We start from the raw sequence: 461,373 nt of genomic DNA on the forward strand, positions 1-461,373 counted from the left end.
ATTTTATCCTGAACAGAGGCATCCGATTCTTCAGTGGCATTTCTCCTCAAGATAGCATTGATGCGACTCATTAAAGCACGGGGCTTAATTGGCTTTGCAATATAATCGTCTGCACCAACGTGAAATCCAGCAATCTCCGAATACTCTTCACTTCTAGCCGTTAAAAATACCATGAATGTGCTTTTAAATTCAGGCATCGCGCGCATGATGCGACAAGCTTCAATGCCATCCATCTTGGGCATCATCACATCCAAAATGATCAGATCAGGATTTACCTGTTTGGCAACGTTGATCGCCTCTTCCCCATTTTGCGCTGTAGAGACCTGATAACCTTCCCGATTTAAGTTGAATGCAATTAAATCCAAGATATCCTTTTCGTCATCAACAATTAAAATCTTTTGTTTCGAAGAACTCATTTGTCTTATTTTTTTTGCTAAATTATAAACAAAATGATAACAATCAGTTAACCCTGTGTTACCAAATTATTAAGTAATATGCTATTTAACAATAACACAAGGATTACTTAATTGTTTTCTTCAAAAACGTCTCCAGCTCCTCTCCACGCAGATTTTTCGCTATAATAAAACCGTTCGGATCTAATATGTAGGAAGTAGGCAAGGCTTTAACCCGGTAATCGATAACAACAGGCGAGCTCCAAGCTTTCAAATCAGATACATGTGTCCACGTTAACTTATCATCTTCGATAGCGCGCATCCATGAACCAGGATTGTCGTCAAATGAAACAGATAATATGTCAAAACCTTTACCATGATAGGCCTTATACAACCGAACAAGATTAGGGTTCTCTTGACGACAAGGCATACACCACGAAGCCCAAAAGTCGATCAACGTATATTTACCTTTAAAACTAGACAACTTCACTTCTTTATTGGATGGTGTAAAAGATATCAGTTCAGGAGCAGGCTGCCCAATCGCCATTTTCTTTAGCTTTTGGGTTTCCTCTTTAAATTGGGTTACGTACCTATTCTCCGTAAATTCATCCTTTATTTTATCGGCATAAGCAATAATTTCACTTTCGGCAACTTCGGGATCTAAGGTGGAGATGGCATAAAATCCAGCCAAATCATTGTGTCTATTCGAAAAATCGACCGCTTTCTTCGTATATGTCCGTAGGACCTCTGCAAATTTGGCTTTATATTCTGCACGAATCTTTTCAATCTCGTCTGCTGTCGAATTTGAAGTTAGCTTTGCAAATACCGTTTGCAAGGAATCCTGCACATAATCGCGATAATTCCGTTCTTTGGCAAAGGGCTGTATTGTTTTTGACAATTCAGAACCTTCCACCTGGTAATCATTGACATCCTTATGAAGATCCGTATTAAAAGTAATGGTTTCCCCAGGGGAGGCGATCAAATCATAGCGATTTTTACCTACCCGCAAAGATAATAATCTGGACTGGCTAGCAGGTCTTACAAACTGAAATTTGTTATTGTCGCCAAAAAACATAGAATCGAGTTTTGTATCCCCTTCATATAACGAAATAACTTTGACATTGCCAGGATTTTCGACATTTCCTGCAATGGTAAACTGCTCCTTATTTTGGCAACTCATCATCAAACTAACAATTCCTACCGCAAAAAAAACTGCCTTCTTCATCCGTTTATTTTTAGTTGTTAATACCTATCCTTAATAGCCTTATTTCATTGGCCCTAAATTTATTTCAAGAAGTCTATTGCACGCGCAATTGCCAGCTTTAATCCCGCAGGATTTTTACCTCCGGCTGTCGCGAAGAACGGCTGACCACCGCCCCCTCCTTGGATATCCTTAGCTAATTCTCGAACAATTGTACTTGCATTTAATCCTTTTTCTTTAGCCAACTCATCGGATAGTACAACAGTCAAGCTTGGCTTACCATCAAACTCAGCACCTATGACTAAAAACAAGTTCGTAACAGTACCTTTTAAAGCATAAGCCAATGTTTTCACAGCTTCAGCATTTGGAAGATCAACAATCGTAGACAAGAAATTAATCGGTCCGACCTGCTGGATCTTTGCTTCCAAATCAGATTTCAAGGCTAACGATTTTTCCGTGATACTTTTCTCGACTTCTTTTTTCAAGGCACCATTCTCATCGATAATTTTACCTAGTGCAGATACAAAATCCTTTGGATTATTCATGAGCTCTTTCAGGTGATGAACCAATTCGAAATGCTCACGGATAACCGATGCTGAGCGCGTTCCTGTAATTGCTTCAATACGACGGACACCAGCAGCGACAGCAGATTCGGAAACAATTTTAAAAAATCCGATCTGGCCCGTTGCTTTGACATGTGTACCCCCACACAATTCTTTGGAATATTGGTCTTCAAAAGTAATCACACGCACAAAATCACCATATTTTTCCCCAAATAGGGCTGTAACACCCGAATTAAGGGCCTGTTGATATGGAACATTCCGTTCTTCCTTCAAGGGTATATTTTCACGAATCTTAGCATTGACAATATCCTCTACCTGCTTAATCTCCTCGTCGGTGATTTTCGAAAAATGAGAGATATCAAAACGTAAAGTATCCGCGTTGACCAATGATCCCTTTTGGTTCACGTGATTTCCCAATACCTGTTTCAAAGCTGCATGTAATAAATGGGTTGCTGAGTGATTGTTTTCGGTATCGGTTCTTTTGGTTTTATCAACCTGCGCTACAAATGTACCTTTCAATTCAAGCGGTAACTTGTTTGTAAAGTGAACAAATAGCCCATTTTCCTTTTTAGTATCTGTGATATAGATTTTCTCACCTGTTGATTCCGAAATCAATTCCCCAGAATCGCCCACTTGGCCCCCACCCTCAGCGTAAAAGGGGCTAACTGAAAGTACCAATTGGAATTGCTCTTTGTTTTTTGCTACAACTTTACGGTATTTAACAACCTCGGTAACGGCAGTTAATGTATCGTATCCTACGAATTCAAACCCCTCATCTTCATTCACTTCAATCCAATCACCAGTGTCAATCGCAGTGGCAGCACGAGAACGATCTTTCTGAATTTGAAGTGCTTGGTTGAAACCCTCCATATCGACAGTTAAACCTTTTTCACGCGCCAACAATTCCGTTAAGTCGATCGGGAATCCGTAGGTATCATAGAGTTCGAAAGCAAAATCCCCCTTAATGACAACGTTATTCTCCACATAATTTTCAAATCGCTGCACGCCGGTGGACAAGGTTCTTAGGAACGAAACTTCCTCTTCTAAGATCACTTTCTGTACAAAATCCTGTTGTTGAATCAATTCATCGAATACTCCTGCGAACTGAGATGCCAATACGGGTACAATTTCATTAATAAAAGGAGTTTTAAAGCCTAAAAATGTATAAGCATAACGTACTGCGCGGCGTAAAATACGGCGAATCACGTAGCCAGCTTTATTGTTGGATGGCAGTTGGCCATCGGCAATTGCAAAACTTACTGCACGAATATGATCAGAAACCACGCGCATGGCAATGTCGGCCTTTTCATCTATACCATATTTTATACCTGATTTTTCAGCAATAAAATCGATAGTAGGGGTAAATACGTCGGTATCATAGTTGGAGGTCTTACCCTGTATGCATCGCACCAAACGCTCAAAGCCCATTCCCGTATCGACATGTTTAGCGGGTAGCGACTGAAGCGAGCCATCTTTCAATCGATTAAATTGCATGAATACGAGATTCCAGATCTCAATGACTTGAGGGTGGTCTGCATTCACCAAACTCTGTCCGGAAGTTTGTTCGCGCTCTTCTGTGCTGCGCATATCAAAATGGATTTCGGAACAAGGCCCACAAGGTCCTGTCTCCCCCATTTCCCAAAAATTATCTTTCTTGTTCCCAAGGAGAATTCTATCTTCGCCAATCCATTCTTTCCAGAAATTGAAAGCTTCCATATCACGCTCCAAGCCTTCTTTGGCATCTCCTTCAAAAATAGTCACATACAGACGGTCTTTGTCTAACTTATAAACAACTGTCAATAGTTCCCAAGCCCAAGCAATCGCTTCTTTCTTAAAGTAATCACCGAAACTCCAGTTTCCTAACATCTCAAACAACGTATGGTGATAGGTGTCAATGCCGACTTCTTCCAAATCATTGTGCTTTCCAGAAACACGTAAACAGCGTTGAGTATCGGCAACGCGAGGAAATTTAACGGGTGCTTCACCCAAAAATAAATCTTTGAATTGATTCATTCCCGCATTGGTAAACATTAAAGTTGGGTCATTTTTTACAACTACCGGTGCTGAAGGGACTATTTGATGCCCTTTACTTTTAAAAAAGTCCAAAAAGGCCTGACGAATTTCTCTACTTGTCATTTAATTATCTAAAAATATGTGCAAACTTACTCAAAATTGATAGGTTATGCAATGTAGAATTCCATATATTGACCTTGAAACGACCGTTTTCTCTTAACGACGAAAAGTGCGACTTTGACTTTTCAAACAAAAAATTCAGACGCTAACATTCAGCGAGTTAAGACATACCAATTTAATTGGTGACAGCAATCACAAATTGATATTAAATATAACATTCTAAAAGTGTTATTCGTTATTCATATTTGTGCAAAGCTTCTTCACTTTCACATGTAAAACGATAAAAACTATTTGACTTGAGGTCATCCACAATTACATTTGTTTTATTACATTTGATAGTAAAATAGGGAATTGAATATACTTTCAAGCACATTCCCTAGTGCGAGATAAATAAGATTAGATTTTGTAGATTAAATTCCTTCTAATGAAAAAAAACATTCTACTACCGGTAGATTTTTCTGCTCATGCGATCAATGCTGTTAACTATGCGGTGCACCTATGTCTGGAAAAGGGTTATGCCCTCCACCTTTATCACAATTACACCTCTGCTTCTGCGGTGTTCGAGGAAGAAAACAGCCCTAATGACGCAAATTCTCCCGTATTTAAAGCGGATATCCTTATCAAAAGTCTGGCAGAATCAATAAAGCTACAACATCCCACACTTGAAATATCTACACAATGTGAGCGAGGAATGATTACAGAAACGCTACCTGAACTCGCTACTCCTGATCAGTTTGATTTTTTAGTTATGGGCACTAAGGGCATCACCAATGAGGACAGTAAGCTTATTGGCAGCACCACGTATGTCATTAGCAAAAAAGCCAAAATACCTGTATTGGCCATTCCAAACGAAGCACATTATACACCGATAGATACTGTCGGCTTACTGTCCAATTTTAAAGAAGAAGAGATCCATACAGTAAAAGATTTTGTCAATATTATCGGTAAAGATTTTGAGTTGAAACTTATGCATGTACACTACGATCACTCATCAGAAAATAGAATTGAGGATAAGCTTGAAGTATGGAAATATAAGATCAAAAAACATATTGGCGTCACCAATATTGCAATCGAAGTTGATTCAATTCAAGGCGATATTGAGGATCTAGATACAGTTCCAGAAGTCATTAACGAGATGATCCATAACGAAAAGATTAAAGTGCTATTAGTGACAAGATCGAGAAAATCATTCTTTGAACGTGTCTTTTCGCGTTCAGTCGCAAAAGCATTATTTAGCCATCCGTTAGTCCCCATATTTTTCACAAAAGCATAATACCTTATAGCCATGTCTAAACTATTAATACCTGTCGATTATTCCGAAAATGCACGAGTTGCGGCATTTTATGCAGCACAAGTGGCTACCATGTCAAACAATGAGATCACACTCTTTCATTCGTTCACATCACACAGCAATAAATTTGCAAATGCGAAGCATTTAGTAGACCCTACGGAGATGGAAGCTCATCAAAAAATGGAGAAGCTTGTAGCTGAACTTCTACAAGAATATCCTTCACTTAAAATTTCTACCTTATTTGACAACGGTATTTTGGCCGAAACACTGGAAAAACAAGAGATAAAAGAGACATACCAAACGATCATTATGGGTACAAAAGGAGTCACAGGACTCGAATCTGTTTTGATCGGAAGTAATACTTATGATGTTATTAAAGAGTCCAAAATACCTGTTTTAGCTGTTCCAAAAAATGCGATAAAGCTCAAAAAGGATACCATTGGTTTGTTAACAAATTTCAAACCTGGCGAACTTGAAGTGCTCAAACAAGCTATTCCGTTATATGGCAAAGACTTCCATCTTCAACTGATTCACATTAATAAAAATGAACTGGAAATCAAAGTATTAGGAAAAAAACTAGAAAACTGGATCGAAGAGATTATTAGTGAAACTGGCATTGAAGACATTTCATACATTGTCAAATCGCCTAGTTATTTTGCGGGTTCTCGAGAGAATGTCGCTAACGGTATTCATACCATTATCAGGGACGAAGACATTGATGTTATTTTGATTACAAAAAGTAGGAAAACTTTTTTTCAAAACATTTTTACTGAAAATATTGTTAAGCATCTGGCTTTTGAAATTGAAGTGCCAAACTTCTTTGGGCGTGTAGAGTAACCAAATAATTTTTGGCAAATTTATTGCAAGAGTGTTCAGTGAGTTAATTTAACAACAGTATTATAGTAGATAATTTTACAAACACGCATTATGAAAATTAGCCTTAAAAAATCAGGATTACTTGTTGCGGCAGGAATTTTATCCACCGCATCCTTTGCGCAAAGCACAAAAGACGCATCAATTGAAGGCACAACACCATTAGGCTCGGCAACACAATATAGAACGTGGTCGATCGGTGTGGGAGCAGGTGTAACGAGCTTGCAAAATATCGCCAAGTTTAACAACGGTGGTTACGATAAATTGGATTGGAATTTGGGTTATAGTGCTTACATCAAGAAGCAGATCTCCCCATCCTTTGGATTAAAAGCTACTTATTTTGGTGGAAAAACATCAGGCTACGTTAATAGCGATAAACAGACAGGATTTGAAACTAAAACACCTTGGTCTGTAGCGTTGTCGGGCGAGTTTTTAGCAGCAAATACCAACTGGAGATTTTTCAACAGCTTCATTAAACCGTACGCATCCATTGGTGTTGGTGTAATGAACGCCGAGACCGCTGGAATCGCTAACGGGAACAGAGGAGAATATGGTGACTCGTATTCTAAGATTTATGTACCGGCAGATTTTGGTTTTAAATTCGCCGTAGCAAAAGGTATCAACTTTGAACTTGGTTACCAATTGAATTGGGCGAACCAACGTTTTGACAACAGAATGGGTAGCGATAACCCAGTGGGTCAACAATATAAAAATGACTTATTCACTTATGCTCATGCAGGCCTAGAATTTGCATTGGGTAGTGGTAGCAAACCTGCTTTAAACAATTCTAACCCTGTGGCAACCCTTGTCAATGACTACACGGTTAAGTACGATGACTTAAAGGCTCAAAATGATGCGTTGAATGCTAAAAATCAAGCATTACAAGGACAGTTGGATGGTCTTAACAATGATCTGAAAGATGACGATGGCGACGGTGTGGCTAACAAATATGATAAATGCCCAGACACACCTTCAGGTGTTCAAGTGGACGGATCGGGTTGTCCAATTGTTGTTAAAAACGAAACCAAGGTCGTAGAGAAAGTTGTGGTTACAGAAGCAGATAAGAAAGTTGTTGCTGATGCGATCAAAAACTTGGAGTTTGATTTAGGTAAAGCAACTATCCGCTCCAGCTCTTATGCGACATTGAATAGAGTTGCCGCTTTATTAATTGAAAAGAACTTCAGCTTAAAGCTTGCTGGTCACACAGATAATACAGGCTCACGCGAATTAAATATGCGTTTGTCTAAAGAACGTGCAGAAGCGGTAAAAGCGTATTTAGTATCGCAAGGGGCAAATGCTTCACGTATAGAGGCCACCGGATATGGTCCTGACCAACCAATTGCAACAAATAAAAATGCAGCTGGCCGTCAACAAAACCGCCGTGTTGAGTTCACCCTTTATTAATAACTAATAAATCAGATAAATAAAAAGGTGTTTTTAAATTTAAAAACACCTTTTTATTTATCTAATTGTCATATTTCAACTACAAACCTTTAGCAAATTTAATTTTCCAATTATTAGTTTTGTAGCGGTTTATACAAAATCAGATTATATGAAACTAAAATTACAATTCGTACTCGCGCTTGCATCTGCGGGCTTATTTGCGAATACAGCAAATGCTCAAAATGCAAAAGCATCATCCATTGAAGGAACAACACCATTTGGACCAGCTACACAATATAGAACATGGTCTATCGGTATTGGTGCAGGGGTGACAAATCAAACTAACATTGCTGGCTTTAACCGTGCAAACTATGAGGATTTAGCGTGGAATTTGGGCTATAGTGCCTACATTAAAAAGCAAATTTCTCCTTCTTTTGGCATCAAGGCGAGCTACTTTGGGGGTAAGACTGGTGGAGCGTTTAAAGATGGAACACAATCTTTTGAAGCTAAAACACCATGGTCTGCGGCCTTGTCGGGCGAATTCCAAGCTGCCAACACCAACTGGAGATTTTTCAACAGTTTCATTAAGCCTTATGCATCGGTCGGTGTGGGTGTGATGAATAGCAAAACTACCTTAACTACAGGATCAACTTCCCAGGAAGCAGATGGCATTTCTAAAATTTACGTACCATTGGATATGGGATTTAAATTTGCTGTCGCTAAAGGTATCAACTTCGAGCTAGGTTATCAATTAAATTGGGTTAACCAAAACTTTGATGGCATTCAAGGCGGTCAATATAAAAATGACTTGTTTACTTACATCCATGGCGGTTTAGAATTTGCATTGGGCAGTGGTAGCAAACCTGCTTTAAACAATTCAAATCCTGTTGCGACATTAGTCAACGACTACACCTTGAAATATGATGATCTTAAAGCACAAAATGATGCTTTAAATGCTAAAAACCAAGCGCTACAAAATCAATTGGATGGTTTGAACAGTGACTTGAAGGATGATGATGGTGATGGTGTTGCCAACAGATATGACAAATGCCCGGGCACTCCTTCAGGTGTACAGGTAGATGGATCTGGATGTCCAATTGTGGTGAAAAACGAAACTAGAGTTGTAGAAAAAGTTGTGGTAACAGAAGCTGACCGAAAAGTTGTTGCTGATGCCATTAAGAACTTGGAATTCGATTTGGGAAAATCAACAATACGTCCTACCTCATACGCTACCTTAAATAAAGTTGCAGAACTGTTAATCGAGAAAAACTTCAGTCTAAAACTAGCCGGACACACGGATAATACAGGTTCACGTGAATTGAACATGCGTCTATCAAAAGAACGCGCCGAATCGGTGAAAGCATATCTTGTATCCCAAGGCGCTAATGCATCACGCATTGAAGCGACAGGTTATGGTCCTGACCAACCGATCGCATCAAACAAAACCGCTGATGGTCGTCAACAAAACCGTCGCGTAGAGTTCACGCTTTATTAATCGATATTCTTGGATTTATACAAGCCAAAGGCATCACTTCACGGTGATGCCTTTTTTGATACCTACACGATTTGAAAGTTTAATGTAGGTTCGTCAAAGAATATGAGGACTGTAGACATACAACATACTTTAAAAGTTGAAATAGCTATCTTTAAATCTCATTAATCTATACGAAGACAGTTTATTTGTTGTAACTATTCTCAAAAACTCAAATCATATTAAAAATCAATTATTTAAATTATTTGTTTATTCCAATTTTATTCTTATCTTTGCATCGCCTTAGGCAATAGTGCCTATTGTATATAATATTTCATGAACCCATTTTTAGAACTGGGAATCCGTGAGGAAGTTGTTAATGCCATCTCAGAATTAGGTTTCGAAAAACCTTCTGAAATTCAGGAAAAAGCCATTCCTGTTTTATTGACTGGTAACGACGATTTTGTCGGATTAGCCCAAACTGGCACAGGAAAGACCGCGGCATTTGGTCTTCCATTATTAGAGCAATTAGACTTTTCTCAAAAACACCCACAGGCATTAATCCTTTGCCCTACTCGGGAATTATGTTTACAAATCTCAAAAGATTTAGAAAAATTTGCTAAATACGTTAACAACGTACATGTTGTTGCTGTATATGGAGGTGCAAATATCTCAGACCAGCTACGTCAAATTAGACGTGGAGTGCAAATTGTAGTTGCGACCCCAGGTCGTATGTTGGATATCATTGGCAGAAATGCAATTGATTTCTCAAATGTAAAGTATGTTGTATTAGATGAAGCGGATGAGATGCTCAATATGGGCTTCAAAGAAGACATCAACAACATTTTGTCAGAAACTCCTGACGAGAAAAAAACTTGGTTATTTTCGGCAACGATGCCTTCTGAAGTGCGTCGTATCGCAAAGAATTATATGACCGACCCTGTTGAGCTTACTGTAGGTACAAAAAATACAGGTAATGCCAACATTGAACACCATTACTATTTGATCAAAGCAAAAGATAAATATGCGGCGTTCAAACGTATTGTAGATTCAAATCCTGATATCTTTGGTATCGTATTTTGTCGTACAAAAATCGAGACGCAAGATATTGCTGAAGCGTTGATCAAAGATGGTTACAATGCAGATTCATTGCATGGTGATTTATCCCAACAACAACGTGATAAAGTAATGAAACGTTACCGTGACCGTAGTTTACAATTGTTGATCGCAACAGACGTAGCTGCTCGTGGTATTGATGTAAGTGACGTAACGCACGTAATCAACTTCTCGTTACCAGATGAAACAGAAAACTATACACACCGTTCAGGCCGTACAGCTCGTGCAGGTAAAACTGGTATTTCACTTTCTTTGGTAAACGTAAAAGAACTAAGCAAAATCCGTCATCTTGAAAAGATCATTGGTAAGCCTTTTGAGAAAAAGCAAGTCCCTCAAGGTGCTGAAGTTTGCGAAAAACAATTATTTTCGATCGTTAAAAAGATTGAAAATGTTGAAGTGAACGATGAACAAATCAGCCCATTCTTGCCAGCAATTATGGAAAATTTGGAATCTCTTTCCAAAGAAGATATCATCAAAAGATTTGCTTCTCTTGAGTTCAACCGTTTCTTGGATTATTACAAAAACGCCCCAGATTTAAATATCGAAGCGCGCGACGGTTCTCGTGAAGACCGCGGTGATAGACGTGATGGTCGCTCTCGTGAAGGTTCAAAAGGTTACACACGTTTATTCATGAACTTAGGCTCAGTAGATGAATTCTCTCGTGGAGACATGTTGGGCTTTATCTGTAACAATGCGAACATTTCAGGAAAATCTATTGGTAAAATTGATTTAAAGGGTGTATTTACATTCTTTGAAGTTCAAGATGCTGAGGTTGAGAAAGTATTCCAAGGATTCCAGAACGTAGATTACAACGGTCGTCAAGTACGCATCGAAGTATCTGGGGAAGGAAAAAGTGAAGGCCGTGGCGGAAGAAGCCGTGGTGGTGAACGTGGCGGAAGACGTGAAGGTGGATATCGTGGCGGTGATCGCGGTGGAAGACGTGAAGGTGGCTATGGTGGCGGCGAGCGCAGCGGAAGACGTGAAGGCGGATTCAGCGGCGAGAGACGTGAGCGTAGCAGCAACAATGGCGGTGGCTTCCGTGATTTCTCTGGAAAACGTAAAGAATCAAAAAGTAAATACTAAGTAAACAGTATTTAAAATAGAGTTTAAAGACTCTGGTATAAAAGCACATAGCTTGATATACCAGAGTCTTTTTGTGTATACCACCATCTCCTCTTACATACGCATTAATCCATGAATTGAATACGGCGGTCTCTATAAAAAAACGTAAATTAGCTGTATTATAAGAACTGGATTTTCACTATGCCAACAGCAACGAGATTATTTGATTTAGCATATCTTCAATATGATATTGCACCAGACTTTCCGATGTTTTCATTTAAAAAAGATAACAAATGGGTAAAACTGAGCAATACTGAATTTATTGAGCAAGTTAACCAGACATCGAAAGGTCTGATCGCACTAGGGGTGCAACCTGGCGAAAAGGTGGCCTTGATTAGTGAAAACCGTGTCGAATGGAATATACTTGACTTTGCTATCCAACAAATTGGCGCTGTTATTGTCGCGATTTACCCCAATATTTCGACGTTGGATTATACCTATATTTTCAATCATGCCGAAATTAAAACCTGCATTGTCAGTTCAAAAGAACTCTATACAAAAATATTAACGATAAAAGATGATTGTCCTCAATTAAATGCGATCTACAGCTTCGAAAAAGAAGATGATCTCAACCATTGGAAGGATTTCGTTGCAAGTGGGGAGATTATTACAGATGAAACGCTAAACCAGCTACGTGATCATATAAAACCCGATGCCTTGGCGTCCATCATTTATACCTCTGGAACAACAGGAAACCCAAAAGGCGTTATGTTGTCTCATAAAAATTTATTGGCAGATACTTATAGTAGCGAATATTCCTTTCCTGTCCAACGTGGCGACCGGGCACTCTCCTTTCTTCCAGTTTGCCATGCCTATGAGCGCGTGTTCCAATATGTGTATATGTACAAAGGCTTGACAATCTTCTTTGCTCAATCCATGGATACAATAGGTGAAGACTTTAAATCTGTAAAGCCGCATATTTTCTCTGCTGTTCCTCGGGTTTTGGAGAAAGTTTATGAAAAGATTATGGCAACGGGAGAACAGCTAACAGGGATTAAGCGGAAACTATTCTTCTGGTCTATAAACCTCGGCGAAAAATACAAACTCGAGGGGCGCTCATGGTGGTATGATCTTCAGTTGAAAATTGCCCGTAAATTAGTTTTTTCAAAATGGCGCAAGGTCTTCGGTGATGATATCAAGGGAATTGCTTCTGGAAGCGCTGCACTACAGCAAAGGTTAATCCGTCTATACATGGCTGCAGGAATTCCGATCTATGAAGGCTATGGTCTTACTGAAGCCGGACCATGTATCGCCGTAAACTGTTATAGAAGAGGTATGAAAATTGGAACAGTTGGCTTGCCATTAATTCATATCGAAATTAAGCTTGCGCCCGATGGTGAAATATTGACGAAAGGAGAAAATAATATGATCAGTTATTATAAAAATCCGGAGGCTACAGCAGAAGCAATTAAAGATGGTTGGTTGTACACAGGAGACATTGGCGAATGGGTAGATGGCAAATTCCTTAAAATTATCGATCGAAAGAAAGAGATGTTCAAGACCTCTGGAGGAAAATATATTGTTCCTCAGCAGATTGAATCGAAGCTGGTAGAATCTCCATTTATCGAACAGGCCATGGTACTTGGAGAAGGCCGTAAGTTTCCTGCAGCTTTGATTTTTTCCAACTATAAAAATCTCTTAGAATGGTCGAAAACAGCATTTCCCACCCTGGCAGATCTTTCTAGACGAGATTTTCTAGACAGCCCTGAACTGAAGCAGAAAATTGAGTCGGAACTAAACCGTATCAATAAAAATTTTGGAAACTGGGAACAAATCAAAAAATTTGCCATCATCCCTAATGAAATGACGATTGAGACCGGTGAATTGACCCCTACTTTAAAGATGAAAAGAAAAGTTATCCTACAAAAATACGAACGAGAGATCGAGCAAATTTATCAAATCTAGCTTACAAAAAAATCCTTTGTTAAAATACAAAGGATTTTTTATTATCAATAAAGTATGGTGCTACTCTTTAACAATCCGTTGGCGAATTGCTTCGTAGATCACAACTGCCGCAGAAACTGATACATTTAATGAACTGATTTCACCATACATTGGAATCTTGGCAAGGTTGTCCGCAATACGGATTAGGTCATTGGATACACCGATATCCTCCGCCCCCATAATCACACAGGTAGGGGCCGTATAATCGACATCGTATATACTCGTCGTTGTTTTCTCTGTACTAGCGACTAACTGTACACCAGAATCAATCAAAAATTTACCTACTTTTGAAAGGCTATCGTGGCGGCAAACAGGGATTTTATAAAGTGCGCCCGCAGATGTTTTTATCGCGTCAGGATTAACTTCAGCAGAGCCTTTTTTGGGAACAATGATCGCATGAACACCCGAACATTCAGCTGTCCGCGCGATAGCGCCTAAATTACGCACGTCTGTTACTCCATCCAACATCAAAAGTAAAGGTGTTTCACCCTTTTCATAAATCTGTGGTAGAAGATCTTCAATATCGTGATAGGTGATTGGCGAAATGACCGCGATTACACCTTGATGGTTTTTACGTGTTATCCGGTTTAACTTCTCGATCGGCACCTGTTGAAAAGCGATATTATGCTCTTTTAGCAAGGCTTTCAATTCTAGAATCAAACTACCACTCAAACCACGCTGTATAAACAATGACTCGATCTCTTTACCGCTATCTATTGCTTCCATCACAGCACGAATACCAAATACCATCTGATTCACCTCACGTCTTTCGCCGTGGTCGCGATCACGTCTCTGAAAATTTCCTTGCATAATAAAAACTAAATATTCTGCTCTTCATAGAAGAGATTGCAAATGTACAAAAATAAACAACAATTAAAGTCTCCGAATTAGCTTAGCCCCAAGTTAAACTCCTTCCGCAACGTATCCAATAGTGGGTTTTTATTGACCATGGCTTGATACTTCTCCTGTGAGGTATAGGGTTTGCGCGAAATAGTGTGCTCCATCATCACCCCCTTTAGATCTAACGAAAAATTCTGGAGCTTCACGCGCAGATAATTCAGCACATCAACCTTTGCACTTTGCAATACATCCATCTGAACTCCATTTTCAACATCAATTTCAATCAATACACCATTTAATCGGGGTTGCATGGCCGTCATCATGGTGTACAGGTTAATCTTGTTTTCTGCTTTAAGTTGTTCAGCATAACTGTTCCAAACCGCAATAAATTGACCGAATGAAACCTCACGTTGTTCGCTCCCACGTATCAATTCTGGTTCATCCCCTTCTTTGGCAACCGCATTGTTATCGTATATGGTATTCAAGTCGGGCAAAGAAGGAATAATTGCCGAAGCGGAAGCCCCCCACCCTCCTTTTTTCACTTTGGGAGGCACATTCGAAACAGGATCCTTTTTCGGTTCGGCCTTTGCGTCCGAAGCCTGATAATTTACAGGGGTAGCTTGTGGAGGTGGCGGCGCAACCTGTTTTTCAATAACAGGAACATTGCTTGATGAAATTATCGGTGGTGTAACGACAGCCGAAGCCCCTTGTTTTGGCTGTGCTGCTATTGGCTCAGGAAGTTTTTTTTTTACTTCCTCGCTGGCCGAAGACATCTGGACGGATCCAAGCTGGCTCAATTTGATCGCATGTGCTATATGGCAGGTCTTGAGAAGTGAAAGTTCGACCTGTAAACGTTGATTTTTACTCGTCTTATAGTTGATTTCACATTGATTGGAAATATTCAATGCTGATAACAAAAATCCCGGAGAAGCCTTTTGAGCTTGCTGCATATATTTTTGACGAATACTATCACTAACTTCTAGCAATTTTAAAGTTGACGGTTCTTTGGCAACGAGCAAGTTTCTGAAATGCGATGACAGACCTGCAACGAAATGACTGCCATCAAATCCGTGGTTCAAAATTTCATTGAAAAGCAGTAAGGATTGTGCTGCGTCTTCGGTTAAAATAGCATCTGTTAACTTGAAATAATAGTCGTAATCTAAAATATTTAGATTATCAATGACAGCTTGGTAGGTGACATTTTTATTGGAGAAGCTGACGATCTGATCAAACATCGACAGCGCATCTCGAAGCCCACCGTCTGCCTTTTGTGCAATGATATGCAATCCATCCTGATCATAAGCGATACTTTCCCGATCTGCGATACTAGCCAAATGGTTAGCCATATCTTCCACTTTGATTCGGTTAAAATCGAAAATCTGACAACGCGAAAGTATCGTCGGTAAAATCTTATGTTTCTCTGTCGTTGCCAGAATAAATATTGCATAAGAAGGCGGTTCCTCGAGGGTCTTCAAAAATGCATTGAAAGCCGCCTGAGACAACATATGGACCTCATCTATGATATAGATTTTATATTTTCCTGCCTGTGGAGGTATCCGCACTTGCTCAATAAGATTACGGATATCATCGACCGAGTTATTCGATGCTGCATCCAGTTCATGAATACTAAATGAATTACCGTTTTGGAAAGATTTACAGCTGTCGCATTCGCCACATGGCTCAGTACCCTCTAAGATATTTTCACAATTTATTGTTTTAGCTAAAATGCGTGCACAGGTAGTTTTACCCACACCACGAGGACCACAAAACAAAAATGCCTGCGCCAACTGGTTGTTGTGTATCGCATTCTTTAAGGTACCCGTAATGTGTTGCTGACCTACAACCGAATCAAAGGTAATCGGGCGGTATTTACGTGCAGAAACAATAAAATTATCCATTGCACGAAGATACGAATTTTAATACTATTTTTACACGTCACATTGATTTGCAACTGTAGCGGATAGCTGAAAGCTTTCGTTAAGCTTAAAAAAACCAATTTATGAAGTACTTAAAACACCTATTCTACGCTTTTTTATGTAGTACACTTCTCTTTGTAGGCTGTAAAAAAGAAGAAAGCTACGACGAACTCACAAGTCTAGCAGCAGATAAAATCCAACAAGCAGTTAAACTAACCGAAAATATTTCCTGCAGTGATTTAAAGGAATGCCGAGTTGACACGCTTTATTACACCTATGTACCCGTACACCCGAGCTTTGAACAAGCCTATAATAAGTTAATTACCGAAGCTGCAGCGCTCAGAGAAAGGGCACAGAAAGTATATAAAGGACCTATTGTTTACGACACCAGTGTTTCGCCCAACTATCTTCCTCCTCATTTTGGAATACGATGCATCGCCGGCAAACTGAAAGTCGCCTCAGCTAGAGATTTGGAACTATCAGAGATCAACCAACGACTGGCAGATCTGCTCCCCAAGCTACAGACCTTTTTTGATGACATTCCCTGCAACGACCCCAGTAAATGGCACATTGCCCCCTTTCGTAAAGACTGCGAGTTTATTTCCATATTGTATACAGACAAAGAGAACTTTGCTGAGTTTGGGAATATGGCAGAACAATATAACCATTTGGACAATGCCAAAAGAACGCTGGATAAAAGCTTAAATTGCAGTACGACAAATGACAAACCAGCTAAGGGTGTAATTTGTGAAAGTAATAAACCTAAAGTTACCTACTAATCGCGTAATTTATCGAAAAGCTGAGTCTTTAAACTATAGCTTCTTCGCCCTTCCTTCGCTCTTTGTTCGCCCTTTGTTCGCCGTGCGTCCACTCTCGCTCCACTGATCCCCCACTCTTTCCCCACTGTTTATGTGGGCCCGAGGTGGAGAATCAGTGGGCAGGCAGTGGGGGAACCCCGAAAATGGTACGAATCAGTCCCGAAAAACTAGCGAACAAAGTCTCCCTAACATGCACTGGCAAACGATTATGTCTTACACTGAAATAAGTTTACATTTACTATCAATTTGCGGTAGGCTAAAAATATTTTCTACAATTTTTTCGAAAAGCAATTACAATTTGTTAAATTTATATTACACTAATGTTATCAAATTGTTAAGAATTGAGATCAAGAAAAATATATTGGATGTTATTCACCATCATCGTATGGTTGACCTGCGCTTCACAACAGCTGTGGGCGCAACATCATGATTTCGATTTTTATGACGGAAAGGTATCCATTGATGTTCCGACTTCCTTTAACATTCCATTCAAAGACAGCTTGACGATAGCGCATGTACAAAAATTCTATCAAACAGCGGATCAGACAGATTATATACAACTTGTAAACAGTTTGCTTGAATACAAAGACGAGCACCATTTGAATGATTGGGTATATTATCAGTTGATTCGCCGTACCGCGCAACAGATTGCTCCGAAAGATGAAAATTATACACGCTACACGTTGTACAAATGGTTTTTAATGTGTAAATCTGGTTATGACGCCCGCTTGGCTGTTGGTAATAATCAAATCATATTTTTCATTCAGAACAAAGAAGATATTTCTGATATTCCATTTTTTGAAATTGACGGCAAGAAATATACCTGTTTAAATTTCCATGACTACGGAAAATTGTTTCAACGAGCTGACACCTACATTCCAGTCACCATAAAGATTCCGGAAGCTATCGAAGATTTCAGTTATAAAATCACAAAATTACCTGATTTTGTACCTGCAAACTATAAGGAAAAGCAGATCGCGTTCAATTATGGCCATAAAGCCTACCATTTTAACATCAAGTTGAATGACGATATCAGTGATCTTTTTAAAAACTATCCTGGTGTGGATTTTGAAACTTATTTCAATATTCCGCTAAGCAAAGAAACCTATCAATCGCTTATTCCGGCGCTTAAGGATAATTTAAGTGGAAAGAGCCAACAGGAAGGAGTGGATTATTTAATGCGGTTTACCCGGTATGCCTTTTTGTATGAAAATGATGAAGAGAATTTTGGAGCTGAAAAACGTCTTTCGGCTGAACAAACCCTATTAAATAAATACAGTGACTGTGATGATCGGGTAGCCTTATTTTTTTATTTGGTTAAGGAAATCTACAATTTACCTATGATTACCCTGCTCTATCCCACTCATGTGACTATGGCCGTTCAATTTGAACACCCTATTGGTGACGCTATTTTGTACAATGGAAAATATTATTCGGTCTGTGAGCCTACACCACAAGCGCAAACACTCGATATAGGTCAACTGTCTGAGGAGCTTAAAAATCAGTCTTATCAGATTGTTTATCATTATGAACCCAGGTAATATTACTTTTTTAAATCGCAGTTCGAGATATTGGCTTTATAGTATATGTTTTAGCTAAAATCAATATTTTGCTGAAAAATAAATAATTCTTGACAGCGCTTTTGCGCTTTCTATAACTTACTTATAAAATCAAGCACATCAGCATATTTACCATCCGTCCGGTTTACGGCTATTGTCACGGTGTTTTCCACGCTTCCAGATCTTACTGTGATTACATAATCCATCCCGTCAACACAACGTGCACACTCTTGGATTTTAGCTTCCAATAAGTTGTAAGTTTCGACATATGACGACAGCTTTCTAAAAGTTTCTTCACTGGTTCTGTAGCTTTTATCCCTTGCCGTTTGAGGACTTCCATTAGTCCCTGCAGGATACTTTACCGCTGTCTTATTTTGATCTACACTGATATTTACAAACTCACCCCAGCCAGAAATTCCTTTTATTTCGACTTTCAGCCCTGTAGTTTCTGAATCCGTTTTATTTTCAGATTTCTTACAGCCCAAAAGGAGTAAAATACCCATTAAAATCAAATAGACCGTATTTTTCATAATTTAAGATTTATTTTATTTCTCTTTATAACGAATTAACGCATAATATGCTACAAAAAAATCCTGCTCAAGGCAGGATTTTTCTATTTGTTATTTTGAAACTAATTTTGTGTTACTCTCCCTGGAGTTGTGTAGTTTAACGACTGGGGATCATAATGAGCCCAACCTTTTGTCCAATCTTCTGTACCAAAAGCCCCTTTATAAGCCACCTTCTCAAAGAAACTTCCCGACACCTTAGCATTCGTGAATGCAGCGCCTGTTGCAGCATCAGAGCCTGTCGATAACGTGAAATCTGGAGTTGCTGGAGTTGAAGAAAAATCTTTTCCAAAATTATAAGGAGCTTTAAATAATGCTGGTGCAAATTTTGTATTATCAAATACATTATTCGCACGCAGTAATGTATTGACTGCTGCTAAATTTGTGGTTGAACTTACTTTTAAATCTGCATCTTTTGAACCGTACACCAAATTATTTGCAAATACCGCTGATCCAGTTAAGAAGTTATTCGAAGTTGTATTCGCTGTAACAACTTTTGTATCGTCAATGTACAATCCAGCGAATGGAAATCCTGAAATCACTGAATTCAATATGCTCAAAGAAGAATTACGACGAATTTGCGCGCCATGCTGATAATTCCCGATAGCCGATTCACCCGCTTTTTTTATAGGGCCTAAAATCGTTACGTTTGAAAAAACAGCAGAGGTTTTTGGAGTCTGGTCTGTACCTGTTGCATTATTATCAGACTCAAATCCATTAGATCCCGATTGATCCGCTTGCGTGGTTGCTCGCTGCGCAAGAGCAAATTGGACATTTCCAGAATATCCAAAATCTGTATCGAAATCATCATCCCAAGTTGCAACAGCTAATAAGTGTTTCGCATTTACAGTACCTCCAAACCATTCAAAAGCATCATCTCCGGAACGATAAACCTGGATGTACTCTAATGTGGTGCCATTTCCAACACCTCCCATTGTCAATCCATTGATTTCATTATCGGCAGAATATTCAATTCCGCCAAACTCAATACGTACATATTTTAGCGTACCTGAGTTATCTGCAGCATCAGTTCCGCCATAGTAGATATAATTTTTAGCATCTTTTCCCTTAGGGCCTTCCAATCCACCTTCAATCATTACATCTGTACCTTGGTTCACAGGAGCTTTTCCTAATAGAATTACACCTCCCCAATCACCTCTAGTTCTTGCACCTGCTGGTAGAGCGGAAGTAAATACAATCGGTTTATCAACAGTACCTACCGCATTAATTTTGGAGCCTCTTGTAATCGTTAAAGTTCCCTTTGTTGCTTTATCTCCTTTTATGATTGTACCAGGCTGAATTGTCAATGTAGCTCCATTTGAAACGAAAACAAATCCTTTCAACAAATAAATCTTATCCGAAGTCCAAGTAGTATTGGCTGTAATTTCTCCGGTAACTTCCACAACATCTTTATCTGTTGGATTAGTTGGTGTTTCAGTATCATTACCATCATCTGTAATTTTGGTTTCCTTACAAGCTCCAGCGATTAACAATGCCGCTAATGATAAGAATAATAATCTTTTTTTCATTTTTTAAGTTTTAAAAATCTCAATACAAAAAAATACTTTACTTATGTCTTTAGATTTAAAGAAATATTAAATTTACATTACCAATTAAAAAGTATAATTAAATGATAAGGAATAGTTTGCACCAGGTTTGTATTTAAACCAGGTTTCATTGCTGATATTTCGCACTTTATTATCAAAATATACATTAATAGAGTTGTTCAAAATATCACTTGCATTTAATTTAAACTCACCTTTATTTTTTAACACTCTATAGCCAACTTGAAAATCCAATACGTTTCTAGGTGCTTCCCAGGCGCTCGCAAAAGTTTGTCCACCGGGTTGAATAATACGTTTACCTATACGGTTATAAAGGATATTAAGATTTAATTTGTTATCTAAAGCTGTATGTTGCAATCCTCCATTAATAACATAGGGAGACTGTCCGACCATTGATCTCTTTTGTTCCAAATAAGGTTGATCGGTTGGGTTGGTAACTTCGGAATGGACGAACGCAAGATTCAGGTAAGCCGTTGTATTTTTAAAGAATGGTTGGTCATTTACAAAATTCAATTTTTTACGAACTTCCAATTCCGCACCATAAAGATTGGCTTTTGGAACATTTCCAAAACTAATATCAGGAGTAGAAGTAACATCATATCTCCGCGGCTCGATGGCATCTGTAAATTGCTTATAAAATGCTGAAATAGATAAAATTTCGCCAGCAGAAGGATAAATCTCATAACGTAAATCGGCATTGTTAATGGAAGCACGCTTCAAATCAGGGTTACCGGTGATCATTCCGAGCTGTTCGAAATCATAAAACTTAAATGAAGCTAATTCCCTTAGCTCTGGTCTTGCTAATGTACGATAGTAAGATGCTCTAACATTGGATTTTGGCGTCACACTATAAGTAAAGTTTACAGATGGAAGAAAATCCAGCTTCGTGTCGTTAACATCCTCCACCATTTTCATGTTATCTACATTTAAAGCGTCAATCTTAACATTGTAATTTTCAACTCTTAAACCGTAAACTACTCTAAATTTATCATTGAATTTTTGGTCCAACATTGCGTATCCAAAAGAAGTTACAGAGCTCGCCTCATATTTATCTCCATTCATCATGATTTCTCCATAGCGGAAATAATTATTATTTATATTTTGAGCGGAAAAAATTTGATCAGCAGGAGTCTGTAAAAATTTATTGATATCTTCTACATTATCAAATGCATTTTCGTTGAATTGGAAACCAATAAATCTAGCATCAAAATTGCGTTTTCTATAGTTTCCACCAGCACCCACTTTCAGGGTGGATTGTTCTGTTAAAAAATTTATAGGTAAGATATAACTACCTTCTCCTGAATAAATATTCTCATTTAGTTTGGCAAACAATCTTGTATTTTGTTTACCTATGGTACCAAGGTTTGCTGTAAAGGGAACGGAAGGATCATTGGCTGCAGACATTGGTCTAACATAATTAAGTTTAACCTGATTAGGCTGGTCATTCTTGATATTACTCCAAGAGGCTGTCCATTTTATTTTATCATTCTTATCACTTAACACATGTTCACCATCAACAGTTGATTTGAATAAAGATTTCTCCAAGATATCATAAGCGGAAAATCTATTGTCAAAATTTGACCCTAGATCAATACCCGTCCGACTCGTGTAGGTATTGTCATAATTCTTGTTATAGAGATTTTTCCAGGTGATTTTATTTTTACCAAATGTGTATCCGAAATTAGCTAATGCTCCTAAATTATTGGAAAATCTATATTGATTATCCGTAAAGTCATATTGATGCCATTCGCGTCTTACATTCGCCAATATATTCTGTGAGTTTCTATAGGTTACCGAAAATAAGGCTCCAAATTTATTATTATTCTCAAATTGTTTCACATTCCCTAATGAAAACTGATAATTTTGAGAGGGTAATGCTTTTTTATTTTCAATGGAAAGATCATTTGGCATAGACTTAAGTGCAAGACGATTTTCTTTACCAGAGAGCCCAGCCTTCACTTGCTCTCTCGTATACATATTAGTCGCCAAATTACTTGAACCATCATCGAAACCTAAATAGTTTTGAAAATTCTTCTTGGTTTGTAAGAAGTCCTTGAATGTGGAAGCTGTATTATAGCCGTAACCTAAACCAAAGGATACAAAATTTTGATCCGGAATATCCTTCGTTGTGATTTGCACTGCACCACCGGCAAAATCTGCAGGTAGATCCGGTGTTGCAGTTTTTGAAATTGTAATTTTATCTATCAAATTAGATGGAACAATATCAAATGAAAATGCGCGACGATTGGCTTCCGTACTTGGCAATACCGAACCGTCCATCATGGAAACGTTATAACGGTCGCCTAACCCCCGAACCACAACAAATTTATTATCTTGAATAGTTGCCCCACTAACTCGACGTAATGCTTCAGATGTATTTTTATCGGGCGATCTTCTGATCTGTTCACTTGAAATACCATCAGAAATCAACGCACTATTTTTTTGTTGCGAATATAACGCACCGATAGATTCCTTTTTAAAAGATCCTGTAACCACAACTTGATCTAACACCTGCCCTTCTGAGTTATCAAGAACGATATCTAAATTGGTCAAATCATTCGCTTTAATCTCAACCTCTGTAACTTGCTTTGTCGAGTAACCTACATAAATGTATTCTACAGTATATTTACCTGCCGGTAAAGCCGGAATACTATATTTTCCGGATACATCTGAACTTCCCCCTCTTGACGTACCTAAAATACGAACAGTTACTCCGGTGATTGTTTCGCCAGTTTTACTATTGGTAATAGTTCCCATTAACTTCCCACTACTCTGTGCATAAACTGTTGTTGACGCAGCTACTGCTAGCGTTACGACAGCAGCGATTCTTTTAAGTTGTAATTGTGGTTCCAATTTATTTGCTTTTTGTTTCTGCAAATCTATTAGCAGAATATTAGGTTAACATTAACAACAAATTACCATTACATCAATCCGCTGTTAATTTAATGTTACCTATCGTTGTTATTTTTCGATTTTTAGTAAAAAAGAGCTTTTATAGCGAATTAGCATCCTATTTGAGCCTGTTATAGCGAAATGATATTAATGAAGTGTAAGTAAATTATTAAGCACTTCATTTATTAACACAATTGGTTCTTTTTATCCTTGGCATCGTTGTACAGCCCCTAGCGAGTTAACCAAAAGATCGATGATACAATAGGATAACCAATAGATCAGTAGCCTTTCCATTGAAAATACTAAGCTCGCTAATACGAATTGCTTTTTATATGCAATATAATTGCAATTATATTGCATATAAAAAGCAATTTATCTAAGTTTGAATATATTTCAATATCTGATTCCCATGAACACTCCAATCGTATCGACTACACAGTTATCATTCCAGTATCCAAATTCAGCGCCAATTGAATTTCCAGATATTTACATCGAAAAAGGGCAACATACACTATTGTTAGGCGATTCTGGTTCTGGAAAAACAACACTATTAAATATATTAGGTGGTTTGTCACGACCAGAAACAGGGCAGGTCAACATATATGGTCAAAACTTATCGTTGTTATCCACCAGCAAACTGGATCAGTTCAGGTCTCAATATATTGGATTCATATTTCAAGAGGCCCACCTCCTAAAAAATTTAACGTTAGTTGAAAATATCAAATTGGCGCAGTCTTTATCCGGAAAAAAAGTAGATGTAAGCACTATTGAACTCATCCTAAAACAGCTGCAATTGGATCAAAAAAGTAATGCCTATCCAAACGAATTGAGTCGTGGTCAATTGCAACGTGCCGCTATAGCCCGTAGCATTATCAATAAACCAGCCCTATTGATTGCGGATGAACCGACAGCTGCATTGGATGATAACAATACCCATAGGGTATTAGAACTCCTATTATCGATAGCTGAAACTGCTGGATCGACCCTACTGATAACTACGCACGACAAGAGAATAAAAGAACAATTCTCTAAAATGTACCTTTTAAAATAATTTTTTACTTTATTTACGCGTCACCCTTTAGATATTAAAATTTGCTATGAACACGATACAATTGGTTTGGAAAAATTTAAGTAGACAGTTTGGCTCGGTCTTTCTAAGCATCTTGCTAACGGCATTTGGAATTTCGATCCTCGCCGTGCTATCAATTACCGGAGAATCTTTTGAAAAGCAGCTTGACAATAACAGCAAAAATATTGATTTAGTCGTTGGCGCTAAAGGGAGCCCGCTGCAATTGATCTTATCGAGTGTTTATCACATCGACAATCCGACAGGTAACATCCCATTAGACGAACTGGACCCATTACGCCAAAATCCGCTTGTGCAGCTAGCAGTTCCCTTATCGCTGGGTGATAACTTCAAAGGGCATCGCATCGTTGGAACCGATTCCTCTTTCCTGTCCATCTATGAGACTTCTATTCGTGAAGGCCGCATTTGGCAAAATAATTTTGAAGTAGTCATTGGTGACCAGGTTGCAAAAAAACAGCAACTGAAAATCGGTGATCAAATCCATAGTTCACACGGCTTGAGCAAAGATGGCCATCATCATGATGAACATCCTTTTACTATTGTAGGCATTTTAAAGCACAATAACAATGTTACTGATAACCTGATATTAACCAACTTAGAGAGTGTCTGGGATGTCCATGGAATCGCACACGCACATGATCATGAAGAAACTGCACTACAGAAAGAACTCCGTGAACGCGAAGAAGACAGGGAGGAAACCGTCAAAGCCCACCTCCACCATCATGGAGAAGATTTAGAAGAAAACTCTAACGCAGCTTTAGGAACCAGCGGAAAAGATCATCACGACCACAATCACGATGAGCAAGACCAGCACGAGGAGGAAGGTATGTTTGTAAAATCTATTGGCGCCGATATGGTGAAGCAAAATGGACTAGAAATAACTGCTATTTTGATTAAATATCAATCCCCGGCAGCTATCGGTATATTACCTAAAATGATTGACCAACAAACGGATATGCAAGCTGCTTCTCCAGCGATGGAAAGTACGCGCTTGTTTTCACTCTTAGGAGTAGGAATGGATTCTTTAGCTATCCTTGCGTATGTGATCATGCTCATTGCCGGCCTGAGTGTATTCATTAATCTCTATAATGCGTTGAAACAACGTAAATATGATCTTGCTATTATGCGTACACTCGGAGCCTCTAAAGGAAAATTATTCAACATCGTTTTATTAGAAGGCCTGACAATAACAATCATTGGTGGATTGGTGGGACTTTTATTGGCACATTTGGCCTTATATTATATCAGCAACCAAACAAGCCAGAGCGCCGACTTTATCGAAGCTTTTAGGCTACATCCAAAAGAATTCGTATTTTTGTGTGTTGCTTGTCTAATTGGTGTGCTCGCAGCGTTAATTCCTGCTGTGAAAGCGTATCGCACAAGTATAGCCGGTACTTTGTCAAACAAATAGAATAATGGCAATTGAACTAAAATGAAAAATAGGGGTACAGAGCTGGTAAATCCTGGAATTGCACTAAAAAAATCTTAATACAATATAGGTAATATTAACCGCGATGAAGCTATCAGATTTATTCATCAAACAACACAAATCGAATAGCTTCATCCCAACAAGAAAAAATTAAACAGATGAAAAAACTTATCACTGCATTGTTCTTCCTATTCTTCGGCATCATACAGTTACAGGCACAGATTGGCAGTAATCCGGATGTTCCCGACCATACGCCCATGATGAACAAAACGTGGGAAGCGATTGATAAAATGGCCTACAAAGTCACTTACAACGGCGCAAAGAAAGTGTATACTCCTTTCTATCCGAAGGAACTAAAAGCACTTGAAAATAAAATAGTAGAACTGCCCGGTTACATGGTTCCGCTTCATAGTGGCCGTAATCATAAAAACTTTATGATGTCTGTATTGCCGGTTATGCAATGTCAATTCTGTGGCTCTAATGGCATCCCTCCTATGGTCGAAGTAACCCTTAAGGGTAGTGCAATAAAATTTTCTGAAGATCCGATTAAATTAAAAGGGAAAATGATTTTTACGAAGGATCCGCTTAAGGGAAATGCGGAAATTCAGATTGTAGATGCTGAGCCCATAAAATAAACTAGCGTCTATTTTTAAACTATTAAATGGGCTTTGCAGATCTCGCACAGCCCGTTACAGGGATAGGCTCGTCTCTTATTCCACTACTACCTGTATTCACCTATTCAACAGGGAAACTTCCATACAGGCCGCTAAAGCAGCGGTTTCGGTCCTTAGACGCGCGTCTCCTAGCGATATAGCATGAAAACCCATTTGTGATGCCAACTCAATTTCTCCTTCAGAAAAATCTCCTTCCGGACCAATAAGGATAATATAGTGTTTGGCAGGCTCAAAAATCTGGTTTAAATACTTTTTTTCACCATCCACACAATGTGCGATTGCTTTTTGCACGCCTTCAGTTGGAATATTCTTCAAAAACTCTTTAAACGATACAGCAGCATTAAGTTTGGGAAGATATGCTTTCAACGATTGTTTCATCGCTGCAACAACCACCTTGTTTAAGCGTTCTAATTTAACCTCTTTTCGCTCAGAATGCTCGCAAATAAGGGGCGTGATTTCCTGAATCCCTACCTCCGTTGCCTTCTCTAAAAACCATTCGATACGATCGATATTCTTTGTTGGCCCCACCGCAATATGCAGATGGTAGCGAGGATGTTGAAAGCCCTCCTCCACATTTAAAATAGTAAGAACTGTGCGTTTAGGATGTGGGTCGATAATTTTAGCTTCGTACAAACCTCCGCGACCATCTATAAGATGTAAACGATCTCCGGCATCCATACGAAGCACACGAATAGCGTGTTTACTTTCTTCCTCACTCAGGATAAAATTTTCTGATGAAGGATTTAAATCCGGTGTAAAAAATAACTGCATGGGCTACTCGCTACTATTTATTCTTCGGTATCATCTTCAGCAGACTCGACCAATTCCAATTTGACAAATTCGATATTCTGCTGCGCTTTTCGAATGATGGTGAATATGTAACCATACTCTTCTTTCCGCTCACCGACTTCCGGTATCTTATCGAAGATTTCACTCACAAGACCTGACATCGTATCGTAATCCTGACTCTCCGGTAACTCTATTGGAAGAAACTCATTCACATCATGAATACTGGCTCCGGCATCCACCATATACTCTGTTTCGGAAATACGCTCCACAACTGGTGTTTCTTCATCGTACTCATCCTGGATTTCACCCACCAACTCCTCTACGATATCTTCCAATGTAACCATACCTGCCGTTCCACCAAATTCATCCAATACGATCGCCAACTGAATCCGCTTCAGCTGAAATTCAGCCATCAAATCATTGATCTTCTTCGTTTCAGGAATAAAATAGGGTTTCCGCATAATATTTTTCATCACAACCTCTTTTCCTTTCGCTAAAAGCGGTAGAATATCTTTTGTATGAACAATACCCACGATTTGGTCAATATTATCATCATAGATTGGAAGACGGGAGTACCCTTCTTCCGTCATCGTTTCAATCAGTTCAGAAGCATCAGCAGTCACTTCTACCGCCACAATTCGAGTACGCGGTACCATAATATTCTTAACGATACGTTCGTTAAAATCGAATACGTTTTTAATCAATTCGTGCTCAGAAATATCCAAAGCACCAGATTCTTTACCTTTATCTAAAAGATACTGTAATTCTTCCGACGAGTGGGCAGATTCCCCTTTGGTAACTTCAAATCCCAAAATCTTTAACAGGAAATTAGCAAATCCGTTTAAAACCCAAATAATTGGTCGAAAGATAAAGTAGAAAAATTGCAGCGGAACCGCAATTTTCATCGTTGTTGCAACAGGTTTTTGAATGGCTATCGATTTAGGAGCAAGCTCTCCGAATACAATGTGTAATACAGTAATAATCGAAAAAGCCAATACATGTCCTGCATTGGTAGCAATCGACCCGGTCAATTCAACACCGAAAAACCCCAGTGCACCCTGCACAATTTGGGTCATTACAGCCTCGCCAACCCAGCCTAAAGCTAATGACGAGAGTGTAATACCCAATTGTGTAGCGGCCAAATAACCATCCAAATGTTCCGTTATACTCTTGGCTATGGTAGCAACTTTGCTACCTGTTTTTGCCTGAACTTCAATTTGGGAGACTCGGACCTTGACAATAGCAAATTCTGCGGCCACAAAAAAGCCGTTTGCAAGTACTAAAAACAATGTCCAAAATAAATCGAGCGCCATGCTGGGGGTTATTTGTTAACAAATTCTGTTTTGTACAATTCGATAGCCTCAATCAAGATTCTTTGCGCTTCATCACGTCCCTTCACACCCTCAACAACGACATGCTTCTTTTCAAGCGCTTTATAACTCTCAAAGAATTGTACAATTTCTTTCATTGTATGCGGAGGCAATTGATCAATATCTTTAATGTAATTAAAAATAGGATCATTTTTAGCTACCGCAATAATTTTATCATCTTGCTCGCCACCATCGACCATATTCATTACGCCAATAACCTGTGCCTCAACTAATGTCAATGGTAAAATATCCACTGAACAGATGACCAAAATATCCAACGGATCTTTGTCATCGCAATAAGTTTGTGGAATAAAACCATAATTGGCAGGATAAACGACAGAAGAACTCATCACTCTGTCCAAAAGCAACAAACCAGTTTCTTTGTCTAATTCATACTTTCCTTTGGATCCGTTTGTAATCTCAATGATAGCATTTACGGCATTTGGCACATTCTCACCTGGAGAAACCATGTGCCAAGGATTTTGTTTACTCATTTTTTATTTACTGTATATTTTGTTTGTTTCTTTTATCTTTAATACGTTTTTTCAATAACGTTATGGCAATTGGCAAAAATGCAATGACAATCATACCAACTATAACATATTCTACGTAATGTATAATACCCGGGAATTCGATACCTAGGAAATAACCTGAAAGCGTCAAAACTACCACCCAGATGGCAGCCCCCGAAACATTATATAGAACAAATTTCTTAAAATCTAATTTTACGACCCCGGCAAAGATAGGCGCAAAAGTACGAACTATTGGAACAAATCTTCCTATAATTAAAGCGGTTCCACCATATTTGTGGTAAAATTCCTCAGCCATGACTACATATTTTCGCTTAAAGATGAAACTATCTTTTCGCTTAAATAACATCGGCCCCGCCCGATAGCCAAACCAATATCCTGTAAAATTACCTAATACCCCAGCGGTAAACAATCCCAAACAAAGCGTGAATATATTTACGTCAATTTTATTCAGGGCACAGAATAATCCAGCAAGAAATAGTAAATAATCACCAGGTAGAAAAAATCCGAAAAATAGACCAGTCTCAGCAAATACAATGAGGATAACTAAATAAAACCCTCCTGAACTCAATAGTTCCTCTGGGTTCAATAATTGTTGAAATGACAACAAAAGTTCATGCATAACCTTTAGTAAAAATCAATGTTGCGTTCATAATTTAGAACAAATCCTACGCTTATTTCTGCACAATTTTGAAAAAACAAAGTACAAATATAGCATTCTTCTAAAAAACCAACGTAAATCAAGTGTAATATAATCTTTCTAATTATTGATTTTGAGCAGTTATACTCACGATAGACTCGCGGATAGTGGTCGCAATCTGATGGAGTTCATCCTCAGTTAAGCTCAATTTAGGTCCAGCAAAGTTTAAATCACTAATTTTATTGATAGGCACCAAATGTATATGTGCATGAGCTACCTCTAAGCCCACGACAGCTACACCGACTTTTACACATGGAATTACTTTTTTAATACCTTGAGCTACAATCTTAGCAAAGACCCAAAGCGCCATGTATTCGTCATCTTCGATATCGAAAATGTAATCTGTCTCTTTCTTTGGTATCACTAGTACATGCCCTTTAGCTAATGGGCTGATATCCAAAAAAGCTAGAAAATCATTACTCTCAGCAACTTTGTAAGCTGGGATCTCCCCAGAAACGATTTTTGAAAAAATTGTCGACATATTATTCTAATCTTGGAATAAATCTTTTTAAAATACAATCAGCAAACAACAGACTTAACTCTACTAAGCCCCTGGTATGTCGGCGATTAAAAAATCTTATTACCGCTTTTTCACACCCTGTAATTCCACTGTTCAACAAATATAAACAAAAAAGGTCGCGATTGCTACATCACGACCTTCTTAATATAAAGTTAATTTGTAGATGTGCGGTTATGGCATACCGCACATAACCGACATATATTACCTTGAAATATCTACGATTTCGAATTCAATTTTACCCGCTGGTACTTCTATAACAGCTGTATCGCCTTTAGATTTACCCAACAAACCTTGGGCAATAGGAGATTTAACAGAAATCTTACCCGACTTCAGATCTGCCTCTGACTCTGCAACCAATTGATACGTCATCTCAGCACCATTCTTTTTGTTCTTTATCTTAACGATCGATAAGGCCAAAACTTTAGATGTATCCAATTTGGACTCATCAATTAAACGTGCCGTAGCCAATGTATTCTCCAAGTTGGCAATTTTAGCCTCATGAAGCCCTTGAGCCTCTTTAGCCGCATCATACTCTGCATTTTCAGACAAATCCCCCTTGTCTCTTGCCTCTGCAATAGCATTGGCAATTTTTGATCTTCCTTCCGTCTTCAGATAAGCCAATTCCTCTTTAAGCTTACGCAATCCTTCTTCCGTAAAATAAGTTACTTCTGCCATAATTTTATTTTTTTTCTTATTTTATACTTTTTAAAAAAGAAACAAGACCATATTTCCCTCTTCGGGAAACATGGTCTTGTTTCGAATCTATACGAAGATAATAATTGTTTTTTACAAAACAAACTCTTATCCGCTAATTATAATCAAATCTCCTCCTCATCAACAAATTTATAGCCAAGTCCACGCACGGTCTGTAGATAATGTGGCTTGTCCGGATTTGTCTCTATCTTTTTTCGTAAACGAACCACATGCATATCCAATGTACGCGTGTTGACATTTGAGCTATACCCCCATACAACCTCCATCAATTCTTCACGTGTAATCTCTCGCCCTAAATTCTGTAGGAAATGAAGTAAAATGCGATTTTCCAAAATAGTCAACTCAACTTTCCTACCGTCACGTATCAAGGAATGAATATTTGGATGATGTTCCGTCTGACCAAACTTGTACACTTCGGGACTGTTTTTGGGTAAGAAAAATTTGACCTTGTTATCGATCATCGCGATAAGCACATCCATATTGAAAGGCTTACTAATGTAATCAGTCACGCCAAAACTGTAAGCTTCAATTTTGTCCACATCTTGAGACTTAGCTGTCATCATGATGATGATATTCTCAAACCCCGCTTTACGCACATCCTCACAGATCTCGTTGCCTTCTTTTCCTGGAAGCATCCAGTCCAGCAAAACAACATCGGGTCTTTTTTCCAAGATTAAACTTTCCGCTTCATTCCCATTTCCGCTTTGAATGACCTGATAGCCTTCGGATTCCAATCGATGCTTTACCAAGAACCGTAAGTTCTCATCATCTTCAATAACAGCAACAGTGATGTCTTTATTCATAAGTAAATAATTTGTCTTTTAAATGTCTTATGGAATATCCAGTTTATAACGATAAGTTTTCATGCTTTCTAAACATGGATATTTCATATTTAAATTTATTTTTTAAACTGGAAATACCAAGGTAAAGGTGGTTCCCTGTCCCAATTGGCTTTTTACTGTGATATCACCGCCTATAAATTCAGTAATCTCTTTACAGAATGCCAACCCCAAACCAATACTTCCTTGCTGATTATATTGACTTTTTATTCTATAAAACTTTTTGAAGATGTTGTTAAACTCCGCCTTCTCTATTCCTATTCCTTCATCCTTAAAAGTGATAACAAAATTCTTCTTATTTTGTTGTATCGCAATATCCAATATTTTATGCCCCGCTTTAGAATATTTATAGGCATTATCAATCATATTTTGAAACACACTGCTCAACAACACCGGATCAGCAAGCATTGATGTCCTTACATCAATTTTTGTGCTAATCTTGAAATCTGAATATTTTATTCTTGACGAAGCTACTAGATTTTCCGTAAACATCTTCAAGTCAACTTCTTCTTTATTTAATTTTATCGTTTTATTTTCGATCTGGCTAAACGATAATAGCTTATTCATCAAGTTATTTAAACGATCTGCCTCCTGATCCAGTATATTTCCATACATTTTACGTTCTTCATCAGAGAGTACCTGCGCACTCTTGATGTTATTTCCAGCAATCTTAATCACACTCACTGGCGTCTTAAACTCGTGGGTAAGATTATTGATGAAATCGTACTGCAATTTAAAAAGTCTTCCGTTAATTTCTAAATTTCTATAAATTAAATATAGTATAGCAATTAAAATGATGTAAATCAACGATACGCCTCCTAATACGGGCCAAAAACTACGATTTATTTCTTTGGAAAGAAAGTTCTTGCTTGATCTAAAAAGTAATTTATAGTCGGCCAGTGCTCCAGGTAAGGGCATCTCGGTTGAAATCTCGTCATTTTCAGGTGTGATAGGCGCGCCTACCAAAGGAACGATCTCCACTTTCTCATAAAGATTAGAATAACTATTTTTCACCTCCAGGAACATTGGATCGATCTGAAAATTAAACATATCCTGTTCGTAGCCAACGGTATGATCTAAATTACCTTCCATAATTGACTTATAGACAATTAAATCGTTGACCCTCGGAATATTGAGATAGGTAATCTGACCAGGTCTTATGGTATAAAAAACCTTTAAGATATCTTTATCAGAAAGTTTGGCATTCGGTTGCAACTTGTCAATATATGTCGCCAACTTTACCCCAATATTATTGATCTCTTCAGAATGTAAACCCATTTGACCGCGATCTCGTATGGTATTTTTATGCAGCCCAGATCTGGAAACAGTAAAAAAAGTAATCGTTTTTGGTTGGATCCTGAGGTTGTTAACGATAAAGCCATAATTTAAATTATGATCGTTATTAAATTGTAAATCAAAAAAACCAATCTCTCTGACAAACGGATAAGAACTTAATATGCTATAAGCGTATTTGCCCGCCTGAACAGAGTCCAAAAAACCTTGATAAAAAGAGACTTCAGGAATTCTATTTTGAAAAAAATCATTGAAAGGAACTAAGGTTTGATCAAATATCTCTGATTTTCTATTCGTAAATTCATTTTTGATATGCGATTCTGTATAGCTACGAGAAAGAAATAAGGCAAATATATACAAGCCACTGATTACGATGAAAAACATCAACAGTAATCCGTAATTCTTTCGATAGCTATATTTTTCTGCTTTCATAATCGCCCGCCTTTAGTCCACAAGGTATTTCGCCAAAAATCGCTCCAACTCATTATAATAACCAAAGACATTCTCATCACGCTTAAAAGTTCTATCTTCATCCTCTTTCAGGATGTATTGCACTGGAATGTTATTATTCTTTAATTTTTGTACAAATTGATTTGCATCTGTGACAGAACTAAACCTGTCCTTTCCCCCTTGTACCAATAGTACAGGTATTTTTACTTTATCGGAATGAAAGACCGGTGATATATTTTTGAATAGTTCAGCCTCCCGTATTGGATTCCCAACAATTTGATACATTTTCTGTACATACGATTTAAAATAGGGCGGTATATCTCTGAAATACGTAAATAAATTGGTATAACCCGAATAAGACACGGCACATTTATATAAATCAGAATTGAAGCAAGCGGCGTGCAGCGCCGAATAACCTCCAAAACCTTTCCCTACGATAGCAACACGTTCACGATCAGCAATCCCCTCCTTAATTAACCATTTCACCCCATCAGTAATATCGTCCTGAATCTTCCCCCCCCATTCTTTAAATCCAGCAGTCCAAAACTTCTTACCGAAACCTGTGGATCCCCTATAGTTCATTTGAAAAACCAAATAGCCCCTGTTCGCTAGAAACTGAGCCTCATTATCGAACCCCCAAACTTCACGTCCATTAGGCCCATCATGAGGAAGAACAACCATCGGCAGGTTTTTGCGATTAGAATGTATAGGATAAGTTAAATAACCTGAGATCTGAATACCGTCTCTCGCAGTATACGTGATATATTCGTTTGGAGAGAGCTCCTTATCTTTTAAATCAGAATTATTATCCGCTAACTTTGTCAACTTTTGCGTCGAAAAATCATAAAAGTAAATACCACCGGGGTTAACATCGGTGTAGGTTTTAATGATGATCTTATTACCTGAACTGTCAGTACTCAATACCTGATATTCAAAGCCATCAATCTGCTTTGCCAATTGGTTGTACTTTTGTTTGGTAGTCTCATCAAAAAAATGTCTATGCTGCCTTGAGGTGGTATAATTCACAAACAACAGCTTATTCTGTTCAGTAAAATATCCCCCAGAGCTCACGTCAACATCCTTGTGGCTAAAAAGTTCACCTAATTCTTTTTGATTTGCCAAATCATAGCTTATCAAAGCCAGTTTATCGCGATTGACATTAGATAACGCATAGATGATAGCATTCGAATTATCCTTATAACCCAATGGTGTAAAACTACTTTCAACATCGCAGCGTATAATCTCCTTAAATGGTTCGTTTTCGGAGCTTCGATACAGTACCGATTGTTGTACAGAATCGTTGGCTACAGCCATTCGTACCTGCCCATCATTAGATACCACCCAAGAGCTCATATTTCCTGGGTTTTGCAAAATCAACTCCCGGGGTCTTCCATCTAAATAAATCCGATAAAGATCAAAAAATGAAGAATCCCGATCATTCATCCCCCCTATAAAACTATCACCTCCGGTAGTCATGGTATGGATCCATCGAAACCGACCACGAATCGGCTTGATCAATGGCCAAATTTTCTCTGTATTGATATCTACCGCATATAAACGTAAACTGTCCTGTGCGGATTGCTCTGTCAAAAAAGTAATTTTCGAGTTATCGTTCCATGCAAAAGATTTTACATTAATATCATTTTGATAAGTAAGCTGCTTCGAGCTATCCTGATGAATCAAATCTATCAAGTAAATATTTTTGCAATGATTGTCGAGACCGATATAGGCTATAAACCGACCATTTGGAGAAATCTTAAAGTTTGATTTTTCAGGCTTAGAAAAAAATTGATTTATTGGAATAGGCTCAACATTATGGTGTTGACACCCCAACATGATCATGGTAGAAAAAAGTAAACCTATCCAAAATTTCATCCTCATAATCCCAAATGCATCCTTATCATATATTCCAAATATTGCAATTAAATACGAATTTTCATTCAATGCAACCTTATTTTTACAAGATATACCAATTAAATCTAATATTCAAACTTCTCGCGCTTCCTGTGCTAAGAATCTTTTTTATCGTAGAAAAATAGCGTATTTTTGTCTATGTTTTTATACAATGTCTCTGTCATAGCAGAAGAAACAATCCACGAGGAGGTTGTTTCATGGATTCAGGATAATATCGTGCAATCCCAAAAATTTGAAGTGCATTTTCTGGAAATGCTTCAGTCGCCACACGATGGTATGACGTACTGTATCCAAGTCGTACTCTCTACAGAAGAACACATCGTAGATTTTCAGCAAGTACATCTCTTCCCATTGCAACAGCTTATTGCGGAAGGATATAAAGACAAAGTTTTCCTTTTCGATAGTACGATGAAATATCTAAAAAAATAAAAGAGCTCTTGCGAGCTCTTTTATTTTTTTTCTTCGTTAACACCATGACCATCTTCACCAAGGTTCGCTTCATTCCTTTCACGTATCTCCAGCTCCAATTCATATCTCGGGTCAAAACTAATTTTTGGCGTTAAAAAGTGAAGTAAAATTAAGCGCGCATACCTAAAATTAAAAGGGGCAAAGATCAAAATGGTTATCGCGAGGCCAATCAGATAAAACCAGGGAGATTCGCTGCTTGTTAAAATCGCTATAGCAACAGAAACAGTAACGATCTCGGCTACTGACATCGCATAGCTCACATACATTGCAGCATAAAAATAACCTGGTTCAACCTCGTACTTTACGCCGCAATAGGGGCATACATCATTCATATACTGCTTACGCAAACTGTATACCTTTCCTACGAATACATCACCAATATGGCACTTCGGACATTTGGAGTGTATCATTGCATGGAATTTGGATGTGGGCATTAAAAACCTATTTTAATTCGTTTAAAAATTTCTTCGTCTCTGTGTTCTTCTTGCGGTATTTTTTATACCATAGATAGCCAAGCCCTGCAGCGGCCAGATAAGGGATGACCAAAAGGAATAAAATACCATCATTCAGCCCCCGCCCTTGCATGTTTCCTTCCTTCGTGGAATTCTCAGCTGTCAATGTACACATCGCACATTGTCCGTAAGAAACAGATGCCGATGAACAACTTAAGGTAACTATCAGGAGTAAATATTTAAACCATTTCATAGTACAAAGATACTGAAATTTTAACCACTACCCTGCCAAAGATTCAAATTTATCCCAAAAGCCATCTTTTGGTAATGAAGCAACCAATTCCATCTTATCTTTCTTGATTGGATGCGTGAACACTAACGATCGTGAATGTAAGCAAATACTCCCTAGAGAACTACCTCTTGGATATCCATACTTATTATCGCCAACAATAGGACATCCCATAGCAGCAAGCTGGGCACGAATCTGATGGGTACGACCGGTCAATGGCTCCACACGCAATAGATAAAATCCATTTAACTCGCCTACCAATGCATAATCTAACTCGGCATAACTTCCTCCCTTCACCTCGCGTGGAAAAGCCTTGGTTACCCGGGTTTGTCTATTTCTGATCAGCCAATTAATAAGCTTCCCCTCCGTTTTCCGTGGTCGCTGTCTGACTATCGCCAAATAAGTTTTTTTCACATCTCTATCCTGAAAAGACTTATTCATTCGCTCAAGAGCCTTACTCGTTTTGGCGAAAAGTATCATACCGCTTACCGGCCTATCTAAACGATGAATAACACCAACAAAAGCTTCGTTTGGTTTATCATATTTCTTCTTTAGATAAGCTTTCACCATATCTTCCATCGACATATCTCCCGTTTCATCAATCTGCACAATATCCCCCGCCTTCTTATTTATCGCTATGAGGTGATTGTCTTCGTAAATAACGTCTTTGTCTATAATTTCAATGTGATTCATTTTTTCAATTCTAAACGGGCTCCCCCAATATGATTAAAAAAAGGCTCTACGCAAGCGTACAGCCTTTTCAAAGTTATTTCATTCAACTTATTTTGCTGTATCTGATTTAAGCAGTTCAGCCTTTTTCGCATCTTCTTTCATTTTCTTTTTGAAGAAACCGCGCAGTAGAAAATTATGCTGCAGCGCCTCCATATTTTGATCTAGCTTGGATGTACTTGAATTCAAGTTATTAATTGCTGATTTAATTTGATTTGCCGATTCAGGATCATTCAACAGAACGCCCACGGCATTATCTTTATCATTTAATCGGCCCGAAGCGTTGTTCAAATTGTTTATCAATGCATTTGCTGTCTGAGAAACGCCCTGTAATTGTGCAGCAGATTGACGTAAACTAGAGAAAATAGCGGTATCAGTTGTCAAATCATGAATCAGTCCCTTATTGCTATTTAAAGAATTTGTCAGGGTAACCAGATTTGCAGAAGCCTTATTTGCATTATTCATTGCAGCGCTGATGGACAATAATGTCGCGCGTAAAGTATTCACCATGGAGGTATCCGTCAACATCGCACCCACCATTCCCTTACCATCGGCCAGTCCTCTTGATATTTCTACGAAATCAGTGGTAATTTTTGCCAGGTTTTCATTATTAATCTGCAAAGTTTCCATCATTGCTTCCATATCTGCAGTCTTTGCAGAGCGCAAAAAGTCTCCGCTCTCTACAGTTGGAGCATTCTGGGATCCACCAGAGATCACGACAATCTTATTCCCGATTAATCCATCCGAGCCTAATTTTGTCACGGCGTCCTTACGGATATATTCTGCAGATTTCTCCTCTATCGTTAATACGACCTCAACATCCTGTACGCTTTTAAAGTGAATGTTCTTAATGATTCCTACCTTAACTCCGGAAAACCACACATTACTCCCCACTTTCAATCCAGCGACATCAGGAAATGATGTTGTAATCTCAATATTTTTAGTGAATTTCTTTTGTTGACTGCCCAAAATGAAAATTCCTGCCAATAGAATTAATACGCCTAAAAAAACAAAAACACCGACAATGATTGCTCTCTTATTTTCTGCCTTACTCATGTATATTATAGAATAAAATTATAATTATAAAACGCTCTTACACGAGCGTCATCTGTATCAAAAATTTCTTCAAAAGATCCCTGTCTTTCAAATTTGCCATCTAACAACATTACGATACGATCGCCCACTTCTTTTGCACAAGCTAAATCGTGCGTGATAATAATGGATGCCGTTTTATATCTTTCCTGAACTTCATTAATCAATCCATTAATGTCCAAACAGGTAATCGGATCTAGTCCTGCTGTTGGCTCATCGTACATCATGATATCCGGTCTAAGAATCAATGTGCGAGCAATACCTATGCGCTTGCGCTGTCCACCAGAAAGCTCTGAAGGCATTTGATTGATGGCTTGCGATAACCCTACTCCATCCAGTACCTCCTCTACAGCGTGATCAATTTCTGAGCGCGTCAAATTACGCTTATTACGAACCAACGGAAACTCTAGATTTTCACGTACGGTCATACTATCATAAAGTGCACTATTCTGAAAAGAAAACCCTATTTTTAAACGTAGTTCACGTAGTTCGCGATCATTGAGTTCTGTCACCGAATTGCCAAGCACATTAATTGTACCTTCGTCTGGTTTTAATAGACCTGCAATTAACTTTATCAATACAGATTTACCAGTCCCAGAACGGCCTAGCACAACAAGATTTTCTTCTTTATATAAATCCAGATTAACGCCCCGTAGAACATGATTATCACCAAATGACTTGCTGACATTCCTGATTTCAATGACCGGCTTTGAATGGTCAATGGTTGTTTGAATCTTTTCCATAGCGCACTAACCAAAGAACGATAAAATTTGAACAATAATGATCTCCTCTATAAAAACAAGGAACATCGAAGCCACAACGGCCGCATTCGCAGCTTTACCCACACCTTCCGTACCCTTGGAAGAAAAATAACCACAATAACAACTTACAGCACCGATGGTAAAACCAAATATAACAGCACGAAGCACCATAGCACCTAAATCTTTAAATGCTATCGTCTCAAATACTTGTGTAAAAAAGCTCAAAAAACTCAAGTCATCTTTACTCATCATACTGAGATATCCCCCCAATAGACCTATCCCTGCTACATAAAAACAGAGTACAGGAATTCCAATCGTTGTAGCCAAAATTCTACTTACAATAAGATATTTATAGGGATTGGTTCCCGAAACCTCCATCGCATCAATTTGCTCCGTAACATTCATCGAACTCAATTCTGCACCAATTTGGGACCCTACTTTGCCTGAAGCGATTAAAGCCGTGACTAATGGTGCCAATGCACGAACAATTGCGATCGAAATCAGGGAAGGCAACATCGAAGTTGCGCCAAATTCCTCTAAAGAAGGACGTGATTGTTTTGTAAAAACAAATCCCACAATAAATCCCGTTAAACTGATCAAAGGCAAAGATTTGTAGCCTATTTCATAGCACTGACGAACGATTTCTTTGAATTCATATGGGGGAGTTACTAATTCGCGCCAAAACCGTAGCAAAAAACGATGAATGTTTGCGAATTCTAGAAAAAAAGTCTGAAGTTTTTTAGCCATTTAAATGATGTCTATTTCAAATTAATGTGTCTTAAAACACGTTTTATGCTGAACAAACACGTAGCAATTCGAGCGGTAAAGGTAAATAAAAATATGTATCTAAAATTGTCGTTTATGTAAAAAGATCATCACTTTGACTTTCACGTAAAATAATCAGTTTTCCAATGTACCGATTAAACCATTTTATTCGTTATGCTGTCATAATAACAAAGACTACGGCATAGAGTTTTGTCACACTTTAAATTATTACAGAAATGAAAAATTTAGACAACATAAAATATTGGGTACTAGGGTTTGTTGGTATCGCTTCTTTCTCAAGCTGTGCGACTTCAATGGCCCAACGCGGCGGATATACTAATTATGATCATTACAACAATGCAGGAGTATCTTTCCAGCTGTTCTATGATCAACTATCCCCTTACGGACAATGGGTCAATGATCCGAATTATGGTTATGTCTGGATTCCGGATGTCGGTCCGAACTTCCAGCCTTATGCTACCAATGGTTATTGGACAATGACAGACTATGGAAATACCTGGGTCTCCAACTACGACTGGGGTTGGGCTCCATTTCACTATGGCCGTTGGAACTACAACGATCGTTATGGTTGGGGCTGGGTTCCTGACTATGAATGGGGACCGGCATGGGTAAATTGGCGTCAAAGTAACGACTATTACGGTTGGGCACCCATGGGACCAGGCATGAGTATCAATGTATCAGTCAATATTCCAATGAACTTCTGGACATTTGTGGGAGTCAACCACTTCATGAGCAGGGACATGGATCGGTATTATGTGAATCGAAGAAATTATAATCATATTTATAACAGAACCACAGTTATCAACAATACAACGATCATTAACAACAACTATTATGTTGGCGGTCCGCGAAGAGCAGACATCGAGCGTTCAACAGGAAGAAACGTCACAGTCAATAGGATAGCCAATGCAGATAGACCCGGATCGGTTCGTAGTAGCAGCAATCGCAGCAATGAAATCAGTATGTATCGCCCGGCTGTAGATCGTAATACGCGTTCGTCTGCACGTCCAACGAATGTAGTTGATGCCTCTAACCGAACACGGAATAACAATCGCGAAATATCAGATCGTACAAACCGCGTTATCAGCAATCGAGATAACATCGATTCAAGATCTGGAAGTCGTGAGTTATATATCGATAAGAGTGGAAATGCTTCTGTAAGGTCTCGTAACGACACCAACAGTACAGGCTCGAGCCGCAGTTCAATTAATAACAGTAGAGGCGGAGACAACGGTGCTCCAAATAGAAATACGAATGGTACACAACCTAATTCGACTAACTATGATTTTAGAACGCGATCAGGTCGGCAATCGGATGCTCCAACAAACAATAACCCTACATCTACCAGTAGAGGGAGACAGAACGGTTATGATGAGACTGTACCGCCACGCGTAGTTCAACCTGCAACAGCGCCGCAACGGAACGGAAATTATGATGGCAGCCGCACACGTTCGAGCCAGCCAGTCTCTCAGCCGGTGCAAAGTCGGAATTCCGATAGCCGGACGCGTTCGAACCAACCGGTGTCTCAACCCTCTCAAAATCGCAGTTATGAAAACACCAGAAGCAGATCCAATACAGATAATTCATCGTCCGTATCGCGATCAAGAAATTCTGGAAGCTCAGGTGAGCGTAGCTCCGGACGTTCTTCACAGGGTTCTGAAAGATCTAGAACAAGATAATGATGACCGAATAACATGCTAATTATAAAAGGCGGATGAAATAACAAATTTCACCCGCCTTTTACTTACCAGTCTTTTTATAATTATTATGAACAATCCACGCAATTTCACGTTAATTAGTAAATTTACCGCTTCAAACAAAAAATAGATCGATAAGGATGGCTTCATTTACCTCTATATTAGATAATGACTTCTATAAATTCACGATGCAGCATGCTGTAGTCAAGTTGTTTCCAAAGGCCAAGGCTCGTTATCATTTTATCAATCGGGGACATCACAAGTTTCCCGATGGTTTTGACGTCCTTTTGAAGCAGGCTGTTAGTGAAATGGCTAATTTGAAGCTAACAAAAGCCGAAAAGACTTTTTTTGCCAAAACTTGTCCTTATATTGACCCAACCTATTTTGACTTTCTTCAAGGTTATCGCTATGATCCCGAAGAAGTCAAAATATTTCAGGATGGTGCAGATCTGGAGGTCATTATCGAAGGGTACTGGTATCGCACTATTCTCTGGGAAGTTCCGTTGATGTCTCTTATCTGTGAACTTTTTTATGAATCCCAGGGCTTACAACGTTCCTCAGATGCAGAAGTAATCGCAACAGCTAAAGATAAAATCGAAAAATATAAAAAGCTGCATATCACCATAGCTGATTTTGGCACCCGAAGACGCCATTCGCATGAAGTACATGATTTGGTGGTGCGTACACTTAAGCAATATGGCGAAAAAACATTTATTGGCACCAGCAATGTCTATTTCGCAATGAAATATCAAACGAAGCCCATCGGTACCCATGCCCATGAATGGTTTATGTTTCATGCCGCTAAATATGGCTACAAAATGGCCAACCTCCTAGGGCTGGAACATTGGTCTGATGTCTATCGGGGCGACCTCGGAATAGCGTTGTCGGACACCTATACAACCGAAGTCTTCTTTCAGCAATTCGATAAAAAGTTAACCAAATTATTTGATGGAGTCCGACATGATAGTGGAGATCCTCTTGAATTTACAGATAAAGTTATTGCGCACTATAACAAAAATGGTATCAATCCGCTTTCAAAGACCATTATATTTTCCGATGGCTTAGATTATGAAAAAGTCGAAAGAATTGCGAGCTACTGTGAGGGTAAAATCTTACATTCCTTTGGTGTGGGCACCAATTTCACGAATGATGTAGGTCTTAAACCAATGAATATTGTTATCAAGATGACAGACGCTTTGCCAGAAGATGATCAATGGAGCCCCGTCATCAAATTATCTGACGAACCGATGAAACATACAGGAGATGAAGACTCCATTTATATTGCAAAGAAAGTATTAATGATTGATGATGACCATGCATAGAGACGTATACGGTGAAGCGCTTGATGATTACTTTGTACATCAAGAAGAAAAATTCCCTCTTATACTCCATACGAGCTATGGCGATAAAGAAGAAATGCCGGTAGAGATATTCTTCCGGGAACCTGATGATTTCCCAGAGCTAGAATTCATTGGTCTATCGCTATGTGATGGACGTGTATTGGATGTGGGCGCTGGAGTAGGCAGCCATAGTCTATATTTACAAGAAAAGGGCTTTCAAGTGGATGCAATAGAACAATCCCAAACCGCTTGCCATATCATGCAGCAACGCGGGGTACAACATATTATCTGCGAAGATTTTTATACATTTAAAGGGCAGCAGTACGATACGCTTTTGCTGTTGATGAACGGAATCGGTATTGCCGGCGATGTGGAGGGCTTTCGAAAACTGTTAGCGCATAGTAAAGAACTATTGACGGAAAATGGGCAGCTAATTTTTGACTCGTCCGATATCAGTTATTTGTATAAAGATTACAACATCAAAAAACCGGCTCACTATTTGGGGGAAATTCAATACCAGTATGAATACAAAGGAACCCGAGGCGATCTCTTTAAATGGCTGTATTTAGATCAGGATTTATTGATTAAAATTTCGCACGAAATGGGTTGGGTGGTCCAAATTTTATATGAAGATGAGAATGACCAGTACCTTGTACGTATGGAACTAAAAAAGTAGCCTGCTATAGATAACAGGCTACTTTTATTTATTTCTGTGTCCTGATATAAATATCTCCTAGGGATGTTTTCAAAATCACATCCTGTCCACCGCCATTCATTTTGCCTTTCACAGCATTGCCCATAGGGGTGGACCTGGGCTCTTCAGTGCTTTTTTCAAATTGGAATTCATCTGCGGCATAGATATTTCCCATGGCTGATTTTACATCCACATTTGCCCCAAAATTCTTAGGAAAAGCAACATCTACAGCGCCCATTGCAGCGACAAGAGAAATAGGCCCTTTGACAGGTTGAACAAATTTTGCTGTTACATCTCCCTGTGCAACCTTGACATTGATTGGTCCTGTTACGTTCAATAAATTCACATTGCCCATCGTATTGGAAACTTCCACTTCAGCCCGCATATCTTTCAATTCGATCACTCCAGCATTAAACATCGCACCACGCCCCCCTTTTATCGTCAAGGGTAGATCCATGGGGATCTTGATTCGGATAGAATCCTCTAGGGGCATCCCGACCATGCTTATTTCGGTCACTCCACCTTCTGTTTTGATATTCATTCCGAGTCCCGAATTATCCGATAATCCAGAACCATTAACGACACGTAGGCCTTTTGCACGATCATTTCCCTCATTATCCTCAACCTTAGCGGTAATCAGCACATCCTTCCCCTTATAGCCTTCAATATAAACATTATCCAATTTTAACAGAAGTTTACTTCCTAAATTAGGCACTTTAATTTCCTTCCAGCTTTTGGGTCCATTAGAACCGCCGAATCCTGAAGAATTGAATGTAAAATTAGTACTATTACTTACGGCAACGCCTGAAACCGCTCTAGCCTTTTTAGGAGGATTAGGAGGTTTTGGCGCAGCAACTCCTTCCACAGTTTCATTTACCTGGGCCTGCAATGCACTTGCAAAGATCAGTGCGACCCCAATCATCATTATCCTTATCTTTTTCATTTCGTTTTAGTTTTACTTTATTATGTGTCGAATAATGCATTTTAAGCATTTTCATTGATTAACATACACAAATTGACGTTCACCTTACTATGTATAATATTATTGATTCAACAATACCGCATATGCCTGTTCCTTCACAAATTTTAGCGTAAATGGATCTTCCACAATTTCATTGAGTTTATCTTTTGTTGTCGCTTTCATCTTAGCATCATCTTGCTGAACCATCATTTGCATAAGCTCCATTTGCAATGTGGGATCATTTTGCACCACAAAGAAGTCCTGGACTTTCTGCTGACGCTCTTTTGGGCTTAGTCCACTACTTAATATCGTTTCGATTGCAGCTATACGCACATTACTGCTTTGATCCGATACAGCAGTCCTTTCCAATGCTCCTATACTATTGCGATCTAACCTACCTTCATCTTTCAGAGCCAAGACAGCACTTAGCCGTGCGCTTGCGGAACTCGAATCCCGAAGCATCTCAACGTAATCAATTTTCTCCTGCATTTTATTAAAACCAGTGGTCATTACGTTTGCTGTTGCCGACTGCTTTCTTTTAGTTTGCCTACCCGCTATCGCCATAGACGGAGTCAATTTAGGTGAGTTATCGGTATCAGCGCTTATTACTGTTGCAATGTCGGCCTTTTTATCGCTTTCATTTTCGCGAACTGTATAAGGACGTACAGCAGCGATTCGTTTTTCTACTTCTGCCCCATTGTGCTGATCAAAAGCAATGAAAGTCGCTGTCCCTACCAACAAGATCGCTGCCGCCATACTAGCCCACTTCCAAAGAGGCTTAATCTTTCTTTCCTGAACAGGCGGCACTACTTGTGGCCTTATTTTATTCCACAAATCAGCCGAAGGTTCCCTCCGATCAAATGATTCTCGATTAGCATTCACAAAATCTTTTAAATTATCCCGCATAATTATACCTTTCCTTCAATTGTTCGTAAATTTTCTTTTTTGCGCGATGGTATTGGCTACGGACGGCAACTGCTGTCATTCCCAATGCTTCCGCGACTTCGTCATGGCTCATATTTTCAAACAGATAAAGGTTAATGACCATCTTGGGCACCCCCGTCAGCTGGTCGATCGCCTGCTCCAAATCCGTTAAACGACATTCACGCCATTCCTTTTCCAGTAATTCATCTTCGCCATTATCCTGAATTTCCAAATCATCCACCGGCGTAAAATACTGCTTATTTTTCCTCAACAGCGAAATCGCCTTATTCACCCCCATCCTTCTTAGCCAAGCTTCTAAACTAAGAACGTTATGCCATTTGTCCGATCTTGAAAAAAAGTCAACAAAAGTTTCCTGTAAAACATCCTCACTTTCCTCCTGATTGCCCAAAATCCGATAAATTGAGTTAAAGATCTTTTTTGCATATCGATGATAAAGCTGCGAAAACCCAGACTCATTGCCCGTTTGGCACATCGCTAATAGATCTTTATCGCTAAGCTGATTTCGCACGTTTTAAAATTAATACTGTGAATTCTTATGTTTGTACTAGGTAGTCGACGCCTATCTAAAAATGTTGCAATATAAATTTATTTTTTTCTAAAATATTGCTGAAAATTTCCAAAACAACTTTGATAGCGGATGCTGAAAATTGATAAGGGTGGCAAAATCACGCGATACTCCATCAACAATACATGCGCTATCCCATCCCTCATTTGCAATAAGCAATTTTAAATCCTATTTTAGCGACGGTTAAAATTAATATAAAGCAATGCGTATCGGTTGTTGCTTTTAATTAATGATTTTTTCAATGAAGGATGGTGTTGGTCCACCATCCTTTTTTTTGATTCAATCGCCTTCGTCCATATACTTTAAATCCCTGCTAAATTTCACATCAGATCGGCTTTTCTTACTGAGCAAAGTTAGATCAAAAACAAACCAATCTAAAAGTTACAGCAAATCGGAGAATAAAGTAAATCGTTTGAATCGAATATTGTAATTTAGTTTCTTCATACCGCATATATAAAAAACACAACAACAACGGATTTAGACAACCGTTGATTAGATTTAGACTCACATGAAAACTATTTTTGCAATTGTAGGTAGTGCCAGTACCCATTCATCCAATCATCATATTATAAAGCACCTTCAACAAGAGATTAATGCCGATATCCATTTCACGCTATTTGATCGTCTGAAAGAACTGCCGCATTTTGATCCAGAAGAAAGCCAGTCCCATCCGCCTATTGAGATTATTGCATTACGTCAAATTATTCAAGAAGCAGACATTGTTTTGATCAGCAGTCCCGAATATATTTTCAGTGTGCCCAGTGGATTAAAAAATCTACTTGAGTGGTGCGCAGCAACCACAGTTTTCAACGATAAGCCCATAAGTATCATCACCGCCGCTGCACAAGGTGAACATGCGCACGTCGAATTACAACACATCATGCGCGGATTAGGCGCCCAAATTGATGAAAAAAGAAACCTGCTCATCCAAGGAGTAAGCGGCAAACTGGACCATTCGGGAGAAATCTGGGATGAACAACTCCGTACAGCGTTAAAGGAACTGGCAATACAACTCGTTAATCGTAAAAATTAGCACGATCCATCAATTGAAGATTATTATCTTTACGACATGCAAGAACAAATTAATAATCCACTACACGGTAAAAGACTGGACACCATTATAGAATATTTAGTAGCGTACTATGGCTGGGAAGAACTAGGTCAACGCATAGCTATCCGATGTTTTAATGACAATCCGAGTGTAAAATCTTCGTTAACTTTTTTAAGAAAAACACCTTGGGCTAGGGAGAAGGTTGAGCAGCTTTATGTAAAAACTTTATTGAAGAAATAAGTTTTTTTTCCTATCTTATAGCGAATAATCTGATTATTAAGCATAACTTTGCCGCCATGAAAAAAATTGCCGACTACCGGAAGTTACTTAACGTAGATAAATCTGTGGATCTCAAAACCCTGAAATCTACTTACCGGACAATCATGAAAGAATGTCATCCAGATAAATTTGTCAATGATGAAGAAGGTCGTTTGGCTGCAGAGGAAAAAAGTGTTGCAATGATCGAAGCATACCACTTTCTGGTAAGCATCTGTTCCGAAACATTAGAGCAACAATTGCCGATCTACACAGAAACAATTACCAATTCTGGTATTCAGGATATTGACTGGAAAGGACAAGTATTGACTGTTACTTTCCAAGACGGCAGCCAATATGAATATTTTGGTGTTCAGCGAAACGATTATATTAAATTTGTCAATGCAGATTCTTTAGGTCGATTTGCCCGTAGACACATCTTCCATTCTTACCCTTACCGTAATGTATTAAAGACTGCAACAGTATCTTAAAAACTGTTTTGATCCAGCTATACAAAGATAAACGCCCGCTATCCGATGGATATTGGGCGTTTATATAAAATGTTAAATGTTTAAAAGCTATCTATAGAACAACACGATTGACAAATAGTTTTATCATTTTAATATAATGCCTGTAGACTCCCTGCCATAAAATGTACCAGGTATTTGTTTTTACAAACTCAATGACTTTTTTTTCCTTTACATTTTATTTTTGTTCAATAATTATTACTTTAGCGCTACCAAAATTATTCGAGATAACGGCACCTGAAAAAAGGCCTTCCACTTGAATTAATTCGGGATGTAGCGTAGCCCGGTATCGCGCCAGCATGGGGTGCTGGAGGTCGTCGGTTCAAATCCGGCCATCCCGACTTTTTATCCTTTACTTTTAATGAACATCGCCTTTTGCGCTCAAATCGGATTGGAAGATTCAACAGCAGTAATACGTTTCAATCAGCTAAATACCTTATTCTATTAAACAAATAGGATGGATCCATCCTATTCGTTACGAACGGTTCCTTCAGCTTAATAGCCTGGATTCTGTTTCAAGTTTGGATTCACCGCAAGCTGCAAGTTCGGAATCGGATAAAGTAGGGTTTTTGGATCAGCGTCAGCCGCCTTTTCCTGCCAGGCCAGTAAATACTTACCAAAACGGATCAAATCTTGTCTTCTCCACCCTTCCCAATATAACTCGCGAGCACGTTCATCCAACAGATTATCAAGCGTCATTGCTGTAAGATTATCTACACCACGATTGAGTCGAATTCCATTAACTAAAGCAAGAGCTTCGGCAGCGGTCCCTGTACCTCCTCGGAGTATTGCCTCTGCTTGCATCAACAAGACATCCGCATAACGATACACGACCCAATCATTGTTCTTTTGTCCAGAGGATGCATAATCGTAAGCATATTTCATGGGACGGATGCCCGCAGTTTCCAGCGTATTACCTGAGGTGCGAATGGTTACTTCAGGCGTAAAAGACAATGGAGTATTCGAGGGGTTCCTTGCCATTAAAGGTTTGTTCGTGCTCCAATTGTATTGCTGACCAGCAAAAAAACCAACATTTTGGCGTTTAAATTCTTTTTTTCTATTAGACGTTGTATCCGCAGCATATTCATAATAAAGACCCCTACGCTCATCGTTTGTAGCGAATTTATCATAATAATCGGACAGTGTACACCAACCGTTCCAACCACTAGGATTCATGTTATAATGCGCGATGGTATTCCAAGTGCGGTCCACACTTCCACCCCGGTCTCCATTTTTATTGTACAAAGTAAAAATATTCTCTGTGGACTTTTCGTCGTTATCAGGTGCAAAATTGTCAAAATATTTACCTTTTGCTGATACGCTGTATGGCCCTGTCGCTGTAATTTCCTTCGCCAAAGCTATTACTTTGTTCATATCGTCCGCATCAAAAGTCGGCTTCTGCCTATTCAAAAAAGCCCCCTTATTCAAGTAAATTTTCATCAACAATACTCTCGCTGCATTTTTATTTGCAACATACGCTCTTTTTAGTTCCCCTGCAGGCAAGGTTGTTATGATTTCATTGAGCTCTTTTATCATAAAATCCATCACATCTTGCGGTTGTAATACATCGGGTGCTATCTTAAAATCTTCTAAAGAAGCTCCTTGGCGGAAAGGTACCACACCATATAAATCTACGATGTCAAACATAGCAAGTGCACGAATGAACCTTGCCTCGGCGGCTTGTTGCGCATTCGGATTGCTCCGTAATACCTTTCCAGCATTAAAAACTGTTGTACTCAATCCCACAAAGGTATTATTCACATAGCCATTATCTGCATTCCAAGAATGAAGGTGAATGGCACGGTGCATTCCATTGTCGTCCCAGTCACCGCCGCGTGTTGGAGCCATCGCGGCATCAGTTGAGATTTCCTGCATCACCCAACGTTGCTCTTGTTGATAAGGGGTGTTCAATGAACTGTAAGCGGTGATTAACAAAGCCCCCGCTTCAATCAAGGCACCTTCCTCTGCCTCCCCTTTAAATTCTTCTTTCAGCTTGGTACACGAAAAAGTGCTCGTCACTACTGTACCGACTATTGCTAAATATAATAATGTTTTTAATTTCATCTTTGTCATCTGTCTAAATTTGTTTACATTCCTGATGAGCTATCAATATATTCATTTATACATGCACTTGAATAAATCTCGATAATTTCATCTTTTGATTTGTCACGATTCATCCGCCATCCATTTATAAGGAAAAATTGACTCCCAAAAGTATATTTCTGGCTGGCGGATATGGCAAGTATTCAATGCCTAATGAAGGAATTCCATTTACTGAGCCATCCGTATTCACCTCGGGATCAAATCCTGTATATTTCGTGATAATGAAAAGATTCTGTCCAGTCAGCGATACATTTAAATTCTTAAGCGCTCTGCCTATATTACCAACACGATAACTCAAAGTAAGATTAGCCATTTTCAAATAATCTCCTTTTTCCAGAAAACGCGTAGAAGGCGCTGCTGAATTTGAGATTGATTCCTTAATAGCAGTATTAAAAAATGTAGATCCAATATTTCGAGCAGACAAATTGCTTAAGCCCAGTGCTGTTGCTGCGGTATTGTTAAAAAGATAATGTCCTAGTGCACCATTCATATTGGCTGACAATGAGAATTGTTTATAGCTCACATTTGTCGAGATACCTAAAAGCGTTGTTGGATTTGGACTGTTTCTATAGAATTTATTGGAAGCGGGGTCATTGCCCGTACTGACACTTCCATCTTTCCCCAAGTACATGCTCGTTCCTGTCACGGGATCAATACCTTGAAAATCTGCTAAATACCACACGTTTAAAGGCTGTCCATTCGTCATGCGTTGCCCCAATACACCGGAGAATCCCTGTCCACGCAATGCTCCTGTCTCATAATCACCTTTAAGTCCACTTGCACTATTTTTTAGAAATGTTGCATTACCTGTTACATCCCAATTCCAGTTTTCACTTTTCAACAGTGTTCCTGTCAATGCAATTTCAACCCCTTTATTAAGAATCTCACCGTCTAAATTCACCCATATACGTCCGGCTGGACCATCCATTGCCAGTGTTTGTTCAAACAACGCATCGGTTGTTTTCTTGTGAAAATAATCGATCGAACCATATAAACGACCTTTCAACACGGAAAAATCAACTCCTGCGTTAAGGGTTGTTGACGTTTCCCATTTTAAGTCTTTATTTTGGAAATTTACTTGCCCAGCACTTCCGCCATTACCAAAGGTAATCCGGTTTAATGAAGCTCCGGTAGGAAACTCCTGGTTACCGGGTTTTCCCCCATCCCAAACGTAATTTTAGCTGATCGAAAATGTTCGTCGATTTCAAAAAATCTTCCTGCGCTAGGTTCCATGCAATCGCAATGGATGGAAAAGTAGCGTATTTATTGTTCTCGCCAAATTTGGTCGAACCATCTTTACGTACCGTTGCAGTCAATAAATAGCGATCCAAATAATTAACCCCACCACGCAAGAAAAACGATTGGAGCTGATTTGAGGGACTTCTATATGATGCAATGCCACGTGTAGCGACCATCGAATTTTGAATATAATCGAAGTAATCAAGTCCGATATATTTGAACCCACTACCATAAGAAAGATTATTATTGAAGTTAAAATCAAGGTATTCATAGCCGGCCACGGCATTGACATTCCAGTTTTCGTTAATTTGTTTGTTATAAGACAACATATGTGTCATCTGCAAATTGGTTTCACCATTATTGGAAATAAAGGCCTCTTCATCATTAACCTTTGAAGGATCGATCAAAACTGCACGATACATCCCCTGGCGATTGCCTAGCTGTCGCATCACACTATAGATAAAACGGTACTCCAAATCATCTGTGATTTTGTAATACGGAGCAATATTAATCACGGTCGTATTTGTCGTTGCCACATCTTTAAAAGCTTCAATACTTGTTAAAGGGTTTCGGGTTGACGGACTAACGTAAGTCAGGTTACCTTTATCATCATATAACGGCAGTGTTGGATTCCATTGTAAGGCCTGAGAGATCACATTTCCTTCTGAACCTACCATCGCATTGATCGGTGCATACCGATTATCCAACTGGGTCAAGAAAGCACTAAAATCTACACCCAACCGCTTATTCTCTAAGAAGCGAAAATTGCCCGTAAAGTTGGCCGTATATTTCTTCAGTTGTGATCCGCGAATAATACCGTTTTGGTTTAAATATCCACCCGAGAGACGATATTTTCCATGCTCAGTACCCCCTGCAATATCAGCATAATAATTTTGTGTAATCGCTTTTTGGGTAATTGCTCTGAAAGCATCTTCATTTCCTCCAAAGTCAGCATTCGCTACATCATTCGGTGTATAGTATTTTAAGGCCTCTCTAAATCGGGCCGCATCCAATACATCAGGATATTCCCGCATACTTGAGACACCCGCAGAAGCTCCGACAGAAACTTCAGGAGAGCCAACCTTTCCTTTCTTAGTGGTAATTAGTATCACCCCGTTTGCACCTCGTGAACCATAAATTGCCGTCGCGGAAGCATCCTTAAGGATATCCATGCTGGCGATGTCACCAGGATTCAAGTAACTAAGTGGATTTCCCCTATCGGAAGAAAAACCTCCTCTACCCTCAGGCAACGGCGAATTGCCGGACATGGGAACACCGTCGAGTACAAATAACGGATTGTTGCTTGCCCGGATCGATGAATTCCCTCGAATACGTACTGTCGTTGCCCCACCAGGTTGCCCCGTATTGTTAATCACCATCACACCAGGCGTCTTGCCCTGTATCAGTTGATCAGGACTTGTCATGACACCTTTATTAAAATTTTTGGCGCCAATAGTGACCATAGCCCCCGTTAGGTCTTTTTTACGGGCAGTACCATAACCGATTACAACGACTTCATCTAAGCCCTGACCCGCACTAGGTTCAAGCGCTACCGTGATATCGCTTCCCACAATGGGTACTTCTTTTAAAGTATATCCAATAAAAGATACTTCCAGCGTTTTAGCTTCACTGGGAATAGTCAATGTAAAGGAACCTTCCGTGTCTGTTGTGGTGGCTGCGGCACCTCCTTTTACCTTGATTGTAGCTCCTGACAATGGACCTTGTGTTTCATCGACAACCTTCCCCTTCAAGACTTTCGTCTGGGCAAATGCAATAAAAGATACAAGCAGAAATGTAAGTGTCATTGCGCACTGTGCAAGTAGTTTATTTTTCATACGCTTTTTAATTAGTGGTTTAATTGATTCATATTGTGCATATATGATGCACAGCTCATATTAAGTGATTTAATGTTATTGATAGATTTTAAAGCTCATCGGAATGAACATTTAATTGGCCAACTGTTGCATCGGCGATTCTATAAGGCAAAATCGTAGAAAGAGTGGTTCGCGTAGGGGCACAGGCTCTACCTGTCATAATTCTTGGGCACAACATACGTTTATATTTGGTTATTATCTGATATAAAAATGCACAAATCTCAGTAGCTCGTCCAATCACAGCGTCTCAAATTTATATCAAAGCGTATCAGTAAAATGCATTATTGTGTTTTTAATTGACTATTTTTAGTTGAACGTAATCAATTTTGAAAAGAATAACCACCATATTAATTTTATACACATTCCTAACATGTATCCATGGGCGGGCACAATCCATCTATTTTAAAAATTATCAAACCAACGATGGCCTCTCTAATAGTTCCGTCAAGTGTATTACACAGGATGTTCAAGGCTTTCTATGGCTCGGCACAAGAAATGGCCTCAATCGTTTCGATGGTAATCAATTTAAGATATTTAGACACAATGCTTCAGATTCGACAAGTATTGGAAGCTCCTCTATCTTGAGCATGCTCACCGACAGTAAAGGCGTCCTATGGGTGGGAACGACTCGCGGCACTTACTGCTACGATCCCATAAAAGAGAATTTCAAACCTTTTAAGCGTATTCCAATCGGCGAAGTAAATGCCCTACACGAATATGCGGGATTTATCTGGTTGCTTTCCAATGGCAAACTTTATCGTTATAATTCCGCGACAAAAGAAATTTCGGCATTTGACCATAACAACACTTCGCTGGTAGCAATCACCAGCAGTAAGAGCGGTGGACTGTGGATCGCAGACGATAACAGTACGATACAAAGATATCAGGTTAGCACCCATAAATTTATCAATGTCGATCTCAATAAGATCGATCGACGAGCGTTAGCAAATACCAAAACCGTCTATGCAATCAACGATTCGCTGCTGATGATTGGGACAATCAATTCGGTCTATCTATTTGATTTCAAAAATGGAACATTGAAAAACTTATTTTCAAACCATTACCCTGACAAAGTTATCCAGGCAAACTGCATTATTCAACAGACAGCATCAGTATATTGGATCGGAACAGAAACTGGAATATATACCTATGATATCTACACAGGACAGATCCACCACATTAAAAAAGATCTGCTCAACCCATTTGCGATATCGGACAATGCGATCTTAAATTTCTATCGCGATCGAGAAGGCAATATTTGGTTTGGGACATATTTTGGTGGATTTAACCAGTACAGCAACCAATTCAATAATTTCAAAAAGTATTTATCCAGATTTGGAAAATCCGCGCTATCAGGCAATATCGTGCACGATATCACAAAAGATCGTTATGGAAATTTCTGGATAGGAACAGAAGATGGCGGTCTAAATAAAATAGATGCGCAAACAAACCAAATTCAGCACTTCGTTGCCAATGGCAAACAGGGAAGCATTACGCATAATAACGTGCATGGGTTGGCCACCGTCGACAACGATCTTTGGGTAGGTTCTACGACTCATGGTATTGACATTCTGGACGTAAGAACAGGAAAATTAAAAAAGCATTACGACCGTATTGGTGAGGGACCATTGCAAAGCAGCTTTGCCGTTTGCCTCTGTAAGTCCCGAGACAACCACCTATTTGTAGGAACCGATCGCGCATTATACGTCTTCAATAAAGCGCGTGACCGTTTTGACCTCCTCCCTATTACTGCGTGGATACAAGGTATTTATGAAGACGAAGGAGGTATTCTCTGGATCAACACCTATGGAAGTGGTGTCTATAGCTATAACCGCAGTTCGGGAAAAATTCAGCAGTTACGGTCTGAACAAGGCAAAAAAAATACACTCGTCAATAATTATGTCAATGGCCTATTTGAAGACAGCAAAAAAAACTTATGGTTTTGTACAGAAAGCGGCCTTTCAAAATACCGAAGGGATGGTCAATTTACCAATTATCTGACCGAATCCGGATTACCTTCCAATCAAGTATTTAAGGTGCTGGAAGATGACAATAGAAGCATTTGGATATCTACCGGCGGAGGTCTGGTGAGATTGGATGAAGGGCTCCCCCGTAGGATCATTTATACATCCAGAGATGGACTTCCAGCGGATCAATTTAATTATAATTCAGCTTTTAAGGATAATGACGGGACTTTATATTTCGGAACTATTAAAGGAATGGTAAGTTTCAACCCTACAAAATCAATTAAGAATAACTTTGTCCCCCCGATATTCATTAGTGGCATTCAAATCAATAACGCAAACATACCTGTACATGAAAATGGGATACTAAAAGAATCCATCTCCACAGCAAAAGAGATCGGACTGACCTACGACAGATCCAATATTAGCTTTAATATTGCAGCGTTAAGTTTTGTTTCACCAAAAAGTAATGCCTATCGGTATATTATGGAAGGTTACGACAAGGACTGGACCGATATTACAGGCAATCAAAAAATCTATTACAATAAACTTCCGCCAGGGACGTATATCTTTAAGTTCAGAGGTGCAAACAATAATAGGGTTTGGAATCCCGCCGAAAAAAAACTACGCATCGTTGTTTCGCCCCCCTGGTGGTTGTCTCGCTGGGCATATGTGCTCTATTTTCTGACTTTCGGAACAATTACCCTGCTCGGGTTACGCTATTATCTACTGCTTTTAAAGGCTAATAATGCGCAAAAGATGGATAGTTTCGAACGGAAAAAAGAGCAGGAAATATACACGCTCAAGCTGGAGTTTTTTACTAACCTTGCTCATGAGATTCGTACCCCGCTCACCTTAATCAAAATGCCCCTGGAGAAAATAATAAATAATCAAAAATTCACCGATCAGGAAACGGCTCAAGATCTTGCCCTGATCGAAAAAAATACAACGCGATTAATTCGACTCACCAACCAGTTACTCGATTTTAGAAAAGCAGAAACCAACAATATGAGCCTTACTTTTACAAAAACTGACATCAACACCCTTTTGGCCGAAGTATTCCACGATTTCAATTACCTAGCCAAAGACAAACATTTGCGTTACGACCTAAGGCTTCCACGTATCAGTCTTACCGCCTATGTAGATGAAGAGGCCCTTCGAAAAGTTTTTACAAACCTCATCCACAACGCAATAAAATATGCGGAGCACGAAGTCTACGTCAAACTGCTTCCATTCAATAGCGATGACATTATGTTCAATATTGAATTTCAAAATGATGGTCTGCTTATACCCTTTGAGAAAAAAGAAAAGATTTTTGAACCCTTCTATCGACTAAACGAGTCCGACAAAGATACCGGAACAGGAATTGGCCTGCCCCTTTCACGTTCTTTGGTCGAACTGCATCAAGGAACATTATCTGTTGTTCATATGGAGGAAAACCGCAACATATTTTTACTCTCCGTCCCTATCTTTCAGGAACAATCCCTGGATATCCAGTCATTTCACGAGGATTTTGACGAGCATGTAATCAATGATAAAGCTGATGAACAACAAGAAGAAAAACCGGTAATCCTGCTCGTTGAAGATAATAAAGAAATAATGGCTTACCTCAATAAGGAATTAAAATCAAGTTACACAATTTTACGCGCTGGTAATGGCGCTGAAGCGCTCGAAATTCTAGACCAAGAGAACGTGCAACTCGTCCTGACTGATATTATGATGCCAATCATGGATGGACTTGCACTATGCAAACGCATTAAAACCGACATCCTGTACAGTCACATTCCCGTGATTTTTTTGACTGCAAAAAATACGCTCGATGCAAAGATTCAAGGGTTAAAAAATGGCGCTGATGCCTACATAGAAAAACCCTTCTCGCTCGAATTCCTCACGGTACAAATACGTAATATCCTCAAGAACCGAAAGATTATCCAGAATTATTTGACCAATTCTTCCGGGTCTACCTTGATGGATATCAATGTATCGGCACCCGACAAAGACTTTATCAGCCAGCTCAATACTGTAATTTATGAAAATATTTCAGTGATAGACCTTAATGTGGATGAACTGGCCAAACTGATGCATATGAGTCGTCCGACCCTTTACCGTAAAATTAAAGGGCTATCCGATCTCACTCCCAATGAATTGATCAATATTTCTCGATTGAAAAAGGCTGCGGAACTGCTTACCCAGAAAGAGTATAACATTAGCCAAATCGCAACTATGGTGGGTTATACCGTACAATCCAATTTCTCAAGAGACTTCAATAAGCATTATGGCATGTCGCCGAGCAGCTATATTATTGAAAACAGTTAGAAATGAACACCAGTTTTAATACCAGGAAGAAGATTACTCCAATGGCGTAACAACTGTTGCCGAGATGCCGAAAGAATATAGGCCTTGATAAAGAAAGAAATCTTCCCTAGGTAAAGAAAGAACCATGGACAAATACAAGAAGCTAGAAAATCTTATTGAAAGACTCTAGCGAAGAAAAAAACGTAGACGTAGAGGGTTTAGCCTACGTCTACGATAAAGCCCTTACCGTTTAGTCTTTGGAACAAAGAATGCCGCCAGCAACATAAATATGCCTGCCAACAACAAGCCGTAAATGGATTGGCTATGAAAAAAATATTTGATAATCATTCCGCCAAAAAAACCACACACAATCTGAGGCAACGTAATGAAGAAATTGAAAAGTCCCATATAAACTCCCATTTTACCAGCGGGCAAATGATCGCTTAAAATGGCATACGGAATTGCTAAAATACTTCCCCAAGCGATACCAATACCGATCATGGGAAGAATCAGCAGATTAGCATCTTTAATCAGAAACAGTGAAATCAACGAAAGTCCGCCAATAGACAAGCCGAGCGCATGCGTTTTTCCACGCCCGAGCTGTTTGGCTATCCGCGGAATAAACAAAGCATATAGAGCCGATACCCCATTGTAAATACCAAAAAGCACGCCCACCCAATTGGCCGCCTCCATATAAAGATCCTGCCGATTTCCTTCCCGCAGGTAAAAAACCGAATCTGCAATCGCAGGAGTTGTATATACCCACATCATAAAAAGGGCAAACCAGGAAAAGAATTGAACCCAACCGAGTTTGCGCATGATCAATGGCATCTTACCAATATCGCTGGCAATAGCGCGCAAACCAAATTTTGGCGCTGTCTCCTGTTCAACCACCATGGTATCGGAAAATGACCGTAATTCCTGTGGCGTATATTCCTTCGTTTTAAACACCGACCACAACACCGTTAGAAGCAGTACAAAACCACCAAAATAAAAAGAATATATCACATTGTTTGGCACCTGACCAGCTTCGGAAGTTCCCTGCACATGAAAATATTTTGTCAGTATAAAGGGAAGTAACGATCCCAATACGGCTCCAATACCGATCAGAAAGGTTTGTACGGAGAATCCAAGACTACGTTGGTTACTCGGTAGATTATCGCCAATTAAGGCTCTAAAGGGCTCCATTGTCACATTGATGGAAGCATCCATAAACATTAATAGTCCTGCTCCTATCCAAAGTGGTGCTAGCAATGTGGTAAATACTGCTGCATTCGGCATCAAAAACAGGGTTATGGTGGTCAGCAGTGCACCCACCAAAATATAAGGCCGACGACGCCCCAATTTATTCCAGGTTCGATCGCTATAATGCCCGATAATTGGCTGCACAATCATCCCCGTAATCGGAGCCGCAAGCCAAAACAGCGACAGGTGTTCTACATCAGCACCAAATGTCTGTAGAATACGGGAAGCATTGCCGTTTTGTAAGGCAAACCCCATTTGTATGCCCAAAAACCCAAAACTCATATTGATGACCTGGCTAATACTTAATTCAGGTTTATTTCCCATAATAGGCTATCAAAATTTAAGACAAAATACAATTTAATTATCACTTAATCCCTATTTTCAGCAGGATAAGATTGGTTCTTACGCTGCTGAAAACAGGGGCTTACCGAACCTGAAACACCTGCTTTTTGCTTTGTGCAGCCAGAACGAAAGCTTCTGCCTCCGTCTGGATATGGGCCGCAGTGTCACTGTCATTTTCGATCGTAAATCCATCCGACCGTACCGCAATCAACAAGGTCGCACCGCGAAATAAGATACGGAATTTATACCCTTCCCACTCTTTTGGTAACATCGGATTTAAATACAGTTTTCCTCCCTTAATCCGCATTCCTGCAAAGCCCTCTACGATTGTCATCCAGGTACCCGCCATGGAAGTGATATGTAAACCGTCTTCGGTATCGTTATTATAATCATCCAGATCCAAACGCGAGGTCCGCAGATAGAATTCATAGGCTTTTTCTGGTTTATTCAACTTAGCAGCCAATATCGCATGGACGCAAGGAGAAAGCGAGCTTTCATGCACCGTAAACGGTTCATAAAATTCATAATGTCGCCTTAAGGCCTCAAGATCAAACTGGTCTTCGAGAAAATAAAAGCCCTGCAGCACGTCGGCCTGCTTGATGTAACAGGAACGTAGAATCCTGTCCCAGCTCCAACGCTGGTTGATCGGTCGTTGAGCCGGATCAAGTTCGGCCACAGGAATTAACTCTTTGTCGAGGAAACCATCCTGTTGGAGAAATACCCCGCGCTGCGCATCAAAAGGATAATACATGTTATCGATAATATGCTGCCATTTTTCCTGTTCCTCCGCTCCTATGGCTAACTTTTTCAGTGCCTCAGCATTGTCGGAGCTCAGCTGCGCCAGCTTGTTTAAACAGTCCAGTGTATATTCCAGGCACCAGGAAGCAATCCGATTGGTATACCAGTTGTTGTTCACGTTGTTTTCATACTCGTTTGGTCCCGTCACCCCCAACATGACATATTGCTGGCGCTCAGCGCTCCAATTAACGCGCTGTGCCCAGAATCGGCTTATCGCAACCAAGACTTCCAAGCCGTGCGACCAGATGTAATCCTGATCACCGGTGTAACGGACATAGTTATAGATCGCAAATGCAATAGCTCCATTGCGATGAATTTCCTCAAACGTAATTTCCCATTCATTATGGCATTCCTCACCATTAATCGTCACCATGGGATAAAGTGCAGCTCCATTGGTAAAGCCAAGCTTAGCGGCATTTTCAATGGCTTTATCCAATTGCTGATGACGATAAATCAACAAGTTACGCGCAATATTTGGAGATTGTGTTGCGAGGTAAAAAGGAATACAATAAGCTTCAGTATCCCAATAGGTGACACCGCCATATTTTTCTCCGGTAAAACCTTTCGGACCAATATTGAGTCGCTCATCTTCGCCGGTATAGGTCTGGTTGAGCTGAAATATATTATAGCGTATAGCCTGCTGCGCAGCAACATCACCACTGATTTCAATGTCACTTTCTGCCCAGATCGCTTGCCAAGCTGCTGCTTGTTTCTCCTTTAGTTGCTCATAGCTCAGTGCATCTAGCTTATGTAAATTGACCGAAGCAGCCACTTCTAGCTCTGCCGACACATGGTTCTGTGATGTAACAATGGAAACTCGCTTTTCAACACAACAAATTTGAGATTCGGTTAGCTCGGTCTTATAAATTTCTGCTATACAGCCTCGACTTGTCACCGTATCTTGCACTTCGACAACGGCTGTAGGTCCTGTCACGGTAGTTGTAAGCAGGGCGTACACCTCAAAGCCAGTTTTCTTGGTACGCGCCGCCACAAAGGTATTTTCACCATCTCTTCCCTGCGCTGTGCTTTCCCAAAATTGCTCGTCGTAGTTACTGTCTCGATTGACAACTTCAGCATTTAAATGCGAACGGACCTCCAAAGCAATCGGACCGGAAAGTGCCTGTATGTTGTACTGTAATGAAGCTGTTTCCGAAGCAAACAGATGATACATCCGGCTTGCTTCAACCTTCAACTGTGCCCCATCGGGCATTTCCACGATAAAACTGCGGTATAAAACCCCATTTTGCATATCCAGGCGACGTTCAAAAGATTTGACCGCAACTTTGTTTAGGTCGAGAACCTGCCCATTCACTAGAATATGTAGGCCTATCCAATCGATGGAATTGATGACCTTGGCGAAATATTCGGGATACCCATTTTTCCACCAGCCTACGCGTGTTTTGTCAGGATAATAAATACCCGCTAAGTAAGATCCCTGTAACGTTTTCCCGCTGAATTCTTCTTCAAAATTAGCCCTCTGCCCCATCCGACCATTACCAATAGCGAAGATACTTTCCGAAAATTCATTATGTTCGGGACGAAAGGTGTCTTCGATAATTTGCCAAGGGTTATGTTTGATATATGTTTTCATCTTTATATTTTTTTCAATGCGCGACGGATACTCTGCCTCAATCATTCTGGTCTTCTTTGCCAATATGATCTACGCCTTGCTTCCATCACTTGAATTGCTCCTAAAATTTATCGACTAAGGCTCCTAAATCGGCTACCACTAAATCTGCTCCGTTAAGATGTTCAGCCTGCCCAATCCCTATCACCTGCATGCCGGCTGCCCTTGCCGCATCTATTCCGGCTTGAGCATCTTCCAGCACGAGACAGCATGCCGGTTCAATTCCCAAAGCCTCAGCTCCCTTCAGGAAAACTGCTGGATTAGGTTTAGACAGTTGAACCACATTTCCATCAATCAATGCGTCGAAATAGCTGATAATCCCCGTTTTTTCAAGGATGCCCATCGCGTTCTTGCTGGCTGACCCCAATGCAATCTTAATCCCCTTTTTCTGGAGTTTTTCTAATAGATCTAAACTACCTGAAAGCAAGTGGTCAGGGCTGAGTTGTTCAATCAGCTCCAAGTACCATTTGTTTTTAAGTGACAGCAAATCCGCTTTTTCAGCATCGGATATTTTCGCCCCCGCCCATTTTAAAATAAGCTCGAGGGATTCAATGCGACTGACCCCTTTCAGCTGTTCGTTGTCAACAAGAGAAAACGAATAACCCAAGCCTTCTGCCAATCTATGCCAGGCTTGAAAATGGTAGACCGCCGTATCCACCAACACACCGTCCAAATCAAATATTACGGCTTTTACAGTATTATAATTAATCATCGAAAAATGAATTCTATAGAATTTTAAATTGTGTTAAAACTTAAGCTCAAACACTTTAGTCTCGTAAGCGTCCAACTTCAAGCTATGGTCAACTGGATTGGTCTCTTGCTTTTGAATAATATCGAAATAGGACTTCACCTGGTTATTTCGTTCCCTAAAGCGATCGAGTTTAAGTTCCTTCGCGACATCATTGCAATTCATCACGACCATAACAGTTTGCTTTTCGTTGTAACGGAAATAAACATATACGCCATCTTCGGGCACATATTGCATCGTTTTACCGGTTTGCAGAACGGTATGTTGTTTTCGGTAATTGGCTAAGGTCTGCACATAGTTCCACATATCCTGCTCGGCTTTCGTTCTTCCGTCAGCTGTAAATTTATTCGATTTGTCACCTATAAAACCACCCTGAAAGTCTTCCCTTAGCAAGCCGTCGGGATTAGAGAAATTCTTCATCAGAATTTCAGCTCCATAGTACAACTGTGGGATACCCCTTGTTGTCATAAGCCAAGCCATTGCTGATTTATATTTCTGCACGTTTTCGCCTACAACGGAGAAAAAACGATCCTTATCGTGGTTATCCAAAAAAAGCACATTTTGCTCTGGATGTGGATATAGAAAATCTGAGGCCAGGGTCGAATATAATTTATTGGCTCCGGCAGTCCATTCTGTCTTTTGGTTGAGCGCATCACCTATGGCATAATTAAGCTGAAAATCGGTTACGCCCATCAGCTTGGAATCCACGTCCTGACCAACTCGTTTTCCGCCCAGAAAATAAGCCTGATTGGCAACCCCGTGTACCCATGTCTCCCCAAAAAAGGTAAACTTTGGATACTCCTGCAAAATGCGATCGGTCCATTTAGCCATAAAATCCAGATCATTGTACGGATAGGTATCTATTCGGAATCCGTCTATTGCTGCGGTCTCTATCCACCAGATATGGCTTTGGGTCAGGTAATTTTGAACGTATGGATTCTGTTCGTTCATATCGGGCATGGTGGGAACAAACCAACCTTTGACCATTTTCTTTTTGTCATCTGCCGAGGCATAAGGATCAAAAACAGTCTGGTCTTTGTAGGATGTCTGCGTATAGGAAGGCCATTCGTTGAGCCAGTCTGCCATCGGTTTGTCTTTCACCGTCCAATGATAACTTCCAATATGATTGGGCACCACATCAAAAATCAATTTCATCTGACGCCGGTGGAGCTGTTCGCCTAATTGCACATAAGTGTCATTGCTGCCAAAGCGAGGGTCTATATGATATGTTTCGGTATTGGCATAACCATGGTACGAGGCCTGTGGCATGTCATTGGTCAACACGGGAGTCAGCCACAAAGATGTAACACCAAGATCTTGCAGGTAATCCAGTTTCCCGATAATACCTTCCAAATCGCCACCATGACGTAAGTACATTGAATCCCGGTTCAAGCTCATATCCAACATACCTTTCACTTGATCATTTGCCTTATTTCCATTGGCAAAACGATCAGGCATAATCAGATAGATCAAATCGGCACTGTTTACTCCTTGCGCTTTTACTTTTTGATCTCTTTGCTTCAACTCATAACGATAAGTCAGTTTTTTCTTTCCTTGACGAAAGGTAAAAGTTGACCATCCCGGTTGGGCCGAAGCAGCCACCTTGACATCCAAAAACAGGTAATTGGGATTTTCCACCCGATTGATTTTTACCAATTCTATTCCTTTATCCTCCACTTGCACCTCACTTTTCCCGATCTGGGGTCCATAGACGACAAGCTGCAAGGTTGGATTTTCCATGCCTACCCACCAGTTTAAAGGTTCTACACGTTGAATGGATTGCCCCAATAAGGGGCTCCATCCAAGCACTGTTAGCGCCACGATTACTGTGGTAATATTTTTATTTATTTTAAACATCATTTGCTATTTCTTTGTCAGCGTATAGGTATTTGCATTGAAATCCACGACAATAGTGTAGGTACCGGCACTGGCAACCGCGATATTGGCACCACCAGCCGCTAAAGTTCCATTTGCCCCGCCAAAATTGGTTCCCCAATCGTGATTTTTACGGAATTTGATCTCTCCTGCCGTCAAGCTCACTGTGAGCTTCCATACCTGGTTGGCATTGTCAAACTTCATATCTGTATCGGCATCCCAACCCTTCGGCGTGGCACTACCAATAATGCCCCAGTTGTGATCTTTAAATGAAATGGTATTTGCAGTTGTGTTGACCTCGATTTCCAGATTACCCGCACGCGGCGCTTTTATATTTCCACCGCCATTAAATGCAATTTTACCATCGGCAGTTTGTCCATAAGAATTCGCCCAATTGCGTTCAGTTGTAATCTTAAATTCTGAATTCACTTCCGGAAATAAGATAATGCCTGTATAGATACCGTTACTTGTTGGGGAGACTAACGACTCTGCAGTAGCCGGATCCCATCCCTGATAAGCGCCTGGAACATACAGATAGCTGGTTGAAGCAAAGGGAACTGCTTTCAGGCTTGCCAAAGCCGAAAACACGACCGTAATTTTAGCATTGATACTTGACTTCAGCCGTACATCAAAGTCAGAAGCCGTTCCTGTCGGAACACCAAGAGAAAGTAAGTAGCTATTCAATTCATAACCTGTAAAACCAACTGTTGTCCGACCGCTCGGAATAACAACTTCTTTTACTGTTTTAAAATTGTCCCCCTTAAGTCCAAACTGGAGTACGTTGGTTACTGCCGCCTGAAAACCAAAGTCAGGCTGAATCATAGTTAAGTGCAGTACCGTGTCCTTTGCATTATCTTTAGACAGGGTTACATTATTTTTATCAAGGCTTAAAGTCGCTGGCTTTATACCTTCATCACTAGCCAATATGGCCCGCGTTTCGTCTTTTTTACAACTTTGGAATAGCGCTATAAACAGCAGCATGATTCCGAGATAGTGTCTAGTTTTCATCTGTTTTATTTTGTTTTCAATAGCTGATGAAAGCTCAGGCTAATATTCACCGTCCTGTGCGCCGACCAATATGTATTGCTCGGTTTCATCTGTCAACAATTTCTTAGTACAGGTATGCCACATCGATCAGAAGAAGCTTACCGCATCCAAACTCAATAAGGAGTTGTAGATTCGTCTTTCATTGGAATAAATTCTCCTTTTCCGATGCTGATTAATTATAGCCGGGATTCTGTACAAGATTGGAGTTCGCGATTATATCTGAAGCCGGAAGCGGGAACAGTGTTCTATAGGCTGGAACAGCTTGACCGGCTAACACACCACCTTTAAAAGGCCAGAGGTAATTATCGCCCGTAAATTTGCCGTACCGAATTAAATCTGAACGTCTAAACCCTTCCCAATACAGCTCTTTCACACGCTCGTTGAGTACATCATCTAGCGAGAGGTTTGCCAAATTCCCACTGTTGTTGCCATAGGCACGTACACGCAACTTGTTGACGTAATCCAATGCTTTAGCCACGTTACCACCGGAGCCACCTCGTAAAGTTGCTTCGGCGTAAATCAGGTTCATCTCTGCCAATCGAATTAATGGAAAGTCCACCGATGCTACAAAACCTTCAGCTGCTGGAGGAGCAGTTTTTCCGTCTTTGTTCACATTACGGAATTTAGTAACTGCCAACCCCTGCTTATAGACAGCGATATCTTCTATTTTTACGCTTGTATTTAAGTGAAACATTGCCCTTTTGTCCGTTGCTCCGGAGTAGTCACCGAAAATGGTTGCGATATTGTCACGCGTTCGATTTCCCGCCCAACCGCCGCCAGGCACACCAAAAGAAGTGGGATTCATGGTCGCGTCGATAGCTGCATTGATTAGATAAGTCGTTCCCCCCTTGCTCTGTGTTTTGGTTCCATCGTAAGGCAGATAAAAAATAAATTCTGGGTTGTTCACATCATTATCTGCATAGAAGAGCTCCCGGTAATTTGTCCCTAAGCTATAGCCCGAGTTCAATACCTTTTCTGAATACGTGATGGCTTCGGTATATTTCTTATTACCGGCCCCCAGGTAAATTTCAGCGTTGAGGTATAAACGAGCCAATAGCCCCCATGCCGCTACTTGGTCCACACGACCATAAACATTCTGTTTGGCACCTTTGAGCTGACCAGCAACCTCCAGCAGTTCTTTCTCCACATACGCGAAAAGCTCAGGTCGTTTGATCTGTGGCGGTGATACTTTGCCTACTGAAGTTTCTTCGGTTACAAAAGGTGGATTTCCGAATAGATCAAGTAGAACCCAATAGTTGTAAGCACGTAAGAATCTTGCTTCGGCACGATAATAAGCGATCTCTTTTTTGTCGGCATCTGAAATACCGCGTTCGGCCAATTTAGCATCCGTGCTCTCTCTTAAAAATTCATTGACAAGGGTAGCACTGTAGACACAACGCGTGTAAAGACCGCGGAGCATGGGATTGCTATCGTCAAAATTTAGGTAATCCAAACCACTAATTCCCGGGTCATTAAGCCAGGCGCAAGCAGCTTCATCGGTAGTAAGTTCTTGCGCATTCCAAAAAAGACGTAAAAAATCCGATGTTCCGGCATCTAAACCACCTAAGTCTGTATTATTCGGCCCCGATGTGCTCGTTAAAGTCAATGATCCATACAACCTTGCAAATGATGAGGTATAACCTTTAAAATCTTTATAAGCAATATCTGCGGTGACATCATTAGTCGGCTTTAAATCCAAATCCTTGTGGCAGCTGCTCAATGCGATGGCGAGCAGGCAAGCGCCTATATATTTATTTAATTTTTTCATTGTTATATCATTTAAAAACTCACATTTACACCCAATACATAAGTTCTTGGTCTTGGATAGAAACGGTCGTCTATACCATTGGATATTTCTGGATCAACTCCTTTGTACTTGGTGATGGTAAATACATTTTGTACAGTGGCAGAAATAGACATCGAAGCTTTGCTGTTCCGAATAAATTTTCCGAGGTTATAACTCAGATTGACATTATCCATTTTCAAGAATGACGCATTTTTGATGTAATAATCACTTCGTAACTGCTTGAGTAGAAAATTGGTATTCAAAAAATCCACCGGAGCATTGTTGATCACCAAAACCGCCTGATCGTTGATGTTCGCGCCACTGCCTAGGTTGGATGAAACATTGTCGTACACATAATTATCCAAACTTGCGCGCAATACGGTGCTTGCCGACCATTTTTTGTAACTGTATGCCGCCGTAAAACCCAAAAGGTATTTCGGTAAAGGTGATTTGTATAGGTAACGGTCGTTATCGCTGATCACGCCGTCGCCATTGCGGTCAACATAGACCCCTTCGACAGGATGCCCCTGTTCATCATATACCTGCTGGAACACATTGAAACTATTGGGCATGAAATTCACCTTATGTGCCTGGATATTCCCCCCTGTTCCACCACGAATACTACCGGTCTCCACGATAAAGTTTGGATCATCGCTCTGCGTCAGGTTGGTCACTTTGCTTCTATTATAAGTCACATTGAAACCAAGATCCAACGACGAATTTTCTGTTTTTACCGGAACGTAATGCAGGTTAAACTCCAGACCCTGATTCTCCATATTACCGACATTCGTCAACAAAAAGTTGCTAAAGTTTGATCCTACAGGAACTGGAATGGTACTGAGCAGGTCCTTGGTCTTTTTCGAATAGTAGTCTATGCTACCATAGAATAGATTGTTAGCGAAACCAAAATCAACTCCAGCATTGTAGGTCGTTGTACTCTCCCAGCGGATATCTTGATCGTAGGCGACCGGCGAATTCAGGTAATAATACTCATTACCAAATCGATACATGGATTCATTACCACTGATGGTGTAATTAGGCAAATAAGAATAGTTGGCAATACCGTCTTGCTGACCTGTCTTTCCATAACTTAAACGAAGTTTCAACTCCGAAACCGCAGCTATTTCTTTTAAAAAGCCTTCATTTTTCGCGCGCCAGGTAAAACCGACAGAAGGGAAATATCCCCAGCGGTTGTCCGGGCTAAAACGGGAAGAACCATCTGTCCGCAAGGTTCCAGAAAGGACATAACGGTTGTCGTAGGTATAGATCAGACGTCCGTAATAGGAGATCAACAGGTTTTCGGGTTTATCAAAAGGCCGCGTTGGTTCATTTAAGATCTTATCACCTTCGGCATTTGTACGGTTAAAATTGTATACTTTACTACTATTTTTATAGTAACCATACCCAAGTGTCGCGTCTATCGTACTTTTGATTGTAGGTAATTCTTTATCATACTTTAGATAAAACTCGAGTGTTTTATTGTTGATATCGGTTTTATATTGCGTCCTTTCACCACCTTCATTGAAATTACGTGCAGCAATAGCCGGCGTAAATGTATTCCCTTTTGAACGCGCCAGATCGTAGCCGACGTTTAAGTTGGCGTGTAACTCGGGAAGGAAATGAAAACTATAATCCACTTTTGCATTTCCAATGCTTCTGAAAACATCGCCATTATCTTTGCGCAGATCCAATAAGGCCAAAGGATTTCGAGGTGCATTTGGATTGGGTTTCCCGCCCTGAACCCACTCATAATATCCGCCAAAACTATCCTTATCATCGACATAAACAGGTTGGGTGGGATCGAACTGAATCGCTGACCCGATCGCATCTTGCGTAGCAAATTTCGATTTCGACCAGGTACCACGTACATTCACATCCAGCGAAAGGTGATTGTCCAGAAATTTCGGTGTCAAGGCCAATGCCGCGGTGGTCCGTTTTAAGTTATCATTTTTCAGCACACCGTCCTGATTCATATAACCAGCAGAAATACGGTAAGGCATATTACCAGCTCTGGAAGCAATGTTAACATTATTGTCCGTAGTAAAGGCATTGCCATAAATCACATCCTGCCAATCGGTATTTGCTGTTCCCAACAATTTTTTCATGGCATCACTGCCATTGGTATTGACATAATCGCGGATTTGATCCGCGTTAAGCAGTTTTACTTTATTGGCCACAGTCGCCAAGGAGTTCTGTGTAGAGAAGTTGATCTGTGTTCCTGAGCGGCTGCCTTTTTTGGTGGTGATTAAGATGACACCATTCGATGCACGCGATCCATAAATTGCCGTTGCATTGGCATCTTTCAAGATGGTAAATGTCTCGATATCATTTGGGTTAATCAAACTTAATGGATTCGCTACCCCAGATACCGAGCCACCAGCCAAAGGAATCCCATCCACGACGATCAATGGATCGTTACTGGCATTCAGTGAAGCGCCGGAACGGATCCGGATTGTACTTCCTGCGCCTGGCTGCCCCCCACTTGTTGTAATCTGTACGCCCGGAACTTTCCCCATAATGAGTTGCTCGGGAGAGGAGATCTGTCCTTTTTGAAAATCCTTAGAACTCACCGTGCTGATTGACCCCGTCAGGTCACTTTTCTTTTGTGTACCATAACCGATCACAACAACTTCTTCCAGTGCGCTGGTATTGGATTTAAGGTAGAGGTTTAACGGATTCTGCCCATCGCTGATTTGGATTAAGGTGTCCAGGCTCTCGTATCCGACCATGCTGACTCGCAGGCGTAATTTCCCCGTTTGTAGTCTATCCAAGCTAAAATCCCCATTCGCATTGGTAGACAGTGATTTTTGAATATCCTCGAAGCGCAGTGTAGCACCGACCAAGGAACTCCCCTTCTGGTCCATTACTCGCCCCTTTAGCGTTGCCTGTTGGGCAAATGCCGAAGCACTTACGCCGAGTAGCATGCTCAGAGCCCAAAATGGACGTGATAGCTGTTTGTTCATAAAATAACTGTTTATTTATTTAGTTTTGTTTTGCTTATCAATTGGTATTGTCCAGGCAAAAGGCTCAATTTTGACTGACTGAGCCAGTTGAGCTCTTTTCCCGTAAAATTGTCCACCCACTGTCCCTGCAGTGCTTGTGGCAATGTAAATTCCACACTTTCTACTCCAAAATTGCCAAGTACCCCTACTTGTTGTCCATCCTTTTCCAGCACGAAATATTTAACGGCATCTTTCATAGCCGATGTAACAATCGTCCCGTTTTGGAAAATGCTATTTTTGGTTTTGAAACGGGTGAGTTTCGCATAGGTCTCAAAAAGTTTTTTGCGATCATCTTGCTGCAGATAACTCCATAATAATGGTTTTTCACCTGTCCGTCCATTTTCATCGATAGACACATCATAGCCATATTCACCAAACTGCCAGATCATCTTAGGTCCAGGCGAAGTCAATAAAAATACCGCCGCTTGTTCCAAGCGTTTTAATGCTGTACCGAGATTCTTGATATTATAGTTACCGGATGAATTTCCATAATTGAGGCACTTGAACAAGAGTCTCTGTTCGTCGTGACTTTCCATATAGGACACAAAAGAAGGTTGCACCATCCCATGATTTGAGGCAAACAAACGACCGAGATCCGAGCCATTATTGGCATTCCATCCCATCGCCGCTTCGTTGAAGACATGATTCATATTATTCCAGAGCAACATACCCGATTGCGCCAGCTCCATTTCTTCCTGATCACCGCCAAGATGCTCGAGAATGATATAACAAGAAGGATCTATACTCCGAATATGCTGCTGGTATTGCTTTAAGATCGCCACACGGGAAGCATCATAGGCATTCCAAGCGCTTAAATCACTTTCTGAAGTGCCTGAATTTTTCTGGGTAAAACCTTTAGACAAGTCAAAGCGGAAGCCATCGATCTTGTATTCTTGCATCCAATAGGTCAAGACATCTTTAACGAAAGTCTGCGTATAACTACTTTCGTGGTTAAAGTCGAATCCAACATTAAACGGATGCTTGGCAACCGTATTGAACCAAGGATTATTGCCAGCGACGTTGCCCTGCTCCATATAAAGCTGTACAAGCGGCGACTGACCAAATGCGTGATTAAAAACAACGTCCAAAATCACGGCAATACCATTTTCGTGACAGGCATCGACATAGGCTTTCAGGTCATTTTTCAAGCCGTAGTATTTATCCAATGCCCGGTGGAATGAAGGATTGTATCCCCAAGTCGAATTCCCTTCCGATTCCTGTACAGGCATTAGCTCAACGGCATTTACACCCAGCCTTTTTAAATAAGACAAAGAATCCTTGAGTGTAGTATATTGATGCTGTTTGACAAAATCGCGGACCAACAGTTCATAGATCACCAAATCACCTTGAGCAGGTCTATTAAAAGCAGTTGTTTTCCAGGTATAAGCCTTTGTGGAAAGATCCAATACGCCGACAATACCATGCGCAGCTGCGGGATAAGCGGGTACAGCCGCTGCTGTAAGCCCAAGTGCAGCATCATTCTGCGGATCAAGAATCAGTTCAGCATAGGGATCAGCGATAGCCAATTGGCCATCCACCAAAAACTGATAAGTCTGTTTTTTGGAGAAATCCAGATTCGATACCGTTACCCACCAGGTTTTGCCATCTGGAGTCTGGCTCATCGCATAGGCTGGTAATGCTTTATAGTTGTTAAACCCACCTAACAGATATACACTTTTTTTCAGTGGTGCTGTGAGCGCAAAACTGACCTCCCCTTTTTCCCTGTTTATGGTTGTTCCGTTTGGATTGATACCTATCGGGAGGGCAGCAATGGTAGCTTTTGATTCTACAAATAGCTCCACTTTACTGGAATATACCTTGCCATCAGCTTCCAAGCGGGCTTCGAGCTCATGAAGGCCGTTGCTTTGTAGACTAACAGATTTTTCTAAAGACAGTGCAGCAGAAGATTCAGCCAGCAATATACCATTGTCCCAGACACTGATTTTTCCGGACTGCGTTGCCTGTAATTTTAGCTTCAGGTTATCGCCAACGGTGTACATCTGCTCAGTGGTCATTGGATCTGTGGGTTGCAGCGTAGGCGACACAAAACGAATTGCTTGCATGTTACTCGCCACGAAAGGCAGAAATAAATCTGAATTATTTTTATTTCGTTGGACGAGCGATCCATCACCATTACGCACTAAAAGTGCCAACTGACCAAATTCCAAAGCATTTGACAGATTAAAGAATGTGGAAGGCGTAAATGTAAATGTATATAAACCAGCAGAAACAAATTTAAGTTTATAAGCGTTGTCATTCTTTGACCAGTCTGTCGCTACATGCTGCCAGCTCCCCCCATGGACAGGAATCAACCCCGCGTGTAGATACAGGTCGGCGGTGCTACCTTTTAACGCTGCATTTCCTTTCGAAAGATCAAATTGCAAGGTGATTTCCTTATCCCAAAAGATAAATGGAGCAGAAAGATTCACCAAACCAGTCCCCTGCTGTTCAATAACAGGTGGTTGCTCGACATCCACGATATCTTTCTTATTTGCACATGATGATAATAGGACAATCACCCAGAGATACCCTATTAAACGAGAGATATGCTTCCCCATCGATAATTAGCTTTACTTGGAATTTGATATTGGGAACGTTCCCGAAATCAAGGTAAAAAGAAATCGCCTGTTGCGATTTGCTGGATTTCCCTATCCAATATTTTATACAAATTGATTATTTAAATATTTTCGGGAATGTTCCCGAAAGTAATCAAAGCTAAATAATGGGATTACAAAAAACAAATATTTTTTTTCTTATTTGAGGCTAGATTTTTGAAAAATAAGCTGGGAATCAAGGTAAACCGAATTAGCAAACTTTTCATTTGTTGGATCATCCATTTTATCTAACAGGTATTTTGTTACCAATTGGCCCATTTCGTAGGCAGGTTGTTTCACTACGCTCAGTGCTGGGTCGATCAGATCGGCGATATCCAAACAAGAAAAACAAATGATTTTGAGGTCTTCAGGAATACGAATTGCGAGCTGCTTGGCCACCCGTATACTCGAAATAGCGAGACGTTCTACTGAAGCAAAAATGGCATCGGGTTTTTCCTTTTCGATCAAGCTGGCGATATCTTTCATATTCTGATCGGCATCATTGACGGTATCCAAAATAAGCTCGGGCCTAATCGGTATTCCCGCCTCCCGCAAAGCTTTTTCGTACCCGTCTTTACGCACCTTACCAATCGAAACATGAGGATTGATGGCGAGGTAAGCAATCCGTTTACAGGCATTATCAATCAAGTGCTTCGTAGCCTGGTAAGCCGAATCAAAGTCATTCCCCGTAATATATCCCCCCTTCCAATCGTCGTATGCACGGTCAAAGAACATGACCGGTATTCCCCTTTCCGCCAACAGCTGCAAATGCGAATGGTCTTTTCCCTCACCCGAAGCCGAAATGATCACGCCATCCACTCGTCCATTAGCCAGCGAGCGCACGATGGAAGCTTCATTTTGTACCTGATGATCCGTCACGTAAATCAAGGTATGATAGCCCTTAGAGCGTGCCACTGCCTCGATTCCTTTGATGGCCTGCGAGAAAAATTTATTACCAAATTCGGGAATAATAATCGCAATCGTCAGACTTTTATTCGCTTTCAGACTACTCGCATAGACATTCGGCGAAAAACCGATTTCTTCGGCCATGGCCAAAATACGGGCTTTTGTCGCCGGATTAATATCCTCGTTATCCCGAAATGCACGGGAAACGGTCGATTTTGACAAGCCGAGTTTTTTGGCCAGATCTACTATTGTTAATTGCGACATATCAAGATTCCCTTTGCTGTTCGAATGTAATAATTGTTGGATACAAATAAAGCAATTATCTATCCAGAATAGCAAATTTTCTTTTTGTCCTCTTTATTTTAAATACAAGTCTACATTGTTGGAGAAATATTGATCTATAAACAAAACAGGCTTAGCACATATGCTAAGCCTGTTTTTATCAGTAGTCGACCATTTTCTTGATTAGAACTTTCTAAAATCCCATTCTCCGCGATAAGGGCGGCTACGCATGAGGTTAGCATAATCATTGTCGAACTGTTCCTTTTGTGGATTCCATTTTAAATCCTTTTGAAGTTCATACGCTATGTTAATGGCATTGCAAACAGAGCTCGTTCGATGGCCTATTTCAACATCACAGATCGGCTTATTTCTTTTTTTGATCGCGTCTACCCAATCCTGATAGTGGTTATCACTGTAATACAGGCGACGATCTGTGGAGCTCAATTTAAGATTGGCCAAATTCTCGGGATTCGAACGGATAAATTCGCGGCTTACCTCAATCTTACCTTTTTCACCAATAAATTGAATCGCATTATGTACGCCCCATTGCACATGGTTTACCCGAACTCCATTGGCATAGTTAAAGGAAAGCCCGCTATTGCTATTTGCTGCTTTAGGTGGATTGAATTGCACCGGGCCAGATTCGTCCATGCCCAATGCCCATTGCACAATATCAAACATATGTGCTCCCCAATCGGTAATATAACCACCACCGAAATCACGGTAACCACGCCACCAAGCCCATTTATCATCCTCAAGCGGTGGGCTTAAAATCGGGTTATAACCGCGGTAAGGTGAAGGTCCTACCCACATATCCCAATCCAAATAATCCGGTGCTGGCATAGCTGGTAGGTCGCATTGTTTGACCGGTTCGCCCACAGACACATTAATTTCTTTTATTTTGCCGATATAGCCATTGAGAACCAGTTCTGCGGCTTGTCTAAAATTATAGGAAGAACGCTGCATGCTACCTGTCTGAAAGACACGTTTATATTTGCGGGTTGCATCAACCATTGCTCTCCCCTCGGCAATGGTAAGCGCCAGGGGTTTCTCACAATAAATATCTTTGCCGGCTTTAGCTGCATCAACAGCAACCTGCGCATGCCAGTGATCTGGTGTTGCAATAACAACAGCATCAATATCTTTCCGATCCAATAGTTCGCGATAATGGTGGTAGGCCTTGATCTCAGTCTGTGCTTTTGACAATTCCGTTTGCTTTTTCGCTGTCGCAGCAATAAATGCGGCCAACTTGTTACGGTCCACATCGCAGGCCGCCAGACTTGCGATTTCCTTGCAGCGATTGAGCCCGTTCATCAAAGTGTAGGATTGTTTTCCGACACCGATAAATCCAAGATTGATACGATCACTTGGTGCAAGAAATCCATTTCCGCCTAACACAACGCGCGGGACAATTGTGAAAGCCAAAGAGGATACAATCCCCTTGGCTATAAATTCTCTTCTTTTCATTTTTTACTGATAGTTTATTTTTCTGCTCGTCTTTATAGACACTTATTCGGTCCTCGGCGGCAAAATGGTTTATGTATGGATGATTTGTCTAGGCTTTCTCAAAAATAGTTTATTCTTGAACCGGAACCAGTGTAATTGACGCAATCTCAGGTAATGCATCGCCATCAATTGCCGTAGCCTGCAGCAGCACTTTTGTACTTGGCTCTCCGATCACTTGCTGTGATACTTCTAATGTTCCCATGACCGCTTCCTTAAATGCAGTTCCATTTTCATTTATAAAGGCGAAAGGAATCTTTTGTCCAAGAGCGGTTAGCAAAATTTTGCCCTGATGTTTAGGATTAGGTAGATAATTGATGAGTACTCGGTATTTACCCGGTTTCTGAATTTTAATATCCCAAATTACTTGATCGGCAAGATCCTTCCATTGACCTATGGCATTCGGGCGATTTGGATCATGGGTATGTGCGCCAATAATTTTCAGTCCCTTTCCTTCCTGCAGTTTCGCATTATTTGCGTTCATCACGATGCGACCATCCGCCTGTGTTTGTGTCAGGCTTTCCTCAACAATTGGTTTTCCTTGGATCTCCACCACGATAACCTTAGGTCCTTTGTTGTTGTCAAAGACATCAACAGGAATTGCTGGTCTACCATTTTCCAGCGTAGATTTTAACTTCATTTTCGGTGAAGCCAGGGCATAGACAGCCGTCACTTTATTTTTGATTGGTAGATTTATTTTCCCATCGGCTGGACGGTCAAAAACATGCAGATAGAGCTTCCCATTTTTTTGCGTACAATAACCCCAATCCAACGCTTGGAAAGGGCTCGCCGTAGTCCCGTAAATAGATTCGCTATTGATCTTCATCCAGTCCCCGATCTGCTCCATAATACGCACCGCAGGTTCAGGAATGCCGCCATCACCATCGGGTCCAACATTTAACAGGAAATTGCCGCCCTTACTTACTGTTTCCACAAATAATTGCATGATCTTGGGGAAGCTTTTCCAATTTTGATCATGGGCGCTATAACCGTAACTTTCATTCATGGTATGGCTTACCTCCCAATACATACCAGGCAAGCCTGTTGGTGGAATATATTTTTCAGGCGTTCCAATATCACCGTTTTTATTTTCGAGTCCATTCCAAAATCGATTATTGATAATAATGTTGGGTTGCCATTTGATCAGGTCTGTTAAAATATGTTTGGTTCCCCAGGCTTCACCTTCGTGCTGTTTGCTACTGAAATCGGGCCACAGCATATCCAATCGCCCGTAATTTTGGGCAAGTTCCTTAATTTGGCCATAGAGATAGGCTTTATACTGTTCATGATCAGGTTGATGATTATCTACATTCGGGTTTAACTGAAAAGCCTCATAGGAATCGGGATGCTGCCAATCCAGCAGCGAATAATAGGCACCTACTTTCATTCCCTCTTGGCGGAAAGCTTCCATAATTTCGCGGTAAAGATCTCTCCCTTTTGGCGATAAATTTGCCGTACCTGTTACATCGTTTTTAACCGCGTAAGGCTGTTGACTATTGAATAAGCTAAAGCCTTCGTGGTGTCGAGAGGTCAGCACCATATACTTCATTCCCGTTTTTTTTGCAAGGTGAGCCCAGGATTTTGGATCGAAAGAACGCAATGTAAATTTTGGTTTCAGCACTTCAGCATACTGCTTACTGGGAATTTTCCCCCAAGTTTGTATCCATTCTGCATAATGCTGTGGGTATTTTTTTCCTTCAAAAGAACCTCCCGCTGCACTATACAATCCCCAATGGATAAATAACCCAAAACGAGCTTCTTTAAACCATTCCATGCGTTTATCTTGTGTCTCCTGCCAGCCAGCTACGCCTTCATAGGGTAATGATTTGGTCTGTGAATTAGCAACATCGGTCATGCATAGCAACATTCCCACTGCTGCTGCACACTTCCACTTTAAAAAATTGATTTTCATCGTAATATAGTTTTATACATAAAAGTTCATGGATTATAATCATTAAACAGTGGGCATCAGAAACCCAAGTTGTTTATTTCCTCCTGCATGGTATCATAAGTCTTTCGCGCATCCTCCAATGGAATTCCTTTTGATAGTCCGGGTCGTTTATGGCCTGTAAAAGTCAACCATGTGTCTTTCATGATCGTCTGTCTTTTCAAAACAAGGGTATATAACTGGCGAAGTTTTGGTTTATCGCGCAAATTATCATCCCATGTGCTTTCGATCGGGAAATTAGGCATCAGGTGTTTAACAATTTCCCTTGTTATGAGCCAGTGGCCCAACTCGCCAGGATGAACACCATCTGCCGCTAGCCTAAACTGAGGATCTTTCTTGATGCCGGTCTCCAAATATCGACGCATGGGGAAATGGAGGTCAATGATTTCCCAGGATTGCTTTTTGGCATAGCTGAAAAGCCATTGGGCATAGCGATCCAATACGGTATTATACCCATTGAGCCGAAGCTGTGGATCATCATGCACCGGTGGAGTCATCCATATGATACGTTTGACACCTTGATCTGCAAGTCGTTTTTGCAGGTGTATAATTCCGTTTTTATAGGCTTCAAAACGAGCCCGAATCAAATGGTAGGTAAATACCGTCATTCATGCCATAACAGACGAAGACAACCTCAGGATTGATTTTATCGAGTACATTATCCAAACGGTCAAATAGACAAGGTCGCGGAAACTTTCCATCGGCGTGATTCGGCTCACTAAGTCCAGATACGGTCTCACTTGGTAGCCCCGAGTTTATAAACTGGGGTTTCTTTTTCGGATGACTGCTCAGGAACAAACTTTCGGTCATGGCGACATATTGCCCGGCATAGGTAATGCTATTTCCCAGAAAAAGAATTTTCTGTCCTTCGTTCCAGGCAAACTGATTTACCTGTTTTTGCCCAACAGCTTGTATATACCATAAACTTAAGCAGAAGAGCAGCGACAAAGCACGCATTTTTTTTGTAGTTAATAATTGATTCAACATCGTTATAATTGATACAGTCAATATTCGAATTAGCCTAGTTTTATTTTTAGCGCATAGCCCAAGCTGTTGTTTTCTATCTTCTTGGGTAATTTCAATTGCAATCCATGGTCATCCTGCTGGAAATCAACCTGACCAAACCCTAAGATTTCCACTGATTTTACTTTAGCCTTACTTTGGTTCAGGGACTTTACATTGACGATTCCACCCTTAGGTACTACAAGAGCCATTGCATATACAAAATCATTCTTTTGGGTAAACCAAAAATCCGAAGCGGTAAAAGATGCCTTAAATCCTTCTCTCTCCCGTTGTTCGGTATCCGTTATCCGAATTGCTGTAGGCCCCTCATGTGCAGTGGTCCATGGGGATGTTCCATAAATCGCTTCACCATTGAGTCGCAACCATTTCCCTAATATAGCAAGATTTTTCTTTACCGGCGCAGGGACATTCCCCTGCGCATCGGGCCCAATATTGAGCATATAGTTACCACCTTTACTGACAATTTCCAAAAGCCAATAGCGCAATTCGTCTACATTTTTCCAATCATGGTCGTAGGATTTATAGCCCCAGGAATGATTGAATGTCCCGATAGCTTCCCAAGGTTGGTTAAAATGTTCCGAAGGATCTGGAATCCGATTATCTCCTGGAATGGCATAATCGCCCATGCCATTGCCAATGCGTTCGGAGACAATAACATGTGGATTGCAATCATAAACGGTTTTATAGAACCGAAAGCTTTGTTCTGCAGTCATCAGTCCCGGCATATCAAACCAGATATATTTCAGCTGTTTGAACCGCGTCAAAATTTCCTTTACCTGAGGAATTGCTTTTTCGTTGAGATACGAAGCAAAGGAATTTTTACTGGGATCCCAAAGATTGGCACCAAAAGCATCGGTTTTGGTATGGGCAAGATCATGCTGTGCCTTCGTTACCTTATATTGCGCGTCGCTACCATCCCTCCAATCGATATTCTGTGAATAATAGACACCAAAATCGAGTTTATGCCGAAGACAGGCATCATACAGTTCCTGAATGATATCGCGTTTAAAGGGCGTAGCCTGTATGCTATTGAATGAACTGACCTTTGAACCATATAGCGCAAATCCATCGTGATGTTTACTTGTCACAACAAGATATTTCATCCCGGCATCCTTGGCCATTTTAACAATGTTATCGGCATCAAAAGATTGAGGCGAAAATTGGTTTGCTAATTTGGCATAGGTTGACCGTGGAATTTTTGCGACCAATTGAATCCATTCGGCGACACTAGGACTTCCTAGATCTTCTATTCTCTGTCCGTTCCATATACCTGCAGGGATTGCATACAGTCCCCAATGGATAAACAGGCCAAATTTTTGTTGTTGAAAATCTTTGAGTGCCTGTTCCTTCTGTCTATTCATATCCTGCCATTCCTTCATCAGCTGTGCAAGTCGATGTCTTCGCTTATTCCATCGCGTCAAGGCTTCTAAATAATAATAGTCTGCATACACCAAAGGCACATCAATTTCTCCTTTATGTGGAATACTGCCCACACTATGTTTTAAAATAAACAGACCATTTCCTCCAACTTCACTAGCGTACTTTGGCGAGCCCAATGATCGCAAAATCTTTTCAGCCAGATCCAAATAATCCTGCTGTTGTCCCGGCTCCATATATTCAACCAGTTCCAAAAGTGCCGATGCCGTGACAGCAGCAGCGGATGCATCACGCGGAACAGTGCTAAAATCTTCTTTTCGGTAGTCCCAGTTTGGAACAAATCCCGCTTGATCGACATCAAAGTCCCACAAGGGAACCCCATCTACAGGCAAGCGCGGGTGCCGTGCATAAAAGTCTGCCATTTTTAGTGCAGCCTGTAAAAACTTAGGATCCTTCGTTTCGCGGTACATCACAACAAATCCATACAGTCCCCAAGCTTGCCCTCTAGCCCAAGCGGAATTGTCCGAAAAACCCTGTGCAGTCTCCCTGCTCAATACAGCACCTGTTTTGGGGTCATAGGTAACCACATGGTAAGAACTGTAATCTGATCGGTATTGATTTTTTAACGTTGTTTCTGCATGTCGAATAGCGGCATTCCGATAGACAGAATCACCGGATAATCTGGAAGCCAAAAAAAGAAGCTCCAAATTCATCATATTGTCGATAATGACAGGGAGTTCATATGTATGCTTACCGTCCCAAGAGGAAAATGTATCCCAAGACTTGATCGCTCCAACCTTTGCATTGAAACGGGTCAATAAAGATTTGGCACTCTGGATCAAGATCGATTTGAAAGCCGTATCACCAGTCAATCGATAAGCATTGCCATAACTGCAATTCATGACAAAACCAATATCATGGTGATGTGTATTAAATTGATTTTGACGTAAGGAATTCGTCCATTTTAACGCAGCGTCACGCCATTGATCATCCCCCGTGTACTCAAAAACATACCAAAGACAGCCTGGCCAAAAGCCACCAGTCCAATCTCGGATATCCGTAAACGTTGTTTTTCCACTGGGATCTCCAGATCTCGGATACTTTGTTAGATCCTTATGCGCTTTATACAGTAAAGCATACTGTTGCTCTGCTAAATCAAATCCGTTTGTTACAAAATCAGTTGTATCAGCACGGAGATAAAAGGGATAAAAAAAAATCAAAAAATAAATGATATATAAGCGATATCTGAAAACTATCATCTTTAAGTTTATGTTACATGCGGCCGAGGGGAATGCGGTCTATATCCCCCTCGGCTTTAATTAAAAAATGAAAAACTAATCTATCCAACCAGGGTTTTGCACCAGATTCACATTCATCTGTATTTCTGAAGTCGGAATAGGCCATACCGTTAAGAAATCACCTTTATAGCTATAGTTTCCAACATTTGTTCCCCAGACTTGCTTACGTCCATTGCCTGCTTGAAATACCGTCTCTTTCCAGGTTCCCCATCGTAACTCGTCAAAGTAATTAATCCCCTCATTCGGGAACTCCACACGACGTTCATTCCGAATGCGTGTACGTAAATCTTCTTTTCCGCCAACAGTGGTTGCTGCATTTGAATTTAACAGTGCAACACCTGCCCTTTGTCGTACTTCGTTGACTTTAGCAATGGCCTCATTCAATTTACCATCTTCATTCAATGCTTCGGCCCACATCAATAAGACATCAGCATAACGAAAAATCGGAAAATCGATAGGCCCATAATTGCGATCTACAATCTCATTTACTCCTTCGGCGACAAATTTTCGATAGAAATAGAAGAAATTAATCTGCGTATCACTCTGAATATCGCCGCCTACCTGTGCCTGCCCACGAAATGGCCAGCGCATAAATTGAAGACTTTCAACATTCGTAAAATTATAGGCACCCCTAAAAGTCGAATAAGGCGTCACGACATTGGCCTGCAAACGGGGATCACGATTTTCATAGGCCTTTTTGATGCGCTCCTCATTGCCTTGGGGCAGATAAAGGCTCATTTTTGCACCTCTTAATACCGCAGCTGCCTTCTCCGCATCTGTCAAGTTGTTACGTAGAAAAAAGACCTCCCTTTCATTTTCGGTTAAACTGCTGTATCCTGGAATAATTTTATCCCATTCAAACTTAGAGCCATCGTTATTTTCGTATAGATCAACCAAGTGTGGTGAAGGCATATAGTAATTCCAGCCTCGCGAATAGACCGAGGGCCAACCGCAAAATAGCTGCATATTATTCCCATATCCCTGTTCACTGCGATGCTGAATGGAAAAAATCATCTCAGGACACTGCTCATTGGCCTCCTTAAACAAAGCTTTATAATCGCCGAACAGGGTGTGGCCAGCATCTTTTACTTTTTGAAAATCAGCCGCTGCTTTTGCCCAATCCTTTCGATAAAGATAAACTTTACCCCGTAAGGCATAAGCTGCCGCTTTAGTTGCATGTCCATAATTTGCATTACCCGCGGGATAACGATCGGGGAAATTGCTTTCAGCAATACAATCGTTCAGGTCAGCCAATATTTGATTCCAAACCTCCTCTTCCGAACTACGTCCTTTAATGGCCTCCGCCGCTGTAAAGGGCTCGAGATAAATGGGTACTCCTTTGTAGAGTTGGTTAAGTCGAAAGTAAAAATAAGCGCGCAGAAATTTAGCTTCCGCAATATATTTTGCTTTCTTTTCTGCTGTAGAAGGCGATTTTATGGGAATATTCTTTAAGGCGTCGTTTGCACGCTGAATACCTTCATATTGAATTTTCCAAACGTTCAAAAATAAGGGGTCTCCCGCGGTAATGGTTCCCGTCAATAAGGGTTCATCAAAACGTGCCTGCCCCGTATAGGAAAAACGATCAAACTGATACAGTTCATAGGGTGAGATCAGTCCACTATGCCCCATCAGGAGCCTAAACGAACTATAGATTCCCGCAACGCCCAAATCTGTTAAATTGTCGGTCGTCCACATCGTTGCCGTGGAAACCGATGAATATGGAGAGGTATCCAAAAGATCTTTTTTGCACCCTACTATACCTGTTAGCAATACAATCGCTAGAAATTTTTTCATCTTTTTCATGGTGTTCATTTAGATTAAAAGGTTAGATTCAAACCCAATGAATATTGACGCATCGTTGGGTAGTTGACGACAGACGAGTTGATCAGCGAAGGATCATTGCTCGCAGGTCCAATTTCCGGATCCAGTCCAGGGAACTTGGTCCATGTCAACAGGTTTTCACCAGCTAAATAAATCCGAAGTTTAGCGATTGAGAAACGTTTTGCTATGCTTTCAGGAAGGGTGTAGCCTAACTGAAGATTACTCAGCTTCACAAAAGACGCATTATACAAATAATAATCGCTGGTACGTCCATTCTGTGCATCGGTCACCCCTTTTAAGCGTGGATAATAGCCATCTATCCGATTGTTGGGATCCGAAGGATTCGCGGCATTATAATAATAATGGTTGTTAGCGACCAATGCCGGGACTGATTTCCCCTGTGCGACGATAGAGGAATTGAGATAAAGTTCATTCCAATAATACGACATACCTGAAGAAGCGGACCAGATCATGGACGCATCAAATCCTTTATAGGCCATGTTGATACTAAGACCATAATTGAATGCTGGTGTTGCCCTTTTGCGCATAAACTTTTGGTCATAGACATTTCCATAAACACCGTCACCGTTCATATCCGAATAAATCAAGTCGCCATACCAGATCTTGGTAGGATCTATCCCGTCGGCGGGCTGAAATGAATAGCCTGCAGCGACCATAGCCTTCAACCATTCCATATCCTGTTCTGTCCGGATCATTCCGTCGCGAGGTCCACCATTTTTATCAACGGAGCCATCCGCTAAGAAGTGGCTTCCTGAGCCACGGTATACGTTGTATAAATAGAATTCATTGATTTCGTGGCCTTCCAGAATCCGTTGGTTTACTCCATTAGAAACCATACCGATATTGGACTGGTAAACCCGATTACCGGCGGCATCAGTGACATACCCCTCCGACAATGCGCCTTTATATTTTTCGACACGATTGGTATTATAGGCGAAGTTGGCTGATACGCCATATTTAAAATCGTTGATTTTATCTTGGTATCCCAGCGTCAATTCAATCCCTCGTTTGCTCACTTCGGCAATGTTCATCGTCGCTGCTGTAGCGGTACCTGTGGTCGCCGGAATAGTCGGGACGTATAGTATTCCATCCGTGTAAGCGCGATAGGCATCAAATTCGACGGTCAATTTATTTCTCCATGCTGTCGCTGTAAAGCCTACATTTGTCGTAGTGGTGGTTTCCCAATGCAACAGGTCATTTCCTAGTTTAGTCTGCGCCAAACCACGAACAGCCTGGTTATTGAATGAATAGTTTACAGTACCGTACGAGGGCAGATGATCATAATTACCCGGGGATGCATTATTTCCGGTTTTCCCCCAGGAGGCCCTTATCCGCAAATCATTCAGAAAAGACTTAAGTGGACGCATAAACGATTCCTCCGAAATACGCCATCCTCCGGAGAAGGCCGGAAAGAAGCCCCAGCGCTTGGCGGTTCCAAAGCGTGATGATCCATCGTACCGTAACACCGCTTCGGCCAGGTATTTATTATCGTAAGCATAATTGGCGCGACCAAAAAAGGAACGTAAACCGTAGTCGAGCTCATCACCTGTGATAGAACTCATTGTTGTTGCCGAATTAAATGTCGTCAAGTCGGGGTGTACAAGTCCCAGTTTAGCCGCCCCTATATTATATTGGTTAAAATACTGTTCGTTATAGCCCAAGATACCGCCAACGTCGTGTTTACCAAAAGATCCTGAATAACGTAATACATTATCAATAATCACATTGTAGCTCTTGGTAAGGCCATATTGGGTTGTAATTTGTCCCGACGAAAGCGCAGCTGTACTCAATTTGTTGGTTGCAAAATTCCATTTTTCATAAGGCACCTGATGGGAGTTGGTTTCGGTATACGCATAATTGTAATTTACCTTAGATTCAAACTCCAACCCCTTCATTAAATTTAACTTTGCAAATATTGTGGTGTTGAATCGGTTGACCTGGCTCTTCCCTCCCATTCCATTGAGAAAAGCTAGGGCATTGTTTGCGGTTGCCGATTCTTCGGCGGCAGCCGGAAAACCATATGCGCCATTGTAATAAGGATAAACTCCTGGCACAGTCTGTGTCAGGTAAGAATATGCAGTTACTACATCGGCCACACTCAAATTCTGCATATCGCCAAAGGTCTGGGTACCCACCGTTAAAAACTTGGCAACTTTCGATTGTAGATTAATACGCATGCGTATTTTGTCGGCTCCAGTTTCGGGCATGGTCCCCGGGTTGTTGAAATAACCTACTGAAAAGAGGTATTGCGTGTTCTCACTCCCACCATTTAAGGATAGATTGTGATTTTGTAAGAGTTTGCGTTGTCCAAAAAGCACATCTCCCCAATTGGTATTGGGATACGCAACTTCATTGGGAATCCCAAATTCGGTCAATCCATTCGGATTTTTCTTCGCTTCTTCCCAGAGATTGATTGTTGCATCCGTATATACGGCCGCCTGCCCCAGATTCTTGAACCCTTCATTCACAAGGCGCATATGCTGCGCGTAGTCGGTAATAAATTCGGGTACATTATTGGGCCGTAGCATCGAAACCATTCCCGAATAGGATACATTATTTTTTCCCTTTGATCCTTTTTTTGTCGTAATTAAAATAACTCCATTTGAACCCAATGATCCATAAATTGCCGCTGTTGCCGCATCTTTCAAAATGGAAATCGATTCTACATCATTGGGATTGACAGCATCCATGGATCCGACAATACCATCGATCACCACCAAGGGTGAGGTATTGTTTAAAGTTCCCTTTCCCCGGATCAGGATATTAGCGCCATCTGCCCCCGGTTTTCCGGTTGTGGTCTGTACGTTAACCCCCGCCGCGAGTCCGGCCAGAGAAGAGCTAAGTGTAGCCGTTGATCTGTTTTCCACCGAACTTCCGTTCACGGTCGATACAGCACCAATCACATTTGCGCGTTTCTGACTTCCGTACCCGACAACAACCACCTCGTCTAGACCACTGACAAGCTCTTGAAGCACAATACTCAATTCTTCATTGCCGGTGACACTCTTTTCTAGACCTTGGTAACCGACGTTTGAAACTACCAAGGTTGCATTGGTAGTTGGTAACTGGATGGTAAATTTCCCATCTTGATCTGTCACCGTGGAGATATTGGTTCCTTTCACGGTAACGGTCGTTCCTACCAGGGCCTGTCCTTTGCCATTAACGACTTTACCGGCAATGCCCCGCTGCAGGACTTCTTTGTGTTCGGGAATTAATGGATTTCTTTTGGGTTTTATCACGATCACCTCATCTTTTTTGATCCATTCCAGATCCAGAGGTGCTACGATAGCATTTAATGCATCTTCCAATTTGGCATGCTGTATATTGACTGACAAGCGAGTCTGTGCCAGCGACTTGCCATTTAAGAAAAAATTGACGCCACTCTGCTTTTGGAGATCGCGCATCACCTGATTTAAGGTGACGTGCTTAGCGGTTAAGTTTATGGTTTGCGCATTTCCTTCTGCAAACAGCTGCATTGCAGTCAGTAAAGAAATGAGTACGATTAATTTCATAATCAGTATACTTCGTAAAGTTAAACTCCACGGGTGTAGCCTAACAAATGGATAAAAAATCATATGTTTGTACGGTTTGTATGTTATTTATAAATGGTTATCAAAAATTTGCCTTTGGGCAACACTTGTAAGTATATGCATCCAATTTAAGGCAGTGCCCCCCAGCACTGCCCTTTTTGTGTTGCTTATACCTTTCTCCAGCTCAAGAAGAGTCTATAGTCATTTCTTTTTTCATCAATATTTAAGGTTTTATTGCAATGGTGTCACCAATAAGATATTTTTTTCCTGACCTTTACTCAACTCAAAATGCAACCCACCTTCTTCCAATACATCGAGTACGTCACGGAGTGACTTGTTTCGTTTGATACGACCATAGAAATGCGTTTGTGGCACTTCGCCCTTGTACCTCACTTCTACATTATACCAGCGACCAATCTGCTGCAATGCATCCGACACCGGTGTTTCGTCAAAATAAAACAAGCCATCTTTCCAGGCAGTGAACGGCGCTGTATCTACATTTGCAACTTGTATATTTCCATTATTAGTATTAGTCGATTGCTGACCGGGTTGAAGGTATATTGCCTGTGAAGCGCGATTATCGTTTGATAATTTGATCTTCCCTGTGATTAAAGTTGTCTTAATAGCCGTATTTTCCGGATAAGCATTCACATTGAATGTTGTCCCAAGCACCTCAATTTCCTGCCCTTTACTGTGTATTTTGAAAGGTCTCGAGCTATCTTTGGTCACCTCGAAAAAGGCCTCTCCCAACAGGATAACTTTTCGTTCATTTTTGGCAAAGGCCATCGGATATTTTAGCGAAGAGGCCGCATTAAGCCATACTTTTGTTCCATCAGGTAAAGTAATTTGATACATCCCCCCTATCGGTGTAGTCAACTCCAACATCGCCTTGCTTGGATCCATTTGCTGGCCTTGTTTACTTAAGGCATCGGCGATAGATTGCCCATTTTCGTAGGTGATATTTTCCCCCATGACAATCCCCGAAGCCTGCTTATCGAGTTCCAAAACTGTACCATCTGCCAAGCGAAGAGTGGCACTGTTTCCGCCAGGCTGTACAGCATCATCCTTTGTATCTTCCAGTCCAGCGAGATTCCTGTCCGCCAGGGTATGACTCGTCTGCTGTTGCCAAAATATTACTGAAAAAACAAAGAGCAATAGACAGGCCGCTGCAGCCCAATAGGGCCATCGCATGGAGATAATAGTTTTCTTCTGGATCGGCATACGATCTTCCCCTCCTTTTTCCAATAAGTTATCGTTATCTTCTTTTCCTTGCTGGATTTGTTTTTTGATGGTTTCGAGTATTATTTTCAATCTCGATTCCTCCATTTTACCAACAGACGAAGGCCGTAGTAAACTAGCGACTAGCGCCTGATCGATCGCATCCTGCTCACTGGTGTCAGTAGTAGAAAGCGCTTGCTGTAGCCATTCGATCTCCTCAAGCGAACAGTTCCCTTCTTGATATTTTTGAAGTAATTGGTCTATTTTAGATTTATTGGTCTCCACTGAGCTGTATTTTAAAGTAAATACACACAGCATGAAATAAAGGTCTGCTCTAGAAAAAATTTTTTTATTTAGCCGAATAGAGAAGCAATGCCAATAACAATGATGAAAATCCACTATCCTGCAATGCGCCACTTCGGATAAACTTATTTGCTTTGACAATATGGTCGCGAACTGTCGCAATGGAAATCCCCATTTCTTCGGCGATCTCTTGATAACTTTTACCCTCCAGCTTGGACAGCCTAAATATTTTTTGGCGTTGTTTGGGCAATTTGCTCAGTAATTCCTCGACCAGGACCAAGGCTTCCTTTGAATCCAGCACTTTATCAATAGTATTCTCGGATTCCACTACCCCATAGGCGAGCTGGATCTCGGATTCCATTTCCAATTTCAACCTTCGTTTGAAATTAAACGTAATATTACGTGAACAGGTAAACAGAAATGCGGCGAAAGATTGTTCAGGATTTATTTTTGTTCTATTTTCCCAAATACGTAGAAAAACATCCTGAAGTAAATCTTCAGCGATAGTTTCATCTTTCAAAAACCTAAGAATATTGGCGTAAATAATCTGGCTATAGCGATGGTACAAAATATCAAAGGCCTGGATATCTCCATAGTGAAGTTGGCACAAGAGTTCCTTCTCAGGCAGATTTTGATCGATGTCCATAATTGATTATTCTAGGCATGAAGTTAATTACTTCGCTGCAATAATTCAAATCAAATTTCTGAAGCCCAGTAAACTTATTGTATTTTTTTCTTAATTTGCAGGAGCTAATCCCCCCATAGCTGTGCAATCAATTGATAAACGTATCCATTTAAAACATGCAAAATTTTAGATATTATTTTCGGAAGCTCAGCCGTTCGACAGCTCAATGTATTAAAATAGGGTCAACCTTGATTCTGATCTATTTTTTTACGGCTTCTTCTCGCTGCCATGCCCAATCTCTTATGCACCCGAATGCACAGATTAAGTTTGTAAAATCGCAGATCAGCAAAAAATCCGAACCGGTATATACGGCGTACAAGCAATTGATTACGCTGGCCGATTCTCTTTTATTGACCAATCATCATGCTGTCGAAGATTTTAGCGTCCCTGGCTTTTATAGCGATAAAGAAGGCCAACGTGCCATGGCAAAAAAACTCCACACAGACGCTTTTGCCGCCTATTGTACGGCCCTCGCCTATACGTTGAACGGGGAGCAGAAATATGCCCAAAAAGCCCTTTACTTCATGAATGCTTGGGCCACCATCAATAAAAAATATTCCCAGTTTGACGGACCAGTTGTACTTTCTTATGCTGGTGCCGGATTAATGATTGCAACAGAGCTGCTCAAAAACGATCCGCTCTGGGCAGAAAACGATCTTAATCACTTTAAAAGCTGGACGATCAGCGTCTATCAAAAAGCGACACATTTCTTACGTGAAAGGCCAAATAATATTGCTGATTGGGCAAGGTTTGCAAATTTGCTTTCGGCCAATTTTCTTGATGACCCAAAAGAACTCGCCTTCACCATATCATTGATTAAAGGCGATCTTTTTGAAAAAATCGCAGCGGATGGTCACCTCATTGAGGAAGTAAAACGAGGAGAAAAAGGTTTATGGTATACCTATTTCTCGTTGGCCCCATTAACAGCCTCCATGTGGTGTATACGTCAGGTGACGGGCGAGAACCTGTTTGCAGCCACGAAGGATGGGAAATCGATCAAAAAGGCCCTAGATTACTTATATTATTACAATCAACATCCTACAGCATGGCCCTGGTTTAAAAATCCTGACGTAGACATTCACAACATGACGGTAGGCGTCTGGCCTTCCAACCTACTTGAAGCCATGAAGGATATTTATCAGACGGCTGAATATGATTCGTATCTCTCGATTTACCGTCCAATTATCTACAAAAAGAATCATTTTGCCTGGACTTTCCCGACATTAATGCCGGTATACTTGAATCAGGCCAATAATATAGAATAGTATAAACCATAAAGCGATCCTTCGTGAAAACGAGGATCGCTTTAATCGTGTAAATTGGGGTTCTATCTCTTAAATCCAGCAATACCGAGCTCTTGAAACTCCAGCTTTTTATTCCCCACGATACGCACCTTGGTTATCGGTCTGTTCGGAAAAAATAAACTAGTCATTACCGTTAGTCCCCCATCTGCAAAAAGCTCCACAGAGCTCACATCAACATACAAGCTGAAAGAGAGTGTTCCGTTATTCAGCAGGCGTTGTGCTGAAGCTATCTTTGGGAATTCCTCGTTAAACGACACTTCCCCGGACTTAGAACGATCAATATAATAGGCATTTTGATCTTCACGATAACCAATAATCAATTCGTCACCAGATTCATTTGATAAGATCACTTTGAAAGACTGTTGCTTCAAATCTTTGAGGTCCAAACGGTACGCTTGCGGGAGATGTTGCTCGAACGAAACTTCCTTCGTTCCGCCGCCATGGTACTTTTTAAGCGGTCGAAATGCAGTTTCAATTTCTTTGGGCGCAGTACTTGCAACGTAGAACGACTGTCCAATTTTATCCAACGATAAAACACGTGGTATGGTTGAGGAGGAGCGCCATTTTGTGGTAGGAACCACATTGGCATATTGCCAGTTGCTCATCCAGCCAATCATCAGGTGCCTATCCCCCAGGTTGCTCCAAGTTACACCGGCATAATTATCGGGTCCCCAATCCAGCCACTTTATTTTGGTATCTTCTGTGTGGAACTGATGTCCATCAAAGTCACCCACAAAATATTGTGTTACGGAACCACCGTTGGGCCCACCTGGATTGATACTGACCAACAAGACCCACTTTGTAACTCCTTTGTAGTCCATGGAAATAAGATCGGGGCATTCCCAGACGCCTCCATGGGCTCCCACCTCTTTACCAAACTCACTTTCCTTCTGCCATGTTTTCAAATCTTTGGAAGAATAGAAAGTAATACAATCTTTTGTAGCTAAGGTCATAATCCAACGTTGGCTATGCGCATGCCACATCACCTTTGGATCCCTGAAATCCCATATGCCAGGGTTTGGTAATACTGGATTGCCTTTATATTTTGTCCAGGTAAGACCCTTATCTAAACTATAAGCCAAACTTTGATTTTGATGCAATCCCGTTTTCCGATCCTCTTCCTGATGATTGTGATGGGTAAAAATGGCGACCATAGCATCTTTCCCAAAACCTGCGGTGTTGTCTTTATCGATCACAGCGCTACCTGAGAAAATAGTTCCCAAACTGTCGGGGTACAATGCGATCTTCTGCTCGTCCCAATGAATCAAATCTTTACTGATCGCATGGCCCCAATGCATTGGTCCCCAAACGGGCTTTTCGGGATTATGCTGAAAAAAAAGATGATAATTACCGTTCAAATAGACCAGCCCATTGGGGTCGTTCATCCAGCCCTGCTGTGGAGTAAAATGGTAAAGTGGGCGATATTTTTCTTCAGCATCCCGTTGTTTTTGCTGTCCCATCTGGGCCAGACTTGTACCGACAATACTTAGCAAGAACATCGTAAGTCCGTATTTTTTTAATCTCATCATTTTTCTTTTGTTTACGTTTATAATCCGATTATTGTTCGCTTCAATAAGCAAATATCTTATAAATTATCAGGAAGATTTTTCAACTTTCAACCCATTCACTGTAACAGTTCCCTGATCCACAAAAATAGTCCATGGATTTTGATCCATTTTATAGATCCGGTTGGTAAAAGCAACACGATCATTCACATACACGACACAGATAGACTTTTCAATACTAATTTTCAGATTAAAAATCCGATTGGTCGGTACGGTGAGTGGTGTAAAATTGAGTGCTGTTTTACTTCCGCCACCATTTCGAGCCTCCTTATTCATAAACAGGGCCGGCATATTCCAACGATTGGATGAAGTCAGGTCAAAAGCAATGCTATACACTTCGGTCGGATCATCACATGCTCCAAATGAAAAACCAAATTGATTGGATTGCGAAGCATCAATAGTCATTGTCATTTTTACGGTCGACGTATTTCGGTTAAACAGCGCATAGCTTCTTCCCCCTGATTGAGCTGACAAACGATAGGTTTTATTCGACTCAGAAACTTGACCAACGCTGCTCAGTTTTTCAAAGGCGACTTCTTTATTGAATTTGCTGTTTAGGGCCTCCGGAATTTTAGGATACAACTGTCCTGACGTTCCCTGAACCAACTGATGGGAAATTAGATTTCCAGCCCAGGGCAGTTCGTTGTTATTATTGACGGTTTGTCCCGTTGAACACCAACCCGAAAGATAACGTGTTGTACCATCGCTAGCCGTCTTGCCAGCATAGAGATAAAGTCCATCAAAGGTTTCATGATGTCCTTCGGCATCCCGACAGATCATCCAGGGACCATCCGGAGAATCCGCAATACGATAAAATGTCTTGCGATGTTCATCCCGGTTGATCCGCGAAAACAACAGATACCACTTATTGCCCATTTTAAATAGATCCGGGCATTCCAATAGTTCAGCATCTGTTTCGATGCCATATTTTTCCACTGTCCCTGTCGTCGCAACGAGCGGTTCAATCATCGACCAACTGCTTAAATCGGTTGACTGATAACGTGCAAGGATTCCTTTTCCGTCTTTTCGCGTCGTGACTAGCATCACGTAGGCATTACGGCCTTCATCCCAATAAACGTGCGGATCCCGAAAATTATTTCGATCATAGCCCACCGCAGCCTGCAGTGCCATAGCTGGTTGCTTGGTCCAATTCATTAAATCAGTGGAGGTAGCCAACATGATCTTTTCTGCTGGAGTAAAAACACTGTTATGACCTGTATAGAAACAGTAATACACTGTTCCTTTTTTGATAAAACTTCCTGTTCCGATCCATTCATCCTGACTCCCCACAGCGCCCGACGACAATACTTCGGTATAGCCCTCAAATGTTCCAAAGTCACTTGTTCGCGTGCTATAAATCGGGTGCCTGTTGGGGTTCTCATAGAGATAAAACAAGTAGAACTTTTTATCGCTGGCATTGTAATAAGGCATGGGATCGCCCACAAACCCCTGCTGAGGCCTATAGAATCGTTGATATGGGCCAGCCTCCTGCCCCGAAATACAAGCCGTAGAACTGTCCACAGGTTGTATTGTTATGGGCTTATCTACCACTGTCGAACGCTCGTCGCTATTCTTGCAACTTGTCAACAAGCTGAGCAAGAATACTGTCGGAAGCAAATACATTTTTGGTCTCATGATTTAAATCTTTCTATTAATCCCTTATAATCTATCATCGCTTGTTTTATTTGTATTCGATCATTCTTTAGGTAATGCTTTCAATTCGTCCCAGTACATCCGTTGGGTAGGAAATGCCACGGGCTGTCCATTAGGATGCTCATGCGGCATCACAAGTATATTGTTGATGAAAGCCTTTCTTCCAGCAGGAATCTGAAAAACCAACTCTTGCCACTCCCCAACATGTTCCTTTGCGTAATTAGCCCGCAACCAATCTTTTTGCTGTTCACCATCCGATTGAATCTCCAATTGTACATCTCCCGCTACATCCTTCAATATCATAATGGAAAAACGGCCATATTCTGCCGGATTGATCGTCACTTTATTTGCATTCCACAGCGCACCACCATGCCAGCCTTCGCCCGTTTTATTATCCCGGACAAAAGACGCACAGAACGGTGTTGCATTAATTCCCGTAGTTTTCGGGTTGGGATAAGGTGAATCTACGGCGCTCACCCCTAACCCGTCGAAATGTGGAACGCTTGTTTCGCCATTATAAATCATCAGGATCTGTTTGGGTTCCGTGCCCAAAATCGCTGTTACCGTGTACTGGAACGTCTGCCCCATATACGCAAGGCTGTATTTTATCGGAGAACTTAAATCCACGGGGCCACTCTGATTGGGCGTTATGCTCGCGCCAGCTGTAAATTCTATCGCAGGTGATAAGTTCTTCAGGTCTGTCCCCAGGGGTAGGTAAATTTTAATGCTTTTATTTTTCTGATCGATGATCCCAGCTTTTTCTCCGATATGGAATGCCGTTATTTCCGCTTTGATTTCTTTGACGGTTACTTGATAGGTGTTGAATAGATTGCCATTAAACACGCGATAAGTAATTGGTGTTGTACCAGAAAATGAAAAGTTCTGGGCGATACCTGAAGCTGGAGAAACCTTGGCATTATTGGGCAATTCAATCGTCGGAGCCACCGCTGAAAGATCTGTGCCTTCAGGAACCATGACAAGAATGGTACCTTTTGCCGGATCTATTTTTCCAACGGTATTACCGACCTTGAATGAAAGTACATCTACATCTGCGTTCAAATTGAGTGTGCTACCGGCATCACGTTTGCAGGCAGCAATAAGCCAGATAAGCAGGATAGTAATCCCCACTTTTATATAATTGTTTAATGTGTTCATTGGAATAATTGGTTATGCTAATCGTTCAACAATAAATGCTTATTTAATAGCCTGGATTTTGTTTGTACAGATATTTACTTAATCTGATCTGTGCTTCAGGAATCGGCAAGTATTCGTTCCTATCTGCAGTAAAATGTGCCGAAGAATAATAAGATCGACGTGACTTTTCCGCATCATAATAGGCATTCATGGCCTGGTCTGCAATTCCCCAGCGTACCAAATCAAAGAATCTTCCGTTTTCCATCGCAAGCTCCAATCGTCTTTCCCAACGTAACGCCTTCCGGGCATTTTCTTCGTTCCATACAATATTATCTCCATTTTTGTACGTTTCGATCAGGGTTTTATCATTTGCATAGCCCGTAAGTGCAGTGCTATTTTTTGCCCGCGTACGTACTTGGTTTATCAATGGCAGTGCTTCAGCCGAACGATGCAGCTCGATAAGCGCCTCTGCCCGCATCAACAGCACATCGGCAAAGCGCAATACAATTCGATTTTTTGTATTGGCATAGAACGGTACCATCGGGACAAAGCAATCGCAATCGGGATCTACATTCTCTTTCAATGAGGCGTAAACCGAATATTCTGCCGGGTTACGGTTCCAGCTTTCTTCATACGTTCTTTTGCTACTATACTTGTACGGTAAGCCCGGAATTGCAACCGTATGAAATAACCGTGGATCGTACTTTTCTGAGGTATTAAAGCTATTCAACGCATTGTAGTTATCCAGTGGTAGACCTTTACCCGTTGTGCGAAACGCGTTGACAAGGCTTTGACTCGGTTTATTGAAATCACAACAGCCTACGCCCATAGGTACTGATAGCACATCAGAAAAATTAACACGCCCAAATTTTGTGCCGTCATCTTTTGAAAACTGAACTGAAAACAGGGCTTCGGTCCCATTTTCATATTTGCCCGGCAAGAAATTAAAAGCAAAGTCGGTTTCCAGCGTATGATTGGATGAAAGTACAACATCCGTATTTTGTACAACCTTTTCCAAATCTCCGGCATCGATGCCCGTCACCACATTACGTTCGGCATTGTCCTGACGGTATCCCTTATAGAGATAGGTTTTGGCAAGATATGCCGCAGCAGCAACACGGTTGGCACGCCCGACCTCCGTTTGTACAGCCGGGAGATGATCTACAGCATACTGAAAATCATCCACAATCTTTTGCCATAGCGCATCGTTGCTCAAGGCCCTATTCGATACGGTTTCATAGCTGTCTACCGCGACATTTTCATCAATATAAGGCACATATTTGAAAAGGATCTTTAGCATAAAGTAAAAATGACCGCGTAGAAAGCGTGCTTCACCCAGCTTTTCTTCCTTCCCATCGAAATTATCCATCTCCTGTATGGTCTTGATCGTGGTATTGGCACGCGAAATCGCCACGTACAACTGAAACCACAATTTATCCAACTCTGCAAAATTGGTTGTAATGTTATTGGAGACCTCCAGGAAATGAAAGGTCTGGATATCCTGTGGTCCCGATCCGCCTTTATAAGCATCGTCCGACCGAACCGTACCATAGGGCCATAAGCTAAAAGGGACGTCATAATGATCGTTACCCAATGCCGCATAGGTAGCTGTCAATAATCGTTCGGGCTCCTTAACCTGATCGGAGCTCAGTACACCATTGGGTGTTTGATCTAAAAATTTGGTGCATCCTGGAAGTAGTCCAGCAAGAACCATGAATATCGCTATTTTAGTGGTTATTTTTTTCATCCGTATAAATTATTTAGAAGTGTATCGCCTTATTTCGCTCCCATTTTAAAATCCAATATTTACCCCAGCTGTCCACGTGGTTGGAATTGGATAACCCCAACCTACATTTTCAGGATCCACACCGGTGAAATTTTTTGATTTAACGGTAAATAGATTCTGACCAGTTACATAAACCCTTAATCGGCTCATACGCAGGTGTGCGGCGGTTGCTGTTGGCAAAGTGTAGCCCAGGGACAAATTCCGGAGCTTCATATAAGATCCATTCTCGATAAAGTAATTTGACAGACGGCCCTCGTCGTTGTTATTTGTTGTTTGTAAGGCCGGGATCGTTGACGTTGGATTTTGTGGTGTCCAGGCATTGAGCAGACGTACACCTTTATTGGAATTGACGTCGTCCACACTCCAGAAGTCCGTTTGCTTTTTCAGCCAGTTTTCAACATCTATTCCCTGTACCCCCTGAAAGTACGCAGATAGGTCAAAGCTTTTATATTTTAGCACAATGTTCAAACTATAAGAAAAATCAGGATGAGGACTACCAATCCATGTACGGTCCATATCGGTGATCTGCTTGTCCGCATCATAGACGTTGACGTAACGTAAACGCCCTATCCCCTTACCGGTCTGATTGACGTGCGCGTCCACTTCGTCCTGATTCTGAAAAATACCGTCGGTGACATAGCCATAGAATGATCCCAGCGGCCGGCCGATAATATTATCCCCTTGACGACCTCCATAGGAGTTTTCTACCGCTTCGGGCAAATGTGTCACCTTGTTTTTATAGGTCGAGAACACAGCCATTACATCATAATCCAATCCAAAGGTTGTTTTATTACGATATCCGGCCGATACGTCCAAACCTTTATTTTCCATGGAGGCACCATTCGCCCAACGGTAACCGCCCTCTCCGACCACACCGATATAGGCTGGATTGATCAACATATCTTTGGTTGCTTTAACATACCAGTCAATCGAACCATAGAGACTTTGATTAAACAATGAAAAGTCCAAGCCTATATTCGTCTGCGTGGTAGTTTCCCATTTCAGATCATTATTTTCCGTTTGGATTTTGCGGTATCCCGATGGTAACTTTCCCGTTCCTGCACCCGATAGATCGTATGCTGTACCGTCCACGATATTCCATGTTGGATCAGCAACACCATATTCGGGGACGAACAGGGCATAGGTAGCCAGATTACCAATACCCTGGTTGCCTGTCTGCCCCCATCCCACACGTAACTTGAGGTCAGAAATATAATTTTTTGTACTTGCCATAAAGCGTTCAGAAGAGATCCGCCAGCCTGCCGTTACTGCTGGAAAAGTGGCAAAGCGGTTATTTTTACCGAAGCGGGAAGAGCCATCGTGGCGTACGGTGAAAGAAGCCAGATAACGGTCATCATAGGAATAATTGGCCTTTCCAAAATAGGATAGCAGCGAGAAGCCTGTAGAGCCACCTCCAACTGCCGCTGTACCCGTACTCACACCTGGCCACATATACTCTGATGTCTCTATGGCAAATGCACCATCACCAGCGGTATAGGCGTTAAAATTAATATCATTCTGACGGTTCATTTCGATACCAGCAAGCACATCTATTGTATGTTTGTCGATTGCCTTCCGATAAGTCGCTGTATTGGACCAAGTCCACTTCATCCCATGAGACTGCTCCATATTAACGCCACTGCGGCTGCTGTTCATAAATCCCGAACGATAGGATACTTCCAGGTTACGTTTGTAAAAATTACTGTAATCCAGGCCATAACTGGTTCGAACATGCAGATCTTTTATCAGCTGTAGATCGGCATAGGCATTCCCAAACAAACGCCAATAATTGTATTTATTATTTCGATTGTCGTAAAGTACACGCATGGGATTATGACGGTCGTTCATTCCTAATGCTGGTCCCCCCCAGCCCATTCCATCTACCGTATGCACGGGGATAATCGGTAAAGCTTTCAACGAAAGGTCAAGTACATCGCCGGGGACCTGCACTTCACCCGTGTTGTTTACTGTAAAATTCTCTCCAACAACCAGTTTTCCATCAAACAGTTTATAGTCAGCATTCATCCGGGCGGATATTCGCTGGAAATCCGTGTAACGGAGTGTGCCATTGTTGTGCAAATAACCTAAGGAGAAAAAGGAGCTGGATTTTTCTGTTCCGGAGCTCAATGTCGCATTGTATGACTGCTGCAGTCCTGGTTTCGAAACTTCCTTAAACCAATCGGTATCTGAAGCATACATGGTGTGCTCACGATCAATATACTTGGAAACAAAAACAGTATTGAGCTGAGGCACGCCATTCGCATCGTTATTCCATTCAAACTGATAACCAATATTGTTTCCATTTGGATTGCCACCGCTGTTGATCGTTGCCTGCCATAGGGCACGACCATATTGTTGTGCGTCGAGCACTTTCATGCGATTATTAAAATGCGTACTGGTGGCGTAGGCGTCTACTGTAAGTTTAGGGGCACCTAGCTTTCCTTTTTTCGTAGTGATGACAATAACACCATTGGCTGCACGCGAGCCATAGATACTCGCCGAAGAAGCGTCCTTTAAAACCTGAATGCTTTCGATATCATTTGAATTGAGTTCGTGCATTCCGCCCTGCGTGGGGGTTCCATCAATGACATACAAGGGATCCTGACTACTATTGATCGAACTGATTCCGCGCATACGCACTGTTGCCGCTCCACTTGGACTACCATCCGAAGTTACAGTCATACCGGCTACCCTTCCTTGCAGGGATTTCATTGGGTTATTTTCCGGAGACTTCATCATCTCAGCAACATTAACAACACTCACTGCACCCGTCAAATCCTTCTTCCGTTCGGTTTGATATCCTGTAACGACCACTTCATCGAGCCCTTTTTCGGTAGGTGCAAGCTGAATATCGAGGAATTTTCTTCCTGCTACAGCAATCGTCTGGGAGGCATAGCCGACATAGCTTATTTCCAATGTACCCTGATTGCCCGAAGTCTGAAGGACAAATTCTCCCTTTTCATTTGTCTTGGTGGCTATTGTGGTTCCCTTCACCACTAAAGATGCCCCTACTATAGGTGCTGCTGTCCCACTATCCGTAATTCTTCCCCGGACTTCAGTCTGTTGCGCAAATGCGACAACAGAAAAAAGTGCCAAAGACGGGAGCAGCATTGCTTTCTGACTTGTAAACATAATTGGTTATAAGTAAATGGTTAATTATTTAGATTGATTATTTGTTTATGATAGCGGGTAAACTGCTTCGTAAAGAAGCGGTTTACCTACTGTTGCTTCTGAGCTCCATTGAAGATCGGATGCAACCATTGGAATCGATTGATGACCTCATCGTTATATTCAGGACAAGCCCCCCGGCTCTGTGTCACAAATCCACTTAAGGTGGCCGCAAATTCCAGTACTTCCTCCAGCTGAACACCTTCCTGCATCTGAAACCTTTTGGTCAGGAAAGCCGCCAAAAACGAATCACCGCTTCCGATTGTATCTTCTACCTGAACTTTCAAGGCCGGGAAATGATAACTGATATTATCTTTTTTATAATGATACACGGCTCCATCTGCACCATAGGTTACAATTGCCTCCTGAATTGCAAAACGGGCCATGATCAAGTCTACACGCTGCTGATCGGTATAGGCTTCCGTAGCGCCATTCCAGTCGGAAATAACATGCAGTTCTTCGGCATTCATTTTCACAAAATCAGCATATGCCAACAACTTATGTATTTTTTCAGGACCAAAATAAGGTGTACGCAGGTTGACATCCATCACCCGAAAGCGGGCTTTTTCAAGCAATAACAGCAAACTTTGGAAGCTTACTTCATCCCGACAGGCTAGACTTCCATATACCAAAAAATCCACCGTTGCAACTGCTTCCAGAACCACACTATCCACTGCGATTCTGTCCCAAGCTACCGGATAAACGATATCGTAATGCACATCGCGTTTAGCATCGATCGAAACCTCTACGGTTGAGGTAGGCAATAACTCATCGTACTGGAAAAAATCGGTCGGAATGCCCAGATCCTCACATACCTTACGTAGTTCATAACCATTTTCATCACGCCCTATGCGTGTTAGCATACGCGTCGTAACGCCCAGTTTATTGAGGTGATAAGCCACATTCAACGGCGCACCGCCCAATTTTTTACCTGTAGGAAGATTGTCCCAAAGTACCTCTCCAAAACAAATACCCTGTATTGATTTTTCTCCGTTTTTCATATTTCTTCTTTTTCACAAAGCTTCGGCCGAGCGCCAAAAGCCATGCAACGAATTGATTATTATATTTCCCTTTAAGTTCAATGTTGACAATAGATACACACGACTTGCTATCATAATGTCATTGATTAAATAGCTTTCGATAGGCGCCAGTCGCGCCATGGCTACTCCGACGCCTATTCGTTTAGTCCAGCTAAAGACTAATGTAGATTGATGGTATGCCCAAGGTCTTCCAGTGACTTCCCTTTTGTCTCCGGCATAAACTTAAGCACATAGATAAGCTGTAAAACCATAAATAGGGCAAAGATCAAGAAGGTACCGCCCCCGCCGAGCATTTCCGTCAATGCAGGAAAACAAAAGGTAATAATTGCCGCCATCACCCAGTGTGTCAAGCTGCCGAATGTCTGTCCTTTAGCACGGACATCATTCGGAAAAATTTCCGAAATAAACACCCAAATCACAGCGCCTTGCGAGAATGCGAAAAAGGCAATAAAACTCATCAGATAGATGGTGATCGCAAAACCCGTCGTTTGACTGGTATAAAAAGCATGGGAAACGAGTGCCAAAGAAACAATCAGTCCAATCGAGCCCACCAACATTAATTTTCTTCTACCGACCTTATCGATGAAATTGATCGCCAGCAACGTAAAGATAAAATTGACAACCCCGATCCCAACTGTTGAAAGCAATGAACTCTGTGAGCCCAAACCGGCCATTTCAAATACACGGGGGGCATAATAGATGATTGCGTTAATACCTGAAACCTGATTGAATAGCGCAAAACAAAAGGCCAATAAAATAGGTTTGACATTTTCGCGAACGAAGAGTTTGCCCTCCCCTGCTGTATTGTTTTTGGACTCCTGAATTTTTGAAATCTCCAGCTCGTAACCATCCGAGTTGATTTTTTTCATAATTCGTTTTGCTTCAGCTAAATTACCCCTGTGCAGCAGTAACCATCTTGGACTTTCCGGAATAAGGAAGATCAGACCGAAGAATAATAACGACGGAAAACACTGTACGCCTAACATCCAACGCCAGGACTCCTCCCCTACCTGACCGATAAAGTAATTGGACAGATAGGCAATCAGAATCCCCAATACGACGTTGAACTGGAAAAGTCCGACCAATTTTCCACGCGATGCCGCCGGAGATATTTCCGATATATAGATTGGTGCAGTTACCGAAGAGACGCCAACGCCTATACCACCCAAAAAGCGGAATAAAATAAATATCGTCCAGTCATTCGCCAATGCGCTGCCTATTGCTGAGATAAAGTAAAGAGCTGCAACCGCAAATAAAGTATTCTTACGCCCCAACTTATCTGAAGGCAGTGCACCCAGCGCTGCTCCAACAACTGTTCCGATCAATGCAATGGCCATGGTCAATCCATGCTGAAACTCACTTAAATGCCAGTGTTCCTGCACGGCCTTTTCTGCTCCTGAAATAACCGCTGTATCAAATCCAAATAAAAATCCGCCTAAAGCCACTACAAAGGACCAAGCTAGTACCGTGTTTTTGTTCATGTTATGATCTATAATTGATTAATCCAAATTTAACCCTGGTTTCATCTTAACTTAAATTTGAACTTCGCAAAAACATTTATTTATGTAACATTTTTTAAAAAACATTAAAACACTAAAAATCTGAAACTTACACTAGTATTACTTTTTAAAACTTTCACTTTTTAAACAGAAAATTTAGAAAATGATACATTTTTGAAAGTTTCCATATCAGTGTAAAGAATACACTAACAAAGACGAGGTTACCCTAAAAAAACTAAATAATGTATATTCGGATATTGAAGGGAAAAAAATCATGGGAAAATATTTCATTTATGGTGGCATATTGATCCTGCTTCTTTTTTGTGGATGTCAACCAATGGTCCAGAAGAAAAAGCGGATTATTGCTTTTTCACAGTGTATCGGAAATGATGCCTGGCGACAAACCATGCTCGAAGAAATGAAAAGGGAACTTTCCTTCAATCCGGATATTGACTTTCTTTATCGAGATGCCCATGGCGACAATAATGTCCAGATTAATCAAATTCGGGAATTAGTCAAACAGGATATCGATCTTCTGATTGTATCGCCAAATGAGGCCGAGCCCCTTACCCCTATAGTAGATTCGGTATTTCAACGCAATATACCCGTCATCGTAACTGACCGTAAGACATCCTCAGGCCAATATAATGCCTATGTGGGGGCAGACAATCTTGCTATCGGAAAACTGGCGGGCCAGTATAGCCGCACCATTTTACAAAACAATGGTTCGATCGGCCTGGTTACTGGATTATCGGGTACATCCGCCTCCATAGAACGTGAAAAAGGCTTTATGCAGCAAATTGGAGATGCTAAAGGGATTCGAACGAGCGGAATCATTCACGGCGGATGGGAAAAAAACAAAGCTTATTTGGAAACGCGTAAGCATATAGACCAAATGATCCAGAGTGATATCATCTTCACCTTCAATGATCAGATGGCCATGGGGGTAAAAAAAGCATTGAACGAAGCCCAGATCAAAAAGGACATTAAGATAATCGGTGTTGATGCCCTTCCTGGTCCCGGAAATGGCCTTGAACAGATCATACAGGGCAAAATGTTCGCTTCCATACTCTACCCCACTGGCGGAGCCGAAGCCATTCGAACGGCCTTGGCTATCATCAACCACCAAAACTACCGCCGCGAGAATATACTCGCAACCTCTGTCATCGATAAAACCAACGCGGAGTTGCTTGCCCTGCAGTCGGATAAAATAAAGCAACAGCAGCTCGATATAGACAAAAGACAGGAATTCATTACGGAACAGAATAAGATTTACCAAAGTCAAAAGTCGGTTCTTAATGTACTGGTCGTTAGCTTGGTGCTTGCTGTTGTCTTTGGTGGCATTTCTATTATCGTGATCAGGAGCAACTGGGAAAAGAACAAACATCTGGAAATCCAAAATAGTGAGATCCTTGCGCAACAAAAACAGATCGTCGAGATGAACAGCCAGATCCAGCAAGCGGCAGAAATCAAGAATAATTTCTTCACCAACATCTCACATGAATTTAAAACACCACTGACCCTTATTATAGCGCCTATCGAGGACCTTGAATTACGAAAAGACCTGCCAGAAGAAGTCAAAGAACAGTTGTCGCGCGTCAAGCGGAATGCAAAAAAACTACAGCGTTTGGTTACCGACCTCATTGATATCCACCGAATCAGTAAATCAAAAATTAGGTTACATGCGTCTATCGTTTATATCGATCCATTCATCCAGCAGGTAATAGGTAGTTTCAAACCGCTATTTAAGAAAAACAGAATCTCGGTCAGTTATATCAACAAAACGAGTTTGAAAGAGGTTTGGATGGACGAATACCTCATGGAACAGGTCCTATCCAACTTATTATCCAATGCGATCAAACATACTTCAGCCAGCGGCAGAATTGAAATTATACTAGAAGAAAACAATTTCAAGGACTATTTTTATCTACGCGTATTGGATAATGGTCTGGGAATTGCGCCGGTTGATATTGAGCATATTTTTGATCCTTTTTACCAAGGAGCCGGCAGCCGTAACGGATCCGGAATCGGACTTGCATACAGCAAACAGATCGTCGAACTGCATCATGGCCAGATCACCGTGAGCAGCAAGCCCGGCCATGGATCGATCTTCACCCTCCGCATGCCAATTGGGAACGGTCATTATGAACCTGCTGAACTGGCCGGTTTCGACAGTGGAGAAAAACCATTGTTTCAGGAACAAGATCTACTGGACACGACAGCAAAGGTGGTAGACAACAATCTTTCTTTTCGATCCAACAAATCGAAGAGCATTATGATCGTCGAAGATAATGATGAAATCAGAGACTATCTCCGCTCGTTATTGGAACAGGATTACAACCTGTTTCTGGCGAAGGATGCCCAGCAAGCCACTAGTATGATGAAGACACATTTTCCAGACCTGGTGATCACCGATATTATGCTTCCTGATGGAAGCGGACTGGATATTTTGAAAGACATCAAAGCCTTTTATCAGACCGCACATATTCCCGTCATCTTACTGAGTGCACTTGCCAACGAGGAGACCATGCTTGAGGGGAGCAAATTAATGGCCGATGACTATATTACTAAGCCATTCAATGCCGAACTGCTGCGGATACGTATTTCAAATATTCTTCAATCGCGTCATCAGCTTAAAGAAAAATATAGCAGCAACGTCGAACAGTTTGAGCGTACTCAAGCCGAACAGGTCAACGATAGCGACAGAAGATTCCTAAACAATCTCTCCGCCATTGTCGAATCCAAGTTATCGGATCAGCGGTTAAGCGTCGACGGGATTGCCAACGACCTCCATCTCTCACGCGTTCAGCTCTATCGTAAGGTGAAACAGCTGCTCGACTGCAGTGTCAATGAGTATATTGTGGAACGAAGATTAAAGAAAGCCAAAAGCATGATGGCTGAGGGTCTAACCATCAACGAAATATTTAGTAGTGTCGGCTTTTCATCAGCATCTTACTTCGCGTCGGCCTTCAAAAAGAAATATGGTCAGTCCCCAAGTGCTTTCAAAAAAGAACTCGACAAAAAATAGCCTGTCACTGGATAGATGAATACAGCAACGATCCAGTTGCTTATTCACACAATGAACGACTTTGGCTTTCAGTCCAAAAGTTTCGCATCATTGTTTAACATATTGGCTACTCGCCTAAAGCAAGCAAGGTGGTTAAGTGCATATCACACTTAACTACCTTGCTTGTTTATTTTTTGGTTTGTTGGTTTGCTTGCTTCTAAAATATAGCTTTAGAAAAAAACCGTGTTACTCTGCTGTTCCCCAATTTCGATTTGCTTTATCCCCCATCACAAACTCCAACGTGCCACCTTTCAGCAAATCGGCATGGGTCAGCTTTGGAACGTTCAACTCCTTTCCATTCAATTTCGCCGACTGAATGTATTTGTTTCTTGCCGATGCATTCTTGCCGATAATAACAAAAGACTTACCATTAGGAAGCTGTATGCTCACCTTCTGGAAAAATGGAGATCCGATGCTGTAGGACGTCAAACCCGGGGTAACCGGATAGAAGCCCATTTGTGAAAAGACCACAAAAGCAGACATTCCACCACCGTCTTCATCTCCCGGCACCCCCATTAAATCGTTTCTAAACCATTCCCCGATCAGCTTGCGTATCCTTTTCTGTGTCATCCAAGGTTGTCCCGCATAGTTATATAGATAAGGAATATGCAAAGCCGGCTCGTTTGCCATCGAAAATTGTCCGACATTTCCCGTGTGGTCTGGAAGCTGTGCATAAAAGTCAAACTTTGAACGCCCCAAAGGCTGCTGGAACATCTCATCAAGGTACTTGACAAAAGATTCGTTCCCACCCATCAGTTTGATCAGATCGGGAATATTATGCTGCACATCCCAGCGGTAGATCCAGGCATTGTTTTCACCGTAATATTCCCGTGCTCCCTGTCCGCCAGAAAACACATAATCAAAAGGCATGATAAAATTTCCCTTGTCATCTTTGGGATGGAAAAATTTGGTCTGTTCGTTGAAAAGATTTCTATAATTGAAAGATTGCTTCATAAAGAGATCATAATCAGCCTGAATACCCAATTCTTGAGCAAGCTGTGCCAAGCACCATAAATCGTAAGAGGTACCCAAGGTTACTGCGACCGGTTGTCTCCGTTCAAAACCGTTTACTTCTGGTATCGTTTCTTTCTCTCCTGGGTACAATGCTGGAATATAGCCTTTCTCCTTAAAAAATTCGTCTAATTTTCCTGCCGGTTTACCCGACCATGGAGCCAAAGTCTTTTCTGTAATTGCACCTTTTGCCGCCAGATAAGCTTTCTTGATATCAAAATTGCGCACTCCCTTGCGGTAAGCATCCAATAAAGTTGCTACGCCATGATTGGAATTCATACGCCTACTATCGCCCGTGATCTCAGGAAAAGTGGGCAACCAAGGCTGTTCCATTTGCTCGGACATCCGGACAAAAGAATTGAGGATCATGGATTCTGTGTTGGGATCCAAGAGTACCCGTAATGGGTGATGTGCCCGGTAAGAGTCCCAGATCCAGTCATCTGTAAAGAAAGGTTTACCTTCGTCCTGATGTACCTTTCCGTCGAACGCGCTGTAATAGCGACCATCTTCAGAAATATTGACAGGTCTTTCGTAGCTACGGTATAACGATGTGTAAAATACGTGCTTATTGGATTCATTTCCGTCTTCCACAGCAATTTTACCTAAGGCGTCGTTCCATATTTTACGCCCTTTATCAGCAAGCTTTTCCCGATCAAAACCGCTGATCTCACGCTTTAAATTCGCTTTGGCTTGTGCGACATCAATAAATGAAACACCATATTTCATGCGCAAGCTAGTGCCTGCCTGACTGAACTCCAATATCATACACGAATTCTTACCAGCAGCTTCAGTGGCATTTTCCAGTTGTTGGCCTTGCAGTCGCTTCACAGCAACAGGTTTGGATTCTGGAACGGCATAAATATAGACATACGTGCCATTTCCAATATCCTGTACCCCAGAAAGTCCCTCGCCATCCCATTGAAGTTTTCCCTGCTGCGAGTTGAACTGAAGATATTTTTTCGAGGTGTTGGGAAATTTAAAGGTATACACCCCCGACTGATGCGACAACGCATAGTCTACCTGAATATTCTCTTGATCCAATAACACGGAATACGCATACGGATGAATTTCCTCCTGATCGTAACTATACAATTGTACCGGTTTCAAAGCGCTTGGCAATTTTACCATTGGGCTAAGGTTGAAAGCCGATCTTCCACGATGGCTGGTAACGATAAGCGGCAGACCAAACAGACGATCTGAAGTATAGTCTCCCCGCTCAGGATAAACGCGCAAAAGGCTGTTTGGCAAGTGAACCGTTGGGTAGGTTGGTACCAATAAATGACTGATGTTCCCCATGTATGGATTGACATAGTCCACATAGTCTTTCGTCATTTTACCTTGGGAAAAACCTTTTAGCATACTGAACGAAAGAAAAGAACAGCAACAGATTGTGCGTAACAAGGTATTGGTTTTACGTTTGATATTTTTTGTTAACATTTTAAACAATTGAATATTTGATGGTTTGAGAGCAAAACAGTGTTCCGCCCTTAAAGTTAATTGTTTCTGACCATATATCGTCTTCGTGCCCATCGATTATTTGCGGCCTATCGACAAACGAGTGTGTTCACCTTTAAATTGTCATGACATCTTAAATTCGAAAGGTGGATATCAAAACAGAATTTTTATTGTAATCTATTGAAAAAACTATGTAATATTCAGCCAACCGATACAGATAAATGCTTATTTAATAATTTATTCGAAAAATTGAATGTGGATTTTATTTTAGTTTTATTCAACCTAATTTTGATAGCAATACAAACTAAAGACCAATTTGTTATGAATTTAAACCCTCCTAAGCATGTCAGTTGCTTTAACCATCATTGTTGATGTTATTGATAAAAACTTAAAAAGGCAGCTCTTTGTGTTAAAAAAATCTGATCGCGAAAGTATATTAAAGGCTTTAAAGCGCTCCAACTAATGGTCAATAAATTGATTATAACTAAGTAAAAAATACCGATACACCTTGTCCTTATTTAATTAAATGAGTATAATTGAAAAAAGTAAATTCCTTTAAAAGGTATATAGCTTGGAGGAAATCCGCTTCACACTTCAAATATCATGAAAAACGATAAATATGCATCTCACAACGACGAAAGCTTATTAATTGGGCTCAGAGGAGGCGATTTAGCGGCTTTCAACATTTTATATGATAAGTATTGGTCAGTACTTTTAGATGAATCATATAAACGGCTTGAGGACCTAGCTTCCTGTGAGGAAATTGTACAAGACATATTTATCGACCTTTGGAAACACGGCTCTAAGAGAGACATCAACAATGTGGAAGCATACCTTTTTACCTGCATGAAATACAAAGTTTTCGAAACATATAAAAAAAATAGACGAACAACAGCACTTATTGAAGAAAATTCCTCATACTACCAAAGACAAGACAATACAGCGGGAGACCTGTACGACGAAAAGGATCTAAAATCTTTGATTGAACAATGGGTAGCCAATCTTCCGCAAAAAAGAAAAGAAATCTTTAAAATGCGGTATCTGGACGGACTCACCACAAAAGAAATCAGCGATATAACGGAGACATCCCAAAATACAGTCCAAAATCATCTTGGTGTGTCAATACACAAACTGAAAAAACTCATTATCCAGCATTTTCTGACTCTTCTTTTAATTTTATTCAACTGTAAATAAGTTATTTACAAATAAAGCAAGATTTGCACTAGTACATAATGCCCCCTCAGGGACACTATTGTAGTGAACATTGTACTCATCCTATGCAATATCCTAACCAAGAGCTTGAAAAGCTCATTGACAAATACTTAAAGGGCGAAGCCAATTCGCAAGAGATCGACACCGTAGAGCGTTTTTTCGATTCATTCTCATCACGGTCGAGTTTACTCAAAACACTTCCTGAAGAAGTGCAGCACGCCTTAAAAAATCGTATCCATAGCGGTATTATGACAAGATTATCGCTTAGAAAGAAACGCTCTTTCAGTTTATCTCAAATTGCCGCAGCCGCTGCCGTCTTGTGTATTGCATTTGCTGGCGTATATTTATACAAAACAAAAGCGCCCAACAATCAAGAGATCATCTTATCGAATGGACAACAGCGTCAAATTGTACTACAAGACGGGACAAAAGTTACACTCAATGCCTCGAGCAAAATAATATATCCTGCTTCATTCAAAGACTCAAGCTCACGCGAAGTGACTTTAATCGGGGAAGCATTTTTTGATGTCACAAAAGATCCCGCTAAACCTTTCCTTATTCATACACCGAGAATGGAAATCAGTGTCTTGGGGACTGCCTTCAATGTGCGTGATTATGCAGAAGAAAATGATGCCGAAACAGCTTTAGTGCGTGGTAAGGTATCGATCTGGAAAACAGGAGCCAACGCTCAGAAATTCATCTTAAAGCCCAAACAAAAATTTGTTATCACAAAAACAGCTGAATCTAAAGAGGTATCGCCCTCCAGCGTCCATAAATCTGCAGCGACTCCTATGTCCGTAGCTATACAGCCATTCGTTATCGCTGAAAATGATGGTTCTGCTCTAGAAACTGAATGGTTATTAAATCGTATAACAATCCAAGAGGAGAGATTACTTGATATCGCATTGAAACTGGAACGCATGTACGGGGTGGAGATCAAAATTACAAATCAAGCGACTGCCAGCAAACGCTACTCAGCGATATTCGAAAACGAACAACTCGAAAATATTCTTAAAGCATTACAAACTGTCAACTACTTTCAAATTAAAAAAACGGGGAAAAATCAATTCGAATTATTTTAAAAATATCAACCTATATAACTCACATGATCAAAACAAAACCCAAATTTAGAAAAGAGTCGCGATTAGCGCTACTGCTCGTTTGCCTAAGCACCTTGCACGTACAAAGCTTTGCCTATTCGCAAACTGAAAAAATCGATGTTTCCATCCAGGGCGGAAAGCTGGAAGATGTTTTTCAAACAATCAACGTGAAGAGCAAATACAAAATGTTCTTTAGCAAATCGATCTTACCTGACGCCAAGGTCAATATTGTCGGGAAGAAAATCAGTGTGAAAGATATTCTTTCCCAATCGCTTGCCGGAAGCAACTTAACATGGGAACTATTGGACAACAATATTATCGCTGTAAAGGAAAAACAACAAAATCAACGACAAATAGCAGGACAAGTAGTCAATGAAAATGGAACGCCACTAGCAGGTGTCTCTGTGATCATTAAAGACTGGCAAAAAGCAGATTATCGCAATATGCAATCGAGTACAGCGACCGATGTTAATGGACATTGGGGACTGCGTATTCCGAATGACGATGTTATTATTACTTTTTCTTTTATAGGGTATCAAAAGGTCGAAATTCCGGCAAAACAGCTTATTGCGAGTCCTACACCGATCAAACTTAAGCCTGAAGAAGGTAGTTTGGAAGAAGTCGTTGTGATTGGCTATGGCACAACAACACGCAGACTGAATACCGGCTCGGTTGCCTCAATCACAGCGAAAGATATTACCTCGCAACCGGTAAGTAATCCACTCGCTGCCCTATCCGGAAGATTGTCCGGGGTATTAATCGCTCAAAACAACGGTGTACCCGGAAGTGCCGTTCAGATCCAGATCAGAAATCAGGCCTCGTTAAGCGGTACGACCTCTGGATCCATTCCGCTGTACGTTATTGATGGGGTTCCATTTACCAACTTTAACGGCGGACAACCTGCTACGGACAACCTCAATTCCTTTGGAATATCAGCTTCTTCGGGGGGATTAAGTCCGTTCAGTATGATTAACCCCGCGGATATCGAGCGAATCGATGTGCTGAAAGATGCCGATGCCACCGCGATCTACGGTAGTCGGGGCGCCAATGGTGTGGTCTTGATTACGACAAAAAAGGGTTCTGCAGGCCGCACCCGTATTGGTGTCAACTTCAATACTGGATTTACTGAGGTCAACCGCTTTATCCCCATGTTAAATCTAGAACAATATCTGACCTTAAGAAAAGAGGCTTTCGCCAATGCAGGCGTGACACCTACTGCAGACAATGCCCCCGATCTTATGTTATGGGATCAAAACAAATCGACGGATTGGCAGAAAATGCTGATTGGAAACAAAGGCCATATCACCGACGTTCAAGCGAATATGTCCGGCGGAAACGAGTCCACACGCTTTTTCTTCAACTCCGGATATAGACGCGAAAGTACCGTATTTTATGGTGACAGTAAAAATAGCCGCTTTACCTCCCGCCTAAATCTGGATCACACCTCTTCTGACAAAAAGTTTAATGCCGCTTTATCGGTTAGCTATGCCAATGATAATTCCGATATGCCTTCGTCGGATGTGACATCACTCTACAATCTGGCCCCCAATTATCCTATTTATGGCGACAATGGAAAATACTACTGGTTACCATCAACGACATTTATTGATAATCCGATCGCCCTGCTCGAACGGAAGTACTTTGGCAATACCAATAACCTGATCTCCAATGCCAACTTAAGTTATAAAATCATACCTGGATTAACGGCAAAAGCAAATTTTGGTTATACCATCACCCAATTGAACCAAAATAATCAACGCCCAATCACGTCCTTAAATAATACCGTCACTAACCCGCTTGGTGCTTCCAGCTTTTCCAATACAAAGGCCGAGAATTGGATTATTGAGCCGACACTGGATTATGTAAAAAATATGGGTGAAGGTAAATTGACGGCATTGATCGGAACAAGCTTTCAACAGAACTCGTCCCGCTCACAGACCACCAATGGTTCCAATTATTCAAACGATGCACTGTTAGGCTCGCTTGGAGCCGCAGGACAATTTACAGCAAGTAACAACCTGGTTTATTATAAATACAATGCAGTATTCGGAAAAGTAAATTACGACTGGAAAGAGAAATATTTGTTTAACGGAACTTTCAGAAGGGACGGTTCATCTCGCTTCGGCCCTAAAAATAGATTCGGAAATTTCGGCGCAATTGGATTAGGTTGGGTTTTTGGAAAAGAGGACTTTGTGCAGGATAACCTGCAATTTTTAAGCTTTGGTAAGTTGAGGGCAAGTTATGGAACAACTGGTAACGACCAGATTTCAAATTACCTGTACCTCCCGCTATACTCATCAGTAACGCCCTACCTTAATAATCCTTCCATGAACATGGGAACGCTTCCGAATGAATACATTAAATGGGAAACGACGAAAAAATTGGAGTTTGCAATCGATCTGGGTTTCTTAAAAGATCGAATTTTATTCACAGGAAACTTTTTCAGGAATCGCTCTTCCGACCAAATCACCGATTTAGTTTTGAGTACCCAAACAGGTTACAATAGTTACAAAGAAAACCTGCCAGCTTTGATCCAAAATACAGGTTTGGAATTGGAACTGAATACCACCAATGTAACCAATGAAAATTTCACATGGAAAACATCGGCAAACTTTACATTTTATAAAAACAAACTGGTCGAATTTCCTGGAATTGAAAACACCTTCTATGCAAGTAGTTTCTTGGTGGGTGAGCCGCTCAATATGATCCGTTTGTACCACTATCAAGGTGTCGATCCGGCAACAGGAAGAGCTTTATACGAAGATCGCAATGGTGATGGAGCAATTACAGGTGATGACCGCTATGTTGCTGACTTAGGTACGCCATTCTATGGTGGATTTAACAATACCTTTTCTTACAAAGGCTTTGAACTTGGCGTATTCTTTCAATTTAATCACCGGTTAGGCTTAACCAAAATTCTCAATTCAAGACCTGGGGCTTTGGCCAACCAAAACGATTATTGGCTGGACCGATGGACACCAACGAATACCAATACAACTATCCCGGGCGCTATTCTCCCAGCAACTCAAGGAGCTTCAGCGGATGGAGCTGCTTTAAGCAATTCTTATAATCTGTATACCAACTCCGACGCAGTCTATGGTGACGCTTCTTATATTAAATTAAGATCGGTCAATCTATCGTACAACTTACCGAAAAGCTGGACTTCCAAACTGAAGATGTCCAATTGCAATGTCTTTATGCAAGGTCAAAACCTCTTTACCTGGGCCAAGAACAAATATGTTCTGGATACCGAAACAACCGTTCAAGGCGGTCCTCCGGGTTTAGGAACTGGAACGATTGCTCAAGTACTGCCACCATTGCGTACGATTGTATTTGGATTTAACTGTCAATTTTAAAACTAGAAATCATGAAATTAAACATCAATAACAATATATTATTATTCGCCATCACCAGTGCAACGCTGCTTGTTAGCTCCTGTTCAAAATTTGTGGAGTTGGGTGCTCCTCCAAATCAGGTGCTAGCCGGTGATGCGTTCGCTACGGATGCTTCTGCAAATAGCGTGATCAGAGGGTTGTATACCACAACATTAAGCATTAATCTTCCTGGAACGTCAACTTTCTATACTGGGGTAGCAGCCGACGACCTTCAGTACAATTCGGCCGACCCCAATACCTCCGAATTCGCGAGTAATAATCTGCTGAATACAAATTATAATGTTGCCAACTTTTGGTACAATACCTATCAGCTTATCAAAAATGCGAATAACGCGATATCCGGTCTCGAAGCATCCACCTCCCTTACCCCAAGTGTAAAGGATCAACTCCTGGGAGAAGCAAAATTTTTTAGAGCTTATGCCTATTTCTATCTCGTCAATCTGTATGGTGACGTGCCATTACAATTGCGCGATGACCTGCATGCATTTGAAGACGCTGTACTTCCGCGGACGCCCGCACAGCAAGTGTATGATCAGATTATTGCAGATCTTAAAGATGCGGAGAGCAAAATGGCACCAACTTATGATGCTACTGCCAGTCCAAGAGGGCGTGCCAATAAGGCTGCCGCCAGCGCTTTACTGGCCAGAGTATATCTTTACCAAAAAGATTATCAAAATGCTGAATCTTATGCAACTAAAGTTCTGCAGTCAACCGATTACGGTATGCCCACACCTGATAAAAACTTTGTAAACTCGAGCAATGAGGTTATTCTTCAACTTGGCAATCAGACTGGAGTAACCACATTCGGTGCTAATTATATAACGACAGCTACAGTGACTCCGGGATACACCCTGCCAGATGCCGTATACAACAGTTTTGAAACCTTGCCAACACCTGATTTAAGAAAAATCAATTGGACAAGTTCAAAGACGGTATCCAATAAAACCTATTATGCCATAACCAAATATAAAGCGTCCTCAGGCGCAGGATCCGAATACCACGTTATGCTACGTTTAGCTGAACAATATCTTATCCGTGCAGAAGCTAGGGCCAAGCTCGGAAAATTAACAGAAGCACGGACGGATGTAGATGCCGTACGCAGTCGTGCGGGCCTTGCGGGACTTAACACAAGCTTAAACCAATCCCAGTTATTGTCTGCTATAGAGACCGAACGTCTCCATGAATTTTTTGGTGAGTTTGGCCATCGCTGGCTCGATCTCAAGCGCACCGACCGCGCTAACGCCGTATTGGCCCCAATCAAATCAAACTGGCAAACGACGGATGTCTTATTTCCGATTCCACAAGCGCAGATTTTAATCAATAGAAACTTGACACAGAATCCAGGATACGAAAATTAAGGAACTTGTAAATCATATATATAATGAAAAGAAAAATCTTGACGGCTGCTTTCGCGTTTGCGCTAACAGCAGCATTTGCTCAACAACCTGCAAAAAACAAATACCAATACTATCTACCTATTATAGAAAAAGGAACGATGGAGCAAAAGGATTCGCTCGCGAATGTATTAATGAGCGAGCTAAAGACTTATAAGTCTGAAGAAGACTACCGCACGACGATCAATATTCTGCGCGCTTTAGGCAAAGAAGATCTGCAAACATCGGTCGAGCAATTGGCAAAGAAAAAATACCCAAAAGGATCACTAACCCGCGATGCCTTTATAACCAATGTTTTTTACACTGCCAGTACGCCATTGGCAAAAGAGAAAGCGTATAATGAGCTTATAAAAAAGTGGCCGGTTAAGAATTTCAGTGAAGAGCCCCTCACCTATGATTACGTAGTGGCTACTTTGGCACAGAGTTTTGCCAACGACGGAAATGCACAAAAAGCTGTGCATTATTTAGGCGAGCTCAAAGAACGATTCTGGCGCGGAAACGGCTATATCCCCGTGGGACAAATTTTGTTGAGTGCGGGCGACACGGCAACTGCGGCACCGCTCTTAAAAACTGCAATGGATGATAGCTATTATTATTTAACGCTCCCAGAGAATGAAAAAGATAATAAAGCCCGCTTTGCGGGCATGGGCTATGCGAGCTCCATGTCCGCTTATGTCAATATCCTCGTTGCACAGAAAAAATATGCCGAAGCGCTCAATTATATAGAGAATGCTTTAAAAGTCGCTCCAGAACAAGCGGATGGTCTTGCAATGGTCTATTACAAATCACTAATGGGTACTGGAAGAAAGCTAGAGGCCTATAATATTCTGACCAAATTATATGCTAAAGGGCAGTTCGCTGTCGAAAATGATCTTAAGAAATTGTACACCGAATTGAACGGTTCTGATCAAGGCTACGAACGTTTTAATGCTTCCCTAAAAACGGAATTAACGCAGAACATCCGCAATCATATCAAGGAAATGGCAGTCTTTAAACCCGCACCTGATTTTGAGCTGCTCAATCTGAAAGGTGAGAAAGTCTCCTTGAGTAGCTTAAAAGGGAAAGTGGTGGTATTAGATTTTTGGGCAACCTGGTGTCAACCCTGTGTCCGCTCATTTCCAGGAATGAAAGCTGCACAAGAATCGTATGCAAATGATAAAGATGTTCAATTTCTCTTCATGAATACCTGGGAACGCGATAAGAATTACAAAGAAAATGTGGTCTCCTTTATAACTAAAAATAATTATCCGTTTGAAGTGCTTTACGATGATCAAAAAGATCCGCAAACAGGAGAAGTCATGGCGGCGAAATTTGGTGTTAAAGGTATTCCGGCAAAATTTATCATCGACAAAGAAGGCAATATTCGTTACTTTTTGACAGGATCTACACCAAACGTAGACTATATCAAATTAGAAATGAAAGAGCTTATTGAGGCGGCTAAGAAACCTTATAAGGGCTAAAAATAAGTCTGCCTCCAGTGCGGGGGCAGACTTATTTTACAATCAACATTGTGGTGCTATCCCCCGGTATGTGAGCCATACAACACATAAAATTGAGCTATCGGCAAAAAAACAGCCTTCTTTTGAATCTTATCTTTGTTGCCATACAAACATGTAGATGACAATAAGAAAAAACAGCAATAAGTGGCTTCGATTTTTGAAAAGAATAATCTTAGGACTGGCCGTTTTCATCGCTTTCATCGGATTATACATTATGATGCATCCACAATTTGGCAAAAGGCCTTCGGGCGAAAGACTGCAGCGCATACAGCTATCTAAGCAATTTAAAAACGGAAAATTCCGTAATACGAGTCCAACGCCCATGCTCTCACAGCCCTGGACTGTAGCGCTATATGATTATTTGTTTAAGCGTTCCAAAGAAACAAGTCCCCAATATAATATACCCACCGTACATGTCGACTGGAAGAAACTACTCGAGCAGTCTAATGGACTTGTTTGGTTTGGCCACTCTTCCTACTTGCTACATGTAGATGGCAAAAACATTCTCGTAGACCCTGTATTTAGCGGCAGCGCCTCTCCAATTCCCGGCAGTGTAAAAGCTTTTAAAGGTACGGATGTATCTACTGTATCGGACCTACCAGCGATTGACTTCCTATTTATATCGCACGACCATTACGATCATATGGACTACAAAACACTAAAGGCATTACAGCCCCGTGTTGGAAAGGTCATTGTTGGTCTTGGTGTTGGTGCTCACCTTGAATATTGGGGCTATCGCCCTGAACAGATCATCGAAAGGGATTGGTGGGATGAGGTTGACCTAGGCGACGGTTTTCAGGTAACAGTCGCTCCAGCACGACATTTCTCAGGCCGTGGCATCTTTACGGCCAATACATTATGGGCCTCCTATGCGCTCCAAACGCCCACAAAGAAACTCTATTTGGGAGGGGACAGCGGGTACGATAGCCACTTCAAAGAAATCGGAAACCAATTGGGACCTTTTGACTTGGCTATCTTGGAAAATGGCCAATATGACCTCAGCTGGAAACATATCCACATGATGCCAGAAGAGGTTGTTCAAGCAGCACATGACCTCAAAGCTTCCGTACTATTTCCTGTTCATTCCGCTAAGTTTGTTCTGGCCAATCATGCGTGGTACGAACCCTTGGAGCGCATTTCCATAGAAGCAACAAAACAACAGCTATCCTTGCTAACTCCAATGATCGGTCAGGTGATCAGCATTGATCAGGCGCAGGCGGGGCCCAGCTATTGGTGGAAAAAATAGCGCTAAGCGACTGAATTGATGGTGGCTGGCGTTATCCCAAACTTTTCCTTAAAAGAAGCATAAAAATGAGAAAGGTTTTCAAAACCGAGATCAAGATAAAAATCAGCGGGCTTTTGACGCTTGCTTTCAATTAGATAATAGGCCTCGGAAAGACGCTTTTCCTGTAGCCATTTTCGAGGTGAAGTCTGAAATATCTTTTCAAAATCACGTTTAAAACTCGCTAAGCTACGCCCGGTCAGCTTGGCAAAGTTTTCAAGAGGTACATTGTACCTGTAATTTTTGACCATAAACTGTTCAAGATCTATCTTATGAGGCTCCGAAAAGTCAAACAGGAGCTCCTTAAGCTGCGGATAACTCTCCAATAGTAAAGTAATTAATTCATAGATCTTGATCTGCTCCATCTGAGGGCTCACCCGGTCGGCTGCCTCTGCATAGGGTGTCAGTGATTCAAAATAACTTTTGATAAACAGGTTGCTTTCGAGTACACTATTAGACTCGCCCGCATACTTTCTATCCGAACTTAGATAATGATCCATCGCATACTGCTTCAGCCGATTGGCTTTCAAAACTACCGAAACAGATTTATAGATATCATCTTTAGCGGGATACTTAAAAGCTTTGGCCAATTGGTTTTTGCGGGCGACAACGATCTGTCCTTCAGTAGCGATCATTTTTCCTTTCTGATGGTCAAGATGCGTTTCTCCGGAAATCTGAAAAAAAACGACGTGTTCGGGAATGAACTGTTCATGACCAAATACTTTCTCAAAATAACAGGGGAATACAAAAAAGCATTCCCAAAATCATTATCTGCTATACTCATTTTTACTGCTTTAAATTGGCCATATAAACGGGTTCATACACATCCAATAGGAGCCCAAGCCTAAAGGTAGCAAATATCCAACACGTTTTAAAGAATACAATTGCCGAGCAGCTCAATTTTCATATCCTATAAAGCTCAAGCCTAAAAATAACCTCGATATTTAACCAATTCAAACTACATCCAAAGAGATTGAGCCACTGGCAATACCTGCTGCAGCTATTTCTTTGCTGCAAGCCGCTTGCGTATAATACTAACAAATTCCGGCGAAACACCTAAATAGGATGCAATGTAATACTGTGGCACTCGTTGGGATATCGTAGGATAAAGCGCGATAAATTCGAGGTATCGATCCGCTGCAGGTTTGGCCATCGTATGGATCAACCTATTCTGCAAAACAGCGAGCCGGCGCTGAACCAGCATACGAAATACACGTTCAAATTTTGGAATAATCTCTAATAATCTCTCTTTAGTATCGGGTGTCAGCATTAAAAATTCGCTGTCTTCCAATGTTTCCATATAGAGACTGGAAGGTGTATGATAATGAAAGGATGCAATATCGCTGATCCACCAGTCTTCCACCGCAAAGGCTAAGGTTACTTCAAAGCCATTTTCATCCAGGTAGTAGATCCGCACACAGCCTTTCTGCACGTAACCTTCAAACTGACAGATTTCTCCCTCATTCAATAACATGGTCTTCTTGGGGATCTTTTTTGTTGTGAGTATACCCGTGAACTGCGCGATCTCGTCCGTGGTCAACGTAATGCACTTCGATACATTTTTTAGAATATTTTCGTATATCATTGTATTGTTTTTTCGTGTAAAAGGCAGTCAGACATGTTCACGTAATCAGACATCTTCATGTAATATATAACCTGCACCATAGATACTTTCGATGTGGAGTTTACGATCTATTTGCAACAACTTGCGAAGCCGGGAGATAAAAACTTCCAAACTTTTACCGTTAAAGAAGTCTGTATTGCCCCAAAACTTTAAGAGTAAATCTTTTTTGCTGACCAACATATTTTTATTCAAAATCAAATAATGCAGCAATTCTGCTTCCCTTACAGTGAGTTTTTGCACCATTTTCATGCCTTCTTCCAGCGTAAACCGCTCCATATTGAGCCTCAAACTGCCAATCTCCAATTCTAGCTGTAAAGCCGGATCTTTTTCGGAAACAGATGCTACTTTCAATAGATTGCGGATCTTAAGCAATATTTCATCCATATCGAAAGGTTTGGCGATATAATCAACGGCGCCTAAAGAAAGCCCCTTTAATCGGGAGTAGCGCTCGTGGAGTGCTGTCAAAAAGAAAATAGGTTGTCCCGGATGGCTAGCAATTATCCGTTGCGCAAGATCAAAACCGTTACCATCGGGCAGCTGTACATCGATAATCAGGAGTTTGACAGAAGCGCGTTGAAAATTTTCCCAGCCACCTTCAGCGGTACTTTCCCAAAGTACCGTAAATCCTTTGTAGCGCAGATAGCGCGAAAAAACCTCCCCCAGATCAGGTTCGTCTTCGATCAAAAGAATATCAATCTTGTCTTTTGCCATTGGATGCTGCATTGCCCATGTAAATATAAAAAATCGTACCCGCACTTGCCCGCTCTTCCATATGAATTGCCCATCCCAAACGGTCCAAACAGGATTTGATGTAATATAGTCCCAATCCAAGCCCCGGTTTATTTCCTGATAATCTTCCCCGATAAAATGCTGTAAATACTTTAGCCCGTTCATCAGGACTGATACCAGAACCATTATCTGCTACTTTAAGACAGTATTGGTCTTCCGTAAACTGCCAGGTAAACCGAATGTACTTTTCATCACCGTCATTAAATTTGATGGCATTGGATATGAGGTTATCTAAGATCGAAAAATAATAATCTTCGTCTAGCGTCATTTCAATGTCAGACATTAACGCTTCGTATCGGATTTTGATCTCATCTTGATACCGCAAGCGAAGCTCATCCAGCAGCTGTTCTGTGAGCCGGTTCAGCGGAAGCTGAACGATCTTTGGCTGTCGCTCCTGTAAGGCAACAGATCCCATAACCTGTTCAAAATAAGCTTTGAGCCGTTTGGCTTGCCTTTCTACGATGCGCCCAAGTTGTGCCACCTCCTTATCGTCTTTCCCTGTTTCACGATCGATCAAACTGTGTGCACTGATCAGGATTGTCGTCAGCGGGGTATTGAATTCATGGCGCATATGGTTCAGAAAACTTGTTTTGAGATCGGCAAGCTTGCGCTGGCTGATCCAATTGCTATAAGTCCGGTAACTAAGCAGCACAATGACCGCAATACAGGTCAAAGACAGCAAAAACACGGGTGCCATCTGTTGTACAATCCGCCAGCCCCGATTCTCATAATCTACATATAGGCTATAGGTAAACCGATAGGGACTTGGACTTTTATCACTTACAGATAATTCAAATACCCGATTATTAACCCCCGTATTTTCTAGCCGACCAGCTATGGCGCCAGCAGGATCATCACGTACCGTATCATAAAACACCTTCCAAACCTTAGCTGTGGAATCGTAAACTTCCAATTTATCAAAATGAAACAGATAAACAAGATCTTTATCAAGTTGCTGTTGCTGTACGATCTGCTGAAAGATACTATCCAGTGATTGCTCTTGCCGCAAGCGTTTGAGAAAAGGTTCCATACATTGCTGAGCAAATTTAGCGGAATCAAATGTTCCAGTAGGCATCTTGCTAGACCAGAGCGAAAGACAGGGCACCAATGAAGTCTGAAATATCGTATTACCACCCGGGAATATCTTATCATCCATTACTGCAGCACCATAGGCATTCTGGATTTGTCCGAGCTGTCCGATCTGGTAATTTCGATCTTCAAGCTTATAGGTATTGAAGATCAGAAAACCGATCAGTAGGGTCAAGATCAGGAAGCTCATACCAAATGCCCAGGGATATATATTTCTATTGGCGCTGTTCATGGTTTAAAAATAACATCTATTTATTGATTCATGGTACCATTAGGCTTTTATTAGGCTTTCATTAGGTTTCTATTAAACACAAGATACTTCTTCGTGCCTTATCTTTACGGTCTAACAAATTAGCAAATTATGTCCAAAATTTTTCAGACACTACTCTGTCTATGTTGCCTCCTGCTGGGCCACAGCCTGTTTGCGCAAACCAGTCTTCAAAAAAAAATACTTGAGCAGAGTCAGCTCGATTTTGTCAATCTAGGATTTGGCATGTTTATCCATTACGGGATGCCAACTTTTATGGAACAGGACTGGTCCGACCCCAATGCTGCTCTTGAATTGTTTAAATCACCCAAACTCAACGCAGATCAATGGGCCAAAGCGGCCAAATCGGCAAATATGAGTTATGGCTGCCTGACAACCAAGCATCACAGTGGTTTCCCGATCTGGAACACCAAAACTACAGATTATAATGTCATGAATACACCTTTACATCGTGACGTTGTTAAGGAGTTTACTGAAGCCTTTCGCAAAAATGGTCTTCGGGTAATGTTGTATTACTCGATACTGGATATGCACCAAGGTATACGGCCGCACACCATTACCAAAGCCCATATCCAGCTGATCAAAGATCAGCTGACCGAATTGCTCACCCAATATGGAGAAATCGATGCCTTGGTGATTGATGGCTGGGATGCACCTTGGTCGCGCATTTCGTACGATGATGTTCCTTTCGATGACATCTATTATCTTGTCAAATCATTACAGCCCAAATGCCTATTGATGGACCTCAATTCAGCAAAATACCCTGGTGATGCCCTCTTTTACACAGATATCAAATCTTACGAACAGGGAGCGGGGCAATTTATTTCCAAAGAACACAACAAACTTCCTGCTATGGCCTGTCTTCCCTTACAGCAAAATTGGTTCTGGAAAACCTCATTCCCAAATACTGCCGTCAAGGATGTCAATGAGCTGGTTGAGAAATTCATTATCCCCTACAACAACGCCTATTGCAACTTTATGCTCAATGTAGCCCCGAACAGTGATGGTCTCATGGATCAGAATGCACTCGAAGCCTTGAAAAAAATCGGCACATTGTACAAAAATAGGCCCAACTACAGTACTTTACCCAGCTACCAAGCTCCTATTGTCGACCACAATATAGCCAAACAAGTACCTTCATACAGCAGCTGGAGTGACGATATGAATATCATGGATTTTGCCAACGATGATAACTTTGGTAGTGCCTGGGTCTCCAATCCGGCAATTAAAGGTGAAGTCTGGTATGAATTGGATTTTGAACGTAGTAAACCTTTCAATAGTGTGGTTATTACTGAAGGAAAAGACAATCCTTCACAGTATAACTTATCCTATCTGAAAGATGGAAAATGGCAACCTATCGCAGCCAAAGCCGTGCAGCAAGGGCGTATCAAGATGTTTCGCTTTGACCAAGTATTGGGACAAAAACTACGTTTCAGCATCAAACCTGAAAAAGGCCATGCGGTCGTAAACGAAATCGGCGTATATCAAGAGCGCCGATAGCAACAGCAAAACCCGATAATACTGATTTATATCGCTTTAATATTTTCACCGAACTCATTCGGCAAACGCTAATGATAAAGCCCCATGCAATGCTGCAAGGGGCTTTATCATTAGCGAACGGATCAAATAATGCTTATTTACTCCAACCCGGATTCTGAGTCAGATTTCCGTTCAGCACAATCGCTGCTGACGGAATTGGGTAAAGGTATTGCTTGTTGTTGTCATCCCAAGTACGCTTCACCGCCTTAAACCATTCCAGGTGATTGTCTGAAGTCATAGTCTGGAAATTGGTACTTTTACCACCGATAGCCACCTTGGCCACTCCTGCTGGGACAGTGATCGAAGGAGCAGATTTACTACCGTCATAAAAGACAACATCAGGTGTACCGTTATGATCGATATCGATCAATTTATCCAGCGCTGGAATATAGATACCTGTCCAAGGCAAATTAGCCATTAGCGGTCCAAGCTTCCAGCGTTTCAAATCGTTGAAACGGAATCCTTCCAGTGCCAGTTCCACCTGTCTTTCCCGGCGGATTTCCAAAAGCACAGGATTGTTTACTTCAGGGAAGAATGTATTTTTCAAGTAGGTATCCACTTTGGTCGGCAGTGTATTCGTTCCACTTGTTATTCCAGCCCTTGAACGTAATGCTCCAATAGTTTTCGACCAATCCGCCTCATTGAAAGTACCTAGTTCCTGTTTCGCTTCAGCATAGTTTAATAATATTTCCGCATAACGCATTAAAGGAACTGCATTGGTATTGTAACCGCCATTGTCGTAATAGGGATCGTCTAAAGTATACTTGATCGGTTGATACCCCGTATAGGTAAAACTTGCAAAATTTGGGGGAGCAGGCTGTCCATTACGGGAATATCCTGGCGTCCGGATCAACTGCGACAAGCGCAGGTCGCGATTTTGACATTCCTCATAGAACTCCTCCGTCTGAAAGTTGGGTCTATCCGTATAAGGAGTACCATCAACATTCAAAAAACTATTGATAAAAGGCCTTACCAAACTTAAACGTGGACCGTAGGTCGCTGATGTCCACCACCAGTTGGCGTCGTTCAAAAGCGCAAGATCTTTACTGAAAGTTACGGCCAACATGACCTCTTTTGTCACTGGCGTATTACTGGTAAACAACTGTCGCTGTGATGTTTTAGGATCTGCGGAGATATTAAGTCCATAAGGCCCATTTTCCATTAAAATCTTGCCAGCGTCGACTGCCATCTGGAAGAATACTTCCGGCTGTGTAGCCAGATTGAGTTTATGATATTTACGGAATGTACCCTCAAATAGTGCAATTCTTGTTTTAAGACCAAGTGCTGTCCATTTATTAACCGTACTGCCATCGCCTCCCGTATTGGTGATATTGGCATAGGCAAAGTCCAGATCTTCCATGATATGCTTCATGACCGCCTCGCGCGAATCCCGTGGTGCCTTGAGGATATCTGTTTCATCCACCGCCAGCGGATGATCTACCCAAGGCACATCGCCAAAACGCACCACTTTTTCATAATAAAACCAAGCTCTGAAAAAGCGGGCTAAGCCGATATAGTTGTTTTTGATGGCATCGCTCAATTTGGGACTGTTGCACTTAGCAATCAATTGATTGATATTGCGTAAAGTCGTCCACGACCAGCCCGAACTGATTTCCGCGCTATACGCACCACCGACCATAAAATCATTCAGGCTGTTTACAGCCGAATAATCAGCCATTGCATCGCCCTTATACGCGTCACTTCCTGAAGTGATATTCCGATAGAAGGAGTTACTGTAATTTTTTAATCCACTTTCACTCCCGAAGATATCGTCCTCGGTAGCTCCTGCCTTCGGCAGCTCATTCAGTTCGCAAGAACTGAACAAAAGTGCAACCACAGGTATATAAAATAATCTTTTCATGTTGATATAAAACTATAAGCCAATAGATAAGTTAAAACTGATGCTCTTCATGATCGGATAATTAAATCCGTCGCCGGACCCTGTTCCGATTTCAGGATCCGATTTGCCCAAGTTGCCGACATCGAGATCCTTCGTCTTTTTGTAAAGCGGCGACCAGGTCCATAGGTTTTCACCCGATAGGCCTGCACGAAGACTACTGATTTTTAATCGGTTTGTCACAGACTTAGGAAAGCTATACCCGATCTGTAAGTTTTTCATCCGAATATAGGCCACATTTTGTAGATATCTGGTTTGGGGGGTGATTTTAATAGACTCGTTATAACCCGCATAACGTGGGAAATAGCCATTCGGATTATCTGCTGTCCAATAATTATTGAGATGCCATTCCGGTAAATTGTTATAAGGTCTATTGTACTGTCCCCAGAAAATCGACTCATTGCTCGGGTACCAGTTCTGCTTACCTACTCCTTGGAAAAATGAAGAAAAGTAGATACCCTTCCAGTCCAAATTGAGATTAAAGCTATAAATATACCGTGGATCTGCATTACCGATGACCGTCCTATCACCATGGCTGTAGATCGTATTGTTTCCATAATCAATCACACCGTCGCCATTGAGATCCGTAAAACGGACATCCCCCGGATAGATCGTCCCATTGTTGGACGATTTGATCAGTTTTTGTTTTGCTGCTCCGTCAATCTCCGCCTGGTTCTGGAATAATCCCTGGGTTACATAACCCCAGATCTCACCAATCCGCTGTCCTTCGTAATAGGAACCGTCTTTAATTAAACCTTCCCTATTCTCGTAACGGTCTATGTTAGATTTATAATCTGCGAGCGTTCCTCGGACAGACCAGTTAAACGGACTGCCATTAACGTCGAATCGATCCTTGTAAGTCAAGCTCAGTTCAAAACCTTTGGTAGTCATATCCGCATAGTTCCCTTTTGGTGACTCCGCTCCAAAAATATCCGGCATTGCGACACCAAGGGTATACATATTGAGGGTCTTACGCTGATAGATATCTCCGGTAAAGGTCAATTTCCCATTTAATGAAGATACATCAAGACCTACATTGGCCGTACGTGCAGTTTCCCAGGTTAAGTTATCGGGAATAACTTTAGGCACCGAGGTATAGGAAGGCTTCTGACCATTTATCACCCGGTCCATAATCTTGATTTCATAGATATCCAGATAGGAATAGGGATCCACATTACCATTACCCAAAGAACCATAGGAGGCCCTTAGCTTCAGATCAGACAGCGCCTTTTTATCCACCTGGAAGAAAGGTTCTTCCGATATACGCCAGCCTACGGATGCAGACGGGAACAATCCCCATCGTTGGTTGGTCGGGAATTTGGACGAACCATCATAGCGGCCATTAAATTCAAAAAGATAACGGTCTTTGAAGATGTAATTGGCACGCATAAATACACCGACATTGCGGTATTTATTATATCCCGCGGTTGCTGTGGTATTCTGCCCTACGGCCAGGTTGATATTTTCTACGTCGTCATTAAGCAGACCGGTCTTGGTGATATACGTTGAATGATAAGTCCGCTGCTCATAATTATAGCCGAGCAAACCTTTAAAGTAATGGTCACCTATTGTACGTTCATATTCACTGTAAAGATTTCCGAACAAGTAACGGTAACGTTGGTCTACCTGATAAATGTTATCATTCATGCTTGTTTCCAACCGCAGCATTTTTCCCTCCTGCGTACTATACGGGACAGGCACACGAACCCTTACTGAACTAAAATCACGATTTCTGAAAGTCAGATCCCCCTTTACGCGGAACGTATTGTTTAAAAACTTAGTCTCGAAAGAAGTAGTGTTGCGGAGATCCTGATTGGCCGTATTCGTACCATTCTTACCGTAGATAAAATCCCCTACGGTGTAGGCTGCAGAAAAGCTCAAAGATCCATCAGGGTTAAAGATCGGCGAAGAAGGGTGCCCTTCATCGGCAATATTGCGCCAGATATTTCCACCTTCACCAGCAGTCGATGGGTCTCTATATTTGGCATAATTAAAATCGATGTTGTTGCTGATCCGCAACCAGTCGGTCACCTGAAGTCCCGCTTTTGCACGCGTATTATAGGTTTTATATTTATCGCTATTGTAGCGGTACATACCATTATAATCGTAAGCACGACCAGAAATGTAGTAATCCATTTTTTCGGAATTACCGCTGATGGAGAGGTTATGATCCTGGACAAAGGTATTGTCCTTGATCAACGTACCGTAATAATCCTCATTACCGTAGTAAACATAATTACCCTTATCATCTACCGTCACCTGCTCCGTAATTCCCTGTTCTTTTCTTCTCTTAAATTCTTCCAGCCAATCTGTTGTAAAGATCTGTGTTTTGTTGAGCTTGCTCGGAATCGAGGAATAATTGTTCCAGGCATTATAGGCGGTAAAGAAATGCGAAGCATATTCGTAGCCATCCGTCACAAATTTGGGTAGAGCGATCGGTTTCTGAAAAGAACCACTTCCTGAATAGTTAATAGACGTTTTTCCGGACTTTGCACGTTTCGTTGTGACAAGTACAACACCAAACGTTCCCCGCGAACCATAGATTGCCGATGAAGCGGCATCCTTCAGTGTGGTTACACTTTCAATATCATTGGGATTGATCGCTGAAAGATCACCCTCAACACCATCGATAAGGACTAGTGCGCTTCCCCCCTGACCAATGGAAGTTGTACCACGGATATTGAAACTTGGCGCCCGATTGGGTTTACCATCTGCCGGGGTTACATTTAAGTTGGGAATGACCCCTTGGAGCATCTGGCTTGCGTTGCCCAGCACGCGTCCCTCAAAAGCTTCTGCCCCCACCTGGTCTACAGCACCGGTCAGATTCACTTTTTTCTGCGTACCATAACCGACCACCACGACTTCTTCCAGCGCAGTGTCTTTGGATTCCATGGTGACGTCAATCTGTCCACCTGTCACACCGACGATTTTTTCACTGTAGCCTATGCCTGTCAATTTGAGTTTTTGCCCTACACTGGCTTCGATCACAAACTGACCTGCACCATTTGTTGAGGTGGTTTTTTGGGTAGTTAAATTGGTGATAGTAACTCCGGACAACACGATTCCATCTTTGCCTTTGACCACCCCTCTTACGGTCATCTGAACTGCAACATCTTGCGCTTCTTTAGCCAATTTGACATGATTACGCGCTACGTTAGCCCATGTGGGATAAGATAGACCCAATGCCATACTGATTAGTAATGTCTTCTGCATTTTTAGTCTGGTTTAGAATTTTGCACCAAAGTTGGTACTTTGACTTGGTTTATAATTTACGTTAATGTTAATAAATATTTAATTAATATCACCAATATCAACTGCTAAACAGATTATGCAGAGAAATATTTCACATAAATTTAGTTTTTAGGTAATACAAACGAAAAAGAACTGCCCATTTGCGAGCAGTTCTTACTGTTTATATCCATACCTTTCGGCCAGGAAAGTATATTGATTTAATTTTCTTGAATAAAAGCCAGGATATCTTTATTGATGGTTTCTGCTTCTGTCGTAGGCATTCCATGTGGAAAACCCGGATAGGTTATTAAAGTACCATTTTTTACAAGCTGTGCAGCCCTTTTACCTGTTACATCGATCGGTACGATCTGGTCATCCTCACCATGCAGGACAAGTACAGGAATTTCTAAGTTTTTCATTTCCTCAGTAAAGTCGGTTTCAGAAAACGCTTTGACACAATCATATTGAGCATTTATACCTCCCATCATTCCTTGTCGCCACCAGTTGTCCATTACGCCTTGTTTTACATCCGCCCCGTCCCGGTTATAGCCATAAAAAGCAAGGGTAAAGTCCTGAAAATATTGTTGCCTATGTTTGGCAGTATTCGCTCTTATTTCATCGAAGACTTCCATAGGTACACCGTCGGGGTTTGACGCACTCTTGGCCATCGTAGGTGTAACCGAACTGATCAAAACAGCTTTTGAAACACGCTTTGTACCATAATTGGTGAGGTAGCGAACAACTTCTCCTCCGCCCGTCGAATGGCCGATATGGATCGCATCCTTTAGATCTAACGCTTCCACCAATTGTGCAACGTCCGATGCGTAAGTATCCATCTCGTGACCACCTGCCGTCTGTGTCGAACGCCCGTGTCCACGGCGATCATGCGCAATCACACGGTATCCGTTATGGAGGAAAAACATCAGCTGCGCATCCCAATCGTCACTGGATAAAGGCCAACCATGATGAAATACAATGGGTTGTCCTGTACCCCAGTCTTTATAATAAATTTCTGTTCCGTCTTTAATTTTTAATACTGCCATAATGCGTAATTTATTTATGTTCTTGTTTATATAATCTCTTACTGTTCCCGTAGCACCTGTACCAGATCTTCCGCTCCGCCGTCAAATTTTTGGCCATTAACAAAAAAGGTTGGCGTCCCATTCACCCCACTCATCATACCACTTTCAAAATCTCCTTCCACGCGGTCTACTATTGACTCGTCGTTTAGATCCGATCTGAATTTGTCCATGTCTAAATCCAGCTGCTGGGCCATATCCAGTAGCCATTGGTCATTGAGTGAATTTTGATTTTCGAAAATAGCATCATGCATTTCCCAGAATTTACCCTGGAGCGCCGCTGCTTCGGCCGCCAGTGCCGCAGATTTGGCATAAGGATGCATTTCTGATAAGGGAAAATTGCGAAAGACAAACCGGATCTGACTTCCGAGTTCGGCCATCATCTCTTTTATAACGGGGTGAGCTTTTCCACAATGTGGACATTGATAGTCGCCGTATTCGACAATGGTGAGATCTGCCTGACCGTTGCCTAGTATATGATCAGCCTCGCTGACGTTTGGTTTTAATGACATAATTAATTCGTTTTAAGATTTTCCAACGCCTCGATTATACCGTCAGCACCTGGGTTGACAGCGGTTGGCGACAAGTAGCTCCAGGCAATGACACCTTCTTTATCGATTACAAAGAGCGCGCGTTTGCACTCACCCTCTTCTTCGTCGTAAACACCATACTGCTTAGCGACCTCACCTTTGCCTTCAAAATCAGCTAAGAGCGGAAAATGCAGCTTACGCGACTCTGCAAATGCCATATGGCACCATTTACTGTCGACCGAAATACCCATGATCTCGGCATCATACTTCTTAAAATACTTAAGCATTTCATTGTACAGCGCCATTTGATCGCTACAGACCGGACTCCAGTCTGCCGGATAAAATGCCAGTATTACATTACGTCCTTTAAATTCCGATAATTTAATTTTTTGATCCGGTGTTGCATACAAGGTAAAATCGGGTGCAACATCATTCTTTTGTAACATATCAATTTTCTTAGAATTCAACCATTTTTTAAGATACCGGCGTCTAGATAGTATTGGTATCACTCCTAAATAAAGCACGCTAAAGCAAAAATTGTTTTAAAGAAAAAAAAACACCTTATCCCCGATCTGGCTACAACATTCGTTGATCTGCCTACATCTGTCGTACGGCGATTCACCACCTTTGTACTATTCTTTTATTTAGAAATAGAAACACATGAAATCACAAAAAGTATGGTTTGTCACTGGTGCCTCAAAGGGATTAGGTCTCAGTTTAGTTAAAGAGCTGCTTGCTCAGGATTACCTTGTCGTTGCCACATCGCGGACAAAAAGGTCACTGGAAAATGAAATTGGTGAAGTAGAAAATTTTCTACCGCTAGAAGTAGACATTACGGATGACAAAGATGTCGCCCGCGCAGTACTTTCGGCCATTGATTATTTCGGAAGAATTGATGTGCTCGTCAATAACGCTGGCTATGGTCAGACCGGCGCACTTGAAGAACTGAGCGAATCAGAAACACGCCGCAACTTCGAGGTTAATGTTTTTGGCTCACTAAATGTCATCCGCCACATTGCTCCTCATATGCGCGGTCAACAATCGGGACACATGTTCAATATAGCCTCGATCGGCGGTCTGGTTGGTAATTACCCGGCATTCGGTGTGTACTGTTCCACGAAATTCGCAGTAGCCGGTTTTAGCGAAGCCCTGGCGACCGAAATGGAACCTTTTGGTGTACATACAACTGTAGTTTACCCAGGATACTTCAGAACCGACTTTCTATCCGAAGGTTCCCTACAAACCGCAGCCAATCCAATTGCATCGTACATTACCGCCCGCGAAAGCGAAGCCACACACCAACACGAGATCAATGGAAATCAGGTAAACGATCCACAGAAAGCTGCAACGCTATTGATCGAGGTGAGCAAACTGCAAGAACCTCCTGTCCATTTGCTGATGGGTCAGGATGCTTATGAACTGGCAAAAAATAAAATCAACATGTTGACAGCGGAAATTGAAAAGTGGAAAAGCTATACCATATCAACCGGTTTTGACAAATCAGCCGAATAAAACATCGCATTTTGTGTATAAAAAGGAAGCTAGCTGCCAATAAAAAAGAAAATAAGTAAATTTACACGTATGGAGAATACATTTCGCTTTCATTCCTTGTCGGAATTTCACGGCTTTTGCGGTCTGCCCAAACCAGAGCATCCGTTAATCAGCTTAGTGGACTATAGCCAGGTACATTACCCTGTAAATGACAACAAATTGAATTGGATACAACATTTTTATTCGATCGGTTTAAAGCGAAATGTAAATGCCCGATTTAACTATGGTCAGCAGCACTATGATTTTGACTCGGGCGTTCTTTCCTTTGTATCACCCTTACAATTTTTAAAGGTGGAAATTAATCAGGAAGTAGTGGCGCAACCCAGTGGATGGATCCTGTTGATCCATCCCGATTTCCTCTGGAACAGCGAATTGGCAAAACATATTCACCAGTATGATTTTTTCCAATATCAAGTCAATGAAGCGCTTTTTCTTTCCGACAAGGAAGAGTCCGTAATCGTCGACATTCTACAGAATATTGAAAAAGAATATCAATCTAACATGGACAAATTCAGCCGCGAACTGATTCTAAAACAGGTTGAGCGTCTGCTTATTTATGCAGAGCGATTTTATGAACGGCAATTTATGACTCGAAAGCGATCCACGCAGGAGCTGGTTACCAAATTTGAGCAGTTGCTCACAGCACAGTTCAAACAGGATATGCTACAACAACATGGGGTTCCAACGGTTGGCTTTCTGGCGCAACAGCTTAATTTATCGCCCAATTACCTCAGCAGCCTGTTGCGTATCTATACACAGCAAAACACCTAACAGCACATTCAACATAAGATGATTGAGTACGCCAAATTGCGGCTAAGCACAAGTACACATACTATTAGCGAAATTGCTTATGAGTTAGGCTTTGAGCATCCCCAATCATTCAGTAAGATATTCAAAAAAAACACCCAACAAAGCCCTGTGGAGTTTAGGCAATACTTTCAATAAATTACAGTAATTTAATCTGCATAATAGCCGGCTACGCCAATGCCTATCGTCCAGAAGAATTTTGATTTTTCAAGGTCCTCCAATAGCATATCTGCATTATCTTCGTATTCGCCGTCGGCTTTTATTTCCTCAATCTCCTCCTGAACATCCTCTTCAGTCACCTGTCGCCATACACCAACCGAGCTATTCAAAAATGTATAGCAATATCCTGCTTCAGCATCGTCCACCTCACCTTGGTTTTTATCCGTTAAGATCGTTACAAGTTCAGTTGCTTCCACCTCAAATGGATTGACATCATACATGCTGATCACTGTTTTTTCTGGTTTGGGTCCATTGATGCTTTCGATAAATTCAAGCTGTCCTTCATTGTTAAAATCCAGCCGAAGTTCGAGCTCATCATAATAATATTGGTCGTCCAGCGCATCTGAAGGAGTACCAAGTACACTTTGAACTTCAGCACGAGTTGCACCAAGATCAACCTGACCAATACCTTCTATTTGAATTCCCACAAGTGGAATAAGTTGGATCTTTTTCATGTGTATTCAGTAATTTAAAACAGTGTACCTGCATGATTAACAATTTAAAACATGCTATCGTTTTATCTGAAGGAAATATACCTACAGCTTTATGGTGAAATAAATTAAATGATCCTATATACCTTTTTTTATAAAAGGTAATATAGGAATTTAAACGAATAGGTAATACCTTTGGACCGACAAAATACCGTCTCACTATACAAATTAGATTTTGATGAAATCGAAAAAAGTAAATACCTGCGACCACTCCTGCCTTATGTGCCGTTATGTCTTACAAGACTGGCTCGGACAGATCGACCTTCATCGGAAGAATATCAAATTAAAAAAAGGTGAACAGTTTATCACCGAAGGAGAATCCGTTCGGGGAATTTATTTCATCCAGTCTGGACTCGTCAAAGTTCATCGCAATCTCGGGGATAAAGAAACCATTGTACGATTTGCAAAAAAAGGAGATATCGTCGGTCATCGTGGGGTCAGTACCGAACAAACTGTGTACCCTATTTCTGCAACAACCCTGGAAGTGTCACAGCTCTGCTTCGTGGAAATGCCGTTCTTCCTGTCCACACTACGCATAAATCCTGAGCTGAGTTACCGGTTGATGTTGTTTTTTGCCGACGAACTACATCTTTCTGAACAAAAGATGACCCAACTGACCCAACTTCCTGTTAAAAATCGCCTTGCCTGGAGCCTATTGTTACTTCACCGTATTTTCAGCGAGGAACATAAGGATGGATATATTGGGTTATCCCTAAGCAAAAAAGACTTAGCTTCCTACGTAGGCACTACGTACGAGACCGTATATCGTACACTGAGCGAACTTATCGAATTAGGAGCCATCATGATGGACAAAAAAGATATTTTTATTAAAAACCTCCAGCTTCTACAGGATCTATCTGAAGAAAAATAGGGGAGCGAAACCGTCCATGACGGCTAACGACTCCCCAAATCATATATTCCCTTAAAAATACATCACCTTAAAATTTATACCCCATACCGACTCCCAACCTCCATTTACCATCAGCAGCACTCGTTTTTGCGGTATAGAATGCTGGCAACTGAATGGCAATATGTCGGAATACAGCTGTTAAACCAAATCCCAGAGAGGGCGTAATCCAGGAGTTCTTTGGCTTCCCCGGATCAACCTTATCTTCTTTCAGCTTTAAGCTAGGCAATAAACCGACCAATAGGCAGCTCTTGGGTGCGAATGTATATTTCAACGCTGGCCCCGTACAATTGATGTAGGCACCATGGTCGGCATATCCTGCCACAACAATTCCTTCAAATAGACTGCCTTTTACTATTTTTTCCTGACCATACATCTGACTGCTAATCATTAACAGCAAGCATACCGTCAACAGTTTTTTCATCTGATCCATAAAATTTAAGTTTGCGAAGTCGACACTTTCTCTTTTTGATGATACGTGTAATAAATGGCCATCCCAGTAAAGAGCAATCCACCGACAATGTTCCCAGCCGTAACAATCAGCTGATTGCACAGCCACCAGTCGGAAATCGTTACTTTTGCTCCAAACATCATTCCTGCGGGAATCACAAACATATTGACCACAGCATGCTCATAACCTAAAGCAAAGAATATAAAGATCGGAATACCTGCCGCCAATATCTTTCCAAGCGTAGACTTCGATGTCATGGACATCACCACACCCATACACACCATCCAATTACATAGAATGGCTTTGACAAAAGCCGAAAACAAACCCGCAGCACCATGGGCGCTGTATCCAAGTGTTTTCTTTTCACTGATTAGCATCAGACTATGTTCGATGTTTCCAAGCTGGCTCAATTGACCAGTCTCCGTGCTCGCAGCCCAAAACAAAATCGCAAAGAGTACACTACCCAGTAAATTACCTAGAAAAACCCAGAAAAGATTTGAGACCATCGCTTTAAAATTGATCTTTCCTTCAAACCACGCCAATGGTACCAAGGAAAAACTTCCCGTCACCAGTTCGAGACCGAGGATGACAATAATCACAAATCCTACTGGAAAAACAAATGCACCAACTAAACCCAACCCGGTCTGGGAAGTAGCCAATAGGGCAAGAGTAACTGAAATTGCCAGTAAGGCACCTGACAGCGCTCCCCGTATCAAGAGGTCTTTGATCGGAAGCGAAGATTTGTAGATAGCGGTGTTCATCATCGCACTTGCTACCTCTTTGGGGCTGATATAATCCATCGTATTTTGTTTAATAAGATTTTCGATTAACTTTTTTTTACCTAAGCGGTCATTCCGATAAACACACTCCCGTTCTCCACCTTTACCGGATAGGTCTTTATTGCGCATTCTTCTCCCGAAAGACATTCACCTGTATCTAAGGCAAAGGTTTTTTTATGAAACGGACAAGCGACTTTAGGCGTTTCTCCCAAAGACCCCAGCATTCCGCGACTTAAAATCATCTGCCGCTTGTGCGGGCATTCATTCTGTGTAGCATACCACTCGTTGCGACGGGCGAAATAGAATAGTGCGACCTGCTCGTTGTTTAATTTAAGACAGACTCCACCGTTTTCAATGGCATCTTCTATCCGGCAAGCCTTCAGCCATTGCATGTCAATTTTCGTACTCATATGATTTCATTAAAAAGTTTAGCGATTCGCTATTTAATAAGTCCTAATGTTCCAATCGGCGGCTTTCTTCTGTCCGCGAAAACTTTCAAAGCGAACAGTATCGTCCTTCTCATCAGGTGCATTTACAAAATGAACAAAGCGTTTTCGAATTTCAGGATCTTCGACAGCTGCTTTCCATTCGCAGCGATAACTGTCGACGAGTAGCTGCATATCCTGCTCCCACGTATCACCCATCCCCAGACTATCCCCTACCACAACATTCCTGAGATAATCTATTCCGCCTTCCATTTTGTTGAGCCAGGTAGCCGTTCGTGTCAGCGGGTCTGCAGTGCGGATATAGAACATCAGAAAACGGTCTATATAACGAATACACGTTTCGCTATCAATATCCGATGCCAATAATAACGCGTGCTGCGGCTTACTACCGCCATTGCCGCAAACATAGAGGTTCCATCCTTTTTCGGTCGCAATGATTCCAAAATCCTTACTCTGAGCCTCGGCACACTCACGTATACAGCCGCTAACGGCTGATTTAATCTTATGTGGCGCGCGGAGCCCACGGTAACGTTCCTCTATCCTTATCGCAAAAGAAACGCTGTCGTGCAGCCCAAACCTACACCAGGTACTTCCAACGCAGCTTTTAACGGTCCGAAGCGCCTTACCATAAGCATGTCCACTCTCAAAACCTGCAGTAATGAGCTCTTCCCAGATAAAGGGCAAATCATTGAGATGTGCACCAAATAGGTCGATGCGCTGTCCACCAGTAATTTTTGTATACAGATTGTATTTCTTAGCCACCTCCCCGATTACAATCAGTTTATCGGGGGTAATTTCACCTCCTGGAATACGCGGAACAACTGAATACGTCCCGCCCTTCTGTAAGTTGGCCAGGTAACGGTCATTGCTGTCCTGAGCCACATCATTGCCCTTTCCCAAAATCATTTCATTCCAGAGACTGGCAAGCAAGGAAGAGATTAAAGGTTTACAGACTTCGCATCCATGCCCATGTCCCAGTGCATCCAACACCCGATCGTAACTTTTCAGTTCGTGGATCTTGATCAGGTCATAAAGTTCCTGGCGACTCAGGTCGAAATGCTCGCAGATGGTACTCCGAATATATTTTCCTTGCTGTTTCATGGTGTAGTTGACCAGGTCTTTGACCATAGGCACACAACCTCCACATCCCGACCCCGCTCTGGTACATTTCTTCACTGCATCCGCATTTTCACAATCTCTTGTGGCCACCGCGTTGCAGATTGCGGCTTTGGTGACACCTTCGCAACTGCAGATCAATGCATCATCCGGAAGAGCTTCCAGACCAGAAGAAGGCGCTTTACTGTCACGCTGTTGCCCAAAAAGGAGAAGTTCGGGGTGTTCTGCCAACGGCAAACTATTATTAACCGTCTGAAGCAACATGTTATAACTTGCAGCTTCTCCGACGAGTATCCCGCCTAGTAGGCGCGTGCCATCTGTACTGATATTCAATCGCTTATAAATCCCCTTATTGCGATCCTCCAGTACGATCGTATGCGCATAAGGTTCGCTGATAAAAGGATCTCCGAAACTCGCTACATCAACTCCCATCAATTTTAGCTTGGTACTCATATCAAACCCCTTAAAGGATTTGATATCACCTACGATATGAGCCGCCGCAATTTCAGCCATCTCATAACCCGGTGCAACCAGTCCATAGACCATATCTTCCACCAAGGCACATTCGCCGATTGCATAAATCGCAGGATCCGAGGTCTGCATCTGTGCGTTAACTCGTATTCCGCCACGCTCGCCGACCGCAAGGCCTATTTTCTTGGCAAGCTCATCACGGGGACGTATACCAGCAGATATTACCAATAGATCTGTCTCCAGCGAGGTCCCGTCGTTAAAAGCGATTCCAGTGAGATGATGATCACCCAACAGCTGGCTTGTGGATTTTTGCAAGAAGCAAGTCAAACCCAATGCTGCTAACTTATGCTGCAAAAGTTTACTGGCATTATCGTCAATCTGACGGGGCATCAGACGCGGGGCAAATTCAATCACAGCCGTTTCTTTAAGACCAAGGTCTACCAATGCTTTAGCCGCTTCCAGTCCTAAAAGTCCCCCGCCCATAACTGCACCTGTCTTGACTTTAGCCGCATATGCTTTAATCAATTCCAGGTCTTCAATTGTACGGTAGAGAAATACACCTTCTTTGTCGATACCAGGTATTGGAGGAACAAAAGGTGCAGAACCTGTTGCAAAAACTAAATAATCATACTTCACGGTAATCCCCTTTAGAGATGCAACTTCTTTTTCTATAACATTTATACCGACAATGGGATCACCTAGATGGATTTCTATATTATTTTCAGTGTACCACTCATTTTTCAACAAAAAAAGTTCAGTAACTGAAGAATATTTAAAATAATCAGTCAAATGCACACGATCATAGGCTCGAATTTGCTCTTCCGAGAACACAACGATATCTAAATCATTCGATTTCTGCTTTAATTTTTCACAAATCTTATTACCGACCATCCCATTTCCGACAATAACAACCTTTTTCTTATCCATGATCCTTTTTTTATTATATAAAAATCAATTTCTAGTTTCAACAAGACTAATTTATGGAATAAAAAATTAAAAAATCAAAATAAATATGATTTTTATAACACTTTTTCATAAAAAACACACTAAAAATACATTAAAACATGATTTTTATCATATTTTTTATTATTTTTATAGATATAAACGATTGAAAAATAAATAAAATGGAGAATTTAAAGCAAAAAACCCTATTTATAGTAGGTTCCGGACCTGGAGATCCAGAATTATTGACAATAAAAGCTTATAAAGCGATAAAAAATGCTCAAGTACTCTTATATGACAACTTAATTAATAGGGAAATCCTACAAATAGCAGACAAAAACTGTAAAATACACTATGTTGGAAAACATCCTTATGGAAAATACGTCCCACAGCAGGATATAAATGAACTTATCTTATATTATTGTAGCAAATTCGAACGAGTGGTACGACTTAAGGGCGGAGATCCCTATCTTTTTGGACGTGGTTTTGAAGAATGGCTTACCGTACAACACCGATCTATTAACATCAGCTACATTCCGGGCATCAGCAGCATGCAAGGCGCTGGACTCAACGACATTCCGCTAACACACCGTGGTGTAAGTGAAGGGGTATGGGCATTGACGGGTATGAAAAAAGATGGAACACTTTCTGCCGATCTGCCGCTCGCCGTTCAAAGCAGATCGACCGTAGTCATTTATATGGGAATGCGTAAACTCGACGAAATCGCACGCACCTACGTACTATACGGAAAAGGGGAAACACCAGCTGCCATTATACAGCATGCGAGTTTGCCACAGCAAAAACAAGTATGCTGCAAAGTCAAAGATCTTGTCATGATAAGCAAAGTACATAATATGGGGCATCCGGCGATAATCGTCATCGGAGCGGTTGTAGACTTGCAGCATACATTGGCGGTAGCTGCCGAGCAACGGCACATCATCTAGCGCTATTGCTCTGTCAATTTCAGCACGTCATAACTTTACAAAAATAACGATGTCACATACCAGCAGATATATAATATATTTTAATCTTTATAATATACAGCTATAACGCTTTCTTTACAATAGGGTTGATCCAGTAATCTTCATGATCAGTATGGGAGAAATATTCCATCGGCGTTACGTGGCAATCTATGGTTTCATTGAGACCATTTTCTGTATACATAAACACTTCTTCTGAAGGAAGTACCATGCCGTTGATAATAGCGCCATAGTCCAGACAATGGAGATCGGATAGCAGCACATTGACATAATTTGACACTACCCATTGTTCCATTTCTTCCTTAGTCACCCGTTTTACGCGATCAGCCAAAAACTTGACTTCCTCCATGTCTTTTTCGACACTATCGACAAAAAATAGTTTCAAAAAGGCGTTATATTTATCAAATTCTTTATTTCGGATCGCTTCATTACGAAGAAACAACTTCTCGCCCATCTGCCCGTACTGATCGACATATTTTTTCAGCTCCATCTGCGCAAGCTCGCCGTCCGACCATTTCGCAAGTTCAGAAAGTGCATATACATCGGTACCATGGCCATCGCACTCATTGAGATACGCCCAGATATCACCTTCCACAACTTTAGGTTTACGATGATCCAGTACATTGTAGCCTTGCGCGATCCATGCTTCTATTTGTTCTCTTCTCATAGCTGTTGTTTTAAAATTAAACAACAGCGAAACTGTAATCGTTTTCCTTTTTTCTAACTGAGATTTCTGGATTTCAATTCTGCGTCCACAGCTTTTTCATTTTTACCAAGATATTTATAGGCAATTACAGCCAATAGCAGTGGAAAAATCGTCGGCCAGGTAATTCCGGCAACGAAGAGGCTATATCCAGCGATACCCACACAAAATCCAATGATCGAAGCATTGATTACTTTAGTGGATTTGGATTTCTTTTTGAGAACCAACAACTCTTCATTGGTCAATTCATTTAATTTCTTTTCTTCCATGTGGTTTATTCGATCTTCTTAGGTTAGTCACGCGATCTCTTTGATGCGAATATAATTATTTTAACGGACAACTTTTACCTAAATTTTGTCAGTAAAAATGCAAAAATTTCAGTTTTCATGAAAAAATTTCAGCTTTTTCACACTGGTATTTTTTTTGCGATTATTCAGATACAGTCGGCCGGCTGATAATTTTAATAAGTTGTTTTCACTTAATTAAAAGGAGGTTTATCATGAAATTAGCAAAAAGAAACTGGAACAATTTATCGATGTTCTCGCCCATGTTTGATGATTTTAACCGTGAACTTTTAAACTGGGGCAACAAAAACTACTCGCCTACCAGCACCACGGTCCCCGCAGTAAACATCAAGGAAAATGGCGACAACTTTGAAGTTGAAGTGGCAGCACCAGGAATGGCCAAAGAAGATTTTAAGATTACGCTTGATGGCAATCTTCTAACCATTTCCTCCGCCAAGGAAGAACAGCATGAAGAACAAAAAGACCATTATACGCGTCGGGAATTCAGCTATCAATCTTTCCAACGGAGTTTCGAGCTGCAAAAAGATGTGGTAGATCAGGATAACATCGAGGCGCATTATGAAAATGGTATGCTCAAACTGACAATTCCCAAAAAAGAGGAAGCCAAACAAAAGGAACCTCGAACAATTTACATATCCTAAGTCCTATAATACTAAACTAGTATGCTGTTGGTCTCCAGAACGGAGACCAACTTCTTTGTTTTTCAAACGTACCGAAATCATGAAAAGATTGAATAGTTATAGCATCGAAGTGCATATTCCCTGTAAGGATGGTTATCTTAAGCTTGCTACTTTTGACCTGGGCAACTGCCCCAAAATTGTAGATGAACTCTTCAATGAATTGCTCGGTTCGACGGAACATACACCGAACAGATTGTTGCGCATCGACCTTTTACTCCATGAAGAAGCGGATATACAAATTCCAGTCCGATCCATCAATTGTACCTTGGATGAACTTGCAGACAACACCAAGGCAATCACCAAAAAGGCCTTCAGAGCCTTGAATCTAGAATAGGATTGAGAGAATCCAACATATTTTTTACAATAAATTTGAAGGAAAACTTGATTTTCTTCCAATCGATTTATAATTTGGCGACGGTTTTTTCCTCAAGAAATCACAGGAATCCGAACCGGCATTTTTTGAAAGCTATTATTCTATCTTAAAACATAAATTTTAGTTATTGGATCATGTTTACAAAATTACTAATTACAAACCAACGCCCACGTCTATCTTTCAGGCCTTTTTTTGCTGCACTTGTGGTGTTTGCAAACAGTTTTTATCTCTCAGCGCAGGTTGCTGCTCCCAGCAAATCAAGCTTCGAAGCAAGGTTGCTCAATATCGAAGCTCCCAGTAATGAACCATTCCGCTACAGCACGACGCTAACCAACGCAAGTAGCCAGACCCTTATCTATAACTTAGATGCACAGCTACCGCAAGGTTGGCAGATCAGCTATCGCGTAGACGGATCGCTCGTAACCTCTATTCAGATGCAACCGGGCAAAACGCAAGAAATCGGCATCGAAATTAGTTGCCCAATTACCGCTAAACCCGATAAATATAAAATTCCGCTCAAAGCAACCTCACCGATAGATAATTTCCAACTGGAATTGGAAGCTGTAGTAAAAGGGTCTTATGCGCTGGAGATGACTACGCCTACCGGCAGGCTCAGTGACGAAGTCGTATCAGGCAGTAACAAAGAAATTGTTCTGCAACTTAAAAACACAGGAACACTTCCCCTCAACACCTTGGAACTGGGATCACAACTGCCCACCCGCTGGGAAGCCACATTCACCCCAGCTACAATCAAGCAACTTGAAGCGGGGAAATCCGTTGATGTCAAAGTAAATCTTAAAGTTCCGGACAAAACAATCGCCGGTGATTATGCTGCTAAATTCGATGTCAAGTCTGCCAACAGTACTACAGATCTTTCGTTTCGCATTATTGTTAAAACTTCGCTACTTTCTGGCTGGATCGGATTATTGGTCATCTTTGCGGCAATAGGACTGATATATTACCTCATCCGAAAATATGGAAGAAGATAAATCCTGATTTGATAATCCCAAAGACTCTCAACATGAAGGATCCTATTATTCAACTGTCAAGTTTGACAAAGAGCTATGGCAAAACGAAAGCAGTGGACGCTTTGGACCTAAAGATTTATCCGGGTGAAATCTTTGGACTTCTTGGGCCCAACGGAGCAGGTAAAACGACAAGTATCTTAATGATGCTCGGACTTACCGAGCCGAGCTCTGGCAAAGCCTACGTTTGCGGACATGATGCCACAAGAAATCCTATCGCTGTCAAAAGAAAGGTAGGCTACCTACCCGACAATGTGGGTTTTTATCCCGAAATGACCGCTTTGGAAAACTTAAGTTTTATTGCGGAACTCAATGGGCTACCAAGAGCTCAAGCGCGCATCAAGTCGCAAGAGATGCTCCAAACAGTGGGATTGGCAAACGAAATGCACAAAAAAACCGCAGCCTTTTCGCGCGGAATGAAACAGCGGCTCGGCCTGGCTGAAGTGCTCATCAAAGCACCCGCCGTTGCTATCCTCGACGAACCGACTCTGGGTATTGACCCCAAAGGTGTGGACGAATTTTTGGAACTGATCAAACAGCTCAGCAAAGAGCAGAACCTTACCGTACTGCTCTCCTCGCACCATCTACATCAAGTACAACGCGTCTGCGATCGAGTAGGTATCTTTGTCGGCGGTAAACTGCTGGTCGAAGGTTCCATCGACAGCCTAGCCAACAACCTCCAGCAACAAGAAGGCGTCAGTACAGTTATCATGCTCGAAAATAGTGGCGACAGTAAACGTTTTGAGACGGCGCTCCAAGAACTCCCCGGGCTTCGGACTCTTTCTTTAGAAGGCGACAGTATTAAGCTGAAATCAGAAAAAGACAACACCGCCGATGCCGTCCGCATCCTGGTACAGCATGGCGCTGCAATTGTCTCCGTACAGCGCAATGATTATGCGCTTGACCAAATCTATCATACGTATTTCGAAAATAGTAAATTATAAAAATGATGAATGTATTGATCAATAAGGAGGTTGCCACACATATCCGCAGCTGGCGCTTTATCGTGCTGATCCTGCTGATTGTACTGACATTTGGCGCATCCCTGTATGTTTCATCTTCAGGACTTAAAGAAGCTGTCGGTAATATGAAAGATCCCGACCAGTCATTCCTTTACCTCAAGCTGCTTACAACGACGGATAACTCGATCCCTCCATTCCATGTATTTCTGAATTTTTTGGCTCCCTTATTGGGTATAGCCCTGGGCTTTGACGCCATTAACTCCGAGTATAACAGTGGAACTTTAACACGACTTGTGGCACAGCCCATCTACCGCGACAGCCTTTTAATTTCCAAGTTTTTTGCTCCGCTGATTGTTGTGAGCACCTTGTTTACCGCACTCGTCTTGCTCATGATCGGGGGAGGATTAATCGGCACAGGTGTGCGGATAGAACCACAGGAACTCCTGCGCATCTTAGGATTCACCCTGATCAGCATACTATATGTTGCCTTTTGGCTCAGTCTGTCGATATTGCTTTCCATTCGTTTTAGGCAGCCAGCAACTTCAGCGTTGACAGCCATCGGCATCTGGCTGTTTTTTACGGTATTTTTTCCGATTTTGGTCAACTTGGCCATACGCCCATTTTTACCCAATCCCAATTACATTTCAGAGCAGGAATACCTGAGTTACAACGAACTCATCCTTAACCTGCTCCGCCTATCGCCCAGCCAGCTTTACACCGATGCCACTACGACCTTATTGATGCCATCGGTACGCAGCCTCGGCCCCATTGCCATGGAACAGATGGTTGGCGCCATTCCGGCACCACTTTCCTTTCGCGAAAGTTTCCTGATGGTATGGCCGCAGATCAGTGGGCTTACAGCAGCCATGATGATCTGCTTTGCTTGGTCCTATTTCATCTTTATGCGAAGAGAAATTCGGAACTAGGAAAGTTAATAATCGATTAAATATGTTTAAAAGCAGGATCTAGGCAGGTCAAATCGTCGTGCAATAGATTACAAAAATTAAAGGTTGCCTGGAGGAGCTCCAGCAACCTTTATGCATTTAAGCTGCTCCCCTGCGCAGAGGATCCGCCATAAATAATGATCTGCTATAGACTGTTCGAATTTATGTATCGCTTGTGCTTTTTAATGCCCATGCTACCAGCACCGGCTGAAAAAATAAGCGTGCCAGGCGTTTACCGTCCGTATCCAAACCAAATCCATCACGGCGATCGGTATATTGCGCAATATTTCCAGGAAATACAGCCGTAAAAAAAGCAGCAGCAATTTTTCCAACCTTCGACCGCTGTTTAGCAGGCGCCAGTATGAGTGCTGCCCCCAGGGCAATTTCAGCGTAACCAGAATATACAACGGTGTCGTCTTTGGAGATCGGCACCCAATCTGGCACTTGAGCCCGAAATTCTTTACGAGAAAATGTCAGGTGTCCAATTCCCGCCACAACTAAAAATGCACCTAAACCATACCGTGCAATTTTCTGCATTTGCGATTTATCCTTCATCTTTTAAATTTTTATAGAGTACAGCTATCTTAATGGAATTGTTTTTCCATGCTGAAAAAAGAAGTATTCAGTCGAAGAAAAAAGCGGACTATCCGTTATAAGGAAATCCGCTTTAATAGATAGACATAGGGAAATCTGCCACATTGGGCAGCGTCTCCTATAGACCGAATCGATGTCAAGCAATAAACACTTCCCGTTACTCAATCGTTTTCAAAGAAATAAATTAAATGCAGTCGGCACCTCTTTAAAACCAAAAACAGCCTATCTGTATAGGAATACAAATCGATCATCATCTTAACACCTAAACTCTTACCGCTAATGGAAGGGTTTAAATAAGTTCATCGTAATTCCTATTGATGTCAATTCATTACTGGATCACACCACCCAGTGTTGGGTCTACCCCTACCCTAGCATTACTTAGGCCGTTTTTAAATGCATCTATCGCATCCTGTCCGTTGGTAAAGCGCCAGTCTGTTTCCTTGTTGATATTAAACCATACAAAACTTTTTATTTTTGGAAACTGCGTTTCCAGCTGGACAAACATATCGTTGATCCATGCGGCTTTATCACCGCCTGTCGATGAGCAGCCCATTTCAGCAATAAAAATAGGTTTGTTGGGGAAAGCAGTAGTTAGCTTGTTATAAAGTGGACCAAAAACCTGTGCAAAGGACTGCCAGGTAGACCAGCTCTGAGAGGTCCCAAAATTGTATCCGTCCATACCGATCAAATCCACATAGTCATCACCCGGATAGTAGGATTCTACCGATTGCGGATTTTTATTGCCATTGGCATTATTAGGTGCCCAGGCCCAACGTGCATTTGTACCGCCTGCCGCACGCACCTTATCGTGCACATAGCGAAAGGCTTTGATATAAGTAGCTACGGGTACCACTTGATCATTCTGCATGCTCCAGGGATACCAGTCCCCATTAAATTCGTGCGCAAATCGCAGTACGACCGGCTTACCAAATTTGGCCAATGCTTCCCCATAGCGTTTGATGTCGTTATCGTATTTTCCGGACATCAATTCATCGAGGCCCATCATGGGTTCCCAGGTTACGTGTGGTACATAGCCCGCTGCGGAAGCTTCCTGGCAAAATGCCGAAGGAAACTCGCGACTACCATCCGCAGTCCAGCCATTAAACATCATGGCCATACTCGGGTTCTTACCAAAGCCGTTGTAGAAAGACATCGGCGTCCCCGAATCATCAAAGAATCCCCAGTAAAGCAAGCTAGCATCAGCTTTTTGATTGACTTCGAGCGCAACAACACTCGATTTACCACCAAAAGTTAGAGCAAAAGATGCTGTCCCCGCCTGTGCCGGGACACCACTTATTTTATATAGCAATGAGCCATATCCTTTTTCCAAACGCCCCTGCTGCAAGGTCGCTGTCAAGCCCAAGACACCGGTTGAGGCGATGGACGCTCCATTTTCAAAGGCTGCTCCATTACCACCAGCATACGGAAGATACACCTCTGCCTCGTACGTAGTTCCTGCAACGGCAGCTTTTGACACTTGCATAAATGCCGCATCCAGCGATTGAATCTCAGCAGATCCGTTAATAATTTCGGCATTGTTTTTTGAGCAGCAGCACAAGTAAAAACAAAGTGTTAAGAGCAATAAATAAGATTTTTTAGCCATCATTATGATATCAGTTTTATGCGTTAATTTTTATTTTACAAATAGAATGTCATCAAAATAGATTGTTTCATCCTGCGGAACATTCCAGTTATTCAATCGCCATCCGAATTTTCGGAAGGTCGTTCCTTTACTCCACATCGGTTTAGCGGCACCTTTGCCGATTGGAATTTTATAATAGGTCCACTCTTTTGTGACGATAATCCCCACTCCGGCAAAATCATTTCCATAGCCATCCGGCATTCCGTCGCCCATTAAAGCCATTTGTATCCCTTCATTCCCAGCACCGGAAGTCGTTCCTTTCGCCCAGAACGTAATGTAGTTATAACCTTTATCTTCAAAACCAACCGTATTGACCAGTCCGCCGGGCGAGTAATTATTTGCTGCATATTTAATTGCCAACGAAGAGGTTCCCCGTTTAAAGACGCTGGTGGATATTGATTGACTAGATCCGTAATCGTCGCCATCTTTATTGGCTCCGATATTGGCACCATAAGTATCTGTAAACACCTGCAGGGCAAGATTTAAATTGACCAATTCAAATGCACTCTTTGTTGTTCCAAATGGTGTCACTAAATCGATCGTTGAGCGCGGGATGCCACCCATCTCAGGCACTTTCACCTGTAGACTATTTGCAGACTGTGCAAGGATAGGAATTGCCGTTTCGCTGTTGGAAAACTTCAAAGCGGTCACTTTGTCGAGATTCTGTCCAGCGATGGTGATGGTAGCGCCCGGCGTTACATTGATCTCCGATGTTGTATTTGCAGACGGAAACAGGCCTGCAATATTGATATCCACCACAGTAGTTGCTCGTTTTTGATCCAAGGTATAACGGCTTGGATTGGCAATCTGTACCGCTACAACCAAATGTTTACCAAAATTATCCGGGTCTGTAATAACACTGTTGTCCACTTCCAGATAAAAGGTTGCAGACCCATTCTCCGGCACATCCAGTCGATTGGGCAAGCGGTAGTTTTTGGTCGGAAGTGCCTTGTAATCCGCGCCAAGGGTCCCCTGCTTTAACAACTGCTCTACGGTATCTGTATTCGCTTTAACGTCAACGCTAAAAGCGCCTTTCGCTGTCCCGGATACGGATGCACCTAATAGGATCTTTGTTTTGTTGGATTGTTCATCGACGGTATAGTTCATTCCCGTTGGACTGATCCCATTGGATGATCCCGGGACGGGATAGATCGCGTTTGATCCCATGGAAAAATTAACGCTCTGTGGCATGTAAATGAGCGAATCGCCATATTCCTTTGCCGAATCATCCTTTTGACAGGCCGCCAGAGTCAAGGCCATAGCCCAGACACTGAATATCCTGTACATGTTGTTCTTATAATTGAGTAGATTCATCTGTTCACTCCTCTTTTTGTTTTTTCAACTAGTTAATAAACTCCCATAACCTTGCTTGCTTGCTTGCTTGCTTGCTTGCTTGCTTGCTTGCTTGCTTGCTTGCTTGCTTGCTTGCTTGCTTGCTTGCTTGCTTGCTTGCTTTTCTATTACCAGCCTGGATTTTGGACTAGTGTCCCGCCGCTGATATGGATTTCCGCTTGCGGAAAAGGATAGAAGTTCATCTTTGGCGCTATGAAAACCCTATTTTGAACTTGTCTCGTTTCGTATTGCAGCGTACCAGAAGTTGTTTTTGTTACGGTAACACCATAGATCGGTTTATTCAATACGGTGGCGGCATCGCCCCAACGGATCAAATCCCAATAGCGGTGATTTTCAAAGGCTAGCTCCACTTGACGTTCGTGTTTGATCGCTGTACGCAACTCCGCTTTGCCGCTGGCCTGCACCGCTGGCATATCGACCCCCGGACGGGCTCTTAACTTATTAATTGCCTCCCGGGCAGTAAGCCCCCAGCCATTGGCTTGATCGGGGCCATAAGCTTCATTCATTGCCTCCGCATAGATCAGCAGCAGATCGCCGTAGCGGAACAGTGGCCAGTTGTGCGGATTGGTTGCGTTATTGACCAGATTGACATTGTCATTAACAAATTTCTTCAGGTAATACCCCGTTCTACTCGCGTTGGCACGTCTCCTATCATCCGTTCCGCCGGCTGTCTGATCGATCGTACGGTTGTTCCACTCACTTCCATTCACCACGACCGTATAGCCGAGACGTGGATCCCGATTATCATAAGGCTTACTCGCTGAATAGTTGTCCAGCTTTTCGTAGGCCGACACCAGATTCTCGCTCGGTGTAACTCCACTCAATCCGCCGGGTGTGGCAATCGGATAATTTGCACGCTCGAGATCGTTGCTGGCCGTGTAGCGGATCGCCATAATGGTTTCGGCACTATTTAGCGTATTGTTGCCAAGAAAATAATTTCTATAATTGTTGTCGAGCGCATTTTTTCCACCTGCATCATCCATGCGATCGGCAAATTGCAATGCCTCCGCAGCAGCTTTTGCAGCACGTTGCCATTTGGCAATATCATTACCCGGATTATGCAGCGGACTGGCGGCATAGAGCAGCACACGCGCTTTCAGCATAAGCGCAGCACCCTGATTAAAGCGGCCATCCAGATTTGTAAATTGTGAGGTTTTCCAGTTTGGCTGCAGGTCTTTTACGTGGCTATCGACAGATGTCACGATATATTCGACGACCTCCTGAAACGAAGAAGCAGCAATAGCTGGCTTCTCATTCACGCTAAACGTTTTGGTCAATAAAGGCACGCCGCCATAGCGCTTGATCAGCTCAAAATAATAGTATGCCCGAAGCACGTGTGCTTCAGCTATTGACCAGCCCATGGAGGCTACATCGTTCAGGTACTTAGTACGCGATTCTTGCGTGATGGTATCGCGGTTGACAGCAAGTAAAGCTTTGTAGTCACCCCCTTTTTTGTCGATGTATTCCAAAAAATAATTTGCGGCATAGATGCCCGAATAATACATATTGTAACGATCGTCGGGATTATTAAACGCGCCCCAGTTGCCATTATTAAACAAGTAAACGTCTCCTATAGTATTGGTCTGCTGGGCTTCATCGGTAGCCGCAGCAAAGAGATTTCCGTCCAGCGCCGCAAATTCGTTTCGCTGGGACAGATAAGCATAGGGTGTATTGGCCAGCTGCATCAGACTTGCGTAGTTGCCATCGATATTATGCTCGGTGGGCTGCGTGTCGAGACGCGTATCCAAAAACGACTTCCCACAGCCCGAGAGACTAAGCACTGCTATCGCAATTGCTATTTTGGTGGTTATATGATCACGTAAATACATGGGATAAACAATTAAAAGGTAAATGAAATTCCTAGATTATAAGATTTCAGCGCCGGATAGCCCGCAGGTGTCTCCGGGTCCATTTGGTATTTCCGGTAGAATGAAGACCAGACAAATGGATTAACAGCGGTCAGGAACACCCTGAACTTCTGCATGTGCAATTTCTCCGATACAGCGGATGGTAAGGTATACCCGACCTGCAGCGACCTCAACTTGAGGAAGTCTCCATTTTTCATCCAAAAGGTTGAATTGGTATAGTTGTTCGCATTGCTCTGCGTCGTTAACCGCGGAAACGTTGCGCTGTTGCGGGTATCAATGCCTTCCGTTGGATAATAAGCCCAAGCATTTCCGGCAATGGGATAAATTGTCGTGTTTCCCACAAAAGGGACCACCTGATTGTAAGCGGCGCCCAATAAATTAATATCCATACCTGCTGCTCCTTGAAATAAAGCCGATAGATCAATGCCTTTGTACGCTAGGCCCAGGTTGAATGCATAATACCATTTAGGATAGGCCGGTTTGCCAATAGCTGTCACATCGCTTTGGTCGACAAAGCCATTCTGGTCCAGATCTTTGTATTTCAGATCCCCCGGTTGCACCGGACCAAAGCTTGGTTTGGCGAGTCCATCTTTCAGGCTGCCATCGGCGTTAAAATCCTCAAATTGGTAGAAGCCGTCCGCCACCAGCCCCATAGGTGTACCGATAGCACGCCCAGTTGTATTGGAGAAGGCATTTTTATTGGGTATCTCGGCCTGATAAACGATCTTGTTTTTCGCATAGGTCGCCATCATACCTAGGTTCAGCTGCAGCGCCCCGATCTGCTCCTGATAACTCAGCCCCAGTTCAATCCCTTCATTGTTCACCTTACCAATATTCTGAAGCGGCAACATATCTGCGCCGGTATAGCCCAGGTAGCCCGCTATGAGGTTGTTTCGTGTAATGATGCCCGATCTGCGATCGCTAAACCAAGTCGCCTGAAAATCAAGATTTTTAAGTAGCCGCATATCCAGTCCCAGTTCGTATTTCATGCTTTGCTCAGCGGTAATATCTGGCGTAGCCAGACGGCCTAATCCCAGTCCACCATTAAAAGACAGACTATTGTTGCCCGTTACACTGCCAGGGAGGAAACGATAATACTGCTGATAGAGGTATCTACCCTGCAGTGTCTGGTCGTTGCCGGTCTTTCCCGCGGCGATGCGCAGCTTGGCATAGTTGATCACCGGATTATCTTTGAGGAAATCCTCTTCCGATAGTACCCAGCTTAAAGATGCTGCAGGATACAATTTCCAGCGGTTTCCCGGTGCATAAGCATCCGATCCGCTGTATCCCCAGCCGAGTTCGGCGAAGTATTTCTCCTGATAAGCATAAGATGCCCTTCCAGAAATCTGCTGATAGTGGTAAGCAATTTTTGACGCATCCTCATTGGCATCGGGGATCATATCGCTTGCATAGTAATTGACCACGGCGTTAATATGATGTTTACCGAACTGCCTTTTATATCCAGCCGAAAGGTTGGACTGCCGCCAGGTCAACTGCCCATAAGGGGTGTTGGTTCCGAAAACTATCGGTGTATTCTGATCGGCGGTCGCCTGTTTACCTTCGTAATAACGGGCATAGGTAGCGGTTTTATTCTGGATCACACGCGACCAGGTGTTAAAAGAAACCGCCTGTTCAAGGTACAAGCCTTCTGTCAGGAAGCTCAGATCTTCGCGCAGGCTAAAGTTTCCCTGTAATGTACGGTCATGCGAAGCATACATACCCAAGGCATTCAGTTCCGCAACCGGATTATTTGGATAAAGTGCATTACCCGACCATTGTCCTGTCAGCGCATCGCGCACGGGATAGATATTATTGGGGTAAGTCGTCAGCCGCTTCCAAAAATTCTGCGCATTGTCGTACGTGTTGTTGCTAAAGGGCTGGCTATAACTTTCGATACGCCCGCCCAGATCAATCTTTCCAGTAAAGATTTTAAAGAACTTCAGGTCCACATTCGAGCGTAGATTATACCTTTTGAGGCCTGTATTGCGGCTTGCTTCAGCGCCACCCGGGATATTAAAGAGTCCCGTTTGATCCATATAATCCAGGTAGAGGTTATATTTAGCCACCTCCTTCATGCCGCCCTGCATATTGACATAGGTATTGGTGTAGCGGCCGTTATTTCGCAGCGACTCGTTGAGCCAGTCCACATTGGTACCGGATCCATCTTTGTACTGCTGTAGGGCTTGATCGCTGTAGACCGGAGACCATTGAAAGCGGTTGCCATTGAGCGCATAGGCATCGTTACTGATGGCCTGATTGTATAGATTGGCGTACTGATAAGCGTCGTAAGGCTTCCTGATCTTGACAGCCTGCTGAATGCCAGATATTACCTGCGCATCAATGCGAAACGTATCGGTATTGGCCCGTTTTGTCGTCACCCACAACACGCCATTGGCGCCTTTCATGCCAAATGTGGCTAGACTCACCGGATCTTTCAAGATGGTCACACTTGCGATCTCACCGGCGGCAAGGTATTGAAAATAGAACGATATATCCACCTGAAATCCATCCACGTAACAGACCAGGACAGCCTGATCGTACGTTGCTCTTCCCCGCATTAGGAGTGTTGCCTGATCGTATCCCGGCTGTCCATTGGTTTGGCCTACCATCAATCCATTCAGATGTCCATATAAGGTATTGGTTAAGTTTGCCACAGGTATCTTTTCCAGTTCCTGTCCACGTACTGTAGCATAATTTTTTACTTTTTGGCTGTCGGTAGAATCCGGAGCAATCCATTCGCCCGGTTGCTGCGCCATCAAGGATGTGCTTCCCGACCAAACGGCAAAAAGTAAGGCGGTAGCCTTTTTTATCATTGAATAGGTATTCATAGTTTAAAGTCTTCTAATAGGGTCAGTCTTATCAATTAATAGCCCGGATTCTGGATCAGATAACCTTTGTTTACCTCACCTTGTGGGAAAGGATTTAACAATTGCCTCGGATGCCAAAACCCATTATAACGTACCGCATTTCCAAAATTGGTATTTCCCGAAGGCAAAGCGTCACCACCGTTATTAAAAACCAGAAAACGGATCGGTCCACCGATGATACCCTTGTCGATCTGGCTATCCTTCCAATGTTTCAGGTCGTTAAACCGGTATTTTTCCTGGATAAACTCAATCGCCCATTCCCGTTGGATGATTTTGCGCAGTTTATCTTTATTGGTTTCAGTAACAGCCGGTAGTCCTGCACGCTGATGGATTACATTAAGGCGGCTGAGGGCTGCAACAGGTTGCCCCATTTCGTTATATGCTTCTGCCGAACTTAAATAATATGCCGCCAGACGGAAAATCGGAAAGTCGAACCATTCACGACGCCCTGCTTTATAGTAAAACTTGGTCGGCTGTCCGGCACCGAAATGGTTGACGTCCTTATAATGCTCGTTCATGTGCCAGATGGGATCGCCGGGGTTGTTGTCGGCCTGCATTTCCCAACCGTTGAAATCAGCGCGCATGCGTGGTTCCATCTCCTTAAACTTGGTAAGGTATTCCGAAAACGGAGCCGTCTGACCTACCCCTGGCCAGCTCTGCTCTGTGCCGTCTGCCTTGTAGTAGTTTTCCAGCATACTGCTCGACAACACGGCTCCATTGGCCTGATAATGAAAATTGACAACATTAAAAATATTGTATGGACCAGCACCACCAGACGATGGCACCTGTTGTTTGAACGCTAAGATTACTTCCCGGTTGCTTGGTGTGGAAGTAGCTGTACCGTAGTCAGCCAGCGGATTTCCCGTATTGATAATACGCAATCCCCCCGCCCCTTCGGCTTCTTTGATCAGGGCTTCACTGGCTTCGAGCGCAACATTCCAACGTTGTGGATCATTGTTCCCAAAACAGATCAGCGCATTGTTTGCCCCCAACTGTAGATAAGGTGTTGCATTATTGAATAATGGACGCGCCGCATAGAGCAAAGCTTTTGCTTTAATTGCCAATGCTGCCGACTTGGTCATCCTGCCCAGTGAATTATCTGCCCAGCGCGAAGGTAAGATGGCCGCAGACTGATCACACCAGCTTACAATACTGTCCAATACATTTTTTATCGGCGCGCGCTGGATGGCCAGTTCTTCCAGATTGTTTAAGGAAGTCAGTGGAAAACTTTTGGAGATTATCGGTACCCCACCATACATGATAAACATTTGCGTATAGCGGTAAGCGACCAGCGCCTGCATTTCGGCCTGTACGATTTTCTTATCCGAGTCGCTCATATCAGGCACCCGGCCGATATTTTCCTTGACGAGGTACGCTTTGCGGATCGCCTGAAAGTTGTCGGTGTAACCGTCGTTGCCGTAACCACCATTGGATCCCATGTCCTGGCTATTTGAATTGGGGGTAAAGCCACCGCCAAGAATAGATACCGCCGCCACACTGCCGGGGATCTGCACCCAAAAAGCCTGACTGCCCGCCAGCTGATCATCGGTGCTCGGTGAATAATAGCCGTTCCAGTTCAGACCCTGGCGCAAAGAGGCAAAATAGGCACCTGCAATGGCATTATAAGCGTTGGCGGACTGGTTAAAAATTGTATCCACCGTCGGATTACCCCCGGGAGGGACCTGCAAAAAATCTTTTTGGCAAGATATACTGCTTCCCAAGATCACCATGGACATGGAAGCAAACAAAGCCTTTTGCCAATAGCGTTGTATTATATCGATCATATCTGTAAGTTTTAAAATGAAATGTTCACACCCAGGTTGTATGTTCTCACAAGCGGGAATATATAGCCGTTGCTATTCTGACTAGTCGACTCGGGATCTATCCCTTTCACGAGCTTGGTCCAGGTGACGAGGTTATTACCACTGGCATACACCCGCACGGCGCTTAGCCCGACACGCTGCAAGAGTTTGCTGTCGCGGACGGTATAGCCTACAGAAGCATTTTTTAAGCGCAAAAAGTCTGTTGAGCGCAGCCAGAATGTACTCCTTATTTTCGAGGCTTGGGATACACCGTCAATAGCATTTAGTGCCGGGTAAAGGATCTCCTGTCCACTTTCATATTTTTCCTGCGTCCATCTGCCACTATTAACTTCCTCTACGATACGATTGCCGCCGTAGTAGGTGTTACTGATATCATAAGAGCCTTTTGCGGTACCGATAAATAGTGTATTTAAGTCCCAGCCCTTGTAGGTCACACCCAAACGGAAGTTGTACGAGATCAGCGGAAAAGAAGGATAGCCAATTGGGATCATATCGTTGTTATCGATAATACCATCGCCATTGATGTCCTTATAGCGTAGGTCGCCAACATCCACCAGATTGCTAAAGCTATTGTAAGGACGGTTGGCCAGTTCGGCAGCATTGTTGTAAAACCCATCCGCGACCAATCCCTTTGGCTGGCCGATCATGTATCCCGTTTGGTTCATCCAAGGATATGGGAAAGCCGCTTCGGCCATGTAATCTATTTTATTGCGTGCATAGGAGAAATTTCCTTTTAAGAAGTAGGTAAAGTCTTCGCTTAACTTATCGTCCCAGCCCAATTCAAACTCCCAGCCGCTATTGCTTACCCGACCTAAGTTGGATACCGGTATGCGATCAACCCCTAAATTGGCAGGAATAATGCTCGGCTGAACAAGGATGTCGGAACGTTTTTCATTAAAATAAGTCCCTGAGAAGGATAATTTATCACTGAAAAATTTCAGATCAAGCTGTACGTTGCTCTTTTTTGCCCGCTCCCAGATCAGCAGCGGATTTCCGACCGAAGATTCAATAGCCCCCGGAATGTGTGGGTTTGTTGCCGACCCATCTGTGCTTCCAAAATAATAGCCATTGTTTTGATCTGCCAAATTCCACGAGTTCGGCAGGTAAAGGTAACGTCTGGCAGTGGTCTGATCGTTACCGACCTCACCATAGGAGGCTCTGATCTTGGCAAAGCTCAAAAAGCTGTTGTCTTGCAAGAAAGACTCTTTGGAGATAATCCAGCCCGCAGAGAAAGCGGGAAAGAAGCCAAAACGCTTACCGGGAGCAAACTGTTCGGTCCCATTGTAGGCCATATTCACCTCGGCCAAATAGCGTTCGGCATAGTTATAGGTAGCACGCCCAACTAAGCTCATTAAACCCGAAGGTGTATTAAAAGCTAGGTTGTTATCAATGTATTTTTGGGCATTCGCCAAGACGAGACCCGATACATTATGCTTTCCAAAGTCGCGGTTGTAGTCTACGCCAGCTTCATAATACATTTTTCTAAAACTGGAATTGAATAGGTAGTCGGTGAGACTATTGTCGGTACTGACCATGCCCCCGATGTAGACGATTTCTGTCGGGTTTTGTGGATTTCGGTAAGCCGAATAAGTCGGCACGCCTGGCGTCACGGTATATCCTTTTGCATAATTATCGTCGTAAGCCACCGTGAAATGGGATTTAAGACCACGCGTCAGATAGTCCATTTTATGCTTCAGCACCGTCTGCGCACTGAGGTTGGTTCCCTGTGTGACGCCGTAGCCGCGCGTTACAAGATTGAGCGGATTAATGACCTGGCTTGGAAAACCACCATTTCCTCCTCTCACCGTCCCGATGGGGTTCGTTGGGCTACCGTCGGCTCCGAGAAAGTTTAGTACGATGCGGCCATCAACGATTCCGGGCGAAATAAAAGGCCCATGTTTGAGGTCGAGCAATATCGCCTGATAACGCGATGCCAGGTCAGATCCCTGCACGTTACTAAAATTATCCGACTTGGGGTTGGCAATTTTGTTCTTTAGGAATTGGCCGCTGATGTTGACACTGATATCCAGATTTTTGACCACCTCAATATCGAAATTATTACGGAAAGTGTATCTAGAGAATTTTGGATCCACATCTGCTCCGGCTATTTTTGTATAGTTCAGAATACTCGTCTGATCAAAATATCCGATCGAACTGGCATATTTAAATCGTTCGCTGCCTCCCGAAACATTTAAGTTGTATTGATTTTGACGTCCCGTGCCATTGAAGAGTTCTTTGTACCAATCGTGACTGGTGTAATACAGTGCCGGACTGTTTTGCAGCTGCTGCTTCTGTTGCTCGTTGAGTGGCATGGCTGCAATTTCTGCAGCTGTATAATCGCGGTTGTTTTTAAACTTCCAAAGCTCATCTTCCGAAAACAACATATTATTATACGAACCGTTTCCTGAAGCATCCAGTTTTCGGATCGATTCATTTCTGCTGGAAGCAAAGTCATGCGAATTGGTCATGCCCATGAGCGATGTTGCGCGCGTAAACCCCGTGTTGGCCGAGAAACTAAAAGCAGGTCTTCCCGAGCGGCCCCGCTTAGTGGTAACGATAATCACGCCATTAGCGCCACGGATACCGTATACCGCTGTCGCCGAGGCATCCTTTAAGATACTGACGTTCTCAATATCGTTGGCATCAATGGCGTTCAACATGGTAAATGGATTTTCCGCAGGCTGCTGCACACCGTCGATAACGACAAGCGGATTGGACCCATTTAAGGTCGATATTCCGCGGATGCGCAAAGTCGTTGCATTCTGCCCTGGTTCGCCGCTGTTCTGTATCCCAGTGATACCCGGCGCCATACCGACCAGCATATTACTGACATTGGCTACCGGCGTTTGTACCAGATCTTTACCTGCTACCACACTGACAGAACCTGTCACGGTCGGTTGCTTCTGTTTACCATAGCCGACAACCACCACCTGCTCCATCTGAATATTATCTTTATACAATTGGATGTTGATGGCCTTCAGCTCGCCTACGACCCTACGTTGCGGCAAGTAACCGACGAACGTATAGATAAGTGTATCGGTGGGAAGTGCTTTTATCGAATAATCCCCCGTGACATTAGTCAGTGTCACATTATTCGAATTTTTGACGCTGACATTAACGCCAGTCAGCGGACGCCGCTGCTCATCCACCACATTTCCAGAAATGCGGGTTTGCGCATGAGCCATGCAGGTGATGGACGCCATAAATATCCCTAAAAAGGCTACCTTTTTAGAAAAATGTACTGTCGAGCGTTCAAGACAAGTCGAATGACTGTCAGTGGACAAACAAATCATATTTATCAGTTCGTTTATAATTTTGAAATTATTTCCCTTACGGTAACCTGAGTGGTCAATCAATAAATTGGTTACAGCATTGCATCAAAATTAGGATATTGGCTATGCTTGAGGGATGAATTTTCGCAGAATATAGGGGGAAAAATGTTTCACTTCTCCCCTTTTAAAGCTTCTGGCGGTGTTTTTCCTGATAGGCAGATGGTGTAATCCCGCATTCTTCACGAAAAACTTTGGTGAAATATTTGGGATCAGTAAAGCCCACTTGGTAGGCAATTTCAGCGATAGACCACTGTCCGGTCTCGAGCATATGCTGCGCCCGTTGCAAACGGATGCTCCGGATAAATTCCACTGGTGTTTTGCCGGTCAAGTCAAAAATCCGCCGGTACAAGGTCGCTCTGCCCAAGGCAAATGCCTCACCAAGTCCCTGCACGGAGAGGTTCGAATTGCCCATGTTAGCCTCCACGTAGGCCAGCACTTTTGTGATCCACTCATTATCGAGTGAAGCCGTGTCCAGCTCACTGGGGGCTACTGAAACCTGCTTTTGATAGGTTTCCTTAAAGCGATCCTGCTGAGCGAGTAGATTTTTCATTTTTGAAACCAGCATTTCCATGCGGAACGGCTTGGTGATGTAATCGTTGGCTCCCATTTCGAGGGCCTGGAGCTGCCGCTGCTCGGAATTGACGACAGTCAGCAGGATAAAAGGAATAAAAGCCGTCCGTTTGTCTGTCTTAATCTTCTGGCAGAGCTCCGCACCATTCATTTCGGGCATATTGAGATCGCTGACGATCAGATCGGGATGCTCTGCAAGGGCCTTCTGCCAGCCTTCCTTTCCGTTGGAGGCCACAATAACCTGAAAATACGGCTGGAGAAATTCCTTCATGTAACTGCGGTAGTCGTCGTTGTCTTCCACCAACAGTACGGTTTTTTGCATCGAAAGAGCGGAGCCTATGTCTTCCGCTAGTACATCATCGGACACTGCTTCATTCCGATCCTGGATATCTTGCAACGGCAATTGCAGCACAAATGTACTTCCCTGTCCGACTTCGCTTTCAGCATGCAGGGTACCCTTATGCAGCTTGGCAAACTCCCGGCTGATGGCCAGTCCAATACCACTTCCCTGGTTGATCATATGTTTGGGCAGTTCGTTCTGAAAAAAACGTTCAAAGATCTTTTCCAACCTATCGGCAGCAATACCTATCCCCGTATCGCTGACGCGGATTTCGAGTCGATCACCAGACTGCGTATCAACGGAGAGCGTCACACGCCCCCCCTGGGGTGTAAATTTGAAGGCATTGGTCAACAGGTTGAAGAGTATGCGCTCCATTTTATCCGGATCCAGGGCTGCCCAAACATCCTCGCCCAAGGTTTCGAAGGCGAACTGCACCTGACGTTTTTCAGCCAGATCGAGAAATGAATCGTAGACCTCTTTACAAAGCCCAAAAATCCGGAGGTTCTTTTTATGCAGATGCAACTCACCAAGCTCCAGTTTCCGGAAATCCAGCAGCTGATCAACGAAATTGAGCAGGCGCCGAGCATTTCGGTGGATCAATTTGAATTGCCGTTGCTCATTTTCGGAATAAGGCTGATCCAACAATTTTTCTACTGGTGTCAGGATCAAGGACAGCGGAGTTTTAAGCTCATGGCTAACATTGGTAAAAAAGTGGATCTTCATCGCATCCAGCTCCTGCCTACGCAGCTGCTCCTGTTCCTGCTGTTCTTGCTTAAATTTCAGGCGGGTACGGCTGATGATCCGATAACGCCCCCATACCAGTCCCAGTACGATGACCAAGCCATAAAAACCATATGCCCAGGCACTCGCCCAAAAAGGAGGCCTAATCTCAATATCCAGCTTGGCGTATACTGGATCGGCAGCACCACTTTCTTCGGCACGCACCACGAGCGTATATTTTCCGGGTGCTAATCCCGTAAAACTTATTTTTCGGCTGTTCCCATCCACACTTACCCACTGGTCATGTAGCCCCTGCATCCGGTAGCTGTAGTTTATTTTTCCGGCATTGACAAAATTGAGTGCTGCAAATTGGATAGCAAACGCATTCTGATTGTATTTTAAAGCCAGTTTATGGGTGGAGGATATACTCTCCGACAGAATCAGGTTGCCATCATATTGCTCCCCCACGCGCACACTGTTATTGAACAGCTGCAAGTCAGTAAACAGCAACGGATAACGATGCCCCCGGATAGGGTCATTGGGCGGAAAGAACAGGTTAAACCCATTGCTGCCGCCAAAAATCAATTCACCCGCTTTTGTCACAAATGCAGCGTCGTCATTGAACACATTGCCCTGCAATCCATCCGTTTCGTCGTAATTCCGAAAGGATAATTTTAGTCCACCGTTTACATACTGCGGTGAGATCCTGGACAGGCCGTTGGGCGTACTTGCCCAGATGGTGTGCTGATGGTCCATGATCAGGCGCAAGATGGTCTGGTGGGGCAAGCCATCGGCTTTGTGGTATTTGAAAAACTTCTTCTGCTGCGGATCGTAAATCGACAGGCCGTCCCGCGTGGCTATCCAAATGAATCCCTTTGCATCCTCGATGACATCCAGTACCGTGGTATTACACAAGCTATTTGCTGCACCTTGCTGATAGCTAAAATGCTGCAACAATTTTCGATTCCGATCATACAGTTCAATACCGGCCGAACCACCTACCCACAGGTTTCCATTCCGGTCCTCCATGATGGCATTGACCGAAAAGTTAAAGGGATGATTGTAGCGGTAATCCACAAAACTATTCGTTGTCCGGTCTAGAAGCTGCAGTCCCTTGTTTAATGTCCCCACCCATAAGCGTCGTTCGCGATCTTCAAATATCTCCCAAACGTTATCTTCCGATAAACTTCCCGCACGCTTGCTATCGTGCCGATAGTAGGTAAAACGCTGGCCGTCGTAACTATTCAGGCCGCCGAAATAAGTACCGATCCACAGCTTATTGTCGCGGTCTACATATAAGCTCGCAATAATATTGCTTGAAGGGCCGCTTCCGTTATCCGTTTGCAGATATTTTGTAAACGTTTTCGCTGCCCGATCGTAATAGAGTAAACCCCGCCCATTGGTACCGATCCATAGATTGCCGCGTCTATCCTCGGCAAAACAATTCACATCGTCAAAAGGTAAACTCTTTAGGTTATTCGGATCGTGACGGTATTGCGGAAACGAAGACTTTGTCTCGCTGTAAGAATTAATTCCCGCTTTGAAGGTCCCCATCCAGATTGTTCCTGACGCATCCTTTAACAACGACTGTATCGCATTTCCCGGCAAAATTTCTTTTGTACCAAAATCATTCGAGATATAACTAATGGTTCTCTTTTGTTTATTAACGAGGTTAATTCCACCGTGATCTGTAGCAATCCATATGTTGCCCCTATCGTCCTGCACGATGCCGTTAACGATATCGTTATTGAGTTGAAGCTGACCGACTTTTCGATCCAGTGTCAGCCATCTGTTATCTGCGGCAGAAAGCCAATAAACTGCATTCGCCTTACCGGGCACATAGATCCAGGCATCATCCTGTGCATCTATAAAAAGTTGATAGCCTTGCTCGCCATTACTTGCAGGCACATGAAGCCTTCTGACCAATTGATTATCCGAATCCCGTCGTACGTCGACTGTTCCATCTGCATACACTATCCAGCTCTGCTGTCTGGAATCAAATGCAAGTGATGACACCGCATTGCTGTAAAGCGGTCGGCTGCTGTTTTGCGAATTTAAGAGCTGCGACTTTTTCTCCCGGATGAGGTATTTATAAATCCCTTCGCCCGGATAGATAAACCAGAAATTCCCACGGCTATCGGTAACGATTGTCTTGAACCACTCGTGCGGCAAACCGAGCTGGGCGAGCCAACGTTTTGGCCTGGATTCAAATTGTTCGTTGGCTGCATTGTATCTGTTCCAGCCCTTTGGTGTATAGATCCATAGCGAATGGAGCGGTCCTTTGACTATTTTATCGATATAATTATCGTTGATACTGGTGCTATCCTGCTCGTTGTGTAGAAAAACTTTAAAGTCATAGCCGTCGAAGCGATTCAATCCTGAAGCCGTACCAAACCATATGAAACCATTTTGGTCTTCGGCCATAGCAATCACCCGACCATTGGAAAGACCGTTTTTGATGCCCCTATTGTTAAAGAAATAGCTTTTTCCCTGCGCATCCGCTTTTGTGCACAGCATAATTATCGCCAGCGAAAACAAAAGGCGACAGTAAACCATCAAAAAAAAGGATCTTTGTTTCAATTCAGCCAATACTTTTAATAGGGGGAAACGCTAATTAATTATTTTCCACATTAGGATTGTCAAAGATACGTTTATTCCATTACATCGTATAAATTAAACTTTTTTTGGACAACGTGAATGGCTTTACTTCGGAAAGTCCGTTAACCGGCTACCTGTTGTGGATGTAACTGTTGGCCAACAACACTATTTATTAAGAATAAACCGACTTAAATTTTATACCCGAATGCGTATAAATAGTACTAAATACAAATAAATATACCCGATTGGGTATACAAAGAGATTGCAAATAATAGCATAAAACAAAATTTTCACCCAAAAGAACGGATCGAATGTTAGAAAAAAAAGAGCGAATCATAAACCAGCGCCATGCGGATATAAATTGGTCGAATAATTGCTTTATTGAGCTATGCATATTTGCATAAAACACAAAGTCGATCCAACATGAAAAAATATATTATCGTATTCAGCTTATCCTTACTTACGCTAAGCGTTTCAGCACAAAAGAAAAAGAAAAAAGAAGTACCGCCGCCAGCGGTAAACCCCATTCCCGAAGCACAAAGAGTAATCGAACAGGCGGGTACTTCGGAAAGTATGGAAGCCGGCATGATAACCATGCCCATGCGGGCGGCCAATCAGGTGCGCATCAAAAAGACAGATGGGCAAGAACTGACGTTGGAGAACTTCGAAGAACTGTTGAACACCGATCTTTCGCAGATCCAAACCTTATCGCTGAGTTCTTCCATCTCAGGAAAGAAGCTCGACAGCGGCATCCTACAAAAGGTGGTTGATGAAGGCGGCCAGTTGGAAGAATTGGAAATCAACAACCTGACTATCACTCGCTTTCCTGAGATCAAAACTGTCCACCCCACGCTGAAAAGAATCACATTAAGCAAAAATGAGCTCAGCACATTGCCGGAAAACATTTCAAACCTCACAGCACTGGAAGAGTTCGACTGCAACAACCCCTTGACGACTTTGCCTGCATCCTTTGCACAACTCAAGAATTTAAAACAATTGGGGTTAAATGGTAATCTATTTACCGCTTTTCCCAAAGAAATTTTTAGTCTTGGCAAACTGAACTTCCTATCCCTTTCTGGCCATTATAAAAGTGAAACTAAGCTGAACGATCTGCCCGATTTATTTGAGCAGTTGCCCGAATTAAAACAAATCGGTATCGAAAACGCGGGGTTGACTACGCTACCAAAATCTATTGCTACCCTTAAAAATTTAGAGAAGGCCAATTTTTCATTCAACCAGTTTACCAGCTTCCCTGCAGCCCTACAAAACAATCCCAAACTGGTCTATGTACCATTTACGAATAATCCCCTTCAATGGGAACCATTCTTGGCTTCTGTAAAAAAAATCAAGTGGAGCGGTCTTTTCTTCTTGAACGATACAGGATTGACAAAGAAGCAGTATGAGCAGGTACAGCAGATCCTAAGCAAAACCGATGTTTATTATGATGAAATGAATGACTAAGTTCAATCCTAGCAAAGGAAGCAAACTCTATACAGATAGTTAGACAACCTCACTATCAACCACTTCAATAACAAAAGCAAAGAACGTTGATATTTACGAGGGATTCATAGAAGCTTGCTGTACAAATTTGGGTTTCACCCCAAAATGCTTTTTGAAGCTTGCTGAGAAATGGGCAGGATTGCTATAGCCTAAAAAGCGTGAAATTTCATTTATTGGCCGATCGCCCTTTGCAAGCAAGCGCTTCGCTTTTTGCATTCTACTCGCTGTGACATAGCCATAAATAGTGGTCCCGTAGCAAAGTTTGAAATATTTCTTTAAATAGTTTTCATTCGTTCCCAATTCGGCAGACAACTGTGCTAACGATGGTGGATCTGTTAATCTGCTCTCTACTATTTCTTTTGCTTTAATCATTAGTTTTTTCATTTCAGGGCTGAGGTTATTATCAATTGGAAGCGCAATGCCTTTAACCTTCTGCTGATCAAATGTCCGCGCCAATAGCTCCAGAACCTTACCAAAACAATACAGTGATTTCCATTCTTTGTCCATCTCCGTATCGAGTAGTTCAGCAATAATTTCCTTCTGTTGCGCACTGATCAATCTGGACTCGTCAAAGAGAATGCCCGTCTGTGACTTTTCCGTAAGACTACGCAACTTAAGCCGAAAAGAGCTATCTACGGGCAAATAGGATTCGAATAAAGAAATCGGTATATTGATTTCAAAAAAGCTTTCTGCCGGGCGGCGATGCCATAAGCCAATAATCTGAGGTGCTGCAAACAGGTAACTTTGAACATGCCCCGGTGAACAGCTGCCTAATAGTTCACCATCTACGTAGTACTGCCGGTCACTATTTAACGCGAAAAAAACATGAATATACGGTGCAGCATTATCAATACAGAGATAGCCATCACTTGTAGATGTCAGTTCCGAATGCATCATATGCATACCCTGCGGCAGGACAATCTCGGAGACATTCATCCGTGATGAATACTGTTTCATCGTCTTTTGGCGAAATTGGAAAGACTGATTGCTAAATGTGCGGATATCAAACACGTAATGAGGCGGCGTGTCGGCCATTTCGCGCGCAACTTGCTCAACCAAAGACCATGATTCCTGCAGATGTGCATTATTGAGAAGTACTTTTTCTAAACCATCCATAGCCAGGGTAAACTTTAAAATTCCCGAATTGCATATTTTTTCTCCGCCAAATATAAGTTTAATCATCGAATTTTGTCTGCTTATTAAGATTAAATTTAAATAAGATGCGAAAAATACCTATGCTTGTCGCAGCCATATGGAGTTTACAACTCCCCCTTAGCCATGCGCAAGAAAAACAGTTATTCAACGGAACAGTTTTGGATGAATACAATACTCCCCTTGCTGGTGCTACAATTACGGTACTTAAAACCAACCAGCATACCGCAACGGACCATCACGGACAATTTATATTGCCTACCTTAAGCAAAGGAACCTATGATATCCGAATTAATGCCATCGGTTACAAAACGATCAAACAGAAAATATTGATTGATCCGGCACATCCCTTTACCATGACATTTCCCATGTTCCGTGCAGAGGAAGCGCTGCAAACGGTGGAAATTTACGGGCGCAAAGAAAAGTCCTATCGAAACACGCAGTCCTTTATCGGCAGTAAGACCGAAACCAAATTACGCGACCTCCCGCAGTCAGTTTCGTATGCGACTAAAGAGCTCATTGCCGACCAAGGGTTGATGCGTGTAGGCGAAATTGTTAAAAATTTCAGTGGTGTCAATCAGTTTACCTTTTACGACGATATTACGATCCGGGGCTTTCGGATCAATGGTGGGTCCAACACCCAGCTTGTCAACGGGATGCGTACCACAACAGGATTCTGGAAACAGCCGCTGGCCAATTACCTGGAACGGGTAGAAGTATTGAAAGGCCCATCGTCAGCCCTATTTGGGAATGCGAGCCCCGGCGGTGTCGTCAATCGTGTCACAAAAAAGCCGTTAGACGAGGCACGCAAATCGCTGCAGTTCTCGGTGGGAAGCTTCAACAACCTCCGTGCCCTGGCGGACTTCACAGGGCCTATGACATCCGATAAAACGTTGCTTTACCGCCTCAACATCGGTTATGAAAACGCACAAAGTTTTCGGGATCTGCAGTTTGACAAAAACTTGGTGCTGGCACCATCGTTTTCCTTTATTCCCTCAGAAAACACCCGTATCAATTTTGATATGGTCTATAACGATTCCAAGTCGAGACTCGACCGGGGACAATCTGTCTTTGCCAACGGTGATCTGTATTCAACGCCTATTAGCCAATCCATGAGTACGGCCAATGATTTTCTGAACGAACAAACCTATATGGTCACTGCCTCATTGAATCACCGTTTCACTGATAAATTGAGTTTCAATGCATCTTACATGAAAACAGGCTACGCCGAGGATCTTTCAGAACACCGCTCGGCCAATGCATATGCTGTAGATGGCAAAGGAGCCAATATTGAGAACATGGTGGCGAGGCAGGTTTTCATCCGAAACAAAAAACGATTTGTCGATAACATCACCGCTTTCTTCAATTACAACGTCAATACAGGTGTGCTATCCCACAAACTCATTGCCGGCTATGACTACGCGCAGGAGGTATTACCTGTGGGCGGTTCGCAGCTGACAGCGAGCGGTTACAGAAATAAAGATAATACAGGCAGCATTGCTAAATTTGATCCTAAAATGATCAATAATTATTTACTTGACAAAAATGGCAATCCGGTGCCCAATGTATCTAGCTTTGATCTCAGCAACCCGCTAATAAGTCAAGAGTTGCAGGACGAAAGCAAATATTTTTTTGCACCGGCATCCACTGCCACTACATCAGTTGCTCCTACCTACTATCATCTGAATGCATTGTATGTGCAGGATCAGCTCACTCTGGGACCGCTTCAATTATTGCTGGGATTACGGTATGAGAATTACAAGGATATTGCCAATTATAAAACAGATCAGGCCGAGAATGTACACCAAGATGTCCTTCTGCCACGCTTTGGCGCAGTATATACCATCAATCCGCAGATTAATCTATACGGAACCTACGTCAAAGGCTATAACCCACAAACGGCTTCGGCACTGGCAAATCCAAATGCAGGCGGGCCATTCGATCCGCTCGAAAATGATATGACGGAGTTTGGATTAAAAACCGCCTGGTTGGATGGAAAATTACAGGCGAGCACAGCCATATATCAGATCAACCAGAAGAACACGCTTTACCCTGCGCCTACCGCCGCAAATGCCGAATTGATGGAACAAATCGGAAAGGAAAGATCCAAAGGGATCGAGTTTGACATTCAGGGTCAGATCCTTCCGTATTGGAGTATTATCGCTTCTTATGCTTACAACGACGCCAGAATTACCAAAGGCGGGAATAACGAAGAACTGAACAAACAAAAGCCCAATGCGCCTCGGAATACCGCGAATATCTGGACCAGATTTTCTATTCCCTCCGGCAAAGCCAAAGGCTTGGGAATCGGCGTCGGCGCCAACTACGTAGACAAGCGAAACCTTTCCATTAAACAATACCAGTCGGTACCCTCATACAGTTTATTGAATGCTGCTTTGTACTATTCCATTGGTAAGGTGCAGCTGCAGGCCAACTTTAATAATATCACCAATAAAACCCATTGGGTAGGTGGTTACGATTACATCCGTCTATTCCCAGGTGCACCACGTAATTTCCTATTGACACTCGGCTATACCTTTTAAGGATGACTTTAAAAAAGACGATCTTGTTTTTACACCGCTGGATAGGATTATTGTCCGGTCTGGTGGTTTTTATTGTGAGCATTACAGGCGCTATTTATGTATTTGAGAAGGAACTATTTGCCCTTTTTCATCCAAGTTATGTGACGGTAACGGCACACAAAGGCGAGAAAACACTTCCCCTTTCCATCTTGAAGGCAAATGCACAGCGGGTCACCGATCATCCCATTACCCTTATCCGTGTGCCTGCTAGAGATGATCAGCGACAAATTTATCTATTTGAAGCCCTTAAGCGTCGTCCAAAGAACGATATCGTCGGCGTATTCATCAACAAAGAAATCCGCTATTGGGACCGTATTTTTGTAGACCCCTACAGCGGAAAGGTTTTAGGTAAAATAGATGTCGAAACTAATTTCTTCTGGATTGTCAGGCAGATCCATCAATTCTTATATCTGAGGCGCGATGTGGGCAGCACCATCGTAGGTACCAGCGTCTTGCTGTTTATCATTACGTTACTCTCGGGTATTTTCCTTTGGTGGCCCAAAAACCGTAAAGTCGCTGTTAAACGCCTCAAGATTAATTTTAGTGCTAAATGGAAACGCCTAAACTACGATCTTCACCAAGTACTTGGCTTTTACGCTTTCTTCGTTGCTATCGTCATTGCGGCAACGGGTTTAGTTTGGTCCTTCAAATGGTGGGAAACCAGTATTTACTGGTTGCTGGATGGTAAGCGGCCCAATAAGAAACACGAAGAGCCAAAAGCTCCAGAAAATACAATAGATGCCGCCAGTGAGGCCTCGCTAGATCTGATATGGTCTGATGTTGTGAAAAGTTATGGCGCGCATGAAGGTGCTTTGGTCAATATCCCACAAAATGCTTCAGTAGCCAATGTTACTGTCTATAAAAAAGGAAATACTTGGTGGTCGGCTTCTGATACCTATACCTATGATCTTCGTAGTGAAAAGTGCTCTTTCCAGCGGCTGCAAAATGATAAAACATTGGGTATGAAGTGGCGCGATTCCAACTATGATATCCATGTCGGAAAAATTGCCGGGCGTACAGGCATGTGGATCGCATTTGTGACCAGCTTAATCTGTGCCTCCCTGCCGGTAACAGGCTTTTATATCTGGTATGGTAGAAAGTTTAAGAAGAAGAAGAAACAGCGTAGTTAAGATGACACCTTCTATCGAGGCTGCCAAAAGGCTCGCTAAGATTTTGGATATTACGGAGGGTTACTTACTGTGCGAAAACGAACCGTCCGACCTTTTTAAAGACCTCGCTATGCTCAAAACGGTTTCAGGATATTGCAACACTCCCCGAAAAGGATAAGGAATTAGCTGCTCGTTACCGTTGACCACTTTATTAAAGCAAGCAAGATTTCTTTGATGTAAAACAAAAACGCCAAGCTGTAAGCCTGGCGTTTAAGAGTTATTAAATATTAGGTAATGTTTCAGGCTTTAGCCATAGAGATATAAATTCCTTATCATCGTCAATAACGACAACGCAATTATTCATAAACTCAACAGCATTACCTTTCTTTTCTGGATTACCAATACATAGGCACCCACTTTGAACATTAATAAACATTGGCAAATCATCTTTGCTTACCCTGTAAGAAAACCCCTCCTCTGAATTACCTGCAACTTTCAATTCATACCTCCTTAAAAAGTAGCATCAATACTTCCTTTTTCAGTTGACATAATCTCTCGAACAGTTAAAGGTAAATTCATATAAGGCCTTGATGTTTCCAGCTGATTTTGTAAAAGTATATTCAGCGGCCTGCACTCCCATCATAGCAGCATTACGAAATAAGCATATTTAATACAGACAGTTTGCTGTCTAACCTCTTCCTTAACTCATTCTCGCTAATATTAAAATTATCATTGGGATCATAAAATTCTTCAGGGTTATACTCATCAATGTTCAAAAAAATTTCATCCATGATATGGTTGACTTCAGCATCAAATGATGAAGTCAACCAATAAGTATCCTCTCTTCTAATTTGAAGAAAATGCTCAACAAAAACAGAAGCCGTAATTTTATTAGACAGAAAAATGCTAATAAGATAAATGTACCTCTGTAAATTTATTTTATCTAAAAGTTTTATACCTGTTACCATAGAAATCCCTTTGTTAAAACACCTTCAACTTGCACAGGACTTAAAGCAGCTCCGCTAATAAATTGTCCTGAAGGAGAAGCAATAAGATTTAATCCAGTTTATGGATTTAAATAAAAGGTTACAGGATTGTTTGAATTCCCATATGCCCCTTGAATTATTTGCGTTCCTGATCCATTAATATGTTGATTTAATGCCGAGCTAAATTTTGCTGCATTTACCTTGTTATAATTACCCACTACACCAAAGTCGCTTGCATGCTTAAACTTGGTTTGCAGTTGCTTTGAAGTATTTAAAAGAACGTTACTATTCCCTACCCCCTTAGCGGCAACTAATTCCCTTGCACCAAAAAAACCACTGTTCGCAGCGTTTGTATTCGCTACAAAGAACAACAGTATTGTATGAGGTACGGCCACTTTTTCATGGCTGCTAAGTACCATTAATGGAGTAATTAACCTGGCATAAATGATCGCTAAAGCTAATACAAACAAGATCATTAAGAATAGCCAACTTTTAGTTTGCTTCATTATTTAGTAAAAAAAGGATATGTTTGATAAGTATTTGATTCCTTTTCGGTAAATATATTACGTTTTATATTATAGTCATCTAAAAATTTGGTTGTTCTTTTATAATTTTTTACAGGTAGATGCAAATAAGATTAAGTTCGAGACTTTGAATCATGTATCAGAGATAAAGTTTTCGAGCCCAATTTATAGAAACTTACGTTAAAACTACCCATCATTTGAATCTGCATATTGTAACCTTCCGGTCCAGATTCATTCTCTAAGATTGGTATAAAATTAACAGCAATCCCTTTTTTAAATTCGCCGTTTAGATTGAATTTTCTCAAGGCATTTTGATAAAGACGATCTTCTTTAATACTCAAGTTTGAGGGGTGATTACCTTCAAAATAACTATATTCTGGCCCAGTTCCGTTAAACCATTCGTTATAAATAGTCAACCAATTAACCTCTTTCCCTCTTTGCACTCCTGACAGCATCTGCCGACCACTTTTTATAACGTTCCAATTTCCTTCATTATCTCTAATATGAGTTATCTGACTCAAAAAAAATCAGTATGAAAAAAATCGACTCCTATATCGTCGCCCTTCGTCGATGTCTAGTAAAGAAACTAAAATAGAAAAGCCATTATATTCACTTGAACAGCAACAAAATCACTTATTTCTTGCTGCTTAAATTTTAAAAACCGCAGGTTACCCCCTTCAGAATCTATTGTTTGCGCAGTTAAAGATAGAAGCTTTTAATAAAACAAATGAGAAGGGCTTATGAACATTAAAATTCGTAAGCCCTTTTTTAATGGATAGTTTTTCAGCTCCTTCCGATGAACGGGGCTTGATTTTACTTACTATATTCTATCTCCTTTAGATGTTCTATCGCCCTGATGGCATTGGGCTTTCCTTTTGATTGCCGCATAAATGTTTCAACGACTTGGTTTAAAGTATCAAAATCCCCTTTTGCTTTTAAGAGAGTAGTTAGATATTTAAACCTTCCTATTTCCGTAGTCCCCGCATAGCTATCATTCATCCAACTGTTTATTAATCCTTCATCAGATAAGCGTTTATTTATTTCAGGCATTACAATATTTTAAACAGCTTCCATTACATTAGAAGTGAGGCTACTCAAATTGTCTGATGCATTGAAATACCACCAATAATCAGGACTACGTGGCATAAACTCTCCAACTCTTGCACCCCAATGACATTGTTCAATTCCCGGTTTTGCTGAACTATTATAGCCATATTGTAATTGTCCCAAAACATCGGAATAGACACCAAAATTTATTGTAAATTTGATTATATCTTTCTCACTTTCCCTGCTTTTTTGTAAGTTTATAACTCCATAATTCTTACCCACTTTCAAGTAAAAGCTATTTCCCTTTTTACTGAATCCCATTGTTTTCAATATAGGGGTTAATACTTTACTTAATTCTTTAAATACAGCCATTTTATTTTACCATTTTTTAGGTTTTCTAACTATACAGGATAACCATTTTCATTAAGCCAAGCATCTTTCAATTTTTGCAAAGAATGGTAACGAGAACTGCCTACCTTAGCTTCTATTCCCCCAAGTTAACCCCATTATGCCAAACATCTAAATCCATATAACGCCCACCAAATGACGTACTTTTGAAAACTTCTGCATATACCGTACGTCCCTCAGCTCTCAGAGCGTCTGCCAATTGATCTCTAAACAAATTACCTGAAGCAATCTTACCCCGTAATCGTACTGTTTGTACTATTTGTCTATTCATGTTTTTCCGTAATTTATTTCATGTCACAATTTTCTCTAACAAATTCAACCTGGTCAATTAAATCGATTATTTCTGAATTGAAAACTTTAAAATACGGTAATAATATAAATCTATCTTTAGACAAAAATTCAATAGTATGCGTAGACGTGTTAATACCATTTGATATGGAAAGAATGGAATCTTTTTCAATTCGATATTTAAATGCCACTTTCTTATTATAAGGAAGATATTCTATCAAGCCAGAATCTCGTCTGAAAGTAAATATCATAGAGATATCCTCTACTTTTCCACGCCATTGACCAACTAATCTGATATTTTTGGAAACTTGATTAGGTATTGAAGAACAAAACAAAACCCCGATTAGAAACACGAATATTATACCTTGCAATTTATATTTTGACATATTAATTTACTTTGGAATTCTCTTAACGAATAATGCAAGCCGCACTATAGTATGTAGCATTTTCGCTAATCTTTATTTATATAGCGAATTGTTGTACAATACTAGGGTGATCAAACCGAATTAGAATATTTATTTAGATAGTTCCATGCGATAAATCCGTCATCCATTTTGTTCGTTGCGCTAATAATACGTTTAGCAACTGTATCCCAACCTACGTTAACAACACTATCAATATCATCATATCCTGGCTGAAATACCACTATCCATTTACTTGTATTTTCAATAAGTAGAGATAAAAGAGCATTCAACTCATCTCTATAACCAGCATCTTGTATATCATTAATTTCTTGTTTTAAACCTTCTTTAATAGTAAAGCATTCCCAAATTTCTGTATTAAATTCATTTGGCAAATAGTTTAATACAAAAGTTGGCACATCTGATTTCATAATTTTAAATGATTTATACAACGCCTCCTCAGGACCTTGAGGGTATGCAACCTCTCCCCATTCAAAAAAAGGTTGTTGAATGCTTAAATTTTGAACATCACTTTCTTTTTTTGAAATGATAATTTCGAATCCTATATCCATGATTTTAAGTTTTAGCACATTCCCAGCGAAACGTCACTATTTCCGCTCTTTCAACTTATTCCTCCTATAAATCAATAATTCTGAGCATACATATATAGTAAATACAAATATCAGTATGATTTGAGCACAATCATTCAGAAAAGCCAATTTATCCATCATATTTAGGTTTACTTTTAAGTTCAAATAAATTTTTGATCATCTTAACCGAAAAATAAATAATCAAAATTATATGAAGCAACAGGCTCGCAGGCGTCAATTCAAATGCATATCCAGATTCATACCTCACCACGGTATTCATTTCTGGATTATGGGCCCCAATTCCACCAAAGGGTATAGCTACTTTATAGTTATAGTCTCTCAAGCGAATCAGAGAATCGTAAGATCTAGCATAATGCAATGAATCATAGCTTTCAATTTGTTTTTCGTCCATATATAGAAATGGCTTCAGTTCTTAAATTATTTAATAAAATTATTTGTACTATCCGGCTTTATTGATAATGGTCTAAAATTGAACGTATCTCGTCTTGCTTCAAGCTTACCCGTTTTGATGTATTTTCGTGAAGTTATGATAAACTTTCTTTCATTTACTACCTGTCCTTTATCAACATAGGTTTGATATTTTTCAGCATAGATTGGGGTTAAGTATCGTTCTATTGTAATATGATTTCCATCAACAATATATAATCCCCAAATATATCCCGTCTTTTTGTCATTAATGTAACTTTTCGAAAAAGTTTCATCAATATTCTTAAAACCGTCTTTGATATCAGGGTTCCCGCCTTGATAGACTATTCCGTTTTTATACAGGAAAATGACATCAAAAAAAACGCTATCTAATTTTGAATAATAATACCCATTTAATAAAAGTCTTTCACTATCATTTTCTTTCAGTTGCAATGTCGGCAGTTGCCGACGAACAGAACAGGAAACTATTAAAAAGAAAAATATATAAAAATAAATTGTTCTTACCATACCGTAAATGGATTAAGTGTGCGATTCAAGTAATTTATTGATAAATTAAAATGATTTAAACAATACTCATCAATACAAGCCTCAGCATATCTGAATTCAAAAGTATTTTGTCAGGTATAGTATCAAAGCCCACATTCTCCTCAACTTCTGAAAAACCTATTCGATGAAGTTCAAATTCAAAAACGTATAATTTTTTATCATTCCAAACATCTAACATTATTGAATCAGATAATTTTTTTTTTATACTCATATTACAAAACCACCCGAAGTAAATACGAAAGCTTCTCTAACAGCGTTGGGTGTTGCATCATTAATTTCAATCAATGTATCACTATTTTATCTCTGATACTACATCCGAAAAATCTTTCCACTCCAAATGCGAATAAAAATCCCTGACCACACCTATTTTACTGAAAACAGAGTTAAAACATCCTTCATTTAATACCGCTTGGAGAGCTGCATAAATTTCCCGACGAGAGAGCTCTTTTACAATAAGCATATCTGTAGACCAAAAATAAATTTCACGATTTTTCTCCATCAGTTTATCGATATTAGTCAACGTAAACAATGTTCCAAAATAAACCTCATCATTCTCTAAAATAATGTTGACATCAAGGTTATCATCATATACATCGATAACTTGATAAGGAGCTGGAAATCGAACTTTAAATTTCATAACCTTAAGTATAGTTCTTATTTTTTTTTCAACAATTCGGCCCTTGCATTCCTAAAAGGAGAATGCTCAACAAAATTTTATGATCAATTTTTTCAATGCTAAATTTCGCGTTATGGCGATCCATCTTGAAAAAGTCCAAATCTGTTAGCAGATATACACCTTCATTCAAATTTTCAGGAGACGGAAACCACTCATAAGAATAGACATCCCTGCCCTTACAAACAAAAATAAATCGGGCACCAACATCTGTATAGCTCCTCAATTCAAAACCTAAAATTTCATTTATTTCATCTAAAGAATACTTTCCACTAAAATAATAGACGGTGTCCCAATTAAAATCAAAGGCTTTATCCATATCCAGAACGCATCCATTATTTGTCTTACATTGCTGAAATTCTCGCATTACCGTATTATCAAATTTAGGATCTTGGTAACAACCCAGCATAAGAAAGACCAACATAAATACATAATATTGGAACTTTTGTTTGATCATCCCAACATACTCCTGATCGCAAGCCCATTCGTTCTTACTCATATTTTACGTCGACTTCATAATACATGGATGGTGGACTTGGTGTTTTTTTTATGGCCTTATATTTATGTTTATCCAAAAATGCTGAATTTCCGGATAAATAGATCCGGTCGATCTTCTCAAAATAATTGTAATAGTCAATCAGCGATCTGATTTTATCCCCTAAATCCTTATCCCGAAACTTAACGATGCCGTTTTCGCTTTTATAAAAAAAATCGTTATCATTATTAATCAATAAGATATCGTCTTTAGAAGTAATCAGGTAAATTTTATAGTCTCCATAAGGGTACATTTTATTGTCTTCGCGGTTAACAGTATCTCCCTGAGTTCGATATTCATTTACTATCGTTTTATACAACTTGTTCCATTCGACACTATCTAACAGTTTATCATGGGCCTTTGCAACAGCATCGTAATCAAATATATTTTGTTGAAATGTTGAAAAGCTAAATTTGTCATCTTGGATAAGTCCATCTTCAAAGATAACTTTAATATAAGGACTGTCTGTCGTAAATGCGCGGTCCATCTTTTGATTTTCAACAACAGGTCCATTGCAGCTTGATATAAGCAACAGGCAACTTATCATGCTGGCGAACAACCAATGTAGAATCTGTTTCGTTTTTTTCATTTCTGATTGCCCATTTTTAAACATATTTTCATAATGCTATGTTACGGAAGTTTATTTCTTACGATGTTTATTGTCCTAACTTTCCATAATTATGCTTGGATTAATGCCTTTCCAAATTCCATCCAATCGGTTTATCTTCCAGATCTGTGATGTCAAGCCCATTGATTAATGTAAAAAGTGGCTCTTCAGGAAAATTATTTATACGCAATAGAATGAGCTTGTCGTATTCTTCATTGTAATAGTAATACCCAATTTCTGGATGTTTTTTCCAAAAAATAGTTGACGAAATTAATTCTTCATTGTTCATAAGACCTTTATTTAGTAAACCTTGGTCATCGCGTTACCGGTATGTTTGTACCGCAATCCCAGATTATCCAATACCCTATTTTTGAAGTTTCCTATAGCAATTTTTCTATCACGGATCTCCGCTTTATTTTCAGGTTTGTTGTTAACAAGTATTCTTTCTCCCGATTGTTTATTTTCCACAGAAAGAAGCAATAATTCGGTTGGAGAATCCGCTGGAACCGGAATTAATACCCAGTAGATATCATTATTTTTCTCATCATTGACATAACCTTTGTAAAAATACGGACTGTTCACACTAATTTTAAATAATGAATCCTGGAGAGTCATGTTATTATAAGCCATAGTCTCTCAAGCGAATCAGAGAATCGTAAGATCTAGCATAATGCAATGAATCATAGTTTTCAATTTGTTTTTCGTCCATATATAGAAATGGCTTCAGTTCTTAAATTATTTAATAAAATTATTTGTACTATCCGGCTTTATTGATAATGGTCTAAAATTGAACGTATCTCGCCTTGCTTCAAGCTTACCCGTTTTGATGTATTTTCGTGAAGTTATGATAAATTGTCCTTCATTTACTACGTATCCTTCATCAACATAAGTTTGATAGGATTCACCAAAAGCAGGTACTTTATAACGTTCAATTATGATATGATTTTGATTTATAGTATAGATGCTCCATATATATGGGATTTTTCTATCATATGAATTATTGAAGTTATCTGTTGCTAAAAAATTGCTATCAACACTATTTATACCAGCACTTACTTCTGAACTGCCCCCGTCGAGGACAATACCATTTTGGTAAAGAACTATCGAATTATAAAGATTATTATCTTTTTTAACATAAAAATAGCCACTAAGCTTTATTTTTCCACTCGTGTTATTTTTCAAAATCAATGTTGGCGCTTGTCGATAAACAGAACATCCCACTGCTAGGAAAACACTACCTATTAATAAATACTTTACCATACCGTAAAAGGATTAAGTGTGCATTTCAGTTAATTTATCAATAAATTTCGAGCTTTAGAAACGCTACTTACCAGTTGCGCTCTTACAAGGTAGGCAACTCCTTTATTCCATTTTGACTACCATCTACAAGATGTATCTCTTGTCTTCGTTTGATGCCAAATCTCGTTCCACTTGCAATACTTTCCTGAGTAGACAGTTAGACCCCAATAAACACTTTCATAATTGAAAAATTCTAGGTAATTTAAACTGCATATATCGGTAAGCAGGAACAAGCGCTAGAAACATGAAAAACTTCGAAAGAATCGGAAACGAATACAAAATGAAACCCCAGCTAGGAACCTATGTGCCGTTGATCGGCATTTTTTCCATTATAATGATAGTGGGATTCGTAAAACTTCCCGAATCCTCTTTTAAATGGTGGATGCTCGGTATTTTGGTCATCCTAATAATTTCCCTGCTGCGATCATACTTTATCATCGATATGGACAAAAGGGAAATGCGTGTACGTAAAGGTCTTGTAGGAAAGGAAGTAACTGTGCCGCTCGATCGCCTAGAGGGGTTTACCATCCACAAACTCAAACAATACGGTCTCATTACTATCAATGTGTCCCTCATAGCACGTTATCTCCACGAGAATGGTAAAGAAAAAAGGGTACAGCTTGCACAGAGTTACTTTACAAAGCCCATTCAGCGGATCTGTAATGAGATCGACGAAATTATCGGGGCGGGTGACGGCCGGTAATATTCAAGATCGCTGCCATCACATCATCCCTTAAATTTCGGGCGATCGGAATTTTATATTCCCCCACGTGTAACTGATTCCCTTCTATGATTGCTATTTTACTCTTATTGACCAGGTAGGATCGGTGGCAAGCAATAAAGTGCTGTGCTGGCAGCATGCTTATCATTTGCTGTAGGCTGCAATAGGTCACTTCACGTGTACCTGAGGTATGCACAACCACGTAGTTACCCATACTCTGTACAAACAAGATATCCTGAATAAAAATCTTTTTTAATTGTTTGTCCACCTTCAGAAAGATATGCGCCTCCTGTGGATTTGCCAACACCCCTGCCGAAGGAGCAGTGTTGCAGAGTACATCGAATGCCCGATTGGCCGCCTTAAAGAAGCGTTCAAAAGGTACAGGCTTTAACAGATAATCGACTACTTCCAATTCGTACCCGCGCAAAGCATACTTTTCGTAGGCCGACACCACGATAATCTTCGGCGGATTGCTTAAGCTCGCTATATAATCCAAACCCGAAATCTCGGGCATCTCAATATCAAGAAAGATCAGATCAAGGGGATGCAAACGCAGATATTGGCTCAATTCAATCGCATCTTCGCATTCCACAACGAGCTTCAAAAAATCTATTTTTGCTATATAAGATGCAATTCCCTTACGCGCAAAAGGCTCGTCGTCTAAGATAGCACATTTGATTTCCATCATCATCACTTATAAATCTAGTATTAATTCTGCCAAAAAACACGTTCCATCGGCACGCGTTTGTAAGGTATGCCGCTGCGGATAGCGCAGTGCCAACCTCTTTTTCAGATTGGAAAGTCCAGCCCCCGACTCCGTTCGCTCAGTCCGCGGAATTGCTGACGCATCGGCAGCTGCCCCAGACAAACTGTTTGAAATACTGAAATAGATTTTAGTTCCTTCACGCTTGAGGCAAATCGCAATCTCGTATGCTCCTCGCACATATTTAAAGGCATTCTCTATTAAAGGCTGAAATAGTAGAGGATAGATACGGACACCTGTCCAATCCTTTTCAATGTCGGTATGCACATGCAATCTTGCCGTCAGCCGCTGCTGCTGAAACGCTATATACGATGTCAGAAATGCAAGTTCCTGCTCCATGGAGACCTCCTCATCCATCGTGTAAATCTGGTAGCGCAACAGTTCCGAAAGCTGCTCAACACTTTTTTTTGCTGTTGTATTGGATTCGTCAATCTGAAAATAAACGGTATTGAGTGCATTGAACAGGAAATGCGGATGATATTGACTTTTCAGCAACTGCAATTCGGTATCTAACTTATCCGCTTTGATCTGTTCAACGTAGATGCGATTTTCGGCCATATTCCTGTCGCTGCGCTCGTTCCGCAGAAACATATAGTACAGCAGAAAGAGCGGCACATAAATCGCATTGACCAAGATATAATCAATATAACCGTCACCCATATATACCCAACCGAGGCGCTCCGACACATATACGGTTGGATTCAATAGACCCATTATCTGTACGACGGCAACCATATACTCTACCGCTACATTGGTTTTAACGGTAGGCTTCGCAGCAAATATTCTGCCCAGCCGCCGCCGCCACAGGAAGGTGATCACATAACAAAAAATCACCGAGATGAGCAGCCCGACCGAATGGATCTTAACACCGCCAGACCAAAACTCATTTTTCTTCGTTAAATCCGTCACCACACGAAGAATATTGAAAGAAGCGATTCCCCAAAGCGCCGGGCCTAGATAAGGTATGGGATTTACACTTAGTTTTGCAATGCTCGCTCTCATGATATCAATAATTAATCCGGTTACCTTCTTCTAAACGGTCGTTGCCAGGCACGCTCTTTAGATTATCTTTCTTTCCGCGGTGTAATCGGTAGGAAAGATTGATCCCCACGGATCTGCTATCGTACAACTCCCGGTATTTGCCTTCCATAGCGTCACTGCTAAAGGTTATTTGAGGCCTGTTTGTTCGGAAAAGGTCATTGCCATAAATATACAAAGTTAATTTATCTTGCAAGAAGGTTTTGCGTACTCCGGTATTCATCGACCAGAGGGAAGCAATAGTAGCCTGCCCCTCGGCAGTAGCGCCATTCCAGAAACCGTTGAGGTCTACACTGAGTTTAAAAGGCAGACTGATAGTATGCTGGACTTGCAAAGAAGGGACAAGCCGCCTATTTTGCTGCACATCGTTTCCTGTAAGCCATTCAAAACTACTGTACATCAGGTTTCCATTCAGCTGGATGGTCCACTTTTTGAGGGGAGAAATATTGGCCGCATTGAACCGCAGCCCCACCGCCGATGCATGTTTCAGGTTCATCGGCATCACAATAGTCCGCCCGTGTTCGTCCAGGTTGTAGCTCTTGCTGATCGCATTTTGCCGCTGGCTATAGCGGAGCTGCAGTGAATACGAATTTTTAAACAACCAGGTAAGCTCCATATTGTTGGCAAATTCGGGTTTCAACGCCGGATTTCCTTTCTCATACAAATAAGGGTCGTTTACCTCAACGAATGGGCTCAAGTCTTTAAAATTGGGCCGGTTGACCCGCCTATGGTAATTGACCGAAAGCTTTTGCGCTGCATCCAGTGCATAAGTGAGGGTAAGGTTGGGGAAGAAGTTGCTATAGGATCTTTGTACGGTAAAAGCTGTATCCAGTTCATGTGCCGTGGTGCTCTTAAAAGCAGTATCCTCAAAACGTAGCCCCAGATCGATCTGAAAAACGTCCGACGGGTTGTACCGCGTTTGCATAAAAAGTGCTTTTAGCTGCTCCTCATGGCCGAACGCATTGCTTAGCTCGGGACGCACTTGCCAATGCTTATCAGCTGCCTGTTGAAATAATGAACGGGTATTCATGTCCACCTGCGTCAATTTTCCTCCAAAGGAAGCCGCCACATTTGGTCGGATGTCAAGCAGGTATTTCGATTGTATGGTTGTAATCGTAACCTTCCCCCCCGTCTCACCGCGCAGCTCCTGCTGGGAGGCCATCGCTGATCCGTCAGCACCAAATTTATCCAACAGTTGATCTTGAGTTTCCGCTTGCCTAAACTGTTGCCGGTCAACATAATTCTCCCATTTGGAACCGGTACCGAGCTGGAGCGTTACATGTGCGCCTGTGCTTAAATTCTTAAAAGTATGCTTTAAGATATTCGCGGTTGCTATGCTGGAATCTAGCTGTGAAGAGCTGTAAAAAAAATGAGAACGGACAGCTTCCTGTTTGGTCCGCTCATGATTGTTGATCAGCACATAACCCCCTATTTTCACGTTGTCATTGGGCGTATAGTCGAGCGTGCCGTTGTAATAATGATTGTGGTACTTTCTTTTTCTTACGGCATCCATATCCAATCGTAAGGCATTGCTGCCCATATCCGTCCCAGGGCTGATATACCGGGTGGAATTGACAGCAATCAATTCGGTACCTTCCCCATACGAATACGTATGTGACGTTGTCCACTTGGACGCATTGGCGGTCACGGCGATATTTTGATAAGTCCGGCTATATTTCCCCTGTTCGGCATTGCTTGCTACCGACACAGTTAGGCCATTGGCCTTACGAATGGCTTGTTTGAGATTGATAAACCGGGCTTCACCGTTGGCATCCAGGGTAGCATCTGGCTGTGTAATAAGTTCGACCACATCAAGCGATGAAGCGGGCATGGAGGCTAGAAAATTGATCAGATTTTCGCCATTCATAAAATTTGTCTTTCCATCCACCAGCAACTGAATGCCGGCTTGCCCGTTTAAACTGATCGTACCGTTTGCTAAAATACTCACGCCGGGCATCCTGCGCAGCAGCTCCAGCGCGCTCCCCGAAGAACCTGCACTCCCTTTGGTGACCTGATAAGTCAGCTTGCCGGGAGCAATTTTAAGGGGATTTACCCGCCCCGACACTTCAATCTCGCTCAGCCGTATTGACTTAAGGGTAGTTGTATCCTGTAAACAAAAATTGGTCTCTCCATACGCCGCACAGCAAGCAAAGAGCGCTGCGGCAAACTGCAGATAAATAAATTTTGTGGTCATTATTCGTATTTCTTGATTTGATACGAATGTATTGACCGAATTGCGGTTACCTAAATAATTTATTCGAACGGTAAGATCTGCGTGATGAACGGTAAAAAGCCACGACGAGCGGCGCTCGCTTTTGAGTGGTATTACTAGCTTGCGCCCAAATTGCTACACCTTTAATTTCCTGTTGCGGGAGCCATCTCCATGGTATACTTATCGATTCCTTGACTAAAGCCGTCGGGCACAATATCAACAATGGAAAAGCCATTTTTTTCATAAAAGCCCGCCGTATGCTGAGACGTTTCAATTTTTAGCATTTTGTCGGGATACCTTTTCTTTAAAAGAGCTATTCTAAACGCTGTCAATAGCTTACCAATCCCTCTCTTATGATATAAAACACTGACCATACCCCAGGCCAATCCAGCCTCATTATTTCTGTTATCAAAAAATATCCCACCACAGGCAACAGGCCGGCCATCAATTAAAACGACGTAATAATCAGCCGGAATGACCGCATCCAAAAACTTTTCAAAAAGTTCCAGTTCGTCCGCAGCAAAAAATTTAGGCAGGTTACTGTTGAAGATTGCAAGACAATCTTCTCTGAAGTCCGGTGTGTATTGAACGATTTGCATGAGTTCCTTTTAGCTATGCGAATGTAACAAATAAACGCCTGAATTGCTAGGTTCAGGCGTTTTCGTTATTGGCTTTTATTTCCAGTTTTTGATAATTTCGCTTATCTTTTCAAAGGAGGTTTCTCCGCCGCCGGTACTTCGGTATACGATGGTTCCGTTAGGATCCACGAGGATCTTTGTTGGAAATCCAGTGACATTCAGACGCAGTACATAATTGTTGCTTCCTTTGTCGTTCAATATATGCGCCCAGTTGAGGTTGTGCTGTTCGATGGCTTTTCGCCAGCTGTCATTTTTATCGGACGCAATGCCCAGCACACGCAGTTGATCGGGGTAGCTGTCTCTCAATTTTTTCAGATCAGGGACATCGGCCATACATGGGCCACACCATGAGCCCCAAAAATCGATGAGGTAAAATTTCCCCTTCCAGCTGTTGGAGTCAAACACCTGTCCGTCATATGTATTCCTGGTGTTTATCTGGAATATGGACTTGCCTACATCATATTTACTTCCCGCCACACGGTTCTTTAAGATCGTATAGAACGGGGAGCTTTGGTACGCCTTCGCTACAGTAGGTAATAGAGCCTCCACCGTGTCGATCGTCACAATCTCCCTGATCAGCATATCTTCCAGGTAATACAGGCCAGCTATTGAGGAAATATTTTTCTTTAAAAAGTCCTTCAAGTATTTTTCGGCTTCGGAATCGATCTGCTCTTGTTCGGCTTCAAGACGCTTTTTGAGCGCTTCTTCTACTGTATCTTTTGCCAGTTTCAGTTCAATGTTTGCCGATTTATTCAACAAGGGGTGATAGCCCTTATTGAGTTTACTGATGACATCATTTTCTTTATCCCCACTCGGATATACTTCAGCAAAATCGGACAGCTTTCCTTTCAGTAATATTTTACCGCCCGGCATGGCGACAAACCAGATGGATTGGCTTTTGACAGGAATGTACCCTCGGTCGACACGCTTATAAAGCGATTCGGTCGGAAGCGTTAGGCGTATGATCAGCGGTACGGAAGTGGTATCCTGATAGTATATCTGTCCATTTTTAGTGCTGCCCTTTTTAAAGACGACATCTGAGAACCCATTCCAGATGGTCATGTTGTAGGTACTGTCCTTCAAGTCGGCAATTTTGGAAGTGACTGTAAAGGTTTTGCGCTGTCCGAAGCTATATAGGCAGCTCGCTATCAACAGGCTTATTGTGATTACTATATTTTTGAATTTCATGACGTAATGTATAATCGTATTTCATGTTTTAATAAGGATTCTGCTGGATCTGTCCCTTGCTGGCATCGATCTCCACACCGTTGATCGGTACGACCAAATGCTTACTTTCGAGCGTATAAATTTGGGGTGTAGAGAGGTCAACTCCTGTTCTATTGACTTGGTAAAAGTCTCTCTTTACGGTAATATTATCCGCAGCGTAGTCGTTGACACTAAATCGGCGTATATCGTACCATCGCATCACAAAAGGAAGTTCACGGCGTCTTTCAGCCAGCACCTGTTTAATCGCTTCATCCTTGTTAGCTGCCGTAAGTGCACTATAGGTGGACATCCGTTTTTGACGTAGGGTATTGACCGCCAATAAGGCATTCTGAACATCTCCCTGACGGGCCAGCACCTCGGCTTTATTAAGAAGCATCTCGGCTCTCGTCGGACCTGAAACTAAGATGCTACCGTCGGTAAACATGGTGTACCGATACGCAGCTGGTGTCACGACATTGAAACGCCGGCCGCCATTCGGAATCATCAGATGCTTGTAACGGAGATCGTTGGTCTGATCGTACAGCGCTACCAGTGCGCTACTGGGCAAATACCATTGTTCACCGGTATATTGATAACGGCTGTAGTAGAGCTCGCTCCAATAGAGATATTTCGCGGCATTCCAGTCGTTTAATTGACTGTACCGGAGCGTTGCCGCTGGATTGCTGTAGGAGACACTTCTGCCCGGAAGTATGGTATTATAGTCCACTAAACTTACGGTAGCCGACTCCAGTGCCTTGTTTGATTCGGCTAAGCTCTTATCGTAGTCACCCGTAAATAAATAGTACCGGCTCATGAAAGCTGAAATAGCTTTCTGGCTTACCCGCCAGGTCTTTCTAGGATCGACATCGACTTCAGCCACTTTCTTTGCTGCTTCGATATCTGCCAGAATGAAATCGTAAGTTTCCTGAAGTGTAGCCCGTTTCAGCGATTCTTCGTAATCTACGGTACGCTTTAACGGCAGTCCTAAACTATTCATATTCGCCGCAGCATAAGGCGCACAATAATTATTGACCAGGATCCAATAAGACATCGCGCGGATAAAATGGGCATCCGCTTTAACCCTTCGGCGACTGGCTTCATCACCGCTAACCAGGTCGATGTTTTTTAAAATGACATTTGCGGTGAAAATCTTTTTGAATTCTCCAGTCCACAGCTCGTCAGTAGCGAGGTTTTCAATACCCGCTGTAGATGACACATAACGCTGAAGACTATTGACTGTAAAAGCCGTGACGTTATTTTTGTACAGCTCCTTGCTGATCTCCGTATCGTCGGTCGAATAGGTAGCCGTAAAGTTAGTTTCTTTCGAAAACTCGGTAGCATTATTGACCAAAGCTTCTAACTGCTCCACGGTTTTGATACTAGCCTGTTTCTTGGGCTCTTCGGATAGGTATTTTTTGCAGCTTGCGGTCGTCAGTATGGCAGCGGCAAACCCGATATATAGGAACACTCTCATGTTTTTCTGTTATTAAAATTGAAAATTAATACCGAATGTATAGCTCTGTGCAGGTCGCATCGTACCTGGTAGCCAATCGGGATTGTACCCTTTCGCATTGGCATGCCAGATCAGGCCAAGGTCACGCGCCTGTACAAATAGATTGACATGGTTTAATCGGATGGCTTCTGTCCACCGGTTAGACAACTTGTATCCCAAACTAAGTTCTTTTAACTCGATATAGGACGACTTTTCCACCTGGCTGCTTAGCGCCTCACTGTAGCGATCCCAAAGGTAGAGGTTAGGCTCATCAGGAAGTGCAAATCCTGGAATATTAGGATTCCCCGCCAGCACTTCATTCACATATTTGTTGACAAAAGTCTTATCAGACCCTACGAGTGCTGCATAGTTAAATACAGGATTACGGTATACACCACCCATCTTGCCCAATAGGATACACATGATGTTAAAATTACCGAGTTGTAACGTATTGGTCCAGCCGAGTGTATGTGGTGGTACGCTAGTACCCATGTAATGTAGGAATGGAAGTCCCAAACCTCGATTGTACAGGGACACATCATTGAAACTCTGCTGACTATTGTTCGGTCCGGCGACATGCGGTACTCCATTGATCATACCGACGTAGTCAAAAGCATAAATAGAACCTACGGGGCGGCCTTCAACAAAAGCCCCATTGATCATTTGGTAAGTATACAATGAGGGGTTATAGAGCTGGTCTATATTATTTGCGTTAAAAGCATAATTGATATTCGTCTGATAAAGTATGTTTTTGCTTACTTCGACACGCGTACCCAGTGCAATTTCGAACCCTTTATTGGTGATTTCGGCATTATTGAATTTTTGGATTTGTGTTCCAGTTGCTGTAGGCAATGCGATCTGCCCAATGATTCCAGAGCCCTTTTTGCGGTATAGATCCAACGAACCAAATAGCAGGCCCTTATATAGGGAGAAGTCGGCTCCAAGGTTGGTTGACGCTGTCTTTTCCCAACGTAGGCTAGGATTACCATTATCAGCAATGGTTGCGGTAATGGTGCCTGTTGATGTATTTAGACTGCCACCTACATTGAGTAATGTCGCTGTGGAGGTCGAATTTTCCATATTCCCATTTTTACCATAGGTCAGGCGCATTTCAAGTCGGTCTATACCTTCTTGCGAAGTCATAAATTTTTCCTTCGCGACATTCCATTTAGCTCCTATTGACCATAATGGTGACCACCGTAGTTTGGGATCGTCTGTGATGAAATTCGAGGCATCACTTCGTATACTTCCAGACACCGTATAGCGGCTCAGGTAGGTGTAAGCTGCATTTCCGTAAAGTGACACAAATTTGTTTTTTTGCCACTTAAACGTTGTATTACCGCCTGGAATCGTGGTCGGGTAACCTTCAAAATCGGTAAATTGGTCTACCGAACTACCATAACCGTAAGGTGGTGTAGTCGCCTGAAGCTTGTCTTTGTAATAGCCGTACACGGTCGGATTGATGGTTCCGTTAGTCAAGTATTGCGACACTTCAATACCGGCAATGGCCGAGATCTGATGATCGGCACCGAACGTCCGGTCGAAGTTCAATTGGTTCCTAAAGACAAAACTTTGTATATCCTCCGCCCCCAATTCCTCGTCATTGGAGCCATCTTCATATTGTCTAATGCCACGTCTCAAAATTCCGCCTTTGGGGATATAAGCTTTACCTACGGTCTTTGTATCATCGTCATACTGCGTTTTTCTATTCACCAGACTGCGTACATAGAAGGTACTTTCATCATACATACGCTGCCGGTCTATCTTATTGCGCTCGTATTGGAATTTGGTATCGAAGGTAAGCCCTGGAATGATCTTGAGGGTAAGGCCCGTCTGTATACGGGCATTGATACGCTCGTCAGTAAACTCTCGGCCACGCACTTCGCGCAATAAGTTGTACGACCAGTCGGCATAAGTGAATTTTTCAGTCGGAATCAGACTAAGCTGTTCACGGTTGTAGGTTTTTAGATTGACCCCATAACTACCATCTTCGTTCAAGAGCAGTTCATAAGGCGATAATTGCGCGATCTCCTCAAGGGTAGCCCCTCCGTATTGCTGTTTTTTATACTGTAGGTTGGCGCCTAAGTTAAACTGCAAAAACGAGGTTATCTTAAAATCATTGTTGAAATTCAAATTAAAACGGTCATAACCGTTTTTCTGAAAGGCACCTTTGTTTTTTTCATAGAGAACAGAGGTGTAGTTCCGTACACGCTGATTGCCGGCTTGCAGATTGATATTGTATTGATTCAGTAGGGCATTTTGCGTGAGCAAATCCCGAAGCTGCCCGCGATTATCAATTTTGCTCAATCGGTCTAGTTCGGCGTTCATGTCGGCTGTAGACATTTTACCGTATTGATTGGCATATAATGCTTCCTGCGCTAATGTCAATGAGTTCGCTATGTCACCAAACGAATTCGCATAGGGATAAAAGGCCCAGTTGTTTTCATACGCCTTACGTTCGTAGGCAACATGATCGGCCGAATTGGCTTGTGTAAGGATGTAATTTAGGTCTGGTCTTCGCGCTATCCTGGAAAATGCACTCCCCTGGATGATAAGTTTATTGTCGGTTTTAGCTTTTTTGGTGACAATAACAATAACGCCATTGGCGGCACGTGCTCCCCAGATGGATGCCGCAGCGGCGTCTTTCAGTACAGTGACAGATTCGACGTCATTGGGATTGATATCCGAGAAGTTGCTACTCGATATGGGGAAACCATCCACCACGACCAGTGGTTTACTATCGGCATATAGGGTGCTATTGCCCCGGATCAGAAAGTCTACACTACCGTCTTCATTTTCCTTGGCTTGCATACCCGCTACCGTACCTTGCAGTGCACTGGAAAGGTTGGATGCAGGACGCCTGGCCAATACCGATTGCCCGACCTGGCTGAAGGCCCCTGTAGCACGCTCTTTCGAAATCGTCTGATAACCTGTACTCACCGTGATATCGACACCTTCCAGTGTTGACAAACTTGCCGTAAGCTGGATTAGCCCCATGGATTCTTTGGCTTTGAGCGTGAGGGGTTCATAACCCACGTAAGAAACCAAAATCATTGCCTCTTTATCGGATACCCGTAGGCTGAATGAGCCGTCTTTATCCGTTTTTGTCATCACCTCGCTGTGGATTACGCGCACAGAGGCATCCGATAGACTTTCACCCCGCTCATTGACCACTCTGCCGCTGATGACGATTTGCTGATTAGCGGTCATCACCTCAGTCTTTGGCTTTAATGCGATAATATCGGTATCAATTCGATACGTAATGTTGGTATTTTTGAAGAGCTGATTTAGGACGTCAACCAGCGGCGCGTCTTTTACGGTGAGGCTGAGACCATTGACTTTTTTGATTAGTGCAGCATCGCCAATAAAATCGTAACCACTTTGTTGACGGATTTTATTGATAATAAGTTCTAAAGAAGCATTTTTTTCCTTTAGCGTTATTTTTTGAGCAAAGCCACTTGCATATACCTGACACAGGCCAAATGTCAGCAGCACAAGAATAAGTTTCATCACGACGAGCGTTTTATAGAGGATATAGACAGGAGTCCCCCTCCATTTTTCAAGGTAAAAATTCATACATTTGAGTAATTTGGGTTAGATGCTATTGTTAGTTGTTGGAATTAATGATTGGGACCCAAAAATTGACCGGATGTGTTCGCAGCACATTCGGTTTTTTTTGTGACGCAATTTTTAGTTTTTCACTAGGGCGGGTGTTTCATGATGTTGGTTTTTCGATAGGTTTAGTTATTATTCTGTTGATCTAGGGGGTGACGGTGATTTTTCGTCCCGTTCGTTTAAATTTAACATCAGCGGCGGCCTCCAATGCACGCAGTACGGCGGAGAGGTTGCGCGATCGGGATACGGCACCAATATACGTCTTATTGGACGGTGTCTTTTCATAGGTAAATTCCACATCGTACCAGCGCGCTATCTTATTGAGGATGCTGCCTAAGGTTTCATTATCGAAATTAAAGTAGCCATTCTTCCAGGCTACCGCATGCTCGGTATTGCTCTGGGCGAGCTGGATCTGTTTCGTATCTTCCTTAACGATACTTTGTTGACCAGGCTTTAGCAAAACCGACTTGCTGTCATCAACATTATTTACTTTGACAGCACCTTCTAAAAGTGTAGTTACGGTGGCTTCGGATGTGTAAGCAGATAGATTGAAATGTGTACCCAGCACCTCTATGGTTTGCTGTTGACTGCGTACTTTAAAGGGTTGTTTTTTATTGTGGGCGACTTCAAAATAGGCTTCACCAGCCAATTCTACCACGCGCTCCTTGCCTTCAAATCTGGATGGAAATTTTAAGGAGGAATAGGCATTAAGCCATACCTTTGTACCGTCTGCCAGTACGATATTGTATGTTCCCGTCTTGGGGGTTTGTAGGGTATGAACTGTGGGCGCTTCGGATAAGGAAGAAGTAGGGTCACCCTGAAGCAATTCTGCACCGTCAGCATACCTGATCTGTGCCCCTACGATGATGGTATTCCGGCGCTCACTTAACTGGATAGCGCTCCCATCACCGCTCAACAAAACAGCTTTATGACCTCCCGGCTGAATATCAGCCTGCTGCCAAACCGGGTGCGCTATAGGTTCCTTAGTAGACTCTCTACTAAAGAAATAGCTGACGCCCAATACGAAGATTAAAGACGCTGCAACTGCACTTATTTTAAACAGCTGATTCTTCCTTCTTATCCGTTTGACATTATCGTAGATATTGACCTCAATTCTGCTCTTCACCTCGTCTTGTATACGCTTTATATCCGCTACATTGGCCGTATATTGGCTTTCCTTAAGCTGTTGAAGATGCCAGGTTTCAACCCAGGATTTCTCTTCTTCAGAACAGGTGCCCAAACGGTAACGTTCAAGAATTTCTTTTGCGTTTTTACGCTCCATGATAACAAAGGTTAATACGTTGTTTTGTTATAGGTAGGTTAACGCGGAGAAAAGTAGTAGATGAAATTTAAAAAAAAGTAAAAAACAGCAAGGTTAATTTTGAACGCATGATTTTCAAGGCATTACTCACCTGCTTGCGAACCGTGTTTAGTGAAACATTGCGTTGTTTTGCAATTTCTTCATAGCTTTTTTCTTCCTGACGGCTCAGGATAAATATTTCCCGCATCTGAGGTGGAAGATTCATGATTTCTTTTTCGATCTGCTGTTGCAATTCTTTTTCGAGGAGGTAGTTGTCGGTCGAGTATTCGCCCTGATCCAAAAAATATTGTAGTGAATCGGCATAGCCCTTTCTCACTTTCTGCTTGTCCATGTAGTCAAATAGCTGGAACCGCACAGCCGCATAGATGTAAGAAGAAAAACTTCTATTTATTGCTAACGGAGTCTTTGACCAGAGGGACACAAATACGTCCTGAAGAAGATCCTTTACCACCTCTTCATCGGCTATGATTTTGCGGGCATAAATAAATAACAGCGGAAAATATCGCTCATATAGCACGCCAAACGCTTGTTCATCTTTTTCTAAAACAAGCGCAATCAACTCTTTATCCGATAAATCTGCGTAGCAATACATCTGTTATTCAGAACCTGAAATCAAACTTACATTAAAATTGACAAATTACAAATTCTCCCATTATGAATTCATTGGCTGCGAAAAAAGCCACATCTCCCGACGTGGCTTAAACTAAACATAAACATATGAACCACCACCTGATCTCGTGGTTTTAACATACTCTTAATTGATAGTCACATTAAATGTGAAGGTGGCCTGCACGGTTTTCGTACCCTCGTAGGTATATACCATGGCCTGCTTAACGGTATATTTCTTTCCTGCCGCCAGCACCGCCGGATATTGTCCGATCGAGAACGTTAGCGTACTGGCATTAAATTCCGAAAACAAACCCGCCGTGGCCCCCCATGTGGTGACAGCGCCGGCAGGCGTAAACCAATGTCCGTAGCCCGTAGCCGTCATGTTGGGATTTAAGCTTCCATTTGGCTCTACCGCATAGAATTTAATTTTGCCGCTGCTCATCAAACCCGCCAGGTCTGCCGAAGCTATGCCAAAGGCCTCCCCTAGCTGGGCGGCGTTGACACTTACTTGTGTACCCGAATAGTTCTTCGCATCGGCAGCAAAGCTGACATCATAACTGAGTGCGATATCTTTGGGCTGACTGCTCACCGCATTGTATCCGGTAGCGTTTGTACCCTGAATGTTGATTTCGTAAGGCCATTGCTCATCGTTGCTGTCGTTATCATCCCAGGCATGCGGCTGGTAAACCGATGGAGCGCCCGTGACGACAAACCAGAGTTTGCTGCAATTGGCCGGAACAGTAAAGGTTGCTGTATTCTCTGTACCCTCCATCCGATCACCGTATACCCGCGTACCATCTTTCAGCAAGGCCACATAGCCGTAGCGCCATCCTGCACGACTGGCATCCACCGCGTTGAACCCGGCAGCGTTTGGCAAGCCTTTAAAAGCTACCGAAACCTTTGTTCCCACGGCAGGTACGTCCAGCGGAATCACATTATACCCCGTCGTACCCGGACAGCGATCGTAAGTGACGCGAAGACTTCCATTGGACTGCCGCGTAAATTTGGTTGTCAGCTTACCGATATAATTTTTTCCATAATCCCGGATGCTGTTCAGGTCCCAGGTCACAAAGCGGGTGGCCGCGTCGTAGATCTCATTGTTGAACTGCTTCACATCGATACCCGTGATACGCATGTAAGCCTGCACGGGATCTTCGGGTTTTAACGCCTCGCGCCAGATACGGCCGATCATATCGATGCCATGTTTGCTGGTCCAATACCAATGAATAAAATAGCTGGCATAGCGATATTTCTCGTGGTGAATATGGCGAAAGTAATTTTCTGTATAGACGGTAAAATCGTGGCCTGAGAACGCTTGATCCGGATAGGTCTGATAGGCCTGCCATTGCGCGGTCTGCTCCCAAAACCCATTCCCGCTCGTTCCGCCATAGCCGTAACGAAAGCCATGGCCGCCTTTCAGATCAGCAAATACCTGGTACTGAAAACTGTGCCCGATCTCGTGCGCAATGACGGAACCCACCGGCTTACAGGTGGCCGGATTGATCCACAATGCCCCGATCAGATCGTCGTAACCGCCGCCATAGGCCATCCATTCGGTCGTGTAATGTACAAAAATCATCATCTTGTACTTATCCAGATTGGATCGGTTGACCTTGCGTTCTGCAAACTTCAGGATATTGACATTTAATGCGTAGAATTGCTCAGCTTTGGCCAAAAGATCATCAATATCCACCCGATATTCTTCCGGTACAGCGCTCGCATTGGGATCATTCTTTCCATAACTCGGTTCCCAAAAGACGATAAAATGCTCCGACTGGCGGCTGCGCGAGTAGGACCATTTACTGCCCTTATCGTTATAGTCCATCCCCGCAAATTCTTTGGGCTTATAGATCATCAACGAATCTGTCCCTACGGGCGTGGGCGGGGTGGTCGTCTCCTCTTCGACAGGAGGTTCTACCTCTTTTTTGCTGCATCCCAGCGAAACTAACACCAATGCTGAGACCAGTGTCAGCAGCAGTCTATTCAATTTTATACTTTTCATCATTTGAACTATTTATAGGTAGAGATCAACTGTGTGTGATGGTCAAAAAACGGAAGCGCACGGTATAGGTACCGCTTCTGTAGTATTTGATGGTCGATACGGGATTGAGGTTACGCCCCAAGCTGTTCGCCGTACCCACAATACGATAATAAGAAATGGGATCGCCCGACCAAAATTGCGTGCCCACATAGGTACCATTCATGATGGGATATACCAAGCCCGAAACATTCGGGTAGCGATACACCAGGCCCGTCTCAGTAACTTCCTCCGGATAGTAAGGCGACCAATTTTTAAATGTAGGCCGGTCGCCACGCTTGATGACCTCCCCTTTTTTGGGGTTGAATGGCTTGCCGTTTTTATCTTCCCATACGTAGATGATTTTGTTTTCCCCTTCTGGCTGGTGCTCTACGCTGATCTCATAGTCTGTATAGGGTAAAAAATTGGCCTCGGCACCGTAGTCCGAACTTGTGCACGACTTAAATAAAATATCCTCCTTTTTAGCACCGATGATATTAAAATCGAGGATACTCTTAAATTTTTTCTGTCCGGCAACATTGCTCACCTCCACATCGATCGTGTACTGCCCCGGGGTCACAAATTGGGTTGCCTGTGTAAATCCTACCCGGCCTCCCGTCGCGTTGAGCATCATCGGTGGATATTTAGCCTTCCCAATTTTCGCATTTAATTGATCGAGGGTGGTATCCCGCCAGGTAACCTCGGCAAGGTAGGTGGATATCTCATGCTCTTTAGTAAACTCTGTGGTCACCTCACCCGTCTCCTTGTTTCGTACCGCCAGCAGATTCACGGTCAGCGGCGTGGTGCTTCCATTGGCCACAATGGCATCCGTGTATACCACAGCCCCCTGGTTGACCTGCAGGTTTTCCACATTATAACGCAAATTTTCATTTAAATAACCGACTTGGTCACTCTTGCAGGAATTCAATACCAACACCGATAATCCCGCTATGCCTATGATAAAACTTCGTTTTTTCATCTGTTTTATTTTTTCATTTGTGACAGAACCACCCGGTTGATTCCGAAGCAATGCGGAATCAACCTAGCTGGGTTCATAATTTATTTGATCTTAATGTTGAATACAAAAACAGCATTCAAATCGCCTTTAGTTTTGGACTTGTACACCAGCGATTGGCGGACCGTGTAGGTACTTCCCACTGTTGTTTGTCCCGGATACTGCAAAATATTAAAGGTCATTGTTGCGGTTGCCAGTTCCGATACAATGCGCGCATCTTTGCCCCACGAGCAGGTTTTGCCACTGGCGTCAAACCAGTGCCCCGGTGCGTTGGCCGTACTGTTTGCATTTAGTGTACCATCGGGCTGCACGGCGTAGTAGGTGATATCTTTACCTATCAGCGCAGGTATTGCCCCACTTTCCACACCATAAAAACGCGCTAAGCGCGGAAGCAGCACATTCACTGTGGTACCTGTGTAGCCCGCTGCATCATATTTGATGCTCAAGTCGTAATTAAAGGTAAGCGTAGAACCCGCTTCCACAATTTTAGGCCCTGTGAGGATACGTGGCGTAAAATCACCGACAAACGTATGGGTGTTGGCCAATATATTCAGCGTGGTGCCCGAGGCTGTTTTTATGCCTGTTGTCTGACAGTATACCCGCATATCGGCCATGTCATCTTCTTTTACGGTAACGATACCGTCGGGACTGATCTGATCCGCTTCACCCCGTATTTTGACGTAGTATAAATTATAGACGGGCCCCGAAGACCAAAGGGGTTTGGGTTGCTTCTGCCTATGGTAGACAAATCCACTTATATTGGATGCATTCTTGATTGCCGTATACGCGGTGCTGGCCGTTGCCAGATCGTAAGGCGCATCGTTGTAGATGTATGCCCTGACGGAATCTATTGGAATCTCGCTTAGAAACTGGTCAAAAGAATATTGCGCATTTTCATCCACAAACTTTACCGAGTCTGCCTTTTGCTTAAAATAGCGATTGACCGAATAATCCGAGGGCGCCCAAAACGTTTTGGCTTTGTTAATTTCATCCTTCAGTTTAAAATGGTCGATCACCAGCAACAAGGTATCGAACATCCCAGCGGGATGAGCGGCCAGGTAGTCGTAAGTAGACAGATTGACTTCAGCTTTATGGAGACCGTCGTCTGTCAGATAAGCCGCTTTCTTGCAACCGATCACTGTCAGTCCAAAAGCCAGCAGCAACGCTAATCGATATAAGGTTTTCATTTTTTTCAAGTTTAGTGGTTTACATATTGACAGTGCTCCAGTATGGTGTCTGAATGAGTGCAGGATTGGCCGACAATAACGAAGGGTCAAAAGGCCAAAAGTATTTCTTCGCATTAAACTGCGCCTGGTTCATTTTACTCTCCGGAAATTTATAGATGTTAAAATTCTTGTATAACCGCACCAGATCGTAATAGCGATGGCCTTCCAAAAACAGTTCGCGCGCTCGTTCACTAAAGATGGCCTCTTTAAGCGGTTCTTCGTTTTTATAGACCTGCAGTCCTGCTTGCGTCCGGATCTCATTCAAGATACTTTCAGCAGCACTGTTTTTGCCCGTTGCGGCCAGTCCCTCCGCCATCAGCAGCTTGATGTCTGAATACCGAAAGATGATGATGTTATTTTTAAATATGGCATTGTAATTTGAGGTATTACCCGAGTACTTTACATTTGCATATTTTGTACACAATGCATAGTTACCGCTATAAGCCACATCGAATACACTTTTAAAGCGCTTGTCGTTACTGTCTTTAAAAAGCGTTTTCAGGTAATCCTGACTGATTCTTAACATCGGATCTGTAAAATTCCGAAAATAAGGTCCCGCCAGTGAATAGTACCCTATCCCCCTATTAGTCCCTTCGTTTTCACCATTCTGGGCGATCTCGAAGATACCTTCATTGGATTTTCCCTGATAGATACCGCGGTAGTTGAGGCTGTCCCGTCCCACAAACGAATATTCGCCACTTTCCAGTACCGATTTAGCCGCCGCTATGCAATCGGCGTATTCGCCTCTCCAGGCACTCAGGTGCGCCTGTAGGGCAAGTGCTGCACCCGTATTTGCACGCGTTGCAAAATCATTTTGGTCGATATTGCTCCATTTCAATAACGTTAGTGCCTTGGTTAAATCTGCCTGACTCTGATCCAGCACATCGCTCTCTTTTCGGGCAGGCAGATTGACCGCATCGATCGGCGCTACAGATTCGGTTATGATGGGCACCGTACCCCATACCCGCGCCATATAGAAATAAGCAAATGCGCGCACAAAATAAGCTTCGCCGATGTAATAATCGCGTACCGACACGTCGTTAAAAACATTTTCATCCATCTTGGGCAGCCTTTGGATCACGCGGTTGGCCTGGTCTATGACCTGATAAAAGATATCATAGCGCCGCAGCTGATACACGGGCCGCCAAGTTTCCAACGCCGGTACGGATATATTGAGCTGCATATTTACAAGCGGATTAATATCGACATCGGTCGAAGAAGATATTTCGTCCGACAGTAGATCGCCATATACATAATAGGCCATCCCATTACCCTGATTTAGGGCCTTCCGCAGCAGCGCATACATGGCATTGGTTGCACTATTGGCATCTTCCTGCGTTTTCCAGAAGTTCTCATCTGTTGCCGAACTCACAGGCTCAATGTCCAGAAACTTGGAGCAGCCCGAAGCGAGATACATGAAAGCACTCAGCACTAAAAACAATATTTTTCTTTTCATCTCTAATTAATTTTAAGCCACCGTTATGCGATGGAACTGACACGATTAAAAGGTAACATCCAGGCCTATAGTCCATTTCTTAGGGATCGGATATCCGTTACCCGTTGAATAACCGTTGGCTTCCACCGCTTCAGGATCTGGCACCGTCGACCAAGACTTAACAGCCACATTATCCACCACCCCGTACACGCGGAGCATTTTCAATTTAAGCTTCTTTATGATGGCCTGTGGGAACATATAGCTCAGCTGAATATTTTTGAGGCGTACAAAACTGGCATTTTCCACAAATGTGCTGTTGGCGATGTGCCAATTGTCGACCGTATTGTGAAACAGCGATGGGTATTTGGTCTGATCCCCATCTTTCATCCAGAAGTCGCTGGGGTTAAAATCGCCAGCAATGGCCGAATTGGTACCCCAGGTCGAATACAGGTTGGATGAACCCGCATCCTGCAATTTGTCCGACATATAACCGTTCCATAATGAGCGTCCAAACACAAAGCTCACCAGTGTGGATAAGCTAAAATTCTTGTAAGAAAACTGGTTGATAAATCCGCCTACGAGGTCAGGATTCGGATTTCCCATATCAATTTTGTCGTTGTGGTCGATGGTGTAATCTCCATTCACATCCCGGCGGCGCGGATCGCCGGCCTGATATAAATCCTTCCTAAAATGCGTGAGTCTTTTTCCTGTCAAAGGATCTACAGGTACATCTGCAGTGGTCGCATATACTCCATCCACATCCCATACTTTAAACGGGAAAATAGGCTGACCTACGTTCAGTGCACGTTGCATCCATACCGGTCCCACTTGTATTTCCTGCCCACCGCCAGGGAGGCTGGTGACATAGTTTTTATTGTAAGCAATATTGAAATTGGTGGTCCACTGGAACTCCGACGACGGAGCCATATTGCGTGAGATAAGCGTCATTTCTACCCCACTGTTTCTCACACTGATAAAATTGTTGGAAACCGTGCTGTATCCTGAGGTCAATGGCATGTTCAGATCGTAAACCAGCTGTTTGGAGTCGCGCACATAAAAATCGGCAGTCACGGTAACGCGATCGTGCAGGAGGTTCATATCAAAACCGGCGTTAAATTGCGGCGAGCGCTCCCATCGGATCGTCGGCGAGGTTGCTGCCGCGCCATAATTAGGCGCTACAGTAGGCTTGCCATTATAGGAGAGTACCGAACCACCAATACCATTTTCCAATACCGAGCCAGCGTATGAGGCATCAAAAGTCAGCCCGGTATAGCGCGCGTAGTATGAGCCCGGGTCACGTCCGGTAACGCCATAGCTACCCCTAATTTTGAAAAAGGATATGGCATTTTTCACCCCCTGGAAAAAGGGCTCTTGCGAAAGCACCCAGCCGGCAGATATTGACGGAAAAATACCCCAGCGGTTGTCCTTGCTGTAACGCGACGAAGCATCCATCCGGTAACTGGCAGAAAGCAGGTACTTGTCTTTGTAATCGTACCCAAAACGACCGAATACCGATACACGCGAGCGCTCATTGATGGAAGTGGTGGCATAAAGATCGGGTCCAGAAGGGATACCCGTTACGGTTTTTACATAATTCCCATTGTCGTTATAGCCATACATATAGTTTGCATTGGACGTATTGCGTTCAATACCGGTACCCAACACGGCACTAAAATTATGCGTATCGCGAATGCTCTTGATGTAGTTAAAATAGGTTTCCCATTCCCAGCGTTTATTTTGGTTCACCCAATTCTGAACAAAGTTTCTATTGCCTGTCAGCAGTTTGGGACGAAAAAGGTCGCGCGTATTGTTGTTGACATTGAACGAAAACTGCGAGCGCAGGGTCAAGCCATTGATCAGAAACTTTTTAAGCGTTCCGGCAAAGTTACCATTCAGGCTGAACGAGTTATCGCGGTCCATCATGCCATCGTAGCGCCCCGTATAGATCTGTTCGTCCACGTCGGTTATCTGATAGAAAGACGAAGGAAAGCCCCAGGTACTAAATGGGTATTTTGTATCGTCCCCCGAGCCATGTTTTGCTTTTGTAAAACCTGCGAACAAGTTGGTCTCAAACTGAAAATTGTCTGTCGGATTGGCCTGCAACATGAGGCGCGGCGTCAGGTTTTCATTTTCATAGCCCATCATTACACCCTGCTCATAGTAGCGCTGTGCCGAGAAACGGTATAAAAACTTTTCCATGGTGGCACCGATACTCATATTGACATTGTTGATGTTGGCCGACTGCAGAAAAAGCCCTTGCCAATCCGTATTATTGTTAAATGCAGGGTTTAAACTATCTGTCAACATCGGACTGATCGAGCCGTTATAATACCAGTCGTAGGCCCCACCCTGATAAAGCAGATTCATCTTCAGCCGACGCTCTGCTGCGCCCACGGTGATGGGCTTCATGGCCGGACGGCTCGAAACCCCGTTGTATGCCGAGATCCTGATTTCGGGTTTACCCACTGCCGGACGTTTGGTTTTGATGATGATGACTCCATTTGCGGCACGGGCACCATAGATGGCCGATGCCGAGGCATCTTTTAAGATATCGACCGATTCGATATCGTTGGGATTGATAGCCTGCAACGGGCTTGCATTTCCGTAAGCCGCCTGTATATCGCTCACATCGTAAATAATATTGTCGATGACATACAAGGGGGCCTGCAGCTGATTATCGGCCAAGCCGAGGTTGCTCGTTCCGCGGATATTGACGATGTTATTGGTACCCGGTTCGCCCGATGTACTCAATACTGTCAGACCCGCCACACGTCCCTGCAACATGGCGTCGAAGGTGGCGTAAGGCGTATTTTCAAAATCCTTACCCTTCACGGTAGTGATGGCCCCCGTCGTTTTGCGCCGCTGCACATCCTGATAGCCCATTACAACGACCTCATCGAGCCCCGTCCCATCTTCTTTCATGGTAATCTGAATGGTGTTGTCGCCATCACGCAGCTGTTTTTCTTGCCGCACATAGCCGAGGGAACTAAAAATCAAGGTTGGATTTGCCGATTTCAGTTTTAAGGTAAATTTTCCATCAGCACTCGTTTTGGTCGCATTGCTGACGCCTTTCTCTAAAACACTGAGATCAGGCAGAGGGGTGCCTTTTTCGTCTTTAACGATCCCCGTGACCGTTCTCTGTTGTTGCGCATACAGCTGTTGACATAGCAACAGCAGCAACATCAAAATACCCGTTAGGCATTTTTTTGGAAGATTTTCATACATAGTCATAATTTCGTTAAGCAGATGTTCAGTTTAGCATACTGGCAATCACACATTAGATCCCTGGGACAAACGCGATCCTTTTCGCAAAAAGGATAGTAGCAGCATGTTAAAAATTGATTAGTTCTTCTTTCTGTAACAAAAATAGTACTTCGAAATAGTGGATTTCGGTCAGATCTTACCCACTCATTCTAACATTTTAACAAAAGAAAAAGCTGGGATCCAAGGGGGTATAATTGCGTCAGACGGGGTATAAAAACAGCGAATCCGTCTAGCTAAGCGATGGATAGATACCTTCGTTAGCTAGACGGATAGGGTTGCAATTAGCAAAGCGACTCGTCAATAAGGCCGCTGCTGAAAAAGATAGAATCAAATTGTCAGAAGCGACTATAAAGTCGGCTAATCGTATAAGTAATTTCTGTAGTTGCGCACATATATCTTCGGCGATATGCCCAATATACTGCGAAACACACGATTAAAATTGGTGATGCTATTGAAGCCCGAATCGTAGGCAATCAGCGAGATCGAATCGTGCCTACCCAGCCCCAGCAATTTACAGGCTTCGCGGATACGCAGTTCATTCAGGTAGGCGATGAATGTTTTTCCGGTGCAATTTTTAAAATAGCGGCAAAAGGCGTGTGGCGTCAGGTTTGCTTTTTCGGCGATTTCATCCAAACTGATATCCTCTTTAAAGTGCTCTTCCAAAAATTGACATAGTTTCTCTATGCGGAACGGTTTGGAGATCTCTCTTTTGGGCAATTGTACACCCGAAAGCGGTTCCAGTTCGGTGAATACTTTGCTGAGCGTTTTTAATAAATAAAAGAAATTGACGAGCTGATCCAAAAAATCAGACTTTTGCAGGACTTCGATGTATTGAGATACCTCTGCATGAAGTTTGGGTGGAACCCTAAATCCGCGCTGGCATTTATGCACAAAATCGAGCAGGTTTCGGAGTTCGGGCATTGTCGCCATGGTAGACAATGCACCTTTGGTGCTAAAGAATAAAGAGATCGAGCGCACATGGTCGCCTGCAAAAAAACTTTTAAAAACATGGGCCTGATTTGTTCCCAATAGAAAAATGTCTCCCGGCTGAAATTCATGTACATTATCGTCCACCAGTAGCTGGCCGATACCTTCCTTTATCCAGATTAATTGGTATTCTTCATGACGATGCATGTATGGATAAAACTTATCCAGCACATCTTCTTGAATATAGATAGATTTGTCCTGAGGGGCAGGAACTTTAAATTGAACTGGCTTCATAACAAGTTAGATTAGTTAAATGTCAATATGACATTAAATATAAACAAGCCATTTCACTGTTGCAATACCTGAACCAAAGATGTTAAAATACGGTGATAATTGGTTACAATCTGCACACAATAAAAATCACTATCGGCTTGCTACCCAGCCCCGAGCTCTTCGGCCAGCAATTGTAAGCTTTGGTTAGCTTCTTCAAATCGTTTCAGTTCAACCGCATAGGATTCAGTAACCGTTTCGAGCAAGGCAGTTCCTTCCCTAATGTCAAGGTACGCCATCACCGTATCTCCACCCCACATCCAGTCAAAAATAAGGGCATAACCATCCAAAACATGGCCTTCCAGCTGTTTTAAGAGAGCTAGCATCGGCAAGATTTCATGATAGTTTTCACTGAAGTTCAGCACGGCAAATGTCCAATGTTGCCTCTCCTCATCATAATGCTCCTTCGCACCATAAAATGGGTCTTTGAGCAGATCATCGAAGACTTCACGAATACACGAATGTGAATAACTTGGGATATTTTCCAAAGCAGTTTTGCTGTACATCTGCCGGCTCTCCCACCATTGCGACCAATTATCATCTTTTTTTGGAGAAATCGGTTTTGAAGCAAAAAATGCATTCAATTTGGATTTTTCAATGTGAATGCTCACGTAAAGGCTATCCAATTCCATACAATCATTCTACGACATTGTTAACTTTTTTAAACCCTACCGCCCAGCGAGTTTTATCTTTCCATCATCGCCAAAATCCGCGCTATCCACTACCCTTTTAAGATTGAGCTGCTTTATAGACAAGCCTTCCTGCAGGGGTATACCCGTAGTGTTTACCTTAAATAAGGGATAAGATAGTGGCTTTTCAGCCCATTCCAACACATAATGGTAGCCATCTACAATCTTCTGCTGATCGTCGGTTTTGAGGATTAAGATATTATGAAAAGTTTGCTCCGGTTTGGCAGGATCACTATTCGGTGATATACCCCGAGCTTTATAGGTGGCGATAAACTTATAATAGTGGTACTTCCCATTGACCGGATTAAATATTAATTCCCGACTATTATTTTCCGCAACCAGATCCGAAAAAGACTGCTCAAAATTGTCCAGTAATTTGTAATTAAAATCGGTATTGAGCTTATTGGCGACCATGACGTACGTCTTTGCATCTTTACCGGCGCTATTCCCCTGCGTTTGACTTTGTGCGTGCAGCGAATAGCCACTGAAACAGGATAACAATACAATTATTAAATACTTCATACGCTAAAATATTAAATTTTGGGCAGTATTTGCCCAACTGATGATTAAATAGACATTTCTTCAACAATAGATACGTTCAGTATAAACCTTCTTCATTCGGCCGACATCTCAAACCAACGCTTAAAATCAGCAGCATCATACCGGCTAACCATTACATCCTCTTGCTGGGCATAATTATCTTTTAAGTCGATCGTCAGCACCCCATTGGCTAAAGGCTTGTATCCTTTTATAATAGTTCGATTGACGATATAACGCCGGTACATCAGATAGTATTGATCGTGATCAAGTACTTTCATCAGGTTGTCGAGACTATAGTTGTGGGTATACTCGCGGCTTCCGTTTAAAGTAAGCAGCCTTTTGTCATCTGCCGAACTTTTGATAAGCGCAATCCCATGCAGCGGCACGTAATTATCTTCGTAACCATACTTTACTTTGAGACAGGAATCAAGACTAACCGCATCCGAAATATCGTCTACCCGTTCTGCCTCCGCTTTCAGCTGCTGCTCTTCGTAGGTAACAATGATTTCCCGAAGGACTGTTTTTTCCATTTGCGCTTCTAAGTATTGATCTTTTACAAATCGGGCAAACCGCATCACATATATCACCATAAAGAGCAGATTCAAGATGAACATAAACAAAAACAGAAAACCAAACTGGTTGGACATGTAGCGCATAGCGACCCGCCAACCTTTTTCGTTTAATGGTAAAAACAGCAGTATGGCGAAAGTTACCGTGAGCAACGAAGGCAATACCCACCCGTAGAGAACCTGCCTGATCAGCCTGGGCTTAAAATCCGTCAGCCAAGAAAGTTTCCTATCCATGTACTTATTGAACATATGCATACCGCTAAGCACCGCCATCGCGATCGATGCGGAAAGAAGCCAGTACAGATAAAATTTCGGTGCAGAATACCGCGCATCGAAAACAAGAAACGCGCCCGGCGAACAGAAAAAATTACCCAATAGAATCGCCAAAAGTAGCTGGAGTCTAATCGGTAAGTAGTTGACATGGATCTCGGAATGAAAGGTTTCGATAAGCTTTTTAGTCTGCATAAAAATTGTGGAATTGATTAAGGCAACCTAAAATAACTAATTTATCAAATAAAAAAACAAAACAGCCTTACAGTATTTCGTCACAACTGAAGAAATACTGCCTTATTTCACTGTAAGAGCGCAGTGCGAACTACCGTTCATCCTATAATTTCATTTTTATAACATCCTAGAAAACCCTCTGTAGACAGTTCTAAAGCAAGATTTAGACATTTGTTCTATACCATTCATTCCGATGCCAACATTTTACCTTGACTTCGAGGAAAGACCTTGTTAATTTTATAATAGCATAATTCATTATTGGATGAACAATTACAGCAATGCCATTTGGTGCAGACCGAATGACGATGTACCTTAAAAAAATAAGTTATGATCCGATCGTTGAACCAACTGGAAGATGCCATTCTTGCTTATGGCATACTGCAGGATAGCCCAAATGGGAATTATATACCAAGTGACGAAGCGATCGTCATCGCCTGCGATGCGCTGATACGCGATTCGGAACAGCTCTATATCAGTCACGCGAAATCGCGCATGGCCAAAGAATCTTTTCGCCGCTATTACACCAAATTCAGGCTGTTATTTGACAAGCTTTACCTGTACAAGGCCCAGCAGCCGGATGATACCATTAAAAAACTGCACGAGAGTATTAGCCAGAGCATTGAGCGCTTTAAAGAGCATATGAATCCTTCGGAAGAACTGCCCATATACGACCAACAGCTGCTCAAATCGAACAGCCTCACAAAACTTGCTCAATTATCGGCGCACTTACAGGCCAAGCAGCTCGACGAAAAATACCTTTTAGAAATCCAATATGGTCTAAATAGCCTGTTTGACGAGCATAAGCCGCCCAAGCTCCTGTACTACCATGTCGAATGGTTGGCAACTTTCCTTTCGGCACTAGAAAGCCTTGCCCATGATAAACGTGTCAAGCATTACGCCAAACGTTTTATTGAGTTACTGATCCGCTACAACTTTAACTATCTCGGCTTATGCAACCGGTGGCATGAACAGCTCGAAGCGCAGATCGATACGCTCCCCCGTTCGGAAAAGCTGTCTATACTGCTGCTTATGGAAAAAGAAATTACCCATTATCATCCCCTGCCGATGCTTTATTACGACATTGAGCAACCCCATCTCAAAACAATGATGAATGAATACATTTGGGCCGAACTGGATTATCTTGAAAAAATGTCGAAACTGGCATCGGTAAACAATGATTCACGCCCTGAGATTCCCGCATCTTCCAATGGGATCCATACGACGCTGACGGGCGAGGGTCTTACCTGCCTATTCCACTATTGCAGTAAAGTGGGCCTGTTTAAAAATAAGCATAAAAGTGATGCAGCCATTGGCGTAGCGCAGCATACCGTTACCGATCGCGGCAACCGCATCACGGCCAATCAGCTGGCCAAATTCAACAAATTTGAGCATATACTCAGTCTCTATATGATCGAAGATAAGCTTAAAGAAATGCTGCATTGTATAAAAAACGACATTGAAGAAGTGGAGCGAAGAAAATAATGGCCTTTTCAAAAAAACTTGGGGGATTCCACTTTATCCCCCTCCAGTGGCGGCAGCTCCTGCACAGCCTATTGCCCCCAAAAACAGCACGCTGCATCCTTTGCATACGCTTCTCCCGCTGCTCTCGGTTATACTAGCAGTAACACCGCCATATCCCCAATTATATCATTAACCATTGCTCTAGCTGCTTTAAAAGCAGTTTGCTTGGCGAAATCCTTCTATATAAGATTGCTCTTTGTTGTCGTTTCTTTGCTTTCAGACTTACACAGTATACACCATGAAAGCGAAAAAGATTACCTATCAGATCATCGTCATTACACTGATGGCACTTTGGATCCCGATCAGTCTGGACAAGTTTATCGACTATGAACTGTTCAAGTCTGCGATGATACAACAGCCGTTTAGCGACCGTCTGGGAATTTTACTTGCCAATACCTTACCTACGATTGAGCTTACGGTGGGCCTACTGTTTATCGTACCCAAGATGAGAGTATGGGCATTTGGACTCTCCGCATTGCTGATGGTGGTTTTTGTTGGCTATGTAAGCCTAGCGGTCTTAAACGTATGGGGCAAAATCCCCTGCGGATGCGGCCTTGTATTCCATCACGTGGGCTGGATGGCGCATCTGTGGCTTAATATCGGATTTTTACTGATCAGCCTAATCGGCTTGCACCTGGAGTTATCCGCGTTTAGAAATTACGGTTCAAAAAATAGCAATAATAGCCATAGTGGAGGTCATCATCCCATACCTATAGCGATAAATTCAGAAGCTCAACATATCGTGAAATTGAAAACCAGTGCTAGGTTAAAAAAAGAATAGTGTACCCGATTAACAGCGGAACTTGGATTCGAGGCTAATCCAGGTGAAGGGCGCGTCTGCCAAAAGACACTTATGGTGTTCCAGCGCTACTGTCGATGGCTACGTACAGAAAACCGACGCAGCGAAGGGACAAAAAAGAAGTTTAAAAAATTAAAGTAAAAAAACTCAAAAATTAAAGACATGAGAAAATCAGTTAATTTTATTAAAAAACACGGTTTGGCCGTATTTGCCATGACACTTTTATTAGGTTATGGAGGTTTTAGTTATGCAAAATCGATGTTTGCGACCAATTGGTATTTAATTCAGAATCAAGGACCAAATCCCGATGACGACACCATTGGTGCTGTAACGATGGATCCAAGCCAAGGCGGGGACTGTGAAAAAAAGACACACCCCGAGCGTTGTGCCATCCAGTTGCAAAATAACAATAACTTTAATCTAGACGGAGTGCAGGTTTCAGCTGCTAAAGCCCTTCCCGGTGTATCCGAATTAGATCGCACAAACTACAAACCATAATTTTTAAAAAAAACAGCCCCATATCTAACGATATGGGGCTATTTTTTTAGCGTGGAAATTGAGTAACTCTTGAATTAATAATAACGTTATTGGGTACCAAAAATGTATATTTCAAGTCCTTTGCTTTTAAGGTATACCCTTTACCTGCTAAGGTACGTTGAAGTTCAATATTTCGGTTCTCTATAAAATTAAAGCGCCTTAGATCGATCCATCGGAGCCCTCTTATCAGTAGCTGTTTACGCCGTTCCAGCAATACCAAATCCAACGCCGCGCTTTGGCCCAAATCGCTGTATCTTTCATAGGTACCTGGCGCAAAACGTGTTTCCAACAACTCATTTAACTTATCCAAACCCAACTGTACCTGCCCTACTCTGATCAAGCATTCCGCATAAATCAAATACATTTCGTCGAGCGCCAAGCCCGTAAACACCCCTCCGAATCCCAAATATGAACCTTTAAAAGAATACATTCCATCCTGCTCCAATTTAAAAAACAAACTTCTTCGCAGATCGTTCTCTGCATATAATGTCATCAGCTCCATATTTATTCTACCTTTGGCAGGCACTATAGATTCGGTTGAATAGCCCTGGTCATTAAAAATAATCTCTGTATTTCCAATTCCATCACTAGGAAAAGTATAACGCTTGGAGGTTGAAAAATCCTCATACCTTAATAATTTCTCCTTACCTCCAAAAACATCTTTCACTACTGCCAACGCTTGATTATACTCACCCATGGAAAGATAAATACGAGCCAACAATGCATTAGCTGTACGTTTTGATGGTTGATAAAAATCAGTAAATTCAGTACTCAACAATTGTTGTGCAGCCAGCAGATCGTCAAGGATACTGGCGTAAGTTTCAGCCACAGAACTACGTATTGATACTTCCTGTGGGTCGGCAGACTTGCGTAAGGGCAAACCATAAGCCTTATGTTCCTCATCCCCTATGGGAGCTGCGAACTCGCTAGCCAGCTGGAAGTTGGCATTAGCCCGATGGAACAAAGCCTTTCCTTTAACCTGATCGTACACGTTTGCATTAGCGGCAGTACGCTCAATTTTAGCAAGCCCTTCCAAGATAATATTAGCTGATAGAATGCGCTTGTATCCATAGTTCCAATCCGGACATTCCGTCCCGATAAATCTATCATCTTCCCAGCGATAAGCATTTTTTTCACCAAAAGTCGTGAGCAGATCCCAAGCACTTTCACTTAAGGTAAATTCTTCTCCCGCCGCTGTACGCATAGCAGCGCTACTATTACCACTAAAAAGAGTTTCATCACCTAAGAGTAAGTTGAAATCATTCAAAGATTTGGGGATTACCTGCTTGCGGTCTCTTTTTATATCCAGAAAATCGGGATTGCAAGCACTATTCAAGGCAACGAGCAATCCTAGTATAATTATTTTTTTCATTTTTTTACCATTCTAATTGAAAACCTACTGTATACGTTCGGGGTGCTGGATATGCTGCTGCTGCCGCATCTGGATCCACTCCGACCTTATTGGCCCTATAGAGGATGCCAACATTACGTACATAGCCGAAAATATTTAATCTCGCCTTTTTGGCCATTGGCAGTTGATAAGATAACCGCACATCCGACAGACGAATAAAATCACCTTTTTCAATCATCAATTCCGAATTTGCATATAACGCATCTCGATACAGATCTACGGCAGCAGGTATTGCCGGAACAGTGGTAATCAGTTCGTCACCCGGTGTTTGCCATCGGTTCAAGTAGTCCTGATGTCCGATTCCACTGTAAAAAAGTTTAAAATAGTCGATTGTGTTACGACGAAAATAAAAGCCATTTTTCCACTCCAGATTGGCGCTTAGTTCGAAATTTTTGTACGCGACCTGATGGCGCATAGATCCCTGATAAGGCGGGAAATTTGGACCTATAAATATAATATCATCCAAAGTCGCATTTGTTGCATACTTCATATAATTCTGATCACCATCAGGGGTTATAAGCTGGCCATTTTCAGCACTGATACCGTTAAACTTCCAAGCATACAGCGCATCGCGGCTATAGCCAACACGGGGTTGTGCATTGCTTACCATTTGTGCCATCGTTATAGCATCATTCGCCATATACTTGGTCACTTTGTTTTTCGTCATGCTCCAGAGAAGATTGATATCCCACCTGACTACACCCTGCAACGCTTTTACAGCGAAGGTGAGGTCAACGCCATTTGTACGGAGGTTAGCATAATTGATCCTATTATCAATATAGTAACTCGTTCCTTCGGGTGATATACCCGTACTGGGATCGAGATAATTCGGCCCGATCAGGTCTTTGCCCGACTTAACGTAGTATTCTACCGACCCTGACACCCGTTGCTGGAGCACAGAAAAATCGAGACCAACATTCAAGGTAGTCAGTTTCTCCCACCTCAGATTAGGGTTTCCGGCACTTGTCAGCTTTGCATATGGTAAACCTGTCGTCAGGTTGGCACTACTGATCCGCATGGAGGGATATGCACTGATCGTATTATTCACATTTCCACTATAACCATAGGTGGTACGTAGGGTAAGTTTATCCAACCAGATCGCATGATCTTTCAATAGGGGCAACAACTGTTCGGACAGGCCAAGTGACCACAGCGGTACACCCCGCTGGTTAGTCTTCACGCCAAAAAGGTTCGAGGCATCCCAGCGGATACTTCCGCTAATACCATGCGTGCTGTTGAGCAGATAGGTCGCATTGGCAAAATAAGAGATAAAGCGATCCACGGTAAAACGTTCTTCAAACGGGGTTGCCGGGATCAAGCTTGCCCCATTAGGCCGCATTGCATACTGTTTGCTGTAATCGATGTTTGTCAGGTATGTTCCATTATCGGCATGATAGCCGTATAGACGGTACCCGATATCCCGGCTTAGTGTATTTTGGCTGATCTCTGCGCCAGCTAGCGCGACCAATTGATGATCCATACTCCATTGCCGCGTATAGTCTAACTGAATCCTTCCATTATGCCCAATAATCTCGCTGTTTTGCCCATCCTTGATTCCACCGAGCGGGACCACTCGTGTGCCATCTGCCTGTGTAAACTGGTTGATCAGATTGCGAACAAAATAACTATCAGCATCATAAAGATTCTGCTGCTTTACGGCCTGATGCTGGTAACGGTACTTTAAATTAACAGAAAAGCCACTTCCCATTCTATAATTCAAACCTGTACCGAGGGTAAGCTGTTTTGAAAAGGAACTAATATCGCGCCTATTGCGGTCTACAAGTGGGTTAAATGTCCAATCCAGTAGTCCATTACTTTCGGCGCCGTCGCGATAGGCGTGGTTAAACTGATAATTTAGGCTTGCGGGCGTGCCGTCTGTATTTTGTAAAAAAACATAAGGAGACAACCCTGAGCCCGAAGCTGTGAGCTGCTGTAGTCTATAACCATTCTGCTGTTCCTTATCTGCTGCGTAACGCAAGTACGTATTAACTGTCAATCGATTACCAATTTTTAAATCGTGATCGATGTTGAAGGTCAGTCTCTGGTCGCTATTGCCAATGATCGATTGTGGATTACGGTCGTAGCTGCCTGAAATAAAGTAGCTGCTCTGTTGGGCGCCTCCCCTAGCCTGTATCGCATAGCGCTGGCTTAGCGCATTTCGGTACAATAATTTTTTGGCTTCCTGGCGTATGTCCTGCTGCTGCATATGCGCTTTGATCGTTTCAAAATCTGCTATTGCAATGTCATTAGCATCGCGTTTAAATAACAGTCCGACATAATCGGGGATATAAAGAGATTCCATGTTGTAATAGTTTCCCTTGCCATACAGGTATTCTTCTACCTCCATCATATCCTTAGCAGGTAGAAACTGCCTACTGTAGAAAAGGTCAGGCTTTTGTGTCAGCTGCCAATTATTTTGGAAAGACAAGCTGAGCGGCGCACCGAGCCTTCCTTTTTTGCTCGTCAGGACGATCACGCCATTCCCCGCCTTAGCTCCCCATATGGCCGCAGCCGCGGCATCTTTCAATACAGTAACACTTTCAATATCATTTGGATTGATTGCATTGATATCGCCCTCATAGGGAAAATTATCTAATATCACCAAAGGTTCGGTCGAAGATTGAATGGAACTTATTCCCCGCACGCGAAGTGCGTTGGGGAATTTATTTTCACCCACACTCAGACTGCGGTCAAACTGCAGACCACTGGTGACGCCTTCCAAGCGGTCCAGGATATTGCCGGCAGGATTACGCGTGAGCGTTTTCCGATCTACGGTCGCAAAAGATCCCGTCAGCATATTCTTATTCAGCGTATAGTAACCTGTATTGACAATAACCTCGTCCAATTGATTTTCGGCGTATCGCAACTGTATCGTTCCTAGATCCCGCGTCTTTCCTAGCGCTATCGACATTGGAGCGTAGCCCACCATCGTAATCCTGATCTGTTCACTTTTCTTTTTGTCGAAAGAGAAATAACCGGACGAATCTGTTTTGAACTGTCTTTGATCAGGAAAAGTTGCGATGGTCGCTCCCGGTAGACTTGCACCATGACGACCTATCAGACGACCAAAATATGTCTGTGCCAGCACAACCTGTGGTGCCACGACAAGAAATAAAATAATATAAATATATCGCATGGCACCTCCCTAATTATTAATAACTAAAACAGGCACGGGCTTTTTCTCTATTTCCACTTTCAGTCCATAGGTATCCAAAAAGGCTTTCAATTCTTGGGGCGTTAGTTTGGACTTGGTAAAATACCATCGCGGCAATTCATATGCATACGGAAAATCCTTTGGTAGCCCTATGCGGTTAAAAGCATTATCCACATCGATGTGATATCCATCTGTTTTGTTCAGCAACGCAGCTATGACAAGCGAGAGCTTATGTTCATTATCTTTTTCCTTGGACGGGTCATATTGTAGGTATTCGTCACCTGCACGTTTCTCGAGCGGACGGCTAAACAGCCTCTTGGTTTCCGAAATGGATTTGCTCGCGCTGATGACCGGATAGTTTATTGGCGGGGTCAGTCCGATGTGCACATCCCAGCCTTTCGACTTTTTCAGATACTCGGCCCAATAGTGCTGCAGCAGAGCGAATCCCTTTTCCTTTCCCAAGGATTTTGGGATACGCATTTCATAACTGAACAAGTTTCTTTGAGACCAAGCCTCGTATAGCGAATCTTTAGCATAAGCGGACAATCCTTTCAATTCTTTGGGATCCAATGCCAAATATTTTCTATCACTATCTTTAAGATTATTTTTGATCGCGCCATTATCTATATTGTAAAATCGGAAGATCCTATTTTTAAAAATATCATAGAGCAAGTAATCAACTGTTAAGTTTATGCCATAGAAGACGAGACTGTCTTTAGTCTCCGAAACACCACTTATTTCAATCGCGTATTCTTCAACATACGCTCCGATTTTGAAATATTTTTTAGTGTAAACAACTTCTGTGGGAGCATTATCTTGAACAAAGAGAGATCGACTTACATCTGGCAATTTTACATTCAATGCATTATACATTTTGGGCATCCCACCATCCAACACATTCTTTAAATTCTCAACGGTGGCGTATTTTGCATAAGGCTTCGCAATTACCCGCCCGTCTTTGATCCATACCATATGTGGAATAGAACGCTTGGGAAAATACTTCATCAAAAAAGTATCCGCATAGATTGTCTGGTGGTTCCATTTAAATCGGTCCATCAAATGCTGAAATTTATTTATAGGTTCGTAATTAACAGGTACAATAGTAATTTTGGTTGTATCCAGATCGGGCAGGATTTCATGCAGATGCATAAGCGAACCCAGGCAGGGTCTACACCAGCTAGCCCAAAAATCAAGAATAATCAGCTTATCCCGATCGGCCTCCAGATTGCGCGTAAATGTTTTCTGACTGACCCAATCGACAAAGCGGTTCTGATACGCAAAGAATTCATCAGGTATACGATCACCGATATATAATGATTTGGCATTTGGGACAACCATTGGCCCATCGGCCCCGCTGTCCTTGCGGGGCGTCTGAGCGGATAAACTAAACATAGAAACTAAACATAAAAACAAGCAAGTCAAAATGATGCGATAGGCACGCTTATAATCTGCAACAGATAAAAAGCATTTTAAAGCCCGCTGAGCAACTGGACCTATTAATCCAAGCAAAGTATCAAGTTGTAATATAAGGGAGGCACACATCGCCTTAAAAGACCTTAAAACATACCGTTTAGGTTCAACTGTATTGGATGACACAGTATCTACTACTAATTTTTCAACCAATACCTGCTCAATAGGTAACCAATTCCCACCTTTCTCCCAGCATTGCTCGAATTTTCTTCGGGTGGGCTTCGGGTCTCCTTCGGATAAAATACGAGTAACGGTAAAGCAAAACCCGAGGCCGACCGCATGAAAGGCTGGAGTTGGGGCGAAGTTGGTCAGGCAAAAGTCCCTAGAAGATGATACCTCTCCCCCTGGTCGGCTGGCCTTCGGCTCAGCTTTGGGATTTCTTTGGGACATGTTCGAGACATGGTCGGGGGCTCTTCGACTCGGCTTCGGCAGGGCTTCGACAGCGCTTCGGGTAGGAGTCGAAGCGCAGTCGAACAACAGTCGAAGCGTTCCCGAAGAAGAGTCGACGTTGGTACGAAGCAGTGTCGAACGATCCTCAAGCAAAACCCGAAGGCTGCCCGAGGAAACGGCTGTTTTTATTCGATTCTGAATTTCACTAGTATAGCGCTTTTTTAGTCTAACATTCTTACGCAACAGTTGCGTAAATCGCGCTATAGCTGCACTTGAGCAGTGCTTCACAGGTACTTTAAATATATAGATTATACAGCCCATTACAAAGGCTAAGAATTTCAGGATATTCATTATTTAGTTTATTAGTGGTTTTGAGAAAGCTTATAAAAAAAATCGAAGATTTCCTTGCTACTTTCGAGCTCGCAAGCAATAAATCTGTTGCTTCGGAGAAATGAAATTTCTACCTCCGATAGATTGATCTTTTTGTAATGAATCAGAAAATAAGCCATTACCATGCGAAACAATGCAACGGAGAAATTCTGTACATCAGTTGTACTGATAGTAGGATTAACTCCCCTTTCTCGATCGAAATAAACAGTCAGCAATTCTACTAGATGATTGCGACAAGTGTCCATATCATACTTAGTCCAAAAATCTTTGATACATGCTACTGGATCATACTCCAGATGATGGATTTCGTACATGGCCAGGTCAAAGGCGACGAGTTTTTTAAAAAGCTCTTTCATTTTTTTAGGCTTTTGAGGGCGTGTATCGGCATATATTCTTCGGAAAAAAAGGATAAAACGATCCCCTATCGAACCCAAAGTCTCAATACAGCTGATACACTGTTAAAAATTTAATTAACTAAACCTCAGAATGCCGTTTTACTCTTTTCGTTACTGGTTATATAATATGATCGTCACGGACATCCACAATGATAGGAAGAACCGACCCTTTATTGTGTTACGACAAAATTTTGAATAGAAATTTGTCTTCGAAGAAAAGTTTTCCTAAATTTATGTTGCAAAACAATTATCTAGTACTAGCCATCTTCTTGCCTTTTATTCTCTATTTAAATATTGAAGTAATGGGTCGGTGGCAGACACGTTTAAGGGAAGTATGGCAATTCTGTTGAACAGAGATGCCCAGTCATTTTGTTGCTCCTCTCCTTTTACGTGCTGAATATCTTAACACAACCTTTAATCCGGCGCTCGGATTAAATTTTTGAAATGTTGCTTGGCGGAATACCGAGTATTTCGATCCTTGATCTGATACTGGTGAGTTAGAATTTTAACTGGTGTCGTTCTCATAATATAGTTTTTTATCGATGAGACATCAACACTAGGAGGTATTAAAAGGCAAAGCCTTACTGTACTCACTCCTAGTGCTTGATAAACGACCACCACTAAAAGTTTTCCAGTAAGGCATGCCCCTCCCTAAAGGAAGAATACAAATATAGCATTTTCCTTTGAAAGGGCAGTTCTTACCGTCCCGAAGGTGGTCGTTAGTCAAGCTTCGAGTCTCGTAATATAATTAATCGCGAAATCGATCGCGTCAATATTGTTCAACTATTGAATACAAATATACTCAATAGTTTCTTTATTACAAAATATTAAATCAAAGAAACTAAAAATAATGAATCATAACATTGATAATTATATAAAAGATAAACTACAAAAATTAGGCTGGGAGGATAAAAATCTGGTCGAAAAAACAGGCCTGTCTAAAGGTCAAATTAGTAAGCTTAAAAATGGTCACGTGGAGCGTTTAACCGCAGAAGTATTTTACAAAATATATAAAGCTTTCGGTGATTCCTGTGCAAAAGCTACAAAAGTCGTTTACCCTGATTTGAATTTCAAACTAGATAAATATGTACCGAAAGCACGTAATGAATTTGGGCAATTTATGAGTCAATTTGAGACAGTCAAGAATTCTCCAGAGGAAATAGCAACGAAAACTGGAATTGACGAGAATAGAGTAAAAGATCTATATTTCCGGAAAGCTGCTCTCGAAGCCTATGAATTTTTATTAATTGAAAAGGCTGTAGGTAAAAAACAGGGAGAATTGTTTGAAGAGTTTTTCGGCAAATAAGACATATTCTTAATGGATGAAGTTAACAAAAGCAAAATTAATCGCTAAAGTCAAGGCTCCTTTAGAAAAACTAGGATATATATTTTTTAAAGACCCCATTTCCAGTGCGCAGGGATTTTTTTCAAAGAAGTTAGATAATGGTCTCTACTTGACCCTAGGTTTAACCATTTCCAGATATATGGAGAGCAATTTTACTGGATCTTTTTATTATTCCAAAACAACCCGATGGGCAGCGGTTTGGGATGATATCCCGGAAGAAAGTTACGTACGCCCAGGCTTCTTGATGTCAACAGAAGAGCGGAAAGTTTATTTTGACAATGAAAATGAAAAATTGTGCGATTATTGGTGGGATGGTTTTGATAATTCCTCGGTCGCTTCTTTTATCGAAGTCATCAAACTCACCGAATCGAGATTGTATGAAGACCGATTGTTGACAAAAAGGATTGAAGATAGCCGCAGTGTATCTCAATTAAAAAATTACGCTGATGAAGTAAAGAAATTGGTCGCCGACATTGAAAAACTGAATTCCACATACTCTTATTTACCAGATAAAGAAGTAAACGGATTACCTATGCGGTGGTTTAAAACTAGCGAGTATGTCTTAAAAAAACAGAATGGTATACTCAATAAGAATACGGTTAAAAATTTGGCATCTGATGCTTTTATTCAAAGTACAATTGACAACCTTTCAAACATAGGAATAGGAAAATAATCAGCTATTTTCTCATATCCCTTATTGTAGCATTATGATTGTACCGTTTTCCATCTTTTTGGCCACTCCTGACCTCAGTAACACTATGAATTTTATGATTAGCTACTTTTTCGGAAAGCACCAATTTCCGAAAAACTTTTCTAAAAGTCCTATTCCATCTTCTTTTATCTTGCTTTTCAGACTCTGAAGTGGTAATCCCGAATATTTTAGTTTTTCGTACCGATCGAGACATAAATTTACCGTTTGACACAAATATACCATACTTTAACCTACTAACTATTACGAGACATCATAAAAACGAATAGCAGAATCTCTAAAGAAGTGCAATGGCAATACAACTTTCCATCAGCTCAAAGGCGAAGATACTGGTATCTAGTATCTCTATGAGATTAATTTTGAGATTTATAAGTGGTCTTTGAAGTGGAAAGACCTAATACTTACACACGTAGCATATAAGTTGAAAATAATTTAGTTTAGTATAGTGTTTTAAATTGCACAGTTTGTTAACTTTATAGAAATACAGAAATTTAGTAAAGGCCATATAAATGAGATATCAAAATAACTGATATCGAAAAGTAACGATTTAACTTTTAAACTACAATAACCATGGGGATGATCCAAAGCTATCTACGTGTTGATAATGACACGCTTAATGCTTTTATTGAAGACAGTAGCCGCCTAGAAGACATTATTTATAGTGATGACATTACCAATAATGAAAACTTCCTTGACTTGGATAAAGCATGGGAAGGTGTGTTTTTTATAATCACAGGTCAAAGTTTGGCAGAGGCTGTTGAAGAAGAAGCTCCGCTTCTAGGTATACTTATGGGACCTTTGGAAATTGACCCCGATCAAGATATTGGCTATGGTCCTGCAACATATACAACCGCAGAACAAACTAGAGTTATTTATAACACGATAATAGAACTTACAAAAGAAGAACTCTCCGCCAACTATGATCCTAATAGGATGGAAGAAGAAGGTGTTTACCCTCATATTTGGCAGGATGATGAAGATGCATTGGAATATCTTCTGGATTATTTTGACGACCTCAAAGACTTCTATAAAAAAGCAGCGGAGAACGGAGAAGCTGTAGTTACCTTTTTGGGATAAACTCATTGCTGATTAAAAAAAAATAAGAAATATCCTTTTTAAGATGAGCCTTCAAATTTAGACTAACGATCATGAAACATCTAATATTTACAATACTTTTCTTACTAATATACTCAATAAGTTACGGCCAAACCACAGTTAAAGAATCAAAAGCATCGAATGGAGTACCCATTATGTTTGTTGATAGTGTACGAATTAGCCAAGCAGACCTGCAAAAATACAAATCTGATGATATAGCCACGGTTACTGTCTATAAAGACAGTACCAAATTTAAACATCTAGACAGTAATGCGATTGGAGCCATCTATATTGAAACAAATCAATTCAGCAGAAAACGCTTCCTTAATTACTTCAAATCTAAATCATCGGAGTTCAAGAATCTATTGGCGTCCAAGCAAAGCGATGACAGCTTTCAGTATGTTCTTAATGGAGAAGTTCTGAGTAAAAATTATGAGGGTAAGCTATCCGCTATTGATGACAAAAATTTTAAATCCATAACAATTATTCGTAAGAATGAATTTGTGAAGAAATATGGAGAAACAGATAAGGCTTTGGGGATAGTGATCGTCTCGGACGTTCCTGAAAACACCTCTGCAGTGAAAAAGTAGCTTGAGCTCAAGACGAAATAAACTTTTCTACTTAAGTAGACACAAATTCAAAACAATTTACAGATAACAGCATAATGGCATCTAAACAATTTAATTCTGCTTTTCAAAACATCTTAAAGTATTGTGAAAATTCTAAACTGTATTTAGGAGAAGGAAATCCTAATGCAAAAATTCTTATAATAGGTAAAGAAATAGGCAGAGCCCATGAAAAAGAACAAATTCTTTCCGTTGAGAACTCAAATGTAGAGAACGATTCTAATTTACGATTTTGGCGTGAACGTTTTGAAAAAGAGTACTTGAATGGCTATCTAAATGAGATTACAGAGCGGTTTAAAAATAAACCAAACTCAACTTGGATCAGCTATCAGAAAATTGTTGATTCAATTATCAGTACTGAATCAAATGAGAAAAAGCACGATTTTCTAAATCATACTTATATTACTGAACTGAGTCAAATACACCTCCCCTACAGCCGTCAAACCACTAATTATGAGCTAATTAATGCAAGACGAGAGAGTATAGATCAACGTAAGAAAATGTTCAAACAGGATTTCTATCAAAATTTCCCAATTGTTGTCATGACTTGTGGACATTATCCTACTAGGGATTTTGACTTTGACATCGAAGATACATTTAATGTAAGATGGGATCAGAAGACTATAACATTATCCAAAGGAAACTACTACAACCTCCATTATGGAAAAACCAAATTAGGGGAAGAGAAAATCTTGATCCATACCAGGCAAGCTAGTTTAGGTGTAACAAATGAATTGTTGACAACAATTGGAAATTTATGTAGAAGATTTTATAAAAGTTCTATTGAAATATCGAACTGAAGCTATTAAATAGACGAAGCTAACAAAAAAACTAAACAATAAAGTCGAGACATCTTTAGAAAAATTAGGATATATATTTTTTAAAGAAGCCATTTCTAGTGCGCAGGGATTTTTTTCAAAGAAGTTAGAGAATGTTTTCTACTTGATGTTAGGTTTAACCATTTCCATATATGAAGAGCAATTTTGTTGGATCTTTTTATTATTCCAAAACAACCCGATGGGCAGCTAGTTGGGATGACATCCCGGAAGAACGTTATATACGACCAGGCTCTACAATGTCAACAGAGGAACTAAAAATTTATTTTGACACTGAAAATAAGATACTAAGTGATTATTGGTGGCATGCTTTTGATGATTAATCAGTCGCTTCTTTTATTGAGGTCATCAAGCTCACCTAATCGAGATTATATGAAGACCGATTTTTAACAAAAAAGATTGAAGATAGCCACAGTACATATTCCGGAGTAAATTGACCTCATGATTCCGGCACTTTGCACTGGTGTATATGCGCAATTCCATTGAGTTATCGCATGCCATTCCGGCAGATGTTGCCCCCCCTAATAAGATTTAGATGGATTTATTCCGGATCATACTGACCCCTCAAAAATAATATGGGGTCTAATTCCGGAGCATCTTGACCCCCTTGGTTATTTTGATTTATTTGGGATAAGATTTTTAAGAGTTATTCCAATGGCCGGTAAATCAAGACCCATGAGTCAGATAAAACAATTGATAAGATTGAAACAGCAAGGCTATGCCATAAAAGCGATAGCACGTTGTTTATCACTGAGTAAGAACACCGTAAAGACCTATCTTTTCAAGATCGGTCAGGCAAAGCTCAACATGAACGAGCTGCTGGAACTGGAGGATCCGATTCTCGACGGGCTTCTGAATGCCGGTAATCCAGCCTATCGTGATGCCCGGTTTGAGGATTTCAAAGAGCGGCTTTCCTATTTTCAGCAAGAACTCGGCCGTCCCGGTGTTACCCGTAAACTTCTTTGGGAAGAATATAAGCAGAGCGTGTCGGACGGCTATGAACTTTCACAGTTCTGTTTCCACCTGGGGCAATATCTCAAAGTACAGAAGCGCAGCTCGATGGTCATGGAACATACGCCAGCAGATAAACTTTATATCGACTTTTCCGGCAAGAAGCTTCATTTTATCGATGGTAATACCGGTGAGATCATAAATTGTGAGATATTTGTGGCCTGTCTTCCTTTTTCCAATTATTGTTATGCCACAGCTGTGCCGAGCCAGAAGACACCCGACTTTTTGGACGCGCTGGATAAATGTATACAGTTTCTTGGCGGGGTGCCAAGATGTATCGTTCCGGACAATCTTAAGTCTGCGGTTATAAAAAGTGACAGGTACGAACCGGAAATCAACCGCTGTATGGAAGATCTGGCCAATCATTACGGTACTGTTATCGTTCCTGCACGCGCTGGAAAGCCCAGGGACAAGAGTGCCGTAGAAAACCATGTAAAGATCATTTATACGCAGGTATTTGCCAAACTTCGAAACAGGAGCTTTTTCTCATTATCAGCCCTCAACAGCGCCGCTGAAGACTGTGTATTGAAGCTGAACCAGACGCGTATGCAGAACAGGAGTTATTGTCGGCAGGAACGGTTCCTCAGCTGTGAAAAACATCTTCTGTTACCATTACCCGAGCATCGCTTTGCACTAAAATATTATGCGGAGCTTAAGATCGGTGAAAACGGGCACGTCTATCTTGGCAGGGACAGACACTTCTATAGTGCCCCGAGTTGCTATATCGGAAAGAAAGCACAGGTTATCTACACCAAGAATCTCGTGCACATCTTTGTTGGAGGAAAACAGGTTGCCCTGCATCAGAGGAGCCCAAAAAACGGAATGCCTACACCACCCTGGAGGAACATCTGGATGCCAGGTACCGTGAGTTCAGAAAAAGGAACCCTGCCCATTACCTTACAAGAGCAAATGCCATATCTCCGGTATTCAGTGAACTGGTACAGATGATCTTTGACCAGAAACGCCATCCTGAACAGCTTTACAGGACATGTGACGGACTGTTCAGGCTTCAAAGGACCTACAGCGACCTGTTTATAAAGGCCTGCCAGGTGGCTATTACTCATCGCCAGCTACGGTATAAGTTTGTTGAAGGCCTTTTAATAACCGGCATGGTAAACTTTCCGGAGCACCAGGGCGCACAGATCGAAAAAAAACTTCCCCTTCATGAAAATATCAGGAACCGGGGGTATTATTCATAACATAAAAATCAATTACAGTGAACATTGAACACAACATGAAAAGTCTCCGGCTATTGGGCATGGAGCGTAGCTGGAAAGCGCTGGTGGAAACCCGTCGTATGACAGAACTTAACTTTGAGGATGGGTTGCAGCTGCTCTTGCAGTCGGAGCTGGACAGCCGGGAAGAAAAACGGTTTGACAGACTAAAAAAGAATGCTGCCTTTCGCTATCAGGCATCGGTTGAGGAGCTCAATATGGATCCCAAACGCGGTATGGACAAAGCCCAGATCGCTGACCTAATTACTGGCGGGTACATTGAAAGAGGTGAGCCGCTACTGATATCGGGCGCGACGGGGTGCGGAAAAAGCTTTCTGGCCTCAGCCCTTGGTTTAAAAGCATGCTCACAGGGAAAAAAGGTCTTATACTTCAATCTACAGAAGCTGCTCCAGCGAACCAAGATTGCCAGACTGGAAGGATCAATGCACAAACTTCTGGACAGGATTGCAAAAGCTGACCTGCTGATCCTGGATGACTTTGGTCTTGTAAATCTAGACCAGCAGCAAAGGCTGGACCTGATGGAAATTATTGAAGATAGGCATGCCAGATCATCGACCATTATAGCCAGTCAGCTTCCCGTAGCAAGCTGGTATGATGTGATTGGGGAAGATACAATCGCCGACTCTGTATTGGACCGGATTGTACATACTTCACACCGAATTGAACTTAAGGGTGAAAGTCTAAGAAAAAAAAGGTAATATTGTCAGGCTATTGGTAAAAATCCCCCAGATAACCAAAATCAGAGGGGTCAGTATCGCCGGAAAGGGGTCAACATCACCGGAATATGCAACTGTCATTTCCCAGCGATGATGCCGTACTGAAATCTGTATATTTGGCTTTGAGAGAAATCTCTAAAAAAAGTGGACGATGCCTATTCAGAATAGGGGTATTATCCTAAGTCAGTTTTTAACTTTATTTGAAAAAAGAGTCCAGTTATAAGGAACATAACTGAACTCCGTATTTTTATTTACACACTTAGTGGGACAGTCCCACTTTATAAGTGTATGATTGAACATTGATTCACGTATCCATCCTAATAAGTACATCATTTAGGTCAAATTTGTGTTTAATTTTGTTGATATTGTAATCTCCCATATTTATTCTATTTGAGCTTCCGTCTCGAAACACCAACAGCGTTACTAGGATTAATTTTATTTAAACTTTTATAAAAATCATATAAATTACTATCTATACTTTCTATATATTTTAAAAATTCCTTATTTTTTACAGCATCGACCAGACTATTATACTTTTCTTTCATCCATAAAAATTTTACACGAAGGTCTGCTCTACTTGGAGTCTTTGAAATATTCATTCCATATCTAATTTTACTTGCTAATGTATCTATGTACTTAGGAAAATCGTAATCTGGGTCATCAAGTTCTGCTTGGGCTTTTCTAAAATAGTCAATGAAATACATACCATCTAAATCCTTCTCTAACAACGATTCTACGAATTCTATTTCATCGTCAGAAGAATGGTGCTCGGATTTTGCTTGACCTGCCAAATCTATTATAGATCTATCCAAAATTATTCTAGGATAGTTTGCTGCTTTAGATTCAAGGAGATACGCTTCTACCAAAGCAGGCCCAAACAAATATCTATCCGAATGAATAAATTTTCCATAAGAAATAGCTCCTCTACATAAAACACCTTTATCAATTAATCTCATTACCATCCATTTCACTTCTAGTAATGTATAAAAAATTTCACTTCTCTCTTTAGCTAAAAAGGAGATAACAATACTATCGGAAAACGTAGTTATTTTTTTTGACCCCTCTGGTAAACTTTTTAAATATTTGTCATTTGGAGCGTCGAGATTCCAAACATCTCTGATCGCATTGTAAGCATCAATTACTGTATTAATGCCCTCAGAATTATCAGTTCCGTCTTTATTAACCGTACTTCCGAGTAAATCTTTAAATCCTAAAAGATCGATAAACACTACGATTCTATCTTCGTATTCCATAATTTATAAACTTCGTATTAACTTCGTCTTGTAATATATAATTATTTATAATTTCAAATTATATTATTTAGGATTTTACACTACAAAATCTCCTTCAAGCCCAACTCCTTTTAAAAAACCATTATGCTTATCTGTAGCCCCTTTTATTCGTTGATCTATTTTGCCTAATTTATCATTCACTTCCTTCAAGTCAATCAGCTCTTCTGCCACAGATGTGCTAACATACCGGGAAATATTGAGGTTATACCCATTCTTCTCGATCTCTTCCATCGGTATACGACGAGCATAGCGTTCCACTTTTTCAGGGCGATTGATATAGGTTTCCACTATCGTCCGTATATCATTAGGTTCGCCATTTTCACCTTCGCGCAAGCGATTTTGGCGCTTGTCCTTAGCATAACGTTCGCTAGCATTGATAAACAGAACATCCTCGTTCTTCTTACACTTCTTCAATACGAGAATGCACACAGGTATACCAGTAGAGAAAAACAGGTTAGACGGTAAACCAATCACCGCATCAATATGATTATCCTTTAATAGCTTGGTACGAATACGTTCCTCCGCTCCTCCTCGGAACAAAACACCATGTGGAAGGATAATGGCCATCGTCCCCTCTTTCGACAAGAAGTGAAAACCGTGTAATAGAAAAGCAAAATCAGCGGCTGACTTCGGTGCTAGACCATGGCTCTTGAAACGGAAGTCCTCTGCAAGGGCCTCATTCGGTTCCCAACGCAAGCTAAATGGTGGATTGGCAACAATTGCATCAAATTCCATTTTCTTGGCAGGGTTCATCTCATTCAATAAATCCCATTCATTCAACAATGTATCGCCATGGTAAATTTCAAACTCTGTATCTTTAACCCCATGCAAAAGCATATTCATTCGTGCAAGGTTATAAGTTGTGATATTCTTTTCCTGCCCGTATATCTTGCCGATACTTCCTTCTTTCTTTGGCCCCTTGATCTTCTCACGCACATTGAGTAACAATGAACCAGATCCGCAGGCAAAGTCCAATACGTTGTCTAGCTTTTTCTTCTTACCCTTTGTAGGGTCCTGACTATCTAAAGCAACTATTTCAGAGAGGATGGTTGAAATCGGCTGTGGTGTATAGAATTCTCCTGCTTTCTTACCAGAGCCTGCCGCAAACTCGCCTATTAGATACTCATATGCATCTCCTAAAGTATCAGAATCACTGGAGAAGTCAGCAATACCTTCTGCTATACGCGTAATAATCGTACAAAGGCGTTTATTGCGGTCAGCGGCTGTTTTACCAAGCTTCTCCGAATTCAGGTTGATTTCAGAAAACAACCCCTGAAACGTGCTATCGAAAGATTCATTTTCGATGTATCGAAACCCCTGTTCAAGTGTTTGTAGCAATTCATTATCCTGTGTACGTGCCAACTCGTAGATATTTCCCCAAAGGTGATCCGGCTGAATTACATAATGCACCTTACGGCGCATTTGCTTTTCAAATTCCTCCACATCAACTCTATTTTGTTCGTACCAGATCGATAATGGGTGTCGGGTATCGTCCTCTTCTGTTTGCGGATAATCCTTTCCTAATTCCTTCCTTACTGCTGTCTCATAATTATCCGACAGATAGCGTAGAAAAAGAAAAGAGAGCATATAATCGCGAAAATCATCCGCGTTCATTGAACCTCTTAATTGATCCGCTATATTCCAAAGGGTTTTACCCAGCTGTTGTTGTTCCTTGTGTGTCATCTTGACTTTGTACTGTTTCTTCAACCAACATTTCCGGTAATTCAAATTGATATTTATCCAAAAATGCTTGTAATATTTTAATAAAAAGTTCTTTTGTATCGGGTCCCATTTCCTGTGGTTCGTATATGGAATACTTACCATGGCTAAGCAAATTCAGTGCACGTGAATATAGCACCTCATCCTCGATACCATGTATGCATTTGGAGAAATCATCATGACCAAAAAAGGTCGCTGTTTTCTCCAGAATGCCACGGAGCATATTGAAATGATAGGTATTGACTTTGCCGCTTTCCATTACGTGCTTTAATTCACTTAATATAGCGACATGATGAAAGAATGGAGTATCATCCGTAGCACGGAGGGTATGCCCATCACTACCGTTTTTGAGCCAAAAAGTGTCTTTTGCATTTTTGCTGTTTCAATTCGTTGCACATCACGTTGAAAAATAGGGCATGATGTGAAGAAATAACTACTTTAATTTTATCTTTTCCCTTTTTGAGTACTTGAGCTAGATCACTTGCTACAGCAATAGCATTGTTATCGTCCAAAGAGGATATTGGATCGTCTATATAAATATATTTAACCCAGTCATAAGCTTCTGCACCATCAATTGCTAACTCGCAAATCGAAAGGAATAAGCACCAAATAAAGATGTTCTCCTCGCCACGTGAAATCTTGATATGCGTCGCATCTCCTTTATTGAACGTTACTGTTAATTCATCATAATCTATCTTAAAATCGAATTCAGCATAGCGCTCAAGATAAGCAAAGATTTTCTCTTCTAAAGCAAGCTCGCGAAGGGCATTAAAGAATTTAGACTGACCATTGATCTTTAGCACACGTTCTTTGTCATTATCCAGGTCATTATCCCATGAGAACAAATCTTCTGTAAAAGCGTTGAAATAAAGCGTGTCCGGTCCTGTACTGCCTTTTCGTTTCTTTCCCCGTTCCTTAAACTCCATCGACAGACGTGTTTTCCCAGTACCATTATAGGCGTACAACAACACAAAATGGTTCTCGTTGAGATCATCTCTCAACCTTATAGCCAGCTTGTCCAGAGTTTTATAGTGCAGTATTTTGGATTTTGTAGTCATTGTCTATTCATTAATAGCTGGAAATAATTTCTGCATTATCCCTTTTTTATGAGCTTTTAACTGTTCGATTTTTTCAGATTGTACTGTAATTAAATCGTCAAGTGAGGAAAGGGTGTCGGCGATTTTTTGTTGTTCATGTTTTAACCTAGGATATTTAAGCTTCATATTTTTAAGATCAGAATTGTACAACCTTCTTATAATACCTCCATCAGATGTTTGCCATTTTAATGTTGAATAGCAATGATACAGAAAGCTATTAAGTATTAGTTCTTCTTTGTTCCCTAACCATATAATATTCGAATCTTGAAAATATGCTGGCAAACCATCGTAAACTACTAGTCTCCCAATTGTTCCCGACGCAGAAATTAGAATATCTCCCACTTTTGGAAAAGAATATTTACTTTTAAATTCTTCGTATAATTTAAAAGGAATAAACGAATCAGCATCCTTACCAAATGTTCCGATTTTATAAAATGGAACTCCTCCCTTAGAATAGCTTGTAGTCTGTTCTTTTAGAATACGTTTGCACATTAAAGGTTCTCCAATGCTTCCTAGCCTCGTCTCAGTCCATTCAGCATCTTCTTTAAACTCTGGGAAACGATACTTAGGAACCTGCTCTCCTAGTTGTGGAAAGAGCGTTTGCATCAAACCTTTTTTATGACCTTTGAGTATTTCCAATTTCTCAGTATTTGCCGTTATTACTTCATCCAAAGAAGATAGGCAGTTAGCGATTTTGTTCTGCTCTTCTGGACTAGGCGGAAAAATCATCTTTAAGGTAGAAAATGATGTTTTGTTAATTATTGGAACTGCATGATTTCCTGCTTTTGATGCAATTTTTGACGAATTAATTTCAAGCAATGAATATAAAAAATCACTTGAATATCCTTCATAAGGAATTAACGAATTGATTTGTTGATTAGTAGCACACTCAAACCTATTTTGAGCAATTTTCCCAATTGTTGAGCCAATACAAACAAATAAAACGCTATTTGCTTTGATTGGTCTTGTTTTTGCAAATCCTAAATCGCTTAAAGTAGTCTTGGTGTGTTCAAGATATCTATTACCACCAATATCAGCCGGTGATACAAATAATTTAGTACCGTTGTAGTTTACTGGCTCTTTTGTACTTGGGGTATTACCCGTTATTATATCAGCAACTTCACCTAGCTTCTTCTCCTCCCACTCCCCATCATCTTTAAATTCCGGAAAGCGTAGTTCGGGTATATTTTTATGTTCGTTATCTTTAGTCATTATCCTCTCTTGTTTCAATCAGTTTACGGTTGCGCACAGCAATCATTTCTGCCAGTTCCTCTTCGGTAGGCAGTACCGTTTTGTACTTGGAAGCAAACAGTTGCTTATTCTCTTTTAAAACCGAATATTTGACGATGGTTTCATCCTTCTCTGCACAAAGTATAATACCAATAGTCGGATTATCGTCCTCTCCACGTTTCAGTGCATCAAACATCCTGACGTACATATCCATCTGACCGATATCGCCATGGCTGAGCTTGGTTGTCTTCAGATCAATTACCACAAAACACTTGAGCAGATAGTTGTAGAAAACCAGATCCACATAAAAATGGGAAGTCTCCGTACTGATACGCATCTGACGTTCGACAAAAGAAAATCCTTTTCCAAGTTCAAGCAGAAACTTCTGCAGATTGCTGATCAAAGCTTTTTCTAAAATAGACTCTTTCCCTGTCAGATCTTCGGGCACGTCCAGAAACTCGGCAATATAGGGGTCTTTAATAAAATCCGCTGGATTATATTTCTCCAGACCAGAAAACGTATGCGCTTGCTGGGTAGAAAGTAAGCGACGATAGTAACCGCTCTTGATATTCCGTTCCAACACACGTGAAGTCCAATTTTGCCCTGTGGCCTCCTTGATATAATATTCTCGCTCCGTTGGATCATCAATCCGCATAATTAGGCGGATATTTGTCCAGCTAAGATTCGTTACGCGCTGCGTAACGGATTGTGAATTCTCTACGCGCTGCGTAGAGAATTGGTCAACTTCAGGGAACACTTGGTAGAACTGCCTCATGTTCCACAAATTGGCTTCTGAAAAACCTTTACCTAATGCATCTGACAAATACTTAGAAAGACCTGACACTATGAAATCGCCATAGCCTGCACGGCTATGGCCTTGCTGTTCTTGCTCCACAATACGCTTACCAATCTGCCAATAGGTCTGCACCATAATGGTATTGACCGCACGATAGGCTTGGCTCCGTGCCTGTGTAAGCAAGTCTCTGATTTCGCTATAGAAGTTATGTTCGTTATTCGAAAGTTCCATATTCTAACAAGTTAAGTCTAGTCGTATAGGGGCTATTTCTCGTAAGCAACCAATCCTGCAATTTCTCTGCCTTGTGCCTGTTTGCGGAGCAATGGCAACAGATCTTCCATTAATGCCAACTCCCTGACTCGACGCTCTTTCCAACCAAGTTCCAACGGTTCTAATAGGTCTGTCAATTTCTCGCCATCAAATATCATCCGATCGAGTATGTCATCTACGAAAGCTTTCAGATCAGCTGTTGCCAAACCATGCGTGTGGGCTACGGCAGCTAATTCTTTCTCCTTTTTCTCAATCTTGAATGCATCGTATCCTATGCGGATCTCTTTTTCAGTCATTCCTTGATCGGGACTCAGGGTCCTGATATAGGCGATCATATCTTCTTGCTCTTCCATCAGATTGGTATGGGAACTTAGCAAACTAATCAGCTGCCCCTTGGTCATCTTCTGCCTAGCTGGTTTTTTCTGTGTATAATCGGCAATCAAGCCCATGATATAATCATAGTCAATAATTGCAGATGAAAATAGCACGAACTCAAAATCCAATTGTTGAATTTCCTCCGGTGCATCATCTCCCTCCTGTTCTTGTATTTCCTTGAGCTGCTTTGCTGTCTCTATATACGAACTTCGAAAGGAGCGTAGCCTATCTGCAGGAAGGATGGCTTCGATCTTATTACGTTGCTCCTCGTCCAGATCGGTATACTGATCTAATTGTGTCTTGAGTCGTTGTATCTCTTTGAAATGTTTAATAAAATTAATACGCGCCGTGTCACCACGAAGATTGTAAACTTCTTCGGGTTCTATCGCCAGATTTCCTTTCTCCATAAAATCGCCCAGAGCTGTGACCGCTTTCTGAAATTTTTCGATTACCAGAGGTGCTGGGTCAACTAACCAGATTTCCCGCGCCTTACCTGAATCCTCACCTGAGAATAAAGCAATCGATTCGTCTACGGCATCTTTTTGACCACGAAAATCCAAGATATTACCATAAGGTTTCGTGTCGTTGAGTACACGGTTTGTGCGTGAAAAAGCCTGTATCAAGCCGTGGTGTTTTAGATTCTTATCAACATAAAGCGTGTTGAGATACTTAGAATCAAAACCTGTAAGCAACATATCGACAACGATCACAATATCAATCTTGTTCTCGTGTGAATAGTCGCTGTTGTTATATTTCTGATCTTTGATACGCTTCTGCACATCTTGGTAATAAAGATCAAACTCATTGATGGAATGGTTGGTACCGTACTGTTTGTTGTAATCAGCAATGATAGTCTTTAACGCCTTCTTCTTTTCGTTCGGGTTCTGTTGGTTATCTTCTTTTTCTTGCTCTAGATCTTCTTGTAATTGCCTAATATCTGCGATATTTTTGTTGCTCTTATCCAGTACCTGTACAGGAGGCGAGAAAACACTTGTTATATTTAATGGGATGTAATCTTTATTTTGAGACCTCTTCTCTTTTTGTACTGTTTTGAACAGATGGTAATATTCGATGGCATCATTGATTGATGCCGTTGCAAATACGGCATTAAATTTCCGAGAATTTGTGGCTGCATTGTGTTTCTCCAGGATAGCTTCTACAATTGCCTGTCTGGTAATCGACTCACCAGGTTTAGGATTGCTATTTCCTTGGCCTTTATAATAATCAATATGAAAACGTAATACATTCTTATCGTCGATAGCATGCGTAATCGTATAGGTGGGTAAAGGTTTCTCAAAGATATCTTCGGTTGTTTTATATGATCCCTGTTCACCATCTTTTTTGATATAGGTCGCATTGGCATCGAAGATAGGTGTCCCGGTAAAACCAAAAAGCTGTGCCTTGGGGAAAAATTCTTTGATCGCTTGGTGGTTATCCCCAAACTGTGAACGATGGCACTCATCGAAAATAAAGACGATACGTTTGTTGCTTAAAGGTTGTAAGCGTTCCTTATAATTTTTCTTATTATTTGGATCTAAGGCTATACCTAACTTCTGTATCGTCGTCACAATGACTTTATCAGCCCGGTCTGTAGATAATAAGCGTCGTACCAATGTCTCGGTATTGGTATTTTCCTCCACGCTTCCCTCTTGAAATTTATTAAACTCTTGCCTAGTCTGACGATCGAGATCTTTGCGGTCAACTACAAAAAGACACTTTTCTATGTCCGAATTATCTTTCATCAGCGTAGACGCCTTGAATGAGGTCAATGTCTTGCCGCTACCGGTCGTATGCCAGATATAACCATTACCTCTATTTTGATGTATACAGTCCATGATAGCTTTGACGGCATAAATCTGATAAGGCCGCATGATCAACAACTTCTGCTCACTTTCTACCAGCACCATATACTTGCTGATCATTTCACCGAGAGTACACTTGGAAAGAAACTTTTCTGCAAAAGTATCGAGATGGGTGATCTTTTTATTCTTGTCATCCGCAAATTGATAAACAGGTAGAAACTGCTCGTCAGCATTAAAACTGAAATGTTGGTTTTTATTATTGGCAAAGTAATAGGTATTCGTCTTGTTGCTAACGATAAAAAGCTGCATAAAACAAAGCAAACTATTAGTATAGCCATTGCCTGCATCAGTTTTGTAATCAACAATCTGTTGCATAGCTTTTCGCGGCGTGATCTCCAATGATTTCAATTCTAACTGCACCAATGGCAATCCATTGATCAATAAAATTACATCATAACGGTGATTGCTATTTTCGGTATTGATTCGCAACTGACTGATAACCTCGTAATCATTCTTACACCAATCTTTAATATTGATGAGTGTATAATGCAGTGGTGTACCATCCTCCCGCTGGAAGTAGTTGACTTCACGTAGGCGTTTAGAAGCAACAAAGACATCAGCTGTTACAATTTCGTCACGTATACGAGAAAACTCGGCATCAGTCAGTCGGACGCGGTTAAGTGCTTCGAATTTTTCTCTGAAATTTTTCTCTAGACTGTCCCGGTCACGAATATCAGGACGCAATGTATATTTTAAGTCTGCCAATTTATTAACCAGACCTTCTTCTATCTGTTTTTCTCTCGTCATTTTCAATTCCTAATAAGAATCTATGTTATAAGAATCTATGTTGCAAATCAATAAACCAGCTTGTAAAAATCAGTTTAAGCAGGTAAATATAGCAAGTTTAAACCACAATAGCCTGCTTTACTAAGCTCATAATATACTCTAAGTTTTTGGTGTCTGCGACAATAATTTCATAATCACCATTGCCCCAATGTCCTATGGATGATACATCTCTAGCAAGTTTTTTAGGATCGTCCAAAGTTCCTCTTTTTAGATTAATCCAAATCTTCAAACTTGATTTGAGAATACAAATATCTGTAAAAATCTTACCTTCTTTAGTGAAACCAATTTCCATCTTTTTAGGCTTAATATCTATGTTACTATCCAAATTAAAAATAGATTGTTTGAACGTATCATAAAGCTCCCTCGTAGGATCTGGCTTTCCCTCCAGATGGGTATCCTCTGTATAAACCTTCACTTCATTGGAAATCTTTTCCAATTCAGAATTCGAGGCAGTCTGAATGGTTTTGATTGTAGGCGCGGATTTGGACTTCTTAACAGGATTCACGACAATAATATCGTCCTCATATCGTTTGATCTCCCATAACTCAATCGGAAGATCTCTAAAGTTTGAAGCTTGCTTTTGAAAATCTGTGAATGAGGGTGACACAAAGATCACCTTTGACTGTGACCAATCGACTTCCGAACGCTTAAGATTTTCTTCTTGTGATTCGTTGTATTCTATGATAAACTCAGCTTTATTTTCCAACATAAGATTCAGATAAGAGACTCCTTGGTCTACGACCGAAAAATTACGTTCGCGTTTGTATTCAATGATAACAAAAGACTTATTGTCTTTGTCATAAGCTAACGTATCGAAACGTTGTGCTTTTATTATAAATTCAGACTTAATCAGCTTCAATCCAGTTATCACCTCCAAATTGTTTTCAAAGAGTCGTTGTAAGTCTTTTTCTAACTTAAAAGGCTTTTCTTTTAATACCGATAGTTTATTCTTTGCTTGGGTAAATAATTGCATAAGCTAAGATACGAATATTTTTAGCTACATTCAATTTTACTCAGAACTCCACTTGAGTGAGAATTTCTCTCCTCAATTGTTCTTCATCCAAAATATGCTTAATGAAGTTGTTCGGAAATTCCGAACAACCACTTACAACTAGTCCTTCTCAATTCTTATCTAAATTCTTCCCCTAATCTTACTTAGTTCTTCTTCCAAATTGTTCTTAGTATTAAAACTTAGCTAAACAAAAAAAAGCATATGGGTACCCATAGAACACAAAAAAGCCACATCTCACGAGGTAGCTTCACAACTTATATATTTGTAAGAGATGGCTCCTATTTATACGAATTGATCGATTTGGATACTTTCCAGTTATTGCCCACACGCTCCAAAGTAACTAAATCTGTTTTGGTGAAATCTCCAAATTTCAACGTCACTTTAGCCACCATATAGCCTGTCGATTCCTGGATGATATCTGTGCTTACTGTACAGTTTAGCTTTTCGCCTTTTTGTTTTTTCAGGGATTTAACCACTTCGCTACGGCTGTTAGACTGCGCATTGGTAGCCTGGATCTTTTGATTAAAATCTTCGGCGAATAACTGCTCTACTCCTGCTGATTCTCCCTCTATGGTTACCGCAACATAGTGCGCTAAAGCGAAATCTGCGGTAGAAAGGTTAACGGTTGCTTTTGTTGCTTTTGCTCCTGGTCCTTCTGCTGCCATAGCGAATGTTGATACGGCGATTAAAGCTGCTGCTGCGAATGTTTTTACTAATGCTTTCATAATGTCTTTTTTTATTGTGTTAGTTCTGTTGTTCTTATTTGATGACTCAAAACTACAACACAATAGGCCCCTAGCCTACGGCCTTTAGACCAACGATCTGGAAAACTCGGTGAATGGCGGCAATGAGAAGGTAAACGTATAGCACGAATCCGGTACAGAATACCTGATAAAGTTTTTAGGATTGCCAGCCACATTCAAAAAATAAATGATTAATTTTATTGCCGGGAAAGGCGTCCTATATGCAGGCAGTCAATCACCACGCTGTAATTATACCTATTATTCTTTTATGGAAGATCCAACGACAATTGATGTACCTCAGTCACATCCAAGAAATGCTCTTTTGGCAGGTGTATTTTCTTTAGTTTTTCCTGGCCTAGGGCAGGTCTATAATGGACAGATAAAGAAAGGTATTCTTTATTTTGCCCTAAGTTATCTAATCCCTGCAATTTTTGCTGTCACCCGTTGGGCAACCTCCTTTACCGGCGTGATCATTTTTATGGCGATCGGTATATCATTCCTTTTAGTTATGGTAGTGGATGCTATACTGAATGCAAAAAAACAAAAATTTTATACTCTCAAACCTTACAACAAATGGTATAACTACGTATTGATCGCCATCTTTATCTCCACAATGACCTTTGTGTTTGATATGAAAAAAATGATAGGCATACAATCTTACATTGCTCAAACAACAGCCAATAATCCAACGATTCTGGTAGGCGACTGGATTGTAACAGATACAAAAGCCTATGAAAAAAACACACCTAAAACTGGAGATCTGGTTACGTTTACGAAAGAAGATGGTCAGTTATTCATGTATCGTATAGTTGGTCTACCCAATGACACGATCTCACTTAAAGACAATATTGTATCGATAAATAACAAGCTAAGTAAATCCAAATTTATTGCAGACAGAAATGTAGAAGGTATAAACTTTTCTGAATTGGAAGAGACATTTCCAAATGGACACAGTCATCGCATCTATAAAAGTAAAGAAGAGTTCGATAATGGTATAAAGAATATGAATGATTTCGTTGTTCCGACAGATAGTATTTTTGTATTGGGCGATAGCAGAGATAATGCGCTTGACAGCAGATACATAGGCTGCATCGCTAAGAATCAAATCACGGGAAAGATTAAATTCAGTTATTGGGGTAAGACTGGCTTCAAAAGAATGAATATAAAATTCTGACAGGGACACACGTCACAGATATAAATTCAGAAGAGCCCGAGTATACCTGATTGTCTGTCTTCAAAATGAGATAAGCCACATCTTCCGACCTGGCCTTAATAAATAGATGATTCACTAGTGGTTTGTCTTTCATTACTGGCAAACCACCAGTTAATGGATACTATTTATACAAATTAATCGATTTGGATACTTTCCACTTGTCGCCCTCACGCTCCAAAGTAACTAAGTCTGTTTTCGTAAAGTTCTCAAATTTCAAGGTTACTTTAGCAACCATATAGTCTGCTGATTCCTCGATGATATCAGTGCTTACTGTACAGTTTAGTTTTTCTCCTTTTTGCTTTTTCAATAGTTTAACTATAGCTTCACGGCCGTGGGTTTGTGCATTTGTAGCTTGGATCTTTTGATTAAAATCAGCCGCAAATAACTGCTCTACTCCTGCTGATTCTCCCTCCGTAGTTACCGCCACATAGTGTTCTAAAGCAAAGTCTGCTGTGGAAAGGTTAACGTTTGCTTTTGTTGCTTTTGCTCCTGGCCCTTCTGATGCCATAGCGAAAGTTGATACGGCGATTAAAGCTGCTGCTGCGAATGTTTTTACTAGAGTTTTTTATCGAAATGATTTGTTTTTTGATTGGTGATAAAGCTATCATGAGTACCATTATTTTATAGTGTTAGTTCTGTTGTTCTTATTTGTTGACTCAAAACTACAACACAATAGGCCCCTAGCCTATGGACTTTAGACTAACGCTCAGGAAAACTCGGTGAATGGCGGGAATGGGGAGATGAAAGTTATCGTTCGAATTACCGATTCAATGAAGCTATAGACTCCGAGATAGATAACTCACTTTAAAATTTTTATTATCTTAGAGCATGTGGCCACCGATATCAATTGACAAAATAGGACTTCTTATTTTGCAAGCAGAACTGACAATGGATTATAAAGCTTTAAACCTGTGGAATCTCATCAAAGTAACTCCTCATAAGTGGCGAGAAAAATCATTTGGAGATGAAAGTGGGGGCTTTTGGGTGGTTGCTTTATTTGGAAATCAAATAATTTACTATAATGACATCGAAGAAGGCTTTAATATATCACCGTTTGAAATCTACGGCGTTATTGATCAATACAATTGTAACCAATCTGAATTGACCGTCCCCATTAATTATTTAGTTTCACAGTTAAGTCAAATCCCAGACAAGATTATTTAGGATAATAAAACGTACTAAATAAAAATAGATAAACCATAAAAAAGCCACATCTCACGACGTGGCCTTAATAAACATATTTATTCACTAGTGGTCTACCTTTTTATAATTGACAAACCACCATTTATTGAATACTACTTATACGAATTGATCGATTTGGATACTTTCCAGTCATTACCCACACGCTCCAATGTAACGAGATCAGTCTTGGTGAAGTTGTCAAATTTTAGAGTCACTTTAGCAACCATATAGTCTGACGATTCTTCAAGGATATCAGTGCTTACTGTACAGTTCAGCTTTTCGCCTTTTTGCTTTTTCAATAGTTTGACCACTCCAGTACGGCTGTTAGACTGTGCATTGGAAGATTGGATCTTTTGGCTGAAATCTTCGGCAAATAACTGCTCTACACCTGCTGATTCCCCCTCAGTGGTTACCGCAACATAGTGCGCTAAAGCGAAGTCAGCTGTGGAAAGGTTAACGCTTGCTTTTGTTGCTTTTGCTCCTGGTCCTTCAGCTGCCATAGCAAATGTTGATACTGCGATTAAAGCTGCTGCTGCGAATGTTTTTACTAGCGTTCTCATAATGTCTTTATTTTATAGTGTTAGTTCTGTTGTTCTTATTTGTTGACTCAAAACTACAACACAATACGCTCCTAGCCTATCGGCATTAGACTAACGATCGGGAAAACTCGGTGAGTGGCGGAAATAGGGAGGTAAAAAGAGAAAGTTTTTTGCTATCTTATAGCAACCCATTAGAAATATATCTTTTATGCAATATTATTTAAGATCTTTTTGGAAAAGTATCCTCGATTTCAATTGGAAGTTTGGGTTATTTCTAATTCTAATAATTTGTGTGCCAAGATTTATTATGGTGCTCCATGCTAACCAATATGCCGATTATCGTTTTATTGGTTTAATAATGCTGGTATCATTTATTGTTCCTTTCATATTCTTAAATGAAAAAGGAATTAAGGCTATTGGCTGGAACAAACCTAAAAGTTATAAGTGGTTATCCATAGCTTTTATTAGCGGTTGCTTGTATGCTTACCTGTTATTCCTCTTGGGTAAATCCCTTTATCAGGACAGCTATCAAAACTGGTATGTATATATCTCAAAGTCCTATAAGATTCCCAAAGATTTAACGATAGAGGGAAAAAGGCAAATGTTCTTCATCATGGCTGGCACAGGAATGTTATTTAGCCCTTTTGGCGAAGAACTTTATTTTAGAGGGATAGTTCATGAAACCTTTGTTTCGAGATTCGGAAATCGTGGAGCATCAATACTAGATAGTTCGGCGTTTGCCTTAACCCATATCGCACATTTTGGATTAATATACCTGCTCGACGGCTGGCATCTTCTTTTTATACCTACTGTCATATGGTGTTTTTCGATGTATTTTGTAAGCAGACTGTTTTACTTCTTCAAAGTGAAATCAGGAGCCATTTGGGGCGCAATAATTTGCCATTCAGCTTTTAACCTTAGTATGATTTATTGTATATTTTACCAGTTATAATAGAAAAAAGCCAGTTCTCGCGACCTGGCCTTTAAACTAAACTTAAACATATGATTCACTAGTTGTCTGCTACCGAGCAGACAACTAATTATTAAATACTATTTATACGAATTGATCGATTTGGATACTTTCCAGTCATTCCCCACACGCTCCAAGGTAACTAAATCTGTTTTGGTGAAGTTCTCAAATTTCAACGTTACTTTAGCGACCATATAATCTGCAGATTCCTCAATGATATCGGTGCTTACTGTGCAGTTCAGTTTCTCTCCTTTTTGCTTTTTCAATAGTTTAACTACGGCACTACGGCTGTTAGACTGTGCATTGGTAGCTTGGATCTTTTGATTGAAATCTTCTGCAAATAACTGCTCCACTCCTGCTGATTCGCCCGCAGTTGTTACCGCAACATAGTGCTCTAAAGCGAAATCTGCTGTAGAAAGGTTGACGTTTGCTTTTGTTGCTTTTGAACCAGGTCCTTCAGCTGCCATAGCAAATGTAGATACTGCGATTAAAGCTGCTGCTGCGAATGTTTTTACTAGTGTTTTCATAATGTCTTTATTTTATTGTGTTAGTTTTTAGTTCTTATTTGTTGACTCAAAACTACAACACAATAGGCCTCTAGCCTACCAGCTTTAGACTAACGATCGGGAAAACTCGGTGAATGGCGGGAATGGGGAGGGGAAGTATGCTTCGTATCAGATTCGTACCATGTTCGAGTCATCAACAGATAATGTACAGACACCCAGCAGAACTTGTCCAGTCTCTGAACGGGAAATTAATGCCTGTAGCAGTACGGAAATACGTGGGTTTGCGCTAGAGGAATTACCGACATACGATATTTTGCCGCAAATTTACTTAAATTCGGCTATCATTTTAATGTTACCAATCATGAAAGATCATCAACATATATCAATCGATAAACGAATGAGCGCAACTGATTTTGAAATTTTAGGCATGAATGGAATGATTTCGAGATCATTCATCAATTTAGCTATAAGCAACTTTGCGGAAGCTTGTAAATGGGTGGAAAAACTCGATTATAGACGTAATAATAATAAAAGCAATGAACTGATCGTGTTTGATGAGTTATGCGGAACTTGCAGTACAAAACATGCACTATTAAAAAGATTGGCGGATGAAAATAGGGAAAGCAGCCTGAGGCTTGTATTAGGCATTTTTACCATGAATAGTAAAAATACTCCTGCGATAAAAGGCCTTCTATCCAACTATGATTTAAAATATATTCCAGAAGCTCACAATTATCTGCGAAATCATAATCAGATCTTGGACTTTACTGGCATCGGTGTTAATGTAAACGAATTTGAGCTGGACCTTTTAGAAGAAATCGAAATCACCCCCGACCAAATTACTGACTTTAAAGTGCAATATCACAAAGATTACTTATCGCGCTGGATCGAGATCAATAAGATTCCATACACTTTAGATGAGCTCTGGGAAATAAGGGAGCAATGTATTGAGGCTATAGCACAGAAATAAAAGATTATTAAGTTCATATCTATAACTAAGCTAATTATACCATCTATTTGTTGGTGCCATTTTGCGCTTAAATAAAGCCTACCGCATATAGAGGATAGCGACACTATTCCGGATGAGTTTAAAAAATTCTGGAATATAGAACAAGAAAGCGCATTGCAGGAATTAATCAAAACTGAGAACCTGTTAGAAGAAGATACCGAAAAGCTAATTGAAAACTATCTTTTTACCGAGCGTGAGCCACTTCGTAAAGAAGTTCTTTCTTTTCGCGCCGACGGAAGACCTAGCGTTCTAAAATCCAAAGAGATTGGTGATCGTATCTTAAATAAGATTGTTGGGTTTGTGGACACCTTCGTTAATGGGATAACGGGGCTATAGTAAAAGCCTTAGCTTAAAGTAAAAAAGTGTGATCAATAACACCAAAAAATGTTAATACAAGTATAATAAAAAGAACTATGGCATTATATAAATTAAAGGCACCTAGGCAATTTGGCGATATGCCAAAAGGCTATGAATTTCAAGTTGTCTCAGCCACTATACCTACACCTAATGCGAAGGATGTTGAAAAAGAAATAGCAAGATTAGGATTTAATAGACAAGCCCAGGGATATAGAAGTCCTGGCAATTTTGAAGTAAAGAAGATAAGTTAGGGAGTTAAATATTACACGAGTGATATATTCAAAAAAATTAAATCGCTATTTTCAGAAAGGATCTTATTTATAATAAAGAGGAATTTTATGACCACCTTATCAAATTATAATATAAAAAAAGGGAACCGTTTCACGAGTTCCCTAAAATCTTTTACTTGATTACGTTTCTACAAGAGAAAGAGGCTTTAACAAGTCTATATGGATCAAATATAAGAATAATTTTTAACAACACCAAATATTATGAAAATAGAATTGAGAAATAAGTATTTATCAAGACCTAGATACAACAGATATCTCATCGCTACAGCAAATAATAAGATAAAAGCAAAACGACTTTACAACGCAAATATTCGACTAGCACAGGCATTTCATCCACTATTAAGCCAATTTGAAGTTGTATTGAGAAATAAGCTAAATATAGTTTTAACATCGCATTTCAATGACCCCGACTGGATTATCACGCAGAAAAATGGATTTATGAGACATCAATCCTTAAGAAACTCACATTATTTTTTAAAAACTTGTATACAGAAATCTGAACATAAACTCAATCGTAGAGGAATTCCAATAACAAACGGTAAAATCATATCTGATCAAACATTTGGATTTTGGTTGGCTTTTTTCCTTCCACATCACTATACATTAGTAAATGGGCAGCCAATACATGTTTTCATACATAAACCAGCTTTAGAAAATAGAGCAAGTATTTATGACAAACTAGACAAGATAAAAAATTTCAGAAATAGGGTAAATCACTGTGAACCAATCTGTTTTTCAGGGCACAATATTGATTGTTCGTATCCGGCCTATGAACTACAGGTCTGCTGATTTTTTGAAGTTCTGAGGATATAGATCCTTTAAGTTTTTATGGTTTATTGACATGATGTTTTCCAAGGTATGCTTTAACCACTGGAAAGGGTTCACCTCATGCTTTTTACAGCTAGCAAAGAATGAGTAGATCATCGCCGCACGCTGTGCTGCTTCATGGCTTCCTGCGAAGAGGTAGTTTTTCGTCCCAGTGCAACGGGGCGAATGGCATTCTCGATAAGATTATTGTCTATGTGCAGATTTCCATCATACAGGTATGCTGATAGCGCATCCCATCTAGCGTATGCATACGCCATAGCTTTACCGATCTGACTTTTAGGCAATGTGCTTTTTATCTCTTCAAAGATCCATTTGCCCAGCTCAGCCAATACATAGATTTTCGTGTTTGGCTTTCCGCTCAATGGCATAAAGCTTCTGGATCATTAGCAATGCCTTTTCAGCTCTTGCTTTATCATTATCCAATGCTTTTTCAAACTCACGGCGTGCGTGCGCCCAACAGGACTAGCAGTGCAGGCACTTCCTTCTTTTTGCCATACTTTTCGTACTATTAAGCCAATTTGAAGTTGTATTGAGAAATAAGCTAAATATAGTTTTAACATCGCATTTCAATGACCCCGACTGGATTATCACGCAGAAAAATGGATTTATGAGACATCAATCCTTAAGAAACTCACATTATTTTTTAAAAACTTGTATACAGAAATCTGAACATAAACTCAATCGTAGAGGAATTCCAATAACAAACGGTAAAATCATATCTGATCAAACATTTGGATTTTGGTTGGCTTTTTTCCTTCCACATCACTATACATTAGTAAATGGGCAGCCAATACATGTTTTCATACATAAACCAGCTTTAGAAAATAGAGCAAGTATTTATGACAAACTAGACAAGATAAAAAATTTCAGAAATAGGGTAAATCACTGTGAACCAATCTGTTTTTCAGGGCACAATATTGATTGTTCACTTGCATTAGACATTCGGACAAAATTGTATGATCTTATAAATTGGATAGATCCTAATCTAACTCCATTTTTCAGGAATATCGATAATATTCAGAGTAATGTCAATAAAGTGATGAAAATATAAATTAAAAACTAACCTATTCAAAAAGACTTATTTGATATTTTCTTTTACAATACTAAGCTTTATTGATTTCCATAAATTATGAACACTTTAGATTCTACGACTTTCTTACTACCTCAAATCCACGGCCGCTCAATTTTTAACAGGGTGATTCCGACAGTTAATTATTTGGAGCGTACTTTTAAATCACTAGAACAAAATGGTTGGTTTTATACTAATTTGAAACCTTGGGAGAAACAAATCATTAAAGGATATGCACTACAAGATGTAATTCATAAATTAAGGGCTGCAAATCAACAATCTAAGGTCTCAATTATACGCGATCAAATATTAAAGCATAGTGCAAATGATCTTGGTACCTACCCCCTCGCAATCTATCTTATTGTTTATTTTATTCAGCAAACTGAGAACAACCAGTATAAATCATTTGTGGAATTTGCACAGAAGCATGGAATCACAGAAAACTTAAATTCAATTTCTGCAATATGGTCATGCGGAACTAAAGATGGGAAATACTTAGGCATCCTTGACGATAGTCTGAATATCATTGATCTTGATTTCTTCCATAGATGGGCGAGCATCACGCCTAGCAGTACGTTCAAGGAAAAATTGAAAATTACAGTGTCAGCTCCTCTATTAAGTAAATCTTCCTATGACAGTCACATAGCTTGCTTTAAAGCCAGTATCAATGAAGCCCCGAGATTCACTGGAGTAAATTCATTGAAATGGTCCGAATATGTTATGGGAAAAGAGTATGATATACCTCAGTTCTTCAATAAGAAATTTGATAGGAATGAGGTATGGGATTATTGCGGAGATAATACAAATACGGATTTAGACGCATTGTTAATCGTATTATCTTGGGGTGGAATGGATCGCATGCATGCGAAAAGCCTATTGGATAATCCAGCGCCTGTATTAGATATTGTAAGGAGATTGAGATCTAAAAAATTTGAATCACGTAAAGAGGCATTCGATTACATACAAGATAAACGTAAACAGGGTCTACTACCGGGTATGGGCATTGGATATTTCACGAAGCTGATCTGTTTCTTACAGCCATCCCTCAAAGGCTATATTATGGATCAATGGTTAGCCAAATCTGTAAATCTACTACTTGGCAGTCCTTTAATACATATTGCTAGCAAAACCTGGGTATCGGACCAAAATACACCCGCTATTTACGAAGACTTTTGTACATATATAGATGGCCTAGCTTCCGAAATTGGAAAATCAGGGTTTGAAACAGAGGAATTCCTATTTTCGATAGGCGGCCGTAAAAAAGGTTTGTGGCGCGGGTATGTTGTGCAGCATTATTAATGTCGCTGTTTTAATAATTTCGATTATGCTTAATTTAGTTACAATATAAGGCTCCGTAATTTTTATATAGCAGATTTCGAAAATGATATTTCTCAAAGAATAATACACTTGACAAAATTTCTATTGTTAAATAATCTGACAATAAAGATTTTGTCAAACCCATATTCCGCTGCAAAATACACCACTCGTTATTTAATAGAGAATATTGCTAAGACTGAGTTGTGGGGGAACTATCACAAAATCAACCATTCATCATAGTTAGCTACAATAGCACAGCATTTGATGACATGTTAAATCTTATTTTACGATAAAAGCTTAATTTCAACTCTTTATGTAATTTAATTCTTTCTTGTCTGATTAATAGCATCTGCAGGATTAAATTCAACCACAAGTTTTCGCATACGTCCCTTATCGCTAAAATGACGGCTTAGGTTAATTGATTTATCAAAAAAATCATTGTAATGAAATATTCTAACAGACTTACAATTATCATGGTCAAATATTTCTTTGAACATTGTTCGATCTGACAAACCACACGAATGTCCAATTATGAAAACTTGATAATGATCTAAATTCAAAAAACGCATTAAATTTCTGTAATTGGAAGTTTTGAGATAATGATAGGATTTAACATGCTCAAAAAGACTATTATTTTTCTGTTCTTCAAATTGTAAATACTCTTTATCATGTTCATCCCCAAAACCAAAAATGATCGGATTAATTGGATTTTTAAGTTCGCCATGAATATGGTTTATCGCATAAGAGTGGAATTTGTTTGTATTAAACTCATCTAATGATTCAACAGATAGCTCATAGTTGTCTTTTTCAGTATTAGCGATTTCTTTGTAATACTTTCTAAGCGTATTGGTATAGTTAAAATTCAACAGATACAATTTATATTGATTAAGCTTACCATTTTCATAAGTTGTGTTTCTGGCACTTTTTACATCCTCGTTATTGAATGCAGTATCAAAATCTGAGATGCTAAAATCTGATCGCATGGCTTCTATAAGCTCCGGAATAACTTCAATGCCTCGCTCTTCTTCGATCAATAAATACTCTTCAAGCTTTCCTTTTAGAAATTCAAAATTCTTATTTATTGTACGTATATAGTCTAAATCGTGAGCATGATTTGAATCATTATACTTCTTCAGTGCATCAAAATATTCTTGTTCTATATCTACCCAACCACACTCTAAGCATGAATCAATCAACCTCTTAAAAAAACTGCATTTAAAAACAACTTCATGTGATATGATTTTTGAAACTTCTTGAAATAGTTCTTTTGCATTACCTATGGTATCTAAATCATCATAAAAGCCAAAGTTTAAGTAAATATTTAAAAGCCCATTATCGTATAAATATCTACTGATACCTATATTGTTTGCTTTCGCTCGCAGGTCCATAAACCTGTAGTGCTCCAAAATTGATACATTAACCAATTCGTCTTCATAGAATTCTCCATTAGCATATATACCTGCACCATTAAAACAACTATCCAGGTACCAAAAAATAAAATCTTTATAACTGGTTCTTAACCCATGTGCCAGATCAAAACCGTTACCAACAAGTATTAATCTATTCATACTTTTTAATATTTCTGAAATAATTAAATGAGTCTCATCTATCAATTGCGCATTATGATTTTTCTAAACTAAAATCTTTATTTGCGGCTACAATTAGTTCTTGCTTGTGAACAAATGCCTGGCACTCTGATACAATTTTATCGACTAAATCATTGCTAAACAAAGGATTGACAAGATCAAAAACCTCCTTTTCACTAAAGTCAAAATTGGCATACCGGTTACCTAACAGCAATGTGTAATCTTCTTTAGATTTGCTTTCTTTGACCATTCCGATGCTGAAACCATTACTGTCGTTGCATACATAATATAAAACTTCATTTTTTCGAAATGATAAGCTAATTTTAGTTTTAATATTTCTATGTGTGAGGGCAGTAATCTGTTTATTTTCTATTTCAAACACTTCAACACCAAATGTACTTCCGATACGTTCTCTTAAGTTTGAAAAAAACTCATAGACGGTATGCCACTTAACATGCTTAAATTGCGCTAACACCAATTCAGCCTGATTGACACCTTCAATTTCCTTATTTATCCAAAAATTGTATCCTTCATCCAAATTTGCAGCAGTAATTATTTTTAAATCCTCGGCCAATTGAATATCATTCAAAAACTCTAAAGAAGCCTGTTTATATTGTATAATAGCCCTTTTTAGGTCGTTATCATCAACTAACTCACTAATACATCGTGTTAACCATTTCTGTATATGTTTTAAATGTTCTTTTCTGATAAGAAGATCTTTAACACACTGCGGAAATTTATCATAAAAAGAAGGAGGTCTGCCATCAATAGTTAAGTATAAAATATGAACAACTTTAAAACCCTTTGCTATCACTTTATTATAATACCTTGGGAGTTGAAACCTGTTGGGATCAGCATCCCGCATTTTCTCAGACTCCAATTCTAATTTATTACTATCCCCAGCAAATATCTTATTTTCAATTATGATGGCTTCTTTATGGGCATTTCGAATCAAAATATCAATATTATCCAATTCACTTTTTCCAACCTCGTCTGGTACTACAGTAGCTCCATCCAAACGGAAATTCGGCATTTCCAATTCCTCCAAAAAGAGTTCTAAAAATTTTGTACCTCGCCCATGAGTTCCCTGAGGATTTAGCAAAAAAGCGATAAAGCGTGAATGGAGATGTTTTTCCTCCGTCATTTTGAACATCGTCCTAAATACGTTGAACTGATTGTAATTGTTCAAACCGTGCTTAGCGGTTGTTTCGTTTATTTGATAAATAAAGTCTTTTTTTGTTTCCATAAATGATAATATATAGGATGGGGCTAATAATTAGCATTATCTAATCGAAATGCAAATCACTCCCAAATGCTTAATTTTAAATTTCTGCTCTGGAGTTTTACGAAGATTTGATATCAATTTCAAATCTAAACGAGTTCTGGCAGTACTATCAATCAATTAATCAATCAAATAAGCTTGGATTTCAGGATGAAACTCGACCAATTTCTCTCGCCACTTGCCCAGACTAATATATTTCGAAGGATGTTTAATGAAAATCAAATCTGTGTGGATATCTCCGTTTATTAAACTTGAAGTTTTGAGATAAGTTCTATTTATAAAATCATGCCGCGTAATCATTCTATTCACTTTCTCTCCATTAGCATATGTCTTATTAAAAGTGTTAGCAGGCGATGAACCCATGAAAATACATAGGTTTGGTCTTAAAACTTCAATAATTTTTTCAAAGCTCTTCCACCCTGTTAAAAAATCTGCTTTACTAGGTCTATCATGTTTTGTATTCAATGGTTTTTGGATAAAGTTGTAAAACGCGGCTTTATTCCAAACGCCAAACTCTTGGCGTTTCCAGTTAAATAACTTATTTATTTGCTGAAAGAATTTGATGTCATTATAATTTTGCATTTCCAACCCTAATTCTCCAACGATAACTCTCGTGAAGGATTTTTCTTTCCATATTTCTCTAAGATCATTGGGATCTTTATAATGGCTTTCACCAACAATTAGGATTTTAAAATCTGCGTTCGCATAGTGCTTTCCGATATATGGGTACCAAGCAATAGAATCGCTAATATTATCTAGTTCAATATCGTATTGGTCATTCATAATGAAATAGGATTTAAATGTTTTGTTTAGCAGCAATAATTCTGAGCTACCTGCTTAGTCTTAATACAGGTAAAATCGTTGGCATACAATTCGGAATCACGACAGGTTACTTCCACTGTCATTCCTTTCTCCATGACGGTCAAATTCGCCGCCAAAAGTAATAGTATAGAAATTGAAAATAGGCTCATGAAAATATTATGACTTGTGTAAAGTAATAAATATTTCTGTAGATAAAAAAATATACATTCATTTTTCGAAATAGAACCATTTTGGCGATGTCTGCGATGCCGGTGATATGCAGCAGCTATCGGATTTCTTTGTGTGGTATGCGGGGCTTCCCATACCACACAAGGTATTTGCTCATGGAAATCATGCCCTTCCCTTTGAATTGGAACCCCTGCGAAGCAAAAAATTGGTACCCGAAGGAATCCATTAGCTAAACGATTCTTCGGTTAGGGTCAATGGCATCCAAATCATAGGCATCAGTGGTTTTCCCTATTTTCACCCTGTGGATTGGATGTACAAGTTGATATCATGGTATCACACTATCCCCCATCGGGTATCTTGGACAATGGTTATAGCAGTACGGAAATCCGTGAGTTTGGGCTGGAGCGATCACCGAAGTACCATGTTTTTGGTCATAATCATGCGAGGTACGGTAAGATAAAGGTGAAGGCTATTCAGTTTATCAACGCTTCATTGTATAAGCTGCTGAAAGGAAAGGTGTCATTAAACTACACGATCCGCTCTAGCGCAATGAAGATCTGTAAACAAGGCGACCCCACTATCTTTCTACTAATTTTTCTACTTCTTCTTCTCCTAATCTTTCCCTAATCTTTTCCTAATCCTTTCCCTAGTCCTTTCCCTAAAACATTTACTCTTTCCCCTCTAAAACAGTCCAAAACCTATTGTACGAGCATTATAACTGTACATTCCTTTATGTTCTTCTCCTATTTCTTCTCCTTAAATTACCTAATCTTTCTACTATATTTATCTATTCCTTCTACTTAATTTTTCTGATTGAGCTCGACTCACCACGTTATCCCCGAGACAACTCGTTATTAAATAGATCATAAAAAAGCCACAACTCATGACGTGGCTTCACAACATATATATTTATTTAAGATGGCACTTATTTATACGAATTGATTGATTTGGATACTTTCCAGTCATCGCCCACGCGCTCCAAGGTAACTAGGTCTGTTTTGCTGAAATTCTCAAATTTTAAGGTTACTTTAGCGACCATAAAGTCAGCTGATTCTTCTAAGATGTCGGTGCTTACTGTACAGTTTAGCCTTTCGCCTTTTTGTTTTTTCAAGGATTTAACCACTTCGCTACGGCTGTTAGACTGCGCATTGGTAGCTTGGATCTTTTGATTAAAATCTGTCGCAAATAACTGCTCTACTCTGTTAATTCTCATTAGAATGCCCCCACTGATTCTCATTAAAATGCCCCCACTAATATGCAAAAATAATCATTCATTATCCTGATCATCTAAGATTTCGTTTTCCTGCTTTCGAGGGCGCCCTCTTCTAGTCCTTGCGGTATCTTCACCAGGAAAAAGATCCTGTAGTTCGATAAGATTTTTTACGCGATAGCTGTTCCCATTAAGTTTTACAATTGTTGCATGATGGACAATCCTATCTATAATAGCAGAAGCAATTACCCTGTCACCGAAGAGGTTTCCCCAGTCTTCAAAGTTTCGGTTTGTGGTGATGATCATAGACCCCGTTTCGTACCTCCTGCGAACGATCTCAAAGAAATCTTCCAGACTGTTCTGCGGCATTTTTTTGAAGCCCAGCTCATCAAGTATCAGCAGGTCAGGCTTTAGATAACGCTGCAATACGGACTGGTAACTTCCGTCTGCCCTTGATGCGAACAGTTTTTCGACCATTTCATTTGTGTGTGCAAACAGTACTTTTTTACCTCTTTTGACCGCTTCAAGCCCGATCGCATGGGCCAGGTGGGTTTTCCCGACACCGGGTTTCCCCATGAATATAGCATTGGAGCGCTGTTCTATGAACCGGCAGGAAGCCAGGTCAAATAATAGCCTTCTGTCCAGGTCCGGCTGGTAACTCAGGTCATAACTGTCCAGGATCTTTTGCGTATCCAGCCGGGATTCCTTTAGCCTGGACTGATAGCCATTGGACTGTCTTTTTACTATTTCATCTTCGATGAGCAGCTCCAGAAATTCAAGGTAGCTGATCTGTTTTTCCAGGGCATGCCTATTCCTCATTTCAAGGTTCTGGGCCATCGTGGCCAATTTTAGCTGGCGTAAATTTGCTAATAATGTTTCCATATTATTTATTTCAGTTTGTTAATCTGTCGTATAGTCCGAGTTCGTGTTCGTATTCGCTGGAATACACCATAGGAGACATTTCCTCGTAATTTTGCTTGTAAAGCTCGTTCTCGCAGATCCGTTTGACCTGCTGGTAGCTGAAGGCTCTGTAATGGAGCGCGCGCTTACATGACAGATCGATCTGCACGTCGGTAAACCGCTTTTTTAATTTAAGTATCCCGCGGGTCATCGGGCTCCAGTGGGTAGGCACCTCCGCCAGAAGATGTTCAAAGAAAAGCAGTGCAGAAGGTCCGATACTTCCCATTAGCCGCTTATATTCTTCTCTGCTGATATTCTTTTTATAATCCGGACGGTGTTCCTCCAGAGAAACGTACATGCCCATCTGTCCGCTTACCTGATGGAGTGCAATGCGGGTGCTGCCGTCAAATATTTTTAGGCAGGTACCGTTGCTTTCGAGCCTGACGGTTCTGCCCGCATAGGCAGCGGGCACCGAATAGTAATTATGGCGGTAGCTCACGTGTGCCAGCCGGGTGACTTTTCTGGATCCGACCTCCAGGATTTCATATCGCACCGGGGGCAATGCAAGCAGTGCATGCTTTTCATACTGTTCAAATACGGCAAGAGGGATACGGCGCGTGGTTCCGTGTACGCGCTTATTGCATGTCTCTTCGTTCCAGACCTTCAGCCCGCACAGCAGATCTTCATAGCCATTGCCATCGAAGCCCTTTAAAAAATTGTTTTTTACATATTTGATAGATGATTCAACTTTGCCCTTGTCCTGTGGACGGCGTGGCCTGCACGCAATTCCTGCACAGCTGTAGTAGGAAAGAAATTCAGAATACCTGCGCTGGAGCTCCGGTTCGTAAAGATCCGGAATGGTCACCCCAGATTTCAGGTTGTCAAGTTTGACAGTTCGCGGAACACCCCCAAAATACTCGAAAGCTTTGATATGGCAGTCCAGAAATTCGTCCACCCGCTGGCTGGTCACCAGTTTATAAAAGCTGTAACGGCTATGGGAGAGAACCATGGAAAACACCCATACTTTTACAGGGCGGCCATTCCTGCGGAAAGTACCCATATATCCGAAATCCACCTGCGCTTCTTCTCCCGGATCGCTGTGCAGCGGCACAAAAACCTCCTGCTTCTTTAATCTCTCGATACTTCTGGCGACACTGGGATAAGATATATCTAAACCGTGCTGCTCATGCAGGCGCTGGTGGATAAGTATAGCGCTCAGTCCCATCTCCTTATATACCTGAATGTCATCGAGATAATCGTCCAGCAGCTTTGGCCTTACCTGAGGCAAAGGTTCCTCTAGCCCACGCTCAAGGGCTTTCTGTATCCGGGAAACGGTCTTGCGGCACATCCCAAGTTCTGATGCTATCTCCCGTATCGATTTCCCGTGGGATAGCAGTGTTTTTATCGTATTATACATTGCCACTTTATACATAATGTCGGACTTTAATACTCCGACAAGTTAAACCTTAATTAAAAACTTAAGGTGGTGGCATTTTAGTGAGAATATATGGGGGTGTTTTAGTGAGAATTAACACTACTCCTGCTGATTCTCCCTCCGTAGTTACCGCAACATAGTGCGCTAAAGCGAAATCTGCGGTAGAAAGGTTAACGGTTGCTTTTGTTGCTTTTGCGCCAGGTCCTTCAGCTGCCATAGCGAAAGTTGATACTGCGATTAAAGCTGCTGCTGCGAATGTTTTTACTAAAGTTTTCATAATGTATTTTTTATTGTGTTAGTACTTTTGTTCTTATTTGTTGACTCAAAACTACAACACAATACGTCCTAAGCCTACGGGCTTTAGACCAACGATCGGGAAAACTCGGTGAATGACGGGAATGGGGAGGTGAAGAAAAAGTAGTCATCTCGGTAGTCTACCACAAATGCTATGCATAGCTTATCAATTGCTACTTCACTGCTTTTTCTCTATAAGAAGGTGGTATACAGTATTTAACCATTGATATAGAACAAACATTAGCGCATCCGTGTGGCCCAATCTTACAAAAAATCGTATTTGTGACTAAATATTTATTATTTTTTTGGAAACAATTCATATGGCTCAATGAGCGTATAAATTCCTATATAATCATCATACTGCAGAAATTTATTATTGATAAAACAATAATAACTTATGGAGATAATTTGAGACTTAGAATACCCGTCTCTAAGCCTCCAGCTGTTATTTTCGTTAGTAAAATATTCAAGAAGAAAATCTTTTAAATTATGACTTTGATAATAATGAGTTATCTGTTGATCTAATAAAACACAATCAGAAGCATTTAAAATACTAGAATCTTCTACGCTTTTTTTCTGATTCAAAGTTAAATCTAAAAATTTTTCATAAGACATATTTTTTTCATTTTCACGATAAATTCCCCACAAAGCAGGCTCATTTAGCATGGCAACTTTACCATCTTTGCATCTAACAAAAAAATCAATATCAAATCGTGAAGGAGTTGTTCTGTCATCGTGAGACATTTCATTAATTATCCTAGGATCAATATCTGCTGTTTTTGCATTTCTTGAACATGCACTTAACAACACAAAAACTATAATTGTATATCTAAACATAATTTATCCGCCCTTAATATCAGTGTCTTTAACCATTCTCCAACATTAGCAGTTTTTTTTAACCTATTGAAACAAGCTAGAGCTATCAAATAAAATAACAGCTTACAGTTTCTCAGAAAATCACAATTTGCTAGTTAAATCCCTTTTGCTCTCAAAACCTCAATCGCTTTATTGATAAATACTGATTTGTTTTCTAATGTAAATCGATAGCGTTCTTTAAAATTTCGGATGTTTTCAGGATAATCAAAGTCAACGATGATATCAGGACCTATACCTTCCCCAACATGATAAGATTTTCCTTTCCGGTCATGCAACAATGCTGTCATCAAATTAACGGAATAACCCTTATCCACATAATAGAGTTCATTGCTCGAAGTTAAACCATTCGTCTTTGTTCCGATTAAAGTAACATTCTTTTGTCCCAAGAAGTGGCTCGCAGTAATTTCGCCAGAACTTGCAGTGATATTTGAGACCAAGACAATAATGGGTATTTGGTTATTTTTAAGAGGTTGAGCTTGGACGGTATCGAATTTACAATATTTAGCTTCAATGCTATCGTCAATATATAATCCATTTTGGGGAATCTGAAATTTATCTATTAAAACCTCCTTGCCATCCTTATCTAAGGTTCCATCAAAATAAGAAAACGTTTGAGTTGTATCAATCAAGCTATGAAATGGGGTAACCATCGGTACAAAGGCGCCACCATCATTTTCAGTTAAGTCAATAATCCAGGCTTTCGGATGCCTTCCATCCAATTCACTTAACTGTTTTTGCAAAGTATCAATGTAACGTCTATGCTCTAAAAGTACACCAGGAACATTGATATATGCATATTTATCTTCAATTAAACGATGTCGAAAATTGAGCGGAGACATTCCTTCTTTCTCATAGGTCGTACTTGCGATCATTTTGATGAATGCCAGATTATCAGTTGTATCTTTAACACGACTAACACTGGAATGATGATCCTTTAATCCGGAAACTATTTCTTTAAACGTCGGCAACAATGAGTCTGTCTTATTTATATTCTTAACCTTTGTATTGGTCTCTATACGTAATCGATCAAAGTCGATTTTGCTCCGCATAAAAGAATGGACTTCCAACGTATCGATAAATTGATTCGTTAATTTGGTTACCTCTCTATTTTGAGCATGGCAAATATTTAAAATGGATAAACAAGCTATAAAAAAAAAGATCTTGTACATAAATTAGAAATTAATAATATATCAAAAATAAAAAAAAAAAGAACAGCAATTTTATTTAACTATTGTAAAAATAACATACTTAAAAAGCCACATCTAACGACGTAGCTTATAAACTTAAATAGATGATTCACTAGTGGTTTGTCTTTTTATGATTGGCAAACCACCAGTGATAAGGTACTATTTATACGAATTAATCGATTTGGATACTTTCCAGTCATTGCCCACTCGCTCCAAGGTAATTAAATCTGTTTTCGTAAAGTTCTCAAATTTTAAAGTCACTTTAGCGACCATATAATCAGCAGATTCTTCGATTATATCAGTGCTTACTGTACAGTTCAGCTTTTCGCCCTTTTGTTTTTTCAATAGTTTGACCATTTCGCTACGGCTATGATTTTGCGCGTTGGATGCTTGGATTTTTTGGCTGAAATCTTCGGCGAATAACTGCTCTACACCTGCTGATTCCCCCTCAGTGGTTACCGCAACATAGTGCGCTAAAGCGAAGTCAGCTGTGGAAAGGTTAACGCTTGCTTTTATTGCTTTTGCTCCAGGTCCTTCAGCTGCCATAGCGAAAGTAGATACTGCGAATAAAGCTGCTGCTGCGAATGTTTTTACTAAAGTTTTCATAATGTCTTTATTTTATTGTGTTAGTTCTGTTATTCTTATTTGTTGACTCAAAACTACGACACAATACGCTCCTAGCCTATCCGCTTTAGACCAACGATCAGTAAAACTCGGTAAGTGGAGGGAATGGGGAGGTAAGTCTGATTCGTGTCGACAGTAATTTAAAACATTCGACCATATTGATGCAAAAAGCCACATCTCACGACGTGGCTTCTAAACTAAACTTAAAACATATGAAATCTATAGTATTCTTCTATAGTCAAGCCTACCTTTTTACATAAGCTATGGACATATAACAAGAATAATTTGTATAATTACTGTGAAAAAAACTCGATAAATTCATTTTGAACTGAAAAGCCATAGTTATCCTCCGCTTTAATTCGGATCACTTTTATGCGATCACCATTTACTTTTTGCAACGGAAATTCCCAAAGATGACCAGAGGTCCGCTTTCGTAAAGGATTCGCAGTGCTACCTAAAGTGGGATAAATCTTATGATTATTTTTTTCGATGATATCGGATACAAAGGGATCTACACTTTTACTTTTCCGCATCTGGACCCATTCTCCATCATTTATCTGTACCATGACATTCGTACTATCTGCCGCTCCAAAAACATTTGCTAGCAATACGCCCGCTCTAACAGCAATATGCATTTGTTTTTTAGCATCCTGATCTACAGCTTTGAACTGAAACGAATAGCTATTGTTTTTAACATTAATCACAAAATACCCCCTTGGGCTACCGCACAGCATCCTGGCTTCCGGAACTCCTTTGGCATCCTTCTCTCCACGCCACCAATTACCACAGGTAGCACCAGCACCCAATTCCTGTATCGCTTTGTTATTAAAAAAATAACGATCCACCTGATGGGTATGTCCAGACAAAATCAATACATTTTTATAATCAGCCAACAGTTGAAGTACGTCCGTCCTATTATGTGTAAAAGCCATAGGAATATGCTGACTAAGTACTACTAAAGCATCTTTTGGAATATAGGAAAGATCATTTTTCAAAAATGTCAACTGATCATTAGTTAATCTCCCTTCATAAGAATTTTTGCCTGTAGGAAACACATTGTTTAACACAATAAAATGTACATGGCCATAATTGAAAGCATAATTATCAGCTCCAAATACTGTATTGAAACGGTCGTTCATATAATCTGGATTGGCAACGTTCCGGTCATGGTTGCCGACCATTGTGTAGGATGACATCGGCAGCGCATCGATCATTTTCCCTACATCAGGCAAAATCTCCATGTTATTGTTGACTAAATCTCCCAGAACGAGATTAAAATCAATATCCTTCCTTCCTATAAGTTCGGAAAATATACTTTTGGCAGCAAATCCCAATTCCTCCTGATCGCTCACCTGCACATCCCCTATGGCGGCAATATTGAATTCGAGAGGGATATTCTTCCTCTTTCTTAATGGTATATCAAACACCAAAGTATCGGGAATAGTATGATTAGGATTGAGGTAATATGCATTTGCATTTCCTATTTTCTTTTGCTTTGCCCATACATATTCAGATGGAGTGATAGAAAAAATGGATTGACCAATCTTAGCTTCAAAGCTATATGCTCCGGTTTTATCGGTGCTTATCACATCAATACCATTTGATACTCGTATTTTCGAAAGCCTTTTCTCTCCTTTATCCAAAAGGCCATTGTTATTTTTGTCTTCAAAAGCATGTCCTTCAATCCAGACTTTCTTAGCTACTGCTACTTGGGCTGTGACCTTTATTACAAAAAGTAATCCCAAGATCCAGATAATGCTTATTTTTTTAATCATATTGTTCATTGCTGATAGATGAGTCACGGTCAGATAATTTTATACATCCGACCGTGACCTGAACGATGTTATAATCCGGGAATATCGTATTTGAAAAGGGCAGCTTTGCTGTTTATCACTGTGATCAAATAAGGTATTCCTTGATTACTTATCTGCATCACAAATTTATTTCCATTTTCTGGTGAAACCTGCACTGCAGTATTCCAGTTTCCTGTAGCTTCATTGTAGGTGCAGACCTTTATTCCATTGATTGCGTCTCCGTATGCCAAGAAAATTCGACCGTCGGGGTGTATGCGGATCGCCACATTGTCGCGGTTTGCGGAGCTACTGGTCGTTTGGCTGATACCGTCGCCCAACTGTTTCCAACTGCTACCATTCCAGTGCATAACAAATGTTTTATAAGCCGGTGAATTGGACTGGTAAACCATATAAATTTGACCGTCTTCTTTTACGTCAAGATCAATACTGATACCTCCTGAATTTGACTCTGCAGGTCCGACAATAACATTCCCGACCAAATTCCATGCACCATTTTCTAATCGATATACAGAAGGTTTACGGCTTGCTGTACCGCTTGTTAAATCCATAACGACATAATACAATTTATCATCCCGTCCTCTAAACATTTTTGAAAACCATCCTGTAGTTGACTGTGCAAAGGACTGCCCCGTCCACTTCCCATTACGTAACGATTCAGCATATGTACCACGGCTAGGGTAAGGAGAAGACGCACGTGAGAACACATAACCTAGATAAGGCACATCATTTTCATCCAACTTTAACGTTAAATAATTCACCCTATTGAAAGATCCCTGCTGCTCGCCTACAAATGACCAGCTATTGTTCTCATACTTCATTAATGATGCATATTGTGCATTAGTTCCTGCCGTATAATCTCTAAATGCAACATATGGAATTCCTTGTTTCGAAAAATCTAACGAAATGTAATCGGCTCTTGTTGGCGTAAAGCCAGATCCATTCCCTAAAGTCTCCCATTGTTTGCTTTCACTGTTGAACGCGGTAATAAGCCCCTTTCGTAAATCATCTGTACTGCCTGAAAATTGAACGGACACATACGGCTGATTATTTATTGGATTAATTTCAAGCCCTGCCTCCGCAACATTGTTGATTTGTAAAAAGTCTGGAAGCTGCATCGCTGTCCACACAGGTGCTGTCAGCCTGCCTACCTGAACAACAAAATTTTCAGATGTCCCGCTTTCCAAATCCTGCAATGTCAGGGTTTGGGGATTGGAATAATCTAAAATGGTTTCCTTGCTTTTAAAATCTGCACCATTGGACTTCAGTACTGTGCCGTCGTTGACAGTATATCGGGCAACTAACTTGGTGATATCGGCATCTACAGGTAGGTCTACTTTGATATCAAGTTTGCTTATTGTAGCGGGATAATCGCGAAACAAATAATCTGGATTATCAGCTGCATAGAAACCAAAGGAAAGAATAGACCCCGACTTTTGTGCCGAAACGCTATATTCCGACATTCCGTTTGGTGTCACAAAACGGTAGACCGTTGCTTTGGAAAGATCGACGGCCGTAACCCCAGATTCCTGAATATTTTTCCCAACGTATGCGATCATTTTCTCCGACGTACCTTTAAAGGAAGGTACTGCTTTTGTAATATCGACAGAGTTGGGCACACGAATAGAAATATGCTGTCCTTCGATGGTACCATATACTGCATCTTTAAGTCCCGGATTGCTTGCTGGTTCAAAAGAAAAGGATTGCAACTGTACATTATCTGCAAGTAATGCATCCTGTTTGCATCCGAGAAGAAACAGACTAAAGATCATTGTGATCAATATTAAACAATAGTGTTTTTTCATCCCTATATTTTTATGATGATGAAGCTTAGGTCTTATCGTTATCAGACTTATCTGATATGTCGCTGACCATTTCATCTGTATGAATTATTTCTTTAAATTTTCCGGTAATAATACCGCCTTTACTTTGTAGGCTTTATTGAGCTTCTGTTTAGCATAATCGGCGATGTCTGCAGCTTTTATTTGATCAAGCATTTGCTTATAACTGGTAAAAAATGACCAGGTTCCAAAACCATAATAAATATGGTTGCGCAGTTCTGCACTCCAAAATGTATCTTTTCCAAATTGTTTGTCGTATACCTGGTACATTTGCACTTTAGCATTATTGAGTTCTTCAACAAAGTAAGACGGATCTTTTACGATTTTATCAAGTTCAACCTGAACTTGCCCGATCAAAAACTCTGCTCTTGAAGGTTCGCAGGTAAAATTAATACGTGTGCGCATCAAATCGGTCGGTTCAGAAGTTGCACTGACACTAACGCCTACGCCATATACGCCTGACTGCTCTTCTCTCAAATTCTTTCGGAGTTTAACCTTGAGCACATTTTCCAAAAGTTCATTTTTTAGTATCTCAGGGTAATCATAATGTGTAGAAGTGGTCTGATAAAACAAGTTAACCGTGGCCTTTTCGGCCTGGCCTGCATATTGGACAATTTCTTGATCTTGGCGTTGTTTATAAGCTGGGATCCGCTGCTCACTGCGGTAATATCCTGTGGGAAGTGCCGCTATGTACTGTTCTACAAAAGCTTGAATACTATCTATATCAAAATCACCGACGAGCACAAAATCAAAATCTTTAGCTGAATGGAAACGTTCTTTGAATACTGGCACAATACGATCGATCTGTAGATCCTTTTCAATGCGTTCGACCGAAAGTGTATTTTCATCCAAATCGTCCGCCCCTATAGCTTTATTGATCGCTTGGTTATAGGCATCCATCACATTGAATTTTTTATTCCTGGCGGCATCTAGCCCTTGCTTTTTGATGCTTCCAAAAATTTTCTCATCGACACGAGGCTGAGTCCATTTGAGGTAAATCAGCTCAAACATAGACTTGATATCCTTTTGATTAGCTGATGCTGATAGCCCTTCTCGATTTGGCGCTATCATAAACGTGGCCGATGCTGAGTTTCCATTTAAAAATTTTGTTAATGCCGCCCGCGTAAATGCCCCCGCACCACTGGCTCCAATTATATTTTTGGCATACACAGCGTTGACATAATCGGAGCTGTCCAGCGCAATAAAACCGCCTTTTCTAAAGGCTGTTAGTTGAATATGATTTTTTCTACTATCATTTTTCTTTAGAAAAAATCTGGCGCCATTGGAAAGTTGCCATTCAGCCACACCGACCTCGTTGATCAGCTTCTTGTGTATCACTTTACCGGATATAGGCAGAACGCTCAGCAATTGTCGGGGGATTTCAATATGATCTGTCCATTTCTTCAAATCTGCCTGCGCGGACTCTGCGAATAACTGCCGCAAAACGCTTTCTTTGGGCACATCTGCTACTAAACGTGCAGGAGCAGTTAGCATCACAGCTGTATTTCCTGGCTTAAAATAACTTTGGAGATGATGCAGAAGGTTTAGAGAATCCAGTCGATCCAGGTCACGCAATAGCTGTCCATTACGGGCTTCCTTATCCATTAATATTTGGCCAGTAAAAAAGACATCTTTTAATTGGCTCAACATCATAGTGGCATTCAGCTCTTTGTTCTCTGGCGCGCGTTGAAGCTGTCTTTTGTATTGCTCTCTATAATCAGACAGCTCCGAAGAGGTAAATCCGTAGCGCAAAATACGTTCGCGTTCTTTCAAATATTTAGAAATTCCAGATTTGATCTGCCCCTCATACAAGGTAGCTCCACCAAGAGAAAGTCCATTGTTCAATAAAAGATCAGAGACCGACATGGAAGCACTTTTGTAATTGTCGTCTAACTGAGCAATTCGATCAAATCTTTTCTTTAAGAGTGCATTGACTGCTGTACGTTTTAAATTCTCAAAAAAATCAGCTTCGGTCTTAACAGCTTTGCTCGCTGGCAAAATCCCAATATAACTAAAGTCAATACTATTGGCCTCTTTATCGGTATAGATATTAAAAAGTGTATCTGTATGATTTGCGAGGCTGTATGAAATGCGCTTTGCCTCTGGTTTTCTGTTTTTAGCTTTTCCAAAAAGCTTTTTGATCATCTTTTCAACTGCTTTTGGATCTTGGTTTGTTACGACAGCCAACCCCATTAAGTTTGGCCTATACCATTTTTGATAAAAATCTACCAGTGTCGGTCGACGAAAATTACGCAATATATCCAGCGTACCAATCGGTTTACGGATGCCGTAACGGGAATGAGAAAAAATCAAAGGCAGGGTCTGATCGCTTAGGCGGGCAGAAAGGCCTTCCTTGGTCCGCCATTCTTCTATGATGATGCCGCGTTCCTTTTCGATTTCCAAAGAATCGAAACTAAGATTGAATGCCCAGTCACTAACGATATCAAGAGCTTTCTCTAAGTTTTCCTTCGACTTGCTATCGATCGTAATTTTATAAACCGTTTCATCATAGGAGGTGTGTGCATTTAAATCAGCCCCGAATTTTACGCCCAAAGACTCCAAGTAGGTGATCACTTCATTTTTGGGGTAGTGCTTGCTGCCATTAAAAGCCATGTGTTCTACAAAATGCGCTAATCCCAACTGATCGTCCTCCTCCTGTAGACTGCCGGCATTGACAAAAAGCTGTATAGCAGTCTGCTGATTATTCGTATTATTAGGATAAATAAAATACTGAAAACCGTTTTTTAATTTTCCGCGCACCAGTTTTGGATCCTGTTTAAGGTCCTGAGCTTTCAGCTGTATGAATGATACAAGAAGAACACTAAATATCCCTATTGTTTTTTTCAGAATATCCATATGTTCTATATTTTAGTAATTTTCAGACTAGATTGTTTATGATCAGGGCCGGGTAGCCCAAGTGTAATATTCTTATCATTTCTGAGTAGACGAATAGTCAACGTATTGTCTTTACCTTCTTCTATCGGATGATTAATCCAGCGTATTTTTATAGGCATTTCTACGACACCTGGCTTAAACAGAAGCGACGAACCGGTATTAACAACTTCGAAATCTACGCCAGCTTTAAGCCCTTCGCCCGCTACCACTTCATAATCCAATTCTATGGCTTCAAACTGTGTTTTTGTACTGAAATAAACTTTATAGTCAACCGACTCATTTCTGTTGGCCTGCACCGTTATTTCCGAAACGTTATTTTGGTGGATATAGAAAAAAGGATGATCATATGGAGTTTCCAATTCTTTATTACAAGCTAAAAATAGCAGGGAGATGAAACTCATTAAAAATAGGATATTTTTCATTTTTATTTATTTACAGTGGGATTAGGAGTAATGGATTTATTGGCATCTAATTCTGATTTGGGAATAGGAAGAATAAACAAATCATTTGGATATTTTATCAAACAGTTTGCCGAGTTACATCCAGCCCCACGATCCAATGATTCTTTATAACGCATGATATCGTAGATACGTTGGCCTTCAAAAGCCAATTCCTTGCGTCTTTCCAATTTTATTAATTCCAGTAATTCATTCGGAGTACTATATTCGACAACAATGTCTGCAGTATTTTTACCTAGCGCCCTCGATCTAATGGTTTTTAAGTCTTCAATCGCTAAATTGTATTGTTGGGTATGAAAATATGCTTCCGCTCTATTTAAATAGAGTTCGGCGGACCGGATCACCTTAAAGTTGACGGGCCAGTTCAGATCAGTTGTTTTCGAATACTTCCCATACTTAAGAGACATATATCTCTCCGGGCTTGACTGTAGTTCAAACATTGATTTACGGATGTCATCTGTGCCTAATAAATTTAAAAAATTATCTGAAGGATAGGCTAAAAACGCAACTCTATCCGAATAGAAGCTTGACATAAAATTGGAGGACCTAATATTCAGATTCAGCTGCCAGATCACTTCAGATTTAATACTGTTAAAATCTGAAAATTGGCTATCCGAAATGAACATATTTTTATAATCTTCGGCATTCACCAATTTATACTTTCCATCGGTCAATACTGCTGAAGAATATTTAATTACATCTTCATAACGACCCATGTATAAAAATATCCTCGACAAAAGGGCTCTTGCTGCATCTGCTGAAGCATATATCTTAGTCTTTGCTGTGGAATTTTCCAAAAAGGTAATTCCTTGTTCTAAATCAGCTATGATTTGCGCATAGGTATCTTTCATACTTGCCCTGGGCACGCGCTCACTAGGTAATGGTGTTACTGTAGGAATAGGAATTCCCGGATGACTTCCATCCGCTGTATACGTATAATGCTGTGCATAAACATTTGCCAACGCAAAAAATAGTAGTCCGCGCAAAACATGGCTCTGCCCCATATAGCTATTAAAATCGTCAGACCTGCCATTTAGTGACTTACGTACCGTTTCAGCAGAGTTAATAACATTATTGACATTATTAATGGCCTCATAGCCCGTTGACCATATGGCTAAAGTCCCACCGGTTCCATCTTCTTCATCAAAAGTATAGTTATAGTCCGTTAACATATAATTTTGTGTACCATTTGTGATGCGCTGTACATCATCGCCTCTTAAATCGCCATATATCCCATACTGTGACTGAAAAAAACGTGAGGTCAGGTTGTAACTACCAACAAGTGCATCCCGCATACCATTCAAATCAGAAAATAGTTGCTCTTTGCCAAGTTGTCCGATGGGTTCAACTTCCAAAAATGATTTACCGCAACTCGCAAGCGCCAATGATATTGCAATTACTGTATATTTAAATAATTTCATGTTAAATTCTGATTAAAAACCGATATTGATACCCAATGAATAATTAAGCACGCGACTAGATTCTGAAAGCATATTTGCATAGGTGTTGTCAACTACGCTTCCGCTTGTTACGCCAAACTGTTTAGCTAAGGATTCATAATTTTTTATTGATCCTTTTTTCGAAGAATATGGGGTCCACATCGCAATATTACTTGCCATAGCGGTAACTGAAATATGATCTAATTTTAATTTGCGAATCAGACCGCTATTAAAAGTATATCCCAAACTGATATTATCTAACTTAAGATATGTTTTGTCCAATAAAAAACGGGTGGAGTTCATAATAGATGAGGTTGTTGTATTTGAAAGTCGTGGAGAAGTAGCCAGTTGGCCAGGAAAATACCAAGAATTCAGCATATCAATGGATTGATTGCCACTCAAAATATTAAGACCATCCAATCCATTATTTCTAGTTGCCTGATCAAAATAATAGCCCCCTTTTGAATATTTGAAGAAAATTGAAAAATTCCAGTTTTTGTAATTAATATAATTCGTTAGTCCTCCATAATATTGCGGTGTTGAATTCCCAACAAGTACACGATTTTCGGTGTTATATACTTTAGTCACATTGCCATCCAAATCATACCACATCGGATCTCCCGTAGAAGGATCCACGCCTGCCCAACGTACAAGGTAGTAAGAGCGGGAATTATAGCCTTTTCTCATGATCGTATTGCCCGAAACACGATCAATATCTTCATTCAACTGCAACACTTTATTTCTATTTGACGATAAAATAAAAGTGGCATTCCAGTTAAAGTTTTCCTTTTGTAGTATTGCTCCATTAACACTCAGCTCTACACCTGCATTTTGCATTTTTCCGACGTTTTGATAAGTACGTCTAAATCCACTTACCATAGACACATAGGCATTATCAATCATATCGTGGGTGACATTTCGGTAATATTCGGCAGCCACATTAAACCGACCAAACAATCTAAAATCTATCCCTGTATTGAGCATTTTTGTTGTTTCCCATTTCAGTCCGTCATTCACACCTCTCGTCATCGTCGTTCCAGAATTCCCGCCATAGCTATAATTGGAATCGTATTTATAAATGCCACTGGCATAAGCTGAATTAAATCGAGAGTTGCCATTATTACCATAGGATATCTTAAATTTCAAGAAATCAACAACCTTGTTTTTGGACCAAAAAGATTCATTACTAACGGTCCAGGCCGCACCGATAGAACTAAACGTACCCCATTTTACATCTTTCCCAAAATTGGAACTTCCATCTTTTCGATAGGTATAGTTTATTGCATAGCGTTTATCATATACGTAACCGGCACGCCCAAAATAGGAGAGTAACGTTTGTTTATCGCGACTCGTTGTCCCAAGACGATTATCGGAGGATGCAAAGCCTACTTCTCGGATATAATCGTTTGGAAAATTAGTTCCCGTGGCAGAAACAGAACGGCGTTCTTCTTTTCGTGCTTCGGTTCCTAGTACAATATCAAAATCACCTTTAAAAATAGTACGCTTAAATGCTAAGGTATTTGTACTGATTAAGTTTAAAACCTGTGACTGTCCTCGGTAGGCCGTACCATTACTGGAAGAGCCTGTGTAATTATACATGGAAAAGTACTGATCTTCATTGCCGCTGGTAAAATCCGCACCATTAAGATTTGTAAAGACTAATCCATCCCACAGTTGATAAGTAAACCCTAAAGTTCCCAAGACATGTACGGTTGCTTGTTTCTGTTCATTTTGATCGATCAGGCCAGGCATGCCCTGCAGAAGCCCGCCATTTGGATCGCGCTCAATATACTCACCATTTGGACCAAATGGACTAATCAATGGGCTGTACTGAAAATAAGCATTGCCCGGATTGAACATATCATCTTTAGAATAAGAAGCAGCAAGTGTGCTGTTCAAAACCAAACGTTTGCCCACATTCCCGCTTACGTTTGAACGCACATCATAACGTTTCGTAGAATTACCGATAATGTTCTGTTTTTCGTCATAGATATTGGCTGAGAGGAAATAATGAACAGCATCTGTTGAACCCGACAGCCCTAAGCTGTGGAGATTAGTAAAACCAGTACGATTATAAACATCTGCCCAACGCGTATCCTGGGTGGTATCAATTTTTCCCAACTGATCAACCATACCCATGTCTTTCACAAGGTTTAAATATTGGCGACCATTCAGTTGGTTTAGATGACTTGATGGCCGTCTATTTATCCCTGTCCGAAATGAATAAGAAAGTTTTGGGGCTCCTTTTCCTCGTTTGGTTGTTATCAGGATAACACCATTGGATCCATTTGCGCCATAAATTGTCGTTGCGCTGGCATCCTTAAGTACGGTGACACTTTCAATATCATTCGGATTTATATATGTCAATGGACTGATCGAATTTTGCATCCCTGGAATTGAATTTGTCGTTCCGCCAGTATACAAAGGCACACCATCTACGACCCATAATGGTTCATTTGATGTGGTACCGCCAACGGTAGATGCTTCGCCACGTATTCTAGTGCTATAGCGAGATCTTGCGGAACTATTTGTTCCCCCATCTTGTGAATTAAATTCGACCCCAGGAACGACACCTTCCAGTAAAGCATCCAATCGGAGCGCAGGCCTATTATCTAGGTCCTTTCTTGTAATTGTAAAAGCCGATCCTGTCTGGTTCTCTCTCGCTTCTTTGGTACCATATGCTGTTACAATTACTTCATCTAGATAATCCATACTTTTTTGGAGCACGATAGCTAGATTTTTTCTGATATCTTTAGCAGGAATTTCTCTGGATTTATAACCGATGTAACTGACCACAATAGTCGCCTCCATAGGTACTTCCAAATTAAATTCGCCGATATTATTAGTACTGGTAACTTTATTAGTTCCTTTGATCGCGACACTGACACCAGCTTGATATGAAGGAGATTTACCATCCAGATCATCGATGGACACACGTCCTTTCAACAAGATTGTTCCCTCCTTTTCTTTGATCCGAGTTAATGTAATAGTTTTATTAACAATCTTATATTCAACGTTAAGCTTTTTGGATAATTTCGACAATGCAGCTTGAATTCCGTCTTCATCAAGTGAAATCTGAATCATAGCAGTGTTTTCTACAATACCTGCGTCATAAACAAAAGAATAACCTGACTGCTCTTCTATCTGCTTTAATACTGTTTTAAGTGGCTTTTTAGTTGTATCGATATGAATTCGCTGTGCGAAACTTTGCTGTATGCTACAAGACAATAGCCCAATTGTCATTAAAGTGGTTAGTTTAACCGAAAGCAATTCCGGATTTAAAAAAGCCGGGCTTCGTTTAAAGAATTTTTCATTCATTGTATTAAGGTTAATTATTTCCGAAATTTACATAGAGGACCTTGCCTTTCATCTGAAAATTCCCGTTCGTTAAGTTTTTCATAATCTCAAGCACATCTGAGGTTTTTGTGCCATTTACTATTTTACCAGAGATATGCTGGTTAGGAACAGCGGACTGATAAGATAGCTCAAAATCATACCACTGGCTAAGTTGATGAAGTACAGCCTCAATAGATTCATTATCAAATTCAAAATCTAGTTTGCGCCATGCCTCTTTCTCAAGCTTCGCCATCCGTTGAAGAGACAAAGCTCCATCTTTGTTGACAGCTATATTATTGGGTTGCAATATGAGATTTTGGTTCCCATTGCTTAGCTCAATTTTCCCTTCGTGTAGTGTGGTAATTGTTTTATCAAAACTAGGATAAGCTCTGACATTGAATTTTGTACCGAGAACTCTGATCTGCTGATCTGCTGTTTTTACGACAAAACTGCGTCCAGGTATTGTTACTACTTCAAAGTAAGCCTCCCCTTCCAATGAAATTGTCCTTTGCGCCGCCTTGCCATAATCTGGGGACAAGACGATCTTCGACCCGGCATTCAAAGACACTTTAGTGCCATCGGGGAGAATAACTTTGGTAAACTCTCCTGCAGCTGTTGCCAAGGTTCTTAAATTATGATGTTCTTTGAGATCTACATATCTTGTCGAATCTAAAAAATCATGTAAACTGCTACTAATTTCTTCAGTTTGGCCTGAAGTATCTGTGATCCATGCCGCCGCTCTAAAAACTTCATTATTATTTTCCTTTTGCTGAATTGACCAGATCCAGACTGCAGCTGCAGAGAGCAGCAGTAGTGCAGCGGCAACTCGCCATACCCATTGCAACCTGGATATTTTGGCGGGAGCAATACGTCGGTTAATCTCTGCCCAGTTTTTATCTTTAAATTCGACAGTCGAGAGATTACTATCGAGTATTGTTTCACTATCGTCAAAACTATTGTACCAAAGCTGGAATTGTAGAATATCTTCCTCAGAGGCTATTCCCTGGTTGATACGGGAAATGATTTCTTTAATTTCTTGTTGCGTCTTCATATGATTAACACTTGTGGTCTATATAGAAGTACCATAAGTGCTGAGCAACGCACGCTAAAAAATTAAAAAAATAACAAAGATTTTATATTATTTATAAAAATCCTTAAATGTTTTAGGCTTTTGCTGATTTGATTTTCAACAGTTCGATGGGAGATATTTAGTTTTTCAGCGATTTCTCTACTGTCCAAATTATCTATACGGGAATAATTAAAGATAATCTTTGCTTTCTCTGGTAGGCGTTCTACCTCTTGGAAAATAAGTTGCTGAAGTTCTTTAATGTTTAATACTTCGTCCAATTCCAATTCTTCCACACGATCCAATAATCCATAGGAATTGGGATCAACAAAATCCACTCTTGAAGATCTATTTACATATTTGATGATAGAAAACTTGGCTGCCTGAAATAAATAAGCTTCAAGATTTTGAATCTCTTCGAGTTTGGGGTTATTCCAAAGTGAAATGAAAATATCCTGTAAAAGATCTTCCGCAATATCCTTTTGCGGCATCCGGTTATTACAAATCACAAATATCTTGTCCCAGTACCTTTCATAGATTATCCTAAATGCTTCTTGGTCTCCAGCCCGTATTAACTTTTGCAAAGTTAAATTTTCGAGTGAACTATAGTTGTTTTTCATTTTTCGCCTCGTTTTATCTCGTTACGGCAAAACAGTTCGATGTGAGGCACCAAAAATACAACAATAATTAAAAGAAAACAAGGCAGTTAGCAAGGTAAAAAAGGTCAATCTTATAAAACTATTTCAAATGGAGTATTGTTCTTACGATACAAAACGGCTACAAGCTACCTTTCGAAAGAAAGGTTCAACATAAAAATTGGCGTCGTACAGTGAAAATCCAATAGTCTTTAAAAACATTGGATGACGAAACAAAAAAGAGGAAACGATAGGAAACATAAAGATTACTTTACGAATAAATGCTAAAAGAAAGGGTCTGATAAAAATCAGGCCCTTTTGAGGTAAAAAGCCACATCTCACGAAGTGGCCTTAATAAACATATGATTCACTAGTGGTTTGCCTTTTTATGACTTGCAAACCGCCAGTTATTGGATACTACTTATACGAATTGATCGATTTGGAAACCTTCCAGTCATTGCCTACACGCTCCAAGGTAACTAAATCTGTTTTGCTGAAGTTTTCAAATTTCAAGGTTACTTTAGCCACCATAAAGTCAGCTGATTCTTCTAAGATGTCGGTGTTTACTGTACAGTTTAGCTTCTCTCCTTTCTGCTTTTTCAGTAATTTAACTACGGCACCACGGCTATGAGACTGTGCATTCGTTGCTTGGATTTTTTGATTGAAATCTTCGGCGAACAATTGCTCGGCGCCTGCTGATTCCCCCGCAGTGGTCACCGCCACATAGTGATCCAGTGCCAAGTCTGCTGTGGAAAGGTTTACGTTTGCTTTTGTTGCTTTTGCTCCTGGTCCCTCAGCTGCCATAGCAAATGTTGATACTGCGATTAAGGCTGCTGCTGCGAATGTTTTTACTAATGCTTTCATAATGTCTTTATTTTATTGTGTTAGTTCTGTTGTTCTTATTTGTTGACTCAAAACTACAACACAATACGCTCCTAGCCTATTGACTTTAGACTAACGATCGGGAAAACTCGGTGAATGGCGGGAATGGGGAGGGGAAATAAAATAAGAGCATTTTTTACACCTAAACAAAAAACAGGAGTAATTTTTTACTATTTTTACACTCGTAACACACACAGAAGTAAAATTTACACTCGAAGAAATGAATAAATTTGACCGAAAAAATCCCTATAACGATTTACCATTGTTGCCACCAACCAAGGATATCGAAACAAAAAAAATTCTTCGGAAAACTATTTCTGCTGGTCGTGTGCTGGCCCAACTAAATGGTACTTTATTAAATTTACCAAATCCGACGCTATTTCTTGATACAATTTACTTACAAGAAGCAAAAGCAAGTTCGGAAGTTGAAAATATCATTACAACAAATGATGAATTATACAGATCATTTGTTGCTGACAAGAAAATTGAAAATTTATCAACAAAAGAAGTTTTAAGTTATAAAAAAGCGCTATGGCTAGGTCTTGAAGAACTCAAAGCTAAACCTTTTATTACTACAAACCTTTGCATTAAAATAGTTCAATGTATTAAACAAAATAATGCATCCATTCGGGTTACACCAGGAACAACGCTAAGCAACAATCGCGGTGAAATTATCTACACACCGCCAAGTGGAGAAACAATCATTAGAGAGAAACTCGCTAATTTAGAAAAATTCATCAATGAAGAAAGCAACATTGATCCATTGATCAAAATGGCATTATTACATTACCAGTTTGAAGCAATCCACCCTTTTGTAGATGGAAATGGTAGAACTGGAAGAATTCTACTTTTGCTTTACTTAAAACTTTCCGGACTATTAGAAGTTCCAGCAATTTATCTAAGCGAATACATCATTCAGAATAAAAATGATTATTATACCAAACTCAGGGGAGTAACAGAAAATGAAAATTGGGAAGATTACATCTTATATATGTTAGATATGATCGAACAAACAGCATCAAAAAGTCTCAAACGATTAAATCTAATCACACAAGCGATAGAGGAAATGAGTACTAACATCAAAACGAAACTTCCTAAAATGTATTCAAAAGATTTAGTTGAGATATTATTTAGATTACCTTATACAAAACGTCAAAATTTGATTGACGACAATTTAGGAAATGCGAAAACTGTTGGAAATTATCTAATCGCATTGGAGCAGAATGGAATTCTTGAATCCGTAAAAGTTGGAAAGGAAAAACTGTACTTAAATCAAAAACTGTTGAAAATTCTTGAAAATCAGTAAACTGCAAAAAGCCACATCTCTCGACGTGGCCTTAATAAATAGGTGATTCACTAGTGATCTACCTTCTTTTACTGGCAAACCACCAGTTATTGGATACTATTTATACGAATTGATCGATTGGCATACTTTCCAGTCATTGCCCACACGCTCCAAAGTAACTAGATCTGTTTTCGTAAAGTTCTCAAATTTCAAGGTTACTTTAGCAACCATATAGTCTGCTGATTCCTCGATGATATCAGTGCTTACTGTACAGTTTAGTTTTTCTCCTTTTTGCTTTTTCAATAGTTTAACTATAGCTTCACGGCCGTGGGTTTGTGCATTTGTAGCTTGGATCTTTTGATTAAAATCAGCCGCAAATAACCGCTCTACTCCTGCTGATTCTCCCTCCGTAGTTACCGCCACATAGTGTTCTAAAGCAAAGTCTGCTGTGGAAAGGTTAACGTTTGCTTTTGTTGCTTTTGCTCCTGGCCCTTCTGATGCCATAGCGAATGTAGATACTGCGATTAAAGCTGCTGCTGCGAATGTTTTTACTAGCGTATTCATAATGTCTTTTTTATATTGTTAGTTTTTAGTTCTTATTTGTTGACTCAAAACTACGACACAATACGCTCCTAGCCTATCGGCTTTAGACCAACGATCAGTAAAATTCGGTGAATGGCGAGAATAGGGAGGTGAAGCGATTTGTATTTCAGCATAATTTTGTCCATATTCATATTATATATTAAACGACAATGTCAGGCAACCTAACCTTTAAAACAGTAAAAATCCTGTCCCTTATGCTGATGATTGCATATACTACTCAGTTTATAGCAAAAATATCTTACGGTATACTAGAGACAAAGATTTCACAATTGAAACACTTCCATCATTGGAAAAGAGAAAATTACGTATTCAAGATTTAACAAAACTATCTCAGACCGACTATGTTCTTACTATAAAAAACGGCTACAAGCTACCTTTCGAAAGAAAGGTTCAACATAAAAATTGGCGTCGTACAGTGAAAATCCAATAGTAAAACACATTGGATGACGAAACAAAAAAGAGGAAACGATAGGAAACATAAAGATTACTGTACAAATAAACGCTAAGAGAAAGGGTCTGATGAGAATTAGGCCCTTTTGAGGTAAAAAAGCCACGTCTCACGGCGTGGCTATACAACACTTTATATTTATATTACAGTTCGAATTCTGTCTGGAACATTCCGTTTGTCGACGCATATGCACCGCCAAAAGAAATAGGAACGCCATACACATCCGTAGTATAGACTCCACCATTTATAATGAAGTTCTGAAATTCATCAAACCCTTTAACCGTACGGACAGCATCTTGGCCACTTCCTCCTATGATACAGATCGTGATCTGAGCTTCGGATAGAATCTTTTTTGTATTCGCATCTAAGGATACAGAACCATTTACTATACCTGCTGTAAACGCCGCGCGTACAGCTACAGATAACTCACTGTAATTTACTGATGATTCTACTAGAATTATCCCTTTGCGCCCATAGTTAACTGAATTAACATACACCGGATTCTTCGCTAAAAATCCCTGTCTGGTTGGCTCATCTTTAAAAATATTTCCGTCATCTGGTATATCCATTGATACATTAAAATAAGTCTGGCTAAAATCACAGACTAGCGCAGAGGTTTGCAGAATTTTGCCGCTGGCGACTGATGCACTCATTGAAAAAACAGAGGCGATATTTATATTAGCTCCAAAAGCAAGCTTAGCTTCTTTATAGTAATCTATCTGTTTCATTTTGTATGTAAATACCTGTGATTGTCTTCCGCTGAAATCTTTATCTCCGATAGCATCAATAACCGCATTATTTAGACCTGAACGAGTTGGAGAAATCTCCTTCGACCGTACTGGAAGTGAAAATGAAGCCGTAACCTTCGGCTTTAATAAGCTGGTATAACCTACAGGTTCATACAAACCGCTATTGATTGATTGTGCACTAAGTACTGAGCCTAAAAATATGTAATTGGGGGCCAATGTTGCTATCTCATAGAATTGTTCGACATTAGCAGTATTTGCAGAAGCACGAAGTTTAGAATTTGCTGAAGGAGTTATATCAATTTCTTTCCCATCTTTAATGGTATAAACTTTATCCCATTGACCTTTGTCTTTTTTGGCAACCCTTTCTTGGGTTACATGAGCTGTATCAAGACGATTTGCTCCTTCCTTATTACATGAATAAAGGAGAATTGGTACAGCATAAATTAATTTAAAAATCTGTTTCATAATTATATATTTAATTTAATAGATAGTAATAAAAAATGGACTCGACCTTAAGTTATAATTTAATTGATAATCTGTTGCTTCCCAATACCGTCTGGGTTCATCCGGCATGGGTTCAGGGCCATTACTTTCATAAGAGGAGAATTCGGTTCCCACAATCAGTCTGTTTGAAAGATTAATATTTCTTAGTTTTAAGAGATCGGAACTGCTCTGGCAATCCATCAAAATTTCAGGCCAATTGTTTTGATTGGGCGTATAGATACATTTATTCTCATTTTTTTGCACCTCAAAATAGATGTCAGTATAGGGATAAGCAGGTTTAGTCTTTTCCCTATCCTTAAAGAAGTTTAAAACAATATTGGCACTAGAACGATAATTGTTGCTCGATGCATCCGGTTCATAGACACTATTCTCTCTATTTACTTTTACATACAAGGGCTCTACAAATGACGTATTTACAAATTCTGTTTCAACCAATTGATGTGTATTTGCATCTGAAAATGAACACGAAATAGGAACACCAAAACTTGTTTCGGTAAACTTTGAGTTGTAGATCAAATTCAGAAAATAAGAATACCCTTTAAAAGTCTGTACCGTATAATCACTATCCGCTCCCATAATAAGGACTTTAAACGATGTCTCGTCAAAAAATTTCCTTTCCTCTGTTGTTAAAGTTTCTGTTTTGTTATAGAAGATTCGGTCAAATTCTTTTCTTATACACGTTTCGGCAAACTGATACTCTTTATCTGTTTCGATAACGAGTATTCCCATTCTGCCATAAGTAACTGAGTTGACATAAACAGGTGGTTCACCAGAAATACCTTGAATCGGCTGATCTGCTAGTGGTGCTATATCCATATTTACGGTAAAACTACCCTGAAAGAATTTCACATAAAGTCCGGTAGACTGCAATATTTTGTGAGATTCCGTAGTGCTGTTCTCACTCTTCGAGGAGAACAATCTTTGTGTATTGACGTCGGTACCAAATGCCTCTTTGATCTCATCATAAAAAGTAAAACGCCTATATTGAAACATAAATTTTTCGTTCTGCTTAAAACTTCCACCAACAGCCATTTCTTTGACGTAATCATCCAGCTTAGAGTATGTCGGATTTGTAATGATGCGGCTTGTCGGCTTAGGGGTAGTGTGAGTCAAGCTCATTGAAACTGTTATCGGTGTTCTATTCGCTAGGAAAATAGGATTATAGACCTGTTTGGATATACTATTACCTTCCAAAATCGCCCCCGGAAAAATAAAATTTTTTCCCTGATACAACATCGCTTCAGTACTTTTTACCGTATGTCTTTTTGAGAAAAAAGCTTCGTCCTCAGGTGTCATCCCTGCTATAGTCGCTTTCTTTACAAAAAGAGCGTTACTTTGGTTATTTTTAACATTTGATTCAGAACGGCTACTGTATTCCCGTGCCATGACTTTATATAAAGAATCGCCTTGATAAGCATATGACGAGTCTATTTTGATTTGATATGGCTTGCGTACACTCGCATTCGGCACCTTACTATTCTCGGTATGAATGGATAGATTATCCTTGTTGCATGATGCAATTATGAAAAATATAAGTGCACCACAAAAGGTCCTGAAAACTTTCATGATTAAAAAATAGGTTAAATAAGAAACAAAAAAATGATTAATATGAATTATAAAAAATTTGGTGATTCTTTAAATAAGCGGCCTTATAAGAGATAGGATCTCCGTAATTGTTTACATCCAACGTTGCATCAATATAATTTATTAGTTGTTGCAATAGTTGTCCGGCACTGAAATCTAAATCAGTGTGACGCCCTCCAAGGAAAGCAACATGATAATTGCAGTTTGCGAGAACAGCTCTTTCTTTATCAGCAAGCTTGTTCCCTTTAAGCTGAGCGGATAACGCTTCTTTGACCAATGTACCAGCTAAGTCCGATTCGACGATAACAACGGCTTTTCTTCCGAAAGAAAGTGTATTGATATAAATGAGGTCATTTATATCGTATTTATTGAGAAGTTCTTTATTTGTGTTAAAAGTTCCTTCGGCAGGTAAGTCCATATCCACTGTAAAAGCAATCTTTTCCATATTGATAGCCAGTAATGTCCGAGGTTTCTTTGCCGTTTCGGTGATGGAGAACCAACTTGTCAGATCAATCTGCTGTCCAAAATAAAGAGAAACATCATTATAGCCATTCAATTCTTTTATATCAAATGAAAAGCGCCTGTTATCCGAGCGTTTCCCTTGTAGAGCCTCTTCAATTGCCTTGTAAAATGATGTTTTTTCGGTTTTTATGACTTTACTCTTAACATTTAAGCCACCAAAATTGACGATAATATTATCTAATATGACATTCAGAACCGGAGGAATCGGAGAATTTATTGTATGCTGTTCTAATACTGCTCCGACATATAATTCTTCAGGTGATTTAACCGTTATGACGGTTGACTTCTGGTCTTGACCAACGGCAATCTTTGGAAATCCGGTTCCTAAAAAGAGAAGTAGTGTGATGTATTTAATCATTATTTGGAAGTATTATATAGTAAGTCAATTTTCAGCCAAATAAAATCTGTATTCTCAGCATTTTTAGACAACAGGTGATCATAAGATTTTAGATTATATTCTTGCCCTATCAAAAAATTATGTGATGACTGAGTAACACTTTTCTTTGAATAAAAGCTCATGCTGAGCACAAAATCTGTTTTGTTCTTTTTCGCGCCGATTAGCTTCGACGATGATTCGTCGCTATCCTGGAGATAAAGATCATCACTCTCCCATTTTGACTTGTAGCGTTCTGTAATACCAAATTGTTTAATGAGGATTGTGGAGTCCTTTTCAACGATAATTTCTTTAGGTATTGACAGGTCAACACGATCCTCAAAGTACTTTTTTATTTCTGATTCCGCCAGAGAAGACGCTAAACTGGAGGAGGTGATTTTTTGAAAATCAAGCACCTTTTTTGAATCAAGCTTCAACTTCAAATCATTCACCTCTATTGGTGGGTCTACTGGTGGCTTCACAACACTATTTTCCTTTTTACAGGCGGTAAGCAGTAGAAGAGACACCATAGCATAAATAATAAAATACTTTGTATTACTTTTCATATATATTATTCTATTTTAAAAAAATTACTATAAATTATATTTAATTAAAACAACCTACACTGAAAGCAAACATACTACATATTAGATAAAAAACAATATAGAGAGAAATTAACTACACAAAAGTGTTTAAACCGACGTAAATTAAGCGTCAAAACATCAATAATTTCACAATAGTTATCCATTGCATCAAATAACGACAAGAAAATATAATTAATGATAAAATATCAAAGAGAGTAAAAAACTACTCTACATACAAAAGTCGAGGTAAGGCATCTAATTGACTTCAATCCTTTTTGACGTAAAAAAAAGCCACATCTCGCGATGTGGCCTTAATAAACATATGATTCACTAATGGTTTGTCTTTCATTATTGGCAAACCACCAGTTATTGGATACTACTTATACGAATTAATTGATTTAAATACTTTCCAATTATTGCCTGCTCGTTCCAAAGTAACTAAATCTGTTTTGGTGAAGTTTTCAAATTTTAAAGTCACTTTAGCGACCATATAATCAGCAGATTCTTCGATTATATCAGTGCTTACTGTACAGTTCAGCTTCTCTTTTTTTTGTTTTTTCAATAGTTTGACCACTTCGCTACTCCTATGATTTTGCGCGTTGGATGCTTGGATTTTTTGGCTGAAATTTTCTGCGAATAACTGCTCTACTCCTGCTGATTCTCCTTCAGTCGTTACCACAACATAGTGCGCTAAAGCAAAGTCTGCTGTGGAAAGGTTAACGTTTGCTTTTGTTGCTTTTGCTCCTGGTCCTTCAGCTGCCATAGCAAATGTAGATACTGCGATTAAAGCTGCTGCTGCGAATGTTTTTACTAGCGTATTCATAATGTCTTTTTTATATTGTTAGTTTTTAGTTCTTATTTGTTGACTCAAAACTACAACACAATAGGCTCCTGGCCTACGGGCTTTAGACCAACGACCTAGAAAACTCGGTGAGTGGCGGGAATGGGGAGGTGAAAAGGCTTAGAATAATGCACTGAATTTTCGATAATCAGACTCTAACTGCTATCTTTAATAGCAAAAGCTTCTACAACAAGTCCAAATGATTGAAATTGCCCATCAACAATATAAAGTATTCATCTATAACGATCACCAATATACAGTTGAATCCGCTGATAATCTCAGACGCTACAACCGGGTATATGTCGATGATTCTTGCGATCGGTATAGCAACGTATCTAACGTTGCCATTTTAGTAAAGCATGGTCATGATGAAGTGGCTAGTGCTATTCTTTGTCATACCGGGGTTTTCACAGGATTGAGCGAATCCTCCTTTATAATCGAGGAGCGTGTGCTTTATATTTGCGTTGGGAATAAACTGTACTATTTAAATATACCAGACTTGACGCTCAAATGGACAGGACAAGTAGATTATGTAACGAATTTCAGTGTTCAGAAAATAGAAGATGATCTGCTCGTTCATGGTGAACTCGAAATCACAAGAATAACAAAACTCGGAGAAATAAAATGGCGATTTGGAGGACACGATATCTGGGTAAATAATAATGGCCATCAAGAATTGACAGTATTACCCAAAAGCATACAACTTATTGATTTCGGATCGCATGTATATGAACTAGATTTTGCTGGTAATATAATTTCTCAGAATTAGATCGGAATTTATATTCTACAATAGTGATAAACACAATTCACAAATATATTTAGGGACTTTTTTTTCTAGAAAAAGAAGAGACATCTTTTTAATGGAATGATATTATCTCTTTGGTTCTTCAACACCACTGAAACTATCTTCGATAGTTTCGTGGAAGGAAAAAAACAATCGTAAGGTACAGATACAGGTGGGCGGCTCTGCTTAAACAGAGCCGCCCACCTGTATCTGTACTATCGCAGACGTCAAACGTGTTTTAGAATATCTAAAAGTTTATCTAAATTTATTTTCCTATCACTTTTTAGACAAACTTAAGTCACTATAAGACAAATAAAAATAAAAATTACCACATCAAATATCTATCTTGAGTCTATCTAAGTTTATTTTTCTTTATCATTTTTAGATAAACTTAGCAACCTATTAATGATTCAACTAGCATTTGATCTTGCTCACCAGAAAACATGTGCAGTTCGAGTCCAAATTCATCTTCCAAACAAGACATACCCACAGTAGCATAAATCCACATATTGCGTTCGGTTATTGGGGGAAATTCCAGGATCCGAAAATGATCACCTAAATCATCATAAAAACCTTTCTGCCAAGTCAATATCTTATATTCCTTTCCCCAATTATAGGTATAGTGTTCTAAAAGCTTTTGATGATATAAGACTGTATCCATTTTAATTCAAGTTATCAAAAAAAATTACTCCAATAAAACTATTTCAAATTGACTGTTGTTCTTATAATACAAACCGGCTACAAGCTATCTTTCGAAAGAAAGGTTCAACATAAAAATTGGCGTCGTACAGTGAAAATCCAATAGTCTTTAAAAGCATTGGATGACGAAACAAAAAAGAGGAAACGATAGGAAACATAAAAATTACTGTACAAATAAACGCTAAGAGAAAGGGTCTGATGAAAATCAGGCCCTTTTGACGTAAAAAAGCCATATCTCTCATATTCAGCTTGACTTTAAGGATATAGGACAGCTTCTAGATTTTTGTAAGCGGTCACGTGTTTATTCTCTGACATTTTATTTAAATTGATTAATCTCCATTTCACTGAAGGAAGTTCCGAGACTAAAGCTGCGTCCAATCCTAAGAGTGCCCAATCAGGTGTCTTATTTTTGACAGAGAGTAAAAATTTACGTTCACTATCAGTCATCTCCTTGTTGATATCTGCAATCAGTTTCTCCCGTATAGAAAGTAGCTCCTCTAAAGAAACTTCAATTTCTGCCATTTGCGCAAACTCCATTTCATATATACCTGAGATATCTTTTCGGTTTGGATTAAGCAGTTCTGCCATCGGTCGAAAATGACTTATTAAAAATACAAGAAATGTTTTTCGTAATTCTTCCGTTAATCCTTCATTTTCGTATAACTGTTTTACATCAAACAAATCACGGGGATGTTGACGATCTAGGGCAGCGCAAAGTTTACCAGCATACAGATCTGGGTGTGATGCAACTAGCATTTCAGCATAACCAAATTCTTTTTCAACCTGCGGTCGCACTTCCATTCTGACAGCTGGGAAAAGGCTTCCACGTATAACAGGAGATAGTTCTATTTTAACACGAACATCATTAAGTGAAACTATTATTCGTAAAGAATTATCCTGTTGTAGTGTTGTATTTTGAACTTGGGCACCTGCAATCGATTTCTTTATGGAATCTGTTATTCTCGCTAATGCAGCTCTGATATTTTCAAGAGAGGCGTCGCGATCCTCCATTGGCAGATACAACAAATCGATGTCTATGGAAAGCCTTGGCAAATCTCTATAAAACAAATTAATAGCCGTACCGCCTTTAAGTGCAAAACAGTCTTCTTTATCGATTATAGGTAACAATCGGATCAATAAACGGACCTGCTCAGCATATTCTTCTTTCTTACTCATAAAAATCAGGAACAGTTATTTTATATTTCTTATTTAGTTTCCCACCTGTGACGATCACACGATTACCAGATCCAAAATCTATTTTCTCAGATTGAAGTTTTGTAAACCAGGTATGATTTTGACGCTCGGCAAGGTAAAAGAAAAGCCTGCGAACTTTGATATTTGTGCACAGTTCCAATAATCTTTGGAGTGTCCTAGGAGAAAGCGTATTTAATCCTTGCATTAATTCATCCGCATGTTCAAATGATATATTTTGGGGAACTTGATTCATCACTTCCAAAATAGCTCTTTCAGGAATGGATATACGTAAGCCTTCCTTTGTATTTTTCCAACTGAAAGCTCTAGTAAACTCAAGTAATGCTAGCGGCCTTTCATCTTCAAAACTATTACCAAATAAATAGCCAGAACTATGCTTAAGAAATTTGATCCCTGTTGTAAGGTTATTTATCCATATGGGAAGATTATCCCGGCCATATAAATGAATCAAGCGTTGATTAGACATCGGGAGATAATGGGTCAGTTTCTGAAGTTCTAAAGCCGATAGGCCTCCAATGGTTAGATCTGTATCCAGCTGTTTCTGCAGGAAATAGACAATATCCCCCCATTCCACTTCTGCCCCTTCACGTTTATATACTCCATTTTTCACAGTTTCCAATAGTCCGCTCTTCAATAAATTATCGATCGCATGGCCTGTGAGATCATTCTGCTGTAGCCAAGATCTGGTAACCAAAGCTCCCTCCGGCACTAATTTTAACACATATTTCCTTCTCTGAGAATACATATTCATGTTTAAACTATTTAAATTTATCGGCGATAAACGCCGATAAATCAAATATACATAAACTGATTTATTTAACAAAACTTATATTATCGGCGTTTTTCGCCGATAATAAAGAAATATATAAACAAGTAAGTCTTTTCGAAAACAAGCATAATACCGTTATTCCTGATTTTAGAGAAATGGATATAAAAAACTCAAATTGATATCATGTTATCTGAATTGACTCGCCGAGATCCTCCGCTCTACAAAAAATACACCCATTGTTGCCAGTCACCTAAGACAACCGGAGCATCGCCAATGGCCAAAATCGATCTTTTGATGCCATCGATCTCTTGCTTATCCAATTTGTTTTTCAGCCTTTACAAGCGGACCTGATTTCGCCCGCTGGGCTTAATCAGCACCAGATCGGACACATCAAACTGCAAAGTGCCCTTGATAGGATCGTAAAACTGCTCATTGGCAAAACTCAGTGTATTAAAAATACTGATCTTGGTTCGTAAAAACTAGTCTCCAGAGGTCAGATAAAATGCAAAAGCATTCCTCATCTTGACATGTTCTTTAATACAGTAGCTAGCCACCTAGTGCACAGGCATAACTTTTACGGGAAGCCGTAATAATCTGTAATTTTTTATTCTTAAAATTGACAATATTGTAAAATGGATTGCAATAAAACTCAAAACACAATGATTTTCAATATTTTACTATATAGCTTTAATTAAATCATTAACCCAATCAAATACTGATATTATGGAATACAAAGTAGTACCTTTTGTAGCATCGATAGACCCAAGGACAGGCACATCGGATCAAGTAGCAGAACAATTAGAAAACCTGATTAATCAGGGTGCATCAGGAGGATGGAACTATGTAAGACTAGAAAGCGTCACAACTTATGTACATGCCGAAAATGGTTGCTTTAATAATAAACCTGGATATACAACGGCAAGACAGATGGTGGTATTTTCAAGGCCATGAAGTCTCTCCTATTGACCGCGATCCGATTGTATTGGTTGATCATCCCACCTGAAAGAAGACGTAAGTGTATATTTAGGCATAGCTGCTCTAAATATGTATTTGACGTAACTAAACATAAAGGCTTTAGTTCAGGTAGGAAAGCATTGCTTTCACGCATGAGAACCTGTAATGGTCACTTTGACATAATCACAGATTATAAAAGTGGTGAGCGGATGATGTACCTGAATGGCGGTGTAGTGGTTAACGAGGCGGAGATCGCGGAGAGGTTGTTGTAAATAGTTTAGGGATGGAACTTAAAAAGCATACCTATCTGTATTTTTGCGAACTAAATCAATACAAAAAGCCGAAGATAACTGAGAAAGTCATATACACTGTAAACAATAATCTGTTAAACCTCTCCGAATGTAGGTAATTGGCTTTTTAAAGGTTGTTCAATAAGGCTTTATTGAACAACCTTTATTCAGTCCTGAATCTTTATTTATGCTGCCAGCACCTTCCCCCACCTGAAACTTTTCGCTGACACGGTCCTCCTTTTTGGGTTGGAGCACCACAGATGCTCGAAACAGGTTTAGTTGATCCCGAACTTTTTACGATGTGTCTAACAGTAACACTGGAATTGCCTGACTTCGAAACCAGCCGCTTACCGTCTTTTATAATATGAGCAGACACAGTATTCGAATTCGATTGTCGCGCAGTGACGGTCACTTTCATCTCTGTGAATACCGAGCGTGGAAAATCTTTCTTCCATGTTCCTTTATGACCATTCACATACACCGTAGCCCCTAGATCATCAACATAGTTAATGTCACATTCATCACATTCTGTTTCATAACCATATGTATCGTATTCCGATTCAGCTTTTTTACAGGCCATAGATAAAAATGAAATAAGAAATAACAATAGATACTTTTTCATAACACAGCTGATTAATAGTTAATGACGGTTTCCACGATCAGCTCTGAATATTTGTAAATATCATCCAATGAATCTAGATCATATTTAGCCTCCTTTTTGTCTTTGTCAAACAACCCGATACGCAGGCGATTGGGCGTAAAATAGAATCGACAGATCGGTTTGCGGTTGTTATCATCTAGTAAGATGCCGCAGTAGGACTGATTATCACGCATAAATATGCGACCTACCTCGATCTCTTTACGCAAAATAGATTTAATGATCAGGTATCCCTCAATCTCTTCCTCCGTGGTGACAATCAAGGCATCGGGTTCTGTCGGTGCAATTGCAGCGCTCTTTTCTTCGACTTCGGTTTCTTTTTTAAGTGCGCTTTTTAGTCTTTCGGCGATCTGGTCATTGACAATCTGTGTAAACACGCGCTTTACCAATGGCGTAAACTGTTCCAAAACCTTTGCTGTAACAACACTTGGATAGGCTTGCTTCGCAAAAAAACGAACGAAATCATCACTCGGATTCTGCATTTCTGCCATCGCTAAAATCGTCAGCTCATTAAAGTACTTTAATTCGCTCGCAACGCTGGAAATGCTTTCGAGATCAAATTCTGTCTTATGGAATTTGCGCAATTCGGATACCTCATTGTCTTTGATGTCCATAATCTTGAACTCGAAAAATGGTTTCTCGTCCATCTTATTCGGTGTAACCAGATCGGTGTAAAACCGGTATTCTACGCCGTTCGTCAGCAAACCAAATTTAGCTTCTGTGGTATGGAAATAACGGAACAATTGTGAATTGTGTGGATCAAGCCCGTCCGCATAATGTTTGCATTCAATTAAGATAACAGGTTTGTCTTCACGTAATATCGCATAGTCAACCTTCTCCCCTTTCTTGATACCGATATCGGCAATAAACTCGGGTTGTACCTCAAACGGATCAAACACATCGTATCCCAATATCTTCAAAAACGGCATCACTAAGGATGTCTTTGTGGCTTCCTCTGTTTTGATCTGTGGTAAAAGTCGGTCAACGCGCTTGGCAAATTGACGAATCTCATCTTTAAAATCCATGGTTTTTAATTTTTAATAAATGGCTTATTTGATTTTGCTATACAGCGTTTAAATTATTTATTTCTGATAGTCCAAAAGTAGCTACTCACTACGAGGGCTTTTTACGGGAAACCATAAATCCAGAAAAATGTAAATCCTAATTTTGAGCCATATAATTGATCCTATAATTCACCTTTAAATAATTAAAACATGTATGATCCATGCGCATGGTGCAACAAAGAAATTAAGTCCGGAAACGAAAAAAAGAGTTATAAAGGGAAAGGCTTCACTATGAAGGTACTCACGTTTATGTTCGGCAAATCCTATTGCTCTGAACGTTGCCGCAATTCGGCAGAAAAAAGAAAAGGAAAAAGAAGGTAAATAAACACGTCCTATGCAAAGTACTTATCGAAAATGGAGCTTCGTATTCGGCTCTCTTCTCCTGATATCATCGCCATTGGTCAGCTGCCAGTCCAAATCAGAAGATTACAAACAGAAAATGTTAGGGTTCTCATCTAGTGGGATCAAGGACAATAAAAACCTTCCAAATGGCATATACCGCGTCACAAAGGTATCGGATGGGGATACGTTTTGGTGCAAAGATGACAGGGAGCAACGAATCAAAATACGGCTCATCGGAATAGATGCGCCGGAGCCCCGCAATTATTTTCGCAAGAAAGAGCAGGCTTTCGGAAAAGAAGCATCCCGGTACGCCACAGATCTACTGTTGCACAAAACAATCAGACTGGAATTTGATGTAGATTCGCTCGACCAATATGGAAGAACCTTGGCCTATGCCTATTTAATAGATGGTACTTTTATCAATGAAAAAATCGTCAAAGATGGCTATGCCATCCTGATGACGATTGCTCCTAATGTAAAATATGAACAGCGCTTTCAGGAGGCTCAACATTATGCGCGGGAAAAAGGTCTGGGACTTTGGTCTAAAAATATCACTGAATGAATCTGAAATCACTAAAAATTGCCTTGATCTGCGGCCTCATATTGGCCCTCTTACCCTTACCATATGGTTACTTTACCATTCTTCGCATATTTGGTTGCTTGGTTTTTATCCTACAGCTTATCAATATACCCAAAACCAAGCGACATTCCCGGAACAGTGAATTTATAATCTGCATCGTACTGATTATTTTGTTTCAACCCATCCTTCGGTTACCATTGGGAAGATTAATCTGGAACATCGTTGATGTCGCTACGGCAATATGGCTATTGATCAATTTAAATCGACGGACAAGAAAGACTAAAAAATAGCTTAAGTGTTTACTTAAGCTATTTTTTTGGAAGTTTTTAGAGGTTTCGATTGGATATTTTTGGTACGATCTGAATAATAAAGCGTTGGTTATTATCCTCATTAGCTTGATCGCGCCCCACTCCGCCCCAGCCATTTCCGGACAACTGGAGATCAATCAATTCACCGTAAGCTTGCTCCTCAAAATCTATTCCCTGGGCTTTCCAGAATTTAGACAGGGCATAGGCCCGATTATAGCTCAGCTCATACTCTTTTTTCCGTCCCAAGGGCGAGGTATCCGCATTGTACAATTTGGAGGCGTAACCGGAAATTATAACAAGGTAAGATACCTTCTCTCCATCAACACGGTTCTGCTCCTTTGCGGATCTGACGACCGCATCAAGTACTTCCTTAAGCTTTTTACCGGCATCAATGACTTTTGCACGCGTGACCGCGTAGTTTTCCAAATTGCCCTCCTGAATCTCGAAAGCAGAGGGCTTGAATTTAACTTCAAAATTGAGCAGGAATCGCTTGTACTTATCCTCATACCGAAATGAACTGTTATTTTTCAACGGCATTAGTGAATCCTCGACTTCTTTGTATACCTGCAACTGTTCATCCTGGGCAATAATTGTATTGCGGTTGTTTACATAGGTTACAACAAATAGAACCAGTACAATAAAAAACAGGCTCGTCATCAGATCGGAAAAACTGACCCAGAAAATATTGTTTCCTTCTTTTTTTGCCATGACCTATTTTTTTCCGAAAATGCGTTTAAAAATACTCTCGTTGCTTTTCTCGACTTCTTCTTTCAATTTACTGAGCACCGTAGATATGGTATTCAACTTGTTTATCTCCTCCCTTCTGTCAGAAGCGTCCGAAACCTTGACATTGACTTCCTTCAGCGTTTTTTCGATTGTACTGATCTGTTCCTTATTGATCTTTACTTCTGCTCCAAGTTTGCTTACGGTATTGATATGATTGATCTGTTCTGACCGCATGTCCGATTGATGCTTATCAAAACCAGATTTGATTGCTGGCAACACGTTCAGATTGTCCAGTAGATCCAATTTATCAAACTTAGTTACATTTTCTGTATAAGCCTTTTCTAAGAGATCATGCTGCTCGGTAATCAGATTGGTCAGTCCCTCACGTTTCATAATCACATGATTTTCAAAAACCTTGAGTGTCTCGTCTAAGTTATCGTCCACGCGCAAAATCATCTCTTTATACCGCGAAGACATGGCATCTAGACTAGAAAATTGTTGCTGAAGGAAAGAGATAATCGCATTGGTATCGTCTACCCGGGCATCGATCTTGTGTGCAATACTATCAAAATTATTTGCGCGGTCAAGTAACTTCGCTATACTATCGCTCAGTACACGTGTTTCTGACAGCCTGCTATTGAGACTTTCCATAAAAACGTTAAACTTGTCAAAACTATTGGTTGCTTTTTCAAGACGCAGCAATACATTCGCGTTCATCTTAACGAAATCATTGGCATTCAATTGTTCTAGCCGACCCAAAACTGTATCCTGAACTTTTAAGGTATCATAATTCTTCTGAAACAGATGGTTCAGGGTATTGATATTAGCTGTAAATTCCAGGTTGAATGAGTTCATGGTATTAGTCAATTTGGTGATGGATGAACCAAAGTCCTGGCTTACTACGGGTAGCAAATCCGTCTGTACGAAATTGTAAAATTCATTTTTATTCTGCTCTACTGCCCGCTTTGCTTTCTTAAAAGAATTTAATCCGATAAACGAAGTAATAAATAATCCTAGAAAACTGGAAACCATGGCAATACACACTGCCAAAAGGAAATCATTCAGGTCAAGCTGTTTGACCAAATCTGAAGTCGCTGAATTATCCGTGTTCCAAAGCTTAATCAACATGGCAAATAGTCCAAAAATAATCCCGACGATGGTTGCCATAAGCCCCAGATAAAGGGGCTTATTGATAGTTTCTTTAATATCATCTTCTTCAACATTCACATTGCGCTCCACGAGATCTTTGACAATATTAAAATCGGCTATACCCCCATTGTTTTTTAGTAAATAGATATTCAGTGACTCAATAATGTTGTCAAAGTAGGTGCCCGACGTCGTACTTGGATTGATAAGCGTAACCTGTACCGAACCTTTTTGGGGTATCGAATCGGTCTGTTCATCGTTTTTTATAGTTTCAAAAATTTCGCCAACCCGGCCTTCTTGTAAAAGAATCTTGGAAACCGTGATGCTTTGGGTATTAAAATAATCTTTGTATGGAATAAAACGACCAAATTGAACGATGGCAGCTCGAAGCTGAATCCCTGTCTTAACTTGCTGTGAAATAAAATAACCAACAACCGCTAATTCTAAAATAATATGTATCCAGTCCATCTGTTATTAACTATATCTGATCTTTATTTTTTCTACTACTTGCAGCTTGCCGTCCACAAGTTGGAGTTTACCGAGTTTAGATTCCTGTGTAAAGGATTTTGCTCCAGGAAAATAATTATTCAGAGACTCACAGAAGCCATCTATATAACTGTTTCGATATTGGATTGCAGTTGTTATCGCATCCAAATTAGACTCATCCAAACGGAAATAGTATTCATTTTCCCGTTTTGAAATAATATAAGGCGTATGTCTACTCTTTTTGCTTATCGGAAGCAGTTCTTGAAAGGCGCCCGCTGTCATACAATTTGAAACAAATTCTTGTTGCTGAGGGATCGAAAGTGTTATCGGTTCCGATAGGGTATCCTGATCTTGCGGAACGACTGCTTCCAAAACCAGATCAGCAGATTGGATTTCATCAACATTAAGTTTATCCAGACAGTTTATCTGCATAGATTTTGTTTGGTTTGCATCGACCTTTTTATTCAATTCCTCTAACTTTCGCGTCAGTTCATTAAGCTGATTTTTCAATTTTTCGTCCGCCACTTCGTTATATCGAGGTAAACTCGAGGATACCTGGGGTCTTAGCTGCATCTGGTTTTCACTATTTTGTAAATTTACAATTACGTCAATCCTTCTATTTAATCTAGAAATTGCCTTGTTCTTGCCTATTCCCTGAAAGATTAACATCATCAAAATAACAAATACCGTTATTAACAATACGATCACGATCCACTGTAGAGTCGAGTCGGATACAAATGTTGTTCGCCCCTGTGCACCGGCCTGTTGGGCAATGACCATACATGGCGCCATAATGAATGGAAATCCTAGTATGATTAAACTTTTATATATTTTACCAGTTTTCATCTTCTTGTAATTTATTTAACATTTCACCAAGCATGCCTCTCACTATATAGAAAGACAAATTGTCCGATACGATATCTGTGGCTGAAACTTGCTTTGTACGCTGCGCTAAACCTGCTTCTAAGAATTCTATTGCGACCTTCTTGTCTAACAGGATGCTTTCGAATTTCCGTTTAAGATCATAATCGATACCGAAATCATTTTTATAATTAATTCCCGGTAGCTGAAAGAATAAAGACACAAATTCTGAATATGCTTGATATACACTTTCATTGAACTGGCTTCCCAAATCCTCATAGGTCAATCGATTATCATTCGAAATTATAGTTTGCTCTTTGTCTCCTAGATAGCTCCTAAACTTTTCATCCAAACTATTGATAGAAAGTTCTGCAAGCACCTCTTCTCCTTCTTCGAGAACATTTATTGCTCCTTTAGAAGTAAGTTCTTTGGGACTATCTGGGACGAGTACTTTCACTCTCATTTTTTCAGAAGAATCTTGCAATCCGTATACTGCATTAATAATTGCCGTCGCATAGATCACGATGCTTTCTTTTGAACTTGATTTATCAATAATAGACAGGAACTTCGATCCTGTACCCGAAAAAGTCAAGTAGCTAGGCGCAGATATGCCTGCAATTTTCATAGCAGTAACACTGTTATAAATTATTGACGCAAGATAAAACAGGAATACAGCTCGTTCATTGGCATGCATCGCCAAGAAAGCATTGAAGCTTTTATTATTTACATTTTGCAGCTCTTTCTTTTTATCGAGAGAAAAATAATAAGCGATGATATCATCAATCTTTCCACTCTGTTCAATTGTCTCCCCTATTTCTTTCAAATTATGATAGCTATTGACATTTGATAATCCCGTAAAAAACTTCGACCCAAGTCTATAAAACCCATTGGATCTTAGATCAGTAGTATAGCCTCCAGAATAAAGGTAATTAGCCCCAAATAGGACGGATGAAATAGTAATAACTTTACGATTCTGATAAACAACGCTATCAATAGTTCCTCCTCCTATATCTAACGATAGGATGGTATTTGAAGTTCCCAAAATCTTACCTGTACTTGCGATGGAATAGAATGGAGCAATAGATTCCGAAAGCTTAATGCACTCTATCCCTGGACCAAAATGCTGTTCGGCAAGCTCCTCCATTAAGCCAGCCATCAAATTGATTTTATACTGTCCGTAACTTAATGGATATGTCCAGGTAAATCTGGTTTTAGAGATATCTCCCCGCTCTACGAGTACCTTGGTTTTACACATGATGATAAGTTGTTCCAAAAAAGAACGCATTCTAGCTTCACCTTCTATATCCTCAATTCCATTTACCCATTTTAAATTAGTGATAGCCTTTACATTATTGAGGCTCGGCATACTAGTTTTTTCATAAGTAAAACCGATGTTATAATCCAGAATTGTCTGGAAATTGGTCGGATCAAAATTATTATAGTCTAATATTACGGTGCGTATCGGAAAATTGTAATTCGACTCGCTCGAAATATTTTCAACAATGAATTCAATATCCTTGTGATTTTGGATCTCATGTAAACTACTAATGCTGGTGTCAAGTTTATTAAAAGATGTTGCGAAACCATTCTTATCTGATGGGAGATTTAAAGGCGAAGGAGCACTATTATTAACTGAATACTCTACGTGTGTATTCGATGTTCCAAAGTCAATTGCAAAGGTGTACGCACCTCCTGTATGACGTTCGTTCCGCCATAGCGGTATGAGATAATTAGCATTATCACTATCTTCTTCTTTGAAAGAAATGGCATTAAAGTCCTCTTTAAATCTGAAATAGTAGGTATTATAAAATGATCCATTACGGCTATCACGCTTTGCTTTCATACTTCGAAAATCAGCCTGTCTCCCATCAAAAGCAAGTTGAAAGGAATGACTATAATCATTCACCCCCCCATCAACTACCTGCATGTAGTAATTGGGATTGACATTTGCTTTTTGAATTGGAAATAGCTGAAAATACTTAGCACAAGGTATAATCTTGCCTTTTTGAGGATTTATATCCGTAGTTTCATATTTTTTCTCCAGTTCGACCACATGGCGGCCTCCGTCAATCGGTATTCGCAGCTTTACATTGACTGAACTCTTCTTTTTAATAATCTCAATTATTTTTTTCCCGGAGAAGCTACGCTTGATCAGATCCTCCTCGCTGAAATAAGTAAAAAATGTCTTCTTTAAGGGAAGAAGATAGCCAATACCTTGCTGATCGGACTCATTTGTGAAATTTCCATCAAAAAAAGCGTCTTTATTAATCTCATAAGGTGTTTCATAAATATCCTGTTCCAAAAAATCATCTACAGTCAAATAAGGGTATTTCACATCTTTTCCGGGAAGGATTCGTACATCCAACATGTCGTCTGCTGGAGGAGGAACCTTGGTGTTGACATCCCATTTGATGCCCTGGTACAAATAATCCAGCATCCCTAAATTCCCGTTGGTCGCGAGTACCATGGGAGGAAGTCCCGACACTGTTTTAGAAGCATGGATTAAAAATTGTGATTCTCGACCGATACGCTCCTGAATGTTTTTTACACTTTTGGTCCGAAACGGTACATTAAATACTTCAACTACATAATCATTTCCATCAATCGTCGTCTTATTTTCCAAAAATTGAACATCCAGCGCATTTATTGCAGCCATAAAAGTCTTATCCTGTTCCATCTTCTCCTTGACATTGCGTTTGACGTAATCATAAAACGTTGGCATATATCTGCTCAACGACGGATTTTCTTTGAAAAAAGCCATCAAATAGAAAATAAAATCTTCATCTCTATTTTTGAGTGACGCCGGTTCGGTGAATAGTTTACGGTCATGCAAAGTGACCTGCGCAAACCCCAGATCATTGGCAGATGTGAACACCATTGTCTTAGGGGATGTCGCGCCGATAATCTTATGATTGAAGTAAAAAATATAGATTCGATGCAGCTGATCAAAATTGAATGCTTCATCATCTTGCTTAAGAAATAAATCCAAAGTACGGCCAAGCAATTGGTGACGGGAATAGCTAGAATCAGTCAATTTAGCCAAATCACGCTGTTTGTCCCACACCTTGATTGTCAACTCTCCGTTGATGGAATCCTTATTATAAAGCAGCTCAAGCAAATCAAGGCAGTCGCTGACCAATTTATGGTTATTCGTATAGCCATCAAGCCTATTATTTGCATCGTTAAAGTAACGAAAAGCAGTATTAAATAAATCTAGACGAGCAAACGGCGAAGGTATCGAAGTAGGCAATATCGAACTTTGATCTCCATCGGGACTAATGATCTTTTCGATAATAACACTGCTGTAGTCGGTGCTGCGAGATTGCCAATGCGTCATTGGCGTATCGTCAAAAAGTCTAAAAACTTTTGCCATGTTGATTAGAATAAATATTTGGTTATGATTTCTGCCGTCGCATCATGCGATTGAACCATCAGTTTGTTTTCTACGGTCGGGTATTTTTTCTTACGATGTTCATTTAAAGCCGCAGTCATCAGATCATAGCTTTTCTCCTTGAATAATTTGAATATGCTACTCCGTTGGGCAAAACCAGAAACAAGCTGCATTAAATCTGCATTTTGAGGGGTAACTCCGATAATAGCGCCCTGATTGTCGATTAACTCGGCGATATTATAAGGTGAAAAGCTGATCTTATTGCGTTTCATCTCTCCAAGCCAGATACGGTATTGATCTAAGAAGTGCAACAACCTTCCATAAAATACCGAGCTCAAAAAGTTCTGGTCAATAACTGGTGCAGTCTCTTTGGCAAAAGGAGCAGTCAATTTATCTTTTAGTTCACTCTCCAGATAAAGAGAGAAAAATAGGAGCTGTGTCAAATTGAGCTGTATCTGATTTTGGGTCTCATGGGAAAGATCCTTAAACGTGATCACCGGATTTGACGCCGAGAGATCGTTGACACCAAATTCTTTGTATTTAGGATTCTGAGCATTCCCCTCATGTGTGCTTAAAGAACCATCATTTGCAAAGTCTACGATCGCCAAAGCAGCAGCCAGCTCGACAAAATGACTATCATTTTTTTGTCCTGTACCACCGACAACATTTTTGTACACATTGTTATTATCATCGGCGATATAATATAGGGCGTTGATATCTTTGCTCTCACTAATATTTTTGTGATAGTAGTGCAGCGCCGCTTTGGTCTTAGAATAAAACGTCGAACTTTGAATGTTATCAGTATTGTCCCCATCCAGCTTAAAATAAGGCATAACCGTAATAGCACCAACGACCGCATTACGGAGATGATCATAATGCTTCCCATTGACCAGCCCATGGCGGATATTTTTTAATATCAAAGGGAATCCAGCGGCTCCCGTTCCCCCAAATATGGAAGAGATAATAAAAATTCGGTCGTTATTACTGAAACTATTTGCAAAGAGGTTGAACTCTTCCGATTCGGTAAATTTATTGAGCACAACAGATCCGATATTCGGATTGCCCTGAAAACCTACTTCTAAATCAAGATTCAAGTTGGATTCGGAGAAAAGCACATCAACGAGAGCTTGATTACTACCACCATCTTCCAATAAATTATAGTCGATAAAATCTTTGAACTTTCCGCCATTAAGCCCTTCAATTCCCAAACGAAATTCATTACCTAATGCATTTGCACCCACAGCACCTATCACCTCGCCCAAAGATTCAATTTTATTCTTAAAAAACACCTTTTCATTATTAGGTGCTACAGCTTTATGAATACTCCGGTACTCATTGAGCAAATGTTCGGTTTTAGCGACATCAGCCGCAGAAGAATCTGGATCTAAGATGATCGGGACAAATTCGTATCCTGTTGAAACTCCAGAAGCCAATAACATGGTCAATGACTTGACTACACGGGACCCCGTCCCGCCAATAGCAAATACGTATAATTTTGGCATAACTAAAATGGTGTCCTAGAAAGGTTTTTAGATAGTTTTCTGAAAAATAACGAGAGGATAAAGAATACGAATAAGGTAAGCACAAAACTTCCAATCGCTACCCCAAAATAGGCTTCACTGGAGAAAACAAGATTATCCCGCTCCATGATTGACTTAGAGTCATTATACAAGTATCCCGCACTTACAAATGATGCGACCGTAAGGAGAATAAACCACAGTCCAATTTTAGCGAAACGAGGTCTATCCAATAAAAAATAAAAAACCAGTGAAAATACCGCCGCGCTTATAATGGCTATAATGGCATACTTTTGATAGAGGAACCTATCAAACATTTCTAGTGAGAAGTCTGTCTCGTAATAAAACTTCTCATAAAATAGGGCAAATAAATCGTTCATGATTACTTAATTGCTAGGTTATACTTAATTTGAAATAATATATCTTGATTGTTGTTATGCGTTTTGTAAGCCTCAGTGACTCCGTGAATTAGATTACGTAATCCAAAAGTCTGTTGTGTGGTTTGTTTGATAGCTGAATCGTCCGTATTGGATGAGCGGTCCACCCAGGAGGGCATCGTATTTTTATAAGCAATAGTCAGTTCATCAGGGAATTCCTTTTGATTAACTTTTACTGTGATCAGGTGGGTGAATTTATTGTCTTTAATACGCTGCCAATCGTTTTGATGGATTAAAGTAGGCTGGTTATTGAACGGGATTTCCTGAACGCTTACGAGTGTCGCTCCTGGGCTTAACACATAATTGCGATTTTCAAGGACGGACATTCTATCAGGGAAAGAACTCATATCTGCGGTAATGCTGTATTGAAATACACCATTCACAAATTGAATATCCTTGATATCCTTAGGCTCCTGAGAGCGATATACTGCTCGGCCAATTCTATTGGTACCTGATAAATACTGAGTGGAGGGCTCCGTGCCATGATTCCCTTTTAGGAAATAACTATTTTGATAACCTTTCATGTCAGCAAATCGAACTTTGCTGAGAAGATTCTGAACGCTATTATCCGCTCCTATGATCCAGATATAATATGGTCGTTCGGCATGCTGTAATTTGGTCTTTTGATTATTATAGTCGTAATATGTGCCATTAAAACCAGAAGTAAACTGAAGGATGCAGGTTGAAAGATCAGATTGTTTCAAACGTTGCATAAAGGCACTTTTGGTCATATTTTCTTCTAAAATGAGGCCTTGCTGGGTAGAGCGTCCTTTTCCCAGGGAATAGATACAATCGGAAACAAAAATGGAAACCCCGTTATCCTTCGTCTCCGATAATACCTTTTCAAAGCATTGATTTAATTCGGATACAAATTGATTTCCCACTTTAAAAGGAGCTTTACCGGGCTCAAGTGAGCTAAAGAATGTATTGACATTAGAAACTTCCGCCGGATATATTTCTGAGTTGATAAAATTGAACTTAATGTTATTCTTATCATAATGATAATTTAGGCCTATCAGAATATCCGACAGTACAGATTCGAAATTCGAAACACCACTAACATAACCATCCATACTTGCTGAATTCTCTAAATAAATAGCGAAAGTGGGTGTTGTTTTTACTTCTCCACATTGATCAATATTTAGTTTAGCTTTATTCCCATTTTTGCGCATATAGTTTTGGATCGCTATTTTATCAGCTTGACCATTCTTGATTAATTTTTTAAAAGAGCGGTCTTCTTTATTCTGCTGAACATATATTGTTAATTGCTCCAAATCTTGGCAATCCAGCGTACCATTGGCACTCAGTTCTTCCAGCTTTTCAATCAATTTTGATTTTGGGGTACAGCTGTAATAAAGGAGCCCCAATAAAAGAACCACCGAAGCCATTATTCCGTATTTGTTTATTTTCATGTTAGATTAATTTTAAACGATCAGTCTACGTTGACAGCAAATCTAGCGGATGATTATGGGCTAATTCTACGGTTTCCCGTAAAGACACCTCATGAGGTACATCAGATAAAAAAATCTATAAAACTTAAGGTAATCGAGATAAGAAGAAGAGAATTTCTTGAGAATTTTGATACCTTTAGAAAAATAAAAACCAACAATATATTCATCGGTATGAGCGCAAATGTTCCTATTGTTCGGCAAGTATCCCAGTCTGCTATACTAATCATCATCTTGGTATGGGCTGTTTTTATAGCATTTTTTACTATTCTATTCCAAAAACATGGAATTTTCATAGGTGTGGTTTTATTTTCTGGGTTACTTATTTTGTTGCAACAGCTTATTCCCTCAAGCCATAACAAAGGAATGAAGGCTATCAAACAGAAGGATTTCAAAGCGGCTTTAGAACATTTTGAGCTGAGTCTTGATTTTTTTACTAGAAACGCATGGGTAGACAAGTATCGTGCAGTGACGATGTTGAGTGCCTCAAAAATGTGTTATCGGGAAATGGCACTTTGTAATATTGCATTCTGTTATGTGCAGGCCGGGCAAGCCGAAAAAGCAAAAGCGCTCTACGAAGAAATTCTGAAACAATATCCTGACAATGGGATCGCTTACTATGCACTAAACTCAATCAATACGTTTTCAAATCAGGCTGATTAAAAAGAGTGAATTCAGCCGGGACAATCATAAGTCCAGCTTTTATAAATAATAAAGAAACAGATAAAGGCTATCCTACGATAGCCTTTTCTCATCATCTCATTGGTTAAAATATGGCACTAAATATCTTGAATGCATTAGATATCGTTTTCAGCAAATAATCCTACCTCGTTATTTATCTTGCTTTCACAAAGGTAGCACGATACCCCCAAGAGTCTTTACGGAAAACCGTAATCCAATATCGACGATTGTTATATAAAGCCCAATTCTTTACAGTACGCAACAAGCTGTTCGTTTTTAGTATATCCAAGTACATCCTTCATGAGGTTGAGCCGTTTCTCAATGCTACTCAGGCTCGACGGACGAATGTCTCGTTGCTGGAGATACTCGGGCATTTCCTTTTGGGATACACCTTCGTACAAGAGTTTAATGATATGCAGGTCAAACTGCGTAAACTCATGCGAATTCTGCTCCTGAATAAATTTTTTACTGTCGGGCGATTGGTACGTTCGATTCTGATCAACAGCTTGCAATGCCTCGCGCAGATGTTGGCCATCGCGGCGTGCTTTGCGAACAAGGCCATCGATCTCGTTGTTTTTGAACATATCATTGATCAGGGACGAGCGGTCCTTGGCCGTCAGGACAATAACCTTGATATCTGGCTGTACAAGTTTGACGGCTTTGATCAGAGAGAGTCCATCTTTTATCTCCTGCGGACTATCATCATCTTCAAATTCGATATCCGTAATGAGTAGGTCATACGGTTCGCCATCGCGGATCGCATTTTTAATCCAGGTGAGTGCATGGTCGCAATAATAAACGTATTTGGTATTGTGAATACCGAGGTCGTGCAGGGTTTTCTGCACAGAAATGTTGGCTATCTCGTGGTCTTCGGCAATGAGTACTTTCTTAAACATACATTATTGTCTTTTTATAATGGGATAGTGGTCGTGATATTGAGCCCTTTTCCCGGTTCATTCACAAAGGTAATTTCACCACCGAGGCTTTCAATACGGGAAACCGTATTCGCTAGCCCTTTTCCTTTAGATTTTTCTTGTGGGATTCCAACACCATTATCCTTATAGAATATGTTAAGCTGTTGTTCTGATATGTCAAAACGTACGACAACCTGTTCGGCCTGACTATGTTTCTTCATATTGACCATCAGCTCCTGAAGCACATGTTTGACTTCATCTTTAATTCGTTTACTGATATCGTCCCATTGTTCGGCATCATTACCGGCGATTAATACCTTCCGATGGTCAGCGGCAAAGGATTTGAGTAAGCTGGCCAGTTGCTCGTTATAAGGTATCTCTGTGATCGTTTCCTGTTCGACATCGTGCGAGATATCGCGCGACTGGTGGTACATATTTTCCAGTTTATCGAGTACACCATCGCGGTCCACCTCATCGCCATGTTCGATTTCCGACATCACTCGGTAGATGCCATTGGCGACCACATCGTGAATCTTTTTAGAAAGATGTAGCTGCGTCTCTTTGACGCGGTTCTGTGCTTCGAGTTCGAGACGTTGCTTGCGACGTTTGTACCAAAGCGTTCCTCCACCAACAGCTAATAGGAGTAAAAAAATACTTGCACCTGTAATTGCACGTTGTCTGACAAGCCGGTTCTGCTTTTCGGCATTTTCTTTTTCCAACCGCAGGTTATCGGCTTTATTTTTTTCGACTTCGTAGCGGATCAGGGCGAACTGGTTTTTGGCGGCGGCGCGGGCCTGTTGGATACTGTCGTTGAGTGCCAAATAGGTAGACAGATAACGTTGAGAATTGGAGGAATTTGATTGAATCAATCCTCTCAAGGCATTCAATTTATCATCTGCGCTATTTATTTCAGTTGCTATTTCATATTGCTTATGTAGATAATAAATAGATGAATCTGGTTTTCTATGGTCATAATATTTAGCTAAACTCGCATAACTTGAATTCTGACCCCAACGATCTTTTTGACTAGTCCGTATCGTTAAAGCTTTATGATAATCCGGTACGGGATTATAGCTGTTGTCTGCAATCCATTTTGTTTTGGCTAAATTATTTAAAAACTTGGCGTAGTCCGTTGTTCCACTCGGGACTTTTGACAAGATTTCTTCGGAAAGCTTAATTGATTCGGGATAGCGTTTAGCATTTCTTAAACAGACAGCCAAATTGTTCTTATATGTTAAGATGTTCTCCCTACTTGCGGAATATTGTATCGCTAAAAGATAATACGGAATAGCATGATCATAATTTCTCAAATCATCCGTTGCATTGGCAATGTTGTTATAGGCATGGGATAGCAACGCTCGCTGTTCAGCGATTCTAGAGTTTAGATATTTAGCTGCTTCTAGAGAAGTTTCTTGGGCTCCGAAATAATCACCAACTTCATATAGATTAACTCCCATATGGATCAAACATTTAGCTGCGTTAAAATCATCCTTCGCTAATAAAAATTGCTCTTTAGCTTTTTCAAAATATAAAAAAGAACTATCCATATGACCATTTTTCAAAGACCACTTTGCCCTATTTAAATACTCATTTGTCGAGTTCAAAGGAATTACATTATCCTCCTGTCGGCAAGATATAATAAACGCAAATAAAAAGAAGAGGACTAAAGGTAATCTAAACACGGCTAAAATTTTAACCTAAATTATTCATTTTCGGCGAATAAAGCAACGCTAAATTACCCCAAACAAAAAAGGAGTAGTGAATACTACTCCTTAAATTTCTAAGAGTTAAACTATGGCAAAGGGGGTCTTGTACTTCCTTTGTCGCCACCATCTCCATCATCACCAGGGTTTGGTGGCGGAGTATCTGCCGTTTGTACTGTTGGTGTTCCTGCGCTTGGCTGTGAATTAGACGGTTGACCGATTCCAAATAGAAAATATAATATTAAACTCCACATAACTCAAAAAATTAAAAGTCAAAAACTTGGTAGGTCCCGTGCCCCATGCACGGGATTGCTACAAATGTTTTCAGAAGGCCTTCTGAATTTTTTGGGAAGTAAGAGTGTCAATCGCGGGAGGCAGAAGCTGCTTCCCAAACCGGCTAAAGACTACCGCGAGATCTTCTCATTGTGAAATCAGATTAGTATCTTAGTTTATATTTTAATCGATCCATCATCTGACTTCGAGAACAAAGTTATAGTCGTTAAAACCCTTTTTATCAAATGATTCCGACAATACGGGAAAGACTGATAAAATTCTAAAAATTCGGTAAATACCGATATATTGATAAGGTGTTGACTTACGGGATTCCGTAAATACTGATAGAAATAGAACCTAAATTTGTAGCTATGCCGACGTTTAACATATTTAAAGAAAGGGTTCTTTCCCTCTATGAGGAAAAGAAAAGCAAACAAGAAATGGATGAATTATTGGCCAGCCCCTCACCTGCAAACTTGAGAGATTACTGCTTAATTAGATTATCCGAAGGGTTACCAGAAACCGATATTCAGGTCTTACAAAAATTCTTTGATCCACTTAAAAAGGAAAAAAGTTTAGAAGATGCTATCTACAATTATAAAACAGGATGGTTAAGAGCTTTACAGAAGTTTATTTTACGGGAAACAGAAAACCCAGATGAGCTTCTTGTCAAACTATTAGCTGTACTTGTGGATTATCAACCGCGTCCATTTCGCCTTAATTATGATGATAAGCCTATACAAATTGAGAATGACCCACCTTTCGGAAAGAATGATCCACCTGTTGAAGATGATGCTAAAAAGGGCCCCTCCACATCTATTAACCTAGAAGGTAATAGCCAAGATGAGTCTATTATTTCGAAAAGAGATCATGAGAAAACCAATGTGGATATAGACTATGTTGACACAAGTAAGGTAATTAGTCCAGAGGGGGTTGATGAAAGCCAAATAAATAAAAATGAATCAGGCTCGCAGAAAAAACCATTTTTAAATAGACATACCTTAAGATTTACCGGAGCTGCTTCTTTCATTATTGCTATTTTTATTACAATAGATTTTTTGACTCCCAAAGATTGCATGTGCTGGGATGGCGAAAAATATATTCAGGTCGATTGCCAAGACAAAACACAAGCGTATCAGGTTATTGGATTAGATCAGGATAGACTAGAGCATTTTCGTAAAATCACACCGCCTGACATCTTAAGGGTGAAAGACATTGGGAATATCTGGTATTCAAAAATCGACAATGAAGTTGAGTTTTTTACAGGCCCGGGATATCACCCAGTCCGACTCAATAAATCTTTAAAAGCTGTGACAAAACATATTTGGGACACCTATGTAAGTATAACGCCAGACAGCAATCAACAGGTTCAATTTGGAATAATGCAGAAACAAAAGGAATAGGTTCCTTAGCTGCATAAAAAAAGCCACATCTCCCGACGTGGCCTTAAATAGACATATGATTCACTAGTGGTTTGTCTTTTATTAACGGCAAACCACCAGTTGCGAAATTCTATTTATACGAATTGATCGATTTGGATACTTTCCAATCATTACCTTCCCGCTCTAAGGTAACCAGATCAGTCTTGGTGAAATCCTCAAATTTCAAAGTCACTTTAACAACCATATAGTCAGCTGATTCTTCTAAGATGTCGGTGCTTACTGTACAGTTTAGCTTTTTGCCTTTTTGTTTTTTCAAGGATTTAACCACTTCGCTACGGCTGTTAGACTGCGCATTGGAAGCTTGGATCTTTTGATTGAAATCATCAGCGAATAACTTCTCTACTCCTGCTGATTCGCCCTCTGTGGTTACCGCAACATAATGCTCTAAAGCAAAATCTGCTGTGGAAAGGTTAATGTTAGCTTTTGTTGCTTTTACTCCAGGTCCTTCAGCTGCCATAGCGAAAGTTGATACTGCGATTAAAGCTGCTGCTGCGAATGTTTTTACTAAAGTTTTTTATCGAAATGATTTGTTTTTTGATTGGTGATAAAGCTATCATGAGTGCCATTTTTAAGCACTCATGATGGTTCATAATGTCTTTTCTTATAGTGTTAGTTTTTAGTTCTTATTTGTTGACTCAAAACTACAACACAATAGGCCCTTAACCTACGGGCTTTAGAACAACGCTCAGGAAAACTCGGTGAATGACGGGAATAGGGAGGTGAAGTTAATCAGTCTCCAATAATTAAAAATTTTAACCGTTGTATTAACTTACTTATAACACCAATCTGTATCACAATGGAATTACACAAACACCCTATCATTTTAAAAAAAATATTCATTACATCTCTAATCTACTTAATATACAATCCAGATACGTTGAAAGAGATTACTGGCAAACATTTATATTATACTTAATTCAACAGGATTCATTAAGTGAAGATATCATAGTGAAAGGCGGAATTGCTCTATCAAAATGTTTCAAACTCATAAAAAGAACTCCTGAAGATATCGATTTTGTAGTCGCGAGAAAAAAAGGCGAAACAGACAGCAGATTAAAATCTAAATTAAAAAGAATAGGTAGTATCCTATGTAAGGAGTTACCTGAAATTCAAATAGAAGGTCTAACGAAAAAAATGGGGATGAACCGTAAAACTGCTCATTCCTATTGGAAACTTCATAATGAGAACTTCTGCCCTGAAAGCAATCTTGTTACTATCGATTATAGCTGGCTGGGCGAATCCAACCCTCATAGTAAATATTCATTCAATTCCCTTATAGGTGATGCATTACAAGAAACCGATCAAAAGGCTACTATTAATCAATATCAGCTTTTCCCGTTTGAGATGAATGTACTGGATCCATTCAGAACATTCTGTGAAAAAATCATGAGCCTTGTCCGATTTTCATACTCAGATGATCCGATTATTAATCTGAGCAAAAAGGTCAAACATGTTTACGACTTATATTACTTGTTGCAATATGAGAAATTTCAGCATTTCCTTCAGTCCGAGGACTTTTTTAAAATGCTGCTAAATGTAGCCAATAGAGATGCAAAAAGCTTGAGAAATAACAATCATTGGCTTAAATACCAGCCTGTTGACAGTTTATTTTTCCATAAATTGAATGAAAACTGGGATACCCATTTTAGTCAAGTTTATAGTACGAAATTTAGCATCTTTGAATCTGGCCAGCTTCCTCCTGATTACCTGATTTTAGAAAAATTAAACCTAATCAAAAACAGATTGAACAGCTTACCTTGGGACATCGCCATCCTATGATATCGACATAATTACTAAGGCTATTTTTTGCAAATATAGCCTTAGTAATCACTTTACTTTCTTGGAGGACGAACCGTTCCCGTATCACCACCATTATCACCTGGTTGATCCGCTTCGGATGAAACCGCCGCCTTTACAGTCGGTGTCTGAGCATTGGCAGGCTGACCAATACCGAATAAAATGTATAAAATTAAACTCCACATATTAATTGATATTAAAATTACTGCTACTTCCCTTTAGGAGGACGGATGGTACCAAAATCTCCTCCGTCGCCATCATTAGGATTATCGTCCGCTGTTATATTAACCGTAGAACTGTTTCCTGACGAATTTATATTGGCAGGTTGGCCAATACCAAACAAAAGGTATAAAATTAAACTCCACATAGTTCTGATTGATCTTTGATATTAATTACTAATTATGATTATCCTTTAGGAGGAGGATTCCCTTTATCGCCACCATCACCGTCATCATGAATATCATCTGCATTTACATTGATTATAGAACTGTTTGTAGATGAATTTGTATTGGCAGGTTGGCCAATACCAAACAAAAAGTATAAAATTAAGCTCCACATAGATTAAAGATTTCAATTTAAAAAATTATTGTTATTTACCTTTTGGAGGTCTTGGTGTGCCTGTTTCTCCTCCAGTATCACCATCTACCTCTGTTGTTTGAATAATCGCTACATCTGAACGAAATTGTGTATTGGCAGGCTGGCCAATACCAAACAAAAGGTATAAAATTAAGCTCCACATAGATTAAAGATTTCAATTTAAAAAATTATTGTTATTTACCTTTTGGAGGTCTTGGTGTGCCTGTTTCTCCTCCTGTATCACCATCTACCTCTTTTGTTTGAATAGTCGCTACATCTGAACGAAATTGTGTATTGGCAGGCTGGCCAATACCAAATAAAAAGTATAAAATTAAACTCCACATAAAATAAAATTTAGATTATTTATAAAATTATTGCCATAAGAATATAGGCCGTTTTCGAATATAGACAATTAATACAATATTTAATTATCCGATTAGAAGTAATTCTATTTTAACCGACTTGTGAGATAGGATCGTGCTTTTTTTAAAGTATTTGATTTTCCATAATGCTGTTATTGTTAATTCTTACACAAACTTAGGCTTCATTCAAGGGCTATTTGAGCGAAAAGAATCCAATGTAAGCGGTAGAATACATCTACCGAACAGTTGAGCCGATGGGCAATCATAAAACACAAAAAGCCAGATCTCGCGACCTGGCCTTAATAAACATATGATTCACTAGTGGTTTGTCTTTTATGACTGGCAAACCACCAGTGATAAGGTACTATTTATACGAATTGATCGATTTGGATACTTTCCAGTCATTACCCACACGCTCCAAGGTAACTAAATCAGTCTTGGTGAAGTTCTCAAATTTCAACGTCACTTTAGCGACCATATAGTCTGCCGATTCCTCGATGATAGCTGTCCTTACTGTACAGTTTAACTTCTCGCCTTTTTGTTTTTTCAAGGATTTAACCACTTCGATACAGCTGTTAGACTGAGCATTGGTAGCTTGGATCTTTTGATTAAAATCTTCGGCGAATAACTGCTCCACTCCTGCTGATTCTCCCTCTGTAGTTACCGCAACGTAGTGCTCTAAAGCGAAATCTGCGGTGGAAAGGTTAACGTTTGCTTTTGACGATTTTGCTCCAGCTCCTTCAGCTGCCATAGCGAATGTAGATACTGCGATTAAGGCTGCTGCTGCGAATGTTTTTACTAGTGTTCTCATAATGTCTTTATTTTATTGTGTTAGTTCTGTTGTTCTTATTTGTTGACTCAAAACTACGACACAATAGGCTCCCAGCCTATCTGCTTTAGATTAACGATCGGGAAAACTCGGTGAATGGTGGGAATGGGGAGGTGAATATTTTTTATTATATTGATATGAATCAATGATCAAATTATTTATGAATATACAGTCTAATACAGCTGCTAATCAAGGGAAAAATAAAATGTATGGAGCATTGTTTGGCATCGCGGTTGGTGATGCATTTGGTGTACCATTTGAATTCAGATCGAAAGAAGAAATGCTAAAAAATCCAGCTACCGAAATGATCGGATTTGGCAGCCATAATCAACCTATGGGTACCTGGTCAGATGATACATCTTTAACGTTGTGTCTTGCAGACTCGCTGTTAGGTGGATATGATTTGGTAGATATCTCCAAAAAATTTATAGCTTGGAAGGAAGATAAGCTGTGGACAGCAAGAGGAGAAGTCTTTGATATCGGTATCACCACGGCTAAATCGATCGGTGAGCTTAAAGATATTATCAGATCCGGGCAAATCGGAGAGCTACATTTGCTAAAATATCGGGCGAAAGAACAAGACAACGGCAATGGTTCATTAATGAGAATATTACCCCTTTTATTTGAGATCAAGGGACTTAGTCCGTCGGAACAATTCGAGAAAATTTGGGAAGTTTCCGCCCTAACGCATAAGCACATACGCGCTGCAATGGCATGTTTTATCTATCTTAAATTAGCCGAACTCATTTTGCTAGGTTTGGCCAAAGAGCAGGCTTATGCTGAAATGCGGAATCAAGTTTCAAAGTTCTGGACGGACATCAATTTCCCTGAGTCAGAAATAATTCATTTTAATAGCACCATTTTGCATGACATCCGTTCTAAGACACATAATCAATTAAGGTCCAGCGGTTATGTGATCGATAGTCTAGAATCAAGCCTATGGCTTTTTATGGAAAAAGACAACTATAGAGACACTGTATTATCTATTGTAAACCTTGGTGAAGATACAGACACCGGGGCTGCGATCGCGGGCGGATTAGCTGGTTTGTACTATGGGCTGGAAAGTATACCTGAAGATTGGCTTTCGAGCATCGCCCGCTATGATGATATCAAATTGCTAATAGAAAAAACAGCGAAGAGATATTTAAATTAGAAATTCGATAATAATGTCTAACCAGTAAGAGCTTATTTCAAAAATGTCAATTTAAAACATCGAAACATTTATTTTTAAAAATATTTTAAATCGACAGCTGTTCTTACAATACAAAACGGCTACAAGCTACCTTTCGAAAGAAGGGTTCAACATAAAAATTGGCGTCGTACAGTGAAAATCCAATAGTCTTTAAAAACATTGGATGACGAAACAAAAAAGAGGAAACGATAGGAAACATAAAAATTACTGTACAAATAAACGCTAAGAGAAAGGGTCTGATGAGAATCAGGCCCTTTTGACGGAAAAAAGCCACATCTCGCGATATGGCCCCACAACATATATATCATGTTATTGGAAGTATTCAATAACACGATAACTGCCATCTTGGTATTTATCGAGCAGTTCTTTTAAATAATACTTGTGCTGTACTCCGGTCAAGACAACTATTTTTTTTCCACTATACTGATTAGCGTGTTTGATGATATTAATAGCCATTGTATTATTTCTTAAATCCCAAAAATTACACCAAAGCTGATAACCATCTCGGTAAGAAATCTTTTGACCGTTTGGCTTTACTACATATTTCTCTTCAAAAATCACTTCGGAATTAGCTATTTTGGGAACCTCATGATGCTGAAGAGTTTGTCTATATCTGTTTAAAGTTTCAAAAGCGACTGAATTCAATGTCTTTATATCTGTTTTTGAAAAGTTTAACAGCGCATTATTCGCTTCTTTATATTTCTCATAGATGGCTTTATTGGTGTCACTTAACTTACCGACTAGATACAAGCTATCGATAAGCTTTACTGTAAGGTAATCAGCCGGCACCATCCCCCTATCTATTCGGTACTGATTTCTACCCTCAAATTCGAATGGCAAATTGCGTGTCTCAGGATATTTTTTAAGATATCTTAATGTAGCATTCTGCTCGTTGGAAGTTAGACGGATTTCCTTTGCGTAATCTTTCATCTGTTCGCTATCATTTTCTTGCAAAAGTATATCTGGTCTGATCTTATCTATAATTTCAAATAGCATATCTGGACTCAAAATAGCGGAGGAATCATGCACCGTGCCAATGATGTAGAGTTCTGTCTTAATCGAGGTTTGAGCTTGTGCAAAGTTTAAAAACAAAACTGATAGACTTGAAAAAAGATATTTCATTATAAAATTCATATTTAGGCATTGTTAAAAGTGATACTCCAAATATAAGAAAATCAGTATACGGGAGAAAATTCTTATCCATGCAACGAACAGAAAGATTATCCAAATATTCCCTCTCCGACAGGTGGCGCGGCGGAACTTCGAGCACTTCTTCATACACGGTCAAATTCAAATTTAAAAGTTATGCTTGTGTGTGGAATTTTTTGAACAATCTTAAAAATATAATTACTTTTAAAGACATATATAAACCTTCTATGTTGGATAAAAACGAAATACTAATAAAAAATGGAGTTTAATAACAGCTGTGTCATAGGACCCAATGGATTCTTAAATAATTAAAATATATCATGTGCAAAATAATAATCTTATTTACTTTCTTAGCCGTATCAGCTTTTCAACTTATTAGTAACTGCTTTGCTCAAACCAAGTATGTTGTATTTGATCAAGACAAACTAACCGATTCATTGAATGGGCATTTATTCTGCAAAAGAACATATGCAGAGATCGGATCCGACAGTACCAATTTCCCAAATCTGACTATTTACAATTTTCTGTTTAAAAAAAGCATAATTCCTGATGATTCAAATCAAAAAGTATTTCAGAATTTTATAAGCTTTGAGCGTGAAGGGAAAGATTTGCCCGTTGATATCTTAGTTACACTAACGCCGCTGACAAGGTCTAAATTTGAGGTGAAAAATATCTCGAAAGCCATTATTAACAAGGATATAAACTTAATTTCTTTGGATAGCCTGTTGCGAAACCACAGCGAAAGATATATTTTATGCAACTTATGCACCTTTAGGTATTTTTTCAGAGACGCCATCCCTCAATTTGAAGAGAACGGATTATAAAATCGTGATCAAACGAAAAAATGAATATTTTTTAGTTGACAACGAGACCTTAACCGAGTCCTATTTTATAGGTAAAGGCAATATGGAGCCATATAGAATTAATGCAGCGGGAATATATCTGCAGAGTAGGAGTTTTTCAAAACAAAGTTATCTCTCTACTGGAAGGTTAAATACCCTAAAAGGGGGAATAATAAAAGATACTACCATAAATTTAAATAATCAAGGCCGAACTATAATGATAGACAGATTTTGGACAAATGAACCTCACATTCCTTTTACAAAAAGTGCCGGTTTAAATAAAGGTAGTGACTGGTATGCAGTAGAAGGAATTGGAGATTTTGAGTTCTATTGGGACAATGGAATATTAAACGGCAATTTTTTGGACTATTTTAAAAGAGCTCAGTTAATTTATATGCCCGATAAACAGCTCAATAGAAAACTGAACCTTTGGTATAAAACAAAGAAAATTAATGGCATACCATTCGAAGCTTTTTTTAAAGACAAAGGTTTGGACAACACAAATTTGAAAGCGATATTATAGCGAGCAATACCCAATATTTCATTGACGTTACACCTTGGAAATCCAATTGTCTTCTAAAACATTGGATGACGAAATAAAAATAGGAAACGATAGGAAACATAGAAACTACTATACAAATAAACGCTAAGTGAAAGGGTCTGATGAGAATTAGGCCCTTTTGACGTAAAAAGCCACGTCTCACGACGTGGCCTTAATAAACATATTATTCATTAGTTGTCTGCTACCGATTTGCCCGAGTAGACAACTAGTTATTAGATACTATTTATACGAATTGATTGATTTGGATACTTTCCAGTCATTGCCCACGCGCTCCAAAGTAACTAAATCTGTTTTGGTGAAATTTTCAAATTTTAGAGTCACTTTAGAAACCATATAGTCTGCCGATTCCTCGATGATATCAGAGCTTACTGTACAGTTTAGCTTTTCGCCTTTTTGTTTTTTCAAGGATTTAACAACTTCGCTACGGTTGTTAGACTGCGCGTTGGTAGCTTGGATCTTTTGATTAAAATCTTCGGCGAACAATTGCTCTACTCCTGCTGATTCGCCCTCCGTAGTTACCGCCACATAGTGCGCTAAAGCGAAGTCTGCTGTAGAAAGGTTAACATTTGTTTTTGTTGCTTTTGCTCCAGGTCCTTCAGCTGCCATAGCGAAAGTGGATACTGCGATTAAAGCTGCTGCTGCGAATGTTTTTACTAATGCCTTCATAATGTCTTTATTTTATTGTGTTAGTTTTTTTTATCTTTTCTTATTTGTTGATTCAAAACTACAACGCAATACGCCCCTAACCTATCGGCTTTAGACTAATGACCAAGAAAACTCGGTGAATGGCGGGAATGGGGAGGTGAAAGTTTACGAATATAGAACAGTTCTGATTGTACCATACTTCAGCATCAACAGTATCACAGACCTTTAAGGTCTGGATTATGCTGGCTTCTTTTCCAATCGGGATCTTAGACCGATCATAAAAAAAGCCAACATACCAAATAAAACGGTTATCCAGGGCGTAAACTGTACGCCCTTAGACACAATGATCAAACCACCTACGGTGGTTCCTAGCGTTACGCCTAAGTTGCCAAATGATGTAGCCAAACTATTGGCAAATTCCATCGCCTCTGGTGCAGATGAAATCATATAAGTAGAGGCATTTAAGAAACTTGGAGAATATAGAAAACCCCATAATACGATTACCAGAATTGTAGCCATAGTATTGCCTCCCGAAAAATGCAGGAGTATAGGAACTATTATAGTCCCCGAAAGAAAAAAAACAGTTGTGTGTGTTATGTTCTTGTTTAATAGTTTACCGGCTGTCCAATTAGCAAATACACCGATAATACCGAATACAAACAGCATATAGCTGACCATGGTTCCGTCCATATCTTTGGCTTTATTTAGATAATCGGCAAAGTAACTATAAGTGGAAAACCAAGCCGCAATCATAAAGAAATTCATTAATGTACTTACAATGAACATCGGTTTTTTCAATATTTTTAACTGACTTCCATAAGATTTTTTTGCTCTCACAGGCATTGCCGGCAATACAAAGTGAATAGCCAATAATGCCACAATGCTGATGATAGCCTGTACTATAAACGAATATTCCCAAGAAAAAATGTTGGCAATATAAGTAGCGAACGGAACAGTTGTTACCATTGCAATAGCAACACCGCTGAACACGATACTCATCAATTCATTTTCGTTCCGTTTATTACCCTGTGAAACCGCTACGGATAAAGCTGTAGCGATATAAACAGGCTGTAAAAATGCAGGTAATATCCTTACAAGCATTAATAGCCAAAATGGTGGTGAAAATGACGATACAATTCCTGTTAACAGAAAAATAAAAATCGCTGTCATCATCACTTTCTTTCGGTCAAATCCTGATAACAACAAAGTCATAAAAGGTCCAGTAAGCGCAATCGCTAACGCAAATCCTCCCAACAGATAGCCAGCCTTATCAATGCCGATTTGGTAATGCTCCGCTATTTGCGGCAAAATACCAATGATACCAAATTCAGTTGTTATAATAGCTAAAAAGCCTAATGCTCCTGTGTATGCGTACTTCTTCATCTTAAAATTCTATTTTTCTAAGCTTTTGGTTATAAATTCAGCAATTTCTTTCGTTGCTAATTGTGTTTCAGGCAAAAGAATTCCCATATGCATAAAGCCATGAACCATGTCTTTATATAAACTTTTTTCAACGGATACTTCTGAATTTTTCATGTTCTGGGCTAATTTCTCGCCCTCATCTCTTAATGGATCATGTTGTGCTAAAATGACCAGAGTTTCTGGAGTTTCTTTGAAATCTTTGATTAAAACTGGAACAGCTAAAGGATTTGTCTTGTCTTCTTTCGATTTTAAATACCAATTCCAGGCCTGTAATCCCCACGCTCTAGTTAAGATTGGACCATTTTTATAATTTTCCCAAGAGGCTGTACCTAATGAGTTATCAGAAGCAGGATAAATTAAAACCTGAAATTTTAATTGACTTCCGAATTCGAGAGATAAGGCTGTTGCCAACGCTCCGCCCGCACTGTCGCCAATGACCCCGATTTTTTGAACATCAATTCCAAGATTTTTTGCATTATTGATTAACCATGCTGTAGCATCTTTACAATCGTTTAATCCTGCAGGAAAAGGATTTTCAGGAGCGAGACGGTAATCGACAAAAAGGAGGACTGCTTCCGTTTCATTACTCAATTTTCGAGCAATTGCATCATGAGTTTCATAACCACCAGAAATAAACCATCCTCCATGAATGTAGATAATGGCAGAAGAATTTGATGTTTTGCCTTTAGGGCGGTATAATCTCACAGGAATTTGATGATTTTTTGAAGGGATATTAAATTCCTCGATGCTGAAAACAGCTTCTTTCGCTCCACTTAATTGTTGAGCCATCGCATCATAACTTTTCCGGCTTATATCTAAAGGGTTTTTGCCTTGAAATACCTGTATAGTTTCTAAATGACTTAAGATTTCTTTAATTTTCGGTGTGAGTTGCATAGTCGTTTCCTTTTTGATTGTGCTAGTGGTCTTACATGAAATAGTTCCAAGAATTATTATCGATAATAAAATTTTTCTCATGTTTATTGATTTTGATGGAACAAAATTAATTTGAAACAATAAATTTGCATAGTATACAGCTAATTGTATGGTACTAACAAATTTGTAAGTAATGGGAAAAAGAAAAGAGAATTCGACTAATTTGTTGAATGAGAGTTATATCATGGAAAGCTGTGATCTGACTTATGCCATTTGCAAAATTGGTGGTCGTTGGAAACTGCTTATTCTTTGCAAATTAGAAAATGGGAAATTGCGTTTCAGCGAATTACGCAATCAGATTAATGGAATTACTGAACGAATGCTTACACTCCAATTACGTGAAATGGAAAAGGATGGCTTGGTAAAACGTACCGTTTATGCAGAAGTACCTCCAAGAGTGGATTATGAGTTGACAGAAATTGCCAAAGAACTGGTTCCTATATGGGCAAAATTGAGTAAATGGGGAGCAAAACATAAAGTTCTAGTAAGTGAAAGCCCCATTTAACAGCAAAGCTAAACCAGCCGTTTCGGGTATCCGTAAAAGAGGACAACAAAGGATGCTGCGAATGTTTACTAGACCCACCTGTACTTCACGAACAGCATAAGTTTTTTGTATTAAAACTACAGTTATTAAAAATAATAAAACTATTTTAAACTGGCTATTGTTCTTCCAATACAAAGCGGCTACAAGCAGCCTTTCGAAAGAAAGATTCAACATAAAAATTGGCGTCGTACAGTGAAAATCCAATAGTCTTTAAAAACATTGGATGACGAAACAAAAAAGAGGAAACGATAGGAAACATAAAAATACTGTACAAATAAATGCTAAGAGAAAGGGTCTGATGAGAATCAGGCCCTTTTGACGTAAAAAAGCCACATCCCTCGATATAGCTTTACAAAATAAAGTGACCATTAGGCTGCTCGATTTTTTATTACTGCTCACAAAATCTATAGTTTTTTTGATCAGAGAGCCTTTTTAGATATAATCTTCTTTCGCCATAATAGGTATCAATCCGATCAATTACAGCGATTGGGGAATCAATAACCATCCTCCGATAGATGGTATCATTCCGCACAAAATTATGCGTATCGTTAAAAACAAGAATATCTAACAGTCCGCTATTATCTCCGCAATTTTTCCAAATGGAATTTATTAAACTCTTGTTTTTGCAAGAATAAAGAAAAACGCTTAAGCCCAAAATAACAAGGAGAGATTTTAGTTTCATCGTAAAACTACTTTGTATACTATATACTATGGCAATAATAAGTAATTTTTCTAAACTTTTTTAATCTCCGCTTTGCAGAAAAGTTTTCTGAAAATGGGTTAAAAAGCTTTAAACCTTTAAAATCTCAAGAAAATAAGTGCTCATAAGTAATAATAAAAATACGGCCAATGTTGTGCCACAGGTCAGACTGCGGCACAACATAAATATTAGTCATTTTTTGCTACGAAAAGATCATCAGCCCCCTCGTTGATAGGGATATACAATCTTTCCCAGCTTTTTGAATGAACCATTTGCCAGCTATGCCCAGTACCTTTCAAATCTTCAGCCAAAAGAATTGTACCAGGTTTGATCAAAAAAGTTGAGCCATCGCTGACTTTAAACCTGATTTTACCCTTTAGCGTAACCACATATTGTCTTCTTGGAGCTGGATGAGCATTTTTCTCCCATTCTTCGGTCTTATTGCTTGTCCAAAATGTACTCGTATTGGCGTGTTTTAATGTTGGAATAAAGCCTTTTTGAAACGAGCAGGTTCCATCTGGATTATTGATCAATCGTACCGCAGGCATTTCACCTTCAGCTTCCACCTTTACCTCCTTAATTTTCCCATGACCTTCTTGCGCTTTCACAGCGTTTAAGCTTGATGCTGCCAGTACGCAAGCAATAGCTAGTTTGGATATCATTTTCATTTTGTAATCTTTGAAATTATTATTTTGTTGTTTTAATTTTAGAATTCATAAACCGTGTCGTGCACCATCATCCGTTCAAAATAGGGTTTGTATTTAGCGACAAGGGCGAGGTGGCCCGGTAGTTTACCATAAGCCTCCAGTTCTTCCAGCGTCGCAAATTCCATGGACGCATTGTAGGTAAACGAGTTGTCCAATACCGCTCTTGGTGAAGAAGCAGCAGGCTTGCCATAACGTACATTTTTGACATAGGGAAGCTTTTTAAGACCTTCAAAAAACTGTTTAAACTCTTCTACCTGTTCAGCAGACAAGTCAGGTTTTAGCCAAAAAAGCAAATAGTGGAAATACACTTTTTTTGTTTTCGCTTTTTTCTCTTTTGCCATCAGTGAGGTGGACGCAAAGCTCATAACACCAGCAGTACCTAGTGTAAGGATAAAATCTTTCCTTTTCATGTTATTGCTATTTAATTAAAATCAATTCTATATTTAAGCACAAATGCCCACTTGTGATCAGTTACCACAGCTTGATCCGCAGCATTTAAATTATAGATCGGACGATTTTGCGCATCAAAAGTCAGCCGGCTACTATTACCGTGCATCAGTAGCGAAATACCTGCATCATAAATTAGACTTTTGTCTTTCAACGCCTTGTAGTCCCCTACTTGTACAGAAACTGCTGGCTGCAGCTGCAAATTATGTTTGGATGGATTGAAATAAGGAAGTGTACCGCCGACCTGTGCGTAAAATGTATTTCCCGTGCCAGCATTTGGCAAGCTATTTCCCGCACCATTCAGGCTTGCATTGGCCGCATCGATACCTGTCGCGGGGTTGTTTGTCCCTGCAAAGCGGAGATAGTTAGGACCATAATCGCTGTGCATGGCCATACCATAGGCACTAATCGAAGTTCCTTTCTCTTTGTCGATGGGCGCATCATAGATGATATCCGCTGCAAAATTGCGCATATCGTCATTTTTGGTCATCTGCTGTTCATCCAGATGCCAAAGGGCATTGTGCATATACTCAAATCCAGCCCCTATGCTGAGCACATCTTTTTTACCGAGATATGTACCCGAATTAAATGGCGTTTCGTTACTCTCTTTATCGTGAAATGCGTAGCGGAAGTAGCCTGACACATCTTTGCGCGCTTCATTTTTGCTAAAGGTGGCCTTATTTAATTTTGGATCAGCACTGGCGGCGGAATATGGATCGGCAAGTACCACCCGATAGTCAAATTTGCCAAACTGCCCTTTTGCATAGATGCTCATTTCACGCACCACCATATCAGTCGCCCCAGTATTGGATGTCGCATACAAAGGCAAATCGTAAAGCAGTGTATTGAGTGGTCCTGTTGTAAATCGGGAAAGACCACGCCAGGTCGAACGGCCGCCACCGATCGCAAGTTTGGGACTGAAACTATATTCCGCATAGGCATCCAAGAGATCCATATACGTATTCGTCTTGCTGTTGACGTTTACATTAGTAGGCCCCATCTGTAATACAAACAGTAAATTTTCGGTAGGCTTGTAAGTCATCTTCGCCCTAACACGCCGCAGAGAAAGATCAGATACATTCGAAACGGATTCGTTGTTTACCAAACTCCCCGGATTGAGCTGGCTATATCTCGCCCACAGCTCAGCGTACCCGCTGAAGCTGATATAACGTGTATGCTCCTTATTTAAGAAATGAGTAAGTTTTGGATTTCCAAAATCATTGGTTTGCGCCTCGGCGAGCTGTGCGCTACCTAGTCCCAAACTGAGGAACAATGCCAAGGTAAGCTGTTTTCTATTCATGATTCAACCTAATTTTGTTTTTTTTGATAAGTCAAAATTAGGCTGAATATGGCGGTGATATTATTAGAAAACCATTAGAATTTTTAGGTTATTCAAGCCCCTTCGGATAGGCAAGTTTAAGTTCAACTGAAAACACAGTTCCTACATGGAGAGTTGAACTAACCGATACGGTACCCTGATGCATCTCAATAATCCGCTGAACAATTGAGAGACCGATGCCATGTCCCTCTTTTGAAGGCGTACCCGCCACACGGTAAAACAAATCAAAGATATGCGGGATATCCTTGCTGTCTATTCCGATACCATGATCTATTACCTGCACCTTCGCTACGGTTTTATTTCTGGAGAGCAATACCTGGGCATGCCGATCGGCACTATATTTACAGGCATTCTCGATCAGATTAGCAAAGGCCACTTTCAAGAGGTAGGCATTTGCAGAAACCCAAATTTCTTCTTCGTCGATTGCTGCATCTGCATCAAAAGAGATACTCACCCGATATTCTTTATTTTTCTCTAAGACGACTAATTTCGCTTCAAGCAGTATTTCGTCCAGTCTGATTTCTTCAAAATTTACCTGCGAACTATCGTAGTTTGCCCGGGCAAAATCCAGCAAGGCTGTCGAAAGTACCGTAGCCTCTTTCGCATCGAGCAATGCCCTATCAATAGAGGCACAATACTCATCCACATTGGTATTCAGCTGCTGCGCCAACTCCAGTTCGGCGATCATAGCTGCCAAAGGTGTTCTAAACTCGTGTGAAATAATGGATACAAAATGGCGCTGGTTGTTGAAAGATTTTTCCAACCGATTGAACGTATTGTTGAATGTTTCGATAAGTTCTGAGAGTTCGTCTTTCGCATTACTATAGCTGACACGCGTGCTCAAGTTGTGTTCGGACACATCCTTGATCTGATGTATAATGTAATTGATTGGCTTAAGAATATAACGTGCAAATAGAAATGAAGAGAAAAAAATAAAAAACAGGGCAACAACATAGATCGTTATCAAAATATTTTTTAGCCGTTCCATATGTGCAAAGCCCGTTAGATCGTACGCATGTCCGATCAAGAAAAAAGGCTTGCCCTCAAACTGATAGTTCAAGCCCATATACAATTCTTTACCTTTTTCCCAAGTTAAAAAACTAGACCTTTTGATCGACTCTAATCTAACATCTGGATATGTCGGTTCGCCTATATCCGAAAAAACCACCCTATTCTGCTGGTCGAAAACAGTAATCTGCGCTTCGTTGATTAGTTTTTTGTTTTGTTCGTGAATTTTTCTGATCTGATTTTCCTGTACTTTAGCATCAAAAATAATTTCTGCGCGCCATATGATCTTATAGCGCAGCCGGTCCACAAATTCTTCCTTTCTATTTAGTTCAGAAAAGAAATAAACCGCATACGCGAATAGAAACAAGATGATAGCCGACGAGAACGTAAATACCAAGGAGGTTCTATTGACAATCTTCATTCTTTATTGGATAAAACAAATCCATGTCCGGATTTCGTATGGATCAATTTTGGTGAAAAATCGCGGTCTATTTTTTTACGTAAATAATTGATATATACGTCAATATAATTCGTTCCAGTATCAAAGTTTTTGCTCCAGACATTACGTGCTATCTCATCCTTACTGAGCATGGTTTCCTTATGCTTCAAAAAGAAGTGGAGGAGATCAAACTCTTTGGGAGTCAACTTGATAAGTTGTCCCTGACTATGAACCTGCTTACTCCGGAGATCAATACTGATACGATCATAGGTCAGCATACCTTGAATCTCTTCTTCACTGATTTCCCTGTGCCGCTTGAGCAAGACAGCGATACGTGCAAAAAGTTCACGTATTTCAAAAGGTTTCACCATATAATCATCGGCTCCCGCGTCAAAACCAGATATTTTTTCATCGATACTGCCCAATGCCGTGAGCATGATGATCGGAATTCTGGGGTAAGCCGCACGCATCTGTTTACTGAGCTCTATGCCATTCATTCTTGGTAACATGATGTCTATGATAAGTAAATCATAGTCAACAGATTTGGCTTCTTTGATCGCTGATTCCGCATCACCAAAAACATTGACCAGGTAGCCCTGACTTGCCAATCCTTTCTTCACACTTGAAGCAACACGTACATTGTCTTCCACGACCATAATCTTCACCATTCTAGCGCTCTTGTATGTATCTAATCAATTATTGCTGGACAAAGTTAGTGATTTTTTAAAATGACAGGACAATTCGGTTTCAACTCATTAAAGATAACAGCAGTATAATCAAAAATGCAATCCCCTCTTCATATCGCGCACCCGCCATGAGCTTTAGACAACGGTCAGTAAAACTCGGTAAATTTATCGCTATTGCTAAAATGGCATGGTTACCACTCGCGAATTATATTGACCTTTTTTAATCTCAAATAAAACTGCATACCCACCAGCCCCATCGCCGTTTACAGTACTGATGTATAAAATATCATTTGAGTCATCATAGTAGCATGTTGCAAACTCGTTGTTTACATTAAATAGGTTTTCAATTTCCTTCGCTGGGATCTGGATAAATCTTCCCTTTATAGTAGCTTGAATAGAGGTGTAATGGCTTGTAGGGATTTCGCCATCTGTTCCCCAGACCTGCTGCCCTCTAAATTTATCTACAACGGCATAGCCATCATATTGAGTCGATGAAAAATCACCTTTATTTTTTTCATAATCGAAACGATCTGAATTTATTTGCACGATTATATCTTTTGTCATAAATTTTCCTGTGCCTTCATCAGAAAATACAGTAGGGATCTGCTTATAGGATTCGATATATTTAATTCTCGAATTGTGTACATATCCAGTGATGCTCTTGTTATGGTTGTCGGTATAATCAACAATTACCCAATCGCCAAACGTTTCATCAGTAAATGCATAAACAATTTCATCAGCAGCAATTTTTGAAACAATCGCACTATTAACTGTAGCTTGTTTCCTCACATTTACATAGCCTTCTTTGTCAATGATTTTTGCAAATTGAGCCGAGGCTAATTGGCATACTGTGAGAAAAAGTAGTACTAAAAGATATTTGTGATTCATTTGGTATAAGTTATTTATTACTGATAATATTCCTTTATTTCAAGCGAATCTTTGTTTTTGTAAGAACGACTGTATAATTTCCACTAATAAAAATAGTCATCGTAACGAATATTATTTTTAGTATATTGACTGTTATCATATGTTCCGTCCTCATTAAAGGTTTCATAGATCGAGGGACTTTGTTTCTTTTTCTCATTTCCATTGGCATAAAATTCAGTAAAGGTGCCTGTCACCATGTTAGCGATATGAGCTATCTGACCATCTTCATAGTATACTTTTGAGACGCTAAACCACAATGCTTATTTTTATTCAAAGCCCCCCTCCTTTCAAGCTTTTGTTCAGTACCAGGATAATCTTCTCTATAATATGCTTTAACAATATCACGTTCACCTTCGATAAGTAAAACGTCACCCGCATATACTGTAAACTTTTTTGCTATTGATTTTTCAATTGTATGCTTGGTTCTTTCATCTCCCTTCACTACAGTAACCGTTCCGTGAATAAAGCTATACTTTATCGAAATATCTGCGTTTTGATTGTCATATTTAAAAACATAAATCCCATCTTTGAGTACGACGCTTTTCTTCGTAGCCTGATCAACAACGCTCACGTTACGGAAAAATAATTGATCCAAATTTCCATTTTAACATTTAGTGTATTGGTTAGCTGGCGAAGGCTGAACGGCATTATTCACGTTCGAGGATTACTTGGATATAACCGTCTTTCTGCTGATAGCTGACGTCATCGAGCTTTAGTTGCTCAATTGTTGTCCCACCACAATTCTGATTTCTTGTCGTATTAATTGTGAATGGAAAAGATTTTATGGTCGACAGAAATTTATATTGTATAAATCCCTCAGTCCACCCCACTTTAGGAAGTATAACGCGATCGTCGTTTCGTATCTCATACTCAACGAGTTTGTTTTCACGATTTCCTAGTTCTTGGCGAAATTCGAAGTTATCTTTATGCAGTTGGCCAGTTGTAATTAAGTTCTTTCCTTCAAGATTGACAAACTCAAAAACGACGAGCTCGGGAGGTGTGAAACAATCTTTTTTTTTACATGCCACCATCGTTAGATATAAAAATGCGACTATCATGTATTTATGCATCATGTTCATAAAATAATCTTAAAATCGGTAATTTGGTGAAAATCTATAATAACATACAACTATGTGACTAAAATTATGCCAGAAAGAGTCTATACTTTTAGAGTTGTAGCATTAGATAGTAAGGGTCTGCTATGATGTTATGCTATTCAGTAATTCACCTTTAAAAAAGTAGACTTTTGTTAAATTCACTTTAGTAAGTATTTTAGTATAAAGGTAAAATAAATGATAATTTTAATAGATTTGACATAAAGGTTAATTACCATGAAGAATAGTACAAAGATCACAAATGCAAGCATAGAGTCCGCGGGTTTACCAAAGGATGCTAAGCAAGCCATTGCTGAATATATATGGAATGGATTTGATGCTAAGGCTACAGCAGTATCCATTGCTATTAGGAGTAATGAACTTGGCTACATCGAACACATTAGCATCAGTGATAATGGAGAAGGGATAGCACCGGATACATTGGACTATTCATTTGGCAACTTTCTGGATTCACTCAAGAAAGCGCAACCCAAACGTACTTCCTATACACGGGGCAAAAAGGGAAAAGGGCGATTCTCATTTTCCCTTTTTGCCACCCGTGCCACTTGGCATACTGTGGTGGCGCAGCGTCAGGGTCTGATAGCGTACACATTAACCATAAACAGAGATACTAAAGAAACATACGATAGCTCTGAATCGCTCCCATCCCAGTCGGAGCATACAGGAACTACTGTTTTACTCGATGGAATATTTGGCCTAAATGCTATGACATTCGAGTCGGAAGATTTTAAGGATTTTCTGGCACAGGAATTTGGCTGGTTCTTGTATCTAAATAAGGAGATGGGCTACAATATCACCATAAATGGTAATCCGATCGCCTATCAGCAGCTGATTCAGGAGACTGATGAAACCTCAGTCACGATATATAGTCCCCAAGAGAATTCGTTCGTATTTAAGATTAATTATATCCGATGGAAATATTCTATTGGGGACCGTTACTATTATTATTTCCTGAACAGTCATAAAGTGGAGGTAACCAAACTGCTGAGTAGTTTTAATAATAATGCTATTGAATTTCACCATTCGGTTTATGTAGAGTCTGCTTTTTTTGACAGTTTTGAAATGTCAGATATGACGCTATCTACTGAAGGAAACTTATTCAGCGAGAAAGAACAACAAGTAGTATATCGCAAGCTCTTAGCCGAATTACGTGATATGCTGGAAAGGAAACAGAAGAAATATGTCCGCGAAAAAGCGGTGGATATCAAATTAGAAGAACTCACACAGAAGAATCTTTTACCCCACTACGGGCATGCTGATTCTGATAGCGATCGTAAGGCCAAGTTACTCCAGCTGGTGCAGGAGCTCTACATTGCTAATCCACGTGCTTTTGTCGGTATCAAAGCTGATTTAATTAGGACATACTTAGGCTTCTTGGATCTCTTGCTACAAACAGATCGTAAAGCAGAGATATTACCCATCATTGAGCAGGCAATCCCCCTATCGGATAAAGAACGGGAAAGGATAGGAATGATATTACGGTAACAACATGAATAGATTGCAGTAAACTTCTCATCTTCTTCCAGTATGACTTGTCAAGAACCCATCAAAATTTATAGTAAGATGTTCTATCTTTATCCTCAACTGATCGCAATAATCGTTGTCGGTCTCTTTACATCACAGTCTATTGCCCAAGAAAAGCTAAAAGTCAATTATAAATACCTAACCTATCTCCCTAAAAATTACCATACAGATACGTCCACACATCCATTGGTTATCTATCTTCACGGAGGATCTCAAAAGGGCAATGATCTTGAAAAATTGAAGATCTATGGCTTACCGTATTTAGTAGATCAAGGAAAGGAATTTGATTTTGTAATGGTTGCACCACAATGTCCGGAGGGTAGATATTGGTCTACGGAAAATTGGTTCGACTCGCTTTACAATGAAATAACCTCAAACTACCGCATCGACAAGCGTCGCGTTTATGTGACTGGAATAAGTATGGGTGGATATGGAACCTACGCTGCAGCACTGGATCATCCCGAAAAAATTGCGGCAATTGTCCCATTGTGTGGAGGAGTAAATGATAGCGATACTACTCGCATTTGCACGCTCAGAGACATCCCCATCCTGACCTATCACGGAACGGCGGATGACCAAATCTCCATATATGAAACAGAAAGGATAGTCAAATCTCTAGAGGAGTGCAATGGTGAAATTATTTTCCACCGTCTTACAGGAAAAGGTCACAGCATCCAGTACCTCTATGAAACTGAGCCCTGGATTTATGAATGGTTGTTGATGCACCGCAAGGCGATAAATAACGAATAACTTTACATCCACGCTATTATGCTATATTCCAATCTTTATTTAAAATTATCTCGGGATTGCTTTTAACGGCTTCATCGGTTAGATTTTTCACTATAAAAACGTTACCGATTAGGCGAAAACGATAAGTCTTTGCTATCGTTTGGATATATACTGAAGCAGTATATCCCTTGTAATATGAATGTTTTACGTTAATAGCGACTATATCTTTAAAAAAAATAGTAGTATGCTGAAATAGATAAAAAAAGCACACAGTACCCTCTTTTATTATATAAGATGGCATAAATTTCTCATAAAACGGAGCCATATTATTGACCTTTAACAGATTTTCCATATCTGTTTCTGACAGCGAATTAATTGACTGCGGATAATTATTAATCATTTTTTTTACAAAAAAAATGACTGGAGTAACAATCATTAAGGCAAAGCCAAAAAGAACCAATGTATAGATATAGCTGTCGCTTATCCTTGCATTATAACGATCGTCACCCAAAATTGCTTTTCCATAAGACATCGTTTCCATCATTGTTCCGACGAAAAAAACAACCGGAAGTATAAGCGTTACCGACAGCATAATGCCAATAATGATTCGACTTCGCCGTAGTAAGCCATCTGTAAAAAACTCTTTCCCTGTTTTGCTTTAATGTTCATAAACTTGCTTTAGTAGCCCCGCATGTCCAAAAAGATTTGTATACAAGTTATACTGCATATCCGATTCCAATACACTCATTTAAACTTACCTAAAGTTTTATCTGCCTAATCCACCGTTTAATAATCGACAACTAGCATTTGTGATTTGTTTTAAAAATTCAATTACCATAAGAAAATATTGCTAATGTCAGTAAGGCGGCTTTAGCCACACTACCAGGGAACTCGGGGGCTACATCTAGTTACTTGATAGAAATCTTTAAATGTTGACTAGATGAATACATTCTTTGCAAGTTCGAAGAGGTGTGCTTCCGATTCGTAAAAGTGCATCATGTACCCCGCTGTGTTGGGAAAAAGGATAAGATCTCCAATTTCCGGATATTTCTGCAGCTTAATTTGTCGTTTGAGAATCAACTCTTGTTCGAGACAATAACTCCCGACAAGATATGCATAACAGGGCTCATCTGAATCATCGACTTGCTGTTTGGGTAGATGCAGAGGATCCAATAAAAAGTCGGCACTCGAACTACGCAACTGTGTACGGTTCATTTCCAACCCCACAAGCAGACGACCCTCGCTATCTTTCTTGCGAAAGGCCACCTTTGCCAACGTACAACCTACTTGATCCAACAATGAACGGCCAGGTTCCATGCGTAATTCCAGCCTCCGATCTGTAAAGAGTCGGTGTATTGGGAGCCCATAGATGTTGGAATGGGCTGTAAGAATATGCTCTAATAATTTTTCCTTATGGATATCATTGAAATATGGATATACAGTAGGTTCGCCATAAAGCTTATCCTCGATCTTGACCATACCTAAGGCATCATTCTGGTAAGTAAGTTCAGGTCGATTGCCGAGTACGGCTTCACGTAATGCTGTATGAAAGGATAACCATTCTTGGTGCGATTTAAGATAATTCATCAGGATACCTCCGCCAATATCGAGCGATCGCGTGTGTATTCCTAAGTCATACAATGCATCAATCACCTGTACTGACTGTTCAATGGCAGCGATACGTTCGTCAATTGAATAGCCATTAAGATGAAAATGCAGTCCGTTGTATTTGAGGTGAGGATAGATTTCTGCCAAACCTTCAATGCGTTCTGCAACGCTATCGATAGCAAAGCCAAAACGTGTTGGTAATCGTTGGCCATTGACATGAAATCCTCCTACACGTATGTTAATTAGCAAGGTTTTTCCAAACATTGCGGCAACATCCTGTGCTAATTCCAACTCATCTTCGTTATCCAGTACAACGGTGACATTATGCTTTAATGCCAATTCAAAGAGCTGTCGATTTTTGACTGCAGCAGTCAGCACGAGTTGCTCACTGGCTATTCCTGCGTCAAGGCATTGCTGCAGTTCCCTAAAGCTTGCGGTATCCACACCTTGGCCGGCATCCGCCACGGCTTGAGCAAGTTGCAGGCATTTATTTGCTTTACGGGCGAAGAATATCTTGTGAATGACATTATACTTATTTAGTACAGTCTGGTAAGCATGTATATTTTCATTTAGAGGCTTAAAGTGATGTATATTGACTGGTGATCCGTATTGTTCAATTCGTTCAAAAAGTTCTTTCGGCTCTTTGGTAAGATGATTTACCCAAGGATGCAGAATGGGTGTTAAGGGAAAAAATGCTGTGTTCATGCTGTATTTCTATAGTGTTCGGATTGTATCGTCTACCCAATAACAGGAGGTATCGTTTTTTGTTCGTGACAAGCTGTCGTTGTCGAAGAATACGCCTTCGGTATTCGCGCCATAGCAGTAAATGGGTACCCTGGCTAAGGTATTGCACTTGCCGCGCTTGTCCATGGACAAAGTACCGGGAAAATAAGCTTCATTTTGATGGGGACAAATTAGCCCCTGGCTCAAAAGTGTATCATATAAAGCAGCATTATGCTGATGTAAGGAGGGTCTGCCTATGCGTGCATCGATTAAGGTATTAAAAGATGTAGCTTTCCCATTTTCGTCACAAACGACGAAAACACTCCCCACTTCTTGCCATCGAATGGTCGGCTTTTTTAACGGCACGAAACGGATGATACCCGCTCTTGCCAAGGCTAATATTTTTTCCATATTGGCAATTGGTGGACCATAGCTTACGCGGTTGAAAGCACCGAAATAATACTGATCCAACTGCTGCTGCGAATTGCCGGTAAACCCTACGGAAGAATATAATTCAGCAATAGATGGACATATCTCAGACCAGACCGAAGCAGCCGCCATTAATGGGCTATTCTGTTCACCTCGTTGCGCCTCCTCAATATTCTCCTCAATATAACGCAATATTTCTTCTTCACTCGTTAAGTTGGGTTTTAAAAGCTTGTGCAATGTAAAACGGTGTTGTAAAGGAATCGCATTGATTAAACTTTGTAGAGGTTCGAGGCCGTTCTCGTTGAATTGGACAGCATAATAACGGAGTTGGATTTCCTGCTCGATTATTGGGAGGACATCTTTCTCAAAATCAATTTTCGTTGGCTGTTGCATCCATAATTTAAACTTCGAAGCGTTCAATAAATGTAGAGGACGTTTTTCTTGATACTGTGGACCACGACAAAGTATAGGCAGGGAAGTTCTTGAAAAGGAATAGATCAATGGTTCCTTTCCTGAAGGACAATATTCTCCGTTATCAAAGGTGCCGCCCCTCCCTTCAGTAAGGGCCAATGCAATGTCGATGAAAGTAAGTCCCATGCCGGTAATACCTACTTTGGAATCCGAAGCGATATCGTCATATTTTGACACTGGATACGGACTTCTGATATAACTTACCGCTGGAACCTCAGATTCATTGATTAGCGGCGTGTTATTGTAACAATGTCCTGTAGCGAGCAATATACTTGCAACATCCCAACTACCCGTGTTGGTTTCAATCCTTGCCTTAGAATTCTGTTCCGCTATTGCCACAACGGGTTCTGCGATAAGCTGAAGTTGGACATTTGCGGGGAGCTGCCGCATCGTCTCCTTAGTTACCCACTGCAAATAATAGCCCACCAAAGCTCTCGAAGCAAAGTCAGTTGGCTGGACATCTGTATCTATGCATTTCACCTTACTGAGCCACTCCATAAAATTTTGTTGATCTTCTTTCTGACTATACTTATCATGAAAAGCATTCAAATGGCCAATACAGTAATTAATTAACAGGTAATCAGGTTGGTGTATGCTGTAGTTTGGGCCGCATCCAAATAGCTCATCGTTGTTGAACCATAGCACTTTATAGGATTTTGTAGCTCGGTCTATACGCACACGGTTAACGAAATGATTGAGGCCATACAAGCCCTTCGGCCCACCCCCAACAATGGCAATTGTATTATCCCCGTGTGGCTGCAATTTTTTTTGCTCTCGTTCTTGATAATAGGAATATAGGTCTTGTTGTGGATTAATGTGTTGCGTATTCCAAATCATACCAATACTTCTTTAAATGTTTGCTGTACCCATTCCTCATTGTATATGGTATCGAGATAGCGCTCGCCACTATCAGGGAAAAGTAGCACTACTGAAGAGTTTTTCGGGATCTGTTTTTTTAATTTATGGAGTGCGGCTACTAGCGCTCCAGAAGAACCACCGATGAGCATACCTTCGCGTTCGCGCAATAATTGACAACCTTTTACAGCTTCAAGATCTGAAACTAATGTATAATGATCGATCTGATGTTTTTGCAAAAATGCAGAGGGATGGCTTGCTCCCATTCCCGGAATATTTCTAGCGTTCGGCTTATTTTCAAAAAGAATGCTACCCACTGCGTCAACGGCAATCAACTTGGTGGAAGCGGTTGTTTTCTCAATCGCGTCTGCAATGCCACGGATCGTACCACATGTACTCGTGGCAACCAGCATATAGTCGGGAGCAGTATTGAGTTGACTGCTTACTTCATGAAATATACCTTCATGCGCAATATGCACATTTGGATTACCATACTGATTCGTCCAATAACTATTGGGAACTTTGTCCAAAAGCTCCTGGACTTTTTTTAGACGGTTGCCGAGGTAACCCTGATTTTCATCTCTCTCATTTACCTCGACGATATTTGCGCCGAAAGCATTCAAAAGTTTCCTCGCATGCTGGTTAATATGGGGGTCTACAACGATGTAAGAATCGAGGCCAAGCAGCTTACAGAGCCGCGCCAGTGCAATACCCATATTACCAGAAGAAGATTCAATAATAGTCGTTTCGTTATTGATATCACCTTTTCGAATGGCTTCAACTAAAATGTTTGTAGCCGACCTATCTTTTACACTACCACTCGGATTACCCATTTCCATCTTCGCATAGATTTGCATACCCAAGATGGAGCTGAGTGAACATAGCGATGTTAATTGCGTATTTCCTATTCCCCGTACCAAGGTAGTTATTCCCTTTACGTCACTTATTTGTAAGCCCATAATTTTATATCTTCAGTTTTACCCTTAATGGTGACCATACGCTCCAAAAAAAATGCCGCATGCGCTAGCAAACCAATATACAGGTAAGTATATTGTGCAAAGGGAGGTTTATACGGAGGGGACAGGTATTTGACACCTGTTCGTAAATCCACGATACAATACACCCATCTTTAATGGAATGGTTAGGAAAACTTCGCAAATGGTATAGATAGGGGGGAAGATTGCTTACGAACTAGCAGTACTTATTACAAAGAGCTTTCTGCTTCCTGAATAACTAAATATTGAATAAGGAATGGCGAATAATAGATCGTCTCTAACGAATACTAATCGTTCACTTCACGCAACTTTCTTGTTCTTACTTTTATTAGGAGAGAATTAAAATATGCTCAAAAGGCATACATTATGTAACAAAAAAAACTTAAAAAAATGAAAAAGTTAGTGATGAGTGTGATAGCCGTAGCTACGCTATCAACTGCAGCTTTCGCCAGCACAGATGCAAAAGCACCCAAAGAAAATGTCAACGTAAAAACAACTGCTTACAGGGCAGCCAAAACCAATGTAGATGCTAAAACCACCGCCAAAACAAAAGAAGACAATTCAAGGTTGATTAGATGTGTCTACGTATTAAACGTATACAATAGTAGTGGCGAAGTGGTAGCTACGCATACTTCAGAAACGTATGTAGAAAACTCATGTTCAGGATTCTTCGGAAATTGCAAAACGATGTATAGGCATATGCTAGCCAATGGCGAACTATAGTCTGAGAATTATTTCGTTCGGATTATAAGATTTTATCTAACCTTAGAATCCGTAATGGGATGTCAACTGGGGTGTGCCCCGGCAATGTAAATAAAAAATTACATCAGAAAGGGGCATCCCATCAGGACAGCCCCTTTTAAATTAAAAGCATACAATAATTTTGCATACTAACCTTCATGCAAACTATTACAGTATCTGTACTCCCAATAGCTTTAACCATCCAGTGCTGGTCATATCACCGTTCACCGCAAGCCGTATCCCAGGCTGATTATCATTTGTGGTATCTACGATAGCGACAGCCCAGGTATAGTTGCCCGTTGGAAGATCAACAATAGCTTTCAATTCGTAGGTCATCGGGTTATTTTTAAGCCAGGTCGAAGGTTCTCCTTGATCATCTACAAAAACTTTTTTCACCCTGTTTTCTTCATCCAGGAGTGCAAAAGCTACTTTATATTTATAATTCCACTGGGGAATATTATTAGGGAAATATCCCCAGCCCATATTTCGCCAGCGGTGGTTAATTGTCATTTCTGCCCCCGAATTGACTTTCTCCGGTAAGTAAACACGATCAGGATATAAACGATAGCCACCTTCAGAAATAAAACGCTGGCATAAGGTAAAAGATTTGGTGAACCAGCTTTCAATTTCACCGATCCGGAAATCCATCATGTTTACCGCAGCTTCCAAGGAACTGTCAAATTCGCCCTGCCGAACATCTTCGGGATGGTCTTGCCTATATTTACCGCTGGGATCAGTCCAATAACGGTGGGTACCTGTGGTTATCCAACCGCCCTCCATAATAACGGGACGTTTAAAATTCCACACCTTAGCAAAATTCTTCTCCCAGCTTTGGTAATAGTCGGTCATTCCAAAGGCATCTTGACGCAGACTGTAGCCTTTATTGATCATTTTATTCAATAACTTCTCCGAATTGGGGTTCGCAGCTCCACTACCCGACGGGTCACCAACCAGACGATGATAATTAATCAGTAAGGGTACTTTTGTAAAATTCTTGGAATACACATCAGATATCCAGTCAACAACTTCTTCTTTAATGACTTCAATATTTTGACCAGATGGCTTATTAGGATCTTCATAAATTACACTATGCCCTTCCCCCCACAAACCGAGTCCATAGGCATCGACAAAAGAGGTTTTATTTAAATCGTTAAAATCCTTCGCTAGTTCTTCAATCACCTTGCTATAATATTTCCTAAAAATAGGATCTTGCAGTACTGGTGTTTTTCTATCGGGAAAAGAAGGATTAGCCAAATAATACTTAGCGCCTGCATCGAAAACAAACTGCGGCGTATTTGCACCTTGGTCGCGACCGTCGACAACGATACGAAACGCGATGGGTAATCCTTTATCTTGTGCTCCTTTGATCATTTTGTAGATTGCTGTGCTAGGATCTCTCCAGGCATACACGCCATCTGCAGGATTAAAGGTTCGCCAGCTGGTACGGATATAACAGGCAGATGCATAATCAATCGCTTTGACCGTTTTACCCAAATCAGGCACATAAAATTGAGTATCCCAATAAGAAGGGTTTCCCGAAGCCGAAGCGTACATCACCCAACCGTTTAAGGGATTACGAAACATAGAGCTTCTGTTGTAACTGGGTTTCACCAAGGTTCCGTATATATCCTTTTCGATATCAGGATCATTTTTCTTGCATGAAAATGCTAGAAAGCAAAGCATAGCAATACATGCTTTGAGATAGGCTTTTTTATAGGTTATATTTTTCACTTTTAGAAATGTTGAGGTTAACTTGTATTTTTTACCGGATCTCTTATCGTTTTAGTGCCACAATAGTCATATTTCTTAAATCTAGGATCAACACATTTGTGGTGGCGGGAATGGTGAAATATGAATCGCGATTACCCTTTACCGTACCCCCTCCCATTTCGGTTACTTTTCCCAAAGTGAGAGACAAAGTTTGCGCGACGCCGTCGGACGTAGGCGGAGCACTAAATGCGTAAGCCAGATTTTTGTTGTTGTTGTTATCTCCGGTCACAATAAACTTAGTAGTACCAACTTTACCACCAGTATAGACCAAAATTTGCGGATCGGCCAAACTTACCTGACAATTCATTTTAACAGGCGTTCCCCAACCATTAATACTCCCATGCATCCATAAATCCGTCACGGTGGTCGTATAAGGTTGATCTCCTGTCCATATCACCGTTTTTGCGGAAAGTGCTTTCGCCGGCGAATAGATCGTAGCGGTAGCTTTCTGCATATTGACCACGACACGGTACTCACCAGCAGTTTCTATTTTCCAGGAGAATACTGTTTCTCTCATCTTTATCCCGACCGCATCACCATCGTTTATTGCTGCGCTCCCATCGGCAGTAACCACATAATTCGTCTCTCCATTAAATTCGACCGGAATTTCAAGTTCGCCCGGCTGCAAATTCAATACATAAGCATATTGATCTAAATTTTCCAATGTTTTTGGCAGCTCCACCTTAGTTCCGCCAACGGCGCTACCGCTCAAGAACACTTTATCGGCATCAAAAACAACCGTCTTGATTGGATTTACTGTAATTCTTGCCGTCCTCACCTCAGGTGCTTCAAAAGTACCGCCGCCCTCCCATTGAGCAACTACCCTAAACTCCAGCGTAAAGCTCTTGTTTGTTGGTATACCCCACTTTTCATTGGCCCAATTTTGCAATTGTTCGGAAGTAAAGCTTCTGCTAAATACATTGTCGTCTTCATAGTTAAATATGGCCGTACCCGTACCGAAATTGTTTCCCACCACATCCAACATAGTGCTGTAGCTGACCAAATGATCATCTGACTGCGCTCTTGCGGGTTTCCAATTGAATGCGACAATATCTTTGGTCAAATTGACCTCGTCAAGCGTAATAATCTCAGCAGAAGGCTGAAGTTCCATTGTCTCATTGACTTTGGGTATATCCTGTATTTCCTGTTTGCAGGATAACTGGCAAAGCACCATGCATAAGAGAAATAAGGTTTTGTATAAATAATTGATAATTTTCATTGATTTATATTTTTGCTAACATTCGGATAGAATCATGCGCTTAACTCGCGCAAATACTTTTTTCGTCAGATGGAAAGCTACCGAAAATACGATTAGGATTCGGACAGCCTCCCATAAACATTAATTATAACCCGGGTTCTGAGGGAATGGCGCTCCTGTATTAGCATCCCTAATCACCTGCGGAATTGGCCACAGGATATTGTTATCCGTTATTTTATCCTTTATCGCATTATTATATTTTTTAACACGCTCCACTAGGCTATTGGTACGCACCAAAGTAAACCGTCTGCTTTCTTCCCCGACTAATTCACGAATACGCTCATCGAGTAGGAAATCCATATTCATCTCAGCGCCCGTAATTTCAGATGCTCCCGCCCTTTTCCGGACCTCATTAACAGCTTGGGCAGCTTTATCAGGCATATTTTGCCCCAAATAGGATTCGGCAAGCAACAGATAGGTTTCAGCCAAACGAAATTTCATACGGTCTTTATAACTACCCGATAGACTTAGATTTTCTGGCCGTCCATAAAAGAATTTTGTAATTGCCGGAAATAAGCTTTTTGTCGTAAACCAAGTTTGCTCAGTAATATTGGCCTTTTTGCCATAAAGTGAGGTCTCGTTTGCGTTGTTATAATACCAGTTGCGTTTTATATTATGGCCTGAATTGCGGATATCATTTGCTTCAAAAATACCGGCCACGTTGCCTGTCGCATTAGTACCCGTGGTACCAACCCACCATTTCATCGGAACCAGTTGTGCGATACCACGACCGCCCAAGGTATCTGCTAAAACAAATCCTGTAATGGTCGAGTAATTTGGTATCCAAGCCCTACGGGTCCAGTCATCTGAGTTGGTTCCGCCACCGATTGTATTAAATTGAAATTGCAATACCCAGATACTTTCTTTATTACCACTTTTTCTATTTTGATTATTTTCCAAAAATAAATCGCTGAATACATCACCCGGTTTACCGCTATTCACCCCATATCTACTTTTCATAAGGTTATAATAACCACTATTGATAACGGCCAACGCTGCCTTTTCCGCTTCGGCATGATTGCCCTGTAACAGATATATTTCGCTTAACAAATGGCTTGCGGCCCATTTGGTCAGCTTACCTTCTTTAACACCGTCCGGATTCGTGGGCAGATTATCCACCGCAAACTTTAGGTCGTCTACCATGTGCCCGATCACTTCGGCTTTGGGTGTACGGGTAAAATTAAGCTGAAAGTCATACAGAATGGTTTCTACATAGGGTACATCACCATAAAGGTAAACCAAGGTACGATAAGCATAAGCCCGAAAGAAGCGAGCTTCGGCTTGGAAACGTGCTTTATCTTCCGGCGTATCCCAATTGGTGTTTTTTTCGGAATAAACCAGCATCAAGTTTGCAGAAGAAATAAGATTATATGCCCAATTCCAGTAAGTGCCCACAAACCGCTCTGACGCGGTAAGTGTGAGGTTAGCAAAAGCCATCAAAGAACCATCACTATTAATTGCGTCGGCGATATCTGTTGATACTTGTAAGGCTTCGTATGGACAGGCGCCATTGTGAATAAACGCCCCACCTTCACCATAGGTATTGTATTCTGAACGCGTGAGTGCGTATAAACCAGCACTTCCCACTTCGAAACCGTAGGTACTGGTATACGTATTGGATGGTGCCAGTTCAGTTTTGAGCTCTTCTTCCAGAAACTTCGTACAGCCTCCTAAGGTGAACACTATGATAAGCCCTAAACTTGTTGTGATAATATTTTTTATTTTCATGTCCTATTCGATTAGAAATTTATATTTAAGCCAAACATATAAGAGCGTGCCGTTGGATAAGAGGCCATCCAGCTATTGTCATAATTGAGCACCTCTCTGATATTAGAAATCGTATTCAGATTGTTGATGCTGGCGTTTATATCAATACCATTTACACCCACCTTTTTAGCAATTTTTTGCGGTAATTTATAGCCGAAGGTGATATTTTTCACCTGCACATAGCTCACCTTTTTATAGTACCCGTGCCCCAATGGATTGAGATAGCCCGGTGAAACAATCGTTGCATTAGAATTCTCCGGTGTCCAATAATTTGCATCGTGTACATAGTTAGTAATTCCGAAAGTCCAGGCCCCAAGATTGGCCATGTGATCGTCGCGCCAAACACCAAAAACACCAGTAATTAAAGCAGATGCATAAAAATTTTTGTACGAGAATCGGTTGGCCAAAGAAGCTGTGTAACGTGGATTTTTAGATCCGATAACCACTCTGTCACTGGTCTCTATCTTGCCGTTACCATCGCGATCATACAGCTTGGCGGCCCCAGGAGCTGCCCCGTCAACAGTAATGGTTTCTCCATTTTGCCATACACCGATCATTTTATAATCGTAGAATACTCGCAAGGGTTGACCAATAAACCAATTATTAGCAATATCATCTATGCCATCCCCCCTTAACTCGACGATTTTGTCACGATTTAGAGAAAATACAGCAGTCGTATTCCATTGGAAATTTTCGCCTTTAACATTCGCCGAATTTAAAGTGACCTCAATCCCTTTATTTTGAGTTGCACCAATATTGTCCCAAATTCGATTGTACCCATTCATAATAGGTACGGTACGGGTCATCAACAGATCTTTCGTTTTAGAAAGATAGGCATCAATAGTTCCGCCAAACCTGTTGTTAAACAGTTGAAAGTCCAGCCCAAGATTTGTCGAATAGGTCGTTTCCCATTTCAGATTAGGGTTCCCCACACCATCACCAGCCAAATATGCTGTAGTCACCGCAGTGCCATCATCGCCCCAGATATATTTTACATTGGAATATAGGCGGTCTAAGGTGCGATAGGGTGTAATCGCCTGGTTACCGTTGGCCCCGTAAGAAAGACGGATCTTCAGCATGTCCAGCCATCTGACGTTATCTTTCAGAAAACGCTCTTCTCCAATTTGCCATGCTGCCGCCGCCACAGGGAAGAATGCGTATTTATTGTTGATACCAAATACCGAGGCTCCGTCTGTACGTCCGGTCAAGGTTAATAGATATTTACCTTTGTAGGCATAATTTATCCTGCCCATATACGACAGCATAGCTGATTCTGACAACGAAGCACTGTTGGAAACAAGACGGCTGGCCGAACCGATCATAAAGTATTCGGTGTCATCGGTTACAAAACCAGCTCCGCTTTGTCCCGTCGACCAGCTTTTTGTTTTTTGCATACTGAATAAACCGGTTACATCAAAACGATGATCGCCGATCTGCCGCTCATATTTAAGCAAGTTCTCCCAGGTATAATCGTTATAATTAGAATTGTTAATGGAAGCGCTTCCTCCGGCTTGTGTACCCTGATCCCTGCCTTCAAAGGTGTTGCGCCCGTAATAAGTTCCTGTAAATCCATTCCGATAATTATAGCCAAAATTTGATCGTAAGGAAAGACCTTCTATAGGCAACAAAATATTGGCATATCCCGAAAGAAAGAAATTGTTATTATATCTATCCTGAATCGCATTGACGTTACGCATCGGATTGACGATCAATGAGTACTCCATAGGTTCAGGAACATACTTACCAGATTCGTCCTTATAACTACCATAAGGACTTTGCTTAATGGCATGCTCCAAATTTGGTGTAATGCCACCGTCACTTTTTCGGGTATATTGCAACCCTATACCAGTTGTTAGCCATTTATTAAAGGTCTGATCCACATTTGTGGTTATATTTAAACGTGACAACTTGGAATTATACACTACACCTTCTTGATCTAAAGCTGCAAGGGCAGCCATATATTTTGTGTTTTCAGTACCCCCGGAAATGCTCAATTGATGATCCATGGTCAAAGCTTTCCGAAAGACGTAATCTTGCCAATTATTGGTAATGCCTTTCGCATAATTGCCGCGCTCTGTTACGCTAATAATATCCCCGGCGATAGGATCTAATAGCGCTCCAGTATAGCCTTGCCTAATTCGGGCAATATCTTGTTGGAAGTGGATATATTCATTTGGTCCCATGACATTGATACGCTGCATAGGCTCGGCCATGCCGATCAAACCTTTATAGTTTACTTGCGCTCTACCTAGCGCTCCCCTTTTGGTTTGTATTAAAATAACACCATTTGCTGCTCGAGAACCGTAAATAGCCGATGCGGAAGCATCTTTTAGGATAGAAAGGTTTTCAACGTTATTGGGATCAATATCTGCCAAGGATCCGCTGTAGGGAATACCATCCAAGATAATGAGTGGACTATTATTGGCCGATATTGAATTTTCGCCCCTTATCAACAAGCTTTGCGATGCCCCTGGCGCAGCTTCACCGGTGGTAATGGAGAAACCGGCCACCTGTCCCACCAAGCGATCCATCAGATTGGAGGTCGATACCATACCTAGCTGCTCTTTTCCGACGACAGCCAAGCCTCCTGTTAGATCTTTTTTCTTGGCTGTACCATAACCGACCACAACGACCTGATCCAAAACATTCGTTCCAGACATTTTCACATGGATGACTCCTGATGGATTGACTTTTATTTCCTGGCTATTGAAACCAATATAGGTAAATAGTAGCGTAGCCGTGGGAGCCGCTTGGATAGTAAAATTTCCATTTGAATCGGTCTGTACACCATTTCTCGCTCCCTTAATCATGACCGAAACACCTTTAAGTGCTTCTCCCGCATCGTTAGTCACCTGACCCTTGACTTGCATTTGATCTGCTGCTTGCGAATAAGCGTAATTGGATGCCACCGCCAATAGGGTAGCACTCATTATCCAGCTCCTGAGCCAGATATGTATCTTTTGTATCATTGATTTATAATGGTTAGTTTAAAATTACTTGTGTTCTTTACTGTCCCTTTCTCGTAGAGAACATATATTTGAAATAATTATGCTTCAATAGGCTTGGACTAATTTAACTTCCGCAACGCTTCGATTTCCGACCTATTGACGAAATACAATATTCCAAAAAGTAATGTCATTGGTTTTTGTAAAGTTGGGATTACCCTGCGCGAGCCTGATCACGTGGTCGGGAATAATTTTCATACACATATTTTCCTTTTTAAAATTGGTTAAGACAAAACTATACTGATCACCAATTCATAGGGTTCGTTTTTGTACGAAAATGGTTTGATTTTGTACAAAAGGCAAAAACAGGTGTTTTTGCCTTAAACAAATAAGATTGCGAGCAATTGCATTACTAATTTTTTATTGCCATTACATGATCTAGAACTACCGTATCACTTCGTTGCACATCAATAGCTTCACCCTGCCCTTTATACAGGATGTCTCTGAAACTGGCCTGGGAAATACCGCTGGCTTTTATAGGTTGATGACTGATGACATTCCGCACAAACAAACCTTTCACATGCTCGGCATACTCAACGACTAGGCCTTGCTTTGCCAAGGGACTGATGACCATATTGTCAATAAAAACATTGCTTATCCGGAGTTTACCTACAGGCATAATCCGAATAGAACGGTGTGAAATTGAATAAAAGTCCTGCCAATTCTGGAGATAAATAGTCGAAATATTGTCGATTTCACCCCTGTATATCGAACCACTGACCACATTGACATTTTCTTCTCCAGCTCCCACTCCAGTATCTGTCAAACCGATGTTAATAAAATCGTCTCCACTTCTTCCTCTACAATTTGCAATAAGAATATTTTTACAGCCAAAACGTATGCCCATCCCATCTTGGTTTAAGATCTGTTGGTCAGTTCCATCCACATTCACGGCTTGCCTTACGTTAAAAGTAATATCGCTTACCTTACCATTTGTACAGCGCTCTAGTACCAATCCATGCCCATGATAATCTTTCAATGTAATGCCACTAACCTCAAAAACATCGGTATAAGCCAATATAATGGCGTGATTACGCCAACCACCCTTTTGATTCATTCCGGGTTTGCCAGCATCAGTGCCGTAAGATTGGTCAAATCTGCTGGGATTTAGCGATAGTGTTTTATTATGATCGCCGGTAGCTCTTGGATGATCAGCTCCTTCTAGAAGGACATTACCTTTTCCAATGATCTTGATGTTTTTTAATGGAGATATAGTATTGATTCCCAGTCCTGCATTCGCAGAACGAATAAAATTATCCCGACATTTATCAGAAAGCTTAATGGTACAGTTATTCAATTCAAGTTCAAAATCACCAGGAAGTAAAATGGCCTGATCAATGAGCCAAATACTTTTTTTAGCTATGGCGTCATACTTCGGTATGACTACTTTTCCGGTACTATTTTTTGCCGCATTTATAGCCCTCTGTATTCGCTCAGACTGCGTTCCAGTTTTATAATTATTAGGGCTGATATAGATTTCATCTACCGCTTGGTTGAGAGCTGCTGTCAACTGCAACACATTACATAAGCAAATAAAATAGCTCAAGAGAAGAACTCTTCTAAAAATTATTATTTTCATCATCGTTAGAATTGGTTGTTTTTTATTTATTCCCGCTGGAAACTTTCTTCTTAAAGTCTGAAGGGCTCAGTTCAAACTGTTTTTTAAAACAGACACTAAAGTATTTGGCATTGTTAAACCCGGTCTGATAAGCAACTTCCGCAATGGTCAAATCTGATTTCTCCAACAGATAAGCGCTTCTTTTCAAGCGCATATTCAGAATAAACTCTTTGATCGACATGCCCACAATATCGTTTATCTTTTGATATAGAATGGTTCTGCCCACGTTCATGTCGGCCACAAAGTCCTCTACGGAATAACTGGCGTTAGCAATGTTTTCTTCAATGACCTGAATGGCCTTAACTAATAGCTCCTCGTCCATCGAGGTGACGGTAACATTGGACGGATCCACTTGAAAATGTTTGCTGTATTTTTCTTTTAATTCCTGCTGGTTTCTTAAAATGGTTTCTGTTTGTTGCAACAGATAGTCAATATGAAAAGGTTTATCAATAAATACATTTGCACCAAATTCCAATGCTTTTATTTTATTCTGATTGTCATCTCCGGTACCCGAAATCATAATAATGGGAATATGGCTAGTCTTGAAGTTTTGCCTTAGGCTACGACAAACATCCAGACCGCTCCGATTAGGCATGATTAGATCGGTAATAATGAGCTGCGGATAGATTTTTTCAGCTTTTATTAACCCCTCTTCTCCGTCACTTGCCGCATATACATTATATTTTTCAGCCAGACGTTGTTCCAAATAACCCCGGAGTTGTTGGTCATCTTCAATGAGCAGGATATTATCTGTTTTTTTTATGGAGATAGCCCCTGTTTCGGGCGTTGCAATATCCTGTGTGATAATATCGTCAATTTCAGAAACGGTGTAATCGTATACGTTAGGTTGCATGTCGCCTGCCCTGGCCTGTTTTCTTAAAGGTAGGGAAATGGTAAATGAAATTTTATCGGTCTTATTGACCATCCATATTTTACCCTCAAGCACCTCTACCAGTTCTTTCACTATGGCAAGTCCAAGTCCTGAACTTTCTTCAAAAGTTGGCCGATGAGAAGATAGGCGATTGAAAGAAGTGTAAAGCGTCGCTATCTGTTCTTCCGAAAAACAATCGCCGGTATTTATAACTTCAATGGAAATGTATTCGATTTCTGTCGGATCTAAGGAAGAAAACCGTTCTTTTTCTTCGGGCGTGGCGTTATAGATACGTACGCCCACATAACCATTATCGGGTGTATATTTTAGGGCATTTGAGAACAGATTAGTCAATATTTTTTCGATAACATCATAATCAAAGGCAACATATAAATTGTCCTTGTACGCGGAGATATGGGTTTCAACGCCTTTTTTATTGGCGTAGAGCTCAAATAGGCTAAATATATCCCTTACAAAATTGATAAAATCACCAACCTGCGGATTGAGCGTAATTTTTTGGCTCTCAATTTCCCGAAAACGCAGCAATTGGCTAATCATGCGTTGTATTCTGGTGACATTCCGCTCTATTAAATCCATGTAAACCAAAGCAGTATCATTGGCCACAATAGTCTCTTTGAGTTGCTTAAGCGGCTGTAATACCAAGGTTAGTGGTGTTTTTAGATCGTGCGAAATATTGGTAAAAAAGTCGATACGTGCCTGATTCAGCTCTTGCATATTGTGTTCTCTTAAACGCTCAAGTGCCAACCGCTCCTTAAAAACTCTTTTATCACTATAATATCGCATAATAAAAAACAGCAATGCAAATGCAAAAGCTGCATAGAAACAATAGGCCCACCAGGACAAGAAAAATGGGGGATCGACGTGGATGTATAATCGTGATATTTGATCCCCCCATAGCCCATCATTGTTGGAAGACTTGATTTCGAAGGTATAATCTCCGCCCGGGAGGTTGAGAAACTGTACAGATTTTTGGTTGGGATGACTAATTTGCCAATCTTCGCCAAGCCCTAACATCCGATAAGCAAACTGATTCTTTTCGGCAAATAGATAGCTATTCGCCGAAAACTTAATTTCGACATTAGACTGATTACTAGAAAGCCTTATCTTATCTCCCTTTTGGTTGGACAGGCTTCCAATGTCTTTGGACAAAATCGACGATCCGTCATCAGGTTTCACCAAGGTATTGTTCACCAGAAATCCTGTAAAGAAAACTTTTGGTTTTTGCGGATTTTTATTAAGGTACGTAGGATCAAAAAGTAAAAAGCCATTGGTGCCGCCAAACAGCATTTCGCCTTTAGAAGTTTTGTAAGCAGCATGTATATAAAATGAACCGATATTATCTTCCTGGTAGAATCTCGCTTTTTCAAATTTCCTGGATTTCAAATCGAAGAAAAAAAGACCATCACTGGTACTTAACCACACATTTTTCGTAAAAGCATCTTCTAAAATACCGAATACCATTTTTGCCGGAAAACCATTACTTGCACTATAATTGATATACGTTCCGTCTCTTTTGAGCACGTTTACACCTTTCCCTAAGGTCCCTAGCCATACATCGCCATTCGAAGCCACGGCATAACTGCACAGATTATTTACAGAATAGGAAGCATCCTTGACCATATAGTGCTTTAAAACGGTTAGCGTATGGGTATTTACGACAAAAAATCCCTGATGGCTAATTAAACAGAGCTGGTTTTGATTATTCACATATAATGCTTCTATTTCTAGATTCAACTTATTGCCTTTGGAATCCTTGATTCTAACCATTTCTATCGGACCTTGCCGGTTCTTGCGATATAAAAATGATTTGTCGGGATCTGTCATCCACCAGTTACCTTCCTGATCGTTTGCAAAATCATACACCGTCAGCAGTTGCTGGCTTTCCGGAGAGCGGAAATCGAAACTACTGAAACGCTGATTGTTTACATCATAACTTCCAATTCCACCATTATAGGCAGAAATTAACAGGCTCTTGCTTGCTTCGTCAAACTTAAGCCGCTTAATCATATTGGGACTTGGCCCCCTATCCTGCGACTTTTCGGGATGGATAAACTGATCTTTTTTCCTATCCCAGTAATTTAGGCTCCCCCCTTCTGTACCGATCCATATATTTCCAAGATGATCTTCCTGAAAACTACTGACAATGGGATGATTCAGACCGCCAGGGCTCGGTTTAAAGTAACGTACTCTCGAATCGTAAAGCGAGCAATAGGCGATTTTACCGCCGTAAGTACCTATCCAAACACCCTGATCCGGATCGGGATAGATTGTCCAAATGGAGTTATTGGGCAATGAATAAATATCGTTCAGGTTCATCCGCAAGGTGCTGCTACCTTCATTGGCGGGATCATAAAGGAATAATCCACCCTGGGTAGCCACCCAGATCACCCCAGTTTGGTCTAAGTACATTTTTTTCGTTAAAACGAATGAATTTCCAGCAACGGCTACCGGAATTTTCTGCTTTAAATTACCTGTCAAATCTGTGACATGTATTCCTCCCCGCGGTGTTAAAAAGTAATATAGCCCACGGTATTCAACTACATCGTTTACCTGATTTGCTGTATTGCTAAAATCCGCAAACTGAACAAGGCGCTTTTTAGACATTTCTACGGTATGTAAGATTGCATCTTGCGTTAAAAATACCTGGTCTTTGACACTCAATATATTTTGAAAAGACTTGTTTTTGGGCAACAAAAAACTTTCTATGCGTTCATTTTGTGGATTATAGCGGAGTAAACTATTTTCCGAGAGCACGTAAACTTGACCATCATGATGTACACAAACTGAACGAATTACTCCGGGGACAACGATATGAAATGAAAACCGTTCGTAATTAAATTTTAACAAACCCTGCCCCGACGCTAAAAATAGATTTCCTTTTCTATCGCAAATTAAAGAACCATAGCCCCATTTCTGCTTTGGCTTCATCGCCGAAACGATATCGTTTAACTGATAAAAGCTATTGCCATCATACATAAAAAGTGCATCGGGTCCGGTATACCACATACGTCCTAAACTGTCTTTGGCAATGCTTTGTATACCGCCATAATACGAAGTTTCGGGCATGAGGTGAAACCGGTATCTCGAAAGATCAATACCGAGAACACATTGTCCCCAGAAAATAAAAAAACAAATTATTAGACTGTATTTATTCATTTACAGATGTTTCTAAAGCTGCTTACAGTTTAATCAGAGATTTACCGATACGAGTTGCAATCAAAATGCTCAGCGATATTATTTACGAACAGTATTCCGTTAAACTACGATTCTCATTTTATTATACAAAGAGTCACGTCCAAATTATGGCTTAAGTTCTTTTTCAGCAAGTGAAATCCAAATCAATCAAAAAACGCCAATCTACTTAAAAACAGGAGTAGGAGACAAATTTATCTTCGTTTGTTGCTTGTTTTTTAGTTCGAATATCACCAGTTCATTGTGGTCGGGTAATAAATAATCTGACGGGATTAACAATGACTGTTGTTTTTCTTCTTCCCAATAAGACCCTAAATATTTTTGATTTATCCAAACTTCTCCCATCCCCCACCCTGTCATATTAAGATACTTGCTTTGTGACGGATTAATTTCGAACTGACCTTGGTAAAAACCGGGGCCACTAGGGGGTGCACTTCGTTCAAAAATCAGATTTTTAAGTGGATAATTACGTGCATCCAAGGGGATCATTTTCCAGTTATGCAGTTCGTTTTCAGCTAAAGTAACCGCACCAAACACCCCCTTTGAATTGTCTGTAATTTCTGGCCCATAGGTGATTCGCCCGATATTCTCCACATAAAATTGAAGTATATGTGTGCCCGAACCCGTTTTAATCACCAGTTTTCTATCTTGATCCGTCAGAGTTCCCTGTAACATGCCGTCCACATAGACCACCGCATAATCGCGTACATTTTCTAATGCTAGTTCTTCACTTTCGGCATCCGTAGTAATCTCGGTCTGATAAAGCACATAGCCAAATTCGACGTTCAAATCGTTAAAAGATAACGGACTTTCAGCCTCGACGGTTTTTTTATAGATCTGTGATACTCCGGCTTTCCATTCTACCATCACTTCCTGTGCCTTTAGGGATTGCCCTAACAAAAACGCTGTTAGCGTCCAGATAAATGCTCTTATCATCGTTTAACTCTTCTTTATTTTATTAAAAATGATTGAATAAAAGTCTCATCCACGGCAACTTGTGGCGAGAATTTCGCACTTTTAACATAGTTATCCATACTGTACAACAATTGTTGGGTGGCCGGGCGATTATCCATATCGGTCTTTGTATCTAATGCCATTACCAGAAGTTTTCCGCCGTTCAGTTGGGCTTCGAAACCTATACCTAATTTTTGGTTGTTATCATAGCTGTCAATGACCTGTATAAACGGACGAAGTTGTTGTGGGGCATCTTGCATTTCAATTACTTTTGCATGATTAAGGATATCCCACCATTGCCAATCAGTATGGTATGAAGTAAGGAAATCTTTAAACATGCCCTGTTGATGATGGACCAGGTTGCCGATCGTCATTGGTGCCCAAGCAAACATAATAGGGTTCCAAAAATGATTATGAAATAGTGATTTTCGACCTTTTATTTTGTCTGGCGAAGCATAGAGAACCACCGTTTTTCCCTGAGCCAGCTGGCTTTTTGCAACATCATCATAGACATCGGTGTACAAAACCTTATCTGTAGACTGCATCAGATTTTGATGTTTGGGATATACCCAAATGTCCCAGCTATTTTTAATAGAATCATTAACTGCAAGATGAACAGTAACCTTTTGGCTGCGGATATTTTTTAGGGGAACCTCAAATTCACCCACCGGCGATACATTTTCGTTGGCAATGGTTTGCTTTTTAAGCGTACCCTTTTGCAATACACTGCCTGCGGTATCCGTCAACCACCATTTAATTGTGGCATTTTCGAGTACGGAATTGCTAAAGTTATACACTTCCGCTTTACCTTTAAATGTTTCTGTATTGAAGAAACTGCTTTTTTCGTACCGCAGTAATGCGACAGTGGGCGCGCAAAACTCGCGGAATTTATCGGCAGTAACCAGTCCCTTTGAGTCCCAGAAGGGATCAAAAATACCGACTGGAGCGTAGCCTTGCCCTGGAAAATCGTTCATCGACAAGAGCTGGAAACCAGCGGATTTACCCGAGCGCAATAAGGCTTCGATAACGGCTTTGTATTCCAGTACCGTCAGAGCACCAGATGCCCTAAAGAAATCTTTTGCCTGATCCAACATACCATTCTTTTGCAATAGGTCTCGAAAAACCTCAAAATTTCGCGCCTCCACGGGGCTGTTTGCATATTTCTTTATCTCATCAAAATTTGGGTAGATACATCGTTGTCCCGACTCGTGCGAGATCACAGGCACATCTACATCAGATTCCATATTCTTATCCCAGTCGGTGCCGGGTAGCCCCTCATAAACCTTCACCGCACCTTTGTTGGTTTGTTGGGATACGTAATATTGATCTGACTTAACCCGTGTTCGCGCAGTAGAACCACTATACAAATGGCGGGGATCAGCTTTTCTACCTTCGGCAGTTAATTCCTCAATAAAGTCGAAATTGCCTGTAATTTCATTGCCATTGCAGTAAAGAACAAAAGAAGGGTGATTGCCATATTCTTTTAAAATAGCTTTAATTTCCCGGCGAAAAAAGTTATATCTTGCCTCGTCCGGTTCGGCATCTTTGCCCCACATAGGCATTTCCACCTCAAAATATATTCCATGTTTGTCTGCCATGCGAAAGGCAGCAGCCGGGGGGCACCAAGAATGGAAACGTAAATGGTTCATGCCGTAGTCCTTCATCAGCATCATAATTCTTTCCCAAGAGCCATCATCAAGCGGAGCATGTCCTGTTTTTGGAAAAACCGCATTTTCTACATTACCTCGTAAATGTATCGGATGATTATTGAGCAGTATATGATTTTTTCCCTGCTTTACTTCGCGCATACCAAAGGTGGTCGATTTCTCATGCGTATAGCTATTGTTACCATCGGAAGTATTCAACTGGCAGCTAATCCGATAGAGATTTGGGTTAAACTCATCCCACAGTTTAATGCGTTTACCTAAGGGAATATTGGCCTCTACAATATTTACCGAATCAGTACTTACGATGGCAATTTGATGCTTGAGGCTGTAGTCTGTTCCAGAGATAGCAAAAGATACCTTACCATTTACCTGCTTTTTAATCGTATTATTTACCTTTAACTTTACTTTTATAGACTGATCGGCTATGTTGGGATATACCTGAAAATCGTCGACGTAGACCGGATCTAAGGCCAGCAGTTTCATATCCCCCAAGATGCCGTTCCAGTTAATTTGCGTAAATTCTGTATGTGCATGATTCCATTTGTGCGTATTGTACTGAAATCGATTATCGATACAAATGGTAATGCGATGCGTCTTTCCCGGTTTTAAAAATGCACTCAGATCGTGGTTGTGCGGCACGCTGACATAATCGATGCTGCTAACTTCTTTGGTGTCTACAAAAATCGAACTCAACCAATGGGTACGTTCAAAATAGAGAAATATTTTTTTCCCTTTCCAGTCAGCAGGGATTTCGATATCACGTTGGTACCATGCCGGACCCATGTATTCATATTTTCGGGTCAGACGGTCAATATATTTATAGGGAGTTTGATACCCTATATGATAATCATCTGTAATACCCGGAAGTTTAATCGTCCCTTGTAATACGTGATTATACCGAGGCGACAGCGAACCCCTACGAAAATCCATCACATCAGTCTGGAAACCCCAAGTACCGGATAAATCCACGACATCTTGCGCTTCCAATAACGTTGTATGCACTAAAAGCCACAGTAAACATATTAGTTTACAGTATTTGAATCTACCTGTTTTGTATATGTTCATTTTGTGATTTACTCTTTTCTCTACTTTCATTCATTTCTATAAATTATTCTCATAATATTCCTTTATAAGATACCATGCTTTCTTTCGATAACCTTGATCCGATACTAACCCTTTTCTATTCCATCCCCCTTGGTTAGTCGGATGAAAACGGAAAGGCGAACGGAAATCAAATAACACCCAAGGTGAAATTCCGCGTAGGTTTGGAATGTGCTTAAACATTTTCAAGTTGTCTTTGTATAAAGTTGCTTGGTAATCTTCACTCCATGAACTAGCAACATCCTTTTCGCCCGTCTTTCCATAAAGGGCCTCCCCGCCGAATTCGGAGATAATCAAAGGCTGCCCTTTTGCCACGTCCCATACAGCTTTATCAGGGGAAACTGGCCAATGGTGGTACCAGCCTAAATATTTATTCACCGCTACCACATCCAGCTCTTTAATGAAAGGGTCGTCCATGACAAAGATTTCTTTTTCTTTATTAAAACGAACCAGGTCAAAAGCAGCCGTAATAAGTCGTGTTGTGTCCATGGATCGGCATGTTGCAATCAAGTGCCTGATGAAAGCATTTCTTTGTTCGGAAGGTTGGGTTTCGTTAGCTACCCCCCAAAAGGTAAGTGCGCAACGGTTTTTATCACGCGCAATCATTTCACGCATCATTTTAACCGCTTTTTTCTTGGTCGATTCATTTTCAAAATCGATTCCCTGCCAGATGGGAATTTCCTCCCATAACATGAAACCCATTTTTTCTGCCATTCGCACGATATATTCATTCTGTGGATAATGTGCCAAGCGAATCATGTTACAGCCCAAAGCCTTAGCTTCACAAAGCAACATCAATGCATCTGACTGCGAAAAAGCACGGCCTTCACGTTGAGGTATTTCCTCATGAAATGAAATCGACTTCAGAAAAATAGGTTGGCCATTCAGCAAGATATCTTCCCCCCTCACCCCAATATTGCGAAAGCCGATCTCCTCTTCTATTTTGTCTGTTTGGGTAGATATCTTGACATGATACAATTTTGGTACAGCCGGCGACCAACGTTTGATTTCTGTTGATGTAAAAGACGTTTTTACTTCTCCAAAAGCGTTCGTCTCAAGTGTTCGTTTTAGTTGTAATTCTGGTATTTCGATGGTCACGAAAGAATTGGCCAACTTTTCTGAAAGTTTTACCTGAGCATTGATTTTATCGCTTTTGTTTTTGTCCAATTGGATAAAATAATCGTCAATAAAAACTTTCGGTGTGCTGACTAGAAAAACATCACGGGTAATGCCGCCGTAGTTCCACCAATCAAACGCCATTGCTGGAATGGCATCTATCCGACGGGTATTATTGACCTCAACGACCAAAAAATTATCATTTTCTTTCACAGCATCTGTTATTTCAACCTGAAACGGAGTGAAGCCTCCTTCATGTTGTCCGATCTCTTTGCCGTTGAGATAAATACGACAACGGTAACTTACAGCACCAAAATATAAAAACAGCCTATCTCCGCTTGCTTCCACTGCATCGAACTTACGGCCATACCAAATGGTACCTTCATAGTATTTAAGTTCGGACATCTGGCTGTTCCAATCCGAAGGCACGTTTAAACGAATACCATTTTCGAAAGCATATTCGTAGAAGTCGGTCTTGTTTTCCGGTTTTTTATTGAGATAAATTTTGTTTTTCCTACCCTGGTCATATAAATCGACAATGGCATCCCACTTACCATTTAATAATTGTACACGCCTACCATACACATTAGTCATATTTTGCTGAGCAACAAGATGAAATGCTAACAGATTAAAAAATAGAGACCATACTAAAGATAGATTGATCAGCTTTACCATAATAGATGTTATTTTTTTATACAATCTTCATTTTCTATTTCACCCGTATAACCGACAGTTTGGTCCATCCCTGCGGAGTTAACTCTTCATTGAGTGCGAGTTGAATTGCTGGTTTACTATCTTTTGTCGTATCCACAATGGCAACAGCCCAGCTGTAAATTCCGGCAGGTAGATCTATTTTTACTTTTAGGTTGTAATTCACACCAGCACCTTTCAACCATACAGAGGGTTCGCTCTGATGATCAATAAAAATCTTCTTCACATTCCCGCTAGCATCTAACAACGCAAAAGCTACTTTATATTTATAGTTCCACTGCGGAATATTATTTGGTAGGTAACCCCAGCCCATATTTTGCCAACGATGGGAAATTAAGGCTGCAGCACCGGAACGGATATCTTGAGGTAATTTGATCTGGTCCGGATAGACACGATATCCCCCCTCTGCAGTAAACCGTTGAACCAGATCAAAGGACTTAAACCAAGACTCGGTTTCCCCTCCCGCTCTGAAATCCATCATATTCACATGCGCTTCAGCCGACAAATCAAACTCGCCCTTCCTAACATCCTCGTCGTGCCCTTCTCTATATTTTCCACTGGGATCTGTCCAATAACGATGCTTGCCCGGAGCAATAATCCAGCCGCCCTCCATAATAATGGGACGTTTGAAGTTCCATTTCTTGGCAAAATTCTTTTCCCAGCTCTGATAATAACCTGTCATACCAAAAGCATCTTGGCGCAGACTATAGCCTTTATCAATGGCTTTATCCAATAAGCGTTCGCTGTTTGGATTTACAGCTCCCCAACTTTCGGGATGCCCTACCAAGCGGGTGATAGTTAATAACTAAAGGTACTTCGGTAAAGGCCTTAGCATATAAGTTGGTTACCCATTCCAAGGTCTCTTCCTTTATTTTTTCAGTACTTTCGGGAGTTGCTGTTTTCGGATCTTCATAAACTACATAATGTGCCTCGCCCCATTTTCCCAAGCCATACGCATCAATAAATGAAGTTTTTTCAGGGTCATTAAATTCTTGAGCTAAGGCGGTTATAAATTTGCTATAGTACTTTCTGAATACCGCATCCTGCGGATAGGGAGTTTGCCTATCTGGATGGTTTTCATTTTCCAGATAATATTTAGCGCCTTGATCAAAAACAAATTTGGGTGTATTTTGACCTTGGTCGCGACCATCAACCACAATGCGGAGCGCGATGGGTAGCCCTCTCTTCTGCGCCCCTTTCAGAAGCTTACCTATTTTAGAACTCGGATTATTCCAGGCATAAACACCGCCACTGGGATTCAGCGATGACCAACTTGTACGTACATAACATGCCGAAGCGTAATCAATGACTTTTACTTTTTTACCCAAGGCTGGCACAAAATATTCGATATCCCAATACGTATCATCTGCATTCCGCGGCGCATACATTACCCAGCCATTTAAAGGATTGCGCAAGACTGATTGACCATCGTACTTTGGCTTCAATAGGATATACGCAGAGTTGTTTGAATCGCTTTTATTTTTCTGAGAAAAGCCAGAAAAAGCGGATGTACAAAATAAGAGTGACAAAATACTTACTATACCATGAGAGATTATTTTCCTGTTTATCATTTCGTATCAGAATATATTATGATGTGTATTGGTGATTGGTTGCTGTTCCCCTTTTCCGCAGCCCATTACTACACTTTATCATTTATTGGGCTGGTTTAATAATAAAATGATTTATTGAGGTACGGTGCAAAAATAGCTATAGTCGATTGCTACGGGGGTACTGAATCGTTCAGAAATGGTTCATTTTTGTACAAAATGGCTCTAATCATCGCATTTGAAACAGCGGTCGATGAAATTAATGTAAAGGTCCTTAGTCTCCCATATTCTTGTATGCTGAATACGTTAGAAAACTTGCTGAACCTCATAGCGCTAAGATTCGGCACAAAACATGCTAAAAAAGACGATTTCACCCCCTTCTTTTGCTGTAAATCCCCTCGAATTATACAGTTTGTTGTGACGATAATTGTATTAACATAACTCAATTTATAACCAAAATTCTTATTAATGAAAAGATGGAAGAAGATTAAATCTCGTCTAGGAATTTTTATGTTTCTAATGACGGCAACTTGTTTTGCAGCCCTTGCTCAACAAGTTCGGGTACAAGGAAAGGTCTCCTCAGAAAATGACGGTACAGCTTTATCAGGCGTCACGGTAAGTGTTTTGGGAGGCACTCTTCGCGTATCTACGGACGGAAATGGTCGATATGTACTAAATGCCAGCAAAACGGCAACATTAGTATTTAGTAGTGTCGGCTATGCCCGCCAGGAAATTTCCTTGATCGGAAAAAAAATAGATGCCAACAACACCATCACCTTAGATGCTCAAATCAAACTAAACGAAAATGTTATTGATGATGTTGTTGTTACGGGTTTTGGACAACGTGAAAAAAGAGCGTCTGTCGTCGGCTCGGTAACCACAATTAATCCCAAGGAATTAAAAGGACCAACAAGTAACCTGACAACGATGCTTGCGGGAAGGGTTGCTGGTATGATTGCCTTTCAACGGAGCGGTGAGCCTGGATCTGACAATGCCAATTTCTTTATTCGGGGACTTGGAAGTTTCGGAACTGGAAAACAGGACCCGCTGATTCTTATCGATAACATCGAGTCCTCACCTACCGACATGGCCCGTTTGCAACCAGACGATATCGCGAGCTTTTCTGTGCTCAGGGATGCCAATGCAGCAGCAATGTATGGTGCCCGCGGGGCAAATGGTGTTGTACTGATCACAACGAAACTGGGGAAAGAAGGTGTTACAAAATTCGAATTCCGCACCGAAAGTAATATTTCTACGAATACGCGCAATTTTAAATTTGCAGACAACATCCGCTATATGGAAATGGCCAACGAGGCTTATTTAACTAGACCAGCAGATGCCGCCAGCGGACAAGGACTTCCCTATTGGCAGAACAAAATTGATCACACACGAGCCGGAGACAATCCGCTACTGTATCCAAATAACAATTGGATTGACCAACTCATAAAAGACTACACATTAAACCAGCGCAACAACTTAAATATCAGTGGCGGTGGAGCAAAAGCAAAGTACTATCTGTCGGGAACCTATAATATCGATAATGGTATTTTAAAGATGAATGGAATCAACAATTTCAATAACAATATCAAGTTAAAAAATTATTCAGTCCGTTCGAATATTGATATCAACTTTACGCCTACTACGGTTGGTATTGTACGGGTATACGCGCAATTTGACGATTACAATGGACCTATAGGTAGTACAGATGAAAACGGGAGCCGTATCAACGGCGGAGCAGCTACGTTCAGACGGGCAATATGGTCGAATCCTGTCATGTTCCCTGCGATCTATCCATCTTCGTATATGCCTTACATGAATCATCCTTTATTTGGTAATGCACTCAATAGAAATGGTGGTTTATTTGTAAATCCGTATGCCGAAATGGTCCGTGGTTATCAAGAGTTTAATACCTCTACAATAATGCCGCAAATCCAAATTAATCAAAATCTGAATGCATTGATTCCAGGTTTGAGCCTTACAGCCATGACTTACCTAAAACGCTATGCCTATTTTGAAGTAAACCGAAAATATAACCCTTTCTATTACACCGCATCTGCTGATGCCTATGGCGATTTAAGCCTGCGCGTCATGAACGATGGCTCACTGGGATCGATCGGTACGGTCGGTACCGAATACCTCGATTATTCGGAATCTGCAAAAGAAGTCAACTCGATGTTTTACGCACATGCAATTGCGAGCTATAATCATGCTTTTGGCAAGCACAATGTAGGTGCCACAGTCATCGGATTAGTTCAGAATTCATTGAGTGGAAATGCCGGAAACTTGCAACTCTCGCTACCTTCACGCAATATTGGTCTATCTGGTCGCTTTTCTTACAATTTCGATGATCGTTATATTGCCGAATTCAACTTTGGTTACAACGGTTCAGAACGCTTTGCCAAAAATCGTCGTTTAGGTTTTTTTCCTTCCTTTGGGCTTAGTTACAATATATCCAACGAAGCATTTTTTGAACCTGTCAAAGAGGTCATTTCAAAACTAAAAATTCGCGCCACGCATGGTTTTGCTGGTAACGATCAGATAGGCCGTTCGCAAGATCGCTTTTTCTATTTATCTGATGTAAATATGAACGATTTTCCGATCGCATTTGGTGAGCTTTCGGGCTATAACAGACCGACCATTGCCATTCGTCGTTATGCCAATCAGGATATCACTTGGGAACGATCGCGGCAGACAAACTTAGGACTTGAACTAGGCCTCTTTAAAGACCTCGAATTAAATGTAGATGTTTACAAACAGGTACGGAGCAATATTCTCACTGGTCGATCTTATATACCGAGTACCATGGGGCTGCGGGCTCCTATTGTTGCCAATACCAATAAAGCAGAAAGTAAAGGGGTCGATCTTACGCTAAATTATAATAAGAATTTCGGCGACAGCTGGTATATTCAGGGTCGGGGCACGATGACCTATGCAGTGAGCAAAAAATTGATTGTGGATGAACCTGCTTACAAAGAGGCTAGCCGCTATACGGTAGGAACTTCAGCATCCCAAGAGTTTGGTTACATCGCTGAGCGTCTATTTGTGGATGATCAAGAAGTACTGAATTCTCCTGTACAGTTCGGAAAACCAGGGTTGGATTATCTTGGAGGAGATATCAAATACCGTGACGTCAATGGCGATGGACAGATTACAGACCTAGACCGTGTCGCAATAGGTTACCCAACGACACCTGAAATGATCTATGGATTTGGTGGTACTGTGGGTGGAAAGGGCTTAGACTTTAGCTTTTACTTTCAAGGTTCTGCACGCTCTTCTTTTTTCATAAATTCTGAGAATATCTCTCCTTTCTATTTAAATGGTGGTTCACAAAATGGGCTTTTACAGGTCATTGCTGACAGCTATTGGAGTGAGGAAAACCGTAACCTTTATGCCTTCTGGCCTCGCCTAAGTGAAAACATAATTGCAAATAATAATCAGAGAAGTACCTGGTGGATGCGCAGTGGAGCTTTCTTGAGATTGAAAACAGTCGAAGTCGGCTATACTTTTAAAGAAAGTCTGATGAAACGTATCAGAGCGAAAAACCTACGGGTTTATGCCAACGGAATGAATTTATTTGCCTTAAGCTCCTTTAAGATGTGGGATGTCGAAATGGGAGGAAAAGGAATAGGTTATCCGATTCAGTCCGTTTACAACATTGGTTTACAACTGGGCTTTTAATGTTAACTACAACCGAGAAATAATGAAAAATAAAAATATGAAAAAGACAGCCACCTATTTAGCATGCCTCTTGTTTAGTGCTTTTGGTGTTTCTGCCTGCAAAGATTATATCGACGTCGTTCCAGACAACGTGGCGACAATTGACAATGCCTTTTCCTTACGAAATGAAGCTGAGAAATTTCTCTTCACTTGTTATGCATGGTTACCCAATAATTCGGATGCTCAAAGCAACATTGGATTTCTCGCTGGCGACGAAGTTTGGCTACCTGTCGCCCAACGTGAAATCTATCCGGCTAACAACTGGCGAATCGCGCGCGGCGGGCAAAATGTGAACCAACCGCTAGTAGACTCTTGGAGAGGTGGCTTATGGACCGCTATCCGAGATTGCAATATCTTTTTGGAAAATGTTTCTGATCTATCCAAAGTACCCGATCTCTCCGTTGACGATCGTTCGCGATGGATTGGAGAAGTACTGTTTCTAAAAGCATATTATCATTATTTGTTATTCCGTCAATATGGTCCAATTCCTGTGGTTGAAAATAATATATCACTTGATGCAAACCAGTCAGCTGTACGCGTAGAACAACGTCCTGTGGATGAGGTTGTCAATTACATCGTTACTTTGTTAGATTCCGCAGCGCAAAAAGCTGTCCCCTTAATTATTCCGAACAAAGCAGCAGAATTAGGCCGGGTGACTAAACCCATCATTCAGGCTGTAAAAGCTGAAGTATTGCTCACTGCGGCAAGCCCTTTATTCAACGGAAATACAGATTATCAGTCGATGCGAAATAGCAAAGGTGAACAGCTTTTCAATCCTTCATACGATGCCTCAAAATGGACCAAAGCTGCGGAGGCCGCTAAAGCTGCAATTGAATCTGCCGATGCAGCGGGTATCCGTTTCTTCCCTTTCAATAAGGCTGAATATGGGCAGTTTAAGATGAGCGATGCAACAGCAAAGGTGCTAGGCATTAATTTAGCTTTCAATGAGCGCTGGTCTGCTGAACACATTTGGGCAAACCCCAATTATCAGGCATGGAATATACAGCGAGATGCGATGCCGCTGTTAACTCCAGAGGCAGTGGTCGGTACAGCAAGGCAGCACCTCAGCGCACCGCTAAAAATTGCGGAAATGTTTTATACAAAAAATGGTGTACCCATCAACGAGGATAAAACGTTAGACTTTAACGATAAGTCAACCTTACGTGTGGCCACCGCTGCAGATCGCTACTATATCAAAGAAGGATATACCACGGCACGTCTAAACTTTGACCGCGAGCCACGCTTTTATGCTGACTTGGGTTTTGACGGTGGTATCTGGTTTAAGTTTGATACTAAAAGCCTCTCAGATGAAGACACTTATTATGTGCAGGCAAAGTTAAATCAGCCTGCCGGCGCGAATAACCATGGATGGATCAATGAAACTGGATATTTTCTTAAAAAATTAGTCAATTGGGAGCAAGCATTTAGCAGCAACGGAGTCAGTTATAAGTCCTACCCTTGGCCGAACATGCGGTTAAGTGATATTTATCTGATGTACGCAGAGGCATTAAATGAGGCAAATGGTCCTTCCAATGAAGTATACACATATGTAGACCGCATTCGTGAACGTGCAGGAATTCAAGGTGTACTATCTTCTTGGAGTCAATTTTCTTCAAACCCTGACAAGCCGACAACCAAAGAAGGTCTTCGCGAAATTATCCAACGCGAACGCATGATCGAATTGGCGTTTGAAGGGAAACGTTATTGGGACTTAAGACGTTGGAAATTGGCCGTCAAATACTTCAACCAAAACATTACCGGATGGAGTGTAAACCAAGAGGTCAGCGCAGATTACTACCAGATAAGAACCTTATTTCAGCAGACATTTGTAGCGCCTAGAGATTATTTCTGGCCAATTGCTCAAGGCGAATTAACCGTAAATCCTTCATTGACACAAAGTCTTGGATGGTAGCGCTTTTTAATTTTATCCTTAAAGTCATAACGATATGAATATAAACAGAAAAATGATGCAGGCTATATTTTTCTTCTGCATCTTATTCCAAAACTGTAAAGAAGAAATTCAGGTTGCCCCTGTCGTAAACAGCGCAGCACCAGGTCAAGTGAGTAATGTGAAAGTCGAAAACTTGGCTGGGGCCGCACGGATTACCTATACCTTACCAAAGGATCAGGATCTATTATATGTCAAAGCTGTCTACCAATTAAAATCGGGCAAAGAAATGGAGGTAAAATCCTCCTACTATAACAACTCACTGTTGGTGGAAGGTTTTGCAGATACAAATCCGCATCCAATTAAGCTCTATGCCGTAAATAGAAGTGAAGTCAGTTCGGCGCCGATCGAAGTCTCCGTAACTCCTTTAGAAAACCCGATCTGGAATACTTTCCGAAGTTTGGAGGCCATTCCAGCTTTTGGTGGCATTCGGATCACGGCTGAAAACGAGTCGGAAAAAAATCTAACGGTGATGGTGATGGTTGACTCCTTGGGTGAATGGGTGCCTTCTGTCGATAATATCTACACCTCCGCAAAACAGATTTCACGTACGATCCGCGGTTTTGCTCCTAATCCCAAACAATTTGCGATTACCGTAAGAGACAAGTACATGAATTTTACTGATACACTGGTCACCACCTTGACACCGCTGTTTGAACAGCCACTTCCAAAATCGAGGTATACTGCAGTTACATTACCGACGGATTCTAAACAACAATATTCTTCTACGGGACTTTCTAAAATGTGGGATGGGGACATTATTAACTGGCCCAACATATCGTTGACTGATGTCACTGTGAACGGTCCACAATGGGTTACATTTGATACCGGTAAGTTGGCCAAAATGAGCCGCATTGTGATCTGGGACTATCCAGAATACACCAACAGTGGCCGTATGTATTATTATGGTGGAAACGTGCGATTTTTTGAAATATGGGGTTCGGACAACCCGCCTTCGGACGGAAGCTGGAACAACTGGACGCGTTTGGGTACATTTGAAAGCAAAAAGCCCTCTGGATTACCTATGGGACAACAAACAGATGAAGATTACCAACTCGCCAATGCGGGTTTAAGCTTTGACTTTGATGTCAGTGCGCCAAAGGTGCGTTATCTGCGCATCAAGACTATTAAAAATTGGCAAGGATCTTCTTTTATGTCCATCGCCGAATTACAGGTTTATGGCGATCCACGTTAAGATCACTTTTTTATTATCAATTAGACTATGATGAAAGTACCACATATTAAAACATTCTTTATCATGCCCTTGCTTAGCATGGCCATGCTTTCTTTCCTTTGCTGTTCAAAGAGTGATGATTATAAAAAGTACCTGGAAGGCGGTGAAATTTCCTACACCGGCAAAATTGATTCCGTAAAGGTCTTCTCGGGTAAAGAGCGCGTCTATATTACTGGATTATTTATGGCAGACCCCAAAGTGGAGCGTCTCAAAATATACTGGGATAATCGGCAAGATTCGACTGAGGTAAAAGTCAATCGTACAGCAGGCGTAGATACCTTAAAAATTTCGCTCAAGATAAGCGAAGGGGTACACAATTTTGAACTTATCACCTACGACGCCCAAGGCAACAAGTCGCTAAGTGTATTTAAGACTGGCGTGTCTTATGGTGAACGATTTAGTTCAGGTCTTATCAACAGACCAATGTATGCTGTTGATTATTTCGCAGGAGATCAAAAAACCACCGTCAATTGGGGGGGGATCGATCTGACCAGCGGTGCTCAGTTTACGGAAGTGGAGTATACCAATACTTCAGGTAAATTGATTATACAAAGAGACTCCATTAAACTTGGCAAAAGCATTTTAGCAGACTTTATGCCTGGCAAACCACTGCGCTACCGTACATTATTTGTTCCGGATTCCTTAAGTATCGACACATTCTACACCAATTATTCCGCAAATATATCGCCAAAAGAGGTCTATCTAAAAAACATGAACTTTCCTTTCGAGACTTCGGCCATGGGCGGCGATCGCTGGGGTACACCGGCTGTGTGGCTTGTGAATGATGCGGCAAAGAACTTCAAGACAGCTGACGGCAAATATTATGGCGGAATTGAGATTCGGGATAAAAAAGCCTGTTTATCTTTGGAAGCCGGTTGGTGGCAATGGGCCTCACCCTCACCCAACTTAGCGCCGATAGTTAATGGTAAGATCTATCAAACAACCAACCTACAGCCCGGAAAATATCGTTTTACAGTCTCAAAGATTGACAAAGGCAGCGCAGGTGTCGTTCACCTCATCGCCGCAAAAGGCAATGCCTTACCCGATCAATCCGCCTTGAATACAGCCTTAGGCTTTCAAACCCTATCTGGAAGCAGTGCAATATTCGAATTTACCGTAACAGAAGCGGGACCTGTAACCTTAGGTTTTCTAGGAAACATGAATGGAACCGCTTCAGACGGCTCTTATTTTAAAGTCTCTGGCAATATGATCTTTGAAAAATTATAACCAAATAGATGAATAGATTAGTTTATTATGTCTTTTTTACAGCCTGCACTTTAGCAGGTTGTAAAAAAGCTACTCCCGAAAGCAGTATGGTAAAGCCTACGGAAAAAACGGATGATAGCGCGCTTGCTGAGCTTGGTAAATTAGCCTTTTCCAATATCACCACTACAGGTGCTATGATTACAGGAAAAGTGCTCAACAAAGGTGGTGCACTTGTTACCAGTCGTGGCATCTGCTGGAGTAAAGATCCGAATCCGACAATCGACAATAATCCGATGGAAGCAACTTCCAGTAAAGGTTCTGGTGAATTTAGTGTGGCACTAACATCCCTTGCCCCCTCGCAAACATACTACATTAGACCTTACGCCAAAAATAAGGGCGGAATTGCTTACGGCGAACAACAGGTATTGACCACTGCCGATATACAATCGGTTACCTTTGGCACTAATCCGATCTTTATTGTGGGATCATCAATGGCTTATTATGACGTTAATATTATTAGTAGCGGCGGTGGCGCCATTACGGAAAGAGGCATATGTTGGAGCCTACAAGAAAAACCGACTTTAAATGATCACAAAGTGACGAACGGTTCGAAAGGTACTGGAAAATTTAGGCTAGGTATAGTCAATCTTAATCCAAGCACGAACTATCATTTACGCGCTTATGCAATCAACGAAACCGGTGTAAGCTACGGTCCAGATATTGCGTTCCATACGATTGCTAAGGGTAAAGTAACTTATACGTTTAATAAAGCCGATAACCCTACGGCGCAACAACTTGCTGCTTATCAACGTTTGCAAGTAGCCCTCGACAGTGCAGTGTGGTATGTCAATAATTATACCTCTGCTACCAAACACATTTATCTCAACTACGATCCAGGCGTACCGACAGCCGACGCTAACAATGAGGGTTGGATGCGATTTGGTTCGGGTGAAGGATACCAAAATATCCGTACCATGTTGCATGAGATGAATCATACCTTGGGTACTGGAACGACCAGCTGGTGGTCGCAGGCCATTGTAAATGGCAAATATAGTTTGGGAAATGCCAACAAAATGCTAAAGATGATCACTTTAGATGAATCAGTCGTGCTTAGTGGCGATAGCATGCATTGGTGGCCTTATGGCTTAAATCAAAATTCAGAAGTCAGTTCTAGTTGGGACTACGTCTACAATTGCCTGATCATAGAAGCTATGCGGAAAGACGGTATGACCAGTCACAGTGGAGCTTATCAATAGCAAGCTAGCTGTATAAAAAGAGCAGAAATACAGGATTTCTCATGAGAGTTACTGTTTTTCTGCTCTATTATTTTTTAGATAATCCGTCACATTTAACTCTTATTATCGGACAAATTTCCGAGGTGGCTATACCGCTTTCGGTATTCAGAGGGCGAACAACCAAAGATTTTGGAAAAATGCTGTCTAAAATGTTTTATATCCTTAAAGCCTACTTGATAAGCGGTTTCATTAATATTCGTTTTATTGCTAATCAGCAATTGCGCTGCGCGGCGCATCCGGATATAACGGATAAATTCATTAGCAGATTTACCTGAAATAGACTTTATTCTTCTATACATATTGGAATGGCTCATACCTAGCTCGTCGGCAAGCATTTTTACCGTAAAATTTTCATTCAATAAATGCTTTTCAACTACCGCGATAGCGCGTTGAAGAAAATCTTTAAAGGCTGTAGGAACCTGATGATCTTTGGACTGCAACGTGATTTCACTGTAAAAATAGGTATGCAATCTATTTTTGTTTTCTATCAGACTTTCCACACGTGCCACGAGTAACTCTTTATCAAAAGGTTTAACGATATAGTCATCTGCTCCAACTTCGATCCCTTTTAATTTAACATCAAAAGACGAACTTGCAGTTAACAAAATAATAGGGACATGGCTCCGCTTTGTATTGCTCTTCATATGTTTGCAGAGATCGATTCCAGAGTCTCCACCCATCATGATATCACTGATGACGATACTTGGTTCTATTTTTTCTAACACAGTTATTGCCATTTCTGCACTGTCTGCTTTAATAACCTGATATTTGTCAGAAAAGACTCCAGCAATATAGTTTAACATATCTTCATTATCATCTACAATTAGTATTTTCTCCTGCATATCATCTTCATACCACTCGTCAAGTGGTTGTCGTTTTTTTGGATAGATTGAAGGTGTATGCTCAAGCTTATCTTCTTCCGCAGAAGAAAGATATCCATAAGCAGCCTGTTGTAATTCGACAGTTGGCTCCACCGTCGCTGAGCTGACCTGATGAATCGGCAATCGTATTGTAAAAGTAGCTCCAGCTTTTGGATTTGCAGTATATTCCAATTTACCTTCGTGCAGCGTAATAAATTTTTTCACAAAAAACAGTCCGATTCCAAAACCATCTGCGCTTTGGTTGAATAGGTTAAAATTACGTTTAAAAGGTTTAAAAATTTCTTCTGTTAAATGGGTTGGATAACCCTGTCCAGAATCGATGATATCACAGATCAATTCGGATTTTAGACGGCTCACTTTAACAGCGACAGATCCTCCTTTGTCTGTATATTTAAGCGCATTTTGAAGTAAATTGATGAAACAGATTTCCAGTTTTTCATAATCTGCATTTATAATTAGTTTTTCAATAGTTGTATCAAATGAGTAAGTGATGTTTCGAGCACTGGCCAATTGCCTAAAAGATTCAAAGGCCTCTCGCCAAACCGCTATAATGTCAAAAACCTTACTTGCGAGTTCGTCTAAATTACCATCAGATTTTCTAAACAAAAGAAGTTTATCCGCTAGGTTTAACAATCGCTTGGAATGATTGTAAATAGAAAGTAGCTCGTCTGAATCTGTCATATTCTTTTTTGACTTGACGACAATATCTTTGATCGGATTTACAATAAGGGTCAATGGAGTCCTGATCTCGTGGACAATATGGGTAAAAAATGCCAGTTTATCTTCGAGTAATTCGTGTTCTTTATCACGTTCAAACTCAGCAGTCTTTACTTTATAGAGCAACAACGCTTTATTCTCCCTATACCTATTATAAAAAAAGAGTACCGCAGCGAGTAGCAAAAAGTATCCTAGATATGCCCAAAAACTTCGGTACCAAGGGGGCAAAACTTCTATATCGATAATTCGTTCCGTCGGATTCCATTCGCCATTTGCATTGGTTGATCTAATATGTAATTTGTATGTACCTTCTCTGAGATTAGAGTAATAGGCTGTACGTTGTTTATTGACGTAATTCCAATCCTTGTCCCAACCTTCCAAATAATAGGCGTAGTCGATCCTATCCGAAAAACTAAAGTCCAATGCTGCATAGGAAAATGATAATACGGCCTTATCAAATGGTATTTTTAGATGCTTTACATCATTTAAAGCAATTTGCCTCTCCTGCCCACTTTGTTCATACGCCATATTATCGATACTTAATCGGGTCAATTTTAACGAAGGAAAACTGGTCTTAAACAATACATCCTTAGGTCTAATGATATTGAAACCACGGATACCCCCAAAAATCAACTGATCATCGTGCAATTTGATGGCAGCATTGTAATTAAATTGGTTACTTTGGAGACCGTCTGACTGGTAGAAGTTTTGAAATGTCTTTTTTCGTAAATCCAATTTGGAGAGTCCGTCGAGTGAAGATATCCACATGTTACCTTGTGCATCCTGTAAGCCATTTAACAACGTATTACTAACAAGTCCATCTTTTTCGGTATAGCGCTTATAGTTCATTGTATTTAAGTTCAGATGTAAAAGTCCGCCCCCTTCAGTGCCAAGCCAGAGAAAGCCATTTTCTGTTTGTTGGATAAAACGAATTGGAGTACCGATCTGATAACTCTTGTATTTCATCGTACGTAAGTCCAGTCGAAATAAGGAATTCCAGGATCCCATCCACAAGGTAGCATCCTTATCTTCGTAAAACGTCAACACGTCATTTATTGGTAAATCGAGATATTTAAACTGATCTGTGATGGTATCTAAGCGATAGACATTTCCATTGGCAAGGGTTGAAGCCCAAAATGTACCCCTACTGTCTTTAAATAAACGCCATACAGCATTATTTGCGTAGGGCGTATTCGGATAGTAACAGCTATAATGCTTTATTTCGCCTGTTTTTGCGTTTAATTTTACAATTCCCATATCATAGGTTCCAATCCACAACTGGCCATTTTGATGCTGAATCAAGGATGTTATAAAAGAAGGTTTGCTCTGCAAAGGAGCTGAATAGGTATAATTAACCAAATGGCCTTCTGCTATACTCCATTTATATAATCCATCCCCGTCAGTTCCTATCCAAATATGATCGCGATCGGCCTGTTCAAATGATAAAATAAAATCGGTGGTATTTACCCGTTGGCTATTGGGAATAAGTTTAAATGATTGAAATCTTCTTTTTACCGGATCCACAATATTGACCCCACCCCTTAGGGTGCCAATCCAGATCCGATCATCTTTATCTTCCCAAACAGCAAACACAGATCGGCTGGTTAATTGTTTTTGGTCAAATCCAATATACTCTTCGAAAGTTTGTGTTGTGGTGTTAAATTTTTGAATGCCCGCACCATCGGTACATATCCACAGCTTTTTGTCTTTTCCAAAATAAAGGTTAACGATAGCTTTTCGATACGTATCGTAGTTATATTGTTCAAACTCGCCCGTTTTTATATGATAACAATTAATTTTTTGATAACTGGCAAACCAAACATCTCCCTTTGTTGACACAGCCATTGTTGTCGATTGGAAATCACCTTGCTTTACAATTGAAAAACTGTTCTTTTTGCTATCATAATATGCCAAACCAAGATGATCTATGATTGCCCAAATTCCAGCATCAGCTGATTTGCAGATAGCTGAAACACGATAGTCAAAATCCTTTTGGCCAGCATATTGTAAAGGTATCCTACTCGCAATACTTCCATCCTTCGTTTCCTCAATTTTAAAAAGCCCTTTAGATCCGCCTTGTAAAAATAACTGACCTAGCATATCCTTCTCTATTTGATGAATCGGAAAATTTAGAAGTTTATTTTCTCTCTGCGAATGCACCAACACTTGCTTACAAACTGAACGATTGGCATCTATGACTGCCAATCCACTTTTGGTCGCTACATATAACTGAGCGGAAGCACTTTCGGCAATCGCGGTTACACGATTGTCGGGAATTGTATTATTAGATAATGGGTCATTTTTAAAAACTTTAAATTCATATCCATCGTAACGATTTAGGCCATTGGATGTTCCAAACCACATAAACCCATCCCTATCCTGAAAGATAGCCGTTACAAAATCGTTTGAAAGTCCTTTATCAATGCCTAAATAAGCGATAGATGATTGGCACCATACAACATGAATCGGCAAGAGGAATCCGAGAAGGATCAAGTAGACGTTTTTCATAAGAAGATTATAATTGTTTTAGTGACACTTAATTTACAAAAAAAACCGTTGATCGACAAATTCGAAATACGATATTTATGATCCGATCTGCGCGCTCTTAGGTCGATGTGGTAATTGGGCGCTGGTAATGGTCTAAATACCGCTATCTTATCTTATTTTTTTCGCCAATACAAATGAAAAAAGCGAGGATAAGACCTCGCTTTTTATCGATCTGTTGCTAACAAAGTCCGATTTTAACGGACTCGTCCATTCATAATCTTACCTATAAAATACATTCGGGATAGGCATATAACTACCATTAAATCTGCTGCGACAACTTCTAAGAGGTATTACTTCAATCTCTGTAAGCGTTCTTTCGCTGACGGAACAATATCATCATCCTTCTCATAGTTTTCAATAACACTTTTCAATGTACTCTTTGCCTGGAAAGTATTGCCTTTGCGCGCATAAGCATCTGCAAGCAATATAAAACTCTTGGCTACCCAATATTCTTGTGCTCCCCTATTGTTGATAACGTCAAAAGCAGTTTCCAATGCTTTATCGTATTCCTTACTATCATATTGCAATAGCGCCACGCGGTAACGCGCCTCTGCGCCAGCAGCTGACTGGCTTTTCAGCGCAGCCAGATTGAATTCTTTCAAGGCAGAAGCTACGTTCTTTTCTTTCAGTAAGGACCTTCCGTTGTATAAATGGGCTTTTGCAATTTCCTCCTGAGTTGCCCCCGCATAATTCTTGATTAAATTCACGTATTTGGCCACCTGTTCCATATCACCAAGTTCGAAATAACACACCATCAGGTTGGTTACCGCATACCCATAGTTCTTTTTATACTCCTCATTGAGTTCTAATTTTTTCAGGTGCACAATAGCCTCATTGTATTCCTTGAGGCCTAGATATAAAGCAGCCACTGTTAACAGGGTATTCTCCGTATACTTACTCGTCCAGTCGTTCAGTATAATATTGAGATCGTGCAGCGCTTCCTGCGGTTGGCCTATACGGTAAGAACTTACACCGCGGATATAACGCGCAAATTTCTCCTGTTTAGGTTTTGGAAATTTGTCGAAATAAGCGTTGATAGCTTCCACGGCTGCACCGTATTCGCCCCGGGTAAAGAGCGAATGGGCTGCCTGGAAAGCCATATTATCCTGCTCTGCAGGACTCAGATTTCCCACATTAGTACCTACAGCGTAACGAATATAACTCGAAGCGTCTCCCTGATCGAGATAAATATTTTCAATAAAACGCATAGCCTGCTCTGCCTCAGCGGTTCTGGCATATTTCTCCACTACTTTTTGGAAAGTAACTTTAGCCGCTTCGGGTTCATCATTGTTGTACTGTACAAGCCCAATGGTCATGAGGGCGCGAGGTATATAACTACTGCGGGGGTACTTTCCAATCATTCCTTGCAGCCCTTCGAGTGCATTATCATAATCTCCCATCGTAAAATAGGTGTAAGGGATTTCAAAGGCTGCATCATCCGCATAATTAGAAGCGGGGAATTGCTTCAGCACAGAACGTAGCGTACTCATCTTCTTTTCATTATCGCCTTGCAGACCAAAGATGATACCACGCTGGAAAAAGGCATAGTCCTGATTAGGTGCTTTGCTGTTGATCAGCTGGTCATAATATTTGTTTGCGCGGCTGTAGTTGCGCAGACAAAGATACGAATCACCCAGTCGGGCGATGACGTCATACCGTATATCCTGATCAACTGTACTTCCACCGGCAGTTAGAAAGCGTTCAAAATAATCTGCCGCCAGTGCAAAACGATTATTTCGATAGGCTGCATAAGCAAGTCCATAATTGGCATAATTGTATACCTCATTATTTCGAGCAGCGGGCAAACCTAGGAAACGGGAAAAGTTTTCCACGGCTTCCCCGAATTTACGCACTTCATACATCGCCTCGGCCTTCCAATAGGTGGCAAGAGCAGCCATTTCAGCATTGGCTGGAAACTTTTCCGATCGCATAAACATCGATATGCTGTTTTCGAAAGCGCGCTCGTTATAAAACTCCAGTCCGCGGTAGTAAGTTACCTTTTGATAGATCGCATTGACTTCCCGTCCGCGTTCCTTTAGCGATTCAAGCATGCTAACGCCAGCATGGAAGTTGGTGGTCCCACGTAGAATTTCAGCGGATAGTGTTTCGGCACTTTCCTTTCTTTTTAAACCCGGATCGACAGGTTTCACTTCTTGGGCAATATATTTTTCGAGGACTCTTTGCGCAGCCTGGGTAGAATCCATTTCGAGCAGAACTTTGGCATAGTTAAACAGCGCATCGGCTTTTACTTGTCTGTCGAGGTCCAATTTTGTCACTTTCACAAAGGCATCTCGGGCAGCTTGTTTGTTACCGGTTTCCAAAGCAATATGTCCTAAAGTCATAATTGCACCCTGATAAAAGGCGTCCGAAGATTTCATTGCCTCCAGCATACCACTGGCTCTTTTGTATTCGCCAGCCCCATAGGCCAGGTAGCTGATGCGATAATTATCAATATTACTTTGCGAAGCGTCTGGATGACGTTTCATCAATTCATGATAATACGCTTGCTTATATTTTTGCCACGCTAAATAAGTGGTGGTAGCAATCTGACGTAATTCCGTCTCTATAGCGTCACGATTGATACGCTTCATATCCGGGCTCCGACGTACCTTGACGGCATCGGCCAGCATAGGCCGGTAATCGCGTACAACCTCAATGGAATCCATCGTTTGAACTTCTCCGCTACTTCTTTGCTCAATAGGTTGCTGCTTCTCTTTTTTATCTTTCTGCTGTTTCTCTACTTCCTGTGCATACCCGGTAGCCAGCAGAGCTGAAAGCGTCCCAGTAAACAAGTATTTAAGGTAATTATGACCGATTCTTTCTTTCAATATCATTATTCATCCGTATTTCTGAATTTTTCCAAACGTTCCTTTGCCGAGGAGACAATAGGGTATCCCTAATCAGTATATTCAAAACTAAAGAATTCAAACCACATTTGGTAATTTCAAATCTTATATACTTTATTATAAGGATTTACAACCCGACCCGATGCCCATTGCCCAATCGGCAATCGTCCTTACACAATAATGGAGCCAAGAAGAAAAAATAAGAACCACATCAGTAATGTCGCGCTACAACCTATAATGACGTTAGGTATAGGCTTATTGATACGAATGAAATGATTTTGACACTTGCCAACTGCCACTCTCATACACCAAAGTCACTAGGTCAGTCATGCTAAAGCTGTCAAATTTCAATACAATTTTTGCAATCAGATAATCTCCAGATTTTTCGACTATCTTGATCTGCGTTTTGCAATTCAAAATTTCACCCTGTTGTTTATTCAAACATTCAATCACCGCACGGCGTCCATAGGTATGTATAGTGGAAGTATGAATTTTTTGACTGAAATCTTGGGCAAACAATTGCTCTAGCCCAAAAGATGCTCCAGCAGTAGTTACCGCAATATAATGCTGTAAGGCGAATTCTGCTGTGGAGAGATTAACAGGGACTATTTCTGATTTTGATACTGGTTTTTCAGCCGACATGGCAACTGATGATAAGGCAATTAAAGCTGCTACTGTGAATGTTTTTACGAATCCTTTCATACTATCTTTTCGTTCAATTGTGTTAGTTTATATCCTTTTCCTTTTTGATCCGAAACTACAGATCAATATGCCGCTAGCCTACAGACTTTAGACCAAGGGTCTTTGAATCTCGGTGAATGGCGGAAATGTAAAGGTGAATATAACAACCATCTTACCTGCTGCATGCCAATTACTATACCATTGGCCACAATAAATACATTTATGCCTCTAAGCACATTTAAAGGCATTTTCAGGATCTTTCTACGAAAAAGAAAACGTGCGCATATGAACAGTTTCAAAATAGATTGTCCGCATGCGCACACTGCATAAAAACCTGGCAAAAGATTGATGATTACCGCCTGTTGACCAAATTGATTTATTTCGTTTTCTTAATTGGTATATCGGCTGATAGCGCAAAAAAATTGTCCGGAAGTTGCTTTGCTTCAATTTTTCGGGCAATAGACTCCATTTTGAATTGCTCATTATCAATCACAATTTTCAATGGAACAGACTTGGCTTTTGCTAAATAGTAGTTCCAATTTCGATAACTATGCATCTGATACTTAGCAAAATCAACAGGGTATTTTGATGTGTAAAAATAGGTTGTCTGCCCTCCTTGCGTCTTTAAGATCAAGGCATCACAATCTTCCCCCAATATTTTCTCTTTATTTTTAATCAGCTCATAACTCACGATTGCATCCGACTGCACATTGGCATCAAACCAATAAAGGGTATCTGATCGGCTCGTCTTATTGTACAGTCTATTGGTCTCACTAATATAGAGCTGTACGGTGATACCAGCTCCATTTGTTAGCGATTTGTAATTTCCCGATTTGATAAAACACGTTTGCTCGTCGCCTAAAAGAAGACGCATGTGTTCGCTGGAAATCGTGGAGTTTTTACTTTGAAAGCTGTTTTGATAAATAATTTCTCCTTCAAATGCCTTTTGAGAGTATGTTTTCCCTGTGGCGACTAGAAATAATAACGATAATAATAGATAATTGATGTTCATTTGCTTAAAAATGATATTGAGCACAAAAAGATTTGTTCAATTTACATCTTTTCTTCATGCTTCAGGGTAACTTTTCATATGCGCTACGTCTTTTTCATTATTCGTTATATAAATAGGAGTTTTAGCTATAATTTCTTGTTTGATGTATCATTGATATTTCTATGCTATTCCTTCGGAGCTTCTCTGCCGATTCTCTGTTCTTTGTTAGGGCCTTCTTTGAGCTTAATTTGGGCTTTGTTCGCTTATTTACTGCCGTTTACTTGCTGTTTCTCCGTTTATTCTTTGCTGTTTCTCTACTTATTCTCTGCTTATTTTTTGCTGTTTCTTTGGTGTTTCTCTGCGTATTCTTTGCTTATTCTTTGCTGTTTCGTTGGTATTTCTTTGCTATTTCATGGGGAGAAAAGCAAATAAACAGCAAGCGAACAGCCACGAACAAGTTAACTTTGTACCTACCAAAAGCGAGTATAAGCTCCAAACTTAGCAATACAAATTAGCATACACACCTATTACCCTCCCGAAACTTAGAAAGCAATTCATAAGCTCAACGGCAAAAACCAACTGTTCACAATAAAAAAAAGTCGCATCGGAAGATGCGACTCAGTAACGAGTTAATTAAAATGATCTTTTGCAACACGGGACACTACAATTATTCTACTGGCTTTACAACAAAAGAGAAGGAATAATTTTTGTAAGGCAACGTATATTCCTGAAGCGGCCATGCTCCCCAGCTATTGACTCCTCCGACTCCCATCTGTTTAAGGTCAATATTAAGCTGCGTTTGCTTCCTTTTAACCAGGTCGGCAGCATGACGCTGCTGACGCTTGAGACCATCATCCAAGTCTTTGTCGAAATAATGCAAAGCACTCATGCTAAACGTCGAATCTCCCGTAAACAACAATCCACGGCCACGTTTATTTTTTATTTCCATCCATCTAACGTCCGTCTTATTACCTGTCTCCTGTGGCATTACATAGGGAAAATACTGCTGATCCACCGTCTGTTTATAAATTCCCACAGGTGATGAAAAATTACGGTCAATGTAGTTTTCCTGCGGTCCCCTTCCATAGTAATTGATGGTTTCAAAGCCTGAAGGCAGGATCCATTGCATACCGAAACGTGGAAGAACAGCTACCTTTTTTGTGGTATCAGCAAGGAATGACTGAGAAATACGCATTTCACCCGATTGATTAATGGAATATTTCATTTCCAACTGTCCATACACTTGCGGCATTTTATAGGTAGCATCCACATACGCTAGATTATTGACAACTGTTGATTTAATTTCAATCAATTCAATAGAATCTGAAACCTGCTTCCAAGACTTCAATTTTTCCGGTGTATTTGCCCCAAAGTCATTATCATTCGGTGCGCGCCAGAAATTACTCTTAAATGTGGTATGCTCATCAACAAAAGCCTGCCCTTTAAATTGATATCTCGTTAGCCATCCTGATTTAAGATCAAACTCAATCAGTAGATCCTTGGCCGACACGATGAGATTTCCTTCTTTTCGCTCAGTATTGATTTTCCCTTGTGCTAAAACGGCGGTCTTAGGCCGAAAAACACCTCCCAAAAATAACTGTTCAGTTGCTATAATATGCCCAGTTGGAAGTAAGGCCTCGGCTTTTTTCAGTCGATATGTTAGATTCAGAAACTTTTCGCCAGATTCTACGCTTTGATAAGGAATAGATAGCACCGCAGATTGTTGCGGCGACACATTCAAATTCTTGATTAGCCCAGATTCAGTTTTTTTCCCATCAACTATAATTTCCCATTGAAGTTCAACATTTTCAAGCGCTCTAAAAAAGCGCTCGTTATAAATTGCTATCTTTTTTTCACCCAATAGACTAGTATGAATATCCTGATATACTTTTTTCATTTCCCATGCATGAGGATAGGGAGTTCTGTTCGCGTAAAAAATCCCTTTGGAAGCATAATTCCAGTCCGTAATAGCTTCTTTAGGTTCGTAATCTCCGCCATAGGTATATACCGTATCTCCTTTAGCGTTGACTTTAATAAAACATTGATCCACAAAATCCCAGATATATCCACCTTGAAATATCCCTTTGTTTGCCCGAATGATATCCCAATAATCCTTGAAATTACCCAACGAATTTCCCATGGCATGTGCATATTCACATTGAATGAAAGGCCTTTCCGGCTTAGGGTTACGGGATGCATAATTTTTCATCGCAGATGGACTGGCATACATAGGCGCCACTATATCAGTATTCCAGTCAAATCTTAATTCGCCATAATTATTCACGGCCCTTTCGTATTGTACCGGACGGCTGGTATCGAGCTCTTTTATTCGGAGGTAAGCCCGATAGAAGTTATACCCATTTCCGGCTTCATTGCCCATGCTCCAGATAATGACACTTGGATGATTCCGATCTCGCTGAATAAGACGTTCAACACGTGCCACATGCGCTTTTTCCCAGCTCGGTCTATTGGCCATGGTATAGGACAGATCATAGCCCATGCCATGTGATTCGATATTGGCTTCGTCGATCACATACAGACCATATTGATCACAGAGCTGCAACCAATACTCGGCATTGGGGTAGTGGCTCGTACGAACGGCATTGATATTGAATTTCTTCATAAGTTGTACATCCCGCAGCATACTCTCTTTTGAGATCACATGCCCTGAGACGGGATCTGTCTCATGTCTATTTATTCCTTTAATAAGAATAGGTTGTCCATTAACCAGCAACTGCCCACCTCGAATCTCGATAGTACGAAAACCGACTCGCAGTGGAATGACCTCGATTGTTTTGTCCTCATGGTCTAGGAGCTTAACAACTAACTGGTATAAATTCGGCACCTCAGCAGACCACAGTGCAGGACTATCTACTGTCTGCTCAACAGTTATTTCCTGCCCCGAAACTTTGACAGCTTTACTTGATATCACCCGGCCATCCTGCAGGAGTGTGATCTCTGCCTGTAAATTCTCCTGATTAATCCGGTTAAAAATGAGTTTGGTTTTTAAGACTCCCTTATCAAAAGAGGCATTGAGTGTTGGGGATAGTTGAATATCACGCACGTGTAGTGGCTGTCGCATCAGCAAATAACAGTCACGCGTGATTCCGCTTAAACGCCACATATCCTGATCCTCCAAATAATTGGCTACTCCCCACCGCATAACACGCATGGTAATCAGATTTTTTCCCTTTCTTAAATACTTCGTTATGTCAAACTCAGATGGTAATTTGCTATCCTCACCATATCCGACATATTCGCCGTTTACCCAAACAGATAAATTAGATTTAGCAGCTCCAATATGTAGAATAACAGGCTTCCCCTGCCAATCCGCAGGAATGACTACCTCGCGACGGTACACCGCGGTAGGGTTGAAATCCATCGGTACAATGGGGGGATTTGGCTTTCCGATCAAATAGGTAAACTCAAAACCTGAAGTAGTATACATCGGAAAACCATATCCATTGAGTTCCCAATTAGCGGGCACCTGAAAATTGTCCCAATGACGATCGTCATAAGTTAATGATTCAAATTGGGCTGGCAACTGAGACGGGCTATTAACCCATTTGAATTTCCACGCCCCATTCAAACTTAAATAAGAGGAGGATTCACGCCAATCGTAGTCACTAATTTGATCTGCATTCGGAAAGGTTACAAAATCGGTATGCATGGGCATTCGATTTTCTTCAGTTATCGTTTCATCTAACCAAGGGATCCCTTTCCGGATAACAGTATCTTGTTGTTCTTTTTTGTTTTGCTCATGCGTCAAAGTCACACTGGACTGCGCATGGCCCAACACGATGACAATACTAGATAGAAAAATAAGCGTGAATTTGGTCACTAGTTGCATTTCTTAAATTTTTAGGGATAACAAATTAATTCGAAACGGCAGATTGTTTAGCCTAATCGAACTTGAATAGATTGATGCGGTCAAATTAATGAAAAACATTTAAGTCCCACTGATCTCTCCAATTTATCTGTACTTTTTCATTCCGAAGATCAATAGGTAGCCAAATATATCTGCTATCCATAAGCTCTTTGGGGTTCCATCGGTCGGCCATAAAAATAAAGAAATCCTTTTTTCCTGCTACGGGAAGTACAAATGTCGACTGACCGTCAAAAGTCGAGGATGAATTTGGTCCCCGCATCGGATCACCGAGTGATTTCCAAGGGCCAAAAAGATTCGCGGCGACATGGAGCTCCGCACGATTCGGCGCCCAACCCGTGCATCCGCTGGTGATCAGGTAATACTTGTCATTATATCTGAATAATGCTGGAGCTTCCCTATGATTCCGAAATAGTAAAGAATCCTTTGCTGTTACACGGAGGTAATCATCCGTTAACTGAACCAGGCGTAAAGCATAATTTTCGTCGGATGAATACACTTGGTACGCCTTCCCATCGGTATCCACAAATAAACTCATATCGCGTGACATATTGTTATTTGGCCTGAAACTATGGACAAACTGAAACGGTCCAAAAGGTGAGTCACTTACCGCAACGGCGGCCCTGGCGGCTGCATAGCCCTGACCTTTCAATTCAAGATGGAACCACATGACATATTTTTTCAGCTGCTCCTGATAGATCACTTTTGGTCGTTCCATAATACACCCCCAGGCAATATCGCTGGTGGAATCTGCGCTCGGTGTAAGTGCCAATCCTTCAAACTTCCAGTTATGCAAGTCAGCGGATGAATACACATTGACCCCCTGGGATGTTGTGCCACCACGTTTCTCTCCATACCAATAGTATTTTCCATTCTGATAAAGCACGCCACCGCCATGTGCATTGATCACATCACCACTGTGGTCTGTCCATCTTTCCCCTGGTTTAAAACTACTCACTTGAGCAGGTTTCACTTTTTGATAAACCCGTACATAATCAATTTCATACTTTGCGGGAAGTAATTTATGATCTATCGCACCGCCATTTGTACCGCCAAGCGCCAAATTTAACAGCAGATAATGCGGTTGGGTAAATGGATTGAAGCCTGTACCATCCCGATTAACCAATTGGTCCATCGCAACGCGAAGCATCTCAATATCGTCCACATACAGAGCAATAGCATCTTCATCCCAAATCATTCGCCAAATATGAAACTGATCAGCCCAAGCTTTTCCCCCAAGATCTTTAACTGCCCGAGTCTGACCGAACCAATGGGCTTTCCACCGCTGATCAGTACCTGTCGCGATATTCGCCAATATTTTGCCACGGTAATACTCCATAATATCTATTTCGCCATTGGATGGCCACTCTTTGGTCGTTCCTAATGTCCAGAAAGCAGGCCAAAGCCCAGCGCCAACAGGTATACGTGCCCGAATTTCAAAAATTCCGTATTTCCAGCTTTGCTTTCCTAACGTATTTATTGAAGCCGAAGTATACCTTATCTGCTTTCTGCTGTTAATCCAATCTTTACTGCCTTGAATAAAACCCAGATGCTCGCGATGTTCATTTTTTGCTTCAATAATCAATAGGCCATTATGACAGAAAGCATTTTCCTTTTGATACCATTGTTCTTCGCGGTTACGTTTAAAGCCTTCTTCATAGCTCCACTTGGTTGTATCTAGCGTGCCTTGATAATCGAACTCATCCGACCAAACTAAGCCATATTCCTTTGGGATGGGTTTTTGGCTGTACGCGGCAAAATAGCTTGACAGTAGAATAAGACAGACAGATATAAGTGTTTTCATGATGTATTTTAAGTCTCTTTGAGCGAATAGTTCCTGATTATTCGCAAACAAAAATATCACCCATTTTCTATCCAGACAAGGGGGATATTGAGTCAAAAAGAGGGATATATTCGTATTTATGTAATAATACGATGACACAAATACGATGTAGCTTTTAATATTCCCATCAAAGAACAGACTCATTCTCACAATAATAATATCATACTTTTTCTCAAATGATAAAAAACAGATGAGCATCCAGCTGTTCTAATGAGCATAAAAAAAATTCCCCAACAGATTTTACACCTGTGGGGAATTTCACTATTACACAATATTAACTCTACAAGTCATTTAACCAGGTATTGACCTCGTCTTGTGTTTTTCCGGTCTTCTTTTGAAGTTTACCTAATAACTCGTCTTCTTTGCCTTCTGCGTACATAAGATCATCATCTGTAAGGTCTGCATATTGTTGTTTTACCTTGCCTTTGATCTCATTCCAACGGCCTTTCCATGTTAAATCACTCATAATTATTCTCCTTTCATTAGTTATTAATAGAACAGCATTAATCAAATAATCGTTTTAAAATTTTTTTTAAATTCTTAATCGCTATACCTGCACTTTTTATACTCTTCTTGTTATTTTCGGTTACAATTAGCGGTCCAAGCTTTTCCGTCTTTCGTGTAGCCAATAGTTAATTTTCCAGCATCAATACGAATAACACCTGTACCAGCTGAACCAATATTGATTAAGACATTATCCTTTTTCTCGAAATCTACTCCATTCAGATTAGGAATACCATTCCCGAAAGCAAAATTATAGGTATCGCCAGCTTTTGTTACCGTAACTGTCCCTTCTGCCGCTGCAACATCATTATCATTGTTGTTTAAATCATCAAAAGAGATCGTACCTTCGTATTTTCCAATAAAAAGATCATTGTCTGCCGGATCATCATCTTTGCTACAGGCCGTAAAACCTACAAATACCGTAAAAATAAGCATACCCAGTCCCAGTGTTTGAATTAATTTTTTCATACGTAAAATGTGTTAATGTAAATATTCTCTTTATTACAGCGGGGTAAAATTCAAACTTTATGCCATCCCAATTTCACATCATAAACATCCGTATCAAATCCCTAATAAGAGGTATAAATACCGTATCATAGTATTTATACCAACCACTGTAACAATTTTAGCGGGCATAATATCTTACTAACAGATGCTATGCGAAAGAATTTATAACCTTTAGGTTATCAGTAGTTTTCAGTTTTAAGGCGTAAGAACGTTGGCAAAATATTATTGAAAAAACTTGGATCGAAAGCGCATTATCGCTAAATTCATTTATCCCAAGCCTACACTATGGAAATCAATTATGCGCTTATCGTTCGAAGATTCGAGGAATATTTTGACCTATGGAGTTCCAAAGTATACCAATATGCAGTCCATAAAACCAAATCTTCTTATCTAGCCGAAGAAACTGTACAGCGTGTATTTATCAAACTCTGGAAAAATATGCGTGACAAAAATATCGATGCCACCATAGAATCCCAGATTTTCTGTATCACCCGAACAGTGGTGATCGATCTGGTCAAGGCAGAGTATAACCGAAAGAAACTTCTGGATCACGATCAGACATTTGTCTTGCGCCATAGCCCTCAGGATGATTTTTATGCCAAACAACTTACATCCACACTCCATGAAATTGTCGATAAACTACCGGAGAAACGCAAGGAGATTTTTATGCTAAGCCGGTTTTCTAATCTTTCGCATAAGGAGATTGCGGACAAGCTGGCCATATCGACTAAAACTGTGGAGAACCAATTGACACTAGCACTAAAAACTATTCGAAAGGCTTTACTGTTGAGTATGCTGGCGCAAATTATTTTTTAATTTCTTTGGGGGCTACCTCGTTTTCGATCGTAATCTTTATACATGAAGATTACAAAAACACTCATCGATAAATACCTAAGCGGTAAAGCCAGTGCGGAAGAAATTGCCGCAGTAGAAAATGCGCTGGCCAATAACGAGTTTTATTGGGAGGATTTTATGCCGGAAACGGAATGGCAAGCATATGAGATGGATTCGGATTTTAAAAACCAAAAGGAAATAAAAGCGCATATTTTCAAACAAATAGGGCAAAAAAATAAAGATCGTTTCAGCTGGTTAAAATATGCAGCTATTATCTTCTTCATTGGAATAGGAGCCTGGCTGGGATTAAACCAAATCGATTCTCCTAAACATACCACCGCATATCGTAACCCTAAGAAAGTCCAGCCAACACTACAGGAGCAACCAAGTAATTTATATTATATCAATTCAGGTAATACCATTCAACAAATTGCAGTTCCAGACGGTTCTACGATCGACCTATACCCCAATTCTGAAGTAAAATTCAGTTCAGATTTCACAACGATTAGCGCGCGAGAAATTCAATTAAAAGGTAAGGCCAAATTTACGGTAGCAAAGGATAAAACAAAGCCTTTTCGCGTTCATACGGCAGATTTGACAACAACCGCACTTGGCACTGTTTTCAGTGTGGAAGAAGGTGGTAGCGCGATTACAAAAATAAAACTCTATGAAGGCCGTATTGAAGTCAAAAGCAATCAGCATGATGAAGATAAACAGACCTTACATCTACAGTTTCAACCCAACGAAGAAATCAGCATTGATCGCAAGCTAAAACAGATCATTTCCGAAACCCGGGTCAATACTTCTCCATCCAGCAAAAGGGGGTCTTACTTAAAAACTAGCGGACAGCTGATCTTTAAAAACCTCCCATTGCAAGATGTACTTCACATCATCAGTCATAATTATGGCCTTAAACTAAGCGTTGAACCTAAAGATATACAAAATAAATACTATAGTGGAACGTATAAAAATACAGCATCTGCATACGTCAACATGCTAGCTGATATCCAAGCACTCCATAAAATAACCATTCACGTACAAACCGAATAAAATTCACTCACATAACCCACAAATTATGCACAATTATTTACCTTCCAAGCATAGTATCCTGACTATGCTATTGTTGAGATCCAACATTCGAGCCGACGTAAACTGGGCACTGCGTCTCGGCCTCATGGGGCTTTTGTCGACAAGCTATCTTCTTGCTGATGCCCAACAAAATGCGTCCATTAACGGAGTAATCAAAGATGAAGCAGGAAAGCCCATCCCCTCAGCGACGGTTACCATACGTAATGCGACTAGCGGATTGAAAAAAACAACAACCAGCAGACCTGACGGAACTTTTTCACTCGACCAGATTCCTGCTGGACAGGGCTACCAGATCAGCGTGTCGTCCATTGGTTTTAAGAGCAGAGAATTATTGGATTACACCATTACCGAAAGAGACAAACTAGCGATCAATATCAGTTTGGAATCGAGTGCGCAAAACCTACAGGAAGTTGTCGTCACCGCGCTTGGTATCAAACGCGAAAAAAAAGCACTTGGTTATACAGTCGCTGAACTCAAAGGCGACGAGCTGACGCAGGGTAAAGAAACCAATGTAGCAAATGCCTTATCGGGTAAAGTTGCCGGCGTACAGGTGAGCCGCGCCGCATCTGGAGCCGGAGGTTCATCCAAGGTCGTCATCCGTGGTAACAACTCACTTATCGGTAATAGCCAGCCGCTCTATGTTGTTGATGGCGTACCGATTGATAATCAAAACATTTCGTCTCCAAACCAATCTGGGGGAACCGATTATGGCGACGGAATCGGAAACATCAATCCCGAAGACATCGAAACGATGTCGGTATTAAAAGGCCCGAATGCGGCCGCACTTTATGGACAAAGAGGAAGTAACGGCGTAATCTTGATCACGACGAAATCGGGGAAAGCTGGTAAGACCCGCTTTAGCTATGGTACAGATTTTTCATTGGGCAATGGACTGGTCTTACCGGATTTTCAAAATGTGTATGGACAAGGATTGAACGGAACATTTACACATTTCAGAAAAGATGATGGCACCATTGTTTCCATGAGCGAAGCGCTGAAAAATGGTTACAGTGGTATGCCTAAAATGAGTGCCGGACGTGACCGTACGACACGGGCAAGCTGGGGTGCGAAGATGGAAGGCCAGACTTATGAAGATGCTTATGGCAACATCTTACAGTTAACACCAAAGCCAGATACCTACTCGTCGTTTTTTCAAACGGAGAAACAGTTTGTCAACAACCTCAGTATCGATGGCGGAACCGACAAAGTAAACTACCGTTTTTCATTTGCCAATACAGATGTAAAGGGTTATATTCCCACCAATACGCTGAAGAGAAACAATTTCGGTTTACGTACCCAAGCCAAAATAACCGACAAATTTCACATCGACATCAAGGCCAACTATATCGCCCAGAAGGGGCAAAACCGGCCAACACTGGCTGATGCAGCAGACAACCCGGCTTACCTATTCATCAGCCAGCCGCGAAGCCTAGGCAACGACATCCTGGCACAGTATAAATGGACAGCACAGGAGATCAGTAGACAACTCGGATTTTCGGGATTGACGGAAGGATTGGAAAAAAACATATGCCACCAATAGTTCCACAGCAAATCCGTTCTGGACCATTCATGAAAATCACAATGAAGATCGCCGCGATCGCATTATTGGCTTGCTCCGTCTGAGTTACGACTTTGCCTCTTGGCTAAAGGTAACAGCGACTGGAGGTACCGATTTCTATACTGATCAAAGGTTTCGCTACCGTCCAATCAATACCTACCAAAGCTTAAACCGAAAGGGAGATATTCGGGAAGAGGTCATCAGAGCCCGCGAAGACAATTTTGACATCCTAGCAAGTTCCAACTTTAAGTTGACCGACGATATTAAACTCAGTGCCAACTTAGGTGCCAGTCACCAAAATAGATATTTACGTATGACAGGAAATTCAGGTAATCAATTTATTGTTCCGAATCTCTTTGTCATTAATAACACCACGACAAATAGTTACATATTTGACCTGATCGAGTCCAAGATTAATTCGGCTTATCTATCGGGCCAGTTCAGTTACAAAGACTATTGGTTTGTTGATTTCTCTGCCCGTAACGACTGGTCTTCGACCCTGTCAAAGGAAAACAATTCGTTTTTCTACCCGAGTGTAAGTTCCAGTTTGGTCTTATCGGATGCGTTCAAATGGCAATCTGACGCACTGTCTTTCGCCAAAATCAGAGCTTCATGGGCCCAGGCCGGTAGTTCAGGAAACCCCTATCAATTGACAGGAGCATATAGTCTCAACCAATACACCCACGGCGGTGTACCAATGGCTTCGTATACAGAAATCATACCGGATCCAAATCTGAAAAACGAATTGACTACATCAATCGAAGCTGGAGCAGATCTGCGATTTCTGAAAAACAGACTTTCGTTCTCCTTCACCTACTATCAGGCCAAAACAAAGAATCAGATTCTGGATGTGCCCATTGCTCCTTCTAGCCTCTATGTGAAAAACAGAATCAACGCAGGGGAAATTAGCAACCGAGGTATTGAATTTGTGTTGGGAGCAACACCGGTAAAAAGCGAATCTGGATTTGAGTGGAATACAACGTTTAACTATAACCGCAACCGGAATAAAGTAGAATCACTTTACCCGGGCGTAGAAAGCTTTTTACTCGCTACAGATCGCGGGATAAACGTAGTTGCGGAGGTCGGAAAACCATTTGGCCAGCTGATTGGGACACAGTTTGCGTGGATCAAAGATGAGCAAGGAAATAGGTTGATCGACCCTACCACTGGACTCCCTTTGCGCACAGCCGGACGTGTAGAAACCGATCTTGGAAATGCGCAACCCGACTGGTTGGGAGGTTTTGCCAATACAGTTAAATATAAAGGTTTCAATCTCTATGCACTTGTCGATATCCGTCAGGGCGGCGTGATCTTCTCCCAGTCGAACCGCGAACAGATTATTTATGGTACTTCAACGAAGACCCTAGAAGGACGAGATGGCACCTACATTGCCGAGGGGATGGTCGGACAAAAAGATGGATCAGGCAATTGGACAAGCACAGGAACAAAAAATAGTAAGCAGGTCGCCGCACAAGATTATTGGAACATGGTTGCGAGTGACAAAGAGGTCATGGTATCCGAAGAAATGATCAATGATATGAGCTATATTGCCATGCGCGAAATCAGTCTTTCGTATTCTTTCCCGAAGAAACTGATGCCGCATAAACTCGTCAGCTCGCTAAAATTGGGCGTGTATGGACGTAACCTCTTTTATTTTCAACGGAAAACGGATGGATTTTCACCAGAAGCTTCTGCTTTCAATGTAAACAATAGCTCGATTGGTATTGAATCAACTTCACTTCCAATGATGCGCACATTCGGTATTAATCTCACTGTTGGTCTGTAAACCCTTTATCATGAAAAAGAAACTATTTAAAAATACATTCATCGTCGGACTTATTTCTGTGGCAGGATTAGGTTCATGTACCAAAGATTTCGAACGGATCAATACACCGCCGACATCGGTCACCACTGTAGACCCTTCCTTACTTATAGCCCGCATTCTACGTGATGGTACTTTTCAGGAATCTGGGGAACTACCCAACAACAAGTTTGGCTCTTGGATCCAACATTGGGCTGGGGGACCGGTAGTGCCTGTTTCTCGATATTTTGAAGGACCCGAAAATCTTATTTGGTCGCAGCACTACACCTTGCTCCGCAATATCGTTCAGATCAAACAGGAATTGAGCGGCAAGGAAGACAATGCAGCAGGGAGAAGTAAACTGGCTATTGCCGAACTTTATGAAGCCTATCTCTATCAGCGCCTTACAGACTTGTTTGGGGATATTCCCTACTCCGAGATTACAAAATCCAATAAGGAAATTAACCGTACACCCAAATTCGACAAGCAAGAAGAGATCTATCCGGCACTGGTTCAAAAGGTCGATGCAGCTATGGCAAGGCTGACCAGCGGCGACCTGTCTTACGGCTCCTCAGATTTCTTTTACAAAGGCAGCATTGACAAATGGAAAAAATTTGGCAATTCACTCAAACTAAAGCTCGGCATGCGCATGCGGTACGCCAATCCTTCTTTGGCCCAGAAAACGGTTACCGAAGCCATGACTTCTGCTATCGGTCTATTCTCCAGCAACAGTGATAATGCCGCAGTACCGACCTACAACGATGCTCAGGCTGAAAACCAGAACCCGATTTTACGTCAAATGACTACCGGAAGTGCCGATCTACGTTATTTGGCGAATACTCTGGTTGACAAACTCAAAGAATACAATGACCCAAGGCTTCCTTTACTTGCCGAGCCTGTCAATTTCAATGGTACAGCAACATACCAGGGTATTGGCGTTGCGTTAACGGATAATCAGTTGTCACAATTGATTCGTGCCAACTATTCCACGGCCAATAAATCAACGTGGTTTAGTCTCACCTTTGCACCGATCCCAAGCTATGCCTTTACGTATTCGGATATCTGTTTTTACAAAGCCGAAGCTGCACTGCTTGGCTGGGGTGCTACACCTGCAAATGCCCAAACGTTCTTTACAGAAGGTGTCAAAGCTGCGCTGGCACTTCCACCATACAATATGACGTCAATCCCCGCTGCATATGAACCTGTGCTCAATCTAAGCAGCTTGACAGACGAACAGAAAATGGAGAAAATAGCGACCCAAAAATGGATTCACCTATTTGGCCGGGACATGGAAGCCTTTGCCGAATGGCGACGTACCGGATACCCCAGATTAACCCCTGGCCCTAATGCAGGTTCAACCAACGGACAGATACCACGTAGGGCAATATACTCCAGTGAAGAAGCTGAGTTGAACGCAACAAATTTAAAAGAAGCGGCATCCAGAATGACGAATGGAGATTCTTTCTTGTCTAAAGTTTGGTGGGACAAAAAATAATACAAATATATCAATGGGGCTGCCCAATTGGACAGCCCCTCTCGTTACCGATTTAAAGCATAGGTAGTACAGCAGTTTTTTAGATAAATTTTCAAAACGATAGACTTAGTTCTTTACACAATGATTATATTATGTTTGCACCGAAATAACGACATTATTAAATAAACATAATCCATCAATACACTGTAAGACTCAATATAATGATTAATTTAAAACCCCTTATTCAGCAAGACGTATCACCATTTTATGAATGGATCAATGATGACATTTCGATAAAATATTCACTTTCTGTATTCCAATCCATGCACTCAAAGGATCAGATCGATGCTTGGTTTCTAACTGTTGTCAATGATCTAAAAAATTTTAATCGTGGAATTTTCTTAAACGGGGATACAAATAAATTGATTGGATATGCTGGCATTTGTAATATTTCAAAGCCAAACAGATCCGGAGAATATTTTATTTTCATCGGAGATCGTCAACATTGGGGTAAAGGGATAGGATCTCAAGTTACCAAATTACTTCTCGCTATTGGATTTGAAACATTAGGACTTAATAGAATTATGCTTACCGTATCCGAGCCAAATTATGCAGCGATTAAAGCGTATGAAAACGCTGGATTTAAACTTGAAGGTAGAATGCGTGAAGCCTGCTTTAGGGATAACCAATTCCACGACAAGCTGCTGATGTCAATTTTAAAGGATGAATGGTTTGAAAAAAGAAAACAAATAGAAAATAAGCCTAATTAGTGCAAGCTCATTGCAACTTCGAAAAGCGCGTCGAAATTTATCGCTAAATCTAGATAGCAGTAAAAACAACAGAAAGCCTCCCAGAAAGGATTACCGATGTCAATTTAATAAAGGGACTACTGCTTTTTTAGGATTCCCTGAGCAACTCCTGCATCAATCAGCTTCTCTGCATATGCCCAAAGCGCAGTAGAGCCATCTTTGATGACAGATTTCTTGGCAAAGACCTTTTCATAACTTACTCCGGGCTCATTCCAAGTTCCACCATTATTGGAACTGTTTTGCAAAAGGGGTTCCAAACGATCCATTGCACGTGCAAACTTAGCCTCCTCCGTCTGTCCCGACTCAAACTCCTCCCAGAGTGTAATCAGTTCATCTGCCTGATCTTTTGGTAAAATCCCGAAAATCCGCCCTGCTGCCAAGCGTTCTAAATCAGTGTTGGTATGATTTCTTTCCAAATCATAGATAAAAGTATCGCCAGCATCAATCTCTACAATATCATGAATCAACACCATTTTGACCACTTTTAATAGGTCTATTGATTCATCTGCGTACTCTAAAAGTGTTAGCGCCATCACTGCAAGGTGCCAACTGTGCTCAGCATCATTTTCATGCCGGTCGCTATGAAAAAGCTTTGTTTTTCGCTGTATATATTTAATCTTATCAATCTCTTTAATAAACTCGATTTGTTTTAATAATCTATCCGAAATTTCCATACGATGAAAACAATATAATTGAACAATATACAAATTTACTATTTTTCGTATATAGCCTATTTATCCGCTATCATTTCGATCAAAATGATAGATTATTGACACCGCCCCGACAGTAGGCATACCAAAAATAACCGCAACATTTATTAAATTTGATAGACATGCAATTCCATTGTGGATTATGAAAAAAATAGGCTTTTTATCGTTTGGACATTGGTCCAAACATCCCGCATATCGTACGCAGACAGCAAGTGACACCTTGCTGCAATCGATAGATTTAGCTGTAGCTGCAGAGGAAATAGGCATAGATGGAGCTTATTTTCGCGTACACCATTTTGCAAATCAGCTGGCATCCCCGTTTCCTTTACTCGCGGCCATTGGAGCCAAAACCTCTAACATTGAAATCGGCACTGGTGTAATCGACATGCGCTATGAAAATCCGCTTTATATGGTGGAAGATGCCGGCGCTGCAGATTTAATTGCTGGAGGCAGATTGCAGCTGGGAATAAGCAGAGGTTCCCCAGAGCAAGTAATTGATGGCTGGCGCTATTTTGGTTACAACCTAGGCGAAGATGAAACCGACGCTGATATGGGAAGGAAGAAAGCTTTGGCGTTTTTGGAAAAACTTAACGGTATCGGTTTTGCCGAGCCAAATCCCTATCCGATGTTCCCAAACCCACCGGGCCTACTCAGGCTTGAACCCTATTCAGATGGCTTAAGGGATCGTGTGTGGTGGGGAGCAGCGTCCAATTCAACAGCCGTATGGGCTGCGCATAATAAAATGCACCTTCAAAGCTCTACCTTGAAATATGATGAAAATGGTAAGCCTTTTCATATTCAGCAGGCCGAACAAATCCGCTTATACAAAGAGGCGTGGAAGGAAGCTGGACATGCCGGCGAGCCCCGGGTATCCGTTAGCAGATCCATCTTTGCGTTGGTCAACGATTTGGATCGCTACTATTTCGGGCAGGCGGCGGATAAAAAAGATAAGATAGGAATGATCGAAACAGACCGGCGGGCGATTTTTGGAAGAAGCTATGCGGCCGAGCCAGATCAACTTATAAAGGAACTAGCGCAAGATGAAGCCATCCAAGAAGCCGACACATTACTCTTAACCATCCCAAATACGTTAGGAGTAGACTATAACATTCATATCCTTTCGGCTATTTTGAAATATGTCGCGCCCGAACTCGGCTGGCGTTAACTTTTCTGAACTCATGATAAAGAATATTCGGTACAAAACAAAAATTGCTGTAATAGGTGCGGGACAAGCTGGGCTTTCCGCTGCATATCATTTAAAAAGAATGGGACTGACAATCGGGAAAGACTTTATTATCTTAGATGAAGCCCCTAGCCCAGGTGGGGCCTGGCAATTCCGTTGGGATTCGCTCACCTTAAGCACTGTTAATAAAATACACGATTTGCCTGGTATGTCGTTCGAAGAAACGCTATCCACAAGCGACACGGAGGTCCAAGCAAACACTGCCGTCCCCCATTATTTTGAGCTTTATGAGAAGAAATTTGAGCTTCAGGTATATCGGCCAGTTAAAGTAGACAAAGTCTATGCACACCATAATCGTTTTCACATCGACACAAATAACGAGCTTTTCTCAGATCTAGGCATTATAAACGCTACAGGTACATGGGAAAACCCATACATTCCGGACTATCCCGGCGCAGCTTTATTTCAGGGAGAACAACTTCATACAAAGGATTTTAAAACTGCAGACTATTTTAGGGGAAAACATGTGATTGTTGTTGGAGGCGGAATTTCTGCCATTCAATTACTGGACCAAATCTCCCAAATAACGACAACGACCTGGGTTACACGTCGACCACCTTTGTTCAGAGAAGGACCTTTCGATGATATGGCAGGTCATCATGCTGTTGCGATGGTGGAAGAGCGTGTAAGGCAAGGACTACCGCCTTTGTCTGTAGTGGCGGTGACAGGCCTTCCCTATACTAGTGAAATCCAAAAGATAGAACAGCGTGGAGTTCTTAAACGTTTTCCGATGTTTAAGGAAATAACAGAAAAGGGAATCAAATGGGACAACGGAATAGAGCAAAAAGCAGATGTAATTCTTTGGAATACGGGCTTCAAAAGCTCATTGAGCCATCTCGATGCCGTTCTGCCAAAAGAAGTCCAAGGCGGAATCCAAATGACAGGCAGACTCGCTACCATGGTAGCCAAAGAGCCCAGAATTCACCTCGTGGGTTATGGCCCATCAGCATCCACTATTGGAGCAAACCGAGCCGGAAGTGCCGCAGCCAAAGAATTGCTAAATACGCTTTCAGACGTCGGCCACAGTCTCACCATGTAGAGCGAAACAAACTAAACTGGCAAATCAAGTCAGAGCGCAGCAATGGAATAGCAATCTAGCATTTAATCAAAGTTATTCACCACGGTAACAAATCCTCAAAATATTAATTGTCAACAGCTAACTAAACCAAAAACCCTATAGACTTTCTGTAAGGACTAACCATCAATCGATTTGTACACGTACCTTCATTTCTAAACGAAAAAAATCTCTGTGGATGCGAATTTAAATTCATTCCTTACAAATTTAAATCATACCTTAAGATATATTTATCCATGCATTACTTTTATACAAATAATAAAGAGAACCCTACTGAATAAAAGCTAAAGCTAGGAAGAATGGAGTGGACAATATTGAATCATCAGACCTTCCTACATCATATATATAGTGCTATTCAGTATGGCTAAGCGGATTAATAACAATGTATTCAATTAATAGATTTTTATCATGAAAACAAAACATTTATTTTCAGCATTATTGTTAACATCTTGTAGCTTAACACTATTTACATCTTGTAATGGCGACTCTGTCGATACGGTAAAAGCTATTGAATCTAACTACGACAACCAAGACAAGACCATTGCGTTAGTTGGAGAATTTGATGCACCGTCTTTCACCTTTTCATCTGGCAAATCGAAAACGATGGAAATGAATTTTGTTGTTAAATCTCATGCTTTCAGTTCAGAAAAATTTACAGTAATCAATGTGATTTTACCTGTTGGCACAGAAAAGAATAGTGTATTATTTGATATCCCTGCGGACCAAAAAAATTATACGCTCAAGAACTTCTATGTATTTGACGACAATGGAGAGAAAATCAATCTAGATTCGCATACAACATTTAAAATGAAAGGTACAGTACGTTACAGCGAATTAGAGAAGCCAGAAAATGAGCGAGAAAAGGACAACTTTAATTATAAAATAACCGACGTAAGTTTTGTCAAAAATTAAAAATGATAGCCGCTATAATCCAAAAGATAAGCTCATTTTATCAATCGAAAACATAAGCAACCTAAACTTAATAGCGGTCTTCTATTTGAATTGAACGCTACGGGCAGGCTTGAATAATGAGCAACCTATATCCTTGCTATGCTAACGGTCTATCCGGATGCATGTATATATACTAGAAGCGCCAAAATAGCACACAGCAACATGACCGTAGACGTTCAATTTAAGATCAAATATAGAAATTAAAACTAACATAATTAGCTTTAATTTCTATATTTTTTAGCAATGAAATATAAAACGTCCATCCACCTTAAAATCCAAAAAATACCTTAAAACTAATGCACTTATAAAGAGCGACTAATATCTACAACATTGAAAATTTGGTCAACGTCATCCAAACTTACATCAAAATCAGGATATCTTTTTTTATCCGAGTTAAGTGATCTAAGCGTAAGAATTCCGTTGTTTACATTGTGATGAGCGATTTCTTTTATAATAACCCCCTCAAACTTATGCACTATTACCCAATAACGATATTTATGTGTATGAAATTTGGATTGCCATAACTCTGGCTTTATCAAACGCCCCGTAACAATATCGCCATCCAATACACTTGCATCCGTACCATCGGTCATACTGTCACCACTAACTTGAAAAGAACGATAAGCTCCCTTATGAAACTCATTGACTGTAATAAAATGGGCAGGTAAGTCGTCCATATATTCGGGATCGGAAAAGCCCGATAAATAACCGGCTTTCGCTTTCTCAGTAACAAGTTTTGTCTGCATCAAATATCTTCCAGGGGAAACTTCAAAAAATATATTGTTCTTGTTTTCATCGATAAACTTAATATCGTCCGAAAAGTACCCTATTGATTTTCCATTTCCCACACTGACCATCGCCATAGTGTCAGACTGAACTGGAGCGACAGTCGCTAGCCTATCCCCTTTTCCATACAACAGCCAGTCATATTGAACATGCGGAAAAGCCTTCTGAATTCGTGTTTTCATCGTAAGCCCAATAGGATACTCACCTTTTTTAATACGCGAATAGACCTGTTCGCGGACACCTAATAACGACGCAAATTCACGGTTTGTGACACGCATTTCCAGGCGCAAAACTTCAAAATTATTATTTGAATAAGTCTCCATAGTTGATACTGTACTTAAGAAATGTTACACAAAAACATAACATTCTGACACAAAGTTACACAACTTATCAAACCTAAACAAACAGAACAATTAAAAAAAATAAAAACAACTGACTATAAGACTATTAGAACTAAACAAATAAGTTTATCATTTTTCAATAACATGAAAATTTATCAAAAAAAACACCTAATGATTAACAATTTAGTTTAACTTTGTTTAACAAATAAATTGATTAGCGGCTAATATACAGATGTTAATAAGCCGCGCAAATAAAATAAGATTTTAAGAACAGAGGCAACACTATATTTAACACGTAAAAAATAGCTCACAACACATGAACACATTATATTATTCATTTATGATGAGTTTCTTAAAGGAAAACCATCCCGAAATACTAAAATCCATTGATAAGATTTATGAACCTGATCTTTCTAAAATCAGTAAAGTGATAGACTGCTATTGCAAATTCGCGGGCATCCCAATTCAACAAATCGTGGGAGAATATATCAATTATAGCGATATTCAGCATCGTTACAAAGCTATAGCGGTTGTTTTACGCATTTTTCAACCTGAAAAATTTACTAATCTAAAAACAAAGGTTAAAAGCACCATTTATAAAGAATTAGGACCGTGTTTGAAAATAAATAATGACATTTTACAGAAATCCATCATCTGCGCATGCAACCAATTTGATCTTTACCGGGACTTCAAAATGGAGATCAAGCAGATTGCCAATTATTACCTTATTGATGCGCGTTTCAATAAAGACTATTGATTTATTTCACGTCCATCTTAAACTTATTGATAAAATTCGTCTTCTTCTTATTGAACCATATAGATAGTCCTTGATAAAAAATACTCAAGGACTATTCTTGGGATGTAGATTCAAACAACTTATTCATTGCCTGTACTAAGTTTTGCTTTTTTGATCTGCTTTAATTCCATTTGTAACTTATTGTAAAGTATCATGAGGTCATCATATTTTTTTTGCAAATCGGCTAATGTCCTTATGCACGCCATACGTTCATCATTTGCTAGACGTAGCGCTTCATTAAGATCTTCAATAATCGCGCGAAGTTGCTCAATATCCTTCGCTAATCTATTCGAATATCCTTCCCATTTCTCGATCACCTTTCCAGCATTTTCAACATTTGTAGCTTCCACTTGAGCTTGCTCTTTGGGCTTTCCGACGAAATATCCTCCAACAGCAGTAGCCACGGGTATAATCAACTTTTCCAAAATTTCAAGTAAGTCCATTCCAACCCCCTTTTATTAATGATTTAAATTTCTCCCAGGGAAACTGTCGCCCTGGATCCTCTTTTCTTCCGGGAGCGATATCTGAATGCCCCAAAATATCCCGAATCGGATAGTGACCGATAAGTGCCTGACACACTTCAAGCGCAATACTGATTTGCTTTTCGGTATAGATTTCATGACCTTTATTCTGTAACTCTATACCTATACTATAGGTATTCAACCCCTTTAGCCCCGCCCATGTACTAGAACCTGCATGCCAGCATCTGACATTAAACGGGGCCATTTGGGTTACAACACCAGTACGACTTATATGCAGATGCGCAGACACTTTACTTCGCGAATCTGTCAACCAGTCTATAGCACTAGTCGAGTTGGGCGCACCATCATAATGCATGATGATATAAACAGGTTTGATAATACCACCTTTATTGGGCGTATCTCTATATGAAACACCTAACAGCTTGTTTTCTTTAATTTCCATAGCTTTTATCCTTATTAATTAGTTCTTTTATGTTTGTATTTAGATTACTCCGAGCTTTCATAAGCATCGAATCAAATGTGATAAATGAAAGCATTTTTAGCTTTCTCTACACTACAAATTTAAAGGCAGTCAGCTATTAAAACACGGAATAACAGATTAATGTAGTCGGTACGTTGCACTTACCGACTATTTTGGAAAAACACCGCAACAATAAATGGTGTGTGCTAAAAACGATCTCATCGTTAAAGTCTCATACCGGAATGTAACCTGGCCATCAAACATTTCCTTCTCTCCTTTGTTATTTGTTTGTTATAGCATAGGATGAGTTATACCGTTAAGGCTAGGAAGTTGGTTCGCCTAGCCTTTTTTGATAATTATAAGCAGAATAACGCCAGTGCCCGCTAATTATATTCAGCTAATATTCCATAACCTATATTGTGCTAATTAAAGCATGATTCTCGATGAAAACACTATGCAAGAAAGCTCACCTAAAAACACTAGCAGACAATATTCTTGCATTTAATGAATATAAACATGTCAAGATCTCCAGATTAAGAGCCAACAAGATCCGCACTAAAAAAAACGTACACTATATTCCTTCAGGATTTAATTTATTATTTTAGTATTGGATTGACCTGTATGCTACAGGTGATCAAATAACAAATTATGCGATTATTAGGCATCGTCTTCAAGGTTATAGGTGGATGGCGCTTGATTTATATGATGATGAATAAGTTTACTTTACTCGTTGGGAATGACATCAATAATATCTCACCCGGAATCAGCTGGAGCGATTTATTAACTAATATTAAAGAGAAATACAAGGTCAGTTCATTAGAAAATGGACTCAAACCCTTCCCCATGTTATATGAGGAAATATTCCTTGGCGCAATCAAAAAGCAGCACATTAACGAGAGGGAACTTAAAAGTTATATCTCCGATTGTGTTTCGCAGATCAAGCAAAACGAAATACACCAGTTAATTCGGGAGATACCAATCGAAAACATCATAACCACAAATTATGATTTTAGTTTAGAAGGTCAAACCAGCACACGTAATACTGGTTTAATCCGCGAAACAACATACAGCATCTTTCGCAGGCATGAAAGTGAACATAAAACCTATTGGCATATTCATGGTGACTGTCTAAATCCCTCTTCCATTAATCTCGGTTATGAGCATTATTGTGGTCAATTGCAAAAAATGAGGGATTATGTCGTTAATGGAACAAATTACAGTTCAGAAACTGTCTACAAAGATTCCTTGATGAAAAGGTTGAATCAGAAAAAAGGAACCAAGCTACAATCGTGGATTGATCTATTTTTTACGCAAGATATCCACATCTTTGGTCTCTCTCTAGATCTTGTGGAAATCGATCTTTGGTGGCTATTAACGTATCGTGCACGTAATAAGTATTATAAACGGAGTAGCTTTATTAAAAATCAATTATTTTATTATACAACAAAAAAATGGTATTCGCTTTCCAAGGATAAGATGCAGTTACTTCAGGCACATGATGTCGAGATTATTGTAATTGACGAAGCCGATAAGACTAAATATTATAAAAAAGTATTAGCAGCAGTGAGAAAAAGATACGAGCTTTCCAGTAGAGAATAGCAAACAATAGAAACATAGAATAATATTTTCAGATTGATTTTGAGAAATAAAAAAAATAAATCACTTTTGCTTTTAGTTCCTGCAATTTAAAGGAACTGTAAGGCCATAACATATTAACCGTCGATATTTATTTTTAAGAACTCTCTATGTCGTTTCAAAGAATTGCCTATTTCTTTTTGGGCCTAACATTATTTGTTAGTTGTAAGAGAGATATTCACCCAGGTATTGTACCGCCCGATCCTGAGATCACAGAAAGAGATAAACTACCAGTCCCAGCAGGTTTTACAACTGATATTGCTAGTATAAAAATTAGTGCAATTGCCAATGCAAATGAACCTGGTGAAGAGCGACCATCTTTGGTACGCGATATTTCTGGAAATAACGCGAGTTATTGCCATCCCGATGTGGAGTATTTTCCAAAGGGTTTCAACGGATACAAATATTGGATGGTATTCACGCCTTATTTCGGAATCATAGGCTCAGACAGAACAGCCTCACTTTACGAAAACCCAACTATAGTTGCATCTAACGACGGAAAAGAATGGATTACACCAGCTGGGATGATCAATCCTATTCAGCGGCGCCCACCATTAGAAGAGTCTTTCATCCAAAAAGATGGTAGTCCAAATCAAGGCTATTGGTCTGATGTTGATTGGAATTTCAACGGAAAGGAATTTGAGCTATATTATAGGGGATGCTTTTTCTCCAGCAAAATTCTGAAAAGATGGGGCGCTAAAAGCGACAATAATAATAGGAAATTAAACGAAGAAGCTGAACGTGTTATTGTAAGGCAAACATCGAAAAATGGAATTGACTGGACTCCCCTGGAACTTGTTTATAATAGTAATGAACCCGCAGCCTTTCAAGACAACCACATCCTATCTCCAACCTTTGTAAATAATGCCGCCAATATAACAACAAGCTACGAAGTAGATTTCATGCCGAGTTATAAAACGCCTATTATAACGAATATCCTATCGCGTGTTTCTACAAATGGATTAGACTTTACCACTTATCGGAATAGCAAAAAGATTGAATTTATCAACAAACCTTGGCTGGAGTTTAGTAAGGGATATTCAACTTGGCATTTACAAGGCTCTTATATCGATGGATATTATTTCTTATGTCTGGCAATCGGAAATGTAGATCGATTCACCTCAGATATGAATTACCTAGCATATTCAAAGGATGGCATACACTTTCGGGTCTTTGAAAAACCTTTAGCTTCCGCTAATGTATACCGCTCTTCTGTATTCCCAAAGATAGCTTCCTCAAAAAATATTGAGTTCGGTGCCGTTATTGGCTACAAGTCCGGTGCCTTTGGCTATCGTGAGTTCACGATCGATAAACAGGTATTGGAAAATGGTCTTAAATAAAGTCCATTAGATAGCGCCATAGAAAGCAGCGAAAGATATCAAAGCACCTTTTAGCTTTTCCTGCTTCATTTGGATTGCAATCTTTATTTTTACTATTTTACTTTAACGCACTAAAAATGGCAATAAAAGATATTGAAATTATAAAAACCGAGATACTATCAGATAATTGGTACACGCTAAAGAAAGTAACCTATCAATACAGCAAACCCGACGGTACAATACAGCAACAAAGTAGGGAAGCTTATGACCGTGGTAATGGCGCGGTTATTCTGCTTTATAACATCAGTTCCCAGACCGTTATATTGACCAGACAATTTCGAATCCCGACTTACATCAATGGCAACGAATCGGGTATGCTGATAGAAGCATGCGCAGGATTACTTGACCGAGATTCACCGCAAGATTGCATCCGTAGAGAAACAGAAGAAGAAACGGGCTACCAGGTCAAGGAAGCACAAAAGATATTTGAAGCCTACATGTCCCCCGGGTCAGTAACCGAGATATTGCATTTTTTTATAGCAGAATATACAACCAATATGAAAGTTAGCGATGGAGGTGGACTTGAAGAAGAAGAAGAGCATATAGAGATCCTTGAAATTAAAATTCAGGATGCTTTACACATGATTGATACAGGTGAAATCAAAGATGGAAAAACTATTATGTTGCTGCAATATATTAAACTGAAAAATATCTTGTAGGCATACAGCATGTTTATAGCCCTTTCAAGCAAAATAGCCAATTTCAGCAAAAATAAACTTGGAGCACTCGAAATCTGTGGTAGTTGCCATATAGTAAGGACTTCCATTTTCAAGTACTCTTTAAAGTAAGATAAGCAAGAACAGAACGAAATTATATCTCGTCCAGTCCTTGCTTATTCCATATGAAAAACTCCTAGCGTTTACCCGAATTATTAACGATTTTATCAGCTAAAGACTTGAGTTGGACCATATCATCATACTCAAGGTTTAACGTTTGAAAAATCTGCATAGGAATACAACTCGCTTTTTCTTTCAGCATCAATCCTTGCTTCGTCAGTTTGATTTTTACCACTCGCTCATCAGATTTGCTTCGTGTTCGGGTGAGCAAGGCTTTGGCCTCGAGACGTTTCAATAGCGGTGTAAGTGTTCCATTATCTAAAAATAGCTTACTTCCTAATTGATTTACCGTCTGCTCACCATTTTCCCATAATGCCATCATGGTGATATATTGTGGGTAGGTCAAGTCAATCTCTTCAAGAATAGCTCTATATTGCTGCATAATTTCCCTATGCAACACGTAAACTGAAAAGCAAAGCTGTTTATCTAATTTTAATAAGTCGTCCATCCTACAAAGATATCGAGTTTTCAAGTGATTGAGCAAGCAGCGCCCATCTATTTATATTCAACGACAAAATCCTCTTTGGATACTCTAACTTTTTTCATCGTTGAGATCCAATCGCGGGAAGAGTCTGCTACCCCAATATACATTAATGATACACTCTTTAAACCGAGCTTTTCCAGTCCCAATACTTCATCCACGATGCGATTATCAAAACCTTCCGCTGGCGTAGAATCGACGCGAAGTTCGGCCGCTTGGGCTAGCGCTAAGCCTAAAGCGATATAAGTCTGTCTTGCTGTATGCGCAAAATTTCTTTCGGCAGCTTCATTTAGATAAATCGACTTTAGCTTATCGGTGTACGAACCAAAGCGTCCTCGAGGTAGATCGCGTTCGTCTGTTGTATAATCATACACCTGATCGATACGCTCAGCGGTATAACGATCCCATGCAGCGAAAATCAGCACATGCGAACATTCACGCATACACTCTGGATTTAGTGCTCCCTTAGCCAACTCCTCTTTTAATGTTTGGTTCTCAACGACAAGCACTTTAAATGGCTGTAGACCTGAAGACGTAGGGGCCAAACGAGCAGCTTCCACAATCTTGTCTATATCTTCCTGACTAACCTTTTGTTCCGGGTCATACGCTTTTACAGCATGACGCCATTTTAAATCTTCTATTAATGACATATAATTATATATTTATTTGGAGAGAATAACAGCTAATAAAGCCAACAATGCTGGCACTCCCTGTACAATGAATATCTTTTTGCTCGATGTAATTCCACCAAAAATTCCTGCCACAAGAACACATCCTAGAAAAAACAGTCGTACATTTTCACTCCATACTGGATCAGTGATAAAGAACGACCAGGCCAAGCCTGCAACTAAAAAACCATTATACAAGCCTTGATTTGCAGCAAGCCCCTTAGTAGGTTTGAAGAGCTCAGCAGGAAGAGCTTTTCCGAAGCTGCGTTTTCCAGCTGTTTCCCAAGCAAACATTTCCATCCATACAATGTATACATGTTCTAAAAGTACAAGTGCTGTAAGCACATTGGCCAAATTATTCATCTATTATTCGTTAGTTGATACTGTCAATTTAACTTCTATATTACCTCTTGTGGCATTTGAATAAGGACAAACTTGATGTGCCTTTTCAATCAATTCTCGTGCAACTTCAACGCTTACACCAGGAATATTTGCATGTAGTTCAGCGGCGAGACCGAAACCACCATTTTCCAATTGTCCTATACTGACATGAGCAGTTACAGATGTCTCACCTGTTTTAACCTTTTCTGATCTAATCACCAAATTCAAAGCACTATCAAAGCATGCCGCATACCCCGCTGCGAAAAGCATTTCCGGATTAGCATAATCGTCATTGGCGCCGCCAAGACCTCTAGGCATACGAACAGCTAAGTCCAATACGCCATTTTCACTTTTTACTTGCCCGTTTCGTCCGCCTTTTGCTGTCGCACCGATATTATATAACGTTTTCATATTTTAATTTGTTTTAATTTGACCATACAAATGTACATCAAGAAATTATATTGTGCAAAATATAATATGGTAATTTACATTGAAATGAGAATTATTGTCAATGGAACTACCGCCTGAAGTTAGAAAACAATTTCAGTTAATAAACGGTATAATTTACATCGTAGAAGGAACCAGTTGCATCTTTCCTTTCTATCCAGAATACAAGATAGCGATGGACACGCATTGACGTATCCGGTGGAATGAATATTTCATATAGCGGAATGAATATTCAATAGCTAGGTTTCGCAACAAAACTGAATCTATTTTGCATAAAGACAGTAATTTCGCTAAGTTTGAAATCCATGATAGCAACATATTTCCGCTCTATTGGTCTCTTTGAGGAAGAAGAGATCAATCAAATTGTCGATCTTTTCGAATACAAAAAGTTGAATAAAAATGACTTTTTCATCAAAGAAAATCAGCGCTGTCATGAGGTTGCATTAATACAGTCAGGGATTTTCCGCTCCTTTTATAGTAGCGTCAATAAAGAGGATATTACGTATTGTTTCCGCTTTCCGAATACTTGGATAGCGGCCTACTCCTCTTTCATTACGGGCGGACCAAGTGTAGAGAACATGCAGGCGATTACACCTGTTGAACTATGGGTGATCAGAAAAAATATCATTAACAAGCTTGCCTCCAATAATCTGAAATGGATGACGTACCTTAAAATGATTGCTGAAGAGCAATATCTCGAGCTCGAAAAACGTGTCTTTCAATTACAAAAAGAGACCGCGTCACAACGTTATGCTAATTTAATCAAAGATCATCCAGCGTTTATTCAACAGCTTCCTTTACACTATCTTGCGTCTTACTTAGGTATCACACAACGTCATTTAAGTCGCATTCGCAATCAGATCTCTTTTTAGACATTTGTCCTATAACAACAGTATTCGTATGACTATTTTTGTGCTATAATACAAGGTCATGGACAAAAAAATACTTATTATCAATGGACACCCAAATCGGGAGTCTTTCAATTTTGCCATTGCAAATACTTATCAAAAAAGTGCAGAAGCGTCCGGAGCTGTTGTACGAACGATCCATATCATCGACCTAGACTTCAATCCAAATCTTCAATTTGGTTATCGCAAACGGACTGAACTTGAACAAGACCTACAGCTTGCCTGGGAAGACATCCTATGGGCCGATCACCTGGTGTGGGTACATCCCGTTTGGTGGGGTGGCCTCCCCGCCTTGATGAAAGGCTTTATTGATCGACTCTTTTTACCTGGAATGGCATTTCAATACCGTGAAAACTCGCTTTTTTGGGACAAATTATTAAAAGGTAAGTCCGCTCGAATCATTACGACACTTGATCAGCCGAGTTGGTATTACACGCTGATATACGGTAGTCCCAGCGTTAATCAACTAAAAAAATCAACATTGCAATTTTGTGGAATATCACCCGTAAAAGTCACCTACATAGGCATTATCAAAACTTCGGATTCAATTCAGCGGGACAAATGGCTACATAAAGTACAGCAGCTCGGTTACAGACAGGCATAAGCTCAATCCGATGAATTTGCCGAATCTTTAAAAGAGAGGGTGGTGATTAATTTTTATCCAACCGCAAGTTCGGATCCATTTCAGCTTACCAGCGGTACTGCATTCTAGCTGTAAATACATCATCTTTAAGATCTGCTGAAAAGTTTGGCAAACTTGTCGCTTCATTGGTGACATGTTCATTATAGACCGTAAACTTGAGTCTATTGCTAAACTGATAAGCGAGTCCATAGCCAAGTGTACTAAACTTGACATCACCATCAGCCGTAAAATTACCGGCCATGCCAATCGTTGAACCACTTGCTTTGGTATTTGGGTCATATACATCGTATGCAACCATTGCAGTAAATCCTGTACGCCCGATTTCCTGTGTTAACCAAAGGTAGTAACCGTTGAATTTGCGTTGATAAAGGTCTGTTGTCGGTTGTGCTGTAAAACTTCTACTCGCATAAGGACCTTTGATATCTACACCACCTGCAACACCAGGCTGATCACCAGCAACATATTCTGTTTTAAAGCTAGACTTACCGAAGCTGTTATCAAGCTCGAGTTGTAAGTTTGCCCCATAATAATTTCTACCGATGGCTTTGCCCTCATTTTCATCGCTGGTATGCGCACTGTATCCGTTATTGTTGGCCGTATAGTAAGTTTTGGTATCGTTACGGACAGAACCCTTATAAAACGAACCACCGAATCCAAAATGGATTTTTTTATCCGCAAGACTATCGAATTTAAAAGCTAGATTACCGATCAGATCTTTTTTTGAATCATAATCTTTAGCGGAATGCCCGCTGCCGTTAACCAATGCTAAATCGAGGTTCAGAAATTTAGCTTTACCTCCCGGATGGTAGCTAACCATCCCCCCTAGGTCACGTTCTCGAGGCATCAACGTTTGAAATACCCGTGCCCTTTCAGGGAAATCCCGATATCCTGAAGAATATACGATGGAGTATCCAAATGGTCTATTAAAAAGACCAGCAGTCAAACTCAGGCCTTTCTGGCTAGGGTGTCGTAACTGGATAAATGCATCCATTAGCTGTACTCCATCCTGGGTTGCATCCAACTGGAATACAATACTGGAGTAAGTGTCTACACGGTCGATTTTAAGACGCCCCCTGCGGATCATAAATCTATTGTCCGAATTCTTTGAAAAATCACCTCCCGAATAAGAAGTTATTCCGGGGGACTGCGCCTTTTGAAACTGTGTCTGAAGGTATCCCGTGATTTTGATATCATGTGGGTCGTAGCTAGAAGGCGCATTATTATTTTGCGCAAGCGCTGCAACAGGACTTATCAGAGCTGAGAGTAAAAGTGCTTTTTTCATGAGAATTTTGAATAAATTGTCTTTTTCGCTTGTGATGACACGATACCAATAGAATCATTTTTCCTTCTTCTATCACATCATCTTTTTAATGGCGTAAAAATAGATTCCCAATATTAAGTTAATATTAATAAATTGTTAGTCTATTAATTTATATACATAAAATTAATGATTTGGTAATAAACGACCTATTTATAAAAGCCATGGGATTGAATATTTCCACGTCATACGTATTATCTTCAAAATAAAATGGCCGGTACAAGTTGTATCGGCCATTTTATCGTAAAGATTAGCAGCTAAAATTATTCTAATCCCTTATTGTAATCACTTTCGCGAAGTGGGATAGACCACGTCCATTTGTTTTTATCTTGAGGATTGATGGTAACCGCCAATGATGTCAAGAAATTACCGCCGTTTGCAAATGCATTGCGAACAATAGGATCTCCCCATCGCTTCATATCAAACCAGTCAAATCCTTCACCCCAAAGTTCAATCGCGCGATACAGTTTAATTTCCTTTAGTAATGCAACACCGGTTCTTGTACAGTTGTAATTAGCATCTCTGCCAGATGTAGCATTTAAAGCGTTCAAAGTTGATTGAATCTCGGAAGCTGGTTTATTTTGAAAATACTTTGCTTCAGCCTCTATTAGATACATCTCAGCAGCTCTAAAATGATTTAGATTACCAACTCCCGGTAAGTCTTTGGCTTTAAACTTGAAATTCATATAAGCATACGGAACGGCTGTCGATTGCAAATCTGGGAATGTCTGAAAAGCTCTAGCTTTCATAGCAGCACCAGCAATACCCGTTGCAGTTGTATACGCATCGCTTTTAGGATCAAGAAACAGATCTCTTCTGATATCTGTTTTCGGAATCTCGTTAAACAATTCCCGACTAATACATTTTGGAGTTGTTCTTGCTGCACTAGCGCTAGAGTTATAAGCTATATATGATTGGAACGAATAAAAGAACAAGGTTTCATCTGCGGCACCATAACTGCTCCAAATCCACTCACCATTAGGATCGTAAAATCCACTTTTGTATTCAGCATTAGTCATCAGCTTATAATTTGCACGGGCCAGAACAGCATACTTTTCCGCACTAGCATAATCTTCCTTATTTAGGGCTGCTCTAGCAAAAACAGCATATGCAACATCTTTGTTTACCTGAAAGTTTTTTCCCGATTCGCGATTTAATCCAGCCTTTTCATATAAGCCTATTGCTTCATTCAGATCCTTATAGATTAAATCATAGGTCTGTCCCAACGTTGACAAAGGCATATCACCAGTAGAAACATCCGTTCTTAACACTAGACCTCCCGTTTGACCATTATTAGAGTCGCTCCACCGATTTCCATAGATTTGCGCCAACATCATGAAGCTATATGCCCTAAAAGTTAGCGCTTGGGCTTTGATAAATTGCTTTTCCGAATCTGGACCTTCTGCTGCATCGATATTTAATATGATCTCATTTGCATTTACAATAAGTTTATAATAATAATACCACGGGTAGTATAAATAAATACTAGTAAGGTTTTGATTGTAATTCGCATTAATGATATCAGCCCATCCGCTAAGATTAACAAAAAAATTGTTACCAGGATAATTACCATAGTACATTTTGATTGTTCCCTCACCATTGAATCCCTGACTACTCAGATATTGTTGTGTCATCATCTTCGCCAGACCGTTGACTGCAACTTTAGCACTTTTTGTTGTTGCGAAAACTTCAGAATGTTCAACCGAATCCGTAGGCCGCGTATCTAAATAGTCTTTTTTACAGGAAGAGAGCGATACAATACCTAGTACTAATAACTTTATATAATTAATTTTTTTCATTGTTTAAATTCTTATAATCCAACTTTTACACCAAAAGACACTGTGCGCGGAGTTACCCAAGCATTTGTACTGATACCATTCCATTGCTGCTGCGGATTCATACCCTTACGTTTTGTCATTGTTGCCAAATTTTCTATTCCTGCTACGACGGTAACCGATGATAGATCTATTCTATTGATGAGCTGTTTTGGCAAACGGTAACCCAACGATATATTTTTTACCACGAGGTATGATCCATCGGTCAGAAAACGATCGCTTGTGTAATTATTCATATTACTTTGCGAAAAATTGATTGCAGGAATTCCATTGGGATCCAATCTATTTACGGATGTTGATGTCATACCATCGGGAACACCAGACCAGGAATTCATAATATCGCTATGTAATGCTCCAGGAGTACCTGACATGCTCATTAAACCAGCGTAAGATGAATCATAAACTTTTCCGCCGATCGCGTAAGTAAACAAGGCCGAAAAACTAAAGTTTTTATACTCGAAATTCGTATTGAAGCTACCATTCATTTTTGGAATAACTGATCCGGACCAATCTCTCCGTCCATAGCTAGATGCATTAGTAACATAGTATTTACCATTGATTTCGATAAGCTCAGCTGTAGGTATCTCTGCTTTACCAGGCGCAGATCCGTTAACATTAAAACGCTCAGTATCTGCTAAGTATAGTGAACGGCCAGTCATTTGGTCTACCCCTGCAAATTTAAACATCCAAAAATCATAACGTCCCCCGCCTTCAACCCACTTGAAGTTTCCAGTGATGACACCGTTTTCTCTATTCTCTTCTGGCAAACTTAAAATCTTGTTCGTTAACCAAGTCGCATTTGCTCCAACATTCCATCTCCATCCATCACCTTTCAATACATCAACATCGAAAGTTAATTCGATACCACGATTTGCCATCGAACCAATATTTTTAGTTACTGTTGATACAGCTGTAGTCGTGGAGTTAGGTCCAGCAGATAGCGGTAAATTAAGGTCGAAGATTAGATTTTTCGACTGTTTATTGAAATACTCGACACTTAAGTTGGCACGTTTAAACAATCGTGCCTCTATTGCTGCAGAAAATGAGCTTGATGTCTCCCAAATTAGGTCAGGAGAAGGAATCTGGCTTTTGTAAACGGCTCCCGCATTCGCATTTTGATCGAGCGCATAGAGAGAAAGGTGCGCATATTTTTTGGCGCTTTCATCGTTTCCCACTTCACCATAAGAAGCTCTCACCTTTAGATTATTCACGGTATTTAGAGCATCCTTGAAAAAATCCTCTTTAGACACGATCCAGCTACCTCCTAAAGACCAAAAATTACCCCAGCGGTTTTCAGGACTGAACCTTGAAGACCCATCTCTTCTAAACGATGCTTCCGCAAAATATTTACCATCATAATTATATCGGGCACGTGATAAGTAACTTTCAACACGATAATCCTCTTGATAATCATACAAAGAAGTGATCTTCGTAAAATTAATCATGTCTGTTTTTCCCGCGAAAATCTCGTCCGTTTTATAACCATATAGATAACTCATGTTATCATAGAAATTTTCATGACCTGCCAATACGTCGACGTGATGCGCGCCAAAATCCTTGTTCCATGTTAACAACTGCTGGGCAGTATAATTTTTGTATCGATAGATACGTCTTGCGGCACGCCCCTGCCCAACACCATCACCAATAATAGCATTATTATATGTGCGTCGCTCTGAGTTACGCACATTCAGATCACCATTTATCGTAAACGTAAAATCTTTTAGGAATTTGAATTCCAAAAATGCTCTCCCGTTCATGGTATTTCGAATCGTCTGATCGCTATTCAATTCATTTTCCCAAATTGTATGGCGGCCAACATATTGCAATCTTGTCGACTCCCCGTTATCATACTGTCGGTTTCCTAATAGATCTGGTTTATAGCTACCATCTTCATTATGCAAGTGAATCGGATAGATTGGTGCAATGGATCGTGCGTAATTAAAAGGATTTGCAAAAGAACTGGCGTCGTCTGTAGAACCACTTATTCTATCTGAAATCTGATGCGATCCAGCTAGGTTGAATCCATATTTGAACCAATCTTTGGCTTGCAATTCCGCATTTAGTCTACCAGTAAACCTCTTTAGTCCAGAATTCTTAATGTATCCTTTTTCGTTTAAGTACCCTGTTGAGTAAAACACTTTAGCCTTATCAGTCGCAGTAGTACCATCGATATTGTAGTTTTGGCGATGTCCGACGCGATCCACTTCGCTAAACCAATCCAAATCGTCACGATAACCGCTTTTTATCTGTGCATCAGAAACCAATTTTCCATTTGCATCAAATAGTTTGTCATCATCTTTATCATAAATATTTAACTTCAGATAGTTACTAACGAGTGACTTTGAAGCTTCAGCGTTGGCTAGTTCAACAGTCGGGTAAGTCTTAGCATTAGTTGTCAGCAAATTGTTTCTGTACCCTGTCCACATTGCTTCCATAAACTGCCGATCATTTACACGATCATACTCAGCAATACCTCTCGAATAGAATCCTTGATCTGTCGTAATATTAACTTGTGAACGTCCCGCTTTTCCTTTCTTGGTTGTAATGATAATAACTCCGTTACTTGCCCTACTTCCGTACAATGCGGAAGAAGAAGCATCTTTTAATACAGAAATACTCTCAACATCATTTGGGTTTATATCTGAGATATTACCACCAAAAGGCACACCGTCAACCACATATAATGGATCATTCGATCCATTGAGCGATGAAAATCCACGAATTCGAATACTTGGTTCATCGCCGGGCATTCCAGAAGTATTATTTAACTGAATACCCGCGGCAGATCCCTCTAATGCTGCAAAAGCATTGGTAACAGGTCTCTTCTCAATATCCTTTGCTGAGATAGATGTTACAGATCCTGTTACTGATTCTTTTTTCGCAGTCCCATAAGCAACGACTACCACCTCATCCAATGCTGTATTTTGATTCTCTAGCGCAACATTAAAAAAGGATTGTCCCTCTTTAACAATAATTGTTTTGTCCGCGTGGCCGACAGATCTGAAAACGATTATTTTACCCACAGGCACTGATAATGAATATTTTCCATTTGCATCTGTCTGAGTGGCAATATTTGATCCCTGTACAGCAATTGTGACGCCTACCAACGGTTTGCCGTCAGCTCCGGTTACACGACCGTTGATTTTCTTCTCTTGCGCAAAGGCAACAGAAGACAGGATCATACTCCCCACGAAAAAACTGAGTAGTTTGTGTTTCATATGTTTATGTTTGTTTAAAATAAGTAGTTTATCTAACTAAATACGATAAAAGCACCAAAGGAACTTTTAATATATGTTTTCAAAAGTGATGAGCCCAGCAGGCTAATACAGTTAGTGTGACAAAACTCAACGATAGATGTTAAAATTTTGTTAAAACAAAGATAAACAAGATTTTTAAATTTGCAACATATTGCCTCATTTTTTTAAATAAAAATAAAAAAACAGCGTAAATTTAAAATATTAAAATTTAACTAACGAATTAAAGTAAACACGCTTTTTATAAAGAACGCATTATAAAACTCAAATAAAGTCAAACAATAAGAAGGTTTTCACTAAAATTGGGCATAAAAACGCTTAAATGCAAAAACAACTACTACAATTATCCAAACCGTTAACAAACGAACTAAATGATCTCGTTTTTTACTTTAAAAACAGTGTGCAATCTGTTAGAAGACAAACGTGATACACAAACTTATTTATTTAATAAAATAAATAATTACCATTCAGAGAAAAATGGAACTTTATTAAAAATCACTATCATGTGTAGCGATCATACGAACGTTATCGTATAAGATGGTAACTAAATCACAATATTAAACTTTAAAATTATGAAGATAAGTAAACTATTTGCATTAGTTATTCTTTGTGCATCCTGCAAAAAAGATAATGAATCCTATCAAGACCTATATAGTAAAGCGCACAAAAAACTTACAGAAATAGAAGATTTGATTAAAAAATCTTCCTGTAACGACCTTAGTAATTGGCAAGTAGATACTCTTATGGATGGAATTGGCAGCGGACACAAGTATTTTCCGGTAAATAACACGATTACAAGTGACTATGAGAAATTAAAAGCCACTTATCTTGAATTATTAAATTCTGCAAGAAAAACAGATCCACGTCCCATATTAAATGATATTTTTACACCTGAAACTCATTTTGAAATCGGCTGTATTGATGGACATCCCAAAGTACTTTTAGTTTCGGATTTTACAGTTGAGCAAGTTCGAAGTCGCTTGAGTTCCAATATAGAAGAGTTAGAAACGTTCTATTCTAATAAGACGTGTAATGGATCAAATAATTGGTATGCAAAGCCAATAGTAAAAGACTGTCAAATAAAATACGTACTACACTATACTGGGATCGATTCAGGAGATAACTTTGCCTTTTCTGTTAAATACAATCAGTATAAAGCATTGTCGTCCAGATTAGCCCAGTTGGACTCCAATTATGCAACATGTAAAAATTCGTTCGCTCCTCAAAAACATGTTACATGCGAAAACCATATTCCTGTGATTAAAGATTAGTCCAGTTCTTTACTTGACTCTGAAAGGCCTATCCTCGTAATTTAATTGGCACCAAAACAACAGATATACTGAGACCAAAAAGGGGAGTCCATATATATGGATTCCCCTTTATTTAAATTAAGTAAGGAAATTGGACTAATTTACATCCCAGAATACACCATTTTTTTGCGGATCAATAGTTCCTTGAGCACTAACATTCGCACTATTAAAACTATATTCATTTTGTGGATAAGCCAGGCGCAAAGGAATCTTTTTGTTACCGACGGTTTGGTTCACTGAAAGTGGAACGTCTTTTGGATATCCAAGTCTTCTATAATCCACCCAAGCTTCAAAATTATTTATTCCAGGTAGAGCTAAATATTTTTGATTAATAATAAGCTCCAATTTATTTGAAGCAGCCGTCCAAGAAGCAGAATTATTTAATAAGCTTGTTGATTCATTAGCGGCATTGGCAACATTTAAGTATGTGAATGATTCTTTTACTGCATTTTCATAAGCCACCCTAGCATCTCCTGTTATCCATCCTCGCTGTATAGCTTCCGCCTGCAAGAATAAGCTCTCAACTGATGTAAGTAACCATAATGGCTGAGTACCATCCTTTAAAATACCTGTTCCTATAACACGCGATTCTTGCGCGGAATTCGTACCAGCGACAGTTGGTGCTCCTAAAGGCTTTCCTGCTGCCCATGGTTCGTTTGGATTTATTGGATTTATCGCTTTTAAAAATAGATATTGATAACGAATATCATTATTGCTTTTATATCTATTTAGTAAATATGGACTTGGTCTATTAAATCCATCAGTTTCAGCGCCAGTTTCGTCAGCGACATATTTTGAATATACAGGATTGACTTTATATCTATCATTTGAAAACGCTATTGTTAATTTAGCTGTTTTTCCCGTTTCTATAAATCCAGAACCATCCGCGATTATCTTAGCAATTTCGTCTTTCGGATCTTTTTTAAATTCAGATTGATGGATTAGCAATTTTAAAGATTGTGTATTAGCTAACTTTCGCCAATTAGTTAAATTGCCACCGAACAATACGTCCGCCTTTTTGGCTTCATCGGATACTGCTAAATTTGTAGATTTGAAAATAAGTCGTGCTGAATCTAATTGGATTAATAAATCTTTATAAATATCTTCTCCTTTATCATATTTTGGAGCGATAGATTCGTCTCCTTTTAATGCGTCGGAGTATGGCACGTTATTATATATATCAACTAAGTACATAAAGCCGATTGCTTTCATAACCTTTGCTGTTGCTACATAAAAATCTTCATTTTGGGCTCTGCCTTTTTTCTCCAAAAAATTAGCATCTGTTAAAACATCATACCAAGTATTCATGGAGGTAGACGTGTTCGCCCAGTGCGTTATCTCAAAATTTGGCGTGATATCATAATTTTCCAATGGTAAAGACGGTCCGAAGCCACTTCCTCTCCCATAATATCCTGCCCAAGAAGCAGAAAAACTATATTGTGTACCCATTCTCGCAGCTGTCTGTTCTATTACCATTGGTAAAAGGTAACTTGCCTTTACTAATGGTTCTGTTGGTTTGTTCGGATTTGTATTTATATCGAAAAAACTATCTTTACAACCCGTAACAGCTAATGCGGTAGAAAGAATTGCTATTAAAACTTTATTTTTCATTATTAAAATTCTTAATTAGTTAAAACTTAGCATTGACTGTAAATCCGAAATTTCTCACTGGAGGATTGGCATTCGAATTCACGTTACCATATGCATTTTGATAATCTGGCATACTATCAAATTCCGGATCTAAAAATCTATTATCTTTAGATAACCAAAGAGCTAAATTACGCCCAACCAAAGCAACAGATAGTCCCTTTACTACTTTTTGACGAGATGATAACCATTGACTAGGAACATCATATGATAATGAAACTTCCCTAAGTCTCCAGTTATTAGCACTCACTATAAAGTTAGAAGCTGTATTTTTAAATTCACCTGTATAATACGCCTCAATAGGATTATTATTTCCTTCACCAATTTTGGCCGTTGTATTCTCGATATATTTACCGGGATTGCTTGGATCAGCAATTACAGAATTCGGCAATATAAAAGGATTACGGTCATTATAAGCCGTCGCTTCAGAGACTCCCGTCCAAGCCATGTCACTACCCAATCCGAAAAACGAAGCAACATATCCTCCCTTATGCTCAAATAAAGCGGATAGATTGAAATTTTTCCAATTAACTGACGGGTTAAGGCCAATTATCCATTTTGGCAATGTGCGACCAAAATTTACATTCTGACTCGATGTAGATGGTCTACCTGTGGTCGAACTAACGATAATTCGACCTTGGTCGTCTCGAACATAATCATTACCGCGCATTACAAATGCCGGTAGCCCAACGATAGCATAGTTCCCTGCAGCTGTATAGCCACCTATCTGAAGCTGATTTAATTCTTGTTGTTTGTAAATACTAGTTACTTCACTATCATTCCAAAGTGCATTAGCCTTCAGTTTGATTCCACCATTATTGAATTTTATTAAAGGAGACAAATTAATATCAAATTCAACTCCCTTGCTATTAAAAGATGCCGCATTACGATAACTTCTGCCATAACCGGAAGACTCGGAAATGCTAACGTTGACAATTTGATCTGTATTTTTAGAGTAAAAATAAGTAGCTTGAAGAGTTAAGCGATTATTCCATAAACCAGCTTCGAAACCAGCTTCAGATGTATTAATTCTCTCGGGTTTTAAATTAGGATCATATGTAGTATTACCAGCTGTAACGCCAGAAACAGATCCGTAAGGGAATCCAGTATCAGCACGTTGAGAGAATGTAGCGGCCAACAAGTACGGAGTAATGTCTGCATTAGCAGTTTTCGTCCAAGCCCCTCTAATTTTCAAATAATTGAACGCATCAGATTTTAGTTCGGGGATTGCGTCTGTTAAAACGACCGCAGCATTTACGCCAGGATAGAAGTATGAGTTATTGTTCATACTTAATGTTGAGGTTTTATCCCAGCGCCCAGTTACTTCCACATTTGCCCAACTCTTATAATTTAAGCCAGCGCTAGCATAAGTTGAAAAGAGTCTCGATCTAAACCCGTCAGAAGAGCCTGTTAAATTTCCAACACGATTTTCGACATTATATAAGTCGCTAATCACCAGATTTGAAGCTCCCACATCTGTTGCACGATAATCATTTTGTCGAACATAAGTCCCTAATATACCGTTGAATTTAAAATCATCATCAATATTAAGATCAACATTTGCAAAAAAATCAGATGACAAAATTGTTTGATTGTAATTATATTCCTTGACTGATGCAGGTATCAAACTTTTATTTCTTTTGAGACCGAACGCTGTTGGCACAACACCCTGAGTTAAGTTTCTTTCAGCAATATTACGCGAATTTAAAGATGCTCTATAAGTAAAACTTAACCACTCAGTTGGCTTTAACCCCAGCTCTAAATTAGTGAGTAAATCTTGTTTTTTGCCATTTTTACGCCAATTTCCTAACGAAAAATAAGGATTTAAACCGTAATCGGTAAACCAATTATCATAAGTAGAAAAAGGGTCATTTAGATAATCTTTATATCTCAAAAGAGGAATATTTGCAGGGGTATTTATTAATTGGCTAAACAATCCAGAGTTTCCTCCAGTATTCTTTGCCGAATAATAATCTTCCTGACCTTTTTGATTATAAACACTATAATTTTGTTGAGAATAATTAAAGTTCAATCCAGCTCTAAAAATGCCATATTCTTTTTGTGAATTTAGACGTACGCCCGTCCTTCTATTTTTATCGCCTGGTACTATTCCTTTAACCTGAGAATCTTCTAAACTAAGATAAAAATCTTTCGAAACTAAAGAAAGATTGGTTTGATTAGTGACCCCTGTATCGTAGAATTTCTCTCTATCATCAACTGCTGAATAGGATATTTTTTGTCTTGATCCATCTGGAAGTGTTGGCCCCACCTCGACCATAGAACCGTCAAATGCAGGTCCCCAGTTCCAGTTTTCAATAGGATCATATACTCGCTCTCCTCCATCAGTATACCCTTGACCAAACTGCTTCTGCATTTTTGGAAAAAAGGATATATTTTGCCATTGCGTTGAGTGGCTAAGATTTATAGAAGGAGTATCGCTACTTTTCTTAGTAGTAACCATTATTACCCCGTTACGAGCATCTGGACCATAAATGGCAGCTGATGCTGCTCCTTTTAGTACGGATACGTTATCAATATCATTGGGGTTAATTGATGACAGATATTTGATATCCATCTGCACACCATCTAAAACTAAAAGTGGGTCATTTTTCCCTGTCAAAGATCGAATACCACGAAGATTAATTTTTACATCTTCGAATACTCCAGAATTTGTAGTAGTAACATTTAATCCGGATACCTTACCTTGAAGGCCATTGATAGTGTTAACTGCGCTGGCTTGAGTTACTGTTTTAGAGGAAATCTGATCCGCCGAATAACCAAGATCACGTTTCTCACGTTTAACACCTAGAGCAGTAACAATTACTTCTTCTAACTCTCTGTTAGAATCATCTAATGTAACATTAAAAGCAGATTGTCCTTCCTTAACGATCAAAGTTTTATCAGCAAATCCTACGGAACGAAATACGATAACTTTTCCTGTTGGTACAGATAGCGAATAATTACCATTCGCATCTGTTTGCGTGGCGACATTAGATCCTTGAACAGCAATCGTCACTCCAGCCAATGGCTTACCATCTGCTCCAGTTACTCGACCGCTTACTTTTTTCTCTTGCGCAAACGCAACAGAAGTAAGAATCATACTACCCACGAAAAAACTGAGTAATTTGTGTTTCATATGTTTATGTTTATTAAAAATGTTTATTCTTGATAATATACTTTGGTTAGCAATATACTTTCCAATAATTTATATATGTGTTATAGTTAGTAACGTTTTTCCTCGGATTGCTTCCACATGTTAAAAAACGTTAAATACAAAATTATAACTTTTTTTAACATTTGCAATGCAAGCATAATTTATTGATAACAATTAATTCACAAATAGAACTAAATAACTGAATAACAGTTTTTTAATTTTAAAAGTTTAATACACTTAAGTAACATTGTTACATTATTAAAGAAAACTATTTGCATCAAAACTTATCTGTTTATGTAAAATAATATATTAACTTTCCAACTTACTGTGAGATGGCCTTCCCTATTATCTTTAGGGTAAAAACTTCTTGCCCCCTATCCTCTAACTCGCCCCATTGGCGCTCGTACTGCCAAGTTAATCTTTTCCGTAGAGCTTCAGCACCAGCCATAAACATTTATCTCAATTCAAATACAAAAATATCGCACTCCATAAAGAAACGAATAGTGCAATAGGTCAACTCAAAATCCTTAGTGAGAATCTTTCTTCGTTCCTGCGCGCTGTTCTATTACTTAACTATCATTCTGCTTAAAAAAACTTATGGAAAGTAAACTTAGGCTCGCGCTATAGTCAATCTTGTGTGATCGTTGTGATAAACTAGTCAATATTGTGTGTTTGTTGTGTTACGCTATAGCCACCAATACGTCACCAATAGGTGACCAACTCTTACCTATCCCCCACCTTTGCTCGAATTTTCTTCGGGCAGGCTTCGAATCTCCCTCGAATCAAATTCGAAGAACAGCCGAGGAAAATGCGAGTCCAGTTCTATAAAAGGCAGGAGTTAATAGGGAATTGGTCGGGAAAAAGTCGCCGGAAGGTGGTACCTCTATCTCCAAGTCACGTGGTCTTTGACAGCACTTTAAAATTCCTTTCGCACATGTTTGAGACACGTTTGCCTCCCTTCGAATGGGCCTTGGCAGAGCTTCAAGTATATTTTTTTACTGGTAGCCGAAGCCCTATCGAATAACTGTGGAACCATTTCCGAAGAGGAGTCGAGCTGCATTTTACAGATAGATATGGAACTACTATCGGCTACTCAGCTGTACTTATTTGACATATCAAACTATCGTTTAAAGCGTGATCGCTTTGAACAGAAAATTTGCCAAACCACATACAGCGAAATTTCTTTCAAACACTGATTGAAGAACGTGTCAAAAATACTACAAAGATATTGGAATAGTATAACTCACAGCCACAGGCTCTCCTTGCAGTCTACCTGGCTTCCAAGGACCAACAGCCTGAATCGCTGTTGTAATCGCGCTACTGACCTTAATAGGAATATCCTGATCATATTTAAATTTACTGAGCCTACCATCTTTGTTGACAATAAATGTCACGTTAACAAGCCTAGACTTCAATTGAGTAATTAAATTGTCCGATATATCGATCTGCCGATAAACGGCTTCCATAAACTGCTTCAATTTAAGCGGAAGAATCGGTGCCGATTCCTTCGTCTCAGCATCGTATAAAATAACCTCTCCATTGGAACGAAATCTTTTTCCGCTCTGAAGAACACCACCTAAATACTGTTCTTCATAACGGCTTCCCATATTAAAACCTTCCCATCTACCATCTTTTTCGTTATCTTTAAGCTCACCTTCAAAATAAGCTCCATCCGAATAATCCAGTCGAAGGAATCCGGTCCCGCGCTTCAAGAGATAATTTCCCAAAGAATCCATATACAACAAGTGATATGGTTTTGTCATTCTCGAACCCGTAAAGGGATTTTGTGCAGTGTCAATATGCGTCACGAGCATTTTCAATTTTCCTGTCGGATAATAATAGTATGAAGAATCCGTAGGCACACCGTCTGCATCAAATTTCTCTAAGCTTTTCAACTGTCCATTTGGATAGTAGACTGTCGACTCCCCGACATAATTCCACCCGAAAAACCCAACTGTGCTATCTCGGCTATAAGCGAAGGATTTGATGGAATCCGTATCTGTATAGTAGCTAACAATATTAAAAAATCGACTTGATTGATCTCCAACAGGAACAATACATTGGTAAGTATGGGACTCTAGTTTTGTCTTAACAGGATTCCCCGATTTATCAAAGTAATTCACTATCGTATCGCTAATAAAAACTTTCCCCCTTGCTTTCGAAGAAAATGCTTCTGTAATCGCTCCTATAAAAATAAGCACAATTAAAAATAAAGTCGATCTTTTCATAAATATGACAACGTTAAAGGACGAAAATACGGCTTTATATAATAACACCAAATCAAAAAAGCGGCAATTTCTTTCGAAATTGCCGCTTTTATAACCATATGTCTAAAAGACTACTTAACGTCCCACCATACTGGTACTGTAATCGCTTTCGTACCTGGATAGTTTAAGTTAGTTGTTAACTCCGTATTCGGATACAACAAACGCTGAGGCATTTCACCATTAGCCAAAATGGATGCTTTTGATTGAATCAAGAATGTAGGATATCCTGTTCTTCTGTATTCAGTCCATGCTTCAAAATTTTGGAAACCATTCATTGCATAATATTTCTGCGTAATGATTGCTTCTAATTGTTTTGAGGCATCTGTTGGAAATTTACCAGCAGCAGCTAAATATTCAGTTAATCCTTCCGCGCCTAAGTAGTTAAATGACGCAGTAACACCTTCATTATACAGTGTAGCAACACTTCCTGTCCCCCATCCTTTCAAAGCAGCCTCGGCTTGTAAGAATTTGCTTTCAGCAATAGAGAATAATTTTACAGGAGCGATTGCAGAAGCTGTATTTTTCGCATTTGCCCCAGTTACTGGTGAAGGAGCGGAGACTAATTTTGTGTTTTGTCCTCGGAAGTCCCCCTGTTCTAAGTAAGCTACTGTATCTTGCAATGTTACATTATCAGCTTTTAACAGTCTATTATACAATGCAAATGATCTTTTATCCTTATTTGCTGCAAATGCTTTTACAGCAGTTCCACTCGCAACTACATTTTGAACATATTTTAAACCAACCATTTCTGTATAGAAAGGATTTTGGTTACCACCTGTTGTCGTAAATGTGATGGAAACATCCTCATTTAAAAATGTGGGATTTGTCGCATACAATGCTTTAATACCTGCTTGAGCGGTCGCAGCATCTACGTTTGAAATACGTAAATAAGCTTTCAATTTCAAGGTATTTGCAAACGCGATCCAAGATGTTTTATCTCCGCCAAACAACATATCTTGTTCTCCCGGTGTAGTACCAAGATTACCTTTCAATAACTCAACACCTTTATCAATACTTTCGAAAATACTGTTGTATACCTCTTTTTGTGTTTGATATTTTGGACTTAAGTTCGTTGCTCCTTGCAGCGCTTCATCTAACGGAATATCTCCAAAAGCATCAGTCGCTACTTGCAATGTATATGCTTTCAACAAATACGCCATACCAATTGTATAGTTGTTTGCACCACGCTCCGAATTAATGATGATTTCAGCATTGTTGAGTGCACTTCTATAGATAGTTGACCAAATACGATCCGTTGCTGTATTTTTGAGGTTATACTGATCAATAGTTTGATACTGCGACGATGATGGAGCCTGTGTCCAATATTGCGCCCACAAACCACCATATACTTGAAGCTGATTACCTACGATCTGGCTTAACGAAGCTTCAACTGTCGGCAGCAAGAGGTTTGGTTCTACTTTTTCTGGGTTATTTGGATTTTCATTAACATCCAAATATTTATTACAACTTGTAAATGCTACGGATCCAACCAATGCAGCAAAAACAAACTTTTTAATATTCTTGTTCATTTTATTATTCTTTATAGTTTAGAAGGATACCTTCACATTGATACCATAGTTACGCAAAGACGGCTGAGCGGTATAGTCAAAACCTTGTGCATTTCCAGCACCAGCAGAATTTACTTCTGGATCTGCATATTTATTTTCGCTTGGCGTCCAGATAAACAGGTTATTACCAAATACACCGACAGTTACATCACCAAAAGGCGTATTTTTTAGCATATCTTTTTTGAATTTATAAGAGATAGCCAAGTTGCGCAACTTCACATAAGAAGCATCTACCACATTCATACCCGCCTCCAAATATGGATAGTAATCCACTTTGTCATAAGTTGCCGTCGTATTTACAACAGAATTACCATTTGCATCTAAGTAAACAGAGTTAGGGAAGATTTGACCAAAACGCTCACCTCCTGTTTCTGCAGACGTACCTGTGAATGCCATGATATCTTTAGTACGTGAATAGAATACACCTCCATGCTTCATGTCAAATAACGTGGTTAATGACCAGCCTTTGTAATTTAAAGTCGTTCCTAATGAGGCTTGGAATTTAGGATTATAACTTCCTAAATACTTTGCTTCAGAAGTAGGTACTGGTAAACCTGTTTCTTGGTCAACGATAGTTCTACCTTGTGCATCAGTGGCATTTGTCACAGCATAAAATTCACCGTAAGGGCGTCCTTTAGCGGCAACGATAGACATACCTGAGAAACCACCTAAAGAAACTTGATCAATACCATCCATCAATTCAACAACTTTATTGTTGTTTTTAGTGAAAGTACCCATCAATTCCCAGCTGAAGTTTTCTGTTTTCACTGGTGTCCCACGCAACGCAAGTTCAACACCTGAAGTTTTTAATCTTGCCGGCATTAACAACATTGAATCCGTAACCTGTCGAATTTGCAATAGGAATTGCTAAGATTTGATTTTTCGAGTTGTTATTGTAGTAACTAAAATCAACAGTTAAACGATTTCTAAAGAAACCCAATTCTGCACCTACTTCAGCTGATGTAGTGATTTCCGGTTTCAACTCTGCATTTCCTAAAGTCGATCCAGACATGAATGCAGACACATTACCAAATGGGAAAGTTGTCGTTCCGAATCCACCATTGATCTCGCCTCTAGAGAATGTTGTCAACAATTGATATGGATCTGTATCCGACCCAACTTTAGCATAGTTAGCACGCAATTTACCGTAAGAAAGGATTCTCTTCGCGTCTTGGCTTAACAACTCAGAGAATACAAATGAACCACTCACACTTGGGTAAAAGAATGAATTGTTTTTCTTCGGCAAGGTAGACGACCAGTCGTTACGTGCTGTCGCTTGTAAGTATAAGAAATTTTTGTATGACAAGTTCAAATCCGCATAAAGCCCAACCAACCGGCGTTTTGACCATGAATCTTCGATCAAGTTCAATGGCCCATTAGAGTTCGCTAAATTATAAAAACCGGGCTGTACCAAACCTCCACTTTCGTTGGTCGCTGTACTTAAATTTGTAACATTACGCTGACGAATGTTGTTACCCAACATTAATGATCCTTTAAAATCTTGATTAAAGTCATGGCTAGCAGTAACCATAAAATCATGAATGATCTCTGTTACATTGTATTGATCGATACGGTACTCCCCATTGTCAATTAAATCGTTAGCTGTCGAATAATTACCTGAGGTTTTATCGATCGGTGTAAAATTATATTTTGGAGATTCGGAGCGTCTGCGGTCAGTATAATGATCTACCCCTACACGCTCTTTGAAATCCAACCATTCAAATGGCTTATAACCGACGTTAAAATTACCCAGAATGCGATTTACATTATTATAATTGTTGTAATTTGCTAATGTCCAATATGGATTCATAGAATAAGCTCCATAATAGCCATACTCATTACTATGGTTTAGACCATTTGCATCGACATAACCATAGCCATTATATGGATTGCTTAAATCTTTCATGTCAGCAACAGGAATATCACGCGGAGTTTGTAACAAGTTATTATATACAGACGAATTTCCTTGTCCCCCGCCTACGTTGTTCGAGTTAATCTGACTATAGTTCGCTGAAATTCCCGCGTAAAATTTATTGGAGAATTCAGTCTGACCATTGAAACGAACACCATATTTATTGTAGTTATCTTTGCTTCCAGGATAAACACCATTTGAGTTCAAAGAATTTAGGCCCAAATAGAAGGAAGACTTTTCACTACCACCCGAGAAACCTAAATTATTATCTGTTGCAAATCCAGTATTAAAAAAATCCCTAACGTTATCTTTAACAGCAGAATATGGCTTTGTTTGTCTTATGCCATTTACAGCTTGTCCCCATTCCTGTGTTTTCCCAGTAAAAGGAGCTCCCCAAGACCAGTTTTCCTTTGGATCATTGACAAAAACCAGGTCTCCATTTTTAGTATAGCCAGAGTAACCTTGACCATATTCGTTCTGAAACTCAGGTAATTTTAAAATAGAAGAAAATGTATTTGTTGTATTGAAAGTAATATCTGTTTTTCCGCCGCCTCTTTTACCTGTTTTAGTAGTAATGATCAAAGCTCCATTGGATGCACGCGATCCATATAACGCTGCTGCAGCCGGACCTTTCAAGATGGTCATCGATGCAATATCATCAGGGTTGATATCATTACCGCGGTTACCAAAATCTACACTTGATAATGATGAACCACCACCGATTACACTGGAGTTGTCAATAGGAACACCGTCGACAACAATTAAGGCTTGGTTATTCCCTGAGATAGACGAACCGCCACGCAAAACGACACGAGATGAACTACCTGGAGAATTTGACGTTGATGTAATATTCACACCTGCAACCTTACCAGCTAATGCATTGATAGCACTTGAATTTTGACCTGACCGTAATTCCTCGTTGTTCAAGGTCGGTGCTGAATAACCTAATGTTCTCTTTTCTCTTTTGATAGCATTGGCAGTTACCACCACCTCTTCAAGCGCATTGTCATGATTTTCCAAAGAAACATTGAACACCGTGTTGTTGTTATTCACAATAATGGTTTTATCGTCAAAACCAACGGAACGGAATACAACAACTTTGCCTGCCGGTACATTCAATGAATAATTACCATTAGTATCGGTCTGTGTAGCCTGATTAGTACCTTGTACAACTACTGTTACCCCTGGTATAGCTTTACCGTCAGCAGATGTAACACGACCACTAATCTTTTTTTCCTGAGCGAATGCGACCGAAGTCAGAATCATTCCGCCAACAAGAAAACTTAGTAATGTTTGTTTCATGTTTTAGTTAGTTAATTTTATTATTTTTTCTAATCCTATATATTGATATAAATTATATCCGTTCACACAACTGTCCAAACATAAATTGTCTAGACAATAAAACCGCAACCTATCAAATAGACTATTGCAGTTCATTTTTTAACAGTTGAAAATATTATTGAAAAGCAGCCCTAGGTAGATGCAGGGCAATTCTTAGATAAATATCCAGCTGTAAATTTGCTCTTTTCAGCATTTACAGTAAATAATAGTTAGTGCGATTTTTATTAGCGGTGTCAAATATAGAAACCCCAAGTTGTTTTTACAAGTTTTTTAACATAATCCCTCAAAATCAGTAAATACCGCAATAATTGGAAGTCAAATTTGCAAATTGTTACTAAAGAATCATTTTAGAATAAAAACTAATCAAAACAACCTCAAACAGAATTTTATACGGAATCCGATATATTTAACAAAACATTAACAATGCTACAAGAAATCTTTGAGACATCATTCTTTAAACTATCAAATATAAAAGATACTTAATTTATAACAATTCTAAACATACATCAGTAGAATGAAAACCAGACTTTCATGACCTTATGTCGATCCGTAACAATGAAGGGAAACAAAAAATCTCATCTGGTCGATAGCACTTTAAAATCAAAAAAAAGACACTCTACCTTCTCAGGCTGAGCGTCTTTCATTTTTTTATGAAATAAGTCCAGAGACGACTTATTTATTGATATCTAATCAATATATTCGAATTTAGTGTAAGGCACCAAAACTGCCGGAATCTTAATTCCCTTTTCAGTTTGATTATTTTCTAATATCGCAGCTACAATACGTGGCAAAGCCAATGCTGAACCATTTAAGGTATGTGCCAGTTGCATCTTGCCATCGGCATTTTTAAAACGGACTTTCAAACGATTCGCTTGATAAGTTTCAAAATTGGAAACGGAAGATACCTCTAACCAACGTTTCTGAGCAGAACTATACACTTCCATGTCATAGGTCAATGCAGAAGTAAAACTCATATCTCCACCGCAAAGGCGCAATACACGATAAGGCAGCTCCAATTTCTGCAACAGCCCCTGTACGTATAAACTCATCTCTTCCAGCACTTCATACGACCTTTCGGGATGTACGATCTGCACCGTCTCTACTTTGTCAAATTGATGCAAACGGTTTAATCCACGTACATGTGCTCCATAAGAACCCGCTTCCCGACGGAAACAGGGTGTATAAGCGCAATGTTTGATTGGAAATTGCACCTCTTTCACAATCTCATCTCTATAAATGTTGGTGACCGGAACTTCGGCTGTAGGGATCAAATAGAGATTGTCGTTTCCGATATAGTACATCTGTCCTTCTTTATCCGGCAATTGCCCCGTGGCAAATGCAGAATCCTCATTCACCAAAATGGGCACCTGAACTTCTTCGTATCCTTCCTCGGCAGCCTGATCCAAAAAGAAATTAATTAATGCACGCTGCAATTTAGCGCCCTTACCTTTATAGATGGGAAAACCTGCTCCGGCAACTTTTACGCCAAGCTCTAAATCAACAATACCGTATTTGATCAATAATTCCCAATGGGGCAATGCCTCCTCCGACAACGCAGGGATTTCGCCATGGCTCAAAACAATTTCGTTATCGTCTGCACTTACTCCTGCCGGAACGGACTGATGCGGTAAATTAGGCAATTGTACGATCTTCTCATTCAATGCTGCCTCAATTGTACCTAGTTGATCTAAAAGTTGCTTTACTTGCTCTTTATATCCCGAAGATTTGGATTTAACGGTTTCAGCTTCTTCTTTTTTACCTTGACGCATCAGATCTCCAATCTTTTTTGCTGCCGCATTAGCCTCTGCCGAAAGTGCATCAGATTCCGATTGGATCTTACGGCGCTCTTCATCTAAACTAATGATTTCGTCGATCAATCCAATTTCCTTGAAATGCTTGACAGCCAATCTTTCGATTACCGTATCCCTGTTCTCACGGATATAATTTAATTGCAACATAATATAAATGTGTTATTTAAAATAGTGAACAAACTTAGATAAATTTGCCTTTATTTACAAGCTATTTTATTCCCATAACACCTTTAGAAAGGCTTTTTGAACCTATTTTATGCGCTTTACTAAGCAATACTTACCTCATCACACAAATATACATCTTGAATAGCGTGAAGCAGTGCTACACCCTCTTGCATCGGTTTTTGAAAGGCTTTACGACCGGATATCAAACCAGTTCCGCCAGCGCGCTTGTTAATAACCGCCGTTTTTACAGCTTCTTGGATGTCATTCTGTCCTGAAGCCCCGCCAGAATTGATCAAGCCTGCCCTACCAGCAAAGCAATTAAGAACCTGGTAGCGGCAGAGGTCAATAGGATGATCGGAAGAAAGCTGTGTATACATCCGTTCATCTAGCTTTCCATAACTGCTTTTCCCCATATTCAGCGCCTTAAAGCCACCGTTCAACTCGGGTAGTTTTTGCTTAATAATATCCGCTTTGATGGTTACGCCCAAATGATTGGCCTGCCCAGTCAGGTCTGCAGCTAAGTGGTAATCTTTATCGCCGACCTTGAAAGCCGAATTACGCAAATAACACCATAGTACCGTCGCCATTCCCAAGGAATGTGCTTCCTCAAATGCTTTTGCTACTTCAATAATCTGCCGGTCTGATTCTTCAGATCCAAAATATATGGTTGCCCCTACCGCAACAGCACCCATATTCCAGGCTTCGCGAATGGTTCCGTACAAGATTTGGTCGGCGCGATTGGGATAGGTCAACAGTTCATTATGATTGATTTTAACCAAAAACGGAATCTTGTGTGCATACTTTCGGGCAACAGCTCCTAATACACCGAAGGTAGAAGCCACGGCATTACAATTCCCTTCCAAAGCTAGCTTGACAATATTTTCCGGATCAAAATACTGTGGATTTGGAGCAAAAGAAGCTCCGGCACTGTGTTCAATACCTTGGTCCACAGGCAATATCGAAAGATACCCGGTATTAGCCAATCGACCCGTTCCAAAAAGTTGGCCCAAACTGCGCAAAACCTGCGGGCTACGATCACTTGAACTGTATACTTGGTCAATAAATTCTGCTTGTGGGAGATGTAGCATTGTTTTGGAAACTGCAGGTTGATCAAATTCTAACAAATAACTCGCTTCTGCACCTAGATGTGCCTGTATTTTTTCGATGTATTGCATAATATATTTATTTTAACGTGATGGAGTTTACCATTATCTTTAAAATAAAACTCTAAAAACCACAGAATGTTTTAGCGCATATTATGTAGTAAAAAAAACTTAACTTTGACCATGTTATATTTAGTTCCAACACCTATTGGCAATCTGGAGGACATGACGTTCCGTGCGGTCAATGTCCTAAAAGAAGTGGACCTCATCTTAGCAGAGGATACAAGGACTAGTGCTCCGCTTTTAAAACATTTTGGAATCGACAAAAAAGTATTTGCGCATCATCAGCACAATGAACATAAAGCGGTCTCTGAAATCATTAAATTTTTAAAAGAGGGACAAAACATTGCTTTGATTTCAGACGCTGGAACACCGGCAATCTCGGATCCGGGATTCTTACTCGTACGTGAGGCCATCAAAGAAGGACTGGAGGTACAGTGCTTACCGGGAGCAACTGCATTCGTACCAGCGCTTGTCAATTCGGGACTTCCCAACGACCGTTTTTGCTTTGAAGGTTTTCTACCCGTAAAAAAAGGAAGACAAACACGCTTAAAAGCTTTGGCAGAAGAAAAAAGAACAATGATCTTCTACGAATCACCACATCGTATTCTCAAAACAATTGAAGAATTTATCACCGTTTTTGGACCAGAAAGACAAGGGTCGATATCTCGTGAGTTGAGCAAACTCTATGAGGAAAATGTGCGCGGAACATTAACTGATTTAAAATTACACTTCGAAAACAATCCGATTAAAGGAGAATTTGTATTTTGTGTAGCAGGATTGGAATAAATTTTAACAATCTTTATGTATTAAAATGTATTTGACATGAACATGGAACAATTTGCACAGGATGGGCAGGACATAAAAATCATCGAAAAATTGGTTTCTAAAGTCCAGGATATGCTTACTCCAGGAGAAAGAATAGATTATATAGCAGTTCAAAAGAAACCTGCAGTGACTATTTTACCGGATAGTATTACCATCAGTAATAAGCGCATATTTATGTGCGAGTTTACTAAATTGGGCTTAGCTACTGATTTCGAAATTTTCGGCTGGCAAGATATCAAAGATATTGCTTTCAAAGAGGAAATCTTCGGTTCGAAAGTGACTGTTATTCCTTTTACTGGGGAGAATTTGAGCATCGATTATATCCCTAAAGTTCAGGCCAGAAAATTATATCAATATATTAAAGCTGCACTTGAAAATTATAAAAAAGCGGAATTGGCCGCCGAAAAAGAGAAAATAGTGATCGCTTCAACTGTGGCAAAAGAAGGGATTATCGAAAGACCGGAAAGTAATGCCGCAGGGCAGCCAGCAGTTACAGCACCTGCTCAATCAGCACCACAATATTATGGGGCTGGTCAGCCAACACCGCAGGCGCCGGTTCAGACACAGCAACCGATCGCATCCACCCCAACTATTCCGACAGTTTCGGCAGCTGCTATCTCACCTGCTGCGGCAAAGGAAGAGGAAGAGGATGAAATTACGTTAAAGCTCAAAAAATTAAAAACGCTCTTCGACAAACAATTGATTACCCAAGAGGAATACGAGAGTAAAAAGAGAGAAGTCTTATCCAGTTTATAATTATAAATGGTAGAAAATATATAGTGAAAAACAACTATTTACTGGCACTTTTAAGTGCCTTTTTATTGTGGTTGGGCTGGCCTCCAATCCCCTATTCCAGTCCATTGTTATTTATTGGATTTGTACCTCTGCTAATTGCTGTGGAAAACATTATCCGAAGTGAAACATGCAAACGAAAAGGCCGTAAAGTGTTTCTTACTGCAGGACTCTCCGCAGTTGTCTGGAACACCGCCTCTATTTATTGGGTATACAACTCCATTTCAGCAGTTATGCCGCCATTTGCAGCTGTCTTAATCAGCTTGATCCCTTTTTGTCTGGGAGCGGCTTTAATGGCGCTGGTTTTCAGACTTTATGCGCAACTACGACGCAAAACAAACATCCTGTTATCCCTCTTCGGATTAATGGGATTCTGGATAAGCTACGAATTTTTACATGAATCCTGGGATTTAGCTTTCCCCTGGATGACATTAGGCAATGGTTTTGCCAGTTTCCACCAATTGGTGCAATGGTATGAAATCACGGGAGTCTATGGTGGAACCATATGGATCTGGCTGGTCAATATCTTGGTCTTTACACTTTACCTGAATCGGGAGGGACTTTATCCGGTCAAACGTAAGATTGTCCCGATTGCTGTATTGACCGCAGTGTTACTAATCCCAAGCACCTACTCGTTGATACGTTACGTTAACTATGAGGAACATCAGAATCCCGCACAAATCGTTGTTGTTCAGCCTAATATTGACCCTTATCTTAAATTCCATATTAGTCCCGAAGAACAATTAAACACCTTATTCTCCTTATCAAATTCAGTCGCTAAACCAAATACCGAGTTTTTTATCTGGCCTGAAACGGCACTTTCACAGAACGGAGATTTCGACGAGGATAATTTTAGGGAAACATACTCTTACCAGCGCATCTTAAAGTTTTTAGATCAGTATAAAAATGGCAATGTACTTTCAGGTATTGAAAGTTATCAGCTGTACAACGATGCCAAAACACCGACTGCACGCGAAATAGCTCCTTATGTTTATCAAGATAATTTCAATGCCGCGACATTGATCGATTATTCTTCCAAACTACAATTTTATCATAAGTCCAAGCTCGTTCCGGGCGTTGAACAAATGCCTTTTGGTGCAGCCATGAACTTCTTAAAACCTCTGTTTAAAGCATTCGGCGGTACTACGGGAGGCTATGGAAAACAGGCCGAACCATCGGTATTTTATGCGCAAAGTGGCATTGGTGCAGCACCGGTCATCTGTTACGAATCCATTTGGGGCAATTATGTTGCTAAGTACGTCAAAAAAGGAGCACAGTTTATTGCGATCATCACCAATGATGGCTGGTGGGGAAATACTTCGGGCAAAGACCAACATTTACAGTACGCTAAACTACGTGCGATTGAGAATAGACGATGGGTGGCTCGCTCGGCCAACACAGGGATCTCTGGCTTCATTAATCAACGCGGAGATATTGTGCAACAGACCAAATGGTGGCAGCCTGCAGCCCTCAATCAGGAAATTAATTTAAATGAAGAAATCACGATCTATACGCAAGCAGGTGATATCGCCGCTTATTTAGGTTTGACGCTCGCATTAGGAGGAATTTTGCTCCTGATCGTGGTCAGACGAAGAAAGGAAGTCATATAATTGAAAAATAGCGCCAATATGAACTAACATTAGCGCTATTTTTCTTTGTCAGAACAGAAAAGCTCTCGCCCTATACCATAAAGGGCAAAAAGGATCTCATTCTTAGAAACCGATTAACTCAGACACCTACCGGCCATAATTAGGAAATTAAAATGATAAAAATTAGTGATTTGATAGCTTTAATTTACTTGAGAGATTTGTAATTTTGCGGCATGCAAGTATATTTTGATAATGCAGCGACTACAGCCTTAGATCCTGAAGTAATAAAAGTAATGATCGATGTGATGGACAATAACTTTGGAAATCCATCCTCTATCCATAGTCACGGACGACAAGTAAAAACAATTGTAGAAAAAGCACGTAAAACGATTGCCAATCTACTTCATGTATCTCCTGCAGAGATATTTTTTACATCGGGTGGAACGGAAGCAGACAATATGGCCATCGTGAGGTCAATAACCGACTTTGGGATAACCCATGCCGTTACCACACCCATTGAGCACCATGCCGTATTACATACATTAGAAGAGCTGCAAAAAGCAGGTAAAGTGCACCTGGATCTGCTTGAAGTTGACGAAAAAGGCAATTTAAATATCAACCAGCTGGAAGAGCTTTTAAAGGGTAACCCACGTACTTTTGTCTCTATTATGCATGCCAATAATGAAATTGGAAATCTCAACGATATTCACCATATCGCCGAGCTATGCCAAAAGTACAATGCCATTTTTCATTCGGACACTGTGCAGACGATGGGGCATTATCCGCATGATCTTGGTAACCTTAAAATAGATTTTATAACTGGAGCTGCACATAAATTTCATGGCCCGAAAGGGGTAGGCTTTCTTTATATTAATGCCAACAATAAAATCAAACCTTTAATCTATGGCGGAGCCCAGGAACGCAATATACGTGGCGGGACAGAAAATGTATATGGCATAGCAGGACTTGCCAAAGCGCTGGAACTTGCCTATGAAAACATGGAAGAACATCATACTTATATACAGGGGCTCAAATCTTATATGATTGATGAGTTGTTGAAAGCAATACCCGACATTGGCTTTAATGGCGTCATCGAACCAGACAAATCATTGTACACCGTATTGAATGTTTCTTTCCCTTGCAGTAACCTCGCTGATATGCTCCTATTCAATTTGGATATTGCCGGCATATCATGCTCTGGCGGAAGCGCCTGCAGCTCAGGGACCGACATAGGCTCTCATGTATTGAATGCGATCAATTCGAGCGCTGAACGCCCCTCGGTGCGTTTTTCTTTTTGTAAAAACAATACCAGAGAGGAAATCGACTTTGTTGTAAAAACGTTAAAGGAACTTTGTACAAAAAACCAATAAAGTCTTCAGATAAATGTTGAGAAGTTATCCCAAATGAAATTAGAGCATCAATCATATGTGCGAATGTTTTAAAGACTAAAATAAGCTTAAAAATAAGAAAGCCGGAAGTTGTACCTCTGGCTTTCTTGTTTTTACATCATTTATAAAAAGTTAACTCAATTTTTCGTCAGCACATAGTATTTGGATATATCTCCGGTAATGTCATTTCCTGAAAGATCCAGCTGACTGAGCATTCCATTTCCAAGTTTGAATTTATAATCTACACCATCTAAGGTAATAATATTGCCATCCAACTTCCACTTTCCTTCGCGAACAAACACATCTTCACTTTTATTTAGATATTTAGATGAGTATTGATAAGTATTGTCAGCATGTAATGAAATTAATGTTTCAATCCCGTCGCAATCCGCACAAGGGAGCACGCCCTTATACTCACCAATCACTACTTCCGCCTTATCTCTTCCTTTAAGATCCTGTAAATTATCTTTATAGACGGCTACACTTTGCTTGGGATTATCACACCCCACCATTCCAATGATCACCCACAAACCCACAATCCAAATATACCTTTTCATCACATTCTAAATTCAAAAAAATCAGCATCTAACAGTTACACCAATAAATTCATAACAAATTAAATACCAAAAATTTAGAAAAGATTAAAAATCATCATCGTCATCGTCTCCCAAAACTGCCAATGCACCCTGCAACTCGCCCAAAGCATGGAAATTACGACTCTTGCGGGCGATCTCGATTCCAGATCGGTATGTAGCAATCGCCGACTCTTCTCTACTTAATTTTTCGTACAATTTACCCAAATGATAGTAGGTTCCTACATATTCTGGATTCGACTGTACTAAATCCTCGAATCTCGACATAGCCTCCTGCTCATTCCCCTGCTTGAGATATTCAGCTGCAATCGCATATTTCAAAAAAGGATCCTCCGGGCTCTCTTTCAGAAATTCATTCAGTTGGTCCAATCGTGTTGACATATTTTTTTATTTCAAACTTAGACAAATTGAACTTTATATCCAATATAATATGTATAGCTGTGATAACGATCTACATTGGTGTATGATAGAATAAAACCATTCAATCATTTAACCCTCGTCACATCTGCCTTTATCCAAAAATTACTATGCTAGCATACAAAATGACAATTTACTGACGAAATAAATGAATTGCCAAAAATCACTTGTTCAAAATATAAAATTACAAAAACAGCAATAAAAGAACTGCATATCTTATAACATCAAAAAAAATAAAGGGAAAATACTTAAAAATTTCAAAAATATTCAATATAGACAACCTGTTATCTCAAGGAATTTTGGTTGATCGGAAACTTTTTAATTAAATGAAAATATGGTAAGTTTGGGTAAAACCAATCGTATATGAAAATATTAGTTTGTATAAGCAATGTCCCTGACACTACATCCAAAATCACTTTTACAAATGACAACACTGCATTTAATACAGCTGGTGTACAATTCATTATAAACCCTTATGATGAAATTGCTTTATCTAAAGCAGTAGAATTGGCCGAAGGTGGAAAAGGAACCGTAACTGTCATCAATGTGGGTGATGCATCGACAGATGCAACCATTCGAAAAGCATTGGCAATTGGCGCAGATAGCGCTGTGCGGATAAATTCCGTTCCCCGAGATGCTTGGTTTGTTGCGAATCAAATAGCAGCATATGCCAAAGACAAGGCATTTGACTTAATTTTAACTGGTCGTGAATCTATCGATTACAATGGTGCTCAAGTGGCGGCAATTATAGGAGAATTGCTACACATCCCATCCGTTTCGATAGCCAAAAAAGTCGAGGTTGCAAGTGATATGGTGACCGTGGAGCGTGAAATTGAGGGTGGGAAAGAAGTGTTAACGGCCAAGTTACCACTCGTCATCGGTACAGCCGAAGGTGTTGCTGAGCCTAAAATACCCAATATGCGTGGTATTATGAGTGCACGAAGCAAACCGCTGGACGTGGTGGAACCGTTCTCCGTAGAACTTCTTGCTCACATTGTCAACTATGAGACACCAGCTCCACGAGGTACGGTCAAACTTGTTGACGCTACTGAGGTAGAAAAATTAGTTTCTCTTCTTCATGATGAAGCTAAAGTTATTTAATCTTTAAACGCTAAAACACTATGTCGATACTTGTATATGTAGAAAATACCGATGGAAAATTCAAAAAATCTGCTTTTGAAGTTGTTTCTTACGCCAAATCCATCGCTGATAACATACAGACTGATGTTGTTGCAATTTCAATCGGAAATGTCGCCGAAGACGAACTTGCTGCTTTGGGCAAATACGGTGCTTCGAAAGTATTAAATGTCAATCAGGAACAACTTGCTTCTTTTGTAAACCAAGCTTATGCTAGTATCATCGCAGAAGCTGTAAAAAGTACGGGTTCGAAATTGCTTGTCCTGTCCAATTCATTTTCCGGAAAAGGTCTTGCTCCTCGCATTGCAGCCAAATTGGAAGCTGGTCTGGCCGATGGCGTGCTCGAATTACCGCACATTACGGACGATAAACTGACGGTCAAAAAAACAGCGTTCTCCAATAAAGCGTTCGCTACGCTCGAACTAACCTCGGATATAAAGGTCATCGCACTAAGTCCAAATGCATATGAAATAAAAGAGACCGGTGGTAATGCCGCTGTCGAAACCTTTACGCCCAATATTGACCAACTTGATTTTTCAACCATGGTTAAGGAGATTGTGCGCGCAACAGACAAAGTTTCTTTACCCGAAGCTGAAATTGTGGTCTCTGCAGGCCGCGGTCTCAAAGGCCCCGAAAACTGGGGAATGATTGAAGAACTTGCGGATGTGCTAGGTGCAGCTACCGCATGTTCGAAACCTGTGTCCGACGCCGGCTGGCGCCCCCATTCGGAACACGTAGGACAAACAGGTATTGTAGTAAGCCCTAATCTCTATATTGCAATTGGTATCTCTGGAGCAATTCAACATTTGGCCGGGGTGAGCTCCTCGAAAACCATTGTTGTCATCAATAAAGATCCCGAAGCTCCATTTTTTAAAGTTGCCGATTATGGAATTGTAGGGGATGTATTCGACATCGTTCCAAAATTGACGCAAGCACTGAAGGCTTATAAAGGTATCTAAACGTTTTATCCCATATATTCTCCCCATTTATTGAAAATGAATGGGGAGTTTTTTATTGGTTATAATTGCATATAAAAGCAAATTTATCTAAGTTTGTAAACCGGTTTGAAATTAAAATGAAGAAAATCAGATTAGATATCGTTGGTTTATCCTATAGTCAAACCCAATCAGGGGCTTATGCCCTGGTATTAGGTGAAGTGGAAGGCAACAGAAGATTACCCATCATCATCGGCAGTCACGAGGCTCAAGCTATTGCTATTCGGATAGAAAAAATGATTCCTAGTCGCCCGCTGACACACGACCTATTTCAATCCTTTGGAGAATCATTTGGAATTCGGCTTATTGAAGTTATTATCTACAATCTAATTGAAGGGATATTTTATGCTAAAATGATCTGTTCCGACGGCAACAAGATTGTAGAGATTGACGCACGCACTTCTGATGCTGTTGCACTTGCAATACGCTTTGAAGCGCCCTTGTATGCCTACGAATTTATTATGTCCTCTGCAGGAATTATTATTGAAGGACATGATTTCGCATTTTTGGAAAATATGGACAAATCCAACAAAGTCCAGGATCCAAGTGTTGTTGAGGTCGAAGAAAAAACACCTTCCAAATCCCCACACAATCCTTTCTCCTCATTGACAAATGAGCAATTGGAACAAGCACTTAATCAGGCATTGACCGAAGAAAACTACGAACGGGCGGCGTTGATTAGGGATGAGATTTCCAAAAGGAAATAGTGCCTTTCATTAGAGCAAAACAAAATTTTAAATAACATCATTTATGTCTATTAAATTAAGATTGACCATCATGAGCTTCTTTCAGTTCTTCGTCTGGGGAGCATGGTTGATTACAATAGCGAACTATTGGTTTGGCACAAAGCAATGGGATGGTACGCAATTTGGAGCCATTTTTGCAACAATGGGAATCGCATCTCTATTTATGCCTACACTGATGGGAATCATTGCAGATCGGTGGATAAATGCAGAAAAATTATATTTTATTCTTCACTTATGTTATGCAGGTGTTTTATTCTATTTACCTCAGGTAAATGATCCAAACACCTTTTTTTATGCGATGCTTGCGGCGATGTGTTTTTATATGCCGACTTTGGCGCTATCGAATTCCATCGCTTATACTGCACTAAATGAAAACAACTATGATCTGGTCAAAGCTTTTCCCCCTATCCGGGTGTTTGGCACGATCGGTTTCATCGTCGCGATGTGGATCACCAATTTAACGGGTAGCAAAGCAACGGCCTTTCAATTTTATATCGCCGGAACTGCAGCGTTGGCATTGAGTCTCTACGCGTTTACGTTACCAAAATGTCCACCGAAAAAATTACAACAGGAAAATGCTTCTTGGACACAACTATTGGGCTTAGAAGCGTTTAAACTCTTTGGAAATTATAAAATGGCTTTATTTTTTATTTTTTCCATGTTCTTAGGCGCAGCACTCCAGTTGACCAACGCCTACGGTGACGTATTCTTGGATGAATTTAAATTCTACCCCAAATTTGCAGAATCTTTCGTCGTGAAATATTCGACGATCATTATGTCGATCTCGCAGATATCCGAAACGCTCTTTATTCTTGCTATTCCATTTTTCCTTAAAAGATTTGGTATAAAAAAGGTGATGCTGATTTCGATGTTAGCCTGGGTATTACGTTTTGGATTGTTCTCCTTTGGTGACCCTGCTGGCGGGCTTTGGATGATTGTATTATCCTGCATTGTATATGGCATGGCCTTTGATTTTTTTAATATTTCAGGCTCACTGTTTGTCGAAACCTCCACAACCTCCAGTATACGCAGTTCTGCCCAAGGTTTGTTTATGATGATGACAAATGGTTTTGGCGCCGTTGTAGGCAGTTTTGCTTCTGGGTGGATCATTGATCAATACTTTACCAAAAGTTTTCAGCATAGCAAAGATTTAGCCCAATACCTGGACACAACAGTGGATAACACTCACTTTCTGCACTTCTTAAAGGAAAGAAATATCTCGATCTTACCTGACGGTGTTTTAAGTGGCAATCTTATGCTAAAAGACTGGCATGATATCTGGCTTGCATTTGCGCTGTACACCTTTGTTATCGCAATTCTTTTTGCCTTATTCTTTAGACATAAACACGAGCGTTAACCGCTAAGCTTAAACTAACAAAAGCCGCAATTAGCGGCTTTTTTTTGCAAAAAGACAGATCGCATGAATGGATCGTATTTTATTGCTATAGATGTTTTTTAATAACATAGGCAGTCGTTTATAACAAAGTTTAAGCACATTTTACCACGACGGGGTTAAAAACAGTGAAAGGTAATCTGGGGAGATTACCTTCACTTTAAAAACAAACTAAATTTTCAGACGTGTTTCACAACAGATCTACACATTAACCCTAACTCTTTATGAATCAAAAATTACTCTATACAAATATAGGAGACATATATTAAGTGTATCTTAAGCTATCTTTAAACTTAAAACAAAGCTAAAGATTTATCTCACCTCTATCGTTTTGGTTGCCACATGCGCTCTATTGAAAAGATCGATCGCCTGAACTTCAATCTGATATTTGCCTGCTTTAAGTTTTGGCAGATTAGCGCCCCATAAATGACTGGATTTTTCAGGATTGGAAGGTCTACGGGTGTGCTTCAATTCAATTGCTGTATCATATTTAGCCAACGAATTTAAAAATGCTGGATCGTTTTCATTTACAAAGTCCATTTCTTTCCATTCCCCCTGATTGATTCTATACCTGACCTTATCGCCCTCCTTTCCAATAAAAAAATTAGCGTATATCGGATATCTTTTGGTGTACTTTTCCGGAATAACCGAAGCGCCGTATAAGTCGATCTGATACGATGCCGGCTTATCGACAACCTTATAATCGAAAGTATATTGATTACCATCAATTTTCAAAATAGCATATCCTTTTGGTGTACCATCCCGCATCGTAGAAACAGGAATCCCTTTCTCATTCAACTCGCCAGAGTACCAATCACCCGATGTAGTGCCTACGTTATATTCGTGATGTGCCTTTTCCTGTTTCCATCCGTCTTTTTGCCCATAAAAATACTGCCGCTGAAAGTGTGTATGTGCCGATAAAGACAAGGTATGCTTAAATGGAGCGAGAATATCGAAAAGACGTTGTCTATCTTCGTTACGAAAAACATCTGAGTTCTGATGGTATAAAGGAATATGAAACGCCAGCACAATTAATTTGTCTTTGGCAACGTTTTTTAAGTCATTTTCCACAAAGTCTAACTGATCTTTCCGAAAGCCACCTAAATAACCTTTTCCTGTGCGTGGGTTCGGATAAATAATATTGTCTAGGATAATAAAATGCGCATTCCCATAGTTAAATGCATAGTTGTTGGGACCAAAAGTTTTCTCAAATGATTCATCGGATAGGCTATCTACTTTGGCATCATAGTTCATATCATGGTTTCCCATGACATTATACCATGGCAGCCCCATGCCGGAAATTACCGATTTATATTTTGGTTGTAGGGAAAGATCGTCACCCACCAAGTCGCCTAAGCTGATGCCAAATTTTGCTATTGTCTTATCCGAAATTTCATTGATCACCCCGTTTTTGAAATAGGCCAGTTCTTCCTCCGTGTAAGCCTGTGGATCACCGAAAACAAAGGCTGAAAAGTTTGAATCCTCTTCTTGCTGATACAAAGCAAAATTTACAGCAGCCGGGATCTTCCCTGTAGCAGTTACGGCAGGGTATTTAGAAACCGGACTGCCGTTCAATTTATGGATATAATAGAATTTTGGATGATTATTTTCATCCAAAGGCAAGGCATAACCTGCCGGTTTGACGACGAAAATGATATTGTCATTCCCAATGGGTAATTGATAATTACCATCTTTATCTGTGGTGGTTACTTCACGTCCGTTACTAACGGAAACAGACGCAATACCTTTTTCATTTTTATCTAATTTTCCGTTTTTGTTTACGTCCAAATAAACCTTTCCTTTTGCAAAATCTTGTGCATGCGTAGCATGGACGAATGCCCAGGAAATTGCTAATGCCAAAAATGTTTTCATATGTTATTTTGTTTTGGCGCTAAAGTATTCCATTCAGGTTAAAAGAGTATAAAGAGAATATCAAGAATTCATCAAGAATCGAAGGGTATATCATCCAATCTACTTACTAATTAACACATATTTAATACTAAAGTAATGGGTATATTCGTACTTTATATGTTTTCATCGGAATGAAGTCCCTATTAGCTCCCATAAAGTACCTGTTATATTAGGCTGTATTAGTAGATTGACCTATGTTCTTGCTTTGCAGTCTTAGATAAATGTTCCGAGAAAAAAGAGTAGATACAAAAAAAGAGAAACCAATTGCTTAGTTTCTCCTTTTACCCTTAGGGTCTATATCTTAACTACCTTGCCTGCGCGGTCGCCAACATGCGGTTGACTTCATCAATCATAGACTTTGCCGCGTCATGCATGCGCGGATTGCCTGCGAAATCCGCATCTAAAGTTACATGTTTGGATTTATCTTTGTAATTGAATTCCAGATAAAAACGTGGAACCTTAGAATTTGTCGAATCCTGCTGCCATTCGGGACCTGTCATATCGGTATCCAAATTCCAAAAACCCAGCTCCATCGCTTTGCGATGTAAATATAATAAATCGTCTTTTGTAAATTTTACAGTATCGGTAATTAAAGAATCTTTTTTGTCTAAATATTTATAGATACGCGTTTTTGAATTGTATTCGTTGACCATGTGGTTCGGCTCGCCGTATTTGAATTCTATGGATTCAAAATCAGCAAAACGAAAAGGGGCATTTTTGATCATATTACTATAATAATAAACACAATACATCAAAAACGGCACAATAATACAAAGGCCCAAAAAAATCTTCTTACTCTTTATTGTCATTGCTATAAATTTTGACAAAAATAAGGATTTATATAGGGTATAAAAGTTTATATCAAGATATGACATAAAACCTACATGAGCTAATGCTATCTAAATACTAGGGGAGCCTGCATCAACAAAGGTCTTGGCATACCAGCTATCAGAAAGATCAGATATAATAACACCCTTACGCGTTGACACATGCACAAACTTATTATTATGAAGATATACACCAACATGATCTATCCCGTTACGCCCAAATGAAAAAAACACAAGATCCCCTTCTTGAAGTTTATCCACCCTTTTTCGCTTTACAACTCCTTCCATGTCACGGGAGGTGCGTGGCAGATTGCCTTTATACACTTCCATGTAGAGCAGATTTACAAAGCCCGAACAATCCACACCGGATTTGCTCTGTCCGCCCATACGATGCGGTATGCCCATCCAGTCATCAATAAAAGAGTAAAGGTTTGGATTTAGCCTTTGGGCACTCACGTTAAGCAAATCGGCATAACTGTCAAGCCGAGATCCCGAAAAGGACCTTCCTCGCGCTGAACTAGCATCTGTCAAAACGCCACCCTTAGCAGGATGAGAATTAGCGATAAGTACTTTTTTCTTTGTTGAACAACTGCTCAAAAATAGAACTACACCCAAAAAGAAGACAAAATAAAACCTAACAATCATGCTGTTCAATCTACGTTGTTGCCTAACAAACTTAAGTAAATTGCTATTTATATGCAATACATTTACCGTTTTGCTAAAACATTTTACGGTAATAACCCCTTTATCCACCCATCGAAAACCGTTGATTATTGATAACATAATTTTCACCAATGAAGTCTCAGCTAAAGCTATTCCATTGCGATACCATAGTGGAAAGATTCCTTTTCTCGATAAGAACGTCAGATCAGGAAAAGAATTGTTCAGAAATCGTAACTTTGACGCCTAATTTATTTGAGAATGGAAAAATTAAAAGGTGCATTAGCTGTCTTTTTAGGTGCAAGTAGTTTCGGAATACTATCAACGTTTGTAAAAAAAGCTTACGGTAAGGGACTGACTTTAGGCGAAGTAACGGGAATCCAGGTTTTGTTTGGCATGCTTATACTGTGGCTTATTTATATTACCATCAAACTCTTTTCGGCAAAGTCCTTTCAATCTTCAAAAAAGAAATCTTCCTGGGTCAAGATATTAATCAGCGGTACTTCTACCGGTTTGGTGAGTGTTTTCTATTATAAATGTGTTCAGCTCGTTCCCGCTTCACTAGCTATAGTCTTGCTAATGCAGTATATCTGGATCGGTGTGCTCATTGAGTTTATCTTTTTCAAGACAAAACCGTCAAGAAACAATCTGATCGGCATTGGAATTGTACTTATTGCAACGTTATTAGCGACTGGACTCATCGAAAAAGGATTACAACAACTCAATTTAACGGGTGTGTTATTCGGTCTTTTGGCGGCGACTGCCTATTCGGTGTTCATGATTGTAAATGGGCGTGTAGGCAATGACTACCACCCCATTCAAAAAAGTGCTATTATGGTAACAGGTTCTTGTATCCTGATTTTCACTTTATTTCCACCGAATTATTTATTTAATGGTCAATTTGATGATAATTTTTTCTATTTTGGATTGATACTTTCTTTATTTGGCACGGTCATTCCGCCTTTATTGTTTGCTTATGGTTTACCCAAAACTGGATTCTCATTAGGAGGAATACTGAGTTCGGCCGAACTGCCTGTAGCGACCTGTATGTCATTTTTCATCCTTCATGAAAGTGTATCGACTGTTCAATGGATCGGTGTGCTTTTGATCTTGGGTACCGTTATTTGGTTAAATGCAGCAAAGAGCAGTTCACATTAGAGGTACCAATCACCTTTTAGTCAGATAGCTGCACTCAATTTGACGATATCTATCCGAATACAGCAATCAAAACTTCGTGATAGCGTAGAGAGAAACAAAAACAAATGAAAATCCTTTCTGGCCAATAACAGCAGAAAACTTGCATACAAAAAAGGCAATCTTATTTAGAGAAGATTGCCTTTTTTTGTATGTTATAAATCTTTATTGAACTAATGTACCAATGTCTCTGGAATTTCTTCCACCTCGACTTCACAGGAATCCGTTACTTCCATAAATTTAACCGGCACGACCTCATTTACCAATAAGGGATCGTATAAAGTCCGCACTTTAACATAATTTTTAGAGAACCCATGCATGTAACCGTCTTTCTCATCAGCCTCAAACAATACGGCTCCGATTTCTCCTAATTGCGATTCATAGAAAGCACGACGCTTCTTCTCAGAAAGGATATGCAGCATTTTGCTGCGATCGCTACGTTGCACTCCCGGTACTGCACCATCCATTTGCGCGGCAATCGTATTTTCTCTTTCAGAATAGGTAAAGACATGCAGATAAGAGATGTCCATATCATTCAGGAAATTGTAGGTATCGATAAAATCTTCGCGTGTTTCTCCTGGAAATCCAACAATCACGTCAACACCGATGCAACAATTAGGCATTAAAGATTTGATATATGTCACACGCTCTGTGTAAAGCTCTCTTTTGTACCTTCTGCGCATTAAACTCAGAATTTTATTGCTTCCTGACTGTAAAGGCATATGAAAATGTGGAACAAAACGTTTTGATTTTGCCACAAACTCAATAATATCATTGGAAAGCAGATTGGGTTCTATCGAAGAAATCCGAATCCTGTCGATACCTTCAACTTCATCCAAAGCCTTTACCAAATCCAAGAATCGGTCTTCACGCTTACCATCACGAATACCAAAATCACCAATATTAACGCCCGTTAGCACAATTTCCTTAACACCTGAGGCCGCAATTTCTTCGGCTTGTCGTACAATTTCTTCAATCTTACCGGAGCGACTTCCGCCGCGCGCTAGAGGGATCGTACAAAATGTGCACGAGTAATCACATCCGTCCTGTACTTTTAGGAAAGTACGCGTACGATCACCAATTGAATAAGCAGATACAAATTGATTGGTCTCATCGATCGGACCATTATAAACAATTGTCTTTTCCTGTTTGGTCAAATCATTGATATGCTCAATAATATTAAACTTTTCAGCAGCACCCAAAACCATATCTACACCAGGAATCTCGGCGATTTCTTTTGGTTTTAGCTGCGCATAACAACCAACAATCGTAATATAAGCATTGGGAGAGTGCTTTAAAGCTTCCTTAACCACTTTTCTACACTTCTTGTCAGCATTATCCGTTACCGAACATGTATTGATTACATAAACGTCCGCACGGCTATTGAACGCTGTGGTATCATAGCCCGCTTCTTTAAATAAACGACCAATGGATGATGTCTCCGAATAATTCAGTTTACATCCAAGTGTATAAAAAGCTACTTTTTTATTCTCCATAATATTTTGCAAAATTACATTTTTTTTCAGTAACCACTCTTATCATTTTAAGTTTTGACTTTCTCGTTATAAGGATTTTCCTTAGTTTTGGCTATCTTGAAGGCTGAATGCACAGGCGGCTTAATACAGGTAAACTAAATTAGTCCAGACCGATGTATTCAGGCATTCCCCGATTTAGAATCAGGCCCATAAAATAGCGCTATTCGTTCCCATACAGTTCGACAATAGCATTGATATTTAATATTTAAAAATTACTTTTTACAGATGAAACAATATTTAGATTTACTCAGACATGTATATACACATGGTGTTGTTAAGACAGATCGTACCGGCACAGGCACCAAAAGTGTCTTTGGATATCAAATGCGTTTCAACCTTCAGGAAGGTTTTCCTTTGGTAACAACAAAGAAATTACACCTGCGATCCATTATACATGAGTTAATCTGGTTCTTAAAAGGCGAAACCAATATTCAATATCTCAAAGAAAATGGCGTAAGCATTTGGGACGAATGGGCTGACGAACAAGGAAATTTGGGCCCTGTGTACGGATCGCAATGGCGTTCTTGGCCGACACCTGACGGCCGTCATATTGATCAAATTGCACAAGTAATTAATCAGCTTAAAAGTTCGCCGGATTCCCGCCGTATTATTGTATCGGCATGGAATGTTGCTGAAATAGAACATATGGCATTACCGCCTTGTCATGCTTTTTTCCAATTTTATGTCGCTCCAGCGCAACCTGAAAAAGGAATTTTAAAGCCACAATTGTCCTGTCAACTCTATCAGCGTAGTGCGGATATATTTTTGGGCGTACCTTTTAACATTGCATCTTACGCACTTCTAACCATGATGGTTGCCCAAGTGTGTGATATGGAAGCGGCGGAATTTATTCATACCCTAGGGGATGCGCATATCTATAGTAATCACTTTGAACAAACGGAACTTCAGTTGAGCAGACAGCCTAAAGCCCTACCACAGATGAGAATTAACCCCGAAGTAAAAGATATTTTTGATTTTAAGTTTGAAGATTTTGAATTATTGAACTACGAATCACATCCGCATATTAAAGCTCCGGTTGCTGTTTAATAATGACCGCAACTAATTTTGCAACATTCTTTTATCGGACGAATAATCACATTATATCAACAATGAGCAACCCAACGATCACATTAATTGTCGCTGCATCGGAAAACAATTCCATCGGAATCAACAACAAGATGCCTTGGCATTTACCAAACGACTTTAAATATTTCAAGAAAAATACTATTGAACATTCTGTACTGATGGGCAGAAAGACATTTGAGTCCATCGGTAAAGCATTACCGGAAAGGAGGAATATTGTCATCACACGCAACGCAGATTTTCAAGGCGAAGATATTGATGTCGCTAACAGTATTCAGGAAGCTCTTTTATATTGTCGCGACGAGCGAGAGATATTTATTATTGGTGGTGCAAACATCTATCAGCAAGCACTTCCCCTCGCCAGCAAAGTACTTTTAACACGGGTGCATACCACCATCAAAGGAGATGCTTTCTTTCCTACGTTACCATCCGAAGAATGGGAATTAGTTTCCTCAGATTCGCATCAGGCGGATGAAAAACATGCGTTTGCTTATACCTTTGAAGTTTATACAAGAAAATAGTTCTATGTTTACGAATCTCAAAACGCAATATCATGGAGCAAAAAGCTCCTTGATCCTATGGACATTACGTTTCGTAATTTTCTTACTGTGTACCTCGAACCGAGCTCTCGCACAATTTAGCCCGCCAACCACGATACGAACTCCTAGTGGGAACGTTACTTTACCGGGCTTATATACCCCCCGGTTCTATTCTTTCAATAGCGAACCGATAAGCAGTAGGTATAAATTTTATATTGTTTTGAAAAATGACAGCACCGTTGTTGCAAAAACAAAAATAAAATTAAGAACCACAACGGTACCCAGTGAAATATCCTGGCGGGAAAAAGGCAAGAAACATACGGTAACGCCCGATCAGACGAAAGAAATCTATCGGATAGATTATTGGAACAAGAAAATAAAAGGCATTCCACAGGACAGTTGCTGGTTATTTTTGGTTGACACTGTCAGTCATGAACAGCGAATCCGCCGCTATAGCATGACCGCTGATATCAATCAGCCTTCCATATCGCATTTTAAAATGGAAAAGGCGAAGGAAATTTTACCACTGAAAAAAGAAACCTTGGAGCCTTATGTAGAGGGAAATGAAAAAGCAAAAAAACTCCTGTCAAAAAACAAATTGTTAAAAGTTATAGAAGAGCTTAATAGACAGGAATCAACAAGCGCGACACTTTGATCTAAAGCACATGCACAAATACTTTATCTTAATTTTCACCCTATTCATGTCAGACGCATACGCTCAAAAGATAGATACTGTTTACCTGGAAAAATTACTTCAAAGTCATCCTGATCTATTTCAAAGCATATTGAGTCATCCGACTAAAAATGAGGTGCAAATTCTGTATACGCAAATTGATCGTGACAAATCCAATAGGCCACATTTCAGGTCCTATAGCTATCGACTGAATCCGAACTGGTATTTTTATCCCGCGAGTACAGTGAAGCTGCCGACAGCAATTCTGGCTTTGGAAAAAATCAATGACCTGCATATTGCCGGTCTCAGCAAAGATACCCCACTACGCATTGATTCTGCTTTTGAAAAGCAGACTAAGGTTCTTGTGGACGAATCGGCCGCCAATGGTCTTCCTTCCGTGGCACAATATGTAAAAAAAATCCTATTGACCAGCGACAATGATGCCCAGAACAGACTGTTCGAATTTATTGGCCGTGCTGAGCTCAATACAAAACTTAAAAAATATGGTACCCAATACAGCCGCATTGTCAACCGCCTCGCTATTGGTGACAAGGGCATATGGGCCAAACATACCAATCCTATAACCTTTTACAATGGAGAAAATATTATTTATAAACAAGAGGCACAGTTCGACCCCAAAGACTATCCCATCAAGCTGGCCAATACCCTTCAAGGAAAAGGCTATATGAACGACAAAGATGAGCTAGTCCATGAACCCTGGAGCTTTGAAGGATTAAATGTCTATGCACTCCAAGATCAACAGCTCATCTTGAAGAAATTGTTATTTCCTGAAGCATTTCAGCCTAAAGATAGATTTAACCTGAAAAAGGAGGACTACGCACTGCTCTATGATTATATGTCGCGCTATCCCTTTGAGTCGGATTTCCCGAAATATGACTCCACAGAATTCTGGCCAACATATAGCAAGCTCCTTTTTTATGGCCGTGAAAAAAATACGACCTTAGATCCCAACATACGGATCTTCAACAAGTATGGTGATTCTTATGGCTATAATATTGATAATGCTTATATCGTCGACTTTGAACATGGGGTGGAATTTATGCTCGCCGTTGTTGTGCAGTCTAATGAAAATGGCATCTACAACGATGGACGCTATGAATACGAAACGGTAACCTACCCATTTTTAAAAAATATCGGGCAGGTAATTTATCAGGAAGAATTAAAAAGGGTAAAAAAGTTTAAACCTGATCTATCTAAATTTGATTTCAGAGAATAAAATACAAAAAGACGGCTTTCAATTTTCTGAAAGCCGTTTTTTTGTTATCTTTAGTTACCACGTCGCATATTGTTATTAGCAATCGTAAGAACCTTCGATTCATATCCCATCCCCTATATAAGGACAATATTATTTCGACTGCAAGGCTGTTTCGATCAATTCGCCGTAGAAATCGCCTTCTTTCATTCCAAAAGCGCGTACTTGCTGCGGTATGAAACTTTGCGCCGTCTGCCCCGGAATAGTATTGATTTCGATAAAATAGAATTTATCGGTCTCGTTTTCCAAAAAGAAATCTACACGCACCATACCTCTGCAATTCAATCTGACATAGATCTCTTTTAAGACACGTGCAACCCGTTCCTGCTGTTCGATAGTCAACTCTGCCGGCGTAATCTCTTCGGTCAGTCCAGGTATATATTTCGCTTCATAATCAAAAAACTCGCGCGTAGTCCGAACCTCCGTAGCAGGTAAAACAACCAGCTCGCCTTTTGAATTGCGAAAAATTCCTTCCGAAAACTCGCGTCCGCTAACAAATTCTTCAACAATGACCTGTTTACCTGTATTCTCTGCATCAAAAGCTTTATCGATGGCTTCTTTTAGCTGTGCAGATTCTTTCACCTTAGTCATACCGATACTGCTCCCGCCTGCATTAGGTTTCACAAAATAAGGCAGCGAAAGATTGCTTTCGACCATTTGAACCGCTTCCGGTCGCTGCGATTCAAATAATAGAACCGATTTTGCCAAATGCAGCCCTGGAATATCCGATAAAATCGCCTTTGTATACCCTTTATTCATCGTCAAGGCAGAAGTTAGCGCGTCACATGACGTATAAGGAATATCTAATAAATCAAAATAACTTTGGAGTCTCCCATCTTCTCCAGGCACACCGTGTACCATAATAAATGCCAAGTCAAAAACCAAAACATCCCCATGCAATGGAAGCGTGAAATCTGCTTTCGAAATGGGATGACGTTGACCATCTACATCTTCATAGTACCATGCATCTTTGGTCACCGTAATCAGATACACATCGTATTTGTCGTGATCAAGTTGCGAATTGACGAAGGCTGAACTTTTAAAAGAAACTTCAGCTTCTCCTGTATAACCTCCAGTTATTAATGCTATTTTTGCTTTCATAAATTTTAGCGATTCGAAGAGCAAATATAATTTGCTATACACGGAAAAACGAATAATTTTGTGACGAATAATTTTATTTAATCTTTCTGCAAACTTGGCTTTAATATTGCGGTTCTATGCAGAATTAATTTTTATTAACAAAGAAATGTCCAAAGTAGTACAATATCTTCAGACCCCCACATTTAGGAAAAATCTTATTGCCGCTTTCATTGCGATAGTATGCGTATTCCTTTTCGTTTATATTGGTCTGAAAGTATATACCAAACATGATGAATCTATTGCGGTCCCTAAAGTCAAAGGACTTCATATCAGTGCAGCTATTCAGGCGCTGGAAAATGCAGGGCTCGAATATCAAATTGATTCTGTCTATCAGATGGACGCTAAGCCTGGTATGGTTATAGAACAAGATCCTGAACAAGGATTTCATGTAAAATCCGGTCGGACTATTTATTTGACCATTATCACACAGGTGGCACCTGAAGTTGCTTTTCCGAATATAAAGGATAAAACATTGATCGAAGCCACCGCCATCTTGAAAAACCATAACCTTAGAATAGGAGACACTTCGTATGTAGCGGACATCGCAAGAGATATCGTTTTAGATGCTCAATTTGCAGGACAGTCCATCCGTAATGGAAGGATGATACCTAAAGGTTCGCGTATAGATCTCGTTTTGGGAAATGGATTGGGAGCAAATGAAGTAGAGATACCTAATTTAATTGGACTTCCGTTAAATGAAGCGAAGTTTGCCTTATCTGGAGCTGGACTAGGTCTGGGCACTGTAACCTATGATCCAAATGTAACGGATACTGCTACCGCAGTAATCAGTGTGCAATCACCAGGAATCGAAAAAGGGCTAACCAGCTTAGGAGCTAAAATTGATGTAACACTTTCAATTACAGCACCAGCACCTATTACAGATGCTCCTGAAGGTGTTACAACAACACCTAAACCACAAGTAAACCAAACACAAGTTAATCCGTCGATCGCTAAGCCGAATGCCCAATCTAAGCCTGCTGCACCGGCGAAAAGTACGACCACAAATACGCCGACAACTAAACCTGCAAATAACGCCGTGGGTCAAAAGAAGGATAAAGAAAATAAAGGAAATAGCCTTGGGTTCTAAGGCTACGAGCATAAATTGAAATTGCATTGAATCACCGATTAAAGATGCTAAACTCTTTAAAGATTCAACACGATAAACATGAGAAAAAACTGCGCTTTCATACGCGAGATTTTTCAAACATTGACCGCTAAAGGCTGCATGAATGCCATGAATAGCGAACAACAAATGATTAAAAAATTTTAGAATGGAAAATAAAAAAGGAATACCAAGTTGGTTAAAAATCATTGCTCTGATCGTTGTTGTTGTTGGAGCTTATTTCGCTTGGAAATTTTATAGTACGTTTTATGCTTCGAATGTATCGGGAGATAAGAAGTACCTGTATATACACGAGGATGAAAAGTATGAAGACGTGCTGAAATCAATCAGCGACTCAAATCTATTGGACGATATCGCTTCATTTCAGCGTGCAGCGCAATATAAAAAATATGAAAAGAGTGTAAAGCCAGGTCGGTACTTACTGATACCTGGAATGAACAATAGACGGTTAATTGGCAACTTAATGGGTGGCTACCAAGAACCCGTAAAATTCCGATTCGCCAATGTCCGATTAAAAGAAAATATGGCGGCGCTTCTTGGAAAAAGTTTCGAAGCTGATTCTGCGCAATTTATCGCTGTGCTGAATGATGAAGCTACGGCGCAGAAGTATGGATTTACGAAGGAAAATCTGATTACGATGTTTATTCCTAATACGTACGAAATTTACTGGAACACCAGTCCCGAAAAGGTAATCGCTCGTTTTGATGATGAATGGAAAAAATTCTGGAATACGGATCGCACGGCGAAAGCAAAAGCACTTAATTTGACACCACAGCAGGTCAGCACGTTAGCTTCCATTGTCAAAGGGGAGGCGCTACATCAAGATGAAATGCCCATGATTGCGGGACTTTATTTAAACCGCCTCAAAAAAGGAATGTTGTTACAGGCAGATCCAACAGTGATCTTTGCTAATAATGATTTCACAATCAGAAGGGTATTGAATAAGCACCTAAGAACAGACAATCCCTACAATACATATATTTATAGAGGATTGCCTCCAGGCCCGATTTCTATTCCGAGCATTGCTGCTATTGATGCAGTGTTGAACTTCAAGCAGCACGATTACATCTATATGTGTGCGAAAGATGATTTCTCAGGTTACCATAATTTCGCAAAAACAGAGACTGAACATCTGATCAATGCGCGCAAATTCCAACAGGCTTTGGACGCTAGAAATATTAAAAAATAATGTTTGTATTTGACCATCAGATTCGCGTTCGTTATGCAGAAACAGACCAAATGGGATATGTCTACTATGGCAATTATGCTGCATTTTATGAAATAGCACGAACTGAAATGCTACGGAGCACGGGGATATCGTATAAGGAACTGGAAGAAATGGGTGTCATGCTCCCTGTCACAGAGATGAAGACCAAATATCTAAAACCAGGCAAATATGATGACCTGATTACAATCCGTGTGACCATCCGAAAGAAACCTGCTGTTCGTATTGTTTTCGAATATGAGCTTTTCAATGAGGATGGAGAGCTACTTAACCAAGGGGAAACGACATTGGTCTTTGTTAATATGGAGAAAAATAGACCTTGTATGCCACCGCAAGTTTTTTTGGATAAGATGAGTAAATATTTTAATTGAAATGGGGAAAATCCACCAATGGCTATTAAATTTAGAACCTTATTTTAGATTGATCGAATGGAGTAAACGGGTCGTACTACCTGGCTTTGGCTCGCTCCCTCTTTACACCGTAGCTGTATTTTTCTTTCAGGAAATCTCCAGAGACTCCATTATTAGCAAAGCTTCTTCCCTTTCCTACAGCTTTCTATTAGCTATTTTTCCGGGAATAATATTTTTATTTACGTTAATCCCATACATTCCAATAAATAATTTTCAAGAACAATTGTTGGATTTTCTTGCTGTAGTTATTCCTAAAAATGCTTTTCTCGTTGTTGAAACAACTTTGGAAGATATTATCAAAAACCAAAATGGCGGATTGCTGTCCTTCGGTTTTGTCTTTGCAGCCTATTTTGCAACCAACGGTATGGCCTCCCTAATGAATGCATTCAATAAAGCATCGTTAATGACGGAAAAACGGCCTTGGATCAAAAAACGATTGCTTGCCTTAGCTTTGGCCTTCTTAATTATCTTTGCCTTGACTGTTGGAATGACGATTTTTACGATTGCTGGCATTACGATAGACTATCTTAAAGAAACGACGGGTATTAAATCAAGCTTCTGGGCGATACTGCTTAAGATAGCCCGATGGTTGATTATATTCGCTATCTATTTTTTCACGGTGAGTTGTATCTACAAATTCGGCCCTTCAACCTCCAATAAGTGGAAACTCTTTAGTGCAGGAGCATCGATGGCCACAATCCTAGCGATATTGACTTTTTCGATATTTACTTTTTATATCAATCACTTCGGTGCATACAATAAATTGTATGGCTCTATCGGAACTTTAATTGTCATTATGATCTGGATTTATTTGAATACGCTTATTTTATTATTGGGTTATGAACTCAATGCTGCTATTGCGCTGTCCAAACAAACCATTGTTATTGCCAAACCACGTATTTTCAATTCGTTTAAGAGAGAAGATTAAGTCTTTTTGAGCACTTTAATTTATGATTTCCAAGAAAGGAATTTCAGCAAATAAAGTCGATAAATAACAGAGTCAACGTTCAATTAGTACCCTATATAGCTTGACCTATAAAAACATCCCTATAACTGAAAGTCTTTCAATAAAATAAGAAAAAATAAAGTTTTGCATTTAAAGTTTTTTTGTACCTTTGCAACTCCTACAAAGTAGGAAAAAGGAGAAAATTAATTAATGGCAAAAAAACAAGAAGCAGAAAAAGAATTAGCAGCGAAAAACGCAGAGCTACAAGGTGCTGACACTAAAGTAGTGAAAGACACTGAACAAATTGAATCAGAAGCTGATTCAAACTTAATCGATGAAATCAAATCAAACACTTGGATCACACCAGAAGGTGAATTTGACTGGGATGCAAATGATAAAGGTTTCGGAAATTATAGCGAAGCTGAACGCGCTAAACTTGAAGCACAATACGCAGATACTTTCAACCAAGTTAATCAAGGTGAAATTATCGAAGGTACTGTAGTTTCTATCAACAATAAAGACGTAGTCTTAAATGTTGGTTTCAAATCTGACGGTTTAGTTTCTTTATCAGAATTCCGTGACTTACCAGAATTAAAAGTTGGTGATAAAGTTGACGTATTCGTTGAATCTCAAGAAGATGCTAACGGTCAATTAGTACTTTCTCGCAAACGTGCTAAAACTCAAAAATCTTGGGAAGCTATCAATGAAGCATTGGAAAATGATGCAATCATTACTGGTTTCGTTAAGAGCCGTACTAAAGGTGGTCTTATCGTTGATATTAAAGGTGTTGAAGCATTCTTACCTGGATCTCAAATTGATATCAAACCTATCCGTGACTACGATGTATACGTAGGTAAAACAATGGAATTCAAAGTTGTGAAAATCAACCACGAATTCAAAAACGTTGTTGTATCACACAAAGTCTTAATTGAAAACGACTTAGAAAACCAAAAATCTGAGATCGTTGCTAAATTAGAAAAAGGTCAAGTATTAGAAGGAACAGTTAAAAATATCACTGATTTCGGTGTGTTCATCGATTTAGGTGGTGTTGACGGTTTATTGCATATCACAGACATCTCTTGGGGTCGTATCGAGCATCCAAAAGAAGTTTTATCGTTAGATCAAACAATCAACGTTGTTGTATTAGACTTTGATGACGAGAAAAAACGTATCGCTTTAGGCTTGAAACAATTATCTGAGCATCCTTGGGAATCTTTAGATACTGCATTAGAAGTTGGTTCTAAAGTTAAAGGTAAAATCGTAACAGTTGCTGATTACGGTGCTTTCTTAGAAATCATCCCTGGTGTTGAAGGTTTGATCCACGTTTCTGAAATGTCTTGGTCACAAAACTTACGTTCTCCACAAGAGTTCTTGAAAGTTGGTGATGAGATCGAAGCGCAAATCTTAACGTTAGATCGCGATGAGCGTAAAATGAGCTTAGGTATCAAACAATTGACTCCAGATCCTTGGAAAAATATCACTGAGCGTTACCCTGTAGGTTCTAAACAAACAGCTGTTGTTAAAAACATGACTAACTTCGGTGTATTTGTTGAATTGGAAGAAGGTATCGATGGTTTGATCCACATCTCTGATTTATCTTGGTCTAAAAAAATCAACCACCCTAACGAATTCACTAAAGTTGGTGAAACATTAGACGTAGTTGTTTTAGAATTGGATGAAGAAAACCGTAAATTATCTTTAGGTCACAAACAATTGGAAGAAAACCCTTGGGATACTTTCGAAACGATCTTTACTGAAGGTTCTATCCATGAAGGTACTGTGATCAAAGTTGGTGATAAAGGTGATATCGTAGCTTTACAATATGGTGTTGAAGGTTTCTGTCCTTCTAAACACTCTGTTAAAGAAGACGGTTCATCATTGAAAGTTGATGAAGTTACTTCATTCAAAATCATTGAGTTCAACAAAGAGAACAAACGTTTGGTAATTTCTCACTCTCGTATCTGGGAAGAAGAGAAAGAAGAAGCTCGCAAAGAAGAGTCTAGCAACCGTAAAAAAGACGCTAAAGCTGAATCTTCAGCTGTTAAAAAAGTAAAAGATTCTGTTGAGAAATCTACTTTAGGCGACTTAGACGTGTTAGCTCAATTGAAAGAGCAAATGGAAAATGATAAAAACGCTAAGTAATTAGCAATTTCAATCCATAAAAAGCGGCTGTTCCAAAAGAACAGCCGCTTTGCTTTTATAGGGATGCTTTTGTAATTTTGTAGCAATAAACTTTATTGTTATGTCATTCAAATCAGCCTTAATCAACCCCACCGAACTTCTGGAATCATTGGGACAGCATACAGACATTGTCCTCCTTGATTGCACCATCGACAAAGTTGGCCAATCCATCAAGGACGCCAAGTTCGAAGTACTACCCCATTCTCAATTTTTTGACATCGAAGGGAAACTTTCGGATTCTACTTCTAAATTACCACATACCCTTGTATCGGCAGAAGTATTCGAACGAGAAATGCAACGCCTAGGAATCAATCAGGATAGTACCGTCGTGTTATATGACAGATGGGGTGTTTATTCAAGCCCAAGGGCATGGTGGATGTTTAAGGTCATGGGTTTTGAACAGGTATTTATTCTAAATGGTGGCGTCCCCGCTTGGAAAAAAAGTAAATTACCGCTCGTAGACCAGTATGCAGCTGCTGTAAAGCCTGGAAACTTTAAAGCTCAATTTCAAGCAAACCATTATGCTGACAAAGAATATATCTTAACACATTATCGGGATACGCAAGTAAATATTTTTGACGCCAGAAGTAAAGGTCGATTTAGTGGTTTAGTAGCTGAACCTCGAAAAGGCCTTCATGGTGGGCATATCCCTCATTCCAAAAACCTCCCTTTCGAAGAATTACTTGATGGAATCGTTTATAAACCCCTTGGTGAACTGAAACAGCAATTTGATCATTATAATGCTACCGGAAATGAATATGTATTCTCCTGTGGATCGGGTATCACGGCCTCAATCTTAGCATTTGCTGCTCATCTTGCTGGTCACGAGCAAATCCGTGTATACGATGGTTCGTGGTCTGAATGGGGGCGCGAAGAGCTTAATCTTCCAATCGAAAAATAAGTCAAAATAAAGTATTCCAAGAGTAGAGATTATCCTCCAGGCGGATTTTTTCAGCATCCACCAGATCACGAATGATCTCTATTCTTTGCTTCTCCGTCCCTAATGTTAAACTACCTACCAAATCATGGATATTTTTCGCCCCGGCAAGTAAACTGCTTTTTATTTCAGCCTTTATATTTGTCCGCTGCTTTGCTCGGTGATTACGGATCAAGCACAGATCACATACTCCACAGAACCCCGCATTTTTCTCACCAAAATATAATAACAGCGATTGACTACGGCAATTACTTTGCTCGATATAATTAATCATGCCATTGACTTCCTCTTCCTTCACCTGATGGCGATCCCGAATAAAAACATGGTCGATATGCAGATGTTTATAATCGACCCGATTCTGTAAGAATGTCAATTGCGGTGAATCTGTGGAAGGCAAATAAGTTGCTATTTCCAACGTTTCTAACGATTTCAATAGCTCTACGACACGACCATATGGTAAACCTAATTTTCCTGCAAATTCGTATTCATTGATTAATATGAAATTCTCAAATACGCCGCCATAGCTACGTAAAATAGCCTTGACTAGCTTATCATATTTTGCATACTGAACCTGAAATTTATATAGCTCAACACTGTCAATCTCAAATTTAAAGCGTGAAGGGATTGTAACAGCCTCCGACAAAACCAACCAGGTATCCCGCTCCAGAAATTTCAGTGCACTCATCACTGGCACCAAGGGGAGCTGATATTTTTTAGCAAATGTAACGACATCAAAATCCACTGTCACTCCCTCACCAGAACCATAAGGAATCTGAAAATGATTACAAAGGTAGTGATAGGTTTGTTGAATAAAGGAAATATCTGGAAAACTAGCCTGCAGATTATCCAGTAGTTTCTGCTCATCTGTTTTTTGATAAAGAATAACAGGGTAAGCTTTTTTTCCATCCCTCCCTGCCCTACCGGCTTCTTGATAATAGGCTTCCAGCGAATCGGGCAAATCCAGGTGAATCACGAAGCGCACATCAGGTTTATCGATCCCCATGCCAAAGGCATTTGTAGCGACGATAACACGAACAACATTTGTCATCCACCCATGCTGTTTCTGATCCCGCTCTTGCCCAGAAAGCCCTGCATGATAATAATCCGCAGAAATCCCATTATTGACTAAAATACGCGCTACTTCTTGTGTTTCACGACGGTTTCTTACATAAACAATACCGCATCCGCCCAATTTATGAATGATGCGTACCATGCGGCCCATCTTATCTTCCTCTTCAATAGCCATATAAGCCAGATTATCCCGAAGAAAGCTTTTTACGAATACATTTTCCTTTAAAAAATCGAGTTTCTGCTGAATATCGGTTATCACACGCGGCGTTGCAGTGGCTGTGAGCGCCAAAAAAGGAACTTTGGGATGTAATTCACGTAATTTAGCTAACTCTAAATAAGGCGGTCTAAAATCATATCCCCATTGAGAAATGCAATGTGCTTCGTCGATGGCAAATAGATTGACATTCATAAATCGTATACGTTCTCTTACGATGTCATTGTACAACCTTTCGGGAGAGAGATAGAGAAATTTTATTTTTCCATAGACGCAGTTATCCAGGGTGATATCCACCTCTCTCTTCTTCATACCCGAGTAAATGGCGACCGCCTGAATTCCATTTCTTTTCAAATGTTCAACCTGGTCTTTCATCAACGCAATAAGCGGCGTAACCACGATACAAATTCCTTCTAGCATCAATGCAGGTACTTGAAAACAAATCGATTTCCCTCCACCTGTCGGCAATAAAGCCAAGGTATCTTTACCAGAAATGACAGATTGAATAATTTCTTCCTGCAGGGGTCTAAATGAGTCAAATCCCCAGTATTGCCTTAAGATTGATATACTATCTTGCGTCATAAGTTCTCCTTATTCCAAACATACGCAAAATTATCTTTCATGAGATAATGTTGTATCCCCAAACTATCCAGCATGCGTTGCGTAAGCAGACACTTTTCCATGGAATTGGATCCATCCAGTATAACAAGTTTTGGTCTAACTTGCTTTAATACATCTGCTAAACCATATAAAAAATTTTTTCTGATAATGACCAGATCAGCCGGTGACATCGTTCCTTTCGGATGGGACAAAATAGCGACTTTGCCTAAAGGTAGGGTAACAAAATAGTTCTTTCTATCCTGTCCATTTAATGGCACAAATTGAAGTTCACCTGTCGATAGCAATGCAATTTCCCTTCCACAAGCATATTGTAATCCTTTGGCCTGCAAAGAGTCAAAAGTGCTATAAACAATTCCGCGACCAGCTTTGAAATACCCCATCGTCAGTTCATGCTTCGTATTGTAAATACGAAATCGTTCTAAATCATTACTTGCTAACCATTTTTTCCCATTGATTAGCAACATTCCAATTCCGCAATATAGCGCCAGCCATACATACCTCTTATCCTTCCACTGAAAAGCATATAAAAAAGAGAAAACTGCAAAATAGGCCAAAAATAAAATACTGAATTCCATAGGGCATATTTTTATCGTCGAAAAAGGTAAATGATCAATAAATTTCAAACTGGATAGTATAAAATCCATGAGGTGTTCTAAAAGAAAACCCAAAATCTCATTAAGCCAGTCGACAGGGTTAATGGTTATAATAAAACCAGCATACATCACTAGGGTGGAAGGAATATCGACAAGTAAATTGGCAAGCAGAAAATAAGTAGGGAACTGTCCAAAATAATAAAGACTCAACGGTGTTGTCAGTATCTGTGCAGCAATAGAAACCGTTAATATATCTCTTAAAAATCGAAGTATAGAACTGTTGACAGGCAGAAGCACTTTCACCAGTGGTGCACATATGATCATACCCAACACTGCTAAAAAGGACAATTGGAAACCAACGTCGTAAATAGCCCGGGGCGCGAACAATAGAATCAATACAGCTGCAATAGTTAGCGAATTCAAGCTTGAAAAGCTTCGTTTAAAATATTGTGCACATAGGACAAAACTAATCATTATAGCTGCGCGTGAAATTGGCGCATCGAGACCTGCTATGAATGCATATATCCAGATCGTGCTCCATAATAAAGTTAATGGTAGCCACTTCAGATAAGGTGGCCACGCTATTTGTCGGATAATAAGAGATAAAAAACCAAATAAAACAGCAACATGCATCCCCGATACACTTAAGATATGTACAGTTCCTGTATTGATGAAAGCCTCCATACTATCGGTACTGATCTCGCTTCGAAAACCGTATAACAACGCCGATGCAATCGCAAAATTTTCATCCCCTTTGAGATAGCTACGAAGCTTAAGTAAAAAGTACTTCCTCATTTGCAAAGCAAGTCCAAAAACAGAAAACTCCCTTATTGCTTGCCGACTGATCACCCTATAGTAACCAGATTTCACAAAAACTTGATGATGTATTGCGTACTTTCTCATATACTCCCTATAATCAAACTCCATCGGATTACGTGGCGGAGCTATTCTCTTCACATCCGCTTTTAACCATAACAAATCACCAAATTGAAGGAAGTTTTTCGTACTCAATTTTAGGGTTATGATCAATCGGCCGGAAGTTTGTACGAACTTACCTTGCCTATGAACACCGATCACTTCTCCAGAAAAACGGGTAATATGCTGCTTTATATGAGGTTCCTCTATTATTTTCACTACATAACTCGCTGCATCTATCTGGGAGAAATGGTTTGCGATCACTATTGGGTCATTGCGCCAATAGTGAAAGATGCCAAATAGTACAACGGATAAGTAATACCCGCACGTATAACCGTATTTGCAAATTTTACCCCTAAAAAAATAGCAGCACATGGTTAGCAGAGTCATTACAATCAATGCCTGCTGTAGATATTGAAATATTGGGCGAGAAATTGGTAATGTAGGAGCTACGAGGAGCGTCAAAATATATAAGATGGCAATCTTAAGAATGGGAATGCGCTCTAATCTTTGAACAAAACTTAATTCTTTCATAATTGCCATCTCAATTGGAATTTAACCTCAGATTTTTTGTTACCGTCGATCTGATCCAATCCTGTTCCAATAGTTTCTCTTCCAGGATAATAATATAGTCCGTACTTCGCCCATACTTGAAGATGGCGGCTTAAGCGATAGTTTAGATTGAGGTAAGTTCTCCATCCCTTTGTATTGTACATGCCGAAACCAGCTGCGTACAGTACATCTTGCTCATAAGCATAGATTCTATTGTCATAGCTCGCCGCGTCAAAATATGCGATCCGCATATTGGACTGCAACTTTCCAGCGGCCGACTTCCAGAATACATCCTGAAAAAACATGTATCCGAAACTGTTTTCCTGATACTCCTTTTGGAACATATTAGCTTCAGAGCGGGAACGAATAGTCCACCTTGAGCTAAGACGATAATGGAATTCTACCCGTAATTGCTGCTTAACTACATTCACAAGCCCATGCTCGGTCTGTCCCTCTCCTGTGTAGTTAACTTGTTTTAATCGGTTGCGATAACGCAAGGAAAGTTGCCCCTTTTTATACCACATGTAACTTAGCTGACTGAAGAAATCAGCTCCTGTAGATAGCGTATCAGCCTGATACTTTGCAACTGGAAATCGGAATACATCAGCATAATTAGACCAGAGTAATTTTCTTCCAAGCTGGTACGTTAATCCCAAATATCCTCCCTGCTCATTCGACGTATCACCCGATTCACCAAAACCCTGTCCATAAAAAGTATGAAAATTCCTCTTGTAATCGCGAAGTAAAAAGACCGAAGACAATCGCGGATGTAAACTGATTATCGACCCTGCTAATAAAGCCGAACCGCCATCCATGCTATTGGCATATTCGCCGAACACATAGATATTTCGAATCGTATAGTTTGTATACAAACTTATGTTTCGCAGAAAGTCGCCTTCAAAATCAGCTTGTTGTCGTATTCCCTTTCCCTTGATTTTAAAGACATCCAACTGGGTCTCGTTAAAATGAACACCTGCTTTGAGCCGTTTGTAGCGCCACAATAAATTCAATCCATACGCCATTTGAGATGCGGCACCACGATATTTCTGTTCGGTTGGAGTGCGATGTAAACCTGTACTTGCAATCGTTGAAATCGTTGCCGGAAAAGTGGTACGGTCAACATTTCCGTCAATAGATCGATAAGAAAAATAGGGTGTAATTTCTATATATTTAATCTGTAGTGTTCCGGCAATACCACGCATAAAATTACTCTCATTTAACGAAGTGTAGGGTTTTACCCCAATCCCCTGTCTTGCGGCATTCTGCACCAATCCTCCTTTTCCGAAATTCAAACCATTCCACATACTGAGCCCCTGTCCAAATTGCAAAGCATAGTCGCCGATCACGATATTTCTAAAACGGCCAAAGTTCTTTATCGACAAACTCATGCTATAGAAATCAAAACCCATTTTTTGCCGATCTCTAAAAAAAGGTTCCCCGGCATCTTTTTTCATATTAACGGCGAGTTGGATTCTATCGTTCAATTGAGCTCTGTACCTTAGCGCATAGCGATTAGCATCGCCGAGATACCTGGATCGCGTTGTATCCGTGATACGATAGCCCTTCGCTTTTTCGAGTGTCCGAGCATACCGCAACATAATTTCTTGCTTAAATTTCCTTAATTTAAGGACGTTCAATGGTGATTCAGAGCCTATTTGTACAAAAGGCAGCAATAAATAGACGATTCGTTCATTAAATCCTTCGATGGCCTGTAGTTCCAGTATATTGATAAATTTGCCTGAGATAGCCCTATGCTCCAGCAGGTGATTAATTAATAAAGGATTTAGAAATTGTAATTCAGCGAGGTCGCTACCATCAGTTTTGTTGAGGTCGATGGGGTGTTTGAGGTAATAATGCCACTTTTCATTCAGTTCACTCAAATCAGCACCCTCGGAAAGATCTTCCGATAAACTCTCAAATAAATCTTGGAGATCGATTTTTTCATTTGTCTGCGCCATACAGGTTCCAATAAAACAACCTATAAAGAGCAAAATTTTGCTACAATATTTCATAATAGGTTTTAATTAATATTGGCTAGATGTTAGGCGATGAACCTCTTATCCCGGCAGAAAAAAGACTCATTAGCATGAAAATAGGAAATATAAATGAATAAAAAAAGCCTGATGAGAAATTCATCAGGCTTTTTTTATTCATTTATATAAACCGTTAGGTTAAATTTACATTAAATATCAATTTTAGCATAGCGCGCATTTTTTTCAATAAATTCACGACGTGGAGCAACTTCGTCTCCCATTAACATGGAGAAAATACGGTCACATTCCGCTGCATTCTCAATAGTTACTTGCCTCAAGGTACGCGTTTCAGGATTCATGGTCGTATCCCATAGTTGTTCAGCATTCATCTCTCCAAGACCTTTGTAACGCTGTACGTGCACACTATCCTCTTTACCAGCTCCCTTCAAACGCTGAATAGCATTGATGCGTTGATCTTCATTCCAAGCATATTCGTGTTCTTTTCCTTTTTTGACCAGGTATAGCGGCGGCGTTGCAATATACACATATCCTCTTTCGATCAATTCTTTCATATATCTGAAATAGAATGTCAAAATTAATGTTGTAATGTGGGATCCATCCACATCGGCATCCGTCATGATGATGATGCGGTGGTAACGTAATTTTTCGATATTCAATGCTTTAGCATCCTCGGCAGTACCTACACTCACGCCCAAAGCCGTAAACATATTTTTGATCTCTTCATTTTCGTAGATCTTATGTTCCATTGCTTTCTCAACGTTCAGGATCTTACCACGTAGCGGCATGATCGCCTGATGTTTTCTATCCCGGCCAGACTTAGCTGTACCACCCGCAGAATCCCCCTCGACGAAATAGATCTCACATTTCGTAGGATCGTTGTCTTGACAGTCGGCCAATTTACCCGGAAGTCCGGAGCCACCCATTACGGTTTTCCGTTGTACCAAATCGCGGGCTTTACGTGCAGCGGCTCGTGCTTGAGCAGCTATGACAACCTTTTGAACGATAGCTTTTGCTTCACGTGGATTCTCTTCCAAATAAACACCCAAGATCTCTCCAACAGCGACATCTACAGCCCCCATTACTTCGGAATTACCTAATTTAGTTTTTGTCTGTCCTTCAAATTGAGGTTCTGCAACCTTTACTGAAATTACAGCAGTCAAACCTTCACGGAAGTCATCACCCGTAATTTCGACTTTTAAATTCTTAAGCAAACCGGACTTGTCCGCGTAAGCCTTCAATGTGCGTGTCAAACCACGACGGAAACCAGCAACATGTGATCCGCCTTCAATGGTATTAATGTTATTCACATAAGAATGCACATTTTCAGAATACGTATCATTATATTGTAAAGCGAGTTCCACAGGAATACCTTGCTTGATACCTTCCACATAGATTGGATCTGGAATTAACGCCTGACGGTTTCCATCCAAAAATTTAACAAACTCCTTAAGACCACCCTCAGAATGGAATGTTTCTTTTTTCTCAGAACCATCCTCATTTGTCTCACGCTCGTCATTCAACGTCAAACTCACCCCCTTATTTAAAAATGCAAGCTCACGAAGACGATTTGCCAACGTATCGTAATTATACACCGTAGTCTGCGTGAAAATCGTAGGGTCTGGATGAAATGTTACAATTGTTCCAGTCTTATCAGATACCCCAACTTCTTTCACATCATACAAAGGCTTACCAATTTGATATTCCTGCTGATAAATCTTCCCGTCACGATGAACCTCGGCTTTCAGAAGAGTAGATAATGCATTTACGCAGGACACACCGACACCATGCAAACCACCAGAAACCTTATATGTATCTTTATCAAATTTACCCCCAGCATGTAATACTGTCATTACAAGCTCCAAGGCTGATTTATTTTCCTTTTTGTTGATTCCTGTAGGAATACCGCGACCGTTATCCCGAACAGAAATCGAATTATCTTTATGGATAGTTACAAAAATGTCTGTACAATACCCTGCAACAGCTTCATCGATTGAATTGTCAACTACCTCGTATACCAAATGGTGTAGTCCTTTTACACCGGTATCACCAATATACATGGATGGACGCTTACGAACCGCCTCTAAACCCTCTAATACCTGGATATTATCGGCGGAATAGGTGGATGTATTTTTATTTTCTTCGCTCATTGAAAACCTCTTAAATGTAATATCCAAAAATACGAAATTTTGCCCGATTTATCAAGCCCACAAACAAGTATCAAGCCGATATCTGGAATTGTCAGAACATAGGATAATTTTACTTTTTTATTCTAAAAACTAGAATTTCGATTTTTTTGTGGTAGGTTTGTTTTCAGTAATAATTTGCAAAAAAACAAAAAAATGAATACTATATCTTCAATTGTATCGAAAGTGTCCTTTGCCCTTTTGCTGGCAGGATCGATTGCATCGTGTAACCAAGGTACAAAAACAACAAGCGAGCCTGCAAGAAATGATTCCAATACCGTAAACAAGGAAAATCTGGGAAGTAATAAAGATAAAATTGTCTATTTAAACTCCGATTCTCTTTCAGAAAAATACCAATATTTTAAGGATATTAAATCAAAGCTTGAAAATAAAGTAAAGAAAGCACAAACGGACCTGCAATCCAAAAGTACGGCCTTCCAACGTGAAGTTGCCGAATACCAAAAAAATGCAGCGACAATGTCGGCTGCAGATCGACAAGCTACAGAACAAAAATTAGCACGAAAACAGGATGAGCTTGCACGCTTGGATCAGACAGCATCTTCCTCTATTGCAAAAGATGAGTCTGAAGAATTCAACAATGTTTATAATAAAATAACCGAATTTCTAAAAAAACATGCCGCAGAAAACGGATATAAGTTAGTATTGACATATTCAAAAACTAATCCGACAGTGTTATATGCTGATCCTTCTTTGGAAATTACCAATGAAGTAATCAAACAACTAAATGAAGAATATAAATCTTCTAAAAAATAGAAGATTACAATAATCTAGGAAGCCATCAACTCAGTTGATGGCTTTTTTTATTTTCTTTCTTATCTTGTCTTCCATAAATTTAGATGTATGATCAGAACGATTGTTGAAAAAGAAATCGCAAACTACGAATGGATAGATATCGCTGAGCCAACGTCAGAAGACTTCACTTTTATTAAACAGCGTTTTAATTTAAATGAAGCTTCGATTAAGGACTCTAAAGAACCAGAACATCTGCCTAAAATTGAAGAATTTGAGAATTATACCTTTGTTATCCTCCGCGTCATGTCAGACAATTTCAAAGAGAATTCAGACAGTATCGGAGAAATTACCGACCGCCTCACCATCTTCTACGGAAGTGATTTTGTAATTACTGTACACAAACGTCGCATCGAATTTCTAGAAAAGCTCAAGAATATTGAGTTCACATCTAACAAAACAAAAAATAGCCGTAAACTGGCTGTATTTATCACAACTGCAGCTGTATTTACCTTTAGCCAAACCTTGGAGCAACTCTCAACGCGCATCGATGCATACGAAGAATTGATATTCCTGAAACGCATGAGACAACAGCCAGTACTGAAAAATCTCTATTTTATCAAAAGACAGATTGATGTCGCACGTAAAGTGATCTTTCTCTACAAAGAGGTTGTTGAGCATTTTCATTCATCATCAAAAAAGGATGTATATACACGCGATCTTAAAGATCTACAGATTCGAACAGCAACTTTATATGAAAACTTATCTGAAAATGTAGCTCAGCTACTGAATGTATATTTCAATATCTCGTCCAATCATACCAACGAAATCATGCGCATCCTCACAATTTTCTCGGTATTTTTTATGCCAATTACTTTTGTTGCAGGAATTTATGGCATGAATTTCAAAAATATGCCCGAACTCGAATGGTACTATGGATATCCAATCGCCATAGCGATCATGATCGCCATATCCCTCGCGATTTATTTATGGTTCAAAAGGAAAGGTTGGTTATGATAAGCCAACCTTTTTCTTTGCAGCAGTCACTACGAAATCTTTGAGATAGAAAGGCTCAAAATAAGCAACATCCTCAAACTCTTTCCGCTGAAATTTATCAAAGGCCAATGGTGATAGAAATGCCGCGGAATCTTTGAAACCACTCAAAATATTTACCCGCTCCGTTGAACTAAACAAAGCCTCGAATTTATCGGCTCCCGAACCAAACAATTGGACACGATCGTAGTCTAACAGCAATCCATTGAAATAATCTATATCGATAATCTCCGCTGAAGTTGCCCTTACTAATGTAGAATCATGACTGTATACAGCTGTATACACTTCCATACGGCGTGCATCGAGCATCGGAAGATAGGCCTCACCTACTGTCAGACCAAATTGACTTTTATACCCTAGAAATAAAGCTTCTAAGGTATTAATAGCAATTAAAGGTATATCTAACGCGTAACAGAGACCTTTGGCCGTAGATACCCCGATACGTAAACCTGTATAAGAGCCTGGTCCCATGCTCACCGCCACAGCACTTAAATCCTGCATCTTTCGACCTGAGTCTTTTAGAATTTCCTCGATCAAAATAGTTAGTTTGGCTGCGTGTGCATTCGGTTCATCGAGATTGATAACGTGTAATGTTTGACCATTTTCACTCAGAGCAACCGAACATACAGTGGTTGATGTATCAATCTGTAAAATTAAATCATTCATCGTCTTTATAGAAATCAAGGTACAGGATCATGCCCGTGACCACCCCAGGGATTGCAACGTGCTATTCGTTTCAAAGCCATCCAACCACCTTTAAAGGGACCGTATTTTACAATAGCTTCCTTACCGTACTGAGAACAGGTGGGCGTATATCGACAACTGGCACCTAAAAATGGCGAAATAAAAACTTGGTAGAAACGAATAATAATTAAGAAAATAAAACTAAACAGGGGGCTAATCCCCTTTTTCCAAATAAGCTTCAGCACATTCATCCTGCAATTTTTTCAGCATTTTATTCATTGCGATACGAAACACATCATATGCTAAGATCTGCTTGCCCACATATTGAATAGCTAAATACAAAGTTACATTATGTTTCAACAAAAATGGAATTAAATCATTCGATTTTTGCAAGCGGTAACTTTCACGCATCAACCGCTTAATTAAATTGCGATCAATTGCTCTTTTAAACCTACGTTTGGATACAGAAATTATAGACTGACAGGAAGGGGAATGGTCAGCTCTATTGTTTTTTTCAAAAATAAAAACAATTCTAAAGGGATACAAAACAAAAGAAGAACCGCTTTTAAAAAGCGTATCAATACGCCTTTTCGCACACAACCGTTCTTCTTTTGTAAATGTATTTTTCATACGATGACTTAATCTTATTTAGAAAAAGCTCTTATAAGTGGCCACCGATCTTTGTCAAAGATTAACCTTTGTGACGGTATTCGTCAGACACTGTAAGACGTTTTCTACCTTTGGCTCTACGTGAAGCTAATACTCTTCTACCGTTTGCAGAGCTCATACGCTCTCTAAAACCGTGTTTGTTTCTTCTTTTTCTTTGCGATGGCTGAAATGTTCTTTTCATGACGCTATTATGCTAATTTGTTCTTACTTCAATTAATACAAAACTCCCCAAGAGGAATGCAAAAGTAAAGTTTATTTTAGACAAAAACAAACAATATTACGAACATTTAAAGTTAATATGGACTAACCTGGCTAATCTATTCAGCTACAGGGAAAAAAAACAACTTTCAATGCTCACAAAATAAAAAAACAGCACGGTCCGAATGCGCTGCTTTTTTAGAATGTAGCCTGTCCTTCAAACTATTTATTTTTTAAAATATCCCTGATTTCCGTCAACAGTGTTTCTTCCTTACTTGGAGCTGCCGGTGCCGCAGGCTTTGTTTCTTCCTTACGTTTCAATGAGTTTAAAGCCTTGATAACGCAAAAAATACAGAATGCTACAATTAAAAATTGAATAACTACGTTGATAAAATTTCCGTAATTAACAGAAACTTCAGCTTGTTTTGTAGCCTCATCAGCGGCCTTCAAAATCAATTTTTTGGATGAAAAATCAACACCGCCTGTTAAATACCCTATCGGCGGCATGATGATATCGTCGACCAATGAGGTAACGATCTTACCAAAAGCTCCACCAATAATGACACCGACAGCCAAATCGACTACACTGCCGCGCATTGCAAACTCTTTAAACTCTTTTAGAAATCCCATATTTAAATTTTTTAGTGTATTAATAATAACAAAACTAGTAATTGTCACATAAATCTAATTAAAATATGCTAATTTTTTATCGTTAAACTAATATTACCCCGTATTAATTGAGTTTATATCCTTATTCACAAAAATACGCTCAACTTGCCGCTAGCTAATTTTTATTAACTTAATTTCTTATATTTGCACGTTAACTAGTAAAATATCAAGATATATTGTATATTGTTCGTACATTATTTCATACGGTAATTAAAGCCCAGCATCAGATAGCAAATCTATGAAAAAGATTCTTATAGCAGACGACCATGGCATTGTACGGTTAGGAGCCTCCGTTATTATTAAAGAAACTCTTCAGAAAGCAGAAATATTCCAAGCTGAAACCTTTGACGAGGTTCTCGAAAAGATAAAGGTAGAAGATTTCGACCTATTATTGCTGGATATTAACATGCCTGGAGGAAATAATATACGCGTTCTTGAGGAAATCCTTCAAATTCGTCCAAGCATCAAGATTTTAATTTTTTCGTCTTATGACGAATCGCTATATGCGTTACGCTATATTGAAGCTGGGGCAGTAGGCTATCTCAATAAAACAACCGCAATGGCTGAACTTTCGAATGCCATTTTGGCTATTCAGGATAGAGGCAAGTATATGTCGAGCAACGTACAGGATCTATATATTCAGAAACTGACGCAAAGTAAATCTGAACTGACGAAATTAAACCCTTTGGCACGTTTGTCAAATAGAGAGGTGGATGTTGCTAAGCAACTAATCAAAGGACTTGGCATCATTGAGGTATCTGGATTATTGGAGTTAAGTCCATCAACCGTAAGCACTTATAAAAGCAGAATATTCGAAAAACTTAATGTTTCCAATATCCCTGAATTGATCGAACTTTTTAGAATACACTCCAACAATTAATAAGGTTGTTGGAGTGCTTTTTTAATATATCAGCTCAACTTATCCATCGTAACAACCGGAATATCTTTTACATTTAAATCCTTTAAAGGCTCACATTTCTTGTAAGAGTACCCCACTTCTGCTTCTAAATCCCATAACATCGGTGCTAAGAAATTGAGGCAAGTAGTGAATCCTTGAACCGTAGCTGAGAAATCACCCGTATCTTTCGAATTCTTAGCTTCATTTTCTATCTCAAACGGACCGCTGAAACCACGTTCTTGCAGTAGGTCAACAAATCCTCGCCAATCCATACTGTCAGAACCGCCAAAGCCAGGCAACATCGCTTCGTAGTGATGTCTATCCCAGTCGTGCCCTGGAATACTTACATTGGCTTTTTTAGCCAATTCCATATCAACATGTTGCATTGGATACATCCCGCCCCAATCAATACGTGCGGCCGTTTGTAAATTACGTGTTGTCTTCACATGGATACGCTGCAGACGCGCAATATCCGTATTACGGATTACCTCAATCGGATCTGTGTTTTGCCAGACATCATGTGAAGGATCATAGATCTCGCCATGTGCCTTACTCGGTATCATCGCGTACATTAATTTACGAGCAGCAAGCACTGCTGGAAGATTGTTATAGGTTGAGCTATAACGTGACGATCGCCAACCCTCCATTGGGCAATTCTCATAAAGAATGGTTACGCCCAAACTCTCTGCATAGTCAACAATGGGAGCAAATACACGCTTGTATTCTTCAAGATTCTTTTGAAATCCATCAATTTGATTGCCCAATTCATGATTGTAGCCTACAAATGTTCCCACTTTGATATTATTTTCGTCGCCGCCAAGCAGATGAGCAATACGAATTAATTTTAATAAATGATTTTGATTCTTCACCCGCTGCTCAGGATCCCCACCAATCATATTTTCAAAAGCACCAAGCGAAAGTTTTAAGTCAACCTGATTGAACAACTCAATAATCTCCCTTGCTTTTGCAGGCGTAAAATCGTCATAGTCTAAATGCGTTGCAGTATGATCTTCCCGGGTACCGTCCTTTCTAAACACACAAAGGTCTATCCCCCCTGCTCCGATTCTTTTGGTCGTCTGAATCAACTCTGGTAAGGATAATTTATCAAATGCAGAACTCATTACCCATACAGGGTTATTTAATTTTGTCGTCATAGCTTGTATAATTGTCTTATTTCGGTATTTAAAGATACTAAAAAAGCCATCCGATTGGATGGCTTTTTGTTATTTTATAGTGAATCAATTAGTCTACATTATCATGTAGAAAAGAATTGTTCGGTCTAATTTCAGTATTTCCGTCTTCAAAGGAAAGTGTAAAACGAGACACTTGTGATTGTGAAGAGTGCGGTGTATCTTCCAATGACATTTGTTTCCGCTTATAAGCAGGCTCATTTTCCAACTCATGTAGACCATTGGAAGATTTTAGTTTCATGCTCAATTCCTTAAGACGTAAGATGCGCTCTTTAGTACGAACAAGCTGATCTTCAAAAGAAACCTGTTCTTCTTCCACCTGTGGAACTTCTACTTGCTCATTTGTTGTACTTGATGAAAAAGTAGGTTTCTCTTCATATGCAGATGCAGAAGGAGCTGTGTAAGAATCAAAAACTGTTGGCATCTGGAATTGAAACACAGATGGCGAAGTTTTCAATTGAAAATCACTGTCACCAAATGAAGGTTCCTCTTCATAAGTACCATCAAAACCTAAATCATGACGTATAACCTGAGGCTCCTCAACAGCGACCTGTTGTTGTGCCGCATTTCTTGGCGAAGTGAACAAGTCAGATTGCAAATTATTTGGAGTAGAAGTATTTGTAGAAGATGCTGGTGTATCCACACGTTGAACCGGAGTTACGAAACTATTCGTAGCTGGAACTTCTTTTGGTGCCACCTGAGACACAGGTTTTATAAAAGAATTAGCCGGTTCAGCAGTTAAGGGCATGGACACTTTTGTATTTTCACGTTCTTTATCACGTTCTTCAGACGTTTGAAAACCAGTGGCAATAATTGTTACTGACAATTCGTCTTCAAAGTTCTCATCAATACAGTTACCCCAGATTAAATCAGCTGACAAACCAGCTTTTTCCTGAATGTAATCCGTAATTATCGCAACCTCATCCATCGTTACTTCTTTCGTTCCGGAAGTAATGTTCAATAAAATATAGCGAGCACCTTCAATCTCATTGTCTTTCAACAATGGCGAAGCTAAAGCACCTTCCACTGCACGCAATGCACGATCTTCACCCTCGGCAACAGCATTACCCATGATGGCAACACCACTGTCGTTCATTACTGTACGCACATCCTTAAAGTCGACGTTTACATAACCAGGGATTGTTATAATTTCGGCAATACCTTTTGCAGCTGTTGTTAAAATATCATCAGCTTTCGCGAAAGCCGCAGTCATTGTTAAATTACCAAAAATTTCACGAAGGCGATCATTTGATATCACAAGATAAGAGTCTACATATTTACGTAACTCAGACAACCCTTCTTCAGCTTGTGAACGACGACGTTTACCTTCAAACGTAAAGGGCGTCGTTACAATAGCAACAGTTAAAATACCCAATTCTTTAGCCGCTTTAGCCAATACTGGACTAGCACCGGTACCAGTACCACCGCCCATACCAGCTGTAATAAACAGCATCTTTGTATTGGTGCCCAACATACGTTTGATATCCTCAATACTCTCGATCGCTGAATTTTCACCTACATCAGGATCTGCCCCAGCTCCCATACCTTCGGTTAGACTTATTCCCAATTGAACTTTATTTGGAATCGGGCTCAATTCTAATGCCTGAGCATCAGTATTACACACGATAAAATCTACCCCACTAATTCCTTGTTTATACATGTGGTTTACGGCATTGCCGCCACCACCACCAACCCCAATAACCTTGATTATTGAAGATTGTTCTTTTAACATTTCAAACTGTATTGACATAACTTATCCCTATTTAACTTACAATGAAGATGATATCAAAAACGAATCAAACCCACTATATGTAATGTAATAATAATATAATTTCAACAAAAGTTTTCCACATTTGTGAAATTGTGGAAAACTTCAGTTATTGTGGAAAACTTACTTTTTATCTAAGAAAGTTGCATCATCGATTTCGTTACCATCTTTGATAAAACGTTTAAACCATGATAGTAGTCCCTGCTCTTTCTGTTGTTGTTCTGAAACCTCTTTTGTTGTCATCGTAGCGGCCTGCACTTTTTTCGATGGGGTGTGCATTTCTCTACGGCTATCTTCCTCTTCCTCGTGTGACTGAATTCCTTTAATCAACAAACCAATACTTGTTGCATACAATGGACTTTTCAATTCTTCAAATAACGGCTTTGGTAAAACCTCATTCTTAGAAAGATATTCATTTGGAAATCCGATACGACAATCTATTCCGGTAATATATTCAACAAGTTGTACCAGATGTTTCAATTGAGCGCCACCGCCAGTAATCACAATACCACCGATCAGTTTGTTTTCATATCCAGAAGATTTGATTTCATAATACACATGCTCAATAATTTCTTCCATTCTAGCTTGAATAATGTAAGCTAAGTTTTTAACGGAAATCTCTTTTGGCTCTCGACCTTTTAATCCCGGCACACAAATCACCTCATTTTCTTTGTTTTCATCAGCTAGCGCTGATCCAAAGCGAGTTTTCAACAATTCAGCTTGAGAACGCAAAACAGAACAGCCTTGACGGATATCTTCTGTGACGATATTCCCGCCTAAAGGGATTACAGCAGTATGACGAATAATTCCTTCATGGAAGATGGCAACATCTGTGGTTCCACCACCAATATCTACTAATACAACACCAGCATTTTTTTCGTCTTCATCCAATACAGCTTCAGAAGACGCTAGAGGCTCGAGAATCAATTCTGCAACTTCCAGATTGGAATTATCAATACATTTTTTGATGTTTTTAATATCAGTTACTCGACCCGATATAATATGAAAATTCGCTTCAATACGACGACCAGCCATCCCAATTGGTTCGCGAATACCGGGTTCGTTATCTACCGTAAACTCTTGAGGTAAAACATGTATAATTTCTTCTCCTGGAGGCAGTACCAGTTTATACATGTCCGAAATTAAACGTTCAATATCGCGTCGAACAATTTCGTCATCACCATCAGTTTTGGTAAATATTCCACGGTGTTGAATACTTTTGATGTGTTGGCCAGCAATTCCCACATTCACTACTTTAATATCCACGTTAGACTGTGCTTCGGCTATCTCGACAGCCTCTAAAATACTTCCCACAGTTTTTTGGATATTAGCCACAACTCCACGGCTTACACCCGCGGAATCAGCTTTCCCCACACCTAATAATTCAATTTTGTTTCCTGAGCTACGTCTCCCAACCGTAACACAAATTTTGGTAGTACCAATATCGAGTCCCACGATAATTGGGTTTTCTCTTTCAATTTCTGCTGCCTTTGAGTTCATAATTTCCTGTATTGTTGCTGTATTACTATAATGTATTATTTGCTATTTTTTTTGTTTGATCATCCGAAAAACTCCAGTTCCCACGCTTTTCACAGATAATCTGACCACTATATTTAACGTTGACAACACCATAAGCGTTTATACCCACCTTTGGCATGATCTGCGTATAAAAGGTCTTTAATAATTCAAATTTTTGTACTAAAGAATCTGCCGATCCAACAATCAGCTGTTGCGTTCCTATGCGTGGTACAAGTTCAATATCCTTATCTCCATTAACATATATCTGCACCACTTGATTAGTCCATAACTCATCGTTTTTTATAAATTCAACAACCTTCACCAAATCCTTAACCAATGGTGTCGAGATGGTATCCAGTGCTTCATTATACCCTTCAGCGATGTTGCCGGTAGCAACCATGATGTGTGGGATATATTTCAACGTCGTCGGTATCTTTAAGCCATTAGGATCGACATAAAACTCCTTTCCATTTTTATTGATGACGCGCATGACAGCCTCGCGCTGACTAATATTAATGCTAATCGTACCATCCATATCAGCATGTATACTGGCATTGGAAACATAAGGTAATTTACGTAAGGTTTTTTCAACCTTCTGAAAAGGAATTCCATTCACTTTCTTTCCAACGAAACTACCGTAGTTCTGTTCGATCAATTTGGAAATATCTGCTTGATCTATAAAAGCCTCGGTTCCCTCAATAACAATTTTTATATCTTTGCACAGCTGTTGTTCATCACGTTTACCCACAATATTCATAATCACCACGACGACTATTACACCGATAAAAAAAAGCGTAAAGTACAGTACACGATTCCATTGTATGTCACGTAATCTTCTAAGCATGCGCTAATATCGTCTGTAAAGGTTTAACCAATTTGTCAATATCACCCGCCCCCACTGTAACAATCAGCTCGGGCTTTTCATTGCGTGCAAATTCCAAGACCTCTTCCGGAGTGACGATGCGCTTTTTCTCAGCCGTAATTTTATTCAACAACCAATTGGAGTTGATGCCTTCAATCGGAAGCTCCCGTGCTGGATAGATTTCCATTAACAACAGATTGTCTGCCATGGATAACACCTCTGCAAAACCGTCGACAAAATCGCGCGTACGCGTGAATAAATGCGGTTGAAACACCACATTTAAAGTTTTAGTCGGATACAATTTTCGCATAGAAGTCAAAAATGCACGCAGCTCTTCTGGATGATGTGCATAGTCATCAATATACACCGCTCCAGGTCGACGGACAATATATTCAAACCTTCTTTTCACGCCTTTAAATGTCGTCAATGCTTTCTTGATAGCTTCGTCTGCAACCCCAAGTAAGCGTGCGACTGCAATCGCAGCTACTGCATTTTCCACATTGTGAATACCAGGGATACCCAGATGAATATCATCTATCCGTCCATTGGTATCTTGGTAGTCAAAAAAGAACTCTCCGTCGCGTACATGCACATTGGAAGCATATGCATCAGCGACTTCATGGCCCGAATAACTGATTTGCCCCTCAAACTCAAGGCCTTTTTTTATAATACGTGTTCCCCCTTCAACTACTTTATCCAAGAACAATTGGAATGATTCGAGCAAATGGCTGCGATCACCATAAATGTCCAAATGATCAGCATCCGAAGAAGTCACTATTGCGATATTGGGGTGAAGCGTCAAAAATGAACGATCAAATTCGTCTGCCTCCACCACAACTGTATTATTATTACCATAAAGCACATTTGTACCGTAATTGGAACTGATTCCGCCCAAAAAGGCTGAGCAGTCGTAGCCCGAATCTTTCAATACATGTGCCACCATTGTAGAAGTTGTCGTCTTACCATGTGTACCGGCAACAGCGACTGTAAATCTACTCGCACTAATGATTCCCAAAACTTGAGATCTTTTATAGAGGATATGTCCTAGAGATTCAAAAAAAGCTTTAATCTTTGAATCTTTGGGAATAGCTGGTGTAAAAATCACCAGTGTTTCCGCAGTAGGTATGTGAAAAATAGCATCAATCGTATTGATATCATCCTGATAGGAGATCGCGATTCCTTCCTTGACTAAAGTTTTAGTCAGCTCAGTTTCTGTACGGTCATATCCATTCACCTCACAGCCCAAATGCTTAAAATAGCGCGCAAGACCACTCATACCTATCCCACCTATTCCGATCAAGTAAACTTGTTTTATTGCATCTAGATTCATACTTCGTCTATTTTTTATTAACCAATTTATACACCTCCTCGGCAATCTCCACGTCAGCATTCAACTTACCGAGCTTTTTAATATTTTCACTTAATTGTGCAATATGAGCTGCATCTTTTAATAAATTTAAAGCAGCAGGCACTAAATCTTTTTTTGCATCACTATCCTTAACCAATAACGCAGCATCTTTATTAACCAATGCCATCGCATTTTTCGTCTGATGATCTTCGGCCACATTGGGCGAAGGCACGAGAATTACAGGCTTACCGACTACACAAAGCTCGGAAATTGTACCAGCTCCAGCGCGGCTAATAATTAAATCTGCCGCAGCATAAGCATAATCCATACGCTGTAGAAAGGCCAACATCTTGATATTAACAGGAAGTTTACCTGCCAGCTCCGCTTGTAGTTTTTCAACGTAGAAACTACCGCATTGCCAAATTACTTGGACATCCTCTCCCTTTAACTCATTCAGGTAAGCAAGTACACTTTCATTTAATGTTTTAGCTCCAAGGCTCCCCCCGATGACCAAAATTGTTTTTTTGTGCTGATCTAAGCCAAAGAACGTTAAAGCTTCTTCTCGTTTCCCTGCTATCGCAATGGACTCGCGTCTTATTGGGTTCCCAGTGAGTAAAACTTTCTCAGCAGGAAAAAACTGCTCCATCCCCTCATAGGCGACACATATCTTTGCTGCCTTTGCCCCAACTTTTTTATTGGTCACGCCTGCATAAGAATTTTGTTCCTGGACAACAGTTGGCACACCCAATTTATTCGCCATCATTAACAATGGTCCGGAGGCAAAACCACCTACACCTACAGCCACATCCGGTCTAAAATCCTTAATTACACTTTTTGCCATATTCAAGCTTTTCATAAGCTTAAATGGCAAAAAGATATTTTTCCACAGCTGTTTTCTATTGATCCCCTGGATATCAAGTCCAATAATTTGATAACCGGCAGCTGGCACTTTATCCATTTCCATCCGGCCATTGGCCCCTACGAATAGAATTTCATTTGCAGGATCCATCGCCTTCAGTGCATTTGCAATTGAAATCGCCGGAAAGATATGTCCTCCGGTTCCACCACCACTAATAATTACACGAATTGCCATGCTCAATTTTTTATTATGCTGGAATTGATCCTATAACCACTTTTTTCGGTTTAGGTTTTTCATCCAACTCTTCTTTACCTTTTAATTCTTCAATATTTCTGCTCACACTCAGTATAATTCCCAAGGCGACACTCGTAAATAAAATCGAGGTTCCTCCCATACTCACTAGTGGAAGCGGAACCCCCGTTACTGGTCCCAATCCGACGGCAACAGCCATATTTGCTAAAGCCTGGATAGTCAAACTAAATCCTAAACCAGCAGCTAGAAAGGTACCGAAAGCTTTAGGACTCATCGTTACAATACGGATACATCGATACATAAAGGCCAAATACAGGAATAGCAAGATGACCCCTCCTACCGTCCCATACTCCTCAATGATGATCGCATAAATAAAATCGGAATAAGGATGTGGCAACACGTTGCGCTGCACACTATTTCCAGGCCCTTTTCCAAAAAGCCCCCCTGTTGCTATCGCAATTTTTGCATTATTCGCCTGATAATTTTTATCATCCTGAAAGGATACCGTTTTATCAACCTTCTCGGTATGAAAAAAAGACTTTACCCGGCTGATATAGGTTGCCCTTCGGGGACCAAAGAAGATAACCATCATTAAAAGTACTCCCCCACCACAACACACAATGGCAATTTGTTTAAAACTAATCCGACCGATCAACAGCAATAAAACACTCACCCCAAACAGCATTAATGCTGTAGATAAGTTGGCCAAGGCAATCAGAATAAATACACCGCAAACCGATCCCATAATAGGTAAGAACGATTTTTTCACATCTTTGATCTCTTCCTGTTTCCGGGATAACATCCGCGCAAGAAAAACAATGAGTGACAACTTTGCCAAATCCGATGTCTGAAAGGTTAAACCAATACCCGGAATGGTCAACCAACGACTGGCCTCATTAACTTTACTACCAAACAATAAGGTAAACAGCAATAAGGGGATTGTAATGCCCATCATAATTTTGGATATACCTGCGTAATACCGATAATCCAACTTATGGGAAAGATACATGAGGAATAAATCCAACGGCAATAATAGAAAAGTGCTTTAGCAAATACATTTCTGTACCCTTTCCTTCTTTATACGCCAACGTACCCACCGAACTGTATACAGCCAAAAGTGACCATCCCGATAAGATAATTACAATGATCCATATCCATCGATCACCCTTCAACTTAGACATTATATTCTGTAGCATATCCTTCCTCCTCTTATTGGGTTACACCATTTATAATTCCATCACGGCAGCCTTAAATTTATCGCCACGATCTTCATAGTTCTTGAACCAATCAAAACTGGCACATGCAGGGGACAACAATACGGTATCACCTTTTTGCGCCAAATGCGAAGCCAACACCACTGCATCTTGCATAGAGGTGCTATTGACAATAATCTCCACATCTTGATCA

The 461,373-nt window shown here is 40.3% G+C and carries 375 protein-coding genes, 1 tRNA gene and 2 pseudogenes (2 of these 378 only partly in view); 121 read left to right on the top strand and 257 right to left on the bottom strand.

What is annotated here, in order from left to right; all coding sequences use genetic code 11:
- The 3 genes from QE382_RS17940 to alaS form a co-directional block, all read right to left on the bottom strand.
- Positions 1-416 carry the 5' portion of a response regulator transcription factor gene (locus QE382_RS17940; RefSeq protein WP_209579101.1) on the bottom strand. It extends 280 nt beyond the left edge of the window, so the window shows 416 of its 696 coding nt (coding positions 1-416); it begins with the start codon at positions 414-416; its stop codon lies off the left edge, out of view.
- A 103-nt stretch (positions 417-519) separates the two neighbouring features.
- Entirely contained in the window at positions 520-1,617 is a 1,098-nt protein-coding gene (locus QE382_RS17945) for a TlpA family protein disulfide reductase (protein WP_307187132.1), read from the bottom strand.
- A gap of 59 nt (positions 1,618-1,676) precedes the next feature.
- Positions 1,677-4,292 carry an alanine--tRNA ligase gene (gene alaS / locus QE382_RS17950; protein WP_307187133.1) on the bottom strand — a complete coding sequence of 872 codons (2,616 nt, stop codon included), beginning with the start codon at positions 4,290-4,292 and terminating at the stop codon, positions 1,677-1,679.
- Between the two features lie 421 nt (positions 4,293-4,713).
- On the opposite strand from alaS, the gene QE382_RS17955 reads away from it, so the two are divergent.
- The 6 genes from QE382_RS17955 to QE382_RS17980 all read left to right on the top strand — a co-directional run bounded on the left by QE382_RS17955 (position 4,714) and on the right by QE382_RS17980 (position 13,450).
- A complete protein-coding gene (locus QE382_RS17955) occupies positions 4,714-5,562 on the top strand; it encodes a universal stress protein (protein ID WP_307187134.1) in 849 nt (282 codons plus the stop codon).
- A gap of 12 nt (positions 5,563-5,574) precedes the next feature.
- Positions 5,575-6,417 (top strand): universal stress protein, encoded by an 843-nt coding sequence (locus QE382_RS17960; RefSeq protein ID WP_307187135.1) that lies wholly within the window; start codon positions 5,575-5,577, stop codon positions 6,415-6,417.
- Positions 6,418-6,507: 90 nt separating this feature from the next.
- Positions 6,508-7,857, top strand: a complete 1,350-nt coding sequence (locus tag QE382_RS17965; protein WP_307187136.1) for an OmpA family protein — start codon at positions 6,508-6,510, stop codon at positions 7,855-7,857.
- Between the two features lie 148 nt (positions 7,858-8,005).
- Entirely contained in the window at positions 8,006-9,331 is a 1,326-nt protein-coding gene (locus QE382_RS17970) for an OmpA family protein (protein WP_307187137.1), read from the top strand.
- Positions 9,332-9,643: 312 nt separating this feature from the next.
- Positions 9,644-11,506: a DEAD/DEAH box helicase gene (locus QE382_RS17975; RefSeq protein ID WP_307187138.1), complete on the top strand. Its 1,863-nt coding sequence runs from the start codon at positions 9,644-9,646 to the stop codon at positions 11,504-11,506.
- A gap of 180 nt (positions 11,507-11,686) precedes the next feature.
- Complete coding sequence (locus QE382_RS17980) at positions 11,687-13,450, top strand: AMP-dependent synthetase/ligase (RefSeq protein WP_307187139.1); 1,764 nt, start codon at positions 11,687-11,689, stop codon at positions 13,448-13,450.
- A 60-nt stretch (positions 13,451-13,510) separates the two neighbouring features.
- Here the strand turns inward: QE382_RS17980 and rlmB are convergent, their stop codons facing one another.
- Both rlmB and QE382_RS17990 read right to left on the bottom strand, forming a co-directional pair.
- Positions 13,511-14,299 (bottom strand): 23S rRNA (guanosine(2251)-2'-O)-methyltransferase RlmB, encoded by a 789-nt coding sequence (rlmB, locus tag QE382_RS17985; RefSeq protein WP_307187140.1) that lies wholly within the window; start codon positions 14,297-14,299, stop codon positions 13,511-13,513.
- 77 nt (positions 14,300-14,376) lie between these two features.
- Positions 14,377-16,227 (bottom strand): DNA polymerase III subunit gamma/tau, encoded by a 1,851-nt coding sequence (locus tag QE382_RS17990; RefSeq protein ID WP_307187141.1) that lies wholly within the window; start codon positions 16,225-16,227, stop codon positions 14,377-14,379.
- 101 nt (positions 16,228-16,328) lie between these two features.
- On the opposite strand from QE382_RS17990, the gene QE382_RS17995 reads away from it, so the two are divergent.
- Together QE382_RS17995 and QE382_RS18000 are read left to right on the top strand one after the other, a co-directional pair.
- The gene (locus QE382_RS17995; RefSeq protein WP_307187142.1) at positions 16,329-17,024 is read left to right on the top strand and encodes a hypothetical protein; all 696 of its coding nucleotides are present in this window, start codon (positions 16,329-16,331) and stop codon (positions 17,022-17,024) included.
- A gap of 404 nt (positions 17,025-17,428) precedes the next feature.
- A complete protein-coding gene (locus QE382_RS18000) occupies positions 17,429-18,604 on the top strand; it encodes a hypothetical protein (protein WP_307187143.1) in 1,176 nt (391 codons plus the stop codon).
- A gap of 110 nt (positions 18,605-18,714) precedes the next feature.
- Here the strand turns inward: QE382_RS18000 and QE382_RS18005 are convergent, their stop codons facing one another.
- The 3 genes from QE382_RS18005 to QE382_RS18015 all read right to left on the bottom strand — a co-directional run bounded on the left by QE382_RS18005 (position 18,715) and on the right by QE382_RS18015 (position 23,606).
- Entirely contained in the window at positions 18,715-19,152 is a 438-nt protein-coding gene (locus QE382_RS18005) for a hypothetical protein (RefSeq protein ID WP_294350839.1), read from the bottom strand.
- A 101-nt stretch (positions 19,153-19,253) separates the two neighbouring features.
- A complete protein-coding gene (locus tag QE382_RS18010) occupies positions 19,254-20,717 on the bottom strand; it encodes a beta-helix domain-containing protein (protein ID WP_294350841.1) in 1,464 nt (487 codons plus the stop codon).
- A gap of 84 nt (positions 20,718-20,801) precedes the next feature.
- Positions 20,802-23,606, bottom strand: coding sequence for a TonB-dependent receptor (locus QE382_RS18015; RefSeq protein ID WP_307187144.1), 2,805 nt, complete (start codon positions 23,604-23,606; stop codon positions 20,802-20,804).
- Positions 23,607-24,054: 448 nt separating this feature from the next.
- On the opposite strand from QE382_RS18015, the gene QE382_RS18020 reads away from it, so the two are divergent.
- The 3 genes from QE382_RS18020 (at position 24,055) to QE382_RS18030 (ending at position 26,796) form a co-directional block, all read left to right on the top strand.
- A complete protein-coding gene (locus QE382_RS18020; RefSeq protein WP_307187145.1) occupies positions 24,055-24,696 on the top strand; it encodes an ABC transporter ATP-binding protein in 642 nt (213 codons plus the stop codon).
- A gap of 46 nt (positions 24,697-24,742) precedes the next feature.
- A complete protein-coding gene (locus QE382_RS18025) occupies positions 24,743-26,143 on the top strand; it encodes an ABC transporter permease (RefSeq protein WP_307187146.1) in 1,401 nt (466 codons plus the stop codon).
- A gap of 176 nt (positions 26,144-26,319) precedes the next feature.
- Positions 26,320-26,796: a hypothetical protein gene (locus QE382_RS18030; RefSeq protein WP_307187147.1), complete on the top strand. Its 477-nt coding sequence runs from the start codon at positions 26,320-26,322 to the stop codon at positions 26,794-26,796.
- A gap of 96 nt (positions 26,797-26,892) precedes the next feature.
- Here QE382_RS18030 and QE382_RS18035 read toward each other — a convergent pair whose 3' ends face one another.
- The 9 genes from QE382_RS18035 to QE382_RS18075 form a co-directional block, all read right to left on the bottom strand.
- Positions 26,893-27,606: a 16S rRNA (uracil(1498)-N(3))-methyltransferase gene (locus QE382_RS18035; RefSeq protein ID WP_307187148.1), complete on the bottom strand. Its 714-nt coding sequence runs from the start codon at positions 27,604-27,606 to the stop codon at positions 26,893-26,895.
- Positions 27,607-27,623: 17 nt separating this feature from the next.
- A complete protein-coding gene (locus QE382_RS18040; protein ID WP_209579074.1) occupies positions 27,624-28,937 on the bottom strand; it encodes a hemolysin family protein in 1,314 nt (437 codons plus the stop codon).
- A gap of 8 nt (positions 28,938-28,945) precedes the next feature.
- Positions 28,946-29,488 carry an inorganic diphosphatase gene (locus QE382_RS18045; protein ID WP_209579073.1) on the bottom strand — a complete coding sequence of 181 codons (543 nt, stop codon included), beginning with the start codon at positions 29,486-29,488 and terminating at the stop codon, positions 28,946-28,948.
- Positions 29,489-29,495: 7 nt separating this feature from the next.
- A complete protein-coding gene (locus QE382_RS18050; protein WP_209579072.1) occupies positions 29,496-30,146 on the bottom strand; it encodes a DedA family protein in 651 nt (216 codons plus the stop codon).
- 142 nt (positions 30,147-30,288) lie between these two features.
- A complete protein-coding gene (locus QE382_RS18055) occupies positions 30,289-30,705 on the bottom strand; it encodes an HIT family protein (protein ID WP_209579071.1) in 417 nt (138 codons plus the stop codon).
- Between the two features lie 240 nt (positions 30,706-30,945).
- The gene (gene greA, locus QE382_RS18060) at positions 30,946-31,419 is read right to left on the bottom strand and encodes a transcription elongation factor GreA (RefSeq protein ID WP_209579070.1); all 474 of its coding nucleotides are present in this window, start codon (positions 31,417-31,419) and stop codon (positions 30,946-30,948) included.
- A gap of 143 nt (positions 31,420-31,562) precedes the next feature.
- The gene (locus QE382_RS18065; RefSeq protein WP_046674214.1) at positions 31,563-32,261 is read right to left on the bottom strand and encodes a response regulator transcription factor; all 699 of its coding nucleotides are present in this window, start codon (positions 32,259-32,261) and stop codon (positions 31,563-31,565) included.
- Between the two features lie 102 nt (positions 32,262-32,363).
- Positions 32,364-34,022: a sensor histidine kinase gene (locus tag QE382_RS18070; RefSeq protein ID WP_307187149.1), complete on the bottom strand. Its 1,659-nt coding sequence runs from the start codon at positions 34,020-34,022 to the stop codon at positions 32,364-32,366.
- A 12-nt stretch (positions 34,023-34,034) separates the two neighbouring features.
- Positions 34,035-35,921, bottom strand: a complete 1,887-nt coding sequence (locus QE382_RS18075) for an alpha/beta hydrolase family protein (protein WP_307187150.1) — start codon at positions 35,919-35,921, stop codon at positions 34,035-34,037.
- 171 nt (positions 35,922-36,092) lie between these two features.
- Here QE382_RS18075 and QE382_RS18080 point away from each other — a divergent pair, with 171 nt between their 5' ends.
- Entirely contained in the window at positions 36,093-36,383 is a 291-nt protein-coding gene (locus tag QE382_RS18080; RefSeq protein ID WP_307187151.1) for a DUF4286 family protein, read from the top strand.
- Between the two features lie 20 nt (positions 36,384-36,403).
- Here QE382_RS18080 and QE382_RS18085 read toward each other — a convergent pair whose 3' ends face one another.
- The 6 genes from QE382_RS18085 to QE382_RS18110 form a co-directional block, all read right to left on the bottom strand.
- Positions 36,404-36,856 (bottom strand): DUF983 domain-containing protein, encoded by a 453-nt coding sequence (locus QE382_RS18085; RefSeq protein ID WP_307187152.1) that lies wholly within the window; start codon positions 36,854-36,856, stop codon positions 36,404-36,406.
- 7 nt (positions 36,857-36,863) lie between these two features.
- Positions 36,864-37,127, bottom strand: a complete 264-nt coding sequence (locus tag QE382_RS18090; protein ID WP_294350863.1) for a CAMCR motif-containing small membrane protein — start codon at positions 37,125-37,127, stop codon at positions 36,864-36,866.
- 27 nt (positions 37,128-37,154) lie between these two features.
- The gene (locus QE382_RS18095; RefSeq protein WP_307187153.1) at positions 37,155-37,856 is read right to left on the bottom strand and encodes an RluA family pseudouridine synthase; all 702 of its coding nucleotides are present in this window, start codon (positions 37,854-37,856) and stop codon (positions 37,155-37,157) included.
- Between the two features lie 87 nt (positions 37,857-37,943).
- The gene (locus QE382_RS18100) at positions 37,944-38,948 is read right to left on the bottom strand and encodes an MlaD family protein (RefSeq protein ID WP_307187154.1); all 1,005 of its coding nucleotides are present in this window, start codon (positions 38,946-38,948) and stop codon (positions 37,944-37,946) included.
- Positions 38,949-38,953: 5 nt separating this feature from the next.
- Complete coding sequence (locus tag QE382_RS18105; RefSeq protein ID WP_307187155.1) at positions 38,954-39,727, bottom strand: ABC transporter ATP-binding protein; 774 nt, start codon at positions 39,725-39,727, stop codon at positions 38,954-38,956.
- Between the two features lie 6 nt (positions 39,728-39,733).
- Complete coding sequence (locus QE382_RS18110) at positions 39,734-40,492, bottom strand: MlaE family ABC transporter permease (protein WP_209579062.1); 759 nt, start codon at positions 40,490-40,492, stop codon at positions 39,734-39,736.
- A gap of 254 nt (positions 40,493-40,746) precedes the next feature.
- Between QE382_RS18110 and QE382_RS18115 the strand changes: the two genes are divergently transcribed.
- From QE382_RS18115 to QE382_RS18125, 3 genes are all read left to right on the top strand, one after another.
- The gene (locus QE382_RS18115) at positions 40,747-42,210 is read left to right on the top strand and encodes a DUF6600 domain-containing protein (protein ID WP_307187156.1); all 1,464 of its coding nucleotides are present in this window, start codon (positions 40,747-40,749) and stop codon (positions 42,208-42,210) included.
- 158 nt (positions 42,211-42,368) lie between these two features.
- Positions 42,369-43,550 (top strand): nicotinate phosphoribosyltransferase, encoded by a 1,182-nt coding sequence (gene pncB / locus QE382_RS18120; protein ID WP_307187157.1) that lies wholly within the window; start codon positions 42,369-42,371, stop codon positions 43,548-43,550.
- Complete coding sequence (locus tag QE382_RS18125; RefSeq protein WP_307187158.1) at positions 43,543-44,244, top strand: class I SAM-dependent methyltransferase; 702 nt, start codon at positions 43,543-43,545, stop codon at positions 44,242-44,244. The genes pncB and QE382_RS18125 overlap by 8 nt, the downstream gene beginning before the upstream one ends.
- A gap of 28 nt (positions 44,245-44,272) precedes the next feature.
- On the opposite strand, the gene QE382_RS18130 is transcribed toward QE382_RS18125, so the two are convergent.
- The 3 genes from QE382_RS18130 to QE382_RS18140 form a co-directional block, all read right to left on the bottom strand.
- Positions 44,273-45,205: a DUF4097 family beta strand repeat-containing protein gene (locus QE382_RS18130; RefSeq protein WP_307187159.1), complete on the bottom strand. Its 933-nt coding sequence runs from the start codon at positions 45,203-45,205 to the stop codon at positions 44,273-44,275.
- A 99-nt stretch (positions 45,206-45,304) separates the two neighbouring features.
- Entirely contained in the window at positions 45,305-46,129 is an 825-nt protein-coding gene (locus QE382_RS18135; protein ID WP_307187160.1) for a hypothetical protein, read from the bottom strand.
- Positions 46,119-46,676 (bottom strand): RNA polymerase sigma factor, encoded by a 558-nt coding sequence (locus QE382_RS18140; RefSeq protein ID WP_307187161.1) that lies wholly within the window; start codon positions 46,674-46,676, stop codon positions 46,119-46,121. Before QE382_RS18140 ends, QE382_RS18135 begins: the two co-directional genes overlap by 11 nt.
- A 565-nt stretch (positions 46,677-47,241) precedes the next feature.
- On the opposite strand from QE382_RS18140, the gene QE382_RS18145 reads away from it, so the two are divergent.
- The 4 genes from QE382_RS18145 (at position 47,242) to QE382_RS18160 (ending at position 48,907) form a co-directional block, all read left to right on the top strand.
- Positions 47,242-47,766: an NADPH-dependent FMN reductase gene (locus tag QE382_RS18145; protein WP_307187162.1), complete on the top strand. Its 525-nt coding sequence runs from the start codon at positions 47,242-47,244 to the stop codon at positions 47,764-47,766.
- A 36-nt stretch (positions 47,767-47,802) separates the two neighbouring features.
- Positions 47,803-48,024, top strand: coding sequence for a VF530 family protein (locus QE382_RS18150; RefSeq protein ID WP_307187163.1), 222 nt, complete (start codon positions 47,803-47,805; stop codon positions 48,022-48,024).
- 56 nt (positions 48,025-48,080) lie between these two features.
- The gene (locus tag QE382_RS18155; RefSeq protein ID WP_307187164.1) at positions 48,081-48,530 is read left to right on the top strand and encodes a KTSC domain-containing protein; all 450 of its coding nucleotides are present in this window, start codon (positions 48,081-48,083) and stop codon (positions 48,528-48,530) included.
- 303 nt (positions 48,531-48,833) lie between these two features.
- Positions 48,834-48,907: transfer RNA gene (locus QE382_RS18160), tRNA-Pro, on the top strand.
- A gap of 154 nt (positions 48,908-49,061) precedes the next feature.
- Here the strand turns inward: QE382_RS18160 and QE382_RS18165 are convergent.
- The 3 genes from QE382_RS18165 to QE382_RS18175 all read right to left on the bottom strand — a co-directional run bounded on the left by QE382_RS18165 (position 49,062) and on the right by QE382_RS18175 (position 53,743).
- Positions 49,062-50,639: a RagB/SusD family nutrient uptake outer membrane protein gene (locus tag QE382_RS18165; protein ID WP_307187166.1), complete on the bottom strand. Its 1,578-nt coding sequence runs from the start codon at positions 50,637-50,639 to the stop codon at positions 49,062-49,064.
- Between the two features lie 115 nt (positions 50,640-50,754).
- The gene (locus QE382_RS18170; RefSeq protein WP_307188039.1) at positions 50,755-51,780 is read right to left on the bottom strand and encodes a TonB-dependent receptor domain-containing protein; all 1,026 of its coding nucleotides are present in this window, start codon (positions 51,778-51,780) and stop codon (positions 50,755-50,757) included.
- Positions 51,781-51,814: 34 nt separating this feature from the next.
- Positions 51,815-53,743 (bottom strand): SusC/RagA family TonB-linked outer membrane protein, encoded by a 1,929-nt coding sequence (locus tag QE382_RS18175; protein ID WP_307187167.1) that lies wholly within the window; start codon positions 53,741-53,743, stop codon positions 51,815-51,817.
- Positions 53,744-54,108: 365 nt separating this feature from the next.
- Here QE382_RS18175 and QE382_RS18180 point away from each other — a divergent pair, with 365 nt between their 5' ends.
- A complete protein-coding gene (locus QE382_RS18180; RefSeq protein ID WP_307187168.1) occupies positions 54,109-58,062 on the top strand; it encodes a hybrid sensor histidine kinase/response regulator transcription factor in 3,954 nt (1,317 codons plus the stop codon).
- Positions 58,063-58,284: 222 nt separating this feature from the next.
- Here QE382_RS18180 and QE382_RS18185 read toward each other — a convergent pair whose 3' ends face one another.
- The 18 genes from QE382_RS18185 to QE382_RS18270 all read right to left on the bottom strand — a co-directional run bounded on the left by QE382_RS18185 (position 58,285) and on the right by QE382_RS18270 (position 88,981).
- On the bottom strand, positions 58,285-59,610 hold the full coding sequence (locus tag QE382_RS18185; RefSeq protein ID WP_307187170.1) for an MFS transporter: 1,326 nt from the start codon (positions 59,608-59,610) through the stop codon (positions 58,285-58,287).
- A gap of 100 nt (positions 59,611-59,710) precedes the next feature.
- Complete coding sequence (locus tag QE382_RS18190; RefSeq protein WP_307187171.1) at positions 59,711-62,017, bottom strand: family 65 glycosyl hydrolase domain-containing protein; 2,307 nt, start codon at positions 62,015-62,017, stop codon at positions 59,711-59,713.
- A 100-nt stretch (positions 62,018-62,117) separates the two neighbouring features.
- Positions 62,118-62,765 carry a beta-phosphoglucomutase gene (pgmB, locus tag QE382_RS18195; RefSeq protein WP_293953481.1) on the bottom strand — a complete coding sequence of 216 codons (648 nt, stop codon included), beginning with the start codon at positions 62,763-62,765 and terminating at the stop codon, positions 62,118-62,120.
- Between the two features lie 33 nt (positions 62,766-62,798).
- On the bottom strand, positions 62,799-64,661 hold the full coding sequence (locus QE382_RS18200; RefSeq protein WP_307187172.1) for a glycoside hydrolase family 13 protein: 1,863 nt from the start codon (positions 64,659-64,661) through the stop codon (positions 62,799-62,801).
- A 3-nt stretch (positions 64,662-64,664) separates the two neighbouring features.
- Positions 64,665-65,684, bottom strand: coding sequence for a SusE domain-containing protein (locus QE382_RS18205; protein ID WP_307187173.1), 1,020 nt, complete (start codon positions 65,682-65,684; stop codon positions 64,665-64,667).
- Positions 65,685-65,895: 211 nt separating this feature from the next.
- Positions 65,896-67,491 carry a RagB/SusD family nutrient uptake outer membrane protein gene (locus QE382_RS18210; RefSeq protein ID WP_307187174.1) on the bottom strand — a complete coding sequence of 532 codons (1,596 nt, stop codon included), beginning with the start codon at positions 67,489-67,491 and terminating at the stop codon, positions 65,896-65,898.
- Between the two features lie 11 nt (positions 67,492-67,502).
- Positions 67,503-70,472, bottom strand: coding sequence for a SusC/RagA family TonB-linked outer membrane protein (locus QE382_RS18215; protein WP_307187175.1), 2,970 nt, complete (start codon positions 70,470-70,472; stop codon positions 67,503-67,505).
- 11 nt (positions 70,473-70,483) lie between these two features.
- Entirely contained in the window at positions 70,484-73,069 is a 2,586-nt protein-coding gene (locus QE382_RS18220) for an alpha-amylase family glycosyl hydrolase (RefSeq protein ID WP_307187176.1), read from the bottom strand.
- Positions 73,070-73,264: 195 nt separating this feature from the next.
- The gene (locus QE382_RS18225) at positions 73,265-74,275 is read right to left on the bottom strand and encodes a LacI family DNA-binding transcriptional regulator (RefSeq protein ID WP_307187177.1); all 1,011 of its coding nucleotides are present in this window, start codon (positions 74,273-74,275) and stop codon (positions 73,265-73,267) included.
- Positions 74,276-74,476: 201 nt separating this feature from the next.
- Positions 74,477-75,760 carry a Gfo/Idh/MocA family protein gene (locus QE382_RS18230; RefSeq protein WP_307187178.1) on the bottom strand — a complete coding sequence of 428 codons (1,284 nt, stop codon included), beginning with the start codon at positions 75,758-75,760 and terminating at the stop codon, positions 74,477-74,479.
- Positions 75,761-75,869: 109 nt separating this feature from the next.
- Complete coding sequence (locus tag QE382_RS18235; protein WP_307187179.1) at positions 75,870-77,708, bottom strand: alpha-L-fucosidase; 1,839 nt, start codon at positions 77,706-77,708, stop codon at positions 75,870-75,872.
- Between the two features lie 56 nt (positions 77,709-77,764).
- Positions 77,765-78,352: an SGNH/GDSL hydrolase family protein gene (locus QE382_RS18240; RefSeq protein ID WP_307187180.1), complete on the bottom strand. Its 588-nt coding sequence runs from the start codon at positions 78,350-78,352 to the stop codon at positions 77,765-77,767.
- Positions 78,312-78,731 (bottom strand): SGNH/GDSL hydrolase family protein, encoded by a 420-nt coding sequence (locus QE382_RS18245; RefSeq protein WP_307187181.1) that lies wholly within the window; start codon positions 78,729-78,731, stop codon positions 78,312-78,314. Before QE382_RS18245 ends, QE382_RS18240 begins: the two co-directional genes overlap by 41 nt.
- 29 nt (positions 78,732-78,760) lie before the next feature.
- Positions 78,761-81,403 carry an alpha-L-fucosidase gene (locus QE382_RS18250; RefSeq protein WP_307187182.1) on the bottom strand — a complete coding sequence of 881 codons (2,643 nt, stop codon included), beginning with the start codon at positions 81,401-81,403 and terminating at the stop codon, positions 78,761-78,763.
- Positions 81,404-81,478: 75 nt separating this feature from the next.
- Complete coding sequence (locus QE382_RS18255; protein ID WP_307187183.1) at positions 81,479-83,236, bottom strand: RagB/SusD family nutrient uptake outer membrane protein; 1,758 nt, start codon at positions 83,234-83,236, stop codon at positions 81,479-81,481.
- 23 nt (positions 83,237-83,259) lie between these two features.
- Entirely contained in the window at positions 83,260-86,796 is a 3,537-nt protein-coding gene (locus QE382_RS18260) for a SusC/RagA family TonB-linked outer membrane protein (RefSeq protein WP_307187184.1), read from the bottom strand.
- A 249-nt stretch (positions 86,797-87,045) separates the two neighbouring features.
- The gene (locus tag QE382_RS18265; RefSeq protein WP_307187185.1) at positions 87,046-88,317 is read right to left on the bottom strand and encodes a FecR family protein; all 1,272 of its coding nucleotides are present in this window, start codon (positions 88,315-88,317) and stop codon (positions 87,046-87,048) included.
- A gap of 64 nt (positions 88,318-88,381) precedes the next feature.
- Positions 88,382-88,981 carry an RNA polymerase sigma-70 factor gene (locus QE382_RS18270; RefSeq protein ID WP_053003692.1) on the bottom strand — a complete coding sequence of 200 codons (600 nt, stop codon included), beginning with the start codon at positions 88,979-88,981 and terminating at the stop codon, positions 88,382-88,384.
- A 155-nt stretch (positions 88,982-89,136) separates the two neighbouring features.
- On the opposite strand from QE382_RS18270, the gene QE382_RS18275 reads away from it, so the two are divergent.
- Positions 89,137-90,285 (top strand): alginate lyase family protein, encoded by a 1,149-nt coding sequence (locus QE382_RS18275; protein ID WP_307187186.1) that lies wholly within the window; start codon positions 89,137-89,139, stop codon positions 90,283-90,285.
- A gap of 62 nt (positions 90,286-90,347) precedes the next feature.
- Here the strand turns inward: QE382_RS18275 and QE382_RS18280 are convergent, their stop codons facing one another.
- From QE382_RS18280 to QE382_RS18310, 7 genes are all read right to left on the bottom strand, one after another.
- On the bottom strand, positions 90,348-91,853 hold the full coding sequence (locus QE382_RS18280; RefSeq protein ID WP_307187187.1) for a glycoside hydrolase family 32 protein: 1,506 nt from the start codon (positions 91,851-91,853) through the stop codon (positions 90,348-90,350).
- Between the two features lie 66 nt (positions 91,854-91,919).
- Positions 91,920-93,524 carry a glycoside hydrolase family 32 protein gene (locus tag QE382_RS18285; RefSeq protein ID WP_307187188.1) on the bottom strand — a complete coding sequence of 535 codons (1,605 nt, stop codon included), beginning with the start codon at positions 93,522-93,524 and terminating at the stop codon, positions 91,920-91,922.
- Between the two features lie 60 nt (positions 93,525-93,584).
- Positions 93,585-94,697: an SGBP N-terminal domain-containing protein gene (locus QE382_RS18290; RefSeq protein ID WP_307187189.1), complete on the bottom strand. Its 1,113-nt coding sequence runs from the start codon at positions 94,695-94,697 to the stop codon at positions 93,585-93,587.
- Positions 94,698-94,740: 43 nt separating this feature from the next.
- Complete coding sequence (locus QE382_RS18295) at positions 94,741-96,423, bottom strand: RagB/SusD family nutrient uptake outer membrane protein (RefSeq protein ID WP_286752939.1); 1,683 nt, start codon at positions 96,421-96,423, stop codon at positions 94,741-94,743.
- 45 nt (positions 96,424-96,468) lie between these two features.
- On the bottom strand, positions 96,469-99,594 hold the full coding sequence (locus QE382_RS18300) for a SusC/RagA family TonB-linked outer membrane protein (RefSeq protein ID WP_307187190.1): 3,126 nt from the start codon (positions 99,592-99,594) through the stop codon (positions 96,469-96,471).
- 86 nt (positions 99,595-99,680) lie between these two features.
- Positions 99,681-100,631 (bottom strand): carbohydrate kinase family protein, encoded by a 951-nt coding sequence (locus tag QE382_RS18305; RefSeq protein ID WP_307187191.1) that lies wholly within the window; start codon positions 100,629-100,631, stop codon positions 99,681-99,683.
- A gap of 197 nt (positions 100,632-100,828) precedes the next feature.
- Positions 100,829-102,151 (bottom strand): sugar porter family MFS transporter, encoded by a 1,323-nt coding sequence (locus tag QE382_RS18310; RefSeq protein WP_286752941.1) that lies wholly within the window; start codon positions 102,149-102,151, stop codon positions 100,829-100,831.
- Between the two features lie 292 nt (positions 102,152-102,443).
- On the opposite strand from QE382_RS18310, the gene QE382_RS18315 reads away from it, so the two are divergent.
- Positions 102,444-105,197 carry a hybrid sensor histidine kinase/response regulator transcription factor gene (locus QE382_RS18315; protein ID WP_307187192.1) on the top strand — a complete coding sequence of 918 codons (2,754 nt, stop codon included), beginning with the start codon at positions 102,444-102,446 and terminating at the stop codon, positions 105,195-105,197.
- A 225-nt stretch (positions 105,198-105,422) separates the two neighbouring features.
- Here QE382_RS18315 and QE382_RS18320 read toward each other — a convergent pair whose 3' ends face one another.
- Positions 105,423-107,684, bottom strand: a complete 2,262-nt coding sequence (locus QE382_RS18320; protein ID WP_307187193.1) for a GH92 family glycosyl hydrolase — start codon at positions 107,682-107,684, stop codon at positions 105,423-105,425.
- 621 nt (positions 107,685-108,305) lie between these two features.
- On the opposite strand from QE382_RS18320, the gene QE382_RS18325 reads away from it, so the two are divergent.
- The 6 genes from QE382_RS18325 (at position 108,306) to QE382_RS18350 (ending at position 117,548) form a co-directional block, all read left to right on the top strand.
- Positions 108,306-108,896, top strand: a complete 591-nt coding sequence (locus QE382_RS18325; protein WP_307187194.1) for an RNA polymerase sigma factor — start codon at positions 108,306-108,308, stop codon at positions 108,894-108,896.
- A gap of 83 nt (positions 108,897-108,979) precedes the next feature.
- The gene (locus tag QE382_RS18330) at positions 108,980-109,996 is read left to right on the top strand and encodes a FecR family protein (RefSeq protein WP_307187195.1); all 1,017 of its coding nucleotides are present in this window, start codon (positions 108,980-108,982) and stop codon (positions 109,994-109,996) included.
- A gap of 23 nt (positions 109,997-110,019) precedes the next feature.
- Positions 110,020-113,370 carry a SusC/RagA family TonB-linked outer membrane protein gene (locus tag QE382_RS18335; RefSeq protein WP_307187196.1) on the top strand — a complete coding sequence of 1,117 codons (3,351 nt, stop codon included), beginning with the start codon at positions 110,020-110,022 and terminating at the stop codon, positions 113,368-113,370.
- Between the two features lie 11 nt (positions 113,371-113,381).
- The gene (locus QE382_RS18340; RefSeq protein WP_307187197.1) at positions 113,382-114,767 is read left to right on the top strand and encodes a RagB/SusD family nutrient uptake outer membrane protein; all 1,386 of its coding nucleotides are present in this window, start codon (positions 113,382-113,384) and stop codon (positions 114,765-114,767) included.
- Between the two features lie 23 nt (positions 114,768-114,790).
- Entirely contained in the window at positions 114,791-116,263 is a 1,473-nt protein-coding gene (locus QE382_RS18345; RefSeq protein WP_307187198.1) for a TlpA disulfide reductase family protein, read from the top strand.
- Between the two features lie 157 nt (positions 116,264-116,420).
- Positions 116,421-117,548 carry an MBL fold metallo-hydrolase gene (locus QE382_RS18350; protein WP_307187199.1) on the top strand — a complete coding sequence of 376 codons (1,128 nt, stop codon included), beginning with the start codon at positions 116,421-116,423 and terminating at the stop codon, positions 117,546-117,548.
- Positions 117,549-117,550: 2 nt separating this feature from the next.
- On the opposite strand, the gene QE382_RS18355 is transcribed toward QE382_RS18350, so the two are convergent.
- From QE382_RS18355 to QE382_RS18370, 4 genes are all read right to left on the bottom strand, one after another.
- A complete protein-coding gene (locus QE382_RS18355) occupies positions 117,551-118,285 on the bottom strand; it encodes a helix-turn-helix domain-containing protein (protein ID WP_370877901.1) in 735 nt (244 codons plus the stop codon).
- A gap of 299 nt (positions 118,286-118,584) precedes the next feature.
- A complete protein-coding gene (locus tag QE382_RS18360) occupies positions 118,585-119,169 on the bottom strand; it encodes a Crp/Fnr family transcriptional regulator (protein ID WP_307187201.1) in 585 nt (194 codons plus the stop codon).
- A 45-nt stretch (positions 119,170-119,214) separates the two neighbouring features.
- A complete protein-coding gene (locus QE382_RS18365) occupies positions 119,215-119,919 on the bottom strand; it encodes a response regulator transcription factor (RefSeq protein WP_307187202.1) in 705 nt (234 codons plus the stop codon).
- Positions 119,900-121,318, bottom strand: coding sequence for a sensor histidine kinase (locus tag QE382_RS18370; protein ID WP_307187203.1), 1,419 nt, complete (start codon positions 121,316-121,318; stop codon positions 119,900-119,902). The genes QE382_RS18365 and QE382_RS18370 overlap by 20 nt, the downstream gene beginning before the upstream one ends.
- A gap of 129 nt (positions 121,319-121,447) precedes the next feature.
- Between QE382_RS18370 and QE382_RS18375 the strand changes: the two genes are divergently transcribed.
- Positions 121,448-122,854 (top strand): alpha-L-fucosidase, encoded by a 1,407-nt coding sequence (locus QE382_RS18375; protein WP_307187204.1) that lies wholly within the window; start codon positions 121,448-121,450, stop codon positions 122,852-122,854.
- A 133-nt stretch (positions 122,855-122,987) separates the two neighbouring features.
- On the opposite strand, the gene QE382_RS18380 is transcribed toward QE382_RS18375, so the two are convergent.
- The 5 genes from QE382_RS18380 to QE382_RS18400 all read right to left on the bottom strand — a co-directional run bounded on the left by QE382_RS18380 (position 122,988) and on the right by QE382_RS18400 (position 130,076).
- Positions 122,988-124,754 (bottom strand): RagB/SusD family nutrient uptake outer membrane protein, encoded by a 1,767-nt coding sequence (locus tag QE382_RS18380; protein ID WP_307187205.1) that lies wholly within the window; start codon positions 124,752-124,754, stop codon positions 122,988-122,990.
- A 12-nt stretch (positions 124,755-124,766) separates the two neighbouring features.
- Positions 124,767-128,003, bottom strand: coding sequence for a SusC/RagA family TonB-linked outer membrane protein (locus tag QE382_RS18385; RefSeq protein WP_307187206.1), 3,237 nt, complete (start codon positions 128,001-128,003; stop codon positions 124,767-124,769).
- Between the two features lie 236 nt (positions 128,004-128,239).
- Positions 128,240-129,064, bottom strand: a complete 825-nt coding sequence (locus tag QE382_RS18390) for an alpha/beta fold hydrolase (protein ID WP_307187207.1) — start codon at positions 129,062-129,064, stop codon at positions 128,240-128,242.
- A gap of 38 nt (positions 129,065-129,102) precedes the next feature.
- Entirely contained in the window at positions 129,103-129,612 is a 510-nt protein-coding gene (locus QE382_RS18395) for a DsbA family protein (RefSeq protein WP_307187208.1), read from the bottom strand.
- 2 nt (positions 129,613-129,614) lie between these two features.
- Positions 129,615-130,076 carry a redoxin domain-containing protein gene (locus QE382_RS18400; RefSeq protein ID WP_293953399.1) on the bottom strand — a complete coding sequence of 154 codons (462 nt, stop codon included), beginning with the start codon at positions 130,074-130,076 and terminating at the stop codon, positions 129,615-129,617.
- Between the two features lie 214 nt (positions 130,077-130,290).
- On the opposite strand from QE382_RS18400, the gene QE382_RS18405 reads away from it, so the two are divergent.
- The 3 genes from QE382_RS18405 (at position 130,291) to QE382_RS18415 (ending at position 132,126) form a co-directional block, all read left to right on the top strand.
- Positions 130,291-131,142, top strand: coding sequence for an SDR family NAD(P)-dependent oxidoreductase (locus tag QE382_RS18405; protein ID WP_307187209.1), 852 nt, complete (start codon positions 130,291-130,293; stop codon positions 131,140-131,142).
- A 69-nt stretch (positions 131,143-131,211) separates the two neighbouring features.
- On the top strand, positions 131,212-131,952 hold the full coding sequence (locus QE382_RS18410) for a helix-turn-helix domain-containing protein (RefSeq protein WP_307187210.1): 741 nt from the start codon (positions 131,212-131,214) through the stop codon (positions 131,950-131,952).
- A 6-nt stretch (positions 131,953-131,958) separates the two neighbouring features.
- Entirely contained in the window at positions 131,959-132,126 is a 168-nt protein-coding gene (locus tag QE382_RS18415) for a helix-turn-helix domain-containing protein (protein ID WP_307188040.1), read from the top strand.
- An 11-nt stretch (positions 132,127-132,137) separates the two neighbouring features.
- On the opposite strand, the gene QE382_RS18420 is transcribed toward QE382_RS18415, so the two are convergent.
- Complete coding sequence (locus QE382_RS18420) at positions 132,138-132,662, bottom strand: hypothetical protein (RefSeq protein ID WP_307187211.1); 525 nt, start codon at positions 132,660-132,662, stop codon at positions 132,138-132,140.
- 214 nt (positions 132,663-132,876) lie between these two features.
- On the opposite strand from QE382_RS18420, the gene QE382_RS18425 reads away from it, so the two are divergent.
- The gene (locus QE382_RS18425) at positions 132,877-133,569 is read left to right on the top strand and encodes a Crp/Fnr family transcriptional regulator (protein ID WP_307187212.1); all 693 of its coding nucleotides are present in this window, start codon (positions 132,877-132,879) and stop codon (positions 133,567-133,569) included.
- Positions 133,570-133,636: 67 nt separating this feature from the next.
- Here QE382_RS18425 and QE382_RS18430 read toward each other — a convergent pair whose 3' ends face one another.
- From QE382_RS18430 to nirB, 4 genes are read right to left on the bottom strand one after another with little or no spacing between them, the layout of a single operon-like run.
- A complete protein-coding gene (locus QE382_RS18430) occupies positions 133,637-134,038 on the bottom strand; it encodes a hypothetical protein (protein WP_293953385.1) in 402 nt (133 codons plus the stop codon).
- A 5-nt stretch (positions 134,039-134,043) separates the two neighbouring features.
- A complete protein-coding gene (locus tag QE382_RS18435; protein ID WP_209579006.1) occupies positions 134,044-134,856 on the bottom strand; it encodes a formate/nitrite transporter family protein in 813 nt (270 codons plus the stop codon).
- Positions 134,857-134,897: 41 nt separating this feature from the next.
- Positions 134,898-135,227, bottom strand: a complete 330-nt coding sequence (gene nirD, locus QE382_RS18440) for a nitrite reductase small subunit NirD (protein ID WP_307187213.1) — start codon at positions 135,225-135,227, stop codon at positions 134,898-134,900.
- 51 nt (positions 135,228-135,278) lie between these two features.
- Positions 135,279-137,795, bottom strand: a complete 2,517-nt coding sequence (gene nirB, locus QE382_RS18445; protein WP_307187214.1) for a nitrite reductase large subunit NirB — start codon at positions 137,793-137,795, stop codon at positions 135,279-135,281.
- Positions 137,796-137,992: 197 nt separating this feature from the next.
- On the opposite strand from nirB, the gene cobA reads away from it, so the two are divergent.
- Positions 137,993-138,754 (top strand): uroporphyrinogen-III C-methyltransferase, encoded by a 762-nt coding sequence (gene cobA / locus QE382_RS18450; protein WP_293953377.1) that lies wholly within the window; start codon positions 137,993-137,995, stop codon positions 138,752-138,754.
- Between the two features lie 100 nt (positions 138,755-138,854).
- Here cobA and QE382_RS18455 read toward each other — a convergent pair whose 3' ends face one another.
- Positions 138,855-139,457: a hypothetical protein gene (locus tag QE382_RS18455; protein ID WP_307187215.1), complete on the bottom strand. Its 603-nt coding sequence runs from the start codon at positions 139,455-139,457 to the stop codon at positions 138,855-138,857.
- A gap of 53 nt (positions 139,458-139,510) precedes the next feature.
- Positions 139,511-139,762 (bottom strand): hypothetical protein, encoded by a 252-nt coding sequence (locus QE382_RS18460; protein ID WP_293953372.1) that lies wholly within the window; start codon positions 139,760-139,762, stop codon positions 139,511-139,513.
- A gap of 230 nt (positions 139,763-139,992) precedes the next feature.
- On the opposite strand from QE382_RS18460, the gene QE382_RS18465 reads away from it, so the two are divergent.
- The 5 genes from QE382_RS18465 to QE382_RS18485 all read left to right on the top strand — a co-directional run bounded on the left by QE382_RS18465 (position 139,993) and on the right by QE382_RS18485 (position 143,764).
- Positions 139,993-140,439, top strand: a complete 447-nt coding sequence (locus tag QE382_RS18465) for an Hsp20/alpha crystallin family protein (RefSeq protein WP_307187216.1) — start codon at positions 139,993-139,995, stop codon at positions 140,437-140,439.
- Between the two features lie 79 nt (positions 140,440-140,518).
- Complete coding sequence (locus QE382_RS18470) at positions 140,519-140,812, top strand: hypothetical protein (protein ID WP_307187217.1); 294 nt, start codon at positions 140,519-140,521, stop codon at positions 140,810-140,812.
- A 173-nt stretch (positions 140,813-140,985) separates the two neighbouring features.
- Entirely contained in the window at positions 140,986-141,840 is an 855-nt protein-coding gene (locus tag QE382_RS18475; protein WP_307187218.1) for a COG1470 family protein, read from the top strand.
- A gap of 32 nt (positions 141,841-141,872) precedes the next feature.
- Positions 141,873-142,820 (top strand): ABC transporter ATP-binding protein, encoded by a 948-nt coding sequence (locus QE382_RS18480; RefSeq protein WP_307187219.1) that lies wholly within the window; start codon positions 141,873-141,875, stop codon positions 142,818-142,820.
- A gap of 2 nt (positions 142,821-142,822) precedes the next feature.
- The gene (locus QE382_RS18485) at positions 142,823-143,764 is read left to right on the top strand and encodes an ABC transporter permease (protein WP_307187220.1); all 942 of its coding nucleotides are present in this window, start codon (positions 142,823-142,825) and stop codon (positions 143,762-143,764) included.
- 180 nt (positions 143,765-143,944) lie between these two features.
- Here the strand turns inward: QE382_RS18485 and QE382_RS18490 are convergent, their stop codons facing one another.
- The 8 genes from QE382_RS18490 to QE382_RS18525 all read right to left on the bottom strand — a co-directional run bounded on the left by QE382_RS18490 (position 143,945) and on the right by QE382_RS18525 (position 161,408).
- Complete coding sequence (locus QE382_RS18490) at positions 143,945-144,337, bottom strand: DoxX family protein (RefSeq protein ID WP_293937567.1); 393 nt, start codon at positions 144,335-144,337, stop codon at positions 143,945-143,947.
- Positions 144,338-144,704: 367 nt separating this feature from the next.
- Complete coding sequence (locus QE382_RS18495) at positions 144,705-145,982, bottom strand: glycoside hydrolase family 26 protein (RefSeq protein ID WP_307187221.1); 1,278 nt, start codon at positions 145,980-145,982, stop codon at positions 144,705-144,707.
- Positions 145,983-146,009: 27 nt separating this feature from the next.
- Positions 146,010-147,332, bottom strand: coding sequence for a DUF1735 domain-containing protein (locus QE382_RS18500; RefSeq protein WP_307187222.1), 1,323 nt, complete (start codon positions 147,330-147,332; stop codon positions 146,010-146,012).
- A gap of 146 nt (positions 147,333-147,478) precedes the next feature.
- Positions 147,479-149,200: a RagB/SusD family nutrient uptake outer membrane protein gene (locus QE382_RS18505; protein WP_293937558.1), complete on the bottom strand. Its 1,722-nt coding sequence runs from the start codon at positions 149,198-149,200 to the stop codon at positions 147,479-147,481.
- An 11-nt stretch (positions 149,201-149,211) separates the two neighbouring features.
- Positions 149,212-152,067, bottom strand: coding sequence for a SusC/RagA family TonB-linked outer membrane protein (locus QE382_RS18510; protein ID WP_307187223.1), 2,856 nt, complete (start codon positions 152,065-152,067; stop codon positions 149,212-149,214).
- Positions 152,068-152,102: 35 nt separating this feature from the next.
- A complete protein-coding gene (locus QE382_RS18515) occupies positions 152,103-153,890 on the bottom strand; it encodes a RagB/SusD family nutrient uptake outer membrane protein (RefSeq protein WP_307187224.1) in 1,788 nt (595 codons plus the stop codon).
- An 11-nt stretch (positions 153,891-153,901) separates the two neighbouring features.
- Positions 153,902-157,213 carry a SusC/RagA family TonB-linked outer membrane protein gene (locus tag QE382_RS18520; protein ID WP_307187225.1) on the bottom strand — a complete coding sequence of 1,104 codons (3,312 nt, stop codon included), beginning with the start codon at positions 157,211-157,213 and terminating at the stop codon, positions 153,902-153,904.
- Positions 157,214-157,385: 172 nt separating this feature from the next.
- Positions 157,386-161,408, bottom strand: coding sequence for a hybrid sensor histidine kinase/response regulator transcription factor (locus QE382_RS18525; protein WP_307187226.1), 4,023 nt, complete (start codon positions 161,406-161,408; stop codon positions 157,386-157,388).
- Between the two features lie 504 nt (positions 161,409-161,912).
- Here QE382_RS18525 and QE382_RS18530 point away from each other — a divergent pair.
- Entirely contained in the window at positions 161,913-162,950 is a 1,038-nt protein-coding gene (locus tag QE382_RS18530; RefSeq protein ID WP_307187227.1) for a leucine-rich repeat domain-containing protein, read from the top strand.
- Positions 162,951-163,043: 93 nt separating this feature from the next.
- On the opposite strand, the gene QE382_RS18535 is transcribed toward QE382_RS18530, so the two are convergent.
- Positions 163,044-164,171, bottom strand: coding sequence for a helix-turn-helix transcriptional regulator (locus QE382_RS18535; protein WP_307187228.1), 1,128 nt, complete (start codon positions 164,169-164,171; stop codon positions 163,044-163,046).
- Between the two features lie 38 nt (positions 164,172-164,209).
- Between QE382_RS18535 and QE382_RS18540 the strand changes: the two genes are divergently transcribed.
- Both QE382_RS18540 and QE382_RS18545 read left to right on the top strand, forming a co-directional pair.
- The gene (locus tag QE382_RS18540) at positions 164,210-166,684 is read left to right on the top strand and encodes a TonB-dependent receptor (protein WP_307187229.1); all 2,475 of its coding nucleotides are present in this window, start codon (positions 164,210-164,212) and stop codon (positions 166,682-166,684) included.
- A gap of 2 nt (positions 166,685-166,686) precedes the next feature.
- On the top strand, positions 166,687-167,853 hold the full coding sequence (locus QE382_RS18545) for a PepSY-associated TM helix domain-containing protein (RefSeq protein WP_307187230.1): 1,167 nt from the start codon (positions 166,687-166,689) through the stop codon (positions 167,851-167,853).
- Between the two features lie 259 nt (positions 167,854-168,112).
- Here the strand turns inward: QE382_RS18545 and QE382_RS18550 are convergent, their stop codons facing one another.
- The 17 genes from QE382_RS18550 to QE382_RS18630 all read right to left on the bottom strand — a co-directional run bounded on the left by QE382_RS18550 (position 168,113) and on the right by QE382_RS18630 (position 176,144).
- On the bottom strand, positions 168,113-168,331 hold the full coding sequence (locus QE382_RS18550) for a hypothetical protein (RefSeq protein ID WP_307187231.1): 219 nt from the start codon (positions 168,329-168,331) through the stop codon (positions 168,113-168,115).
- Positions 168,332-168,482: 151 nt separating this feature from the next.
- Complete coding sequence (locus QE382_RS18555; protein WP_307187232.1) at positions 168,483-168,800, bottom strand: colicin immunity domain-containing protein; 318 nt, start codon at positions 168,798-168,800, stop codon at positions 168,483-168,485.
- A 98-nt stretch (positions 168,801-168,898) separates the two neighbouring features.
- The gene (locus QE382_RS18560) at positions 168,899-169,324 is read right to left on the bottom strand and encodes a colicin D domain-containing protein (RefSeq protein ID WP_307187233.1); all 426 of its coding nucleotides are present in this window, start codon (positions 169,322-169,324) and stop codon (positions 168,899-168,901) included.
- Between the two features lie 131 nt (positions 169,325-169,455).
- Positions 169,456-169,863: a hypothetical protein gene (locus QE382_RS18565; RefSeq protein WP_307187234.1), complete on the bottom strand. Its 408-nt coding sequence runs from the start codon at positions 169,861-169,863 to the stop codon at positions 169,456-169,458.
- A 292-nt stretch (positions 169,864-170,155) separates the two neighbouring features.
- Complete coding sequence (locus tag QE382_RS18570; protein WP_307187235.1) at positions 170,156-170,392, bottom strand: hypothetical protein; 237 nt, start codon at positions 170,390-170,392, stop codon at positions 170,156-170,158.
- 9 nt (positions 170,393-170,401) lie between these two features.
- The gene (locus QE382_RS18575) at positions 170,402-170,761 is read right to left on the bottom strand and encodes a DUF4304 domain-containing protein (protein WP_307187236.1); all 360 of its coding nucleotides are present in this window, start codon (positions 170,759-170,761) and stop codon (positions 170,402-170,404) included.
- Between the two features lie 112 nt (positions 170,762-170,873).
- The gene (locus QE382_RS18580) at positions 170,874-171,068 is read right to left on the bottom strand and encodes a hypothetical protein (RefSeq protein ID WP_307187237.1); all 195 of its coding nucleotides are present in this window, start codon (positions 171,066-171,068) and stop codon (positions 170,874-170,876) included.
- A 13-nt stretch (positions 171,069-171,081) separates the two neighbouring features.
- The gene (locus QE382_RS18585; RefSeq protein ID WP_307187238.1) at positions 171,082-171,471 is read right to left on the bottom strand and encodes a hypothetical protein; all 390 of its coding nucleotides are present in this window, start codon (positions 171,469-171,471) and stop codon (positions 171,082-171,084) included.
- A gap of 110 nt (positions 171,472-171,581) precedes the next feature.
- The gene (locus tag QE382_RS18590; protein ID WP_307187239.1) at positions 171,582-172,058 is read right to left on the bottom strand and encodes a hypothetical protein; all 477 of its coding nucleotides are present in this window, start codon (positions 172,056-172,058) and stop codon (positions 171,582-171,584) included.
- A 148-nt stretch (positions 172,059-172,206) separates the two neighbouring features.
- Positions 172,207-172,488, bottom strand: coding sequence for a hypothetical protein (locus QE382_RS18595; protein ID WP_307187240.1), 282 nt, complete (start codon positions 172,486-172,488; stop codon positions 172,207-172,209).
- A gap of 26 nt (positions 172,489-172,514) precedes the next feature.
- A complete protein-coding gene (locus tag QE382_RS18600; protein ID WP_307187241.1) occupies positions 172,515-173,030 on the bottom strand; it encodes a hypothetical protein in 516 nt (171 codons plus the stop codon).
- Positions 173,031-173,361: 331 nt separating this feature from the next.
- Positions 173,362-173,706 (bottom strand): hypothetical protein, encoded by a 345-nt coding sequence (locus QE382_RS18605; RefSeq protein WP_293955567.1) that lies wholly within the window; start codon positions 173,704-173,706, stop codon positions 173,362-173,364.
- 28 nt (positions 173,707-173,734) lie between these two features.
- Positions 173,735-174,241: a hypothetical protein gene (locus tag QE382_RS18610; protein ID WP_307187242.1), complete on the bottom strand. Its 507-nt coding sequence runs from the start codon at positions 174,239-174,241 to the stop codon at positions 173,735-173,737.
- Positions 174,234-174,866, bottom strand: a complete 633-nt coding sequence (locus tag QE382_RS18615; RefSeq protein WP_307187243.1) for a hypothetical protein — start codon at positions 174,864-174,866, stop codon at positions 174,234-174,236. The genes QE382_RS18610 and QE382_RS18615 overlap by 8 nt, the downstream gene beginning before the upstream one ends.
- Before the next feature lie 100 nt (positions 174,867-174,966).
- Positions 174,967-175,173, bottom strand: coding sequence for a hypothetical protein (locus QE382_RS18620; RefSeq protein WP_293955570.1), 207 nt, complete (start codon positions 175,171-175,173; stop codon positions 174,967-174,969).
- A gap of 11 nt (positions 175,174-175,184) precedes the next feature.
- Complete coding sequence (locus QE382_RS18625; protein WP_307187244.1) at positions 175,185-175,514, bottom strand: hypothetical protein; 330 nt, start codon at positions 175,512-175,514, stop codon at positions 175,185-175,187.
- 105 nt (positions 175,515-175,619) lie between these two features.
- A complete protein-coding gene (locus QE382_RS18630) occupies positions 175,620-176,144 on the bottom strand; it encodes a hypothetical protein (protein ID WP_307187245.1) in 525 nt (174 codons plus the stop codon).
- Positions 176,145-176,427: 283 nt separating this feature from the next.
- Between QE382_RS18630 and QE382_RS18635 the strand changes: the two genes are divergently transcribed.
- A complete protein-coding gene (locus tag QE382_RS18635) occupies positions 176,428-176,886 on the top strand; it encodes a hypothetical protein (protein ID WP_307187246.1) in 459 nt (152 codons plus the stop codon).
- Here QE382_RS18635 and QE382_RS18640 read toward each other — a convergent pair.
- From QE382_RS18640 to QE382_RS18725, 18 genes are all read right to left on the bottom strand, one after another.
- A complete protein-coding gene (locus QE382_RS18640) occupies positions 176,861-177,595 on the bottom strand; it encodes a LytR/AlgR family response regulator transcription factor (RefSeq protein WP_307187247.1) in 735 nt (244 codons plus the stop codon). The two genes, QE382_RS18635 and QE382_RS18640, sit on opposite strands and share 26 nt — an antisense overlap.
- A gap of 3 nt (positions 177,596-177,598) precedes the next feature.
- On the bottom strand, positions 177,599-178,669 hold the full coding sequence (locus tag QE382_RS18645; RefSeq protein ID WP_307187248.1) for a sensor histidine kinase: 1,071 nt from the start codon (positions 178,667-178,669) through the stop codon (positions 177,599-177,601).
- Positions 178,670-178,673: 4 nt separating this feature from the next.
- Positions 178,674-180,899: a TonB-dependent receptor domain-containing protein gene (locus QE382_RS18650; RefSeq protein WP_307187249.1), complete on the bottom strand. Its 2,226-nt coding sequence runs from the start codon at positions 180,897-180,899 to the stop codon at positions 178,674-178,676.
- A gap of 161 nt (positions 180,900-181,060) precedes the next feature.
- On the bottom strand, positions 181,061-181,516 hold the full coding sequence (locus QE382_RS18655; RefSeq protein ID WP_307187250.1) for a GNAT family N-acetyltransferase: 456 nt from the start codon (positions 181,514-181,516) through the stop codon (positions 181,061-181,063).
- Between the two features lie 75 nt (positions 181,517-181,591).
- The gene (locus tag QE382_RS18660; RefSeq protein WP_307187251.1) at positions 181,592-182,743 is read right to left on the bottom strand and encodes a thioredoxin-like domain-containing protein; all 1,152 of its coding nucleotides are present in this window, start codon (positions 182,741-182,743) and stop codon (positions 181,592-181,594) included.
- Between the two features lie 28 nt (positions 182,744-182,771).
- Positions 182,772-184,235 carry a RagB/SusD family nutrient uptake outer membrane protein gene (locus QE382_RS18665; protein ID WP_307187252.1) on the bottom strand — a complete coding sequence of 488 codons (1,464 nt, stop codon included), beginning with the start codon at positions 184,233-184,235 and terminating at the stop codon, positions 182,772-182,774.
- A gap of 12 nt (positions 184,236-184,247) precedes the next feature.
- On the bottom strand, positions 184,248-187,829 hold the full coding sequence (locus QE382_RS18670; protein WP_307187253.1) for a SusC/RagA family TonB-linked outer membrane protein: 3,582 nt from the start codon (positions 187,827-187,829) through the stop codon (positions 184,248-184,250).
- 184 nt (positions 187,830-188,013) lie between these two features.
- Positions 188,014-189,150: a FecR family protein gene (locus QE382_RS18675; RefSeq protein ID WP_307187254.1), complete on the bottom strand. Its 1,137-nt coding sequence runs from the start codon at positions 189,148-189,150 to the stop codon at positions 188,014-188,016.
- Positions 189,151-189,217: 67 nt separating this feature from the next.
- Positions 189,218-189,781: an RNA polymerase sigma factor gene (locus QE382_RS18680; RefSeq protein ID WP_307187255.1), complete on the bottom strand. Its 564-nt coding sequence runs from the start codon at positions 189,779-189,781 to the stop codon at positions 189,218-189,220.
- Positions 189,782-189,943: 162 nt separating this feature from the next.
- The gene (locus tag QE382_RS18685; protein WP_307187256.1) at positions 189,944-191,803 is read right to left on the bottom strand and encodes a DUF4859 domain-containing protein; all 1,860 of its coding nucleotides are present in this window, start codon (positions 191,801-191,803) and stop codon (positions 189,944-189,946) included.
- Between the two features lie 22 nt (positions 191,804-191,825).
- A complete protein-coding gene (locus tag QE382_RS18690; protein WP_209576230.1) occupies positions 191,826-192,794 on the bottom strand; it encodes a hypothetical protein in 969 nt (322 codons plus the stop codon).
- Positions 192,795-192,874: 80 nt separating this feature from the next.
- On the bottom strand, positions 192,875-194,017 hold the full coding sequence (locus QE382_RS18695; protein ID WP_307187257.1) for a DUF4859 domain-containing protein: 1,143 nt from the start codon (positions 194,015-194,017) through the stop codon (positions 192,875-192,877).
- 19 nt (positions 194,018-194,036) lie between these two features.
- The gene (locus QE382_RS18700; RefSeq protein WP_293886786.1) at positions 194,037-195,512 is read right to left on the bottom strand and encodes a RagB/SusD family nutrient uptake outer membrane protein; all 1,476 of its coding nucleotides are present in this window, start codon (positions 195,510-195,512) and stop codon (positions 194,037-194,039) included.
- 45 nt (positions 195,513-195,557) lie between these two features.
- Complete coding sequence (locus QE382_RS18705) at positions 195,558-198,716, bottom strand: SusC/RagA family TonB-linked outer membrane protein (protein WP_307187258.1); 3,159 nt, start codon at positions 198,714-198,716, stop codon at positions 195,558-195,560.
- Positions 198,717-199,112: 396 nt separating this feature from the next.
- Entirely contained in the window at positions 199,113-199,976 is an 864-nt protein-coding gene (locus tag QE382_RS18710; protein WP_293955589.1) for an AraC family transcriptional regulator, read from the bottom strand.
- A gap of 140 nt (positions 199,977-200,116) precedes the next feature.
- Positions 200,117-200,644: a hypothetical protein gene (locus QE382_RS18715; RefSeq protein WP_307187259.1), complete on the bottom strand. Its 528-nt coding sequence runs from the start codon at positions 200,642-200,644 to the stop codon at positions 200,117-200,119.
- A gap of 36 nt (positions 200,645-200,680) precedes the next feature.
- Positions 200,681-201,223: a hypothetical protein gene (locus tag QE382_RS18720; RefSeq protein WP_307187260.1), complete on the bottom strand. Its 543-nt coding sequence runs from the start codon at positions 201,221-201,223 to the stop codon at positions 200,681-200,683.
- 92 nt (positions 201,224-201,315) lie between these two features.
- On the bottom strand, positions 201,316-202,275 hold the full coding sequence (locus QE382_RS18725) for a LytTR family transcriptional regulator DNA-binding domain-containing protein (protein WP_307187261.1): 960 nt from the start codon (positions 202,273-202,275) through the stop codon (positions 201,316-201,318).
- A gap of 366 nt (positions 202,276-202,641) precedes the next feature.
- On the opposite strand from QE382_RS18725, the gene QE382_RS18730 reads away from it, so the two are divergent.
- The 3 genes from QE382_RS18730 to QE382_RS18740 all read left to right on the top strand — a co-directional run bounded on the left by QE382_RS18730 (position 202,642) and on the right by QE382_RS18740 (position 205,132).
- A complete protein-coding gene (locus QE382_RS18730) occupies positions 202,642-203,796 on the top strand; it encodes a hypothetical protein (protein ID WP_307187262.1) in 1,155 nt (384 codons plus the stop codon).
- A 277-nt stretch (positions 203,797-204,073) separates the two neighbouring features.
- On the top strand, positions 204,074-204,616 hold the full coding sequence (locus QE382_RS18735) for a MauE/DoxX family redox-associated membrane protein (RefSeq protein WP_307187263.1): 543 nt from the start codon (positions 204,074-204,076) through the stop codon (positions 204,614-204,616).
- A 180-nt stretch (positions 204,617-204,796) separates the two neighbouring features.
- Positions 204,797-205,132, top strand: coding sequence for a hypothetical protein (locus QE382_RS18740; RefSeq protein ID WP_307187264.1), 336 nt, complete (start codon positions 204,797-204,799; stop codon positions 205,130-205,132).
- 46 nt (positions 205,133-205,178) lie between these two features.
- Here the strand turns inward: QE382_RS18740 and QE382_RS18745 are convergent, their stop codons facing one another.
- Genes QE382_RS18745 through QE382_RS18760 form a run of 4 tightly spaced genes read right to left on the bottom strand, consistent with a single transcriptional unit; the run spans position 205,179 to position 212,342 of the window.
- Positions 205,179-206,543, bottom strand: a complete 1,365-nt coding sequence (locus QE382_RS18745) for a RagB/SusD family nutrient uptake outer membrane protein (protein ID WP_307187265.1) — start codon at positions 206,541-206,543, stop codon at positions 205,179-205,181.
- A gap of 4 nt (positions 206,544-206,547) precedes the next feature.
- Positions 206,548-209,718, bottom strand: a complete 3,171-nt coding sequence (locus tag QE382_RS18750) for a SusC/RagA family TonB-linked outer membrane protein (RefSeq protein WP_307187266.1) — start codon at positions 209,716-209,718, stop codon at positions 206,548-206,550.
- A gap of 9 nt (positions 209,719-209,727) precedes the next feature.
- Entirely contained in the window at positions 209,728-211,947 is a 2,220-nt protein-coding gene (locus tag QE382_RS18755; RefSeq protein WP_307187267.1) for a TlpA family protein disulfide reductase, read from the bottom strand.
- 11 nt (positions 211,948-211,958) lie between these two features.
- Entirely contained in the window at positions 211,959-212,342 is a 384-nt protein-coding gene (locus QE382_RS18760) for a hypothetical protein (RefSeq protein WP_307187268.1), read from the bottom strand.
- 889 nt (positions 212,343-213,231) lie between these two features.
- Between QE382_RS18760 and QE382_RS18765 the strand changes: the two genes are divergently transcribed.
- From QE382_RS18765 to istB (QE382_RS18800), 8 genes are all read left to right on the top strand, one after another.
- Entirely contained in the window at positions 213,232-213,687 is a 456-nt protein-coding gene (locus QE382_RS18765; RefSeq protein WP_209576258.1) for a helix-turn-helix domain-containing protein, read from the top strand.
- A 16-nt stretch (positions 213,688-213,703) separates the two neighbouring features.
- On the top strand, positions 213,704-214,399 hold the full coding sequence (locus tag QE382_RS18770; protein WP_209576260.1) for a hypothetical protein: 696 nt from the start codon (positions 213,704-213,706) through the stop codon (positions 214,397-214,399).
- Positions 214,400-215,005: 606 nt separating this feature from the next.
- On the top strand, positions 215,006-215,512 hold the full coding sequence (locus tag QE382_RS18775; RefSeq protein ID WP_307187269.1) for a YfbM family protein: 507 nt from the start codon (positions 215,006-215,008) through the stop codon (positions 215,510-215,512).
- A gap of 71 nt (positions 215,513-215,583) precedes the next feature.
- Entirely contained in the window at positions 215,584-216,120 is a 537-nt protein-coding gene (locus QE382_RS18780) for a hypothetical protein (RefSeq protein WP_307187270.1), read from the top strand.
- Positions 216,121-216,194: 74 nt separating this feature from the next.
- Positions 216,195-216,956 (top strand): hypothetical protein, encoded by a 762-nt coding sequence (locus QE382_RS18785; protein ID WP_307187271.1) that lies wholly within the window; start codon positions 216,195-216,197, stop codon positions 216,954-216,956.
- A 170-nt stretch (positions 216,957-217,126) separates the two neighbouring features.
- Positions 217,127-217,315 (top strand): hypothetical protein, encoded by a 189-nt coding sequence (locus QE382_RS18790; RefSeq protein WP_307187272.1) that lies wholly within the window; start codon positions 217,127-217,129, stop codon positions 217,313-217,315.
- A gap of 352 nt (positions 217,316-217,667) precedes the next feature.
- Positions 217,668-218,951, top strand: a complete 1,284-nt coding sequence (gene istA / locus QE382_RS18795; protein ID WP_307187273.1) for an IS21 family transposase — start codon at positions 217,668-217,670, stop codon at positions 218,949-218,951.
- A 268-nt stretch (positions 218,952-219,219) separates the two neighbouring features.
- Entirely contained in the window at positions 219,220-219,936 is a 717-nt protein-coding gene (gene istB / locus QE382_RS18800; RefSeq protein ID WP_307187274.1) for an IS21-like element helper ATPase IstB, read from the top strand.
- Positions 219,937-220,340: 404 nt separating this feature from the next.
- On the opposite strand, the gene QE382_RS18805 is transcribed toward istB (QE382_RS18800), so the two are convergent.
- The 9 genes from QE382_RS18805 to QE382_RS18845 form a co-directional block, all read right to left on the bottom strand.
- Positions 220,341-221,207: a hypothetical protein gene (locus QE382_RS18805; protein ID WP_307187275.1), complete on the bottom strand. Its 867-nt coding sequence runs from the start codon at positions 221,205-221,207 to the stop codon at positions 220,341-220,343.
- Positions 221,208-221,282: 75 nt separating this feature from the next.
- Positions 221,283-222,929 carry a type I restriction-modification system subunit M gene (locus QE382_RS18810; protein WP_307187276.1) on the bottom strand — a complete coding sequence of 549 codons (1,647 nt, stop codon included), beginning with the start codon at positions 222,927-222,929 and terminating at the stop codon, positions 221,283-221,285.
- Positions 222,898-223,224: a hypothetical protein gene (locus tag QE382_RS18815; RefSeq protein WP_307187277.1), complete on the bottom strand. Its 327-nt coding sequence runs from the start codon at positions 223,222-223,224 to the stop codon at positions 222,898-222,900. The genes QE382_RS18810 and QE382_RS18815 overlap by 32 nt, the downstream gene beginning before the upstream one ends.
- 79 nt (positions 223,225-223,303) lie before the next feature.
- Complete coding sequence (locus QE382_RS18820; protein ID WP_307187278.1) at positions 223,304-224,023, bottom strand: AAA family ATPase; 720 nt, start codon at positions 224,021-224,023, stop codon at positions 223,304-223,306.
- Between the two features lie 3 nt (positions 224,024-224,026).
- Entirely contained in the window at positions 224,027-225,274 is a 1,248-nt protein-coding gene (locus QE382_RS18825) for a restriction endonuclease subunit S (protein ID WP_307187279.1), read from the bottom strand.
- The gene (locus QE382_RS18830) at positions 225,267-226,319 is read right to left on the bottom strand and encodes a PDDEXK nuclease domain-containing protein (RefSeq protein WP_307187280.1); all 1,053 of its coding nucleotides are present in this window, start codon (positions 226,317-226,319) and stop codon (positions 225,267-225,269) included. Before QE382_RS18830 ends, QE382_RS18825 begins: the two co-directional genes overlap by 8 nt.
- Before the next feature lie 32 nt (positions 226,320-226,351).
- Entirely contained in the window at positions 226,352-229,342 is a 2,991-nt protein-coding gene (locus QE382_RS18835) for a type I restriction endonuclease subunit R (RefSeq protein WP_307187281.1), read from the bottom strand.
- 97 nt (positions 229,343-229,439) lie between these two features.
- A complete protein-coding gene (locus QE382_RS18840; protein ID WP_307187282.1) occupies positions 229,440-230,354 on the bottom strand; it encodes a DUF5655 domain-containing protein in 915 nt (304 codons plus the stop codon).
- Between the two features lie 317 nt (positions 230,355-230,671).
- Complete coding sequence (locus QE382_RS18845; RefSeq protein WP_307187283.1) at positions 230,672-231,118, bottom strand: nuclear transport factor 2 family protein; 447 nt, start codon at positions 231,116-231,118, stop codon at positions 230,672-230,674.
- Between the two features lie 205 nt (positions 231,119-231,323).
- Here QE382_RS18845 and lepB point away from each other — a divergent pair, with 205 nt between their 5' ends.
- A complete protein-coding gene (gene lepB / locus QE382_RS18850; protein WP_307187284.1) occupies positions 231,324-232,310 on the top strand; it encodes a signal peptidase I in 987 nt (328 codons plus the stop codon).
- A gap of 160 nt (positions 232,311-232,470) precedes the next feature.
- Here lepB and QE382_RS18855 read toward each other — a convergent pair whose 3' ends face one another.
- Positions 232,471-232,857: a nuclear transport factor 2 family protein gene (locus QE382_RS18855; RefSeq protein ID WP_307187285.1), complete on the bottom strand. Its 387-nt coding sequence runs from the start codon at positions 232,855-232,857 to the stop codon at positions 232,471-232,473.
- A 320-nt stretch (positions 232,858-233,177) separates the two neighbouring features.
- Here QE382_RS18855 and QE382_RS18860 point away from each other — a divergent pair, with 320 nt between their 5' ends.
- On the top strand, positions 233,178-233,513 hold the full coding sequence (locus tag QE382_RS18860; RefSeq protein WP_307187286.1) for a hypothetical protein: 336 nt from the start codon (positions 233,178-233,180) through the stop codon (positions 233,511-233,513).
- A 131-nt stretch (positions 233,514-233,644) separates the two neighbouring features.
- Here QE382_RS18860 and QE382_RS18865 read toward each other — a convergent pair whose 3' ends face one another.
- Entirely contained in the window at positions 233,645-234,091 is a 447-nt protein-coding gene (locus tag QE382_RS18865) for a hypothetical protein (protein WP_307187287.1), read from the bottom strand.
- Between the two features lie 271 nt (positions 234,092-234,362).
- On the opposite strand from QE382_RS18865, the gene QE382_RS18870 reads away from it, so the two are divergent.
- A complete protein-coding gene (locus tag QE382_RS18870) occupies positions 234,363-235,022 on the top strand; it encodes a CPBP family intramembrane glutamic endopeptidase (protein ID WP_307187288.1) in 660 nt (219 codons plus the stop codon).
- 98 nt (positions 235,023-235,120) lie between these two features.
- Here the strand turns inward: QE382_RS18870 and QE382_RS18875 are convergent, their stop codons facing one another.
- Complete coding sequence (locus QE382_RS18875) at positions 235,121-235,567, bottom strand: nuclear transport factor 2 family protein (RefSeq protein WP_307187289.1); 447 nt, start codon at positions 235,565-235,567, stop codon at positions 235,121-235,123.
- Positions 235,568-235,676: 109 nt separating this feature from the next.
- Between QE382_RS18875 and QE382_RS18880 the strand changes: the two genes are divergently transcribed.
- The 4 genes from QE382_RS18880 to QE382_RS18895 all read left to right on the top strand — a co-directional run bounded on the left by QE382_RS18880 (position 235,677) and on the right by QE382_RS18895 (position 237,991).
- Positions 235,677-236,516 (top strand): hypothetical protein, encoded by an 840-nt coding sequence (locus QE382_RS18880; protein WP_307187290.1) that lies wholly within the window; start codon positions 235,677-235,679, stop codon positions 236,514-236,516.
- A gap of 87 nt (positions 236,517-236,603) precedes the next feature.
- Positions 236,604-236,891, top strand: a complete 288-nt coding sequence (locus QE382_RS18885; RefSeq protein ID WP_307188041.1) for a type I restriction endonuclease subunit R, EcoR124 family — start codon at positions 236,604-236,606, stop codon at positions 236,889-236,891.
- Between the two features lie 77 nt (positions 236,892-236,968).
- Positions 236,969-237,163 (top strand): hypothetical protein, encoded by a 195-nt coding sequence (locus QE382_RS18890; protein WP_307187291.1) that lies wholly within the window; start codon positions 236,969-236,971, stop codon positions 237,161-237,163.
- A gap of 240 nt (positions 237,164-237,403) precedes the next feature.
- Entirely contained in the window at positions 237,404-237,991 is a 588-nt protein-coding gene (locus QE382_RS18895) for a hypothetical protein (protein WP_307187292.1), read from the top strand.
- Here QE382_RS18895 and QE382_RS18900 read toward each other — a convergent pair.
- Positions 237,977-238,492, bottom strand: a pseudogene (locus QE382_RS18900) (IS66 family transposase); the annotation flags it as partial. The gene QE382_RS18895 and the pseudogene QE382_RS18900 sit on opposite strands and share 15 nt — an antisense overlap.
- 667 nt (positions 238,493-239,159) lie before the next feature.
- Here QE382_RS18900 and QE382_RS18905 point away from each other — a divergent pair.
- On the top strand, positions 239,160-240,398 hold the full coding sequence (locus QE382_RS18905) for an 8-oxoguanine DNA glycosylase OGG fold protein (protein WP_307187293.1): 1,239 nt from the start codon (positions 239,160-239,162) through the stop codon (positions 240,396-240,398).
- A 338-nt stretch (positions 240,399-240,736) separates the two neighbouring features.
- On the opposite strand, the gene QE382_RS18910 is transcribed toward QE382_RS18905, so the two are convergent.
- The 3 genes from QE382_RS18910 to QE382_RS18920 all read right to left on the bottom strand — a co-directional run bounded on the left by QE382_RS18910 (position 240,737) and on the right by QE382_RS18920 (position 244,067).
- Positions 240,737-241,984: an AbiH family protein gene (locus QE382_RS18910; RefSeq protein WP_307187294.1), complete on the bottom strand. Its 1,248-nt coding sequence runs from the start codon at positions 241,982-241,984 to the stop codon at positions 240,737-240,739.
- A gap of 52 nt (positions 241,985-242,036) precedes the next feature.
- Positions 242,037-243,248, bottom strand: a complete 1,212-nt coding sequence (locus QE382_RS18915) for a PD-(D/E)XK nuclease family protein (protein WP_307187295.1) — start codon at positions 243,246-243,248, stop codon at positions 242,037-242,039.
- Between the two features lie 156 nt (positions 243,249-243,404).
- On the bottom strand, positions 243,405-244,067 hold the full coding sequence (locus QE382_RS18920; protein ID WP_307187296.1) for a uracil-DNA glycosylase family protein: 663 nt from the start codon (positions 244,065-244,067) through the stop codon (positions 243,405-243,407).
- A gap of 534 nt (positions 244,068-244,601) precedes the next feature.
- Here QE382_RS18920 and QE382_RS18925 point away from each other — a divergent pair.
- Positions 244,602-244,901, top strand: a complete 300-nt coding sequence (locus tag QE382_RS18925) for a metallophosphoesterase family protein (RefSeq protein WP_307187297.1) — start codon at positions 244,602-244,604, stop codon at positions 244,899-244,901.
- Positions 244,902-245,199: 298 nt separating this feature from the next.
- Here the strand turns inward: QE382_RS18925 and QE382_RS18930 are convergent, their stop codons facing one another.
- The 16 genes from QE382_RS18930 to QE382_RS19005 all read right to left on the bottom strand — a co-directional run bounded on the left by QE382_RS18930 (position 245,200) and on the right by QE382_RS19005 (position 265,145).
- A complete protein-coding gene (locus QE382_RS18930) occupies positions 245,200-245,487 on the bottom strand; it encodes a hypothetical protein (RefSeq protein WP_307187298.1) in 288 nt (95 codons plus the stop codon).
- A gap of 54 nt (positions 245,488-245,541) precedes the next feature.
- On the bottom strand, positions 245,542-246,366 hold the full coding sequence (gene istB, locus QE382_RS18935; RefSeq protein WP_307186718.1) for an IS21-like element helper ATPase IstB: 825 nt from the start codon (positions 246,364-246,366) through the stop codon (positions 245,542-245,544).
- Between the two features lie 10 nt (positions 246,367-246,376).
- Positions 246,377-247,816 (bottom strand): IS21 family transposase, encoded by a 1,440-nt coding sequence (istA, locus tag QE382_RS18940; RefSeq protein ID WP_307186717.1) that lies wholly within the window; start codon positions 247,814-247,816, stop codon positions 246,377-246,379.
- A 46-nt stretch (positions 247,817-247,862) separates the two neighbouring features.
- Complete coding sequence (locus QE382_RS18945; protein WP_307187299.1) at positions 247,863-248,096, bottom strand: hypothetical protein; 234 nt, start codon at positions 248,094-248,096, stop codon at positions 247,863-247,865.
- 314 nt (positions 248,097-248,410) lie between these two features.
- A complete protein-coding gene (locus tag QE382_RS18950) occupies positions 248,411-248,950 on the bottom strand; it encodes a hypothetical protein (RefSeq protein WP_307187300.1) in 540 nt (179 codons plus the stop codon).
- Positions 248,951-249,084: 134 nt separating this feature from the next.
- Positions 249,085-250,158 carry a S41 family peptidase gene (locus QE382_RS18955; RefSeq protein WP_307187301.1) on the bottom strand — a complete coding sequence of 358 codons (1,074 nt, stop codon included), beginning with the start codon at positions 250,156-250,158 and terminating at the stop codon, positions 249,085-249,087.
- A gap of 177 nt (positions 250,159-250,335) precedes the next feature.
- On the bottom strand, positions 250,336-250,782 hold the full coding sequence (locus tag QE382_RS18960; protein WP_307187302.1) for a nuclear transport factor 2 family protein: 447 nt from the start codon (positions 250,780-250,782) through the stop codon (positions 250,336-250,338).
- A 311-nt stretch (positions 250,783-251,093) separates the two neighbouring features.
- The gene (locus QE382_RS18965) at positions 251,094-252,575 is read right to left on the bottom strand and encodes a calcineurin-like phosphoesterase C-terminal domain-containing protein (protein ID WP_307187303.1); all 1,482 of its coding nucleotides are present in this window, start codon (positions 252,573-252,575) and stop codon (positions 251,094-251,096) included.
- A 68-nt stretch (positions 252,576-252,643) separates the two neighbouring features.
- Positions 252,644-254,416 carry a hypothetical protein gene (locus tag QE382_RS18970; RefSeq protein WP_307187304.1) on the bottom strand — a complete coding sequence of 591 codons (1,773 nt, stop codon included), beginning with the start codon at positions 254,414-254,416 and terminating at the stop codon, positions 252,644-252,646.
- An 84-nt stretch (positions 254,417-254,500) separates the two neighbouring features.
- A complete protein-coding gene (locus tag QE382_RS18975; protein ID WP_307187305.1) occupies positions 254,501-257,308 on the bottom strand; it encodes a M16 family metallopeptidase in 2,808 nt (935 codons plus the stop codon).
- Between the two features lie 5 nt (positions 257,309-257,313).
- Entirely contained in the window at positions 257,314-257,769 is a 456-nt protein-coding gene (locus tag QE382_RS18980) for a hypothetical protein (protein ID WP_307187306.1), read from the bottom strand.
- 2 nt (positions 257,770-257,771) lie between these two features.
- The gene (locus tag QE382_RS18985; RefSeq protein ID WP_307187307.1) at positions 257,772-259,226 is read right to left on the bottom strand and encodes a RagB/SusD family nutrient uptake outer membrane protein; all 1,455 of its coding nucleotides are present in this window, start codon (positions 259,224-259,226) and stop codon (positions 257,772-257,774) included.
- A 12-nt stretch (positions 259,227-259,238) separates the two neighbouring features.
- Positions 259,239-262,562: a SusC/RagA family TonB-linked outer membrane protein gene (locus tag QE382_RS18990; protein ID WP_307187308.1), complete on the bottom strand. Its 3,324-nt coding sequence runs from the start codon at positions 262,560-262,562 to the stop codon at positions 259,239-259,241.
- Between the two features lie 10 nt (positions 262,563-262,572).
- Entirely contained in the window at positions 262,573-263,631 is a 1,059-nt protein-coding gene (locus QE382_RS18995; protein ID WP_307187309.1) for a FecR family protein, read from the bottom strand.
- A 62-nt stretch (positions 263,632-263,693) separates the two neighbouring features.
- Positions 263,694-264,266 carry an RNA polymerase sigma factor gene (locus QE382_RS19000; protein ID WP_307187310.1) on the bottom strand — a complete coding sequence of 191 codons (573 nt, stop codon included), beginning with the start codon at positions 264,264-264,266 and terminating at the stop codon, positions 263,694-263,696.
- Between the two features lie 432 nt (positions 264,267-264,698).
- Positions 264,699-265,145 (bottom strand): hypothetical protein, encoded by a 447-nt coding sequence (locus tag QE382_RS19005; RefSeq protein ID WP_307187311.1) that lies wholly within the window; start codon positions 265,143-265,145, stop codon positions 264,699-264,701.
- A 238-nt stretch (positions 265,146-265,383) separates the two neighbouring features.
- On the opposite strand from QE382_RS19005, the gene QE382_RS19010 reads away from it, so the two are divergent.
- The gene (locus tag QE382_RS19010) at positions 265,384-266,469 is read left to right on the top strand and encodes a Fic family protein (protein ID WP_307187312.1); all 1,086 of its coding nucleotides are present in this window, start codon (positions 265,384-265,386) and stop codon (positions 266,467-266,469) included.
- Positions 266,470-266,565: 96 nt separating this feature from the next.
- Here the strand turns inward: QE382_RS19010 and QE382_RS19015 are convergent, their stop codons facing one another.
- The 6 genes from QE382_RS19015 to QE382_RS19040 form a co-directional block, all read right to left on the bottom strand.
- Positions 266,566-267,012, bottom strand: coding sequence for a nuclear transport factor 2 family protein (locus QE382_RS19015; RefSeq protein ID WP_307187313.1), 447 nt, complete (start codon positions 267,010-267,012; stop codon positions 266,566-266,568).
- A gap of 630 nt (positions 267,013-267,642) precedes the next feature.
- A complete protein-coding gene (locus tag QE382_RS19020; RefSeq protein ID WP_307187314.1) occupies positions 267,643-268,713 on the bottom strand; it encodes a thiol-activated cytolysin family protein in 1,071 nt (356 codons plus the stop codon).
- 15 nt (positions 268,714-268,728) lie between these two features.
- Complete coding sequence (locus QE382_RS19025) at positions 268,729-270,318, bottom strand: thiol-activated cytolysin family protein (protein WP_307187315.1); 1,590 nt, start codon at positions 270,316-270,318, stop codon at positions 268,729-268,731.
- Positions 270,319-270,355: 37 nt separating this feature from the next.
- The gene (locus QE382_RS19030) at positions 270,356-271,216 is read right to left on the bottom strand and encodes a thiol-activated cytolysin family protein (protein WP_307187316.1); all 861 of its coding nucleotides are present in this window, start codon (positions 271,214-271,216) and stop codon (positions 270,356-270,358) included.
- The gene (locus QE382_RS19035) at positions 271,216-271,797 is read right to left on the bottom strand and encodes a hypothetical protein (protein ID WP_307187317.1); all 582 of its coding nucleotides are present in this window, start codon (positions 271,795-271,797) and stop codon (positions 271,216-271,218) included. Before QE382_RS19035 ends, QE382_RS19030 begins: the two co-directional genes overlap by 1 nt.
- 394 nt (positions 271,798-272,191) lie before the next feature.
- Positions 272,192-272,638: a nuclear transport factor 2 family protein gene (locus QE382_RS19040; protein ID WP_307187318.1), complete on the bottom strand. Its 447-nt coding sequence runs from the start codon at positions 272,636-272,638 to the stop codon at positions 272,192-272,194.
- A 217-nt stretch (positions 272,639-272,855) separates the two neighbouring features.
- Here QE382_RS19040 and QE382_RS19045 point away from each other — a divergent pair, with 217 nt between their 5' ends.
- Complete coding sequence (locus QE382_RS19045; RefSeq protein WP_307187319.1) at positions 272,856-273,425, top strand: hypothetical protein; 570 nt, start codon at positions 272,856-272,858, stop codon at positions 273,423-273,425.
- A 406-nt stretch (positions 273,426-273,831) separates the two neighbouring features.
- Here QE382_RS19045 and QE382_RS19050 read toward each other — a convergent pair whose 3' ends face one another.
- The 3 genes from QE382_RS19050 to QE382_RS19060 form a co-directional block, all read right to left on the bottom strand.
- Positions 273,832-274,101, bottom strand: a complete 270-nt coding sequence (locus QE382_RS19050) for a hypothetical protein (protein WP_209576361.1) — start codon at positions 274,099-274,101, stop codon at positions 273,832-273,834.
- Between the two features lie 293 nt (positions 274,102-274,394).
- The gene (locus QE382_RS19055) at positions 274,395-275,315 is read right to left on the bottom strand and encodes a nucleotidyl transferase AbiEii/AbiGii toxin family protein (RefSeq protein WP_307187320.1); all 921 of its coding nucleotides are present in this window, start codon (positions 275,313-275,315) and stop codon (positions 274,395-274,397) included.
- Positions 275,308-276,102: a type IV toxin-antitoxin system AbiEi family antitoxin gene (locus QE382_RS19060; RefSeq protein ID WP_307187321.1), complete on the bottom strand. Its 795-nt coding sequence runs from the start codon at positions 276,100-276,102 to the stop codon at positions 275,308-275,310. The genes QE382_RS19055 and QE382_RS19060 overlap by 8 nt, the downstream gene beginning before the upstream one ends.
- Positions 276,103-276,843: 741 nt before the next feature.
- Between QE382_RS19060 and QE382_RS19065 the strand changes: the two genes are divergently transcribed.
- Both QE382_RS19065 and yidD (QE382_RS19070) read left to right on the top strand, forming a co-directional pair.
- Entirely contained in the window at positions 276,844-277,071 is a 228-nt protein-coding gene (locus tag QE382_RS19065; protein ID WP_070570510.1) for a hypothetical protein, read from the top strand.
- Complete coding sequence (yidD, locus tag QE382_RS19070; protein ID WP_307187322.1) at positions 277,068-277,346, top strand: membrane protein insertion efficiency factor YidD; 279 nt, start codon at positions 277,068-277,070, stop codon at positions 277,344-277,346. The genes QE382_RS19065 and yidD (QE382_RS19070) overlap by 4 nt, the downstream gene beginning before the upstream one ends.
- A gap of 199 nt (positions 277,347-277,545) precedes the next feature.
- On the opposite strand, the gene QE382_RS19075 is transcribed toward yidD (QE382_RS19070), so the two are convergent.
- On the bottom strand, positions 277,546-277,986 hold the full coding sequence (locus QE382_RS19075) for a hypothetical protein (protein WP_147430553.1): 441 nt from the start codon (positions 277,984-277,986) through the stop codon (positions 277,546-277,548).
- Positions 277,987-277,997: 11 nt separating this feature from the next.
- Positions 277,998-279,047: a type I restriction endonuclease gene (locus QE382_RS19080; protein ID WP_307187324.1), complete on the bottom strand. Its 1,050-nt coding sequence runs from the start codon at positions 279,045-279,047 to the stop codon at positions 277,998-278,000.
- A 373-nt stretch (positions 279,048-279,420) separates the two neighbouring features.
- On the opposite strand from QE382_RS19080, the gene QE382_RS19085 reads away from it, so the two are divergent.
- Complete coding sequence (locus QE382_RS19085; RefSeq protein ID WP_307187325.1) at positions 279,421-279,990, top strand: thermonuclease family protein; 570 nt, start codon at positions 279,421-279,423, stop codon at positions 279,988-279,990.
- Positions 279,987-280,298 (top strand): DUF6804 family protein, encoded by a 312-nt coding sequence (locus QE382_RS19090; protein ID WP_307187326.1) that lies wholly within the window; start codon positions 279,987-279,989, stop codon positions 280,296-280,298. Before QE382_RS19085 ends, QE382_RS19090 begins: the two co-directional genes overlap by 4 nt.
- Positions 280,299-280,334: 36 nt before the next feature.
- On the opposite strand, the gene QE382_RS19095 is transcribed toward QE382_RS19090, so the two are convergent.
- The 7 genes from QE382_RS19095 to QE382_RS19125 are packed head-to-tail and all read right to left on the bottom strand — an operon-like array spanning position 280,335 to position 290,292.
- Entirely contained in the window at positions 280,335-281,024 is a 690-nt protein-coding gene (locus tag QE382_RS19095) for a flagellar motor protein MotB (protein WP_209576371.1), read from the bottom strand.
- Positions 281,025-281,027: 3 nt separating this feature from the next.
- A complete protein-coding gene (locus QE382_RS19100; RefSeq protein ID WP_307187328.1) occupies positions 281,028-282,656 on the bottom strand; it encodes a hypothetical protein in 1,629 nt (542 codons plus the stop codon).
- Positions 282,657-282,662: 6 nt separating this feature from the next.
- Positions 282,663-283,520 carry a hypothetical protein gene (locus QE382_RS19105; RefSeq protein ID WP_307187329.1) on the bottom strand — a complete coding sequence of 286 codons (858 nt, stop codon included), beginning with the start codon at positions 283,518-283,520 and terminating at the stop codon, positions 282,663-282,665.
- Positions 283,507-286,908 carry a hypothetical protein gene (locus QE382_RS19110; protein WP_307187330.1) on the bottom strand — a complete coding sequence of 1,134 codons (3,402 nt, stop codon included), beginning with the start codon at positions 286,906-286,908 and terminating at the stop codon, positions 283,507-283,509. Before QE382_RS19110 ends, QE382_RS19105 begins: the two co-directional genes overlap by 14 nt.
- Before the next feature lie 5 nt (positions 286,909-286,913).
- Entirely contained in the window at positions 286,914-288,428 is a 1,515-nt protein-coding gene (locus QE382_RS19115) for an FtsZ/tubulin family protein (RefSeq protein ID WP_307187331.1), read from the bottom strand.
- Positions 288,429-288,430: 2 nt separating this feature from the next.
- A complete protein-coding gene (locus QE382_RS19120) occupies positions 288,431-288,823 on the bottom strand; it encodes a hypothetical protein (RefSeq protein WP_307187332.1) in 393 nt (130 codons plus the stop codon).
- Positions 288,824-288,825: 2 nt separating this feature from the next.
- Entirely contained in the window at positions 288,826-290,292 is a 1,467-nt protein-coding gene (locus QE382_RS19125; RefSeq protein WP_307187333.1) for a hypothetical protein, read from the bottom strand.
- Positions 290,293-290,502: 210 nt separating this feature from the next.
- On the opposite strand from QE382_RS19125, the gene QE382_RS19130 reads away from it, so the two are divergent.
- Complete coding sequence (locus tag QE382_RS19130) at positions 290,503-290,991, top strand: tetratricopeptide repeat protein (RefSeq protein WP_307187334.1); 489 nt, start codon at positions 290,503-290,505, stop codon at positions 290,989-290,991.
- 248 nt (positions 290,992-291,239) lie between these two features.
- Here the strand turns inward: QE382_RS19130 and QE382_RS19135 are convergent, their stop codons facing one another.
- The 3 genes from QE382_RS19135 to QE382_RS19145 form a co-directional block, all read right to left on the bottom strand.
- Complete coding sequence (locus tag QE382_RS19135) at positions 291,240-291,905, bottom strand: response regulator (protein WP_182982653.1); 666 nt, start codon at positions 291,903-291,905, stop codon at positions 291,240-291,242.
- A 14-nt stretch (positions 291,906-291,919) separates the two neighbouring features.
- Positions 291,920-293,470 (bottom strand): tetratricopeptide repeat-containing sensor histidine kinase, encoded by a 1,551-nt coding sequence (locus QE382_RS19140; RefSeq protein WP_307187335.1) that lies wholly within the window; start codon positions 293,468-293,470, stop codon positions 291,920-291,922.
- Between the two features lie 245 nt (positions 293,471-293,715).
- Positions 293,716-293,880, bottom strand: coding sequence for a hypothetical protein (locus QE382_RS19145; protein ID WP_209576392.1), 165 nt, complete (start codon positions 293,878-293,880; stop codon positions 293,716-293,718).
- Positions 293,881-294,339: 459 nt separating this feature from the next.
- Here QE382_RS19145 and QE382_RS19150 point away from each other — a divergent pair, with 459 nt between their 5' ends.
- Positions 294,340-295,302: a hypothetical protein gene (locus QE382_RS19150; protein ID WP_307187336.1), complete on the top strand. Its 963-nt coding sequence runs from the start codon at positions 294,340-294,342 to the stop codon at positions 295,300-295,302.
- Between the two features lie 109 nt (positions 295,303-295,411).
- Here QE382_RS19150 and QE382_RS19155 read toward each other — a convergent pair whose 3' ends face one another.
- A complete protein-coding gene (locus QE382_RS19155) occupies positions 295,412-295,798 on the bottom strand; it encodes a nuclear transport factor 2 family protein (protein WP_209576397.1) in 387 nt (128 codons plus the stop codon).
- 458 nt (positions 295,799-296,256) lie between these two features.
- On the opposite strand from QE382_RS19155, the gene QE382_RS19160 reads away from it, so the two are divergent.
- Positions 296,257-297,120: a nucleotidyl transferase AbiEii/AbiGii toxin family protein gene (locus tag QE382_RS19160; protein WP_307188042.1), complete on the top strand. Its 864-nt coding sequence runs from the start codon at positions 296,257-296,259 to the stop codon at positions 297,118-297,120.
- Positions 297,121-297,173: 53 nt separating this feature from the next.
- Here the strand turns inward: QE382_RS19160 and QE382_RS19165 are convergent, their stop codons facing one another.
- The 6 genes from QE382_RS19165 to QE382_RS19190 form a co-directional block, all read right to left on the bottom strand.
- Entirely contained in the window at positions 297,174-297,323 is a 150-nt protein-coding gene (locus QE382_RS19165) for a hypothetical protein (protein WP_209576401.1), read from the bottom strand.
- 23 nt (positions 297,324-297,346) lie between these two features.
- Positions 297,347-297,505 (bottom strand): hypothetical protein, encoded by a 159-nt coding sequence (locus QE382_RS19170; protein WP_209576403.1) that lies wholly within the window; start codon positions 297,503-297,505, stop codon positions 297,347-297,349.
- A 38-nt stretch (positions 297,506-297,543) separates the two neighbouring features.
- On the bottom strand, positions 297,544-297,696 hold the full coding sequence (locus QE382_RS19175) for a hypothetical protein (RefSeq protein ID WP_209576404.1): 153 nt from the start codon (positions 297,694-297,696) through the stop codon (positions 297,544-297,546).
- Between the two features lie 31 nt (positions 297,697-297,727).
- Positions 297,728-297,877, bottom strand: a complete 150-nt coding sequence (locus QE382_RS19180) for a hypothetical protein (RefSeq protein WP_209576406.1) — start codon at positions 297,875-297,877, stop codon at positions 297,728-297,730.
- 31 nt (positions 297,878-297,908) lie between these two features.
- Positions 297,909-298,058, bottom strand: coding sequence for a hypothetical protein (locus QE382_RS19185; RefSeq protein WP_209576408.1), 150 nt, complete (start codon positions 298,056-298,058; stop codon positions 297,909-297,911).
- 382 nt (positions 298,059-298,440) lie between these two features.
- Positions 298,441-298,887, bottom strand: coding sequence for a nuclear transport factor 2 family protein (locus tag QE382_RS19190; protein WP_209576410.1), 447 nt, complete (start codon positions 298,885-298,887; stop codon positions 298,441-298,443).
- A 163-nt stretch (positions 298,888-299,050) separates the two neighbouring features.
- Between QE382_RS19190 and QE382_RS19195 the strand changes: the two genes are divergently transcribed.
- A complete protein-coding gene (locus QE382_RS19195) occupies positions 299,051-300,058 on the top strand; it encodes an ADP-ribosylglycohydrolase family protein (protein WP_209576412.1) in 1,008 nt (335 codons plus the stop codon).
- Between the two features lie 348 nt (positions 300,059-300,406).
- On the opposite strand, the gene QE382_RS19200 is transcribed toward QE382_RS19195, so the two are convergent.
- Positions 300,407-301,231 carry a hypothetical protein gene (locus QE382_RS19200; protein WP_209576414.1) on the bottom strand — a complete coding sequence of 275 codons (825 nt, stop codon included), beginning with the start codon at positions 301,229-301,231 and terminating at the stop codon, positions 300,407-300,409.
- Between the two features lie 843 nt (positions 301,232-302,074).
- Between QE382_RS19200 and QE382_RS19205 the strand changes: the two genes are divergently transcribed.
- A complete protein-coding gene (locus QE382_RS19205) occupies positions 302,075-302,611 on the top strand; it encodes a hypothetical protein (protein ID WP_307187337.1) in 537 nt (178 codons plus the stop codon).
- Between the two features lie 258 nt (positions 302,612-302,869).
- Here QE382_RS19205 and QE382_RS19210 read toward each other — a convergent pair whose 3' ends face one another.
- From QE382_RS19210 to QE382_RS19220, 3 genes are all read right to left on the bottom strand, one after another.
- Positions 302,870-303,316 (bottom strand): hypothetical protein, encoded by a 447-nt coding sequence (locus tag QE382_RS19210; protein WP_209576418.1) that lies wholly within the window; start codon positions 303,314-303,316, stop codon positions 302,870-302,872.
- A gap of 216 nt (positions 303,317-303,532) precedes the next feature.
- A complete protein-coding gene (locus QE382_RS19215) occupies positions 303,533-304,678 on the bottom strand; it encodes an MFS transporter (RefSeq protein WP_209576419.1) in 1,146 nt (381 codons plus the stop codon).
- Positions 304,679-304,687: 9 nt separating this feature from the next.
- Positions 304,688-305,692, bottom strand: a complete 1,005-nt coding sequence (locus QE382_RS19220) for an alpha/beta hydrolase (RefSeq protein WP_209576421.1) — start codon at positions 305,690-305,692, stop codon at positions 304,688-304,690.
- A 91-nt stretch (positions 305,693-305,783) separates the two neighbouring features.
- Between QE382_RS19220 and QE382_RS19225 the strand changes: the two genes are divergently transcribed.
- Positions 305,784-306,155 (top strand): winged helix-turn-helix transcriptional regulator, encoded by a 372-nt coding sequence (locus QE382_RS19225; RefSeq protein ID WP_209576423.1) that lies wholly within the window; start codon positions 305,784-305,786, stop codon positions 306,153-306,155.
- A 927-nt stretch (positions 306,156-307,082) separates the two neighbouring features.
- Here QE382_RS19225 and QE382_RS19230 read toward each other — a convergent pair.
- The 8 genes from QE382_RS19230 to QE382_RS19265 form a co-directional block, all read right to left on the bottom strand.
- The gene (locus tag QE382_RS19230) at positions 307,083-307,556 is read right to left on the bottom strand and encodes a cupin domain-containing protein (RefSeq protein ID WP_307187338.1); all 474 of its coding nucleotides are present in this window, start codon (positions 307,554-307,556) and stop codon (positions 307,083-307,085) included.
- 44 nt (positions 307,557-307,600) lie between these two features.
- Positions 307,601-308,011, bottom strand: a complete 411-nt coding sequence (locus QE382_RS19235) for a Dabb family protein (protein WP_209576425.1) — start codon at positions 308,009-308,011, stop codon at positions 307,601-307,603.
- A gap of 11 nt (positions 308,012-308,022) precedes the next feature.
- Positions 308,023-309,348: a hypothetical protein gene (locus QE382_RS19240; protein ID WP_307187339.1), complete on the bottom strand. Its 1,326-nt coding sequence runs from the start codon at positions 309,346-309,348 to the stop codon at positions 308,023-308,025.
- Between the two features lie 88 nt (positions 309,349-309,436).
- On the bottom strand, positions 309,437-310,816 hold the full coding sequence (locus QE382_RS19245; RefSeq protein ID WP_307187340.1) for a sensor histidine kinase: 1,380 nt from the start codon (positions 310,814-310,816) through the stop codon (positions 309,437-309,439).
- Positions 310,813-311,502: a response regulator transcription factor gene (locus QE382_RS19250; protein ID WP_307187341.1), complete on the bottom strand. Its 690-nt coding sequence runs from the start codon at positions 311,500-311,502 to the stop codon at positions 310,813-310,815. The genes QE382_RS19245 and QE382_RS19250 overlap by 4 nt, the downstream gene beginning before the upstream one ends.
- Positions 311,503-311,697: 195 nt before the next feature.
- A complete protein-coding gene (locus QE382_RS19255) occupies positions 311,698-312,408 on the bottom strand; it encodes an SH3 domain-containing protein (protein ID WP_307187342.1) in 711 nt (236 codons plus the stop codon).
- A gap of 250 nt (positions 312,409-312,658) precedes the next feature.
- Positions 312,659-313,042, bottom strand: a complete 384-nt coding sequence (locus QE382_RS19260; RefSeq protein WP_307187343.1) for a hypothetical protein — start codon at positions 313,040-313,042, stop codon at positions 312,659-312,661.
- A 52-nt stretch (positions 313,043-313,094) separates the two neighbouring features.
- Complete coding sequence (locus QE382_RS19265) at positions 313,095-313,505, bottom strand: hypothetical protein (protein WP_307187344.1); 411 nt, start codon at positions 313,503-313,505, stop codon at positions 313,095-313,097.
- A 273-nt stretch (positions 313,506-313,778) separates the two neighbouring features.
- Here QE382_RS19265 and QE382_RS19270 point away from each other — a divergent pair, with 273 nt between their 5' ends.
- Both QE382_RS19270 and QE382_RS19275 read left to right on the top strand, forming a co-directional pair.
- Positions 313,779-315,047 carry an ATP-binding protein gene (locus tag QE382_RS19270; RefSeq protein ID WP_307187345.1) on the top strand — a complete coding sequence of 423 codons (1,269 nt, stop codon included), beginning with the start codon at positions 313,779-313,781 and terminating at the stop codon, positions 315,045-315,047.
- Between the two features lie 78 nt (positions 315,048-315,125).
- Positions 315,126-315,836 carry a carboxylesterase family protein gene (locus QE382_RS19275; RefSeq protein WP_307187346.1) on the top strand — a complete coding sequence of 237 codons (711 nt, stop codon included), beginning with the start codon at positions 315,126-315,128 and terminating at the stop codon, positions 315,834-315,836.
- Positions 315,837-315,852: 16 nt separating this feature from the next.
- Here QE382_RS19275 and QE382_RS19280 read toward each other — a convergent pair whose 3' ends face one another.
- The 4 genes from QE382_RS19280 to sbnA all read right to left on the bottom strand — a co-directional run bounded on the left by QE382_RS19280 (position 315,853) and on the right by sbnA (position 320,860).
- Positions 315,853-316,359: a hypothetical protein gene (locus QE382_RS19280; protein WP_307187347.1), complete on the bottom strand. Its 507-nt coding sequence runs from the start codon at positions 316,357-316,359 to the stop codon at positions 315,853-315,855.
- A 392-nt stretch (positions 316,360-316,751) separates the two neighbouring features.
- Positions 316,752-318,128, bottom strand: a complete 1,377-nt coding sequence (locus tag QE382_RS19285) for an alanine racemase (protein WP_307187348.1) — start codon at positions 318,126-318,128, stop codon at positions 316,752-316,754.
- Positions 318,129-318,137: 9 nt separating this feature from the next.
- The gene (locus QE382_RS19290) at positions 318,138-319,883 is read right to left on the bottom strand and encodes an FAD/NAD(P)-binding protein (protein ID WP_307187349.1); all 1,746 of its coding nucleotides are present in this window, start codon (positions 319,881-319,883) and stop codon (positions 318,138-318,140) included.
- Positions 319,880-320,860 (bottom strand): 2,3-diaminopropionate biosynthesis protein SbnA, encoded by a 981-nt coding sequence (gene sbnA / locus QE382_RS19295; protein ID WP_307187350.1) that lies wholly within the window; start codon positions 320,858-320,860, stop codon positions 319,880-319,882. The genes QE382_RS19290 and sbnA overlap by 4 nt, the downstream gene beginning before the upstream one ends.
- Before the next feature lie 426 nt (positions 320,861-321,286).
- On the opposite strand from sbnA, the gene QE382_RS19300 reads away from it, so the two are divergent.
- A complete protein-coding gene (locus QE382_RS19300) occupies positions 321,287-321,619 on the top strand; it encodes a hypothetical protein (RefSeq protein WP_294185804.1) in 333 nt (110 codons plus the stop codon).
- Positions 321,620-321,805: 186 nt separating this feature from the next.
- Here QE382_RS19300 and QE382_RS19305 read toward each other — a convergent pair whose 3' ends face one another.
- From QE382_RS19305 to QE382_RS19355, 11 genes are all read right to left on the bottom strand, one after another.
- Complete coding sequence (locus tag QE382_RS19305; protein WP_307187351.1) at positions 321,806-323,368, bottom strand: DUF4832 domain-containing protein; 1,563 nt, start codon at positions 323,366-323,368, stop codon at positions 321,806-321,808.
- Positions 323,369-323,411: 43 nt separating this feature from the next.
- Entirely contained in the window at positions 323,412-324,626 is a 1,215-nt protein-coding gene (locus QE382_RS19310) for a SusE domain-containing protein (RefSeq protein ID WP_307187352.1), read from the bottom strand.
- A 120-nt stretch (positions 324,627-324,746) separates the two neighbouring features.
- Positions 324,747-326,393, bottom strand: coding sequence for a RagB/SusD family nutrient uptake outer membrane protein (locus tag QE382_RS19315; protein ID WP_307187353.1), 1,647 nt, complete (start codon positions 326,391-326,393; stop codon positions 324,747-324,749).
- 11 nt (positions 326,394-326,404) lie between these two features.
- Positions 326,405-329,401 carry a SusC/RagA family TonB-linked outer membrane protein gene (locus QE382_RS19320; RefSeq protein ID WP_307187354.1) on the bottom strand — a complete coding sequence of 999 codons (2,997 nt, stop codon included), beginning with the start codon at positions 329,399-329,401 and terminating at the stop codon, positions 326,405-326,407.
- A gap of 388 nt (positions 329,402-329,789) precedes the next feature.
- Positions 329,790-331,019, bottom strand: coding sequence for a glycoside hydrolase family protein (locus QE382_RS19325; protein ID WP_307187355.1), 1,230 nt, complete (start codon positions 331,017-331,019; stop codon positions 329,790-329,792).
- A 19-nt stretch (positions 331,020-331,038) separates the two neighbouring features.
- Complete coding sequence (locus QE382_RS19330; RefSeq protein ID WP_307187356.1) at positions 331,039-335,103, bottom strand: hybrid sensor histidine kinase/response regulator transcription factor; 4,065 nt, start codon at positions 335,101-335,103, stop codon at positions 331,039-331,041.
- 201 nt (positions 335,104-335,304) lie between these two features.
- Complete coding sequence (locus QE382_RS19335) at positions 335,305-336,075, bottom strand: glycoside hydrolase family 35 protein (protein ID WP_307187357.1); 771 nt, start codon at positions 336,073-336,075, stop codon at positions 335,305-335,307.
- Positions 336,076-336,089: 14 nt separating this feature from the next.
- Positions 336,090-338,762: a DUF8487 domain-containing protein gene (locus QE382_RS19340; RefSeq protein WP_307187358.1), complete on the bottom strand. Its 2,673-nt coding sequence runs from the start codon at positions 338,760-338,762 to the stop codon at positions 336,090-336,092.
- Between the two features lie 99 nt (positions 338,763-338,861).
- On the bottom strand, positions 338,862-340,652 hold the full coding sequence (locus tag QE382_RS19345) for a glycoside hydrolase family 2 protein (protein WP_307187359.1): 1,791 nt from the start codon (positions 340,650-340,652) through the stop codon (positions 338,862-338,864).
- A 34-nt stretch (positions 340,653-340,686) separates the two neighbouring features.
- Positions 340,687-341,421 carry a hypothetical protein gene (locus tag QE382_RS19350; protein ID WP_307187360.1) on the bottom strand — a complete coding sequence of 245 codons (735 nt, stop codon included), beginning with the start codon at positions 341,419-341,421 and terminating at the stop codon, positions 340,687-340,689.
- On the bottom strand, positions 341,414-342,133 hold the full coding sequence (locus QE382_RS19355) for a hypothetical protein (RefSeq protein WP_307187362.1): 720 nt from the start codon (positions 342,131-342,133) through the stop codon (positions 341,414-341,416). Before QE382_RS19355 ends, QE382_RS19350 begins: the two co-directional genes overlap by 8 nt.
- A 570-nt stretch (positions 342,134-342,703) precedes the next feature.
- Between QE382_RS19355 and QE382_RS19360 the strand changes: the two genes are divergently transcribed.
- Genes QE382_RS19360 through QE382_RS19380 form a run of 5 tightly spaced genes read left to right on the top strand, consistent with a single transcriptional unit; the run spans position 342,704 to position 351,596 of the window.
- Positions 342,704-345,913, top strand: coding sequence for a SusC/RagA family TonB-linked outer membrane protein (locus QE382_RS19360; protein WP_307187363.1), 3,210 nt, complete (start codon positions 342,704-342,706; stop codon positions 345,911-345,913).
- A 37-nt stretch (positions 345,914-345,950) separates the two neighbouring features.
- Positions 345,951-347,864, top strand: coding sequence for a RagB/SusD family nutrient uptake outer membrane protein (locus tag QE382_RS19365; protein ID WP_307187364.1), 1,914 nt, complete (start codon positions 345,951-345,953; stop codon positions 347,862-347,864).
- Between the two features lie 34 nt (positions 347,865-347,898).
- Positions 347,899-349,095, top strand: coding sequence for a DUF5000 domain-containing lipoprotein (locus QE382_RS19370; protein ID WP_307187365.1), 1,197 nt, complete (start codon positions 347,899-347,901; stop codon positions 349,093-349,095).
- A gap of 27 nt (positions 349,096-349,122) precedes the next feature.
- Entirely contained in the window at positions 349,123-350,361 is a 1,239-nt protein-coding gene (locus QE382_RS19375; protein WP_307187366.1) for a DUF4998 domain-containing protein, read from the top strand.
- 8 nt (positions 350,362-350,369) lie between these two features.
- Positions 350,370-351,596, top strand: coding sequence for a hypothetical protein (locus tag QE382_RS19380; protein ID WP_307187367.1), 1,227 nt, complete (start codon positions 350,370-350,372; stop codon positions 351,594-351,596).
- Positions 351,597-351,688: 92 nt separating this feature from the next.
- Here the strand turns inward: QE382_RS19380 and QE382_RS19385 are convergent, their stop codons facing one another.
- From QE382_RS19385 to QE382_RS19420, 8 genes are all read right to left on the bottom strand, one after another.
- A complete protein-coding gene (locus QE382_RS19385; protein ID WP_307187368.1) occupies positions 351,689-355,741 on the bottom strand; it encodes a hybrid sensor histidine kinase/response regulator transcription factor in 4,053 nt (1,350 codons plus the stop codon).
- 329 nt (positions 355,742-356,070) lie between these two features.
- Complete coding sequence (locus tag QE382_RS19390) at positions 356,071-358,614, bottom strand: tetratricopeptide repeat protein (protein WP_307187369.1); 2,544 nt, start codon at positions 358,612-358,614, stop codon at positions 356,071-356,073.
- Between the two features lie 267 nt (positions 358,615-358,881).
- Positions 358,882-359,328, bottom strand: coding sequence for a nuclear transport factor 2 family protein (locus QE382_RS19395; RefSeq protein ID WP_307187370.1), 447 nt, complete (start codon positions 359,326-359,328; stop codon positions 358,882-358,884).
- A 355-nt stretch (positions 359,329-359,683) separates the two neighbouring features.
- A complete protein-coding gene (locus QE382_RS19400; RefSeq protein ID WP_307187371.1) occupies positions 359,684-360,319 on the bottom strand; it encodes a hypothetical protein in 636 nt (211 codons plus the stop codon).
- Positions 360,320-360,965: 646 nt separating this feature from the next.
- Positions 360,966-364,148, bottom strand: coding sequence for a beta-galactosidase, LacZ type (gene lacZ / locus QE382_RS19405; RefSeq protein WP_307187372.1), 3,183 nt, complete (start codon positions 364,146-364,148; stop codon positions 360,966-360,968).
- An 85-nt stretch (positions 364,149-364,233) separates the two neighbouring features.
- Entirely contained in the window at positions 364,234-365,988 is a 1,755-nt protein-coding gene (locus QE382_RS19410; protein WP_307187373.1) for a family 43 glycosylhydrolase, read from the bottom strand.
- Between the two features lie 319 nt (positions 365,989-366,307).
- Positions 366,308-366,493 carry a CsbD family protein gene (locus tag QE382_RS19415; protein ID WP_294185784.1) on the bottom strand — a complete coding sequence of 62 codons (186 nt, stop codon included), beginning with the start codon at positions 366,491-366,493 and terminating at the stop codon, positions 366,308-366,310.
- A gap of 110 nt (positions 366,494-366,603) precedes the next feature.
- A complete protein-coding gene (locus tag QE382_RS19420) occupies positions 366,604-366,999 on the bottom strand; it encodes a hypothetical protein (protein WP_307187374.1) in 396 nt (131 codons plus the stop codon).
- Between the two features lie 324 nt (positions 367,000-367,323).
- Between QE382_RS19420 and QE382_RS19425 the strand changes: the two genes are divergently transcribed.
- The 6 genes from QE382_RS19425 to QE382_RS19450 all read left to right on the top strand — a co-directional run bounded on the left by QE382_RS19425 (position 367,324) and on the right by QE382_RS19450 (position 374,564).
- A complete protein-coding gene (locus QE382_RS19425; RefSeq protein WP_307187375.1) occupies positions 367,324-367,854 on the top strand; it encodes a sigma-70 family RNA polymerase sigma factor in 531 nt (176 codons plus the stop codon).
- 42 nt (positions 367,855-367,896) lie between these two features.
- The gene (locus QE382_RS19430) at positions 367,897-368,922 is read left to right on the top strand and encodes a FecR family protein (RefSeq protein ID WP_307187376.1); all 1,026 of its coding nucleotides are present in this window, start codon (positions 367,897-367,899) and stop codon (positions 368,920-368,922) included.
- Between the two features lie 25 nt (positions 368,923-368,947).
- Positions 368,948-370,501: a TonB-dependent receptor plug domain-containing protein gene (locus QE382_RS19435; RefSeq protein ID WP_307187377.1), complete on the top strand. Its 1,554-nt coding sequence runs from the start codon at positions 368,948-368,950 to the stop codon at positions 370,499-370,501.
- A gap of 25 nt (positions 370,502-370,526) precedes the next feature.
- Entirely contained in the window at positions 370,527-372,305 is a 1,779-nt protein-coding gene (locus QE382_RS19440; RefSeq protein WP_307188043.1) for a TonB-dependent receptor domain-containing protein, read from the top strand.
- 10 nt (positions 372,306-372,315) lie between these two features.
- Positions 372,316-373,815 (top strand): SusD/RagB family nutrient-binding outer membrane lipoprotein, encoded by a 1,500-nt coding sequence (locus QE382_RS19445; protein WP_307187378.1) that lies wholly within the window; start codon positions 372,316-372,318, stop codon positions 373,813-373,815.
- Positions 373,816-374,015: 200 nt separating this feature from the next.
- Positions 374,016-374,564, top strand: coding sequence for a GNAT family N-acetyltransferase (locus QE382_RS19450; RefSeq protein ID WP_307187379.1), 549 nt, complete (start codon positions 374,016-374,018; stop codon positions 374,562-374,564).
- Positions 374,565-374,680: 116 nt separating this feature from the next.
- Here the strand turns inward: QE382_RS19450 and QE382_RS19455 are convergent, their stop codons facing one another.
- Entirely contained in the window at positions 374,681-375,277 is a 597-nt protein-coding gene (locus QE382_RS19455; protein ID WP_307187380.1) for an HD domain-containing protein, read from the bottom strand.
- 178 nt (positions 375,278-375,455) lie between these two features.
- Between QE382_RS19455 and QE382_RS19460 the strand changes: the two genes are divergently transcribed.
- From QE382_RS19460 to QE382_RS19470, 3 genes are all read left to right on the top strand, one after another.
- Positions 375,456-376,478: an LLM class flavin-dependent oxidoreductase gene (locus QE382_RS19460; RefSeq protein WP_293887659.1), complete on the top strand. Its 1,023-nt coding sequence runs from the start codon at positions 375,456-375,458 to the stop codon at positions 376,476-376,478.
- A 13-nt stretch (positions 376,479-376,491) separates the two neighbouring features.
- Positions 376,492-377,595, top strand: coding sequence for an NAD(P)-binding domain-containing protein (locus QE382_RS19465; protein ID WP_307187381.1), 1,104 nt, complete (start codon positions 376,492-376,494; stop codon positions 377,593-377,595).
- A gap of 444 nt (positions 377,596-378,039) precedes the next feature.
- Positions 378,040-378,543 carry a hypothetical protein gene (locus tag QE382_RS19470; RefSeq protein WP_293885379.1) on the top strand — a complete coding sequence of 168 codons (504 nt, stop codon included), beginning with the start codon at positions 378,040-378,042 and terminating at the stop codon, positions 378,541-378,543.
- 341 nt (positions 378,544-378,884) lie between these two features.
- On the opposite strand, the gene QE382_RS19475 is transcribed toward QE382_RS19470, so the two are convergent.
- Positions 378,885-379,691, bottom strand: a complete 807-nt coding sequence (locus QE382_RS19475; RefSeq protein ID WP_209576526.1) for a hypothetical protein — start codon at positions 379,689-379,691, stop codon at positions 378,885-378,887.
- 334 nt (positions 379,692-380,025) lie between these two features.
- On the opposite strand from QE382_RS19475, the gene QE382_RS19480 reads away from it, so the two are divergent.
- Positions 380,026-380,466: a hypothetical protein gene (locus QE382_RS19480; protein ID WP_307187382.1), complete on the top strand. Its 441-nt coding sequence runs from the start codon at positions 380,026-380,028 to the stop codon at positions 380,464-380,466.
- A 119-nt stretch (positions 380,467-380,585) separates the two neighbouring features.
- Here QE382_RS19480 and QE382_RS19485 read toward each other — a convergent pair whose 3' ends face one another.
- Both QE382_RS19485 and QE382_RS19490 read right to left on the bottom strand, forming a co-directional pair.
- Positions 380,586-380,948 (bottom strand): hypothetical protein, encoded by a 363-nt coding sequence (locus QE382_RS19485; RefSeq protein WP_293936993.1) that lies wholly within the window; start codon positions 380,946-380,948, stop codon positions 380,586-380,588.
- Positions 380,935-381,429 (bottom strand): N-acetylmuramoyl-L-alanine amidase, encoded by a 495-nt coding sequence (locus tag QE382_RS19490; protein WP_293955720.1) that lies wholly within the window; start codon positions 381,427-381,429, stop codon positions 380,935-380,937. The genes QE382_RS19485 and QE382_RS19490 overlap by 14 nt, the downstream gene beginning before the upstream one ends.
- Before the next feature lie 666 nt (positions 381,430-382,095).
- On the opposite strand from QE382_RS19490, the gene QE382_RS19495 reads away from it, so the two are divergent.
- From QE382_RS19495 to nudK, 3 genes are all read left to right on the top strand, one after another.
- Positions 382,096-383,046 carry an SIR2 family protein gene (locus tag QE382_RS19495; RefSeq protein ID WP_307187383.1) on the top strand — a complete coding sequence of 317 codons (951 nt, stop codon included), beginning with the start codon at positions 382,096-382,098 and terminating at the stop codon, positions 383,044-383,046.
- 146 nt (positions 383,047-383,192) lie between these two features.
- Entirely contained in the window at positions 383,193-384,422 is a 1,230-nt protein-coding gene (locus tag QE382_RS19500; RefSeq protein ID WP_307187384.1) for a hypothetical protein, read from the top strand.
- Between the two features lie 116 nt (positions 384,423-384,538).
- On the top strand, positions 384,539-385,120 hold the full coding sequence (nudK, locus tag QE382_RS19505; protein WP_307187385.1) for a GDP-mannose pyrophosphatase NudK: 582 nt from the start codon (positions 384,539-384,541) through the stop codon (positions 385,118-385,120).
- 193 nt (positions 385,121-385,313) lie between these two features.
- Here the strand turns inward: nudK and QE382_RS19510 are convergent, their stop codons facing one another.
- The 4 genes from QE382_RS19510 to QE382_RS19525 all read right to left on the bottom strand — a co-directional run bounded on the left by QE382_RS19510 (position 385,314) and on the right by QE382_RS19525 (position 387,238).
- Positions 385,314-385,679, bottom strand: a complete 366-nt coding sequence (locus QE382_RS19510; protein ID WP_307187386.1) for a MarR family winged helix-turn-helix transcriptional regulator — start codon at positions 385,677-385,679, stop codon at positions 385,314-385,316.
- A 113-nt stretch (positions 385,680-385,792) separates the two neighbouring features.
- Positions 385,793-386,428: a nitroreductase family protein gene (locus tag QE382_RS19515; protein ID WP_307187387.1), complete on the bottom strand. Its 636-nt coding sequence runs from the start codon at positions 386,426-386,428 to the stop codon at positions 385,793-385,795.
- A 12-nt stretch (positions 386,429-386,440) separates the two neighbouring features.
- Positions 386,441-386,809 carry a DUF1304 domain-containing protein gene (locus QE382_RS19520; protein ID WP_307187388.1) on the bottom strand — a complete coding sequence of 123 codons (369 nt, stop codon included), beginning with the start codon at positions 386,807-386,809 and terminating at the stop codon, positions 386,441-386,443.
- Positions 386,810-386,812: 3 nt separating this feature from the next.
- Positions 386,813-387,238: an organic hydroperoxide resistance protein gene (locus QE382_RS19525; protein WP_209576543.1), complete on the bottom strand. Its 426-nt coding sequence runs from the start codon at positions 387,236-387,238 to the stop codon at positions 386,813-386,815.
- 341 nt (positions 387,239-387,579) lie between these two features.
- Between QE382_RS19525 and QE382_RS19530 the strand changes: the two genes are divergently transcribed.
- Both QE382_RS19530 and QE382_RS19535 read left to right on the top strand, forming a co-directional pair.
- Positions 387,580-388,146 carry a Crp/Fnr family transcriptional regulator gene (locus QE382_RS19530; protein WP_307187389.1) on the top strand — a complete coding sequence of 189 codons (567 nt, stop codon included), beginning with the start codon at positions 387,580-387,582 and terminating at the stop codon, positions 388,144-388,146.
- Positions 388,147-388,204: 58 nt separating this feature from the next.
- A complete protein-coding gene (locus QE382_RS19535; protein ID WP_307187390.1) occupies positions 388,205-388,786 on the top strand; it encodes an NAD(P)H-dependent oxidoreductase in 582 nt (193 codons plus the stop codon).
- An 85-nt stretch (positions 388,787-388,871) separates the two neighbouring features.
- On the opposite strand, the gene QE382_RS19540 is transcribed toward QE382_RS19535, so the two are convergent.
- The 3 genes from QE382_RS19540 to QE382_RS19550 all read right to left on the bottom strand — a co-directional run bounded on the left by QE382_RS19540 (position 388,872) and on the right by QE382_RS19550 (position 395,196).
- A complete protein-coding gene (locus QE382_RS19540; protein WP_307187391.1) occupies positions 388,872-390,107 on the bottom strand; it encodes a porin in 1,236 nt (411 codons plus the stop codon).
- A 299-nt stretch (positions 390,108-390,406) separates the two neighbouring features.
- Positions 390,407-391,942, bottom strand: coding sequence for a RagB/SusD family nutrient uptake outer membrane protein (locus QE382_RS19545; protein ID WP_307187392.1), 1,536 nt, complete (start codon positions 391,940-391,942; stop codon positions 390,407-390,409).
- A gap of 11 nt (positions 391,943-391,953) precedes the next feature.
- Entirely contained in the window at positions 391,954-395,196 is a 3,243-nt protein-coding gene (locus QE382_RS19550; protein WP_307187393.1) for a SusC/RagA family TonB-linked outer membrane protein, read from the bottom strand.
- A 608-nt stretch (positions 395,197-395,804) separates the two neighbouring features.
- On the opposite strand from QE382_RS19550, the gene QE382_RS19555 reads away from it, so the two are divergent.
- Positions 395,805-396,503, top strand: coding sequence for a hypothetical protein (locus tag QE382_RS19555; protein WP_307187394.1), 699 nt, complete (start codon positions 395,805-395,807; stop codon positions 396,501-396,503).
- A 135-nt stretch (positions 396,504-396,638) separates the two neighbouring features.
- Here the strand turns inward: QE382_RS19555 and QE382_RS19560 are convergent, their stop codons facing one another.
- The 8 genes from QE382_RS19560 to QE382_RS19595 all read right to left on the bottom strand — a co-directional run bounded on the left by QE382_RS19560 (position 396,639) and on the right by QE382_RS19595 (position 411,582).
- Positions 396,639-398,153 carry a SusD/RagB family nutrient-binding outer membrane lipoprotein gene (locus tag QE382_RS19560; RefSeq protein WP_307187395.1) on the bottom strand — a complete coding sequence of 505 codons (1,515 nt, stop codon included), beginning with the start codon at positions 398,151-398,153 and terminating at the stop codon, positions 396,639-396,641.
- 19 nt (positions 398,154-398,172) lie between these two features.
- Positions 398,173-401,325 carry a SusC/RagA family TonB-linked outer membrane protein gene (locus QE382_RS19565; RefSeq protein ID WP_307187397.1) on the bottom strand — a complete coding sequence of 1,051 codons (3,153 nt, stop codon included), beginning with the start codon at positions 401,323-401,325 and terminating at the stop codon, positions 398,173-398,175.
- Positions 401,326-402,560: 1,235 nt separating this feature from the next.
- Positions 402,561-403,571 (bottom strand): energy transducer TonB, encoded by a 1,011-nt coding sequence (locus tag QE382_RS19570; RefSeq protein WP_307187398.1) that lies wholly within the window; start codon positions 403,569-403,571, stop codon positions 402,561-402,563.
- 110 nt (positions 403,572-403,681) lie between these two features.
- A complete protein-coding gene (locus QE382_RS19575; protein WP_307187399.1) occupies positions 403,682-405,139 on the bottom strand; it encodes a SusD/RagB family nutrient-binding outer membrane lipoprotein in 1,458 nt (485 codons plus the stop codon).
- Positions 405,140-405,157: 18 nt separating this feature from the next.
- Entirely contained in the window at positions 405,158-406,000 is an 843-nt protein-coding gene (locus tag QE382_RS19580; protein WP_307187400.1) for a hypothetical protein, read from the bottom strand.
- Positions 405,969-408,392, bottom strand: coding sequence for a SusC/RagA family TonB-linked outer membrane protein (locus tag QE382_RS19585; RefSeq protein WP_307187401.1), 2,424 nt, complete (start codon positions 408,390-408,392; stop codon positions 405,969-405,971). Before QE382_RS19585 ends, QE382_RS19580 begins: the two co-directional genes overlap by 32 nt.
- 725 nt (positions 408,393-409,117) lie before the next feature.
- Positions 409,118-410,389, bottom strand: coding sequence for a serine--tRNA ligase (serS, locus tag QE382_RS19590; protein WP_307187402.1), 1,272 nt, complete (start codon positions 410,387-410,389; stop codon positions 409,118-409,120).
- A gap of 119 nt (positions 410,390-410,508) precedes the next feature.
- Positions 410,509-411,582, bottom strand: coding sequence for a class I fructose-bisphosphate aldolase (locus tag QE382_RS19595; RefSeq protein ID WP_307187403.1), 1,074 nt, complete (start codon positions 411,580-411,582; stop codon positions 410,509-410,511).
- A 111-nt stretch (positions 411,583-411,693) separates the two neighbouring features.
- Between QE382_RS19595 and rsmI the strand changes: the two genes are divergently transcribed.
- The 4 genes from rsmI to QE382_RS19615 all read left to right on the top strand — a co-directional run bounded on the left by rsmI (position 411,694) and on the right by QE382_RS19615 (position 416,149).
- Positions 411,694-412,359 carry a 16S rRNA (cytidine(1402)-2'-O)-methyltransferase gene (gene rsmI, locus QE382_RS19600; protein WP_307187404.1) on the top strand — a complete coding sequence of 222 codons (666 nt, stop codon included), beginning with the start codon at positions 411,694-411,696 and terminating at the stop codon, positions 412,357-412,359.
- A gap of 36 nt (positions 412,360-412,395) precedes the next feature.
- On the top strand, positions 412,396-413,154 hold the full coding sequence (locus tag QE382_RS19605; protein ID WP_307187405.1) for a PH domain-containing protein: 759 nt from the start codon (positions 412,396-412,398) through the stop codon (positions 413,152-413,154).
- A 23-nt stretch (positions 413,155-413,177) separates the two neighbouring features.
- A complete protein-coding gene (gene lnt / locus QE382_RS19610) occupies positions 413,178-414,800 on the top strand; it encodes an apolipoprotein N-acyltransferase (protein ID WP_307187406.1) in 1,623 nt (540 codons plus the stop codon).
- A 212-nt stretch (positions 414,801-415,012) separates the two neighbouring features.
- Positions 415,013-416,149: a cysteine desulfurase family protein gene (locus tag QE382_RS19615; protein ID WP_307187407.1), complete on the top strand. Its 1,137-nt coding sequence runs from the start codon at positions 415,013-415,015 to the stop codon at positions 416,147-416,149.
- 155 nt (positions 416,150-416,304) lie between these two features.
- Here QE382_RS19615 and QE382_RS19620 read toward each other — a convergent pair whose 3' ends face one another.
- Together QE382_RS19620 and QE382_RS19625 are read right to left on the bottom strand one after the other, a co-directional pair.
- Positions 416,305-416,724, bottom strand: coding sequence for a copper resistance protein NlpE (locus QE382_RS19620; RefSeq protein ID WP_293955747.1), 420 nt, complete (start codon positions 416,722-416,724; stop codon positions 416,305-416,307).
- Between the two features lie 84 nt (positions 416,725-416,808).
- Entirely contained in the window at positions 416,809-417,141 is a 333-nt protein-coding gene (locus QE382_RS19625; protein ID WP_307187408.1) for a tetratricopeptide repeat protein, read from the bottom strand.
- A gap of 399 nt (positions 417,142-417,540) precedes the next feature.
- On the opposite strand from QE382_RS19625, the gene QE382_RS19630 reads away from it, so the two are divergent.
- The 4 genes from QE382_RS19630 to QE382_RS19645 all read left to right on the top strand — a co-directional run bounded on the left by QE382_RS19630 (position 417,541) and on the right by QE382_RS19645 (position 421,412).
- On the top strand, positions 417,541-418,278 hold the full coding sequence (locus QE382_RS19630) for an electron transfer flavoprotein subunit beta/FixA family protein (RefSeq protein ID WP_307187409.1): 738 nt from the start codon (positions 417,541-417,543) through the stop codon (positions 418,276-418,278).
- A gap of 20 nt (positions 418,279-418,298) precedes the next feature.
- Entirely contained in the window at positions 418,299-419,273 is a 975-nt protein-coding gene (locus QE382_RS19635; protein ID WP_307187410.1) for an electron transfer flavoprotein subunit alpha/FixB family protein, read from the top strand.
- Between the two features lie 116 nt (positions 419,274-419,389).
- Positions 419,390-420,016, top strand: coding sequence for a bifunctional nuclease family protein (locus QE382_RS19640; protein WP_293955751.1), 627 nt, complete (start codon positions 419,390-419,392; stop codon positions 420,014-420,016).
- Positions 420,017-420,059: 43 nt separating this feature from the next.
- Positions 420,060-421,412 (top strand): nucleoside permease, encoded by a 1,353-nt coding sequence (locus QE382_RS19645; protein ID WP_307187411.1) that lies wholly within the window; start codon positions 420,060-420,062, stop codon positions 421,410-421,412.
- Positions 421,413-421,760: 348 nt separating this feature from the next.
- On the opposite strand, the gene QE382_RS19650 is transcribed toward QE382_RS19645, so the two are convergent.
- The 3 genes from QE382_RS19650 to QE382_RS19660 all read right to left on the bottom strand — a co-directional run bounded on the left by QE382_RS19650 (position 421,761) and on the right by QE382_RS19660 (position 424,969).
- On the bottom strand, positions 421,761-423,320 hold the full coding sequence (locus tag QE382_RS19650; RefSeq protein ID WP_307187412.1) for a calcineurin-like phosphoesterase C-terminal domain-containing protein: 1,560 nt from the start codon (positions 423,318-423,320) through the stop codon (positions 421,761-421,763).
- A gap of 344 nt (positions 423,321-423,664) precedes the next feature.
- Entirely contained in the window at positions 423,665-424,168 is a 504-nt protein-coding gene (locus QE382_RS19655; RefSeq protein WP_293955754.1) for a hypothetical protein, read from the bottom strand.
- 90 nt (positions 424,169-424,258) lie between these two features.
- Positions 424,259-424,969 (bottom strand): C40 family peptidase, encoded by a 711-nt coding sequence (locus QE382_RS19660; RefSeq protein WP_307187413.1) that lies wholly within the window; start codon positions 424,967-424,969, stop codon positions 424,259-424,261.
- A 138-nt stretch (positions 424,970-425,107) separates the two neighbouring features.
- Here QE382_RS19660 and QE382_RS19665 point away from each other — a divergent pair, with 138 nt between their 5' ends.
- Positions 425,108-426,004 (top strand): EamA family transporter, encoded by an 897-nt coding sequence (locus tag QE382_RS19665; RefSeq protein ID WP_307187414.1) that lies wholly within the window; start codon positions 425,108-425,110, stop codon positions 426,002-426,004.
- A gap of 209 nt (positions 426,005-426,213) precedes the next feature.
- Here QE382_RS19665 and mtaB read toward each other — a convergent pair whose 3' ends face one another.
- The gene (mtaB, locus tag QE382_RS19670; protein WP_307187415.1) at positions 426,214-427,536 is read right to left on the bottom strand and encodes a tRNA (N(6)-L-threonylcarbamoyladenosine(37)-C(2))-methylthiotransferase MtaB; all 1,323 of its coding nucleotides are present in this window, start codon (positions 427,534-427,536) and stop codon (positions 426,214-426,216) included.
- Between the two features lie 264 nt (positions 427,537-427,800).
- Here mtaB and QE382_RS19675 point away from each other — a divergent pair, with 264 nt between their 5' ends.
- The 4 genes from QE382_RS19675 (at position 427,801) to QE382_RS19690 (ending at position 431,107) form a co-directional block, all read left to right on the top strand.
- Complete coding sequence (locus QE382_RS19675) at positions 427,801-428,622, top strand: thymidylate synthase (protein ID WP_307187416.1); 822 nt, start codon at positions 427,801-427,803, stop codon at positions 428,620-428,622.
- Between the two features lie 62 nt (positions 428,623-428,684).
- Positions 428,685-429,179 (top strand): dihydrofolate reductase, encoded by a 495-nt coding sequence (locus QE382_RS19680; RefSeq protein ID WP_307187417.1) that lies wholly within the window; start codon positions 428,685-428,687, stop codon positions 429,177-429,179.
- A 238-nt stretch (positions 429,180-429,417) separates the two neighbouring features.
- The gene (locus QE382_RS19685; protein ID WP_307187418.1) at positions 429,418-429,852 is read left to right on the top strand and encodes a hypothetical protein; all 435 of its coding nucleotides are present in this window, start codon (positions 429,418-429,420) and stop codon (positions 429,850-429,852) included.
- Between the two features lie 46 nt (positions 429,853-429,898).
- The gene (locus QE382_RS19690; RefSeq protein WP_307187419.1) at positions 429,899-431,107 is read left to right on the top strand and encodes a serine hydrolase; all 1,209 of its coding nucleotides are present in this window, start codon (positions 429,899-429,901) and stop codon (positions 431,105-431,107) included.
- Positions 431,108-431,236: 129 nt separating this feature from the next.
- Here the strand turns inward: QE382_RS19690 and QE382_RS19695 are convergent, their stop codons facing one another.
- Positions 431,237-432,244: a D-alanine--D-alanine ligase gene (locus QE382_RS19695; RefSeq protein WP_307187420.1), complete on the bottom strand. Its 1,008-nt coding sequence runs from the start codon at positions 432,242-432,244 to the stop codon at positions 431,237-431,239.
- 145 nt (positions 432,245-432,389) lie between these two features.
- Between QE382_RS19695 and QE382_RS19700 the strand changes: the two genes are divergently transcribed.
- The 6 genes from QE382_RS19700 (at position 432,390) to QE382_RS19725 (ending at position 439,069) form a co-directional block, all read left to right on the top strand.
- Positions 432,390-433,370 carry a PASTA domain-containing protein gene (locus QE382_RS19700; RefSeq protein WP_307187421.1) on the top strand — a complete coding sequence of 327 codons (981 nt, stop codon included), beginning with the start codon at positions 432,390-432,392 and terminating at the stop codon, positions 433,368-433,370.
- A 184-nt stretch (positions 433,371-433,554) separates the two neighbouring features.
- Entirely contained in the window at positions 433,555-434,595 is a 1,041-nt protein-coding gene (mltG, locus tag QE382_RS19705; protein ID WP_307187422.1) for an endolytic transglycosylase MltG, read from the top strand.
- A complete protein-coding gene (locus QE382_RS19710; protein ID WP_307187423.1) occupies positions 434,595-435,002 on the top strand; it encodes an acyl-CoA thioesterase in 408 nt (135 codons plus the stop codon). Before mltG ends, QE382_RS19710 begins: the two co-directional genes overlap by 1 nt.
- 1 nt (position 435,003) lies before the next feature.
- Positions 435,004-435,969 carry a YihY/virulence factor BrkB family protein gene (locus QE382_RS19715; protein WP_307187424.1) on the top strand — a complete coding sequence of 322 codons (966 nt, stop codon included), beginning with the start codon at positions 435,004-435,006 and terminating at the stop codon, positions 435,967-435,969.
- A gap of 228 nt (positions 435,970-436,197) precedes the next feature.
- Positions 436,198-438,129: a 30S ribosomal protein S1 gene (gene rpsA, locus QE382_RS19720; RefSeq protein WP_293955766.1), complete on the top strand. Its 1,932-nt coding sequence runs from the start codon at positions 436,198-436,200 to the stop codon at positions 438,127-438,129.
- A 100-nt stretch (positions 438,130-438,229) separates the two neighbouring features.
- On the top strand, positions 438,230-439,069 hold the full coding sequence (locus QE382_RS19725) for a sulfurtransferase (protein ID WP_307187425.1): 840 nt from the start codon (positions 438,230-438,232) through the stop codon (positions 439,067-439,069).
- Between the two features lies 1 nt (position 439,070).
- On the opposite strand, the gene QE382_RS19730 is transcribed toward QE382_RS19725, so the two are convergent.
- The 4 genes from QE382_RS19730 to gyrB all read right to left on the bottom strand — a co-directional run bounded on the left by QE382_RS19730 (position 439,071) and on the right by gyrB (position 447,212).
- Positions 439,071-440,972: a RecQ family ATP-dependent DNA helicase gene (locus QE382_RS19730; RefSeq protein ID WP_307187426.1), complete on the bottom strand. Its 1,902-nt coding sequence runs from the start codon at positions 440,970-440,972 to the stop codon at positions 439,071-439,073.
- Positions 440,969-443,053 (bottom strand): ComEC/Rec2 family competence protein, encoded by a 2,085-nt coding sequence (locus tag QE382_RS19735; protein WP_307187427.1) that lies wholly within the window; start codon positions 443,051-443,053, stop codon positions 440,969-440,971. The genes QE382_RS19730 and QE382_RS19735 overlap by 4 nt, the downstream gene beginning before the upstream one ends.
- Positions 443,050-445,029: a helix-hairpin-helix domain-containing protein gene (locus QE382_RS19740; RefSeq protein WP_307187428.1), complete on the bottom strand. Its 1,980-nt coding sequence runs from the start codon at positions 445,027-445,029 to the stop codon at positions 443,050-443,052. Before QE382_RS19740 ends, QE382_RS19735 begins: the two co-directional genes overlap by 4 nt.
- Before the next feature lie 224 nt (positions 445,030-445,253).
- Entirely contained in the window at positions 445,254-447,212 is a 1,959-nt protein-coding gene (gene gyrB / locus QE382_RS19745) for a DNA topoisomerase (ATP-hydrolyzing) subunit B (protein ID WP_307187429.1), read from the bottom strand.
- 192 nt (positions 447,213-447,404) lie between these two features.
- Here gyrB and QE382_RS19750 point away from each other — a divergent pair, with 192 nt between their 5' ends.
- Positions 447,405-448,022 carry an OmpH/Skp family outer membrane protein gene (locus QE382_RS19750; RefSeq protein ID WP_307187430.1) on the top strand — a complete coding sequence of 206 codons (618 nt, stop codon included), beginning with the start codon at positions 447,405-447,407 and terminating at the stop codon, positions 448,020-448,022.
- Between the two features lie 87 nt (positions 448,023-448,109).
- On the top strand, positions 448,110-449,015 hold the full coding sequence (locus QE382_RS19755; RefSeq protein ID WP_307187431.1) for a CorA family divalent cation transporter: 906 nt from the start codon (positions 448,110-448,112) through the stop codon (positions 449,013-449,015).
- On the opposite strand, the gene tsaB is transcribed toward QE382_RS19755, so the two are convergent.
- From tsaB to mscL, 5 genes are all read right to left on the bottom strand, one after another.
- Positions 449,010-449,717, bottom strand: a complete 708-nt coding sequence (gene tsaB / locus QE382_RS19760) for a tRNA (adenosine(37)-N6)-threonylcarbamoyltransferase complex dimerization subunit type 1 TsaB (protein WP_307187432.1) — start codon at positions 449,715-449,717, stop codon at positions 449,010-449,012. The genes QE382_RS19755 and tsaB overlap by 6 nt on opposite strands.
- A 14-nt stretch (positions 449,718-449,731) precedes the next feature.
- Positions 449,732-449,986: a membrane protein insertion efficiency factor YidD gene (gene yidD / locus QE382_RS19765; protein ID WP_307187433.1), complete on the bottom strand. Its 255-nt coding sequence runs from the start codon at positions 449,984-449,986 to the stop codon at positions 449,732-449,734.
- Positions 449,949-450,365: a ribonuclease P protein component gene (locus QE382_RS19770; protein ID WP_307187434.1), complete on the bottom strand. Its 417-nt coding sequence runs from the start codon at positions 450,363-450,365 to the stop codon at positions 449,949-449,951. Before QE382_RS19770 ends, yidD (QE382_RS19765) begins: the two co-directional genes overlap by 38 nt.
- A 61-nt stretch (positions 450,366-450,426) precedes the next feature.
- On the bottom strand, positions 450,427-450,585 hold the full coding sequence (gene rpmH / locus QE382_RS19775; RefSeq protein WP_075991291.1) for a 50S ribosomal protein L34: 159 nt from the start codon (positions 450,583-450,585) through the stop codon (positions 450,427-450,429).
- Between the two features lie 239 nt (positions 450,586-450,824).
- Complete coding sequence (gene mscL / locus QE382_RS19780) at positions 450,825-451,232, bottom strand: large-conductance mechanosensitive channel protein MscL (RefSeq protein ID WP_307187435.1); 408 nt, start codon at positions 451,230-451,232, stop codon at positions 450,825-450,827.
- Between the two features lie 277 nt (positions 451,233-451,509).
- Between mscL and QE382_RS19785 the strand changes: the two genes are divergently transcribed.
- Positions 451,510-452,151: a response regulator transcription factor gene (locus QE382_RS19785; RefSeq protein ID WP_307187437.1), complete on the top strand. Its 642-nt coding sequence runs from the start codon at positions 451,510-451,512 to the stop codon at positions 452,149-452,151.
- 29 nt (positions 452,152-452,180) lie between these two features.
- On the opposite strand, the gene QE382_RS19790 is transcribed toward QE382_RS19785, so the two are convergent.
- From QE382_RS19790 to murD, 8 genes and pseudogenes are all read right to left on the bottom strand, one after another.
- A complete protein-coding gene (locus QE382_RS19790; protein ID WP_307187438.1) occupies positions 452,181-453,323 on the bottom strand; it encodes a sugar phosphate isomerase/epimerase family protein in 1,143 nt (380 codons plus the stop codon).
- Between the two features lie 88 nt (positions 453,324-453,411).
- Complete coding sequence (gene ftsZ / locus QE382_RS19795) at positions 453,412-455,109, bottom strand: cell division protein FtsZ (protein ID WP_307187439.1); 1,698 nt, start codon at positions 455,107-455,109, stop codon at positions 453,412-453,414.
- Positions 455,110-455,250: 141 nt separating this feature from the next.
- Positions 455,251-456,627 (bottom strand): cell division protein FtsA, encoded by a 1,377-nt coding sequence (gene ftsA, locus QE382_RS19800; RefSeq protein ID WP_307187440.1) that lies wholly within the window; start codon positions 456,625-456,627, stop codon positions 455,251-455,253.
- A gap of 25 nt (positions 456,628-456,652) precedes the next feature.
- Positions 456,653-457,489, bottom strand: coding sequence for a cell division protein FtsQ/DivIB (locus QE382_RS19805; RefSeq protein ID WP_307187441.1), 837 nt, complete (start codon positions 457,487-457,489; stop codon positions 456,653-456,655).
- Positions 457,482-458,837 (bottom strand): UDP-N-acetylmuramate--L-alanine ligase, encoded by a 1,356-nt coding sequence (gene murC / locus QE382_RS19810; protein WP_307187442.1) that lies wholly within the window; start codon positions 458,835-458,837, stop codon positions 457,482-457,484. The genes QE382_RS19805 and murC overlap by 8 nt, the downstream gene beginning before the upstream one ends.
- A 7-nt stretch (positions 458,838-458,844) precedes the next feature.
- Positions 458,845-459,948: an undecaprenyldiphospho-muramoylpentapeptide beta-N-acetylglucosaminyltransferase gene (murG, locus tag QE382_RS19815; RefSeq protein ID WP_307187443.1), complete on the bottom strand. Its 1,104-nt coding sequence runs from the start codon at positions 459,946-459,948 to the stop codon at positions 458,845-458,847.
- A 13-nt stretch (positions 459,949-459,961) separates the two neighbouring features.
- Positions 459,962-461,162, bottom strand: a pseudogene (locus QE382_RS19820) (FtsW/RodA/SpoVE family cell cycle protein).
- Positions 461,163-461,192: 30 nt separating this feature from the next.
- A protein-coding gene (murD, locus tag QE382_RS19825; RefSeq protein ID WP_307187444.1) for a UDP-N-acetylmuramoyl-L-alanine--D-glutamate ligase crosses the window boundary here: on the bottom strand, positions 461,193-461,373 show its end. It continues 1,193 nt past the right edge of the window; the window shows 181 of its 1,374 coding nt (coding positions 1,194-1,374); its start codon lies beyond the right edge, outside the window; its stop codon occupies positions 461,193-461,195.

It is taken from the genome of Sphingobacterium zeae (assembly GCF_030818895.1).
GTDB classification, from domain to species: domain Bacteria; phylum Bacteroidota; class Bacteroidia; order Sphingobacteriales; family Sphingobacteriaceae; genus Sphingobacterium; species Sphingobacterium zeae.

Excerpts from the sequence above, each read along its gene's own strand:
- QE382_RS18280 (WP_307187187.1), bottom strand. The coding sequence starts at position 91,853 with ATGATGAGATTAAAAAAATACGGACTTACGATGTTCTTGCTAAGTATT.
- QE382_RS18210 (WP_307187174.1), bottom strand. The coding sequence starts at position 67,491 with ATGAAAAAATTAAATAAATATATAGGCGCTTGCCTGCTCGCCATCGCA.
- QE382_RS18955 (WP_307187301.1), bottom strand. The coding sequence starts at position 250,158 with ATGTACAAGATCTTTTTTTTTATAGCTTGTTTATCCATTTTAAATATT.
- QE382_RS19290 (WP_307187349.1), bottom strand. The coding sequence starts at position 319,883 with ATGATTTGGAATACGCAACACATTAATCCACAACAAGACCTATATTCC.
- QE382_RS17980 (WP_307187139.1), top strand. The coding sequence starts at position 11,687 with ATGCCAACAGCAACGAGATTATTTGATTTAGCATATCTTCAATATGAT.
- QE382_RS18775 (WP_307187269.1), top strand. The coding sequence starts at position 215,006 with ATGGGGATGATCCAAAGCTATCTACGTGTTGATAATGACACGCTTAAT.
- QE382_RS18065 (WP_046674214.1), bottom strand. The coding sequence starts at position 32,261 with ATGAATAAAGACATCACTGTTGCTGTTATTGAAGATGATGAGAACTTA.
- QE382_RS19585 (WP_307187401.1), bottom strand. The coding sequence starts at position 408,392 with ATGAAACAAACATTACTAAGTTTTCTTGTTGGCGGAATGATTCTGACT.
- QE382_RS18130 (WP_307187159.1), bottom strand. The coding sequence starts at position 45,205 with ATGAAAAAGATAAGGATAATGATGATTGGGGTCGCACTGATCTTTGCA.
- QE382_RS19150 (WP_307187336.1), top strand. The coding sequence starts at position 294,340 with ATGGATGAATTATTGGCCAGCCCCTCACCTGCAAACTTGAGAGATTAC.
- lepB (WP_307187284.1), top strand. The coding sequence starts at position 231,324 with ATGATTAATTTTATTGCCGGGAAAGGCGTCCTATATGCAGGCAGTCAA.
- QE382_RS18875 (WP_307187289.1), bottom strand. The coding sequence starts at position 235,567 with ATGAAAACACTAGTAAAAACATTCGCAGCAGCAGCTTTAATCGCAGTA.
- QE382_RS18495 (WP_307187221.1), bottom strand. The coding sequence starts at position 145,982 with ATGATGGCTAAAAAATCTTATTTATTGCTCTTAACACTTTGTTTTTAC.
- QE382_RS18725 (WP_307187261.1), bottom strand. The coding sequence starts at position 202,275 with ATGCAGACTAAAAAGCTTATCGAAACCTTTCATTCCGAGATCCATGTC.
- QE382_RS18305 (WP_307187191.1), bottom strand. The coding sequence starts at position 100,631 with ATGAAAAACGGAGAAAAATCAATACAGGGTATTTGTTTTGGAGAGGTA.
- QE382_RS18360 (WP_307187201.1), bottom strand. The coding sequence starts at position 119,169 with ATGATATACGAAAATATTCTAAAAAATGTATCGAAGTGCATTACGTTG.
- QE382_RS18740 (WP_307187264.1), top strand. The coding sequence starts at position 204,797 with ATGAGAAAATCAGTTAATTTTATTAAAAAACACGGTTTGGCCGTATTT.
- QE382_RS18295 (WP_286752939.1), bottom strand. The coding sequence starts at position 96,423 with ATGAAAAAAATAACCACTAAAATAGCGATATTCATGGTTCTTGCTGGA.
- QE382_RS18480 (WP_307187219.1), top strand. The coding sequence starts at position 141,873 with ATGAAGGATCCTATTATTCAACTGTCAAGTTTGACAAAGAGCTATGGC.
- QE382_RS19080 (WP_307187324.1), bottom strand. The coding sequence starts at position 279,047 with ATGGATTTTAAAGATGAGATTCGTCAATTTGCCAAGCGCGTTGACCGA.
- QE382_RS18735 (WP_307187263.1), top strand. The coding sequence starts at position 204,074 with ATGAAAGCGAAAAAGATTACCTATCAGATCATCGTCATTACACTGATG.
- QE382_RS19385 (WP_307187368.1), bottom strand. The coding sequence starts at position 355,741 with ATGAAAAACGTCTACTTGATCCTTCTCGGATTCCTCTTGCCGATTCAT.
- QE382_RS19555 (WP_307187394.1), top strand. The coding sequence starts at position 395,805 with ATGAAGATAAGTAAACTATTTGCATTAGTTATTCTTTGTGCATCCTGC.
- QE382_RS19250 (WP_307187341.1), bottom strand. The coding sequence starts at position 311,502 with ATGGTGAAGATTATGGTCGTGGAAGACAATGTACGTGTTGCTTCAAGT.
- QE382_RS18150 (WP_307187163.1), top strand. The coding sequence starts at position 47,803 with ATGCAAGAACAAATTAATAATCCACTACACGGTAAAAGACTGGACACC.
- QE382_RS18920 (WP_307187296.1), bottom strand. The coding sequence starts at position 244,067 with ATGAATGACCAATACGATATTGAACTAGATAATATTAGCGATTCTATT.
- QE382_RS19300 (WP_294185804.1), top strand. The coding sequence starts at position 321,287 with ATGAAAAAGTTAGTGATGAGTGTGATAGCCGTAGCTACGCTATCAACT.
- QE382_RS18705 (WP_307187258.1), bottom strand. The coding sequence starts at position 198,716 with ATGTATGAAAATCTTCCAAAAAAATGCCTAACGGGTATTTTGATGTTG.
- rlmB (WP_307187140.1), bottom strand. The coding sequence starts at position 14,299 with ATGCAAGGAAATTTTCAGAGACGTGATCGCGACCACGGCGAAAGACGT.
- QE382_RS19185 (WP_209576408.1), bottom strand. The coding sequence starts at position 298,058 with ATGTGGAGTTTAATTTTATACTTTTTATTTGGTATTGGCCAGCCTGCC.
- QE382_RS19395 (WP_307187370.1), bottom strand. The coding sequence starts at position 359,328 with ATGAAAGGATTCGTAAAAACATTCACAGTAGCAGCTTTAATTGCCTTA.
- QE382_RS19235 (WP_209576425.1), bottom strand. The coding sequence starts at position 308,011 with ATGAAAAGGAAAGATTTTATCCTTACACTAGGTACTGCTGGTGTTATG.
- QE382_RS18820 (WP_307187278.1), bottom strand. The coding sequence starts at position 224,023 with ATGACTACAAAATCCAAAATACTGCACTATAAAACTCTGGACAAGCTG.
- QE382_RS18770 (WP_209576260.1), top strand. The coding sequence starts at position 213,704 with ATGAAGTTAACAAAAGCAAAATTAATCGCTAAAGTCAAGGCTCCTTTA.
- QE382_RS19255 (WP_307187342.1), bottom strand. The coding sequence starts at position 312,408 with ATGAATCACAAATATCTTTTAGTACTACTTTTTCTCACAGTATGCCAA.
- QE382_RS18730 (WP_307187262.1), top strand. The coding sequence starts at position 202,642 with ATGATCCGATCGTTGAACCAACTGGAAGATGCCATTCTTGCTTATGGC.
- QE382_RS18700 (WP_293886786.1), bottom strand. The coding sequence starts at position 195,512 with ATGAAAAGAAAAATATTGTTTTTAGTGCTGAGTGCTTTCATGTATCTC.
- QE382_RS18175 (WP_307187167.1), bottom strand. The coding sequence starts at position 53,743 with ATGAAAAATAAACTACTTGCACAGTGCGCAATGACACTTACATTTCTG.
- QE382_RS19735 (WP_307187427.1), bottom strand. The coding sequence starts at position 443,053 with ATGAAAGAATTAAGTTTTGTTCAAAGATTAGAGCGCATTCCCATTCTT.
- QE382_RS19040 (WP_307187318.1), bottom strand. The coding sequence starts at position 272,638 with ATGAATACGCTAGTAAAAACATTCGCAGCAGCAGCTTTAATCGCAGTA.
- QE382_RS19580 (WP_307187400.1), bottom strand. The coding sequence starts at position 406,000 with ATGCCGGCAAGATTAAAAACTTCAGGTGTTGAACTTGCGTTGCGTGGG.
- QE382_RS19655 (WP_293955754.1), bottom strand. The coding sequence starts at position 424,168 with ATGACAATAAAGAGTAAGAAGATTTTTTTGGGCCTTTGTATTATTGTG.
- QE382_RS19530 (WP_307187389.1), top strand. The coding sequence starts at position 387,580 with ATGATAGCAACATATTTCCGCTCTATTGGTCTCTTTGAGGAAGAAGAG.
- istA (WP_307186717.1), bottom strand. The coding sequence starts at position 247,816 with ATGTATAAAGTGGCAATGTATAATACGATAAAAACACTGCTATCCCAC.
- QE382_RS18395 (WP_307187208.1), bottom strand. The coding sequence starts at position 129,612 with ATGTCATTAAAACCAAACGTCAGCGAGGCTGATCATATACTAGGCAAC.
- QE382_RS18125 (WP_307187158.1), top strand. The coding sequence starts at position 43,543 with ATGCATAGAGACGTATACGGTGAAGCGCTTGATGATTACTTTGTACAT.
- QE382_RS18080 (WP_307187151.1), top strand. The coding sequence starts at position 36,093 with ATGTTTTTATACAATGTCTCTGTCATAGCAGAAGAAACAATCCACGAG.
- QE382_RS18420 (WP_307187211.1), bottom strand. The coding sequence starts at position 132,662 with ATGAAAAAGATCCAACTTATTCCACTTGTGGGAATTCAAATAGAAGGT.
- QE382_RS18615 (WP_307187243.1), bottom strand. The coding sequence starts at position 174,866 with ATGAAAAAAACGAAACAGATTCTACATTGGTTGTTCGCCAGCATGATA.
- QE382_RS19550 (WP_307187393.1), bottom strand. The coding sequence starts at position 395,196 with ATGAAACACAAACTACTCAGTTTTTTCGTGGGGAGTATGATCCTGTCT.
- QE382_RS18250 (WP_307187182.1), bottom strand. The coding sequence starts at position 81,403 with ATGATAGTTTTCAGATATCGCTTATATATCATTTATTTTTTGATTTTT.
- QE382_RS18320 (WP_307187193.1), bottom strand. The coding sequence starts at position 107,684 with ATGTTAACAAAAAATATCAAACGTAAAACCAATACCTTGTTACGCACA.
- QE382_RS19625 (WP_307187408.1), bottom strand. The coding sequence starts at position 417,141 with ATGTCAACACGATTGGACCAACTGAATGAATTTCTGAAAGAGAGCCCG.
- pgmB (WP_293953481.1), bottom strand. The coding sequence starts at position 62,765 with ATGATTAATTATAATACTGTAAAAGCCGTAATATTTGATTTGGACGGT.
- QE382_RS18665 (WP_307187252.1), bottom strand. The coding sequence starts at position 184,235 with ATGAGAGTGTTCCTATATATCGGGTTTGCCGCTGCCATACTGACGACC.
- QE382_RS18855 (WP_307187285.1), bottom strand. The coding sequence starts at position 232,857 with ATGGCATCAGAAGGGCCAGGAGCAAAAGCAACAAAAGCAAACGTTAAC.
- QE382_RS19725 (WP_307187425.1), top strand. The coding sequence starts at position 438,230 with ATGTCATTCAAATCAGCCTTAATCAACCCCACCGAACTTCTGGAATCA.
- QE382_RS18535 (WP_307187228.1), bottom strand. The coding sequence starts at position 164,171 with ATGATTAAACTTATATTTGGCGGAGAAAAAATATGCAATTCGGGAATT.
- QE382_RS18430 (WP_293953385.1), bottom strand. The coding sequence starts at position 134,038 with ATGGATCAGATGAAAAAACTGTTGACGGTATGCTTGCTGTTAATGATT.
- QE382_RS18230 (WP_307187178.1), bottom strand. The coding sequence starts at position 75,760 with ATGAAAAGAAGAGAATTTATAGCCAAGGGGATTGTATCCTCTTTGGCT.
- QE382_RS19370 (WP_307187365.1), top strand. The coding sequence starts at position 347,899 with ATGAATATAAACAGAAAAATGATGCAGGCTATATTTTTCTTCTGCATC.
- QE382_RS18645 (WP_307187248.1), bottom strand. The coding sequence starts at position 178,669 with ATGAGAGCGAGCATTGCAAAACTAAGTGTAAATCCCATACCTTATCTA.
- QE382_RS19015 (WP_307187313.1), bottom strand. The coding sequence starts at position 267,012 with ATGAATACGCTAGTAAAAACATTCGCAGCAGCAGCTTTAATCGCAGTA.
- QE382_RS18605 (WP_293955567.1), bottom strand. The coding sequence starts at position 173,706 with ATGAAATTTAAAGTTCGATTTCCAGCTCCTTATCAAGTTATCGATGTA.
- QE382_RS17970 (WP_307187137.1), top strand. The coding sequence starts at position 8,006 with ATGAAACTAAAATTACAATTCGTACTCGCGCTTGCATCTGCGGGCTTA.
- QE382_RS18200 (WP_307187172.1), bottom strand. The coding sequence starts at position 64,661 with ATGATGTTTAAAATAAATAAAAATATTACCACAGTAATCGTGGCGCTA.
- QE382_RS19535 (WP_307187390.1), top strand. The coding sequence starts at position 388,205 with ATGGACAAAAAAATACTTATTATCAATGGACACCCAAATCGGGAGTCT.
- QE382_RS18755 (WP_307187267.1), bottom strand. The coding sequence starts at position 211,947 with ATGAATATCCTGAAATTCTTAGCCTTTGTAATGGGCTGTATAATCTAT.
- QE382_RS18460 (WP_293953372.1), bottom strand. The coding sequence starts at position 139,762 with ATGGAAGAAAAGAAATTAAATGAATTGACCAATGAAGAGTTGTTGGTT.
- QE382_RS19000 (WP_307187310.1), bottom strand. The coding sequence starts at position 264,266 with ATGAAAAACAACTATAGTTCACTCGAAAATTTAACTTTGCAAAAGTTA.
- QE382_RS19375 (WP_307187366.1), top strand. The coding sequence starts at position 349,123 with ATGATGAAAGTACCACATATTAAAACATTCTTTATCATGCCCTTGCTT.
- QE382_RS19010 (WP_307187312.1), top strand. The coding sequence starts at position 265,384 with ATGAATAAATTTGACCGAAAAAATCCCTATAACGATTTACCATTGTTG.
- QE382_RS18095 (WP_307187153.1), bottom strand. The coding sequence starts at position 37,856 with ATGAATCACATTGAAATTATAGACAAAGACGTTATTTACGAAGACAAT.
- QE382_RS18590 (WP_307187239.1), bottom strand. The coding sequence starts at position 172,058 with ATGGATATAGGATTCGAAATTATCATTTCAAAAAAAGAAAGTGATGTT.
- QE382_RS19275 (WP_307187346.1), top strand. The coding sequence starts at position 315,126 with ATGTTCTATCTTTATCCTCAACTGATCGCAATAATCGTTGTCGGTCTC.
- QE382_RS17990 (WP_307187141.1), bottom strand. The coding sequence starts at position 16,227 with ATGGATAATTTTATTGTTTCTGCACGTAAATACCGCCCGATTACCTTT.
- QE382_RS19560 (WP_307187395.1), bottom strand. The coding sequence starts at position 398,153 with ATGAAAAATAAAGTTTTAATAGCAATTCTTTCTACCGCATTAGCTGTT.
- QE382_RS18050 (WP_209579072.1), bottom strand. The coding sequence starts at position 30,146 with ATGCATGAACTTTTGTTGTCATTTCAACAATTATTGAACCCAGAGGAA.
- QE382_RS19120 (WP_307187332.1), bottom strand. The coding sequence starts at position 288,823 with ATGAACGATTTATTTGCCCTATTTTATGAGAAGTTTTATTACGAGACA.
- QE382_RS19455 (WP_307187380.1), bottom strand. The coding sequence starts at position 375,277 with ATGGAAATTTCGGATAGATTATTAAAACAAATCGAGTTTATTAAAGAG.
- nirD (WP_307187213.1), bottom strand. The coding sequence starts at position 135,227 with ATGCAATGGCTGAAGGCTTGCCGGATAGAAGATGCCATTGAAAACGGT.
- QE382_RS19570 (WP_307187398.1), bottom strand. The coding sequence starts at position 403,571 with ATGAAAAGATCGACTTTATTTTTAATTGTGCTTATTTTTATAGGAGCG.
- QE382_RS19650 (WP_307187412.1), bottom strand. The coding sequence starts at position 423,320 with ATGAAAACATTTTTGGCATTAGCAATTTCCTGGGCATTCGTCCATGCT.
- QE382_RS18840 (WP_307187282.1), bottom strand. The coding sequence starts at position 230,354 with ATGCAATTATTTACCCAAGCAAAGAATAAACTATCGGTATTAAAAGAA.
- QE382_RS19360 (WP_307187363.1), top strand. The coding sequence starts at position 342,704 with ATGAAAAGATGGAAGAAGATTAAATCTCGTCTAGGAATTTTTATGTTT.
- serS (WP_307187402.1), bottom strand. The coding sequence starts at position 410,389 with ATGTTGCAATTAAATTATATCCGTGAGAACAGGGATACGGTAATCGAA.
- QE382_RS19155 (WP_209576397.1), bottom strand. The coding sequence starts at position 295,798 with ATGGCAGCTGAAGGACCTGGAGTAAAAGCAACAAAAGCTAACATTAAC.
- QE382_RS19620 (WP_293955747.1), bottom strand. The coding sequence starts at position 416,724 with ATGAAAAGGTATATTTGGATTGTGGGTTTGTGGGTGATCATTGGAATG.
- QE382_RS19700 (WP_307187421.1), top strand. The coding sequence starts at position 432,390 with ATGTCCAAAGTAGTACAATATCTTCAGACCCCCACATTTAGGAAAAAT.
- QE382_RS18655 (WP_307187250.1), bottom strand. The coding sequence starts at position 181,516 with ATGCAAATCGTTCAATACACACCGGACTTCAGAGAAGATTGTCTTGCA.
- QE382_RS18905 (WP_307187293.1), top strand. The coding sequence starts at position 239,160 with ATGAACACTTTAGATTCTACGACTTTCTTACTACCTCAAATCCACGGC.
- QE382_RS18835 (WP_307187281.1), bottom strand. The coding sequence starts at position 229,342 with ATGACGAGAGAAAAACAGATAGAAGAAGGTCTGGTTAATAAATTGGCA.
- QE382_RS18240 (WP_307187180.1), bottom strand. The coding sequence starts at position 78,352 with ATGACGGTATTTACCTACCATTTGATTCGGGCTCGTTTTGAAGCCTAT.
- QE382_RS19055 (WP_307187320.1), bottom strand. The coding sequence starts at position 275,315 with ATGAGTAAGAAAGAAGAATATGCTGAGCAGGTCCGTTTATTGATCCGA.
- QE382_RS18255 (WP_307187183.1), bottom strand. The coding sequence starts at position 83,236 with ATGAAAAAATTTCTAGCGATTGTATTGCTAACAGGTATAGTAGGGTGC.
- QE382_RS19545 (WP_307187392.1), bottom strand. The coding sequence starts at position 391,942 with ATGAAAAAAATTAATTATATAAAGTTATTAGTACTAGGTATTGTATCG.
- QE382_RS18945 (WP_307187299.1), bottom strand. The coding sequence starts at position 248,096 with ATGAAAACTTTAGTAAAAACATTCGCAGCAGCAGCTTTAATCGCAGTA.
- QE382_RS18105 (WP_307187155.1), bottom strand. The coding sequence starts at position 39,727 with ATGGAAAAGATTCAAACAACCATTGACCATTCAAAGCCGGTCATTGAA.
- QE382_RS18245 (WP_307187181.1), bottom strand. The coding sequence starts at position 78,731 with ATGTTGAATCAATTATTAACTACAAAAAAAATGCGTGCTTTGTCGCTG.
- QE382_RS19640 (WP_293955751.1), top strand. The coding sequence starts at position 419,390 with ATGAAGAAAATCAGATTAGATATCGTTGGTTTATCCTATAGTCAAACC.
- QE382_RS19470 (WP_293885379.1), top strand. The coding sequence starts at position 378,040 with ATGAAAACAAAACATTTATTTTCAGCATTATTGTTAACATCTTGTAGC.
- QE382_RS18990 (WP_307187308.1), bottom strand. The coding sequence starts at position 262,562 with ATGAATGAAAAATTCTTTAAACGAAGCCCGGCTTTTTTAAATCCGGAA.
- QE382_RS19320 (WP_307187354.1), bottom strand. The coding sequence starts at position 329,401 with ATGATACAAAAGATACATATCTGGCTCAGGAGCTGGATAATGAGTGCT.
- QE382_RS19180 (WP_209576406.1), bottom strand. The coding sequence starts at position 297,877 with ATGTGGAGCTTAATTTTATACCTTTTGTTTGGTATTGGCCAGCCTGCC.
- QE382_RS18805 (WP_307187275.1), bottom strand. The coding sequence starts at position 221,207 with ATGGAATACGAAGATAGAATCGTAGTGTTTATCGATCTTTTAGGATTT.
- QE382_RS18765 (WP_209576258.1), top strand. The coding sequence starts at position 213,232 with ATGAATCATAACATTGATAATTATATAAAAGATAAACTACAAAAATTA.
- QE382_RS19695 (WP_307187420.1), bottom strand. The coding sequence starts at position 432,244 with ATGAAAGCAAAAATAGCATTAATAACTGGAGGTTATACAGGAGAAGCT.
- QE382_RS18270 (WP_053003692.1), bottom strand. The coding sequence starts at position 88,981 with ATGGACATCGATCAAAATCTGCCTGAGAAGGAACTCTTGTGCCAACTT.
- QE382_RS18585 (WP_307187238.1), bottom strand. The coding sequence starts at position 171,471 with ATGTCAAAATATAAATTGCAAGGTATAATATTCGTGTTTCTAATCGGG.
- QE382_RS19500 (WP_307187384.1), top strand. The coding sequence starts at position 383,193 with ATGTCGTTTCAAAGAATTGCCTATTTCTTTTTGGGCCTAACATTATTT.
- QE382_RS18075 (WP_307187150.1), bottom strand. The coding sequence starts at position 35,921 with ATGAGGATGAAATTTTGGATAGGTTTACTTTTTTCTACCATGATCATG.
- yidD (WP_307187322.1), top strand. The coding sequence starts at position 277,068 with ATGAAGTCTCTCCTATTGACCGCGATCCGATTGTATTGGTTGATCATC.
- QE382_RS18490 (WP_293937567.1), bottom strand. The coding sequence starts at position 144,337 with ATGAAGGATAAATCGCAAATGCAGAAAATTGCACGGTATGGTTTAGGT.
- QE382_RS19170 (WP_209576403.1), bottom strand. The coding sequence starts at position 297,505 with ATGTGGAGTTTAATTTTATACCTTTTGTTTGGTATTGGCCAACCTGCC.
- QE382_RS18630 (WP_307187245.1), bottom strand. The coding sequence starts at position 176,144 with ATGGTAAAGTATTTATTAATAGGTAGTGTTTTCCTAGCAGTGGGATGT.
- QE382_RS18685 (WP_307187256.1), bottom strand. The coding sequence starts at position 191,803 with ATGATGAAAAGTATAAAATTGAATAGACTGCTGCTGACACTGGTCTCA.
- QE382_RS18465 (WP_307187216.1), top strand. The coding sequence starts at position 139,993 with ATGAAATTAGCAAAAAGAAACTGGAACAATTTATCGATGTTCTCGCCC.
- QE382_RS18315 (WP_307187192.1), top strand. The coding sequence starts at position 102,444 with ATGGGAAAATATTTCATTTATGGTGGCATATTGATCCTGCTTCTTTTT.
- QE382_RS18040 (WP_209579074.1), bottom strand. The coding sequence starts at position 28,937 with ATGGCGCTCGATTTATTTTGGACATTGTTTTTAGTACTTGCAAACGGC.
- alaS (WP_307187133.1), bottom strand. The coding sequence starts at position 4,292 with ATGACAAGTAGAGAAATTCGTCAGGCCTTTTTGGACTTTTTTAAAAGT.
- QE382_RS18930 (WP_307187298.1), bottom strand. The coding sequence starts at position 245,487 with ATGAGAATTAACAGAGTAGAGCAGTTATTTGCGACAGATTTTAATCAA.
- QE382_RS18090 (WP_294350863.1), bottom strand. The coding sequence starts at position 37,127 with ATGAAATGGTTTAAATATTTACTCCTGATAGTTACCTTAAGTTGTTCA.
- QE382_RS17975 (WP_307187138.1), top strand. The coding sequence starts at position 9,644 with ATGAACCCATTTTTAGAACTGGGAATCCGTGAGGAAGTTGTTAATGCC.
- QE382_RS19140 (WP_307187335.1), bottom strand. The coding sequence starts at position 293,470 with ATGGATAGTTCTTTTTTATATTTTGAAAAAGCTAAAGAGCAATTTTTA.
- QE382_RS18595 (WP_307187240.1), bottom strand. The coding sequence starts at position 172,488 with ATGGACGAAAAACAAATTGAAAGCTATGATTCATTGCATTATGCTAGA.
- QE382_RS19050 (WP_209576361.1), bottom strand. The coding sequence starts at position 274,101 with ATGGATACAGTCTTATATCATCAAAAGCTTTTAGAACACTATACCTAT.
- cobA (WP_293953377.1), top strand. The coding sequence starts at position 137,993 with ATGGAGAATTTAAAGCAAAAAACCCTATTTATAGTAGGTTCCGGACCT.
- QE382_RS19200 (WP_209576414.1), bottom strand. The coding sequence starts at position 301,231 with ATGAATTTTATAATGAAATATCTTTTTTCAAGTCTATCAGTTTTGTTT.
- QE382_RS18570 (WP_307187235.1), bottom strand. The coding sequence starts at position 170,392 with ATGCCTGAAATAAATAAACGCTTATCTGATGAAGGATTAATAAACAGT.
- QE382_RS19195 (WP_209576412.1), top strand. The coding sequence starts at position 299,051 with ATGATCAAATTATTTATGAATATACAGTCTAATACAGCTGCTAATCAA.
- QE382_RS18340 (WP_307187197.1), top strand. The coding sequence starts at position 113,382 with ATGAAATTAAACATCAATAACAATATATTATTATTCGCCATCACCAGT.
- QE382_RS19710 (WP_307187423.1), top strand. The coding sequence starts at position 434,595 with ATGTTTGTATTTGACCATCAGATTCGCGTTCGTTATGCAGAAACAGAC.
- QE382_RS18980 (WP_307187306.1), bottom strand. The coding sequence starts at position 257,769 with ATGAAAAATATCCTATTTTTAATGAGTTTCATCTCCCTGCTATTTTTA.
- QE382_RS18375 (WP_307187204.1), top strand. The coding sequence starts at position 121,448 with ATGTCCAAAATTTTTCAGACACTACTCTGTCTATGTTGCCTCCTGCTG.
- QE382_RS19790 (WP_307187438.1), bottom strand. The coding sequence starts at position 453,323 with ATGACGACAAAATTAAATAACCCTGTATGGGTAATGAGTTCTGCATTT.
- QE382_RS19380 (WP_307187367.1), top strand. The coding sequence starts at position 350,370 with ATGAATAGATTAGTTTATTATGTCTTTTTTACAGCCTGCACTTTAGCA.
- QE382_RS19410 (WP_307187373.1), bottom strand. The coding sequence starts at position 365,988 with ATGAAAACACTTATATCTGTCTGTCTTATTCTACTGTCAAGCTATTTT.
- QE382_RS18220 (WP_307187176.1), bottom strand. The coding sequence starts at position 73,069 with ATGGGGAAGCATATCTCTCGTTTAATAGGGTATCTCTGGGTGATTGTC.
- QE382_RS19220 (WP_209576421.1), bottom strand. The coding sequence starts at position 305,692 with ATGAGAAAAATTTTATTATCGATAATAATTCTTGGAACTATTTCATGT.
- QE382_RS19245 (WP_307187340.1), bottom strand. The coding sequence starts at position 310,816 with ATGAAGATTGTCAATAGAACCTCCTTGGTATTTACGTTCTCGTCGGCT.
- QE382_RS18400 (WP_293953399.1), bottom strand. The coding sequence starts at position 130,076 with ATGTTACAAAAGAATGATGTTGCACCCGATTTTACCTTGTATGCAACA.
- QE382_RS19660 (WP_307187413.1), bottom strand. The coding sequence starts at position 424,969 with ATGTTATCAATAATCAACGGTTTTCGATGGGTGGATAAAGGGGTTATT.
- QE382_RS18325 (WP_307187194.1), top strand. The coding sequence starts at position 108,306 with ATGAAAAACGATAAATATGCATCTCACAACGACGAAAGCTTATTAATT.
- QE382_RS18385 (WP_307187206.1), bottom strand. The coding sequence starts at position 128,003 with ATGCAGAAGACATTACTAATCAGTATGGCATTGGGTCTATCTTATCCC.
- QE382_RS18185 (WP_307187170.1), bottom strand. The coding sequence starts at position 59,610 with ATGGGAAATAAACCTGAATTAAGTATTAGCCAGGTCATCAATATGAGT.
- istA (WP_307187273.1), top strand. The coding sequence starts at position 217,668 with ATGAGTCAGATAAAACAATTGATAAGATTGAAACAGCAAGGCTATGCC.
- QE382_RS18205 (WP_307187173.1), bottom strand. The coding sequence starts at position 65,684 with ATGAAAACTAGACACTATCTCGGAATCATGCTGCTGTTTATAGCGCTA.
- QE382_RS18620 (WP_293955570.1), bottom strand. The coding sequence starts at position 175,173 with ATGAACAATGAAGAATTAATTTCGTCAACTATTTTTTGGAAAAAACAT.
- QE382_RS18710 (WP_293955589.1), bottom strand. The coding sequence starts at position 199,976 with ATGAAGCCAGTTCAATTTAAAGTTCCTGCCCCTCAGGACAAATCTATC.
- QE382_RS18745 (WP_307187265.1), bottom strand. The coding sequence starts at position 206,543 with ATGAAAAAAATAATTATACTAGGATTGCTCGTTGCCTTGAATAGTGCT.
- QE382_RS18225 (WP_307187177.1), bottom strand. The coding sequence starts at position 74,275 with ATGTCGCAATTAACAATAGTAGATCTGGCCAAAAAACTCGGCTTGTCA.
- QE382_RS18750 (WP_307187266.1), bottom strand. The coding sequence starts at position 209,718 with ATGCGATATATTTATATTATTTTATTTCTTGTCGTGGCACCACAGGTT.
- tsaB (WP_307187432.1), bottom strand. The coding sequence starts at position 449,717 with ATGAATGATTTAATTTTACAGATTGATACATCAACCACTGTATGTTCG.
- QE382_RS19030 (WP_307187316.1), bottom strand. The coding sequence starts at position 271,216 with ATGATTAAATACATCACACTACTTCTCTTTTTAGGAACCGGATTTCCA.
- QE382_RS18815 (WP_307187277.1), bottom strand. The coding sequence starts at position 223,224 with ATGGAAAGCGGCAAAGTCAATACCTATCATTTCAATATGCTCCGTGGC.
- QE382_RS18635 (WP_307187246.1), top strand. The coding sequence starts at position 176,428 with ATGAAAAACTTCGAAAGAATCGGAAACGAATACAAAATGAAACCCCAG.
- QE382_RS18275 (WP_307187186.1), top strand. The coding sequence starts at position 89,137 with ATGCAAAATTTTAGATATTATTTTCGGAAGCTCAGCCGTTCGACAGCT.
- QE382_RS18485 (WP_307187220.1), top strand. The coding sequence starts at position 142,823 with ATGATGAATGTATTGATCAATAAGGAGGTTGCCACACATATCCGCAGC.
- QE382_RS18555 (WP_307187232.1), bottom strand. The coding sequence starts at position 168,800 with ATGGTAACAGGTATAAAACTTTTAGATAAAATAAATTTACAGAGGTAC.
- QE382_RS18330 (WP_307187195.1), top strand. The coding sequence starts at position 108,980 with ATGCAATATCCTAACCAAGAGCTTGAAAAGCTCATTGACAAATACTTA.
- QE382_RS19060 (WP_307187321.1), bottom strand. The coding sequence starts at position 276,102 with ATGAATATGTATTCTCAGAGAAGGAAATATGTGTTAAAATTAGTGCCG.
- QE382_RS18510 (WP_307187223.1), bottom strand. The coding sequence starts at position 152,067 with ATGAATACCTATTCAATGATAAAAAAGGCTACCGCCTTACTTTTTGCC.
- mscL (WP_307187435.1), bottom strand. The coding sequence starts at position 451,232 with ATGGGATTTCTAAAAGAGTTTAAAGAGTTTGCAATGCGCGGCAGTGTA.
- QE382_RS18020 (WP_307187145.1), top strand. The coding sequence starts at position 24,055 with ATGAACACTCCAATCGTATCGACTACACAGTTATCATTCCAGTATCCA.
- QE382_RS19740 (WP_307187428.1), bottom strand. The coding sequence starts at position 445,029 with ATGGCGCAGACAAATGAAAAAATCGATCTCCAAGATTTATTTGAGAGT.
- QE382_RS19225 (WP_209576423.1), top strand. The coding sequence starts at position 305,784 with ATGGGAAAAAGAAAAGAGAATTCGACTAATTTGTTGAATGAGAGTTAT.
- rpmH (WP_075991291.1), bottom strand. The coding sequence starts at position 450,585 with ATGAAAAGAACATTTCAGCCATCGCAAAGAAAAAGAAGAAACAAACAC.
- murG (WP_307187443.1), bottom strand. The coding sequence starts at position 459,948 with ATGGCAATTCGTGTAATTATTAGTGGTGGTGGAACCGGAGGACATATC.
- QE382_RS19020 (WP_307187314.1), bottom strand. The coding sequence starts at position 268,713 with ATGAAACAGATTTTTAAATTAATTTATGCTGTACCAATTCTCCTTTAT.
- QE382_RS19100 (WP_307187328.1), bottom strand. The coding sequence starts at position 282,656 with ATGGACTGGATACATATTATTTTAGAATTAGCGGTTGTTGGTTATTTT.
- QE382_RS18760 (WP_307187268.1), bottom strand. The coding sequence starts at position 212,342 with ATGAAAGAGCTTTTTAAAAAACTCGTCGCCTTTGACCTGGCCATGTAC.
- QE382_RS19165 (WP_209576401.1), bottom strand. The coding sequence starts at position 297,323 with ATGTGGAGTTTAATTTTATACATTTTATTCGGTATTGGTCAGCCTGCC.
- QE382_RS18780 (WP_307187270.1), top strand. The coding sequence starts at position 215,584 with ATGAAACATCTAATATTTACAATACTTTTCTTACTAATATACTCAATA.
- QE382_RS19315 (WP_307187353.1), bottom strand. The coding sequence starts at position 326,393 with ATGAAAATAAAAAATATTATCACAACAAGTTTAGGGCTTATCATAGTG.
- QE382_RS19680 (WP_307187417.1), top strand. The coding sequence starts at position 428,685 with ATGAGCAACCCAACGATCACATTAATTGTCGCTGCATCGGAAAACAAT.
- QE382_RS18865 (WP_307187287.1), bottom strand. The coding sequence starts at position 234,091 with ATGAGAACGCTAGTAAAAACATTCGCAGCAGCAGCTTTAATCGCAGTA.
- QE382_RS18335 (WP_307187196.1), top strand. The coding sequence starts at position 110,020 with ATGATCAAAACAAAACCCAAATTTAGAAAAGAGTCGCGATTAGCGCTA.
- QE382_RS18290 (WP_307187189.1), bottom strand. The coding sequence starts at position 94,697 with ATGAACACATTAAACAATTATATAAAAGTGGGGATTACTATCCTGCTT.
- QE382_RS19460 (WP_293887659.1), top strand. The coding sequence starts at position 375,456 with ATGAAAAAAATAGGCTTTTTATCGTTTGGACATTGGTCCAAACATCCC.
- QE382_RS18600 (WP_307187241.1), bottom strand. The coding sequence starts at position 173,030 with ATGGTAAGAACAATTTATTTTTATATATTTTTCTTTTTAATAGTTTCC.
- QE382_RS19605 (WP_307187405.1), top strand. The coding sequence starts at position 412,396 with ATGAACATGGAACAATTTGCACAGGATGGGCAGGACATAAAAATCATC.
- QE382_RS19215 (WP_209576419.1), bottom strand. The coding sequence starts at position 304,678 with ATGAAGAAGTACGCATACACAGGAGCATTAGGCTTTTTAGCTATTATA.
- QE382_RS18575 (WP_307187236.1), bottom strand. The coding sequence starts at position 170,761 with ATGGCTGTATTTAAAGAATTAAGTAAAGTATTAACCCCTATATTGAAA.
- QE382_RS19415 (WP_294185784.1), bottom strand. The coding sequence starts at position 366,493 with ATGAGTGATTTAACATGGAAAGGCCGTTGGAATGAGATCAAAGGCAAG.
- QE382_RS19420 (WP_307187374.1), bottom strand. The coding sequence starts at position 366,999 with ATGAAAAAATTAATTCAAACACTGGGACTGGGTATGCTTATTTTTACG.
- QE382_RS18995 (WP_307187309.1), bottom strand. The coding sequence starts at position 263,631 with ATGAAGACGCAACAAGAAATTAAAGAAATCATTTCCCGTATCAACCAG.
- QE382_RS18005 (WP_294350839.1), bottom strand. The coding sequence starts at position 19,152 with ATGAAAAATACGGTCTATTTGATTTTAATGGGTATTTTACTCCTTTTG.
- QE382_RS19575 (WP_307187399.1), bottom strand. The coding sequence starts at position 405,139 with ATGAACAAGAATATTAAAAAGTTTGTTTTTGCTGCATTGGTTGGATCC.
- QE382_RS19565 (WP_307187397.1), bottom strand. The coding sequence starts at position 401,325 with ATGAAACACAAATTACTCAGTTTTTTCGTGGGTAGTATGATTCTTACT.
- QE382_RS18505 (WP_293937558.1), bottom strand. The coding sequence starts at position 149,200 with ATGTATTTACGTGATCATATAACCACCAAAATAGCAATTGCGATAGCA.
- QE382_RS19755 (WP_307187431.1), top strand. The coding sequence starts at position 448,110 with ATGATCAGAACGATTGTTGAAAAAGAAATCGCAAACTACGAATGGATA.
- QE382_RS18925 (WP_307187297.1), top strand. The coding sequence starts at position 244,602 with ATGGTATCACACTATCCCCCATCGGGTATCTTGGACAATGGTTATAGC.
- QE382_RS19665 (WP_307187414.1), top strand. The coding sequence starts at position 425,108 with ATGGAAAAATTAAAAGGTGCATTAGCTGTCTTTTTAGGTGCAAGTAGT.
- QE382_RS18540 (WP_307187229.1), top strand. The coding sequence starts at position 164,210 with ATGCGAAAAATACCTATGCTTGTCGCAGCCATATGGAGTTTACAACTC.
- QE382_RS18035 (WP_307187148.1), bottom strand. The coding sequence starts at position 27,606 with ATGCAGTTATTTTTTACACCGGATTTAAATCCTTCATCAGAAAATTTT.
- QE382_RS18100 (WP_307187154.1), bottom strand. The coding sequence starts at position 38,948 with ATGAGTAAGGCAGAAAATAAGAGAGCAATCATTGTCGGTGTTTTTGTT.
- QE382_RS18165 (WP_307187166.1), bottom strand. The coding sequence starts at position 50,639 with ATGACAAAGATGAAATTAAAAACATTATTATATTTAGCAATAGTCGGT.
- QE382_RS18215 (WP_307187175.1), bottom strand. The coding sequence starts at position 70,472 with ATGAACAAACAGCTATCACGTCCATTTTGGGCTCTGAGCATGCTACTC.
- QE382_RS19210 (WP_209576418.1), bottom strand. The coding sequence starts at position 303,316 with ATGAAGGCATTAGTAAAAACATTCGCAGCAGCAGCTTTAATCGCAGTA.
- QE382_RS19675 (WP_307187416.1), top strand. The coding sequence starts at position 427,801 with ATGAAACAATATTTAGATTTACTCAGACATGTATATACACATGGTGTT.
- QE382_RS18365 (WP_307187202.1), bottom strand. The coding sequence starts at position 119,919 with ATGGCAAAAGACAAGATTGATATTCTTTTGATCGAAGACGAACCTGAT.
- QE382_RS18680 (WP_307187255.1), bottom strand. The coding sequence starts at position 189,781 with ATGTATTGCTACGCAGATTTATCGGATAAAGAGTTGATTGCGCTTGTT.
- QE382_RS19445 (WP_307187378.1), top strand. The coding sequence starts at position 372,316 with ATGAAAAAGAAACTATTTAAAAATACATTCATCGTCGGACTTATTTCT.
- QE382_RS19635 (WP_307187410.1), top strand. The coding sequence starts at position 418,299 with ATGTCGATACTTGTATATGTAGAAAATACCGATGGAAAATTCAAAAAA.
- QE382_RS18960 (WP_307187302.1), bottom strand. The coding sequence starts at position 250,782 with ATGAAAACTTTAGTAAAAACATTCGCAGCAGCAGCTTTATTCGCAGTA.
- QE382_RS18190 (WP_307187171.1), bottom strand. The coding sequence starts at position 62,017 with ATGAAAACATATATCAAACATAACCCTTGGCAAATTATCGAAGACACC.
- QE382_RS18985 (WP_307187307.1), bottom strand. The coding sequence starts at position 259,226 with ATGAAATTATTTAAATATACAGTAATTGCAATATCATTGGCGCTTGCG.
- QE382_RS19045 (WP_307187319.1), top strand. The coding sequence starts at position 272,856 with ATGATTGAAATTGCCCATCAACAATATAAAGTATTCATCTATAACGAT.
- QE382_RS18915 (WP_307187295.1), bottom strand. The coding sequence starts at position 243,248 with ATGGAAACAAAAAAAGACTTTATTTATCAAATAAACGAAACAACCGCT.
- QE382_RS19465 (WP_307187381.1), top strand. The coding sequence starts at position 376,492 with ATGATAAAGAATATTCGGTACAAAACAAAAATTGCTGTAATAGGTGCG.
- QE382_RS19075 (WP_147430553.1), bottom strand. The coding sequence starts at position 277,986 with ATGAAAAAGTATCTATTGTTATTTCTTATTTCATTTTTATCTATGGCC.
- QE382_RS19510 (WP_307187386.1), bottom strand. The coding sequence starts at position 385,679 with ATGCAGCAATATAGAGCTATTCTTGAAGAGATTGACTTGACCTACCCA.
- ftsZ (WP_307187439.1), bottom strand. The coding sequence starts at position 455,109 with ATGTCAATACAGTTTGAAATGTTAAAAGAACAATCTTCAATAATCAAG.
- QE382_RS18135 (WP_307187160.1), bottom strand. The coding sequence starts at position 46,129 with ATGCGGGATAATTTAAAAGATTTTGTGAATGCTAATCGAGAATCATTT.
- QE382_RS19145 (WP_209576392.1), bottom strand. The coding sequence starts at position 293,880 with ATGTGGAGTTTAATATTATATTTTCTATTTGGAATCGGTCAACCGTCT.
- mltG (WP_307187422.1), top strand. The coding sequence starts at position 433,555 with ATGGAAAATAAAAAAGGAATACCAAGTTGGTTAAAAATCATTGCTCTG.
- QE382_RS18670 (WP_307187253.1), bottom strand. The coding sequence starts at position 187,829 with ATGAATTTTTACCTTGAAAAATGGAGGGGGACTCCTGTCTATATCCTC.
- QE382_RS19540 (WP_307187391.1), bottom strand. The coding sequence starts at position 390,107 with ATGAAAAAAGCACTTTTACTCTCAGCTCTGATAAGTCCTGTTGCAGCG.
- QE382_RS19785 (WP_307187437.1), top strand. The coding sequence starts at position 451,510 with ATGAAAAAGATTCTTATAGCAGACGACCATGGCATTGTACGGTTAGGA.
- QE382_RS18580 (WP_307187237.1), bottom strand. The coding sequence starts at position 171,068 with ATGAATAGACAAATAGTACAAACAGTACGATTACGGGGTAAGATTGCT.
- QE382_RS18155 (WP_307187164.1), top strand. The coding sequence starts at position 48,081 with ATGAAAAAAATTGCCGACTACCGGAAGTTACTTAACGTAGATAAATCT.
- QE382_RS19285 (WP_307187348.1), bottom strand. The coding sequence starts at position 318,128 with ATGAACACAGCATTTTTTCCCTTAACACCCATTCTGCATCCTTGGGTA.
- QE382_RS19035 (WP_307187317.1), bottom strand. The coding sequence starts at position 271,797 with ATGAAAAGTAATACAAAGTATTTTATTATTTATGCTATGGTGTCTCTT.
- QE382_RS18470 (WP_307187217.1), top strand. The coding sequence starts at position 140,519 with ATGAAAAGATTGAATAGTTATAGCATCGAAGTGCATATTCCCTGTAAG.
- QE382_RS19430 (WP_307187376.1), top strand. The coding sequence starts at position 367,897 with ATGAAGATTACAAAAACACTCATCGATAAATACCTAAGCGGTAAAGCC.
- QE382_RS18715 (WP_307187259.1), bottom strand. The coding sequence starts at position 200,644 with ATGGAATTGGATAGCCTTTACGTGAGCATTCACATTGAAAAATCCAAA.
- QE382_RS19365 (WP_307187364.1), top strand. The coding sequence starts at position 345,951 with ATGAAAAAGACAGCCACCTATTTAGCATGCCTCTTGTTTAGTGCTTTT.
- QE382_RS18965 (WP_307187303.1), bottom strand. The coding sequence starts at position 252,575 with ATGATTAAAAAAATAAGCATTATCTGGATCTTGGGATTACTTTTTGTA.
- QE382_RS18405 (WP_307187209.1), top strand. The coding sequence starts at position 130,291 with ATGAAATCACAAAAAGTATGGTTTGTCACTGGTGCCTCAAAGGGATTA.
- QE382_RS18810 (WP_307187276.1), bottom strand. The coding sequence starts at position 222,929 with ATGACACACAAGGAACAACAACAGCTGGGTAAAACCCTTTGGAATATA.
- QE382_RS18660 (WP_307187251.1), bottom strand. The coding sequence starts at position 182,743 with ATGAAATTCAAAAATATAGTAATCACAATAAGCCTGTTGATAGCGAGC.
- QE382_RS18435 (WP_209579006.1), bottom strand. The coding sequence starts at position 134,856 with ATGGATTATATCAGCCCCAAAGAGGTAGCAAGTGCGATGATGAACACC.
- QE382_RS19425 (WP_307187375.1), top strand. The coding sequence starts at position 367,324 with ATGGAAATCAATTATGCGCTTATCGTTCGAAGATTCGAGGAATATTTT.
- QE382_RS19085 (WP_307187325.1), top strand. The coding sequence starts at position 279,421 with ATGCAAAGTACTTATCGAAAATGGAGCTTCGTATTCGGCTCTCTTCTC.
- QE382_RS18890 (WP_307187291.1), top strand. The coding sequence starts at position 236,969 with ATGGCATTATATAAATTAAAGGCACCTAGGCAATTTGGCGATATGCCA.
- QE382_RS19240 (WP_307187339.1), bottom strand. The coding sequence starts at position 309,348 with ATGAATAGAAAACAGCTTACCTTGGCATTGTTCCTCAGTTTGGGACTA.
- QE382_RS19475 (WP_209576526.1), bottom strand. The coding sequence starts at position 379,691 with ATGGAGACTTATTCAAATAATAATTTTGAAGTTTTGCGCCTGGAAATG.
- QE382_RS19105 (WP_307187329.1), bottom strand. The coding sequence starts at position 283,520 with ATGAAAACTGGTAAAATATATAAAAGTTTAATCATACTAGGATTTCCA.
- QE382_RS19485 (WP_293936993.1), bottom strand. The coding sequence starts at position 380,948 with ATGGACTTACTTGAAATTTTGGAAAAGTTGATTATACCCGTGGCTACT.
- nirB (WP_307187214.1), bottom strand. The coding sequence starts at position 137,795 with ATGGATAAGAAAAAGGTTGTTATTGTCGGAAATGGGATGGTCGGTAAT.
- QE382_RS17995 (WP_307187142.1), top strand. The coding sequence starts at position 16,329 with ATGAAGTACTTAAAACACCTATTCTACGCTTTTTTATGTAGTACACTT.
- QE382_RS18530 (WP_307187227.1), top strand. The coding sequence starts at position 161,913 with ATGAAAAAATATATTATCGTATTCAGCTTATCCTTACTTACGCTAAGC.
- QE382_RS18285 (WP_307187188.1), bottom strand. The coding sequence starts at position 93,524 with ATGAGACCAAAAATGTATTTGCTTCCGACAGTATTCTTGCTCAGCTTG.
- QE382_RS18410 (WP_307187210.1), top strand. The coding sequence starts at position 131,212 with ATGGAGAATACATTTCGCTTTCATTCCTTGTCGGAATTTCACGGCTTT.
- QE382_RS18235 (WP_307187179.1), bottom strand. The coding sequence starts at position 77,708 with ATGAAAATCAATTTTTTAAAGTGGAAGTGTGCAGCAGCAGTGGGAATG.
- QE382_RS18610 (WP_307187242.1), bottom strand. The coding sequence starts at position 174,241 with ATGAGTAAGAACGAATGGGCTTGCGATCAGGAGTATGTTGGGATGATC.
- QE382_RS18675 (WP_307187254.1), bottom strand. The coding sequence starts at position 189,150 with ATGGAGCGTAAAAACGCAAAAGAAATTCTTGAACGTTACCGTTTGGGC.
- QE382_RS19450 (WP_307187379.1), top strand. The coding sequence starts at position 374,016 with ATGATTAATTTAAAACCCCTTATTCAGCAAGACGTATCACCATTTTAT.
- QE382_RS18970 (WP_307187304.1), bottom strand. The coding sequence starts at position 254,416 with ATGAAAAAACACTATTGTTTAATATTGATCACAATGATCTTTAGTCTG.
- QE382_RS19325 (WP_307187355.1), bottom strand. The coding sequence starts at position 331,019 with ATGATGAAAATAATAATTTTTAGAAGAGTTCTTCTCTTGAGCTATTTT.
- rsmI (WP_307187404.1), top strand. The coding sequence starts at position 411,694 with ATGTTATATTTAGTTCCAACACCTATTGGCAATCTGGAGGACATGACG.
- QE382_RS19115 (WP_307187331.1), bottom strand. The coding sequence starts at position 288,428 with ATGCCAAAATTATACGTATTTGCTATTGGCGGGACGGGGTCCCGTGTA.
- QE382_RS18115 (WP_307187156.1), top strand. The coding sequence starts at position 40,747 with ATGAAAAATTTAGACAACATAAAATATTGGGTACTAGGGTTTGTTGGT.
- QE382_RS19095 (WP_209576371.1), bottom strand. The coding sequence starts at position 281,024 with ATGGCAAAAAAAGAAGGAAACAATATTTTCTGGGTCAGTTTTTCCGAT.
- QE382_RS18475 (WP_307187218.1), top strand. The coding sequence starts at position 140,986 with ATGTTTACAAAATTACTAATTACAAACCAACGCCCACGTCTATCTTTC.
- QE382_RS18455 (WP_307187215.1), bottom strand. The coding sequence starts at position 139,457 with ATGAGAAGAGAACAAATAGAAGCATGGATCGCGCAAGGCTACAATGTA.
- rpsA (WP_293955766.1), top strand. The coding sequence starts at position 436,198 with ATGGCAAAAAAACAAGAAGCAGAAAAAGAATTAGCAGCGAAAAACGCA.
- QE382_RS19125 (WP_307187333.1), bottom strand. The coding sequence starts at position 290,292 with ATGAAAATAAACAAATACGGAATAATGGCTTCGGTGGTTCTTTTATTG.
- QE382_RS18720 (WP_307187260.1), bottom strand. The coding sequence starts at position 201,223 with ATGAAGTATTTAATAATTGTATTGTTATCCTGTTTCAGTGGCTATTCG.
- QE382_RS19645 (WP_307187411.1), top strand. The coding sequence starts at position 420,060 with ATGTCTATTAAATTAAGATTGACCATCATGAGCTTCTTTCAGTTCTTC.
- QE382_RS18025 (WP_307187146.1), top strand. The coding sequence starts at position 24,743 with ATGAACACGATACAATTGGTTTGGAAAAATTTAAGTAGACAGTTTGGC.
- QE382_RS19130 (WP_307187334.1), top strand. The coding sequence starts at position 290,503 with ATGAGCGCAAATGTTCCTATTGTTCGGCAAGTATCCCAGTCTGCTATA.
- QE382_RS18345 (WP_307187198.1), top strand. The coding sequence starts at position 114,791 with ATGAAAAGAAAAATCTTGACGGCTGCTTTCGCGTTTGCGCTAACAGCA.
- QE382_RS17955 (WP_307187134.1), top strand. The coding sequence starts at position 4,714 with ATGAAAAAAAACATTCTACTACCGGTAGATTTTTCTGCTCATGCGATC.
- QE382_RS19400 (WP_307187371.1), bottom strand. The coding sequence starts at position 360,319 with ATGAACATCAATTATCTATTATTATCGTTATTATTTCTAGTCGCCACA.
- QE382_RS18695 (WP_307187257.1), bottom strand. The coding sequence starts at position 194,017 with ATGAAAACCTTATATCGATTAGCGTTGCTGCTGGCTTTTGGACTGACA.
- QE382_RS17945 (WP_307187132.1), bottom strand. The coding sequence starts at position 1,617 with ATGAAGAAGGCAGTTTTTTTTGCGGTAGGAATTGTTAGTTTGATGATG.
- ftsA (WP_307187440.1), bottom strand. The coding sequence starts at position 456,627 with ATGAACTCAAAGGCAGCAGAAATTGAAAGAGAAAACCCAATTATCGTG.
- QE382_RS19090 (WP_307187326.1), top strand. The coding sequence starts at position 279,987 with ATGAATCTGAAATCACTAAAAATTGCCTTGATCTGCGGCCTCATATTG.
- mtaB (WP_307187415.1), bottom strand. The coding sequence starts at position 427,536 with ATGGAGAATAAAAAAGTAGCTTTTTATACACTTGGATGTAAACTGAAT.
- QE382_RS17965 (WP_307187136.1), top strand. The coding sequence starts at position 6,508 with ATGAAAATTAGCCTTAAAAAATCAGGATTACTTGTTGCGGCAGGAATT.
- QE382_RS19690 (WP_307187419.1), top strand. The coding sequence starts at position 429,899 with ATGTCAGACGCATACGCTCAAAAGATAGATACTGTTTACCTGGAAAAA.
- QE382_RS19345 (WP_307187359.1), bottom strand. The coding sequence starts at position 340,652 with ATGGTAAAGCTGATCAATCTATCTTTAGTATGGTCTCTATTTTTTAAT.
- QE382_RS19335 (WP_307187357.1), bottom strand. The coding sequence starts at position 336,075 with ATGATAAGAGCATTTATCTGGACGCTAACAGCGTTTTTGTTAGGGCAA.
- QE382_RS19770 (WP_307187434.1), bottom strand. The coding sequence starts at position 450,365 with ATGAAAAATACATTTACAAAAGAAGAACGGTTGTGTGCGAAAAGGCGT.
- QE382_RS19595 (WP_307187403.1), bottom strand. The coding sequence starts at position 411,582 with ATGCAATACATCGAAAAAATACAGGCACATCTAGGTGCAGAAGCGAGT.
- QE382_RS18145 (WP_307187162.1), top strand. The coding sequence starts at position 47,242 with ATGAAAACTATTTTTGCAATTGTAGGTAGTGCCAGTACCCATTCATCC.
- QE382_RS18085 (WP_307187152.1), bottom strand. The coding sequence starts at position 36,856 with ATGCCCACATCCAAATTCCATGCAATGATACACTCCAAATGTCCGAAG.
- QE382_RS18045 (WP_209579073.1), bottom strand. The coding sequence starts at position 29,488 with ATGAGTAAACAAAATCCTTGGCACATGGTTTCTCCAGGTGAGAATGTG.
- QE382_RS17960 (WP_307187135.1), top strand. The coding sequence starts at position 5,575 with ATGTCTAAACTATTAATACCTGTCGATTATTCCGAAAATGCACGAGTT.
- istB (WP_307186718.1), bottom strand. The coding sequence starts at position 246,366 with ATGGAAACATTATTAGCAAATTTACGCCAGCTAAAATTGGCCACGATG.
- QE382_RS19005 (WP_307187311.1), bottom strand. The coding sequence starts at position 265,145 with ATGAAAGCATTAGTAAAAACATTCGCAGCAGCAGCCTTAATCGCAGTA.
- QE382_RS19175 (WP_209576404.1), bottom strand. The coding sequence starts at position 297,696 with ATGTGGAGCTTAATTTTATACTTTTTGTTTGGTATTGGCCAACCTGCC.
- QE382_RS18055 (WP_209579071.1), bottom strand. The coding sequence starts at position 30,705 with ATGTCGACAATTTTTTCAAAAATCGTTTCTGGGGAGATCCCAGCTTAC.
- QE382_RS19525 (WP_209576543.1), bottom strand. The coding sequence starts at position 387,238 with ATGAAAACGTTATATAATATCGGTGCGACAGCAAAAGGCGGACGAAAC.
- QE382_RS19190 (WP_209576410.1), bottom strand. The coding sequence starts at position 298,887 with ATGAGAACACTAGTAAAAACATTCGCAGCAGCAGCCTTAATCGCAGTA.
- QE382_RS18310 (WP_286752941.1), bottom strand. The coding sequence starts at position 102,151 with ATGAACAAAAACACGGTACTAGCTTGGTCCTTTGTAGTGGCTTTAGGC.
- QE382_RS18830 (WP_307187280.1), bottom strand. The coding sequence starts at position 226,319 with ATGGAACTTTCGAATAACGAACATAACTTCTATAGCGAAATCAGAGAC.
- QE382_RS19630 (WP_307187409.1), top strand. The coding sequence starts at position 417,541 with ATGAAAATATTAGTTTGTATAAGCAATGTCCCTGACACTACATCCAAA.
- QE382_RS18625 (WP_307187244.1), bottom strand. The coding sequence starts at position 175,514 with ATGGCTTATAATAACATGACTCTCCAGGATTCATTATTTAAAATTAGT.
- QE382_RS18110 (WP_209579062.1), bottom strand. The coding sequence starts at position 40,492 with ATGGCTAAAAAACTTCAGACTTTTTTTCTAGAATTCGCAAACATTCAT.
- lacZ (WP_307187372.1), bottom strand. The coding sequence starts at position 364,148 with ATGCAACTAGTGACCAAATTCACGCTTATTTTTCTATCTAGTATTGTC.
- QE382_RS18895 (WP_307187292.1), top strand. The coding sequence starts at position 237,404 with ATGAAAATAGAATTGAGAAATAAGTATTTATCAAGACCTAGATACAAC.
- greA (WP_209579070.1), bottom strand. The coding sequence starts at position 31,419 with ATGGCAGAAGTAACTTATTTTACGGAAGAAGGATTGCGTAAGCTTAAA.
- QE382_RS18785 (WP_307187271.1), top strand. The coding sequence starts at position 216,195 with ATGGCATCTAAACAATTTAATTCTGCTTTTCAAAACATCTTAAAGTAT.
- QE382_RS19495 (WP_307187383.1), top strand. The coding sequence starts at position 382,096 with ATGCGATTATTAGGCATCGTCTTCAAGGTTATAGGTGGATGGCGCTTG.
- QE382_RS18790 (WP_307187272.1), top strand. The coding sequence starts at position 217,127 with ATGAAGAGCAATTTTGTTGGATCTTTTTATTATTCCAAAACAACCCGA.
- QE382_RS19065 (WP_070570510.1), top strand. The coding sequence starts at position 276,844 with ATGGAATACAAAGTAGTACCTTTTGTAGCATCGATAGACCCAAGGACA.
- QE382_RS19435 (WP_307187377.1), top strand. The coding sequence starts at position 368,948 with ATGCACAATTATTTACCTTCCAAGCATAGTATCCTGACTATGCTATTG.
- QE382_RS18515 (WP_307187224.1), bottom strand. The coding sequence starts at position 153,890 with ATGATCGATATAATACAACGCTATTGGCAAAAGGCTTTGTTTGCTTCC.
- QE382_RS19715 (WP_307187424.1), top strand. The coding sequence starts at position 435,004 with ATGGGGAAAATCCACCAATGGCTATTAAATTTAGAACCTTATTTTAGA.
- QE382_RS18425 (WP_307187212.1), top strand. The coding sequence starts at position 132,877 with ATGAAATCGAAAAAAGTAAATACCTGCGACCACTCCTGCCTTATGTGC.
- pncB (WP_307187157.1), top strand. The coding sequence starts at position 42,369 with ATGGCTTCATTTACCTCTATATTAGATAATGACTTCTATAAATTCACG.
- QE382_RS18910 (WP_307187294.1), bottom strand. The coding sequence starts at position 241,984 with ATGAATAGATTAATACTTGTTGGTAACGGTTTTGATCTGGCACATGGG.
- QE382_RS19750 (WP_307187430.1), top strand. The coding sequence starts at position 447,405 with ATGAATACTATATCTTCAATTGTATCGAAAGTGTCCTTTGCCCTTTTG.
- QE382_RS19515 (WP_307187387.1), bottom strand. The coding sequence starts at position 386,428 with ATGTCATTAATAGAAGATTTAAAATGGCGTCATGCTGTAAAAGCGTAT.
- nudK (WP_307187385.1), top strand. The coding sequence starts at position 384,539 with ATGGCAATAAAAGATATTGAAATTATAAAAACCGAGATACTATCAGAT.
- QE382_RS19330 (WP_307187356.1), bottom strand. The coding sequence starts at position 335,103 with ATGAATAAATACAGTCTAATAATTTGTTTTTTTATTTTCTGGGGACAA.
- QE382_RS18030 (WP_307187147.1), top strand. The coding sequence starts at position 26,320 with ATGAAAAAACTTATCACTGCATTGTTCTTCCTATTCTTCGGCATCATA.
- QE382_RS18380 (WP_307187205.1), bottom strand. The coding sequence starts at position 124,754 with ATGAAAAGATTATTTTATATACCTGTGGTTGCACTTTTGTTCAGTTCT.
- QE382_RS18975 (WP_307187305.1), bottom strand. The coding sequence starts at position 257,308 with ATGGATATTCTGAAAAAAACAATAGGGATATTTAGTGTTCTTCTTGTA.
- QE382_RS19805 (WP_307187441.1), bottom strand. The coding sequence starts at position 457,489 with ATGCTTAGAAGATTACGTGACATACAATGGAATCGTGTACTGTACTTT.
- gyrB (WP_307187429.1), bottom strand. The coding sequence starts at position 447,212 with ATGAGCGAAGAAAATAAAAATACATCCACCTATTCCGCCGATAATATC.
- QE382_RS19280 (WP_307187347.1), bottom strand. The coding sequence starts at position 316,359 with ATGATGGAAACGATGTCTTATGGAAAAGCAATTTTGGGTGACGATCGT.
- QE382_RS19135 (WP_182982653.1), bottom strand. The coding sequence starts at position 291,905 with ATGTTTAAGAAAGTACTCATTGCCGAAGACCACGAGATAGCCAACATT.
- QE382_RS18950 (WP_307187300.1), bottom strand. The coding sequence starts at position 248,950 with ATGTTTAGATATACAATTATAGTTTTTGTGTTGTTAAGTGCATGTTCA.
- QE382_RS18260 (WP_307187184.1), bottom strand. The coding sequence starts at position 86,796 with ATGAAATTAATCGTACTCATTTCTTTACTGACTGCAATGCAGCTGTTT.
- QE382_RS19490 (WP_293955720.1), bottom strand. The coding sequence starts at position 381,429 with ATGGAAATTAAAGAAAACAAGCTGTTAGGTGTTTCATATAGAGATACG.
- QE382_RS19615 (WP_307187407.1), top strand. The coding sequence starts at position 415,013 with ATGCAAGTATATTTTGATAATGCAGCGACTACAGCCTTAGATCCTGAA.
- QE382_RS19270 (WP_307187345.1), top strand. The coding sequence starts at position 313,779 with ATGAAGAATAGTACAAAGATCACAAATGCAAGCATAGAGTCCGCGGGT.
- QE382_RS18500 (WP_307187222.1), bottom strand. The coding sequence starts at position 147,332 with ATGAATCTACTCAATTATAAGAACAACATGTACAGGATATTCAGTGTC.
- QE382_RS18350 (WP_307187199.1), top strand. The coding sequence starts at position 116,421 with ATGACAATAAGAAAAAACAGCAATAAGTGGCTTCGATTTTTGAAAAGA.
- QE382_RS18690 (WP_209576230.1), bottom strand. The coding sequence starts at position 192,794 with ATGAAAAAACGAAGTTTTATCATAGGCATAGCGGGATTATCGGTGTTG.
- QE382_RS18650 (WP_307187249.1), bottom strand. The coding sequence starts at position 180,899 with ATGACCACAAAATTTATTTATCTGCAGTTTGCCGCAGCGCTCTTTGCT.
- QE382_RS18300 (WP_307187190.1), bottom strand. The coding sequence starts at position 99,594 with ATGTTTACAAGTCAGAAAGCAATGCTGCTCCCGTCTTTGGCACTTTTT.
- QE382_RS19230 (WP_307187338.1), bottom strand. The coding sequence starts at position 307,556 with ATGATATCCAAACTAGCTATTGCTTGCGTACTGGCAGCATCAAGCTTA.
- QE382_RS18545 (WP_307187230.1), top strand. The coding sequence starts at position 166,687 with ATGACTTTAAAAAAGACGATCTTGTTTTTACACCGCTGGATAGGATTA.
- QE382_RS18370 (WP_307187203.1), bottom strand. The coding sequence starts at position 121,318 with ATGAACAGCGCCAATAGAAATATATATCCCTGGGCATTTGGTATGAGC.
- QE382_RS18640 (WP_307187247.1), bottom strand. The coding sequence starts at position 177,595 with ATGATGATGGAAATCAAATGTGCTATCTTAGACGACGAGCCTTTTGCG.
- QE382_RS18010 (WP_294350841.1), bottom strand. The coding sequence starts at position 20,717 with ATGAAAAAAAGATTATTATTCTTATCATTAGCGGCATTGTTAATCGCT.
- QE382_RS19265 (WP_307187344.1), bottom strand. The coding sequence starts at position 313,505 with ATGATAGTCGCATTTTTATATCTAACGATGGTGGCATGTAAAAAAAAA.
- QE382_RS19730 (WP_307187426.1), bottom strand. The coding sequence starts at position 440,972 with ATGACGCAAGATAGTATATCAATCTTAAGGCAATACTGGGGATTTGAC.
- QE382_RS19025 (WP_307187315.1), bottom strand. The coding sequence starts at position 270,318 with ATGAAAGTTTTCAGGACCTTTTGTGGTGCACTTATATTTTTCATAATT.
- sbnA (WP_307187350.1), bottom strand. The coding sequence starts at position 320,860 with ATGGGCTTACAAATAAGTGACGTAAAGGGAATAACTACCTTGGTACGG.
- QE382_RS19310 (WP_307187352.1), bottom strand. The coding sequence starts at position 324,626 with ATGAAAATTATCAATTATTTATACAAAACCTTATTTCTCTTATGCATG.
- murC (WP_307187442.1), bottom strand. The coding sequence starts at position 458,837 with ATGAATCTAGATGCAATAAAACAAGTTTACTTGATCGGAATAGGTGGG.
- QE382_RS18000 (WP_307187143.1), top strand. The coding sequence starts at position 17,429 with ATGTTATTCACCATCATCGTATGGTTGACCTGCGCTTCACAACAGCTG.
- QE382_RS18860 (WP_307187286.1), top strand. The coding sequence starts at position 233,178 with ATGTGGCCACCGATATCAATTGACAAAATAGGACTTCTTATTTTGCAA.
- yidD (WP_307187433.1), bottom strand. The coding sequence starts at position 449,986 with ATGAATGTGCTGAAGCTTATTTGGAAAAAGGGGATTAGCCCCCTGTTT.
- QE382_RS18070 (WP_307187149.1), bottom strand. The coding sequence starts at position 34,022 with ATGAAAGCAGAAAAATATAGCTATCGAAAGAATTACGGATTACTGTTG.
- QE382_RS19110 (WP_307187330.1), bottom strand. The coding sequence starts at position 286,908 with ATGGCAAAAGTTTTTAGACTTTTTGACGATACGCCAATGACGCATTGG.
- QE382_RS18845 (WP_307187283.1), bottom strand. The coding sequence starts at position 231,118 with ATGAAAGCATTAGTAAAAACATTCGCAGCAGCAGCTTTAATCGCCGTA.
- QE382_RS18560 (WP_307187233.1), bottom strand. The coding sequence starts at position 169,324 with ATGAAGCAAACTAAAAGTTGGCTATTCTTAATGATCTTGTTTGTATTA.
- QE382_RS19390 (WP_307187369.1), bottom strand. The coding sequence starts at position 358,614 with ATGATATTGAAAGAAAGAATCGGTCATAATTACCTTAAATACTTGTTT.
- QE382_RS19480 (WP_307187382.1), top strand. The coding sequence starts at position 380,026 with ATGAACACATTATATTATTCATTTATGATGAGTTTCTTAAAGGAAAAC.
- QE382_RS19520 (WP_307187388.1), bottom strand. The coding sequence starts at position 386,809 with ATGAATAATTTGGCCAATGTGCTTACAGCACTTGTACTTTTAGAACAT.
- QE382_RS18825 (WP_307187279.1), bottom strand. The coding sequence starts at position 225,274 with ATGACTAAAGATAACGAACATAAAAATATACCCGAACTACGCTTTCCG.
- QE382_RS18525 (WP_307187226.1), bottom strand. The coding sequence starts at position 161,408 with ATGCTGTGCACAAAAGCGGATGCGCAGGGAAAAAGCTATTTCTTTAAC.
- QE382_RS18390 (WP_307187207.1), bottom strand. The coding sequence starts at position 129,064 with ATGGCAGTATTAAAAATTAAAGACGGAACAGAAATTTATTATAAAGAC.